The sequence below is a fragment of the Paraglaciecola sp. G1-13 genome (genome assembly GCF_055809255.1).
This window is the reverse complement of record NZ_CM147903.1, coordinates 2,420,773-2,882,145: the sequence shown is the minus strand read 5'-3', so window position 1 is coordinate 2,882,145 and position 461,373 is coordinate 2,420,773. Positions and strand designations below refer to the sequence as shown.

General features: G+C 45.1%; 386 protein-coding genes, 11 tRNA genes and 4 pseudogenes (2 of these 401 cut by a window edge). 236 read left to right on the top strand and 165 right to left on the bottom strand.

Going from position 1 to position 461,373, the window contains the following annotated elements; translation table 11 throughout:
• The 3 genes from AC0L6N_RS12095 to AC0L6N_RS12085 form a co-directional block, all read left to right on the top strand.
• Positions 1-1,417 carry the 3' portion of an OpgD/OpgG family glucan biosynthesis protein gene (locus AC0L6N_RS12095; protein WP_473474835.1) on the top strand. The gene continues 326 nt to the left of window position 1, outside the view, so only the last 1,417 of its 1,743 coding nucleotides appear in the window; its start codon lies beyond the left edge, outside the window; the stop codon is at positions 1,415-1,417.
• Positions 1,418-1,460: 43 nt separating this feature from the next.
• Positions 1,461-3,386 carry a glucans biosynthesis glucosyltransferase MdoH gene (gene mdoH / locus AC0L6N_RS12090; RefSeq protein WP_473474834.1) on the top strand — a complete coding sequence of 642 codons (1,926 nt, stop codon included), beginning with the start codon at positions 1,461-1,463 and terminating at the stop codon, positions 3,384-3,386.
• A 297-nt stretch (positions 3,387-3,683) separates the two neighbouring features.
• On the top strand, positions 3,684-4,751 hold the full coding sequence (locus AC0L6N_RS12085) for a HupE/UreJ family protein (protein ID WP_473481321.1): 1,068 nt from the start codon (positions 3,684-3,686) through the stop codon (positions 4,749-4,751).
• Between the two features lie 79 nt (positions 4,752-4,830).
• Here AC0L6N_RS12085 and dgcA read toward each other — a convergent pair whose 3' ends face one another.
• The 3 genes from dgcA to AC0L6N_RS12070 form a co-directional block, all read right to left on the bottom strand.
• The gene (dgcA, locus tag AC0L6N_RS12080; RefSeq protein WP_473474833.1) at positions 4,831-5,856 is read right to left on the bottom strand and encodes an N-acetyl-D-Glu racemase DgcA; all 1,026 of its coding nucleotides are present in this window, start codon (positions 5,854-5,856) and stop codon (positions 4,831-4,833) included.
• An 87-nt stretch (positions 5,857-5,943) separates the two neighbouring features.
• Positions 5,944-6,945 (bottom strand): N-acetyltransferase DgcN, encoded by a 1,002-nt coding sequence (gene dgcN, locus AC0L6N_RS12075; RefSeq protein ID WP_473474832.1) that lies wholly within the window; start codon positions 6,943-6,945, stop codon positions 5,944-5,946.
• Positions 6,946-7,132: 187 nt separating this feature from the next.
• Positions 7,133-8,011 (bottom strand): LysR family transcriptional regulator, encoded by an 879-nt coding sequence (locus AC0L6N_RS12070; protein WP_473474831.1) that lies wholly within the window; start codon positions 8,009-8,011, stop codon positions 7,133-7,135.
• A 261-nt stretch (positions 8,012-8,272) separates the two neighbouring features.
• On the opposite strand from AC0L6N_RS12070, the gene AC0L6N_RS12065 reads away from it, so the two are divergent.
• Positions 8,273-9,607, top strand: coding sequence for an amidohydrolase (locus AC0L6N_RS12065; protein WP_473474830.1), 1,335 nt, complete (start codon positions 8,273-8,275; stop codon positions 9,605-9,607).
• A 183-nt stretch (positions 9,608-9,790) separates the two neighbouring features.
• Here AC0L6N_RS12065 and AC0L6N_RS12060 read toward each other — a convergent pair whose 3' ends face one another.
• Complete coding sequence (locus tag AC0L6N_RS12060) at positions 9,791-11,929, bottom strand: M3 family metallopeptidase (RefSeq protein WP_473474829.1); 2,139 nt, start codon at positions 11,927-11,929, stop codon at positions 9,791-9,793.
• Positions 11,930-12,253: 324 nt separating this feature from the next.
• Here AC0L6N_RS12060 and AC0L6N_RS12055 point away from each other — a divergent pair, with 324 nt between their 5' ends.
• Positions 12,254-13,192: an AEC family transporter gene (locus AC0L6N_RS12055; protein WP_473474828.1), complete on the top strand. Its 939-nt coding sequence runs from the start codon at positions 12,254-12,256 to the stop codon at positions 13,190-13,192.
• A gap of 30 nt (positions 13,193-13,222) precedes the next feature.
• Here AC0L6N_RS12055 and AC0L6N_RS12050 read toward each other — a convergent pair whose 3' ends face one another.
• Entirely contained in the window at positions 13,223-13,825 is a 603-nt protein-coding gene (locus AC0L6N_RS12050; protein ID WP_473474827.1) for a DUF4202 domain-containing protein, read from the bottom strand.
• Between the two features lie 217 nt (positions 13,826-14,042).
• Between AC0L6N_RS12050 and AC0L6N_RS12045 the strand changes: the two genes are divergently transcribed.
• Complete coding sequence (locus tag AC0L6N_RS12045; protein WP_473474826.1) at positions 14,043-14,378, top strand: hypothetical protein; 336 nt, start codon at positions 14,043-14,045, stop codon at positions 14,376-14,378.
• Between the two features lie 83 nt (positions 14,379-14,461).
• Here AC0L6N_RS12045 and AC0L6N_RS12040 read toward each other — a convergent pair whose 3' ends face one another.
• A complete protein-coding gene (locus AC0L6N_RS12040; RefSeq protein ID WP_473474825.1) occupies positions 14,462-16,636 on the bottom strand; it encodes a prolyl oligopeptidase family serine peptidase in 2,175 nt (724 codons plus the stop codon).
• Positions 16,637-16,977: 341 nt separating this feature from the next.
• Between AC0L6N_RS12040 and AC0L6N_RS12035 the strand changes: the two genes are divergently transcribed.
• Positions 16,978-18,594, top strand: a complete 1,617-nt coding sequence (locus AC0L6N_RS12035; RefSeq protein WP_473474824.1) for a GMC family oxidoreductase — start codon at positions 16,978-16,980, stop codon at positions 18,592-18,594.
• Between the two features lie 4 nt (positions 18,595-18,598).
• Here the strand turns inward: AC0L6N_RS12035 and AC0L6N_RS12030 are convergent, their stop codons facing one another.
• Entirely contained in the window at positions 18,599-19,369 is a 771-nt protein-coding gene (locus AC0L6N_RS12030; RefSeq protein WP_473474823.1) for a hypothetical protein, read from the bottom strand.
• A 291-nt stretch (positions 19,370-19,660) separates the two neighbouring features.
• Here AC0L6N_RS12030 and rimK point away from each other — a divergent pair, with 291 nt between their 5' ends.
• The 11 genes from rimK (at position 19,661) to AC0L6N_RS11975 (ending at position 30,588) form a co-directional block, all read left to right on the top strand.
• Positions 19,661-20,569: a 30S ribosomal protein S6--L-glutamate ligase gene (gene rimK / locus AC0L6N_RS12025; RefSeq protein ID WP_011575548.1), complete on the top strand. Its 909-nt coding sequence runs from the start codon at positions 19,661-19,663 to the stop codon at positions 20,567-20,569.
• 2 nt (positions 20,570-20,571) lie between these two features.
• Positions 20,572-21,612, top strand: a complete 1,041-nt coding sequence (locus tag AC0L6N_RS12020) for a succinylglutamate desuccinylase/aspartoacylase family protein (protein ID WP_473474822.1) — start codon at positions 20,572-20,574, stop codon at positions 21,610-21,612.
• Between the two features lie 233 nt (positions 21,613-21,845).
• Positions 21,846-23,315, top strand: coding sequence for an efflux RND transporter periplasmic adaptor subunit (locus tag AC0L6N_RS12015; RefSeq protein ID WP_473474821.1), 1,470 nt, complete (start codon positions 21,846-21,848; stop codon positions 23,313-23,315).
• Positions 23,315-24,037, top strand: coding sequence for an ABC transporter ATP-binding protein (locus AC0L6N_RS12010; protein ID WP_473474820.1), 723 nt, complete (start codon positions 23,315-23,317; stop codon positions 24,035-24,037). Before AC0L6N_RS12015 ends, AC0L6N_RS12010 begins: the two co-directional genes overlap by 1 nt.
• Positions 24,034-25,263: an ABC transporter permease gene (locus tag AC0L6N_RS12005; RefSeq protein WP_011575544.1), complete on the top strand. Its 1,230-nt coding sequence runs from the start codon at positions 24,034-24,036 to the stop codon at positions 25,261-25,263. Before AC0L6N_RS12010 ends, AC0L6N_RS12005 begins: the two co-directional genes overlap by 4 nt.
• An 875-nt stretch (positions 25,264-26,138) precedes the next feature.
• Positions 26,139-26,402 (top strand): hypothetical protein, encoded by a 264-nt coding sequence (locus AC0L6N_RS12000; protein WP_473474819.1) that lies wholly within the window; start codon positions 26,139-26,141, stop codon positions 26,400-26,402.
• A 254-nt stretch (positions 26,403-26,656) separates the two neighbouring features.
• Positions 26,657-27,253, top strand: a complete 597-nt coding sequence (locus AC0L6N_RS11995; RefSeq protein WP_473474818.1) for a Crp/Fnr family transcriptional regulator — start codon at positions 26,657-26,659, stop codon at positions 27,251-27,253.
• Positions 27,254-27,349: 96 nt separating this feature from the next.
• On the top strand, positions 27,350-28,000 hold the full coding sequence (locus AC0L6N_RS11990; protein WP_473474817.1) for a nitroreductase family protein: 651 nt from the start codon (positions 27,350-27,352) through the stop codon (positions 27,998-28,000).
• Positions 27,997-28,470, top strand: coding sequence for a DMT family transporter (locus AC0L6N_RS11985; RefSeq protein WP_473474816.1), 474 nt, complete (start codon positions 27,997-27,999; stop codon positions 28,468-28,470). The genes AC0L6N_RS11990 and AC0L6N_RS11985 overlap by 4 nt, the downstream gene beginning before the upstream one ends.
• Positions 28,471-28,473: 3 nt before the next feature.
• Entirely contained in the window at positions 28,474-29,175 is a 702-nt protein-coding gene (locus AC0L6N_RS11980; RefSeq protein WP_473474815.1) for a GNAT family N-acetyltransferase, read from the top strand.
• Positions 29,176-29,898: 723 nt separating this feature from the next.
• Positions 29,899-30,588 (top strand): hypothetical protein, encoded by a 690-nt coding sequence (locus AC0L6N_RS11975; RefSeq protein ID WP_011575538.1) that lies wholly within the window; start codon positions 29,899-29,901, stop codon positions 30,586-30,588.
• A 139-nt stretch (positions 30,589-30,727) separates the two neighbouring features.
• Here the strand turns inward: AC0L6N_RS11975 and AC0L6N_RS11970 are convergent, their stop codons facing one another.
• Positions 30,728-31,501, bottom strand: coding sequence for a GntR family transcriptional regulator (locus AC0L6N_RS11970; RefSeq protein ID WP_011575537.1), 774 nt, complete (start codon positions 31,499-31,501; stop codon positions 30,728-30,730).
• 226 nt (positions 31,502-31,727) lie between these two features.
• Between AC0L6N_RS11970 and AC0L6N_RS11965 the strand changes: the two genes are divergently transcribed.
• Genes AC0L6N_RS11965 through leuD form a run of 4 tightly spaced genes read left to right on the top strand, consistent with a single transcriptional unit; the run spans position 31,728 to position 36,312 of the window.
• Positions 31,728-33,314, top strand: coding sequence for an FAD-binding oxidoreductase (locus AC0L6N_RS11965; RefSeq protein ID WP_473474814.1), 1,587 nt, complete (start codon positions 31,728-31,730; stop codon positions 33,312-33,314).
• Between the two features lie 4 nt (positions 33,315-33,318).
• Complete coding sequence (locus AC0L6N_RS11960; RefSeq protein WP_473474813.1) at positions 33,319-34,239, top strand: alpha/beta fold hydrolase; 921 nt, start codon at positions 33,319-33,321, stop codon at positions 34,237-34,239.
• A 4-nt stretch (positions 34,240-34,243) separates the two neighbouring features.
• Entirely contained in the window at positions 34,244-35,647 is a 1,404-nt protein-coding gene (gene leuC / locus AC0L6N_RS11955) for a 3-isopropylmalate dehydratase large subunit (protein WP_473474812.1), read from the top strand.
• Positions 35,647-36,312, top strand: coding sequence for a 3-isopropylmalate dehydratase small subunit (gene leuD / locus AC0L6N_RS11950; RefSeq protein ID WP_473474811.1), 666 nt, complete (start codon positions 35,647-35,649; stop codon positions 36,310-36,312). The genes leuC and leuD overlap by 1 nt, the downstream gene beginning before the upstream one ends.
• Before the next feature lie 284 nt (positions 36,313-36,596).
• Here the strand turns inward: leuD and AC0L6N_RS11945 are convergent, their stop codons facing one another.
• The gene (locus tag AC0L6N_RS11945; protein WP_473474810.1) at positions 36,597-37,796 is read right to left on the bottom strand and encodes a CaiB/BaiF CoA transferase family protein; all 1,200 of its coding nucleotides are present in this window, start codon (positions 37,794-37,796) and stop codon (positions 36,597-36,599) included.
• A 382-nt stretch (positions 37,797-38,178) separates the two neighbouring features.
• Between AC0L6N_RS11945 and AC0L6N_RS11940 the strand changes: the two genes are divergently transcribed.
• The 4 genes from AC0L6N_RS11940 (at position 38,179) to AC0L6N_RS11925 (ending at position 41,522) form a co-directional block, all read left to right on the top strand.
• A complete protein-coding gene (locus AC0L6N_RS11940) occupies positions 38,179-39,111 on the top strand; it encodes a hydroxymethylglutaryl-CoA lyase (protein ID WP_473474809.1) in 933 nt (310 codons plus the stop codon).
• 71 nt (positions 39,112-39,182) lie between these two features.
• A complete protein-coding gene (locus AC0L6N_RS11935; protein WP_473474808.1) occupies positions 39,183-39,749 on the top strand; it encodes a carboxymuconolactone decarboxylase family protein in 567 nt (188 codons plus the stop codon).
• 92 nt (positions 39,750-39,841) lie between these two features.
• Complete coding sequence (locus AC0L6N_RS11930) at positions 39,842-40,489, top strand: glutathione S-transferase family protein (RefSeq protein WP_473474807.1); 648 nt, start codon at positions 39,842-39,844, stop codon at positions 40,487-40,489.
• Between the two features lie 40 nt (positions 40,490-40,529).
• Entirely contained in the window at positions 40,530-41,522 is a 993-nt protein-coding gene (locus AC0L6N_RS11925) for an NADP-dependent oxidoreductase (RefSeq protein WP_473474806.1), read from the top strand.
• A 79-nt stretch (positions 41,523-41,601) separates the two neighbouring features.
• Here AC0L6N_RS11925 and AC0L6N_RS11920 read toward each other — a convergent pair whose 3' ends face one another.
• Positions 41,602-42,189 (bottom strand): PEP-CTERM sorting domain-containing protein, encoded by a 588-nt coding sequence (locus tag AC0L6N_RS11920; protein ID WP_473474805.1) that lies wholly within the window; start codon positions 42,187-42,189, stop codon positions 41,602-41,604.
• A 49-nt stretch (positions 42,190-42,238) separates the two neighbouring features.
• Positions 42,239-44,116, bottom strand: coding sequence for a hypothetical protein (locus tag AC0L6N_RS11915; protein WP_473474804.1), 1,878 nt, complete (start codon positions 44,114-44,116; stop codon positions 42,239-42,241).
• Positions 44,117-44,865: 749 nt separating this feature from the next.
• Between AC0L6N_RS11915 and AC0L6N_RS11910 the strand changes: the two genes are divergently transcribed.
• The 3 genes from AC0L6N_RS11910 (at position 44,866) to AC0L6N_RS11900 (ending at position 48,610) form a co-directional block, all read left to right on the top strand.
• Complete coding sequence (locus AC0L6N_RS11910; RefSeq protein ID WP_473474803.1) at positions 44,866-47,091, top strand: TonB-dependent receptor; 2,226 nt, start codon at positions 44,866-44,868, stop codon at positions 47,089-47,091.
• Between the two features lie 89 nt (positions 47,092-47,180).
• The gene (locus tag AC0L6N_RS11905) at positions 47,181-47,990 is read left to right on the top strand and encodes an alpha/beta fold hydrolase (protein ID WP_473474802.1); all 810 of its coding nucleotides are present in this window, start codon (positions 47,181-47,183) and stop codon (positions 47,988-47,990) included.
• A gap of 173 nt (positions 47,991-48,163) precedes the next feature.
• Positions 48,164-48,610, top strand: coding sequence for a hypothetical protein (locus AC0L6N_RS11900; protein WP_473474801.1), 447 nt, complete (start codon positions 48,164-48,166; stop codon positions 48,608-48,610).
• Positions 48,611-48,736: 126 nt separating this feature from the next.
• Here AC0L6N_RS11900 and AC0L6N_RS11895 read toward each other — a convergent pair whose 3' ends face one another.
• On the bottom strand, positions 48,737-49,633 hold the full coding sequence (locus AC0L6N_RS11895; protein WP_473474800.1) for a hypothetical protein: 897 nt from the start codon (positions 49,631-49,633) through the stop codon (positions 48,737-48,739).
• A 121-nt stretch (positions 49,634-49,754) separates the two neighbouring features.
• Between AC0L6N_RS11895 and AC0L6N_RS11890 the strand changes: the two genes are divergently transcribed.
• The 3 genes from AC0L6N_RS11890 to AC0L6N_RS11880 all read left to right on the top strand — a co-directional run bounded on the left by AC0L6N_RS11890 (position 49,755) and on the right by AC0L6N_RS11880 (position 51,933).
• Complete coding sequence (locus AC0L6N_RS11890) at positions 49,755-50,537, top strand: enoyl-CoA hydratase/isomerase family protein (RefSeq protein WP_473474799.1); 783 nt, start codon at positions 49,755-49,757, stop codon at positions 50,535-50,537.
• Positions 50,537-50,953 (top strand): PaaI family thioesterase, encoded by a 417-nt coding sequence (locus AC0L6N_RS11885; protein WP_473474798.1) that lies wholly within the window; start codon positions 50,537-50,539, stop codon positions 50,951-50,953. Before AC0L6N_RS11890 ends, AC0L6N_RS11885 begins: the two co-directional genes overlap by 1 nt.
• A gap of 68 nt (positions 50,954-51,021) precedes the next feature.
• Positions 51,022-51,933, top strand: a complete 912-nt coding sequence (locus tag AC0L6N_RS11880; protein ID WP_473474797.1) for a DUF1838 family protein — start codon at positions 51,022-51,024, stop codon at positions 51,931-51,933.
• Between the two features lie 181 nt (positions 51,934-52,114).
• Here the strand turns inward: AC0L6N_RS11880 and AC0L6N_RS11875 are convergent, their stop codons facing one another.
• Positions 52,115-52,426 carry a hypothetical protein gene (locus AC0L6N_RS11875; protein ID WP_473474796.1) on the bottom strand — a complete coding sequence of 104 codons (312 nt, stop codon included), beginning with the start codon at positions 52,424-52,426 and terminating at the stop codon, positions 52,115-52,117.
• 88 nt (positions 52,427-52,514) lie between these two features.
• On the opposite strand from AC0L6N_RS11875, the gene AC0L6N_RS11870 reads away from it, so the two are divergent.
• Entirely contained in the window at positions 52,515-52,835 is a 321-nt protein-coding gene (locus AC0L6N_RS11870; protein WP_473474795.1) for a hypothetical protein, read from the top strand.
• A 103-nt stretch (positions 52,836-52,938) separates the two neighbouring features.
• Positions 52,939-53,310, top strand: a complete 372-nt coding sequence (locus tag AC0L6N_RS11865) for a hypothetical protein (protein WP_473474794.1) — start codon at positions 52,939-52,941, stop codon at positions 53,308-53,310.
• 391 nt (positions 53,311-53,701) lie between these two features.
• Here the strand turns inward: AC0L6N_RS11865 and AC0L6N_RS11860 are convergent.
• Both AC0L6N_RS11860 and AC0L6N_RS11855 read right to left on the bottom strand, forming a co-directional pair.
• Positions 53,702-53,914 (bottom strand): annotated as a pseudogene (locus AC0L6N_RS11860) (hypothetical protein); the annotation flags it as partial.
• Between the two features lie 414 nt (positions 53,915-54,328).
• The gene (locus tag AC0L6N_RS11855; protein WP_473474793.1) at positions 54,329-54,769 is read right to left on the bottom strand and encodes a GNAT family N-acetyltransferase; all 441 of its coding nucleotides are present in this window, start codon (positions 54,767-54,769) and stop codon (positions 54,329-54,331) included.
• A 221-nt stretch (positions 54,770-54,990) separates the two neighbouring features.
• Here AC0L6N_RS11855 and AC0L6N_RS11850 point away from each other — a divergent pair, with 221 nt between their 5' ends.
• Entirely contained in the window at positions 54,991-55,518 is a 528-nt protein-coding gene (locus AC0L6N_RS11850) for a DUF3750 domain-containing protein (protein WP_473474792.1), read from the top strand.
• Between the two features lie 101 nt (positions 55,519-55,619).
• Here AC0L6N_RS11850 and AC0L6N_RS11845 read toward each other — a convergent pair whose 3' ends face one another.
• The 3 genes from AC0L6N_RS11845 to AC0L6N_RS11835 are packed head-to-tail and all read right to left on the bottom strand — an operon-like array spanning position 55,620 to position 58,257.
• The gene (locus AC0L6N_RS11845; RefSeq protein ID WP_473474791.1) at positions 55,620-56,540 is read right to left on the bottom strand and encodes a polysaccharide deacetylase family protein; all 921 of its coding nucleotides are present in this window, start codon (positions 56,538-56,540) and stop codon (positions 55,620-55,622) included.
• On the bottom strand, positions 56,540-57,553 hold the full coding sequence (locus AC0L6N_RS11840; RefSeq protein WP_473474790.1) for a polysaccharide deacetylase family protein: 1,014 nt from the start codon (positions 57,551-57,553) through the stop codon (positions 56,540-56,542). The genes AC0L6N_RS11845 and AC0L6N_RS11840 overlap by 1 nt, the downstream gene beginning before the upstream one ends.
• 44 nt (positions 57,554-57,597) lie before the next feature.
• Positions 57,598-58,257 carry an isochorismatase family protein gene (locus AC0L6N_RS11835; protein ID WP_473474789.1) on the bottom strand — a complete coding sequence of 220 codons (660 nt, stop codon included), beginning with the start codon at positions 58,255-58,257 and terminating at the stop codon, positions 57,598-57,600.
• Positions 58,258-58,614: 357 nt separating this feature from the next.
• Between AC0L6N_RS11835 and AC0L6N_RS11830 the strand changes: the two genes are divergently transcribed.
• The 5 genes from AC0L6N_RS11830 (at position 58,615) to AC0L6N_RS11810 (ending at position 64,020) form a co-directional block, all read left to right on the top strand.
• Positions 58,615-59,343 carry a hypothetical protein gene (locus AC0L6N_RS11830; protein ID WP_011575502.1) on the top strand — a complete coding sequence of 243 codons (729 nt, stop codon included), beginning with the start codon at positions 58,615-58,617 and terminating at the stop codon, positions 59,341-59,343.
• The gene (locus tag AC0L6N_RS11825; RefSeq protein ID WP_473474788.1) at positions 59,343-60,611 is read left to right on the top strand and encodes a class I SAM-dependent methyltransferase; all 1,269 of its coding nucleotides are present in this window, start codon (positions 59,343-59,345) and stop codon (positions 60,609-60,611) included. Before AC0L6N_RS11830 ends, AC0L6N_RS11825 begins: the two co-directional genes overlap by 1 nt.
• Positions 60,608-60,985 (top strand): hypothetical protein, encoded by a 378-nt coding sequence (locus AC0L6N_RS11820; RefSeq protein WP_473474787.1) that lies wholly within the window; start codon positions 60,608-60,610, stop codon positions 60,983-60,985. Before AC0L6N_RS11825 ends, AC0L6N_RS11820 begins: the two co-directional genes overlap by 4 nt.
• A gap of 516 nt (positions 60,986-61,501) precedes the next feature.
• Positions 61,502-63,388 carry a TonB-dependent receptor domain-containing protein gene (locus AC0L6N_RS11815; protein WP_473474786.1) on the top strand — a complete coding sequence of 629 codons (1,887 nt, stop codon included), beginning with the start codon at positions 61,502-61,504 and terminating at the stop codon, positions 63,386-63,388.
• Positions 63,389-63,537: 149 nt separating this feature from the next.
• Entirely contained in the window at positions 63,538-64,020 is a 483-nt protein-coding gene (locus AC0L6N_RS11810; protein WP_473481319.1) for a DUF6314 family protein, read from the top strand.
• 58 nt (positions 64,021-64,078) lie between these two features.
• Here the strand turns inward: AC0L6N_RS11810 and AC0L6N_RS11805 are convergent, their stop codons facing one another.
• Positions 64,079-64,939, bottom strand: coding sequence for an EamA family transporter (locus AC0L6N_RS11805; protein ID WP_473474785.1), 861 nt, complete (start codon positions 64,937-64,939; stop codon positions 64,079-64,081).
• A 327-nt stretch (positions 64,940-65,266) separates the two neighbouring features.
• Between AC0L6N_RS11805 and AC0L6N_RS11800 the strand changes: the two genes are divergently transcribed.
• Complete coding sequence (locus AC0L6N_RS11800) at positions 65,267-66,541, top strand: sugar phosphate isomerase/epimerase family protein (protein WP_473474784.1); 1,275 nt, start codon at positions 65,267-65,269, stop codon at positions 66,539-66,541.
• Between the two features lie 109 nt (positions 66,542-66,650).
• Here the strand turns inward: AC0L6N_RS11800 and lpxL are convergent, their stop codons facing one another.
• Positions 66,651-67,550 carry an LpxL/LpxP family Kdo(2)-lipid IV(A) lauroyl/palmitoleoyl acyltransferase gene (gene lpxL, locus AC0L6N_RS11795; protein ID WP_473474783.1) on the bottom strand — a complete coding sequence of 300 codons (900 nt, stop codon included), beginning with the start codon at positions 67,548-67,550 and terminating at the stop codon, positions 66,651-66,653.
• A gap of 243 nt (positions 67,551-67,793) precedes the next feature.
• On the opposite strand from lpxL, the gene AC0L6N_RS11790 reads away from it, so the two are divergent.
• The 16 genes and pseudogenes from AC0L6N_RS11790 (at position 67,794) to AC0L6N_RS11715 (ending at position 82,890) form a co-directional block, all read left to right on the top strand.
• Positions 67,794-68,246 (top strand): hypothetical protein, encoded by a 453-nt coding sequence (locus AC0L6N_RS11790; protein ID WP_473474782.1) that lies wholly within the window; start codon positions 67,794-67,796, stop codon positions 68,244-68,246.
• Positions 68,247-68,433: 187 nt separating this feature from the next.
• Positions 68,434-68,916: a CPBP family glutamic-type intramembrane protease gene (locus AC0L6N_RS11785; RefSeq protein WP_473474781.1), complete on the top strand. Its 483-nt coding sequence runs from the start codon at positions 68,434-68,436 to the stop codon at positions 68,914-68,916.
• A gap of 117 nt (positions 68,917-69,033) precedes the next feature.
• Positions 69,034-69,213 (top strand): annotated as a pseudogene (locus AC0L6N_RS11780) (Txe/YoeB family addiction module toxin); the annotation flags it as partial.
• Positions 69,214-69,517: 304 nt separating this feature from the next.
• Entirely contained in the window at positions 69,518-69,826 is a 309-nt protein-coding gene (locus tag AC0L6N_RS11775) for an REDY-like protein HapK (RefSeq protein ID WP_473474780.1), read from the top strand.
• Between the two features lie 8 nt (positions 69,827-69,834).
• Entirely contained in the window at positions 69,835-70,677 is an 843-nt protein-coding gene (locus AC0L6N_RS11770; protein ID WP_473474779.1) for an SDR family NAD(P)-dependent oxidoreductase, read from the top strand.
• A 74-nt stretch (positions 70,678-70,751) separates the two neighbouring features.
• Positions 70,752-71,648 carry a polysaccharide deacetylase family protein gene (locus AC0L6N_RS11765; protein ID WP_473474778.1) on the top strand — a complete coding sequence of 299 codons (897 nt, stop codon included), beginning with the start codon at positions 70,752-70,754 and terminating at the stop codon, positions 71,646-71,648.
• Positions 71,645-72,472: an HpcH/HpaI aldolase/citrate lyase family protein gene (locus AC0L6N_RS11760; RefSeq protein ID WP_473474777.1), complete on the top strand. Its 828-nt coding sequence runs from the start codon at positions 71,645-71,647 to the stop codon at positions 72,470-72,472. The genes AC0L6N_RS11765 and AC0L6N_RS11760 overlap by 4 nt, the downstream gene beginning before the upstream one ends.
• A gap of 19 nt (positions 72,473-72,491) precedes the next feature.
• Positions 72,492-73,010, top strand: coding sequence for a MaoC family dehydratase (locus tag AC0L6N_RS11755; protein ID WP_011575488.1), 519 nt, complete (start codon positions 72,492-72,494; stop codon positions 73,008-73,010).
• Between the two features lie 16 nt (positions 73,011-73,026).
• The gene (locus tag AC0L6N_RS11750) at positions 73,027-74,202 is read left to right on the top strand and encodes an acyl-CoA dehydrogenase family protein (RefSeq protein ID WP_011575487.1); all 1,176 of its coding nucleotides are present in this window, start codon (positions 73,027-73,029) and stop codon (positions 74,200-74,202) included.
• Positions 74,203-74,300: 98 nt separating this feature from the next.
• A complete protein-coding gene (locus tag AC0L6N_RS11745) occupies positions 74,301-75,491 on the top strand; it encodes a CaiB/BaiF CoA transferase family protein (protein ID WP_473474776.1) in 1,191 nt (396 codons plus the stop codon).
• A 50-nt stretch (positions 75,492-75,541) separates the two neighbouring features.
• Positions 75,542-76,702: a CaiB/BaiF CoA transferase family protein gene (locus tag AC0L6N_RS11740; protein ID WP_473474775.1), complete on the top strand. Its 1,161-nt coding sequence runs from the start codon at positions 75,542-75,544 to the stop codon at positions 76,700-76,702.
• A 15-nt stretch (positions 76,703-76,717) separates the two neighbouring features.
• Complete coding sequence (locus AC0L6N_RS11735) at positions 76,718-77,797, top strand: chromophore lyase CpcT/CpeT (protein WP_473474774.1); 1,080 nt, start codon at positions 76,718-76,720, stop codon at positions 77,795-77,797.
• 303 nt (positions 77,798-78,100) lie between these two features.
• Positions 78,101-80,389, top strand: a complete 2,289-nt coding sequence (locus AC0L6N_RS11730; RefSeq protein ID WP_473474773.1) for a TonB-dependent receptor — start codon at positions 78,101-78,103, stop codon at positions 80,387-80,389.
• A gap of 127 nt (positions 80,390-80,516) precedes the next feature.
• Entirely contained in the window at positions 80,517-81,926 is a 1,410-nt protein-coding gene (locus AC0L6N_RS11725) for a flavin monoamine oxidase family protein (RefSeq protein WP_473474772.1), read from the top strand.
• 57 nt (positions 81,927-81,983) lie between these two features.
• Complete coding sequence (locus AC0L6N_RS11720) at positions 81,984-82,334, top strand: MliC family protein (RefSeq protein ID WP_011575481.1); 351 nt, start codon at positions 81,984-81,986, stop codon at positions 82,332-82,334.
• 244 nt (positions 82,335-82,578) lie between these two features.
• Positions 82,579-82,890 (top strand): EthD family reductase, encoded by a 312-nt coding sequence (locus tag AC0L6N_RS11715; protein ID WP_011575480.1) that lies wholly within the window; start codon positions 82,579-82,581, stop codon positions 82,888-82,890.
• A gap of 39 nt (positions 82,891-82,929) precedes the next feature.
• Here AC0L6N_RS11715 and AC0L6N_RS11710 read toward each other — a convergent pair whose 3' ends face one another.
• Positions 82,930-83,895, bottom strand: coding sequence for an NAD(P)H-dependent flavin oxidoreductase (locus tag AC0L6N_RS11710; protein WP_473474771.1), 966 nt, complete (start codon positions 83,893-83,895; stop codon positions 82,930-82,932).
• A 490-nt stretch (positions 83,896-84,385) separates the two neighbouring features.
• Here AC0L6N_RS11710 and AC0L6N_RS11705 point away from each other — a divergent pair, with 490 nt between their 5' ends.
• The 3 genes from AC0L6N_RS11705 to zapE all read left to right on the top strand — a co-directional run bounded on the left by AC0L6N_RS11705 (position 84,386) and on the right by zapE (position 87,194).
• A complete protein-coding gene (locus tag AC0L6N_RS11705; RefSeq protein ID WP_041714473.1) occupies positions 84,386-84,808 on the top strand; it encodes a PaaI family thioesterase in 423 nt (140 codons plus the stop codon).
• Between the two features lie 98 nt (positions 84,809-84,906).
• On the top strand, positions 84,907-85,821 hold the full coding sequence (locus tag AC0L6N_RS11700) for an alpha/beta fold hydrolase (protein WP_473474770.1): 915 nt from the start codon (positions 84,907-84,909) through the stop codon (positions 85,819-85,821).
• 134 nt (positions 85,822-85,955) lie between these two features.
• Positions 85,956-87,194 (top strand): cell division protein ZapE, encoded by a 1,239-nt coding sequence (gene zapE / locus AC0L6N_RS11695; RefSeq protein ID WP_473474769.1) that lies wholly within the window; start codon positions 85,956-85,958, stop codon positions 87,192-87,194.
• 74 nt (positions 87,195-87,268) lie between these two features.
• On the opposite strand, the gene AC0L6N_RS11690 is transcribed toward zapE, so the two are convergent.
• Positions 87,269-88,288: a GGDEF domain-containing protein gene (locus AC0L6N_RS11690; protein ID WP_473474768.1), complete on the bottom strand. Its 1,020-nt coding sequence runs from the start codon at positions 88,286-88,288 to the stop codon at positions 87,269-87,271.
• A gap of 374 nt (positions 88,289-88,662) precedes the next feature.
• On the opposite strand from AC0L6N_RS11690, the gene AC0L6N_RS11685 reads away from it, so the two are divergent.
• A complete protein-coding gene (locus AC0L6N_RS11685; protein ID WP_473474767.1) occupies positions 88,663-90,045 on the top strand; it encodes an alkaline phosphatase D family protein in 1,383 nt (460 codons plus the stop codon).
• Between the two features lie 142 nt (positions 90,046-90,187).
• Here the strand turns inward: AC0L6N_RS11685 and AC0L6N_RS11680 are convergent, their stop codons facing one another.
• The 5 genes from AC0L6N_RS11680 to AC0L6N_RS11660 all read right to left on the bottom strand — a co-directional run bounded on the left by AC0L6N_RS11680 (position 90,188) and on the right by AC0L6N_RS11660 (position 96,455).
• The gene (locus AC0L6N_RS11680) at positions 90,188-92,656 is read right to left on the bottom strand and encodes a TonB-dependent receptor (RefSeq protein WP_473474766.1); all 2,469 of its coding nucleotides are present in this window, start codon (positions 92,654-92,656) and stop codon (positions 90,188-90,190) included.
• Between the two features lie 245 nt (positions 92,657-92,901).
• On the bottom strand, positions 92,902-93,468 hold the full coding sequence (locus AC0L6N_RS11675; RefSeq protein ID WP_011575472.1) for a VOC family protein: 567 nt from the start codon (positions 93,466-93,468) through the stop codon (positions 92,902-92,904).
• Between the two features lie 137 nt (positions 93,469-93,605).
• A complete protein-coding gene (locus AC0L6N_RS11670; protein WP_473474765.1) occupies positions 93,606-94,304 on the bottom strand; it encodes a Crp/Fnr family transcriptional regulator in 699 nt (232 codons plus the stop codon).
• 25 nt (positions 94,305-94,329) lie between these two features.
• Positions 94,330-95,373 carry a VOC family protein gene (locus tag AC0L6N_RS11665; RefSeq protein WP_473474764.1) on the bottom strand — a complete coding sequence of 348 codons (1,044 nt, stop codon included), beginning with the start codon at positions 95,371-95,373 and terminating at the stop codon, positions 94,330-94,332.
• Complete coding sequence (locus tag AC0L6N_RS11660) at positions 95,373-96,455, bottom strand: VOC family protein (protein ID WP_473474763.1); 1,083 nt, start codon at positions 96,453-96,455, stop codon at positions 95,373-95,375. The genes AC0L6N_RS11665 and AC0L6N_RS11660 overlap by 1 nt, the downstream gene beginning before the upstream one ends.
• Positions 96,456-96,924: 469 nt before the next feature.
• On the opposite strand from AC0L6N_RS11660, the gene AC0L6N_RS11655 reads away from it, so the two are divergent.
• Positions 96,925-97,395, top strand: a complete 471-nt coding sequence (locus AC0L6N_RS11655) for a GNAT family N-acetyltransferase (protein WP_473474762.1) — start codon at positions 96,925-96,927, stop codon at positions 97,393-97,395.
• Between the two features lie 98 nt (positions 97,396-97,493).
• On the opposite strand, the gene AC0L6N_RS11650 is transcribed toward AC0L6N_RS11655, so the two are convergent.
• The gene (locus AC0L6N_RS11650; RefSeq protein ID WP_473474761.1) at positions 97,494-98,954 is read right to left on the bottom strand and encodes a sulfatase family protein; all 1,461 of its coding nucleotides are present in this window, start codon (positions 98,952-98,954) and stop codon (positions 97,494-97,496) included.
• Between the two features lie 73 nt (positions 98,955-99,027).
• A complete protein-coding gene (locus AC0L6N_RS11645) occupies positions 99,028-101,865 on the bottom strand; it encodes a TonB-dependent receptor (protein WP_473474760.1) in 2,838 nt (945 codons plus the stop codon).
• A gap of 525 nt (positions 101,866-102,390) precedes the next feature.
• Between AC0L6N_RS11645 and AC0L6N_RS11640 the strand changes: the two genes are divergently transcribed.
• Positions 102,391-103,077 carry a GntR family transcriptional regulator gene (locus tag AC0L6N_RS11640; RefSeq protein WP_473474759.1) on the top strand — a complete coding sequence of 229 codons (687 nt, stop codon included), beginning with the start codon at positions 102,391-102,393 and terminating at the stop codon, positions 103,075-103,077.
• Positions 103,078-103,214: 137 nt separating this feature from the next.
• On the opposite strand, the gene AC0L6N_RS11635 is transcribed toward AC0L6N_RS11640, so the two are convergent.
• Complete coding sequence (locus AC0L6N_RS11635) at positions 103,215-104,117, bottom strand: sugar phosphate isomerase/epimerase family protein (protein WP_473474758.1); 903 nt, start codon at positions 104,115-104,117, stop codon at positions 103,215-103,217.
• A gap of 52 nt (positions 104,118-104,169) precedes the next feature.
• Positions 104,170-105,177 carry a LacI family DNA-binding transcriptional regulator gene (locus AC0L6N_RS11630; RefSeq protein ID WP_011575464.1) on the bottom strand — a complete coding sequence of 336 codons (1,008 nt, stop codon included), beginning with the start codon at positions 105,175-105,177 and terminating at the stop codon, positions 104,170-104,172.
• A 304-nt stretch (positions 105,178-105,481) separates the two neighbouring features.
• Between AC0L6N_RS11630 and AC0L6N_RS11625 the strand changes: the two genes are divergently transcribed.
• The 12 genes from AC0L6N_RS11625 to AC0L6N_RS11570 all read left to right on the top strand — a co-directional run bounded on the left by AC0L6N_RS11625 (position 105,482) and on the right by AC0L6N_RS11570 (position 120,089).
• Positions 105,482-106,660: a Gfo/Idh/MocA family protein gene (locus tag AC0L6N_RS11625; RefSeq protein WP_473474757.1), complete on the top strand. Its 1,179-nt coding sequence runs from the start codon at positions 105,482-105,484 to the stop codon at positions 106,658-106,660.
• Between the two features lie 141 nt (positions 106,661-106,801).
• Positions 106,802-107,854 carry a sugar phosphate isomerase/epimerase family protein gene (locus AC0L6N_RS11620; RefSeq protein ID WP_473474756.1) on the top strand — a complete coding sequence of 351 codons (1,053 nt, stop codon included), beginning with the start codon at positions 106,802-106,804 and terminating at the stop codon, positions 107,852-107,854.
• Between the two features lie 122 nt (positions 107,855-107,976).
• Positions 107,977-109,197 (top strand): nucleoside permease, encoded by a 1,221-nt coding sequence (locus AC0L6N_RS11615; RefSeq protein ID WP_473474755.1) that lies wholly within the window; start codon positions 107,977-107,979, stop codon positions 109,195-109,197.
• Positions 109,190-110,095, top strand: a complete 906-nt coding sequence (locus tag AC0L6N_RS11610; RefSeq protein WP_473474754.1) for a hydroxypyruvate isomerase family protein — start codon at positions 109,190-109,192, stop codon at positions 110,093-110,095. Before AC0L6N_RS11615 ends, AC0L6N_RS11610 begins: the two co-directional genes overlap by 8 nt.
• 67 nt (positions 110,096-110,162) lie before the next feature.
• Complete coding sequence (locus AC0L6N_RS11605; protein ID WP_011575459.1) at positions 110,163-111,848, top strand: GMC oxidoreductase; 1,686 nt, start codon at positions 110,163-110,165, stop codon at positions 111,846-111,848.
• Between the two features lie 2 nt (positions 111,849-111,850).
• A complete protein-coding gene (locus AC0L6N_RS11600; RefSeq protein ID WP_473474753.1) occupies positions 111,851-112,450 on the top strand; it encodes a gluconate 2-dehydrogenase subunit 3 family protein in 600 nt (199 codons plus the stop codon).
• Positions 112,451-112,519: 69 nt separating this feature from the next.
• Positions 112,520-113,284 (top strand): 3-keto-disaccharide hydrolase, encoded by a 765-nt coding sequence (locus AC0L6N_RS11595; protein WP_473474752.1) that lies wholly within the window; start codon positions 112,520-112,522, stop codon positions 113,282-113,284.
• A gap of 305 nt (positions 113,285-113,589) precedes the next feature.
• Entirely contained in the window at positions 113,590-115,158 is a 1,569-nt protein-coding gene (locus AC0L6N_RS11590; protein WP_011575456.1) for a sodium/sugar symporter, read from the top strand.
• 225 nt (positions 115,159-115,383) lie between these two features.
• The gene (locus AC0L6N_RS11585) at positions 115,384-116,604 is read left to right on the top strand and encodes an aldose epimerase family protein (protein ID WP_473474751.1); all 1,221 of its coding nucleotides are present in this window, start codon (positions 115,384-115,386) and stop codon (positions 116,602-116,604) included.
• 6 nt (positions 116,605-116,610) lie between these two features.
• Positions 116,611-117,618, top strand: coding sequence for a LacI family DNA-binding transcriptional regulator (locus tag AC0L6N_RS11580; RefSeq protein WP_473474750.1), 1,008 nt, complete (start codon positions 116,611-116,613; stop codon positions 117,616-117,618).
• A gap of 15 nt (positions 117,619-117,633) precedes the next feature.
• On the top strand, positions 117,634-119,061 hold the full coding sequence (locus tag AC0L6N_RS11575) for an MFS transporter (RefSeq protein ID WP_473474749.1): 1,428 nt from the start codon (positions 117,634-117,636) through the stop codon (positions 119,059-119,061).
• Between the two features lie 14 nt (positions 119,062-119,075).
• Positions 119,076-120,089 carry a LacI family DNA-binding transcriptional regulator gene (locus AC0L6N_RS11570; RefSeq protein ID WP_473474748.1) on the top strand — a complete coding sequence of 338 codons (1,014 nt, stop codon included), beginning with the start codon at positions 119,076-119,078 and terminating at the stop codon, positions 120,087-120,089.
• Positions 120,090-120,108: 19 nt separating this feature from the next.
• Here AC0L6N_RS11570 and AC0L6N_RS11565 read toward each other — a convergent pair whose 3' ends face one another.
• From AC0L6N_RS11565 to corA, 12 genes are all read right to left on the bottom strand, one after another.
• Entirely contained in the window at positions 120,109-121,656 is a 1,548-nt protein-coding gene (locus tag AC0L6N_RS11565; protein ID WP_473474747.1) for a GAF domain-containing protein, read from the bottom strand.
• Between the two features lie 441 nt (positions 121,657-122,097).
• On the bottom strand, positions 122,098-122,460 hold the full coding sequence (locus tag AC0L6N_RS11560; RefSeq protein ID WP_011575450.1) for a carboxymuconolactone decarboxylase family protein: 363 nt from the start codon (positions 122,458-122,460) through the stop codon (positions 122,098-122,100).
• Positions 122,461-122,698: 238 nt separating this feature from the next.
• Positions 122,699-123,598, bottom strand: coding sequence for a F0F1 ATP synthase subunit gamma (locus AC0L6N_RS11555; RefSeq protein ID WP_473474746.1), 900 nt, complete (start codon positions 123,596-123,598; stop codon positions 122,699-122,701).
• The gene (locus AC0L6N_RS11550; RefSeq protein WP_473474745.1) at positions 123,591-125,177 is read right to left on the bottom strand and encodes an alternate F1F0 ATPase, F1 subunit alpha; all 1,587 of its coding nucleotides are present in this window, start codon (positions 125,175-125,177) and stop codon (positions 123,591-123,593) included. The genes AC0L6N_RS11555 and AC0L6N_RS11550 overlap by 8 nt, the downstream gene beginning before the upstream one ends.
• A gap of 68 nt (positions 125,178-125,245) precedes the next feature.
• Entirely contained in the window at positions 125,246-126,154 is a 909-nt protein-coding gene (gene atpF, locus AC0L6N_RS11545) for a F0F1 ATP synthase subunit B (RefSeq protein WP_473474744.1), read from the bottom strand.
• A gap of 3 nt (positions 126,155-126,157) precedes the next feature.
• Positions 126,158-126,436, bottom strand: coding sequence for a F0F1 ATP synthase subunit C (locus AC0L6N_RS11540; protein ID WP_006992831.1), 279 nt, complete (start codon positions 126,434-126,436; stop codon positions 126,158-126,160).
• On the bottom strand, positions 126,436-127,155 hold the full coding sequence (locus AC0L6N_RS11535; RefSeq protein ID WP_473474743.1) for a F0F1 ATP synthase subunit A: 720 nt from the start codon (positions 127,153-127,155) through the stop codon (positions 126,436-126,438). The genes AC0L6N_RS11540 and AC0L6N_RS11535 overlap by 1 nt, the downstream gene beginning before the upstream one ends.
• Positions 127,145-127,471, bottom strand: coding sequence for an N-ATPase subunit AtpR (locus tag AC0L6N_RS11530; RefSeq protein ID WP_473474742.1), 327 nt, complete (start codon positions 127,469-127,471; stop codon positions 127,145-127,147). The genes AC0L6N_RS11535 and AC0L6N_RS11530 overlap by 11 nt, the downstream gene beginning before the upstream one ends.
• Complete coding sequence (locus AC0L6N_RS11525) at positions 127,461-127,871, bottom strand: AtpZ/AtpI family protein (protein WP_473474741.1); 411 nt, start codon at positions 127,869-127,871, stop codon at positions 127,461-127,463. Before AC0L6N_RS11525 ends, AC0L6N_RS11530 begins: the two co-directional genes overlap by 11 nt.
• Before the next feature lie 4 nt (positions 127,872-127,875).
• A complete protein-coding gene (locus AC0L6N_RS11520; RefSeq protein ID WP_473474740.1) occupies positions 127,876-128,265 on the bottom strand; it encodes a F0F1 ATP synthase subunit epsilon in 390 nt (129 codons plus the stop codon).
• Positions 128,255-129,868: a F0F1 ATP synthase subunit beta gene (gene atpD / locus AC0L6N_RS11515; RefSeq protein ID WP_473474739.1), complete on the bottom strand. Its 1,614-nt coding sequence runs from the start codon at positions 129,866-129,868 to the stop codon at positions 128,255-128,257. The genes AC0L6N_RS11520 and atpD overlap by 11 nt, the downstream gene beginning before the upstream one ends.
• 195 nt (positions 129,869-130,063) lie before the next feature.
• Positions 130,064-131,131 carry a magnesium/cobalt transporter CorA gene (gene corA, locus AC0L6N_RS11510; RefSeq protein WP_473474738.1) on the bottom strand — a complete coding sequence of 356 codons (1,068 nt, stop codon included), beginning with the start codon at positions 131,129-131,131 and terminating at the stop codon, positions 130,064-130,066.
• A gap of 185 nt (positions 131,132-131,316) precedes the next feature.
• Between corA and AC0L6N_RS11505 the strand changes: the two genes are divergently transcribed.
• The 5 genes from AC0L6N_RS11505 to AC0L6N_RS11485 all read left to right on the top strand — a co-directional run bounded on the left by AC0L6N_RS11505 (position 131,317) and on the right by AC0L6N_RS11485 (position 139,870).
• On the top strand, positions 131,317-132,309 hold the full coding sequence (locus tag AC0L6N_RS11505) for a D-cysteine desulfhydrase family protein (RefSeq protein ID WP_473474737.1): 993 nt from the start codon (positions 131,317-131,319) through the stop codon (positions 132,307-132,309).
• Between the two features lie 310 nt (positions 132,310-132,619).
• Complete coding sequence (locus tag AC0L6N_RS11500) at positions 132,620-134,665, top strand: putative bifunctional diguanylate cyclase/phosphodiesterase (protein WP_473474736.1); 2,046 nt, start codon at positions 132,620-132,622, stop codon at positions 134,663-134,665.
• A 367-nt stretch (positions 134,666-135,032) separates the two neighbouring features.
• Positions 135,033-137,009, top strand: a complete 1,977-nt coding sequence (locus AC0L6N_RS11495; RefSeq protein WP_473474735.1) for a GAF domain-containing hybrid sensor histidine kinase/response regulator — start codon at positions 135,033-135,035, stop codon at positions 137,007-137,009.
• A gap of 283 nt (positions 137,010-137,292) precedes the next feature.
• A complete protein-coding gene (locus AC0L6N_RS11490) occupies positions 137,293-137,916 on the top strand; it encodes a transglutaminase-like cysteine peptidase (RefSeq protein ID WP_473481317.1) in 624 nt (207 codons plus the stop codon).
• Positions 137,917-137,947: 31 nt separating this feature from the next.
• The gene (locus tag AC0L6N_RS11485; protein WP_473474734.1) at positions 137,948-139,870 is read left to right on the top strand and encodes a bifunctional diguanylate cyclase/phosphodiesterase; all 1,923 of its coding nucleotides are present in this window, start codon (positions 137,948-137,950) and stop codon (positions 139,868-139,870) included.
• 107 nt (positions 139,871-139,977) lie between these two features.
• On the opposite strand, the gene AC0L6N_RS11480 is transcribed toward AC0L6N_RS11485, so the two are convergent.
• The 3 genes from AC0L6N_RS11480 to AC0L6N_RS11470 form a co-directional block, all read right to left on the bottom strand.
• Positions 139,978-141,399, bottom strand: a complete 1,422-nt coding sequence (locus AC0L6N_RS11480) for an HlyD family type I secretion periplasmic adaptor subunit (RefSeq protein ID WP_473474733.1) — start codon at positions 141,397-141,399, stop codon at positions 139,978-139,980.
• Positions 141,396-143,534, bottom strand: a complete 2,139-nt coding sequence (locus AC0L6N_RS11475) for a type I secretion system permease/ATPase (protein ID WP_473474731.1) — start codon at positions 143,532-143,534, stop codon at positions 141,396-141,398. Before AC0L6N_RS11475 ends, AC0L6N_RS11480 begins: the two co-directional genes overlap by 4 nt.
• 151 nt (positions 143,535-143,685) lie before the next feature.
• Positions 143,686-145,041: a TolC family outer membrane protein gene (locus AC0L6N_RS11470; protein ID WP_473474729.1), complete on the bottom strand. Its 1,356-nt coding sequence runs from the start codon at positions 145,039-145,041 to the stop codon at positions 143,686-143,688.
• Between the two features lie 267 nt (positions 145,042-145,308).
• Here AC0L6N_RS11470 and AC0L6N_RS11465 point away from each other — a divergent pair, with 267 nt between their 5' ends.
• Positions 145,309-160,476 carry an Ig-like domain-containing protein gene (locus tag AC0L6N_RS11465; RefSeq protein WP_473474728.1) on the top strand — a complete coding sequence of 5,056 codons (15,168 nt, stop codon included), beginning with the start codon at positions 145,309-145,311 and terminating at the stop codon, positions 160,474-160,476.
• Positions 160,477-160,544: 68 nt separating this feature from the next.
• Here AC0L6N_RS11465 and AC0L6N_RS11460 read toward each other — a convergent pair whose 3' ends face one another.
• Positions 160,545-161,837 carry an endo-1,4-beta-xylanase gene (locus AC0L6N_RS11460; RefSeq protein WP_473474727.1) on the bottom strand — a complete coding sequence of 431 codons (1,293 nt, stop codon included), beginning with the start codon at positions 161,835-161,837 and terminating at the stop codon, positions 160,545-160,547.
• A gap of 74 nt (positions 161,838-161,911) precedes the next feature.
• Positions 161,912-162,811 (bottom strand): LysR family transcriptional regulator, encoded by a 900-nt coding sequence (locus tag AC0L6N_RS11455; RefSeq protein WP_473474726.1) that lies wholly within the window; start codon positions 162,809-162,811, stop codon positions 161,912-161,914.
• A gap of 162 nt (positions 162,812-162,973) precedes the next feature.
• Between AC0L6N_RS11455 and AC0L6N_RS11450 the strand changes: the two genes are divergently transcribed.
• Both AC0L6N_RS11450 and AC0L6N_RS11445 read left to right on the top strand, forming a co-directional pair.
• On the top strand, positions 162,974-163,474 hold the full coding sequence (locus tag AC0L6N_RS11450) for a lactoylglutathione lyase family protein (RefSeq protein WP_473474725.1): 501 nt from the start codon (positions 162,974-162,976) through the stop codon (positions 163,472-163,474).
• A 309-nt stretch (positions 163,475-163,783) separates the two neighbouring features.
• On the top strand, positions 163,784-164,734 hold the full coding sequence (locus AC0L6N_RS11445) for a YiiX/YebB-like N1pC/P60 family cysteine hydrolase (RefSeq protein WP_473474723.1): 951 nt from the start codon (positions 163,784-163,786) through the stop codon (positions 164,732-164,734).
• 267 nt (positions 164,735-165,001) lie between these two features.
• Here the strand turns inward: AC0L6N_RS11445 and AC0L6N_RS11440 are convergent, their stop codons facing one another.
• Positions 165,002-165,886 carry a LysR family transcriptional regulator gene (locus AC0L6N_RS11440; RefSeq protein ID WP_473474722.1) on the bottom strand — a complete coding sequence of 295 codons (885 nt, stop codon included), beginning with the start codon at positions 165,884-165,886 and terminating at the stop codon, positions 165,002-165,004.
• 148 nt (positions 165,887-166,034) lie between these two features.
• Between AC0L6N_RS11440 and AC0L6N_RS11435 the strand changes: the two genes are divergently transcribed.
• Positions 166,035-166,709 carry a type 1 glutamine amidotransferase domain-containing protein gene (locus AC0L6N_RS11435; protein ID WP_011575426.1) on the top strand — a complete coding sequence of 225 codons (675 nt, stop codon included), beginning with the start codon at positions 166,035-166,037 and terminating at the stop codon, positions 166,707-166,709.
• Positions 166,710-166,825: 116 nt separating this feature from the next.
• On the opposite strand, the gene AC0L6N_RS11430 is transcribed toward AC0L6N_RS11435, so the two are convergent.
• The gene (locus tag AC0L6N_RS11430; protein WP_011575425.1) at positions 166,826-167,482 is read right to left on the bottom strand and encodes an energy-coupling factor ABC transporter permease; all 657 of its coding nucleotides are present in this window, start codon (positions 167,480-167,482) and stop codon (positions 166,826-166,828) included.
• 14 nt (positions 167,483-167,496) lie between these two features.
• On the bottom strand, positions 167,497-168,306 hold the full coding sequence (xthA, locus tag AC0L6N_RS11425) for an exodeoxyribonuclease III (RefSeq protein ID WP_473474721.1): 810 nt from the start codon (positions 168,304-168,306) through the stop codon (positions 167,497-167,499).
• A 303-nt stretch (positions 168,307-168,609) separates the two neighbouring features.
• On the opposite strand from xthA, the gene AC0L6N_RS11420 reads away from it, so the two are divergent.
• The 9 genes from AC0L6N_RS11420 (at position 168,610) to AC0L6N_RS11380 (ending at position 180,788) form a co-directional block, all read left to right on the top strand.
• Positions 168,610-169,305 (top strand): GntR family transcriptional regulator, encoded by a 696-nt coding sequence (locus AC0L6N_RS11420; RefSeq protein ID WP_011575423.1) that lies wholly within the window; start codon positions 168,610-168,612, stop codon positions 169,303-169,305.
• Positions 169,302-170,456: a mandelate racemase/muconate lactonizing enzyme family protein gene (locus AC0L6N_RS11415; RefSeq protein ID WP_473474720.1), complete on the top strand. Its 1,155-nt coding sequence runs from the start codon at positions 169,302-169,304 to the stop codon at positions 170,454-170,456. Before AC0L6N_RS11420 ends, AC0L6N_RS11415 begins: the two co-directional genes overlap by 4 nt.
• 13 nt (positions 170,457-170,469) lie before the next feature.
• On the top strand, positions 170,470-171,870 hold the full coding sequence (locus tag AC0L6N_RS11410) for an MFS transporter (RefSeq protein WP_473474719.1): 1,401 nt from the start codon (positions 170,470-170,472) through the stop codon (positions 171,868-171,870).
• The gene (locus AC0L6N_RS11405) at positions 171,867-172,871 is read left to right on the top strand and encodes a PfkB family carbohydrate kinase (RefSeq protein WP_473474718.1); all 1,005 of its coding nucleotides are present in this window, start codon (positions 171,867-171,869) and stop codon (positions 172,869-172,871) included. Before AC0L6N_RS11410 ends, AC0L6N_RS11405 begins: the two co-directional genes overlap by 4 nt.
• A gap of 100 nt (positions 172,872-172,971) precedes the next feature.
• Positions 172,972-173,658, top strand: a complete 687-nt coding sequence (locus AC0L6N_RS11400) for a bifunctional 4-hydroxy-2-oxoglutarate aldolase/2-dehydro-3-deoxy-phosphogluconate aldolase (protein WP_473474717.1) — start codon at positions 172,972-172,974, stop codon at positions 173,656-173,658.
• On the top strand, positions 173,655-176,003 hold the full coding sequence (locus AC0L6N_RS11395) for a beta-galactosidase (protein WP_473474716.1): 2,349 nt from the start codon (positions 173,655-173,657) through the stop codon (positions 176,001-176,003). The genes AC0L6N_RS11400 and AC0L6N_RS11395 overlap by 4 nt, the downstream gene beginning before the upstream one ends.
• A complete protein-coding gene (locus AC0L6N_RS11390) occupies positions 175,987-177,246 on the top strand; it encodes an SMP-30/gluconolactonase/LRE family protein (protein WP_473474715.1) in 1,260 nt (419 codons plus the stop codon). The genes AC0L6N_RS11395 and AC0L6N_RS11390 overlap by 17 nt, the downstream gene beginning before the upstream one ends.
• 70 nt (positions 177,247-177,316) lie before the next feature.
• Positions 177,317-179,758: an agarase gene (locus AC0L6N_RS11385; RefSeq protein ID WP_473474714.1), complete on the top strand. Its 2,442-nt coding sequence runs from the start codon at positions 177,317-177,319 to the stop codon at positions 179,756-179,758.
• 343 nt (positions 179,759-180,101) lie between these two features.
• Positions 180,102-180,788 carry a PEP-CTERM sorting domain-containing protein gene (locus AC0L6N_RS11380; RefSeq protein WP_473474713.1) on the top strand — a complete coding sequence of 229 codons (687 nt, stop codon included), beginning with the start codon at positions 180,102-180,104 and terminating at the stop codon, positions 180,786-180,788.
• Positions 180,789-180,862: 74 nt separating this feature from the next.
• On the opposite strand, the gene acuI is transcribed toward AC0L6N_RS11380, so the two are convergent.
• From acuI to AC0L6N_RS11365, 3 genes are all read right to left on the bottom strand, one after another.
• The gene (acuI, locus tag AC0L6N_RS11375; RefSeq protein WP_473474712.1) at positions 180,863-181,900 is read right to left on the bottom strand and encodes an acrylyl-CoA reductase (NADPH); all 1,038 of its coding nucleotides are present in this window, start codon (positions 181,898-181,900) and stop codon (positions 180,863-180,865) included.
• Positions 181,901-181,957: 57 nt separating this feature from the next.
• Positions 181,958-182,590: an acrylate utilization transcriptional regulator AcuR gene (gene acuR / locus AC0L6N_RS11370; RefSeq protein WP_473474711.1), complete on the bottom strand. Its 633-nt coding sequence runs from the start codon at positions 182,588-182,590 to the stop codon at positions 181,958-181,960.
• A gap of 298 nt (positions 182,591-182,888) precedes the next feature.
• Positions 182,889-183,914 carry a zinc-binding alcohol dehydrogenase family protein gene (locus AC0L6N_RS11365; protein WP_011575413.1) on the bottom strand — a complete coding sequence of 342 codons (1,026 nt, stop codon included), beginning with the start codon at positions 183,912-183,914 and terminating at the stop codon, positions 182,889-182,891.
• Positions 183,915-184,177: 263 nt separating this feature from the next.
• Here AC0L6N_RS11365 and AC0L6N_RS11360 point away from each other — a divergent pair, with 263 nt between their 5' ends.
• The gene (locus AC0L6N_RS11360) at positions 184,178-184,591 is read left to right on the top strand and encodes a GNAT family N-acetyltransferase (RefSeq protein ID WP_473474710.1); all 414 of its coding nucleotides are present in this window, start codon (positions 184,178-184,180) and stop codon (positions 184,589-184,591) included.
• A gap of 103 nt (positions 184,592-184,694) precedes the next feature.
• The gene (gene gloA / locus AC0L6N_RS11355) at positions 184,695-185,237 is read left to right on the top strand and encodes a lactoylglutathione lyase (protein ID WP_473474709.1); all 543 of its coding nucleotides are present in this window, start codon (positions 184,695-184,697) and stop codon (positions 185,235-185,237) included.
• Between the two features lie 109 nt (positions 185,238-185,346).
• Here gloA and AC0L6N_RS11350 read toward each other — a convergent pair whose 3' ends face one another.
• A complete protein-coding gene (locus AC0L6N_RS11350; protein ID WP_473474708.1) occupies positions 185,347-186,720 on the bottom strand; it encodes a hypothetical protein in 1,374 nt (457 codons plus the stop codon).
• 412 nt (positions 186,721-187,132) lie between these two features.
• Here AC0L6N_RS11350 and AC0L6N_RS11345 point away from each other — a divergent pair, with 412 nt between their 5' ends.
• The 3 genes from AC0L6N_RS11345 (at position 187,133) to AC0L6N_RS11335 (ending at position 190,612) form a co-directional block, all read left to right on the top strand.
• The gene (locus AC0L6N_RS11345; RefSeq protein ID WP_473474707.1) at positions 187,133-188,044 is read left to right on the top strand and encodes a 2OG-Fe(II) oxygenase family protein; all 912 of its coding nucleotides are present in this window, start codon (positions 187,133-187,135) and stop codon (positions 188,042-188,044) included.
• 1,221 nt (positions 188,045-189,265) lie between these two features.
• On the top strand, positions 189,266-190,198 hold the full coding sequence (locus AC0L6N_RS11340; protein ID WP_473474706.1) for an SDH family Clp fold serine proteinase: 933 nt from the start codon (positions 189,266-189,268) through the stop codon (positions 190,196-190,198).
• A gap of 267 nt (positions 190,199-190,465) precedes the next feature.
• Positions 190,466-190,612, top strand: coding sequence for a group II intron maturase-specific domain-containing protein (locus AC0L6N_RS11335; RefSeq protein WP_473474705.1), 147 nt, complete (start codon positions 190,466-190,468; stop codon positions 190,610-190,612).
• 273 nt (positions 190,613-190,885) lie between these two features.
• On the opposite strand, the gene AC0L6N_RS11330 is transcribed toward AC0L6N_RS11335, so the two are convergent.
• Positions 190,886-191,236, bottom strand: coding sequence for a hypothetical protein (locus tag AC0L6N_RS11330; RefSeq protein ID WP_473474704.1), 351 nt, complete (start codon positions 191,234-191,236; stop codon positions 190,886-190,888).
• 20 nt (positions 191,237-191,256) lie between these two features.
• Positions 191,257-192,801: a hypothetical protein gene (locus AC0L6N_RS11325; RefSeq protein WP_473474703.1), complete on the bottom strand. Its 1,545-nt coding sequence runs from the start codon at positions 192,799-192,801 to the stop codon at positions 191,257-191,259.
• A 436-nt stretch (positions 192,802-193,237) separates the two neighbouring features.
• On the opposite strand from AC0L6N_RS11325, the gene AC0L6N_RS11320 reads away from it, so the two are divergent.
• The gene (locus AC0L6N_RS11320) at positions 193,238-193,936 is read left to right on the top strand and encodes a DUF1294 domain-containing protein (protein ID WP_473474702.1); all 699 of its coding nucleotides are present in this window, start codon (positions 193,238-193,240) and stop codon (positions 193,934-193,936) included.
• A 1,062-nt stretch (positions 193,937-194,998) separates the two neighbouring features.
• On the opposite strand, the gene AC0L6N_RS11315 is transcribed toward AC0L6N_RS11320, so the two are convergent.
• Together AC0L6N_RS11315 and AC0L6N_RS11310 are read right to left on the bottom strand one after the other, a co-directional pair.
• Positions 194,999-195,733, bottom strand: a complete 735-nt coding sequence (locus AC0L6N_RS11315) for an NUDIX hydrolase (RefSeq protein WP_473474701.1) — start codon at positions 195,731-195,733, stop codon at positions 194,999-195,001.
• A gap of 97 nt (positions 195,734-195,830) precedes the next feature.
• Positions 195,831-196,985 carry an aromatic ring-hydroxylating oxygenase subunit alpha gene (locus AC0L6N_RS11310; protein WP_473474700.1) on the bottom strand — a complete coding sequence of 385 codons (1,155 nt, stop codon included), beginning with the start codon at positions 196,983-196,985 and terminating at the stop codon, positions 195,831-195,833.
• Between the two features lie 1,311 nt (positions 196,986-198,296).
• Here AC0L6N_RS11310 and AC0L6N_RS11305 point away from each other — a divergent pair.
• The 3 genes from AC0L6N_RS11305 to AC0L6N_RS11295 all read left to right on the top strand — a co-directional run bounded on the left by AC0L6N_RS11305 (position 198,297) and on the right by AC0L6N_RS11295 (position 200,508).
• Positions 198,297-198,794 carry a DUF4365 domain-containing protein gene (locus AC0L6N_RS11305; RefSeq protein WP_473474699.1) on the top strand — a complete coding sequence of 166 codons (498 nt, stop codon included), beginning with the start codon at positions 198,297-198,299 and terminating at the stop codon, positions 198,792-198,794.
• Positions 198,794-199,945, top strand: coding sequence for a hypothetical protein (locus AC0L6N_RS11300; RefSeq protein ID WP_473474698.1), 1,152 nt, complete (start codon positions 198,794-198,796; stop codon positions 199,943-199,945). Before AC0L6N_RS11305 ends, AC0L6N_RS11300 begins: the two co-directional genes overlap by 1 nt.
• A gap of 122 nt (positions 199,946-200,067) precedes the next feature.
• Positions 200,068-200,508 (top strand): hypothetical protein, encoded by a 441-nt coding sequence (locus AC0L6N_RS11295; protein ID WP_473474697.1) that lies wholly within the window; start codon positions 200,068-200,070, stop codon positions 200,506-200,508.
• A 207-nt stretch (positions 200,509-200,715) separates the two neighbouring features.
• Here AC0L6N_RS11295 and AC0L6N_RS11290 read toward each other — a convergent pair whose 3' ends face one another.
• On the bottom strand, positions 200,716-201,585 hold the full coding sequence (locus AC0L6N_RS11290; protein ID WP_473481315.1) for an MYG1 family protein: 870 nt from the start codon (positions 201,583-201,585) through the stop codon (positions 200,716-200,718).
• Between the two features lie 332 nt (positions 201,586-201,917).
• Entirely contained in the window at positions 201,918-202,523 is a 606-nt protein-coding gene (locus AC0L6N_RS11285; protein ID WP_473474696.1) for a short chain dehydrogenase, read from the bottom strand.
• A 163-nt stretch (positions 202,524-202,686) separates the two neighbouring features.
• Between AC0L6N_RS11285 and AC0L6N_RS11280 the strand changes: the two genes are divergently transcribed.
• Positions 202,687-203,568, top strand: coding sequence for a LysR family transcriptional regulator (locus AC0L6N_RS11280; RefSeq protein WP_473474695.1), 882 nt, complete (start codon positions 202,687-202,689; stop codon positions 203,566-203,568).
• 102 nt (positions 203,569-203,670) lie between these two features.
• Here AC0L6N_RS11280 and AC0L6N_RS11275 read toward each other — a convergent pair whose 3' ends face one another.
• Positions 203,671-204,390: a hypothetical protein gene (locus AC0L6N_RS11275; RefSeq protein ID WP_473474694.1), complete on the bottom strand. Its 720-nt coding sequence runs from the start codon at positions 204,388-204,390 to the stop codon at positions 203,671-203,673.
• A gap of 424 nt (positions 204,391-204,814) precedes the next feature.
• Positions 204,815-205,684 (bottom strand): EamA family transporter, encoded by an 870-nt coding sequence (locus tag AC0L6N_RS11270; RefSeq protein WP_473474693.1) that lies wholly within the window; start codon positions 205,682-205,684, stop codon positions 204,815-204,817.
• A gap of 1,251 nt (positions 205,685-206,935) precedes the next feature.
• Between AC0L6N_RS11270 and AC0L6N_RS11265 the strand changes: the two genes are divergently transcribed.
• The 5 genes and pseudogenes from AC0L6N_RS11265 to AC0L6N_RS11245 all read left to right on the top strand — a co-directional run bounded on the left by AC0L6N_RS11265 (position 206,936) and on the right by AC0L6N_RS11245 (position 210,887).
• Positions 206,936-207,997 (top strand): serine hydrolase domain-containing protein, encoded by a 1,062-nt coding sequence (locus tag AC0L6N_RS11265; protein ID WP_473474692.1) that lies wholly within the window; start codon positions 206,936-206,938, stop codon positions 207,995-207,997.
• Between the two features lie 250 nt (positions 207,998-208,247).
• Positions 208,248-208,757 (top strand): annotated as a pseudogene (locus AC0L6N_RS11260) (DUF6265 family protein).
• A gap of 518 nt (positions 208,758-209,275) precedes the next feature.
• Positions 209,276-209,767 (top strand): rod shape-determining protein, encoded by a 492-nt coding sequence (locus AC0L6N_RS11255; RefSeq protein WP_473474691.1) that lies wholly within the window; start codon positions 209,276-209,278, stop codon positions 209,765-209,767.
• Between the two features lie 130 nt (positions 209,768-209,897).
• The gene (locus AC0L6N_RS11250) at positions 209,898-210,383 is read left to right on the top strand and encodes a hypothetical protein (RefSeq protein ID WP_473474690.1); all 486 of its coding nucleotides are present in this window, start codon (positions 209,898-209,900) and stop codon (positions 210,381-210,383) included.
• Between the two features lie 123 nt (positions 210,384-210,506).
• Complete coding sequence (locus AC0L6N_RS11245) at positions 210,507-210,887, top strand: hypothetical protein (protein ID WP_473474689.1); 381 nt, start codon at positions 210,507-210,509, stop codon at positions 210,885-210,887.
• 230 nt (positions 210,888-211,117) lie between these two features.
• Here the strand turns inward: AC0L6N_RS11245 and AC0L6N_RS11240 are convergent, their stop codons facing one another.
• Entirely contained in the window at positions 211,118-212,326 is a 1,209-nt protein-coding gene (locus AC0L6N_RS11240) for an IS4-like element ISPat1 family transposase (protein WP_473474688.1), read from the bottom strand.
• A gap of 661 nt (positions 212,327-212,987) precedes the next feature.
• On the opposite strand from AC0L6N_RS11240, the gene AC0L6N_RS11235 reads away from it, so the two are divergent.
• From AC0L6N_RS11235 to AC0L6N_RS11225, 3 genes are all read left to right on the top strand, one after another.
• Complete coding sequence (locus AC0L6N_RS11235; protein ID WP_473474687.1) at positions 212,988-213,338, top strand: hypothetical protein; 351 nt, start codon at positions 212,988-212,990, stop codon at positions 213,336-213,338.
• 126 nt (positions 213,339-213,464) lie between these two features.
• Positions 213,465-213,698: a hypothetical protein gene (locus AC0L6N_RS11230; protein WP_041713481.1), complete on the top strand. Its 234-nt coding sequence runs from the start codon at positions 213,465-213,467 to the stop codon at positions 213,696-213,698.
• A 105-nt stretch (positions 213,699-213,803) separates the two neighbouring features.
• A complete protein-coding gene (locus AC0L6N_RS11225) occupies positions 213,804-214,115 on the top strand; it encodes a hypothetical protein (RefSeq protein ID WP_473474686.1) in 312 nt (103 codons plus the stop codon).
• A 325-nt stretch (positions 214,116-214,440) separates the two neighbouring features.
• Here AC0L6N_RS11225 and AC0L6N_RS11220 read toward each other — a convergent pair whose 3' ends face one another.
• Complete coding sequence (locus AC0L6N_RS11220) at positions 214,441-215,703, bottom strand: patatin-like phospholipase family protein (RefSeq protein ID WP_473474685.1); 1,263 nt, start codon at positions 215,701-215,703, stop codon at positions 214,441-214,443.
• Between the two features lie 326 nt (positions 215,704-216,029).
• Between AC0L6N_RS11220 and AC0L6N_RS11215 the strand changes: the two are divergent.
• Positions 216,030-216,140 (top strand): annotated as a pseudogene (locus tag AC0L6N_RS11215) (glycine betaine ABC transporter substrate-binding protein); the annotation flags it as partial.
• A 163-nt stretch (positions 216,141-216,303) separates the two neighbouring features.
• Here AC0L6N_RS11215 and AC0L6N_RS11210 read toward each other — a convergent pair.
• Together AC0L6N_RS11210 and AC0L6N_RS11205 are read right to left on the bottom strand one after the other, a co-directional pair.
• Positions 216,304-216,645: a 5-carboxymethyl-2-hydroxymuconate Delta-isomerase gene (locus AC0L6N_RS11210; protein ID WP_473474684.1), complete on the bottom strand. Its 342-nt coding sequence runs from the start codon at positions 216,643-216,645 to the stop codon at positions 216,304-216,306.
• Positions 216,646-216,741: 96 nt separating this feature from the next.
• A complete protein-coding gene (locus tag AC0L6N_RS11205; RefSeq protein WP_473474683.1) occupies positions 216,742-217,287 on the bottom strand; it encodes a hypothetical protein in 546 nt (181 codons plus the stop codon).
• Between the two features lie 259 nt (positions 217,288-217,546).
• On the opposite strand from AC0L6N_RS11205, the gene tatA reads away from it, so the two are divergent.
• The 7 genes from tatA to AC0L6N_RS11170 all read left to right on the top strand — a co-directional run bounded on the left by tatA (position 217,547) and on the right by AC0L6N_RS11170 (position 224,282).
• Positions 217,547-217,753: a twin-arginine translocase TatA/TatE family subunit gene (gene tatA, locus AC0L6N_RS11200; RefSeq protein ID WP_041713846.1), complete on the top strand. Its 207-nt coding sequence runs from the start codon at positions 217,547-217,549 to the stop codon at positions 217,751-217,753.
• A 53-nt stretch (positions 217,754-217,806) separates the two neighbouring features.
• Positions 217,807-218,235, top strand: a complete 429-nt coding sequence (locus AC0L6N_RS11195) for a Sec-independent protein translocase subunit TatA/TatB (protein ID WP_473474682.1) — start codon at positions 217,807-217,809, stop codon at positions 218,233-218,235.
• Positions 218,232-219,023: a twin-arginine translocase subunit TatC gene (tatC, locus tag AC0L6N_RS11190; protein ID WP_473474681.1), complete on the top strand. Its 792-nt coding sequence runs from the start codon at positions 218,232-218,234 to the stop codon at positions 219,021-219,023. Before AC0L6N_RS11195 ends, tatC begins: the two co-directional genes overlap by 4 nt.
• A gap of 183 nt (positions 219,024-219,206) precedes the next feature.
• Complete coding sequence (locus tag AC0L6N_RS11185) at positions 219,207-220,661, top strand: PhoX family protein (protein WP_473474680.1); 1,455 nt, start codon at positions 219,207-219,209, stop codon at positions 220,659-220,661.
• 137 nt (positions 220,662-220,798) lie between these two features.
• Positions 220,799-221,359, top strand: a complete 561-nt coding sequence (locus AC0L6N_RS11180) for a PEP-CTERM sorting domain-containing protein (protein ID WP_473474679.1) — start codon at positions 220,799-220,801, stop codon at positions 221,357-221,359.
• Between the two features lie 415 nt (positions 221,360-221,774).
• Positions 221,775-222,086 (top strand): hypothetical protein, encoded by a 312-nt coding sequence (locus tag AC0L6N_RS11175; RefSeq protein ID WP_473474678.1) that lies wholly within the window; start codon positions 221,775-221,777, stop codon positions 222,084-222,086.
• A 75-nt stretch (positions 222,087-222,161) separates the two neighbouring features.
• Positions 222,162-224,282: a TonB-dependent receptor gene (locus tag AC0L6N_RS11170; RefSeq protein WP_473474677.1), complete on the top strand. Its 2,121-nt coding sequence runs from the start codon at positions 222,162-222,164 to the stop codon at positions 224,280-224,282.
• Positions 224,283-224,345: 63 nt separating this feature from the next.
• Here the strand turns inward: AC0L6N_RS11170 and AC0L6N_RS11165 are convergent, their stop codons facing one another.
• Genes AC0L6N_RS11165 through AC0L6N_RS11155 form a run of 3 tightly spaced genes read right to left on the bottom strand, consistent with a single transcriptional unit; the run spans position 224,346 to position 227,759 of the window.
• Positions 224,346-225,038: a hypothetical protein gene (locus AC0L6N_RS11165; protein ID WP_473474676.1), complete on the bottom strand. Its 693-nt coding sequence runs from the start codon at positions 225,036-225,038 to the stop codon at positions 224,346-224,348.
• Between the two features lie 10 nt (positions 225,039-225,048).
• Positions 225,049-227,298, bottom strand: a complete 2,250-nt coding sequence (locus AC0L6N_RS11160; protein WP_473474675.1) for a xanthine dehydrogenase family protein molybdopterin-binding subunit — start codon at positions 227,296-227,298, stop codon at positions 225,049-225,051.
• A complete protein-coding gene (locus AC0L6N_RS11155) occupies positions 227,295-227,759 on the bottom strand; it encodes a (2Fe-2S)-binding protein (RefSeq protein WP_473474674.1) in 465 nt (154 codons plus the stop codon). Before AC0L6N_RS11155 ends, AC0L6N_RS11160 begins: the two co-directional genes overlap by 4 nt.
• Before the next feature lie 442 nt (positions 227,760-228,201).
• Between AC0L6N_RS11155 and AC0L6N_RS11150 the strand changes: the two genes are divergently transcribed.
• Together AC0L6N_RS11150 and AC0L6N_RS11145 are read left to right on the top strand one after the other, a co-directional pair.
• Entirely contained in the window at positions 228,202-228,975 is a 774-nt protein-coding gene (locus AC0L6N_RS11150; protein ID WP_473474673.1) for a DUF6515 family protein, read from the top strand.
• A gap of 278 nt (positions 228,976-229,253) precedes the next feature.
• Positions 229,254-233,567 carry a DEAD/DEAH box helicase gene (locus AC0L6N_RS11145; protein WP_473474672.1) on the top strand — a complete coding sequence of 1,438 codons (4,314 nt, stop codon included), beginning with the start codon at positions 229,254-229,256 and terminating at the stop codon, positions 233,565-233,567.
• A gap of 195 nt (positions 233,568-233,762) precedes the next feature.
• Here the strand turns inward: AC0L6N_RS11145 and AC0L6N_RS11140 are convergent, their stop codons facing one another.
• Positions 233,763-233,984 carry a hypothetical protein gene (locus AC0L6N_RS11140; RefSeq protein ID WP_011575375.1) on the bottom strand — a complete coding sequence of 74 codons (222 nt, stop codon included), beginning with the start codon at positions 233,982-233,984 and terminating at the stop codon, positions 233,763-233,765.
• 702 nt (positions 233,985-234,686) lie between these two features.
• Here AC0L6N_RS11140 and gap point away from each other — a divergent pair.
• The gene (gene gap, locus AC0L6N_RS11135; RefSeq protein WP_473474671.1) at positions 234,687-235,700 is read left to right on the top strand and encodes a type I glyceraldehyde-3-phosphate dehydrogenase; all 1,014 of its coding nucleotides are present in this window, start codon (positions 234,687-234,689) and stop codon (positions 235,698-235,700) included.
• 53 nt (positions 235,701-235,753) lie between these two features.
• Here the strand turns inward: gap and AC0L6N_RS11130 are convergent, their stop codons facing one another.
• Both AC0L6N_RS11130 and ppsA read right to left on the bottom strand, forming a co-directional pair.
• Positions 235,754-237,430 carry a chloride channel protein gene (locus AC0L6N_RS11130; protein ID WP_473474670.1) on the bottom strand — a complete coding sequence of 559 codons (1,677 nt, stop codon included), beginning with the start codon at positions 237,428-237,430 and terminating at the stop codon, positions 235,754-235,756.
• A 349-nt stretch (positions 237,431-237,779) separates the two neighbouring features.
• Positions 237,780-240,218: a phosphoenolpyruvate synthase gene (gene ppsA, locus AC0L6N_RS11125; protein ID WP_473474669.1), complete on the bottom strand. Its 2,439-nt coding sequence runs from the start codon at positions 240,216-240,218 to the stop codon at positions 237,780-237,782.
• Between the two features lie 709 nt (positions 240,219-240,927).
• Here ppsA and AC0L6N_RS11120 point away from each other — a divergent pair.
• Positions 240,928-241,611, top strand: coding sequence for a histidine phosphatase family protein (locus AC0L6N_RS11120; protein WP_473474668.1), 684 nt, complete (start codon positions 240,928-240,930; stop codon positions 241,609-241,611).
• A gap of 39 nt (positions 241,612-241,650) precedes the next feature.
• The gene (locus tag AC0L6N_RS11115) at positions 241,651-242,622 is read left to right on the top strand and encodes an ATP-dependent 6-phosphofructokinase (protein ID WP_473474667.1); all 972 of its coding nucleotides are present in this window, start codon (positions 241,651-241,653) and stop codon (positions 242,620-242,622) included.
• 181 nt (positions 242,623-242,803) lie between these two features.
• Here the strand turns inward: AC0L6N_RS11115 and pta are convergent, their stop codons facing one another.
• Positions 242,804-244,948, bottom strand: a complete 2,145-nt coding sequence (pta, locus tag AC0L6N_RS11110; protein WP_473474666.1) for a phosphate acetyltransferase — start codon at positions 244,946-244,948, stop codon at positions 242,804-242,806.
• 9 nt (positions 244,949-244,957) lie between these two features.
• Positions 244,958-246,154, bottom strand: a complete 1,197-nt coding sequence (locus AC0L6N_RS11105; protein ID WP_473474665.1) for an acetate kinase — start codon at positions 246,152-246,154, stop codon at positions 244,958-244,960.
• 579 nt (positions 246,155-246,733) lie between these two features.
• On the opposite strand from AC0L6N_RS11105, the gene betI reads away from it, so the two are divergent.
• The 9 genes from betI (at position 246,734) to AC0L6N_RS11060 (ending at position 260,782) form a co-directional block, all read left to right on the top strand.
• The gene (gene betI / locus AC0L6N_RS11100; protein WP_011575367.1) at positions 246,734-247,324 is read left to right on the top strand and encodes a transcriptional regulator BetI; all 591 of its coding nucleotides are present in this window, start codon (positions 246,734-246,736) and stop codon (positions 247,322-247,324) included.
• 1 nt (position 247,325) lies between these two features.
• Entirely contained in the window at positions 247,326-248,789 is a 1,464-nt protein-coding gene (betB, locus tag AC0L6N_RS11095; RefSeq protein ID WP_473474664.1) for a betaine-aldehyde dehydrogenase, read from the top strand.
• On the top strand, positions 248,789-250,459 hold the full coding sequence (betA, locus tag AC0L6N_RS11090) for a choline dehydrogenase (protein WP_473474663.1): 1,671 nt from the start codon (positions 248,789-248,791) through the stop codon (positions 250,457-250,459). Before betB ends, betA begins: the two co-directional genes overlap by 1 nt.
• Before the next feature lie 104 nt (positions 250,460-250,563).
• Positions 250,564-251,781: a BCCT family transporter gene (locus AC0L6N_RS11085; RefSeq protein WP_473474662.1), complete on the top strand. Its 1,218-nt coding sequence runs from the start codon at positions 250,564-250,566 to the stop codon at positions 251,779-251,781.
• Positions 251,782-251,872: 91 nt separating this feature from the next.
• The gene (locus AC0L6N_RS11080) at positions 251,873-254,266 is read left to right on the top strand and encodes a TonB-dependent receptor (RefSeq protein WP_473474661.1); all 2,394 of its coding nucleotides are present in this window, start codon (positions 251,873-251,875) and stop codon (positions 254,264-254,266) included.
• Positions 254,267-254,502: 236 nt separating this feature from the next.
• Complete coding sequence (locus tag AC0L6N_RS11075; RefSeq protein ID WP_473474660.1) at positions 254,503-256,836, top strand: CehA/McbA family metallohydrolase; 2,334 nt, start codon at positions 254,503-254,505, stop codon at positions 256,834-256,836.
• Positions 256,837-257,397: 561 nt separating this feature from the next.
• Positions 257,398-258,696 (top strand): hypothetical protein, encoded by a 1,299-nt coding sequence (locus AC0L6N_RS11070; protein ID WP_473474659.1) that lies wholly within the window; start codon positions 257,398-257,400, stop codon positions 258,694-258,696.
• Positions 258,697-258,728: 32 nt separating this feature from the next.
• Positions 258,729-259,139: a hypothetical protein gene (locus AC0L6N_RS11065; protein WP_473474658.1), complete on the top strand. Its 411-nt coding sequence runs from the start codon at positions 258,729-258,731 to the stop codon at positions 259,137-259,139.
• The gene (locus AC0L6N_RS11060) at positions 259,136-260,782 is read left to right on the top strand and encodes a diguanylate cyclase (RefSeq protein WP_473474657.1); all 1,647 of its coding nucleotides are present in this window, start codon (positions 259,136-259,138) and stop codon (positions 260,780-260,782) included. Before AC0L6N_RS11065 ends, AC0L6N_RS11060 begins: the two co-directional genes overlap by 4 nt.
• 123 nt (positions 260,783-260,905) lie before the next feature.
• On the opposite strand, the gene AC0L6N_RS11055 is transcribed toward AC0L6N_RS11060, so the two are convergent.
• Both AC0L6N_RS11055 and AC0L6N_RS11050 read right to left on the bottom strand, forming a co-directional pair.
• The gene (locus AC0L6N_RS11055; RefSeq protein WP_011575358.1) at positions 260,906-261,190 is read right to left on the bottom strand and encodes a hypothetical protein; all 285 of its coding nucleotides are present in this window, start codon (positions 261,188-261,190) and stop codon (positions 260,906-260,908) included.
• Complete coding sequence (locus tag AC0L6N_RS11050; RefSeq protein ID WP_011575357.1) at positions 261,187-262,830, bottom strand: response regulator; 1,644 nt, start codon at positions 262,828-262,830, stop codon at positions 261,187-261,189. Before AC0L6N_RS11050 ends, AC0L6N_RS11055 begins: the two co-directional genes overlap by 4 nt.
• A 304-nt stretch (positions 262,831-263,134) precedes the next feature.
• Between AC0L6N_RS11050 and AC0L6N_RS11045 the strand changes: the two genes are divergently transcribed.
• From AC0L6N_RS11045 to AC0L6N_RS11030, 4 genes are all read left to right on the top strand, one after another.
• The gene (locus tag AC0L6N_RS11045) at positions 263,135-264,280 is read left to right on the top strand and encodes an FAD-dependent oxidoreductase (RefSeq protein WP_473474656.1); all 1,146 of its coding nucleotides are present in this window, start codon (positions 263,135-263,137) and stop codon (positions 264,278-264,280) included.
• Between the two features lie 54 nt (positions 264,281-264,334).
• The gene (locus AC0L6N_RS11040) at positions 264,335-266,227 is read left to right on the top strand and encodes a DUF885 domain-containing protein (RefSeq protein ID WP_473474655.1); all 1,893 of its coding nucleotides are present in this window, start codon (positions 264,335-264,337) and stop codon (positions 266,225-266,227) included.
• A gap of 96 nt (positions 266,228-266,323) precedes the next feature.
• Positions 266,324-266,503 carry a hypothetical protein gene (locus AC0L6N_RS11035; protein WP_473474654.1) on the top strand — a complete coding sequence of 60 codons (180 nt, stop codon included), beginning with the start codon at positions 266,324-266,326 and terminating at the stop codon, positions 266,501-266,503.
• Positions 266,504-266,544: 41 nt separating this feature from the next.
• The gene (locus tag AC0L6N_RS11030; protein ID WP_473474653.1) at positions 266,545-267,114 is read left to right on the top strand and encodes an NADPH-dependent FMN reductase; all 570 of its coding nucleotides are present in this window, start codon (positions 266,545-266,547) and stop codon (positions 267,112-267,114) included.
• Between the two features lie 129 nt (positions 267,115-267,243).
• On the opposite strand, the gene AC0L6N_RS11025 is transcribed toward AC0L6N_RS11030, so the two are convergent.
• The 5 genes from AC0L6N_RS11025 to AC0L6N_RS11005 form a co-directional block, all read right to left on the bottom strand.
• A complete protein-coding gene (locus tag AC0L6N_RS11025) occupies positions 267,244-268,659 on the bottom strand; it encodes an alanine/glycine:cation symporter family protein (RefSeq protein ID WP_011575353.1) in 1,416 nt (471 codons plus the stop codon).
• Between the two features lie 212 nt (positions 268,660-268,871).
• Positions 268,872-268,946: transfer RNA gene (locus AC0L6N_RS11020), tRNA-Gln, on the bottom strand.
• Between the two features lie 36 nt (positions 268,947-268,982).
• Positions 268,983-269,057: transfer RNA gene (locus AC0L6N_RS11015), tRNA-Gln, on the bottom strand.
• A 4-nt stretch (positions 269,058-269,061) separates the two neighbouring features.
• Positions 269,062-269,146: transfer RNA gene (locus AC0L6N_RS11010), tRNA-Leu, on the bottom strand.
• Positions 269,147-269,192: 46 nt separating this feature from the next.
• Positions 269,193-269,269 (bottom strand) — tRNA-Met (locus AC0L6N_RS11005).
• Positions 269,270-270,234: 965 nt separating this feature from the next.
• On the opposite strand from AC0L6N_RS11005, the gene AC0L6N_RS11000 reads away from it, so the two are divergent.
• Positions 270,235-270,447 carry a helix-turn-helix domain-containing protein gene (locus tag AC0L6N_RS11000; RefSeq protein WP_473474652.1) on the top strand — a complete coding sequence of 71 codons (213 nt, stop codon included), beginning with the start codon at positions 270,235-270,237 and terminating at the stop codon, positions 270,445-270,447.
• Positions 270,448-270,592: 145 nt separating this feature from the next.
• Here the strand turns inward: AC0L6N_RS11000 and AC0L6N_RS10995 are convergent, their stop codons facing one another.
• The 10 genes from AC0L6N_RS10995 to lolB form a co-directional block, all read right to left on the bottom strand.
• Positions 270,593-271,036: a hypothetical protein gene (locus AC0L6N_RS10995; protein ID WP_473474651.1), complete on the bottom strand. Its 444-nt coding sequence runs from the start codon at positions 271,034-271,036 to the stop codon at positions 270,593-270,595.
• Between the two features lie 221 nt (positions 271,037-271,257).
• Positions 271,258-272,457, bottom strand: coding sequence for an ABC transporter substrate-binding protein (locus tag AC0L6N_RS10990; RefSeq protein WP_473474650.1), 1,200 nt, complete (start codon positions 272,455-272,457; stop codon positions 271,258-271,260).
• A 277-nt stretch (positions 272,458-272,734) separates the two neighbouring features.
• Positions 272,735-273,826 (bottom strand): redox-regulated ATPase YchF, encoded by a 1,092-nt coding sequence (ychF, locus tag AC0L6N_RS10985; protein ID WP_011575350.1) that lies wholly within the window; start codon positions 273,824-273,826, stop codon positions 272,735-272,737.
• A gap of 44 nt (positions 273,827-273,870) precedes the next feature.
• On the bottom strand, positions 273,871-274,455 hold the full coding sequence (gene pth, locus AC0L6N_RS10980) for an aminoacyl-tRNA hydrolase (protein WP_006990498.1): 585 nt from the start codon (positions 274,453-274,455) through the stop codon (positions 273,871-273,873).
• A gap of 5 nt (positions 274,456-274,460) precedes the next feature.
• Entirely contained in the window at positions 274,461-275,102 is a 642-nt protein-coding gene (locus tag AC0L6N_RS10975) for a 50S ribosomal protein L25/general stress protein Ctc (protein WP_011575349.1), read from the bottom strand.
• A gap of 246 nt (positions 275,103-275,348) precedes the next feature.
• Positions 275,349-276,425: a mechanosensitive ion channel family protein gene (locus AC0L6N_RS10970; protein ID WP_473474649.1), complete on the bottom strand. Its 1,077-nt coding sequence runs from the start codon at positions 276,423-276,425 to the stop codon at positions 275,349-275,351.
• Positions 276,426-276,575: 150 nt separating this feature from the next.
• A complete protein-coding gene (locus AC0L6N_RS10965; protein WP_006990502.1) occupies positions 276,576-277,523 on the bottom strand; it encodes a ribose-phosphate pyrophosphokinase in 948 nt (315 codons plus the stop codon).
• A 30-nt stretch (positions 277,524-277,553) separates the two neighbouring features.
• Positions 277,554-277,628, bottom strand: a tRNA-Gln gene (locus AC0L6N_RS10960).
• Between the two features lie 54 nt (positions 277,629-277,682).
• Positions 277,683-278,543, bottom strand: a complete 861-nt coding sequence (gene ispE / locus AC0L6N_RS10955) for a 4-(cytidine 5'-diphospho)-2-C-methyl-D-erythritol kinase (protein ID WP_473474648.1) — start codon at positions 278,541-278,543, stop codon at positions 277,683-277,685.
• Positions 278,528-279,133: a lipoprotein insertase outer membrane protein LolB gene (gene lolB / locus AC0L6N_RS10950; protein WP_473474647.1), complete on the bottom strand. Its 606-nt coding sequence runs from the start codon at positions 279,131-279,133 to the stop codon at positions 278,528-278,530. Before lolB ends, ispE begins: the two co-directional genes overlap by 16 nt.
• A 140-nt stretch (positions 279,134-279,273) precedes the next feature.
• Here lolB and hemA point away from each other — a divergent pair, with 140 nt between their 5' ends.
• The 6 genes from hemA (at position 279,274) to AC0L6N_RS10920 (ending at position 285,972) form a co-directional block, all read left to right on the top strand.
• Complete coding sequence (hemA, locus tag AC0L6N_RS10945) at positions 279,274-280,545, top strand: glutamyl-tRNA reductase (protein WP_011575345.1); 1,272 nt, start codon at positions 279,274-279,276, stop codon at positions 280,543-280,545.
• A 101-nt stretch (positions 280,546-280,646) separates the two neighbouring features.
• The gene (gene prfA, locus AC0L6N_RS10940; RefSeq protein ID WP_006990506.1) at positions 280,647-281,735 is read left to right on the top strand and encodes a peptide chain release factor 1; all 1,089 of its coding nucleotides are present in this window, start codon (positions 280,647-280,649) and stop codon (positions 281,733-281,735) included.
• A gap of 5 nt (positions 281,736-281,740) precedes the next feature.
• Positions 281,741-282,637 carry a peptide chain release factor N(5)-glutamine methyltransferase gene (gene prmC, locus AC0L6N_RS10935; RefSeq protein WP_473474646.1) on the top strand — a complete coding sequence of 299 codons (897 nt, stop codon included), beginning with the start codon at positions 281,741-281,743 and terminating at the stop codon, positions 282,635-282,637.
• Between the two features lie 105 nt (positions 282,638-282,742).
• A complete protein-coding gene (locus AC0L6N_RS10930; RefSeq protein ID WP_011575343.1) occupies positions 282,743-284,296 on the top strand; it encodes a DUF3369 domain-containing protein in 1,554 nt (517 codons plus the stop codon).
• An 85-nt stretch (positions 284,297-284,381) separates the two neighbouring features.
• A complete protein-coding gene (locus tag AC0L6N_RS10925) occupies positions 284,382-284,759 on the top strand; it encodes a SirB2 family protein (protein ID WP_011575342.1) in 378 nt (125 codons plus the stop codon).
• A gap of 298 nt (positions 284,760-285,057) precedes the next feature.
• Positions 285,058-285,972 (top strand): SirB1 family protein, encoded by a 915-nt coding sequence (locus AC0L6N_RS10920; RefSeq protein ID WP_473474645.1) that lies wholly within the window; start codon positions 285,058-285,060, stop codon positions 285,970-285,972.
• A 47-nt stretch (positions 285,973-286,019) separates the two neighbouring features.
• Here AC0L6N_RS10920 and bioA read toward each other — a convergent pair whose 3' ends face one another.
• Complete coding sequence (bioA, locus tag AC0L6N_RS10915) at positions 286,020-287,300, bottom strand: adenosylmethionine--8-amino-7-oxononanoate transaminase (RefSeq protein ID WP_473474644.1); 1,281 nt, start codon at positions 287,298-287,300, stop codon at positions 286,020-286,022.
• 98 nt (positions 287,301-287,398) lie between these two features.
• On the opposite strand from bioA, the gene bioB reads away from it, so the two are divergent.
• The 4 genes from bioB to bioD all read left to right on the top strand — a co-directional run bounded on the left by bioB (position 287,399) and on the right by bioD (position 291,641).
• Positions 287,399-288,508, top strand: coding sequence for a biotin synthase BioB (gene bioB, locus AC0L6N_RS10910; protein WP_473474643.1), 1,110 nt, complete (start codon positions 287,399-287,401; stop codon positions 288,506-288,508).
• Positions 288,508-289,740, top strand: coding sequence for an aminotransferase class I/II-fold pyridoxal phosphate-dependent enzyme (locus tag AC0L6N_RS10905; RefSeq protein WP_473474642.1), 1,233 nt, complete (start codon positions 288,508-288,510; stop codon positions 289,738-289,740). The genes bioB and AC0L6N_RS10905 overlap by 1 nt, the downstream gene beginning before the upstream one ends.
• Positions 289,730-290,701, top strand: coding sequence for a methyltransferase domain-containing protein (locus AC0L6N_RS10900; RefSeq protein WP_473474641.1), 972 nt, complete (start codon positions 289,730-289,732; stop codon positions 290,699-290,701). The genes AC0L6N_RS10905 and AC0L6N_RS10900 overlap by 11 nt, the downstream gene beginning before the upstream one ends.
• 67 nt (positions 290,702-290,768) lie before the next feature.
• Positions 290,769-291,641: a dethiobiotin synthase gene (bioD, locus tag AC0L6N_RS10895; RefSeq protein WP_473474640.1), complete on the top strand. Its 873-nt coding sequence runs from the start codon at positions 290,769-290,771 to the stop codon at positions 291,639-291,641.
• 219 nt (positions 291,642-291,860) lie between these two features.
• Here the strand turns inward: bioD and aldA are convergent, their stop codons facing one another.
• The 4 genes from aldA to AC0L6N_RS10875 are packed head-to-tail and all read right to left on the bottom strand — an operon-like array spanning position 291,861 to position 296,292.
• Positions 291,861-293,324, bottom strand: coding sequence for an aldehyde dehydrogenase (gene aldA, locus AC0L6N_RS10890; protein ID WP_473481207.1), 1,464 nt, complete (start codon positions 293,322-293,324; stop codon positions 291,861-291,863).
• A gap of 5 nt (positions 293,325-293,329) precedes the next feature.
• On the bottom strand, positions 293,330-294,094 hold the full coding sequence (locus AC0L6N_RS10885; RefSeq protein WP_473481205.1) for a 2,5-didehydro-3-deoxy-L-galactonate 5-reductase: 765 nt from the start codon (positions 294,092-294,094) through the stop codon (positions 293,330-293,332).
• A 26-nt stretch (positions 294,095-294,120) separates the two neighbouring features.
• The gene (locus tag AC0L6N_RS10880) at positions 294,121-295,146 is read right to left on the bottom strand and encodes a zinc-dependent alcohol dehydrogenase (protein ID WP_473481203.1); all 1,026 of its coding nucleotides are present in this window, start codon (positions 295,144-295,146) and stop codon (positions 294,121-294,123) included.
• Positions 295,147-295,155: 9 nt separating this feature from the next.
• Positions 295,156-296,292, bottom strand: coding sequence for a mandelate racemase/muconate lactonizing enzyme family protein (locus tag AC0L6N_RS10875; RefSeq protein WP_473481201.1), 1,137 nt, complete (start codon positions 296,290-296,292; stop codon positions 295,156-295,158).
• Positions 296,293-296,472: 180 nt separating this feature from the next.
• On the opposite strand from AC0L6N_RS10875, the gene AC0L6N_RS10870 reads away from it, so the two are divergent.
• The 4 genes from AC0L6N_RS10870 (at position 296,473) to AC0L6N_RS10855 (ending at position 302,929) form a co-directional block, all read left to right on the top strand.
• Complete coding sequence (locus AC0L6N_RS10870; protein WP_473481199.1) at positions 296,473-297,078, top strand: GntR family transcriptional regulator; 606 nt, start codon at positions 296,473-296,475, stop codon at positions 297,076-297,078.
• A 561-nt stretch (positions 297,079-297,639) separates the two neighbouring features.
• Positions 297,640-300,414, top strand: coding sequence for a TonB-dependent receptor (locus AC0L6N_RS10865; RefSeq protein ID WP_473481197.1), 2,775 nt, complete (start codon positions 297,640-297,642; stop codon positions 300,412-300,414).
• A gap of 183 nt (positions 300,415-300,597) precedes the next feature.
• Positions 300,598-302,151, top strand: a complete 1,554-nt coding sequence (locus AC0L6N_RS10860) for a tryptophan halogenase family protein (RefSeq protein ID WP_473481195.1) — start codon at positions 300,598-300,600, stop codon at positions 302,149-302,151.
• A 61-nt stretch (positions 302,152-302,212) separates the two neighbouring features.
• Positions 302,213-302,929, top strand: a complete 717-nt coding sequence (locus AC0L6N_RS10855) for a SapC family protein (RefSeq protein WP_473481193.1) — start codon at positions 302,213-302,215, stop codon at positions 302,927-302,929.
• A 110-nt stretch (positions 302,930-303,039) separates the two neighbouring features.
• Here AC0L6N_RS10855 and AC0L6N_RS10850 read toward each other — a convergent pair whose 3' ends face one another.
• Positions 303,040-304,758 (bottom strand): ATP-binding protein, encoded by a 1,719-nt coding sequence (locus AC0L6N_RS10850; protein WP_473481191.1) that lies wholly within the window; start codon positions 304,756-304,758, stop codon positions 303,040-303,042.
• Between the two features lie 169 nt (positions 304,759-304,927).
• Here AC0L6N_RS10850 and AC0L6N_RS10845 point away from each other — a divergent pair, with 169 nt between their 5' ends.
• Positions 304,928-305,338 (top strand): hypothetical protein, encoded by a 411-nt coding sequence (locus AC0L6N_RS10845; protein WP_473481189.1) that lies wholly within the window; start codon positions 304,928-304,930, stop codon positions 305,336-305,338.
• 87 nt (positions 305,339-305,425) lie between these two features.
• Here AC0L6N_RS10845 and AC0L6N_RS10840 read toward each other — a convergent pair whose 3' ends face one another.
• The gene (locus AC0L6N_RS10840; RefSeq protein WP_473481187.1) at positions 305,426-306,046 is read right to left on the bottom strand and encodes a LysE family translocator; all 621 of its coding nucleotides are present in this window, start codon (positions 306,044-306,046) and stop codon (positions 305,426-305,428) included.
• Positions 306,047-306,210: 164 nt separating this feature from the next.
• Here AC0L6N_RS10840 and AC0L6N_RS10835 point away from each other — a divergent pair, with 164 nt between their 5' ends.
• Positions 306,211-307,728 (top strand): DUF3360 family protein, encoded by a 1,518-nt coding sequence (locus AC0L6N_RS10835; RefSeq protein WP_011575323.1) that lies wholly within the window; start codon positions 306,211-306,213, stop codon positions 307,726-307,728.
• Between the two features lie 280 nt (positions 307,729-308,008).
• Positions 308,009-308,806 carry a substrate-binding periplasmic protein gene (locus tag AC0L6N_RS10830; protein ID WP_473481185.1) on the top strand — a complete coding sequence of 266 codons (798 nt, stop codon included), beginning with the start codon at positions 308,009-308,011 and terminating at the stop codon, positions 308,804-308,806.
• Positions 308,807-308,852: 46 nt separating this feature from the next.
• Here AC0L6N_RS10830 and AC0L6N_RS10825 read toward each other — a convergent pair whose 3' ends face one another.
• The 5 genes from AC0L6N_RS10825 to AC0L6N_RS10805 all read right to left on the bottom strand — a co-directional run bounded on the left by AC0L6N_RS10825 (position 308,853) and on the right by AC0L6N_RS10805 (position 314,777).
• Positions 308,853-310,190 (bottom strand): serine hydrolase domain-containing protein, encoded by a 1,338-nt coding sequence (locus AC0L6N_RS10825; RefSeq protein ID WP_473481183.1) that lies wholly within the window; start codon positions 310,188-310,190, stop codon positions 308,853-308,855.
• 147 nt (positions 310,191-310,337) lie between these two features.
• A complete protein-coding gene (locus AC0L6N_RS10820) occupies positions 310,338-311,702 on the bottom strand; it encodes an MATE family efflux transporter (RefSeq protein ID WP_011575320.1) in 1,365 nt (454 codons plus the stop codon).
• Positions 311,703-312,947 carry a molybdopterin molybdotransferase MoeA gene (gene moeA, locus AC0L6N_RS10815; protein ID WP_473481313.1) on the bottom strand — a complete coding sequence of 415 codons (1,245 nt, stop codon included), beginning with the start codon at positions 312,945-312,947 and terminating at the stop codon, positions 311,703-311,705.
• Positions 312,948-313,089: 142 nt separating this feature from the next.
• Complete coding sequence (gene moeB, locus AC0L6N_RS10810; RefSeq protein WP_473481181.1) at positions 313,090-313,860, bottom strand: molybdopterin-synthase adenylyltransferase MoeB; 771 nt, start codon at positions 313,858-313,860, stop codon at positions 313,090-313,092.
• 35 nt (positions 313,861-313,895) lie between these two features.
• Positions 313,896-314,777 (bottom strand): TraB/GumN family protein, encoded by an 882-nt coding sequence (locus AC0L6N_RS10805; protein ID WP_011575317.1) that lies wholly within the window; start codon positions 314,775-314,777, stop codon positions 313,896-313,898.
• A gap of 576 nt (positions 314,778-315,353) precedes the next feature.
• On the opposite strand from AC0L6N_RS10805, the gene nirB reads away from it, so the two are divergent.
• The 8 genes from nirB (at position 315,354) to AC0L6N_RS10765 (ending at position 326,407) form a co-directional block, all read left to right on the top strand.
• Positions 315,354-317,939 (top strand): nitrite reductase large subunit NirB, encoded by a 2,586-nt coding sequence (nirB, locus tag AC0L6N_RS10800; RefSeq protein ID WP_473481179.1) that lies wholly within the window; start codon positions 315,354-315,356, stop codon positions 317,937-317,939.
• 10 nt (positions 317,940-317,949) lie between these two features.
• Positions 317,950-318,294 carry a nitrite reductase small subunit NirD gene (gene nirD, locus AC0L6N_RS10795; RefSeq protein ID WP_473481177.1) on the top strand — a complete coding sequence of 115 codons (345 nt, stop codon included), beginning with the start codon at positions 317,950-317,952 and terminating at the stop codon, positions 318,292-318,294.
• Positions 318,295-318,343: 49 nt separating this feature from the next.
• Positions 318,344-321,247: a nitrate reductase gene (locus AC0L6N_RS10790; protein ID WP_473481175.1), complete on the top strand. Its 2,904-nt coding sequence runs from the start codon at positions 318,344-318,346 to the stop codon at positions 321,245-321,247.
• Complete coding sequence (cobA, locus tag AC0L6N_RS10785) at positions 321,244-322,272, top strand: uroporphyrinogen-III C-methyltransferase (protein WP_473481173.1); 1,029 nt, start codon at positions 321,244-321,246, stop codon at positions 322,270-322,272. The genes AC0L6N_RS10790 and cobA overlap by 4 nt, the downstream gene beginning before the upstream one ends.
• 163 nt (positions 322,273-322,435) lie before the next feature.
• Positions 322,436-323,521 (top strand): glycosyl transferase family protein, encoded by a 1,086-nt coding sequence (locus AC0L6N_RS10780; RefSeq protein ID WP_473481171.1) that lies wholly within the window; start codon positions 322,436-322,438, stop codon positions 323,519-323,521.
• 432 nt (positions 323,522-323,953) lie between these two features.
• Complete coding sequence (locus AC0L6N_RS10775; RefSeq protein ID WP_011575311.1) at positions 323,954-324,592, top strand: ANTAR domain-containing response regulator; 639 nt, start codon at positions 323,954-323,956, stop codon at positions 324,590-324,592.
• Positions 324,585-325,697: a CmpA/NrtA family ABC transporter substrate-binding protein gene (locus AC0L6N_RS10770; RefSeq protein ID WP_011575310.1), complete on the top strand. Its 1,113-nt coding sequence runs from the start codon at positions 324,585-324,587 to the stop codon at positions 325,695-325,697. Before AC0L6N_RS10775 ends, AC0L6N_RS10770 begins: the two co-directional genes overlap by 8 nt.
• Positions 325,698-325,798: 101 nt before the next feature.
• Positions 325,799-326,407 (top strand): FMN-dependent NADH-azoreductase, encoded by a 609-nt coding sequence (locus AC0L6N_RS10765; protein ID WP_473481168.1) that lies wholly within the window; start codon positions 325,799-325,801, stop codon positions 326,405-326,407.
• 60 nt (positions 326,408-326,467) lie between these two features.
• Here AC0L6N_RS10765 and AC0L6N_RS10760 read toward each other — a convergent pair whose 3' ends face one another.
• Positions 326,468-327,010, bottom strand: a complete 543-nt coding sequence (locus AC0L6N_RS10760; protein ID WP_473481167.1) for a glutathione peroxidase — start codon at positions 327,008-327,010, stop codon at positions 326,468-326,470.
• A gap of 183 nt (positions 327,011-327,193) precedes the next feature.
• Between AC0L6N_RS10760 and AC0L6N_RS10755 the strand changes: the two genes are divergently transcribed.
• Together AC0L6N_RS10755 and efpL are read left to right on the top strand one after the other, a co-directional pair.
• Positions 327,194-329,746 carry a S9 family peptidase gene (locus AC0L6N_RS10755; protein ID WP_473481165.1) on the top strand — a complete coding sequence of 851 codons (2,553 nt, stop codon included), beginning with the start codon at positions 327,194-327,196 and terminating at the stop codon, positions 329,744-329,746.
• 210 nt (positions 329,747-329,956) lie between these two features.
• On the top strand, positions 329,957-330,529 hold the full coding sequence (efpL, locus tag AC0L6N_RS10750) for an elongation factor P-like protein EfpL (RefSeq protein ID WP_011575306.1): 573 nt from the start codon (positions 329,957-329,959) through the stop codon (positions 330,527-330,529).
• A 126-nt stretch (positions 330,530-330,655) separates the two neighbouring features.
• Here the strand turns inward: efpL and AC0L6N_RS10745 are convergent, their stop codons facing one another.
• Both AC0L6N_RS10745 and rrtA read right to left on the bottom strand, forming a co-directional pair.
• Positions 330,656-331,087, bottom strand: a complete 432-nt coding sequence (locus AC0L6N_RS10745) for a GFA family protein (RefSeq protein ID WP_011575305.1) — start codon at positions 331,085-331,087, stop codon at positions 330,656-330,658.
• Positions 331,088-331,150: 63 nt separating this feature from the next.
• Positions 331,151-331,738: a rhombosortase gene (gene rrtA / locus AC0L6N_RS10740; RefSeq protein ID WP_011575304.1), complete on the bottom strand. Its 588-nt coding sequence runs from the start codon at positions 331,736-331,738 to the stop codon at positions 331,151-331,153.
• Between the two features lie 386 nt (positions 331,739-332,124).
• Here rrtA and AC0L6N_RS10735 point away from each other — a divergent pair, with 386 nt between their 5' ends.
• A complete protein-coding gene (locus tag AC0L6N_RS10735; RefSeq protein ID WP_011575303.1) occupies positions 332,125-332,556 on the top strand; it encodes a CBS domain-containing protein in 432 nt (143 codons plus the stop codon).
• 27 nt (positions 332,557-332,583) lie between these two features.
• Here AC0L6N_RS10735 and AC0L6N_RS10730 read toward each other — a convergent pair whose 3' ends face one another.
• From AC0L6N_RS10730 to cysK, 4 genes are all read right to left on the bottom strand, one after another.
• Entirely contained in the window at positions 332,584-332,952 is a 369-nt protein-coding gene (locus tag AC0L6N_RS10730; protein ID WP_473481162.1) for a DUF3703 domain-containing protein, read from the bottom strand.
• A gap of 36 nt (positions 332,953-332,988) precedes the next feature.
• Entirely contained in the window at positions 332,989-334,158 is a 1,170-nt protein-coding gene (locus AC0L6N_RS10725; protein ID WP_473481160.1) for a winged helix-turn-helix domain-containing protein, read from the bottom strand.
• Between the two features lie 100 nt (positions 334,159-334,258).
• The gene (locus AC0L6N_RS10720) at positions 334,259-334,711 is read right to left on the bottom strand and encodes a hypothetical protein (protein WP_473481158.1); all 453 of its coding nucleotides are present in this window, start codon (positions 334,709-334,711) and stop codon (positions 334,259-334,261) included.
• A 126-nt stretch (positions 334,712-334,837) separates the two neighbouring features.
• Positions 334,838-335,803: a cysteine synthase A gene (gene cysK, locus AC0L6N_RS10715; protein WP_011575299.1), complete on the bottom strand. Its 966-nt coding sequence runs from the start codon at positions 335,801-335,803 to the stop codon at positions 334,838-334,840.
• 412 nt (positions 335,804-336,215) lie between these two features.
• On the opposite strand from cysK, the gene AC0L6N_RS10710 reads away from it, so the two are divergent.
• The 7 genes from AC0L6N_RS10710 to AC0L6N_RS10680 are packed head-to-tail and all read left to right on the top strand — an operon-like array spanning position 336,216 to position 344,100.
• Entirely contained in the window at positions 336,216-337,052 is an 837-nt protein-coding gene (locus tag AC0L6N_RS10710) for an AAA family ATPase (protein ID WP_473481156.1), read from the top strand.
• The gene (locus AC0L6N_RS10705) at positions 337,052-338,230 is read left to right on the top strand and encodes a vWA domain-containing protein (protein WP_006991097.1); all 1,179 of its coding nucleotides are present in this window, start codon (positions 337,052-337,054) and stop codon (positions 338,228-338,230) included. Before AC0L6N_RS10710 ends, AC0L6N_RS10705 begins: the two co-directional genes overlap by 1 nt.
• Positions 338,231-338,242: 12 nt before the next feature.
• Positions 338,243-339,604, top strand: coding sequence for an RDD family protein (locus tag AC0L6N_RS10700; RefSeq protein ID WP_473481154.1), 1,362 nt, complete (start codon positions 338,243-338,245; stop codon positions 339,602-339,604).
• 4 nt (positions 339,605-339,608) lie between these two features.
• Positions 339,609-340,670: an XdhC family protein gene (locus tag AC0L6N_RS10695; RefSeq protein WP_473481152.1), complete on the top strand. Its 1,062-nt coding sequence runs from the start codon at positions 339,609-339,611 to the stop codon at positions 340,668-340,670.
• A gap of 11 nt (positions 340,671-340,681) precedes the next feature.
• Positions 340,682-341,317 (top strand): nucleotidyltransferase family protein, encoded by a 636-nt coding sequence (locus AC0L6N_RS10690; RefSeq protein WP_473481150.1) that lies wholly within the window; start codon positions 340,682-340,684, stop codon positions 341,315-341,317.
• A 30-nt stretch (positions 341,318-341,347) separates the two neighbouring features.
• Positions 341,348-341,848 (top strand): (2Fe-2S)-binding protein, encoded by a 501-nt coding sequence (locus AC0L6N_RS10685; protein WP_473481148.1) that lies wholly within the window; start codon positions 341,348-341,350, stop codon positions 341,846-341,848.
• Positions 341,845-344,100: a molybdopterin cofactor-binding domain-containing protein gene (locus tag AC0L6N_RS10680; RefSeq protein WP_473481146.1), complete on the top strand. Its 2,256-nt coding sequence runs from the start codon at positions 341,845-341,847 to the stop codon at positions 344,098-344,100. Before AC0L6N_RS10685 ends, AC0L6N_RS10680 begins: the two co-directional genes overlap by 4 nt.
• A gap of 7 nt (positions 344,101-344,107) precedes the next feature.
• On the opposite strand, the gene AC0L6N_RS10675 is transcribed toward AC0L6N_RS10680, so the two are convergent.
• The 3 genes from AC0L6N_RS10675 to AC0L6N_RS10665 all read right to left on the bottom strand — a co-directional run bounded on the left by AC0L6N_RS10675 (position 344,108) and on the right by AC0L6N_RS10665 (position 346,537).
• Positions 344,108-344,635: a PTS sugar transporter subunit IIA gene (locus AC0L6N_RS10675; protein WP_473481144.1), complete on the bottom strand. Its 528-nt coding sequence runs from the start codon at positions 344,633-344,635 to the stop codon at positions 344,108-344,110.
• Positions 344,613-344,996: an ACT domain-containing protein gene (locus AC0L6N_RS10670; protein ID WP_473481142.1), complete on the bottom strand. Its 384-nt coding sequence runs from the start codon at positions 344,994-344,996 to the stop codon at positions 344,613-344,615. The genes AC0L6N_RS10675 and AC0L6N_RS10670 overlap by 23 nt, the downstream gene beginning before the upstream one ends.
• A 491-nt stretch (positions 344,997-345,487) precedes the next feature.
• Positions 345,488-346,537 carry a patatin-like phospholipase family protein gene (locus AC0L6N_RS10665; protein WP_473481141.1) on the bottom strand — a complete coding sequence of 350 codons (1,050 nt, stop codon included), beginning with the start codon at positions 346,535-346,537 and terminating at the stop codon, positions 345,488-345,490.
• Between the two features lie 326 nt (positions 346,538-346,863).
• Between AC0L6N_RS10665 and AC0L6N_RS10660 the strand changes: the two genes are divergently transcribed.
• Positions 346,864-346,940: transfer RNA gene (locus tag AC0L6N_RS10660), tRNA-Val, on the top strand.
• A 111-nt stretch (positions 346,941-347,051) separates the two neighbouring features.
• On the opposite strand, the gene AC0L6N_RS10655 is transcribed toward AC0L6N_RS10660, so the two are convergent.
• The 8 genes from AC0L6N_RS10655 to AC0L6N_RS10620 form a co-directional block, all read right to left on the bottom strand.
• On the bottom strand, positions 347,052-347,681 hold the full coding sequence (locus AC0L6N_RS10655) for a hypothetical protein (RefSeq protein WP_473481140.1): 630 nt from the start codon (positions 347,679-347,681) through the stop codon (positions 347,052-347,054).
• A gap of 54 nt (positions 347,682-347,735) precedes the next feature.
• On the bottom strand, positions 347,736-348,122 hold the full coding sequence (locus AC0L6N_RS10650; protein ID WP_473481139.1) for a hypothetical protein: 387 nt from the start codon (positions 348,120-348,122) through the stop codon (positions 347,736-347,738).
• Between the two features lie 90 nt (positions 348,123-348,212).
• Positions 348,213-348,590 carry an HNH endonuclease gene (locus AC0L6N_RS10645; RefSeq protein WP_473481137.1) on the bottom strand — a complete coding sequence of 126 codons (378 nt, stop codon included), beginning with the start codon at positions 348,588-348,590 and terminating at the stop codon, positions 348,213-348,215.
• 11 nt (positions 348,591-348,601) lie between these two features.
• Positions 348,602-349,801 (bottom strand): phage portal protein, encoded by a 1,200-nt coding sequence (locus tag AC0L6N_RS10640; protein ID WP_473481135.1) that lies wholly within the window; start codon positions 349,799-349,801, stop codon positions 348,602-348,604.
• On the bottom strand, positions 349,798-350,346 hold the full coding sequence (locus AC0L6N_RS10635; protein ID WP_473481134.1) for an HK97 family phage prohead protease: 549 nt from the start codon (positions 350,344-350,346) through the stop codon (positions 349,798-349,800). Before AC0L6N_RS10635 ends, AC0L6N_RS10640 begins: the two co-directional genes overlap by 4 nt.
• A gap of 52 nt (positions 350,347-350,398) precedes the next feature.
• Complete coding sequence (locus AC0L6N_RS10630; RefSeq protein ID WP_473481132.1) at positions 350,399-351,562, bottom strand: phage major capsid protein; 1,164 nt, start codon at positions 351,560-351,562, stop codon at positions 350,399-350,401.
• Positions 351,563-352,124: 562 nt separating this feature from the next.
• On the bottom strand, positions 352,125-352,385 hold the full coding sequence (locus AC0L6N_RS10625) for a hypothetical protein (RefSeq protein WP_473481130.1): 261 nt from the start codon (positions 352,383-352,385) through the stop codon (positions 352,125-352,127).
• Positions 352,386-352,456: 71 nt separating this feature from the next.
• Positions 352,457-352,753 (bottom strand): hypothetical protein, encoded by a 297-nt coding sequence (locus AC0L6N_RS10620; RefSeq protein ID WP_473481128.1) that lies wholly within the window; start codon positions 352,751-352,753, stop codon positions 352,457-352,459.
• A gap of 94 nt (positions 352,754-352,847) precedes the next feature.
• Here AC0L6N_RS10620 and AC0L6N_RS10615 point away from each other — a divergent pair, with 94 nt between their 5' ends.
• Positions 352,848-353,021: a DUF3950 domain-containing protein gene (locus AC0L6N_RS10615; RefSeq protein ID WP_473481126.1), complete on the top strand. Its 174-nt coding sequence runs from the start codon at positions 352,848-352,850 to the stop codon at positions 353,019-353,021.
• Positions 353,022-353,208: 187 nt separating this feature from the next.
• On the opposite strand, the gene AC0L6N_RS10610 is transcribed toward AC0L6N_RS10615, so the two are convergent.
• The 5 genes from AC0L6N_RS10610 to AC0L6N_RS10590 all read right to left on the bottom strand — a co-directional run bounded on the left by AC0L6N_RS10610 (position 353,209) and on the right by AC0L6N_RS10590 (position 356,663).
• Positions 353,209-353,967 (bottom strand): hypothetical protein, encoded by a 759-nt coding sequence (locus AC0L6N_RS10610; protein WP_473481124.1) that lies wholly within the window; start codon positions 353,965-353,967, stop codon positions 353,209-353,211.
• A 30-nt stretch (positions 353,968-353,997) separates the two neighbouring features.
• Positions 353,998-354,402, bottom strand: coding sequence for a hypothetical protein (locus AC0L6N_RS10605; protein ID WP_473481122.1), 405 nt, complete (start codon positions 354,400-354,402; stop codon positions 353,998-354,000).
• Positions 354,403-354,597 carry a helix-turn-helix transcriptional regulator gene (locus AC0L6N_RS10600; RefSeq protein ID WP_473481120.1) on the bottom strand — a complete coding sequence of 65 codons (195 nt, stop codon included), beginning with the start codon at positions 354,595-354,597 and terminating at the stop codon, positions 354,403-354,405.
• 102 nt (positions 354,598-354,699) lie between these two features.
• Positions 354,700-355,332, bottom strand: a complete 633-nt coding sequence (locus tag AC0L6N_RS10595) for a hypothetical protein (protein ID WP_473481118.1) — start codon at positions 355,330-355,332, stop codon at positions 354,700-354,702.
• Positions 355,329-356,663: a tyrosine-type recombinase/integrase gene (locus tag AC0L6N_RS10590; protein WP_473481116.1), complete on the bottom strand. Its 1,335-nt coding sequence runs from the start codon at positions 356,661-356,663 to the stop codon at positions 355,329-355,331. The genes AC0L6N_RS10595 and AC0L6N_RS10590 overlap by 4 nt, the downstream gene beginning before the upstream one ends.
• Before the next feature lie 1,186 nt (positions 356,664-357,849).
• Here AC0L6N_RS10590 and AC0L6N_RS10585 point away from each other — a divergent pair.
• The 4 genes from AC0L6N_RS10585 to AC0L6N_RS10570 all read left to right on the top strand — a co-directional run bounded on the left by AC0L6N_RS10585 (position 357,850) and on the right by AC0L6N_RS10570 (position 363,767).
• A complete protein-coding gene (locus AC0L6N_RS10585; RefSeq protein WP_473481115.1) occupies positions 357,850-359,202 on the top strand; it encodes a porin in 1,353 nt (450 codons plus the stop codon).
• A 150-nt stretch (positions 359,203-359,352) separates the two neighbouring features.
• Positions 359,353-360,978: a BCCT family transporter gene (locus AC0L6N_RS10580; protein WP_473481114.1), complete on the top strand. Its 1,626-nt coding sequence runs from the start codon at positions 359,353-359,355 to the stop codon at positions 360,976-360,978.
• A gap of 130 nt (positions 360,979-361,108) precedes the next feature.
• Entirely contained in the window at positions 361,109-362,995 is a 1,887-nt protein-coding gene (locus AC0L6N_RS10575; protein WP_473481112.1) for a DUF294 nucleotidyltransferase-like domain-containing protein, read from the top strand.
• A 16-nt stretch (positions 362,996-363,011) separates the two neighbouring features.
• A complete protein-coding gene (locus AC0L6N_RS10570; RefSeq protein WP_473481111.1) occupies positions 363,012-363,767 on the top strand; it encodes a 3'-5' exonuclease in 756 nt (251 codons plus the stop codon).
• On the opposite strand, the gene AC0L6N_RS10565 is transcribed toward AC0L6N_RS10570, so the two are convergent.
• The 3 genes from AC0L6N_RS10565 to AC0L6N_RS10555 form a co-directional block, all read right to left on the bottom strand.
• On the bottom strand, positions 363,764-364,777 hold the full coding sequence (locus AC0L6N_RS10565) for a DUF3080 family protein (protein WP_473481109.1): 1,014 nt from the start codon (positions 364,775-364,777) through the stop codon (positions 363,764-363,766). The two genes, AC0L6N_RS10570 and AC0L6N_RS10565, sit on opposite strands and share 4 nt — an antisense overlap.
• Before the next feature lie 36 nt (positions 364,778-364,813).
• Positions 364,814-365,557, bottom strand: a complete 744-nt coding sequence (locus tag AC0L6N_RS10560) for a pteridine reductase (protein WP_473481107.1) — start codon at positions 365,555-365,557, stop codon at positions 364,814-364,816.
• A gap of 127 nt (positions 365,558-365,684) precedes the next feature.
• Positions 365,685-366,305: an START domain-containing protein gene (locus AC0L6N_RS10555; protein WP_473481105.1), complete on the bottom strand. Its 621-nt coding sequence runs from the start codon at positions 366,303-366,305 to the stop codon at positions 365,685-365,687.
• 191 nt (positions 366,306-366,496) lie between these two features.
• Here AC0L6N_RS10555 and thrS point away from each other — a divergent pair, with 191 nt between their 5' ends.
• From thrS to AC0L6N_RS10520, 7 genes are all read left to right on the top strand, one after another.
• On the top strand, positions 366,497-368,413 hold the full coding sequence (gene thrS / locus AC0L6N_RS10550) for a threonine--tRNA ligase (RefSeq protein ID WP_473481103.1): 1,917 nt from the start codon (positions 366,497-366,499) through the stop codon (positions 368,411-368,413).
• Positions 368,414-368,448: 35 nt separating this feature from the next.
• The gene (gene infC, locus AC0L6N_RS10545) at positions 368,449-368,976 is read left to right on the top strand and encodes a translation initiation factor IF-3 (RefSeq protein WP_081429939.1); all 528 of its coding nucleotides are present in this window, start codon (positions 368,449-368,451) and stop codon (positions 368,974-368,976) included.
• A gap of 117 nt (positions 368,977-369,093) precedes the next feature.
• Positions 369,094-369,291, top strand: coding sequence for a 50S ribosomal protein L35 (gene rpmI / locus AC0L6N_RS10540; RefSeq protein ID WP_006991117.1), 198 nt, complete (start codon positions 369,094-369,096; stop codon positions 369,289-369,291).
• Between the two features lie 15 nt (positions 369,292-369,306).
• The gene (rplT, locus tag AC0L6N_RS10535; RefSeq protein ID WP_006991118.1) at positions 369,307-369,663 is read left to right on the top strand and encodes a 50S ribosomal protein L20; all 357 of its coding nucleotides are present in this window, start codon (positions 369,307-369,309) and stop codon (positions 369,661-369,663) included.
• 297 nt (positions 369,664-369,960) lie between these two features.
• The gene (gene pheS / locus AC0L6N_RS10530; RefSeq protein ID WP_473481101.1) at positions 369,961-370,941 is read left to right on the top strand and encodes a phenylalanine--tRNA ligase subunit alpha; all 981 of its coding nucleotides are present in this window, start codon (positions 369,961-369,963) and stop codon (positions 370,939-370,941) included.
• A 12-nt stretch (positions 370,942-370,953) separates the two neighbouring features.
• A complete protein-coding gene (gene pheT / locus AC0L6N_RS10525) occupies positions 370,954-373,341 on the top strand; it encodes a phenylalanine--tRNA ligase subunit beta (RefSeq protein ID WP_473481099.1) in 2,388 nt (795 codons plus the stop codon).
• 5 nt (positions 373,342-373,346) lie between these two features.
• A complete protein-coding gene (locus AC0L6N_RS10520; RefSeq protein ID WP_006991121.1) occupies positions 373,347-373,643 on the top strand; it encodes an integration host factor subunit alpha in 297 nt (98 codons plus the stop codon).
• A 202-nt stretch (positions 373,644-373,845) separates the two neighbouring features.
• On the opposite strand, the gene fadE is transcribed toward AC0L6N_RS10520, so the two are convergent.
• From fadE to purM, 4 genes are all read right to left on the bottom strand, one after another.
• Positions 373,846-376,311: an acyl-CoA dehydrogenase FadE gene (fadE, locus tag AC0L6N_RS10515; RefSeq protein WP_473481097.1), complete on the bottom strand. Its 2,466-nt coding sequence runs from the start codon at positions 376,309-376,311 to the stop codon at positions 373,846-373,848.
• Between the two features lie 203 nt (positions 376,312-376,514).
• Positions 376,515-377,240, bottom strand: coding sequence for a DUF3108 domain-containing protein (locus AC0L6N_RS10510; RefSeq protein ID WP_041713821.1), 726 nt, complete (start codon positions 377,238-377,240; stop codon positions 376,515-376,517).
• Entirely contained in the window at positions 377,200-377,856 is a 657-nt protein-coding gene (purN, locus tag AC0L6N_RS10505) for a phosphoribosylglycinamide formyltransferase (RefSeq protein WP_011575277.1), read from the bottom strand. The genes AC0L6N_RS10510 and purN overlap by 41 nt, the downstream gene beginning before the upstream one ends.
• A complete protein-coding gene (gene purM, locus AC0L6N_RS10500) occupies positions 377,856-378,893 on the bottom strand; it encodes a phosphoribosylformylglycinamidine cyclo-ligase (protein WP_473481095.1) in 1,038 nt (345 codons plus the stop codon). The genes purN and purM overlap by 1 nt, the downstream gene beginning before the upstream one ends.
• A gap of 186 nt (positions 378,894-379,079) precedes the next feature.
• Between purM and AC0L6N_RS10495 the strand changes: the two genes are divergently transcribed.
• Positions 379,080-380,192, top strand: coding sequence for a DUF2066 domain-containing protein (locus AC0L6N_RS10495; RefSeq protein WP_473481093.1), 1,113 nt, complete (start codon positions 379,080-379,082; stop codon positions 380,190-380,192).
• Positions 380,192-380,905 carry a DnaA regulatory inactivator Hda gene (gene hda / locus AC0L6N_RS10490; protein ID WP_011575274.1) on the top strand — a complete coding sequence of 238 codons (714 nt, stop codon included), beginning with the start codon at positions 380,192-380,194 and terminating at the stop codon, positions 380,903-380,905. The genes AC0L6N_RS10495 and hda overlap by 1 nt, the downstream gene beginning before the upstream one ends.
• Here the strand turns inward: hda and AC0L6N_RS10485 are convergent.
• Genes AC0L6N_RS10485 through arsC form a run of 3 tightly spaced genes read right to left on the bottom strand, consistent with a single transcriptional unit; the run spans position 380,902 to position 382,316 of the window.
• Positions 380,902-381,330: a DUF2069 domain-containing protein gene (locus tag AC0L6N_RS10485; protein ID WP_011575273.1), complete on the bottom strand. Its 429-nt coding sequence runs from the start codon at positions 381,328-381,330 to the stop codon at positions 380,902-380,904. The genes hda and AC0L6N_RS10485 overlap by 4 nt on opposite strands.
• Before the next feature lie 21 nt (positions 381,331-381,351).
• Positions 381,352-381,948 carry an NAD(P)H:quinone oxidoreductase gene (wrbA, locus tag AC0L6N_RS10480; RefSeq protein ID WP_473481091.1) on the bottom strand — a complete coding sequence of 199 codons (597 nt, stop codon included), beginning with the start codon at positions 381,946-381,948 and terminating at the stop codon, positions 381,352-381,354.
• Positions 381,945-382,316 carry an arsenate reductase (glutaredoxin) gene (gene arsC, locus AC0L6N_RS10475; RefSeq protein WP_006991130.1) on the bottom strand — a complete coding sequence of 124 codons (372 nt, stop codon included), beginning with the start codon at positions 382,314-382,316 and terminating at the stop codon, positions 381,945-381,947. Before arsC ends, wrbA begins: the two co-directional genes overlap by 4 nt.
• Positions 382,317-382,394: 78 nt before the next feature.
• On the opposite strand from arsC, the gene AC0L6N_RS10470 reads away from it, so the two are divergent.
• The gene (locus AC0L6N_RS10470; RefSeq protein ID WP_473481089.1) at positions 382,395-382,865 is read left to right on the top strand and encodes a TlpA family protein disulfide reductase; all 471 of its coding nucleotides are present in this window, start codon (positions 382,395-382,397) and stop codon (positions 382,863-382,865) included.
• On the opposite strand, the gene bepA is transcribed toward AC0L6N_RS10470, so the two are convergent.
• Positions 382,851-384,317, bottom strand: a complete 1,467-nt coding sequence (bepA, locus tag AC0L6N_RS10465; RefSeq protein ID WP_011575269.1) for a beta-barrel assembly-enhancing protease — start codon at positions 384,315-384,317, stop codon at positions 382,851-382,853. The two genes, AC0L6N_RS10470 and bepA, sit on opposite strands and share 15 nt — an antisense overlap.
• A 337-nt stretch (positions 384,318-384,654) precedes the next feature.
• Between bepA and AC0L6N_RS10460 the strand changes: the two genes are divergently transcribed.
• On the top strand, positions 384,655-385,725 hold the full coding sequence (locus AC0L6N_RS10460) for an AI-2E family transporter (protein WP_473481087.1): 1,071 nt from the start codon (positions 384,655-384,657) through the stop codon (positions 385,723-385,725).
• 65 nt (positions 385,726-385,790) lie between these two features.
• Here AC0L6N_RS10460 and bcp read toward each other — a convergent pair whose 3' ends face one another.
• Together bcp and AC0L6N_RS10450 are read right to left on the bottom strand one after the other, a co-directional pair.
• Positions 385,791-386,255 (bottom strand): thioredoxin-dependent thiol peroxidase, encoded by a 465-nt coding sequence (gene bcp, locus AC0L6N_RS10455; protein WP_473481085.1) that lies wholly within the window; start codon positions 386,253-386,255, stop codon positions 385,791-385,793.
• A gap of 56 nt (positions 386,256-386,311) precedes the next feature.
• Positions 386,312-386,839 carry a glycine cleavage system transcriptional repressor gene (locus AC0L6N_RS10450; RefSeq protein ID WP_011575266.1) on the bottom strand — a complete coding sequence of 176 codons (528 nt, stop codon included), beginning with the start codon at positions 386,837-386,839 and terminating at the stop codon, positions 386,312-386,314.
• Positions 386,840-387,000: 161 nt separating this feature from the next.
• On the opposite strand from AC0L6N_RS10450, the gene dapA reads away from it, so the two are divergent.
• The 3 genes from dapA to AC0L6N_RS10435 all read left to right on the top strand — a co-directional run bounded on the left by dapA (position 387,001) and on the right by AC0L6N_RS10435 (position 390,180).
• Positions 387,001-387,882 carry a 4-hydroxy-tetrahydrodipicolinate synthase gene (gene dapA, locus AC0L6N_RS10445; protein WP_473481084.1) on the top strand — a complete coding sequence of 294 codons (882 nt, stop codon included), beginning with the start codon at positions 387,001-387,003 and terminating at the stop codon, positions 387,880-387,882.
• A gap of 9 nt (positions 387,883-387,891) precedes the next feature.
• The gene (gene bamC / locus AC0L6N_RS10440) at positions 387,892-388,998 is read left to right on the top strand and encodes an outer membrane protein assembly factor BamC (RefSeq protein WP_011575264.1); all 1,107 of its coding nucleotides are present in this window, start codon (positions 387,892-387,894) and stop codon (positions 388,996-388,998) included.
• A 78-nt stretch (positions 388,999-389,076) separates the two neighbouring features.
• Entirely contained in the window at positions 389,077-390,180 is a 1,104-nt protein-coding gene (locus AC0L6N_RS10435; protein ID WP_473481083.1) for a phosphoribosylaminoimidazolesuccinocarboxamide synthase, read from the top strand.
• A gap of 146 nt (positions 390,181-390,326) precedes the next feature.
• Here the strand turns inward: AC0L6N_RS10435 and yfaE are convergent, their stop codons facing one another.
• From yfaE to ubiG, 5 genes are all read right to left on the bottom strand, one after another.
• Complete coding sequence (yfaE, locus tag AC0L6N_RS10430; protein WP_473481082.1) at positions 390,327-390,599, bottom strand: class I ribonucleotide reductase maintenance protein YfaE; 273 nt, start codon at positions 390,597-390,599, stop codon at positions 390,327-390,329.
• Positions 390,599-391,729 (bottom strand): class Ia ribonucleoside-diphosphate reductase subunit beta, encoded by a 1,131-nt coding sequence (gene nrdB, locus AC0L6N_RS10425; RefSeq protein WP_473481081.1) that lies wholly within the window; start codon positions 391,727-391,729, stop codon positions 390,599-390,601. The genes yfaE and nrdB overlap by 1 nt, the downstream gene beginning before the upstream one ends.
• Before the next feature lie 65 nt (positions 391,730-391,794).
• On the bottom strand, positions 391,795-394,110 hold the full coding sequence (gene nrdA, locus AC0L6N_RS10420) for a class 1a ribonucleoside-diphosphate reductase subunit alpha (protein ID WP_011575260.1): 2,316 nt from the start codon (positions 394,108-394,110) through the stop codon (positions 391,795-391,797).
• A gap of 382 nt (positions 394,111-394,492) precedes the next feature.
• Complete coding sequence (locus tag AC0L6N_RS10415) at positions 394,493-395,149, bottom strand: HAD family hydrolase (protein ID WP_011575259.1); 657 nt, start codon at positions 395,147-395,149, stop codon at positions 394,493-394,495.
• A 1-nt stretch (position 395,150) separates the two neighbouring features.
• Entirely contained in the window at positions 395,151-395,870 is a 720-nt protein-coding gene (gene ubiG, locus AC0L6N_RS10410) for a bifunctional 2-polyprenyl-6-hydroxyphenol methylase/3-demethylubiquinol 3-O-methyltransferase UbiG (protein WP_473481079.1), read from the bottom strand.
• Positions 395,871-396,150: 280 nt separating this feature from the next.
• On the opposite strand from ubiG, the gene gyrA reads away from it, so the two are divergent.
• The 9 genes from gyrA to pyrF all read left to right on the top strand — a co-directional run bounded on the left by gyrA (position 396,151) and on the right by pyrF (position 406,624).
• Positions 396,151-398,844: a DNA topoisomerase (ATP-hydrolyzing) subunit A gene (gyrA, locus tag AC0L6N_RS10405; RefSeq protein WP_011575257.1), complete on the top strand. Its 2,694-nt coding sequence runs from the start codon at positions 396,151-396,153 to the stop codon at positions 398,842-398,844.
• Between the two features lie 99 nt (positions 398,845-398,943).
• Positions 398,944-400,029, top strand: a complete 1,086-nt coding sequence (gene serC, locus AC0L6N_RS10400) for a 3-phosphoserine/phosphohydroxythreonine transaminase (protein ID WP_473481077.1) — start codon at positions 398,944-398,946, stop codon at positions 400,027-400,029.
• Between the two features lies 1 nt (position 400,030).
• Positions 400,031-401,320: a 3-phosphoshikimate 1-carboxyvinyltransferase gene (gene aroA / locus AC0L6N_RS10395; protein WP_473481076.1), complete on the top strand. Its 1,290-nt coding sequence runs from the start codon at positions 400,031-400,033 to the stop codon at positions 401,318-401,320.
• Positions 401,321-401,445: 125 nt separating this feature from the next.
• Entirely contained in the window at positions 401,446-402,123 is a 678-nt protein-coding gene (gene cmk, locus AC0L6N_RS10390; protein WP_011575254.1) for a (d)CMP kinase, read from the top strand.
• 57 nt (positions 402,124-402,180) lie between these two features.
• Positions 402,181-403,920 carry a 30S ribosomal protein S1 gene (gene rpsA / locus AC0L6N_RS10385; RefSeq protein WP_081429937.1) on the top strand — a complete coding sequence of 580 codons (1,740 nt, stop codon included), beginning with the start codon at positions 402,181-402,183 and terminating at the stop codon, positions 403,918-403,920.
• A 70-nt stretch (positions 403,921-403,990) separates the two neighbouring features.
• Positions 403,991-404,281, top strand: coding sequence for an integration host factor subunit beta (ihfB, locus tag AC0L6N_RS10380; RefSeq protein WP_006991151.1), 291 nt, complete (start codon positions 403,991-403,993; stop codon positions 404,279-404,281).
• Positions 404,282-404,480: 199 nt separating this feature from the next.
• Complete coding sequence (locus tag AC0L6N_RS10375) at positions 404,481-404,750, top strand: LapA family protein (protein ID WP_473481073.1); 270 nt, start codon at positions 404,481-404,483, stop codon at positions 404,748-404,750.
• A 2-nt stretch (positions 404,751-404,752) separates the two neighbouring features.
• The gene (gene lapB / locus AC0L6N_RS10370; protein WP_473481072.1) at positions 404,753-405,922 is read left to right on the top strand and encodes a lipopolysaccharide assembly protein LapB; all 1,170 of its coding nucleotides are present in this window, start codon (positions 404,753-404,755) and stop codon (positions 405,920-405,922) included.
• Between the two features lie 6 nt (positions 405,923-405,928).
• On the top strand, positions 405,929-406,624 hold the full coding sequence (pyrF, locus tag AC0L6N_RS10365) for an orotidine-5'-phosphate decarboxylase (protein ID WP_473481070.1): 696 nt from the start codon (positions 405,929-405,931) through the stop codon (positions 406,622-406,624).
• Between the two features lie 107 nt (positions 406,625-406,731).
• Here the strand turns inward: pyrF and ald are convergent, their stop codons facing one another.
• On the bottom strand, positions 406,732-407,862 hold the full coding sequence (gene ald, locus AC0L6N_RS10360) for an alanine dehydrogenase (protein ID WP_011575250.1): 1,131 nt from the start codon (positions 407,860-407,862) through the stop codon (positions 406,732-406,734).
• Positions 407,863-408,012: 150 nt separating this feature from the next.
• On the opposite strand from ald, the gene lrp reads away from it, so the two are divergent.
• From lrp to serS, 6 genes are all read left to right on the top strand, one after another.
• Positions 408,013-408,498, top strand: a complete 486-nt coding sequence (lrp, locus tag AC0L6N_RS10355; protein ID WP_011575249.1) for a leucine-responsive transcriptional regulator Lrp — start codon at positions 408,013-408,015, stop codon at positions 408,496-408,498.
• A gap of 124 nt (positions 408,499-408,622) precedes the next feature.
• A complete protein-coding gene (locus AC0L6N_RS10350; protein WP_473481067.1) occupies positions 408,623-411,136 on the top strand; it encodes a DNA translocase FtsK in 2,514 nt (837 codons plus the stop codon).
• Between the two features lie 3 nt (positions 411,137-411,139).
• Complete coding sequence (lolA, locus tag AC0L6N_RS10345; protein ID WP_473481065.1) at positions 411,140-411,802, top strand: outer membrane lipoprotein periplasmic chaperone LolA; 663 nt, start codon at positions 411,140-411,142, stop codon at positions 411,800-411,802.
• A complete protein-coding gene (locus tag AC0L6N_RS10340) occupies positions 411,802-413,139 on the top strand; it encodes a replication-associated recombination protein A (protein WP_473481064.1) in 1,338 nt (445 codons plus the stop codon). Before lolA ends, AC0L6N_RS10340 begins: the two co-directional genes overlap by 1 nt.
• Positions 413,140-413,523 carry a fluoride efflux transporter CrcB gene (gene crcB, locus AC0L6N_RS10335; protein ID WP_011575245.1) on the top strand — a complete coding sequence of 128 codons (384 nt, stop codon included), beginning with the start codon at positions 413,140-413,142 and terminating at the stop codon, positions 413,521-413,523.
• Between the two features lie 10 nt (positions 413,524-413,533).
• A complete protein-coding gene (gene serS, locus AC0L6N_RS10330; protein ID WP_473481061.1) occupies positions 413,534-414,832 on the top strand; it encodes a serine--tRNA ligase in 1,299 nt (432 codons plus the stop codon).
• Between the two features lie 90 nt (positions 414,833-414,922).
• Here serS and AC0L6N_RS10325 read toward each other — a convergent pair whose 3' ends face one another.
• The 5 genes from AC0L6N_RS10325 to AC0L6N_RS10305 form a co-directional block, all read right to left on the bottom strand.
• Positions 414,923-415,261, bottom strand: coding sequence for a TusE/DsrC/DsvC family sulfur relay protein (locus AC0L6N_RS10325; RefSeq protein ID WP_473481060.1), 339 nt, complete (start codon positions 415,259-415,261; stop codon positions 414,923-414,925).
• An 83-nt stretch (positions 415,262-415,344) separates the two neighbouring features.
• Entirely contained in the window at positions 415,345-415,659 is a 315-nt protein-coding gene (tusB, locus tag AC0L6N_RS10320; RefSeq protein WP_473481058.1) for a sulfurtransferase complex subunit TusB, read from the bottom strand.
• Positions 415,660-416,016, bottom strand: coding sequence for a sulfurtransferase complex subunit TusC (tusC, locus tag AC0L6N_RS10315; RefSeq protein ID WP_011575241.1), 357 nt, complete (start codon positions 416,014-416,016; stop codon positions 415,660-415,662).
• Positions 416,017-416,018: 2 nt separating this feature from the next.
• The gene (tusD, locus tag AC0L6N_RS10310; RefSeq protein ID WP_473481055.1) at positions 416,019-416,408 is read right to left on the bottom strand and encodes a sulfurtransferase complex subunit TusD; all 390 of its coding nucleotides are present in this window, start codon (positions 416,406-416,408) and stop codon (positions 416,019-416,021) included.
• A 75-nt stretch (positions 416,409-416,483) separates the two neighbouring features.
• Positions 416,484-417,152, bottom strand: coding sequence for a Bax inhibitor-1/YccA family protein (locus tag AC0L6N_RS10305; protein ID WP_006991166.1), 669 nt, complete (start codon positions 417,150-417,152; stop codon positions 416,484-416,486).
• Between the two features lie 231 nt (positions 417,153-417,383).
• Between AC0L6N_RS10305 and AC0L6N_RS10300 the strand changes: the two genes are divergently transcribed.
• The 11 genes from AC0L6N_RS10300 to AC0L6N_RS10250 all read left to right on the top strand — a co-directional run bounded on the left by AC0L6N_RS10300 (position 417,384) and on the right by AC0L6N_RS10250 (position 426,903).
• Positions 417,384-417,475: transfer RNA gene (locus tag AC0L6N_RS10300), tRNA-Ser, on the top strand.
• A gap of 59 nt (positions 417,476-417,534) precedes the next feature.
• Positions 417,535-417,626, top strand: a tRNA-Ser gene (locus AC0L6N_RS10295).
• Between the two features lie 1,561 nt (positions 417,627-419,187).
• Positions 419,188-419,832, top strand: coding sequence for a UvrY/SirA/GacA family response regulator transcription factor (uvrY, locus tag AC0L6N_RS10290; protein ID WP_006991167.1), 645 nt, complete (start codon positions 419,188-419,190; stop codon positions 419,830-419,832).
• 3 nt (positions 419,833-419,835) lie between these two features.
• Complete coding sequence (gene uvrC / locus AC0L6N_RS10285) at positions 419,836-421,662, top strand: excinuclease ABC subunit UvrC (protein WP_473481052.1); 1,827 nt, start codon at positions 419,836-419,838, stop codon at positions 421,660-421,662.
• A 69-nt stretch (positions 421,663-421,731) separates the two neighbouring features.
• The gene (gene pgsA, locus AC0L6N_RS10280) at positions 421,732-422,304 is read left to right on the top strand and encodes a CDP-diacylglycerol--glycerol-3-phosphate 3-phosphatidyltransferase (RefSeq protein WP_011575238.1); all 573 of its coding nucleotides are present in this window, start codon (positions 421,732-421,734) and stop codon (positions 422,302-422,304) included.
• Positions 422,305-422,496: 192 nt separating this feature from the next.
• Positions 422,497-422,571, top strand: a tRNA-Gly gene (locus AC0L6N_RS10275).
• 74 nt (positions 422,572-422,645) lie between these two features.
• Positions 422,646-422,719: transfer RNA gene (locus AC0L6N_RS10270), tRNA-Cys, on the top strand.
• A 51-nt stretch (positions 422,720-422,770) separates the two neighbouring features.
• Positions 422,771-422,857 (top strand) — tRNA-Leu (locus AC0L6N_RS10265).
• A gap of 576 nt (positions 422,858-423,433) precedes the next feature.
• Complete coding sequence (locus tag AC0L6N_RS10260; protein WP_473481050.1) at positions 423,434-423,700, top strand: hypothetical protein; 267 nt, start codon at positions 423,434-423,436, stop codon at positions 423,698-423,700.
• A 597-nt stretch (positions 423,701-424,297) separates the two neighbouring features.
• Entirely contained in the window at positions 424,298-424,762 is a 465-nt protein-coding gene (locus tag AC0L6N_RS10255) for a hypothetical protein (protein ID WP_011575236.1), read from the top strand.
• Between the two features lie 437 nt (positions 424,763-425,199).
• Positions 425,200-426,903, top strand: coding sequence for a protein adenylyltransferase SelO (locus AC0L6N_RS10250; protein WP_473481048.1), 1,704 nt, complete (start codon positions 425,200-425,202; stop codon positions 426,901-426,903).
• 207 nt (positions 426,904-427,110) lie between these two features.
• On the opposite strand, the gene AC0L6N_RS10245 is transcribed toward AC0L6N_RS10250, so the two are convergent.
• The 6 genes from AC0L6N_RS10245 to AC0L6N_RS10220 form a co-directional block, all read right to left on the bottom strand.
• Positions 427,111-427,521: a disulfide bond formation protein B gene (locus AC0L6N_RS10245; protein WP_011575234.1), complete on the bottom strand. Its 411-nt coding sequence runs from the start codon at positions 427,519-427,521 to the stop codon at positions 427,111-427,113.
• 189 nt (positions 427,522-427,710) lie between these two features.
• Entirely contained in the window at positions 427,711-428,004 is a 294-nt protein-coding gene (locus tag AC0L6N_RS10240) for a DUF2938 family protein (protein WP_473481047.1), read from the bottom strand.
• Positions 428,005-428,254: 250 nt separating this feature from the next.
• Positions 428,255-428,827, bottom strand: coding sequence for a hypothetical protein (locus AC0L6N_RS10235; protein WP_473481311.1), 573 nt, complete (start codon positions 428,825-428,827; stop codon positions 428,255-428,257).
• A 92-nt stretch (positions 428,828-428,919) separates the two neighbouring features.
• Positions 428,920-430,578, bottom strand: a complete 1,659-nt coding sequence (locus AC0L6N_RS10230; protein WP_473481045.1) for a S1 family peptidase — start codon at positions 430,576-430,578, stop codon at positions 428,920-428,922.
• Entirely contained in the window at positions 430,575-431,789 is a 1,215-nt protein-coding gene (locus AC0L6N_RS10225) for a hypothetical protein (protein ID WP_473481044.1), read from the bottom strand. Before AC0L6N_RS10225 ends, AC0L6N_RS10230 begins: the two co-directional genes overlap by 4 nt.
• Positions 431,790-431,847: 58 nt before the next feature.
• On the bottom strand, positions 431,848-432,675 hold the full coding sequence (locus AC0L6N_RS10220; protein WP_473481042.1) for a hypothetical protein: 828 nt from the start codon (positions 432,673-432,675) through the stop codon (positions 431,848-431,850).
• Between the two features lie 331 nt (positions 432,676-433,006).
• On the opposite strand from AC0L6N_RS10220, the gene AC0L6N_RS10215 reads away from it, so the two are divergent.
• The 9 genes from AC0L6N_RS10215 to AC0L6N_RS10175 all read left to right on the top strand — a co-directional run bounded on the left by AC0L6N_RS10215 (position 433,007) and on the right by AC0L6N_RS10175 (position 440,919).
• The gene (locus AC0L6N_RS10215; protein WP_473481040.1) at positions 433,007-433,432 is read left to right on the top strand and encodes an energy transducer TonB; all 426 of its coding nucleotides are present in this window, start codon (positions 433,007-433,009) and stop codon (positions 433,430-433,432) included.
• A gap of 175 nt (positions 433,433-433,607) precedes the next feature.
• Entirely contained in the window at positions 433,608-434,984 is a 1,377-nt protein-coding gene (locus AC0L6N_RS10210; RefSeq protein WP_473481039.1) for a DEAD/DEAH box helicase, read from the top strand.
• 163 nt (positions 434,985-435,147) lie between these two features.
• Positions 435,148-435,396, top strand: coding sequence for a DUF3297 family protein (locus AC0L6N_RS10205; protein WP_473481037.1), 249 nt, complete (start codon positions 435,148-435,150; stop codon positions 435,394-435,396).
• A 314-nt stretch (positions 435,397-435,710) separates the two neighbouring features.
• Positions 435,711-435,956, top strand: coding sequence for a hypothetical protein (locus AC0L6N_RS10200; RefSeq protein WP_473481035.1), 246 nt, complete (start codon positions 435,711-435,713; stop codon positions 435,954-435,956).
• A 183-nt stretch (positions 435,957-436,139) separates the two neighbouring features.
• Complete coding sequence (locus tag AC0L6N_RS10195; RefSeq protein WP_473481034.1) at positions 436,140-436,988, top strand: SDR family oxidoreductase; 849 nt, start codon at positions 436,140-436,142, stop codon at positions 436,986-436,988.
• A gap of 97 nt (positions 436,989-437,085) precedes the next feature.
• Positions 437,086-438,363, top strand: a complete 1,278-nt coding sequence (gene egtB, locus AC0L6N_RS10190) for an ergothioneine biosynthesis protein EgtB (protein ID WP_473481032.1) — start codon at positions 437,086-437,088, stop codon at positions 438,361-438,363.
• A 1-nt stretch (position 438,364) separates the two neighbouring features.
• Positions 438,365-439,369 (top strand): L-histidine N(alpha)-methyltransferase, encoded by a 1,005-nt coding sequence (gene egtD / locus AC0L6N_RS10185; protein WP_473481030.1) that lies wholly within the window; start codon positions 438,365-438,367, stop codon positions 439,367-439,369.
• Between the two features lie 220 nt (positions 439,370-439,589).
• Positions 439,590-439,967, top strand: a complete 378-nt coding sequence (locus tag AC0L6N_RS10180) for a VOC family protein (protein ID WP_011575223.1) — start codon at positions 439,590-439,592, stop codon at positions 439,965-439,967.
• Positions 439,968-440,298: 331 nt separating this feature from the next.
• Positions 440,299-440,919 (top strand): FMN-binding negative transcriptional regulator, encoded by a 621-nt coding sequence (locus AC0L6N_RS10175; RefSeq protein ID WP_473481027.1) that lies wholly within the window; start codon positions 440,299-440,301, stop codon positions 440,917-440,919.
• A gap of 220 nt (positions 440,920-441,139) precedes the next feature.
• Here the strand turns inward: AC0L6N_RS10175 and AC0L6N_RS10170 are convergent, their stop codons facing one another.
• The 7 genes from AC0L6N_RS10170 to xdhA form a co-directional block, all read right to left on the bottom strand.
• Positions 441,140-442,354, bottom strand: a complete 1,215-nt coding sequence (locus AC0L6N_RS10170) for a urate hydroxylase PuuD (RefSeq protein WP_473481025.1) — start codon at positions 442,352-442,354, stop codon at positions 441,140-441,142.
• Positions 442,355-442,394: 40 nt separating this feature from the next.
• On the bottom strand, positions 442,395-443,690 hold the full coding sequence (gene guaD / locus AC0L6N_RS10165; RefSeq protein ID WP_473481023.1) for a guanine deaminase: 1,296 nt from the start codon (positions 443,688-443,690) through the stop codon (positions 442,395-442,397).
• Between the two features lie 16 nt (positions 443,691-443,706).
• Complete coding sequence (uraH, locus tag AC0L6N_RS10160; protein ID WP_473481022.1) at positions 443,707-444,039, bottom strand: hydroxyisourate hydrolase; 333 nt, start codon at positions 444,037-444,039, stop codon at positions 443,707-443,709.
• Positions 444,032-444,541, bottom strand: coding sequence for a 2-oxo-4-hydroxy-4-carboxy-5-ureidoimidazoline decarboxylase (uraD, locus tag AC0L6N_RS10155; RefSeq protein WP_473481020.1), 510 nt, complete (start codon positions 444,539-444,541; stop codon positions 444,032-444,034). Before uraD ends, uraH begins: the two co-directional genes overlap by 8 nt.
• Positions 444,538-445,467, bottom strand: a complete 930-nt coding sequence (gene xdhC, locus AC0L6N_RS10150; RefSeq protein WP_473481018.1) for a xanthine dehydrogenase accessory protein XdhC — start codon at positions 445,465-445,467, stop codon at positions 444,538-444,540. The genes uraD and xdhC overlap by 4 nt, the downstream gene beginning before the upstream one ends.
• A 1-nt stretch (position 445,468) precedes the next feature.
• Entirely contained in the window at positions 445,469-447,823 is a 2,355-nt protein-coding gene (gene xdhB, locus AC0L6N_RS10145; protein WP_473481016.1) for a xanthine dehydrogenase molybdopterin binding subunit, read from the bottom strand.
• A 98-nt stretch (positions 447,824-447,921) separates the two neighbouring features.
• Positions 447,922-449,364, bottom strand: a complete 1,443-nt coding sequence (xdhA, locus tag AC0L6N_RS10140; RefSeq protein ID WP_473481014.1) for a xanthine dehydrogenase small subunit — start codon at positions 449,362-449,364, stop codon at positions 447,922-447,924.
• Between the two features lie 313 nt (positions 449,365-449,677).
• On the opposite strand from xdhA, the gene AC0L6N_RS10135 reads away from it, so the two are divergent.
• Together AC0L6N_RS10135 and puuE are read left to right on the top strand one after the other, a co-directional pair.
• The gene (locus AC0L6N_RS10135; protein ID WP_473481012.1) at positions 449,678-450,322 is read left to right on the top strand and encodes a TetR family transcriptional regulator C-terminal domain-containing protein; all 645 of its coding nucleotides are present in this window, start codon (positions 449,678-449,680) and stop codon (positions 450,320-450,322) included.
• A gap of 13 nt (positions 450,323-450,335) precedes the next feature.
• Positions 450,336-451,241 (top strand): allantoinase PuuE, encoded by a 906-nt coding sequence (puuE, locus tag AC0L6N_RS10130; protein WP_011575213.1) that lies wholly within the window; start codon positions 450,336-450,338, stop codon positions 451,239-451,241.
• 183 nt (positions 451,242-451,424) lie between these two features.
• Here the strand turns inward: puuE and AC0L6N_RS10125 are convergent, their stop codons facing one another.
• Positions 451,425-452,756, bottom strand: a complete 1,332-nt coding sequence (locus AC0L6N_RS10125; RefSeq protein WP_342881113.1) for an NCS2 family permease — start codon at positions 452,754-452,756, stop codon at positions 451,425-451,427.
• Positions 452,757-453,345: 589 nt separating this feature from the next.
• Between AC0L6N_RS10125 and AC0L6N_RS10120 the strand changes: the two genes are divergently transcribed.
• The 6 genes from AC0L6N_RS10120 to AC0L6N_RS10095 form a co-directional block, all read left to right on the top strand.
• The gene (locus AC0L6N_RS10120; RefSeq protein ID WP_473481010.1) at positions 453,346-454,362 is read left to right on the top strand and encodes an adenosine deaminase; all 1,017 of its coding nucleotides are present in this window, start codon (positions 453,346-453,348) and stop codon (positions 454,360-454,362) included.
• Positions 454,363-454,913: 551 nt separating this feature from the next.
• Entirely contained in the window at positions 454,914-456,380 is a 1,467-nt protein-coding gene (locus AC0L6N_RS10115; protein ID WP_011575210.1) for a NarK family nitrate/nitrite MFS transporter, read from the top strand.
• Between the two features lie 40 nt (positions 456,381-456,420).
• The gene (locus tag AC0L6N_RS10110; RefSeq protein ID WP_473481008.1) at positions 456,421-458,133 is read left to right on the top strand and encodes a bifunctional protein-serine/threonine kinase/phosphatase; all 1,713 of its coding nucleotides are present in this window, start codon (positions 456,421-456,423) and stop codon (positions 458,131-458,133) included.
• Positions 458,134-458,621: 488 nt separating this feature from the next.
• The gene (locus AC0L6N_RS10105) at positions 458,622-460,022 is read left to right on the top strand and encodes a CmpA/NrtA family ABC transporter substrate-binding protein (protein ID WP_473481006.1); all 1,401 of its coding nucleotides are present in this window, start codon (positions 458,622-458,624) and stop codon (positions 460,020-460,022) included.
• 52 nt (positions 460,023-460,074) lie between these two features.
• Positions 460,075-461,064 carry an ABC transporter permease gene (locus tag AC0L6N_RS10100; protein ID WP_473481004.1) on the top strand — a complete coding sequence of 330 codons (990 nt, stop codon included), beginning with the start codon at positions 460,075-460,077 and terminating at the stop codon, positions 461,062-461,064.
• Positions 461,065-461,146: 82 nt separating this feature from the next.
• A protein-coding gene (locus AC0L6N_RS10095) for an ABC transporter ATP-binding protein (RefSeq protein ID WP_473481002.1) crosses the window boundary here: on the top strand, positions 461,147-461,373 show its 5' portion. 628 nt of this gene lie beyond the right edge of the window; the window shows 227 of its 855 coding nt (coding positions 1-227); it begins with the start codon at positions 461,147-461,149; its stop codon lies beyond the right edge, outside the window.

Sequence of the window (461,373 nt, the reverse complement as noted above, 5' to 3'; positions counted from 1 at the left end):
ATATGCGCCACCTAAACAAGATCTTCCAGCTGAATTAGCTGAGATGAATTATCAGCAGTACCGCGCGATTCGCTTCAATCCAGAAAAAGCCCAGTGGAAAAACAAAGCCAAATTTGAAATGCAATTGTTCCACCCAGGATTTTTATACCGCTCACCGGTGGGCATCAAAATAGTCGATGACAACAGTGGTACTAAAAACATGTTGTTTGAAACAGACCGCTTTATTTATGAAAAGGATGCTGCAGCCCTGAAAGGGTTGGTGCCTAAAGATGCAGGTTTTGCTGGTTTTAGAGTGCATTACCCATTAAAAACTAATCACTACAAAGATGAAGTAGCCGTGTTCTTAGGTGCGTCTTATTTTCGCTTGATAGGCCCTGGGCAAGTTTTCGGTATTTCAGCCCGAGGGCTCGCTATCGACACCGCGGAAGCAAGCGGTGAAGAATTTCCAGCATTTACCAAATTCTGGATGCTAGAGCCTAAAGAGCATGACACTAAACTTGTGTTCTTTGCCTTGCTTGATAGTAAATCAGTGACTGGGGCGTATCGTTTTGAACTTGTTCCCGGGTTAGATTCTGTCATGCACGTACAAAGCGTTATATTCGCTCGTGAAGACGTCAAGAAATTAGGTGTTGCCCCACTTACCAGCATGTACCTCAGTGGCGAAAATGACACGCGTAAGTTTGATGATTTCAGGCCTGAGGTGCACGACTCTGATGGTTTATCTATGCATACATCAAGCGGCGAGTGGATATGGCGCTCATTGAATAACCCTAAAGATCTGCGGGTTACCTCTTTGCAAGACGACCAACCTAAGGGCTTCGGGCTGCTGCAACGAGACCAAGACTTTAAGAGCTACCAAGATGCTGAAGCTCACTATCACCAACGCCCTGGTATGTGGATAACCCCCAACAACCATTGGGGTAAAGGAAGAGTAGAGCTGGTTGAAATACCCACTAACTCAGAAACGAATGACAACATTGTTAGTTACTGGGTACCGGCCAAACCCTTCAAAAAAGGGGAAATGCGTCAGTTCGATTACACCTTAAAGACAGTAAACGGAGCACTTCACCACGAAGAAGTCGCTAGGGTGACGCAAGTATTTAACAGTTGGGCAGCCTTACCGGGTCAAGATAACGCGCCAGAGCGAAGCGAGCGTCAGATGATGATTGATTTTAGTACTGATGCGTTTGCGCATTTGACCGATTCAATTCGTTTAACGCCGCGATTATCTCTGTCGTCAGGCTCATTTAAAGATTTAGAAGTGATTCAACTGCCTGACAAGAAGACGTGGCGCGCTCAATTTAAGTTAATGCCTGAGAGCGACAATGCGATAGATATGCGCCTGTTTCTTACCCTTGGTGATACTCAGGTGAGTGAAGTGTGGAATTACGTATGGAGCGCCAACGAGGTTGAGTAATTTTAGCCTTTTTAGCAATCGAGATAACAGCGAGGGCACGACCATGTTAATAAATATCAAGGGTAAGGCCGTCCGTAAGTGGATATATGCATTAATGGTGTTTGTCACCTCTATTGCGGGCAGCTGGATGATGTACGAAATCTTTTCAGAAAGCGGTATCACCGTGCTTGAAGTGATTTTGTTAGTGCTGTTTAGTATTACTTTTTTGTGGATCTCTGCCGCGTTTTGGAGCGCCTTTATCGGTTTCATCCTGCAGATATTCGATATTGACCCGCTGAAGCTTAAGCGCAATAAACATTTTGCTGGCCAATTGGACAACGTCACTGTGAAAGACAGGCATGCTGTCGTCATGCCCGTATATAACGAAGACACAGATCGCATCATGGCGGGCTTCGAGGCGTGCTTGGTTGATTTACAGCGCACAGGTCAGCTGGAGCACTTTGACTTTTATATGTTAAGTGACACCCAGAATCCCGATATGGCGCAAGCTGAACTTACCGCGTGGAATGAGCTTTGTCAGCGCGTGGGGGCATTGTCTGAAAATATCTATTACCGACGCCGAGAAAAAAATACCCATCGTAAAGTGGGTAACTTGGCCGATTTTTGTCAGCGCTGGGGTTACCAGTACGAGTCAATGATCGTACTCGATGCTGATAGCGTGATGACAGGTGAGTGCATGTTGACGCTAGTGAAAGCAATGCAACAAAACCCGATGTCAGGTTTAATTCAAACTGTGCCTATCCCAGTGCGTTCACAAACCTTATTTGGGCGGTTTTTGCAGTTCGCATCGTGCTTATATTGCCCCATGCTGGCAACCGGTCAGGCATTCTGGCAAACCGACAGCGCAAATTACTGGGGACATAATGCCATTATACGTGTGGACGCATTTATTCAACATTGTGGTTTACCTACATTAGCGGGTAAAGCGCCTTTTGGTGGCGACATACTCAGCCATGATTTTGTTGAAGCTGCGCTGTTAAGACGTGCAGGATGGGACGTACTATTACTAGCCGATTTAGAGGGCAGTTACGAAGAAATCCCCAGTAATATTATCGATTACGCCACACGAGACAGACGTTGGGTGCAAGGCAATATTCAGCACCTTGGCATTATCAATGGTAAGGGGTTGCACACGGTAAATCGCCTGCATTTTCTCTTTGGTGCGTTAGCTTATATGTCGTCATTAGTGTGGTTGGTGATGTTAGTGCTAAGCACAATAGACGCCGTCGTACGCGCAACCACAGAAACGGTGTTTTTTGCTTCCAATTATTCTTTGTTTCCCTCGTGGCCTGTGGTCAAAACTGAATACATTATTACGCTGCTAAGTGCCACTGCGGTCATGCTATTAGGGCCAAAGTTACTGGGCGCTATTGTGGCCTTGGTTAGGCGCAGAGAGCAATTTGGCGGCGGATTAGCATTAATGTCCGGGGCGCTAATTGAAGCGACTATCGCCATTATTATTGCCCCATTAATGATGTTTTATCACGCCTATTTTGTACTTAATGTTCTCGTTGGAAAGAATGTCAGCTGGGATGCACAAGGCAGAGAAGGTCGCATGGTGCCGTGGAAGGAAGCCTTTAAGCGTACTTGGGTGGCCAGTGCAATTGCCATCGCGTGGGGCGGGATTACGTTATCTCTAACGCCTATTTTATTTTGGTGGTTGGCCCCTGTGCTACTCGGTTTGTTACTTGCTGCCCCAATTATTCGATTTTCCAGCAGTTTGTATCTTGGCAAATTGAGCCGCAGTTTGGGTATGTTTGTCAGCCCGAGCGAGGTCGAGGAAATCCCGGCGCTGCGTACACTTAGGATCCGCCTAGCCAACATGCAGCATCAAGACGAAATATTGTTATCTAGCCCGCCTATGCCGCCGGAACAGTGGCAAGAGATGCCAGAGCAAAGTTTTGAGTTCTTGTCATCAAGTGTAGAAATGCCGATACAGCGACTGGCGAGTGATAACAAACAACAGTAACTCGATTGTGGCTGGTGGCTCGATTATGGCGTATTGCGCTAAGCTAGTTTATTAGCCACGTATGGCTTTAGCGGCTGAGCCGCAAATATGTACCCCATTTAACGCTGCACCCTTTGCCGACCTTATGGTCGGCTTTTTTTTGTGTAAATGTTTGTATAGATTCATCCCTAAGCGTCACATCGGATATTTAAAGTGAAAAAAAACATATATAATTTATGGGGTTAGAGGTCATTTAGGTTAGTAGAAGTGAACAAGTATTATCGTTATGTCATCAAGCTCCTTTTTTTAGTCAGCGTGATGAGCGGCACCGTGAGTTATGCGCACCAAAACAGTACTGGCTACATCATTGCCAACGTAGATCAAACAGGTCGTATTCAAGGTGAATGGCAACTGGGCTTGACGGATTTAGAATTGGTTTTAGGACTAGATGCGGACCAAAACGGTCAATTGACATGGGGAGAGGTCATTGAGCGTCGCGCCGATATCGCCACTTATTTAGCCGACCATTTATGGCTTAAACGGGGTGGGCTGGCCTGCACCACTCAATTTGCAGGTATAGAGCGCTTAGAAGATCACGCCGACTCCGTGTTTGCGGTAACTGACTTTACTGCTCAGTGTCCGCTAGCAGGTATATTCACCATAGATTACAGTGCGATATTCGTTAAAGACGACAGTCACGAAGTCGTCGTTAATATCAGTGATGATGCCAATACACAGAGCTTTGTGCTGAATAATGCTCAACGCCAAATTGACATAGATCTAACGGATGGCAGTCGCTGGGTCACATTCAAAGAGTTTGTTTATCAGGGCATCATCCATATCTGGATTGGTACCGATCATATCCTGTTTTTATTGGCGCTGCTTTTGCCTTGTGTTTTGCTGCGTCAAGAAGGGCAATGGCAACGAAATCCACAGTTAAAGAACGTACTGAGCACCACAGTGTGGATCATCAGTGCGTTTACGTTAGCGCATTCAATCACCCTGACTGCCACAGCATTAGGCTGGATAATACCGAGCAGTCGCTGGGTGGAATTTGGCATTGCGATTTCGGTGTTATTTGCAGCCTTGAATAATGTGAAGCCCATAATCTTACGTTTGGGGTGGCTCACTTTTGCTTTCGGTTTGCTACACGGAATGGGATTTGCGGGCGTTTTGGGGGAGCTCGGTTTGCCGGGGGATCAGAAGTTACTCTCTATCTTAGCGTTTAATTTAGGGGTAGAAATCGGTCAGCTGGCGATAGTGTTAGTTGCTTTACCGCTACTGATTTTACTTGCAAAAGCGGCGCTGTACCGTCGCTGGGTTATGCCTGGTGCTTCCATTGGTATTGCATTAGTGGCGCTAAACTGGGCGATAGAGCGCTTTTGATGACACGAGTGATATAAACCTCATACGTTATGAAAAAGCCGGAACCGATTAACGGGGCCGGCTTTTTAGTGAAACCACTCTATCCTTCTAAAATCACTTGGCTTTGTGGGGAACCCCATAACGCGGGGTTTAAAGGTTGCATCACGCCGTCTTTAATCGCAAAGCCATTTTCTCTGTCGGTTTTAATTAACAGTGGGCCGTCTAAATCCACGTACTTAGCCCAGTCACTTAACAAAGAAATCGGCGCCATGGCTAGAGAGCTACCCACCATGCACCCGATCATTATTTCAAAGCCCATTGCTTGGGCTTCTTGGGCGAGAGCATAGGCCTCCGTTAAGCCACCTGTTTTATCCAACTTAATATTGACTGCATCATAGCGGCCTTTTAGGTAAGCCAATTCTTCACGGGTATGGCAACTTTCATCGGCACACAGTGGCACGGGGCAGCTGTAATCTATTAAATCTGCGTCGTCGCCTACTGGCAACGGTTGTTCAATTAAGATTACATTCAGTGCTTTTAAGTTATCACCGCAGGCTTTTAAATCGTCTATAGACCAACCTTCGTTGGCATCCACGATAAACTGGCTGTCAGGAGAAGCTAAATGTATGGCTTGCATCTTCTCGACGATGTCTTGGTTATCCAGTTTCACTTTAATCAGTGGAGGATGGCCCAGAGCTTTCGCCGCTGCGGCCATGGCTTCGGGCGTGTCTATGCTTAGCGTTTGCGCCGTCACGCAGGGCGCTGGGGTTGATAAAGACAATAGTTGTGCCACAGATTTTTGTTGTGACTTCGCCACTAAATCCCACAGGGCGCAGTCCATAACATTGCGCGCAGCACCTGAGGGCATTGCATTAATGCGCGCGCGAACTCCGCTTATATCGCCCTCGAATGTAGCCAAGCTCTTAGCCGTTTGGTCAATTTGCTCCAGTACACTTTGTACTGACTCTTGGTAGCGGGCATAAGGGACTGATTCAGCCCAGCCTGTGTGTACGCCATCGGTTAAGGTGACCACTACTACATCGGCTTGTGTTTTAGCACCTCGTGCAATACGAAATACACTTTTAAGAGGCAGCGCTTGTTGGTAAGCCTCAACTTGAAAACCCATGCTGTTTTCTCCTGTATTTTTGCGTTTAACCAAAGGCGATACCCTTAGCTTACGGATTATGTCTTGAGTTTATGTGAAGCCTTTAGCTTAGATTGGCAATGCGGCGACGATGGCATCGGTCCCATCGCGAAGCGGGTCAACACAGGGCAGCGAAAACTGCTCGCTTAGCTGCTGACAAATAGCACGGCCTTCTTCCACGCTAACAGCAGACGTATTCACACTAATACCAGCTACAACTGCATCAGGGTTGGTTAAACGGGCTGCTTGTAAGTTAAGGGCAATGGTGGCCTCAATACTTGGGAAGGCGGTATTAGGTAAGCCGCGCATATGCGTGCGATTAAGCGCGTGGCAAATAACCAATGCATCAGGCTGTGAGCCATGCAATAAGCCTAAACTCACGCCTGCAAAAGCAGGGTGTGACAATGAGCCTTGTCCTTCAATCACATCCCAGTGGTCGTCACTGGCGTCGGGGGACAATGACTCAGCCGCACCCGAAATAAAATCAGCCACCACACAATCAATTGCCACACCCGCACCTGCCACTAAAATACCGCACTGGCCAGTGGCGCGAAAATCAACCGCTATGTTTTGTTTAACCATGGCGTGTTCAAGGCTCAACGAGGTATACATTTTACCTACCGAACAATCTGTGCCGACGGTCAATAAGCGCTTGCCGGCCCGTTTGCGGCCTGTGCCTGTACTAAAAGCCGTGGTGGGATGGCGAATATCAAGCAATTCAACATTATACTGCTGCGCGCAGTGAACTAGCTCAGGGTAGCTGGTCAGTTTTTGATGTAGTCCACTAACGATATGCATGCCTTTTTTAATGGCTAATTCAATTAACGGTAACCATTTTTTATCTAAAATACCGCCACTGTTTGCAAAGCCAAGCACCAAGCTTTTAGCGCCGTTTTTGGCGGCTTCTTCAATGCTTAGTTTGTTTAATCCAGTGCTTACGGTGCAGCCTTCGACACTGAATTCACCGACGCATAAGTCAGGGCGCCAGTGAGCGACACTTTGGGCCATTTTGATCGACAGAGCATCGGTAGCATCGCCGATAAACAACAAATAGGGGGCTTGAATCACCATGAATATATCCTTTAGAAGTGCCAATTTACTGATTGATAAGTGCATCCTAACGTGGTGTTCGGGAAAATAAAGTGACTAGGTATAGCAGGGGTATAACTTCAGGTTATGGCTTGGGTTGTAGCTTAAGACATGGCTTAGGCTATCGCTTAAGGTTGGCCCCGGATCTGCACAACCTTCTGCTGCGCTTTTAGGTTATTTCTGCTTGTAAATACGGCAGAAATCCCTGGACTACTTTAGACAGTGGCCTGTTTTGTAAATGCAGGGCATTAATAGAAAAGCTAAGGGGCGGGGTGAACGATGCCATGGCGATGTTATCATTTAAATTTCCTAGCGCCGTATGTTTGTCTACTACGCATACCCCTAAGCCCTGTGCCACTAATCTTGCTGCAATAAAATAGGTTTGTACCTGTATAGGACTATGAGGCTGCATGTTTTCGCTTTGCAAACGACTGTAGAGCATATCCCCCAATGGGCCTGAATCACTAATACCAATAAAGCTAACATTTGCCAAGGCTTCGATGCTAAGCAGCGAAGGTGCATCAGGGAATAACGCTTTAGGGTAAACAACTACCAACTCAGACTGCCCACATTCAATGCTATCTACGCCTAATTTAGGGCTCGGATGAAACAAAACGGCCACATCAGATTTATGCTCAATAAGGCTTTGTAAGACCGCGTCGTTGTGTACGGTATTAATACTGAAGCTCACATTTGGGTGCTGCTGATGATAGCGAGCGATGGCTCTTGGCAATACGTCAAACCCTAACGCCGGGGTAATACCAATATTAATGTTGCCCGAGTGAGCATGTTTTATGTTGTGCGCAGTGTTATCGATAGTACGCATTTGCTGATGTATTTTGTCCACTTCATGAAACAACATATTTGCTTCAGGGGTTGGGATCAAGCGGCCTTTGTTACGGGTAAATAACGCAAATCCTAACTGCTGCTCTGCATGAAGCAGCACTTTGCTCACGGCAGGTTGCGATACGTGCAAAATTTTAGCCGCGTTGGTAATTGAGCCGGTGGTATAAATAGCATGAAATATTTCTATATGACGTAAACGCAAGTATAAGATCTCGTGAAAAGAGTAACGACGGTAATGTTGGCTATCCTAAACAATCGTGGCGGCTAGATCTCGCTTTTATAACAAATTGCTAAGGATATTTCTGGTGGACGAGCTAATGTGCAGTTTTTGCTTGGTCATCGATTGTCCTATGACTGGTTCAGTGAGGCGGATTCATGCTAACGTGTTAAACATCATGATTATTTTTATATCATTACTCGATTTTAGCTAAGGCTAAACACCACCACATTCAAGGGAATTACCATGAAATTACGCCGCCTTAATCTAGCCATTGCAGCTATTCCATTTTGTTTCAGCCTGAGTTTAAGCCAAAGTGCCCATGCTGATAACGTGAGTGATAAAGTCAGTAGTGATATGCCTAAACTCATGGCGTTGTACAAAGACCTGCATGCGCATCCTGAATTAAGTGGCTTTGAGGTGAACACCGCAGCAAAATTGGCCAAACGCGCCAAAGCTTTAGGCTTTGACGTCACCGAAAAGGTAGGGGGGACTGGCGTGGTCGCGGTACTGAAAAATGGCCCTGGGCCTGTGGTGATGATCCGCGCTGATATGGATGGTCTGCCGGTGGTAGAGCAAACAGGATTGCCCTTTGCCTCAAAGGTGCGTGCTACCACAGAAGATGGCATCGAATCTGGCGTTATGCACGCCTGCGGACATGATACCCACATGACCAGTTGGGTCGGCACGGCGCAAGCGCTGACATCGATGAAAGATGAATGGTCTGGTACGTTAGTGATGATTTTGCAACCGGCAGAAGAGCGCGGGAAGGGGGCACGTGACATGCTGGCCGATGGGCTATACGAGCGATTCCCGAAACCCGATTATGCACTCGCATTTCATGATGCTGCGGGTTTACCCGCTGGCACCATAGGTTACACCCCAGAATTTGCCTTGGCCAACGTTGACAGTGTCGATGTGATTGTCAAAGGGGCGGGTGGTCACGGCGCTTATCCCCATACCACCAAAGACCCTATTGTGTTGGCCAGTCGTATTGTGAGTTCCTTGCAAACGCTGGTGAGTCGAGAGCTCGACCCACAAGACTCAGCCGTGGTCACAGTTGGTAGCTTTCATGCTGGTGCTAAGCACAACATAATATCTGACAAGGCGACTTTGTTGCTAACGGTACGCAGTTACTCTGATGAAACCCGTCAGGCTTTACTGGATGGCATCGCGCGTATCGCTAAGGGCGAAGCCATTGCTGCGGGAATGCCTGAAGCACTAATGCCAGAGGTGAATATTAAAGACGAATACACGCCAGCAACTTACAACACGCCTGAGTTTACCCACGAAATGGCTAACGTATTTACTCAACGTTTCGGCGAAAAGCGCGTTGTTCAAACTCCAGCGGTCATGGGCGGTGAAGACTTTAGTCGCTTTTATCGTGCCGATAAGAACATTCAAAGCCTTATTTTCTGGGTGGGAGGGGTAGAGCAAGGTGACTGGGACAAAGCCAAAGAAAATGGCACATCTTTGCCATCATTACACAGCCCATACTGGGCGCCAGAGGCGGATGCGGTAATAACCACCGCCACGGAAGCGCTGACAGCCGCTGCATTAAATATCATGCACAAGAGCTAACTAATCCCCAGCAAATCAGGTGTAGGGTGGGGCGCGTAAACAGGCATCGCACTTCAGAACTGCAATAAAAAGCCCCGTGATTGATGCTTCATCACGGGGCTTTTATTTTTTGCATTGTTCGCCTTTCTGTTATGTCACGTCAGCGTGACACACAATGCTAGCGTGTAGGTTCAAGCAGCAAGACTACTCGTCTAAGCCGCGACGTTTTAACAACGCATCTGTGCTGGGTTTACTGCCGCGAAAATCGAGATAGTCTTGCATCAAATCTTGGCTGTTACCCATCGATAGCACGCGGCTACGGAATTTATCGCCGTTATCACGGTTTAAACCGCCATGCTCTGCCATATAGGCAAAGGCATCAGCTGCGAATACTTCAGTCCATAAATAAGCGTAATATCCCGCAGAATAACCACCGGCGAAAGCATGGCTAAAATAGGCAGATTTATAGCGCGGTGGCACTGGCGCATAATCGATGCCGTGTTTAGCCAACGCTTTTTGTTCAAAATCAGCTACGTCTGTGATTTTGGTACCGGCCGGAATTGAATGCCATTCCATATCTAGCAAAGCGGATGCTAAATACTCAGTGGTATCAAACCCTTGGTTAAAGTGATGAGCTGAAAGTAGCTTGTCCAATAAGTCTTTTGGGATCGCTTCGCCCGTTTGATAATGCTTCGCATAATGAGCAATCACCTCTGGGTCGATGTCCCAATCTTCATTGAATTGAGACGGGAATTCCACAAAGTCACGTGCTGTTGAGGTGCCCGCTAAGCTTGGGTATTTCACCTGGGAAAATAGCCCGTGAGCAGCATGGCCAAACTCGTGAAACAAGGTGGTCACTTCATCGAAGGTTAATAGTGTCGGCTGACCCGCTGCGGGTTTAGGGATGTTAAGTACATTGTAAACGACCGGCTTTTGGCCGAGTAGGTCGCTTTGGGTAACAAATTCGTCCATCCATGCGCCGCCGCCTTTGCCTTCACGGGCATAAGGGTCAAAGTAGAACAGGCCAATGCTACTACCGTCTTCGTTATACACTTCAAAGGCTTGTACATCATCTTGGTATACTGGTAAATCCTTACGGGCTTTAAAGGTGATGCCATAAAGTTTTTGCATCGCAAAGAAAAGGCCATCATGCAGTACGCGCTCAAGTTCGAAATAAGGCTTAATTGCGCTTTCATCAAGATCGTATTTCGCTTTACGCACTTTCTCGCTATAAAACGCCCAATCCCATGGCTGTACAGCAAAGTCTTTGCCATCAGCTTCGATCTGTTGTTGCACAGCTTGCGCTTCAATTTGCGCTTTGGCGACGGCCTTAGGAGCCAAATCGTCGAGTATTTCGTAAACCGCCGCCGGGGTTTTGGCCATTTGGTCTGCGGTCACATATGCCGCCCAGGTGGGGTAACCTAGTAGCTGTGCTTTTTGTGCCCGAAGCTCGGCTAGTTTGATAAGCACTGGGCCATTGCTGGCCATGGCGCGATGAGCAGACGCTTGCCAAATCTTTTTACGCAGATCGCGGTTCGCTAAACTGCCAAGAATAGGTTGGCGCGTCGTGTTCACAAGCGTTATTAAGTAACCTTCTTTGCCCGCTTCTTTAGCCGCACTAGCAAGGGTCGCTATTTCAGCGTCCGATAAACCACTCAGTTCGCTTTTATCGGTAACAAGAATGGTGTCCTGCTTGAACGATTTGAGTAAATTTTGCGAAAACTCTGTGGCCAAACTTGAAAGTTGACCATTGATCTCGCGCACGGTTGCTTTGTCGGCGTCGCTGAGTTTTGCCCCTGCGCGCACAAATTTCTGGTAGTAGTGCTCAACTAAGCGCTGATCGATGGCATTCAGTGAGGCTTTGTCAGCATAAATGCTTTGAATACGAGCAAATAGTTTCGCATCAAGGTAAATGTTGTCATCGTGCGCGGTGAGCTTAGGGCCCATCTGTGCTTCGATGCGCTGATAATCATCGTTGGAGATCACGCTTGATAGGTTGTAAAAGACTTTACTGACGCGGGTTAGTAGGGCACCTGATTTTTCCATGGCCACAATAGTATTATCAAATGTGGGCGAGGCTGGATTATCAGTAATACCAGCGATTTCGATATTATGCTGCTCTATGCCGGCTTTAAAAGCAGGCTCATAATCTGCCATGGTGAGCTTATCGAATTGGGGGGCTTGATATGTCAGCGGGCTTTTTCTAAACAATACATTGTTGCTGGATGCAGCCATGGCTTTAGCTTGCTCTTTATTGGTTTGTTGATGATTAACCACGTTGGTTGAACATGCACCGAGTACTAGGGTGGCACCTACAGCGGCGGCGATAAATGAGATACGCATTGAAACTCCATAATATTAAAAATATGCCAAGCCTAAAATGGGCAAAAAACTGAAAATAGAAATTAAAAAAACAGGCATATATGACTCTGTCACTTTATCAAGCACAGCCCAGTGTTAACAATCCTTTCAAGCCCAGTAATGCTGAGCTTTATCGCAAATGCACTCACTAAATTGCGACCAATTGTAACAAGTGTGACTGATGTCACATTTGGACCCTAATTTACTGTTTTAGATGGTTTATTGTCAGCTCGCTAAATTGCCTTTAAGCTTGTCGGCAATAACTTACCTGATTTCCTATCCGCTGCCCAAGGGACGCTACCTTACATGCCAATCCAATCACTACTGTTTGCCGTTGAAGTGACCTTGCCCATCAGTCTGCTAATTGTACTGGGGATCATATTTAAGCGTATTCGCTGGATAAACGAAGAATTTGCCATAATTGGCTCGCGGTTGGTATTTAACGTGACTTTGCCGTGTTTGCTATTCGTTAATATTGCTAAAACCGACTTAAGCGTCACTACACCCACTTACTTACTGGTGTTTGCCACCATTGCCACCACAATCACGTTTTTGCTTTTCAATTTATTCGCATTGAAGATAGAGCGCCAAGATGCACGTGGCGCGTTTGCTCAAGGAGCGTGCAGGGGCAATATGGCGATTATCGGTTTGGCGTTATCCGTTAGCGCATTTGGCGAGACCGCACAGGCGTTAGCATCTATGTATCTAGCGGCTATTGTCATCCTGTATAACGTGTATTCCATCTTAACTCTTTATTACCATCAAGCAGCGACAGCTTCGTTGAAATTGGTCACCTTGAGTGTGATTAAAAACCCGTTGGCGATTGCTATTGCGTTAGCCATATTGGTCGCACTTGTACCTATTCCTTTACCTGATCTTCTGTATGAGTCTGGCAGCTATCTGGCGCAAATGACATTACCGTTAGCATTGTTATGCGTAGGAGCATCTATTCGTTTACAAGAATTTAAAGCGTCTAAGTTATTGTATATCGCCATTGCCAGCAAGATTGTGTTTATCCCGCTGGTCACTACTGTCATTGGTTATTATTGCGGGCTTAAAAATGAAGCGTTAGGGGTGTTATATATCATGATGGCCACACCCACCGCAGCGGCGGCTTATCCTATGGTACGTGCGATTGGTGGAGACCATCATCTTACTGCAGCGATTATCGCCGGCAGTACCTTGTTCTCGATGTTTACCACCACCCTTGGGTTGTTTTTATTGCACCTGCTGAGCTGGGTTTAAGCAGGTGTGGGAGTGTCTGTTATCACGTTATTAAGCTTGCACCGCTTTTAAAATGATCGGCGTCAAAGATTCTGGTAAAGCCACTTTACCTGCCAACACAAACGCGTGTGCATCATCTGACATCTTCATCCACGTCTTGCGGATGATATCTATCCACTTCTGCTCTGTGTAATCAGGGTGCTTGGCGGCAAACGCCAACATATAGTGCTCAATGAAGACCAGACCCACCACGTCTTCTAGTAGTTGTGTATCTGGGTTTGATTTTATACCCACTTTGGCGACCGCTTTTTTTGCTCTTGCCACGTCCGTTTCATTAAAACCCGCTTGCTGCATTACCTCAGCGACTTTATCTGCGTGAAAGGTGTATAAGTCGCTACGCCATTGATGATAACCCTGACGATCCATAGGGTAAGCACTGCGCGGAGACTGCCAACGCTGTATGTGTTGCCCGCGAATGGCCAATTTAACCACGTGATCCGCATCGCTTCGATAGCGCTCTAACATGTTTGACATGCGTAAACTATACAGCAGCTCTTTTGGCCACTCTTTGCCTTCGGCTTGCTCTATATTAGGATCTTCACTGTTGGCGCTATCGATTAGATTGACGGCTTGTTCGTAAGCGGCTTGAGTCATGTAGGGCTCCATGGATGGATGATAATGAGTATGAACGGACAATTTTCGCTATTTTAGCCTAAAGCGTGTTGTTAATTATATGCTTATGCTGCAGTTATTTATTGCGCTAGGGTAATGGTCCTAATACGAACGCCGCTCAATAATTAGCCACTCAGGGATTATTTATTGACAAGGGTATAAGGGTGTAAAGGGTAGAAAGGGTGCAAAAGGAATAACAATGACTTGTGTAAAGCGTATGTTCTTGCGTGTCGCCATGCTTACTGTGATAGCAGGGAGCATATTCGTGGCTGTTTTTTTATGGCTAGAGGCAAGAAAAGAGCTGGTTTATTTGTGTGGCACTTTCTCTCAAGGGGAGAGCGTAAGCAGTGTGATAAGCCAATTGGATACGGGCCAATTTCTGCAGTACCGCGTTACTCATATTGAAGCTGATATGCATATTGAAGGGGCTACGCATATTGTTGCCACCAGTGATTATCCCTTTTCAGGCTATGCCTGCGTGATTGAATTTGATGGGCAAGCAACTGTCCAACAGGCGTCGCTAGTGAAGCAGTAAGTCATAATAGAAAAAGCCAAAACAGCTCAGTAGCATGTTTTGGCTTTGTGACTGTTAGTTAATATTTGCGTTTTTATTGCGCCTTATTGCACCTTAATACCCATGTTGTAGAGGGTAAACCCAAAGATGTCGGCGTACTGCTCTATGGTTTTGCTGATAGGCGTACCTGCACCGTGACCAGCATTGGTTTCGATACGGATCAACATCGGGTTAGGGCCGGTATTTTTGGCTTGCAACTGGGCGGCAAACTTAAACGAATGAGCGGGCACGACGCGATCATCATGATCGCCTGTTGTAATCAGTGTGGCAGGGTAGTTAACGCCTTCTCGCACGTTTTGCACCGGTGAGTAGGTCATCAAGTAATCAAACATTTCTTGGCTGTCTTCTGAGGTGCCGTAATCGTAAGCCCAGCCAGCGCCTGCAGTAAAGGTATGATAACGCAGCATGTCCAGCACACCTACAGCGGGCAGGGCAACTTTAAATAAGTCTGGGCGTTGAAGCATAGTGGCTCCTACCAATAAACCACCATTTGAACCGCCGCGGATCGCCAAGTAATCAGGGCTAGTGTAGTCTTGCTCAATTAAATACTCGGCTGCCGCGATGAAGTCATCAAACACATTTTGCTTTTGCAATTTCGTGCCAGCGTCATGCCAGGCTTTACCGTATTCACCGCCGCCGCGCAAATTAGGTACCGCATACACTCCTCCTTGCTCAAGCCATGCAGCATTGACACTACTGAAAGCGGGCTGCAGGCTGATGTTAAAACCGCCGTAGCCATAGAGCATAGTTGGGTTGGTGCCATCCAGTTTTAGGCCTTTTTTATGGGTAATGATCATGGGGACTTTGGTGCCGTCTTTAGACGTGTAAAAGGCCTGTTTAGATTCGTAAGCGTCGCTATCAAAATTCGCTTTCGACTTTAAATACACCGATGATTCGCCGCTTTCTACATTGAGGCTAAAGATCGTGCTCGGCGTTTTGTAGTTGGTGAAGCTATAGTAAAGGGTTTGTTGGTCTTTTTTGCCATCAAATCCACTGGCAGTGCCGACCCCTGGTAATGCGATTTCTCGCACCAACTTACCGCTCATATCAAGCTGCTTCACATTTGAAATAGCGTCCACCATGTAGCTGGCAAAAATGTATCCGCCGCCGGTAGATACGTCTAATACGTTGTCGGTTTGGGCAATAAAATCTTGCCAGTTCTCGGGTTGAGGCTGACTCGCATCAACAGAGACCACACGCTTATTGGGCGCATCTAAATTGGTCACAAACAACAAGGTGCTGCCTTCGTTATCAAGCAGGTTTGTGTCTGAATCTGTGTTTTCTAAGATGGTCACCAAAGGACTATCTGGTTTGCTTAAATCCTTTAAATACAGTTTGTTACCTGAGGTGGAAACGGCAGCACTGATTAATAAATAGCGGTTATCTTCGGTCACCTGGCCTGATACATAGCGATTTTTTTGCTCGTCAGTACCGCCAAAAACAAGGGTGTCTTGGGTTTGTTTATCGTTCAAACGATGAAAATACAGCTTGTGCTGGTCCGTTTTCGCAGACAGTTCACTGCCCTCTGGTTTGTCGTAGCTTGAATAATAAAAACCTTCATTACCTAACCAAGATATGCCACTGAATTTAATGTCTTTTAAGGTTTCGCTAACAGGCTGCATGGTTTCTACATCAATGGTGATCGCTTTACGCCAATCGCTGCCGCCTTCTGAAATCAAATAGGTAACTAAACTGCCGTCTTTTGAAAAATCGATGCTGGCCAATGAGGTCGTGCCATCATCACTAAATGAATTGGGATCTAAAAATACCTGAGCTTCGCCATCGTCCAATTGGCGATATAGCACCGCTTGGTTTTGCAGGCCGTCGTTCTTAAAGAAATAGGTGTATTTGCCTTCTTTGAAAGGAGCGCCAACTTTTTCGTAGTCAAGCAACACTTTTAAGCGCTCTTTTAATTTGTCACGTGAAGGGACTTGCGCTAAATAGGCTTGGGTCACGGCGTTTTCAGCTTTTACCCATTGCTCAGTTTCGCTGCTCATATCGTCTTCTAACCAGCGGTAAGGGTCGGCTACTTGCTTGCCGAAGTAGGTGTCGATTACGTCACCTTTTTGCGTTTTTGGATAAGATAAGTTCATTTCTTGTAATTGGTTACTCGTAATAGAAGTCTTCATTGTCGCTGGGGTTTGGTTAGCAGAATGGTTCGCGTTGCTACACCCCATAAGCATTGCGCTGATACTGACTGCGATAAGCGTTAATTTCATTAATTTACCCTGATATATGTCGTTTTTATAAATAAAGATGCGTCTTTTTATAGGCATTCTTTGTTGATAGTACCTCAATCTACGCGTCTATAATAAACCTCAAACTGTGTCCAAAAGTGTATAGGCACGACTTATCCATATGAATTAGATTTGATAATAGTCAAAAGAAACAAATGGTTATGTAAAATAATGAATGACAATTATTAACATCTGGTTTACATTGGCTGTGTTCGGCGAGCGAGATGAGCTGAACAGCGGCGGAATAGTCGAGGTATTAAGAGCACAATTAAGAAGGCGAACCTACCTCGACGCCTTTCTCTTTCTTCTTGGTATTTAACATCATGTCTTCAACAAATGTTTCCTCTTTTGATTTCATCATTGTTGGTGCAGGTTCAGCAGGATGTGCGTTAGCCGCGCGGTTGACTGAAAATAGTCACTATCGTGTGTGTCTTATTGAAGCGGGTGGTCAAGATAGCAATCCAATGATCCATATTCCTTTCGGGCTATCCCTATTATCTCGCTTTAAAAATATCAATTGGAATTTCAATACGACGGCTCAGGCTGGCTTGAATAACCGAGCCTTGTTTTGGCCAAGGGGAAAAACCTTAGGCGGCTCTAGCGCAATCAATGCCATGTGTTATGTGCGCGGTGTTCCCAAGGATTATGATCGTTGGCAACAAGAGGGTGCCCTAGGTTGGGATTGGGACGCAGTGTTGCCCTATTTTAAAAAATCTGAAGACCAACAGCGTGGAGCCGACGCCTATCATGGTACCGGTGGCCCTTTGTGTGTGGACGACCTACGCTTTGTCAATCCTATGTCACAGACATTTGTTGATGCGGCTCATGACGTTGGAGTGCCTATTAGCGAAGATTTTAATGGTGCTCAGCACGAGGGCTTAGGGATATATCAAGTCACGCATAAAGATGGTCAGCGCTGCTCTAGTGCTAAAGGCTATTTGGCTTTAGCACAAACCCGCGATAATTTTACCTTGATAACACAGGCGCTGGTCGAAAAAATCATCATTAAAGACAGCCGAGCAACAGGGCTGACGTTGCGCATTAATGACAAGCTACACGTGCTTAACGCGACCAAAGAGGTACTGCTTTGCGCGGGCGCAATCAATTCACCTCAGCTATTAATGTTATCAGGTATTGGTCCGAAGCAGCATCTAGAGGACAAAGGTATTGAGGTGCTAAAGGATTCGCCCGGGGTCGGTCAAAATCTGCAGGATCACCTTGATGCGATCATTCAGTACCGCTGCCAATCTACACACAGTTATGCCATTTCGTTATCTAAGTTGCCACGTTATGTGAAGGCGGCTTTTCGTTATTGGCGCAAGCGCAGCGACATTTTTTCGTCAAATATCGCTGAAGCAGGTGGGTTTGTAAAAAGCCAGTTCGCTAGTTCATTGCCGGACATTCAATACCATTTTTTGCCGGCAATTTTACAAGATCATGGTCGACAAACTGCATTTGGTTATGGCTTTGGTTTGCACGTGTGTAATGTGTATCCTAAAAGCCGAGGTGAGATCACACTTGCTTCAAGCGACCCAGCTGCCCCTGCGGTAATTGACCCGTGTTATCTGTCTCATCCTGACGACCAAAATGTGATGATCGATGGCATTAGACAAGGCCGAGAGATTTTACAATCCCGAGGGTTTCATGACTACCAAGGTAAAGAAGTGAAGCCCGGTGTTGCAATGCAAAGCGATGAGCAATTATTAGCGTTTTTAAAAGCGAATGCAGAAACGATTTATCACCCCGTGGGGACGTGCAAAATGGGCGCCGACACAGATGATATGGCGGTAGTAGACAATGTATTAAACGTGCGCGGAGTAGCTGGCTTACGGGTGGTTGATGCGTCAGTCATGCCCAGCATAATTGGGGGGAACACCAATGCACCCACTATTATGATTGCTGAGCGAGCAGCGGATTTTATTAAACAACATCATCGATAGGTGCCTAAGACCGTTTTTTAGGGTTAAAAAGTGTGGTGTGTAATAAACGACGTTTCTGACGCAATTTTTGTTCTATCTGAGGTAACAAGGCCGCGTGCTTTTTGTGGATCACGTGGTAAAGAAAAATATTCCTTAATTTTACCATTTGCATCCCTTTAGGAATGATTTGCCGCTCGTCGATCATAAACGTGGCATATTTTACTTGCCCCGAGACAAGCATCTCTACTGTGTGTTGAATGACTTCGTCTTTTAATAGGGTTGCTCGAACATCTACTTCCTTAAGATATTCCAGAGCTCTGGCATTCGTTAGTAGGGTGTTTTGGCTGTTATCTAATACTGCTCGGTCGCACTCTACCTCTTGGATACATAGCAAGACTAACGTGGCGCGAATTAACTCGGGCTTAACCAGAATAAGATCGTCAAATGTGGTCACTACTTTGCCTAGTCGATAGGCGTCTCCATCGACTTTGCCTTTGCTTAGCAGTGTTATGCCTGTTAGTGCAGGTGTCGCAATGCTCTTAACGTTAAATCCAAGTTCTGTGTATATCTCTTGTATCACCTTTAAGTATGGCTCTGCGCCAGGATACTCAACATAGCTAAGAATGAATTGCTCTTTGAACGGATTTACCTCAACCGCCTGTATGATAGGCGCTTGTTGTGTGGCTGAATTTTCTTCAGTGGCAATATCCGCAGGAGTTGTATTTGCAAACGCGAAAATGCTCGTCAGGGGTAACCCTAAAAGAAAGAATGTGCGTTGTAACAGATTAAAGGTCATAAATTTAGGCAATGTAAGGTTCACAGGGTACGGGAGCAACGGCCGTCTTCTGGCGGCTCGATTTAGAGTCGCATAGTAACGCAAAAGCCAGAGGGAAAATGATGTTATTAGACAGATAGTGATGTAAATCAAATCCATACAGAGTGAATTTTTGTGATTAGCATATTATTTAAACGATACAGTGATGAATTACGCTGATCGTAAAACTAACTTGTATATTTTACACATCCTTGTGACTTATATTGATGTATTCACGTCTATTAGACTCATTCAAGCAAAGAAGAAAAAATAATGAAAATCGCGATTTTATCTCGCAACAAGAAACTGTACTCAACTCGTCGTTTACAAGAAGCTGCTTTGGCCCGCGGCCACGAAGTCGACATCATAGATACGTTGCATTGTTATATGGATATTTCAAGCAACAAGCCCTCTGTGCGCTTTAAAGGTGAACCTTTACCTCAATACGATGCCATTATTCCACGTATCGGAGCGTCGATAACGTTCTATGGCACGGCAGTCGTGCGTCAGTTTGAAATGATGGGCAGTTTTAGTGTCAACGAATCTGTCGCTATCAGCCGTTCACGAGATAAATTACGTTCAATGCAGTTACTGTCACGCAAAGGTATCGGCCTGCCGCGTACGGGTTTTGCTCATAGCCCAGATAACATCAAAGATTTGATTGCTAATGTCGGTGGCGCGCCGGTCGTGATTAAATTGCTTGAAGGCACGCAAGGTATAGGCGTGGTATTAGCAGATACCAACAAAGCTGCAGAAAGTATTGTTGAAGCCTTTATGGGTATAAAAGCCAACATTTTGGTACAGGAATACATTAAAGAAGCGGGCGGTGCCGATATACGCTGTTTCGTGGTGGGCGGTAAAGTGGTTGCTGCCATGAAGCGCCAAGGCGCACCGGGGGAATTTCGTTCTAACTTGCACCGAGGTGGCAGCGCGGCTTTGGTTAAATTGACGGCGGTTGAACGAGCGACGGCTGTCTCTGCTGCTGGCGCGATGGGCTTAAACGTATGTGGTGTCGATTTACTGCGCTCAAGTCATGGCCCTGTTGTCATGGAAGTTAACTCTTCCCCCGGCCTTGAAGGGATTGAAGCGGCAACTTCAAAAGATGTGGCCAACATGATCATTGAATTTATAGAGAACAAAAAATCTAAGCCACACAGCACCAAGACTCGAGGTAATGGTTAATCATGGTAAAAGCAGCCCCATTAAAGATCGGCGATAACATTATTGAGCCGGGCACGCGTACTAAGCTGCAGCTGTCTGTTGCACGCTTATACACAGATACCGATATGTCTATTCCGGTTGAAGTGATTCGGGCTAAAAAGGAAGGGCCCACTGTGTTTATCAGTGCCGCCATTCACGGTGATGAACTAAACGGGATCGAGATAGTACGTCGCGTGCTAGATTCCCCATCATTTAAATTGATTGCAGGCACGGTGATCGCTGTGCCTATGGTGAATGTGTATGGCATGTTGATGCAAAGCCGTTACATGCCAGACAGGCGCGATTTAAACCGCAGCTTTCCTGGCTCGCCAAATGGTTCGTTGACTTCGCGCTTGGCGCATATGTTTTTAACGGAAATCGCAGCTAAGTGCGAATATGGCATTGATTTACATACCGGGGCGATTCATCGCAGTAATTTGCCGCAAATCCGAGCCAATTTGAAGGACCCGAAAACGGCCGAGTTAGCCCATGCGTTTGGCGTACCCGTATTGCTTAACTCAGACTTGCGGGATGGTTCACTGCGCCAAGCGGCGGATGAAACAGGGACTAAAATCTTATTGTATGAGGCAGGTGAAGCATTACGTTTTGACGAATTGTCTATACGCGCTGGGGTCAAGGGCATTTTCAATGTGTTGGCGTCGCTAGGTGTGGTATCAAAACGTCGTCGTACGTTGCCTAAGATTGAGCCGCTGGTGGCTTATAAAAGTTCTTGGTTACGGGCGCCTGAAAGCGGCATAGTGCGGGATCGTAAAAGCTTAGGTGATTATGTGAAACGGGGTGATGTGCTTGCAGATGTATGCAGCCCAACGGGCACCTACAGTGAGCCTTTAATAGCTAATCGCTCCGGGATCATCATTGGTAAGCAGAATATTCCTTTGGTGCAAGAAGGGGATGCTATGTTCCATATTGCCTTGTTTGACGACCCCAAAGATGTGGTGGATAACATGGACCAATTGCAGGAAAACTTGATGCCGGATATCGACCCACAAAGTGCGCCAGTGTAACGTCGTGATCAGCCATTCTTCGTATACAAAACGTCACATGAGTGGCGTTTTTTTTGGGTGATAAACCGTGTCTTGCCGTTGCTTAAGCACCCTTCAGCGAATGTTGTGCACAGGCTTGATGGTCAAAATCACAACTTTAGATAACTTTACATTCCCTTTACAGTAATTATCGCTGATAAGTGATTTAATTCGCTCATATTTTAGTATTTCATTAGATTATTAAACAGAACTGTATGAACAAAGAAAGGTTAGTAAAAGGGTTGGTTGTCGCGGTTGTAGCAGTGGTTGCTGTGTGGTGGTTCACTGAGCCTTCACCGTCAGATGAACGCATTGTTTATCATACTCAACCACTGTCTTTAGGGGACATTGAAAGTACAGTTAACTCATCTGGAACGATTTCTCCTGTGGTCACCGTCTTAGTTGGCTCGGAATTATCAGGCCTAATCTCTCAGTTAAATGCGGATTTCAATGACGAGGTGAGCAGTGGGCAAGTGATCGCGCGCATTGATGATCGCACTATTTTATCAAGGCTACGCCAAAGCGAAGCTGACCTTGCGTCATCTAAAGCCTCTTTGACACAGTTAAAAGCGGCGCTGAAAAAAGCCCAGACTGAGGCTACATTGGCCCAGCGGGAGTTCAACCGAACCAAAGAGCTTAAAGATAAAAATCTTGTTAGCGCATCAGAATTAGACATCAGCGAAACCAACAATGCGCTAGCCAAAGTAGCTATCGAAACAGCACAGGCGGCTATCTTGGTAGGAGAAGCGCAAGTTGAACAATCTCAGTCAAATCTTGAACAAACAAAGCTTGATTTAGACCGTACCTATATTCGCTCACCCGTTGATGGCGTGGTTATTGATCGTCAAGTAGACACGGGCCAAACAGTTTCTGCGAGCTTATCGGCACCCACTTTGTTTTCTATCGCGCAAGACTTAGTGAAAATGCAAATTGAAGCCGATGTGGATGAAGCAGACATAGGGCGTATCGCAAAAGACCAAAAGGTTAACTTTACCGTAGATGCGTTCCCTGAACGCAAGTTTGCCGGGGTAGTCAGTCAGGTAAGAAAAGCGGCCACCGTGACCAATAACGTGGTGACCTACAAAGTGATTATCAGTGTTGAAAACGAGCAACTACTCTTGTTACCCGGTATGACCGCCAATGTAGACGTGATATTGGGTGAGCGCAAAAATGTCTTACGCGTGCCCAATTCAGCCCTGCGTTTTACGCCAGAGGGAACAACGTCGAACACGGATTCAGGTAAAGGTGGGGCAGGTGATTCTGTCGCTCAGCTTGCGCAGCAACTTGGGTTAAATGATTCACAACAGGCACAAGTAGCAACCGTCATGGAAAACATGCGCGATGCGATGCAAGCTGCCCGTAAATCATCTCCTCGGGGCGGTCCAGGCGGTTCACCAAATGGCGCTATAAAGAAAATTCGTAGCAAGATGAATATTGAGCTGCAAAGTATTTTAACCCCAGATCAGATGGCGCAATTTAAGGCGCAAGGTCAGACACGAAATGCACAGCGCAAAGCAGGTGACGGGGATTTACAGCCAGGTACGGTGTGGGTATTACGTGACGGTGAGCCTAGTAAAGTGAACGTGGGCATCGGGATCGCAGATTTAGAATACAGCGAGATCCGCGCTCGGGATTTACAAGCGGGTGATGAGGTGATTGTTCGCGCCCAAAAGGTAGCTGAGTGATGTCGCAACCGTTGCTAAAAGTACGACAGGCGAAAAAGGTTTATACCATGGGAGATGAAAAGGTATGGGCGCTAAAAGGTGTTGATTTAGATATTCATCAAGGTGAATTTGTGGCCATCATGGGCAGCTCTGGCTCAGGTAAATCTACCATGATGAATTTGCTCGGGTGTTTAGATATTGCCAGTGAAGGCAGTATTGCTTTTGCGGGCCAAGAATTATCAACCCTAAGTAAAAATGAATTGGCCAGCGTGCGCAATCAGCGTATTGGCTTTGTGTTTCAGCAATTTAACTTATTACCCAGAACCAGTGCCTTAGACAACGTCACTTTGCCACTGTTGTATAGCAAAGTGCCAGAAGCAGATTGGCACTCGCGCGCTCGGCAATGCCTTGAAAGCGTTGGGCTTGGGTCACGTATGGATCATCATCCTGGTCAACTTTCAGGTGGCCAACAACAGCGAGTAGCGATTGCGCGTGCACTGATCAACGACCCGCTGATGATATTGGCTGATGAGCCTACAGGTGCCCTTGATACGCAAACGGGCTTAGAAGTGATGGCGCTTTTTCAAGGGCTTAATCAACAAGGAAAGACCATTATCTTGGTGACCCACGAGCCGGAAATTGCTCAATTTGCTAAGCGTAAACTGACTTTTCGTGATGGAGAGCTCATCAGTGACGAGCAAAATACCAATGTGCGTCAGGCGGCGTTAGAGGGCAATGTATGAAAATTGTTATCTTACTAAAAACCGCCATCACCGCCTTAAAAGTCAATGTATTGCGTAGCTGTCTAACTATGCTGGGGATCATTATCGGTGTAGCTGCTGTCATTATTATGGTGGCGATGGGCGCGGGCGCTCAGCAAAAAGTGGACGAGCAAATTAAATCCTTGGGAGGCAATGTATTTTTTGTCACCGGATCTTTTCGACAAAGCGGTGGAGCGCGCTCTGCATCCGTGGTCAAAATTAATGAAGACGACGCAAATCTTATAGAAAAACAAGTACCAGGGGTCGAAGCTGCAGCGCCTTACCTGTCTGCCTCGGGTCAGGTGATTTTTGGCAATCTAAACTGGTCCACTGAAATAAACGGAATCGATAATCGTTATTTTTTAGTGCGAGATTGGGACATGGCCAACGGACGAGAATTCACCAGCGCCGAAATTAATCGTGGCAGCAAGGTGGCAATAATCGGAGAGCGCTTGCGCAGCGAGCTATTTGGCGCCAGCGACCCTATCGGTCAGACGGTACGTGTCACTAATTTTAATGTCACCATTATTGGGGTGCTCGCAGCCAAAGGGCAAGATGCCAGAGGCCAAGATCAAGATGATGTGATTTTTCTCCCAATTAAAACCGTGCGCAATAAGATAACAGGAGTCAGTGCTACCAACCCTAAATCAGTAAGCTTTATTCAAGTTAGTGCCTATGATGGCGAAGACATGGATTATATCGAAGAAGAGATGTCACGCTTATTGCGCCAGCGTATGCGCATTCCAGTGGGCGGCGATGATATGTTCCGTATTCGCAATGTATCCGAAATGATTGCCACGCGGGCGGAAACTATTCAGGTCTTTAATACCTTGCTGGCTTGGGTTGCCTCGGTAAGCCTAGTCGTTGGCGGTATCGGTATTATGAATATTATGTTGGTGTCGGTCACTGAGCGTACCCGAGAAATTGGCTTGCGTATGGCGGTGGGGGCCAAGCCTTCGGATATACTGTATCAATTCTTGATTGAATCCATTGTATTGTGTGGCTTGGGTGGCTTTATTGGTGTCATGATAGCCAACGGTTTTGTCTTCATGGGCAATCAATATGGAATTGGGGCAGGGGGGATCATTGAAACACAAGTGGTACTGTTAAGTTTAGGCTTCTCAGGGCTTATTGGTGTATTTTTCGGTTACTACCCAGCCCTGAAAGCATCGCGATTAGCGCCGATTGACGCCCTGCGTTACGAGTAGTACCGCCTAGTAAAAGACCAGCCCAACCGATTTTGGCGCCTATACCTTTAGCAATCTTTAATAATCACATTAAAGCGGCTCACTTATAAAAGTGAGCCGCTTTCTCGTTATATCCTATCTATTTTAATCCTTGTGGTTTTGCTGCTGGGCAATCCCGTTCACGCAGATTGCAAACGCAATTTGATAACTATACGGGGATAACCGTCTGATTTACGTGTAATTTTTTCAACGTTATTTGCCCGAGTTACCGAGTCACGCTTGCGTTTACGGCAGGTGTTTAATTCTAACCGCCGGCAAAGGCTGATGGTTGCTCGCCTTCACTGACATTCCTCATTTGGTATGGTTTCTGCTAAATCCCGCTCAACACAACATAACGTTTGAGAAGGCCTGCAGGTCAAAATACCTGCGCTAAGGCTTCAAAGCTCTATGTTTTAACAGTAAAAAATAATGAAATGACGCGCGAGGGTTTACCTGTGGTAGTGACGGAATTAACAATTGGTGTATTTTTACTTTTAGTGGCTTCTTTGTTGGTGATACAAGGCAGTCGGCTTCAGTTAATACAAAAGGGCAACACCAGAATAAGCAAAGAACGACTGAATAACCGCGGTAGAATAATGACATTAACGGGAATGGTGTTAATAATTCTGAAAGTGTATGAATTAACACAATTCTTTTATCAGTGATGGCTGCCTGAAGGCCTGCTAAGGGTGTAAGGCGCAGTAGCCGCTTTGGCTTATTTCAAATCTCGTTCTCGTCTCTTTATGCACTGTTCTTCCCTCAAATGTGTTGAAAGCAATTGTGCACTTGGCCTGTCTTGTACAATATGAACCAATGCTAGCGGCGTAGCCGAATAAGCCAGGACAGGAACAGAGTTAATGTGTAGTTCACCAAAAAGCAGCGGCTCAAGACGACCACGCAGCGCCCCAAGTAAAAGCCTAGCAGAGAGTTTTAGTTCAGAGCAGCGGGCGCGTTTCACGCAAGTAGCCAATCAAGCGGAGCAAAGAAGAGCGCAGCGTGTAGCGACCAACAAACGCTGGAAACAAGCCCAAGCTGACAAGGCAAGTACTATAAAGAACAACATAAAGCCTGAGCAAAGCAGAATTCCCATCGTTAAAAAAGTACTGCAGATTTTTTCATAAGTACGCTTTGTCATTAAGCTCAATTAATAACTCGGCCTAACGCAGTTAAAGGCGCCAGTATCAAAAAGGCAGAAAACGGCCTATTGCCAACCTCAGGGGACTCGATTGATAAGTTGGTTTGAGCACATTGCCGCTATTTCAACGAATCTCACCGTCAGTTTACGTAGCCCCGCAATTGCCGCCGTTTCTATTCTTATAAAACATCGGCAAAAATGATATAAATCTGCCATTAAATCAATTCGATAAGTCATTTAATGAGCAGCGCATTTAACCACCTTCAACACACACTCAATCAATATCACGTTTTACCTGAAGACACATGGCAAACCTATGTTGCTTGTTGCACAGTGAAACATTTAGATAAAGGTCAAATTTTCTGTGCAATCGGTGAAAAACCCACAAGTTTGGCATTTATTCACCAAGGGCTAATGCGCGCTTATGTCATCGACGAGCATGGTAACGAATATAATAAAAACTTTTTTTCGGAAGGGCGTTTTCCCGGCTGTATGAGTGCGCTACTTAATGACCAACCTAGCGAATTAGCGATACAAGCGTTAGAGCCGTGCCAAATAATCGAAATTCATCATTCAAAATTTCGCCTTGCGTTAATGAATAATATGGACTTAATGAAGTTTCAGATTAATTATCTTGAAACCCATTGGGTGTTAGAAAAAGAGCCTAAAGAAATTGGCTATTTACAACACGAGGCGAAAGCCCGATATGTTACGTTTTTAGATAAGTATCAACACATATTGCCTCGTTTGACTCAGTACCATATTGCCAGTTATTTAGGCATTACCCCTACCCAATTGAGCCGTATAAAAAAAGAAATCAAACAAGCTGAAAAATAAAAAGGAAGACAATAATAAGAATTATCAACATATGTAAAGGAGTGGCTTAGTACCTTTGAGTAAACTGCAAGCATCATTACTCATTCGGAATACACCATGTCACAGAGCATCTCACTTAATACGCCACTGAATGACGCCCTTAATTGGCGCTATGCAGTGAATAAGTTTGCGCACAACACCTTAAGCTCAGAGCAACTAAACCATTTAATTGAAAGTGTCCGTTTAGCGCCTTCTGCCTATGGAATACAGCCTTACCAACTTCTGGTGATCAGTAACCCAGAAACAAAACAAGCTTGTTTACCTTTCAGTTATGGTCAAGACAAAGTCGCACAATGTTCGCACCTATTGGTACTTGCCCATAAAACAAACGTCACCCAGCAAGACATTGCCCACTTTATTGAGCAACTGGCAAAAACGCAAAATAAGACGGCTCACCAGTTATCGGCTTATCAAACGCAAATTCAGGCTGACTTATTATCCCGTTCATCTGAGGAACAAAATAATTGGGCACAACAACAAACGTATATTGCACTTGGCATATTACTCGCCAGTGCGGCAGCCAGTTTTATTGATGCATGCCCTATGACTGGTTTTGAAGTCGATGGCATTAACAAGGTGCTGCAATTAAACCAAAAAGGTTTAAGTGCAGCGGTGTTATGCCCAGTGGGCATACGGGCCGAGAATGACGTTACAGCACAGCGTACTAAACACCGCATTAGCCAGGATCAACTTGTAGTAAACCTATGATTAATTTCATTTTATTAGCCCTTTTTGCTGGTGCTTGTATCGCGATACAAGCGGCCATGAATGCGCAACTAGGACAAATATTTAGTAATAGTTTACTGGCAACTACTTATGCTTTTTTCACCAGCTTTATTTTGGTGGCCTCTATCACACTCTTGTATACCGTTTACAGACAATTGCCAGTAGAGCAAACAGAGCTTGTTTTATCATTTAACGAGCGTCTGCACCGAGTGCCTTGGTACTTATGGGGATCGTGCATATTGAGTGTTATTGGAGTAGGGAGCTTTTATTTTTTAATCCCCAAAATGGGCGTGGGAAACATGATGACCTACGCCTTAACAGGTCAAATTTTAGTGGCTATGTTCATCAGTCATTTTGGTCTCTTTGATAGCCCAATTAAAATGTTATCTGCCAGTAAACTGTTAGGCACAGCCTTACTCATTACTGGCGTCGTACTCATTAACAAGGAGTAAAGAATGAACAACGCAATGAAAAGAACCCTAGATAAAAACTTAAACAATTTAAATCTTTATTGGCAGGCGCTAAATCCCCAAGAACAAGATGGTCTGTTTACGCATACGAGTTGGCCAAATAAACAATGGTGTGCTGACTTTAGTTTACCTAGCCATGTTGCTCTACCACCGGGAAAAGTGTTTAGCACTGTATCCGAACAACATGCCTTAGAGGGCTCTAACCTCTCAATTCAAGGCCAGCTGGTTATAATGAATTTGCCTATCGATACACAAACAATCACGCGAAAGCCAAGTACTCAGGCACCACAGCAGATCAAAAGGTTGACGTGTGAAGAGGATGCATCAGATTGGGCGAGCGCTTGTGGTTTAGCATTTGGTTATGATGTTGACGCTAAGGTAATACAAGGTTTACTTAAGGACCCTAACGCCAGTGTTTTGGCCTACATCATTGATAATAAAATTGCAGGCACTGCAATCACTTATCACACCGGTGACACGTTAGGGGTTCACCAAGTTGGCACAGTACCAAGCTACAGAAAAATGGGCGTGGCAGTAGCCTTAATGCAGTACTTAATTCATCAAGCACAACACGATGGCATTGACTACATGAGCCTACAGGCCTCACAAGCGGGCATTCATTTATATGAAAAGTTAGGCTTTAAAGCCCTGACCAAGATAACGAGTTTAGTTTCAGCACAACAGTAGGTTACAGCGGTAGTATTGATGTTCACCGCAATCGATGGGGCTAAAGACGTGAATTTATCCCAGGCTTAGTCGGTAAGAAATAAAAGTACCATATGCGGCATTCTCGTTAATAAGCGTTGTACGTAAAGGTAAAATATGGAAACCGATATAAAAAAGTGTGGCGAGCATTGAGGCCAACAGTCAAACTAGGCATGAATGTGCCTTTGACTACTATGGTTCGCGCATACTTCAATTATCCCCGATGACTGCTTTTGACCCTTCGAACTAACGCTAGGCTACTCGAAACTGATTCCATCTTACTGCGGGTTCCACTCTAAGCTTCAACGCCATATCGCATGGTAGATGATGGAACATATCAAGATTGCGTTATTAATATGGCCTGATGGCACCTACGCATTTTCAATGTTGTGAAGCGCCATAAAAACGCTTTTTCTCCTGCGCTTTTACAAGCTTACCTTGATGCATTTTGACCTCTATTTGGCCTTGTGGACTTGCCGATTGGCTGCCTTTTAAAAGCCTAACGCCGCATTTATTGTCTTTGTGGTTTCTCCGAAAGCCCTGTTATTCAAGGTTTAAAAGCCCTGACATAGACAAATTGATATTCATCATTCTGGATTAATTACCCCTAGCGTAGAGTTTTATTCAGGGTTGGGTGGTAAGCAAATCACGCGTCATTACCAAAATTCCCGACTAAGAATAATTAAATTTTACAAGGGTCAATTTATGTCTTTTTTGGAAATGTATCAGTTACCCATTTTAAGATGGCTACATATTGTCGCCATGGTGTATTGGTTAGGTGGCGAGTGGGGCGTGTTTCAAACGTCGTTCAATGTGATTAACCGCAAGTTGTCAATGGATGAACGTCGCCGCCATATGGAAACAGCCTATCGCATCGATATTTTGGCCCGTACTGGCATCATCATGTTATTGCCCCTTGGGCTGCACATGGGACACCTCTGGGGTGTGCAGCCGTTAGGTGGGAACTGGCTAACGGGTATGTGGATCCTGTTCGCTGTGTGGTTAGGTTTGTGTTGGTCAGCGTATTATTTTCGTGAAACAGACACGGGTATTCGCTTAACCAAAATTGACGAGGGCATTCGCTTTATTGTTATTCCTGCGTTGATGATCACCAGTCTTTGGTCGCTATTTGGGGATGGGCCTTTGATGGCAGAAACCGGACAAAAATGGTTCTCCATTAAAATGTTCTTCTATGCGTGTACTTTGGTTATCGGCCTTAAGTTACGCTTTATTATGCGAGAGTGGACCGAGTTATTCCGCCAGCTTGCCATGGGTGACAATGCAGAAGTAGAAGCCACCCTTGACCGTTCAATTCGATTTGGACGTAAGCTGGCATATCTTTACTGGATACTCATTCTAACCGTTGCATTTTTCGGTGCGGTTAAACCTATGTAATAAGTGAATAAGAGAATAAGAGAATCAGCGATTCGCTTTATATAAAAAGCGCCACATGAAGTGGCGTTTTTTATGGGCAGTATTTAAGTGCGCGCGTGCTTGGCCACAGTGTTGAACAAACCGAGCGGCGGGTAACTTTCTAACTTGCTGGCTCTGGCGTCAAATCCATTCGGTACTGAAAGCGGTCTGGGTGGTACAGCGCAGACAGATAATCCACTAAATTTTCGTTCTCATCATATGAGCGACGGGTCAAACTCAATAGTGGAAAGCCAGGCTCAACCCCTAGCTCTTTTGCGACCTCTGGGGTAGCGGCAGAGGCACTTAAAATCTGCTTTACATGCTTGAGTTCAATACCATTCTTACGAAAGATTTCCAGTCGTGTTGTCGACTCTAAGCTGGCTTTTTCATTGAACTTATTTAGCCCTTTACTCCAACTCACATAATAGCCGAAGGCTTCATGCAAACGGCTACGCACTCGGGTCATTTTCAATAGGGTTTCACCTTCAACCAGTGCAAATTCTTCTGCAATATCCGCAGGTGGGCGAGCTGTGGTGAGTTCAACCACTTTGGCTTCTGAATGTTGGCCCATAAATTCCAATTCTTGCAACATGCCTACTAATGGCGCTTTCACTGGCTTAGGCTGATATTTGTGGGTGACGTGGGTGCCTTTTGCTCGGCGTCTTGCCACTAAGCCTTCAGCGGCAAGTTCGTCTAGCGCGCGTTTAGCGGTTATCCGAGAAATGCTAAATGCCTGTGACAATCCCAGTTCAGTGGGTAACTGGGAGCCATCTTCTAAGCTGCCGTTTAAGATATTTTGCTTGAGTAAACTGTAAAGTTGGAAGTAAAGGGGGGTAGGTGACTCTTCATTTAACTTGGTTTGGTTGAGCGAAGCGAATTGAGAATCGAATGACATGGGCTATCCATCTCCAATAAATATTTAAGCGGTGTAAGAAAATGATATATCAATATAACAAGGTAACATAAATCTACCGGTTAGTCTTTTATCAATGGGTAGGTGATTGTTTTGTTGTCAGGATTATTTTAATACTGTAATGTCCTAATGATAGAACAATAGGTTTAATCTGGTGGGCATCAGACAAACCGTTTATACAAAATGATAAAATTGTCAGGAGAAGGCTTTGAATACTAAGACGCAAGCTAAGCAAGATATGTTAACAGCCATGATTTCAATCTTAGGCAAAGACAATGTGCTAACCGATGATTACACCACCAGTTTGTACGCACAAGACGTATACACCAAAGATTTACCTGCTGCGGTTGTTGTGAGTCCGGGCGATAAACACGAATTGAGCGAAATGCTAAAAATAGCGGCGGAATTTGCGATGGAAGTAGTGCCCCGTGGTGGCGGTATGTCATACACAAAAGGCTATGTGCCCGCTAGGCCACAAAGCGTTATGGTGGATCTAAGTCGTATGAACCGCGTGCTTGAGATCAATACGCAAGACATGTACGTCACGGTGGAGAGCGGCTGTACATGGCAGAAACTACACGAAGCGCTAAAAGGTAAAGGGGTTCGCACGCCGTATTGGGGGACGCTGTCAGGCAGTAAAGCCACAATAGGTGGCGGGTTATCACAGAACTCAATTTTTTGGGGCTCAGGCCAGTTTGGTACCGCGGTTGACTCGGTTATCGGGCTAGAGGTAGCGCTAGCGGATGGCACTTTGGTCACCACAGGATCAGGTGCACAAATTAACGGCAGCCCGTTCTTTCGTCATTACGGCCCAGATCTGACCGGTATTTTCACCTGTGATAACGGCGCTTTAGGGTTTAAAGCCACTGCGACTTTTCGCTTAATACCTGAGTTACCTGCAAAAGGCTTTTTAGCGTTTGATTTTAAACAAGGTGACGACTGTATAGCCGCCATGAGCGAAATTTCGCGCCAAGGGTTGGCCATGGAATGTTTTGGTTTTGACCCTTTTTTGCAAGCCCTTCGCTTAAAACGAGAAAGCTTAGCCAAAGACGTAAAAGCGCTGGCTGGCGTAATGAAGTCATCGGGTTCACTTTTAGGAGCGCTGAAAGACGGTGCTAAGTTGGCCATAGCGGGGCGTGGCTACATGAAAGATGTTGGCTACTCTGTTCAAATCATCGTTGAGGATCGCATTGACGCCGCCGTTGATGCACGTATGCATGATATCCGGGCGATTGCAGCGCAATTTAACGGTAAAGAAATTGAAAATAGCATCCCAAAAATCACTCGTTCGAATCCCTTTGGGCCAGTCAATAATATGCTTGGGCCAGAAGGTGAGCGCTGGGTGCCTGTGCACGGCCTCTTTCCGCACTCTAAGATCAAACAAGCCCATGATGGGGTAGAGGCGATTTTTGCCAAGCACGCCGCTGACATTAAAAAGTTTGATATTGGCGTAGGCTATTTGTTTGCTGTGGTGGCGAATAACTGCTTTGTGTTAGAGCCAGTGTTCTTCTGGCCTGATGCCTACACGGAAATTCACGAGAAAAGTGTTGAGCCCGATTACTTGGCGAAAGTCGGTAAACATGACGAGAACTTACCTGCTAGGGCGAAAGTCCATCAAATTCGCACCGAGCTAAGCACCTTTTTTAAAGAGCTTGGCGGCGTGCATTTGCAAATTGGTAAAACGTACCAGTTCAAAGAAGGGCTGCAAAGCGATACCTATAAAATGATTGAAGGCATCAAAGCCATGGTCGACCCAGATGGGCGGGTTAACCCTGAAACACTGGGCTTAGGGTAAGCGTATGACACGTCATTCTGTATTAAAACACTATGTGACATTGGGCACGGATAACCCTTGGCAATTGCACTATCGTAGTCAAGGTGCAGATCATTTACCTGTGATCGTACTGCTGCACGCATCGCCAATGTCGTCCGCCACTATGTTGCCGATTATGAACGTCTTATCAGACTCGTTTAAAGTGATAGCCCTGGATACCCCAGGATATGGCCAATCAGACCCCTTGCCGCAGACACAAAGCAGCGAGAATGAAACGCCAAGTAACAGCCTTGAGCGAAATGACAGCCTTGGGCTAGACAACAGCCTTGAGCCTTACGTAAACGCATTAAACGAATTTATCAATGCGTTAGGGTTGAAGCAGCCACTTCTGTATGGCTCGGCAACGGGAGCACAAATCGCCATAGAGTATGCCAAAGCTTATCCAACAAGCATAAAGGGCATGGTGCTTGAAAACGCCGCGTGGTTTAAAGACGATGAACGAAGTGCCATCTTAGAGCAATACTTCCCCGATATTCGCCCGCAAAAAGATGGCTCTCATTTGGCTTTGGTCTGGAAAATGTCTAATCAGTTATTTCACTACTTCCCATGGTTTGACACCACAGAAAAAGCCCGCGTTGGCCATGCAGATATTCCTGCTCAGGTAATACAAGACACATTAATGGGATATTTAACCGCAGGCGAAAACTACCATTTGGCCTATCGAGCGGCGTTTATGAACGAGCGCCCAGAGCAACTGCGACCGGTTACTGTGCCTACTCATATTCTGCGCTGGCCAACCAGCTTATTGAAGCAATATGTCGACAGGCTAGATGACGCCGAGCTGCCAGCCAATATTAAAATGCGCTTTGCTCAAGCGGGCATAGACGATCGCTTTAATGTGCTTAAGCAATCCATGCTTAGCCTTACTAATGATTCAGGTGAGTAACCTCATGGATAGAACGTTATTTGAAAAAATCTGGCAGCATCACCTTGTTGAAGAGCTTGATGATGGCGCTGCATTGATTTATATCGACCGAGTATTCTTACATGAGCGCACAGGCTCTATCGCCCTGAAAAGTTTAGAGGCTGATAACCGACAAGTGGTGTCCCCTGAACATGTATTTTGCACCATGGATCATATTGTTGACACCATGGTAGGGCGAGACGACAACACTAAGGTGCCCAGCGGTAAAAACTTTATTCTCGCCACCCGTGAAGCGTGCATTGATGCCAACATTAAGCTGTTTGATGTGAATGACCCACAGCAAGGCATTGTACATGTGGTATCTCCAGAGCTGGGTATAGTGCAACCAGGCGCAACCTTGGTGTGCCCCGACAGCCACACGTGCTCACAAGGGGCATTAGGGGCGTTAGCGTGGGGTATTGGTTCAAGCGAAGCAGAACATGCACTTGCGACCAAAACCTTGCGGGTAAGTAAACCCAAAACCATGAGGGTGAACTTTCATGGCGAGATGGGTTTTGGGGTCAGTGCTAAAGACATGATTTTGCACTTGATTGGCACGTACGGTGCCGCTGGTGGGGCTGGGTATGTGATTGAATTTGCCGGCAGTGCGGTGGAAGCGCTTGAGATAGAAGGGCGCTTAACCCTATGTAATATGGCCGTAGAGTTCTCTGCATTCAGTGGCCTAGTTGCCCCTGATGAAAAAGCGATTACCTACCTCAAAGGGCGTGAATACGCCCCCAAAGGTGAGTTATGGCAGCAAGCGGTCACATATTGGCAATCATTGTTCAGTGATGAACAAGCGCAGTTTGATAAAACGGTAGAGGTAGATTGTGCGGATATTAGCCCAACTATTACTTGGGGCAACAGCCCCCAGCACGCATGTTCAGTGAACTCACGGGTACCCAGCGCCCAAGCGGATGCTACTCAAAATCAACTCAAAGCGTTGAAGCGGGCATATGAGTATATGGACGTGCAACCCGGCACTGCGCTCAAAGGCTTGCCAATTGGCGCGGCATTTATTGGGTCGTGTACCAACAGTCGAATATCAGACTTGCGCTTGGCAGCCAAAATACTAAAAGGTCGAAAAGTCGCGGACAACGTCAACGCGATTTGTGTGCCTGGCTCAACTACCGTTAAACGCCAAGCCGAAGCTGAAGGTCTCGATAAGATATTCATTGCTGCTGGTTTTGAATGGCGCGAAGCGGGTTGCTCCATGTGTTTCTTTGCGGGTGGCGAAAGCTTTGGTTATCGCCAGCGTGTGGTAACCAGTACCAATCGTAATTTTGAAAGCAGGCAAGGGCCCGAAACCCGCTCGCACCTTGCAAGCCCTGCGACGGTTGCTGCCTCTGCTATAGCAGGGTGTATTGCTGATGTAAGGGAGTATTTGTAATGGATAAATTTACGATTCATCAAGGGGTTGCAGCCCCTATGCTGCAAATTAATATTGATACCGATGCGATTATCCCCTCGCGGGAAATGAAGCTGGTATCAAAGCAGGGTTTAGGCGAGGGCTTGTTTGCCGGTTGGCGTTACACCTTACCCAATGGCCGTGAGCCCAGCGCTGATTTTGTACTCAACCAAGTGCAATATAAAAACACCAGCATTTTACTCGCTGGGGATAATTTCGGTTGCGGCTCATCAAGAGAGCATGCGGTATGGGCGCTAAAAGAATACGGGATCAAAGCGGTAATAGCACCAGGCTTTGGTTCCATTTTTTATCATAATTGCATCAGAAACGGCATTTTGCCGGTGGTGCTTGAAAACGATGAGGTACTGGCTTTAGCTAAGCATGTTGAGCAGAACCCTCAGGCGCGTCAGGTGCATATTAACTTGCTTAAATGTGAGGTGAGCGCGGTCGATGTGAGCTCGCCAAGCACCGCTGACGATGCGAGCGCATCTACTGTTAAAAGCAAGCAATTCAGCTTTTCAATTTTACCGGCCCAGCAGGCCATGTTGCTAGAAGGGCTAGATGGTATTGCCCTAACGCTGAAATCAAAGTCAAAAATACAAAACTTCAAACAGGCTTATCAGCAACAGTACCCGTGGTTGGCCTGATATCGCATGGCCTGATATTGCATGGCCTAATATCGCATGACATAACATTACTGCGTGACTCCTCAGTAGCACATTAAAAACAGAGCTAAATAGCTCTGTTTTTATGCTCTCAATCGTGTGCCCACAATGTAGAGCATCCGCGATGCTTTGATTGCGCAAACATTCGTGGAAGAGAATAAAAAGCCGCAGGTTACCATATTCAGTAACTGCAGCTTTCGGTTCTGGGCTTCAGTATCGGATTTAGCGAATAACGCCGTACTTAAAACACATTCTGGTTTAGCGGCTTAAGCGCGCACTACGCCTAGGGCGAGTAATTTCTTAATATCTTCATCACTGAAGCCCGCGTCTTTTAAAGTCGCGACAGAATTGCCTTTGTCGGTGGGAATGTCGTGACGCAATGGCATGCGTTCATTGTTCATTTCCAGGGGTAATCCCGGCAGTTTAGTTTTAACACCATCTGGCAGGGTGACATCAACTAATCCGCCTGCATTTAAGTGAGGGTCGTCAAATAAATCTGATGGTTTGTTAATAGGGGCGAAAGGCAAACCGGATTTTTCCAATTTGGCCATTAGCTCGGCTTTACTTAGTGTGGCGAATACCGCGTTAATAACGGGTAAAATACGCTCACGTTGTGCCACACGACCATTGTTAAGCGCAAGAGTCTGATCAAGCGCAAACTCTTTTAAGTCAAATGCATCACAAAAAATGCGCCACTGAGTATCGCTCACCACACCAATAAAAACCTGTTCATCATTCGCGCAATGAAATATATCGTAAATGGCCCAAGCTGAGCGACGCACCGACATAGGCGGCGGCGCTTCCCCTGTGACCGCTTGCTGTGCCATATGCTGGCCGACCATAAACGCGGTAGTTTCATACAGCGAGCAGGTTACATTTTTACCTTCATGGGTGTGATGGCGCTCTTCAAGGGCGGCCAAAATACCAATGACACCAAACATACCGCCGGTGATATCAATTACCGATGAGCCTGCGCGCATGGGTTTATCGGGCAGACCTGTCATGTACGCTAAGCCGCCCATCATTTGCGTGACTTCGTCCAGCGCTGTGCGATGAGCATAAGGACCACTTAAAAACCCTTTAAGCGAACAGTAAATCAGGCGTGGGTTAATGGTTTTTAGTTGTTCATACCCCAGGCCTAATTTGTCCATTGCGCCAGGGCGAAAATTTTCTAGTAAAATGTCAGCCTCTTTAAGCAAGGATAACGCGACATCTTTCCCTTCGGGGCTTTTTATATCTATACATACGCTCTGTTTATTACGGTTATACATGGAGAAATAACCTGCGCCTGAGCCCTTTAAGCGACGGGTATTGTCGCCAGTGAGTGGCTCAATTTTTATTACTTCAGCGCCCAAGTCGGCCAGAATAACCCCAGCGGTCGGCCCCATTACCATGTGCGTAAACTCAACTACTTTAATGCCCGTTAACGGCAATCTTCCTGCATTCGGCATAACTGAATTTGTCATCGATACTATTCCCAGTTTTGTTGATAACGCACGACATCTTTTTTAGAGAACAAGCCTCACCGTAAAAAAGACTACTTTTTGTCTGTATGATATAATATTATAACAATAGAGTTTGAATGTAAAAGTAGCCGATTAACATTTGTCAATTCAACTGCACCACCGCGATGCAGTGCCATTGCAAAAGGGCTTGAAAGCAACGTATTTTAATTTTGCTCATTCTACTTTTGCTCTTCGTTCTTTCTTGCATGAGGCGTAACTGAGGTAAAAGCAGGATCTTTTTATTCAACCTTGTAAATTGTTTGGTGCAAGCTCAGGTGCGAGCCCAGTGCTTTATCGAGCGCTAGCGCCAATAACAAATACTAGGTTCACAGTTGGAACACATATGGCAACGTTTGATATTGAAATCAGTGAAGTAGGGCCAAGAGATGGCCTGCAAAGTATTAGCACGATCATGCCCACAGCTGACAAGCTAGCGTGGATTGATGCACTAGCCGCTGCCGGCGTTCCTGAAATTGAAGTAGGGTCATTTGTACCGGCCAAAGTGCTTCCGCAACTAGCGGATACGGCGGAAGTGGCTAAGTACGCCCGAGAAATCGCAGGTCTGTCTGTTGCGGTGTTAGTCCCCAATTTTCGCGGTGCACAAAATGCGATTGAGGTTAGGCCGACCAAAATGAGCATTCCTTTGTCGGTTAGCGAAACTCATAGCCTGCGAAACGTAAAGCGTAACCATCAACAAGTGCTTGACGAGGTTAAACGTATTGCTGAACTGGTGAAAAGCTTACCGATAGATCAACGCCCTAAATTTGAAGGGGGGCTGTCTACCGCATTTGGTTGCACCATTGAAGGGGTTGTGAGCGAAGATAAGGTGGTGGAGCTCGCCGTGGCATTAATGGAGGCAGGTTGTGATGAAGTGGGGTTATCAGATACCACAGGCTACGCCAACCCCGCGCAAGTACAGCGTTTAGTAAAAAAAGTATGGGCAGCGGTAGGTAAAGAAAATCTCACTGGTATTCATTTACATAATACGCGCGGGCAGGGGCTAGCAAATGCGCTAGCGGCGGTTGAAGTAGGTATTACCACGGTTGACTCATCCATGGGCGGTATTGGTGGTTGCCCTGCGGCACCGGGCGCTAGCGGCAACATCGTCACTGAAGATTTAGTCTTTATGTTAGAGGCCATGGGCCTAAAAACGGGCATTGATTTTGACGCACTGTTCGCGGCACGCAAAATATTGGCTAATGCGTTGCCGAATGAACCACTTTACGGTTTTACCCCTGATGCAGGTCTACCAAAAGGCTTTCGACGTGCGCTTTAAGCAAGTTTATCGAATGGTGATAAAAAGCATGCCAACTCAACCTGAATACCGTCAAACTGGAGAGTAACCCTATGTCACGTTTATCAGCGCTATCAATTAGCGAGTTGCCTAATGATCTTAGCGCCATCATGTCGGCGGGTGAAGACATCATGGGTTTTACCCCGAATGATGGTTTGATCATGGCGCGAAGCCCTGAAATGCTGAAAGCATTTTTAGGGTTAGTGCAGTCAATTTACCAACCAAGTGCGTTAGATAATGACCTGAAAAAGTTACTTGGCTTAATGACCAGCAGTGCTAGCGGTTGTCAGTACTGTCAGGCGCATACGCAATATGGCGCGCTGAAACATGGTATCACCGAGCAAAAAGTCGCTGCCATTTGGGAATACCAAACCAGTGACTTGTTTAGCCTTGCTGAGCGTGAAGCACTCGATATTGCGCGCAATGCTGCTTTGGTGCCAAACGCAGTCACCGACGAGCAGTTTGAACGCCTTAAATTGTATTTTAGCGAGGTGCAAATAGTGGAAATAGTCGGCGTGATTTCATTGTTTGGCTTTCTAAATCGCTGGAACGCCACGTTTAAAACAGATATCGAAGCAGCTCCTGCAATGGCAAGTGCAAAGTTCACTAGCGTCGTTTGATACAACGCATGACGACGCAAACATGGTTAGTACAATAAGGTCATTCGAAGAATAAACACCGTCGTGTCACGGTGAAAAAAAGGGGGAATTAGATGCAGTTAATCAATCTTGATCATTCACCGTATGCCACGCGAGTGCGCATATTGATCCGTAAAAAGCAGTTAGATATTGTACCAGTCGCACCAAGTTTAGCGCTGAAAACGCCGGAGTTTTTAGCGGCTTATCCTCTGGGTAAAATTCCATTGTTAGCGTTGGATGATGGGCAATACTTGCCTGAATCCATCGCTATTATGGAGTATTTAGAGGATGCATTTCCGCAACGCCCCCTTAGACCTGATATGCCTCTGGCAGCAGCAAAATCGCGTATCATGGCCAGTTTTACGGATACCCACTTAGCGCCCGCCTTATTGCCTTATTTTAAAGCCATGATGCTGCCTGAATTTACGTTTAACCAAAGCGCTCAATATGATGTGGTCAGAGCCACGTTGGAAAAACTCGATCAGTGGCTTAAGGCAAATGTTGATATAAAAAAACACGCGTTAACCATGGGGGATATTGTCCTCGCGCCGACCTTCTGGTGGGTCGATGTCACAGTGGGAGAAAATGCACAGAATAAGATTACCGACGGACTGGATAACCTAAACCTGTGGTGGGATTGGGTATGCAGCGATGCGGACGTTAAACATGGTATTAGCGAAATGGCCAGTGCTTTTGCCGCCTTTCAAAGCCAACGGTCGTAAAGCGGCTGTTTATTACTATTTCAAAATCGGATAAACAAACATGAAAGATAATATGCAGGTGCAGCTCGCATCAACCCCTGAATCACAGCCCTTACCTGAGCATTTCGCATTCGTAAAAGGCGATATGCCACAGGCGAGTGACAACCAAGTACTGTGCGAAACCATGTATTTGTCGCTAGACCCATACATGCGAAGTCAAATTGCTGGACGTCATATGTCAGGCTCGGTTAACCCAGGCGATGTGATGCGCGGTGAAACCGTGAGTAAAGTGATTGAGTCAAACCATGCGGATTTCGAAGTGGGAGATGTGGTGCGCTGCTTTGGCGGTTGGCAAACCTACTCGGTGCATGACGGTGACTCTATATTTAAAGTTAAAAAAGAAATCGATAACCCTTCATATGCTTTATCCGCTTTGGGTATGCCCGGGTTAACGGCTTACGCTGGATTAGTTTGGCAAGCGCAGCCTAAAGCGGGTGATGTGGTGGTTATTCCCGCAGCCATCGGTGGCGTCGGCTCAGTAGCTGGGCAGTTAGCCAAAATATACGGCTGTACCGTCATTGGCATCGCAGGCACTGATGAAAAGTGTGACTACGCAGTGAAAAACTTAGGTTACGACGCCTGTATCAACCGTAAAAAAGGCGATTTAGGTGAGCAACTCGATAAGCTGTGCCCAGAGGGCGTCGACATTTTCTTTGATTTAGTCGGCGGCGATATGCTTAATACCGTGTCAGAACGTCTTGCTGTTGGTGCGAGAGTGATTTTATGCGGGCTCATGGCTGATTATAACAAAACTACTCGCAGCATGGGCCCACCACCAGCGATGTGGATCAAAGCGCGAGCCATAGTTTACGGCCTCGTAGTATATGATTTTGAGCCACGGCGAGACGAATTTTTAGACGCCTGCGTTAAGTACATCAAAGAAGGGAAATTGATTGTACGCGAAGATGTGGCAAAGGGGTTAGCCGCTGCGCCAGACGCCTTTTGCCGCCTGATGCGCGGTGAAAATATGGGAAAAGCGGTAGTAAAGGTGTAGTTGTTACCGCTTTCAGACAAAATAAAAACGGGAACTGATTTCAGCTCCCGTTTTTTATGGGTAATAGGACTAACTGAAGTTATCTCGCTTTGTAGTTAGCACGTTTGCGTATCGCGACAAAAGCAAAGCCAGCTAATAAGAGACTCAGGGCACCGGGCTCAGGAACCGCATTGGGGTTATTAACGGTGATGCGTGCACTGTTAAAATCAACATCAGTAATCTCATTGCCGTCTTGATCACCAAGTAAACTAGAATCAAAAGCAACCGAGCTGGTGCCAAACTCTACAGCGGTAAACTCAATGCTAAACAGTAGAAATTCACTTGCTTGGTTGTCAACCAAGTATTGTGCATCTTCTAGAGAGGATTCGAGAACGGCATGTAGGTTTGCACCAAATGGGAACTCGTCTTGAAAACTAAATCCTAGCTCAGTGCCGAATACGATGTTACTCACCGACAAAATAGAGTCGTTAAAAGCAACCTCAAAATCATACGCACCTAAATACTGATCGGTCGCAAAATCAGAAATGGACACATCGACGTTCGCTGTTTCACCCAGTTCAATAGTTTGTGAACTTGGCGTCATGGTGATTACCGCCGCATTTGCGGATTGTGCTAACCATCCTATTGCGGTGAGTGCGTAACAAAAGTACTTTATTTTCTTTAACATTTTTCATTCCTCTTGAGTTTACTATCTTTACTTTATAAAACCGCCATTTCTATAAAACAGCGCAGCGATTTTGCGTGCACTGTACGGCGCATTGTCTAAAGTCCAACATGTTGATAACGCCATTAGCATCATTGTCGCGTAAATCCCCAGGTAAAGCGGTCATGTTGCGGGCTGCGCGGATCATCATTAAATCATCCATGTCTACATTCATATCGCCGTCTATATCACAGGCCATCGCTTCATCATCGGTAAACACGATCTCTAATGCACAGCTATTACCTGCACCATCAACCCCCTCAATACTGGCTGAGCCAGGCTGTGAGCCATCGATTCGTGTTGCTGTAACGCTGACACTGCCATCGCCTGCGGCAAATGGACTTACTGATACACTGACGTTGGTTGAAGACAAGGTATTGACGAAAAATACTCCAGTATCGGCATCTAAGACCCCGTTATTGTTTGCGTCTTCCCCTGGATCTAACTGGCCGTTATTATTGAGATCTTCATTGTTGGCATTGTCACTTACACTGCCATTGGCCATATCGCCATTCATAGTGACTGCACACACGGGCGGGAAGGGGTCACCTTGGGAATTAATAAAGCCGAATAAGGCACCGCCTGGGTAAATGTAAGAATCAAAGTCATTGTAACCTTCAACCGTAATGCCGTGTGGGTTAAGGGACGAAGTCGTATGAGTGCCTTGGGTTAGCTCAATCACCGCAGAAGAAAACGGGATATCATCGAAAGGGGTGAAGTCTTCAGCGGGCACCGGAACCCCATCGAGTAAAAGTGAACCTACATCAGTATTGGCCGCAATGATGGTTACAAAGTTCTGCACAAATTGCGATTCACCCACAGTAGAGAATGTATAATCGGTCAAGTATTGTTCCGATGGGATCATATTACCCATGGCTGGATCACCTAATGTTGCACCCGGCGAACTCTGTCCCGGCATATATTGGGTAACGAAGATCGGATTATTGCCGCTAAATGATAGGTTGCCAGTGAGCAACGGGGTTTCAATGAACTCGCCGCGATTAATAGACCCTTGAAATATGCCATTTATCTCAACTGACGTATTGTCTTCAGATGCCACTATTCGGTAAATCGTGCCTGATGGGCGATTAGGTAGATTTGTCGCTGAGGCACTTAAACCCCATGACTGAACAGGTTGCGCGACTTCGTATATGTGGTCGCATGCCGTTGTATTAATTGGGACGTGAGTGCAACCGTTGCCATTAACAAGGCCAATAGGTCTGCTAGCATCGATTAATGTGCCCATTAGTGAGCCATTGGCGCCAGAAGTTGTGGATGAACGCCCGTAATAAACCTCACCTCTGTTGAGCGTTACATCAAAAGGGATACTTGCATTGTGACCAACCATATCATTGTTGGGAGTTATCGTGACGATAGTGTTGTCTTGAGAAGCGTAGACGGCAATTTGTGAGCCTACAAAACGTGGGTCGTATGTAGAAACTATATATTGTGTATTCATCGTATCGACAGGCAAACCTAAGGCCGCGTCTGAACTTGCGGATCTTCTATTAACCGTATAAACCACAAACTCTTCAGCGGCAACCGCATGAATCGCATTATCTTGAATAGAATCTATTGATACCGTTGATATAGCTGTAATTGGAATAGTGACGACTGTAACACTCCCCGGTACCACGTTTTCCAATGAGGTAAAGGTCGGATTATTCATGGGGTAATTGACTGATACTTCTGTAGCAACATCACCTGTTAGGTGGAGTTCCACCGAGCCGCTATTTGAGAAGTTGGGTGTAAAGGCCAAAATAAACTCTGTCCCTTTGTTGTCGATTTGCTGTGCAGTTGTTTGCCACGCAGACAAGCCAAGTAACCAAGCACATAGGACGATGAGAGACTTTATTTGGGAGGGACGACTTAGTAGATTTAGACAACGCATAATTAATTATCCTTAATTATTTTATCGTAGTGATTGTGAGTATTTAAATTTTCAGGGCGGCGTCCTAGAACATCTAACTACTGAAACAACATACAACTAAAACATCAAAGATATGGTTTGCCGAACCGTACAGCTCAAGTCCAATTAAGCACAATTCAAGCCATAAAGAATTTAGTAACTAAATCAACATATTAGGTGCTTATTTTCCGTAGGTAAAAAAATTTCCTGTAAAGTAAATTGACAATAAAAACCACGTGACCTCTTTGATAAACGCTCTGCAGGTGTTTTTATTTACCCATAAGCTGCAATGAACGTTCAATATCAAAAAGTACTGTTACGCTGTGTCATTCGTTAAATTATGACTAAAAGTCATAAGGTTGTCGGTTAAATAAAGTCCACAAAGTTTCTTGCTCAACGTCTTTGCTAACAAGGCAGCACGCAACGAAGAAAAGCAGAGCACTCAATTGTAAATTTTTGCGTCGCTCCAGGTTTTTTACAGCAAAAAGTTCTTAAAACAGTTCTAAGTACATTTAATTAGTCTACTTAATATACCTATTTCGAGTGTAATTAATCTACCTTGAATGCGAGGTTATGTACTCTGAAATGAAATTTTTTATATATTTAACAATTAGTTAGATTGTTTACATGGTGGTTCATTCTTTGACCATTTTACATCTTGACTTTGCTTAATGTTATAATAATATGTCATTAGGCTCATGACACATTAAAATAATATTAAGGGGACATCTATGAGTACGTTTGTAAAGAAGGGGTATCTTGCTACCGCGATAGCGGCTGTTTTAGCGTCATCATTTTCTCCGGTTATGGCGCAAGAAACCGCAGAGAGTTCGGTGACTAAAAATGAAGCTGCTCAGAATCATGTAGCTAAGAATAAAGAACTAGAAAAAATCGTGGTTACCGCACAAAGACGTGCTCAGTCTATACAGGAAGTCCCCGTCGCTGTTACCGCTATTGGTGCTGCAGATCTAGAACTAAAACAGGTCACCAACGTGTTGGACTTACAATACGAAATTCCTAATATCAGTTTGGCAACAAACACCGGGACTGCCAGCGGTGCACGGATATTTTTACGTGGCGTAGGGGAAGATGAATCTCGTGTGTCAGCCGACCCGGCAGTGGGCGTCTATGTCGATGGTGTATATGTTGGTCGCCAAGTAGGCGCTCTATTTGATTTAGTCGATTTGGAGCGAGTAGAAGTGCTACGCGGCCCTCAAGGGACCTTGTACGGACGTAACTCCAACGGTGGCGCGATTAAACTGATCAGCAAAGCACCAGAGTTAGATGAAAATTACGGTCTGGTAAAAGCCACTGTGGGCAGCGATGGCCGTTTAGACGGTCGCTTTACTGGCAATGTCGGCTTGTCAGATACCGCAGCAGTCCGTGCTACCGTGCTAAGTAAATCTCGCGATGGTTTTCACACGGTGAACCCCAATGGTGACTTTGCAGACCAAGCCGGTACTGAGGCGGGTGAGAAAGACACCAAAGCATTTCGTATCGCCTTGTACAATGAATTTAGCGAAGATTGGAAAATGAATCTCGCCTTTGATTACACCAAAGATGATTCTGACCCTGTGCCAGACACCGTCGCGTTAGCCAATGACGCGGATAACAATTTGTTCACCATCGAGCCAGTGCCAGGCGTAACCTGTTCCGCCGCAACGCCAGCTGCATTTTTAAGCTTAGGCTGTTTCAATGATTATCGCAGTGAAGTAGAAACCAGTGGTTTATCGCTAAATGTGCAAGGACAAATTGGTGAATATGACCTTAGCTTTTTAACCGGTTATCGCCAGATGGAAGATGACCTATCAAGTCGCATCGGCTTTCCTTACAGCCAACAAACTGACCAAGATCAATTTAGCCAAGAAGTCACCTTAACATCCAACTATGAAGGGGCATTTAACTTCGTCACAGGTGTTTATTACTTCACAGAAGATGTACAGATGGATTCAATATTTGTCTTCCCTTCTGAATTAGGCGTGGAAACCGAAGCCTATGCTGCATTCTTACAGACCACCTATGAATTTAATGAAACGTTAACCCTGACCACTGGAATTCGCTATACCGACGAAACCAAAGAGATTGATGCTTTGATGCCTGCCAGCGGTGGTAATCGAAATGAAGAGCTGGATTTTAGCAATACCACTTACAACATAGCGTTAAACAATCAATTTACGGATGATGTGATGGGCTATGTGTCTTACTCAACTGGCTTTAAGAGTGGCGGTTGGTCACCGGATTGCTTCGGAGTTGAGACCGCGTGCTTTTTACCGGTTGACGAAGAAGAGCTAGACGCGTTTGAAGTCGGTGTGCGCAGTGATTTATTAGATAATCGCCTGCGTTTGAACGCAACCTACTTCTACAACAATTACGATAATTTGCAAATCGCTTCCACTGTACCTGGATTAGGATTCACTCGCTTTAATGTCGATGAAACTAAAATCAGTGGTATCGAATTAGAAGCGTTGTTTGAAATGACTGACAGCCTTACCGTTAATGTGACATTCGGTACCATAGATGGCGAATATACAGAAATGACACTGGCCCAGGCTGGCGGTTTAACCAACAGTGGTTCAAGCCCAGGTTGCAATGGCGAAGTCTCTATTGAATGTGCCAAAGCATTAGAGCTTAAGAACGCACCGGATTATAAAGGCACCATTGGTTTTACCCATAGAATGCCAATTGCTGAAGGCTTGCTGACCAGCCGCATTGATTTCTCTTTTGAAGATGATTCATACAGCTTAGTGGCAAATGCACCTGCCCACTCACTTACATCCGTAGGCACTATCATTAACGCGCGCATTGCGTATGAGCCAAACAGCGAAAAATGGGCCGTCGCTTTGTGGGGCAAAAACTTAAGTGATGAGGTGTACTCACGCGCCGCTGCCGCAGGGGATTTCACCCAATACGTAGCGGACCCGCTCACCTGGGGTGCTGATTTTGAATATAGATTCTAATACGCCACTAGCCTTTGTTAACTAAAACACGATAAGCCCTTGGTATAAGGGCTTTTTTACAGCTATTGAGCTAGTGCTAAGGAGTCATAATGCATAACCCTAAGGTCACGCGACATTTCACAAACGGAGAGTTCGGGCAACTTCACTATCGCATGGCGGGCGAAGCATCAGCTAAACCGGCCATAGTGTGTTTGCACATGGTGCCTAAATCCAGTCGTTCATATCAGTACGTTTTACCTTTGTTGGCTAAAGACAGGCTAGCGATTGCAATCGACTATCCGGGTTACGGTGAGTCATCGCCGCCTTTTGAAGAATCACTAGCGAGCATCGAATGTTATGCCCAAGCGGTTTGGCAGGTGCTGCGCACGTTGAATATTAGCAACGTTGATTTTGTGGGATACCACACAGGCTGCATGGTGTCGGTGCGCGCGGCCCAATTGCAACCCCAGTGGGTGAACAAGGTCATTAATATCGCTGCCCCAGTATTTCTAGAAAGCGAAGTACAGGCATTTTGCGATATGTTCGCGCCAATTCCCCTTGATGAAGAGGGAACACGTTTTCGCATTATGTGGGAGCGGGTCATTCACTACCGCGGGCCGGGTATGACGTTGAAAATGTGCGCAGATTCCATGGCGGAAAACCTGCGTGGTGGCGAAGCCTATGAGTGGGGCCACATGGCTGCTTTTCACCATGGCGCGCAATATATAGAAGATATTAAAACTCTGCCTCATCGCTTATTCGTGATGAATTTAAATGATGATATGCGCGAGCAAAGTGAACGAGTAGATACTTACCTAAAAAATGGTTTCCGCAAAGACTATTTTCAATGGGCGACAGGCTTTTTAGATGCTTACCCTGAGCAAGTCGCGGCTGAGTGGTTGGCATTCTTTGATGCTTAGCTTTCTCTGCTTAGCACGTGCTGCATAGCATGTGCGGCGTAATGGCAGTTTTGGGATGTTTTGTTCATACAAAACAGCAAAGCAGCTCAACATCACAACGTCACAACATCACCCCATTATCAAGACATCGCTGTCTGGCATCAGCAGTAGAAATAACACGAAGAGAGAACATTATGACATCAACACTAAAACAGCTTATGCCTGCCGTGCTAGAACACACAGGCGTGTGGCAAGGCACCTACCGGCACATCGACGCACAAGGCAATACTCTCGACTTTCATCAAAGTCAGGTGGAATGTGTATTTCCAGAAACAGGCCCTGTTGTGTATGTGCAGCGCAATCAATTTACTTGGGATGATGGCCGGGTTTTCACCGTCGCGTTTGACGGTATTATCCAAAACAACAAAATCTACTGGGACACGGATACCTTCAAAGGGTATGGCTGGGTTGCCAGCCCGAATATATTTTTACTTGAGCTTGAACGTAAAGATGAGCCCGGCGCGTGGTTTTACGAAAGTATCGTGATGGGCGCAGACAAAAAACATCGCGCCAGAACCTGGCACTGGTTCAAAGACGGGGTGTGTTTCAAGCGGACGCTGTGCGATGAGCATTTAGTCTGACCGGGCATCTAGTGGTTAGTCACGAAGCGTTTGATGAAGCGAAAAAAGAGGGAGATGAGTACTCCATTTAGCGCTTAACATCTTATGTCGAACAGGATTTAATGGCGAGCAGGGTAGCTGCTGCCTCTAAGTTGCGGGGCGTTCCACTAGTTCAATTAACTCACCCGCTGGCCCTGTGGCTAACACAACCTGAGATGTGGGGTAGTATGCATTGTGCACTTGGGAAATGGGTAAGCTTAGTTGTTTCGCGGCAAATTCAATATCGTCCACCATGCAGGTGATCATAGCGATACCAGAGGGTAAAGACCCAGGGTTTTGTACACTGGGTTGAGCATCTGGTACTTGGTCTATTTCAAATAAGCAATTACCGCCCAGTTGCAGTGTCGCTACCGGGTATTGGTGCTCTATATCAAGGCCCCATGCGTTGTTTAACACAGTGACTTTGGTATCAAACTTGATGCCAGTGACTTGGTTTAACGCCTCATAAAACGCGAGGCTAGCATCGCGATTTTGGGTACACAGCACGGGGATAAATAAGCTACCAGTGCGAGCTTTCGTCATTGGTAATTCGAAAGGCGGTACGGGTTTGTCGATTTGAGTGATGTAACTCACCTCATCACAGGGGCCAATGACTTGCATGGCTTTTATGGCGTCACTTATTTGCAAATACGCTGGTTCGCCGATGATTTTAAATACCTTGGTGTCGATTTCAGCGCGTATCACGTCTACGTCAGCAACGTTCACTTCTAGTGCCATCCAGCCTTGTGTTTTAAGGGGCGTTGTTTCGGCGCAACTTCTGTCCTCAACGATACGCAGCCAAGCATCACCATTGGCGGCGGCTAAAATATGCATGGGGTTGTTTAACAGTTTTGGAGCATTCCACAGGTCGCAAAGCGCTTGGGTGACCACCTCTTCACGTATAAGGGTATAACCCATGCCAGACTGATACGAATGGCTGGCAAATTTGAGGTGCGGCGCTAATAACGTAGCGCCAACGACTGGGCCTAAAAGGGCTTCGCTCATCGGATTTTCTCGGTTGGATTGCTAAATGGCAATTTAAAATTGCACTGAATAGATGATAATTTGGCGTAACCTAACGCACAACGCAACCACGTACTTAACCAACGCCGGAGCTTATTGATTTATGTCAACAGTCACCTTGAATATAAAGGGAAAAGTCGCTTATCTACGCCTTAACAGAGCTGAAAAGTACAATGCGTTAACCCAAGACATGTGGCATGCCATTGCGGATGCATGCGATGTGTTAGCTCAGGACCAATCAATACGCGTTTTAGTGCTAGGTGCACAGGGTGACAAAGCGTTTTGCGCCGGCGCAGATATACAAGAATTACATAGTATGCTGAGCAACCCAGATGCCTTTGCTGCTAGCAACGAAATAGTGCAATTAGCCCAGCAAAAACTTGCAGCCTTACCCTTTGCGACAATTGCACAAATCAATGGTGTGTGTGTGGGCGGGGGCATGGGGCTGGCGATGTGTTGTGATTTTCGTATGGCCGCTAACAATGCAAGCTTCGCGATCACGCCTTCTAAACTAGGGTTGTTATACAGTTTGGCAGATACCCAGCGCTTAGCGGATATAGTGGGCTTGCCTCGAGCCAAAGAGCTGCTTTACCTAGGCAAAAAAATTGATGCAAACACGGCTGCCAGTTGGGCATTGGTGACCGAGGTGGTCGAGCGTGAAGCGCTCAGTGCTGCAACCGACGCATTAATCGCGCAGATATTGAGTGTGAGCGGCTACTCGATTAGCGGTACAAAACGTACGCTAATCCATGTTAGCCAAGCAAATGCACAAGCTTCGGATAATAAAGCTGCGCTAGAGCAGTTATTTGATGATGCGTTTCATGGTAAAGATTTCAAGGAAGGTGCAGCCGCCTTTGTTGAAAAGCGCACTGCGAGATTTTCATAATGACTGACATTCACTTTGACGAGCATTTTACCCCGTGCAGTCAACAAGACGGTTTCTCTGCTCACATCGGCCCGTTTTATGAGAAGAACATTAATGGGGTAGTGCACCGAGCGCTAAAAATAGAAGCTCATCATCTTAACCCTGAAGGTGTGGTGCATGGTGGTGTGACATTAGCCTTTGCGGATTATGCGATTTATCGTGGTATTGGCGATGAAATAGGTCACGATATTCGCTTTGCTACCATTTCGTTGAACAGCAACTTGATTGCACCAGGCAAACCAGGAGACGTTCTGTATGGTGTAGGCAGTGTTGTGCGCAAAACCCGTAGTGTGATATTCGCTGAGGGGCGAATATTCACCAATAAAAACATTGTTTTACAAGCCACAGGGGTGTGGAAGATCATAGGTGCAAATTGATAATTCTCAATGCGCTAAAAGCCCATTCAACTAGTCTAGGTACGGTCAAAAATAAGAGAACCAAACACATGAATAAACTCAAACTGGCATCATTACTACTGCTAGCAAGTGCGTCTTTTAGCAGTGCATTTGCGGCCACAAAAATAGACTTGAATACCCCTGAGGGCGCTAATACCGCTATGCGCAAGATCCAATGCTCAACCATTGACGATAAGCCGGTTTTTTACTGGTGGAAAGGCAAGGTGTTTTCTCGCCGTCAAGGTGAGGTGGACAAGCATATTTTTAATGTTGAGGGCATGAATGTGCGTACCTGCGGCACGGTGGATGGCGGTAAAAAAGGCAAAGCGTATCGCCTCGTTACGCGCGAAATTCTACTCTATACAGACAAGAAGACTGGCCAGCCACTGGATACATGGGAAAACCCATGGACTAACGAAGTGGTTGATGTGCACCATGTGCTAAACGATCCTGTTAATCAACCCCCTAGCTTTCCCCGTAATGAAGATGGTACGGCCTCTCCTTGGAAACAAAAATTCGGTGGTGACATCAATGGTGACTACTGGTGGATGACTTTCCCCGTACCGCTTTTCTATCACAATGACCTTGGCGGTGAGTACCAGAAAGAGGTCGGCGGGGTGTATCACGCATCTGAGTTATTCAACTTTTCAGGTGATTTAGAAAGCTTGACCAGTAGCGAAAAAGATACCGCCGATGTTCACGTAGGTTGGGTACGTATTTCAGATTGGCTACCCTTTATGATGATGAGTGGGCGCGAAGGCTCTATTTATATTCACACCGCTGGGCGCAAAGTTGATAGTTTCGACGATATGGGGGAAGTGATGAAAACTTATATCAATGAACATGCACCAAAATATAAAACGCCGCCGCCAACAGATGATAAACGCCCGAATGAAACCAGCTGGACGGGTTATAAAAAAGTGGTCAAAGGCGAGAAATTTAAACGCCAGCGAGCACAATAATAAGCTGTTATATACAAAGCAGTAGCGAAGTGTAGAAAGGTTAGTCTTAGGGCTAACCTTTTTTGATTGATTTTCACCTTGGGGAGCCGCGCGTTTTAGCTTAGCTACAGACTATCAGCTAACAGAGAACTCAATGCTTATGTGGACAGGGGACGCTAAATTTCAACCATAACAGAAATCTTTAGGCCCTAGCTAATCTGGGCATTGCTTTACGTATCCCTGTTAACACATTGCTCCAGCCTACGCGTCGTTTCCAAAGTACACCATCCACAAACGCATCATAGCAATCAATGCGGTCACATTTACGCAACTCAATGCGATGAACGATGGGTTGCCCAGTGTCATAGTCTGTGATTTCGATGACACGCCTCAATTTAGGGATAACGCGCTCGGGCGATATCTTCTCACTGCGTTCAAGACGCTGTTCATTTTTAGATCTGTTAGTGTATGATTCCCTAACATTTTTTTGATATTTATTCGTGCGCCGATACATAACCACCTCCTACCTTACAAGGTAGTATAGCTTGCACGGTCTCACTAATAAGTTGTTATGTTGCACAATCGATTTTGAGTACACCTAAATGTTCTGGATATTTTTTATAGTAGGTTGTCTGCTGATACGGTTTGGTATTAAAAGTGTCCTTCGATACAATCAGGTTAAAAAAGAAAATACAAGTTTGGGTAGTAACCTAAGAGGTATGAACTATCCGGACAGTATTTTAAATATAGATAACTTTATTGTTCGTGGTTTTCGCAAATTTTTGTGGCAGGCTTCAACTGACGGTACATGGCAGCATGGTTTATTTTCTGTTGTAGTTTTCTACATCGGTTTGGGCTTATTAATTTTGGGTGTTGTTCTTTACCCAGAATCAGCTTCTGTATTTGGTACAGGTGCAACATAACAAGTCACTGCAAAGGACTAAAACAGCTGGCTATGCTCGTGCCTCGCTATTTTAGCCATCAATTTTTAGCCTCTGAGTGGGGCGTTAACTGCCAACGAGAGTCATGGAAGAATTTAAGCCTAATCACATTCCGAAGAAGACGCGCATTTTTAACGTAATATGGGCGTGCGTCCTTATATTTTTGGCTATGTATGGTTGGTTGTCTAGCAGTTTTTATTTTCCTGGTCGAGCTGGTAGCAATGGTGTTACGTTCACCAATTTAGGTTTGATTTTATTCATTTGTGCTTTAATCACCGCAGCGATAAATGCTCTTTTGGTAGTTGTAGACCACTACGATAAGCGTAACAATGAAACACAATACAAAATGTTTTCTCGGTATCTTAATGTCTTTGGTGTCATTTTCATTATCAGTGCTTTTGGTTATCAATATGTTCATAGTCAAAAGCCAGTGGTAGTTATCAGTAATGGCAGTTAACAAAAACATAATGGTGGGAATCTTACTTGCTGAAAAAGCGCTCCTAAAATCCCCATATGTTAAGCGTTAGCCTCAAAAATACATGGTTCAGGAGAAATGATTAGTAATGGATGCCCCCAACTTACATATCGAGGAATTTTTAAGGTACTACTATTCATTCGAACAGGAGCCCCAAAATACATAGACACCCATCTTTAGAATCGTATTAAAAAGCACACCTGCTCAGAGTGGGTAAATGCCTCTAAAGAAGCGTCAAGGTACTTTTTATCTGAACGATTAGGGATTTCTACTGGAATATTGCGTCTATAGGAAGGAAACGGCGTTTAAGGTCGATTTTTAGGCAAGGGGCTAAGCTACAAGCTATGTTGGGAATGGGTCCTTTAGGGTTGTTTCAAGCACGCTTTAATAATTCTCTCGCTTTGGCCATTCCTCGCAGCCGTTGATGATGAGTGTGGCGTTTAAATGCATTCATCATTTGCTCAGCGCCAGCAGCGTAGCAGAAGTGTTTTTCGAACTCAGCTGTTAAGGTTAACCACTGAGCAGCGTCTAATCCCAATCTTTGTAGAATAGGACTGTGAGTGTTATCGATATGACCGGCCTTATCATGACCATTTTTATTATGGGTGTCTTTATATTTTGGTGTCTTTTTTTCAGAAGTTTAAACGCCAGCGAGCACAATAATAAGCTGTTATATATAAAGCAGTAGCGAAGTGTAGAAAGGTTAGTATTAGGGCTAGCCTTTTATTATTTGCGCACCGATATACCGGCTAAACTCAATAGCTCATGGCGACAAAAAAACCTACCGCTATTGTCACAAAAACAACAAAGTAAATAATATTGTGCCAGTTCTGCTTGCTGTTATTGCGGTAATGTTTAAGCATTTGGGTAACGTCATCATCGGAAAACCAGCTATCGCAGCGATAACACTGGCGCGTGCCGTGTTTTACATATGCCCCGCAACATACACATTTATAACGATAGTGAAGGCGATCAGTATTCAAATAAGGATATTGTTTTTTCATGTTTTTGCAGGGGTAGGCTGATAAACGTCTGGTCGTAATATTTGCATCATGCCTTTAGGGTCTACTAGCTCGTTAAAGCCAAATTGCGTATATAAACCCTGTGCATCTCGGGTTGCCAAGAGCATTCGGCGTAAAGCTTGTAGTTCAGGGTGCGCCATAATATTTTGCATTAACCATTTGCTTAAGCCGAGGCCGCGATGCTCAGGCAAAATAAATACGTCAGCGAGATATGCAAACGTTGCTTGGTCAGTGATCATACGAGCAAAGCCCACTTGCTCACCTGTCTCGGTCAACACCCCAAAGCACAATGAATTTTTAATGGCTTTTTCCATCACGCTTCTTGGGATACCTTTAGCCCAGTAGGTGCTCGCAATAAACCCATGGATTACATCGAGATCCATTTCGTTTGTATCCGTACTTATCTTATATCCTTGCATGTATGTGACCCTTCATTTATCAGTTTGGCCGATAGCACTCACTAGACACATCATCATAAAAGTATTTTGCTTGGAAAAGCGAGCAGTTAGGTGCATTTAGAAGAAATTGGTAACAAGTGTCTTCTTGCTTCGCCGATATAATTTTGCTTTATTGTCTGTTAAAAGAGCGTATGAATAACCTGCGCGCTAGGTACTAAAACAAAATAGTTGACGAGGGAAGAATGAAAGTATTGGTGTTGATTGTATTAGTCAGCCTGTTGGCGGCCTGCACAAACAGGGATTGGCGCACGGCATCACGAGAGCCTGCAGGTCTTGCCCTTAACCCAGTAATAGAAACCCAAGCATCGATTGAGGTTTATGCCGCTGATGCTTTTAGTTGGCGCGGCTGGTTTGCAGTGCATACGTGGTTGGCGGTTAAGCTTGAAAACGAGCCTGAATACACAGTTTATGAAGTGGTTGGCTGGCGAGTCAATGAAGGGCTGCCCGCACTGCGCGAATACCAAACCCCTACGCCAGACCGTTTTTGGTATGGGGCGAAGCCCGAAGCGGTCTTATCTATTCAGGGTGACAAAGCCGCTGAGCTTATCCCTAAAATAACCGCAGCGGTGAATCGCTACCCTTGGGCTAACGAGTACACCTTATTTCCAGGGCCTAACAGCAATACGTTTCCTGCCTGGGTGGGTTTGCAGGTACCAGAATTAGAGCTGGATATGCCGTTTCGGGCGATTGGTAGTGGTTACGCGAATTAGGAATTTATTTAGGTCGCAAATCTAAATGGGTAGCTAAGCCCACGATGTGTAATCACATATCGTGGGCAGTGTATTCAAAGTTCGAAAGTGATAAGCGCTGTCTATTGAGGCGTCGTAAAAGCTCTCAGAATATTACTGGCACTGGCGCTGTACACATCTTGACTCATCACGTATTCAAGCACTCGCTCTAGGGCGCCAATGCGGTGGGGTTGCCCTAGCATCCAGGGGTGAATATTTAAGCTTAGCATTCGCCCGCCACTCTCATTTGCTTCTTTTAATAAGAAGTCACAAGCATCGATCATTTGCTCTGCGTAGGCATCTTCACTGTGCAAGTTATTGAGCATGATAAACGCATCGTCCAATTCATTGGATAACGGCATGGCCCATAAATGACCTTGTTGCGTCTTAAAGGTGTAGGGCATGTCATCGTTCACCCAGTCACAAAAATACTCTATGCCATTAGCGGCTAACAGTTCAGGGGTGTTCTCGCTTTCGTTGCGCCCTGGGCTCAACCAGCCAGTGATGTTTTGCCCGGTTAACTCACGTAATTGCGATAACGAGTCTTGCACTAATTGCGTTTCGGCTTGTTTGTCTTGGCCGCCATAGTGTAGGGCGTCCATGTGCATGCCGTGGCACATCACTTCATTGCCCCGCTCTTTAATGGTGTTGAGCAAATACGGATTGCGCTTGGCAAGCTCGGTGTTCATGGCAAAGGTCGGGGTGACCCCGTATTTATCAAACGCTTTTAAAAAGCGGAAAATACCCACACGATTTCCGTAATCACGCAAACTAAAATGGCGTAAATCGGGGTAGGGCATGGTCATGCCGCCTTGAATTTTAAACGGCTCACCTTTTTGATCCAGCGGGAAAAACTGCAAAGGTACATTCACCCACAACGCCAGTTTTTTGCCGCCCGGCCAAGTGACTTTTGGCCTGTCGGTGAGCATCGACCAATCGTAACGGTCGTGATCCATGCCATGACTGCGATGAGCGTATTCTAGGTATGATTTATCTAGCGCCATTATTTCGCTCCTTTATTCAAGGCTACAGCAGTATTCAAGGCCACAGCGTTATTCAAGGCTACAGCGTTATTCAAGGCAGCCGCGTTCTTTTGCGCAATGTCTGTTTTAGCTTGCTCGTAGTAATGCTCAAGGTAGTAATCGGCAATCTCTTTGCCTGTGGTCACCCATACATCCTCGTGACTGGTGATGTAATCAAGCGCTTCTTCAAATGCCTTCATACGATGTGGGCAAGACACCTGATAATTATGTGTAGGAATACACATAATGGTGCCTGATTCGTCCGCTTCGGCGTAAAGTCGATCAAAGTTTTTCTTGAGCATCTGGCCGTAACGTCTGGGTTCAATTTTGTTCACTACAAAGGCAATGGTGTCGTTCATTTCCAGTGAATAAGGAATAGACACAAACGGTTTATTACTGCGAGTGTGTATGGGTGTGGGCTGATCGTCATGAAATAAATCACATGTATAGATACCGCCTTCATTGCCAAACAACTCTGTGCCTACTTCAGCGAATAAATCTAAGGTGAGCTCTGAATGGGACAGCGCTGGTGCCAAATAGCCTGCACACTTTTGCCCTGTGTGCTGATAAATCGTTTGCATTGAATCCTTGATCATGTCGCGTTCTTGCTGCTCTGACATGCCGTAGGTGTAACGTGTATTGTAAATGCCGTGGCTGAAAAACTCCCAATCTCGCTCTTTGCACATTTGAATAATTTCAGGGTGGTGATCGCAAAGGGCAGTTGATAACGAAATAGAGCCGCGAATGCCGTATTTATCTAGTAAGTCCATTTGCCGCTGATGGCCCACGCGATTGCCGTAATCACGGATACTGTAGCCTTGCGTGGCAGGGTAGGGCTGCGGCCACGCTTTGCGAGATGGGTTAGCTGGCGGATTCAGTTCATAAAACTCAATATTCGGCGCCACCCAAAAGGCCATTTTTTTACCGCCGGGCCAACGAATTTTCGGGCGATTTTCGTAAGGCCAATAGTCGTAAAATCCGGGATCGCTTTTCATATTTTTCTGCCTATTGTGTACTGTCGTTTGCGCTTAAGGTTTTATTACTTAGCAAGCCACTGATTCACTTCGTCTAAGGTGAGTACGTCGGCGTATTTAAGAGACAAGTCCGTTAAATTCGCGTAGTGGTAACTCTCATGTTTATCCGCCACGCACTCCTCAGGCACTATGGTGCGATAGCCACGAGATAAAGCGTCAACGGCTGTGGCGCGAATGCATCCTGAGGTAGAGCCGCCGGTTAAAATGACCGTGTCCACTTGGTGCCATACCAGCAATGACTGCAACTGAGTTTCAAAAAAGGCTGAGGGCATTTTTTTAAGATAAACCACATCTTTGACGTAATCGATTTCGAGGCGATCATCAAATTCACTGCGCCGTGAATCAAACTTGATGTTTTGCAGTGAATCCGGAGTGTCCGTGCGAGTGCCCCAAATACCGGCATCTTCGGCGCTATCCATGTAAGCGACATGGGTCCATACCACTGGCCACCCTTTAGCGCGAAAGGTTTTTGACATCTCATTGATGTATTCCATTTGCCGTGGGTCGGTTTCGTAAGCGGTGGCAAACTCATCTGTGCAGGTATAGGCCTTTTGCGGATCGATGTTGACCAGTACCGCTTTATTACCAAAGCCAAAACGTTTACGCGCGGGGTTATTTTTTACGTCGTTATAAATCTCTTTTGCGGTCTTAGTGGTCGTTTGCATCGGGTTACCTTCAGATCTTTGATAATTGTCATAGGTTTTATGGCTAATATTGGCAACAATTTAACCTTGAATTGCGTTAATTTTTGGTGCACCTTCTTCTTAATGTACTATTGATATAACAATTATATTTATAACTCAATTTTAGCACTCCATGCAAATATAATTGCTAGCTAAATTGACGTCGACCAATTCACTCAGTTGATTTAAGTGATACTAAATGCGTAGCAGGCTTAGTCACGTACTCTTTGAAGAGTAAGTTTAGGGTGTATTTCTACGAAGCATTCTACACAGCACTCTACGAAGCATTCTACACAGTACTCTACAAGGTACCTTACACAGATAAAGGCAGGACCCTACATGAAGCACAGAACAATTCGCGGGACGATCCAATACACCAGCAGAAAACCAGAAAAATTTGGCCAAGAAAGAGGGCGTGAGTTTTTTAGCATCACCACTCAATCAGATGGTGTACAAGTCATGCATGCTCACTGCGAAATAGACGATGAGCCAAATGTAGTGCGCGATGTGGTGCAATCTATGCGTCAGGACTGCAGCCCAATAGACTGTAGCGTGCGTTTGTCCGTGGGGGATAAATATGAAGGCAGCGGCTGGATCCGTTTTACTGATACCTACGCTGAATGTGAGACTCATAACCAGCGAGATGGGCGCATCACCCAGCGAATTGAGCTTGAGCAAGGCGTCAAATGGTTACAATCGCATCCTATCGTCGGGGACGGTATCTTGATGAAGCTTTATGATTTATCGCAAGGGCCAGGAAAAACCTTTTTCCCCGATATTATGCTGACCTCACCTGATCATCGCGGCGCGACAGGGCCTTTACTATTCAAAATGAATGGCCTAGGTATTCGCTATGTAGGTGAAGAAAACATTGTGGTGCAAGCAGGGAAATTCATCGCACGGCATTTTCAAGTGGTCGATACCGCAGGCAACTTACCTGAAGAGCACCCGCCGTATGACTTGTGGGTGAGTGCTGACGATGACTATTTGTTGCTTAAAGCGGGCGTTGAAGGATACATGCAGACCCACTATGAATTAACTGACTATCAAATCATTGGAGGCGAATAATGAGCGACAGCAATGCGTTACCTTCGTGGGACGTGCTCACCAAGCACGATGTGTTTCCGGTAGCGAGTCACGATGAAGTGGCTCGATTGAATTTTCTGACTCACCTTAACGTGCATTTAAGCAGCCAAATATTGCCCGGCGTTAAAACCGCTTATGAAAAGCAGGTAAAGCCTGCCATTATCGCGCAAACAGGCAAAGAGCCAACGTCACGTCATGACGTGCGCAAACATATGTTGAACAACGGCTACTTTCAAATGTGGAGTGCGCTACGGCGTAATACCATGGAAATGCGCCACCAAGCCGCACGCTCTCAAGTGCTTGGGCAGATTGAAGGCATAGTGGCAAAGGTGGATAAAGCCTGTGAAAACGATGGCAACATCCAGCTAGATAACAGCGTGAGTATTCCGCCGAATGTGGGCTCTGTGGATATACATTGCCAGCCAGGGTGTTATTACCAAGAATATTTTGAGAACGATGTCACTGTAGCGGCAAGTTACGATTTAGGCCTGTTTGTGACCACAGCCGGTTTATTAGGCGCGTTAAGTGACGGTGGCGGGCAGGGCATTGCCAACTGGCTTAAAACTCAGCACCCAGATTTTGCCCCTAAGCGTATTCTGGATATTGGTTGTACCGTTGGACATAACGCATTGCCTTTGGCCGAGCATTTTCCTGATGCAGAGGTGATTGCGGTAGATGTGGCGCGCCCAAGTTTGCGATACGCCCATGCTCGCGCCAAATCGCTAGGGTTAAGCAATATTCAATTTGTACAAGCCAATGCTGAAGATCTCAGTCAATACGATGACGGCTCATTCGATTTAATTACCACCTCGATGTTTTTACATGAACTATCACATCAGTCTTTACCTAAAATCCTCAAGAGCATCAACCGCTTGCTAGCGGATGGCGGTTTGAACTTGCACCTTGAACAACCCCAGTACACAGGCATGGATGTTTATCAGCAATTTATTCGCGACTGGGATACGTACTTTAATAACGAACCGTATTGGGGGCCGATGCATGAGCTCGATTTGCCGAAAGTTTTCGCCGAATGTGGCTTCGATCCTAACGATTTATTTGATGTTGGGGTGGTATCCAAAGTAGATGAAAAGATATTCGGTAAGCCAAAAACAGACGGTGAAGATTATGGCCGCTCACCTGTGTGGAACGCCCTTGGGTTATGGAAAGGACAGCATGTAAAAAATAACGCGAAAAAAGACGGTAATAAAGACGTAAACGTCGTCGAAAAGACAAGTGAGAATGCAGCATGAGTGAGATTAAAAAACATCTGACACAAAGCGAAAAAACGAATTTAGCGGGCAGTAAAGCCAAAGGCCAGCGTCCTTACTTCTTAGTCAATAAGCAAACTGAGCAAGCTTTGTCAGTGGCCATGACACTGGCCATGGAGCTGTCAGTCACTAAAGAGCGCTTATCGTCTCTTGAATGTATGTTGGTGGACAAAGGCGTGATTGAAAAAGGCGAACTCGACCAGTATCAGCCAAGCAAAGAAGAAGTAGCGAAACGCAGTCTTGAAACCCAAGCTTATTTAGCGCGCGTACTGCGTATTATGCAGCAGGACAAAGAAGAGTTAGAGCGTGATGACCCTGATATGCAAACCGTGCAAGACGAGCTCACCAAGTGGTGAGCGAGCTTGCCATTTGTGACGACATACAAGTCGACAAACAGATACACAAGCGCTGCCTCAAGCACTTAGCAGGTTTGTAAATGTAAAAATGTAAGATTGCGCACAGGCTGAAGCCCATGCCTGTGAGCAATCATCTCTATTAGCCTATCCTTATACCATTCCTACATAGCGACGCCTTAATCAAAAACCGCTGGGCGCATTCTGAGGGGGCACTTATTAATGCGCATTGGTATTATTACGTCTCACCTTCCTAGGCAGTGCCCAATCATATACAATCCTCGCCGGTTAAATATCGGGTTAACAAACATGCCTTTACGAATAAAAACGAGAAAAATGCTAAACAGTGCCTAGGTTGCTTGATTTAAAACTAGCGAATGGCTGAGCATGAAATCGTTCAGCAAGTAAGGATATTGTAAAAGCACGCCATGATCATGATATAGGTATGCGAATTACGCTCTAAGAAACACAAACACAAATAACGATATGCAAAAAAAGCATGCAAAACAAGGACACACAATGCTCCGCGCTGCAATGAAAATGGCCGTAACGATAACCGCAACTATGGCGACTACCTTCTCAATATCTGCCTACAGTGCCATCTCTATTGAGAGAGGCGTTGAAAAGGTCGCTGAAAAAGACGTCGAAAAAATGACTATCGAAGGCGCAGCTACAGCGAATGAATCACCTGTTGGCACCTTTAACTCTCCCATCTCTAATTTAGAATACGACCCCAGAGTCGACCTTCAATCCAGAAACATGGCTGAAGCGCAGGCTGACGTGACGATCCGCGGCGGTATCTTCGAAAATACCGGCTTTAGCGTGGGCAGTGCCACTCTTATCGACCCACAAACTGGCCATTACGTGGCAGAAATTCCTATTGCGCCAGAAATGTTAACGGCGCCCGCTATTTTAACCGGTGTCGATAATTCACTTTATGGTGCAAATAGCTCGGTGGGCTCAGTGGCCTATAAATGGCGACCTATTCATACATCAGGCAGTGTTTCATTAGGGGCCGGTAACAATAACTTTAATATGCAAAGGGTACACAACGCCGTTTCTTGGTCGTTGGATGATTCATCACAATACAAAGCAGGCGTTGAAGGTGAGTATTCGCGCTCCCAAAGCGATGGCACCATAGACAATGGTGATCACCGTTTCGAACGGGCATCTGGGCGGGTGCAGCTCATAAGCGACACCTCGCAAACGGATTTGTTTTTCGGCTATCAACAAAAATTTTTTGGTTGGCCTAACCTGTATACCCCTTTTAATGTGAACGAAACAGAAGACTTAGAAACCCGTTTGTTGATGTTTAATCACCAGCAGCAATATGCACAACAAAGCACCTTTGAAGTGTCAGCTTATTACCGACAACAAAACGATCACTATGTTTTTTCTAGGGAAAACCCAGAGGCTTTTCAAGCGTTTCACGAAACCAAGGTAAAGTCAGTGGCAGTATCGGGTCGGCATATGACGGATTCAAAACTGGCGCTGAACTATGCAGCGCAGTTCACAGCGGATGAGATTGAATCGACAACCCTTGAGAACAACTTCACCTCGCGGGATTACTACAAGTTCAGTGTGGTGCCCGAATATGCAGTTGCCTTGCAAGACAACGAACAATTAACGTTTCGTGTTGGGGCGGCATTTGATGACACCAATCGCGATGATTCGCGGGTATCCGTGATAAGCGATATCGTTTGGCTTAAAACAAACGCAGACAAGTCTACACGGACGGTGAACTTTTCATATTCTGAAGCCACGCAAGTCGCAGGGTATACCGCCATTGGTGGAAGTACCTCCAGCGGATTGTTTAGAAGCAATGACACACTTGAGCGTGAAACCAGTAAAAACTTAGAGTTGGGCGTGTCGTTAGATGAAGCCTCGTGGCGCGTAGATTCTGCTGTGTTCTACCGCTGGGACAACGAACTCACTGATTGGACTTACCGCTTTGACTCTACATCCGCACGGGTGGCAAACCCAGTTGATATCGAAACCATAGGTGTTGAACTGATGGCAATTGCACGTTTAGAAAGCACAGATGTCGTGACGAGCTATACCTATCTTGATAAATCTGAAGACTATCGAGATGAAAATATAGATGCAAGTTTCTACGCGCTAAACTATCCACCCCATCGATTCACCTTGGGTGTGATTTGGTATCCCGCTGAAGCGCTTGAGCTCAAAGTAGATAATGAATGGCGAAAACAAGAAGACAACCTGTTGAGAAATGGCGGCGATAGCGCTTTTTTCACCCATATCTCGTTGACCTATTCACCGCCACAGATAGACGGCTTCAATGTGGTGGTGGCGGTTGATAACTTGTGGGATGAATCTTTTGAAGAGATCCCCGGCACGCCAGGGCGCTCTGATCAATTATCTGTTACAGCAAGCTACTTTTGGTAACGAGATTGCGTTACGTTCGTCGCGTGTTGATTGGCTCAGTGAATGTGGGAGTATGGTTTGAATGAGTTCTGATTTTATAAGACCCGCTTTTATAACTGCCGCTTTTACAAGTACTGCTTTGATAACGATTAAATTGATGAGCAATGATTTTGGTCACTAAAAATAATGCCGTCGATCAAGACACTCAAGCACCTCAAACAGCGGTGACGTCACTCAGTGACTCGCCTTCTTACCTTGCGTACTTTGTAGGAGCATGGCAGCTAAACAGGCAGATCCTGCAAAGTAGTGGTGAGACTTTTGTGTTTGAAGGGCAGGCTGACTTTAGTTGGGTTGAGTCAGATTTGCATTACCACGAAACTGGGGTGGTCACAGCGCCAGATGGCCGTGCACTTCAAGCCGAACGCGCCTACGTGTGGCAACAGCAAGCAGACGGCAAAATTGAGGTGTTATTTGATGATAAACGATATTTTCATACCTTCAGCGCCGCCGAACCCTATGCCAAGCACCTGTGCGGTGACGATCTTTATGTAGTGAGTTATGCGTTTGAGCATGGACCGCGCTGGGAGTCTACGTGGCAGGTAAAAGGCCCACGAAAAGACTATAAAATGACAAGCCTTTATCAGCGGGCATAACTTGCTTTGTGCTCAATTAAAAACACATTTTTAGGCTAACAAGCACTTACGAGCTAGCTTACCCAGCGGCTGTTTCACTGCGCTTTTGCGATAACCAAAGTGCAATAGCAATAATTAAACCGCCAAGTGCAAGGCGGCTAAAGTCGGTGTCTTTTTGCCACAGCAGTAGATTTACAACGAGACCTGCGGGGATCAATGCATTATTCATTGTGGCTAAGGTGCCCGCTGAAACCTTAAGCGCCCCTTGATTCCAAAAGTAATACCCCATTCCTGAAGCCATCACGCCCAACCACAACAGCACGACCCATTGGCTTAGCGTTTGAGGTAACTGATTTGTGTTACCGAACATGAAAAAGGCAGGTAAGGCGACAGCCAATGCCCCAAGATAGAACCAGGCGAATATAGTGTGATTAGCCACATCTGGTTGGAAGGTGGTGGCCAGTTTTCGATAGCCCACCTGACCAAGCGCAAAGCAAAGGTTAGCTCCTTGTACAATAAAAAAGCCCATCCAGAAGTGCTCGCTAATGCCCTCAAAACGAATGACGGCTGCGCCAAAGGTGGCGATTAGCGCACACAATAAATGAAAAGGGGTGAACCGCTTGAATAAGGCATCATTGAGCATAGTCACGTAAAGCGGGGTGAAGATAGTAAACAGCAGGACTTCTGGTACCGATAAATAAAGAAACGAATGGTAGAAAAAGATGTACATCATACCCAGTTGCAACGCGCCTAAAAAGGCCAAAGCAAGTTTCTGCTTGGCGCTCAGCAGTGAAAGCTTTAGGAAGGGTAAGAACACCAAAGACGCCAGTAACACCCGGGTAAGAACAGAAAAGTAGCTATCCACTGAACCTGCTAAATACTCACCAATCAGTGAAAACGAAAATGCCCATAAAACGGTGACGGCGACTAAATAAAACACGGGTAACTCATTTGCAAAATTATGTGCGCGCTAAAGTATTGCATCCAGCCAGTTTAATCAAGATGGTTGTTCGAGTAGCGCTTTAGGCTAACAGAGGTGAGCCATTCTAGGCTTGTGCTGTTAACGACAAACATGCATGTAAATTGAAAAATCATAATACTCACAATAGCCTTGTCCCAGTTAAGATGAATTTTAGATGGATGAAATAAGGTTAAAGCGCCTTGCTAGTGAAGCGACGAAGCTCAGCGTGGTGGTTTAAAAAGCAGATGTGTAGATACACCAAAGCCGGTGGGATGAATTCAGAACAATAAATATCAGGCAATAAATATGAAAGTGACCGCAATGCTTGTAATGATCGCCCTTTTTGTTTCTCAGTTGAATGCGCAAGAATTACTTGGCTCGCAAGTCGCTCGTTTACATCAATATGTTGGCCATTGGGTGAGTAGCGAGCATGCAACGACTGACAAGGTCGCTGCTTTGCCCGCCATTAAAATGACCAATACTGCAGTTATGGGTGGGCGATCGATTCAAGTTCAAGTGCTGCAATACCAACAAGGGCAATATCAAACATTGCTGACGGAGCTTATTGGCCACGACGCGAAGACAGACCACATTATCGCCTTAGGGCAAAACCAAGACGGGGTTATTTTTAAAGGAGAAGGGCGCTTCTCGACGGATAGTCATTGGAAAATGCGCGATCGCGATATGCACGGAGACTTCTATTTAGCCGTCGAATTTGACTTTCAAAGTCCAACCAATGTGTTGCTAAAAGGGTTTGATAAATCGGGTAAAAACACTTGGGAAACGCGGTATATCAAAGCTAATCCACAGGATAAAAATATCGGTATTCAATTGGTTTCTGTGCACCAAGATATGCTGCACGATCCCGTTGGAACACTACGAGAGCTGAGCAGAATGGGCTATCGATTTGTAGAAAAATTTGTGTATGACCAAGGTACGTTTTACGGCATGTCACCAGTAAAATTTCGCCAAGTGGTGCAAGATAGTGGTATGCAGTTTTTAGGGTCGATGACCTTTTATGACTTACCTGCTTCTGATGACTGGCAGGTGGCCATGGATTGGTGGTCAAAGACGATACATGATCACGCACAAGCGGGTGTGAAATACTTAACTACCTCCAATAATCAACTGGATTCAATACAAAACTTAGCGCAACTACAGCGTTATACAGAGTATTACAATGCCATTGGAAAGTTATGCCAGGAACAGGGGATAACCTTTGCGTTTCACAATCATGCTGATGAATTTAAGACAGTCGAAGACGTGCTTATCTATGATTATTTTTTACAAAACACTGAGCCAGACTATGTTTCGTTTCAAGCCGACATCTATTGGATGCATGTTGCAGGAGTATCAGCAGAAGCGTATTTCACAAAATACCCGAAGCGATTTTTAAGTCGGCATATCAAAGACTACAAAGAACTGGGCGCAAGCGGGAAAATCGATTGGGCGGCCTTATTCAACCACACTGAATTTGACACGCCACAGTACATGGTCGCGGAGGTCGAAGACTATTCTTATCCGCCTTTGTACAGTGTGCAATTGGCGTGGGAATACCTGAACTACACACTGCTAAACTAGCGTTTTTGAACTGGGTCTAAAGCGCGAAACTTTCTGACGTTACATAAAAACACCTGCACAAGCGAAGGGCTGGTGAGCATCGCTACCTCCGCGTGTAAAAATCAAGCGACTAGTAAACTGAAGGCTCCCCTGGCGGGCGTGTTTTAAAGCGGCGATGTACCCACATGTATTGATCAGGTTGCTCACGGATCGCGCTTTCAATCATTTGGTTGATAATGGTGGCGTCTTGCACATCATCACCACTTGGAAATTCAGCTTCTGGAATAGCAAAGGTGATTTTATATTGATTGGTTTCAAGGTCACGTTTATGGGCGACGAAGACCGGTTTGGCCTTGCCTAAGCGCATTAATTTACTGGCTGATGTGACAGTCGTGGCGGGTATACCAAAAAACGGCGCGAATACAGAGTTCTTGATACCGTGATCTTGATCCGGTGAGAACCAGACTACGCGACCCTCGCGCAGTGAGCGAATGATGGCGCGCATATCAGAGCGTTCAAATACGTTTTTAAAGACACGTTTTCTGCCTTCGGTGATCACGTATTCAAAAACTGGATCATTATTTTTACGATAGATAACGTCCATATCCGCCACTAAGTTGACCATCATTCCCGCTAAATCTAAATGGGTATAATGACCGCCTATCAGCAATACGCCTTGATTGTTGGTCGTCGCAGCTTGTAATACCTCTAAGCCTTGTACGCTAAAACGTTTACGTAATGACTCAGGTTTAGCCCACCAAGCCCATGCAATTTCAAAAAAGCCAATGCCATTGGCCACAAAAATATCTTTGACCAGTTGTTCTTGTTCCGCTTCAGATTTTTCAGGAAAACACAGTGCAATATTAGTGGTAGTGATATGGCGACGATGTTTGAAAAATCGATAGCCGATTTTGCCAAATGCACTGCCTGCTAACATTTTTACTTTAAAGGGAAGTAAGGCAATGATCCTAAGAATAAGTACTGCAAACCAGCTCGCCCAGTGTCTTGGATGTAGAAGAGATTTTGACATGAATTAATACGCCATCCGAAAAAATTTAAATTACAGTGCACAATCTAGGGAATATAACAAAAATGCCTTTTTATAGGCACACATAGCAAAGATTATTTTTTATCATTTGCCGAATTAGCATGCCAAATCTAAACATCAAGTAAAACCGCACAAAAAAACACCCTTATCGCGCCGCTGGAATACCCCTTGCTATGTCATAAATATAAGCGTGGAAAATCACCGTAAGCTATTAGGGGAGTCACAATGCAAGTTCAATCAAATTCAGTGTTAGCGGCACTTAGCGAGAATACACGTCTTAGTACCTCGGGCAATGAATTGCCAAGTAGCGGCAATAAAGCGGCGCAACTCGCCCCAGCACTTCACACTACAAGCGAGCAAGACTCTGGTGACGAGTATGATTTCACCAACATGTCACGCCGAGAATATAATCAATTGGTAAAAGCGGGGGTCGTTCCGCTTGGCTACGTTGTACTGCCCGCGGATGGTATTGATCTCACATCGAACACCAAGGCGCAGATGCAAGCCGTGCAGGATGAAAAAATAAACTTCATCGATTATTACCAAAATAGAATTTCCTATCGAGAAAGCACCGGCCAATCGACGGAAAATTTCCGTGATGTGCTGGCTGACTTACAAAAATTGCAGGGTAAGGCCATGAATCCCGCGTTCAGCAAAAGTGTGGATACTTACGCTTAGTTGTTATCAGGTGATCCCCTCGATTTTGTAATACTCGATAAGTTATCAAACTATATATGGAAAATATTTTACTTGTAGATTTTAATAGGAAAGAGCAAGTCGCACTAAATATTGGTGACAATAAAAATTAAATCGAGAAGTTACATATGGGATTCTTGATAAAGAGTGTTTTGGTTACAAGGACGTTATGCACAAATATAGATATTTTTTCTTAAAAGAGTTACCTCTTTACAGTCTAATTGTTTTTGTCTCAGCTAAAGTCATTAAAGCTGCCTACATACTATTGCACAATTTATTAGAGCATGAGCAATGGCCGTTTCTCTTACTTTTGAGAAGCCAAGATCTCCTCGGGAATTTCGAAAAACTTACTTCACTTCTTGTTCTAGCCCCATTATTCGAAACATTATTTTTCTGCGTAATAGTTTATCGAATTTGCTTCAAAGTAAGAATATCGGGCTGTTACTACATAATTGTAAGTGCTTCATTATTTTCATGTTTTCATTTATTAAGAGATGGTTTGGCTTGGTATACACTTGCGTATACCTTTGTTGGGGGGGTAGTGTTTGCATATTTTTATAACAAACAAAAAGCAAAATATAATGAGAGTGTGGCTTATATTTTTACTAGCCTAGTCCATTCTTTGACTAATTTTTTAATCTTATGCGTATAAATACCCTGTAAATTTGACTATGACAAGCATGCGCCAAATGACTAAAACACTAGGTCACCGTTTAGTTATTTAGCCAATTGTTGTTAGCTCAATATCTAAGTTTTAGGGGAAGTGGCGAAGATAGTAAAAAGAGAGTTCATTGCGACTAAGCGAGATGCGTTTGATGGGATTGGTAAACCCGAGCCTTTAAAGGAAAACTTTTCCGATTTTTGGTCACGAAGAATTGATGAAACTAGTCGTCTAATCTATGCCGTTATTGACTCGCACTTAACAATAATCTCATGTCGTTACCACTATCGAGTCGTTAGCTTGTTAACCTGCCGGGATGATTTATTCATTATCCGCAAATCCACAAATCCACAAATCCACAAAGTCCGCTTCTCGCCAATAGCTAGCTGTCAAAGTAAGTAGCAACCTTGCCCGGGATGAGGTGGCAGTCTATTTGCTCATTTCCCATGTTTGACGCAATGCCTCTTATACGCAGCAATCAATCGCCAATTGCCTTTTGTCAATTTCTTAAAAGCTAATTTCAGCAATGATTGACTTGTCTTGTGGTGCCCTCTAAATTTGTCCGTACAAATTATTTTAGTCGAGGCAGCCAATGACCACCATAGTCGTATTATTCAATCTACAAGCCGGCGTTGATGAAAGTGTTTATCGTCAATGGGCCATACAAACGGATATTCCTACCGCAGGCGGTCTTGCATCGGTCGATTCATTTGAAGTGCTAAAGGCTGAAGGTGTGTTGATGAGTGAGTCAACGCCGCCTTATCAATATATCGAAATCCTCAAAATCAATGACATGGACCAATTCGGTCAAGATGTCGCCACGCAGACTATGCAAAAAGTCGCCGCGGAATTTCAGCAATTCGCTGATAACCCTACTTTTATCATGACCTCAAAACTGTAGGTAACGCTATGTCTCAATACCCTGAATTACAAGGCAAAGTCGCCGTCATTACCGGCGCGGGTCGCCAAGCTGGACTAGGTGAAGCCATGGCAAAACGCCTAGCGTCAGAGGGCTGCAAAGTGGTGCTCACTGACATCGGTAAATCTGTTAGTGAACACACCCCTGACAGTGCTATCGGTCACAGCGATGAAATGAACCAAATCGTTGCAGACATAAAGCAAGCGGGCGGCGAAGCCAGCGCGTTTGTGTGCAATGTACTGGATGAAAAAGACGTGCAAGCGGCAGTGAAATTCGCAGTAGATACCTACGGATCTGTCGATATTTGGGTAAACAATGCCGGTATCGGTTACTTGATGAAATCCATTTTAGACATGCAAGTGGATGAATGGGACGCCGTACTTGGCGTTAACCTGCGTGGCACCTTCCTTGGCATTAAATACGCTGCTGAACAAATGGTTAAGCAGGGCAAGGGTGGCAAAATTATTAATATTGGCTCCCAAGCATCTAAATCAGCATTCGGCCATGCTTCCGCTTACACCACCTCAAAACATGGCATGAACGGCTTAACTCGCGTAGCGGCCATTGAGCTTGGAAGCCACAAAATAAACGTCAATGAAATTTGCCCAAATCACGTGACTACGGGCTTGGGCGCGTGGCAGAACGCGCATTTCTCAGAGGTGACTGGCAAAGGCCACGAACAGTATATGCAAGACATGCGAGACCGCATTCCTCTGGGCCGACCAGGCTTGCAAGAAGACACCGCCAAAGCATGCGCTTTCTTATGTTCAGATCAAGCCAGTTACATCACGGGTGAGTGCATGAACGTGTCCGGCGGCGAAGAGTATCACTAGCGATAAACGTGCATAGAAAGACGATGTACGTCCATAAACGCGCTGAAAAAGTAAAAAAATAAGAGAGCAATTTGATGTCAGATTTTAAATGGCCAAAAGATAAACGCCTTGCCATGTCTATCGTGGTGAATGTTGAAGAAGGCTCTGAGTACAATGTCAAAGAGGGCGATAAAGGCATGGAGCCGGTGGACGAATTACAAGTTCACCTCAAAAAGCCCATGCGCAATTACGGTAACGAATCGAATTATCAATACGGGATCAATGAGGGCGCACCGCGCATCATCAAACTGCTCGATAAATACCAGATGCCTGCCACGTGGACAGCCGCAGCCTTAAGCTTAGAGCGAGCGCCGCAAATCGCAGAAGCAATACAACGTCGAAATGATGAAACTTGCTCACACGGTTATCGATGGGTGTTTCAGTTTCGCATGGACGAAAACGAAGAGCGTCAGTTTATAAAAGATGCGGTCACCAGCATTGAAAAAACCACTGGTAAGCGGCCTCTAGGTTGGTTGTCGCGTTACTTGCTCACCGAAAATACCCGTCGTTTGCTGCAAGAGGAAGGCTTCTTGTATCACATGGATGATTACAGCGCCGACGCGCCATTTTGGGATGCAGTGCAAGGTACAAATGAACCCATGGTGATAGTGCCGTACGCCCTAGATTCAAATGATATGAAGATGTGGGTTGCTCCGTCATTAACACCGGACGCCTGGTTGAAATACGCCATTGATACCTTTGATGTACTGTACGAAGAAGGTGCAGAGCAGCCTAGAATGATGAGCTTAGGGTTGCATTTGCGCATCATAGGTCGCCCTGGGCGCATTGGCGCACTAGACGCATTTTTGAAGTACGTGAGCGAAAAGCCCGGGGTGTGGTTTACCACTCGTCAGCAAATCGCTGAAACGTTTCAAGAGCAAGTGCCTGCAACGAGCTACGTCGCTAAAGAGCAGGACGGAGCAACATCATGAGCAGCATTTTACGCTCCTTGCTGTTTGTACCGGGCTCACGCCCAGAGCGCTTCGAAAAAGCCCTAGGGGCAGGGGCTGATCTCGTTTGCATCGACTTAGAAGATGCCGTGCTCCCAGGTGATAAAGATTCCGCGCGGGACGCTGTTTTAACCTGCGTGCAAAAAACGCCAACACTGTGTGTGCGCATCAATCCTGTGGGCACGCAAACGGGTGAAAAAGATTTACAGGCCTTCGCGAATGCGCCAATAGCGCCTGATGTAGTCATGCTAGCCAAATGTGAATCAGCAGAAGATGTGTTGCATGCTCAGGACGTTATTGGCAAGGGCAACAGACGGTTTATCCCCCTTATCGAAACCTTAGAAGGGCTTGAAAACGCCTATCAAATTGCCAGTGCGAGCAAGCAAGTGGAACACATCATGTTTGGCGGCGCCGATATGGCGGCAGAACTGCGCTGTGAATTTAGTTATCAACCCCTGCTTTTTGTGCGCAGCCAGCTGGTTTTCGCGGCGGCGAAGGCCAACGTTGGCCTGATTGATGTGCCCTATGTGGACATCAAAAATGAAGCTGCTCTAGTGGATGAAACCAACCAAGTCAAAGCGCTTGGGTTTAGCGGTAAAGCGGCGATTCATCCTTGCCAGATCCCGGCTATTCATCAAGCGTTTATGCCCAGTGCAGAACAAGTGGCTTACGCGAAAGACGTCATGGCCGCAGTCGATGTGCCAGACGCAGGCGTGGTCGTGGTAAACAATAAAATGGTCGACAGGCCAATTATTTTGGCCTGTCAACGAACATTAGCGTTAGTCAAAAACGCATCTTCAAATTGATAACCGAGAGAGAAAACTAATGGTACAGAATGTAAAAAAAGTCGGCGACAACCGTTATCGCGAAACCTTCGGCAGATGTTTTGAAGAGTTCACAGTAGGTGACACCTATGAACATCGCCCTGGGCGAACTATTACCAAAACGGACAACACCTGGTTCACGTTATTAACCATGAATACTCACCCTATGCATTTTGACGACGAGTACGCCAAAGCCAGTGAATTTGGTAAATGCATTGTGTGCTCACCCTTCACCGTAGCCCTAATGGTGGGCATGAGCGTGACAGATGTCAGCCAAAAAGCCATTGCCAATTTAGGCTGGGAAGACATCAAAATGACGTACCCCGTTTTTGAAGATGACACCTTATATGCAGAGTCAAAAGTACTGGACAAGCGCGAGTCTAAGTCGCGCCCAGGTGCTGGGATAGTGACCGTTGAAACACTCGGTTTCAACCAAGACGGCAAGCAGGTATGCAGTTTTGTGCGCAAGATGTTAATTGCGAAACAAGGTTACTCAGTAGAAGAAAAAGTTAACTATTAATCAATAGAGGTTTGCTATGTCTGAAGCATGGTCAAAAGAAGATGAGTCAGGGATCATAGACATGATCGATAAATGGGTTGAGAACGACGTTCGCCCCATCGCTAAAGAATATGATCAAGAAGACAAATACCCTCATGCACTGGCTGAGCAAATGAAAGAGCTAGGCTTGTTTGGTGCCACCATCGGCCAAGCGTATGGTGGGCTAGGTTTGCCTGCGTCGATATACGCCAAAATCGTGATGAAAGTGGCATCAGCCTGGATGGCTCCTAGCGGCATCTTTAATTCACATTTGATTCAAGCTTCAGCCATTGAGCGCTGCGGTACTCAGGCACAAAAAGAACGCTTCTTGCCATTGATGGCCACTGGTGAATTACGTGGCGGGGTGGCTTTGACTGAGCCAAATGCAGGCACGGATTTACAAGCCATACGCACAACTGCAGTGAAAGATGGTGATGATTACATCATTAATGGCGCAAAAACCTGGATCACCAATTCCCTAAACGGTAATTCACTTGCTGTACTGGTGAAAACAGACCTTGATGCGGTGCCAGCACATACCGGCACCAGTATGTTTATCGTTGAAACGAAAGATGAAAACGGCGAATTCAAAGCCGGCATAACCGTATCAAAAATGAAAAAGCTCGGTTATCGCTCCATCGATACCTGTGAAGTCGTATTTGAAAACGTGCGTGTCCCGGCAGCTAATTTAGTCGGTGAAAAAGAAGGTTCAGGCTTTAAACACGCTATTGGCGGCCTTGAACTTGGGCGTATTAACGTAGCAGCGCGTGGTGCGGGCATTGCCAGAGGCGCCACTGAGTTAGCGGTGCGCTACGCACAAGAGCGTGAAACCTTCGGTAAAGCTATCTGCCAACATCAGGCAATCCAGCTCAAGTTGGGCGAAATGGCCACGCAAGTGGAAGCCGCGCGTTTGTTGATTGAACAAGCCGCCGCCAAATACGATGCTAATGAGCGATGTGATATGGAAGCGGGCATGGCGAAATACTTTGGCTCTGAAGCTGGGGTATTTTGTGCCAACGAAGCTATGCGTATTTTTGGCGGGTACAGCTACTCAGTGGAATACGATATCGAGCGTTACTATCGAGATGCTATGTTGATGTGTATCGGCGAGGGCACCAATGAAATGCAGCGCATTATTATTGCCAAACAAATCATCGATAAAAACAAAATCTAACGCCAACAGCCACGCTTAGTCAATGCACTTACTAAGTGTGGTTTCATACCTAAGAACAGTCAAAATACCGCTGGTAAAGCGCAAAAAAGGACACAGCCATGACACAACTTCCCCTTGATGGTGTACGAATTATAGCCGTTGAACAATACGGCGCAGGCCCTTACGGCTCTATGTATTTAGCAGACTTGGGGGCAGAGGTGATCAAAATTGAAAACCCTGCCATTGGAGGGGATGTTTCTCGTCAAACCGGGCCGTTTTTTCTAGGGGAAAACGACAGCTATTTTTACCAAACTTTTAATGTAAACAAGAAAAGCCTGACCCTGAATTTGAAATCAGAAGAGGGGCGAAAAGTGTTCGAAAAACTGGTTAAAACCGCCGATGCCGTGACCAACAATTTACGTGGCGATCAGCCACAAAAATTGGGAATTACCTACAAGCAGTTAAAGCACATTAACCCGAAAATAGTTTGCGGGCATTTATCTGCCTATGGCCGAGACAACGACCGCGCCAGTTGGCCGGGATATGACTATTTAATGCAAGCCGAAGCGGGTTTGATGTCTCTCACTGGCGAGCCAGATCAGGCGCCAACACGCTTTGGGGTGTCCATGGTGGACTTTATGACAGGTGCTGTCGCTTCATTAGGTTTAACCGCCGCTATGTTAGGGGCTCACCGCACGGGTCAGGGGCGAGACGTAGATGTATCCCTGTTCGATGTAGCCCTTCATCAGCTATCTTACCCGGCTACTTGGTACTTAAACGAAAGTCATGTGGTGCAGCGCGTTGCGCGCTCGGCGCACCCAGCCACAGTGCCGTGTCAGCTGTATAAAACCCAAGACAGTTTCGTATTTCTGATGGCCATGACGGACAAATTTTGGGATGTGCTAGTTGATATCCTCGATGATGAAGTCCTTAAAGAATCACGTTTTGCCCAAGTTGCAGGGCGGCGTGAAAACCGCGATGTGCTGACCACTGAAATCGATCGCGTCTTGGCTGCTCATCCCACTGCACATTGGTTGGAAGAGCTAAAAGGGCGTATTCCTTGTGCGCCGGTTTACGATGTACCAGAAGCGTTGAATAACCAGTACATTCGGGACATTGGCATGGTGCAAAGGGTGCCTCATCCTCAGAATGAAAAAATGGAAATACTGGCTAACCCGATCAAGCTCGATGGGCAGCGGTTAAGCGGAAACGCCGCCGTGCCTATGGGCACAGATACCCAAGATTTACTCCATGAGCTGGGCTACAGCCAAGCAGACATCGCTGAGCTTAGCGCTAATAAAGCCGTATAAAGCGACATGGTAAAACGTGCTTTCAATCGATTATTTATAAGAGGTATTAGGTGAAGTTAGACGGCTATCGAGTACTCGACCTATCTTTGTTTCTACCCGGACCGCACTTCACCATGATGATGGCGGATCACGGCGCAGAAGTTATTAGCCTAGAGCCGCCCACAGGTGAGCCAGTGCGTGAAATCGGCTTGAAGCAAAACGGCCAGTCTGTGTGGTTCAGAAATGTGTTTCGCGGCAAGAAAAGCATCAACTTAAATTTAAAAAGTGATGCAGGAAAACAGGCGTTTTATAAGCTTTGCGAAACCGTTGATGTGGTGGTGGAAGCATTTCGCCCCGGCGTAGTTGAGCGCCTCGGTATTGATTTTGAAACGATTAAAAAAATTAACCCCAAGATCGTCTATTGTTCAATTTCGGCTTATGGCCAAACGGGGCCTAAACGTTGGAACCCCGCCCACGATTTGAGTATTCAAGCGGACTCAGGCGCTTTGCAAATCAATCAAGGACGAGATGGAAAACCAGCGCAACCGGCTATGCCAGTGGCCGATATGGCGGGCAGCTTAATGGCCTTTTCTGGGGTGTTGATGGCGTTGTTACGCTGTCAACAAACTGGGCGAGGGGATTACCTTGATATTTCTATGCAAGACTCGCTGGTGGCATGGTACGCCAACGTTATGGGCCCACCTTTTGCCGAAAACCGCTCACCTGAGCCTAAAAATGAGCGTAGTTGGGGCGGGGCAGCCATGTATAACATTTATCAAACCCGCGACGGCGAGCACCTAACGCTTGGTGGCAGTGAAGTTAAATTTGCTAAAAATTTACTGACGGCACTGGGCAGAGAAGATTTAATTCCGCTTTGCTCTGAACCTCCTGGTGAGGCACAACGGCCAGTCAAAACCTTCTTTCACGCTACTTTTGCGACTAAAACGCTGAGCCAATGGAGCGAATTCTTGGCTGACATAGATGTGTGCTGGTCACCGGTGCGCAGCTTGAATGACGCCGTTCGTGACGAACATTTAGCCCAGCGAGAGATGCTGCTCAAGGATGAGCAAGGCAACTTGCATTTAGGGGTGCCGGTGAAGTTCAAACAGGAGCCAGCACAGCCCAGTTTTACTTTACCGGCGTTTAGCCAAGACACTGAAAATTTGCTTATTGAGCTGGGTTACAGTGATACAGATATTGCCACCATGCGCAGCAAAAATGCGTTTATTTAACCAATAGGGAAAGCTATGAAACAGATCATTGCCGCATTATGTGTGGCCGCAAGTTTAGCCAGTTGCGCCAGCGAAAAGAGCGCCAGCCAAGAAGGCGCTAGCCAAAACAGCGCGAGCCAAAAGAGCGCTTCAATGGCGTCAGCTCAGATACAAGCTAAAGACACTCTTCAAGAAGCATTATTCCACCAGTGGTTTGCCGCTGAATTTGATAATCACGAACAGCACTGGCAAGACAATATATCTAAAGAAAAGGAGCCAGGTTTACAGGTTCACGAGCATATTCATCATGTATTCGCGCCGCTTGCAACACCGGCACTTGAGGGCACCACGTACTTTGTAAAACAGTACATGGATGGCGACCCAAGCAAGGTGTATCGTCAGCGCTTGTACCAATTTATTCGCAATGAAGAAAAGGGCGCACTGCAACTGAATATTTATCGGTTCAAAGACGAAGCCAAATATGCCGATTCCCACTTGCACCCTGAGGTATACCAAACATTGAGTACTGACGAGATAACGACCTATCCAGGGTGCGAAGTGTACTGGCGATACAACGGCCAGTATTTTGATGGCACCATGGGCCAGGATACCTGCAGCATCGTGTCAAAGCGCAGTGGCAAGAAGATATTTTTTAACGATACATTGCGGCTAACCGATAACGAAATTTGGATAGCCGACAAAGCCGCCGATGAAGATGGTAACTATGTGTTTGGCAACAAAGCGGGTATTCCTCATAAAAACCGAAAAGTGGTTTATTTTACTGGCTGGGGCGGCACACGGATTGGCGGTAAAGATGCCCCCGAGGATGCCAAGTGGGTGTTTAACCGCAATTTACTGCTGCACAACGAAGGGCAAATAGTGCCTTTGCAGGACGCTAAAACGGGTGAAAAGTCAGGCTACTCGATTCAACTGGCGTTACTGACCTATCAGAATACCTTTGATCCTATTTTCAAACTGGGTCTGATTGATGATGCCACAGGTAAAACCATCACCTATATTTGGAGCGACCGCACTAATCCCACCACTGGCATGAATTTGCGCTGGATGCAGGCAGGCTTAAAAATCAAGGAAACACGGCCTCATTTTAGCTTCTGATATGCAATTCAAGACACAGAGCAATTAAGGCGGGTGATTAACTAACCCGCCTTTTTTATGTTTATTAGCAACGACTTACCCAACCTTCTTATCTTCAGTCAAACGCATGCGTCACCATTTTTGATCAGGGGATGACATTGACATTTATCAACTCATTCTCTTTGATAAATGTCAATCGTGGAAATTTTGGGCGAATTTGTCCGTGCAAATTTGGCTAAAGTGATATTCGTCAGCTCGTTACATTCGTGTTTCCGGGAATGCACACAAAACCGAACTATTACAATAAAGTCAGAGGGACCATCCATGAACATGCATTACAGTCGCAGCAAATTAGCGCAAATGATTACGTTAGCCCTAGTGGCACCATTTGTCGCCGCGCCACTCGGGGCCTTCGCCCAAGAGGTCGCGCCAGATACTGAAACCGAATTTAATAAAGAGGCGATTGAGTTAATTGAGGTAACTTCTCGTTATCGTAAAGAAACGCTTAACAAAATTCCTATTTCTGTAACGACTTTCAATGCGGATGACATTGAAAAAGGTGGCCTGCAAAACATTAATGATATTGCCGTTAGTGCAGTGGGTATGTCCATGGAGAAAACCTTTGGTCGTCAATCTGATATTCCGGTGATACGTGGCGTATCGTGGATCCCAGGGTTCGGTTCACAAAAAGCCTCCTATTTTATTGATGGCGTATATTTTGGTGGTTCGATTCAAAGCTTGCCTCTAGATTTGATTGAGCGGGTAGAGATTGTTAAAGGGCCGCAAAGTGCTCAATATGGTCGCCGTACCTTTTCTGGTGCTATCAACTTCATTACTCGCAAGCCAGCGGATGAATTATCAGGCTATGTTAATTTAACCTTGGGCCAAAACGGTAACCAAAAACTTGCCGCAGGGGTTTCGAGTAAGCTTAATGATATGTTCGCTTTTAGAGCATCTGTTTCCGCAGACAGTTACGACGGTGATTGGAACAACACCAAAGAAGATGGCCCCGATGTAGGCGGCGAGAAAACCAAATCTGGCATGCTAGGTTTGTACTTTACCCCGAGTACAAATACCGATATCTCCCTTAACTATATTTACAACGAAAACGACGATGAAACCCAGCCGTTTGGCTTTCAAGGGGCTGAAGAGAACAACTGCTTCTTAGACACGCGCCCTTACTACTGCGGCGAAGCGTTAACGGACCAGCCTATCAGCATTGGTGGCGGTGGATTTTTAGATAATGACGACTATGGCCTGCGTAATACCAGCGAGCACATCAGCTTCAAATTAAACCATCACTTTGACTTTGGAACAGTCTCTTTGATCAGCGGTTGGAATTCCTATGATGGTGAAACAGGCTTGGATCAGACCTACAACGGCGATGAACAATCCTTTAGTTTTGGCTTTTTCAGTGGTGGGCCTTATTTCACGTCGGCAGACTCCTGGTATACCCTTGATTCCTCTGGCTCAGATGAATACAGTCATGAAATTCGTTTCAGTTCCAGTGCATTTGACGACAGGCTATATTGGTCAGTCGGTGCATACATATGGCACTCAGAAGCAGAGCCCTCAGCGGTAGACAACTTCGCTGAAGAGCTAGACAACACTGCGTTTATGGCGATGGGAACGTATGAGTTTACCGATGATTTCCGTTTATCAGCTGAAATACGTCGCTCAAGCGATGAAGTCACGACCGAAGCGTATGACACCCTCATTCAAAATGAACAATTCGCCGATGTCAGCAATGAGTTTGACAGCACGACCACGCGCTTCATCGCCGAGTACGATGTCAATGACGACACTTTAGTCTATTTAACGCGCTCTGAAGGTAACAGCCCTGGAGGCTTTAACACCAGCACTTTGTTACCTGATGACTTAGTGGTTATTGATGAAGAAGACATGGTGATGTACGAGCTAGGGGTTAAGTCCACCATGTTTGATGGCAGCTTATACGTTTCTGCTGCGGCGTACACTATGGATTGGACTAAGCAGCAACTGACGGATAGCTATGATGAGGTTGAGGGTCCACCCGTTTCTTATACCTCTAATGCAGGCTCTACTGAAATCAAAGGGATTGAAATTCAAGGTAAATGGGTTATCAACGAGCACTTCAACTTGGACTTTGGCCTGTCACGTACGGATGCACAGTTTGAAGAGCTGTTTGACTCTAATCAATGTCGCTTCTTCGCCCCTGGCGGTGCTTCTAGTTTCTGTGTAGGTGACAACCTGCGCGAGTTTGGTGACTTAAAAGGCAATACACCGCCACAAGTACCGAAAAACGAAGCCACGTTAGCACTAAATTATTCGACCCAAATTAATGATGGTATGGAGTTGTTCAGCCGTTTGGACTTTGCTTACGACTCAACGCGTTATGCCCATGTACATAACCTGATTGAAACTGGCTCGCGTAAGCTTTTACACCTCAAAACAGGTGTTCAGCTAGAGAATATACGTTTAACAGCCTGGGTGAACAACGTAACGGATGATGACACGCCTACTTATGTATTTAGATATGTTGATGTACAGAGCTTTGCTTATGGCGCTCGCGCGTTTCCTGTTGCACCAAGTCGAGGTCGTGAATTTGGTATCACGGCTTCATACAAGTTCTAGTTTGATGCTCAAATACAGAGCGTGATGCGCTAATGTTTCACGTCGTTATCAACTTATAAAAAAGCGAGTTATCTCGCTTTTTTATTGGCTAAAACCAATTTGGTGTTAATAGCAATTGAGGTACCTTATGCAACGCAGGCACGTTATCAAGGGCTTAGCCGCTAGTTCATTATTAATTGGGGCTGATGCAATAGCTGCGCCGCTTTGGGCCACAAGTGACAGTCATGCTGATGTCATTGTTATTGGCGCAGGGTTGGCTGGGCTTACCGGTGCGCGTTATTTAAAAGAGCAAGGTTATAATGTGCTGGTTTTAGAAGCGCGCGCGCGAGTTGGCGGGCGCATACTTACTGTTAATACCCATGGCATAAACGCGGAAGCAGGAGGGCTTCAAATTGGTCAAGGGTACGGCATGATGCGCACGTATGCCCAGCAGCTAGGTTTACCGTTGGTGTCTTTGGGGAATTATGCCAAACAAAATACCTTTGTGATAAATGGCCAGCGCATTAGCGCAGCTGAATGGCCTACCCATCCGCAAAATAAGCTCCTCGGCGATGACAAAAAAACCTTACCTTCAAGCTTGTATTATAAAGCGTTGGGGCAGGGGCCAAAGTACGCGTTGCCCTCTGACTGGACGTTAGGGAAATACGCGCCATTAGACATTTCACTTGAGGAGTATTTTCAACAGCAAAACATATCAGTAGAAGCGCTACGCCTGATAAAGGCGAATGTAAATGCCTCGAGCCTGCAACAATTATCTGCCGCCGATGCCTTTTATCGTTTGAGCTTAGCGCGAGTAGGCGCAAGAGGCGCGCAGAAAGTCCAAGGGGGCAATAGCCGCTTCACTCAAGCACTGGCTGATAGCGTGGGAGATGTTGTTCGTACTGATAAGGTGGTAAGCCATATCATAGAAGGCACAGACACAGTCAAGGTGCGTTGTGAAGATGGCAGCGAATATTCAGCTAAACGCTGTATCATCACCAGCCCATTTTCTGCGTTAAAGGAGGTGGCCCTTCACTGCGATATAAGCACCCACAAACGTCGTGCTATAAATGAAGCCGTTTATACGCCTGTAACACAAGTGCATTTCGCTGTTAACAAGCAGGCGGATGTGTCCATGCTAGAAGCGACTAATTTATGGACGGACAACACCTTGGGGCGCGTATTTAGTCAAGTCGATGAGAGTGGTTCTTTAACCTACTTAACAAGCTGGATAAATGGCCCACAAGCAAAGGCCTTGGATAAGCTACCAGCGATTGATGCCATTAATGTTGTTAAAGGGGCACTCAACACCTTTTACCCTGGGCTTAAAGGGAAAATCGAGGTGGTGCACCATCAGTCTTGGGCAAACGAGCGCTTCTCAAGGGGAGCTTATATCCAGTTCGCCCCTGGGCAAGTGCAAACACTTGTTCCTCATATGGCAAGCATTGAGGATAAGTTGCATTTCGCCGGTGAGCACACTGAGTTTATGTACTCTGGTATGGAGTCTGCGATAGTATCGGGTTTGCGAGCGGCACAAGAAGTCAGCGAACGACTTTAAATGTTCTTTATCGTGAAACGGTGCCGATGCTCTATCGACTATTTAGGGAGAACCAGTATGCAAGCTAAAATGAAAACGGTGCTACTCATGCCATTATTAATACTTGGCTTACAAGCATGTAGCCCAGAAGCTAATCTAGAAGATAAAAAACGTGTAGAGGCTGAAGAGGCCGAGCAATATACCCGGGTGATATTTGAATGTGATGGAAACGCTCCTGTGACGGTGCGTTTTTACAACGACAGTGATCGAGCCGTTATGACGCGTAACAACGACGAGATAGAGTTGACTCAGGAACCAAGCGCATCAGGTTTTTCGTATACGAATGGGCCTAACAGTATTCGGGGTAAAGGTGACGATTTAACCGTGCACATCGGTCGTATGGCAGCGATTAACTGCCGGGCGATGTAAAGGGTCGGGCGATGTAAAGGGTCGGGGGATGTGAAGAGCCGGGCGATGTAAAAAGCTCGCTGTTATCACGTTGCAAGTGTGAAGCGGGGGGAGCCAAATACGTTACTAAACGTGTATGAAACTATAAAACACTGGCACAGAGCCAGAGCGTAATACATACTTGAACAGTTGCTCACGTTGGTGCATAGACCGCTCCTTTTGCTAAAGCACCAATACTCAATATCATCTTAGTAGGATAAATTTAATGATTAAAGTCAGTGTGTTATACCCAAACAGTGAAAGTGCTACCTTCGATATGGATTATTACCGCGCTACGCATTTGCCGCTGGTTGCTGAGCTAGTCGGTGATGCCCTTGTGTCGGCCCATGCTGATTTAGGGCTTGGGGGGGGTGCTCCCGGCGAAGCACCTGCGTATATTGCCATGGGGCACTTGGTTTTCGAATCAGTTGAATCATTCCAGCAGGCGTTCGGGCCACATCAAGAGGTGATTTTGGCTGATTTGGTTAACTTCACCAATACCCAGCCAACCGTTCAAATCAGCGATATAGCGCAATAAACATAGCGTTTACGTTAGCCAGCTAGTTAGCCCTGCGTTCTATAGGGCTAGCAGCCTTTTTTTCGCTGCTTCGTATTCAGACGTTAGTTTACTAACAAAATCTTGAGTAGATTGAACTTGTTTGATCGCGTTAATGCCCTGGCCACAGCCCCAGATATCTTTCCACGCTTTCGCTTTTGAATCACTGCCTGAGCCAAAGTCCATCTTCAAAGGATCGCTTTGAGGTAAATTATCCGGATCCATACCTGCAGCCACAATAGATGGCTTTAAGTAATTACCATGAACACCGGTAAATAAATTCGTATACACGATATCGCCTGCTGCGTAGTCAACCAAAGCTTGCTTATAAGCTTGGTCTGCATTGGCTTCTTTAGTCGCGATAAAAGCTGAGCCGATATAGGCCAGATCAGCGCCCATGGCTTGCGCGGCTAATACGTTTTGGCCCGTCGAAATAGCGCCTGACAGCAAAACGGGTCCATCGAACCATTCTCTTACTTCTTGAATAAACGCCATCGGGGAAAGTGTCCCTGCATGACCGCCTGCACCGGCTGCCACGCAGATAAGCCCGTCGGCACCTTTTTCAATTGCCTTTTTGGCAAAGCGATTGTCAATCACATCGTGCAAACATATACCACCATAAGAATGAATAGCGTCAAATACCTCTGGTCTTGCCCCTAGTGAGGTGATGACGATGGGCACTTTGTGCTTTACGCATATTTCCACGTCGTGCATTAATCGATCGTTTGAGCTGTGCACTATCTGATTGACTGCGTAAGGGGCGGCTGGGCAGTCGGGATTCGCTTGATTATAAGCATCTAGCTCAGAGTTGATTCTGGTCAGCCAAGTATCTAACATTTCTGCAGGGCGCGCGTTTAGAGCAGGGAATGAACCTACAACACCCGCCTTACACTGGCTGATCACGAGTTCTGGCCCTGAAATTATAAATAGTGGCGCACCCACCACGGGGAGGGAGAGTCGGCCTTGCATGATTTTTGGTATAGACACATTATTCTCGATATTTACATTAGGGGGTATTTAGCAAACTAAATAACCGTGATTAAACCGTTTAATAAAGCGACGAAAATTCGATAGGTTGTAAAATAACGTTCTCTTTACCACTTCAACCCGAGATTGGCATACATAAGCGTATTAATGGCGTAATGAAAACGTAAACACATACAACGCGCCAAACGACCAAAATGAGAAGAGGTAGTAAAGCCTCACCTTTCTATAAAGCCACAGTATATCCGCCTTGGGAACGGCAAACGAACGATTGAAATTTATACTAATCCATAGTTAGCGTTTATCACAAAACCAGCTTTCAAAAAAAGGTCAACGCAAAGTCTATTGAGTGAGATTCGTTACGTTATAAACACTCATCATCAGATGAAATTATCCATGATCTTCTGTTTCGATAATAATCGCTCTTGCGCATTAGGTGACACATCCACTTATCAAATGAAACACAGGTAGCTATTTTATGACGAGTAATATTATGCCAAGTAAAGAACAAGCCATTGAAAAGATAAACCAGCATGCCCCTAAGTTCATAAGTTTATTGGGTGGGAAGCTGGTTGATTTTGATGTTGAAAAAGACGCTTGCCGATTTGAATTTAATATTGGGAAAGATTATTGCCACTCAATAGACGTTGTACAGGGCGGTTTTGTTACGGCCATGCTTGATACAGCGATGAGTCATGCGGTGATGGCACTTAATAAAGATATTATCAATATTTCGTCGTTGGAGATCAAAACCACCTATCTGGAGCCAACGCGTGCAGGAAAACTGCGGGTCGAAGGTTGGGCAGTCAGAAAAGGCTATAAAGTGGCCTTTGTCGAAGGGCATATTTATAATGAAAACGACGTACTCACGGCTACGGCGAGTTCAGTAGCCAAGCTATCAAGAGTCGCTAAATAATATTAGTGTAAATGGCTAGGCGTATTCAGGGTTTAATGTGTTCATGGGTTCGCTTTCACTGCAGCACTTTATAGATTAACGTAAATTTGGAACAGTAAATGTCGTCACAAGGCCCCAAAAGACACACTATTGAATTGCACGCAGGCAAGATAAATAGCATCGCTTTGAATGTTTATGAGTGGGAAGGTATCGGTCCGCCATTGCTATTGGTTCACGCCGCGGGGTTTCATGCTCGAGTGTGGGACAAAATCATTAAGGCACTAGGTAATCGGCACGTTTATGCGGTTGATTTGCGCTGTCATGGGTTAAGTGAAAACTCTGCATCGCCCTATAGTTTTCAGTTATTTGGTGATGATCTTATCGGATTAATCGAAACCCTAGATTTGAGCGACATAACAGCCTGCGGTCACTCGATGGGCGGACATGTAGTTTTGCAGGCCGCATGTAAATTGCCTCATAGATTCAAGCGTATTTTGTTATTAGATCCTGTTATTTTTACCCCAGATTCCCCCGACCCAACACAAACCGATCCGGCAAAAAGCCCGATTGCGTCAAGGCGCAACGAATGGGTGTCCGCAGATGAAATGTTTACGCGTTTTAGTAGCCGCCCGCCTTTTAGCGATTGGGATCCTCAAGTGTTGAGAGACTATTGCGACTATGCCCTTGTGCCAAAAAGTACATCAAAGAAAACACCAACAGGTGAACATAAAATCGACAGTGAATTGTGTGAGTTAGCTTGCCCGCCTTTATGCGAGGCTGCGATTTATCAAAGCTCTGGCAACGGTTTGTTGCTTGAGCATTTGTCCTCAATCACCGCCGCAGTAAAAATATTGCGGGTAAAAGAACGCACAAAAGACGACGCACCTTTTGATTTTCGCCCGTCAGCCACTTACAAAGGTTTAGTTGGGCTCATTCCAGGAGCAATCGAGGACTACCTACCCGGGCACACGCATTTCATCCCTATGGAAGACCCATACTTGATTGCCGATGAAATCAAACGCTTAGAGACGTAATAGAATTCTTCTGAAATGCACTTTTTAACAGAGATTTTGTAATGAGCATTAAGCAAATGAAAATTCATTTGGCGAGTTGCTTAAAAGTCGTTAGAGTGCTTCTTTACTGACGCTTTAGACTGGAATCATTAACCATGCCTGATGGGCAAAGCCTTCGCTCAATGTCACTTTCGCCATCACTCTCACCACCGCTCTCACCAATTAGTGTTTATCAGTCTCAACTGGGCAAAACCTTGATTGAAGACGCTAGCCAGCGTGAAGCGATAGAGGCGCTTGATGGTCTTTATCATCAACTTATGGAGCGAAACCTTTGCGAGGCTGCACAGGTAAAGGGGCTTTATTTATGGGGAGATGTGGGCCGAGGTAAGACGTTTCTGATGGACTTATTTTACGATTGCTTACCGCAAGATGGAAAATTGCGCCTGCATTTTCATCGCTTTATGGCGCGGATACATCAGTCGCTTAATGAGCACAGCGGTCAGCCGAACCCGCTAGTCAGCGTAGCAAAAGCGCTCGCTCAAGAACTGGGTAATGAGCGTCGCGTATTATGTTTCGATGAATTTTTTGTATCAGACATCGGCGATGCCATGCTGTTATCAGGCTTATTCGAATGCTTATTTAGAGAAGGTGTGGTGCTGGTTGCGACATCGAATATACCTATCGAACGCTTATATGAAAATGGCTTAGCGCGACATAAATTTTTGCCCTGTATCGCACTGTTGCAGCAACATACCAATATGTTGCATCTTTGCGGCGAGCAAGATCATCGTTTACATCATTTAGACACGTCCCTAAGTGAGGCGGATTTAGGTAGCTTGTCCACGTATGTTGGCGTTTCAGAAAATATGAATTTCCCCGCTGTGTTTGCTCAGTTGACTCAGGAGGTGGATAGCACACAAGTGACAAACGCCACGATAGAAATTTGCCATCGTGATATTCCCGTGCGCAAGGCGACCAACATGAAAACCGCTAGCAATGTTGCTTGGTTTGAATTTAGTGCACTGTGCGAAGGGCCGCGCTCTCAGCTCGATTATATGGAAATTGCATCGCATTTTAAGACTGTGATGATTAGCGAGGTTCCTCAATTAGGGGCAAGGGTCAGAGGCTGGATAAAAGCCAGAGGCACGGAAGATGGTGTTGGGGATAATCAAGCGACCGTTACGGGGGAGCGAGTCTTGTCATACTCAGAGAATGATGACAAAGCGCGGCGCTTTATTAGTCTTATCGATGAGCTTTACGACCAAAATGTTAGGCTTTACCTAAGTTGTGATGTACCGCTCGATGAGCTTTATCTAGACGGCGCTTTGACTTTCGAGTTTCGCAGAACGTATAGCCGTCTGATTGAAATGAGTCGAGGGACGAGTAAACAGTAGGCACAAAATGATAAGGCCACCCACTGGCAAGATGCACCTGTGAAATGGTTTGGTGAAAGAAGCAGGGGAGGCCCTTAGTGAGCAATGACTTTATTACGACCTGTTTCCTTAGCTTTATATAGTCTTTCATCCGCCAGTTTGTAAATCTGGTTCAACGTCTGACCATCTTCAGGCCAGTGTGAAACGCCAATACTCACGCTGATTTTCATGTCCTTACTATTAATCAATATGTCTTTTTCTACGACTAAGCGGATACGTTCAGCAATATTTTTAGCCTGCTGCTCGCTGGTGTCTGGGATAAGCATACAAAATTCTTCACCCCCTAGGCGAAAAGCCCAGTCATTTAAGCGACGTGTTTCATTGATAAGCCGAGCTACCTCAATTAGCACCTTATCACCAATATCATGGCCGTATTCGTCGTTGACCTTTTTAAAGTGGTCTAAATCAATGAGTAACATTGACACTGTTTGTTGTTGTTCCGGGAGACTTTCACACAGCATCTCGAAGCTGGAATCGAGCAACAGCCGGTTATTTAAACCTGTTAACGGGTCCACCGATGCCATTTGCTGCAATCGTTTAACCATTGCTGCTCTTTTTGATTCATAGGTGTACGACAAGGCCCAAATAGCCGATAGACATAAGCTGATGTTCACCACCGATATCAGAGGTATCTCACTTGATTCAAAGGACAAAGCCCTACAAAGAATAGCCACGCCAGCAATGACATACACACAGGTAAACACGTTGCCTAGGGTGATGCCAAGCAGAAGGTAAGAAAGGACTGGGATTAAGAACAGCCAAGTATAAAGGGCCGCTTTAAATGCGACGGTGAATATACCAATCAAAATAACCGTATAAACGGCAAATAGAAACAAGGACGACCAAAGTGTTAGATTGGGGGTTTTCTTGTGAATGGCGAGTAGCCCTACAGAAAACAAAACAACCGCCAATTCAATTAACGCATACACTTTGAACCCGTTGAGCCAATTGTTAACAACAAAAATGGAGCCCGCGAAAATGATGATGCACAGGACAACCTTCAGCACAGTTCGTCGATAGTCCAGCTCGTTTGCCCATAAACTCGGTCTAAACATTTACCTAAATATTCCTTGTCTTAACAATAAGTGAAATTGCTTTGCCTTTATCTGGAACTGCACTACCTGTGTAATAAAATACACTAAGCAATGCTATTACTTCATTATACACACCCATTGTACGTATATTTGAGTTGAATGAGATTCAACTAAAGACTAAGGGCTGGTTATCTGTCGGGGCAACGCTGTAGCAGAGAACTTTGCATGTTGATCCGTGCTAAAGGGTAACGCGCATCACGAAAAAGCATATTCTAGTCTTTTCCCCATTAATGCATTTTTAACATCATGTACTAGGCTCATTTTTAGACTGAGTCAATTTTGACGTTTGTACTTCTCAGCCTTTTATTCACCCTTCTTTTGAAAAGGAACACAACATGGATGTACAAAATCTTACGGTTGGTCCTATTACCGGTCACACTTCACATCATTTGGTTAGAATTTTTGGGCGGGCTGAATTGTCTATTTATGATGGTAGTCCGCGTAAGGCTCACGGTGTCATTCAATATCGAAAAGCGGGTAAGTCGGCGTTCAGTCCCCCTTTGTATTTTAAAATGAACCCGAATTTCGACCTAACGGGTGTGGTGGTGTTAACCGAGTTAGAAGAAAATACGGCCTATGAATATCAGGTAGGTTGGTTTTATTCCGAGGTAGATTCTAGCGAAATCAATGTCGACAACGTGCTGAATTGGAAGCATATCGATATCAACCATATGAGAACCGCATCATCAGATGTGACGCAAGCAAGAACCATTGTGTTTGGCTCCTGTCGGTATGTTTTACGATTGTTCGGCGGACTGTGGTGGGATGATCGCAGTGATAGAACCTTCAAATCCATTTTAGAGCACACAAAAGACCATAATCAGGTTGATCAGCTCATCATGTGCGGTGATCAAATCTACGCGGATGACTTGAACGTCATTTGCGCCGATGATTCCCTAGACGAATACAGTAAGCGTTATCGCAAAGTCTTTACGTCTAAATATTTGCGCAGGTTAATGTCGTGTACTCCAACGTATATGACCCTAGATGACCATGAAATTGAAGATAATTGGCCGCAATCTGCTAACGCCAAAGACTGGGTGACAAAATTTCCAGCCGCTATTCATGCATACTCGACGTATCAGGCCAGTCATAGTCCGCTCTTTGATTTGAACGGTAGCCGTATCACAGGTGCACCGACGCATCTTTGGTACACATACAGTGATGGCTGCTGTGATGTGTTCGTATGTGACACTAGAACAGAGCGCCACCTAACAGAAGGGGCCCAAGAAATGTTAGGGCCGATGCAGATGGCGGCCTTAAAAACGTGGTTAAGCGATGGCAGTGAACGGGTGAAAATAATTGTGTCCAGTGTGCCGCCCTATGAATCCGAGTCGTCAGATAAATGGCATGGGTTTATTCATCAGCGAGACGAGATTTTTGAGTGCATTAGAATAAACGAAGTTCGAAAAGTGGTTTTTTTATCGGGTGATGTGCATGCCTGCATGGCCTCTCAATTAGAACTGAGTACGAGTGTTACCGTGACGTCAGTGGTTTCATCTGCGCTATTTTGGCCTTACCCGCACCCTAACAGGAGAAGCTTTAAACGTAGAGGAACGATTGATACGCTAACAAGCAGTACCTACAAGGTTAAAAAATCCAGTGATGTTTTCCCGACGGATGCCTTTACAAAACTTCGGGTTACTCCCGGCGGTTTAAGAGTGGAATTTTATACTAGGAAAGGAGACAAGCTTGGGAGTAAGCATTATAAATATTAATCACACAATACGAAAACGGAGCCAAGGGGCTCCGTTTTACTGTCTATGATCATCAGGATAGCGAGTTAGTTTCAAACGCGTCAACTTTCAAACGAACCAACTTTCAAAACGCACCAACTTTCAACCGCACCAAGCCTTGATGTTAGAAGCGATATGTCATGTCTATTCCCACTTGTCGACCTCGTCGAGCGGCACTGAAAAATGCTCGCGGTGAGCCATTATCAGCCCCGTCAGGCGCAGTGTTAAGGGATGAAAAGGTAAAGTAAGGAATGCCTAACCAGCGAGATGTTAGAATGGGAGCATCTTCATCTGTTAGGTTTCTAGCGTATAAACTTATCCGCCAGTTTTCAGCATTTACACCCATTCGGGCGCCCATAATGATAGCGCTGGGCACATAGGCTAAGTTATGCACTTGCACATATTTTTTGGACTCATAGCTGGCATCGATATTAAAGAAGGCTTCGAGTTCGCCGGTAATGGGCGTGATGTATTCTAAAAATGCACTGGCTTGATGCTTCGAACTGAGAGGGAACGCGTTGCCATCGATAGAGCAACTAGCGGGCGTGGTAATACCAAAATCGTCTCTAAAATCGGTACCCGTAGTCGTGCCAGGTGTTAACACTCCGCCGCCGCTGGTCAATGACCACTGAAAGTCGTCACAACCTTTGGTAAATTTGGTGTCCGCTAATGCATAGGTAAACCGCCCTGATAAGTTATCGGTAAACTGGGCGTTAATATCCAGCTCTATACCAAATACTTTACCTTCGCCTTGGTTTGTGGCGACAGAGGTGATATTGCCTGATGGTACATTCAGCGGTGTCGTCAATTGCACGTCGCTTACATCGTTGTAAAACATAGAAACCGTGGCATATACCTTGTTCAAGGCGCTGCTTTTTATACCGAGCTCGTAAGTGGTAATTTCTTCTTGCTCGTAGGTGGGTTTGCCCGTGTCGGCGCCAGCTGAGCCATTAATGCCGCCAGGTTTAACGCCTTGGGCGACGATGCCGTAAAATATGGTGTCGCTGTCATAACGGTAATTGAGGGTGGCTCTGGGGGTAAAGTTGTTCCAATTGCCATCCGCATCAAACGTCATTAGGCCATCTGGGGCAAACTCAGTCACCGTTTTTTCTTCTTCGGCCCAGCGAGCTTCAAGTGTACCGTCAAGCTTATCGTTAAATTCATAATCAACAGAGGCATAAACGGCCTTGTTGGTGACCGTACTGTTGTCTTGGAAAATACCGACTTTGGTGTCTTCAAAGGTCAGATCAAAACTATCTCGGTCTTGCTCATAGTAAAAAGCACCCGCCATCCACTGGAGTTTTCCTTCAGGCGATTGCAAGGTGAACTCGAGCGTTTTATCTTTGGTTTCTTGGCGTGACGTATTGGCAAAGAAGGCCTCTTGTCCCGGTGCAAAGGTATAATTTACCGATGAATTATCGCCATCAGAGCCCGTACTGACGTCGTCATCGCGATAACCCAGTGCTAACGACATGCTATAGCCTGCATCGATTTCATAATCCATTGCCAAACTCGAAATAATCAGATCTCGACCGACGCCATCAAAGGCGGTTCCATCTGCAGTATCGTAAGGCGTGCCGAAAAACGTTGAGCCAGAAGGTAGAAAGCTACTAACCGGAACACCCGGCACCTCGTTTGGTATACCGTCGGCATCCGCTTTATCGTTAAGGGCAATGGGCTGGTTTTTAATCTCGCCACAGAAGTATTGAAAGTTATTGTCAGAGCCAGAGGCAGCCCAAGAGGCCAAAGAGCGGTAGCCAGGTGCGCAGTTGTTTTCGCTGGTGGGGGTTAGGAAAAACGGCCGTGTTTCATCTCTGTCTTCTTGGCTTTGAAATCGAAAGCGCACACCGAGTTTGTCAGAGGGGGCCGCATCTAAAACAACGCTAACTGAACGCGTGTCTTCGCCACCCACTATGTCATCGGTGACGATATTGCGCCAATTATCATCACCGTCAACTTGGTAATCTCGCAGACTTAAGCTGGCTGCTAACCAATCATTTAACGGGCCGCTGATATACGCAGAAGCTGTGCGCTGTGCATCCTGCGCCAAGTTCAATTTTACGTTGCCGGTAAAGTCACCGTGATCAGGGCCTTTGGTGATGAAATTAATTGCTCCTGAATAAGAATTTCGCCCGTACAAAGCACTTTGCGGGCCTTTCACCACTTCAACTCGGGCAACGTCTGACATATCTAAGCTCTGTACATCACCAGAATAGTAGTTGCCGTCAATAAAGTAAGCCGCGCCTGACTCAACCCCAAACTGTATACCAGCGAGTACGTTGCCCATACCGCGAATAACCGGGCGTTCCGTGGCACGACCAAAGGCTTTAGAGAAGCTCAACCCAGATGAAAAGCGTGCAATATCATCGATGCTTTGAAAGCCTTGTTGCTCGATCATGGTGTCAGAAAACGCGGAAACGGCCACAGGAATACGGTTTAATGACTCGACTTTTTTACGTGAGGTGACTTCAATGATTTCCAGCGCATCGTCGTTTACGGGCACAGCCGGTGCTTCTTGAGCTAGGGTAATCAATGGTTGCGTCATCAAAATCGATGCAATCGCCAGCGGGAGCTTTTTTATTATTAGTGTCATTGGCATTCCTGTTGAGTGTGGGTATGTGCGAACAAATTATTGCTTTATCGGTATTGGCAATCTAGCACTGCTAACTCGGAGGCGGTTTGATAAAAATCAACAATCTTAATCTGCTTAAATAACTGGTTGTGCAGTAAAAGAGTCATTCGTTTTATATTGATGAATGAAATAAAAAAACAGCCAATAACAAGGGGTTATTAGCTGCTTTGTAGAATTTTATTATTCTTTTTTTATAGCGGACTAACTTAGTCGCTGGCTTTAGCTGGGGCGTCGAGCAATTGATTTACTTCTATCCAATAACCATCTGGATCGCGGATCATAGACACCATGACGGCGATTTTGCCACCGTCTGCTCTAGGATATTCAACATGGTGAGGCGCCTCAATAACGGCTACCTTGGGGGATTGCTCAACGCTTTTCCATCGAGTGTCTAGGTCTGATACATTCATCACCATAATAGGGTCACCGGGGACCGGCTCATCGAACTTCTCTTGGCGCTGGGGCTTTTCAGGGTATATGTATTGCAGTAAACCTAGTGCACCAATGAAGGTGTCGTTCGCTTGCATCAGCACCAAACGGCGCTTACGGGTTTCGCCGTTTTCCATGGGGCTATTAATCATCTGATCGTAAATCACGTTTAAACCAAGCGCATCGCGATATAATTGCAACGACGTGTCGATGTCATTAACGAGAAAGGTTGTGCGGCGAATATCGACTGAAATACGGTCTTCGTCGCTTACAGGGGCGGCAATACTTTGAATACAGGGCAGGGCACACAGTACGACTGCAAATAAAGAGGATCTGATTTTCATGTTTGGTTTTCCATTTTTATCGTTACCGACGTTGTTGATGCTTGCTTCGCTTAAAAACAGATAACAATATCTACGCCATCTAAAAATGGCGCATTGATAATGATCAACTGTGCTGCTTTGTACTGCTGATGGACAAATTAATCAGCGTAGGAAATCAGCTTTTCGCTGTTGGTAACGGTGATTTGGTAGTTGCTTTCGATAGAGATTAACCCGTCTTTTTTCAATTTACTGAACCCGCGGCTAGCGGTCTCTAAACTCATGCCTAGGTAATCAGCAATATCTTGTCGGCTCATGGGCAATAAAAAGCGATGTGTACCACGGCCCAGCCTATGTTCCATATCTAATAGAAAGTGAGCTAAGCGCTGGTGAGCAGATTTTTGCCCCATGATAAACAGTTGATCCAAAATCAGTGACAAGATATGCCCAGTAACGTCGTGATAACGTTTGGCTACCGCAGGGTATTTATCGAAAATATCTTGCATTAACTTACGGCTAATGCGGATGACCACGCAGTTAGTTAGTGCTTTTGCGCTAAAGCTATAACTGACATTTTCAGATAATCCAGCGAGATTACCTGTGAACAGAAAGGCAAATACTTGGCGTGAACCTGACGCGGTAGAGCGTTCAAGCATCAATGAGCCAGACTCAGGAATGTATACGTATTCTGGTGCGTCTTTTTCTCGAAACACGTATTCGCCTTGCGCGAAAGACACTTCTTCTGCATCTTCGGCTAGCTCATCAATGAAGGCATTGGCCCCTTCAACTTCTTTAAAATGGCTTCCGAAACATGAGGTAAGGGAAGTTTTAATGACTACTTTATTGATATCGAGTGACATGAATTCAGCCTATTTTATTATTATATTAACGCGCCTGATAAAACTCGATCCATGTTTGGTCTGGCGTTCTAATTGCCAGCATATCCACTGTTCCATATGGAGGTAAATTCAGCGTCGCCTGAGATACAATTTGCACTTCATTTTCGAGCAAATACCCTTTGAGTGCAGGTAAATTGTCTACTGGAAAACGCAGGGTGACAATGCCTAAATTCGGTGGCGCGGCTTTGGCGCTAACATTTTTACCCATAGCACCGTGAAACTGCAGCAATTCAACTGACCCTTCGTTTCGTTTTTGTGGATGCAAAATGTACACTGAACGGGGAATTTCTGTGGTTAGGTTATAGGGTAGTCCCAGCACATTTGGTCCCGCATCTTTACTGGCCCCTTTGTGCTCTAAATACACTTGAAAGCCAAGTACATCGCGGTAAAACGCTAAAGACTTGTCTATGTTATCGACGACTTGGGTGGAATTAAACACTCGGCTCATGTGCTTTACGTTTGGCCAGCCTTCTAGCGTGGGCTTGATGCGTTCGATCATCGCAAAACTGATGCCGTCAAAACCAGTTGCTATCCACTCAGTGACTTCATAAGGACCAAAGGTAAATGAGACGGGGTCGCTTGTGCCGCGCCAGCCAGCATCTTGCAACTGTTGACGTTTAGTTGCCATATCAGCCACTCGCACGTTAACGTCAAATATGCCACCAACATCCCACGACTGGGTGTTTGCCCGAATAATCTCTTGCGCTACGTTGTCGATTTGAATTAAACGCACGTAACCACGTTGCTCACCTTTGTTGGCCAGCAGTACTTGCTTTAGGCGTGCCTTCTCGGGCAGTTGCCATAACTGCTTTAGCTCTGGCGCGACGTCTTCTGTAGAGCGTACTTCCCAACCTGCATATTGTTGGTAAAACAGGCTACTTCTTTCGACGTCTGAGACGATAAAAACGGTTTCGGTAAACCCGTTAAGTGTGAAGTCTTTTGCGTGAGTAAAAGGCACGATCAACAAGGACACCAGAAAGAAGGACAGCAAAGAACCCAGTAATATAGATGTCAGTTTGAAGGCGCGCATTAGGGTTGCACCTCAAACACTTCAATTAAAAAGCCGTTGGGGGCACGTAACGTGGCAACCATGGATTCGCCCACAAGCGGATCGTTAACCCGTTCAGGCTGACTGACTATCATTGCGCCGTGTGCGTCGGCATTATCCATGACCTGTTGTATCGAGCGCACAGGGAAGCTCCACATGCCTAAGCCAATATTCGGTAAGCTAGGTGCATTTTTGGGTTTGATCGGTTCAACGTTGTGAAAATCCACAAACAGCATGTGGCCCGTCGTCGCGCCTTTGCTGTATACAATGGCGAATCTGAACTCGGTGCCATTGGGCAGATTCATTGCCCCTTTGTCACCAGCGGATTTGAATACCCTGTCTGAGCGAATTTCAAGGCCAAGTACGTCCGTATAAAAGGTAAGCTGTGATGCTGAATCTGTGATCACTTGTGCCGAATAGGCAGGCCCACCTTTGCCGTTTGCGTCTGTTGGGCCCAATTGCGCCATACCATTGCCACGGGTGATAGCGACTCCATGATTAAAATCTGGGGCATTAAAAATGGTTTCGTCTATTTGGTAGGTACTACCATCCGCGCGTGGGATAGGGTAGCTTTCAAGCGTATTGAGTGCCCCAAAACCTATGGTACGAATGTGTCTATCCAGCGCAATGGTATCCGTATTGGGAAAGCCCAAAGAGAAAGGCCCTAGCTCTCTCGAGTTCCAACTATCATGGATGGTCGGCATGGGCTTACTCAGCACAAGAAGACGAATTTGTATGGCGCTGTCTACCCCTTTTCGATATAAGCGATAAGTCTGCCAACTTAGATCGTCTGGCATTTGCCATAGTGCACGGTGTGTTTTTTCCAGAGCAGGACTTATTTTTAAAGGCCCTTCAACCTGCATGCCCATACCATCACGGTAAAACAATAGGCTTTGTTCCAACGATAAAGTGGCAATCGTCACGGTATGTAGTGGCATTGCAAGGGCGTCTTGCACACTACTTTTGGGCGCTAATGCATCGTTTGAATCTGCATAGGCATGTTTGGCAAGAGTGAAGCTCGCTAACAGTGCGCCTATGATTAAAATCAAAAATTGTTTATTCAATTTCAAACTCATTAAAATTTGTCCGTACAAATATTCGTGTTGATAAATCATATACAAGTACCGAATAAAAGGTAACTGCACATTTGTATTCCTGATTTGATGGTGCTTGGCAATGATCGCATTGCCAAAATTGAGCATTATTTGGGGCGGGGTCAGTATTGATTAGAAGGTGCTAAACCTTGCCACATATAGGTTTTGACTAAGGTTATAAGCAAGCGATGGGTAGTGAAAACAAGCGTAAAAGAAATGCGTAAAACGCGCTAAAATTTGGGCAAAGCGTGTCTTAGATGAATTGACAAAGATCAATTAGCTCGATAAAAAGTACACGTGTTTGCGACTTAGAAGCCGTGTGAATTGCAAAAGTATGGCGTTTGAAAGCTAGGTAATGGCATATTACGCGCTCAAACTACGCGCTCAAATAGCGTGTTTAAAAAAATGCTTAAAGAACTGCTTAAAGGAGCGCAAGGGGATGAAGATAGCCGTGGACACATTAACCTGTGATGGGGTGCGAGGTTTGCTAGAAGAGCATTTAGCAGATATGTACGCCACATCGCCACCCGAAAGCGTGCATGCATTAGATATGCAGGCGCTTAAACATGAATCGATCACGTTTTGGTCAGCTCGCGAGAACGACAAGGTGTTAGGTTGCATCGCATTAAAGTCGTTGTCGGGCACCCATGGCGAAATTAAATCCATGCGCAGCGCTCATGATGCCCGTAAACGTGGCGTTGGAGCGGCGTTGCTACAGCATTTGATTCACCATGCCAAGCAAAGTGGGTTATGCCGCCTAAGCTTAGAAACCGGCACCATGAGTTACTTCGAACCCGCTAAAAACCTGTATCGTAGATTCGGCTTTGTTGATTGTGGGCCGTTTTCTAATTACCCGCTTGACCCGAATAGTTGCTTTATGACCTTGTTGTTAGATGACTTGCCGATTTAGCAATTAAATTCATGTTCAGTTGTGCACATGAATGAATAAAAAAAGGCGACGATTAACCGCTTCGCCACCTTTACCGGGAACTTGAGCCACTTTTATGTTCAGTAGCGACCAGATGCTTGGTACATATGCATTTTCGAGGGCCTAGGACGTTTGCGATGAGGCGCATATGCGCCTCTCACACGATCGAAATCATCTGGCGTACGAAAACTCGGGATAAAGTCGTTACTTGATGTTATCCATTTATCTAAAATTGCACTGTGATGCGCAAGCACACCAAAGTAGTTTTCGTCAGTGGCAAGGTTTGTCAACTCGAACGGGTCGTTGATCAAATCATATAATTCTTCTTTGGGTCTTGGGGCCAGAAACGGTCTAGCTTGGTTTGGCGTTAATGCACCTTGCTCGAATAATCGGCTCAGCTCCCACCATGTTTTGTGGTAAACCGTGTCCGCACTCGGTGTGGCAGGTAAATCGTAGTAGTTGTTGCGAATGTACCGATACTGCTCGGTGCGTACGGAACGGCCATGATCTTCGAAGTCGTGCCAGTTACGCTCTGAAATCGCATACTCTCGAAATGGCTTTTCAGGGGCTTCGAATAATTCAGTCAGACTTTTACCTTCAAAGGTATTTGGGATATTTGTGTTGGCTAAATCTGCAAACGTAGGGGCTAAATCTATGCTACTGATAATACTTTGGCTAACGCTGCCTTTGGGGATCCCATTTGGCCAATAGGCAATAAATGGGGTTTTAACACCTGAGTCGTATAGCGTGGTTTTGTCTCTGGCAAAGGGGCGACCATTATCCGCCACAAATATGATCAAGGTATTCTCTGCTACGCCTTGTTGTTCAAGAGTATTGACGACCTTGCCAACGTGTTCGTCTAAGCGGGAAATCTCGTCGTAATAGGCGGCGAAATCATTCATGTAAAGTTCGGTCGCTGGGTAATAAGGCGGTAAGCGCACATCGTCTTGAGTATGTTTATGGGGGTATTCACCTTGATAAAACGGACGATGTGAATCCCATGAGGCGAACCATAAGAAAAACGGTTTGTCTTTTGGGCGTTTCTCTAACAGCGGCACCCACTGTGCGCTACCTGAGGGCTCATCAATGCCATATCTAGACTCTACCACTTCATCAAATCGTTGCTTGGTGTCTTCGCCTAGGTGCCACTTTCCAGCGGCTGCTGTCCAATAGCCAGCGTCACGTAACGTTTGTGAAACAGTGACTTGTTCTTTCGGCAAAGGCCAGTGAAGCTGCTCTGCATCGGTGTTGTGAGGGTAGCGGCCAGTGATCATACTTGCGCGGCTAGGGCTGCACGAACTTGCCGTCAAGAATGCGTTATCAAAGCGCATACCGCCCTTGGCGAGCTTATCTAGGTTGGGGGTTTTTACCCCAGTGTGACCGTAGGCCCCAAGATCGTCCCAATTTAAATCATCTGCAATGATCAATATTATGTTGGGGCGTTGTTTTGCAACCACATGAGGAGCAAGCAACAGCGCACTCAATGTAAAAATGGTTTGCGCCACCATTTTAAAGTGCCTATAGAGTGTAAATTTAAACATATCAAATTCCCTGTACCACGTGTAATCAATGTAAGAGGGCGATGATTAGCCCTCTGTTTATATAATACCAGCGCTAAAATTTAGCACTGACACCTATGTTGTACCTTGCACCAAACTGCTCTGCACTGATGAGTTGATCGGCAAAGCGGCCATGTCTGCGGGTAGTTTCTTCAGTGATATTTAATCCCTCGACGAACACCGACAGATTCTCATTAATGTCATAGCTGACATTAATATCCCACTGACCATACGCTTCAACGAAGTTTGGCTCCCCTTGACGCTGAGGTTGGTAGAGCGCCAATAAGAAATCATCCCGCCAGTTGTAAGCAATACGTGCCTGAAAGCCGTCTTTTTCATAGAATGCGATAAGGTTTGCTGAATCGCTCAATCCGGTTAACGCAAAGGTGCTGTTAACGTCATACACATCGTATTCAACGTTTCCATCGACAAAGGTCATGTTGGCCACTGTACCAAATCCGCTTTCACCAAAAATGTGTTGTAGATTGAGCTCCCAACCATCTACTTCGGCATCATTTAAATTATCGGGCGATGAGATTAAAAAGGTAATTTCTGGATCGTCAGAGGTAGAGAAACACGCGGGGTTGCCGCCGACTACTTCATCTGGGCAACCTGGGCGAGGAATGATACTCGGATCGGTAAGAGGGTTGCCGTTCACATCAGGCATCGTGCCTTCTCGAGTAGTAATACCGATAAAGTTTTCAACGTACTTTTTGAAGAAACCTACTGATGCGTAGCTACCATTGCCATAATACCACTCTAGCGATAAATCGATGTTCTTTGATTCAAGAGGCAGTAATCCAGGATTGCCAATTGAGGCGCTGTAAGGACCGTCAGGTCTTGCATCTATGGTTGTTGAGGGAAACAATGATGATAAATCAGGGCGGCTCAAGGTGGTGCTATATGATACGCGACCGACTAAGTCGTCAGTAAACTCGATGTTGAAATCCATATTTGGCAATAATCGTGTATAGCTGCCTTCAAGACGAATATTGGTCGGCTCGTCGGTAAACACTTCGCCAAAACGCCCTGCTGTATTAACGTAGTTTAAAGATTTAATACCCCGTTGAAGAGATGTTGATGTGACATCTGTGTCTTCCCAGCGTAGGCCTGCATTGAACTTAATCGGCATCTGATTGAATTCTGTTTCAAAATCAAAGGATAAATAAACGGCGAAGGTTTCTTCATTTACACCGTTGTATACAGGGTCTTCTTGAAAGTAAAAACCTTGATCTTTCACCAGTTGCAAAGCGTCTTGAGCGCTGTAACTCGATAGCAAAGGAAAGAAGTTGCTGTTGCCACCTATGTCTTTGCCAAAGCCATTGCTGCTATTGAACTGTAAATCCAAAGTAGAAATATCAAGCGGCACGAAGGCGATGGTTCGCTTGGCATAGGTGTCTATTGTGTAATCGGTATTGGCCACTCCGAAATTGATTTTGTTTAACGCGCCGCTATAGGCATTGAGCCATTGTCCATGTAACTGTGCTTGCTTGATGTTGTTTTCAATTTCGTATCCGCGGGTTTGAAACAAATCAAATTGAATGTTCTGGCTGGCGTAAGGGTCTTGACCGGGTAAATCGGCTGCATCGAAGAATATATCTGGTCGACCATTTGGGTGAGTCGTAATGCTCACATCTACGCCGCCACGGTCGGCAATACCATCGCCATTGGTATCGTTCACACGTGGGTTTTTCAGGTTCATGATGGTTTCTGAGTTGCGCCCATCTGGCTGCGAATGTGACGTTGAGTCATGGTAATCGAAATTAAAACTTAGGTTTTCCGTGGCTTGATACTCAAGGTTCAAGCCGATTGAATCATTTTCAGTATTAAAGTAGTTGTGATACGACCAAAAATTCAACTCATCGTCATTTCTAAACGGATTAGTGACTGTGCCGTTAGCATCTGCGTCACCTCCTGTATCACCGTCAAACCAAAAGCTGGTGCGATTAATGTTCGAGATTTCTTCAAATCGTGAAAGGGTGTAGTCCAATGTTGCAACTAAGGTGTCGCTTGGTGCCATTTGCAGCACCAATTGCGCATTTTGTCGCTCTCTGTGGTTATCGTGGGTATCCACACTGATGGACAATGGTGCCCAGTGTGTGCGACTTGGATTTAGATTTGTATCTATACCACTTTTATCAACGTTAGAACCTCGTTCAGGCACCCAGCCAGGTGTGCCGACACGTTCCTTACGACTGTCACGCTCAGCGTGTGATAGAGACAACAGCACACCGACTTTACCGTCTGCAAATTGCTGGCTCACCATACCTGACAGCTCGGGTGTAACGCTATCGCCCACTTCGACACTGGTATCCACTACGCCTTTGACCGTTGCCACGGCTTTGAAGCCATCATAATCAAAAGGTTTCGCGGTTTTTATATTAATAGTAGAGCCGATGCCACCAGAGGAAATGTTCGCCTTACCGGTTTTGTATACTTCTACACCTGACACACTCTCTGCGGCAATTTCACGAAAATTAAAGCTGCGATCAATTCCGTCTTCTAACAAAGTGGATGATGTGGGCATTTGACGATTGTTAAGGGTGACTAAATTAAAGCTAGGTCCAAAGCCGCGCACCGTGACTTGATTCCCCTCGTTGTTGGAGCGGTCAATTGACACACCGGTAATACGTTGCAGCGATTCAGCCAAATTGGTATCAGGGAATTTACCTATATCTTGTGCAGTAATCGCATCAACGACCCCATCTGAATCACGTTTTATATTTGCTGCGCTAACCAATGCACCTCTGACGCCTTTCACATTGATAACTTCTACTTCTTGGTCGTCCGCTTGTTGAGCATAAACAGGTGAAGTGGTGTGCAAACTTATTAGTGCAAACGCCACGGCACTGGCAAGTTTGGTATGGGTAAAACTATGTGTAAAGTGTTTCATGCGTTTCTACCTTATTGTCCGTATTGTATCTGAGTACCATTTTGGTATTTCATGAGTCAGCTTGATTTCGCTTGTCCCGCTTACTCTTTGGAATCGAAGTTCAGCTGTCTTTGTCGATGTATTTACTAATTTTTGGAAGAAATACCACTCATTGCAACAATTAATTGTTAACAATTACGGTGGATAATTGCACATTGTTTTAACAAGCTCAATACAATTTGTTGAATTTTTATGTGCTAAATAAAAAGAATTATGTGTAATTTGTTTTTGTGGGGGGGCTATTTATCGTGATTAAGTTTCTTTAAATCTTTGCTAAATGATGAATTATTGACTGGAGTGGGTATTAAGCATTTATAAAAAATCGAGATGTTAAACGTTTAGGTAGCGCGCTAAGATAAGAGTATATTAAGCGTTAATAATATCCCGCGACCCGAAAATAACGCGTTATGTGCAAGAGCACAGAAGACAGCGGCGAGCGCCAGAAAGAGATAAGCCCCGTTACCACATCAGACACAATAGAGCCAAATGAACAAAAATAGTTTGTCACCGAAACACGTTTTAACTTCCCCCTTGCTCACAGATCAGGCCGGTGTTTACGCCAACATTTTAAGCGACATTATCAATGCGGTTTTCGTCAGTGGTGAGCGTTTAGTGACGACGCAATTGGCCCAACGTTATAGCACCAGTATCAACCCAGTTAGAGAGGCATTAAAGCAATTGCAAGGAGAGGGGTTTGTTAACGTTGCGCCAAACTCAGGTGCCAGTGTCTCAACTTTCACCGCAAGTGATACGCGCGATGTATTTGAGGTGCTGCAACTGCTCGACCCCTACCTAATGGAGAGGTTTGTTGAAGAGCATATTGATGAGCAGCGTCATGAACTTGAAAATGTTTTATTTGAAATGGAAAAGCTTACGTCGCTTGCTGAGCCACCTCATGGTGTGTTTCGACATTTAGACACGCAGTTTCATTGGCTTATGTATAAAGACCATTACAATAAGAATGCAGTGGAAATCTGGCGACGTAATAGGCTCATTTTACATGTTGCCCATGGAAGCCTGACATTGAGCTCTCGGCGTATTGAACAAAGTATTGCTGAGCATAAAGCACTGCTTCAGGCTCTCGAAGAAAGAGATGTAGCAAAAACCTTAAAAACGTTGAAAGCGCATATCGCCAGCAGTGGCCGATATTGGTCTCGATACCAAGTACGTTAACTTTTTTCAATCAATAAAAAAGTCGCTCAGCGTGCGGGCTGTGCGACTTTTTAATTAAACTGAGGGGCTTCACAACTAAAGGTAAAATATTTATCAGTAAAAACTGAACCTTTATAGTGTAGACCAATGCTTGTCGTCTAGGCCAATAGCGTAGACATGGCTTTGTACCCTTGCTGGATAGTTTTCAATTTGTCGTCTGTTTTATCGCGCTCAACAAATCTGTGTTGAACACCAGAAAGCGCAGATTGGGCGAAGATAGGCGCAAAGTCTATCGTCCCTGTGCCCACATCGGCAAAGTTTCCTGCTTCATCCATATCTTTTACATGCCATAGTTTAAAGCGCCCTGGGTGTTGCTTAAAGTAAGCGAGGGGATCTTGTTTGGCTTTAAACATCCAAAATAAATCCATTTCCATAGCCATTAAATTTTTATCCGTTTCGTTAAGCAGTACATCGTACGGTAACTGACCGTCACGCATTTCAAACTCGAAAGCATGATTATGATAAGCCAGTTGTAAGCCTGTTTTGTTACATGCCTCGCCGATCACGTTGCAACGCTCAGCGAGCTTTTTGTACACGTCTATGCCCGTGCCTCTTTGTTCTTCGGTCAAATACGGAATTACAATGTATTGATGACCCACTTCTAGGGCATGATCAATCACTTTATCGATGCCATCATCAAATGCAGTGAGCCCAATATGAGCAGAAGGAGCGCTTAAACCTTCATTGTTTAGGATTGTCTTGATTTCACTGGGTTTGTGATTGAAATAACCAGCAAACTCTAGTTCTTTGTAACCTACAGCAGCGACTAACTTTAGTGTGGCGGGCACGCTAACTGCCATCATATCTCGCAGGGTGTACAGTTGTAGCCCAACTGCCGCTGGGGTAGTTAGCATATTGGCGGCAAATGCAATAGAACCAGGCATGGCTGCTAGGCCCAGAGCCGCAGCACTGAGTTTAACGAAACGTCTGCGACTGTCTTGATGGGCTAAATCAAAGCGAGATGTTTGTTCACAGACTGAGCTGTGGGCGAAATCTTTCATGGTTTTTTCTCCGAGTGAGTGAGTGCGTGTGTTATGCGTCTCAGCGAGTCGACTATAGCGTCGGCGCTGGGCCCGTACTAGCGCGCACAATTAATTCAAATGGCATGATGACTTTTGGCGCTTTGGTGATCTTGCCTTCGAGTAAATCAATCAATAATGACACTGCACTTTGGCCAAACTCTTCTGCTGGCTGAGCGATAGTGGTCAGCGGGGGATCGCAAAATGCAGAAAATGAAATATCATCAAACCCCGCAATGGAAATATCTTGGGGAATTCGTAGTCCCGCTTGTTTAAAACACTGCATTGCCCCAATGGCGGTTTCGTCATTTTCACAAAATACCGCACTTGGGCGGTGCTCACTGGCAATGATTTTAGTGGCTGCGTCATGTCCGGATTGCAAGGTAAAGTCACCTGGATAGAGCAGGGAATCATCAAACTTCAAACCTGCCTCGGTTAGCGCATCGCCATAACCTGCCAAGCGCTCGCGCGTCAGTGGGCTTGATTGAGGGCCTTTGATGAGTGCGATGCGTTTATGTCCTTGCTCAATTAAATGCATCGTCATGGCTTTAGCCGCTGCGCGGTTATCTAACGTAACAACAGGGCAGTTAATGTCGTGCATGACCTCGCACGCGTTGACCATGGGCAGTAATTCATTGGGCTTGTTGATCGATGCATCAAAGGGATTATGCGCTCTTAATTGAATGAGCCCATCAGCCTGAGAGGTTTGCACCATTTTTGCGTAGTTTGCCTCTATGGTTTCATCGCCCAGTGTGTTAGCAAGTAAAATGGTATAACCACGCTGGGCGGCCGCTATCTGCATTCCACTTATCACGCGAGCAAAAAAGACGTTTGCTACCGTAGGTACCAGTGCTACCAAACTATGCGTTTTACCTGAGCGGAACTTGACCGCCATCAGATTCGGTTTGTAACCCACTTCGTTTACGGCAAGCATAACTTTATTACGCGTTTTTGGTGACACGCGCTCCGGCTGCTGCAATGCCCTAGAGACTGTTGCCACCGACACACCTGCTAAATTAGCCACTTGCCTAATATTACTCATAGAAACCTGTCGTTATATTTTTCACAGTGACGTTATTTCATACATAAAGTCAAAATGTAACCGTTAGCATTTAATGTAAAAATAATACCGCAGGAAAATTAAAAATCTAGCTATATTATTCAATAGAAGCGATTTTGAGTACGTTTTTGCAACGAAAAATTTACTTAAAGCGATAAATTATCATACTAATGGCTAATTACAGTTGACATAACCAAATGAAACCCGTTACATTTTAACGATATTATACATTTGTGTAACAATTGGCCGTGCGCCTCAACAGCATAGGAACGATTACGTGGCAAAAATGAACAAAGTTCGAATGGGTATGGTGGGCGGTGGTGAAGGCGCGTTCATTGGCGCGGTTCATCGCCATGCCTTGGCCCTTGATGGACAAATTGAATTGGTGTGCGGTGCATTTAGCCGTGACGAAGGCAATAACCAGCGCACTGCAGATGCACTGGGGTTAGACGATAACCGCGTTTATTCCAGCTGGGAGGCGCTATTAAAAGCGGAGCAAGCATTACCAGAAAATGAACGCATGCAAGTGCTCATCATAGTGACCCCTAATCATTTACACGTGCCAATTTCAATCGCGGCGATTGAAGCTGGGTTTCATGTGTTTTGTGAGAAGCCCGCTGCTATTTCGCTCGAAGAAGCAAGTCACTTAAAAACGGCATTGAAGAAAAGCTCGGTTTTGTATGGCCTTGCACACACGTACTTGGGCTATCCCATGGTGTGGCAAGCACAGCATATGGTGGGCAGTGGCGCACTGGGTAACATTCGAAAAGTCTACGTTGAGTATCCTCAAGGTTGGTTGTCAGCCGATGAAGAAAGCCACAACAAACAAGCCTCGTGGCGTACGGATCCTGCGCAATCTGGTGGCAGCGGCTGTATGGGTGATATCGGTACCCACGCTTTCGGGCTGGTGGAGTTTGTGTTGCAGCAACAAGTGACGTCGCTTTGCGCCGATTTAAATACCCATGTAGATGGGCGTAGGCTAGATGATGACGGCGCTGCACTTATTCGTACAGATGGTGGAGCAAGCGGTGTGTTGATCGCAAGTCAAGTGTGTGCTGGTGAAGAGAACGCACTAAAAATTCGTGTCTACGGTGATAAAGGTGGGCTCGAGTGGCAACAAATGGAGCCCAACTCGGTTATTTATCGCCCACTAGGCCAGCCGTTTCAGGTGTTACGAGCAGGCATGGGGCAACCCGGCTTGTGCCAAGAAGCATCAGAGCGTTGCCGCACACCAGCGGGTCACCCTGAGGGCTACTTAGAGGCAATGGCTAACTTGTACCGCTATTTTGGCAAAGCAGTGAAAGCAGCAGATGCAGGTACAGCATCAAAGATTGCCAATGAACTTGGAAAAGCCGCTGGCGTACCTGGGATTGATTCAGGGATAAGAGGAATGGCGTTTATCGATGCCATGTTAGCCAGTAGTGACAGTGAAACCAAATGGCATGCTGTGCCAAGCGCTGAATAAACCGTTAAAGATCGCGCGAAAAAGATCACGGGAAAAAGAACGCACAAAAAGCAAACAAATGAGTCTGTTACGTCACGAACAAGTGATTAACACGTAAGCCGCTCGGCGGTTTACCCAAGCGCACCAGTTAAGGAGAAGATTATGCCTGCTATTAAAGGCCCCGGAATATTTTTAGCCCAGTTTATGAGTGATGAAGCGCCCTTCAACAGTTTGGATTCGATTGCTACATGGGCAGCCTCGTTGGGATATAAAGGAATTCAAGTTCCTACTGGCGATACAGCAATATTCGATTTGGAGCGCGCAGCGAATAGCCAAGAGTACTGTGATGAGGTGATGGCGATTTGTAACAAAGCGGGCGTGCAGATCACAGAACTTTCTACGCATTTGCAAGGCCAGCTAGTGGCTGTGCACCCAGCATATGATGAACTGTTCGATAACTTCGCCCCTGAAGCGCTGCGGGGCAAACCCGCCGAGCGCACCGAGTGGGCAATACAACAAATGAAATGGGCCGCAAAGGCAAGCCAACGCCTTGGCTTAACAGCGCATGCCACGTTTTCAGGTGCGTTTTTATGGCATTTAGCATATCCCTGGCCACAGCGCCCGGCGGGCTTAGTTGAGCAAGGTTTTGCTGAGCTGGCAAAACGTTGGTTACCTATTTTAGATGCGTTTGATGAGGCGGGTGTGGACGTCTGTTATGAAATTCACCCCGGTGAGGATTTACACGATGGGGCGTCATTCGAATTGTTTTTGGATGCCGTTAATGGCCACCCCAGAGCGAATATTTTGTTTGACCCGAGCCACTTTGTTTTACAACAGCTTGATTACCTACAATTCATCGATTTGTATCATGAGCGCATTAAGATGTTCCATGTAAAGGATGCCGAATTTAATCCTAATGGGCGTTCTGGTGTTTACGGAGGTTATCAAGACTGGAAGGAACGCCCAGGCCGTTTTCGCTCATTGGGCGATGGCCAAGTCGACTTTAAAGGAATATTTAGCAAACTAACCCAGTATGGGTTTGATGGTTGGGCCATTTTGGAATGGGAATGCTGCTTAAAAGACTCAAACCAAGGGGCCGCTGAAGGTGCGCCGTTTATCGCAAGCCATATTATTACCCCCGCAGGACGCGCGTTTGATGATTTCGCTGGTGCAGTGAGTGACGAGCAGCGCAATCGCAGAATATTGGGGCTGTAAAGCTTAAACGCTGCACAAATTGGCTCAGCACCTTAATTAGCTTAGGGCCTTTAAGTGAAGCAATAAAAATGATGAGACGGTGCGGACGCATGCTTGCCAGTGCCATAATCAAGGGTTAGAAAATGAATACGATAACAACGCGATTAAGCGTGATGATGTTTCTGCAGTTTTTTATCTGGGGGGGCTGGTTTGTTACCTTAGGCACATTCTTGGCTAATACGTTGCAAGCCACCGGCGGTGAAATAGGCATGGCCTTTTCTACTCAATCGTGGGGGGCGATTATCGCGCCGTTTGTGATTGGCCTTATTGCAGATAGGTACTTTAACGCAGAGCGTATTTTAGGTGTATTGCATCTCATTGGCGCAGTGTTGATGTATTGCTTGTATCAGGCGCCTGACTTTGATGCGTTCTACCCACTTGTTTTGGGTTACATGATTGCCTACATGCCGACCTTAGCGCTGGTTAACTCTGTGTCATTCGCACAAATGGATAACCCATCGAAGCAATTTGGTAAAATTCGCGTGTGGGGCACAGTGGGCTGGATTGTCGCCGGCTTAGCCATCAGCTATGCGTTCTCATGGGATTCGAAACAGGCTATCGAAGAGGGTATGTTACGCAATACGTTCTTATTGTGTGCAGGCGCATCTTTGATACTCGGTTTGTTTAGCTTTACTTTGCCAAAAACACCGCCAAAAAGCGCCGGCGAGCAAGTTGGTCTAAAAGAGGTGCTGGGCCTTGATGCACTGGCACTGCTCAAAGACAGAAACTTCTTAGTGTTCTTTTTATCTTCAGTGTTAATTTGTATTCCTTTAGCGTTTTATTACCAAAATGCCAACCCGTTCTTAACTGAAATCGGCGTGGACAACGCAACGGGCAAGATGACCTTAGGCCAAGTGTCTGAAGTGTTGTTCATGCTAGCCCTGCCAGTATTCTTAAACCGCTTCGGCATCAAAATCACTTTGCTTATCGGCATGCTCGCTTGGGTAGTGCGTTATGCATTATTTGCTTACGGCGATGCAGATGGCGGGGTTGCATTACTGCTCGTGGGTATCGCACTGCACGGTATCTGTTACGACTTCTTTTTTGTTTCAGGACAAATCTACACTGATTCAAAAGCAGGAGAAAAAGTGAAAAGCGCCGCTCAGGGCCTGATTACCTTAGCCACGTATGGTGTGGGTATGCTGATTGGCTTTTGGGTCGCCGGGCAAATAACCGATAAATACACCACTGCAGCCGGCCACTCTTGGCTTGATATCTGGTTGTTCCCTGCGGCGTTCGCCTTAGGTGTGTTTGTTATTTTCATGTTCACGTTTAAAGACGAAAAGGTGTCAGGTAATGAGTAACTCACGTCGCAATATGCTCAAAGGTATGGCACTTAGTAGTGCCGCGTTGGCAGCAAGTACAATGGTCAGTGGCTGTGCATCAAGCCAGGCGTCACAAAGTGGAAGTCAACAAACTACTTCGAAATTTAAAGGCAATATTAATCACTCGGTTGCGCGCTGGACATACGGCGAATTATCTATTGAAGAGCTTTGCCAAGTGGTTAAATCATTGGGCTTTTCAGCCATCGATCTCATTGGCCCAGAAGGCTGGCCAATACTCAAGCGCTACGGTATCGACTCATCAATGTGTAATGGAGCCGAGCTGAACTTAGTCGATGGCTTTATTCACCCTGAATTTCACGATGAGCTTGAAAAGCGTTATCTAAAACATATCGATTTAGTGGCACAGGCGGGGTACAAAAACCTCATTTGTTTCAGCGGCAATGCCAGAGGTATGAGTAAAGAGCAGGGCCTTAAAAATGCAGTGGCAGGTCTTAAACGTATTTTGCCTTATGCTGAGCAAAAAGGTGTGGTAATACAAATGGAGTTGTTTAACAGCAAGGTTGATCACCCAGATTATATGGCTGACAGCTCGAAATGGGGCGTGGATCTATGTAAAGCCCTTGGCTCAGAAAATTTTAAGCTGCTTTACGACATCTACCATATGCAAGTGAATGAAGGCGATATCATTCGCACCATTCAAGATAATCATAAATATTTTGGCCACTACCACACTGCAGGTGTGCCGGGTCGTCATGAAATTGGAGATAACCAAGAGCTTTACTATCCAGCGATTGCTCGTGCAATTAAAGATGTGGGCTTTACCGGTTATCTTGCTCAGGAGTTTATACCTGCTGCTGAGACCAAAGCAGGCAAAATCGAATCGTTACGCGAAGCAATTCATATCTGTGATGTGTAACTTTTTATCTAAGCGTTTTTTAGCGCTTTTTAGTACACATCACACAACAAGAAGTTAGGGACCAAAAATGGCAAATAATCATTATGACGCAATCGTTGTTGGCTCAGGTATCAGCGGTGGTTGGGCAGCAAAAGAGTTAACCGAAAAAGGGCTTAAAGTGTTAATGCTGGAAAGAGGCAGAAACATTGAGCACGTAAAAGATTACACCAACGCCCATAAAGAAGCGTGGGATTACCCCCATCGAGGTGAACGCACACAGGAAATGATCGAAAATTATCCAGTGCTAAAACGCGACTATCCTCTTAATGAGCCAACACTTGGCATGTGGGCGAACGAGAAAGACAGCCCGTATGTGGAAGAAAAGCGTTTTGATTGGTTTCGTGGTTACCACATGGGTGGACGTTCACTCACTTGGGGCCGTCAAAGCTATCGATTAAACAAAGAAGACTTTCTAGCTAATGCTAAAGAAGGGATCGCGGTTGATTGGCCAATTCGCTATGAAGATGTATCCCCTTGGTACGATTACGTAGAACGCTTCGCCGGGATCAGTGGCAGTAAAGATGGATTAGACGTGTTGCCTGATGGTGAATATCAAATGCCCATGCCGCTTAACTGCGTAGAAAAAGATGTGGCGGCTAGAATTCAGAAAACCTTCAAAGGCCAACGTCATTTAATTCCGGGCCGTACCTCGAACATGACTGAGCCTAAGCCAAAAGAAGGGCGCACAAACTGCCAATACCGCAATAAATGCTGGTTGGGGTGTCCTTTTGGTGGGTATTTCAGTACGCAATCATCGACGCTGCCAGCAGCGGTTAAAACCGGTAACTTGACGGTGCGACCTTATTCTATCGTGACTGAAATTTTATACGATAAAGATAAGAAGCGTGCTAAAGGTGTGGCGGTGATAGATGCCGAAACGAACGAGACTTACGAATTCACCAGTAAGATATTGTTCGTCAATGCGTCGTCGTTTAACTCCACATGGTTATTGATGAACTCAGCGACCGATATATGGCAAGGTGGTTTGGGCAGCAGCAGTGGAGAACTTGGTCATAATGTAATGGATCATCACTTTAGAATTGGTGCCCACGCTATGGTGGAAGGCTATGAAGATAAGTATCACTATGGCCGTCGTCCAAGTGGTTTCTATGTGCCACGTTTTCGTAACTGGGGTGATGACAAGCGCGATTACGTGCGTGGTTTTGGTTATCAAGGCTCTGCTAGTCGTCAAGGTTGGGGACGCGATGTCGCCGAAATGGGCATTGGCGCTGACCTAAAGAATGCGATAAGCGAGCCAGGCTCATGGCAAATAGGCATGACGGCGTTTGGTGAAATGTTGCCAGATCATAGCAATCGTATTTTCTTAGATAAGACCAAGAGAGATAAATGGGGTTTACCTGTCTTAGCCATGGACGTTGAGATAAAAGACAACGAGAAACGCATGCGCAAAGACATGATGCAAGATGCTATCGATATGTTCGAAGCTGCAGGCATGAAAAATGTTCAAGGTTATGATGCTGATTACTTCCCAGGACAAGGGATACATGAAATGGGCACTGCGCGAATGGGGCGCGACCCTAAAACCTCGGTGTTAAATGGTAATAACCAGGTGTGGGACGCCTTAAACGTATTTGTAACTGACGGTGCGTGCATGACGTCTGCGTCTTGTGTGAACCCTTCGTTGACCTATATGGCATTAACTGCCCGTGCAGCAAATTTTGCTGTTGAAGAGCTGAAGAAAGGAAACCTGTAATCATGAGTATGAACAGACGCGAACTACTTAAAATGATTGCCGCTGCCACAGGCACGGCGTTTGTTAGTGCGAACGCGATGGCCTATGTCACGTTGCCGATGAAAACCGTTCAAGAAACGGCGTTCTCAAAAGATGATATCGCATTTTTTAATGAAGTCGGAGAGGTGATTATTCCTCGCACGGATACGCCTGGGGCTAAAGATGTCAATGTTGGCTATATGATGGCGGTGATTGTCACTGATTGTTATACCGCTCCTCAGCAGGCTGCATTTAAAGAGGGCATTGCATCGATAAAGGCGTTGGCTAAATCAACTTATGGTAAAGATTTTCTTCTGCTCAATACTGAACAGCGCGCTAGCCTGTTAGCCTCATTGAATGACGAAGCCGATGTATTCAACACTAACGCTAAATTGGCAAATAAAGGCGTAAAAGACGCAGAAAAACCTACGCCTCACGGCTTTACGTTAATTAAGCAGCTAACGTTGTTTACCTTTTTCACATCAAAAGAAGGCGCTACCAAAGTACTGCGCTATGTGGCTATTCCAGGTCGCTACGATGGTGAATTGCCGTATAAGAAAGGGGATCGCGCGTGGGCTACGTAGCTGGCAATTAATTGAGTGCTAAATGACACCGTCACCCGTGACAAAAATTTACCCCAAGGGACAAAATTAATGAAGTTAACCAAACGAATAAGCAATCTAACGTTAATACTGGCCGGTGCTATATCGCTGAGCCAAGGTGTAAACGCCGAGCAGAGCCAAGCAGAGCGTGAAGCTCAAGCGCAAAAAACCGAAGTGTGGGAGCCTGTCCCTAAGATTGTGTCAACCCCTGTGGGTAAAGCACCGTCTGACGCGGTGGTTCTTTTCAATGGCGATGACTTAAGTGCATGGGAAGCGCTTAAAGGCGGCGAAGCACCTTGGAGTATCGGCGGCGATGTGTTGACGGTAAAACCGGGTGCTGGCGATATTAAAACCAAACAGAGCTTTTGTGATGTGCAATTACATATGGAATGGCGCACACCTACCCAAGTTGAGGGTATGAAAGGGCAGCAACGTAATAACAGTGGTGTGTTCTTTCAGCAGCGCTATGAAGTGCAAGTGTTAGACTCCTATGAAAACCCTACCTATTCAAATGGACAGGCAGGCAGTGTTTACAAGCAAACAATTCCGTTAGCAAACGCTATGCGCCCCGCAGGTGAGTGGCAGTACTATGACATCATCTATACCGCGCCGCGTTTCAAGGGTAAAGAGTTGACTCAGCCTGGATACGTCACTGTGATGCATAATGGTGTCCTATTGCAAAATCATACCGAGATTCAAGGTAAAACAGAATGGATTGGCGCCCCGAGCTACGAAGCCCACGGGTGTGCACCTCTGCAGCTGCAAGATCATGGTAATTTAGTGAGTTTTCGTAATATTTGGGTGCGTGAACTGTAAATGTACGTGTGAAATAGCGTAATAAAAAGAGCCGCTTTTGCGGCTTTTTTTACATCGGTTGTACGACATAGGGCCTATTCACAGGTCATTTGATGTTGAATGATTATTTCGCATCGCTAGTCATTATTATCGTGAATTGAAAAGGTAAACCGATTTCATGATTTTGGCGTTAAATGAGGCGGTAGCGTATAGTTTTCCGCTTTAAGTGATGTATAGCCAAACCAAGAAAATATCTTAAATATTACTTGCCCTCTTTTAAATGGCCAGTGGTAGATTTCAACAAATACCGACAAGGAAAATAACAAATGAACTATTCACTCGACCCAATTGATCTGGGGGTGTTTATTGTTTACGCCGCTGGGTTACTTGCCCTTGCTCTTTGGATATCCCGAGACGAGAAGTCACATGACAGAACCACACAAGATTATTTCTTGGCCAGTAAATCGCTACCCTGGTGGGCGATTGGTGCGTCATTGATTGCGGCCAATATTTCAGCAGAACAAATCATTGGCATGTCAGGCTCTGGCTTTGCATTAGGCCTCGGCATTGCCTCTTATGAATGGATGGCGGCCATTACATTGATTTTAGTGGGTAAGTATTTACTGCCCATATTCCTTAAAAATGGCATTTACACCATGCCGCAATACTTAGAGCAACGCTTTGACAGTCGGGTTAAAACTACTTTAGCGCTTTTTTGGTTAGGGGTATTCATCTTCGTCAATTTGACCTCGGTTTTGTGGTTAGGGGGATTAGCAATACAAAGCGTCGCTGGTATTGATTGGATGTATGGCATGATCTTTTTAGCTGTTTTTTCTGTGGCGTATTCTACCTACGGTGGACTAAAGGCAGTGGCGTACACTGATATCATTCAAGTGGTGTTACTGGTTTTCGGGGGCTTCTTTTTAAGTTACTTAGCGCTGCAACAAATATCGGGCGGGGAAGGGGTCTTGAAAGGCTTTAACATATTAACCGAGAAAGTCCCGGGCCACTTCGACATGATTTTAAGCCCTGATAATAGCGAATACATGAATCTGCCCGGTATCTCCGTGTTAGTGGGCGGTCTGTGGGTGATGAACGTTGGATATTGGGGCTTCAACCAATATATTATTCAGCGAGCGCTGGCGGCAAAAAGCATTCAAGAAGCGCAAAAAGGTATTGCGTTTGCCGCGTATTTAAAGTTACTTATGCCGATCATAGTGGTGTTGCCTGGTATCGCAGCGGTTATCTTGTTTCCAGATATTGAAAAGCCCGATCAAGCTTACCCATCCATGATGTCGCTTATGCCAGTGGGTATAAAGGGACTAGTGTTCGCCGCACTTGTAGCCGCTATTGTTTCGTCTTTAGCGTCAATGACCAACAGTATTTCAACTATTTTTACCATGGATATTTACCGCCCTGTGCGTCATGACAAAGATGAAAATCACTATGTGAATATTGGGCGCTTGGCAACTGTTACCTCTTTGGTGGTAGCGGTCTGTGTTGCCCAGCCCCTTATCGGGCAGTCAGAGCAGGCGTTTCAATACATTCAGGAATTTACCGGGTTGTTTTCCCCCGGGATCACAGTGATTTTCCTAATGGGCATGTTCTGGAAGCGCACTACGTCCTCAGGTGCGCTAGCAGCAGCGATTGGCTCCGCACTTTTCTCTGTATTGTTTGCCCTTTTCTTACCTGAGTTGCCATTTATGGATCGCATCGGCATCGTATTTTTAATGTGCTTAGCCTTAACCTATTTCGTATCATTACGTGAGTCCGCACCAAAAAATGATAGCAGCGTAGATTTAAGTGATGTGAACTTTGGTACTACAACTGGCTTTAATATCGCGGGCATAGGCTGTGTGTTAATACTCATAGGTCTGTACGTCACCTGGTGGTAATGTCTTTCATCAGGGTTGGTGTTCGGCCCTGATTTTTTCACTGAATTTCATGTCTTCTATCTCGTTTCTTTACAATTTGCGTCAACGTTTTTGAATGCTGCCGCCATTAACAATGATCTTACGTAAAGTAGTTCTCGTGGGTAAACCGATTTCATTTTGACTGGAGTTTATCGTCTTTCTATCGTATGTTTGTGGCTGTCTATTCAACTATCATATGTATTATTGATGAAACCATTCACATTATTTACTCGTGCTTATTTTCGATTTAACCGATTAGGGGGGTTGCTTCGACTATTTGTATTTATTGGCTCGTGCTGTTTAATTTGTCTACCTGCGCTGTCAAAGGCACAAGAAGATGAGTCTAATGTTGACGTGACTGAGGAAATTTGGGGCGAATATAAAGGTGAGGACATAAAGCGTTTCACCTTATCTAATCAACATGGCATGCGGGTTAGCGTAACGAATTGGGGCGCCTATGTAACATCCATCATTGTCGCGGATAAAAACGGTACATTTGAAGATGTGGTGTTGGGTTACGACAGCGCAGATGAGTATGTGCACGACTGTTGTTATAACGGTGCAACCGTCGGCCGTTTTGCCAATCGTATTGCTGGTGGGCACTTTCAAATCGATGGTAAACCAGTGCAATTAAGCGTCAAGCGTGATGGTGGTAACAAAGGCAATCATGCTCATGGCGGAGAATTGGGGTTCAATAAGAAGCTGTGGCAGGCACGCCAAGTGCCCAGTGGAGTCGAGATGCGCTATTTATCCCTCGACGGTGAAGAAGGGTATCCAGGCAATGCCAATGTAACCGTGCTGTATCGCTTAAATGCTAATAATGAGTTTACCGTTAGTTTTAAAGCTACCAGTGACAAAACAACCCCTATTAATCTCATCTCTCATATCTATTTTAATTTGACCGGCAATCAAAAGCGCAACATTGAACAGCACCAACTGCAGGTTGACGCTAGCACTTTAGTGCAAGTCAAAAAGAGCTTACTGCCCACTGGTAAGCTAATGAGCGTGAAAAGGACGCCGTTCGATTTAACAAAAGCAGCTACTCTGCATGGACGACTTGCGAGTGTGCATGAACAATTGAAATTGGCGAACGGACAAGATAAAACCCATGGTGGCTTTGATCATACTTGGGTGTTCGACCGATATGATGGTAAGTTGCTCCATCAAGTTCAACTATATGAGCCTGACAGCGGGCGAATGCTAGACATTCTAACCACTCAGCCAGGTGTACACGTGTACACAGGCAACTTCATGAACGGTAGTGCAATAGGTAAGCAGGGAAAACCAATGACATTTCGCAGTGGCGTCGCACTAGAAACGCAGCACTTTGCCGACTCGGTGAATCAACCTCAATTTCCCTCTACCTTATTAAGGCCCGGTGAAACATACTCTGAATCAACCGTTTATCGCTTTGGGAGCAGACAGTAAAAAGCAATGGCAACCATAAAAGATGTAGCAAAATTGGCCGGTGTGTCACCAGCGACGGTATCTAGGGTCTTGAGTTCGACCGTTGTCGTCAGCCCAAAAACCAAAGCCAGAATTGAAAAAGCCATCGCTGAGCTGGATTTTAGGCCCAATGCCCACGCTCGTGCATTAGTGAATAAAAGTACACATACCATAGGTGTGGTTATTTCGCAGCTCGCCGACCCTTTCTTTGCGCAAATGGCTAGCAGCATCGAAGACGTCGCTAAAAAACGCAAGTTCAAGGTATTGGTCAGTACCGGCTCGTTAGATGCGCAAAAAGAATTAACCGCCATCAAAAGTTTACAAGCCCAGCGCTGTGAGGCCATGGTAGTGAACAGTAAAGCCTTGGCTGATGACGTGCTAATCGATTTGGCTCAGCGCATTCCCGGCTTCGTATTAATCAATAAATTTATTCCCGAGATCAGTGAGCGTTGTGTTTGGTTTGATAATATTGCGGGAGGAAAGGTGATGGCCGATTACATGGCGTCCCTTGGTCATACCGGAATTGCGGTGGTTTCCACCAAAGAGCGAGTCTATGATGCAACGCACAGGTTAAATGGTATTCGCCAGTCACTGAATGCTCATCAGATAGCTTTACCAGAGGAGTATATTGCGCACGGCTCTCCAGATTATGACGGAGGCCGTGCCGCAGTCGCAAGTTTCATTCAGCGCGGGGTGAATTTCAGTGCTGTGCTTTGCTACAACGATGCAATGGCAACTGGCGTCATCTCAGCATTGACAGATTTAGGAAAACGAATACCGGATGATGTATCAATCATCGGCTTTGATGATGTTCTGTTAGCAAAGTACTGTATGCCTAAGTTGACGACGGTGAAGTACCCTATTGATATTATGGCGCGCAAGGCCACAGAGTTGGCCTTGAGTCTTGTCGCTAAAGACAAAACCGTAAATCAAAACGCCAAAGACTATCAATACAAGCCATTTTTGGTGAAGCGTGAGTCAGCCGCAAAACATTAGCGCAGTGGCGAGTACATGCTGACGTTACCCGATATTTCTCGTCAGCATCTTATCGCTCTTGGCTTTGGGTTTTTAGCACTGTTTTTTGCAAACCAGAGCCTTAGCGCAATGGCCGTTCCTTACTTTCAAATGACCTTAGGGCTAGACCCATTTTGGTTAAGCCTAGTGATTGCCGCTCCTATTATGTTTGCCGCTTTTATTAGCCAAAAAGTCGGTCGAGCTTCTGAACGCATACAGCATAAACATGGCAACCGCCGGGTCACACTGTTTATATCGGGCGTGACCTCAGGTGTGCTGTTTGGAGCGATATGGTTAGTGCCAAATACTTGGTCAAATACTGACGTATTATGGTATGTGTTAGCGCTCAACTTCTTGTTTTCTATTGCCTTAACGTTTCTTACTATCAACGTTAAGTCACTGGCATTTGAACTAAGCCGTGACGAAACTCAGCGTGTTAAGGTCATGGCATTTGGCTCTTTGTTTGAGCGGTTTGGCACCTTCGCCTATTTTTGGTTGTTTCCTTTGGCGCAATTGTCTATATGGGGCAGCGTATATCTGGGGATCCAATATGTAGGCTGGTTTATCGGGATCGTACTGATTGCCTTTTTTTCTATTGTTAGCGCGTGGTGTTGTGCCCCAAAACCAGTGATATTGTCGTCGATGAGTGCTGGGCAAACGGGTCTATTTAAGCGCAAAGGAGATACGCCTGCGAATGCTCCTGGTTGCATAAGCATCGCCAAACCACCAACGGACGAAAGAACGAAAAGGGCCTTATTTTTATTGTTAAGTTTGACGCTGATTAAATTTGGGGCAATCAGCATTTTTACCAGTTTTGATTTTTATCTTTTGGTGTATTTTGTAAAGGGCGGTGACATTGAGGCAGGTGCTTACTGGAAGGGTATTTTATCGTCAACGTTTGCATTGGTAACCTTAGTTATGATCCCGCTATTTTCATACGTTGCGATAAAGCTCGGCAGATTAAAGGCTTTGAGCATTATCTACTGGTTAACTGCCTTGGGTGCGGTGTTAAAATGGTTTATTTATCAGCCAGGCAATGAGTGGGCTGTGATCATAGATGCATTACTGGGTGCGCCTTCTTGGGTGGCCATTTCCGTTATCATACCCAGTATGTTGGCCGATTTATGTGCCTATGAGCGAAAACTATCAGGACAGAATAAAGTAGGGTATTTTGTTTCAGCACAAAACAAAGTGATTAACATTGGTGTTGTAATGACGATGATCGGTGCTGGTCTGCTGCTCAACTTAGTGGGTTTTGATGCTAACGCGGGGGAAAATCAACGCCCCGATAGTATATTTTGGATGCGGGTGTGTCTAGCGGGAGGCCCGTTAGTACTGTGTTTTATATCCTTAATGATTGTGAAGTGTTATCCCTTATCCGAACAACGAATGGCATTGAGTAAAGATGCTATACATGGAGTCTAAAATGAGCGTAAGTCATGCCAACCATTAAAGATATTGCTAAGGCTGCAGGTGTATCACCGGCGAGTGTTTCAAGGGTTATTAACGATGGGCCGAAAGTCGGTGCTAAAACACGTGAAAAAATAAAGCGCATTATGCGCGAAATGCAGTACCAGCCAAATGCTAATGCGCAAGCAATTAACATGCAAAACAACGCGTCTATAGGAATTGTACTTGCTGACTTAACGGATCCTTTATTCGCCAAAATGGCTCATGGTATTGAAAAAGTCGCCGCGCAAAAAGATTTACAGATTTTTCTCAACTCAGGGGCGTTTGACCGCACCAGCGAGCTCGATGCCATTGAAGTATTACTGGAGCATCGCTATAAAGCCTTAGTGGTGCACAGTGCGATGATAGACGAAAAGACCCTAATCGAATTTGCCCGCAAAGTACCAGGGTTAGTGTTACTCAATCGGCATATTAAAGAGATTGAAAATCGCTGCATCTGGCTAGATGACAAGTTAGGCGGCGCGTTGATGGCAGACCATATCGTAGATAAAGGCCATAAAAAAATAGCGATTATTGGCGTGGATGGTATTCAAAATAACACCCGACTTCGCATTGAGGGCATGAAAGCCCAGTTAGCCAAATATCCAGTCACTTACGAAATCGAAATGTTAGCGCAAGGCGCTGCTACCTACGAAGGCGGTGAAGTCGCAGTGCAAAACTTACTCGCACGAGGGGTAGAGTTTAGCGCTATTTTAGCCTACAACGATGCCATTGCGGTGGGCGCGGTTTCAATGTTGAAGGCTCATGGCATGACAGTGCCTGATGATGTATCAGTGGTTGGTTTTAACAATTTGATCTTGGCACAGTGCATAAAGCCTAAGCTGACGACAATCCACAATCCTATCGAAGAAATGGCCATGAAGGCGACGGAGCTGGCACTTTCACTAAGCAAGGGAAATGATGATAGCGAGCAAGATTACGCCATAGATGAGTACAAATACCGTCCAGTGCTGGTAGAAAGACAATCCGTAAAGCAGCTCTAATGAGGTTTAATGCGTGTTTTTAAGGCGCGTCAATTTCCTCAGGACTTGGGATTGACTGGTTAGCGAAGTAATGGACGCTGTTGCGCCCCTTTGCTTTTGCTTTATACATAGCTTGGTCGGCGTTTTTAAGCAGTGTATCCATGTCAGCAGCATCATTTGGATAAAACGCAATACCAATACTCGCGGTACAGTAAACGCTTTCATCTTGGATAAAATACGGCTTGGCCAGTGCATCTGATAATTTGCATCCCAGGGCCTCAATATCCTCTGGGGAGATGGCATCTCGCAGGACGATGATAAATTCATCTCCGCCGAGTCTCGCTGCGATATCACTTTTGCGAATACACCCTTTTATACGTTTCGAACACTCTACCAGTACGATGTCCCCAGCAGCGTGACCTAGTGTGTCATTGACCGCTTTGAATTTATCAAGATCTAACATGGCAACAGCAAGCTGCTTTTTCTCTCGATTGGCCTGAGTCATCGCGCTGGCGAGGTGTTCGTAAAGTAGGTTTCGATTAGGTAGATACGTCAAGCTGTCGTAGTTGGCTTGTTGCCATATTAATTTATCCGCTTTTTCTCGCTCGATGGCGATGCGAGTAAGATTGACAAATTGCTCTATCAGTTTGAGTTCGTCATTTTTTGGCGAGTATTGTTTTTGAAAATAGATAACGAAGCTACCTAAAACTTTTCCGTTGTTGCCAATAATGGGTTCAGACCAACAAGAAGCCAAATGGGCTTTTTGGGTCAACTCTGTCCAATCCACCCAGCCCGGATGACTAGCAATATTTGTTACAACCACACGCTTTGAGGAGAACGCCGCTTCAGCCCATGCGCCAATACCGTGACCAATTGATAGGCCGTCAATAGCCTGATTGTAATAGTCCGGTAGGCTTGGCGCTGCGCCAACCAATAACCGCCTGCCATTTCGATCGACGAGTAGCACGCTGCATAACGCATTAGGGATTTCATTTTCGATGCCATTAATAATTGCCGGTAGTATTTTAGATAACTTACTGGAACTGGCGATTAACTCGAGAATGTTATTGTGAATTTGGTTTATTTTGTCTTTGTTTGATAATTGTCGATTTTTATTTTGCATAAAAACTGAAAATATTAGCGAAAATATATTCGTTACCACAAAGGATGCAATGATGCGGGGGAGTGTGAAGCTATCGAATTGTTGAAACGTTAAAAAACACGCGATGGTAATTAAAACCAAGTTAAACAGGCTAGCGATTAGGGTCGGTAAGAGGTAAAAGCTGGCAATAATGATCGGGAAAACCCAATAAATTAACCCTGCGCCCTTAACGTGTATCCCTATTAGAATGGTGACTTGGGCAACAAAGGCGAATATCCCGCTCAACAGTTTGATTCTGCTAGTGAACCAAACCCCTAAAAAAATGGCAAATATGCCACCTACGGCCACTACATCTGCCAAACTATTAGCGATGTCTCCAGCCATAAGGCTCAACAAGAGAAAAGGAGAGAGTACCAGTGAAGCTGAGCCTGTAATGGCCAGAAGAATTTTATCTTCTAAGGTACGATCTTGGAATTTAATCGTCATATTAGGTCACCGTATAATGCATGGTGGCGTTCTCTTAAAGTGCAATAAACCAATGGATAACATAGCTGAAATTAACCGTTAGTGTTATAAAAAACAATAAGATAAGCTAATAAGTTTGCTCTTAGGCCGTTGTCAGACATACGGATAACCAGAGGCTATTTATCTGTTACGTGTGAAATTCAATCTATAGGGGGCTGTATTAATGCGCAGCAGCTACTGAGACCAAATGAATTCACAAAGCGCTGGAAAAAAGCCACAACATAGCGCTGAAATAGAACGTGTATTTCTTCAATATAGGCCTGACCCGCAAATGCCTTCGGGCACTTATATTCGCATGCACGCTTTGATGTAGAGCCTCAGGCATCGCGATTATCCGCTTTGCTCAAAATCACAAACTGCACTAAAAATACCCTGTAAAGATGAATAGCCTTGGTGTTTTGTTTACAAAGGTAAGTCTTGATTTAGCTCGAATTGATCTAAGGCTTCTAATGCTTCGCAACCATAAACCATAGACGGTCCACCACCCATTAATATTGCTACTCCTATGGTCTCTACAATTTCTTGTCTATTTGCACCGGCTTTCAGAGCGTCATGCACGTGAAAAGCGATACACCCATTGCAGCGTACAGATATCGCAATACTCAGTGCAATAAGCTCTTTGGTTTTATTGTCCAAAGCGCCTTTGGCGACAGCATTTACGTGGAGTTCACCGAAACCCGCCATGGTCTCAGGGATTTCAGAGATTAGTTTAGCACTGAGATCTTGTAGCTTTTGATAGGTGTTGATGTGATCAGTTGGTTGCATTGATTCGGCCTTTTAGTGTGGTGAGTTCGACGTGTTAAAATGCGCTACGCGCGATAAAATTATTCACGCAAAACGTGATGTCATATCTACTTTTTCATACAAATAAGTATGCGCGCTCAACTAAATCAGCTATTGATGCAGGTCAAAGGAAAGTTGTTTAATTTTTATAAGGTAGTTGGGTCTGCGCGCTAACATGAAAACAGGTTAGCTATTTACATTTATCAGATTTGATTACGGATTAATTGGCATTTCCCAGCGCTTCAAACCCACTGCTCAAATCTGATAACTCTTCATCAATGGCACCTTGACGATGGCGATGAAATTGCCGCAATAGTAAGGTTTGCAATTCATCTATGTTTTTTTCGGCTCGCTGCATAGAGGTCAGTCTGCTGGCATTCTCACTGGCCAGTGATTGTGTAGCGGCCCTAAAAAGAGATGTAAAAAGATATTCTCCAATCAGTGCGCTAAAACTTTTTTGAGGGGCAGTTAATAGTTCTGGGATGCACTTGGTCGGCCAAACTTGAGTGTTAATTTGCTGCTGCCATTGTTTATCTAGTGGTAATACGCGTTGGCAAGTCGGCTCATATTGCGCGTTTTGGGCGCTGTGATTGAAAAATAGATAGACCTCCTCTAGTTGATTTGTTTGCTGATGCCTGTGGATTTCCTGCAACAATTCTGTGACCAATGACGTGACAGTACCTATGGTGTTAGGCAAAACAAGGGGTTTTTGCACCGTATGCTGGCTGTCTTCTAGGTAGGAGTACATTCGCTCTCCCACCGCCCATATTAGTTTATCGTTAGTAAGCGTTGCGATTTTCTCGGTCATAAATGCCAACAGCACATCATTAAATTGACCTACGAGTCCTTGATCAGAGCCAATGACGATAATCCCGGTCTTGCCACGCTCCTTGCTTGATGGGGTTATCTTAACGCTCGGCGTTTGAGCGGGTAAGTCGATATGATGGAAATACCCCATTAAGCCCAGTTGTACCGTATGATAATAATCATCTAAAGCATGCACAGCGTTTTCGTATTGAGTGATATTGACCGCTGCCATGGCCTTCATGGTGCGCACGACCGATTTTAAATCGTTTGCGCTGTGCAGTTTATGTTGTATGACGCTGCTTGACTCACCCATTGGCTTCATTAACCGTAGTCTGAATTTTATCACCACTGCGCAAAGTGCCTTCGGTAAAAGGTTTAAGTGCTTGGGATAACATGTCAAGAATGATGTGTTGATCTTGCTCTTCTAAGCTTTCAGCCTGTTCTAATTTTTCAATAATAGGCAGGGGCAGGCTAGTTAGGCCATCAATGGCAGCGGATTGAGCGCTATCCATAGCCGCTAAATCGATTGCATCAAACAGGTCATTTGTCAGTGCCAGTAATATTACAATTTGAGCTGCCACCGACTGTGGGCTTGACTCAGCTTGCTTAAGACATGAGCGAATACGCTGTCCGTGCTCGATTGTCTGTAAGCTATCAGCATCTAGACGCGCCCCAAAGCGGGCAAAGGTTTCAAGCTCTTCAAACTGTGCGTATGCTAATTTTAATGCCCCAGATACTTTTCTAAATGCCGAACGCTGCGCTTTGCCACCCACCCGAGACACAGATTTGCCCACATCGACAGCTGGTAAGATGCCAAGCGAAAAAAGAGCGGGCGATAAATATATCTGGCCATCGGTAATCGAAATCAGGTTGGTCGGTATGTAAGCCGACATATTTTGCTCTTCAGTTTCAATGATGGGTAATGCGGTCATCGACCCACCTCCGTGCGCCTCATTCAAGTGCGTTGAGCGCTCAAGTAAGCGTGAGTGCAGATAAAATATATCCCCAGGGAAGGCTTCCCGGCCCGGAGGCCTGCGCAGTAACAAGGATAGCTCTCGATAAGAGCGCGCGTGCTGAGTTAAATCATCATACACAATCAGCACATCTTTGCCTTGCTCCATGAAATATTCACCAATACTGGTTGCCGCATAGGGGGCGATATAATCAAGCCCGGGGGGATCATTGCCCTCAGTGACCATTACCACTGTATATTCAAACGCATTATGGTGCTTTAAGGTGGCCAGTATTTTGGCTACCGACGCTGACTTTTGTCCTATGGCGCAATAGACGCACAGCACGTTTTTGTCTTTTTGATTGAGAATGGCATCTATCGCAATAGAGGTTTTACCTGTTTGTCGGTCACCCATAATGAGCTCACGTTGGCCTTTACCAATCGGTATGAGCGCGTCTAATACCTTGAGGCCGGTTTGCAGCGGCTCAGAGACTGGGGAGCGCGTCATTATCTCAGGGGCTGGGCGTTCTATTGCCATGCGTTGCGTGCAGGTGAGGTTGCCTTTACCATCAAGCGTACGACCAAGGGGATCAATGACTCGGCCTATCAAATCAGCCCCAACAGGTATGTCTACCACACGTCCTGTGCGCTTAACTTCATCCCCAGCGTTAAGCTGACTGTAATCTCCCAGCATGATGACGCCAATTTCATGTTCATCAATGTTAAATGCAATGCCGTAAATATCCCCGGGAAAGCACAATAATTCTTCAAAGCCTGCGCTGGGTAAGCCATGCACGATGGCAATGCCAGCAGAAACACTTTTCACCGTCCCGATTTCTTGCAACACAAGGTTGGGCTGTGCTCGCTGACGGCTCTGCTCAAGGTGCTCAAAAAGGTACTGGTAACCTTGTTTCAGGTTGTTATCAACGCTGGGAGTCATTGCCGTTCCTTCTTATTACTGTTTTTAGCCGAGTCTTGTTACTGGCGCTTTGGTATGCGAGCTCAAACTTAGGCATGGGGGATTTTAGCCTCAGCGTGGGGGGGATAATCCTCGGGATTGTCAGTTCCCTCGTTTTCAGTTAGGCCTAACGGCGTTTCTGTGAAAGGGATAAACTCTGCCTCAACGTCCTCTTGTAGCTCAGCTAAGTAGTTGTCAGTGCTCCAGGCGAGTTTCCAACCCCCCATGGTAAGCTCAATACCGTTAATTAACCTAGGTACGATACTTTCTGACAGTTTTATTGAAGGGGCGGGATTTGATGGCGCTGCATTCACACTGTTGTTTTGTGACGCGTCTTTTTTAAAAGAGGGCAAGTATTGTTGTAAGCATGCGAGCAATTGTTTTTTTTGCGCCTCAGCGAGTGGTTGAGCGCTGCGCACCACAATTTGATTGCCACTATTAGCCAGTGCTCGGGTAAGCGCAGCATGCTGATCATCATCTAGGGTGTTAAGGCGCTGAACAAGTTTATCTATCATCTTCGTTTGTAAGTCGCCGTCCGCTAGCTCGGTTAACACTTTGCGACTGATGGCATACACTTCATGAATATTCTGTTGCAATACATCTTGCTTAAGCTCGGCCATTTCTAAACGCAGGGCGGCGACCCGTTTCTTCACTATTTGTTCGGCATTATGTCGTGCGTTATCAAGCAGGCTTTGTGAAGCCGTTTGCGCTTCATTTTTAGCCTTACTGACTAGTTGCGTGCGTTCCTGCTCAATGTGCGCAAGTTTACTTTCATACTCAGTGCGCAAGTTTTCTGCTTGTGATTTGCAGGTATCAGCATCCGCTAAAATACCGGCAATCTTCTTTTCTCTGGCGTCTAAACCATCGATGATGGGGTGATACAAGAAGCGTTTTAGCAACCATAGCAATAGTAAGAAATTGATCCCTTGGGCGATGACCGTAAACCAGTCGATTGGCATGCTTTACCCCCCATTCTGGCTAATAAAGTAATTCCAGAAGGGATTACTGAATAACAGGATCATGGAAACTACAAAACAATAAATTGCTGTAGATTCAATCATGGCTAGGCCCACAAACAAGGTGCGGGTGATTGTTGATGAGGCATCAGGTTGTTGCGCTAACGCTTTCAGTGCGCTGGCCACAGCGGATCCCTCTGCCAAAGAAGGCCCTAATACGCCAATGCCAATCGTCAGGCCTGCTGTGATGATGGAGCAAATAGCAATCAAAGTTAGGCTATCCATTATTTTTCCTTTGTTGGGTTAGGTTTAGGCGAACGTAAAGTAAGAGACTGCTGGTTATTTACCACACTTGCAGCCCCTATATAGACAGATGCAAGAACGAAAAATATATAGGCTTGTACCATGCCAGTGAGTAACCCAAGTACTGACATGATCACCGGGAATATGAACGGTGAAATAACCAGTAATATGGCCAAGATCATTGCGCCGCTCATCATATTTCCAAACAATCGCACCGCTAAGGCGAGCGTTCGCGATAACTCCCCTATGATATTAAAGGGCAGCATGAACGGGGTAGGTTGTGTGTAGGATAATAAGTAACGCTTTACGCCTCTATTTTTAATGCCGTAATACGGCACGGACACAAATACGCACGTTGCCAGCGCTATGGTGGTAGACAATGACCCCGTGGGAGGCTCGAAGCCAGGAACCATCGTCAGTAGATTACTCATGGCAATAAACAGAAATAACGTTCCTAGAAACCCCATGTAAACTCTAGGCTTTGTTAAGCCTGCGTCCATTATCTGTTGTTGGATAGTTAGCACCAACATTTCTAGCCCGTTTTGCCAACGAGAGCGATGCAGGCCTTTTTTAAGATTACGCGTAATTAGGTAAGAGGCGCTTACCAACACGACCATGACGACCCATGTAGAGAGTAGTGTGGCGCTGATTTTAACGAAACCATACTGCCAATAAATGATTTCATCAGGGCTAATGTGCATGGGGCAATTCTCGTTTTTCGTTGTGTGAATTTTGAAAGCGAATTAACCATTTCGTCATCAGTAAGCGGCCGATAACAAATCCAAGTAAGCAGGCTATTAAACGCCACATATCGTTTGCCGAGACCCAATAAAAAACCGCTACGGCGGTTGCCATTCGCGCTAAAATACCCCCTAAAAACCATGCTGCGGGAAGGGTTGACTGTAAGCCCTTCTGGACGGTGAACCAGAGCGCATAAAAGAAACCGCACCCTAATAGCAGGCCGATTAACAAAGGGGTCAGTAAATCCGCTAACTGGGGTGTGAAATTAGACATCATGTTGATCATTTTCCTTGTTATCGTGTTTTTGCATAGTCGCGTCCTGATGCATAGTCGCGTCCTCGTGCATGGCCGCGTATTCTTTGCTGATCCACGCCCACGCAGTGAAACACCCCAGCGCCAATCCAGCGAGCAGTAATGCAAGTGTCCATGAACGCGGATCGGCATATTGCTTATCCAACCATATGCCTATTCCAACGCCAATCAGCGTAGGGATAGCTATCGACCAGCCTATGGTGCCCATCATTCCTAGGCCAAACCAAACGCCTGCATTTTTTTGACGTTTAGCTTTTAGCTTTAACGCGACTTTCGCATCAACCTGTTTGGCTAGATGGGGCGCATCGCTGTTGGCGCTGTGCTTGTTTTCGTTAGGCTGTGGTTTAGCGGAATGGCTTTTCATCGATTTAGTGCTTCGACAATGCTGAAAACTGTTTCAAAAAGCCGCTTTCTAGTTTCGCCAAGACAGTGCGCAACGCTTGTTGTTCTTGATCCAGCGCTAGAAATTCTTGCTTGACGGCTTGTTGTAATTTTTGTAACGAACTGCCCTGAATGGCGCGGCGCACCGAAATCATCACTTGGGCACCCGTCTTAACCATTATGCCTTGGTCTATGGCAATAAACTGAGACTGCTGGGCACCTTGTTGATAAGACAAAATGCCGGGGACTAATGGGCTAATACAGTCTAAGCGTTGAGGAAGAATGCCATGGCTGCCAGAGGGCGTTTCTATCACCAAATTTGTTACATCGCCAAGCGTGGCGAACACCTGATAGGGCAGTAGAATGTTAACGTCCATTTTGGGGCTCCTCCAGTGACTCGTTTTGCGCATCTTGCTTAAAAGTGTTGGGTTGGGAGACATTGGGTTTAGCGCTGCTAGGTATAGCGTTGTCTGGTTCAGAGTTTTTCGGCCCAGGACTGTTGCCTTTAGAGTTACTGGGCTTGAGGTCGCTGTTCATTGAGCTGTTTTTCTCAGTGGCGCTTTGTTTGGGTTTGATGGCTTCATCTATTTCGCCAATCATGTACAACGCGCTTTCTGGATAATTGTCGAACTCACCTTGTAAAATACGCTCACAACCAGTAAGTGCTTGTTCAAGGGAGACAAACTTGCCTTTCATACTGGTAAATTGCTCAGTGGTAAAAAAGGGCTGGGTAAAAAAGCGCTCTAATCGCCTTGCTCTTGACACAACGTCGCGGTCTTTTTTCGAGAGTTGCTCAAGACCTAACATGGCAATAATGTCTTTTAGTTCATTGTACTGAGCCAGAATTTGCTTCACTTGTCGGGCCACGTCGTAGTGTCTTTGGCCGACGACCGTGGGCGTGGCTAGCTTCGAACTGGATTGCAACGGATCCACCGCTGGATAAAACCCTTCACTTGCGCGTTTACGTGATAGCACTAAGGTTGCTGATAGGTGAGAAAAGGTGTGCACTGCGGCAGGGTCCGTAAAGTCGTCAGCGGGGACATAAACCGCTTGTATAGAAGTGACTGCGCCATCTTCAGTGTTGGCAATACGTTCTTCTAATCCCGCCAATTCAGTGCCTAACGTGGGCTGATAACCCATGCGGGATGGCATTTGTCCCATTAAGCCGGATACTTCTGAGCCCGCTTGAATAAAGCGAAAGATATTGTCTATCAGCAGCAGAACATCTTTTTTCTCGTCATCGCGAAAATACTCAGCCATGGTAAGCGCAGCGTGGCCTATGCGAAAACGACTGCCTGGCGGTTCGTTCATTTGGCCAAATAGCATGACCATATTGTCGAGCACGCCAGCTTCTTTCATCTCGCGGTACAGCTCTTCTCCCTCGCGGCATCGCTCGCCGATACCACAAAAAATACTCACGCCTTGCTGATGACTAACCATGTTGTGGATCATTTCGCTTAATAGCACGGTTTTACCTACACCCGCACCGCCAAATAAACCCGCTTTACCACCTCGCTCAAGTGGACACAACACATCGACAATTTTAATGCCGGTTTCAAATATCTGTAATTGACTGGATATCCTAGTCAGGGCAGGGGGAGCTTGGTGAACACTGCGCCACTTGCCATTATGTTGATAGGTATGACCGTCAATAGGGGCGCCAAACACATTGAACATACGAGACAAAGTGGAAGGGCCAACTGGTACTTTAAGAGGGCCGCCTGAATCTTCTACAGGCATGCCCCGCGCCAAGCCTTGGGTAGCCGTTAAAGCAATGGTGCGAATTTTTTGTGCTGATAATTGGGCGACAACTTCCAACACCACATGTTTGTTTTGGGCATAAATAACGTTGTGAATTGGCGGTACATGCTGTTCGAATATCAGATCAACGATACTTCCCCGTACAGCTGCCACAAGGCCTGTGTTCTGGGCGGGATTGAGTTGATATTGCGCAGTAACCGATGTGCTTACATTCGACATGAATTAAGTCAACTTATGGATCTCACCTTGTCGCTATTATGCAAGAGGCTCAGAAACGCATATTGACTCGTGTCAACTTTAGGATTGAAAACAATGTGATTTTTCTTTTTCGACAGAGAACGTTATGTTGAGTATCAAAATTAGACTACAGCGAAAAAGCGTCAGTCCGTCGCTTTGTCACACTAAGCCTTACGATTAAATCCATTTGTGTTTTTTGAAGAATAAAAGCATGCCCACAATCATGAAAATCATTACCGCCCATGCGCCAAGGTAACCGTAAGGGGAGTATAGCTCGGGCATATTGAGCGGGCCTGCATCATGACTGAAATTCATGCCATAAATACCTGCTACGAAGGTGGGGGGAATAAACAAGGTGGCGATGATCGTTAGTACTCTCATTACATCATTGAGCTTTAAACTGACCACGCTCATGTAGAGCTCCATAAGACCATTAGCCATTTCGTGGTAGGTTTCAGTCAACTCAAGAATAGAAATACTGTGGTCATAACAATCGCGCAAAAATAGCTTAGTGTCAGCTTTAATTAAGTCTGATGTGTCGTCGCGAAATAGGGTATTGAGCATTTCTCGGTGAGGCCAAATTTGTCTTCTTAACAGCAGCACCTCACGGCGTAACAGATGAATTTTTTGCAGAATGTCTTTGTCATGATTTTCAAGGAGTAGCTCCTCGGTGGCATCGATACGATCGGCGTATTGTTCTAAAACGGGAAATCCCCAATCGATAACCGTATCGATTAAACTATAAAACAGAAAATCAATGTGGCGCTTACGCAACCCAGAGGTGGGGAGTGTTAACCGATTACTGATGGCGGTAAATGGATTGAATTGCCCCCCGCAAAATGAAATAACCGTATTGTTCTTCAAAAATATGCTGACTTGCTGCAGGCTAACGCCTTGTTCGCTTGTTACTGGCAGGGTGAGAATAATGAAAATTTGATCTTCCTGAATATCAATTTTTGGCCTTTGTCCGAGATTCGACACATCTTCGATGAACAGTTCGTGGATGCCGAAATCTTTCGCCAATTGGGAGAAAGTGGCTTTATCAGGATCACCTTGAACATGCACCCAGGTCTCATTGTTATTCCCCAAGTACGACGCACATTGTTCTGCCGTCACATTTTTTTTCTCAACACAGTCGCTGGCATCAAAATCAAACACACTGAGCGTTAACTGACCTTTTTTATCATCGTGAATAACACCAGGCTGCGTGCCGGGTTGACTGTACTGCTTGCGAAATAACTTCATTTAAATCCTTGGTTACCTAGAAACGTGAGTGTATCGGTTGCGTTGCATAGCGTGACTCGTTTACCGGGCAAGTGTGAAGGCGAACAATCGACAACCACAATATATAATGAAAAATTGCAGTGGTGTTAACACAGGACCGAAAAAGTTGTAACGTTGATTTTCTTTTCGAATTTAGTGGGTTCACGATGATAAACTTTGCACTTATTCCACGGGCAACAATCTCCCACAATCCAACACCCCTTGAGAGTTTACCCAGGTTATCTGAAAAAGTGGGATGCAAGGTGTATATCAAACGCGATGATTGCACCGGACTTGCTGGTGGCGGCAATAAAACCCGCAAACTAGAGTATTTAATCGCCGATGCTCAGCAACACGGGGCCGACACTCTGGTGACGGTGGGAGGCTTGCAATCAAATCATGCGCGGCAAACTGCTGCCGCGGCCGCTAAATTTGGCTTAGGTTGCGAGCTTGTGCTCGAAGATGTTAAGGGCACGCCTAAAGCGGATTATTATCAAAACGGAAATGTGTTATTAGACACTCTACTGGGCGCCAATATCCATCGTTTAGGCCTAGAACAAGAGGTTGAAGCGTATACCAGTGCGCTGCTTGCAAAGCTAAAAATTCAGGGGCGAAAGCCGTATTTTATTCCCATGGGCGGGTCGAATGTGATGGGCAGTTTAGGCTATGTGCGCTGCGCCAAAGAAATATTACAACAATTGGCAGACGATGATCTTCACATCGACCAAATTGTGCTCGCGACGGGCAGTGCAGGTACCCAAGCAGGCTTGCTCGCAGGGCTGATTGCTGCTAACTCAGATATCTCGGTGCTGGGGGTAGCGGTGAGTCGCTCGAAGGAAGCGCAAGAACAGTTAGTGGAACAGTTACTCAGAGAAACGCTCACTTTTTTAGACATTGATCCCAATCGGGCGAAAGGCAAAGTGGTTGCCAATGGCAATTATTTTGGCGAAGGTTACGGTATGACTACGCCATCAATGGTAACGGCCGTCAAGCGCTGCGCCGAACTAGAAGGCGTGTTATTAGATCCCGTTTATACGGGCAAGGCAATGGCTGGCTTTATGGACTTGTGCGCCACAGGTGAGATTGGGGCAAATAGTCACCAGCTATTTATTCATACTGGGGGCAGTCAGGGGCTGTTTGCTTACCGTGAGGAATTTTAATTTGCTCGATTTATAGTGCAAGGTCGACGGTTACTCATTGCTCATTTCTGAGATTCAGGATAGGGTTTATTTTTGCACGGCATAAAACAATATGATGGTTGGTGAGCGAGGCTAAGCCTACAGGTTTAAGCGAGCGATTCTAAGCGAACGATAACAGGGGGGATGCTTTTATCCGTGCTTGGTTGTTGCTCGTTTAGCATCTTTGGAACGCCAAGGACTCTGCGCCCAATTTGGGTGGTATACATGGCAGAAATCTCACACATATGCTTGTGTGTGATGTTACTTTTAATGATTAATTGAATAATAAAATATGACTCTAGGCGTTTTTCGAGACTTTAAATCTCAGGCCATCATTGCTTTTGTAATGTGTTCGTTACTGGCGTTAACTGCCCACCGCTTGGGGTTAATGGATGTTTCACTCGATTTACTTTCCCCAGACACCCTGGTGGCTATGGAGCACCAACATGAAGGCGGCATGCGCAGCGAGTTGCATACTGGCGATCATTCAATCGCCATCGCCTGCGAACTTTCTGATATCAGTGCTTACTCCCTCTGTTTATTAAAACTTAACTACAGCCCGAGAAATCATTTTTCTCAAGGGCTCGATCTTTCAAACTATCAATCTGTTGAAATAGTCGCCACATTAAAAAGCCCTTCAGGCAAAGAAAACATTAAACTTTATTTAAGAAACAATAACCCTGCTTATTCATTACCACACATTGATATCAGCGATAAATTTAACACCATCGAATTTGAACTGGGGGACGAAAGCACCAACTTAAATGTACCTAGCAAAGCGCTGTTCGTTGCCCAGTGGTGGAAAAGAGAAAGAGGTATAGGGTATGAACAATCTCATGTCGATATCTCAAACATCGTTTCTATCGAGTTGGTCATTGATGAAGCGAAGGTGCTCGGTGACTACGTATTAACGGTGCACAGATTGAGCATGTCAGGGGAAGCGATAACAGAGCCTGAGCTGCTTAGATTGATTTTACTTTTACTCTTTATGGTCATAGTACTGCTGACCATCAGGCAGAAAAATAATCTCAAAAAAATATCGAGTACCGACCCGCTCACCGGTTTGTTGAACCGACGAGGAATGATTTTAAAAGTCCGAAAAGAGTTCAAACATATCGTTGAGCACCATACGATAAGCTTATTTTATTTTGACGTCGACGACTTTAAAAAGATAAACGATACCTACGGCCACCCCATTGGCGACGAACTTCTGGTAGCAATTTGCCAAAAGGTTAAGCTGATCATAAGCGAAATGAACTTTGAGGAGCGCTACTCGTTCGCTAGGTTAGCGGGTGATGAATTTGTTCTGACAATTACTGATTGTGACAAAGAAAAAGCGATACAAGTCAGTCGTAGAATCGGTCAGCTATTGATTGATCCAATCCCCGTTAGCGGCTGCGAGGTTAAGGTTGGTATTAGTCTTGGTCTAGCGTATTCCAGTGATAAAAAAGCATCTTTCAAAGCGCTACTGTCTCAAGCAGACTCTGCGATGCGCTGTGCAAAAGAGCAAGGAAAAGGGCGATTCAAGGTGTTTGATGATAGCCTCGCTTCTGCGATCTATCTAAAAAAATCCATTGCTGAAAATTTAAAAAATGCACTGATAAACCAAGACTTCTCAATCAGGTTTATGCCCATATTCAGTTGTTCCGATTTAAAACCTAGACGCGTTGAGGTGCTTATTCGCTGTGAATCAGACGCCATGCAAGGGGTTACTCCGGATGTTTTTATTCCTATTGCGGAAGAATTTGGCATCATCCAAAACATTGATTTATGGGTGGCAGAGACTAGCTTCGCCACTATGCAAATGCATTTTCTGACACCTGGTCGTTCGTGCCCAGTCTTTTGTATTAATATTTCAGCCATTGAGCTACTCAACAGCAGCTTTCCGAAGCAGTTAAAAAAGCTCATGCATAAATATCAAATACCCCCTGAGTATATTGAGTTGGAAATCACCGAAACCAGCTTAATTGAAGCCGGGGAGACGAGTTTAAGCATATTAAAAGAGCTTAAAAAATTAGGGGTTAATTTAGCCTTAGATGACTTTGGAACAGGTTACACGGGTTTTAATCAACTATTGGCCTATCCAGTGGACTGCTTGAAAATAGACCGTACTTTCGTGGCTGATATCGACAGCGAGCACGCTTCACACTTGCCTATGGTGAACGCGATCATGTCAATCGCCCAGTCCTATAATTTAGTCACGGTAGGGGAAGGGGTCGAGACCCAAGGGCAGTTAGATTACTTGCGTTCAGTCTCATGCCATTATGTTCAAGGTTACTTTCTCGCAAAACCGCTTTTACTGGATGATTATCTTTTGCTGCTAAACGATTACGCCTGAAGTGTTTGAGTATCTTTGTTAGTACTGCACAAGATAAAGGCTCGTAAGAAAGAATGAAGGTGATTTAACGCGTTTACACTGTGAAAGGCAGTTGAACTAGGTTAATTGGCTACTACAGGATGGATAATCGGCAAAAATAAGCGAATGCAATAGAGGCGAGAAGAGGGTTTTAGCGAAGGCCCAACTTTGCGAATGATGAGTGACAGGATATAGTCACATTACACGTGCCTTTGCATCAATGATGTTGTTTTAGGGATTGAAAAAGTGCACTTAATAACTGAGAGAAATTGCGTTGCAGAACTTACAAAAACTGTATGAAATAACATCAGATAGTGCCTTGTCATACTCGCAAAAAATGGTTGCACTCTTGCAATTAGGCGTTGATTACTTTCAGTTAGAAATGGGCATTATTAGCCACATTGAAGACGAGCTTTACACTGTCTCCTATGCTATTTCACCTGCAAATGATTTACTTAGTGGCACCACATTCGACTTAGGTGATACTTACTGCGTACACACTCTAGCCACAAATCAAGCTCTGTCTTTTTATCACGCAGGTCAAAGTCATATTGCTCAGCATCCTTGCTACCTTAATTTGGGGCTAGAAAGTTATATCGGTGCGCCAATTGTGGTTGAAGGTAAACGCTTCGGCACGATAAATTTTTCAGCGAGTGCCCCACGCAATCAGCCTTTTAGCACTGAAGAACTGAGTTTTATCGAACTGCTTTCGCATTGGGTTGGCAATGAAATAGCCCGCCATGAGAAATTAGCGTTGTTAAAAGAACAGCAAAAATTAATGGCGCGCCAGCAAGATATATTGGAACAAATGGGTCAAGTTGCAGGTGTAGGGGCGTGGGAGCTAGATCTTGTTGACGGGAAGCTTTATTGGTCCTCGGTGATGAAAGACATTCATGAGGTAGATCAAGATTTTGTACCGGATTTAGTCAACGGATTAAATTTCTACAAAGAAGGAGAGAATCAAACCCGTATTACTCAATGCGTCAGACGCTTGATGGATCACGGCGGCAATTTCTCTGGTGAGTTTGAAATTGTCACTCAAAAAGGGACGCCCAAATGGGCGGCGGTCAAGGGCAAAGCCGAATTAGACGGGGGGAAATGTGTCCGGCTGGTGGGTGCGTTTCAAGATATCACTGAGCAAGTCAATTCACGTGAACAGCTGGAGCACAGGCACAAAGAACTGTCATTGGCGCTTGAAGCTCGCAGTTTATTTTTAGCCAACATGAGTCATGAAATTCGTACGCCCATTAACGGGGTATTGGGCATGTTGCAAATATTAGACGCCTCTTCTTTGGATAATGAACAACGACGGTTTTTGGGCTTAGCCAAAGACAGCGCCACGTCATTGCTAGGGATCATCAATGACATCTTAGATTTTACCAAAATTGACTCTGGTAAGTTGGCACTGGAAACCGTCCCCATCGACCTGAATCAGGTTCTCAATAATTGTGTTGATATCTTTAATCCACACGCAAAAGAAAAATCCATACAATTGGTTAAGCAACTCGAAAACACCCAGGGCGCCAGTATCATTACCGACCCTACGAGGCTGCGGCAAATTTGTGCTAATTTGCTGTCAAATGCGCTTAAGTTTACCCATCAAGGGCAGGTGAACATTGCGACAGAGTTGACGCTACTGCAAAAAGGCAAGGCTACATTGACCATTTTTGTAAAAGACTCCGGGGTAGGCATGACGCAAGAGCAACAAGCGCTATTATTTTCACCTTTTATCCAAGCCGATGTGTCTACCACGCGCAAATTCGGTGGCACAGGATTGGGCTTATCAATTACCCGCAAGCTTTGCCAATTGATGTCAGGGGATGTCAGCGTTAAAAGCGTACTGAACGAAGGGAGTGTGTTCTCGGCGCAAATTGAAGTGGGTATTATGGCCAAAAGTGCGCATCCTGTTGAGCCCGAACTGGCTGTATCCCAAAGTAGGGATCTAAGCGGTCTACATATATTGGTAGTTGAAGACAATGAAATCAATCAAGTGGTGATTGGTGAAATGCTTAAACAGCGACAAATAACCTATGACATCGTTAATGATGGGCTTGAAGCGCTAGCCATACTCGAAGACGAACTAAGTAGTGTGAACCCATACACGTTAATTTTGATGGATTGCCAGATGCCTAATATGGATGGATATCAAACTACCCAGCATATTAGGCAATTTTCGTCTCATGTTGCGACTATTCCTATTATCGCGCTGACCGCGAATGCATTATCAGAAGAGCGTGATAAGTGCTTTGCCAGTGGCATGAGCGAATACCTATCTAAGCCTGTTGACCAAGAAAACCTCTACGCCATGCTTGAGAAATACAGTTAATACTCTCACTCACGGTATTTCTCATAAACTAGTAATATTAAGTATTATTGATGTGATAGCTAGGATTGGGAAAGGACGTTGACTCAAATTGACTTGCGGTGATGAACAGCTAAACCAATAACATACTTAATGAATGAAATGTGGGGTGATTAGAATCAATCTTTTAAAAATAAAAAGATTTCGTCAGTATCTGTCTACAATTCTTGTATTCAGTAAAGCAATTTCCGTATCTCGCACTTTAAATCTTAGCCGTCTATGTCTCATTTTTTTTCTAACGGGTTCATTGACTAGTGCTCAGACGGTGAACGTGGAATTCGAAAAGCTGATTTCTTTACTGCATGAACAATACAATCCTATGCGAGCTACTGTGGGCCGAAAAATGCAAAGCATGCTTGAAAACCTCAAGGGGGCAGATGAAATTGTAAAAGTGAACACGGTGAACGCATTTTTTGATGAAGAGCTTACGTATCAAACCGATATTGCTTTGTGGCATGAAAAGGATTATTGGGCTAGTCCGTTGGAAACGTTAGGGAAGGGTCGTGGTGACTGTGAAGATTACGCTATTATTAAATATTTCATGCTGCGTTATTTGGGGATTGATGAAAGCCAATTACGCCTAGTTTATGTAAAAGCTCGAATTGGAGGGCCCAGAAGTAAAATTACCCAAGCCCATATGGTTTTGTCTTACTACCTTCCGAAGCAAAATGACCCTCTCATTCTTGATAGCCTTCTTGCGGATGTGGTTCCTGCGTCGCAAAGAACGGATCTGATGCCCGTCTTCAGTTTTAATACTGAAGGATTGTGGGCGAAAGGGTCAACTGAGTCTGTAGCTAGTCCGACAGCTCGCTTATCTAGGTGGCGTAATGCGCTTGAAAAAATCAAATTAGAGGGGATTACGTGGGGATGAGTTTCGTGTCAAGGCAAATGGTGGTGTATAGATGTCATTAGTCAGGCAGTTGTGGTTATCCGTCATACTAATCCTAATGGCCAGTTCACTGACTAATTTCGTTATAAGCACCTATTTCGAGCGAAAAAATTTGCAAGAACAACTCTTTTTGAAAAACGTCGATGATGTAAATTCCTTGGCAATGATGCTTTCTCAAGATGAGAAGCAATTGACGGACATCGAATTATTGATAACTGCCACGTTCGATACAGGTCACTATGAGTTCATCGAACTGATTGATCCTGCTGGTAAAAGTGTCTTCAAACGTGAGTATAAGGAAAAAACAAAGTCTAATGTGCCGGAGTTTGCACGCAGAATATTCGATTTTGAAGTGAAAACGGGTGTAGCGCAAGTGAGCAGTGGCTGGAAGCGCGTTGGCACTTTGTACCTTGCAAGCCATACCCAATATGTTCACGAAGCGTTATGGCACCGAACTAAAGCATTTTTTATCAGCTTTCTGGTTATTTCTCTAATAGCCGGTGCGATTGGCTCGTTTGTGTTGCACGTTCTTTTAAGGCCCTTGAACATGGTAGTTGAGCAGGCTCATCGTTTTTCTGAAAAACGTTTTATGACCTTACCTATTCCGCGTACCACGGAGTTTGCCAAAGTGGTTACGGCTATGAATTCATTAGCTCTGCGTTTCAAAAAAATCATAGAAGAGGGTAACAAGCGCTTAGATGAACTGCGATATAGGAGTCAGCACGATGAGTTAACAGGGTTAGCTAACTCTGAGACTTTTGATACATTGTTGGATGCTCAATTAAAATACCGTGACCGAGAGGGGCATAACGTATTGTTCATGATAAAAATCTTCGGCATGAGCGAAATATCACAGCGTCTTGATAAGCACAAAGTAAACGATATTATTGTTAATTTCACACAAGTGATTTTAGATTTTGCTAAACAGATTGAAGGGCGCTTTACCGATGTACGATTTGGCCGAGTCAGTGGATCTGAGTTTTGCATATTACTAACTGAAGCTGAAGATATTCAGCAATTAAGTGATGTCCTAGTGGATGCGGTACGCGCGTTTAAAGGGCGCTCTCGTGATACGTACGAGCTGTATGCTTTGCATGCAGGGGTATACCTCGCACCCGACGAAACACGCACTGCATTAATGCGCAGAGTACAAGCACTACTGATTAGAGCATCAAAAGAGAGGGCGCTCGCGCTAATCGATAATAAACTTACTATTGTTGCGCCATTTCAAGATGATATTCAGTGGCGAAAAGCGCTTAGTCATGCGCTGACGAGTGGTGTGCATTCAATTACTTTTCCCGTGGTTAGAAAAGATGGTAGTGCAATTCATTATCAAGCATTGATGGGCTTGGAACTGGATAATGATGTGCGCAAGGGCGGCTATTTTGTTCACTGGGCTCGTAAGCTAAATATGATCCCCCAGCTCGATTTTCGGATGATTGAGTTTATGATCTCTAAAATTGAGCAAGAAAAAAAAGCATATGACTACGCCATTTTGTTATCGCAAGAGACGATGGTCTGCGAAAAATCAGTGCAGCGTATACGAAAACTACTAACTGAACACCCTAAAGTGGCACACCATCTTTGCCTTGAAGTGAGAGAGAGTGTTGCCTCCGATCATTTTGAATTGTTCAGGCATTTCTCTGTGACATTCAAAGAAACTGGTTGTAAAATTGGTTTAAAACGGGTTGGTGATTCCTTTTCTACCCTCCTTGATTTACAAGAGTTAGGATTGGATTACATTAAAATTGATAGTGCGTTCGTGTTTAATGTTTCGATTAACGCCACTAATCAAAACTTCCTTCGTGGCTTATGTTCTTTAGCGCACTCATTGGGGATTATCGTTATCGCAGATGGGGTAACCAGTAAAGATGATGCTAAGTCACTTTATGAGAATGGCTTCGATGGGATTATTTCCCTGATGCAGCAGTTCTAACTTGTAGCTGGGTGTGATGTCAGGTTAGCGCAGTGCTATGCATACAAGCCCATATTTTTACACTCAATTGGATCTGACTTATCTAAAACTTAATTGGAGCGCTGCGATCAGCGCTCAGTCATGGCAATCGATGTGGCGCGAAGCAAAGGTTTTAAAATATAATCCAATACCGTTTTTTTGCCGGTTATAATATCTACTTGGGTTGTCATTCCTGGAATAATCTGCATGCCGTTTTTAAAGCTGTTGGAGCCAGTCTGAAGTCTAACGACATAATAGGTCTCATCATTTTCATCGGTGATGGTATCGGCGCTGATGTGAGTGACTTCGGCTTCAAGGCCACCGTATATGACAAAGTCATAGGCGGTGAATTTAACCATAGCGGTTTGCCCTGGCCTCAAAAACGCGATGTCCTTAGGTTTTATTTTAGCTTCAACGATCAGTTGATCATCCAGCGGAATAATTTCAATGACATCACTACCTGGTGGGACTACGCCTCCTATGGTATTGGTAAATAACCGCTTGATTGTGCCCTTGACCGGTGACTTTAAATCCGCTTGATACACCACATCGGCGAGGCCTGATTCTGTTTCCCTTAATGAGTTAAGCTCAATTGAAACATCACTTAACTCATCTCGCCAGCCATTGATAGTGGTCAGCTCTTTCTCTCGGATCTTAGATTTGGCCTCTTGAATAGCAGACTCATTACGACGCATAACGGATTCGTTGCGTTTTATCTCTCCTTCTATCTCAACCAGCTGCCGTTCAAGACGAATGATGTCGATATCTGAGATAGCGCCAGACTTCAGTAGTGGTCGCGTTACAGCGAGCTCTCTGTGAATTAAATCTTTTGTTCGAACGTACTGCTCTTTTGCTGATTGGGCCTCTTGCAACTCATGTTCTCGTTGCCTCGTTTGTTGCTGATACATTGAAATGTGTTGCGCTAATTCTTCTACATTGGCGGCATATTGATTTCTTTCAGAACTGACAATTTCTGGCGCTTGCTTGACTAAGTTTGCTGAGAAAATTGGAGGTGTCTTTTCGGTTAGGGCTTTCAAGCGAGCAAGTTTTGCACTGAGGGATAAAAATTGGCTGCGATTTTCTCTCAGAGACGAGATAAATCTCGTTGGGTCCAGTTTAAGGAGTACGTCCCCAGCATTTACTGTTTGCCCTTCTCGAGTCAAAATTTCTTTGACGATGCCACCGTCGTAGGATTGTACGATTTGTAGTTGGTTTGTCGGTACCACTTTGCCATCACCTCTGGTGACTTCATTGAGGGTGGCGTAGGCGGACCAAATGAGCAATACAGTCAGTGCAAAGACAATGAAGTACAGCAACATTCTAGCTTTTAAGGGGTTTTGTTGAAGTTGCTCCCAATCAGCGTCGAGTACCCAGTCATTATTTTTTGGCGGCGATAACCATCGATTAAATATTTTACCTACATAACTGTTTTTGGGCTCTTCGTTAGAACCAAATATTTCGCCAAGTTTATTAAATGAATCTTGCTCTGTGGTGGTAGGCTTTCTACTCATGATGCTGCCTTCGCTTTACCCTTTTTCAGAGCGTCGAGTACTTGCTCTTTTTTGCCTTTCATTACCAACTTGCCTGAATCTAACACGATGATTTGATTAACCATCGAGAGTAAGGACATACGGTGCGTAACCATAACCATGCTGCGCCCCTTACTGACATTTTCTAGCGCATGTTTAACGTGATCTTCAGCTTGATGATCCAAGGAGGATGTGGGTTCGTCCAGAAGTAAAAGCGGCGGATTTGCTACAATCGCTCTTGCGATGGCAACGGCCTGCTTTTGTCCCCCGGATAAATGATGGCCATGTTCACCAACCTGCATATTTAAACCGTCGGGATGGTTGTTAACCACCGACATTAACCCACTGAGTTCTAGGGCACGGTTGAGGGCTTGTGGCTCGGTATGTTTGGCTAAATACATGATATTGTCCCTAAGTGTTCCAAAGAACAGGGATATTTCTTGCGGCACATAACCTACATTATTACGCAATTCGGTTAATTCTAATTGCTGTAACTCTATACCGTCTATGTATATGTGGCCTGAAGTGGGCGTGTATAGACCCAGCAGGAGTTTTTGAATAGTGCTTTTACCTGAACCATTTTTACCTAAAATCGCTACATGATCACCAGCATTGATTTTGAAGCTCACATCAGACAACACATCTTTCGAGTCATCGTCGTAACGGAAGGAGACATTTTTAAATTCTATTTCGCCTTTAAACGCTGGGTGATGAATTTTGTGGGTGTTAACAGGTCGCTCAGAAGGTTGTTTCATTAACGCGTTGAGCACTTCCATTGAGGTAGCAGCATTGTGATATTGGGCAATGACCCCAGCGACAAGGTTGATCGGGTTCATTGCCCGGCTGCTTAGCATGTAAGCGGCGATAAGCGCGCCTTGGGAGAGTTCTCTCTCGATAATTAAATACACGCCAATAATCAAGATGACAATTCCGACTAGTTGTTGAATAAACTGCGAAACGTTACTGATTGAAGAGGAAATAAAACGAATTTGCGATTGAGTTCGCGCAAGAAATATTGTGCTTTTCTCCCAGTCGACTTGCACTTTTGACTCAGCATGAAAGCTTTTGATTTCCTCTATATTATCGATACTTTCTACTAAAATAGCGTTTCGCAGAGCCCCTGATTGCATTGCACCAGTAGATAAACTATGCAGTTTCTTTTGCGCTGAAAATGCATAGCCTAGGATCACAAGTGAACCAACAATAATCGGCAGTATCAGTATCGGGGAGATAATCGCGATGATGACACTGAATAACAGTACAAACGGTAAATCTACAAAGGAAACCAAGGTTAGGGAACTGAGTAAGGTTCGAATAGATTCAAAAGATTGAATACCACTGGCGAATGCACCAGACGACGGGGGCCGATCCATCAACCGAATGTTAAGAATTTTTTCCATAAGCGAAGAAGAGACTTTCACATCTATGCGACTAGCAGCAAGTTCTACGTAATAATTTCGCACCATCTTTAGTACCAAATCTGCAACCAAGACAATCGCGACGCCACAAGCAAGCATCCATAGTGTTTCAATGGCACCATTAGGCACAACTCTGTCATATATATTCATAACAAATAGAGGCATAGCGATAGAGAAAAAGTTGATTACTACCGCGGAGATGATGACATCTCTGTACAGTCCTCTACATTCCTTTATAACGCTCCAAAACCAATGGCCAGTCGTCTCTTTTTCTATGGTTGGAGCCCGTTTATCAAATTGATGTTTGGGGCGGGCAAAAATAATTTGACCCGTAAAGCGTTTTGATAACGACTCGATTGATTCGTCCACATCTGCGCCAGGTAAGTCAGGATAGATAGCCTTAGCTGTTTTATTTTCATTGTCTAAGCTGAGAAGAACACACGCCGTATTATTATTAAGGATCAACACCGCAGGTAAAAGTGAGGGATTAATTTGTTCAAACGTGCGTGTGGCGATTTTTGATTTAAGACCTGCTCGTTCAGCTGCTCTTGAAAATATTGACGGAGTGAGGTCCCCGTCCACTAAAGGTAAACCTGAAAGTAAAACATCTTTTGAATAGATCATATTGTAGTGTTCACATATTACATATAAGCAACTACTCAAATCTTCTGTTGTTGGTTTCCCCGAGGTACTTTCCATAATTCACTCTCGATAACTATTTTTCGATCAATTCAACTTGCGCTTTGTTATAACTTTTTATATTTTTGTATCGATATTGAAATGATACTTTATATTTTGATATTACGTTCTTTAATATTTAAGTAGTATGGGGGTAATTCAAAATGCCCTGTTAATTTTTAGGACATGAATATTTAATGTCAGAATGTATATCTACTTTGTCTGAATCGTTAATGTTTGGTAAGTTGTTAAGTGAAATGTTTAAGCTTTTAACCAATATTCCAATTTCGGCTAACACATTTATTAACGCCTGTTTTTGACGATATTGTGCATCGATATATGCACGGCTAGATTCAAAGTATTCGTTCTCCGCATCAAGTACATCTAGCAAAGTACGCTGTCCAATATCGAACTGATCTTTGTATGCTGTTTTGACCCGACTAGACGATAATTTGTGTTGATTCAATATCGGTAAAAGACGATTGGACGTCGTGTATTCATTGAATGCAATTTGAATGTTTTGACGCACATCGCGACAGGTTTTATCTCTAAGATCCTTGGCCACATTGACCTGTTCTTGAGCTTGCTTTATCGACGCTTTGTCTTGACCGCCGCGGAATAGATTGTAGCGAAACTGAAGCCCAACTGAGCCTTCAGTTATAGTGTTGTTTAAACCGAACTGGTCTCTGCTTTGACTACCGTAACTAGCGATGAAATCGACCTGAGGTTTATAGTTCGATTTCTGTGTTTTCACCCCTAATTTTTCAGCTTCGATATTGTGCATGCTGGCGAAAAAGGAAGGACTGGTGCGATACGTTTTTTCTAGTACTTCTTTCAACTCATTTGGTATTTGGAGATCTTGAGTGGGGATAGCTTGTAAATTATCTGCAGGGTAACGACCCACTATGCGCAAGAACCTAGCGCTCACGTCGTAAAGGTTGTTGACGTCAGTAATGACGTTGGATTCAGAGAGCGCTAAACGCCCGTTGATTTGCTCTAGATCTGCGGCTCTTGAGACCCCGGCACTGACACTTTCTTCAATTTGTGAAAACACTTTTTCATGGGTATTAAGGTTGTCTTCTGCAAGCTTGACCAAAGCCTGATACTGCTGAACGTCTAAGTATGCCAAAGCGGTATCTCTTGCTGCCGTTTCGACGCTGTTGGTAAATTCAAAGTACCTAACCATTTGAACTTGTCTGAAGCGATTAACCTCGTGTTTCACACGCGAACCATTATACAAGGACTGGGTTAATACCATTTCCACATCATTACTCGAAAATTCGGTGTCACTACCGTAATTGCGATCTTTATACTGCATATTCGCCACTAAATCGACGGTCGGTTTATTACCCGACTTGGCAACCCTTAGACTATGCTTGGCTGCACGGAATGTATGCCAAGTTGCTTGGACGTCTGGATTGGTCTCTAGTGCATCATAAATTGCGCTGGCAACGCTATCGTTATCTTTAGCGTAAGTTTTTGACGATAATAACAAAGTGACGGCGAAGAAAAATTTGTAAAAATTCATAGTTAATACTCGTTTGAATTGTTTGTTAACAAAATCCTTATGTGAAAAATTTTTTTAATGCATTTTTAGATGAGATTTTATTTAAATATTTTCTAACGGTAGTCGGAAATTGAAAATTAGCAAGATGAAAATTTTAAATTAAAAAAATAAGAAATATCCTAAGCTTAAGTTGTATATTCATAAGTTGAAACAACTCTGGACGGATAGACGAAGTTAATTTTTTAACTAAACTCTATCAAAGTCTTTGTTTAATATTTTGAGGTTTTTATGGCTGATATTGAATATATCGTAGAACGTATTGATGGTGATGATTCAATTACCGTAATAGACGAAAAGGGTGATATTCGGTTTGTTTCAGAAGGTGAAATTGTCAGTATTGGTGATACCATTTTATCTTTTGAAGGGGGCCAAGTCGTTTTAAGAGCCAATGGGCAGAGTATCGTTCTTGATAATAGTATTGATGTGTTTATTGGAACCGATCTTGCGCCTGAACAAAATATTCAATCCGATGAAGAATCTCAAATAGACAGCGATGAAGATTTTTTAGCCTTACTTGATGGGGATGGTGACCTGCTTGACTCATTAGAATCTACAGCTGCTGGGTCCGATTCAGGTGGTGAAAGTGGTGACGGTTCAACATTCGTGCGTGTCGACCGAATATCGGAAGAGATTGATCCCATCGAATTTGAATATAACCAAGCCGTTATTGAAACCACTGAATTAGACACTCAAGAGGTACTTGCAGCAGATTTTGATATTGAATTCGACCTACCTGATGAAATTAATGATGCTACTCCAACCTTCACCGGAACAACGTCAGCGCCCGAGGGCACGCTTGTCCAAGTGGTGGTCACAGATCAAAATGGGAATGCTCAAAACTTAACAAGTGTGGTGCAAGACGATGGTACATTTACGGTTAATGTCGATGGTACTTTATCGGAAGGTACGTTTACAGTCGATGCAAGTATTACCGATGATCAAGGTAATACTACAACGGTTTCCGTTAATTCTGCTGTCGATGTTACTCCTCCAATTATAGATAATATAGCCATCAGTGATGATTCAAATACGCCAACTGTTTCAGGTCAGACGGACACTTTGCCCGGTACGCAAGTGACTATCACGGTCACTGACGCCAACGGTAACATCGAAGTGATCAATGCGATTGTACAGGACAACGGAAGTTTTAATGGCACGCCAGTGACACCATTAACAGAAGGAGACTTTGCAGTCGTCGCCGAAGTCACAGATAGTGCCGGTAATACCACATCTGTAACATCAACAGGTAACGTGGACACCGCTGCACCTTCGGTGACAGATACAACCAACCCAAGCAGTAACAGCGATACACCGTTATTGACCGGGACCAGCAACGCTGAGCCAGGCAGTGAGGTCACCATCACGGTGACCGATGCTAACGGTGACAGCCAAGTCATCAATGCCGTGGTGCAAGAGGATGGCACCTATTCTGGCAGTCCAGCCAATGCTTTAGCAGAGGGAGAGTTTACGCTTGTCACGCAAATTACCGACCAAGCCGGCAATACCACATCTGTAACAACAACAGGTAATGTGGATACCACAGCACCTTCGGTGACAGATACAACCAACCCAAGCATTAATAGCGATACACCGTTATTGATCGGTACCAGCAACGCTGAGCCAGGCAGTGAGGTCATCATCACGGTGACCGATGCTAACGGTGACAGCCAAGTCATCAATACCGTGGTGCAAGAGGATGGCACCTATTCTGGCAGTCCAGCCAATGCTTTAGCAGAAGGAGAGTTTACGCTTGTCACGCAAATTACCGACCAAGCCGGCAATACCACATCTGTAACATCAACAGGTAATGTGGATACTACAGCACCTTCGGTGACAGATACATCAACACCAAGCAGCAATAGCGACACGCCAACACTCACCGGTACAACAGATGCTGAATCAGGCAGCAATGTCACGATGACAGTGACCGATGCGAACGGTGACAGCCAAGTCATCAATGCCGTGGTGCAAGAGGATGGCACCTATTTTGGCAGTCCAGCCAATGCTTTAGCAGAGGGAGAGTTTACGCTTGTCACGCAAATTACCGACCAAGCTGGCAATACCACATCTGTAACATCAACAGGCAAGGTGGACACCACTGCGCCTTCGGTGACAGATACATCAACACTAAGCAGCAATAGCGACACGCCAACATTCATCGGTACAACAGATGCTGAACCAGGCAGTGAGGTCATCATCACGGTGACCGATGCTAACGGTGACAGCCAAGTCATCAATGCCGTGGTGCAAGAGGATGGCACCTATTCTGGCAGTCCAGCCAATGCTTTAGCAGAAGGAGAGTTTACGCTTGTCACGCAAATTACCGACCAAGCCGGCAATACCACATCTGTAACATCAACAGGCAACATAGATACCACAGCACCGGTTTTAACCGTGGATGCGCCTGATAATAGCAATGATGCGACGCCAACGATCACAGGAACAACCGATGTACCGGCCAATTCAGTTGTCAATCTTAGTGTCACCGGTAGCGATGGTGCAGTGCAAATATTGAGTGCGACTGTGCAAGCAAACGGTACCTATAGTGTTGATGTTCCCAATGATTTAGCTGAGGGTGATTATACTGTTGCTGCGACGGTAGCCGATGCCGCTGGCAACGAAGTGAATGCAAATGATATTGGCAGCATAGATACCACAGCACCGGTTTTAACCGTGGATGTGCCAGATAACACCAATGATGCCACGCCAACGATTACGGGCACCACAAACGCGCTAGAAAATGCCACTGTGAATATTACCGTGACGGGTAGCAATAATGTGGTGCAAACATTGAGCGCCACCGTACAAGCCAATGGTACCTATAGTGTTGATGTTCCCGATGATTTAGCTGAAGGGGACTACATTGTTGCTGCGACCGTAGCCGATGCCGCTGGTAACGAGGCGAATGCAAATGATACTGGCAATATAGATACCACCGCACCGGTTTTAACCGTGGATGCGCCAGATATCTCTAACGATAATACCCCGATCATTTCCGGAACGACAGATACTCCTCTAGGTACTGAAGTCAAGATTGAGGTTACTGATAGCAATGGCGCGACACAGTCACTCATAGCGTTGGTGCAAGTAGATGGAAGTTTTAGTGTTGAAATCGACACGCCATTAGCAGACGGGGCGTTCACATTGAACGTGTCTGTAGAAGATGAAGCAGGTAACACAACCAATGTTACAGCAAGTGGGGAAGTGAATAGCGCCCTACCTAATCTGAGCGTAAACGAGTTACCTAGTGGTAATGATGGAACCCCCATAATAAGTGGAACAACGGACGCGCCTGTTGGTTCGTCGGTTAATATCACTATCACTGACAGCAATGGCGTTATTCAGACCCTCAATACAAGTGTACAAGTTGATGGGAGCTACAGCGTTGAAGTGCCAGCGATATTAGAAGATGGCACTTATAATGTTTCTGTAACAGTTGATGACGGTTTAGGAAATCAGGCCCAAGTATCAGCAACTGGCACTATTGATACAACAGCACCAACGCTGACGGTGGATGCGCCTGAAAATAGCAATGATGTAACGCCAACGATCACTGGAACAACAGATGCACCGCCCAATTCAGTCGTTGAGCTTACTGTTACAGGCAGCGATGGTGCGGTGCAAACATTGAGTGCGACTGTGCAAGCAAACGGTACCTATAGTGTTGATGTTCTCAATGATTTAGCTGAGGGTGATTACACTGTTACCGCGACAGTAGCCGATGCCGCTGGCAACGAGGCGAATGCAAATGATACTGGCAACATAGATACCACAGCACCAATTGTAACCGTGGATGTGCCAGATAATAGCAATGATGCCACGCCAACGATCACAGGCACAACCGATGTACCGGCCAATTCAGTTGTCAATCTTAGTGTCACCGGTAGCGATGGTGCGGTGCAAACATTGAGTGCCACTGTGCAAGCAAACGGTACCTATAGTGCTGATGTTCTCAATGATTTAGCTGAGGGTGATTACACTGTTGCTGCGACGGTAGCCGATGCCGCTGGCAACGAGGCGAATGCAAATGATACTGGCAACATAGATACCACAGCACCGGTTTTAACCGTGGATGCGCCTGATAATAGTAATGATGCCACGCCAACGCTCACAGGAACAACCGATGTACCGGCCAGTTCGATCGTTGAGCTTACTGTTACAGGCAGTGATGGTGCAGTGCAAATATTGAGTGCGACTGTGCAAGCAAACGGTACCTATAGTGTTGATGTACCCAATGATTTAGCTGAAGGTGATTACACTGTTGCCGCGAGCGTAGCCGATGCTACTGGCAACGAGGCGAATGCAAATGATACTGGCAACATAGATACCACAGCACCGGTTTTAACCGTGGATGCGCCAGATAACAGCAATGATGCGACGCCAACCATTACTGGCACCACAAACGCGCCAGAAAATGCCACTGTGAATATTACCGTGACGGGTAGCAATAATGTGGTGCAAACATTGAGCGCCACCGTACAAGCCAATGGTACCTATAGTGTTGATGTTCCCGATGATTTAGCTGAAGGGGACTACATTGTTGCTGCGACCGTAGCCGATGCCGCTGGTAACGAGGCGAATGCAAATGATACTGGCAATATAGATACCACAGCACCGGTTTTAACCGTGGATGCGCCAGATATCTCTAACGATAATACCCCGATCATTTCCGGAACGACAGATACTCCTCTAGGTACTGAAGTCAAGATTGAGGTTACTGATAGCAATGGCGCGACACAGTCACTCATAGCGTTGGTGCAAGTAGATGGAAGTTTTAGTGTTGAAATCGACACGCCATTAGCAGACGGGGCGTTCACATTGAACGTGTCTGTAGAAGATGAAGCAGGTAACACAACCAATGTTACAGCAAGTGGGGAAGTGAATAGCGCCCTACCTAATCTGAGCGTAAACGAGTTACCTAGTGGTAATGATGGAACCCCCATAATAAGTGGAACAACGGACGCGCCCGTTGGTTCGTCGGTTAATATCACTATCACTGACAGCAATGGCGTTATTCAGACCCTCAATACAAGTGTACAAGTTGATGGGAGCTACAGCGTTGAAGTGCCAGTGATATTAGAAGATGGCACTTATAATGTTTCTGTAACAGTTGATGACGGTTTAGGAAATCAGGCCCAAGTATCAGCAACTGGCACTATTGATACAACAGCACCAACGTTGACAGTGGATGCGCCTGAAAATAGCAATGATGTAACGCCAACGATCACTGGAACAACAGATGCACCGCCCAATTCAGTCGTTGAGCTTACTGTTACAGGCAGCGATGGTGCGGTGCAAACATTGAGTGCGACTGTGCAAGCAAACGGTACCTATAGTGTTGATGTTCTCAATGATTTAGCTGAGGGTGATTACACTGTTGCTGCGACGGTAGCCGATGCCGCTGGCAACGAGGCGAATGCAAATGATACTGGCAACATAGATACCACAGCACCAATTGTAACCGTGGATGTGCCAGATAATAGCAATGATGCCACGCCAACGATCACAGGCACAACCGATGTACCGGCCAATTCAGTTGTCAATCTTAGTGTCACCGGTAGCGATGGTGCAGTACAAACATTGAGTGCGACTGTGCAAGCAAACGGTACCTATAGTGTTGATGTACCCAATGATTTAGCTGAGGGTGATTATACTGTTGCTGCGACGGTAGCCGATGCCGCTGGCAACGAGGCGAATGCAAATGATACTGGCAACATAGATACCACAGCACCGGTTTTAACCGTGGATGCGCCCGATAATAGTAATGATGCGACGCCAACCATTACTGGCACCACAAACGCGCCACAAAATGCCACGGTATCCATCCTCATTACGGATGCCAATGGAGTAGTGCAAACCCTCAGCGCCACAGTGCAAGCCAATGGCACCTACAGCGTGAATGTGCCTAACGCTTTAGCAGAGGGGGACTTTACTGTTGAAGCGAGTATCACGGACGCCGCAGGTAATGACGCTAGTGCAAATGATAGCGGTAATGTGGATACTCTATACCCAAATTTGATTTTAGACGCTCCGGACAATAGCGCAGATACAACTCCCATTATCTCAGGCTCGACGAATGCACCGGAAGGCTCCTCTGTTCAGATAACCGTAACTGATAGCGCAGGTAACGTTCAGGTAGTAGATACCTTAGTGCTTAATGATGGTTCTTTCACAATCGAGGTAAGCGGCGCGTTAGCTGAAGGCGTTTTCAGCGTTGAAGCAAATGTTAGCGATCAAGCTGGAAACCAAGCAAGTATTACCGACACAGGCAGTGTCGACACGGTCGCCCCCACACTCACAGTGGATGCCCCTGATAACAGCAATGGTGCCACGCCGACGATTGCAGGGAATACCGATGCGCCAGTAGGGTCAACAGTGACTATTGCGGTGACGGGCAGTGATAATGTCGTACAAACCCTCACGGCGACAGTGCAGCCGGATGGCAGTTTCTATGTAGACGTGCCCAGTGATTTAGCCGAAGGTGCTTACACCGCTGATGTGACAGTGGCTGACGCGGCAGGCAATAGCACCACACAAACCGATACAGGCAGTGTGGACACGGTCGCGCCCACCCTGACAGTGGATGCGCCCGATAACAGCAATGATGCCACGCCAACCATTACGGGCACGACGAACGCACCAGAAAATGCCACGGTATCCATCCTCATCACGGATGCCAATGGGGTAGAGCAAACCTTGAGCGCCACAGTGCAAGCCAATGGCACGTACAGCGTGGATGTGCCGAGTGATTTAGCACAAGGCAACTACACAGCTCAAGCAACTATCATAGATACCGCAGGCAACAGCACAACCAAAACAGACACAGGTAGTGTAGACACAGTCGCGCCCACCCTGACAGTGGATGCGCCCGATAACAGCAACGATGCCACGCCAACGATTACGGGCACCACCAACGCGCCAGAAAATGCCACGGTGAATATTACTGTGACGGGCAGCAATAATGTAGTGCAAACGGTGAGTGCTACGGTACTTGCCAATGGCACCTTCAGCGTAGATGTGCCCAGTGATTTAGCTGAAGGTGCTTACACAGTTGAAGCGACTATCACAGATACCGCAGGCAACAGCACAACCGAAACAGACACAGGCAGTGTGGATACTGTTGCGCCGACGATTACGGTAGATGCCCCCGATAACAGCAGTGACGCCACCCCGACGATTGCGGGTAATACCAATGCCCCTGTAGGGTCAACGGTGACTATCACGGTGACGGGCAGTGACACAGTGGTACAAACCCTCACGGCGACAGTGCAGCCAGATGGCAGTTTCCATGTAGATGTGCCAAGTGCACTGGAAGAAGGCGCTTATACGGTTGAAGCAGCGGTAGCGGATGCCGCGGGTAACCCTGCCTCAGCCAATGATACAGGTAGTGTAGACACGGTCGCGCCCACCTTGACAGTGGATGCGCCCGATAACAGCAATGATGCTACGCCAACCATTACGGGCACGACGAACGCACCAGAAAATGCCACGGTGAATATTACTGTGACGGGCAGCAATGATGTAGAGCAAACCTTGAGCGCCACAGTGCAAGCCAATGGTAGCTACAGCGTGGATGTGCCGAGTGATTTAGCACAAGGCAGCTACACAGCTCAAGCGACCATCACAGATACCGCAGGCAACAGCACAACCGAAAGCGATACAGGCAGTGTGGACACGGTCGCGCCCACCCTGACAGTGGATGCACCGGATAACAGCGATGACGCGACGCCAACGATTACGGGCACCACAAATGCGCCGGAAAATGCCACGGTGAATATTACCGTGACGGGTAGCAATAATGTGGTGCAAACATTGAGCGCCACCGTACAAGCCAATGGCTCCTATAGTGTTGATGTGCCCAATGATTTAGCCGAAGGAGCTTACACGGCTGAAGCAACCATCACAGATACGGCAGGCAACAGCACAACCGAAACAGACACAGGCAGTGTCGACACGGTTGCGCCGACGATTACGGTAGATGCCCCCGATAACAGCAGTGATGCCACGCCGACCATTGCAGGGAATACCAATGCGCCAGTGGGCTCCACGGTGAGCATTACAGTAACGGGCAGTGGTAATGTCGTACAAACCCTCACGGCGACAGTACAACCTGATGGCAGTTTCCATGTAGACGTGCCCAGTGATTTAGCTGAAGGTGCTTACACCGTTGATGTGACAGTGGCTGACGCGGCAGGCAATAGCGCCACACAAACCGATACAGGCAGTGTAGACACGGTCGCGCCCACCTTGACAGTGGATGCGCCCGATAACAGCAATGATGCGACGCCGACCATTACCGGTACGACGAACGCGTCAGAAAATGCCACCGTATCCATTCTCATCACGGATGCAAATGGTGTCGAGCAAACCCTCAGCGCCACCGTACAAGCCAATGGCACCTACAGCGTGGATGTGCCGAACGATTTAGCCGAGGGTACGTATACCGTCACAGCAGCTATATCTGATAGTGCTGGGAATGAAACGAGTGTTTCTCAAGCGGGAAGTGTGGATACTGTTCCCCCAACCTTGATCATCAATGCCCCTGATAATACTAACGATACAACCCCGACGATCAATGGCAGCACCGATGCAAATCCTGGTCTAAATGTGAGCATCACGGTGACTGATAGCAATAATATTTCCCAAACATTCAATGCGACAGTGCAGCCTGACGGACACTTTTCAGCAGACGTGCCTGGCGTTATGGCGGATGGCAATTTCACGGTGAGTGCAACCGTTGTCGATGCCGCGACCAACTCTACAACCGCTGTTGATAGTGGTTCTATTGACTCTACGGTCCCGAGTTTAACGCTATCTTTACCCGCAAACACGAATGACGATACGCCCACCTTGAATGGTACAACTGATGCCTCATTGGATGGCTCAACAGTGCTTATTACCGTAACTGATAGTCAAGGAGCTACTCAAAACCTTTCTACTGTCGTTCAATCCAATGGTAGTTTTTCTATAGATGTGCCTGGAGTATTAGCTGATGGAAGCTACTCGGTAACCGCCACGGTAGATGATGGCAATGGCAATGTAGCCAGTGCAACTGACTCTGGAAATATTGATACTATTGATCCAACGTTATCTTTGATTATTCCTTCTGGGGCTGATGACACAACGCCATTAATTAGCGGTTCAACTAACGTAGCGCCAGGCTCGACAGTCACTATCACCGTGACAGACAGCCAAGGTGCAGTTCAAAATCTTTCTGCAACGGTTCTAGCGAATGGCAGTTACTCCGTTGAGGTGCCCGTTGAGTTAGGTCAAGGGGCATATAGTGTCTCTGCGACCGCGACCGACGCGGCAGGCAATAGCACAACAGAAACCGACACAGGCAGTGTAGACACAGTCGCGCCCACCCTGACAGTGGATGCGCCCGATAACAGCAATGATGCCACGCCGACCATTACCGGCACGACGAACGCGCCAGATAATGCCACGGTCTCCATCCTCATCACGGATGCCAATGGGGTAGAGCAAACCCTTAGCGCCACAGTGCAAGCCAATGGCACGTACAGCGTGGATGTGCCGAACGATTTAGCACAAGGCAACTACACAGCTCAAGCGACCATCACAGATATCGCAGGTAACAGTGCAACAGAAACCGATACAGGCAGCGTAGACACGGTCGCGCCCACCCTGACAGTGGACGCGCCCGATAACAGCAACGATGCCACGCCAACGATTACGGGCACCACCAACGCGCCAGAAAATGCCACGGTGAATATTACTGTGACGGGCAGTGATAATGTGGTGCAAACATTGAGCGCCACCGTGCAAGCCAATGGCACCTACAGCGTAGATGTGCCCAGTGATTTAGCTGAAGGTGCTTACACAGTTGAAGCAACCATCACAGATACCGCAGGCAACAGCACAACCGAAAGCGACACAGGCAGTGTGGATACTGTTGCGCCGACGATTACGGTAGATGCCCCCGATAACAGCAGTGACGCCACCCCGACGATTGCGGGTAATACCAATGCGCCAGTGGGCTCCACGGTGAGCATTACAGTAACGGGCAGTGACACAGTGGTGCAAACCCTCACGGCGACAGTGCAGCCAGATGGCAGTTTCCATGTAGATGTGCCAAGTGCACTGGAAGAAGGCGCTTATACGGTTGAAGCAGCGGTAGCGGATGCCGCGGGTAACCCTGCCTCAGCCAATGATACAGGTAGTGTAGACACGGTCGCGCCCATCTTGACAGTGGATGCGCCCGATAACAGCAATGATGCGACGCCAACCATTACTGGCACGACGAACGCGCCAGAAAATGCCACAGTATCTATCCTCATCACGGATGCCAATGGGGTAGAGCAAACCTTCAGCGCCACAGTGCAAGCCAATGGCACGTACAGCGTGGATGTGCCCAGTGATTTAGCCGACGGTGCTTACACAGTGGACGCCAGCGTTACAGATCCAGCAGGCAACAGCACAACCGAAAGCGATACAGGCAGCGTAGACACGGTCGGGCCCACTCTGACAGTGGACGCGCCAGATAACAGCAATGACGCCACGCCAACGATTACGGGCACCACCAACGCGCCAGAAAATGCCACGGTGAATATTACTGTGACGGGCAGTGATAATGTGGTGCAAACATTGAGCGCCACCGTGCAAGCCAATGGCACCTACAGCGTAGATGTGCCCAGTGATTTAGCTGAAGGTGCTTACACAGTTGAAGCAACCGTCACAGATACCGCAGGCAACAGCACAACCGAAACAGACACAGGCAGTGTGGATACAGTCGCGCCCACATTGACAGTGGATGCACCCGATAACAGCAATGACGCCACGCCGACCATTGCAGGGAATACCAATGCGCCAGTAGGGTCAACAGTGACTATTACGGTGACGGGCAGCGACACAGTGGTACAAACCCTCACGGCGACAGTACAACCTGATGGCAGTTTCCATGTAGACGTGCCCAGTGATTTAGCCGAAGGTGCTTACACCGTTGATGTGACAGTGGCTGACGCAGCAGGCAATAGCACAACCGAAAGCGATACAGGCAGTGTGGACACCGTCGCGCCCACCTTGACAGTGGATGCGCCCGATAACAGCAATGATGCGACGCCGACCATTACCGGTACGACGAACGCGCCAGAAAATGCCACGGTCTCCATCCTTATCACCGATGCCAATGGTGTCGAGCAAACGGTGAGTGCCACGGTGCAAGCCAATGGCACCTACAGCGTGGATGTGCCGAGTGATTTAGCACAAGGCAACTACACAGCTCAAGCGACCATCACAGATACCGCAGGCAACAGCACAACCGAAACAGACACAGGTAGTGTGGACACAGTCGCGCCCAGCCTGACAGTGGATGCGCCCGATAACAGCAACGATGCCACGCCAACGATTACGGGCACCACAAATGCGCCAGAAAATGCCACTGTGAATATTACCGTGACGGGCAGTGATAATGTGGTGCAAACCATCAGTGCCACCGTGCAAGCCAATGGCACCTACAGCGTGGATGTGCCGAGTGATTTAGCCGAAGGAGCTTACACGGCTGAAGCAACCATCACAGATACGGCAGGCAACAGCACAACCGAAACAGACACAGGCAGTGTCGACACGGTTGCGCCTACATTGACAGTGGATGCCCCCGATAACAGCAGTGATGCCACGCCGACGATTGCGGGTAATACTAATGCGCCAGTGGGCTCCACGGTGAGCATTACAGTAACGGGCAGTGATAATGTCGTACAAACCCTCACGGCGACAGTTCAACCTGATGGCAGTTTCCATGTAGACGTGCCCAGTGATTTAGCTGAAGGTGCTTACACCGTTGATGTGACAGTGGCTGACGCGGCAGGCAATAGCACCACACAAACCGATACAGGCAGTGTGGACACCGTCGCGCCCACCCTGACAGTGGATGCGCCCGATAACAGCAATGATGCCACGCCAACCATTACCGGCACGACGAACGCGCAAGTGAATTCCACGGTCTCCATACTCATCACCGATGCCAATGGGGTAGAGCAAACCCTCAGCGCCACCGTACAAGTCAATGGCACCTACAGCGTGGATGTGCCGAGTGATTTAGCTGAAGGTGCTTACACAGTGGACGCCAGCATTACAGATACGGCAGGCAACAGCACAACACAAAGCGACACGGGTAGTGTCGACACTGCTGAGCCAATTATTGCTTTAACCGTGGTGGGTGAAGTGGAATCTGGTTTTCCTATTATCTCTGGTACTTGCTCTGAGCCTCAAGGTACGATCGTTTCAGTGCTTGTGACTGATTCTAATAACGTTGAATTCATTTTGTCTGCACAAGTAGATGCCAATGGATTATTTACGGTTGCTATTCCTGTCACCGCTGCTGACGGGGATGCAACAGCTGTAGTCAGCGTTACGGACTTAGCAGGAAATGAGACCATCGTTAATGCCACAGTACCAATTGATCTAACCTCTCCAGTGATTACGTTAGAAACGTTAGGTGATATTGACGTAAATGCAGACTTGCCTTCTATGACTGGCACTTGCTCAGAGCCTGTTGGTACTGTGGTTAGCGTGACCTTAACTGACTCACAAGGGAGTGAGTTTAACTTGACCACAACCGTTGGCGTCGGTGGCTTGTTTACTGTGCTAATCCCAGCAACAGTCGCAGAGGGGGATGCCTCTGCGGTTGTTAGCATTACAGACATCGCGGGTAACGAAACCATCGTTAATGCCACGGTACCGATTGATTTAACTGCGCCATTGGTCACATTGGATAAACTCGGTGACATCGATCTGAACTTAGGGCTACCTGTGATTACAGGTACCTGTAGTGAGCCTCAAGGTACTGAAGTGCGCGTGACGCTAACTGACTTCGGGGGGGATGAGCATGTCTTAACCGCCACGGTGGGAATTGGTGGTCTGTTTACAGTCGCTGTGCCCATCACCGTGGCAGAGGGGGAGGCCTCTGCGGTTGTGAGTATCACGGACATCGCTGGCAACGAAACCATCGTTAATGCCACCGTACCAATCGATTTAACCGCGCCGTTAGTCACTTTGGATAAACTTGGTGATATCGATGTGAACCTAGGGTTGCCGGTGATTACGGGCACCTGTAGTGAGCCACAAGGTACAGAAGTGCGCGTGACGCTAACTGACTTCGTGGGGGATGAGCATGTCTTAACCGCCACGGTGGGGGTAGGCGGTTTGTTTACTGTTGCTGTGCCATTAACGGTAGCCGAAGGGGATGCCTCTGCGGTTGTGAGTATCACGGACATCGCTGGCAACGAAACCATCGTTAATGCCACCGTACCAATCGATTTAACCGCGCCGTTAGTCACTTTAGATAAACTGGGTGATATCGATCTGAACCTAGGGTTGCCGGTGATTACAGGCACCTGTAGTGAGCCTCAAGGTACAGAAGTGCGCGTGACGCTAACTGACTTCGTGGGGGATGAGCATGTCTTAACCGCTACGGTGGGAATTGGCGGTTTGTTTACTGTTGCTGTGCCATTAACGGTAGCCGAAGGGGATGCCTCAGCGGTCGTGAGTATCACGGATATCGTGGGCAACGAAACCATCGTTAATGCCACCGTGCCGATTGATTTAACTGCGCCATTGGTCACTTTGGATAAACTGGGTGAGATTGACGTGAACTTAGGGCTTCCTGTTATCGCGGGCACCTGTAGTGAGCCGCAAGGTACAGAAGTGCGCGTGACTTTAACTGACTTTTTGGGCATTAATCACACCTTAACCGCCACGGTGGGAATTGGCGGTTTGTTTACTGTCGCTGTGCCTATCACCGTGGCAGAAGGGGATGCCTCTGCGGTTGTGAGTATCACGGATATCGCGGGCAACGAAACCATCGTTAATGCCACGGTACCAATCGACTTAACCGCGCCGTTAGTCACTTTGGATAAACTGGGTGATATCGATGTGAACCTAGGGTTGCCGGTGATTACAGGGTCCTGTAGTGAGCCTCAAGGTACTGAAGTGCGCGTGACGCTAACTGACTTCGTGGGGGATGAGCATGTCTTAACCGCTACGGTGGGAATTGGCGGTTTGTTTACTGTCGCTGTGCCTATCACCGTGGCAGAAGGGGATGCCTCAGCGGTCGTGAGTATCACGGATATCGCGGGCAACGAAACCATCGTCAATGCCACCGTACCAATCGATTTAACCGCCCCGTTAGTTTCCTTAGATAAACTCGGTGACATCGATCTGAACTTAGGGCTACCTGTTATCACGGGCACCTGTAGTGAGCCACAGGGCACAGAAGTGCGCGTGACGCTAACTGACTTCGTGGGCATTGATCACACCTTAACCGCTACGGTGGGAATTGGTGGGCTGTTTACTGTTGCTGTGCCTATCACCGTGGCAGAGGGGGATGCCTCTGCGGTTGTTAGCATTACGGACATCGCAGGTAACGAAACCATCGTTAATGCCACGGTACCGATTGATTTAACTGCGCCATTGGTCACTTTGGATAAACTTGGTGAGATTGACGTGAACTTAGGGCTGCCGGTGATTACGGGTACCTGTAATGAACCTGCCGGGTCTTTAGTTTCACTCACGCTAACAGATGAAGGTGGTACTGATCATATATTAACGTCCACTGTATTAGATGGAGGCCTAATTTCAGTTGCTGTGCCGCTTGCCTTAGCACAAGTTATTGAAGGAGAGGTTGATATTGCCTTGAGTGTCACTGATGCAGCAGGTAATCAACGTACAGAAACATCTCAAGGGCTAATTGATATTACAGCACCGACCTTAACCTTTGATGATTTTAGTCTGTTTAACGTACTTGCTGGAACCTATACGTTAACTGGGAGTAGTTCAGAGCCTGCAGGTACTATAGTGTCGATCAATATAAGCGCGTTAGGCTTAGTTACCATTGATACGCAAGCAGTAGTGCAGGAAGGTGGCGGGTTTAGTGTGTTAGTCGAAATAGGACTATTGCCAGATTTACTTAATATTGAAGGCAGTGTGACTGATATATCAGGCAACACGACGAGTGCTGTTAATACATATAGCTTGCTCGACGGACTTCTAGCTGCGCCTAACGCCCCCTCAGCCAAAACAGCAGTTGATCCCGTTGCAGAAGAGGAAACGCTTAATTTTGCCCTAGACGATGAGGATAAAATTAACCTGTCCTTCGCGATAGAAGAAAGCAATACAGAGATAGGGGCTCAAAGCACAGATAATGTATCAGAGGTGAACGACGAAAGTGCCGAGGTAACACTGGATATTGCTGATCTCATAACGGATCCTGCTGATGAGCTTTTCACCACCCCTGAAGATGCGGAGGTGGTTAGTGTGATGAAAAATGCCGAATCTAGTGCAGCATCTGAGCCGGCAACAGATACAGTCAGCGTGTCTTTTGCCGATCAAGAGCTTCTGAAAAGCTTAGTGCAAAACAATAGTTTAACGATAGAGGCGTAAAAACGACTGCAACCGCCTCACCTACGGCGATATGTGAGGCGGGCACTTATTAATGCGGATTAACGGTATTAGTCAATAGTTAGTGTCATGACAGCACGATAGGCGGGCTTAATTTCACTGTTTCGATCAAACAGTAATGGGTAATCGGTGCGCCCGCGCATTGGCCAGTTGTTACGCCAACTGTGGGCATCATTCACGCCCCAAAACGTAACGCGTGTTAGCGTGTCTTGGTGCGTTAGAAATACCGAAAATATCTCCTTGTATCGAGCACTTAATGCGTCCTGCTGTGCTTCTGGTAACCCATCAGTATAGGGATTTAAGGCTTTGTTCAAGGCTAAATCTTGGCTGATATCTGCCCCTTGTTCAGCTTCACTGGGAAAAGGTAATACGGATACATCTAACTCGGTGATCATGGATTCAATCCCCAAGGAAGCAAACAGCGTTAACGCATCGTCTAGTTCATTTAAGGCAGGGTGCGTTAACGAGTAGTGGCCTTGTAAGCCGACACCGTGAACAGGGATCCCTTTGTCTTGTAATGACTTGATTAGTTTTGCTGCACCGGCACTTTTTTCTGGTTTATATAAGTTGTAATCGTTGTAATACAATTTAGCATCTGGGTCTGCAGCGTGGGCATAGGTAAAGGCTTTTTCAATGAAGTCATCGCCAATAATCTGCCGCCACTTAGAATCCCGCAGGCTACCATCTTCATTGAGCGCTTCATTGACCACATCCCAGCCTTTGATTTTGCCTTTGTAGCGACTCACAACGGTGTGAATGTGCTCTTTCATGCGAGCTAACAACGCCTCTCTCGTTACCGGCTCACCTTGTGCGTCTTCAAATACCCAATCCGGTGTTTGGCTGTGCCAAACCAACGTGTGCCCTATGATGAACATATTATTGGCTAAGCCGAAATCTACGTACTCATCGGACAGAGAGAAGTCATAGGCATCAGGCTTTGGATGAATGCGCTCCCACTTTAATTCGTTTTCAGGGGTAATCGTATTAAATTGGGTGATGATTAAGGCGTCCGTGTCTTGTTCGGTGCGTTTAGCTTGCTGTGCGTTAATAGCACTGCCGACTAAAAACTGCTTACTGAAATGGGATTTCAGACTTTTTGTTTGGCTCACAGCCTCGTTTTTAGGATTCACTGCCTCATTTTTAAGGCTCACTGCCTCAATTTTAAGGCTCAAGGCTGAGTCATTTGAGCGCACGGCTGTAGCTGCTTGGCTTACAGTGGATGTCGCCGCTAACGCGAGTGCCAACAAGCAAGGTTTTATCGTTAGCATATTGGGTTTCAGCAGGTTTAACTTGAGTATCAATTCTTTCCTCAAACGCCCTCTTAGCATGAACTTTCTTAACATAACGGTTCCTGTTATTAATTTGTTAATTTGAACATGATGCCGCTAGGCGAGCATTCTGACGATTATGTTTTTTGCTATACATCAGGCGTTATTTGTTGCTTAGGCTTAAGCAATAACTTTATTTGCTGTGCGATAAAGCGCGCCCGTTTACTTTGCACAACATGAGTATGACGGCATAAGTACAATGTCTCGTTCACGGGGGTTTTAAGGTTGTGAATACGTATACGTTCTTGAGCGTGAAAAGCCCGTGCAGCATGCAGGGGTAACACGCTGAAGCCAAACCCGCGGCTGACAGGTTCGAGTATTAAACTTATTTGGTTTGAAAAGCCCTTCTCTTGAAATTGAGACGGGTGCTCGAACTGGCTAAAATTGGGTTGTAACAGTGCTTGGCAATGTTGATGGCCGTCGGGATGGCCAATATAGCCTAAGCGCTGTAGTGTCTGCCAAGTGAGGGTTTCTATCTCATTTGAGGTGACTAAAACCAGTGCTTCTTGGGCTATTGCTTCGGTGATTACGTCAGCTGAGGTGCTAGGTTGTGTCATCACACCCAAATCAAATAGGCGTAGCCCTATATCCCGCTCGATGCTTTTATTCGGTGAGAAAGCGTGGCTAATGTGCAGGGCGGGATGTAGAGCCTGAATATCTAATAAAAAAGGGTAAACGGTCAGTCCCACACTGCCAGGTGTGGCAATACGCACTTGTCCAACAAAGGGTTCGTCTTGCTTCACGTTTTGTTCAAGTAGCACCGCCGCTTGCAATAATTTAAGCCCATCCGCATGCAGTCGCATGCCTGCATCAGTTAACGTAAATGACTTGCCCTCGCGGATCAGTAGTGCAGTGGCCAATTGTTCTTCCAGTTTTCTAATTTGTTGGCTTACCCCTGACTGCGTCATAAATAACGTCTCTGCCGTTTTTGTGAAGTGCCCAATATCCGCAAGAGTACAAAAGGTCTTTAACCAAACAGGATTTATCATTACAAAATATACTTATTTTAATTTTAAATCATAATTTTTCATACTTTAACATGGGGGGTACAGTAGCGTCACTTGATTGATAAGCCATCAATTAAAACGCGGCGAGTAAGTATTATTGCTTCGCGCCGGATTGTATTAACATCATCTCCTAGGAGTAATACTATGACGACCCCATATCCACGTACCTTCTCTCACATTGGTATTTCGGTGCCAGATGTTGAAAAAGCAGTAGCGTTTTACACCCAAGTTCTTGGTTGGTACTTAATTATGAAACCCACTGTTATCGTTGAAGATGACAGTCCGATAGGTGAAATGTGTACTGATGTATTCGGTGCCAACTGGAAGAAATTTAAAATCGCGCATTTGTCCACGGGTGACAGAATCGGCGTTGAAATCTTTGAGTTTGCGAATCAGCAAGATCCAGCAGACAACTTTGAATATTGGAAAACCGGCGTGTTCCATTTCTGCGTTCAAGATCCAAATCTTGAAGAGTTAGCAGAAGCCATTGTCGCAGCAGGTGGTAAAAAGCGCATGGAAAAGCCGCGTTATTACTACCCAGGTGAGAAGCCTTATCGCATGATCTACATGGAAGACCCGTTCGGCAATATCTTAGAGATCTACAGTCACAGCTACGAATTAACCTACTCGGCCGGCGCATACTAACAGTGGTCAAATTAAGCAGGCACCGACTAACGCGGGTGCCTGCTTAATGGAATAAGTCTTAACATAATCTGCCAGCTCTGATTTACAAGACTCAATCAAATCTAACAGTCTCATATGTGCCAAAATCGGACCTTCAAGCGCAACTCGTTTCTGCCCCAAAATGAGTTAACGTAATTACTCTTTAGTTCGCTCACAACAGTAATGAAATGATTAGTTCAATAAAAAAATAAAGCTTTTCCATTACAATAGTGACTGTTTGATTAAAAAATCGATACACTAAAATTTATCAAGATGGACAACGAGGCTGATTTGAAAAATATATTCGAAGCTATAAAAATGGAAGCAAGGGCTGGTGTAATACGAGACTTTGGGTCTCCTGAAGCAAGAAAAAAGTTGCTTGATGACACTGCTAGATTACCTAATGAACAGTTAGATATGATGGCTGCACTCTCTGGGATCAGGGAAGAGCATGTCAGTATTTTTAAAAAGCAGTTAAAAGGTGAAGAAAATAGCTTTACTAAAAAATTAAATGGTTTTGAGCATGAGCTTAAGACAGGCGACATAATCTTGATGGCAGGAACATCAATCAAGTCCCAAATATTAGCTAAATCTCAAAAATCCGTTTATCTAAGGGCTAAATCTAGTCACGTTGCGATAGTTCACGCAGATTTTATATGCGTAGATGCAATGCCCGATATAGGTGTAACTTGCCGAATTATTTCTGATGTCTTGACTGACGTAGAAAATGATTGGCGAGTGATCAGGTTTAACAATTTAAAAAATAATGGTTACGAAAGTCTACTAAAAGCCTGTAGTTATTATATGAATCAGCCCTACAAAATTAGACCTTCAAAAAAGCCAGCGAAGAAATTTTCATATTGTTCTGAGCTAGTGAGGAAAGTCTACACTGACAGCAAGATCATAGAAACGGGGATCCCCGCTAACATTATTATCAAGCCTTGTGATTTCGATAGGTTGGCAGATCACAATAGTAATTGGAGTGATGTGACTCAACAAGTAAAACCATTTATTGAATTCTGTCAAGAATATGATGATATTATTAGAATGATTTCAAATACATTTATTCAAGGATTAGAACTTAATAGGCATAGATTTGAAGATAGAAAGAAATGGCGTCAACAAATAAAAATGAAATTAAAAAGTGGAACCCTTTCTCCTGATAAAGCAACTGCTCTATTAAATGATATAGATTCCTTGGAAGGTAATTTAAACCATCAATTCTGGGATATTAAAAAATAGAGAAGACCGTTGCTTGTCTATGGGGGGTAATTTACAACATAGCTAACTCACTTATGTCCAAAAACGTGTTTGAGCGAACGTCCGCTCCTCGCTCATAGCTGTCCGTCAGATGAAGTCCAAACCTATTCACCAAAACTGTCAGATCAGATATGAGCTGCTACAGCGTAATGTGGGTATAAATCCCTCTTGGAATGTTCCTCGTAGAGTTTTCTCATGGAGTGCTCTTATGGAATGTTCTCTTAGCGCGTTATGCACTTCCAAGAGGGATTATTCCTGCCAGTGCTCGAATTTTTCTAGTAAGAAGTTGATCGCAAGACGTGCCTTTGCAGGCAAAAAGTTCCGGTTTGCGTACACAATCCAAGTGGCTATTTCGCGATTCCAGAAAGGCGCTAATATAGGAACCACCGAGCCACCTTTCAGTGCATCACCAAAACTTGAGCGTGGCAGGTAGGCGATGCCCAAGCCTCTTTCACATGCGAGTACCACACTGCGCACGCTGTTAGAGCGCCATCTTGCATCTAGTTTTACTTCAAGTGGTTTACCCTGATTGTCGAAAAACCAAGTTGAATTATTGGTCATTAAGCATTGATGCGAAGTAAGATCTTTGGGGTGTGCGGGTGTGCCGTTAACCTCGAGATAGTGCTTACTGGCGGCTGCCACTAATGAGCGATTGGTCAGTTTGCGGGCAATCAAGCTAGAGTCTTTCATGGGACCATAGCGAATGGAGAAATCAAACGCGTCATCAACAAAATTGACCATTTGCGAATTAAAATCCATTTCAATGGTGAGTTTAGGGTGCAATTGGCCAAATTCAATCAGTAATGGGGCAATGTGTTGCTCCGCAAATTCGCCCGCCGCAGAGACTTTCAGCACACCACTTAACTCAACTTGTTTGTCTAATACGGTTTCGTTGGCTTCTTGTAGGCCATACACCAATTCTTGGCAACGAGCAAAATACGCCTGACCGGCATCAGTCAAGCGCACCGTTCGAGTACTACGCGCCAGTAAACTTACCCCAAGCTCTTTTTCTAAGGCCGCCACTTTGCGACTGATGTGTGACACATTCACGCCCAACTTGCGTGCGGCGGCTGAAAAACCGTGGGTTTCAGCCACAGCTACAAATTCGATGATCCCATTGAAGCTTATATTCATATAACCCTGACAAAGATACATTGTAAATAAATCATTATTGCATATTTGCAATAATGATTTGTCAATTATCGGGATTATCAAACATATGCCAAAGGGCTACACTCTTTTCATCGTAAAAACTAATTCATTACAACGCTAGGAGTTACCAATGAAAAATGTACTTATTATTTTGACTAACCATGCCACGCTAGGAACCACCGATGAAGCTAACGGCACATTTTCTCCTGAGCTAACCCATGCATTACATGCCTTTCTTGAAGCCGGATATCGCTATGATTTAGTGTCGATTAAAGGCGGTGAAGCCCCTGTTTACGGTGTAGACATGGAAGATGACAAAATTAACAGCGATGTGTTCAAAAGCGAAGATTTAGCTAGCAAGTTAAGCAATACCAAAAAAGCCAGTGACGTAAACCCAGCTGATTACGACGCGGTATTCTATCCTGGTGGCTTCGGTCTACTGTCTGATTTAGCAGATGATGAAAATGTGGCAAAGTTAACCGCCTCTATCTTTGAAGCGGGTGCAGTTGTAGGCGCAGTCTGTCACGGCCCAGCAGGGTTACTGCCGATTAAATTGTCTAACGGCAAATACCTAATAGAAGACATCATGGTTACAGGCTTCACCCGTGAAGAAGAAGTTGAGTATGACACCATCAATAAAATCCCTTTCTTGCTAGAAGAGGCGCTAACACGACGCGCTGGACAGTACGCTAAAATCGCTCCATGGGGTGAATACGTGGTTAAGCAAGACCGCGTGATCACGGGGCAAAACCCAGCATCAGCCGGTGCTGTTGGCAAAGCCATGGTAGAGCGTTTAGGGCAGTAAAAATAACGCTTTGGTTAAAATGTACGTTCCTAAAAAAAGCGCCACTGCATTATTATGTAGTGGCGCTTTTTTATCTGACTCTGTGTTGCCCAAAAGTAACTTGCCAAGGCAAGGGGCTATTTATTATGAATATAGAATTTTTCGTAAAATGTATAGGCCCAATGGGGTTTGTAAATAACCATTAGCGTCATGGTCATACCGTTTAACATCCCCTCAGGAAACAAGAGCAGCCAAATCAGTACTAAGTAATTATCATGAATGGTGTGCCAATCATATTGCCCATCGAGATAAAAATACCCGCCTAATAAGTACATTTTAAATGCCATCATTAATGCGCCTGGTAAAAATGCACATAGAAAAATGTACACGAACACATGACGGGATAATTTGTGGAACACAAAGCTATAAATCAAATAACTCATGCCTAACGGAGCAAGTACGCCAAGCAGGCCATTTACCCCAAACATGCGCCAGCTTTCTTCGCCGACTAGGGTAACGCCGAGCAAGGCTAAAAACGAACTGACCACTGCCCAACGAAAACCAAGCACTAACATCAATGCGGTCAACCATAAAAAATGCACCTGAAGGCCAGGATAGATACCCGTTTGAAATATCCACAGAAAAAATACACTGGCGGCACAACCGAAAACCAAGTGCTGGATCTTCTTGTCTTTAACTAAACTGCTCAAAGGCAAAAAACGCACAACGGCCATTAAACAGACTGCATATCCCACCCATGCGAGGTACTGGATATTGGTGGTATAATCTAGCACTCTTTATTCCTCACCTAAGCTTTGAACTCAGCCCAAATTGGCGCATGATCAGACGGCTTCTCGATACCACGTAATTCATAATCTATCCCCGCATCTGTTAGCGATTCGTGTAATTTCTTGGTGGCAAGAATAAGGTCAATACGTAACCCCCGATTGTCTAAAAAGCCTTTAGAACGATAATCAAACCAGCTGAAGTGCTCATTTGTTTCTGGGTTTAAAGTACGAAAGCCGTCGGTAAAGCCCCAGTCAATCAAGTCGTTTAGCCAAACACGCTCTTCAGGTAAGAAGCTGCATTTGCCGGTTTGCAACCAACGCTTGCGATTTGGCTCACCGATACCAATGTCTAAATCTGTGTGTGAAATATTCACATCGCCCATTACGATGACGTTGTCGTCAGGCGTGTGATGAGTATTTAAATAAGTTGATAAATCTTCGTAGTACTTGCGCTTGGCAGGAAATTTGGTTTCGTGTGAACGGTTTTCACCTTGGGGGAAGTAACCGTTTAGCACGCGTACGCTTTCACCGTTAGGCATAGGGTAGCTGACCATGATCATACGACGCTGAGCATCTTCGTCATCAGTGGGAAAGCCGTATTGCACATCTGTCGGCTCTTTTTTGCAAAGCATCGCCACACCGTAGTGGGCTTTCTGACCGTGAAAATAGACCTTGTAGCCCATCGCTTCTACGTCTGCTACTGGAAACATATCGTTGTGCACTTTGATTTCTTGTAAGCCGATAATATCAGGCTGGTGTTTGTCGATTAATGCCTGAAGTTGATGAAGGCGGGCACGTATACCATTGATGTTAAAAGAAATTATTTTCATAAGAAGTCAATTATTCATATCACTAAAACGGCCCTTATCTTATCAGACCCTAGTGCGCCTATTCCATTAATTAATCCCTTTAAAACGGACTATTAGTGTTTCCCATCCCTTCATGAACCGTCTTATCTACCATGCAGATTAATTTATTTTCCTTCTTCCTCTGTACTATTATTGTTAATGAAATTAAAGTTAATTGTTGACAATGTAATGAAATTTGTAGAATGTGTAATCACGATAAAGAAAAGTGAGTTAGAGATATTCGCAACCGCTTTTCCTGAATTTTATGTGTAATTTGGATTTTCCATGAACGAACAAGCACCTGAATTAAACCTTGGTATGCGCATTTTATTGCAAGGTGAACAGAGTATTTACAATCGAATATTGGCTGACATAGCCATGGGAAAACTCGTCAGTGGCGACCGATTAGTCACCACGCAGCTAGCAAGTTGTTACAACACCAGCATAAACCCTGTGCGCGAGGCACTTAAGCAACTTGAAGGAGAGGGGTTTGTCACGTCTCAGAAAAACAGTGGCGCCAGAGTGGCAGCATTTGAATACGCCACCATGCGTGAAGTGTTTGAAATATTGCAATTGCTAGAACCGTATTTTTTGTCTTGGTATGCCAACCATTGTTCACAAGAAAGCCTAACTCGATTAGCAGAGATACAAGCACAGCTTAAAACGCTTGCTGTTACAGACTCAGCGGGCCTGCGTGATCTTGATACTGCATTTCATTGGGAGATGTACCGTCATCACTATAACGCCAGTGCACTGCGTTTATGGAAAAACAAAAAGCTTATTTTACAAGCCTTGCATGGTGATTTACCTGTCTGTCAAGAGCGCTTTAACGCCACGTTAAAAGAGCACGATCATATTTTATATTTACTCAACGCACGAGACGATGAATCAGCCGTGCGTGCCTTAACCAAGCATGTGATCAGTGGCGGCGAGTATTGGTCAAGCGTGATCACCGAGCAGCTAAGCGAGTTATCAGCATGAAAATTACCAATATTAAAACTTACGGTTTTTGGCTGGGCTTTCGCAATGTTTGTTTAGTGAAAGTTGAAACCGATCAAGGTATTTATGGCTGGGGAGAATCCGGTTTATCAGGGCGCGAACAAGCCGTCATCGGGGCGATAGAGCACTTTAAACATTTCTTGATTGGCCAATCTGCTCTGAATATAAATGCCCTGTGGCAAGAGATGTACCGTAGCCAGTATTTTGAAGGGGGCAGAGTGTTAGCGGCGGCAATATCTGCTATCGATATTGCTTTACATGACGTTTGTGGAAAGTACCTTAATGTACCTGTTTATCAATTGCTAGGGGGCAAGCAACGTCAGCGAATACCGTTATTTGTCACCTCTACGTTGGACTTTGGCGATGGTTTTATTGAGCACGTTAGCCAGCTTAAGGCTCAAGGCTGGCAGGCTATTCGTGCTACTACAGGGGAGCATGGCTCAGCGGGTAAAACCGAGGTTTTCGATGCACGTAAATCTATCGCCAAAGCGGCAACTTGGTTGAGTAAAGCCCGTGAGGTGTTGGGCAATGAAACCGTATTAGGTATTGATTATCACCACAGGTTAACCGTGGCTGAAACCGCGTCATTTTGTCAACGTATGCCCACGGGTACGTTAGATTTTATCGAAGAGCCTATTCGAGACCAATCTTTAATCAGCTATCAAAATTTACGGACCTTGGTAGATGTCCCCTTCGCCATTGGTGAAGAGTTCTCGAGCAAATGGGACTTTGCACCTTATGTAGACTCCGCCTTGACCAACTTTGCGCGTATCGATATTTGCAATGCGGGGGGCTTTAGTGAAGCCATGAAAATCGCCGCTATGTGCGAAACCCGCTACATAGATATGATGCCGCACAACCCCCTTAGTCCTATATGTACTGCCGCATCCGTGCATTATTGCGCTGCACTGGCCAATCTAAATTGGCTCGAAATTGCCCCTTACGACGGGGAGCTAGACATGTACGACGAGATTTTTAGCCATCGCCCTAAAGTATCAAGCAATACGTTTGAGGTCTGCGATCGACCAGGTTTGGGCATTGATGTGAACGAGTCGGCTATTCCTAAAGATGCATTCAAATTCTGGGAGCCACCGCGTTTAATCAAGCCTGACGGCTCATACACCAACTGGTAAGCGAGTAGATAACATGACAACGATACAACAGATGAAAAGCAATGCAGCTTCCAGGAAGAGCAAAAGTAAATTTGGCGTATTAGCGCTGATTTTCTTAAGTGTGGTGATCAACTATATGGATCGCACCAATATATCCGTTGCCGCCCAAGCGATCTCTGACGATTTAGAGCTCACCAAGGTGCAAATGGGGATCATCTTCTCAGCATTCGCGTGGACGTACTCCATCATGCAAATTCCCGGCGGCATGTTAGTCGATTCTGTGCGTATTCGTATTTTGTATCCGGTGATTTTAGTCGCTTGGTCAGCGGCGACCATAGTACAAGGTTTGCTAAGTAGCTTTTCAGCTATTGTTGGTTGTCGAATGGCGATAGGCTTTTTTGAAGCACCTTCTTATCCCGCGAACAATAAAATAGTGACGCAGTGGTTTGCTGAGCAAGAAAGAGCAGGGGCGATTGCCGTCTATACCTCAGGCCAATTTATAGGTTTGGCGTTCTTAATGCCGGTACTTGCCATTATTCAACAGTGGTTTGGCTGGCGAGGCTTGTTTTTTATCTCCGGTGGTATAGGTATTTTATGGGCTGGCGTGTGGTATTTACTGTACCGGGATCCTGCGCCAGAGCACGATGACGAAGAAAACATCAACAGCCAAGAGGCAATAAAAGCGCATACTCAGGCGCAAGCAGCTAAGGCCCCAATCAGATCACAAGCGCAGGCATCAGCAAGCTGGAGCAACCTTAAAATCGCTTTTTCCAGTCGTAAACTATGGGGCATCTATATAGGTCAGTTCTGCTTAGGGGGCACGCTCATTTTCTTTTTAACTTGGTTTCCGACCTATTTGGCTGAGTATCGCGGGTTAAGTGAATTAAACACTGGCTTTGTGGCATCGATCCCATTTTTAGCGGCGTTTTGTGGCGTTCTGCTTTCGGGGTTTGTATCTGATTGGTTAGTGCGAAAAGGCGTATCGAACGAAGTCGCCCGCAAAACCCCAATTATCTTAGGCTTACTGCTATCCAGCTCGGTTATTTTTGCCAACTACGTTGAGAGCACCCAGTGGGTCACGTTCTTCTTGTCGGTCACGTTTTTTGGTAACGGCTTAGCATCCATTAATTGGGTGTTTGTCTCGCTCATCGCGCCGAAACATATGGTCGGCCTAGTGGGCGGTTGCTTTAACTTTATCGGCGGCTTGTCTGCTGTCACTGTTCCTATTGCGATAGGTTACCTAGCCAAAGACGGTGACTTCAGGCCGGCCTTGGTATTGGTCGCATGTCTCGCCTTGATTGGCTTGTGCTCCTACATCTTCTTAGTGGGTAAAGTCGAGCAAATTCAAGTGCCAAATACAGATGAGAACGATGAAATATTGCCAGCTGCGCAAGCGGTAAGCCCACAATCCACCTCATCAGGAGGCGCGCAATGAGCTTGGTATTTTTTGGAGAACTCATGCTGCGACTTACCCCTTCCCAGCCGCAACAGCAACTTATTGTCGCCAAAGAGCTTAGCGTTGATTTCGCTGGTGCGGAAAGTAACGTGGCCAGCTCGTTGGCCCGATTAGGCAACCAGTGTGAATTTGTGACGAAATTGCCTGATAACGCATTAGCCGATCATGCAATAGCCTCGCTGCACCAATATGGTATTGGCACTAAACATACCTTGCGCGGTGGCGAACGTATCGGCACTTATTTTATTGAATTAGGCAGTTCAATTAGACCTTCAAGAGTGGTTTACGACAGAGCCTATTCTGCCATATCGCAGATAAACCATAACGAATTTGATTGGTCAGCCATTTTCAGTGACCAAACCCATTTTCACCTAAGTGGTATTTTACCTGCGTTATCAAAGCAGTGCGCTGTAGAAAGTATAAAAGCCGCGACCATTGCAAGAAAAATGGGCTTAACGGTGAGTTTTGATTTGAATTATCGCCGTAGCTTATGGCAAGACAGCAGCCTAGCTAGAGACTACTTTAGTCAAATTCTCACCCAGAGCACATTGGCTTTTGGTAATGCGGGCGTGATGCAGGATGTATTCGATTTCGTGCCCAAATCAAACGACAGTGCAGCAGGTGCCCAAGAGATCGGAGTTTACCTGTTTGAGCAATTCGGTGTCGATGCCGCCATTACCCAACGTATTCACCACAGCGCTAATCAAAACGCTCTGCGCGGCTTTTACCTACGTGGCGCTGATGTGACTGCCTCAACAGATATCACAGTGGATATTCTCGACCGGTTAGGTACGGGGGACGCATTCGCTGCAGGCATACTCCATGGCGTACAGCAACACTGGGAAACAGACAAAACTGTACAGTTTGCTAACGCCGCATTTGCCCTGGCACATACCTGTTATGGGGATCAAAATTGGTTAAGTGAAGCTGAAATTATGGCTGTGGCTAATGGCAATATGTCGGGTCACATTATTCGCTGATACCTAGATTACGTGTCCAATTTAGCGAAATATGCTTTATAAGCGCGGAATAAGCCAGAAACGCGCGTAGTAAATACAATTAACGTAAGTGAGAACGAACATGTCGAGTCCCCACGAGAGCCAATTAAATTCCATTATCCGAGAAGATATCCGCCAACGACTTATCACAGGAAAGCTCGTGGTCATCATCCGCGTTAAAGACCCTATGGATATTCCCCCAATTATCGCCTGTATGCATGATGCGGGTGCGGGGGCAGTCGAAATAACCAGCAATACACCAGAGTACCAAAACGCGATTACCCAAGCTCGGGCGCGTTACCCGAATATGTTGGTAGGGGCAGGGACCATCACCGATGTCGCTCTTGTGGATGAAGCCATAAAAGCGGGGGCGCAGTTCTTGGTCACGCCTAATACCAGTATTGAAGTGGTGCAACGCGCCCATAAACTAAATGTGCCTGTGGTCATGGGCGCGTTAACGCCCACTGATGTGGTGAATGCCACGCAAGCTAAGGCGGATATCGTCAAACTATTTCCTGCGGGGGCAATGGGTCCCGGATATTTGAAAGATTTGGCCAAGGGACCCTTCTTAGACACGATTTTCTTTCCTGTAGGGGGCATTAATGAGCATAACTTTGAAACCTGGATGCAAAGCGGCGCTACGGGAATAGGCATAGGTGGTGCACTGGCATCGCCCGTTAAGAATGAAAAAGAGGCGCATGCACTTACCGCAAAGGTACGCGCCATAGTCGCAACTTTAGAAAACTACCCACTTGAGGCAGCACAATGAATACATCGCCAAAAAGCGCAGGCTTTATCCTTAGTGCTATCGCTCTGGCAGTCACCGCACTTGCAGGCTGCAACAACAACCAAGCTACAAACAACAGTGTGGCAACGCCAAGCGATGCCGCAACCAAACAAACACAGCAAAATATGTTGCCTTGGGATTTTGCAGGGGTGACAGACATGCAAGACGTAACACTCACAGCGGCGGATATGCACGTGGTTGATGTTGATGGTGAACAAAAACTGGCTATCGATTTACACGCCAAAGAGCATAAAAGCGCAGGCTTTAGTTTTATTCCTGATTCGCCTTGGGATTGGAGCCACGAAGGTCAATTCGCCTTTGCAATCGAAATTGAGAATCCTAGCCAATCTTCAACCCATCTGTATGTGTCAGTCAAAGACGCCACAGGGCAATCCCATAATCGTAGCTTTGCTGTACCTGGCCACTCCCAAGATACTTATTTTATGGCGCTAAACGACCCAGACCTGTCTATTGAAACCGGTATTCGCTCTAATCCTAATAATTGGCAAACTGAATTTACCCCAATGATTTGGCGCTATGGCACTAAGAAAATTGATTTGAGCCAAGTAAAAAGTATCGAATTCGATGTTCGAGGCGTGCCAGAAGACAAACACTTGATTGTGGATAACCCACGTCTTATCAAACCGCAGAAAATAGATCAAAACTATCTTGTGGGTTTAGTCGACGAGTTCGGTCAGAACGATAAACTTGAGTTCACCAATAAAATTGATACGGTGGAACAGCTACGGGCTCTCAATGCCAAAGAGCAAAATGCGTTCACCCACGACGTACCAAAAGGGCGATCGAAATTCAATGGCTGGGCTGATGGGCCAAAGCTCGCAGCAACAGGGTATTTTCGAACCGAAAAATATCAAGGGAAATGGACCTTAGTTGACCCACAAGGGTACCTGTTTTTCTCAAACGGTATCGCCAACGTGCGTATGTCTAATACCTCTACCATTACTGGGTATGACTTTGACAGTCAGTTTATTAAGCAGCGCGCCCAGGGCGACTTTACCCCAGAAGATTCCATTGGTTTAAATAGGGCACCAAAAGCAGCGTGGCCAAGTCGTCATGTGACCTCAGAACTACGTGCAAATATGTTCACATGGTTGCCAAGCGTTGATGAGCCATTAGCCGAACATTTTGGCTATCGACGAGAAGTGCACACTGGGGTAGTAGATAAAGGCGAAACGTACAGCTTTTATAGCGCTAATTTGGCGCGTAAATATGCCAGTAACGACCCCAAGGTGTTTATGTCTAAGTGGCGCGATACCACAGTAGACAGAATGCTCGATTGGGGGTTTACCTCCTTTGGCAACTGGATTGACCCGAGCTTTTATCAGCTTAATCGTGTCCCGTATTTTGCCAATGGTTGGATAATCGGTGATTACAAAACCGTGAGTAGCGGTAATGACTACTGGAGTCCATTGCCGGACCCATTCGATCCCGTTTTTAAACAACGGGCAATGGTGACTGCCAACAAGATTGCCCAAGAAGTACAAAACAACCCTTGGTGTGTGGGGGTGTTTATCGACAATGAGAAAAGTTGGGGACAAGAGGGCTCGATTGAAGGCCAGTATGGCATTGCTATTCACACCCTTGAAGTTGATGCCGAAGACAGCCCAACCAAAGCGCAATTCGTCACGTATTTAAAGAACAAGTACTCAGACATTGCCGAGCTAAACGGCAAATGGAGTACGCAAATTCGTACGTGGGATGATGTGGTCACTGGCATAACACTGACCAGATTTAACGACCCTATTATCGAAGACTTATCAGCCATGCTTAGCCTGTACGCCGAGAAATACTTTGCGGTAGTGCACGATGCTGTAGAGCAAGCCATGCCAAATCACATGTACATGGGAGCGCGTTTTGCAGATTGGGGCATGACGGACGAAATTCGCAACGCCGCGGCAAAATACGCTGACGTGGTTAGCTACAACTACTATAAAGAAGCCATAACCGACCAAGCTTGGGGCTTCTTAGCAAAAATCGACAAGCCGAGTATTATTGGCGAGTTTCACAATGGCGCACTCGACTCAGGGCTACTTAACCCCGGCCTTATACACGCTGCTTCTCAGGCGGATAGAGGCAAAAAGTATCAAGAATACATAACCAGCGTCATTGATAACCCGTATTTTGTCGGGGCGCATTGGTTTCAATATATTGACTCGCCTTTAACTGGCCGGGCATATGACGGTGAAAACTATAACGTAGGGTTTGTAAGTGTCACAGATACGCCGTACCAGCCATTAGTTGATGCCGCCAAAGCCGTGAACGCAAACATTTACACGAGGCGTTTTGGCGATGCACAGCCGAAGTAACCATAAAGTACAGGCGCTGGCGCTCAGCACGGCCATGATGATGACTCTGTGTGGTTGCTCAGCGTCGAAGTCCCTTGTTAATAACACTGAACGTAGCTTGGTCAACAACAAAAATGCGCACAATACCTTTGAAAATAAGGCACACAAAGCCTTTGAAAATAGCGCACAGAGTGCCTCACAGAGTGCGCCGGTACGCATGGGAGCCTATGAAATATTCGACCCGTCAGTACTGAGTATTTTAGATACAAGCGCCAAGATAAACACCCTAGCCACAGGTTTTGAATGGGTGGAAGGGCCAGTGTGGTGGGAAGAAGACCAAGCGCTTTTGTTTTCAGATATTCCCACTCACAAGGTTTATCGCTACAAAGATGGGCAGGGGGTAAGTGAATTTATCTCCCACAGTGGTTTTTCAAATGGTTTGCTTATCAACGCGCAAAATGAATTGGTCCTTATGCAGTCTCGCTCGCGTCAAATAGCTAAGTGGCGAGGCTCTTTAATTGCCTCAGGTGCTGAGCAAGCAGCGCCCCTAGCAAAGTCACATAACCTAAAGCAGCCAGCAAAGGCCCAGAAGCCACAGGAGCGCCAACAGACGTTTCCTGCTGATGAGTTCATTATTCTGACGCGTCACTATCAAGGTCAAGTGCTCAATAGCCCAAATGACGGTGTCTTTAAAACCCAGGGAAGCACAAAACACAGCACTGAGGGCAGTACAAAGTACAACACTAAAGACGGCGTGCAGGGCACGCTGTATTTCACCGATCCTCCCTATGGTTTGCCTAAGCAATTGGACGATCCGGCTAAAGAGCTGGACTTTCAAGGGGTATACGCCCTTAGCCCGAAAGGTGATTTGATTCTGCTAGACAAAACACTGGTTTACCCTAATGGCATTGCCTTGGCGCCAGATGAGAAAACCCTGTATGTGGCAGCCTCTAACCCTAAAAAACCGGCTTGGTACGCGTATTCAATAGATGATGAGGGCGGGGTGCATAACAGGAAATTGTTTCACCAAGCACCGGTGCAATCAGATGCCAGCCATGGTTTACCTGATGGCCTCAAAGTACACCGCAATGGAATTTTGTTCGCCACTGGGCCTAGCGGTATTTGGCTGTTTGATCCCCAAGGTACGTTGCTGGCAAAAGTGCACATGCCAAGTATTTCGGCCAATTTAGCCTTCAACGCAGATCAAACTCGTGTCTTTGTCACTGCGCACCATCAATTACTTAGTTTTAGTTTAAAACCTTAGGCTCTGCTCAGCCTTGTGTATCCGCACATACCCAAGGTTGAGCACCCTATTTAATAACGGAAACAACAACATGAAATACCCACAATTCATTACAACGGTCGCCTTTAGGGCAAGCGCGATTGCGCTAGCAATTACCCTAACCGGCTGTAGTCATGATCAACATGAAATTGCTCAGGCTCAGGGTGTTCCACAAGACCTTGCTGGAAACGGTAGCCCACTAGGCACTGCAGAGGACGCGTTTACCAACGAGCATAAAATCGTCTCACTGATTGACTTTGATAACCAAGAGCAACTTAACTGGCTGCAGCAAAGTGATACCTCATTCGCGCAGATCACCAGCAGCGAGAGCTTAATTAACAAGCAATTAGCGGTGGAGTTTGTGAAAACCGGTAATATTTCCACGTTGCGCGTAGAGCCACCGAAGCCTTGGGATCTTAGGGAGTACGAAAACTACAACATTGCCTTTGATGTGCAAAACACCAGCCCAGATTCAGTTCATTTGTACTTGTCTTTGGAAAATATAAACGGACAAATCCAGAGTCACTCAATTTCTCTGGCTCCGAATTACAAAGGCACTGTGTATTTTCCCCTCGATGGTATTGAAGCAGAAACCGACAGCGGCATGTGGGGAGATGTGCCTCATTGGCAAACCCAAGACGACTTAATGGTGTGGCGTTCTTGGCGCAAAGCAGAGCAAGATTATAGCCAACTCGCTGCGCTTAATTTCTTCACTATTGGAATATTGGAAAACAAATCTGTGATTTTGGATGATGTGCGTCTGCGTGCGAATCCAGCTCACGACCCGAACGTATCGGTCGGATTAATCGATAAGTACGGGCAAAACGCCAAACAAAGCACCCCGTTAGATGTGCATTCAGATGCCCAACTAAAACAACAAGCCGATGAAGAACTGGCCAAGCTAGCCAAATCATCAGGTATGCCAGACCGCTCTCGTTTTGGTGGTTACACCAAAGCCCCAAAACGTGAAGCAACCGGCTTTTTTAGAACGGAAAAGGTCGATGGTAAGTGGTGGATGGTCGACCCTGATGGCTATCTGTTTTTCTCACACGGGCCAGCTAACGTGCGTATGGCAAACATGAGTACGTTAACCGGAATAGACTACGACCAACCGAGTATTCGCGTGCGCACCAGTGATGAAATTACCCCAGAAGATTCCATGGGAATTGTATCTGTTCCTGACAGCGCAAAAGAAAAACGCTATGTCATTTCAAAGGCGCGCAACGATATGTTTCAGTGGTTACCAAGCTATGATGATGAGCTCTCTGAGCACTATAGCTATCGCCGCTCTACCCACAAAGGGCCTATTCCCTACGGCGAGACCTACAGCTTTTACCGCGCTAATTTAGAACGCAGATACGGTGATGACGACCTACGCGCAGGTGAACGTGAAAAAGCAGGCGAAAATCAAGGCAGCGATCCTTCCTACGTAAAAAAATGGCATGACGTCACCGCACAGCGTATGCATGACTGGGGGTTTACCTCTTTTGGTAACTGGGTAGACCCAGCGTTTTATCAATCAGAGCAAGTGCCTTATTTCGCCAATGGTTGGATCATCGGCGATTACCAAACACTGTCGGGTCACACTAATCATTGGGGCTTGATGCCAGATCCTTTTGATCCCGTATTTGCACAGCGAGCAAAGGTCACTATCGATGCTATCGCCGAAAATATTCAAGCGTCACCTTGGTGTGCGGGTATTTTTATTGATAATGAGAAGAGCTGGGGAGAGCGTGAAGGCACAGTGTCACAACGCTATGGCGTGATCCTTGATGCACTATCAAAAAATATTGAGAAGAGCCCTGCAAAAACGGCCTTTGCAGCCCATTTGCAGCAAAAATACCAGACGATCGATGCATTGAATTCCGCATGGTCATCACACTTCGTTAGTTGGCAAACGTTTGAACATGACGCCAGCGTCAGCACGCACACCGATGCCCAAATTGCTGATTTGTCAAAAATGCTCGAGATGCTCGGCGAGCAGTACTTTAAAGTGGTACACAATACCTTAGAAGCGGCGCTGCCAGAGCACTTGTACATGGGCGCGCGCATGGCCAACTGGGGCATGCCTGATGAAATCATCACTGCCTCTTTGAAATACTCTGACGTACTGAGCTTCAATATTTATGAGGAAGGGGTGCAAGAAGACTATTGGAACTTCCTTGAAGACGTCGACTTACCCGTAGTGATTGGTGAGTTTCATATTGGTAGCACGACAGATTCAGGCATGTACAACCCGGGTATTGTGCACAGCGCAAACCAGCAAGACAGAGCCCAAATGTACAAAGATTACATGCAAAGCGTGTTAGACAAGCCGTATATGGTCGGGGCCCATTGGTTTCAATACATAGATGAGCCCATATCGGGGCGCGCATTTGACGGCGAAAACGCCAATATCGGCTTTGTAACGGTAACGGATATCCCATATCCGCATATGATCCAAGCGGTCAAAGAGGTGACATCCACCATGTACCAAAAACGCTTAGCCGACTGAACAAGTCACTTCATCTAGCGTTAGGTATCTCTGTACAACCGCAATTAGAAAACGCCCGATAACGTCGGGCGTTTTTATTTCCCCAACCAAACTTCTTGGTTGGTGTAAAAAACCTCCCTGTCTAAACTCGAACATCAATAAACGTTTAAGACGTAAGCCCGAAATGACTGTCGAAAAAATAAACATATCAGCATCTCGCGCAATAAAATACATTCTATCTTATTGATAGGTAGTGTTTTTATTTCTGGTTTTATAATTGCATGTAAGCTGATGCCTAGGCATTCTTTCTACGCTATACGGATTGTGGCAACTTACAAAAAAATACTAAAAAAGGATGAAATGTATGCAAAATAAATCGTTTAATCGGCTCAAGCTTGCCCTTTCCGGAGCAGCTTTATTAGCCGCATCACAAATCGCCACTGCTGAGGTTATTGTTCTTGATTTCGAAGGTGTGGGTGGCGGAGCTAATATCAATGATTTTTACGATGGAGGAACTGACAGTTTAGGTAACTCCGGTGTCGATTATGATATCGCATTTGGAACCAATACCTTAGGACTCATTGATGCTGACGCCGGAGGGACGGGAAATTTCGCTAATGAACCGTCATCAGACACTATCATGTTCTTTCTTACAGGGACTGCCATACTGAATTACGTTCCGGGTTTTGATACGGGCTTTTCGTTCTTTTACACCTCATCCACGGCAGCGTCTGTATTTGTGTATGATGGATTAAATGCGACTGGAAATTTGTTAGCAACCTTGAATTTATCAGCTCAGCATACGGATAATTGCTCGGGAGATCCAAACGGGGAGTTCTGTAATTGGACAGCCGTTGGCGCTTCGTTTGCGGGCACTGCAATGTCAGTTGATTTTGGCGGAACCGTAAATCAAACGGGTTACGATGACATAACGTTTGGGTCAGCGACTGCCGGTGGGGAAAAGCCTGTAGACGTGCCTGCACCAATGGGGCTAGCGTTTGTGGCTCTCGGGTTAGGGCTGGGATTACGCAACCGTAAACGTAAAACCTAATGTAGTTTGCTCTGACATAGAAAAACGATGCAACTTTGCATCGTTTTTTATGCATTTTTACCGATTAGGATCCACTATTCCCCTTGCACGTTAACTACCACTCGACCGCGAATTTCACCATCGAGTAACTTAGTTGCAGCGTCTACCACTTGTTCTAAGTTGATTTCTTGAGCGATATCATCAAATACACTCGGCTCTAAAATGTCGCTTAAGCGCTGCCATGCTTCCTTTCTGTCTTCAATGGGGCGCATAACACTGTCGATACCTGCAAGGGTCACACCACGCAAAATAAACGGTGCCACACTGGCTGGAAAGTCCATGCCTTGGGCTAAACCACAAGCGGCAACGGTACCGCCGTATTTTGTGCTGGCGCAAGCATTGGCTAATGTGTGGCTGCCTACAGAATCAATGACCCCAGCCCAGCGTTCTTTGGCCAGTGGTTTGCCTTGGCTAGATAGCGTATCACGGTGAATAACCTCATTTGCCCCTAGTGCTTTCAAATAAGGGCTTTCATCCAATCGGCCGGTTGAAGCCACCACGGTATAGCCCAGTTTTGCCAGTATCGAGATGGCAAAACTGCCCACTCCGCCGTTCGCTCCAGTGACCAGAACTTCGCCTTTTTCGGGGGTAACTCCGTTTTTCTCAAGCGCAAGCACACACAGCATGGCGGTGTAACCTGCGGTGCCTATGATCATGGCTTGTTTAGGGCTGATATTAGCGGGCAAGGGGATGAGCCATTCGCTTTTCATGCAGGCTTTTTGTGCTAAGCCGCCGCTGTGCTTTTCACCTACGCCAAAGCCGTTATTAATGACCACATCGCCTACTTTAAAATCCGGGCTGTCGCTGTTCTCAACTACGCCGACCAGATCAATCCCTGGCACTAGGGGAAACTGGCGTACCACAGGGCTTTTGCCAGTGATCGCCAATCCGTCTTTATAATTCAATGTGCTGTACAACACGTTCATCGTCACGTCACCTTCAGGTAACACACTTTGTTCAATCTGCTGTAAAGCCGCGCGATAACCTTGCTCGTCTTTGTTGATTAAAATACCGCTAAAGGTGGTTTCTGCTCTTGCTTCTGTACTGCTTTGGGTAGTAGTCGCATCATTCATGTCATCTCTCCAATTTAGACCGATCGTCTATTAATATCTAAAAAAAAGCCCAAGTGCTTATTTGGGCAGGGCCTGTAAAAAATACTGCAAAAAAAGCATTAGGGGCTTGTCGCTTTGTACCAACTTCGCTCGGCTGACTGCACCCTCCCAACTGATCCAAAAATACTCAGCCAGTGCCCCGCAGTCCGCGCTTTGATTTATGTCACCATTAGCCTTTGCTTGAATGAGGCAAGCTTCAATCTTGCGCTGCCAATTCAAAAATACATTTGTCAGTTGTGCTCGAAAGCTAACGGGTAAGGCGTCCACTTCCTGGCCTAAGTTGCCCACCAAGCAGCCGCGCTTAAAGCCGTGACGCGCCATGCCAATAGCCGCGTCATCCACAAAATTTGCGATACGCGACAAAGGGGCATGTTGTTCGTTAAGCAGGTGTATATCTAGCTTACGTGAAAAGTAGCTATCGTAATGCGCAATCAGGCTTTCACCGTAGGCTTCTTTGCTGGCGAAGTAATGATAAAAAGAGCCTTTAGGCACACCGGCTTTTTTCAGCATGGTATCAATGCCTGACGAGGCAAAGCCAAATTCGGTTAGGTGCTCTAAGCCCACACGCAGAAGCTCTGCCTTCGTGTCGTAATTGTCACGAGCGACTTTGGGCGGCCGGCCGCGTCTTGGTTTTGTTGTTTGCACATTCATCTGAGTATTAAGCTACCACTTGGGGGAAATCAGTTTGCTACCTAAATATATTAGACCGATCGTCTATTTAATTGCAATTGATTTTTTGCTTATGCATTGCTCTGCAACGTTGAGTTATAAAAAAGCCCGCGTGAAGCGGGCTGAGAAGCATGGTTAGTTTTACACTAAAGGGTACTACACCTGTCGCTGACGATTCTATCGGCCTGCTTGTAGCAGCTGGCACTATAAATAGTGCTGTTAAAAAGAGTGCTGCTAAAAAGAGTGCTGCTAAATTGACAGAATTCTAAATCTTAAGCCCCTAATAAATGACAGCTGTTTTGCCAATAGATTTACCACTTTCGATCACGCTATGGGCTTCTTTAAAGGTGTCAACATTAAAACCATTGAAGGTTTGAGTTAACGTACTTTTGATACTGCCTTGGTCAAGTAATTGCGCTATTTCAGCCAGAATATCTTGTTGACGTACTATGTCACTGGTGTTGAACATAGAGCGGGTAAACATAAGTTCCCAAACAAACCCTGCCGATTTTGCTGCTAAAGGTGAGATATCTACTTTGCTATTGACCTCAACGATTGAACTTATCATTCCTTGAGGCGCGATTAACTCTACCATGGCATCCCAGTGGCCCTGCGTATCGGCAACATTGAAGATATAATCAACATGTTGAAAACCACTTTCACGAGTAGAGTCCAGTAGGTTTCTGTGATTAACCACATAATCTGCGCCCATACTGCGAACCCATTTTTCGGTTTCAGGGCGAGATGCAGTTGCAATAACCGTCAAGTTTGTTAGCTGCTTAGCAAGTTGAATAGCAATTGATCCTACGCCACCGGCACCGCCAATAATCAACAACGTTTTCTTCTGCGTCTTGGACACACGAAGGCGATCGAATAACGCCTCATAGGCAGTCAGTGAAACGAGTGGCATTACCGCAGCTTGAGCATCTGATTGGCTGGTTGGTGCATGGGCAACGATTCGATGATCAACAGCTTGATATTCAGAATTTGAGCCTGCACGGGTCACGTCCCCAGCGTAATACACTTTATCGCCCACGCTGAAACCTGAGGCATTTTTGCCAAGTGCTTCAACGATGCCCACTGCGTCATAACCTAAAATAACCGGTTGTGGGTGAGGGGTATCAATCGCGGAAAGCGCACGGTTTTTTGCATCAGCAGGGTTAATGGATGTGGCGACAACACGCACCAACATATCGTTTTCGCCCAAAGTCGGGATAGGCATGGTAAATTTAAATAGGCTATTTTGTTCTTCAATAGGTAATGATTGAGTGAAACCGATGGCGTTCATTTGCTTAGGTACTGACATAATTTGTTCTCCTATTAGGGTTTAAAAATCGATACATGTAATATTTCATTTTGAAAATGATGACAGACGTTCCACACGTGTCATCTGGCTGAACGAACATTTAAATTTTGTTCTCAAGCACCAATGGCGATACTTTATGGCAACGCAGTTCGAAGAAAAACTGGGGTGGTGACGAAACATTTTCAAAATAATATTGAAAATGATGTAGCTAGCATGAGATGTATCCATCACCGCTAAAAGCTAAACGCAGGCAAGGAGCATAAGTGAAACGGTATCAAGTGATAGAAGCAAGCCCAACCGTTGCGGAGTTTATCGCTCTGCGTAAGCAAGCAGGGTGGGGAGAAATCAATATTAATATCGCCCAAAAAAGCCTTGAAAATACCTTGTACTGTGTGTGTATCCGTCAATCACACGCATTACTCGCCATGGGACGCGTCGTGGGCGACGGCGCAATGTGTTTTTATATTCAAGATGTAATAGTGACACCGACCCATCAAGGCCAAGGGGTGGGTCACCAAATTATGTTGAACATCGAAGCATATCTGCAAAGTGCAGCTGCGCAGGGCGCCACTATTGGCTTATTGGCAGCCAAGGGTAAAGAGCCATTTTATGAACGATATGGCTACGTAAGTAGACCAAATACATTACTGGGAAACGGTATGTGTAAGTTTGTCTAGCATGTTAGCGTTTACCATCGTTTTTACACTAATCCATTGTTAATTATCTATTTTGCCCCCACTGAGTGAGTATGAACTTTAGATGTTATGAGGAGCTAACTTTATGAGTCGTCATTTTGATAAGGCCGATGGCCTGTGTGAACAAAGAGATCCCACCACCCTTGGTTACGTGTTTAACCAGACAATGCTGCGCATTGCTGATCCAAAGCGCTCGTTAGATTTTTACACCCGGGTAATGGGCATGACGCTATTAAAGCGCCTCGATTTCCCAGAAATGAAGTTTAGTTTGTACTTTTTAAGTGCAGGCGATGACTTTTCTGACGTGAGTAATGATGACAACGCGCGAACAGTGCAAACTTTTGGTCGTCCAGCCATGCTTGAACTGACTCATAATTGGGATGATACACCTGAGAATACCCAATATCACAATGGTAACAGTGAGCCAAAAGGCTTCGGTCATATCGGTTTTCACGTACCCGACCTCGACGGAGCCTGTCAGCGTTTTGAAGCGTTGAACGTACCTTTTCAAAAACGCCCCAATGATGGTGCAATGAAAGGGCTCGCTTTTATAAAAGATCCTGACGGTTATTGGATTGAAATATTTGATGCCAACAAGGTTACAGGCTCTATCAGCGAGCACATGTAACTTTGCCGACGCACTGGCAATAAACCTTTTTAGGTAGGCAGTCCGTGGGCGTGAATTCATGCGCCCACGATTAACTTCGTTTGTCGGCAGACGTTAACGCGAGGTGAGTTCACTCACTTTTGCGGACTTCTAACGCCTCAATATTAATGATGTTCGAGCGATTTAAGGTAATCTTAAAGCGCTGGGTTTGTTGCTTCTTGTCTTTATCCGTGTGCATTAGCACCACATTAATTTGATAACGTCTTTCCACTGCTTGCTTAGTGATTTTGTTGTTTTCCAACGAATAAAGGCGACCTTCGCCCTTTCTTAGAAACCGAATAAAGGGGGTCAAATTGAAATAAATTTGCTGGCGCACCTCATCATAGCCCGGTAAAAAGCTTTTCGCGAAGACCTTGGTTTCGCTACGAAAATGCAGCAATTGCGCCGCTTGTTTGTTTTGCTGGCGACGTGTTTGAAACAGTTTGTCTACTTGAGGCGGCAAATCTTTATTGCGAATGTATTCAAGCCAAATGGTTTGATTGGCAACCTTGCTCTTATTCACACTGTGGCTGTATAAAATCCGCCACTTTGGCAAGCCTTTTTGAATACGCCGCCAAATAATACGCGTAATGTCTTCTTTGAATATTTCCCGTAAGCCGTAAATCACTCCTAACATGCCCACCAATGCAATGGTTACTTCGGTAAAATTGGTTCGCGCGTTTAACACTAACACCATCACAAACGCCATGATGATCGCGGTTACGGTACCTTTGACGATGCGGTTTAAATAGCTGTTGAGGTTCTTGGTTTTCTTTTGAAATACCACCCCGTATTCTATTAAACGCTGTAACAAGCGCATTTTATTGGTAATGCGATTCGGGTCACCGAGAGTGGTTTGCGAGTTGTACTGGTTTTCTTCTCGATATTCATTTTCTCGGCGGCATAAACCAAAGAGAAAGTTTCTTTCACTTGAGTATTCTGCGCTTTTGGGCGCCCTTGATAGCAGCTTTAAAAATGACTGCTCCACTTGCCAGCTAAGGTAGTTATCAGCATTTTCAAAATACGCCCTCAGCTTTTCGTCAGACGGGGTATAGCGCCTTAATTTTTTAAGCAGGCCAGAGGTTTGCTCAGCAAGCTCTATCGCTTGGGGGTAAAACTCTTTGCTGTCTTTAAGCTTAAGCGTTTGCTTGATGTCAGTATCAAGGGCGGTACGAATTTGATAAGAATACAAATTGAGGTTTAAGCGATAATCACTTTGTTCGCCCTTCTTTTGACTAATGTATCGGCTGCGCACCAATGGCACATGCAGTTGGTCAGAATAATAGGCACTGTGGTTTTGAATGCTGTGGTGAAAGTACTGTTCCTCGGTCAAGGTTTTTGCGCTGATACCCATTTCATCAGGCAATGAAAAATACAGGTCGAGTCTTTGGTGATCACTGGGCGAAAGCTGGTAACCGACTCGTATGGACAAGTTTTCGTCTTGGGTCAGCTTAATATTATTCACTGATATCTTGGTCTCCTTTATGACTTGCGATGTTCATATTCTGAGGTTGACTAGGTTGTTACTTGGCTATTGGCTACTTTTTGGCAATGCTTGGGGGCAGCCTAAGAAATAGCGAGTATGAACGCTGCGTAAAATAAGTATGCCTGACTTTTTGTCCTTTCCCCAATCTTCATATTCATAATCGGCAATTTTTTGTCACCGCGACTTATCATCACGCCTTATCACTACGAAGGCATAACGTGGTGCTGCGGCGATGGTTGTGAATAGCGTGGCTCAGTCGTTAGCAGGTGATTATATAGAATTAATTGATTTTGTTTCCTTTTGTAGCGTATTTATCCATGAAAGTAGTTGTAATAAATTGTACGCCTCGGTTGCAGATATAAGATCGTGCAACAAAACAGGATGATTTATTATGCAAACCAATCAACTAAACCAAGCACGCAACTTAGATTTACCTTCCCGTGAAGCCATGTTGCATCGCACTCCTTCGGTCCAGCAGTTTTGGACCAACCACTACAACTTACTGAGCGATGCATGGAAAGAGTGGGAAGAGAGCAACAGCGACACGCTGGCAACACTTGACAGCTCCTTGCTCGATAGCCGTTTGCGAGACGCCGTAGAGCATGCATGGGCCGACCCAAGTAAAGAATTAGCAGTACAAGAATTGATGCAAGAAGTGGCACCAGATGTATTCGAATTCCAGTTTTTCGACCCACAGCGTTTGGCGGATTTACGTGGCTATCTTGAGCAAGTGTGGGAAGCACACATTCCCCTTCGCCCACCGTACGGCATTGTATTGAACCGCCGCGGTGCGATGTTAGACAGTCGCTCGCAGGGGTATTTGGCAGCGCCAAGCTTTCAAGTGTTTTATCGCGAAATGCTTGATAGATACATGCGCCCCATAGCCCGTTTGTTGTTCCCAGAAATCGTAGGGTACGATACCCAAACCTTTGGTTTCTCGATTCATTACAAGCCAAATACGGATACATCGATTCGCCCGCATACAGACGCCTCAGCGGTCACCTTGAACATTAATTTGAATTTACCTGATGAGGTATTTACCGGTTCAAATGTGGATTTCTACGACCCCACTACAGATAAAATGATTGGGCTAGCGTTTAAGCCGGGCAGTGCGATGATCCACCGTGGCAATGTGGTGCATGCCGCACAACCTATCACCAGTGGTGAGCGCACCAACTTCGTTCTTTGGTTGTATGGGAACTACGGCAGAATGCCGATGCAAGGCGCTGATCGTGTTGCAGTCGATGCGAAGCAGCGCTGGGCAGTGCCAACGGGACCATTGGATGATTTTGCGCCATTCTAGCTTTTATTGGGTGAACGTTATGCACCTCGTGTGCTTTTTATGGGCTACGCCCAGGTTATGCACTTCGTGCACAGGGCACAGCTTCGCTGTTTATGCACTTCGTGCACAGGGCACAGCTTCGCTGTTTATGCACTTCGTGCACAGCGCACAGCTTCGCTGTTTATGCACTTCGTGCACAGCGCACAGCTTCGCTGTCTACACACTGCGTGTGCTAAGCATGCGCGGTGCTTATTTATGTGCTGCGCGCACACAACATGAGCTTTGCTCACCTCATGCGCTGCGCTTATTGATAGCCTTCGGCTACTAGGGCATACGCTTCGCGTACTTATGTGCTGCGCACACTTTACGCACTTCGTGCACTTATGAGCTTCGCTCACGTCATCCCTGACGCTTTTTCAAACCCTCGTCCCTAGGGCTCGATTTACTTTTTACCTACAGCCGCAAAAAGTAAACAAAAAGGGCCGCCCTCCAGCCAATTTTGATACCCATATATTAAAACGACTTTGATGTCAGATTGGCTAAAGGTAACCTCCATGTAAAACACTTCGCCTTGTCCAGACCTCCCTGTCTGGCCATCTGACAAGCCGCTTTTAAATATGGAAAATTGGAGTCGGTGATAAAGCAAAGCAGCGACGTTGTCGCCAAAGAATGGGCTTCGCCCAAGATATCACTTCAGCCGGAATGCCAGTTCGGCGCGCCGTACAACTTACTTTTCTTCAACAACTAAGACTATAAGCACAAATTCATCGGGAATGAATTTGAACATCCGAAGGATGGTCTAAGCGTTCTTTGCGTAGGTGAAATACATGGATGTATTTCATAAAAGAAGCCGGTCTCCAACAAACTTTCTTAACCGCCAAAAGTAACGGCTTTAATGTCAGAACGGCGTGAGGAAACATCTCGGCAACTGGAACGCCAGCTCGGTGCTCTCTGCGTTGCTCTACCTTTCTGCATCCATGCAGATCGCCTGTAAAGCAACACACCTTGTCCAGACGTTCCTGTCTGACCATCTGACAAGCTGTTACTTTGAACGGGAAAGTTTGAGTCGGTATAAAATAAAAAGCAGCGACTTTGTCGCCAAAGCGTGGGCTTGCCTTATTAAACATGAAATTAGAATTTTTTGGCCTATACAACGTGTTATGGCATATGGTAAAAACGATATGTAAAGCAAGGCGGAAAGTGTCCGGATATTAGTATTGCTAAATGGCTAAAGGAGTTTCAATGGCAAAGGAAGAGGTCGAAAATCAGGATGAAGCAATCGAAGAGAAAACCTATGATCTATCTATCATTGGTGATCAATTCGAAATGTTCAAAAATAAGTTGGATGATGAGGATATAAAATCTCATATAAACGATCATTTAAAAAAGATACTTAAAGAATACAAATTGGATAAGTATCACGTCATTTTTCTTTATGATGAGTACAAATCAATAAGCGGGTTTCACTCAGATAAGATATATCGCACGGTAAGCGATCTTAATAACAAGAAAGATATCTTAATGTTCATCGAAAGTGGTGGTGGTCAAATTGAACCTGCTTATCTTATTAGTAAAACTTGCAAAAGATTGGCAAAAAATAAATTTGCTATATCCATTCCCAGAAGAGCCAAATCAGCAGCAACACTAATATCATTGGGTGCTACAGAGCTACATATGGGACTGCTCAGTCAGCTAGGTCCTATTGACCCGCAATTTAACGGTTTTCCAGCTTTAGGCTTGGCTAATGCTGTTGAGAAAATAGCTGAAATGACTGCTAAGCATCCAACTGCATCTGATATGTTTGCACAGTACTTAAATGCCAATGTAAGTATTCGGGATCTTGGGTATTTTGAAAGAATTAATGAATCAGCTACTCAATATGCCATACGTTTATTAAATGGTAAAACATTACCCGATTCCAAAACATGTGAAGAACTTGCAGATCATTTCACTAACCATTATAAAGATCATGGATTTGTAATTGATTCAGACGAAGCCTCTGAACTATTAGGAAGCTCCGTTATAAAAACGGGGACAAACGAATATGAAGCAGGTAATGCCATATACGAATTCTTCAATTTCTTGGATTTATTGTTTGGTATTTTCAAACAAAAAAATATGCGCTTTGTAGGTGAGATTGACAACGGTTTGGATCTTATTGACAAAGAGAAATAGTTATTTGAAGCAGATTATGACGTCAATAGCTAATTTGTAGCCTTTGACGATTTCGTAATCACTGCCCACTCCTAAGAGTTGCTGAAGAATACAATAAAACCATCGGTAGAGGCTTGAGCGAGGGCTAACGCTTCCTGCATACGAGACCTTGATTAGCTCTACTGCAAGGGATTTGATTTTCTTGGATTTAATTTACGTAAATATGGTCAAAAGCTAATTAATAAACCAATTAAAAGTTGTATCAAATCGTTTCTTGAGTCAATCAGATTGGGGGTCAAGAAAAGAATATCTACGCCAGTAGCGAGGTTACTCAGTTCAATCAATAGCAAGATTGTAGGCTGGACAAATTATTATCGACATGATTTGGCTAAGAAACTGAGGGAAGATCAGTCTTTGGTAGTGTGGATTCAATGATTTTCCGAACTTTTATCAAATGATAAAACGCAATCACCCGAAGAATTCAGCGGCGTGGCTTTACCGGGAATACTAGACCCATTGTGGTACGCGGCAGTAGATGTTAATTGGACCTTACATAACTAACCACTGTGAAAAGCGCCTCGTGTGGTAGAAAAAGGCTACCGACAATCCTATATGCAGCAAACTGTTGGGTCAACCGCGCTTGGACTTATGAGAACTTGAGCCGTCTGCAGAGATACCGAGGCTGTAATAAATTTTACAAACTGACTCTTAAAGTCCAAGTTTCGTCGATATTTTGAAAACCCACTCTACGGCCTGACCGATATTACCCATGATTTCTCTAATATCGTTTGTCGCTTTCTTTATTTTCTTCATGTCACAGCTATCCTCCCCTTTTTCTTTTAATTCGTAAACAACAATAGCTACCTTCTCAGCGATTAATCCAATGTCCTCTTCGGTAAGGGTATTTTTGCGCGTTTGAACTTCAGAAATGTGCGATAACACCTTATTTATATCAGTCTCAAGATGCTCTTTATTGAAACTATTATTTTGTTGGCTGCAATCAATCGAGTCAGCAGTGAAGACCTGATTTATTGTTTTTGCTTTAATTTCACTTTTCATAAAAATCTCTTGTGTTGATCCTAGCCTTCGATTCCATCTTTAGCTCCCTTTTTCTCATTTTTCATATAGACTTTCTCACCTACAATCAGATTGTCTATCTTGTCTGCGTTGATCGTATAATTTCCTTCTTCATCTCTGTAATCGCTAATATCTATCTCTTCTTCCAAAAATGTGTCTAAAACGCCCTGAAATATTTGTTTATATGTTGTTTTTATTCCAGAAATGAATTCTGGTCGTCCAAAAAAATCTGTAGTAAATGTAAAAGAGTTTAGTTCGTGTTTTTGCTTCGGTATGAACCCAACTGAGCCAGGCCATATAGCAGTTTTCTTAACACACCTCCGAAATTTTTCAGAGTAAAAATTGCTATTGGTTTGGTCTTTACTAACATAGTTTTCGTCTATCTCTTTTATTAATCCAATGTCTATTCCGTCGACGAGCTTTTCGAAATCGTCAATATCTTCAAATGCTTCAAGATAATCGAGCTTGGTCAACTGTTTCTCTCTAGTTTTTAACTTTTCAAACGAATTTATAGATGATCTAGAGCTGTCATTTTCAAACTCACTTTGAATCAACTTTTTTTGAATATCAATTATCTCAAAAACGGGAGGTCCAATAGTAAGCATAGCTACGTGGCAGGTAATGCTATTCGATGTATAAAATAACCTGAAAAAAAATGTAACAGCGGTCTGATGCGCGCCAAATAATACTTGTACTCCATAGTAAGAACGACATGATGCCTCTTCGCGGTTCGATAGATACTCGTCTATATCACTTTCACCGATCCATAGGATGGGGGACTGGTCATCGTTCAACCATTGTGAGTTAACTCTTATAGTGTCGCCGTGGATAACTAAGACCTTTCCGCTCTCAAGGTTTGAGGTATCGCTACTTCCAACTAGTAATCTTATTTTAGCTAATATTTTTTGAGATATCTTGCTTTCATCTCTTTGATGGTCGAGTGAAATTTTGCAGGTGATGCTATCTTCAAGTTGTAAGCGTCCGAAACCGGGAAAAGGCCTACTTTCGTTAATAATAGTTAGAACGGGTACTCTGTTTGTATTTAGTTGTCCTGAAGCATAAAAATTTATATTTTTAAAGCTAGAATTAATTAATTCAATACGTTTGTTGTCTGATATGTTATTGACGATATCTGTAAGAATATCTTTTTTTTCTTTTTCAAACTCTTTTAGAATCTTATTTCTTTTTTTATATAAAAAATATTTAATTCCCCAAATGATTATAATAAGGGGTAATAAACTAAGAATAATAAGTTCACTTGAAGTTTTAATAATAAGAAAAGCTATCGTCATCCCTAGGAGTAGTGAAAATATCCAGACAGTTTCACTATTGTCTTTAGACGCTATTTTTTTTAACCGATTAGTTGCTTCCCATACTGCTTCATAATAAATTTTATAATCAAAAAAAGGCGTGTGCCCCAGATTAGAAAAAGGAGGACTAAAGTTTTTGGGAAGCTTTCGAGGGTGTGGAAAATCTGACTCACATATATCCATAGCAGCCAACAGAAGTGAGTTTCTAAGCGTAAGTTTATTTTTATCCATGTCCATATCAATAATTCCTTAACAATACATATTAAAAATAGGTTATTTTTAAAAATTAGCAAAATTCTTAAGAATAATTGGCAACGCCGTCAATATGACGGTCGATAAAATATTATCTAGATATGAGTTGCACTTGTATGTTAACAATTTAGCACGGCAGCCATTATAAGTGCTTGTAGAGAGCGCAACCTTGGCTGCGCTTCTGTGTCGGTAGCCAAGGTTTTTTTTTGCGTCAGGTATTAAGAGTTAGCAGGACGAGTTAGCGGGGCAGCCACGATAATTATGGGCTGGCTGTTTTATCTAGGGTGTTTGCTTAGCCAACTGACTTGTTGGTCATTCTTTGATTTTTTGCTGGTTATTTATGGCTAGCTTGGGTAGATTTATTTGGCTTTTGAGTTTTCAGTGTTGTTCAAAATGTTGTTTGTAGAATGTAAGAGGGATTATGCGGTTTCAGGGAAAGGTGTTTAATTGGAATGATGACAAGGGCTTTGGTTTTGTTGAGCCAAATGGGGGCGGTGAGCGGGCGTTTGTGCATATCAAAGCGTTTACGCCACGTTCTCGGCGGCCGGTTGATGGGGACGTCATCACCTATGAGTTGGTGCGCGAGTCTCACAATCGCTGTAAAGCTGAGAATATTCAGTTTGCTCGGGGATTAAACGGGGCTAGCACTAGGCAAGCCAGTATAAAGTCTGCTAATCCCAACAAAGCAAATAAGCGTAGAACAAATAACAATACCACCGTGAATGTATTCTTAGTGCTGTTTTCGATTGCCTTAGTTGTATCCATTTTAATGGGCGCGTTACCAGTGCTTATTGGTGGTGTTTACCTTGTCATGAGCATGATTGCATTTGTTGCCTATGCGCTTGATAAGTCAGCTGCGCAGAATGGTCGTTGGCGCACAAAAGAGAGCACGTTACATTTGTTTGCTTTTTTAGGTGGCTGGCCAGGCGCCTTGTTGGCGCAAAATCGCTTGCGTCACAAATCGAGTAAGGCGGAATTTAAAAACGTCTTTTGGTTTACTGTGGTGTTGAACCTAGGTGCTTTGTATTGGTTGCATACAGAAGACGGGGCGAGGTTTTTGAACAATAAGGTGTTGCCGTTTGTCAGTGGTGTGCAAAGTATGGTGATAGGAGGGAGCTAAGTTATTTGTGCACTTCGTGCACAGATTACAGCTTCGCTGTCTACACACTGCGTGTGCTAAACATGCGCTGCTCGCACACAACATGAGCTTTGCTCACCTCATGCGCTGCGCTTATTGATAGCCTTCGGCTACTAGGGCATACGCTTCGCGTACTTATGTGCTGCGCACACTTTACGCACTTCGTGCACCAGCATCCATGCTGGGTATGACAGACCATCCATGGTCAGCCAGTCACTTCTTTCCAACAGCCGAAAGAAGTAACCAAGAAAGGCCGCCCTCCAGCAAGTTTCTATTCCTGCGCGTCTTGTCTAACTCTGGTCGTGAAAACGCGTTCCCGACGCGGCTTTCACTTAGATTGAATCCCTTCAATCGAACCAGAGTGACCCTGCGATGCTCGGGAAACTTGAGTCGGTGGAACATCAAAAGCAGCGACTTTGTCGCCAAAGAATGGGCTTCGCCCAAGATTTCACTTCAGCCGGAATGCCAGTTCGGCGCGTCGTACAACTTACTTTTCTTCAACAACTAAGACTATAAGCACAAATTCATCGGGAATGAATTTGAACATCCGAAGGATGGCCTAAGCCCTCTTTGCGCAGGTGAAATACATGGATGTATTTCATAAAAGAAGCGGTCTCCAACAAACTTTCTTAACCGATAAAAGTAACGGCTTTAATTTCAGAACGGCGTGAGGAAACATCTCGGCAACTGGAACGCTAGCTCGGTGCTCCCTGCGTTGCTCTACCTTTCTGCATCCATGCAGATCGCCTGTAAAGCAACACGCTAAATTTGTTCTTCGTTTTACTATTAAACAAAACGCAATCTGAACTCATCCGTGATAACGCACCCAGCTTCACCATCCTTGGCGAATCGTTCACCCGATAGGAGCGTTGCTCCAAACAGCCTCGGGTTTACCCCTGTCTGGCCATCTGACAAGCCGATACTTCTATCGGGAAAGTTTGAGTCGCGCGTAAATCAAAAGCAGCGACGTTGTCGCCAAAGCATGTGTTGCGCTCACGCCATAATCACGAGACAGCCGTGATAGTTCCTGCCAGTTTTTGCGTTTTATATTTTATCTATCACGGGTTTGCCGTTGCGAAAGTATATAAATGGGCCTTCGGCTTCAGGCGCTTGGCCGCTGGTTAAGCGTTGTGCTACTTCTTTAAGTATCATTCGGGTGATAATAGGTAAATCGAGCTTTTCGGCGTCGACCAGTGATACCCAGTGCATGGCGAGCAATTCACCAGACCCTTGGGGCGTTTCGTGTACATCCCCTTGGATAATATCTGCGTCTACCATAAAGAATCGCGTATCGAAGCGGCGATTTCGATAGGGCGGTGTGATGGCTCTTGCTATGAAACTCAGGGTATCAAGGCGCGGATTTACACCATGTTGTAAAAACGCTTGCCAGTGGGGTGAGCGGGTTCTTATGGGTAAGCTATCGGTTTCGCCAAGGAGCAATCCGGTTTCCTCGAACGTTTCACGAATAGCCGCCAGTGCAAGCCCTCTAGCACGTGACTCAGAGCATCCTTTCATTAAACGTTGCAGTACGCTGGGTTGAAGGTCGTTAGGCGGGCGAATACGACTGTCTCCCGCGTCAATCTTACCCCCAGGGAACACGAACTTATTCGGCATGAATTTATGCTCAGCTGAGCGCTTACCCATCAGAATTTTGGGGTGAGTACTGTCCCGGCGCACAATAATCAGGGTGGCGGCATCTTTAGGTTTTACAGCGCGTCCTTGGGATCGCAACTCGGCGGAGGGCGTATTGTAGGGGATATAGGGTTCGTTGTTAGGCATGTTAGCCCCCGTTTATTTATTCAATAGGTGCGGCGTGAAATATCAATCTGCTAGGTTTATTTGATAGCCAGTGGCGTTTCCAATTAATCACTTACGTTTAGCCTTTTGCTTTACTCACTCGCTCAAATTCTTTTGCAAGGTGGGTATGAAGGCGCACAATCGCGCTCTCAAATAAGCCAAATTCTAAAAATTCATTTGCTTCGCTTGCCAGTCCCTTTTGAGCGGATAGCACTATCTGCAAATCTTCAACCGCACCTTTAGCAGCGAACTCTTGACCTTCTGAAATAGCATTAAGCCTTGCGGTGTCATGCTCGCCAATCGCGCTGATAAGGTAGGTATGTTGCTCTGTTGTTGCCTCATCAATAGGCTCAAGCACATTGACTTGCATACATCCTGGAAAGGTTGAAATAACCACATTGGGAAACAGGTGATAAACGTAGGTAAGTCGCCCATCAACTGAGATGTCAGATGCCTTGTTATGCCTTAACCCCTCTATTGCTTGATAGGGAAATGTTACGCGGCTATTCTCCCCAAAGGCTTCGATCACCGTGAGGTTGTCGTATTGCACGGGGAAAAACGTGCGTTTGTGTGTTTGGCGAATATGGTAACCCTCAAGAGAGCTTTCTAGATAAAGCTTCCAATTTGCTTTGACTACCTGACGGGGTGAATTTAATAAACGGTAATGCTCAGGAATAAGGTGAGGAATAGGCGCTATATCTTGCTCTATATTTGCTTGCGGGTTTTGGTTAATAAATACCAAGCCATTGCTCTCGAAACAGGCCACCTCAACAAGTCCACGTGTTGCTTTATCAACATCTGGAAACCCATCTTCATGGGGAATACTTAGCAGGCTCCCGTTAAGCTTGTATGCCCAACCATGATAGGGGCAAACCAATGCACGAGCACAGCCTTGGCCATCAGCGAGTTTAACGCCTCGGTGACGGCAGGCATTTCTAAAGGCACGAACAACGCCGTCCAATCCGCGTACAGCAATCAAAGGCACGGTGGCTGCGTCACGGGCAACATAGTCCCCCATTTTGGCGAGTGCGCTTGAGGGGCAAAAAACGATGCTCCGGCTTTGCAAAATATCAAGCTCTGCCTCAAGTCGCGCTTTCGAGCGGTAATTAGCTGTGGGCTCCCGCCAGCTTTGCTTGCCTTGATCGGTTGTGCCGTTGTCGATATGTGCGAAAATTCTTTGCACGACTTCTATATCAGTGAGTAGTGTTTTTTGATCATTGGTATTGACGGGCATATTTTCTCGCAAGCTGAAGAAACAATACTGTTCAAAAATAAAACAAAAAAGGGGCATTGCGAAGTCAGCGGTTTTTATACGTGGTAATCAGGGGGGGTTATATAACTAAGGGAGCATCTTTGTTATTTATGTACTTCGTGCACTTTTATGGGCTTTGCCCACGTTATGCACTTCGTGCACTTTTATGGGCTTTGCCCACGTTATGCACTTCGTGCACTTTTATGGGCTGCGCCCACGTTATGCACTTCGTGCACTTTTATGGGCTTTGCCCACGTTATGCACTGCGTGCACTTCTATGGGCTTCGCCCACGTAATGCACTTCGTGCACTTCTATGGGCTTCGCCCACGTTATGCACTTCGTGCACTTTTATGGGCTGCGCCCACGTTATGCACTTCGTGCACTTTTATGGGCTTTGCCCACGTTATGCACTGCGTGCACTTCTATGGGCTTCGCCCACGTAATGCACTTCGTGCACTTCTATGGGCTTCGCCCACGTTATGCACTGCGTGCACTTATGAGCTTCGCTCACGTCATCCATGACGCTTTTTCAAACGGAATCCATTCCGTTCAACTTACTTTTCTTCAACAGCTAAGAAAAGTAAGCAAAAGAAGCCGGTCTCCAACAAACTTTCTTAACCGCTAAAAGTAACGGCTTTAATGTCAGAACGGCGTGAGGAAACATCCCTATAAAGCAACACGCCTTGACCAGACGTCCCTGTCTGGCCATCTGACAAGCCGTCACTTCTATCGGGAAAGTTTGAGTCGCGTATAAATCAAAAGCAGTAAGAAGTAACCAAGACAAATTGGTCGGGAACCATTTTGAACTTACGAAGTAAGGCTTGAAAGGCAAAATACAGGACGTATTTTGTAAAGGCCGCTCTCCAGCAAGTTTCTATTCCTGCGCGTCTTGCCTCACTCTGGTCGTGAAAACGCGTTCCCGACGCAGCTTTCACTTGAATGACATCCATGTCATTCATCCAGCGTTAGCCTTCGATGCTCGGGAAACTTGAGTCGGCATAAAAGACAAAAGCAAAGCAGCGACGTTGTCGCCGGAGCATGGGCTTCGCTTAGTTTTGAGCAGAAAATAATTCTCACTTTCTTCGACGATTCCGGTAAACAGCAAGATCTTGGAAGTTTTCCGTGTTTCTACAAGAACAAGTTCTATACATGGAAAAATTTTAACCTGTACAACAAGTTAGAGTGTATGTTAAAAAAGACAGATAAGGAAAGACGGAAAATTTTTGTGATTAAATGCGGAATTTTTCCGACTATCAATCTTGTTAGGTTTCGAGATGAGTATTTGAGGTACTATGGATAAGAACCAAAAAAAGGACTTGTTTAGCCGAGCATATGTGAAGGCAGTTGCTGCTCAGCTCGGTTTTAGATCATCGATTCCCGATGTTGATGATGATAGTGTTGATCTAATACTCCAAGGGAAAGGTTTCACTTCTGGTATCAGAAACCCTCAAATTGAAGTGCAATTAAAGTGTACATCCCAAGATAATGGAAACAATGAACACTTAAAATTTGTACTACCTATCAAAAACTATAATGACCTAAGAGGTAAAGGGTTGCTTTGTCCTCGCTACCTGTTTGTTCTAGTTGTGCCCGACGATGTGCAAGAATGGATGTTCCATGAAAATACTCATACTACAATAATGCGCTATTGTTATTGGGTTTCACTTATGGACAGCCCTGACACATCAAACAGTACAAATATTACAATTGAAATTCCTAGGAAAAATCTTTTAACCTCCGACAGCTTGCTAGCACTGATGGAGTCGGCAAGCATAAGGGGGGCAGCATAATGAATATGGGATTTAAAAAGGCTCTTGAATCCATTACACCTGATTTGATGCAAAGCTACCTCGAAAGCCAAAACTGGATTAAAGATGGAAATATCTCCAATCAAGCGAACATCTGGCACCGAGAGAACGATGAGTCATATAGCCATGAAGTGATTCAGCCAAGTGATTCGAACATTAGGAGTTACGAGCAGCGATTAATCGAAGCTTTCAAATCTATCGCTGAGTTTGAGAATAGAGATATTTCATCTGTAGTTGATGACATGTTAAATTTTAGCTCAGACCTCATTAAGGTTCGAGTGATACACCCAGATGTTGAGGGGGGAACCATTCCTTTAGAGGACGGGGTTCTATTGGTAGAGCGATCTCGTGATTTATTAATAGCATCTACCTTGTCAACTTTTAACAAGCGGAAGGTGTTCAGCGGCAGCCGTTCTCAAGATGTCCAAAATTTTCTAAGTAAGTTGAAGCTCGGACAAACAGAAATTGGGAGTTACGTCGTCAATCTAATTTCTCCTATTGAGATTAACACCGAACCACAGCAAGATGGCTGTGATAGCTCCTTGGCAAGATCCGTATCAGTTAATTTGGCTAGAAGTCTTACTGCTATTTCAGAGGCAGTAGATAAATATGCCGACTCGAAAAGTATATTCGACTTTGAAGAAACTGTAGGGAACGGCGTTAGTGCAAACCTTTGTGATGCATTAGTTGGTTTAAGTGGGCGAACGAAAGCAAGACGTTTTTCCATAAAGATTAAAACTGGTGGTCTAGAAGCAGAGCCTATCCATTTCGCAAATGAATACGAGTTTTCACAACAGTCTATTCCTTATTTAGAAGCAGCTTCAGAATATTTAAAAGGGCGATATACGGTTAAAAACTTCGAAGTTTCTGGTTTAGTTAGTGTTTTGAAACACCTTCCAAACGATGATTATGGTCAAATAATCGTGAAGGCTATAGTCAAAGGAAAATCTAAATCAATAACAATTCAACTACCGCTGGATGACTATTGGCGGGCCTTTGATGCTCATAAAACAGGTAATGAAATATCTTGTTGTGGGACATTAAATGTTTCCCCTAAGTCGGCCCAATTACTTGAACCTTCAGGTTTTGAAGTGATCAATAGTTCGGGAGGCATTTTTGACAATAAAACCTAATAAACACATCATGTTCATTCGCTTCGCTTATTGGGTCGCATACTCGCTTGCTAGCGCTTAGCGCAAGTATAGCCAGCAAGCCTACGCCCCATATGTGAAGCGTTAGATATACAGAGGACGTAATGAGTAAATATTTATCAATCGCATCAATAATCACGGTATTAAGTGGTTGTGCTATGTTCCCTCAGACAGAGAGTGAACTGATTACAAATGGGAATAAAAGTGAGCCATTATGCTTTTCAGAACCCAAAGAAGTAGTCGAAGCACGTATAAAAGGCTACTTGGCTAAGTGCTTCAAGCCTGATTTTGTTTTTACTTCTGGCGTTTCTGGTTATAACTTAATCCATAGAGTTAAAGAGTCTAAAACTGGGCAATCAACTATTTACAATGTTTACACACCATCTGGAAGTGCCACTGGATATTTTCTAAATGTGAAAATTGATCAAAGTGATAAAAATTGCACAACCACAGTAAATGTTGTCGGTTTAAATGTATTTTGGGAAAAAGAGTTCGATAAAATCACTGATGCGGTAGCTGGTAAATCGCCAAGCTGCTCAATGTAAGTATGCCTAATTGATAAAATTACAAAGACACCCATGATAAAAATCGTGAATTTTAGAAAGTAGCAGGACAGGCATGGTAACTAGCTTCATAACTAACTGATTGTGAGGATTACTTGGTGAAGGTAACCTTGGCTGCGCTTCTGCATCGGCGGCCAATATTTTAGCTTAAAGCAGGGCAACAGCTTTATGCGTTGCCCCTTTGGGGCTTCATTCTTGTAGGGCGAGTTCGGCCAATTTCATTGTGCTTCCGAATGATGCGGTGCCGGCTATGAATAAGCCGTTGTGACAGAACATGGCGTCTTCTATGCCTGTTTCTGCTTGTAGCTCTGCATCTGATAAGCCTGCCCATGGTTTGGGTAGAGATTTTCTGTCTTCGAATGAGCCGGGTTCTACGGGTACGGTTTGGATCATCCATTGCCCTGATTGTGACGGGTAGACCATATACAAAGCTTGCTCTGATAGGGCGTGAACCGTCTTCTTCCATGGGGTGTATTTTTCTAGCACGATCACTCTTGGATCTTGTGCGTTTTTTATTGCTTCGGCGACGATGGCTTTTGCGTTTAACCCACCGCTGGCCGCTGCTATTGCGCGTGCTAATACGCGCGCTGCGAAATCAACCGCTTCGTTAAAGCCGCTATCAAAATCACCTTCTTCTTGCCATGTTGGGTTGAACATTGAAATGGTTTGGCTAAGGCTAATGCCTTCAGCGACCCCTTTAACATGGCCGCAGTCGATGGCGTCAATGGTGGATACCAGACCGGCATCAATCGCGTTGGCTAGCTCTTGATTGTTCTCGCATATGGCGAGGCCGTATTTCTGCCAAATCAAACCAAATGACGAGTAGGGCACGCCATTGTCGCGCTCGCCCGCACCACCGCGTTGGTGATGATCGAAACGGTCTGTTGCTGCATCGTGTTCGCCGCCTACATCAATTACCACATCTGCCTTGGCGATAGTGTCTTTATCACGGGTGCGGATGAGGGTAAACGTAGGGAAAACGCTTTTAAAAGCTGCGACACTGAATACATCGTCAGCATGAAAATTGCCGCTGTGAGTTACTACTATTTTATCATTCATCATTTTTTGTCATTTTACCGAGGAAAGGGAAGGCGTTGTCAGATACAGGTTGAGGCTAAACGGCTTAACACGTTTTTATTCATACAAGTAAAAATACGACGGGGATTCTATACGAAAGCACGCACATTAACAGGGGAGTCATGGCACTTTATCTTGTGAGTTTATCAAGTTAGCTACAGAGATTATCAATGAGGTCGGAGGAATTACCGACAATGGCTGTTTGCTGGGGGATTTTACAATACGGCGATTGTGTATAAATGTTTAAGTATGCAGTGCAAATAGGGCACTCAACACTGTAAAAGTGCGTTGAATGCCTTTTAAGTACTTACAGCTTAGGCATCGACGACGATGACTTCTCCTGTGATGAAGCCGTCTACTGAGCGTTCGAACGCTTTGCCGACCAATTCGCTTGATACGGGCTGAAAGCCTGGCATCATTTCACCGTAAACATCCCATGCTTCTGCAAGTACCGTTGGGTTGACCACGTTGATACGGGTGTTTCGTGGCATTTCCAGTGATACGATTTTAGCAAAGGTATCAATGGCGCCGCTGGTGGTGGCATCGGCAATCGCAAAGGGAATGGGCTTTTTATTCAAAATGCCGCTGATTAGGGTGAACGAGCCGCTGTCAGCGATGTATTCTTGCCCAATGCGAACTAGGTTGATTTGGCCCATCATTTTGCTCATCACTGTGGTCATCCACTGTGCTTCTGTCATCTCACCGAAGGTTGCGTACTCACACACACCAACTGTGTTCACAACTGCATCAAAGTGACCTACTTTTTCATACAGCTCACTAATGGACGCTTCGCTAGTGATATCCACTATGTGATCAACGTCGCCAGAGCGCCCAGCAGTGATAACGTTGTGTTTACCAAGCCCGGTTAATGCTGCTTGCCCCATTTTGCCCAATGCACCAATTAAAATTACTGTTTTCATTTGTCTCTCCGGTTGTGTTTAGTCATTTGATGGCAGGATATTAGTGACTATTCACAACAAGTAGAAACAACGATTTTTTGTTAGTGATACAGGATAAATTGGTTAAGTGTTAGCATGCTACCGGTATTTAGATAAAACGCGAACTGCTTGACCGAGGAATAATATGAGCAAAATAGACAGGTTAGATATTAAACAACTCAGGATTTTTCAGGCGCTGATACGCGAGAAAAATGCGTCAAAAGCGGCCAGTCAACTGGGCTTAACCCAACAAGCGGTAAGCGAACAGTTAAAGAAGCTACGCGATGTGTTCGACGACAGGTTGTTCCTGCGAAAAACCAACGGCTTTATTCCTACACCACTGGCGGAACAACTTTCCGTTGATATCGATAAACTGTTGAACGGTTTTCAGGCACTGTTATCGCCAAAAGTGTTTAACCCAAAAACCATCAGTGGTGAGTATGTTATTTCCGCTACGGATTACGCGCAACAGGTTGTATTGCCTAGCTTAATTGCAAAACTTAGAGTTGAGTCGCCAAATCTGAAAATTATCGTTCGGGACTTTGAAATAGACACACTCCATGACTTAATGCTAAGCGGCAAAGTGAACTTGGCGATTGCCTTTCCTGATTATATCCCTGATAGCTACCCCATCATCAACTTGTTTGAAGAGCACCATGTTTGTGTGGCATCTCGCCATGCTTCTATCGCGACGCAAAGCCCATCGCTGGCTGAGGTGGCAAGCTACCCAAGTATTATTGCGTCACCTTCACGGCCGAACTTTAAAGGCTCAATTGATGACTGGTTTAAAGGGTTTGGTTTAACACGCAATGTGGTGGTGTCAGCCCCGTGCTTTTCCATTGTGCCCATGTATTTGAACACCACAGACTCCATCGCCTTTTTGCCCTCAAGAGCAATTAAGGGCCTCGATTTAGTCGAAATTGAACTTGAGCACTCCCCTGAGCCATTCGATGTTATTGCTGCTTGGCATCCCAGATACAATGACGAGCCACTGCAAAAATGGATTATCTCGAAGTTGATGCCCTAAAACCGCGGGTCATATTAAGTTATTAGCACGAAGACAATGCTGTTATAGATTATGCATAAAAAACCTCGGATATAGCCGAGGTTCATATCAAGACAAAACTAACTAAGCTCGCTTTCTACGTGAAAATCCGAGACCAATTAAACCTAAGCCCAACAGAGAAAGCGAAAATGGCGTTGGAACAGATGAAGTAGGATCTGAACCATTTGGATCACCCGGTTCGTCAATGAAAAAATTATCTAACCCCATACCAACTGCCGTACTGAATTCGTCATTAGTAAATGAAAACCAAGAAATATCAGTAAACAAAGAGTTACCGGCATCTATAGTTATAAGGGGGTCAGGGCCACTACCAAGACCCCAATTATCAGGTGTGATATTGAAAATACTGGACGCTTTAGAGGTGTTGACGGAGACCCGCTCGTTTCCTGTAGAGAAGCCGCCGCCATTGCTGGTATTTGTGCTTACCCTGAACCCCCCTAAATCGAAGGTAGTACCATCTTCTTTAGATACCTTGACTTCACTAACTTCGCCAAACGGACCATCTGCCCAGTGCCAATGAACCACATCATTACCAGTACTATAATAATCACCAATTATGGATGCAAAAGGCGCAGGGGTACTGTCAAAAATAAATTCAAACTTGAATCCACTTTCAACGTAATAGCTTATATCTTGGTATGAAGCTGAATTGTTAGTTACTAATGGTGTACCGGAATTTGTGTAGGCGGTTCCGCCAGTGAAATTAATTAGAGCTGCTGAAACGTTACTGCTTAATACGGTCAAAATAGCCATTGCTACAATATTTTTCTTTTCCATAAACATGTTAAATCCTTAATAGTTATATTTTTGGTTAATTTTTTTAAAATTAAACGATATAGCTATGACTCAAACTTTAGCTGCTTGTTACAACTGCTGATATAGTCAAGAATTCCTCTAAATGGTTGAGTGTTAAGCGTCTAGCGCAACGCATAACTCATGCCAGCATCTAAATGTCTTTGATATTTATAAATAAAATTATATGGACTGATCGTTGATGTAAATTAACCAGACATTCGCTGCTTACTAACGGCGCAAAGTAATCAATAATTAGTTTGACTAACAGCAGGGCTTCCAAGGTGGAAACGTGCTTTAGTCCTGGCCATGAACAGCGCAGACTTTAAGGAGAAACAGCCTTGAGCGAGTAACAGACTTGAGCACGGAATCCTCCTAGCACGCAACAGTCTTGCGTTGTGCATTCGCGCAACGACTACACGCCCATATCGACCGCTTTTTTAGGGGTAAAGCTACTGCCGATCGACGCGACAATCACCAAGGCAATAGCAGCCCATTGCAACAGGCTCAAGTGCTCGCCCAAAATAGCCAACCCCGCCAAGGCCGCAATGGCGGGCTCTAAACTCATGAGTACGCTAAACGCTTGTGTCGGCATATTTCTAAGAGCGACCATTTCCAAAGAGTAGGGTAGAGCGCTAGATAACACTCCCACCAATAATCCTAGAGGCAGTACTTCCCAGCTAAATAAGGCTAAGCCTTGGGTCACCGCGCCAACGGGGACCAGCATAATGGCTGCCACCGTCATGCCTAAAGCGACAGTGATGCCACCAGACGCTTGTTTCCCTGTACGGGTGCCAAATAAAATATAACCTGCCCAGCATGCACCAGCACCTAGTGCCATTAGCGCGCCGGTAAGGTCGAGGCCCTGTGCGCTGGATAAATCAGGCATTAGCAGTACGATCCCCGCTATGGCGCAAGCGACCCACAATAGGTCACTTTTTCGTTTAGATGAAAACAAAGCCACAGCCAGCGGGCCGGTGAATTCAAGGGCAACTGCAATCCCTAAGGGAATACGTTCAATCGCCAAGTAGAACAGAATATTCATACCGCCTAAGCACAGGCCGTAAACAATAATGCTGCGCCAATCTCGCCCCTGAGGGAGTGCTCGCCATGGACGAAATACTAACCAAAGTACCGCAGCAGCAAATCCCAAACGCAGTGCCGTGGTGCCTTCTGGGCCAACGATAGGGAAAAGCTGCTTGGCTAAAGACGCACCAGACTGAATAGTCACCATAGCGAGTAATACACTGCCCACAGCAGTTAGAAGTACACGATTGATTTGCATCGAGAAACTACCCAAAAAGAATTAATAATCGAAGTGGCGGCATTCTACCTGATGAAATGGGAATTCACACTTTATGGGCTTCGCTTATTTATCGCCTTCGGCTATCAGAGCATACGCTTTGCGTACTTATGCGCTTCGCTCACGTCATGCACTGCGTGCACCTCATGTGCTTCGCTCACATTATGCACTGCGTGCACCTCATGTGCTTCGCTCACGTTATGCACTGCGTGCACTTATGCGCTTCGCTCACGTCATGCACTTCGTGCATCAGCATCCATGCTGGGTATGACAGACCATCCATGGTCAGCCAGTCACTTTTTCAAAAGACGACAAAGTAACCAAAAAGTCTGTTGCTCCAACAAACTTTCTCCACCGCCAAAAGTAACGGCTTTAATGTCAGAGCGGCGTGAGGAAACATCCCTGTAAAGCAACACGCCTTGTCCAGACGTCCATGTCTGGTCATCTGACAAACCGTTACTTTGAACGGGAAAGTTTGAGTCACGTGAAAATCAAAAGCAGCGACTTTGTCGCAAAAGCATGCGCTGGGCGCACGAAATGCATTAACAGGAGGAATTAACAGGACAGCCATGTTAATTATTGGGAATTAACAGGACAGCCATGTTAATTATTAGACTGATGTTTTGACTGGCCATCTAACAAGCTGTTACTTCTATCGGGAAAGTTTGAGTCACGTACAAATCAAAAGCAGTGACTTTGTGGCCAACTCATTGGTTTTTGTTTGTGGTTCCCCCTATGTGCAAGATCGAGGTGTTTAGTCGTATTTCCCCAAGTCTTTATGTCATCTCGTCAAAAAAATTAGAATTTACAGCGACTTAGTAAACATGCTAGAAATAGGGAATAATAATACGCAGTGAATAAGCGTGTTTGAACAAGGCAAATGCCGACTGATTAAACTGTTGTGTTTTAGGAAGTGAATTAAAGCTCAAACATGAAAATGTGTAAAAAATGTAGTTCTATAATTTCGCCAAAAGAAGTTCGAGTACCATCAAACTATTCTTACTTTGTATGCCCTGTATGTAATACAAAAGTTACAGGATACCCCTTGGGAAAAGTAATTATGGTAGTTGTCGTAAGTACAATTATGATTTTAGTATTGTCAGCTACTAATTAACATTAGGTCATGGCTTTAAAACATACTAACCAAGTCATGGGAAAACCACTCGCTGGGTTACGCCCAAAACGCGTCGTATTTCCAGTTATATTAGCGGTCAAATTCCACAAGGTAGCCTGGTGTATACATTAATTATAATAATTCTTTTATCTGTGCCTTTTACCACACTTGCCAATACAATGAAAACTCACGATGAACTGTCTACAGCTTTAGAAAAAATTCGGATAAAAAATGATATCCCTTCTATGTCCGTCGCAATCATTACGTCAGGTGAAATAACGTATATTAAAGGTTTCGGTTTTCTAGATAAGAAGCAGAAAAAAGCTACGACGGGAGAATCATTATTTCGTATCGCTTCAATTTCTAAGTTGTTTACTGCTCAAGCAGTAATGCAGCTAGTCGAGAAAAATAAAATTGAGTTAAATGAAAAAGTAGGACGATATTTACCCAGCTTTAAAGAGAGTAACATTACAATTAAGCAGCTACTTACTCACTCTTCAGGGATTAGCGATACGATTAAACCTGTAGGTTTTGAAAAGCAAAGAACAGTCGATTCCTATTTAGACTTAGTCAAACGGTCTTTACCAGAAAACAGTGAAAGTCATGATTTTGAATATAGTGACACTAACTTTAATGTTTTAGGAGCACTCATAAGCACTGTTTCAGTAGATAGTTATGAAAAGTATATTTATAACAATATTTTGAAGCCCAGCACTATGAAAAAAAGTGGCTATTTCAATAGTGAAAGTGCATATTTTTCTGAAACGAAACCAACATACAAAGGCAAGTTATTGGATAAAGCTGATCAGAGGCCTTATGACCTATCATTTAATCCCAGCGAAGGCCTTATTTCAAACGTAAATGATCTAAGTCAGTGGCTTAAATTGACACTTTCTGGTGATCCCTCTCTTTTGCAAGCGCAAACTTATAAAGAGATGTTAAAGCCCCAAGTCAAAACTGCTTGGGGTGAAATATATATGGGGTTGGGTTGGCAAGTGTATAACCATTCAAACGACATAATTGCTAGGCATCCAGGAAGCATTCGAGGCTATAAGTCACTTATCCTTACTTACCCTGACAGCAAAAATGCGCTGATACTCCTTACTAATTCAAGCAACACACCTCGATGGGAAATTGCAAAATTAATTACAAAAATTTTAAAACAAAATACACAGTGGTAGTGGAGCTTAGCAGGCTGTTAGAGCGGGACAAATTGCAGTTGACTGTTTCGGCTTCGCTACGCACTCCAGTCAACGAATATTTAACAGCAACGAATAATTAACAGGACAGGAATAATTAACAGGACAGGCATGTTAATAATTTCGGCGTTTTGAGCCGCGAAAAACAACAAAACCCATTCCAAAGTAGAAAGACTATACTTTTGCCGACAGCGAAATTTGATGTAAATACGCACTATACAAGGGATAAAAAATGATAAAGAAAAGTCTGCTTTGTTTGCTTATGCTGATTTGCTTTAATGGAATAGCACAAGGCAAATTCCCGAACCTGATGTTCTTAGATGATAAGCAGCAATCACCTCGCGCAGATCTTAGTGCGGTGAATTGGCTGGCAGGCCATTGGCGTGGTGAAGCCTTTGGTGGGCTTATTGAAGAGATATGGTCGCCCCCTCTTAGTGGCAGCATGATGGGCGCATTCAAGCTGGTGGTTGAAGGCCAAGTACAGTTCTACGAAATTGAAACCCTATCAGAGGTCAACGACACACTCATATTCAAATTAAAACATTTCAACAAAGACTTAACCGGTTAGGAAGAGAAAGACAATACAGTGGATTTTGCGTTAGTCAAAGTGATGAAAAACAAGGTGTACTTCAACGGCTTAACCCTTGAGCGTGTTAGCGACAATGAAATGAATATTTATGTGGCCATTGAAGACAGCGGCAACACCACAGAGGAAAAGTTTTCGTATAAACGGGTGAGGTAAAAAGGAGTCAGAGTAAATCTGTCACTGACTCTATTGATTACATGAATAAGTCTAAACAGAATCTGCCAGCTCTGATTTACAAGACTCAATCAAATCTGACAGTCTCATATGTGCCAATAGCGGTCGTTATAGACCTAAAATATTAATGACAGCTCTGTACGTAAAGCGGAAGTTGGCACTAAAAAAGTTGACTGACGTCAATGAGCGATCAGGAGTCCCTCGACTGATTCTACCCTTCTGAATTCAGTAAAATAGCGACTAAAAAATTTTTGATTATTTAGGCGTAAACCCCTGTTTGAATATACAAGTTAAAGGGCTTTCCCATATATTCAGGAAAACGACCCAATCGCTCGTTTTTGTTCTTATCATTTTATCCAGATCGCCAGTTTTCCTTTATATAGCAATATGATAGTTAGTTTGGTATTAATAGCGGAAGTATAAAAGTGAGCGATGCGTCGGCAGAAAAACGCGCAAATCGCGCTATATTAAATTGTTAAATGGCTCGGAGGCCCGCAGTTTTGTTTAACCTTATAAGAAGCTACTTTTCAAAAGACTTATTAATTGAATTAAGTGAAACTCAAATTTCAGTAAAGGAGTTTTCGAGTCAGTCTTCATTTGAAATAGAGCCATATATTGCAATCGAAAGTACCGATAAAGGCGATGTAATTAAAGCAATTGGTGTAGAGGCCAAATCTATAGTAGCTCCTAATACTAAAGTTCTTAATCCTTTCAAACACTCTAGATCTTTTATCGCTGACTTTATGTGTGCCGAAAAAGTATTGCTACATTGCGTTTATGCAATTCATAAATCGAGGCTGCGAAGCGCCCCTAGGCTTGTTATTCATCAGCTCGAAAAAACTGATGGTGGGTTAACGGACATTGAAGATAGAGTACTAAGAGAGTTGGCACTTGGTGCTGGCGCTAGGGAAGTAGTTATATATTTAGGTCCTAGATTAAACATTAAGATTGAGACATATGAGAAAGTTAAAACTAGAGTAAGCGCCACTTAACAAGTGCCTCAATTCGCTCTCAAGCTCGCTCGGACAATTAACATGGGCTATTGTCGCTGCGCTCAATATTTTAGCCCATTATTAATTGCCGCTTAGGCAAGCGTTACGTTGAAGGAGAAATTCAACCATCATGACTATGAAAGAGGTTTTGCCTATTATCAGCATCTGCATTTCTGTTGCTGGTTTTTGTATGGCTTTCTATGTCATGTTTCGTGATCGAACAAGATTTGATGTGTCAGGCTCGTATAAGGAAAGTTTTGCAAACATGGTCGATGGCATTTACGTGAAGATCGTAAATTCTGGCCGCAGGCCAATAACACTCTATGCGCTTACATTCATTACTAGTGACGGAAAGGATCATAAATTTAGAATTACTAAATCTATTGGTGAGCGGGGCGGCTCCCCATTCGAGAATCGAGATCTAAGTAATCCTTGTTTGAGTGAAAGTCAGTATTTCGAGTTTGTACTTGATAGTACAAATTTTGATTTTGGAACCATTAATTTGGATTTATTGGCTTACGTTAAAATTGAGTCTTCAACTGGTACTTCAAAGAAAATTAGAGGGCTGGCGAGCGAAGTCAAGAAGAATGCACATCATCTCAAGTCACCAACGTAACAAGAAAAGGCAAGAGACGCCCACTCGCTGTCACTTGTTTTGCAAACAACGCAAAAAAACCGCCAACTAGCGTGCGCTCGTGCTTTAGGCGTTAGATTTCCGTGTAATTAAAAGGATGTTTTTTTGAAAAAATTATTATTTCTAGTTGTTATTTTACTCACCGGCTGCGCAACAGTTCACAACCCGTATCCTGAAAACTATTCGGGACCCTCGGCTCTTATCGCAAGCTCCCAAAACAGAATTGATCAAAGTACGGTTGAGCTTTTCTATCTCGAAAAAATAGATAACAAAATGATAGTAAATAGCATGGGAACATCGAGAAGCGCTACTCAAGGCCAAGGTTTTAGTTTTACTACTCAACTCATCGAAACCGCTGTTCCTGTTTTAAGTCAGACCTTCACTATTGTTGGTGCCACTGCACATGCAGCTCCAATTCAGACACTATTTTCTGACAACAATATTGTTCGCGGCAATATAACGTTTACGCCTGAACCCCATACCTAATATGTCGTTGAAGGAGAACTTAGTGAAAGTTACTCAGCTGTATGGATCTCTAATAAAGAATCAGGGGAAGTCATCGGTAAGAAAATAGAAAGCTCAAAGGGTAAGTAAATCTAACAATCACATTAAGTCGCTCGCAGGCTCGCTGGGACAGTAACACGTGGGCGCTGTCGCTTCGCTCCATATTTTAGCCCACGTATTACTGCCCCTTATGTGGGTGCTGGGGGATCCCCTCATAGAATTGGTCTTCCTTCTTTGTGAACCCAGGTAATATATTGGGCGATAGCCCATGTCATTTGAGCTGAGTTCATCCTGTAATCTTTTGCCCTTTTCCTGACTTCTCTGCCTAGTCTAATGATAGATAACACGCGCCGATGACGGATGGTGTTAGCTTGAAATGCTCTTTCCCAGTTTTGCTTCACGGCGATGATACCGAGTAGCCGTAATAGCCATTCTGCGAGCATCGCTATCAGCAGTAATATGTCGAATCGTTTGGTACAGCGACTGTTACTGTGACGCAATCCCATGCCGTATTGAGGGCTTTTAATATCACGGAAGGTTTCTTCTATTTGCATCCGTCTTGCGTAAAGGGAAACCAGCTGTTTTGAGTTAAGTTTATCGTTCTCGGGAAGGTTAGTGGCGAGTAGCCAAGGCTCTTTGCTACCGGCTCGATAGCTTTGCTGGGCGGTGTGATTTCGCCCTGCCTTTGAAGAGCGTTCATCCTTTCGATGTTTGGCCTTTGCTTTGTACAAATGCAGGTGTGCATGAAGCGGGCTTTTGCGACCCAACTCACCACACCCAAGGTATTTGGCGCGAGAATTTGCACTGGGATAAAACGACTTATTACTTTGCCATGATGCTTGCCCATCACGCTTAAATCCCACATCACCGCGCACTCGGCCTAGCCAGAACCATCCATGCTTTTCGACTTCACGAAACCAAGGGTTACGATAGCCTGCATCGGTCACAATCAACGGGCAACAACCCGACGGCAGGATACTCGCCAACTCCCGTAAAAACGGATTATGACTAACAGGTGAATTGTATTCACCGAATGAAAATACGCGCTCATAAAGCGTGACAGAGCGCCCCTGAACACTGACCGATGCACGTAAGGTTAAATGCCTGAGCTGCTCACGCACATCAGACCAATCCACAAGAACAACCGGCATGGGGTTAGCACCGCAAAGTAGCTTTGCGTGCCAACGATAGATGTCGAGCCGTTCAATATGTAGGTTGCTATTACCAAGCAGTCTGTCGATGCGTTTAATGTTGTGTTTCGGGGCCACGGAGCCTGAGATATTGCGTCCTAATTCGGTCAACGACAGTTGCTGGCCATCTAGCAAAGATTGGGTGGCAACCATCAAAGAGGAAAGGCGTTTTGCATGTAGATTAGGGCATTGCTTTTTAAGCAAATCGTGTAAGATATGAATATCACGCATGGTGTTGTTATCTGGTTGGTTTTTGGCGAAATTTATTAGATCAAATGGCGCTATGCGTGTCTATATTATTGTTTCTGCTCATAATTATGAGGGGATTCGTTAGAATGAGGCGTTATACATACTTGAGGGCACCAGCATCTTAATTAGGGCAATAAAGAGCCAGTTAAATCTAAAGCCATATTTCTACTCACAATCAGCTAGAGTTGGAGCTGTTGGTTGTTTGCTTGGTTTTATTTTTGCCTATAACTTGTTTTTTGCTATTGCTTCTCATTTTGGAATTGACTCAGATGTCCCTTTAAGAAGCTATGATAATTTTCTGGTTATGACTGTTTTCGCTTTATGCTCTTTCACACTGTTATTTTCTCTATATATATTTTGTCTTTTGTCAGGTGCCGTTTATTTTGGCATCAAGCTAAAAAAAGGACATTTGAGTAAACAAGAATTTATAAATATTGTGTTCAAAGGTGTCTACCCTCAGAGTTGGCAAAAAGGGTTGTAACTGTATGTATAACAAACAAATAATGGCAGGGACGCGCAAACAGCGCGCGCCCCATATTTGAAGCGTTATGCATCAAATTAAGCTATGAATCGACGACCTTTATCAACAGGACCAGTAGACACTTCTCTCCTATACAAAGGAGTTTATTCGAATTGGGGTTTAGTGTTAATTGCACTAACGTTTTTAGGTTTTGCAATCAAAATTGCAGAGCCAAAAAGTATTATTTTGGCTTTAGTCGGTTTGATTTTTCTCTATATGTTTTTTGATGCTGTTAATGACGGGCTAGAAATATCGGTCATGTATCAAAATATCAGCTGGTACAGAAATTATTGCAACGCAACTTACATTTCAGGTGCGTCAACTGGGTTTCTAATTCCTTTTGATAGTACCCAGCTTATTTCAGTGTTAATAGCTTTACCTGCTCTTATTAATGCAGCTTTAATATGGCCGAAGGTAACAGTGAACACTTATAAAAAGAACTACACCGAACTATTTGGACTTGTTGATGCATAACAAACCAAGTCATCGGAAGACCACTCACTGGCTGCGCCAAAACGTTCGCGTTTTCCGCTGCTTGGGGCGTTAGGTATAGCGCGAGTTTTGACGAGTAATAAATTGAAAGTAATTGGTAAATAACAAATGAAAATGACTGATCAGATTGTTGTAAAAGAAGCAAAGTTTGTTTTTATTATCATATTTCTTGCCATTTCTATTATTACAGCCGTAGGAGTAAGCGTTAAGTACGCTAAATATGGCGTTTTCAAACCCGATGGCTTGTTACTCGCATGTGTTATTTTCATTCCGGTTTTAATTGTTTTTTCGTGGGTATATGCTTACTTTGAAGTTAAAAAAAACCAAAAGTCAAAAAGTTAACTTTGAAAAATATACCTAACAAAAACATTATGGTGGGAATTTTACTCGCTGAAAAGCGCTCTTATGATTCCCATATGCAAAGCGTTATGAGTCAAGGAGGAACCAATGAATTATGCGGATATTTTAACCAAACTTAGCGCTGAAGTTACAGCAGGAAAAGTTACTACTTACGAAGAACTTTCACTGTGGGCATATGAGCATCCAACAGGAACTCAAGCTATTGTTTCAATGTTAAAAGCGGCAGTAAATGAGAACTCAGAAAATGCTATTCTTACAAACCGAGTTGTACCTGAGTCTGGGCGTTTAGCAGATCCAAATGGGCAAATTACCCAGTTATCCAAAGAAGGAATACCGGTTGTCAATGGTATTATCTCGATGCAGGACATTAGAGTGGTTCGTTTCAGTAATGACTCATAACAAACGTTTTAAGTCGTGTGCTGACGCACAATGGGACACAAACACATGGGCCACTTCGCATTATATCCAATGCGTTTGTGCCCCTTAAACGCAAGTCGAATGTCCGCTGTTTGTCTTGAGCGGACTACTATCGAAGTTTCGCCAATGAGCGCTTTTTGCTCATAGCTGTCCGTCAGATGAACTCCAAACCTATTTACCAAATCTGTCAGATCAAATATGAGCTACTACAGATTACAGGTTTGTCTTTGAATCTATAAAACCTGCAAGATCATTCGTTGACGCGTTGAATGACCTTACCCGTTGGCTTCTCAGATATGAGCGATGATTAGGCCGATAAGCGCTGGGGCATGGTCGCTTGTTGGCTCGCGACGAATGCGTCAAGCGTCAGTGCATCGTATTCAGCGTCTTTATCTGCTACCTCTTCAATTACTCGCGCTTCAGGTGCTTTGTTTCTAAGTTCGCTCTTTTCAGGTGGGCGCTCTTGGTGACGAGCTTCGAACGCGACATTACCAAGCTTGTCATAAAGAGCTGCTTGGTCGATGCGATTTAGCTCCGCACTTTTTGGCTGAGCACTTTCTAGCTGAGCTCTTTCTAGTTCAGCTCTTTCAAAAGCATATTGCCCTTGCAAGAAGGCTTTGCCTGCGGCGACACCGATTTTATGATCGTGCTTAAGATCCATATCTGTACTGCCAAGCAATTTACTGTGAAGCCTTTCACCGGCAAAAATTTGCACGATTTCCACGTCAGCTGGTGGGTTGGCAATAAACGCTAATTCTTGCTGATAAGCTTGTTCGTGCTGCACCAAATAATCAATGGTTTTTGGGCAATAGCCTGACGCACAGACCAAGGTTCTCAATTTGTGTACCCAGGCTGATTGTGCTTGAAACTGCGCGTCGGCCGTGCGAATAACCACGATTTTACGCGCACCTCGGTTGTAGGCTTCTATCACGGGTAATGGCGCCGCTAAACCGCCATCTAGGTAAAAGTCTGCTTGCGCCTCGACTGCGCCTGGCTCTTTGGCTGCTGTCGCGTCTGACTCATTCGCTGCAGTAGCACCTAGCCAAGGCGTGAGTTTCACCCCACGCTTGTACAAAAACGGTAACGCGCTAGAGGCTTTTAGCAACTCGCGCCATTGCTGGCTTTCGCCTGTTGGGCTTAAGAAGTACGGGTTACGATCCCGAGCATTGGTCGCGGTAATGTATAACTCACGATCGCCCAAGCTGCGTTTTGCTGTGGTGAAATCAATGGCGCGATTGGCCTCGGTGGTTTTGTCAAAATACCAGTCCAAATCCACTATGTGTTTACCCACTAAACCTCTGCCTAAATGAAAAAAGCGTTTGTGCCGTGATAACCCCCGAATCAAGCGTTTGGCATAGCCTTTTTGCCGGGCCAAGTAGCTAGTCAAGTTTTGCGAGCCAGCCGAAGTGCCAAAAAACATATCAAAAGGGTCGTAGCCTTCTTCTAACCATGCATCGAGTACACCTGCGGTGAATATCCCTCGCTGCCCGCCACCTTCAGCAATCAGCGCGAGCTTAGGCTGCGCAGACTTGTTTAGGTTAATGGCGTTGGTTGAAGCTAGGGATTTCATGGTGACCTCTTATGTTTTTTTGTGATAGTTGCGCTAGAAATTTGATAACGCAATTCTAAACATGGTCGTGGTGTTGCGATAATTGAAAGAATCAATCGCTCTGATTCATAAACTAGAACGGGCAATCAGCCCGTGTTCGAGTAGAACTAAGTGACGTAAAACACTCAATGAAAATTAAACCAAGTGCGCCTCAATCGAATACGCTAGGAGATACCAACCCTTTACTGACCATTTGTTCAAGAATGGCGTAACATTTGGTTTTTATGCTGTCGGGTAATCGGCGAGCTACGGGCGTTTAGGCGAGCAATGGGCGTTTAGATGAGTTACGGGTCTCAAATGACAACGTTGCCCAGCTTGATTATCAGGTCAGCAGAGAAGGGGAGGACATAGACCGCGTTGCTAATGCTTGGTTAAAGGACAATAGCATCTTGAATTAAGCTACGTCCAATCACCTGGTACTAACTCGGGCTATACAAAATAGCCGCTAAATTTAACTCATAGCAGCTATTTTTAATCAAGGCGAGGAGAGCTTGACTCGCTAGGATGAGACCAAACACTGTACTCAAGCGCTCGTTTAAAGGGGCGTCATTACACTTATTCTCAGAACGCAAAATCTACGAAACTGGCCCTGTGTATATCAACTACTTCTACCGATACAAATACACTGTTCAAGGTTAGCTTTTTAAGTTCAGCTAACACAGCGTTAGAGATTTCACTTTTTTGCTCGTCGGTTCTTCCGCTTAGAATATGCGCCGAAATATGTAAAAAGTCCTTTTGCTTGTCGTGTAAACGAAAGCCACTGCGTTTTTCTGTTCTGAGTTTTATCGCCTCTGGCGGAAAGTGACCGCTATTTTTAGCCCCTTCAAAGACGCTGTCCATCAGCGTGTCTTCATTAATTTGTTGTTCTAACGGCGCACTGTATTCGATAACAAAATTTGGCATTCAAGTTTATCCTCTTAAATCATTGGACCGTGTTTTTATCCGCAACGCTCTGTTCAAACTCAGCTGCGATGCTTTTTAGATTAACTTGCGGCGCAGTTATTGATGTGCGTAACGCATTAGCCATTGCTGACGAGCGGTTCGCACTTCAGCGTCGCTTGGGGTATCCCCGCCAGCTAATTCTGTGGCGATTTTTTCGATGAGTTTATCTCTTTCAATGATTAATTTATCGGCGCTGGCGAATAAATCTTCGGCTTGAGGGTAAGCAGCTTTAATCGCATCGATGGTAGATAACTCATAATAAGCTTGCTCTACGGCATCATTAAACATACTGCGCTGGGCTTGAAAAACAACGAAGTCTTTGGCCATATCAGAGGCAATATAGTTGATGTCTTCTTGTGACATATCCGCTTCTTTTGCTACTGCTAGGGCTCTGTCTAACCACTGGGAAATCGCCTCTTCGTCCTGTTCTTGCAGGGCATTCTTGACCCCATCAACTAAATCAGTAGCGGTTAAAATTTGCTGACGCGAGATAACCGGTAGTGTTTCTATTTGAGACACTGGATTTTCAGTTTTCCCTTGATTGGAAAGCCATAGGGTTGCCCCTACCGCGACTAAAACAACGAGGGCGATGATAACTTTCATGTACATACCTTATTAAATAGCGCCGATAAAAAACAAAGATGAGGCGCACTACTCTAGATACACCGATCGTATCACAGATGGTTTGCGGAACATTTAAGAAAAAGTAAACCTATGGAAAATCGGTATTCAACAGATAGCTGACCCAAAGCCGCTTCCACTCGATAGACATGTTAAGTTCATATTTTTGTCACCCCTAGGTCATATTTCGGCGCCATTCTTTTTAGCCTGTAACGTTAAACTTATTTTAAGGAATACAAGCATGAGCTTAAGTGTTTGGCAGTTGGTATTGGTGGCCTTGTTGTTTATTTTGCTATTTGGGCGGGGCCGTATTCCAGCTTTAATGGGCGACTTAGCGCAAGGGATCAAGAGTTTCAAACGTGGGATAAGCGAAGACGAAAGTCAGGACGAGCAGGGCGTTGAAAAAACGTCAGGCGAAACCCTAGAGAAAAAGTCTCCTACTCTGTGAAGCACTGCCTTTTACTTTGAAAGTACTGTCTACCTTGTTTATCGGAGCGAAAAATGTTCGATCTAAGTTGGTTAGAGCTGAGCTTTGTTGCTGCTTTGGCGTTGATTGTTATCGGCCCAAAGGACTTGCCCAAGCTGTTTAGCATGATGAGTCACGTGATGAATAAATCTAAACGTATGCTCAACGATGTTAAGGGCAGCGTTAAGCAGTTGGAAAACGAAATAAATATCAGCCAAGGGCAACAGAGCAATCATTGGAAGGACTATCTTCCTGAAGAAATTCAGCACCTGCCAGATGATTTCACCCCTGGCTCTATGTCTGCTGAGGATCACCGTTTAAGGCGGCAAGCTCATCACGCTGCCAAAGTAGCAGCGCAAGCCAAACAGCAGCACGACAGTGAGCTTGGAGGAACAGATAATATTAGTGCGGCGAAGGTGCAAACTATAAAATCTGCCACGCAAAACAAAAAGGAACAAGCATGAGTAGTGCAATGGATGCCAATAAAGCCCCGCTGCTAACACACCTTATCGAACTTAGACGTCGCTTACTGTACTGCTTTGGATTTTTTGCTCTGATGTTTGGTGTATCGTATTTTTTTGCTGAGCAAATATACCAATTTCTACAACAACCTTTACTGCAGATCTTTGGCCCCGACAGTGGTCGGCGAATGATTTACACCGGCTTGCATGAAGCGTTTTTTACATACCTTAAACTGGCATTCTTTAGCGCAACGTTTTGCACCTTGCCCATCACCTTAATTCAAGTTTGGAAGTTTATTGCCCCCGGTATGTATCAACGCGAGCAAAAAGCCCTTTCACCGCTTTTTATTGCCACGCCCATTCTATTTATAGGCGGCGCGGCACTGGCTTTTTATCTGGTCATGCCATTAGCGTGGGAGTTTTTTATTAGTTTTGAATCACTAGGCCAAGAGGATGGGATCAGCGTCGAGCTGGAAGCAAAAATGAGCGAGTACTTAGCCCTAGTGATCCGATTGATCCTCGCCTTTGGCCTATGTTTCGAATTGCCTGTGTTGTTGTTGGTGCTCGCCAAAGCGGGGGTGGTGGACGCCGACATGCTTAAAACGTATCGCAAACATGCCATAGTATTAGTTTTCTTTATCGCCGCTTTGATTACCCCACCAGATTTGATTTCTCAAATTGTATTAGGAGTGCCAATTTTGCTGTTATACGAGCTGTCAATTGTATTGATAAAGCGTAGTGAGTCAGACAAAAAGCACCTACAGCAAAAACAAATGGGCCCGTCTATTTAACGACTGGGTGTGTGTCATTTTTACGCCACAAATTCGACATAAATACGCCATAAAAGCATCCTTAAATCGTAAGAAAAACGCTAACAAATTGTAATCTAATATCGCTAATTTAGTGCTTGCGGGGTTGTCGTCAACGCGCTGTTGAACCTTTGAATAAATAAAAATTAATCCTTAGGAGATACCATGTTAGACCAAGATTTAGGACCAGTAAGCGAAGAGAAAATCGAACCGGCATTTAGCCGTAGGCAAGTATTAAAAGGCGGCTCAGTGGCTGCGGCCAGTACGGCATTTATGGCGTTATCCAGTAAATCACAAGCGGCATCTTTGCCGTTTAGCAGCGCTTACGGCCCGTTGTTTCCTACTGCTGATAAAGCGACAGGCCTAATGTTGTTATCACTGCCAGAAGGGTTTGAATACACCTCATACGGATGGACAGGTCAAGTTCAAGCCGATCGATTACCCACACCAACGGATCATGACGGAATGGGCGTAGCGGCTGTAAAAGGTAATGTTATCGCACTGGTACGGAACCACGAATGCTCCGAAGGAGAAGGCTTTCCATCATCTCCCAGAGGGAATCGCGGTGTCTATAATGAAGCACAAAATGGCGGTACCTCAACCATCATGTTTGATGTACTAAAGGGTGAGTTTTTATCTTCTTATAACAGCCTAGGTGGAACGATACGCAATTGTGCTGGTGGTGTTACACCTTGGGGCACGTGGATGTCATGCGAAGAGACTTTTCATGCCTGGAACGCAGGTCCTCAGGGCGTTAACCATGGTTACGTTTTCGAAGTCCCAGGGTTTGGTATCTCAGATGGACAACCTATCCGTGAAATGGGGCGTTTTTCTCATGAGGCTGCAGCGGTTGACCCAGCCACAGGTTTTGTTTATGAAACGGAAGATGCAGGTTCGTCTGCTTTTTATAAGTTTGAACCAGCAGGTCAGTGGGGAGATTTAAAATCAGGCGGTAAACTGTATGCGATGGTTGTAAACGATCAACCACGGGTTGACTTACGCGGTGGTTTGGTCGAAGGCACGGTGTGGGACGTGACGTGGCAAGAAGTGCCAGATCCAGATGCCATGAGTGAACGTTGTTTCGACCAAGCATTTAACGCCGCCATCATAGAGCGCGGAGAAGGTTGCTGGTACGACGACGGTAAAATTTATTTCGTTTCTACCTCCGGTGGCGCAGCTAATCTTGGTCAGGTGTTCTGCTATGACCCGCGCAAGGAGACAGTCACCATATTGTTTGAATCACGAGACGCGCTCACCCAAGTTGATGGTCCAGATAACATCGCTATCAGCCCACGTGGCAACATGCTGTTATGTGAAGACGGCGGCTCTAATCCTAAGCGCCTTGTGGGGTTAACTAAATCGGGTGACATCTTTCCATTTGCTGAGAATAACATTGCGTTAGACGAAGGTGACTTAGCCTCTATCGACAGCATTTATCCTGGCACTCAAGCTAATTTTTGGGACTCGGTGGGGGAGTCAGTTGACGGGAGCGCTCGTCGCAGCTTCACCAGCCGCGAATGGGCAGGGGCGTGTTTCCATGGCCGCTGGTTGTTTGCCAATGTGCAGTCGCCAGGCGTCACGTTTGCTATTACGGGCCCTTGGGAAAACGGCGCACTGTAGGGGCTAGCTGACTTGCACCAATTCTCAATCTCAATGCTTTTTATCTGTAGGCGTTGGTGGTCATCATCAGCGCCGTTGGCACGAATGCATATCTATTCATTGGTGCCAGATGCAGGGTCTATTTAAGGAATTACACTATGAAACGCTATTTTACTCTACTTCTGATGACAGTGGCTTTATGCACAAGCACACTGGCTTCGGCATCCATTATTGCTCTACCAAACGATGGGAACGTGTCGGATTCACTGATTGGTGACAGTGGCTGGCTTAATGAAGATACGTTCGGGGATGCACTAGACTTCGTCACTTTTGACGTCAGCAAAGATTCCCTTCTATCAATAACAAGCTCAGCGTTAATCAACTTAGGTCTGAGTGTTTATCAAGGCAGTGTAGTCAATGATTTTGCCGTCCCTTTTTCAAACGGTGGCGATTTTACTGATCTATTTGGTGACTTACATTTCATCGCGGGTAATAACCCTTTTGTGCCGGGTCTAGGGGGTAGCTTAACCGATATCGCTTTAACCGCTGGCTCATACACCTTAGCGGTTGGCGGAAACGAAGGGTTCTTTGATACCTTCACAAATTATGCTTACAACCTAAGCGTAACGCTGGATGAAGTGCCTGTCTCTGCGCCAAGTAGCTTATTTGTGTTAATGCTTGGCTTTGCGGGCGTTGCAGCTAGCCGTAAACGTTCATAAATTGCCGCTATTGCCGCTATTGCCGCTATTGCCGCTAAGTAAGTTCAAATGAGACGATGTGTAGGGCACCAGTAAAAGGTGCCCTGTATTGGGCAGCGACTCAGTTCACAACGGAGTTACGAAGCTAACTTAGCTAAGATTTCGCCCGTTCTGCAAAAGACCGCGTCAGTATTTCAACAGAGGCGCTGTGCTCATAGACTATTGCTTGGTGTGCTGCTTTTGCACAAGAGACCGCCGTTCTCATTGTCTAATCGTCCATCGTTTCGGTGAATAAACACCCCAAGACCGATAAAATCTAGCCGTTATGCGTTAGGTGGCTAATATTTCCGCAAGTAACGAGCAGACTTTGTAACAAAGCACGTATTAAGTGGATGTTCGCTCGACCCCTAAAATGATAAATGATACGTTATAACATATGTCGCATTATTCATCCCCTCGAACCCCAATCAAACCCATGATGCTGAAATATAGCGTCGTGTTTTTGTTGTTGTTTTCGTTTGCCTCGAACATTGCTTTTGAATGGCACGACACGTCTCATTTGGTGCAAGTTGATAATCACTGTTCAGTTTGTGTGGCATTTGATGATTACGACTGTCCGTTAGCGTTTTTTTCACCCCCGTTATTTGACGTTTCTCTTGCAGGAGATACGACTAAGTTAATTATCGCACACATTATTCTGCCGTTTAGTAAAACGGTTGGTAATCGCGATCCCCCCTCAGATTATTAGCTTACTCATATCAACTTAATTGGCCGAGTTTCATATTGAAAACCGGTGTGTATTCATGCTCTCAAGAGAAAATCAATGAAAACAAAACACTCAACTGTGTTAATCGCGGTATTAGCTGCGTTAACGTCAATGGCGCACGCCCAAGAAAAGAACTTACACAAAGATGAAGCGGACTTAGAAACGCTACTTATCACTGCATCACCTATCAGTAAAACGGTACTGCAATCCAGTACGCCAGTGTCTATTTTAAGTGGCGAGGAATTAGACCAAAATCAGGCCGCTACCTTGGGGGACACCTTAAGTAATGTGCCGGGTGTGCATAGTTCGTACTACGGACCGGTGGCAAGTAGCCCAATTATTCGTGGCCTAGATGGCCCTCGTATTAAGGTAGTGCAAAATGGTTTGGACGCATCCGACGCCTCTCGAGTAGGGCCTGATCACCAAGTTGCCACTGAAACCTCCACGGCCAGCCAAATTGAAGTACTAAGGGGGCCTGCAACCTTACTTTACGGCAGTGGTGCCATTGGTGGTGTGGTTAACGTGGTAGATAACCGTTTGCCAGCCCAGCGCCAAGAAGGACTAACCGGTGAGGTATTCGCCCAATACGACAATGTTGCAGATGCGAAAACGGTATCTACTGATTTGAACATGGGAACTGGGGATTTTGTGTTTCATGTTGACGGCTACAATCGCGACACCGACGATTATAAAATTCCTGTGCCTGGCAATGTGGATGATGAAGGTGGTAGCGGCGAATTAGATAATTCCTCCGTCAGTGCTCACGGTTTTAACTTAGGCGGAGGGTGGATCACCGATGATACGCGCGTTGCATTGTCTTACGGTCGCATGGATTCAGAATACGGCTTGCCCGTAGAAGAAGACGTTTACATTAAATTGAAACAGGACCGCTACCAGGCTGTTGTTGATTGGAAAAACCTTGATGGTTTCTTTGAGGCGGTACATTTTCAAAATGGCTTCACTGATTACCAGCACACGGAATTTGAAGGTGAAGAAGTAGGCACCACCTTTAAAAATAAATCGGTGGAATCGCGCTTATGGGCGGATCATCAAGAAGTGGCTGGCTGGAAGGGGGTTATGGGTGCTCATTATAACTACAGTGATGCCTCAGCGCTGGGTGAAGAAGCCTTTTCGCCCCCCACCAAGACTAATTCAATCGCCGCATTTGTCATGGAAGAGCACGAATCAGGGCCGTTACTCTGGCAACTAGGCGCAAGAGTTGAAACCCTGACCCATGAGGTTGATAACAGTTTCTATGATCAGCTAGACACAAATAACAGCATCGGTTTTAACGATAAAGATTACACCTCGTTCTCAGGCTCAGCCGGTGTAGTGTGGAGCCTAAATGAGCATCACTCTTTAGCGTTCAATTATGCCTATTCCCAGCGGGCGCCTTCAGCCTCTGAAATGTTTTCATACGGCCCTCATGTGGGCTCGCAAACCTATGAAATTGGGGGCGGTTTTAACATCGATGAGCAAAACGGTGTTTACAGTGTTAATCAGGCACCTAGCAGTCTAAACAAAGAAGAATCTAATAATATAGATTTGACGTACCGTTACCAAAACGACACATGGAACGCCACCGCAAGCGTATTTTACAACCAAGTAGGCGATTATATATTCGAGCAAAGTACTGGCTTAGTGTATGCCGGTGGTGAACTAATCACCGCAGAAAATTATGCTGCAAATGTGGCATTAAACGGCGAATATGAAGAAGAAACCGATGGATTGTCTGTTATCAACTTTGAGCAACAAGACGCCAAATTGTATGGCTTTGAAGCCCAAGTTGATGTGCACATGACTGAAGCGCTGCGCTGGGAAGTCTTCAGTGATTATACCCGTGCAGAGTTGGATGAAGGGGGCAACGTGCCGCGAATTCCACCGCTGCGGGTCGGTAGTTCGCTGCATTATGAGCAAGGCAATTGGCACGGCGAAGTCGAAGTGGTGCGCAACAGTAAACAAGATAAAATTGCTGCGTATGAAACGGACACAGACGGCTACACCATGTGGTCAGCTGCAGCGAATTACTATCTAGCGCTTGATGATCTTGATATGACGTTCTACTTAAAAGGCAGCAATTTAAGCAATGAAGAGGGACGAGTGCATTCATCTTACGTAAAAGATGAAATACCTCTGCCTGGTCGCTCGGTCAGCTTTGGTGTTAGGGCGAGATTTTAAGTTATTCACTATTAAGGCAAGGGATACCACTCGGTGTCCCTTGCCTATAAATGTTGTGCTGCGTTATTCAGGGCAGGGTGCGCCAGCGTCTGCCCATAAGTTCACAAAGGCTGCCGTTTCCTGGGCCGAATAGGGTGCGGGCTCTCGGCCAATACCTGGGTTCCAGCCCCAATGGACTAGTTCGTCTTCTTCAATATGATGGGCGACTTCTTCCAGGGTGCGCCCCCCATTACGAGCGGGATCTTTAATTTGCTCGCAAATTTGTTTTGAGCTTTGCTGCCACCAAAGCATTTCTACTGGAGCAAGCATCCATACTGGGGCGCCCGGCGGGCCATGTGGCTCAACTGAATTCGTGTGCGCATGACAGGTGCTACACATCACGGTTTCAACGCCGATGCGGCTCTGCCCACCAGAGATATGCATGCCATGCACGCTAGTTTTGCCGTAATTTGGACCAGACCAACGGGGTAAGTTGTCATCTGGCACGTGACAATTGGCGCAGCGCGGATGTGAGAATACTTCGTAGATCTTATTCCAGGCTTGGCTGGCCTCTTGGGTCTTTAATGGCTCATGGCTGTTTTTCCGCTCAAGGCTGTCTTCCCGCTCAAGGCTGCCTTTCCGCTCAAGGCTGCCTTTCCGCTCAAGGCTATTATCTTGCTCAAGGCTGTTAACTTGAGCCGAGGCGTTAAAAACAAACGACAGCACAGGCAATAGAATAAGAGCAATAGTTTTTAGCATGATTGATTTCATTTGCATGATGGTGCTCCTAAACAAACTGTATTTGCTTATTAAATGGCATTTCGCGTAGGCGAAGACCCGTTGCCGCATAAATTGCATTAGCAAGAGCGGGTGCTGCTGGTGGGGTGCCTGGTTCGCCGATGCCGCGAATACGCTCACCATTTTCGAGTATTTTACTATGTATAGCGGGCGCTTGATGCATGCGAATAGCATCATAATTGTGAAAATTAGTCTGCTGTACTTTACCGTCTAATAAGGTAATTTCGCCCATCATGGCGGCTGCTAAACCAAAATTAACCGCTGAGATTAATTGTGCCTCGATATTCACTGGATCAATGGCAATGCCCACATCGGCGGCCACGTACACATTGAGTATTTTGATCCCCCTTGGTGTATTGACCACCTCTATAATTTCAGCCACTGGCACCCCAAACGAGGTCACAAGTGCCACGCCTAAGCCATGGTTTTCTGGAAGGTCACGTCCCCAATTTGCCATTTTGGCGACGGTTTCAAGCACATCTCGGGTCGGTTGATGGGTGATAAGACTCAAGCGCATCTCAATAGGATCCGCATTCGCTTCAATGGCTAGCTCGTCCATCATTGATTCATTAAAAAAGCCGTTTTGTGAAGCGCCCACAGAGCGCCAAGAGCTGACAGGCATACCCATAGGGACGCGATAACCCGTCACGCGGTAGTCCTCTATCATGTAGGCTTGATCCCATAGGGCCTGCACTATGGTGCTATCTGGCCCGGGTATCGACACGCCAAGGCGACCCATTTGTGACTCCATCACCGAAGGAGAGGATATTTTTACATCTAAAGCACTGACACTTTTGCCTTTGGTAATGCCTTCAAAGCGCGCTACAGCGAAAGGTCGGTAACTGTCGTGGGTCATGTCTTCTTCTCGGGTCCAAGTGACTTTCACCGGGGTGCCTTCAAGCTGTTTGGCGACCATGACCGCGTAAATAATAAAGTCCATTTCGAGCCGCCGGCCAAAGCCGCCGCCTAAATAGGTGGTGTGAATACGAATGTTTTCTGGGTCTATGCCCGACACCCGTGACGCTTCGGACAGCGCATATGTGGCCATTTGTGTACCGACCCATACATCTAGCTCGCCATTTTTCATCAATGCCGTGGCATTCATGGGCTCCATGGTGGCATGGGCTAACAATGGCGCGCGGTACTCACGATGCACGGTGGCGTCTCCCGCTTGGCCAATAGCAGCTTCAACATCGCCATCATTGCGCGTTTCGCTGTCGTGATGCTCTTCGGTGAAGGCGGCGATAGCAGAGGCGAATAAGTCCTCTGTGGTTTGCCCATAGTCCGTTTTCGCCCAGTCAAACTCGATTTTTTCTGCGGCTTTAAACGCATACCAAGTATTGGTAGCAACCACCGCAACGCCCACATCTGCAAGGGGTAAAATTGCCTTAACCCCTTTCATGCTCGCGGCATTATTCGCCGTATACGAATTGCATTTCGCACCCAAATGAGGGTTAACTTTAACGGTAGCGTAGAGCATTTCATCTTGCAGCACGTCGATACCAAAGGTGGCAGTACCGGTGCACTTTTCGACCATATCCACTCTGGGAATGGACTTGCCTATTTGCTTCCACTGGCTCTGTGGTTTTAGCTTTACGTCATCAGGTAATTCTACGCTTGCGGCTAAGCTGGCTAATTCGGTGTACGAAAGACGCTTACCGTCTTGTGCAATCACTTCGCCGTTGTCTGTGCTTAGGGCGTTTTTCGGCACATTTAACTTGACACTGGCGGCTAATAGCAGGGCTTCTCTGGCGGTGGCACCGGCCATACGCATTTTCTCAAATGCATCCACGGTAGATGATGAGCCACCTGTGACTTGCACCCCGAAAAGCTTAGCCGGTACATGCATAAAATTACGCGCCATTTTTGCCATGGCGCTGTTATCTTGGGGAGGAATAGGCACGCCTTCTTCCAATACCGCAGCGTTGTAATAGGCATGTGACGGAACACCGTGTTCAATGGTGATGTTTTCTACGTTTATATCCAACTCTTCAGCGACTAATGCCGCAAGGGTGGTTTTGACCCCTTGGCCCATTTCAGCTCGTGGAACAATAATGGTGACGCCGGTTGCATTAATGAGTACATAAGGTGTCAGGGCGGTCTTGCCTGGGGCAAGTCCTTTTTCAAGCGGGTTAGGGTAAGGCTGTTTATATTTGTACACGCCAAAAAGCACGCCGCCCGCAATGGCAGCAGAGCCAATCACAAAGCTGCGACGGGTAATTTTACCGAGTGTGCTCATGCGTTTTTCTCCCGAATATTTTGTGCGGCGGTTTTCACCGCAGCGCGAATTCTCGGGTAGGTGCCACAACGACATAAATTGGCTGACATGGCGCGATCAATAGCTTCATCATCAGGATTCGGGTTCATTTGTAATAACGCCGCCGCCGACATAATTTGCCCGGGTTGGCAATATCCGCATTGGGCGACTTGGTGTTCAACCCACGCTGCTTGTACTTCATGCATAGCGTCCGGCGTCCCTAAGCCTTCAATGGTGGTCACAAGGCCAGATACTTGACCTACGGGCATAGAGCATGAGCGCGCGGGTTGGCCGTTAATATGCACAGTGCAGGCACCGCACATCGCAATACCGCAGCCAAACTTGGGGCCTGTGATATTCAGTTCATCACGTAACACCCACAGCAGGGGCATTTCATCATCCACGTCCACGTCGTGGGATGTACCGTTTACGTTTAACTGCATGTGAGCACCTTATTTATGGCCATTTATCTGTAGAGTAAATTAACTTGTTGCAAAAAAGTAATTATATCTTGTGATTGATGCTAATTGCGCGGTGACGAAAAGCCAATGTGCAATCCGTAAAAGCGGTAATGCAAACGCGAGTAATGATCTGGCTCATATTTGAAAGGCGTGACTTTATATTTTAAGAAGAAGTGCACGCACATCGACATTCACCTTGCCAGCGTTGAATATTTTCGCTGTTGTAGAAAGTTGCTGTTGTAGAAAGTTGCTGTTGTGAAGGGCTACCCTTATTGGCGTTAAATAAAAAAGGGCGGGAAAGTTAAGAAACGTTAAGAACTACAAAGTTTGCGTAAAGTAGCAGGCATAGGGCAATGCAGTCAGTTTATATTCAGTTTTGCGGCCTAATATCACCCGTAACGAAAATCGTTATTAAGGAATCACTATGAATATAAAATGGTTGTTGCCCTTGGTTATTAGCTTAAGTGCTGTATCTCCTCTAAGTCAGGCACAGTATAAGAATGAGCGACATAATGGCGATGTGGTCGTGAAGAAGGTCACTGACAAAAAAGTTGTTAATAAAAACGTCGTTGATAAAAAAGTGCTGGTGAAAAAGAGTGTCGTTCACCACTCCCCCGAGTATAAAACGGTTATACAGAAGAACGTTGTACATGCACCGTCGGTGCACAAGCCAATAGTAAAAAAACGGGTGGTGTATAAAACCGGCGCGTTAGTGCGTAAAGCACCAGTAAACAGCATTGCTTTGCGCTTTGGTGGTGTGTCGTTTGTTTTTCACGATGGCCTATACTATCGCCACGTCAAGCAAGGTTATAAGGTGGTGCGTCCGCCCGTTGGGCTCAGGGTCAATCATCTGCCTGCAGGGTACGAGCGTATTGTTATGAGGGGCAGTGCTTACTATTTTGCTCAAGGCATTTATTATGTGTTTGATAATGGCGCTTACCGAGTGATTGACGAGCCTGCTTACTTGGGGGACGAATACGTCACTGAAGATAACTCAGTTGTGGCAAATTCGCTGGAATATCAGCAATCGACCGCTAATAACACAGGATATGAATTGGGTAAGGCGTATGACTCGCTACCAAAAGATGCCGAGCCGGTTAGCAAAGATGGTCAGCAGTATTTTAAATATTACGACATTTACTTTTTGCCACAATCATCAAACGCAGGTGTTCACTATTTAGCCGTTAAACTCGATTAAACGTTCGCTGGGCTTGAGCGTGTTTTTGAATGTTTGTTGAATGAGCAAAGAAAAACGCACGGCTTAAAATTTCGGTAACTGTTGATTAGCTTTCGCAATCAAAATAGCAAGCGTTATGGGTTTGGCTAGCGCGGGTAGCCATAGCCAATCTAGGCTAAACAACGCAGCATTGGATCGGCTGGGGGCACTTGAAGCTGACTCATAGCAATTGTTTAGCGGCAATGATTTTGATAACTTCACGCCACTGAAAAAGAATCGTTATTAAGAATCAATTGACTATGAAGCTTGCTGCTTTAATTCATCCCCAATCACATCATCAAATCGAAGCGTTATATCAGAAATTTTTAACGCTGAGTGAAGCTGAGCAAGCGACGCTATTCATTTTATCCGTCATTCATAAGCCCATTGGGGCGCTGAAATTAGCCTTGGTCATTGATTTACTCATTGGTCGAGGCTTACTGGCGTTACCCAAAAAACAATACGCACTTACCTCTGAGAAAAAAGAACAACTCACCTCTGAATCGTTGTTAATAAACAACCGAGAAGGCTTGCAACTTAATCCGCTGTTGGGCAATTTTTTAGTGAAAAAAATCGACCGGTTGCCTGTCGTCGCAGACCTTGAACCAGGGCAAAGATTACTCGAAATCATCATGACTGGCGAGCAAGTAGTGCCAGTCATAAACAGTTATAGTTGGCAGAACAAAGAAGCTGATAGCGCTAGAGTGATCCGTGATTTGTATTATTTGCATCAAATGGATGACTTTGAAGGCGCGTTAGATTTTCATAAGAACCCCCAAATTATTGAGCATACAAAGAACAAGGTATTGCTCGAGGTTCTTTTCTTACCCTTTGATTTAAAATCTTTTTTACAGCTTTCCAGCGCGGTTCAATACCAAGCATTCGCGACGCTTCTTAGAACGTTTCAAATAGAAGGGCAAAGCTGTGCGTACCCCATTCAATTATTAGAGCAAGTTTGCGCAGCTGCACCAGATACCACAGAGCCGAGTTACAATAGCGACTGTCATCATCTATTAGCAGAGCAGTATTTATATCAGCTGCGCTTTGATGACTTTTTACGTATTCAAAATCCACAAGACAAAAGCAGCTATGGGTTGCAGCTGCGAGGCACTCATTGCTTTTTAATAGGGCAGAATGAGCTTGCTATTGGTTATTTCGAACAAGCCATGCTGGTAAAAAACAAGTTAACGAAGCGCAAAAAACAATACTTGAATGAGCTGCCAGGTTACTTCTATAAATTGGCGTTAATGGTAAAGGCGAATCAAGATGATGTGAGTGCGTTTAGCAGTGCACTGCAACAAGTGGAATATGAAGAAAGCGACCGTAAAGTTAACAGCGACTTTTACTATATAGGCCAAGGCGTTGTTAAGCCCATTATGTGCCTTTCTGCGGGGTTAAAATACGATATCAATATTGATTACAACAGCATTGACGATGAATTAGACTTCTTCGCCCATCAGCTGTGTTACTTCAATTATTTCTTAGGGCAGGTTTGGTGTAATCAAAGCCAAGATCCAGCATTGGCAAGGTTAGCGTTGAAATATCGAGGGCATTTTATGCAACTTGATTACCCGCTTTTCGCGCAAATATGCGCGCAATTTGCCACCAGCTTCAATCACGAGAAAGCTGAGTCCGCGCCATCTTCGACGCTCGCACCCTCGGCAGAATTAGCAGGAAATCTAGTGGATTTTACCCGTTTGATTGTGACTAAATCACAGTGGGATTTAGCCCTTGATAAACTGATTGCCCTTAACCCAAATGCACCTAAAAATGACACGCCCGCTAAAGAGGTGGTCATCAAGCCTGTGCGCTTAATTTGGGAATTTGAACAGACCTATGCCCACAGTTTAACGGCGCGAGAGCAGAAGCTGAATAAGTCAGGCTGGAGCAAAGGGCGAGTGGTCTCGCTAAAACGCCTCAAAGAAGAACCCCACAAATTTGACTATTTAACCGAAAGTGACAAAAAGCTTTGCCATGCCATTGACGCATATCAAAGTTGGGGCTACTACTCAAAAGTTGACTATATGCTGCAAGGGTTACCTGCGCTGCAAGCCGCCGTTGGCATAGACAACTTATACAAAGCGGACGATGTAAACCAAAAGATTGACATCACCCAACGCGAACCAGAATTATTAGTTAGCGCGTTAGGCGAACAACTCTGTTTGAGCATTGCTGATTTACCCGATGACATTCGCGAGGACGACGATCAGCCTGCCTACAATCTAAAGGCGGTTTCGGATAATCAATATCAGCTGACCGTGTTCTCAGCATCGCATCTAAAAGTGGCCCACATCATTGGCGAATCCGGTTTGCTTATTCCCATTAGCGCCAAACAAAAAGCCCTTGAAGGGATTTCTGCGATTGCTCCTTTTTTGAATATTCAATCTGATATTGCTGAGCTGGACACCGGATTAGAAGCCTTTGAGTGCGATCCTAATTTGGTGGTCAATATTCAGCCAAATCAAAACGGCTTGACCTTTACCTGCGTCGTGATGCCATTTGGAGAGAATGGACCAGCGTTCAAACCTGGTGTGGGCAATGCCAGTTTGACCACTGATTTAGACGGCAAACGCATGGCGACACAACGTGATTTGCAGCGAGAAGAAACCTTACTCGATGAGCTAGACCAAGCCTGCCCAATGTTTTTGGATATGCCGGACAACGTTCTACTGTTAGATGATTTGCAAGCGGCCCTGAGTGCACTTGAACAGTTAGAAATAGCCCACAAGCGAGACACCTTTGATTTAGTGCTGCGCTGGCCGAAAGGTAAAAAAGTGACCTTATCGAAAACCCTAGACAGTGAGCAACTGCAGTTGGCGGTCAGTCAAAAGAATGAATGGTTTGATATTACCGGTGACTTACAAATAGACAATGAACAGGTCATTGAATTGAGAAAGCTGCTTGAACTGGTTAAAACTAGCCATGGACGATTTATCGAGCTTGGTGAGGAACAAATACTCGCCTTGTCTGACGATTTGCGGCATAAACTTGAGTTAATGAATCAAGTTACTGATGACGGAAAATTCCACCCTTTAGCCAGTTTGCAAATGGAAGAAGCCACCACAGGTATGCGCATGAAAACCATTCATGCCTGGGAGCAGCAAACCGAAAAAATGCACCAAGCGAGCGAGATTTCACCGCTGATCCCCTCGACCTTTCAAGCGCAATTACGTGATTATCAACTGGTTGGCTTTGATTGGGCGTCACGCCTTGCTCATTGGGGGGCAGGGGCATGCTTAGCTGATGACATGGGTCTAGGGAAAACCTTACAAGCTTTGGCCATTTTATTGTCTCGGGCCAGCAATGGGCCAAGCTTGGTGATTGCCCCCACATCTGTGTGTTTTAACTGGCAACAAGAGGCGCTTAAATTTGCCCCAACCTTGAATATAAAGTTATTCGCTGACTCGACTAACACGCTACAGCGCGAAATGCTGTTGAACGACTTAGGTCCGTTCGACTGCGTGATCATCAGTTATGGATTACTGCAAAGAGAAAGCGAAATACTTAAAGGAGTGCATTGGCACAGCATAGTGGCAGATGAAGCCCAGGCCTTGAAAAACCCGCTGACTAAGCGCACAAAAGCGGCTTGTGCACTGAAAAGTGATTTTAAGATGATCACAACAGGCACGCCGATTGAAAACAACTTGACCGAACTGTGGAGCCTATTTCGTTTTATCAACCCAGGCTTGCTTGGTAACATTAAGCGCTTTGGTCAGCGCTTTTCAGTGCCTATCGAAAATGCCCATGAAGACCCGTTGGCTGCGCGTAAGGCCAGTCAAGCCCTTAAAGTACTGATACAGCCGTTTATATTACGGCGCATGAAAAACCAAGTATTAACGGAGTTGCCATCGCGCACTGAGATTAATATTCGTGTTGAAATGAGCGCTCAGGAGCGCGATTTTTATGAAGCGCTTAGACTCAATGCCATCGACAATATTAGCCAAAGCGGTCAACAAGCTAACGCAGGTGAGCAGCGCATTAGAATGCTCGCAGAGCTCGTAAAATTACGCCAGGCCTGCTGCAACCCCAAATTGGTCATGGCGGAAACGACAATACCCAGTGCCAAACTTGCAGCACTTGATGAGTTATTAGAAGAGCTTAAGCTGAATAATCATAAAGCGCTTATTTTTAGCCAGTTTGTTGGGCATTTACAATTGATCAAGCAGCACATTGAAGCCAAAGGATTTAGTTACCAATACTTAGATGGCTCGACACCGCAAAAGCAGCGACAGGCTAGCGTTAATGCTTTTCAGCGCGGAGAGGGGGATATCTTCTTGATTAGCTTAAAAGCGGGTGGCTCCGGCTTAAACTTAACCGCTGCGGATTACGTTATACACATGGACCCATGGTGGAACCCAGCAGTAGAAGAACAAGCTTCGGATCGCGCCCATCGGATAGGGCAACTGCGCCCAGTCACCATCTACCGCTTAGTTACTCGGAACACCATAGAGGAGAAGATCGTCTCCCTGCATCAGCATAAACGCGACCTAGCGGATAGCTTATTAGAAGGTAATGAAGCCGCGACTAAGCTGTCGGTGGATGACATGTTAAACCTGCTCAAAGAAACCTTTTAAGTCAGGTGGAAGACACTGATAACCGACACCCGCTCAGATGAGGCCTGGCTGGCATATCGTTGGAGTCACTGTGCCGGCGCAGGGCGCAGAATTGAAGATGCACGGATGTCGCAGCAATCTATAACAAACTTAACGCCAAGCGTAACGTCACACGACAACTGTCAGCGCTTAACGTAGAGGCCGTTAGCTTTCAGACTAAGGGGTTGCTGGCGTGCCTTCGAGTAATTTTACAATATTGGTGTTTCCGTTCTCTTTTGCCAATTCAATAAAGTGCTTTTTCTCCAACTCATCAAATAGCTCGTTGGTCAGTAATGCTTTAAGTCGTACTTCGTCGCCGTTAGCGATCGCTGTTTTAATAGCTTGAGTCGCCAATTCAGGTCGTTGTTGTAAGTTACTTTGATCGTTGTAGTCAGTCATAAAGCTTCCTCTGTATGGTGTGATTTACTTGCTAATGTATACAGTCTGCTCACAAAGCACATATGGATAGCGCAAGTAGAAACCCTGTATACAGTAGATGTTTGGGGTCATGGCCTATTATTCAACCCACTAATTGAAGTTACGCTGTTTGGCTTTGCTGAAAATTAGCGCTCAATATTGCGTGAAAATTCGGCAAGATGTCACGTAAAAAGGAGCCCATCTTGCAGTAATACTGATGGGCCCAAAAGAGGTCGGTACCTATATGTCGAGGATATCTATTAACCATGCTAGCAATCGAAGTAGCGATATCAATAGACCTTTATATTAGCGACAAAAGGTCGTTCGCTATATAAGGGTTTTCCGCAATTCCATCTAGGTTAATTAGTGGTATGCCGCAATTTACATTATTTGGTCGACAGTGGAGATTTTCAGTTATTAATTTTCACTTTTCACTTTTCACCTCTCACGTCTCACTTCTTAACGGGCGCAAGCGCCTCATCTGCCCTAGCTAATTTTGCTAACGATGGGCTGTCATGAGTGTGTGTTTTTAACTTTTTGCTCAACAAACATCCCATTATTGATGCCCATCAATATCGAATATTTGCTTAATGTAATGGTAGTGATGCATCAATAACGCTGGGAATTTTTTTAATTCTCACAGATGGGTGTTTCATGAATTGAATTCTATTAAGGGGGATATAAATGGCTATCAATATTGCGATAAATGGTTTCGGACGTATAGGGCGCATGGTCACGCGAGCTCTTTATGAATCTGAACGAGCAGATGAACTGCGCATCGTAGCGATAAACGACCTAGGTGATGCAAGCACCAATGCGCTATTGCTAAAACATGATACAGCGCACGGAACCTTTCAAACAGAGGTATGTGTTGATGGTGATAACATCATTATCGGCAATGACGAGGTGCGAGTGTTTAAAGAGCGAGATCCATCGAAATTACCCTGGAGCGAGTTGAATGTAGACATCGTTTTAGAATGCACTGGCTTATTTCGCACCAGAGAAACGGCACAAATGCACATTGATGCGGGTGCAAAGAAAGTGCTCTTGGCCGCTCCGGCAAGAGACAGCATTGATGCAACAATCGTATTTGGCGTTAACGACGACACGCTGTTGGCTGAGCATACAATCGTATCGAACGCATCATGCACCACCAATTGCTTAGCACCATTAGTAAAGCCACTGCACGAGGCGATTGGCATAGAAAGCGGCACGATGACCACCATCCACGCCTACACAAATGATCAAGTGCTCATCGATGTATATCACAAGGATATTCGCCGGGCGCGCTCTGCAACGATGTCGATGATCCCCACTAAAACCGGAGCTGCCACGGCAGTGGGCCTTGTGCTACCCGCATTAGATGGCAAACTCAAAGGCTTCGCGGTTCGCGTTCCTGTCATTAATGTATCCATGGTGGATTTTACGTTTATCGCGAGTCGTGCTACCACTATTGACGAAATCCACTCTATTATGCGCACGGCAAGTAATGGGGCGCTAAAAGGAGTACTTGAATATTGTGATGAATTACTGGTATCTACTGATTTCAACCATAATTCAGCGTCTTCCATTTTTGATGCGAGCTTAACCAATGTGATAGACGGAAAACTGGTTAAGGTGTGTGCTTGGTATGATAACGAATGGGGATTTTCTAACCGGATGTTAGATACCGCTCTCGCCCTAGCCAAGGCATCTTGATATCCACAGAAGCGTAACATATGATGCGGGAGTAATCCCGCGTCACATATATATTACACAGCTTCTTCGCCTGACGTTAACGACGCAGGTAGGCTTGCTTGCAAGCCGACCACAATAACAAGGTCGCCTTCTGCTGGACTGACACCATTGCCGGGTATTATGCTGACGCCATTGCGAATGATACTGAGCAACAAAACGTGATTTTGTTGCGCCAAGGCGAGTAAACCGTCTTTGCTGGCGGTGTTAGTTATACTGTAGGCACGCATCACTCGTCCGTCAGGAAATGAGATAGTTTGACCGTTACTGAGATGACGAATGGATTCGTCGACCAAAAGCGTAGGTGGCAGATTCAGCCCCTTAGGATCCGCTAATGCGACCATTTGGCTGATGTACTCTCTGCGGATCGTCGGACTGTCAATAGACAATGCCACTTGGGATTCGTACAGTGTGGGGTACTTAAGTGAACCTGTTAAGGTTCGCTGCACCAATGCACTTATTACCACTGTCACGGCTGCTGGCGCGACCAGACCATATTCCCCCGTCATTTCCATAATCATAACTAAACTCGCTAGTGGCGTGCGCGCAGCAGCACCGAACAGCGCTAACATACCGATAATCACACAACTTGCGTAGCTCGGGGGAAAAGAGTCTACCGCACCGGCTAATTCAGCAAATACTGCACCCAACATAGCGCCAATGAATAACGTGGGTGCAAATATACCTCCTGATCCTCCGGAGCCTATGGTTAAGGCCATCGCTAGGGGTTTTAGTAAAAGTAGAACAAGTAACACGGTGAGTGACAGTTGATGATTGATTGCCAGTTCAATCCACTGATATCCACCGCCGAGAATTTGCGGTATCCACATGGCAATTAAGCCAAGCAGTAACCCGCCAATCGCAGGTTTAATAAAATGAGGTATGTTGATTAGGCGAAAAAAGTCGCGAATTGTATAAAATATCGTTGGAATAATACTTGCGACAATACCGCTGGCTATTCCTAAGCCAACAAACCAGCTTAGCTCCATCGGATGTGTCAGTGATAACGCCGCCTGGATATTAAAAATAGGTGACCAACCGACAACAAACCCCATGATGGTGTACGCCGTGGCTGAAGCGAGTATGGCAAAGTATAAAGCACGGGTCTCCATTGAAAACCCAGAATAAAGGACCTTAACCGCGAATAGAGCTGACCCAAGTGGGCTTTTGAATATCGCTGAAAGTCCGGCAGCTGTGGCAACCACTGTTAATAAGCGACGCTCTGCATTTGCTAGTCCAAAACGATCTGCAAGGATGGCGGCGATCCCCGCACAAATCTGCGCTGTGGGGCCTTCACGTCCAGCAGAGCCTCCTGAGCCAATAGTGATTGCGCTCGCTAACGCTTTTACCCAAGGGACTCTGCTGCGTATGGCGCCATCGTGTTGATGAAAAGCTTCGATATAGGCATCGGTGCCATGCCCTTCTGCTTCAGGTGCAAGTCGATAAACGATAACCCCGGATATTAACCCACCTAAAGTGGTCACCACAGGTACCCAGTACAACGGCATTAAAAACGGAAAGGTCAGGGGTTGAGTTTCATCGAACTCACCTATGCCTACGATAAAAAATTCGCTGCACACTTGCAGTAACCAAATAAACCCAAGTGCCCCAATGGCACCAACAACACCAAGACCAAAGCTCCATATTCCCATATAAATTTCACGTCTGGTGCGCCAATTGTATTTTTCAAACATGGCCGAATTCTCGAGTATTCATAAGCTGATCTGGCTTCCATACGCTACATGCTATTCAGAATATATTCCGATGAATTAAACACGGATTATCTTCATCTGATTATCAAAGGTGATTATTGGTTAACTGACATTAATCGGCTTGATAGCAATCAATTTTCTATCCAAAGTTGATTAAAATGGCGTCGATGTGATGGTATTTATCATGTGGTGAGATTCGAAGATCATTTCTTTGGTTTTACGTCTATTGAATGATCAATAATGAATAACACTAACGTGAAGTGGCAGTAGTCTTGTTTGACTACTGCGCACATTTTCTTTCTTGCTCTTTACGTTATGACGTAGTCTACTTTCATGCTGATTTAGCTGGTTGTATTAAGCGCTTTTCAACGTCTAAAACGCGCCTTGTGGTGGCCAATACCGTATCTGGGTTTAGGCTCATAGCATCAATGCCTAGTTCCACGAGGTATTCGGCTATTTCAGGGTAGTCAGACGGAGCTTGCCCACAAATACCTGAATGGCGGCCGTTACGTTTGGCGCCTTCTATTGATAAACGAAGCATTTCTTTTACGCCAGGATCGCGCTCGTCGAAATCAAAAGCAACGATTTGCGAATCACGATCCACACCTAGCGTTAACTGGGTTAAGTCGTTCGATCCAATTGAGAAACCATCGAACAGTTGCGCGAACGCATCGATTTGAATGACGTTGTTGGGGATTTCGCACATCACATACACTTGTAAGTCATTTTCACCACGCGTCAGGCCATTTTCAGCCATCGCTTTTATTACCTTTTCGCCTTCTTGCACACGACGACAAAAGGGGATCATTAGTTTAACGTTGGTCATGCCCATTTCATCTCGTACTCGCTTCATGGCCTGGCACTCTAACGCGAAACCATCGGCGTAAGCAGGGTGGGTATAGCGAGACGCGCCGCGAAAACCAATCATTGGGTTGTCTTCTTCAGGCTCGAAAAACGTGCCCCCTAATAATGTTGCGTATTCGTTGCTTTTAAAATCACTCATACGAACAACGCAGGGTTTGGGATACACCGCTGCTGCAATTGAGGCAACACCTTCAGACAAGGCTTTTACAAAGAAATCTTGGGGGCTTTCATAAGCTGCGCACAATTCATTTATTTTTTGGCGGGTGTCGTCATCGGTTTGGTCGGGATGTTGCAGCGCCATAGGATGCACTTTGATGTATTCGTTAATGATAAACTCCATGCGCGCTAACCCTATGCCGTCGACCGGTAAAGAGGCGAGACTAAATGCTCGGTCAGGGTTGCCCAAATTCATCATGATTTCAGTGTTAGGGTGCGCCAATTGGCTAAGGTCTGTTTTTTCGATGTCGAAGTTCAAAATACCTTCATAGATATTGCCAAATTCTCCTTCGGCGCAGCTAACCGTCACAGGGCGTTCATCGGTGAGAAGTTCAGTGGCGTTATTGGTACCGACAATGGCGGGTATGCCCAACTCGCGCGCAACAATGGCGGCGTGACAAGTACGACCGCCTCGGTTTGTTACAATTGCGGATGCTATTTTCATCACCGGCTCCCAATCAGGGGTGGTGGTATCGGCGACCAATACCTCACCGGGTTGAAAGTCACTCAGTAAGGCTACGTCATTGATAACTCGAACTTTACCCGCGCCAATGCGTGTGCCTACGGCTTGTCCGCGTGCCACAACATTCGCGGTTTCTTTTAGATGATAAATCTCTAGCAGCGCACCGTTTTTCTGCGATGAAACGGTTTCAGGACGCGCCTGAACAATATAGAGCTCACCGTCGATGCCGTCTTTCGCCCACTCCATATCCATCGGTTTGTAATGACCTGCGTCGCCTGAATAATGGTTTTCAATCTTAATCGCGTAGTCAGCTAATACCATGACGTCTGCGTCCGAAATACAGTAATGTTTTCGTTCGTCGTCGCTGGTTTCAATATTGTTGGTATATTCCACCGCGATATTGTCAGTATTGAGACTGTCGGTGAATATCATCTTTAATTCTTTTTTACCTAAGCGGCGCTTGAGTACAGTGCGATGCCCAAGATTAAAAGTGGGCTTGTGTACATAGAAACTATCGGGTTCAATTGTGCCTTGCACAATGTTCTCGCCTAAGCCAAGGGCACCGTTAATAAAGACCACATCTTTGAAAGATGTTTCAGTGTCTAATGAAAACATCACGCCACTGGCACCGATATCACTGCGTACCATTTTCATCACGACCACAGATAAAAACACGGTGTACACATCAAAATTGTTATCGTGTTTGTAGTGAATAGAGCGGTCAGTGAAATTTGATGCTAAGCAACGTTGATAAGCATCCAGTAAAGCTTCGTCATTGCTTATGTTCAGATAACTGTCGTTTTGACCAGCGAAGGAGGCTTCTGGAGAGTCCTCAGCGGTCGCAGATGAGCGCACAGCCAGTGAAATGTCGTTACCGTATTCTTGTTTGAGTTCAGCGTACCCGCTTAGAATGGCTGCTTTGAGATCATCTGGCAGCACGCAGTTCATCACTATCTCACGGGCTTTCTTTCCGCCGGCTTGTAAGTCTTTGATGTTATCTGGATTGAGCCCATCCAGCGCGGCATGTAATTTGGGCCATGCGTTATTAGATTCAAGCACATAATTGTAAGCCTCAGCGGTAATGGCAAACCCGTTCGGTACGCGCACACCTTTTGCTGTCAGGTTTTGGTACATTTCCCCTAGAGAGGCGTTTTTGCCGCCAACAAGAGCCACATCAGCAATACCGAGCTCTTTAAACCAGCGAACATAACGTGTTGAATCTTTCATAAAATTTACCTTTTGCTGAAGAGTAGAATGTAGCAGCAAGTCGAGTTGAACTGCGTTAGCTGAGCCGATGCATTTCATGAAACTTTACGAAATAATGTATTGCTGACTCATCTCACGTTTAGGTTTTGCAACTCAATTTACTGCGTAATTAGATCTGTTCCACACCCGATCAATACCGATAGCCGTGGCTGGGTTGATATGCGTGTTGGGATCAAAGTGTTAGTTGACTCGGGCGAGCGACGTCCATTTTGTAAAGGCTATATTTTGTGTTTTTCAGAGGCACGAATTAACTCAACAAAATGTCAGTGGAGGCACCTTAAATCACCGATATTTTACGCCTTACTTAAGGCTATTTTTATGCGTAATTCCACCTACAAACGCGTGGCTTATACGTAGTGCAACATGTAACTCGTAACTGAAAGCCGTCAGTTTGACGGGCACACCGACAGCCCACACGTCACAGTATTAGCCGCGAAAGAACAGCTCGCAAAAAAATAGCCCACCAAAATAGCTGCCTTGGAGATAAATGGGCATAGAGTCGTCTTCATCGCAAGGGCCGTCTGCACCACAAAAAGTGCCTGTTGCACAACAGAGCGTTGAACGTGGGGCTGCAAGCAAAATTGGCAAATATAGGTATAAACCCTGATTATTTTTAAGAGAATAGCGCGGCATAATCAATGATAAGTACATTGATGAAAGGCCGCGGAAAATGTCGTTATTAACCTTGATACGCCATGGGCAATCCATTTGGAATCAGCAAAATCGGTTCACCGGATGGGTGGATGTTTCGCTTAGCCAGTCAGGGGTAAAAGAAGCGCAGCGAGCCGCACAAATGTTAGCCCAGCAGCGCTTTGATCTAGCATTCACCTCTGAGCTATTGCGGGCGCAAGATACCCTATATGAGATACTTCGGCATAATCGCCAATGCCACCAATACGTGCGTATTCATGATACTGGTAGTCAGTGGTATGAGCATTTTGAAGCGTCTCCCGCTGAGGAACTTGAGCTGAGAATTTACGTTTCACAGCAACTGAATGAGCGCTATTACGGCGACCTACAGGGGCTGAACAAAGACAAGGCGCGGCAGTTGTTCGGTGATGAACAGGTTCATACTTGGCGGCGAAGTTATAATGTCGCACCGCCCAATGGCGAAAGTCTCGCGATGACCGCCACTCGCGCGATCGCTTACTTTCAATCGCATATTGTTCCGGCTCTACAGCAAGGCAAGAATGTGTTGGTTTGTGCTCATGGTAATTCGTTGCGCGCCATTATTATGCACATTGAAAAAATGACCGCCGCGCAGATTGCTGCATATGAATTAAAAACTGCTAGCCCTCATATTTATCAGTGCAATACAGCAATGGACATACTCAGTAAGCAGGTGCTTGAGTAATACCAGTAGAGATTTTTTCAACGATTTGGATGACGATTTATGACAAAAGATATCAAGCATGTTGGCTTATTTACCTCAGGCGGTGATGCCCCTGGTATGAATGCCGCTTTGTATGCAGTGGTAAAAGCGGCTAGCGCCAATGGCATTAAAGTCAGCGGGATACGCAAAGGGTTTGAAGGGCTGATTGATAACGATTTCGTGGAGCTGAAGACTAAGCAGTTACAAAAAACCATGCATCTGGGCGGTACCGTGCTTAAAACCGCGCGAAGCGAGCGCTTTAGAACGGCTGAAGGGCGAGAAGTGGCGTTACAGAATATCCACGATAATAAAATCGACGGGCTCATCGCGATTGGCGGAGATGGCACTTTTCGTGGCATTTCGCTGTTGTCACAGATAAGTGACATTCCATGTATTGGTATCCCTGGCACCATAGATAATGACACGGTAGGCACTGACTTTACCTTGGGGTTCGATTCTGCGGTCAATACGGCGATGAACTGTATTGATAATATACGGGATACCGCAGAGTCTCATAACAGAATGTTTGTTATTGAAGTCATGGGCAGAGATTCCGGCTATATAGGGGTGTTTTCAGGCTTAACATCAGGGGCTGACTCGATCCTAATCCCAGAAAGCCCGCAGGATATGGCGTACCTGCTAGATAAAATTCAGGGTTACGAAAGTGAAGATGCGTTTATTGTGGTGTTGTCAGAAGGCAACGAGTTGAGCATCGACCGTGTGTCACAGCAGATACGTCAAGTGAACGACGCAATAGATTTACGTGTGTGCAAACTGGGCCACATTCAAAGAGGAGGCAACCCTACAGCAGCAGACAGAATGTTAGGCATAAGGCTAGGCGTGGTGGCAGTAAATGCCCTTATTCAAGGGGAAAGTAACCAGATGGCGGGTATTTGCAATAATCAGCCTGTACTGACGCCATTTTCTGAAATAGCCAAGCAACACGCCATCGATTCGGAGCAACAACGTCTAGTGGATTTGTTTTGCCGTTAAAGTGTGCGGTCAATAATTTGCACTAAATCGCGACGTGCCATCAGTGATCCGGTCGTTCGAGACCCGGACAATCGAGCCCCGGTCAGTCGAGACCCGGACAATGTTCATACCTTGTGGTATTTACCATTGACCGTATTTATTGCTCGATAGAACGGGCATTCAAACATTTAGGAGTTACACCTTAGCTATTTAGTTGCGTCGCTTGAATCGCTGTTAGCGCTATCGTATATACGATATCGTCTACCAGCGCCCCGCGGCTCAAGTCGTTCACTGGCTTACCCATACCTTGCAGCATAGGGCCAATGCTGACTAAGTTAGCACTGCGCTGTACGGCCTTGTAGGTTGTATTGCCTGTATTGAGATCCGGGAACACAAATACGGTGGCTTGGCCGGCTACTTTTGAATTCGGTGCTTTTTTATTGGCAACACTTTCCATCACAGCGGCATCGTATTGCAACGGGCCGTCAATCAACAAGTCAGGTCTTTTTTGTTGTGCCAGTTCCGTGGCTTTTTTAACCTTGTCTACATCAACCCCAGTGCCTGATGTGCCCGTGCTGTAACTGATCATGGCGACTTTGGGCTCAATACCAAACGCAGCGGCTGAGTCAGCAGATTGTATGGCGATATCCGCTAGTTGCTCGGCAGTCGGGTCTGGATTAATTGCACAGTCACCGTATACCAGTACTTGTTCCGGCAGCAGCATAAAGAAGATGGACGACACCAAAGACGCCCCGGGTGCGGTTTTAATTAACTGCAGGGCAGGGCGTATGGTATTGGCTGTGGTATGCACCGCGCCAGACACTAAGCCATCAACATCACCTTGCTTTAACATCATGGTACCAAGTACGACGTTATCGAGCAGTTGCTCTTGCGCTACCACGTCGGTTAACCCTTTGTGCTTGCGCAGCTCAACCAGCGGGGCGATGTAATGCGCCTGTATGTCTTGTGGTTGTTGTATGGTGACTGAATCTGGCAGCACAACGCCTTGCTGCTCGGCCACTCTTAAGATTTCTACTTTGTCGCCCAACAATACGCAATTAGCAATGCCGCGCTCGGCACAAATTGCCGCGGCTTTTATGGTACGTGGCTCATCACCTTCAGGGAGCACTATGGTTTTGTTAGCGGCTTTGGCTAGCTGGGTGAGTTTAAAGCGAAATGCAGGGGGCGATAACCGCAGGGCTTTTGACGCGCCAGCACTTAGTGAGTTTATCCAATGGGGATCAATACAACTGGCGGCGTGATCCATCACACGGTTAATGCGTTGCTCATCGTCAACCGGCACTTCTAAGTTGTAAAAGTGTAAATTTAGTGATGTTTGCCATGTGTTGTCATCTACCAGCATCACAGGTAAGCCGGTTTCCATGGCTTGGGAGCACAATGCCATTACTCTTGGGTCAGGTTCATACCCGCCGGTTAGCAAAATAGCCCCGATTTTGGTGCCGTTTTGAGCCGCTAGGCAGGCCATCACAAACATGTCGTTTCTATCGCCTGAAATAACAAGCAATGCGCCGGGTTTCAATACCCACACCATATTGTGGATCTCACGGGCACATAGGTTCACGCTGCGTAATCTGCGGTGTTTATAATCGCCTTCGTTGAGTAACTTTGCATTCAGGTGTTTTCTTAAATCATCCACCCGAGGTGCAATTAAATCGAAGCTCCAACTTATGCACCCAAGAAGGGCAAACGTTTTGTTAAAAATGGGCAGACTTTCAAGTCGTTTGATTATATCGGCGGTTTTGCTCTCGTCATGATTTTCCAGTAGTTCAGTGCTTAAATGGCCACGATCATCCAATGGAGCATTAATTTTATTGAAGATACACCCGAGCACTTTTTTACTTCTGTGACCACCGTAGTTATCTGCCACTATCTCTAATTTATCATTGAGTTGGTTCATTGTGAGGTTGCTAGGGGAGCTCACCAACACAATTTTGGCGTCAAGTGCGTTACAAATTTCGCGGTTTAGGCGCACTGCATAAGGATGACTTGGGGTAGACACTAACCCCTCGATAATACCAATGTCTTCGTCTGCATAGTGTGTTTCATATAAGGCGATAATTTCTTCTAATAAGACGTCCATCTTGTCATTGCTGATCATGTCCTCAACATACGCCGAGGTGAAGGGGGTTGCGGGTTTCGTTGGGCCTAGCTGAGTGATAATCGTTGTCGACTTCTCTGGTTCATCGTCGCCATGGCGCGGTTGGCCCATCGGTTTGAAAAAATTCACTTTTAACCCTTGCTGCTGCATGGCTCTAACCATACCCAGTGAAACGCTGGTGAGTCCGGCGCTGCTACCAACAGGTATTAACATTATTCTACGTGCCATGGTGTCTCCTTAGGCTTTAAAGGCGCAATGAATGGTGTCTTTAGTAATAACCCACTCTTCGTTGGTGGCGATGGCAAAAACAGGCTTAGAGGTTGCGTTGCTAATGCGCCCTGAGCGGCCAAAGCGTGTTTCAGTGTTTAACGTTTCATCTAAGCTAAAGCCCATATGGGCAAGTTGCGCTATGGTTTGCTGGCGAATATAACTGGAGTTTTCACCGATGCCGCCAGTGAACACTAAGGCATCTAAGGGGCCAACAAGCGCCAAATATGAGCCGATATATTTTACTAAGCGATGCACAAACATATCGAGGGCAAGTTTGGCGTTCTCGTTGCCTAATGCTTGCTGCTCCTCTAATGCTCGACAGTCATTGCTCAACTGTGAAATGCCTTGAAGGCCCGATTGCTTATTCATCAGCGCACTGACCTGAGCGGCGCTGTAATCTAATGACTCAATCAGATAGGTCGCCACGCTGGGATCAATGTCACCACATCGAGTCCCCATGACTAGGCCTTCAAGTGGGGTGAACCCCATGCTGGTATCGATCGCCTTACCTTGCTTTATCGCTGTAATACTGCAGCCGTTGCCCAAATGTGCAGTGATCAGGTTACATTGGGCAATATCTTTATTCAGTAATCTAGCGGCTTCATGTGACACAAAATGATGGCTGGAGCCATGAAAGCCGTATTTACGAATACCATGCTGCTCGTAAAGGCTATAGGGCAGGGCGTATAGATAGGCGTGCTTGGGAAGTGTTTGAAAATACGCAGTATCAAAAACCGCGACTTGGGGCAAATCTGGAAACGCGTCTTGGGCACTTTCAATACCCGCCACATGCGCCAGGTTATGCAGTGGCGCCATTTTCGCTAAATCGCGAATGCCTTCTTTGACTGATGAATCGATTAAACACGATTGCTCAAAACGTTCCCCCCCGTGCACCACGCGATGTCCAATCGCAATAATGCTTGATTGTAAGGCGTCATATTGCGTTAACACTTGGCCGATACTGGCCAGGGCCTGTTTGTGGTTGGCATTGTCAGTGAGTGCGACGGTGGTTTTGTGCTCATCGGAGCTATAGCGCAATTGGGCGTTATGTGCCCCGAGGTTTTCAGCAATTCCTTGCAAAGGAGCAGCGCCTGTTTCGGCATCGATAATGGCGAATTTAATCGAAGAACTACCGCAATTGAGCACAAGTACGTGTTGATTCATAAACGTTTTTTATCCTTCGTGGATGAATGCTAAGACGTCAATAGTAGCGCGCCTAGGGCGTTTTGGATATGGCTAGCTTGGCTCAATCACGCGGTGTTTGTTGGGAGGCAATAGACAACAAGCAGATAGCACGAAGCATTGCTAGTGCGTGCGCAATACTCGCGTAAGACTCGTGTAAGACTGTCGCTTAACAACCGTGCAATGACGTAGAAACAAGACGCAGTTAGCGGTCGGCATTTTCGGTATCGCCATGCTTACTTCGATGGGGTGTTTTCACTCGTTAAATCGTTAGTGTTCTACTAAATATGACAGTTTTATGACGACCCTAATAAACGCGTTTATGGGATTACATTTACGCAATATGCTTGTTTTAAAGCCCTTTTAAAGATTTTAATTAAAAAAATGTGATTATTTTTATTCTTTTTGTTTGCTCTTTAATTACGCGGCGTGCCAACGAATTAGATTTAGCTCTACGCATTTATCTGGCCAGTTTACAGTTTGTCAACGTTGAATTATCAAACCTATTACCCTAAAATTTATTTTTATTGAACGTTCAATTAACAAAAGTCTTTGCACACTATGCCTAAAGTTGGAATGCAGCCAGTACGTCGACAACAACTAATTGACGCCACGATAGAGTCGGTGGCTGAGCTTGGTTTACGTGCGACTACCATCAATAGCATCAGTAAAAAGGCAGGTTTATCGTCGGGCATCATTAGCCACTATTTTGGTGGGAAGCAGGGCCTTATCGAAGCGACCGTGCGTTATTTGTTATCTAACTTAAAACAAACGTTATTAGGTGGGCTGAAGGCAGATACCACCTCAGAGCAAAGACTGATGTTAATCGTTGAAGCTAACTTTTCACGGCTTCAACAACAAAGTAATGCAACCAAGACTTGGTTGAGCTTTTGGGCGCAATCCATGCACGACATTGAGTTGCATCGCTTGCAGAACGTAAACAGCAAAAGACTGTGCAGTAATTTAGCGTGTTCATTTAAACAGTTAATGAACGCTGAAGACGCAAGAGCTGCCGCTGAATTAAGCGCGGCAATGATAGACGGCTTGTGGTTAAGAGCGGTACTAAGCAAGTCTGACAAAGATGAATTTGAACACTGTGAGCGACTGGCAAAAGGCTACGTGCGCTCGCTTATCAAACAATATGGATCCTAACGTGACAACACTTGTTTACCAAAATTTCATTCATGGCCAATTCCTCGCTAACCAATCTGGCGAAACATTTGCTGTTAAAAACCCAGCAACTGACGACGTGATTTATCGCGTTGAAGTAGCAGATGATTCCGTTCAACAGGCGGCAATCAACAGTGCTAAAGAAGGCTTTGCACTTTGGTCAGCTATGACGCCCATTGAACGTAGTCGGATTTTATTGAAAGCTGTGTCATTACTGCGTGAGCGTAATGACGCCTTAGCAAAAATTGAAGTGCTAGATACCGGCAAACCGTGGCAAGAGGCCGAGTGCGTGGACGTACAAACGGGTGCTGATGTTATCGAATACTTTGCTGGGTTAGCCCCAGCTCAAGTTGGTCAGCAACAATCGATAGGTGATGATTTTTATTACACCCGCAAAGAGCCTCTTGGCATTTGTGCTGGTATAGGCGCATGGAACTACCCTCTGCAGATCGCCTGTTGGAAGTCGGGCCCAGCGCTTGCTGCGGGTAATGCACTTATTTTCAAACCGTCTGAGGAAACCCCATTAGGCGCGATTAAATTAGCAGAGATTTTCTTCGAAGCGGGTCTACCAGCCGGTGTGTTCAATGTGGTGCAAGGCGCTGCAGAAGTAGGCCAATGGCTGACCCAAAGCCCAGACATCGAGAAGGTGTCTTTCACCGGTGAAGTAGGCACGGGCAAAAAAGTCGTTGCCAGTGCAGCTGGCTCACTAAAAGATGTGACCATGGAATTAGGCGGTAAATCCCCGTTACTCGTGTTTGAAGATGCCGATGTGTCACAAGCGGTGAGCGCCGCAATGCTTGGTAACTTCTACACCCAAGGTGAAGTGTGTACCAATTGTACCCGGGTTTATGTCCACAAGTCTGTGTATCAGGCATTTATAGACGAGCTTAAAACCCGCACTGAGCAGAACATTATTGCTGGTGACCCGCTTGATCCAAACGTTAATTTGGGCGCGTTGATTTCTAAAAATCACCAAGACTTAGTCATGAGCTATATCAACAAGGGCATTGAAGAGGGCGCGACCGTATTAACGGGCGGAACAACGCTTAGCCCTGCATCAGCACCGAACGGTTATTTTGTGGCACCGACGGTGTTCACCGATTGCACCGACGACATGACCATAGTCAAAGAAGAAATATTTGGCCCAGTGATGAGTGTGTTGGTGTTTGATGATGAAGCTGATGTGATACGCCGTGCGAACGATACGCACTTAGGCTTAGCCGCGGGGGTATTCACTAAAGACATCAAGCGCGCTCACCGCGTTATTCACAAATTACAAGCGGGTATTTGCTGGATCAACAGCTACGGTAATTCTCCGGCAGAAATGCCAGTGGGGGGTTATAAGCAATCGGGTATCGGCCGTGAGAACGGCATCGAAACACTCGATCATTACACCCAAACTAAATCCGTTTATGTGGGTATGACCGACATAGAGAGCCCATTTTAATGGCTGAGCAAACTTACGACTACATTGTAGTGGGCGCAGGCTCTGCAGGGTGTGTATTGGCCAATCGCTTATCTGAAGATGCCAACAATCAAGTGTTGTTATTGGAAACCGGCGGCAGCGATAAAAACATCTTTATCAAGATGCCCACTGCGCTGTCCATTCCGATGAATACTGAAAAACTCGCTTGGCAGTTTCACACCGAAGCTGAACCTTATTTAGACAATCGAAAAATGCATTGCCCTAGGGGCAAGGTGTTAGGCGGTTCGTCGTCTATCAACGGCATGGTATACGTACGAGGCCATGCCAAAGACTTTGACGAGTGGCAAGAGCACGGGGCACAAGGATGGGATTATCAGTCTTGCTTGCCTTACTTTCAAAAAGCAGAAACGTTCTACTTAGGTAAAGATGCCTACCGTGGTGATAAAGGCCCTCTTGGAGTCAATAATGGCAATGAAATGGCGAACCCCCTCTACACCGCGTTTATCGAGGCTGGTAAGCAAGCGGGTTACGCGGCCACCGATGATTACAATGCGGCACAGCAAGAGGGTTTTGGCCCCATGCACATGACCGTAAAAGACGGTGTGCGCAGCTCTACAAGTCGCGAATACCTTGACCCGGTTAAGTCTCGCAAGAACTTAACTATAGTCACAGGTGCACTTGCTGAAAAAGTGCTGCTTGACGGCAAAAAGGCCGTTGGAGTTGAGTACAGCATTAACGGCAACAAAACGTCGGCTAAAGCATCGAAAGAGGTGGTGTTAAGCGCAGGCTCCATTGGCTCTCCTCACCTGTTACAACTTTCCGGGATCGGTGACAGTGACACACTCACCGCTGCGGGGGTTCAGGTGAAACATCACTTACCTGGCGTAGGGCAAAACCTGCAAGATCATTTGGAGTTTTATTTCCAATATAAGTGCAAGCAGCCCATCACGTTAAACGGCAAACTTGGCCTTATTTCTAAAGGCTTGATTGGCGCTCGCTGGTTAATTACCCGCAAAGGTTTAGGCGCCACCAATCACTTTGAGTCGTGTGCGTTTATTCGCTCAAAACCCGGCGTTGAGTGGCCAGATATTCAATACCACTTTTTACCGGCAGCTATGCGTTATGACGGGCGAAGCGCGTTTGATGGCCATGGTTTTCAAGTGCATGTGGGCCATAACAAACCGAAAAGTCGTGGAGCAGTCACGATTAAATCTGCTGATCCGACTGAAGCACCAAAAATTCAGTTCAATTATTTGCAGCACCAAGATGACATTGAAGGCTTTCGCGCCTGCGTGCGCTTAACGCGTGAAATTATCGAGCAAAGCGCGTTTGATAATTACCGTGATGATGAAATTCAGCCGGGTAAGCACATCCAAACTGACGAAGAAATAGACGCGTTCGTGCGCCAAGCAACTGAGAGTGCATACCATCCGTCGTGTTCTTGCCGTATGGGTGAAGACGCCATGGCCGTGGTGAATTCCAGCACTCAGGTGCACGGTATTCAAGGGCTTAGAGTGGTCGATTCGTCCATTTTTCCCACTGTGCCTAACGGCAACTTGAATGCCCCCACCATTATGGTGGCAGAAAAGGCCGCAGACATGATTTTGGGCAAACCTGCACTTAGCCAAGCGCAGGTAACGGTTGCGACTTCAAGCAATTGGCAAACTGTGCAACGTAACGCAACGATTTAATCTGGCCACCTGACACGCAGTAAAGGACGTATTTTTGCTGCGTAACGCGAGTCAAAAAACAGGAAGAAAGATGAAGTTTTATCGCTTATTTTGGGGAGGCTCAAATGACCTTATGGCTTAACGCTGGGATCATTTTCACCCTATTGGCCATTGTGGTTATTTTGCTCAAATGGGGAAATGTCGTTTGTGTCGGTGTTACGCCGGTCAGGCTTTTCACTTTTATCGCTATTCTATTTACCTCAGGCCTAGACGTTGGCTTGATCATGTTCCCGCTGACCGAGTTTGGTGGCTACGCAAACCTAAAGGCCAACCCCGAATACGCCTTTACCAACCCAATGGCCATTGAATTTGGTTATTGGGGGTTTCTGATTTGGGGCTTTTACTTTCTTACTTGTTTTTACTTCTGTGTGGTTGAGCCCAAGGTTAAGTTTTTCGAGATCCCGCTGGTTAAACTGATTAACAATGTGGTGATCATTGGCACCTGTGCCTTTACTGCGTTTTTGTTGTTATCTAATTTGCCTTGGTACCTACCGGCCATCGGTGATGGCGAATCAATTGTCCCGAGCTTCTATCTTATTGTATTTGCCGCTATTTGCTTTGCGGTGTATTCCAGTACTGACATCAAATATGTACGCATATTGAGTATTTCTACTACCTGGCTGTTTATCGCCTTGATCGCCTTTATGTGGGCGGGTGCCTTTTTAGGCAGTGACAGCCACGTTGCCGCATTTGTGAGTAACCTAGAGCTGATAGGTAGCTATTTTGGCAACCTAGAAGACTTTGTATTGCCCCTGAACAAGTACCACGAATTTTATTTATTCTGGTGGTTTGCGTGGAGCATCATGATTGGTCAGTTTACCTCTCGTTTTGTCGGCGGCTTAAAAACGTATCAAGTACTTGGCGCCATGTTGATTTTTCCGTCTATTCCTATCGCGGTGTGGTTCAGCGTCATATATCAATACCATGAAGCGGGCATTCCTACCGCTGGGCTGAAGAACTTCGCCATGGCTTTTGTGGGCATAGTGTTTGTGATCAATTCACTCGATTCGCTGATCCGTTTGTATACCGACAATTTAAATATGACGGTCAAGCGTTTGGGTAAGCTCGGTTACATCGCGCTAAACGTGATCACATTGTCGTTGTTGACCCTGCTGTTCAAATTAGAGTTTCTGCAAATTCAATGGGTTGGAGCGCTGGTGATCGGTTTGTTCTTTAGCTGTGCAATTTTCATCGCTTATAGCAAACCTAAAACAGTCAAAAACATCGACAGTTCACCAAAAGATAACGAAATTGATTTCACTAAAATAGATTCAGTAGATTAAAAGTTTGAAATATTAACACCAAGAATTAGTAACTAAGGAATTTACCATCAATTCACACAATATAAACACAACACACAAAACAGGACTTTTTATGAATACTTATGTGCCAAAGAAGCAAAGCCTTATTGCTTTGTCTGTGCTGTCAGCTATGTCTATGACGTCATTGCCAGCTTTTGCTCAAGAAGCAGACGCACAAGCCAGTGCAAAAAAACAACAAGAAGAAGACTTTGAGTCTATCGTAGTAACGGGACGTAACGTGTCGTACGCAAACAGTGCCGCTTCTGAAGAAATGAAAAAGCAGCAAACACCCATGACTAGCGTGCTGGCCTTAGTCGATAACTTGCCAGGCGTATTAGTGACTGAAGGTGACCCGTTTGGCTCTGATGAATGGTCTACCAGTATTTCAATTCGTGGTTTTCAATTGAACCTTGAATCACAGCAAATTGGTATGACGGTTGACGGCATATCAAATGGTAACTCGAACTACGGCGGTGGTACCAAAGCCAGTCGTTATATCGATACCGAAAACTTGCGTGGTGTAGAAGTATCTCAAGGTACTGCTGATATCAGCTCGCGCTCAAACGAAGCGCTTGGCGGGACAATGGATTTCACCACCATTCTACCTGCGTTAGATGAGCAATTAACGGTTAGCACAACACTTGCAGAACATAATGCGAGAAAATTTTACGTTCGTTACGATACCGGCGAAATAGCACAAGACACGTTCGCGTGGATGTCACTATCAAGCCAGCAAAATGATGACTACATGGACGGTTCAATCACCAACAAACGTGATCACGCTGAAGGTAAAATTATCAGCACCATTGGTGAAGTGGATCTTACCGCTTATGTTAGTTACGACGATGCAGAAGAATACACTTATCAACGAGTTTACGGTTTAGCTCAATACGAGCAAAACGCTGAATGGGATGGCTTGACTGAAGATTGGTCTGGCGTGCCATACCAAGACCAAGTGTTTCGTGAAGGTTGGGTAACTGAGCGCGAGAACTTTTTCACCTACTTAAAAGCTGACTTCGCGGTAGGGGAAGTTGATTTTAGTACTAACGTCTATTACCACGAGAATGAAGGCGCAGGAAAATGGATCCCATATTACATTGCTAATGTCACTGATGACGGCGTAGGTAATCCAAATTCTGAGCTAGATTCATCGACCACTGCCTATGGTGGTGTATCACAAAGTTTGATTTATTTTACTAATCGCGCTGGCGAAACGTTATCGCCAATCGCTGGTTGTGAAAGCTCAATTGGCTTCCCTTACGGCGGTGGTAGTGCAGAAATCGACCCAGGTTGTTACGAGCAAGGCGCTATTCCAGTTAGCTCAAACCGTCATACCCATTATGATAAAAAACGTTACGGCGTAAACGGTGACTTTACCTGGAATACCAGTATTTCTGATATGGACAACGTGTTACGCGGCGGATTTTGGTATGAAGATTACCAACGTGACGAGTATCGTGATTGGCACAAAACCATAGATGCAGCCACGAGCCCCCGCTATGACGAAACTCCTTATTGGGTGCAGTACGATCGTGAATTCCCAGTTGAAACGTTGATGTATTACATTGAAGACGAACTTGATGCTGGCTTCGCTAAATTCCGTTTAGGAGCAAAGCAATTCAAGGTCGATGTATCTAAAGATGACCAGTTTGTACCAGAGAACGACTTGGATGTTTCATCTGATTCAGATGTGCTAATTTCAGCTGGTTTTGTTGCGCCATTGCCGCTAGACGGCCTAGAAGTATTCGGTGGTTATGCTGAGAACTTTGCCGCAGTAAAAGATTCAGTATTAGAGCGTGATGACGCTGATGTGAGCACACTTGAGCCAGAAACAGCTGATAACATTGATTTTGGTTTACGTTATTCAACGCCTGGCTTTAACGCAAGCTTGACCTATTACAACATCAAGTTTGAAAACCGTATCACCTTCATCAGCAACGAAGACGTCAACGGTATTGATTTCTTAGAATCTGATGCGGGTGGCTTCCTCAATGAAGGTGGTATTGAATCTGATGGTATCGAAGCATCAATCGATTATAAGTTTAACGAGAACTTCGGTGTGTATGTTTCATACACTAAGAATAAATCGACCTATACTGGTCTAGAAGTAAGCGCCACTAATGTAGTTATTGACGTTCGTGGCAAAACCGTTATCGGTAGCCCAGAAGATATGGCGGTTATCAGCTTCGATTACGCCAAGAATGACTTCTACGCTGGTTTTAGCACCAAATATGTAGGTGAGCGTTTCTTAGACCAAGTCAACACTCAAGAAGTCGACTCTTATGTAGTGAGCGATTTGTATGTAGGTAAAACCGCTTATGATATTGGTGGCAGCATCGATAGCGTCGAGCTTAGCTTTACTGTAAACAACGTATTTGACGAAGAGTACTTAGGTTCAATCGCGCCAAATGCCGGTTGGATTGGTGCACCACGTATCGCATCATTTAACGTTAGGTTCGTAATGTAAAATTACTGACCCTACGAGGCCACATTCAGACTCTCTGTTTGTGGCCTTTTTTGTACTTGTACTTGCGTTCGTGATCGTGTTTGTCAGTACGATTGCTCATGAATACGGCCATTTTGTTATTATGCGCGCTGCAAAAACTGACATAAAACGCGTTTAGATTCTTATTTCGCGCAGATGTGATAAACCTAATTTAATCAGAACAGGCAGAGCGTTAAGCCTGCCACAGGTAGATAACCATGAAACTCTTTTCTCGCTCTTCTTTATTTGCCAGTCTCGGGATCCTATTGACAGGCCTTACCGTGTCATTTTCAAGCTATGCCACTGTCAGTATCATAAAAGGCAAAACCGTTATTCCCCATGGCAACGCGACCTCAGACAGCGATATCACCATTAAAAACGACAAACTCGCATTTTCATTAGCCATGGGATCAGCACCGCCTTGGGGCGTAGCGCGAGGTTGTATTGTTGATATTGCAAACGTTGAAGCCGATGGGACGCTGAGCCTTGACCGCGTGGCGTTTGCGGATTTCATACCGAATGATTGGTCAAGCTGGCCCAACACATATCAAACCCTTGATGTGATAAAAGACAGCCCTGATGAAGCCATCGTTAACATTACCCGAGATTTTGGGCAGGTTGAAATAAGCACTACCTATAGTTTGCTTTCAGGCTCTGACATTATTCATGTACAAACCACTATGACCAATCAAGGTGAAGCGATCCCAGACATGCGTTCAGGGTTTACCTTATGGCCCGATGGGGGATACAAGTTTGCGGTACCAGAACATAAATCGGGTGATAAAAAGGAGCAGGCTGCGAATTTTATTGCTGATCGCTTTGTGGGCTATGCTGCCGATTGGGCAGTTGCCTTACACGCTCCTTACCTGAGCGAAACCAAACACCAATCAAGAGATTTATATACCCAGCATAGTTTGCAAAAAGGCCAAACTGTGACGTTCACAGGTGATTACCAAGTCTTGGCTAGCGGCGATTTAGCCCCAGTGGTTCGGGCTGAAATTACCCGTAAAAACGCGAAAGCGGGCACGCTTTCAGGGGAAGTACGCACTCAAAGCGGAAACTTGCTCACACAACCTGCCATTGTCGTGACCCAAGACGATGTACCTTATATGTGGGGTTTAGGCCAAAATGGCCAGTATCAATTTGATTTACCCGTTGGGCAATACCAAATCTATGCCACAGGCAAAGGCTATTCTGCGAGCAAAATTCATGACATTGAAATAACTGAAAAGCAAACGCAAACATTGTCGTTTAATGATCTTCTCGCCCCCGGTAAGGTCAGTGTTCAGGTAACCGATGCCAACACCAACGCGCCCCTTGATGCGAAAATTAAAATTGAAAAAGGCAATCAGCCATTGATTGAGTTTTTAGGTGCGCGCACGTTTTTCACTGAACTTGATAGTAAAGGCCAAGCGACATTTCCACTGGCCCCCGGTGAATACCAACTGAGTATCTCTGCTGGTGGTGGTTTCAACGCAAAGCCTGAATTAATGAACACCAAAGTCAAAGCTAATGAGACTACAAATATTACCAGTACTATTACCATCAGTACGTACTCGACACAGCATGGTTGGTACGCAGGGGACTTACATCACCATGCTAACGTGCTCGAAGGCTCTACTTCCCCTGAGTATTTGGTGCGCTCGCAATTAGCTGCTGGATTAAACGTGTTGTTTGTGAGCGATCATGATTCGACCAAAAACAATGCTGAAATACAAGCGCTGGCAGATAAACGCGGTGTGCCTTTTGTTCCGTCAATAGAGGTGTCACCGTCGTGGGGGCATTTTAATGCATTCCCAATTGATAGCGGGGCGCAGTTATCGGTCGACCCAGGGGTGGATGATATTCACACCCTGATCAAAGATATGCGCCGCATGGGCGCCACGGTAATTGCATCAAACCACCCGTATATTCCCTATGGTTACCTAAGCAGCTTGAACAAAAACACTGCTCCAGGTGGTTTCAACCCTAGTATTGATTTGTTCGAGTTAAACGCTGGAGTTGATAACGCGCCAACAATTGAGAAAGCCCATCAGCTTTGGTCACAGGGATTGCCTTACTACTATACCGCAGGATCAGACACTCACGATGTATGGAATCAAACCAGCGGCTTAAATCGCATGTTCGTTTACACGGCCAGTAAACCCGATGCACATGCGTTCGCTCAAGCCATGAAAAATGGACGTTCTTATGTGTCATTCGGCCCGATCATTTACCCGCAAAATGTGATGTTTGGTGACACGGTTAAACTGGCTAAAGACCAACCTCAATTGCTTACAGTGGATCTGGTTGCAGTCAACGGCCTTAAGTCTATACAGTTGATTGGTGGCGTGAGCGAGTCTAGTCCTTCTGCCCAAATTCAAAATGAAAGCTCAGGCGAACACAGCAGCAGAGTAATAAAGCATCAGGCACTCAGTGGTGATAGTGCATCGATTACCTTTAACCTGCCTAAGGTATCGGGCTGGGCCGCCTTAGTGGTCGAAGATATGCAAGGGCACAAAGCTTATTCGAACCCGATTTGGTTAAAAGAGGTAGATAAAAGCCAGTTTTAATCAGTAGGCTTCAATCAGCAAAACGTGTATACATTTAGCCGTTTTCGTTGGTGTTATTTTAAAACGACCTTTCATGTATATTCACCTAACCTAGCGGTGGTCTTCACCGCTAGGTTCCTTACGACTTCATATACAAAACACGAAATGTACCAAGGCAATAAAAAATAGGCTTTGCGGACATTTGATTTTTTGGTTATAAAATAGATAGTTGTTAAGTCTGGGTAAAAACAGCCTCATTAATATGGATGATATTTGGGGACTCTTATTCTCCTCATCTCTTATCTCTATATATCTGCTTTGGCAGAAAAATCGTGTGTGAATATTTATTTACATAAATTGATGTGTACATTGTTATCGTTAGTTTCGTCTGTTTAATGTTTTTTTCGCGTCATGTAACGAAAATTCCGCCATTTTTACTAGGTTTGAATGACGGTTTCGTTTTGACTAGATGCTTTTCATTAGGGATGGTTAAATGAAACGTTTTACTTATAAACAACACGAACATTTTCAATATCCTACTACCACAAAATTGCGCGCCGTATTTTCAAAGAGAGTGCATTAATGTTTTGTTGGTATCGCTCAAAGATTGTCGCCTATAGCGCGTTCATTTTGCTGGTTTCGTGTGGGGGCATTAACTGCGTATCGGCGCAGTCAGGCGTACCTGAGCTGCCAGAATCATCCGTTAGAATAAGCGGCTTTGGCACACTTGGCTTGACCCACAGCAGTGGGCCTGACGGGTGGGGGTATCGGCGTGCAATTTCTCAGCCCCAAAATGATGGTGGAACGCGAGCAGACACCGACTCACGGTTAGGTGTTCAACTGAACTACGCACCTTCTGTGCAATTTGAGTTAGTCGGCCAGTTAGTTGCCACTCGTCGTTCTTCGTACGCCCCTTTGAGCGACAGCATCGAATGGGCATTTGCAGCTTATCGACCTCAAACAGATCTAACCTTTCGCATTGGACGGTTAAACATAGACGCTTTTTTGTTAGCAAATTACCGCAACGTGGGTTTTGCCTATCATTTTGCCCGACCGCCAGTGGACTTTTATGCGTCGTTACCCCATACACTAGATGGCGCGGACATCAGCAAAACGCTGCAATTTGATGACAGCTTATGGCGCTTTAAAGCCTATGGGGGAAAGTCTCGTAGTGGCGATTTGTCTGAAAACGCGCGTGTTGCAGTAAAACCCGTTGTGGGTATCACCACAACCAGAGAAACAAGTGAGTTAACGTTAAGAGCTGGGGTGGCGTATTCTGGCTTGTCAGACAATCCCACTGTGTTGAAGCCTATAATAACGGGTTTAGAAAGTATCAGTGCCATTGAAATACCCGAGGTAGGAGAACAAGCACGGCAATTACAAGCAAGGCTTGATAACTCAAACGCCCACGTCGTTTATTACACACTTTCCGCACATTACGAGGTAAGTGACTGGTTGTGGACATTCGAAGTGACCAAGGTGACGGGTCACCCCTCTGCACATATGACAAGTGGATATGCGGGTGCGGGTAAACGCTTCGATGCGGTGACCCTGTTTGCCGGCGTTAGTTTAATTTCAAGCCCAAATTTGCCTAACTTTACACCAGAGTGGTCGTCCGCATTGACAGCTGTGTTAGGTGAGTCTGAAGCTCAGAAAATACAACGATTAGGTTCTGCAGCAGAGTTTGCAATCAATAAATCTGGTGCAAACCAACAAAGTTACTCGGTTGGCGCGCGTTGGGATTTTCATTCTAACATGGCGTTAAAAATACAGTGGGATCATATTCAAATTGATCATTACGGAGGAAGGTTGTGGGCTAATGCCACTATGGCGCCAGGGAATGCAAATGTAACCACTGTCTTGCTTGATTTTATATTTTGATGATGTCTTTTAGAAGCGTTGTTCAATATTGCATGTTTGGCATCGCATTACTTATATGTACTCATGCCAGAGCGGATTTTTATATTGTGGTGCATTCAAGTAATCAACAGCAGTCATTAAGCCAGAAAGAAGCGGTCAACTTATTTATGGGCCGTAGTCGTGCCTTTGCAAATGGAGAGTTCGCGTTGGTATTTGACTTGCCCAGAAGCAAGCCTATTTCCAGTGCTTTTTACCGAGCGCTAACCGGTTTGAGCATGGCGCAAGTCAACAGTTATTGGTCGCGCTTAATGTTTTCTGGGCAAAACATGCCGCCGCAACCCTTGCCGAATGAACGTGCCATGATAGATATCATTAAGCGTAATCCCAGTGCGATAGGGTGGTTAACATCCGTACCCAAAGATGAAAACCTTCGTGTATTGCTCATACTCAAGGAGCTTTCTTGAGTAAAATCACGCGCAGTATTCGCTTCACTGGTTTTCAAATGCGCCTGCTATTGGTTATCGTTTTAGGGGCCAGTGTATTCTCAATAGGTGCAAGTGTTGCGGCTTACTATTTAGGGCAGCAAAAAGCGATTGAGACGAGTCTGGCAAGTTTGAATGATTTGACGCAAGCGGTTGAAAAAACCGTTGCTATAGGCGCTTACGCGTCAGACCTTGTGCTACTTGAAGAGGTCGTTGAAGGATTGGCCCGAAATTCTCTTGTTGCCCGTGTGGAAGTCTACTCCAATAATGGTCAAATTTTGCTGCAATCCGCTGAGGTTGAATCTGCCGCTAACATCGATTCGCTGCCAGCCAGATCACCCTACATCGAGCGAGCACTTTATTCACCCTTTGACGCTGAGGAGCGTATTGGTGCAATACGGATCTTTGCACAACCCGCACATATCGCTGCCGCGTCAAGAAAAGAGGCAATGACGTTAACGGTGATGATGATAATTCAAGCATCAGTGCTCGCGTTGTTGCTTTACGCTGTAGTGACGTTTTTAATATCTCGGCCAATCACCCAACTTGCCATATCGTTACGTGCTATGCGTCCTGGTACACATGAGCGCCTAAATATTCCTGCTCTTCATAAGCGCGATGAAGTGGGTATGTTAATGAACAGCGCAAACGCGTTGCTAGATTCAAATGCGCAAGCGCTGGAACGAGAAAGGGAGCTTAGAGCTGATGTTGAAGCGTTAGAAACGCAATATCGTCAAATTTTCGATTCAAGCAGTGCGGGCATTTTTGTATTAGACGGAAACGGTAAACTGGTAAATAGCAATCCAACGGTAGCAAAGGTCATTGGTGTGCCGCTTTTTAGATTATTGGAATTGCAAAATGAGGATTTTGTTAAGCAGGTTTTTCACCACGCTGAAGAACTGCAAGCGATGCAAAAAGAAGCGACTGAAACCGGAGAAACGGTTTCCAAAGATCTTGAACTCATTCCTCGCAGTGGGAGGAGGCGTTGGGTGCACTGCCTTATTTCAGTTCATCAAGCCGCGTGGCGCAAAGACAATGTAGCGAGTCAAATAACAGAGGGCGTTATATACGATATCACTGAGCGTAAACGCGCTGAGACAGCTGCGCTATTCAAAGCAGAACACGACGCTCTCACTGGGCTTAAAAATCGAGCTGCTAGTTACGAGTTAATTGAACGTTTTCTAATGGAAAGTACACAGGAAAGTACTCCCCTTAGTATATTGGGTATCGATTTAGACGGATTTAAACAAATTAATGATAAATATGGTCATGAAGCAGGGGACAATGTATTGATCGCCTGCGCTCAACGAATGCAAGATGCTGTAAGGCGTTCCTCCGATATGGTTGGCCGGCTTGGAGGAGATGAATTTGTTGTGGTAATGCAAAACATTGGGCCGACGGATAAAACGTTATACATAACAGCAGATGCACTACTTGCAGCACTCGCAAAGCCCATAGAAATAAGAAACGGAATAAATGTCAGTATAGGGGCAAGCATAGGCATTGCCTGTGCTCCACTTCATGGAAATAAACGAAAAGGGCTTCTGGATATGGCTGATGCGGCCATGTACGAGGTTAAGCGAACAGGAAAAAACACTTATGCGATGGCAAAGCTCAACCATTAAAATGGTGTGGGTTTGTAAATGTGTATTTATTCAACGCGCTAAAACGGCTGTATGTGTCCTTAGCCGAAAGAGAAGGTTAATTAAGCCAGAGGTAATACTTTGTTTAGCTAGTCGCAAGTCCCGTTACGGTCGGTCTTTTTTTTCGCCTATGGCTTTATCGTTGCCCTTGCAGATGGTGTCATAACCGTCTCGGTAGTAGCGTAAATTGACGCAGGCTTCTTCGTAGCGCTTTTTAGCGGTGATAGCCTGTTGCGGGTACTGTTTGTTATTCATGGTCTTGCGCCATTCATTGCATTGTTGCTCTTGGCGTTTTACTTCGAGAATATCTTCACAGGGTTTCTGTTTGTTTGCGCAACCTGAAAGGCCGAGAACGAGTGTGGTGCTAACAAGGAGGATTATTTTTTTCATGCTACCTCTACGTATTTCCCGAGATCACTTTTAAGTGATTCAAATTTTTGTTGGTGTGACTCAAGCATAACCATATTTTTCAAATGCCGATACATCTGTTTTAGTGCATTGATGGCACGGGTTTCAGGTTTCTTCATTTGCGCGATGAGTTTTAAATTGCATTGCAAAATATTCAGGGCCACACCCGTATTAACCGGGGCCACTTTTTGAGCTTGAGTAAACGCATTGTGGGCCTCTTGATATCGCCCGCAGTTGTAATGCTCTATGCCTTGTTTATTGAAATTTAGGTAATCGCGTCTACGCTGCGCTGATTGTTCGACACTACTTTTCAGCGCATACAAGGTCCCTTCATCCAGCTGTTTACCACTTTTCGCCAGGGTTTTGCTCAACCGTTCGGCATCGTCATATTCACCTAAATCCAGCATCACTTTTATGGAATCAGGCGCAAAGGCGCTAGGGTATTTTTCAAAGCGTACTGCAATTTGCTGCTGACATTCGCTCAAGGTACGTTTTGCTTCGAGTAAACGCCCATCTAAGTAGTTGATCCGCGCAGTAAGAATATTCTCGTAGATATTGTAATCAAAGTCTTCATCAATTCTGGCTAGGGCATCGTCGTGACGGTAGCGGGCAATCGCCGTCATCATTTCGTGCTGGTAACGGCTACGCAGATGTTTGTCGTCACAGTGTTCTGCGGCATCTAAAATACTGCGAAAGTATGAGCAAAGATGAGAGATATCCCGGTGAATTGATTTTTTAGACAGCTCCCATACATCCAAACTACGTAGCTTAACCATTTCATAATGCTGATTTTGTCGAGCAATTTTACATGCAGTCAGTTGTCGCTCCACTGAGTAAGGCGCAATCTCAATGGCACGTTCGATGGCGATTAAAGCGCTAGGGTAGTCATGCTGCAACAAGTAACATTGGGCCAAAATATCTTGGGCTTCAAAAAGCATGGGATTGCGTAAGGATACATCCTGCGCAAGGGCAATAGCGGCATCGTAATTGGTTAGGTACATATCTGTTTTTGCTAGCGCGATGCTTACCCAAGGCTGGGGTTTTTGCGCCAACAGTGGCGTCAGCATGTGTTTCGCCTGAGAATATTCTCCCGCTTTCCAGTAAAGTTCAGCCAATAGGCGGCAACATGTTTTAGCGTAGCGCGTGCCAGACATGATCAGCTTGCGACAGGCCGCTATGGCATCGGGCGTGTTATTTTTTTGCATGGCATCATAAACCGAGCGCAGTGCGATACGTTTATGGTAGGCCTTTGACAGGCGCAAATTTAACTGGGCTTGGGAAAAAGGTTTAATCAAATAGTCATCAGGTTGGTGCTCGACACTGCTAAATACAACCGGACGGTCAGAGTCCGCGCTGACTACTGCGAACACGGTTTCTGGTTTAACCAGATTTTTTTGTCTGGCTTCTTCTAAAAACTGATAACCATTCTTTTTGCCCGCCCCCAAATGTAGATCACAAATGATAAAATCGAATTTCTCTTTTTTACATGCAGCAAGCGCTGAATCGGCGTTTTGAACGGCTACAACAGATTGCGCCCCCATGTTGTTCACCACACCGCGCAGGAGTGTGAGAAAGGGGCGTTGGTCGTCCACAATCAATACACGTTTGTCAGAATAATTCATGATCTATCTACCTTTAGTGTCCGTTACATAAGGTGCTGGCTGGTGGTAATGCAATATATGTTTTATCTCAATTTTATAAAAAGAGTAAATAATTAACCTCTTTTACAGTGTATAAATTACACGTATTTAAGCAAAGTTAGTTATGTGATCTTATCCTTTAGTATGAGTTTTGCCGTGGATACCAGAATTTGCGCTGCCCAGATATCGCCGCTAACAGTAGGATGTGTGTTAATCTAGAGGCATAATTCGAGTTAGTTATTTATCATAAACGCATTGGAAAAAACCAATGATAAGAGAAGCTTAGGTGTTTGATTTTTGTATAGTAGGCGGCGGTATGGTCGGCGCAGCAACGGCATTGGGCTTAGCGCAAAAGGGATTCTCTGTGGCGTTAATTGAAACCAATATGCCAAAACCGTTCGAGGCAAATGACGAGCCTGATATGCGCGTGTCAGCCATCAGTGTCACCTCACAAGCGTTACTTGCGTCTTTAGGGGCGTGGCAACATATTGAAAGCATGCGTACGTGCACTTATCGGCGTTTGTCAGTGTGGGAGAACTCCTCAGGGCGCACTGATTTCGATAGCGCTGATATTCAAGCAGAGCGCCTTGGTTACATCATTGAAAATCGTATTTTACAGCTTGGCCTGCACGCAGCGTTATTGCAGTGCGAAAATGTGACTTGGTTTACCCAAAGTGAGATTACTAAGCTCGTCACTCATGGGTTCCCCGAGGTGCATTTTGCTGACCAGAGTCAATTAACCTGTAAATGGTTAATTGGGGCTGATGGTCTGCATTCTCGCGTGCGCACGGCAGCGAATATTGGTACCAAAGGATGGCAATATCGCCAGCAAGCGTTTGCTATTCAAATTATCACCCATGCTGCCCAGCAAGACATCACCTGGCAACAATTCATACCAACTGGACCTGTGGCCTTTTTGCCCATGTATGGGCAATTTGCGTCACTGGTGTGGTACAACACCAGTGACAACATCAATCGCTTAAAAGCATTATCTAAAACTGCACTCAAGCAGGAAATTAAAAAAGCGTTTCCAAATGAGTTAGTGGATTTTGATGTGCTAAAAACAGCCCGTTTTCCTTTGATGCGAATGCACGCGAATCAATACGTTAAGCAACGGGTTGTACTGGTGGGTGATGCGGCTCATGCTATTAATCCGCTGGCTGGTCAAGGGGTTAACCTTGGTTTTAAAGATGTGGCAGCGTTACTTGATTGCATCGATGGGGATAACCCCTCAGCGGAAAATATCACGGCGTATGAAAGCAAGAGGCGCAATGATAATTTACTCATGATGAGTGCTATGGATGCAATATACAGCACATTTAAACAGCGCAACCCGTTAGTCAAAGCAGCGCGTAATATCGCTTTGAAACTGGTTAACAATGGCGGCGTAGTTAAACAGCAAGTCATGAAATATGCCATGGGGTTAGATTAAGCTGGCACAATGCTTTCATCATAAAAAACTGAACACCATTTTAGGAGAATAATAATGATAAAACGTCTACTGATACCCTTCGCACTGAGCGCGGTAGTGAGTGCTTGTTCTACTTCCCATGACCAAGGTGCTAGTGCTTTGCAAGCGCCGAATGCACAGCAAGCACAAAACGTGGTCAATACCCAGCGTAGTCAAGCGCAGCTGCAAACCTTAGTGGAGCAGTACACTAAGCAGTTTTTGCGTTATGAGCCGCTATTATCCACCGCGATAGGTGTACCAGAATCCTTAGCGGGAGCGGGTTACAACAGGCGTTTTACCGATTTTTCTGCCATGGGCATGCGCAAGCTGCAAGACGATATGAATACGGCAGCCATGGCGGTGGCGAAAGTTGATAACAAGGGTTTCGCTCAAGATGAAAAGCGACATCAACAAATAGTGACTGACATTTTGCGCTATTACGCTGGCTTTTCTGAATTTCACGGCGGTTACATAGACACATGGGCCGGGCATTTACCCTACATTATTAACCAGCTTTCAGGTCCGTTAATTGATGTTCCTAAAGTGATGCAAGTGCAGCAGCCTGTATCGAATTTTGAAGAAGCACAGGATTATATCGCGCGATTACAACACTTCGATTTTCTCGTTGCCGGTGTGGTTGAAAAATATAAAACGGATAAATTAAACGGTGTGCAATTACCGAAAAAGCTCTATCCAAAAACCTTAGCGTATTTTGAGAACTTTTTAGCCAGCCCGGTTGCTGAACATGCCTTAGTGACCTCGTTCGCCAAAAAACTTGAACAAACGCCCCTAAGCCAAGATGAACAAACCGCTTTGATTAAGCAGGCACAAGAGGCATTAACTAATGTGGTTTACCCTGCTTATCAAACCGTGAAAGACACTTTATTAGCGACCCAAGCGAACGCGCCTCAAGGGGATGGAATTTGGGCGCAGCCTAATGGCGACGCTATGTATCTGCACGAGGTGCGGTATTTAGGTGATTCAAGCATCACACCGGATGACATTCACCAGTTAGGGTTAGATGAAGTCGCGCGGATCAGCACTGAAATGGACACTATTTTGCGTGCTCAGGGTTACGACGAGGGTTCTGTTGGTGAGCGTATGGTTTTGCTGGCTGAGCAACCTGAATTTTTATATCAAGATAGTGACGAAGGGCGTGCGCAGCTATTAAACGATCTTAACGGACAAATAGCCGAAATAATGGCTAAAACTGATATGTATTATGGCGCTTTGCCGACGCAGAAGGTTGAGGTCAAGCGTATTCCTAAAGTCACCGAAGCAGGGGAAGCCGGTGGCTATTATTCCCAGCCATCATTAGATGGCGAGCGCCCAGGGATTTTTTGGATTAACCTTCGAGACATGTCAGCTGTCCCCAGCTTCTCGCTAAAAACCCTGACCTACCATGAAGCTGTACCTGGGCATCATTTTCAGATTGCCCTTAACATGGCACAGCAAGATATTGGTCTACTTAGACAAAACGCGCCTTTTAATGCGTATGTGGAAGGTTGGGCGCTTTATTCTGAGTTAGTCGCCAAAGAAATGGGCATGTATGAAAATGATCCCTTTGGTGATTTAGGGCGCTTACAAGCAGAGCTATATCGTGCGGTGCGCTTAGTCGTGGATACTGGGCTGCACCGTAAAAAGTGGACGCGTGAACAAGCAATTGAATACTTCCATGAAACCACGGGCACGGGCATGACGGATGTGATCGCAGAAGTTGAGCGTTATATGGCGCTACCGGGCCAAGCCCTTGGTTACAAACTCGGCATGCTGCAGTTTGTTGAGTTGCGCCAAATGGCTGAGCGAGAGCTGGGAAGTGAATTCGATTTGAAACGTTTTCATGATCTGTTGCTTTTACCCGGTGCCCGCCCCATGTCAGTAGTTAGAAGTGATGTTAAACGCTGGATTGCCAGTAATGGTGCGGGTTAACGCTCTTGGTATGAAGGCCACTACAAATGAAAGTTAATAGCGATGAAGCTAGTTAAGCGCATCAATCGATTTTAACTGCATGAGGAGAAACATTAATTGACAGTTTTAATTATTTTGGGCGTCTTGTTCATCGCCTTATTAATCGTTGTACCTTTGCTTGAACGTTCAAGCTTTAGAATATCCAACGAGCAAATGTCAAAAATGAGCCGTTGGATATTGCCATTGTTGGTTGTGATGGTCGTTATCCAGCTCATCATGCACTTTACCACTAATTGACTTATTTGATACTCGCTACGGGATCACTAAACGGAAAAATTATGGCTTCGAAAATACTCTTTTTAGCGGGCAGTGCTCGCAAGGATTCACTCAATAAAAAATTGGCTAAAGTCGCGTATGAATTGGCGTTAGAGCAGGGCGCTGATGCGACATTTATCGACTTAAAAGACTTCCCCATGCCGATTTACGATGGTGACGATGAAGGCACCAATGGTTTGCCTGAAAATGCAATTAAATTGAAACAGCTGTTTATTGAGCATTCAGGGGTGTTTATTGCGTCACCTGAATACAACAGCTCTTTCTCTGCATTACTTAAAAACAGCATTGATTGGATCTCACGCCCCCATGTTGAGAAGGAACGGCCGTTATCAGCCTTTACCGATAAAGTGGCTGCACTTGCGTCTACTTCCCCTGGCGCGCTTGGAGGGCTACGTGGTTTAGTGCCACTTCGAATGCTGCTTGGCAATATTCAGGTGATGGTGATCCCTGAGCAATTGGCAATCGGTGGTGGAATGACAGCGTTCGATAATCAAGGAAAGCTCACAGATGAAAAGCAACAACGTGCCTTAGGATTAATTGTTGCTAGACTAATTTCTGAAACATCGAACTAGTCTTGTAAGCACGCTAGACCAGTAAACGGGACAGTAAAAAGCCGCTGGACGTAACGTCACAGCGGCTTTTTACTGGTAATTTACTTGAGAAGGAAACAAACAAATCAGTCGCCTTGCAAGTGAATAAGTCTACTCGCTTTTGTCCCAAATACCTTTTTCGCTCTCGCCTTGAATTTCACAATCACCGGTGCGATATTCCATATTTTTTCCATTTTTGTGCTTGTCAAAATAGTCTTTACTAATGGCCACAATCGTTGGGGTAAGCATGACGATAGCAATAATGTTAATCACCGTCATCAAGCCCAGTGCCATATCCGCGGCAGCCCAAACTTCTGGTAAAGCGGCCATAGAGCCCCACAAAATCATCGCCAAATAACCTGTGGTATAACACGCTCTGCCGAGTTTATTATCAAGCTTGAACATATGCAGGTTACTTTCACCGTAAGCATAGTTTGCCACCACAGACGTAAAAGCAAATAAGCTGATAGCGGCTGCAACAAATTCTGTACCGCCACCACCTAAATGGCTACTCATGGCATTTTGGGTTAAACGGATCCCTTCCATCTGGTCGCTTGATGAACCGCCCGCAAGCAATATTACAAACGCAGTACAGGTACACAAAATCATGGTGTCGATAAACACCCCAAGCATTTGCACATAACCTTGTGAAACCGGATGATTCGGGTTCGGTGTGGCACTAGCCGCTGCATGAGGCACACTACCTGAGCCCGCTTCATTTGAATAAAGCCCCCGCTGTACACCATTTTTAAAGGCAGCGCCCAGTGCACCCGCACCGGCTTCTTGCAAGCCAAAGGCTGACTTGATGATGTCCATGAGCATCCCAGGGAGCATGTCGATGTTCATAATGGTCACGAATAAGGTGACCGCTACGTAGCCCACTGCCATAAAAGGAACAACCCACTCAGCGAAACGAGCAATAGCACGAAGCCCGCCCACTACGATAAGTGCCGCTAAACCGATGATCACTAACCCAGAGTGTAAGGTAGGGATATCGTAAGCGAAATTTAGCGCGTCAGTAATCGTGTTGGCTTGCACGGCACTGAAGATAAAGCCGTAACCAAGGAACAAGAAGAGTGCGAAGGTAATAGCCAACCAACGTTTGTTTAATCCTTGTTGAATATAATAAGCGGGCCCACCACGATATTCACCGTTATCATCACGTACTTTATAGAGTTGGCCTAAAACACTTTCAGCAAAGCCAGTTGCCATTCCAAGTAGAGCAATAACCCACATCCAAAATACAGCGCCAGCTCCGCCTAATGAAATCGCTACTGCGACACCTGCTAAGTTACCTGTACCCACCCGAGCGGATAAACTGGTACACAGCGCTTGAAAAGAGCTGATCCCTGCTTTGTCACTTTTGTTACTGCCTTTCATGACACCGAACATGTGCGTAAAGTGGCGTAACTGAATAAAATTTAGTTTAAAGGTAAACCAAACTCCCGCAATGATAAGCAGGTAAATCAATACCTGACCATCACCCCATAATATATTGTTGATAAAACTGACAAGTTCAGAAATCAAAAGACGTTCCGTAATTTTTAATTATATGATGATTGGAATAAAGTGTGCCGCGTAAAGCCGGGTGTGTCTAGGTTCAAACGGGAAAAGGGCAGTAAAAAGGCAAGGAAAAAGACTGGAAAAGCTTAATTAAAATAAATTCGTTGGCCAAACGAAAAAAGCCAGACATTAGTCTGGCTTTTTAAGCATATACTGGTGATATTAATCACTAAATATGGCTGGGATAGCTGGATTCGAACCAACGAATGACGGGATCAAAACCCGTTGCCTTACCACTTGGCGATATCCCAATAAAACAGATATCAACAATCTATTTATTGAAAAAATGGCTGGGATAGCTGGATTCGAACCAACGAATGACGGGATCAAAACCCGTTGCCTTACCACTTGGCGATATCCCAAACATGGTGCGGAAGGAGAGACTCGAACTCTCACGCCGTGAAGCACTGGAACCTAAATCCAGCGTGTCTACCAATTCCACCACTCCCGCACATTTTTTCCCTGTTTCTCTATTATAAATATAGTCAAACAGGAAATGGTGGCTACAGCGGGATTCGAACCTGCGACCCCATCATTATGAGTGATGTGCTCTAACCAACTGAGCTATGTAGCCATTCCTTCTCTCCCTCTCAGAAGAGGCGCGTATTATGCTGATTAGGCTTTTAGTCGTCAACCGTTTTTTTAAAGCAAAATGTTTGATTGCTCGCATAATAAACAGCTGGTGTGAATTTACTCTATTTGTGAGTAAAAAATTGGCAATATGAGTCTGTTTTTGTGTTTACTCTGGTTTAATAGATTTGTTTTTATAGAAATTGAGCCGCTAAAACCACACAATTCCTGACATTAACGGCGTCTTTTTGAGGAAACTAAATAAAATTTTCAATCGACTTTTCTTGTCTTAGTTAATTTAGAGGTATCTTTTTGCTAAAAAAACGTTTGGCAGATGCTGAATCAGTATTTTATGTGAAAGAGGTGTGGATGTTTCAGTGTTCTTCTACTTGAGATTTTACAAGAACCTTCTATCTGAACCTTTTTTGTAAATTTGCCCTTGATTGCGCAAGCTAAGCTCTGGCAACTTTCGATGGGACTGGTTTGGAAGGATCCCGCAGTATCATTTTCATTCCTGCCGATCCAAGCACGCTAGCCGCCGTAAAAAGCTGTTGGCAATGAGTGCCTGTTTAGTGCGCATTTATTATCACGAAAGACGTTTATTTTAAGCCCCCTACATCCTATTAGATTCAAAAGTAATGACGGAATGAACGATTGAGATGCAAAGTACCGGTTACGGAGTTAAAACGTCTGAAAGTGGCTCACAGCAGCAAGGATTAGTATCGGCTCAATGGGATGACCACGTCAGCGAAGCCTTATTGCGATTGATGCAGTAGGTGAGTAATCCAATTGATACCGCTATCTTTGGTGAAAGCCGTCTTCGAGAGCTTTACTGCGCTGTGTTAAGGGGAGAATCAGGGTCTTTAAGCAGGCGTGCTTTTGGGGCAGGAAACGAAATTGCTCATGCAATAGAGTACTTATTCAATCACTTAGGGTTGATGCCACTATTGATGATATTGCTACCAAAGTGTGAATGAGACGTGCTGCGTCTATCGTAAGTTTGAACAAGCGACCACTATATCTTCAATTCAGTTTATTAAAGCGATGAAGTTAAACAACGCAGCAATGAGGATAGCGACAAGAACGAATGTCGGTGAAGCCGCTATGGAAGTGGGCTATGTGAGTTCATATCAGTTCAGCCGGGAATTCAAAGGTAGGTACAGGCAATCACCGAAACAATGAGGCACCACAAGGAATTGCTAACGGTGTGGCCGTTGTTTGTTACGCTACACTACACGCAAACTCTAGATTCCCATCAATCCTCCACTAAGAAGTTAGACTCTATTCAATTTGCGTTAGCTCAACGTGCATAGTCTGTTAAGTGATATTAGCGGACGGCTTTAATGCCAATAGTAAAAAAGTAAAAGCCGTTTTCGTCAAAGTTATCGTTTGATTCACGCCACAGCCATAATCCAAGCTCAGGAATTTCATAGGTGTAGCCGTTATCATGTGTGACTGGCGAGTGCCCTGTGAGTGCTTCGATTTTTGCTAATGCACTCTTCACCGGTAAGCTCAGAATAGACTCGCCTAATAAGGTGACATCGTATAGTTCACTGTAAGCAAATTCGATGGATTCAACTGTCGCTGGATCACCCTGGTAAGATACATGCAAATCGTTACGGTAAAAAGCGTCACTTGCTAGTTTGCGTTCAGGATACTTATTGATGGATTTGAAAGGCTGATTTAGGGTATTTAGTACTTGCTCTCTGGGGGCATCTAAAGGGATTTGCGTGGTTCCTAAAGACGGCTGTATATCAAATATAGGTTTCATTCGGCTTCTGTTTCTAGTCAATTTTTAGCTGATTGTAAGTGATATGTGGATAGTAAATTCACTGTTGATGAGCATTAGGGGTCTATATGCGGAGCTAAATGCTTAATCATTTAACCCTAGCAGCACTAACATTCGCCATTACCAAAACGGTACACAGGCCGCGATAAAAATACACTACAAAGACTAACAACGCTATTTTATATCAGATTGCGGAAAGGATCTTAAGCGAACCTGTTCCAGTTTGCGCCTGGGTTATCAATAAAATCTGACATGAGCTGCATACCATCGACAGACATATTTTTCGTGGTGTCACGGTCGTAGAATTGGGTGATATCCTGGTTATCAGCGAATATGTAAGGCTCCTGGTTTGAATGGTAATTGTGGGTCCGTGTTGCTTGCAGATGCGGGGACAGATAGCCCAAATTTTTACTGAGCGTTTCTTGGATATCTGCACGGCCAATAAAGGACATGAACAATCGTGCAGCCGGTTTGTTTTGCGCATTTTTAGGGATCATAAACACCTCAATGGGTGTTTCTTCGAATAACGGTAATTTACTGTCTATTTGTGGAAAACGGAAAAAACCGATATCGTCACGAAATTGCTCAACAAACTGTTGCTCCACAAAACTGCCTAATAACGTCATACCTGCCAGATCTCTATATACATAGGGCATAGCATCCTGCCAATTTTTTGCTTGGCTACCCGATAAAAAATAACCTAAATCGATAAGTTGCTTCAAAGCACTAAAAACCGATTTTACCCTTGGCTCGGTGTAGTCTACTTTTCCAGCCATTAATTGTTGATGAAAGGCGAGGCCGTTGATACGTAAATTCAGGTAGTCAAACCATGCCGCCACCGGCCAGTTTTCCTTCCCACCGACCACGATAGGCGTAACGCCATTTGATTTTAGGGCTGCGCAAACAACCAGAAATTCATTCCAAGTTTCAGGCGGCTCTATCGCTAGACGGGAAAAGAGTGATTTTTTGTAATAGATACTCCATTGGTAAAAAGCGAAAGGCGCTGCATATAAACTATCACCTTGTTGCACTGTTCTCGTTATCCTTTGAGGGAAGTGCGTGAGCCAGTTATTCTTCTGCCACAAATCGTCCAACGGCTCTAATAAACCTTGGGAGGCAAACTGATCCATACGTTCTCCCGCTTGCCAATATACGACATCAAATCCATTTTTTTGGGTTAGCCACTTCTCTATCGATGCTTTGTACTGTTTGTCGTTTTGCACCGTAAACACAATCCGTAGATTTTGATGCCGCTGTTCAAATGCTTCTGCTAATTGATGGTATGCCGCTCGCTGTCCTTTGCTGGCCACTAATAAGCTAATGTTTAGGGTCTCATTCGTTTTGGCATGAGGGGCGGCAATATTCAAAAAGCAATAAAGCAGCATGAAAGGCCAAAAGCGCATAATAAAAATACCTAAAGTTGAAGTGGCTTAGTTAATTTTTAAGCCCCAATTTAGCACGGCAACACACAGCTAAGATGCAGTGCGCGAGTTAACGTAATAGTGAGTTAACGTGATACTAGTGTACATTAGGTGTTTTTCCTTAATGCTTTAGTCGATGAACGCTGGTGTGAATTACCCAGCACATAACAGACCACGTTCTAGGCATAAAGAAACAGAGCTAAAAAGCTCTGTTTCTTTTAAAAAAGGGGGGAGATACGCTAGCGGATCTTAAAAATAGCTATACGTTGAAACGGAAGTGGATAACATCGCCGTCTTTAACAATGTATTCTTTACCTTCTAAGCGCCATTTACCTGCGTCTTTGGCACCTTGCTCACCATTGAATTCAACAAAGTTGTCGTAACCAATGACTTCGGCGCGAATAAAGCCTTTCTCAAAATCGGTATGAATGATACCAGCCGTTTGCGGCGCGGTAGAACCAATTGGGAAAGTCCATGCGCGCACTTCTTGTACACCAGCAGTAAAGTAGGTGTTTAAGTTAAGAAGGCTGTAGCCACTTCGAATAACACGGTTTAGCCCTGGTTCTTCAAGGCCCATTTCAGCCATGAACTCAGCACGTTCGTCGTCTTCTAACTCACCAATTTCTGCTTCCATTTCCGCGCAGACTGCAACAACAACAGCGTTTTCGCCTTCGGCGATGCTGCGTACTTTATCCAGGTATGGGTTATTTTCAAAACCATCTTCGTTCACGTTGGCAATATACATGGTTGGCTTAAGCGTTAAGAAGTTCATGTAGCTAATGGCTTTTAGTTCTTCCTTTTCAAGCTCAACGGAGCGCAACAACTCGCCTTCGTCTAAATGCGGCTTAATTTTCTCAAGTACTTTAAGTTCGAACTTGGCATCGCCATCACCACCTTTGGCACGTTTGGCGACGCGTAAAAGGGCTTTCTCTGTGGTTTCTAAATCTGCTAGCGCCAATTCAGTATTGATAATATCGATATCGTCTTGGGGGTTAATTTTACCTGCAACGTGAACTATGTTGTCGTTATCAAAACAACGAACAACATGACCAATCGCATCGGTTTCACGGATATTTGCTAAGAATTTGTTACCAAGGCCTTCGCCTTTAGATGCGCCTTCGACCAATCCCGCGATATCCACAAACTCCATCGTGGTAGGTAAGATACGTTTTGGGTTAACGATAGCAGCTAGCTTGTCTAAACGAGGATCAGGAACAGGTACTACGCCCGTGTTCGGCTCAATCGTACAAAACGGAAAGTTTGCGGCTTCGATACCGGCTTTGGTCAAAGCATTGAAGAGCGTTGATTTACCTACGTTTGGTAATCCCACTATGCCGCATTTAAAACCCATTTTTAGATCCTCTTTATCTTTAATATCAGTATTAACTGATGTGCTTATTCTGCTTTGAATGAATGCAGCCTGTTCATGGCTTTTTTCATATCATCTTTTATTAGTATTTCAATACAGCGGACGCCCTCATCTATTGCGGCATCCATTTGTTCTTGTTCTTTCGCGGGGGCTTTGCCTAATACATAGCCTGACACCTTGCCTTTATGACCAGGGTGGCCAATGCCTACACGCAAACGATAAAAATCTTTGTTATTTCCCAAGCTTGATACAATATCGCGAATACCGTTTTGGCTTGAACTGCCGCCTAATTTAAATTTGGCGATGCCAGGGGGCAAATCGAGTTCATCATAGGCCACTAAAATGGATTCAGGGGGAATGCGATAAAATCCGGCTAATGCCGCAACCGCTTGACCACTTTTATTCATATAAGTGGTGGGAATGAGCAAACGTATATCTTGGCCACCTATCGTCACACGACCGGTATAACCAAAAAACTTACTTTGTAAACTCAGAGTACAATTGTGCATCCGGGCAAGGTTTTCAACTAACCAAGTACCGGCATTGTGGCGGGTGTATTTGTATTCGAGGCCTGGATTACCCAGGCCTACAATAAGTTGTATGTTAGACAAACAACTTATTCCGCAGCAGCTTCTTCACCTTCGGCATCATCTTCTTCAGATTCTACGCTTGGGCCTTTAGCAGTTTTAACGGTTACAACAGCTAGATCGTGATCTTCGCCTTTAGCAAGTTCAACAGACGTTACGCCTTCAGGAAGAGCGATGTCTGACAAGTGAAGAGTCTGACCAAGTTCAACGTTAGTCACGTCAACTTCGATGAACTCAGGCAAGTCCGCTGGCAAACAGCTAATTTCTACGTCAACCATGTGGTGCTCAGCGTGGCCACCATGAGTTTTAATAGATTCTGCTTTATCTTCGTTTACGAAGTGTAAAGGTACGTTTGTTTGAAGAGCTTGCTTCGCATCAACACGTAAAAAGTCCAAGTGAGTTACACGAGGCTTGAACGGGTGACGTTGCATGTCTTTAATAACGGCTTCAACTTTTTTACCGTCAACATTCAAGGTAAGAACGTGAGAGTAAAAAGCTTCGAATTCTTGCGCTTGGAAAACTTTGTTATGTGACAAAGTTAAAGAAACGGCTTCTTTACCAAGGCCGTATAATACAGCTGGTACTTTGTCTTCGTGACGTAGGCGGCGGCTCGCACCTTTCCCTAAATCAGTACGGACTTCTGCGTCTAGAGTGAAAATTCCTTCAGACATGAGATAACTCCAATAAGTAAGTAATAAAGTGTAGATTTCTGCGACCAAAATCTACTATGTTCGCTAAATTAACCCGTTATCAAAACAAGATAATTTGCAGCCCTATAAAAAGGGCGGCGAATGTTACCACTGACATAGTGAGTTAACAAGAAAGATCTCCGTTGTTGTCTATCTAAAGCGGGCCAGCATGCAACGCATCCGTTCAGGAGCCAAAACAGCAATTGGGGGCGGGGATTCCGATGTGCATCAACGCGAAGCATTCACCTCCTGGGACTGCTCTTGTTGTGTATTGATTGCCCGAATGGGATAGGGGATCACAATTCCCTCTTGACGAAAACGTTTATGTAACGCTTTTATAAAAGCTGATTTAATAAAAAAGCGGTTAAAATACTCTTCAGCCCGCAGCATCACAGTAAAATTTATACTTGAACTATCAAAGGTGTGAAAAACCACAAACGTATCATAGTCATCTATGCCCCATTTATGAGAGTGCAATATTTCCCTTGCGACCTCTAAGACCACACGCTCTACGTGCTCTAAGTCTGAATCGTAATGCACTCCCACATCGACCGGTACAGACAACTCTTTTTCAGGGTAGTAATAATTGATCACCTTTGACTGTGACAGCATGCTGTTGGGCATGACCACAATATTGTTCGGTAGCATCTTAATCCAAGTAGAGCGCCAACCAATTTTTTCGACAAAGCCTTGCTCGCCAGAATCCAACTCAACAAAATCGCCCACCCGTATGGGTTTATCGATAACCAGTTGTACGCCAGAAAAAAAGTTTTCCAAGGTGGGTTGCAGGGCGAGTGCCACGGCAAGAGAGGTAATACCCAAAGATGCCACAATAGGCGTAATAGAAATTCCTAGGGTGCCTAAAATGACTAAACTGCCAATCCCGATAATGAGTATTTTGCTGGTACCTCGAATAATACTCTGGCTGTTGCGTAAGGCCTCTGACGTATCAGCGTAATTGACCAAAAGTTGATTGCAAAATCGCTCTGCAAATACCAGCAATGCGATGATAATGCCTATTTGCGCCGTGACATCGACTTGTTTATAAAACTGATCGGATATTAATTCGTATTTAAGTAGCAGGTATTGCAGGAGGTAAAGATTGATGACAAGAATAAATATATTCAGCGGTTTACTCAAAGAGTCGAGCAGCACGCTAGTGACATGTCGGCCTTCACTGCGCTTTATTCTTTGTAATTGCACCAATACGAAGCGTTTTACTAAGTACATGGTGATTACACTGATAGCCACTAACCCGCCAACAACCAGCCACGGGTAAGGGATAAACTGCCAAACTTCTTGCATCGTTATTCCACCAACAGTTTAAGGTATCGTGGTGGCGCAAGTTATGTACCAAACCCAGTTGGTTGGCTATAAATGGTTAATAAAGAGGTAGAAAATGAGCACAAAAAAGCCGCTGTAAAAGCGGCTCAATAGATTCTCACTCAGCACACGTTAGTATTCAAACATCGCCGAGATTGATTCTTCGTTGCTCACGCGGCGAATGGCCTCAGCAAGCATGTTTGATAAGGTTAATTGCTTCACTTTATCAAGGGCTTTTATTTCTGGGCTAAGGGGGATACTGTCAGTGATGATAATTTCATCAATTACAGAGTCACGCAGGTTTTGTGCCGCGTTGCCCGAGAAAATAGCGTGGGTAGCATAAGCGAAAACATTCTTAGCTCCGTGGGCCTTTAAGGCTTCTGCCGCTTTGGCTAAAGTGCCACCAGTATCAATCATGTCATCAACTATAATGCAGTCACGATCTTGTACATCACCTATGATGTGCATAACTTGAGCAACGTTCGCTTTAGGGCGTCGTTTATCGATAATGGCAAGGTCGGTATCGTTTAGCAATTTTGCTACCGCACGAGCACGCACAACACCGCCAATATCTGGAGAAACAACCACTGGGTTTTCAATGTTACGACGACGCATGTCATCTAACAAAATCGGTGTACCGAAGGCGTTATCAACAGGCACATCGAAGAAGCCTTGAATTTGCTCTGCGTGTAAGTCAATAGTCAATACGCGGTCAACCCCAACGTTTGACAAGAAATCGGCAACGACCTTGGCAGTAATTGGTACACGGGCAGAACGTACACGACGGTCTTGACGAGCATAACCAAAGTAAGGAATAACAGCGGTAATACGGCCTGCCGAAGCACGACGAAATGCATCAATCATGACAATCAATTCCATTAAGTTGTCATTGGTAGGTGCACAAGTCGATTGGATAATAAAGACGTCTGAGCCGCGCACATTTTCATGTACTTCTACGCTGATCTCCCCATCGCTAAAGCGCCCAACACTGGCGTGGCCAAGTTTGGTATACAGCCTGTCGGCTACTTTCTGTGCAAGTTCAGGTACTGCGTTTCCAGCGAAAAGCTTCATGTCTGGCACGTTAAATTCCTCAGTGCGTAAAAGTGAAAATGGCTGGGATAGCTGGATTCGAACCAACGAATGACGGGATCAAAACCCGTTGCCTTACCACTTGGCGATATCCCAAAAATACTCTGTATTAATATAACCTTTCGCCGCGTAATGACGCGTTTACTTGCGCTAGCTAATGCTACCTAGGTGCGCTAATTTGTCGTGCACGGGAGACACATCGACTCCTTTGGCGACAAAACCTGAGCAACCTGATGGTAAATTAGCAAGTACATTTTCTGCTTCTTGGTTACTGGTAAAGACCGCAAATAAACAAGCACCTGTGCCTGTCATTCGAGACGGCGCGTATTCTAACAACCAGCGTAATGTATTTGCAACATTCTCAAAGCGATTACAGACTAATTGCTGGCAGTCGTTATGTGTTTGGTCAAAATCATACTCTTGCCAAGAAATAAGTGGTGTATTTCTGGGCAAATCAGGGGCGTTAAATACCTCAGCGGTAGACACGTGACATTCAGGAAACACAACCAGGTAGTGCTTCTGCGCAATATTTACAGGCGTTAGCTGCTCGCCAACACCCTGAGCAAAAGCGGTATTGCCCATGACAAAAACCGGCACATCAGCACCTAACGCTAAGCCTAATTCCGCCAATTCTGTCAGGCTTAGATTACATTTCCATAAATAGTTAAGGGCAATTAATGTGGTCGCCGCATTAGATGAGCCTCCACCAATTCCCCCTCCCATGGGCAACACTTTACGTAATTGGATGTCGCAACCTTCGGAGCAGCCCGTATGTGTTTGTAATAAACGTGCCGCCTTAACGATAAGGTTGTCTTCATTTGCTACCCCGTCTATCGGCGTGAGCAATGTAATCTCAGCACGGGGCGTGACCGTAAAAGCCAATTCATCGCCTTTATCCAATAGTTGAAATAGGCTTTGCAATTGATGATAGCCGTTGGGGTAACGGCCATTGATGTGTAAAAACAGGTTCAATTTGGCGGGGCTTGGCCACCAATCTATTGTTTGGTCCATTGATTTACTCTGATTAAAATTTGGTTCCCAAGAGCGGAATTGTTGAGCTTTATATTGTGAGGCAGCCAGACTTCATCCACTTGGTGGTAGTCTTGGTAAGTGATCAGCCAACCCGCACAGCTGTCGCAAACAGGGATTAGCTGCTCGATCACGCCACTTTGTGCATAAATGACCTTATCAGTAGGCTGAGCTTGGCCTTTGATCCAAAATGGAAATTGCGACACCGGGATTTGCCACCCGGTAATTCGCCATATTAAATGGCTGGCATCCGTATCTTGATACTGCTCATCGTCTATATTTAGCTCAGCAGACTCTTTGTCTCCCTGCATAGTCAGAATATTAATGCCCACCATGGTATTGAGGGAAAGATGGTAGCTGTCGTCGATTTGTTGCCAATTTACATTCGCACTGAACTTTTCATCGCTACCTTTAAAGGCCATACGACCTTTTAATTTCCAGTGCTGTATCTGACTTAACTTAGCTTGATGTTCTTGACTATTAACCTGAATATTTTGGGGTGGAGGCGTCGCACACGCGTTGAGTAAAATCGTAATAAGAATAAGTAATGCGGAATGTATTGTTGAACGCACGCTCACAGGCACCATACTTAGAAAATGAAAGGAGGCTATAGGAACATACATAGCAGGGTGCTTTCAATAGTTTTACCTTTTGCGTACAATGCCGCCCTGATCTGGCCTTAACACCGTTTAATGAAAAAGCTGTATTCCGCATGACCTTAATTGCCTTTGGGATAAACCATAAAACTGCGCCAGTAGAATTGCGAGAAAAAGTCGCTTTCTCGCCGGACGCTATGGTCGAAGCCTTGAAATCTTTAGCACACTTAACAGGTGCTGATGAATCTGTGATTGTCTCTACCTGCAATCGGACAGAGATATACGCGCAAGCGGAAAACCTCACCGCAGACGCGCTCACAACATGGCTCGCTGAATTTCATCAAGCCAAAGCGGACGAACTAGGCCTTAATAGTTATATATATCATCAAGAAGATGCCATAAAACACATTATGCGTGTAGCCTGCGGTTTAGACTCATTAATACTAGGTGAGCCGCAAATTTTAGGGCAGGTTAAGCAGGCCTTTGTCAGTGCTAAAGACTCTGGCGTTATTAAAAGTGATTTTGAGCGCCTGTTCCAGCAGACTTTTTCAGTGGCCAAGCGGGTGCGCAGCGAAACGGAAATTGGTTCTAATGCCGTATCAGTAGCTTACGCCTCGGTACAATTAGCCAAACATATATTCTCTTCATTAAAGAAAAGTAATGTGTTGCTCATCGGTGCGGGTGAAACTATAGAGCTGGTTGCTAAGCATATGCATGAGCAAGGGGTTAAAAAACTCAGCGTAGCTAACAGAACATTGGCACGCGCCGAAGCCATTGCCCAGCCGCTGGGAGCAACAACCCTAACCTTGACGCAAATTCCAGCGCATTTAAAGGACGCCGATATTGTGATCAGCTCTACGGCGAGTCAGTTGCCTATACTCGGCAAAGGGTTAGTTGAGCGAGCGTTAAAAGACAGACGCCACAAGCCTATGTTCTTGGTTGATTTAGCCGTACCCAGGGATATCGAAGCCGAAGTGGGTGAGCTCGATGATGCCTACCTATATACCGTGGATGATTTACAGCAAATTGTCGAAAAGAACATTGAGTCGCGCCAGCATGCTGCTTTGCAAGCTCAGCAGATGATTGAAGAACAAGCTCAGCAATATATGCTATGGCGCCAAGGACAATCATCTATAGACGTATTGCGTGATTTTCGCCAGCAAAGTGAAAGTCAGCGAGATACGTTGATTGCCAAAGCATTAAATCAATTGGCAGACGGCAAGGAAGCAGAGCAAGTTATCAAAGAGTTAGCGAATAAGTTAACGAACTCGTTAATACATGCGCCGACCAAAGCATTAAAAAAAGCTGCTATGCAGCAAGATAATAAAAATATGAGTCTATTACAGGATGCGCTAGGGTTAGCTCGCGCAAACGACTCATCTAAGTAACTTCATTTACACCTATGTTGCTCGGTACTATTGCCAGGTTCAAGCCATTGGGTTGAGACCAACAAGTACACAGCGAATCAAAGGTGCTTAGCAGGAATAACATGAAAGAATCAGTTCAGCGTAAATTAGAGTCATTAACGGAGCGCTTTGAAGAGGTACAGGCATTAGTCAGTCAGCCTGAGATTATTGCCGATCAAGATAAATACCGCGCATTGACCAAAGAATACTCGCAACTTGAGGGCGTGGTTAAATGTTTTGCAGACTATCAAGGTGCTCAGGGAGATTTTGAATCTGCGCAAGAAATGATGCAAGAAAGCGATCCTGAAATGCGTGAAATGGCCCAAGAAGAATATAAATCGTCTAAGCAGGCCATTGAACAGTATGAAGATGAATTGCAGATACTGTTGCTACCTAAAGATCCTAACGACGAAAGCAATTGCTTTATTGAAATACGCGCAGGTGCCGGCGGTGATGAAGCGGCGATTTTTGCTGGGGATTTGTTTCGCATGTACAGCCGTTACGCTGAAGCACGTCGCTGGAAAGTCGAAGTGGTTACCATGAATGAAGGCGATCATGGCGGTTACAAAGAAGTGATTGCAAATATTATTGGTGACGGTGCCTATGGGGTGCTTAAGTTTGAATCCGGTGGTCACCGCGTTCAGCGTGTGCCTGAAACTGAATCGCAAGGGCGAATTCATACTTCGGCGTGTACTGTGGTGGTTATGCCGGAAGTACCAGAATCCGAAGCGATTGAGGTGAATAAAGCTGACCTTAAAATTGATACGTTTCGTGCCTCGGGCGCCGGTGGTCAGCACGTCAACAAAACTGACTCCGCTATTCGTATTACTCACGTACCATCCGGTATTGTGGTGGAATGTCAGGATGAGCGCTCACAACATAAAAACCGCGCCAAAGCCATGGCGGTATTGCAATCACGTTTAAACAAACTTGAAGAAGAAAAGCGTCAAGCAGAAGAAACCTCGACCAGGCGCAATTTGGTGGCAAGTGGCGATCGCTCCGAGCGTATTCGAACTTACAATTTCCCTCAAGGGCGAGTGACTGATCACCGTATTAATTTGACGTTATATCGTCTTGATGACGTTGTGGCGGGTGATTTAGACGCGGTGCTTGAACCTATTCGTCAAGAGCACCAAGCTGATTTGTTAGCGTCATTATCTGACGAAGGCTAAATTCAATGAGCACCCTGCAACGTGCTCTTAGTGGCCACAGTATCGCCGAGCAATTAGCACTGGCAAAGGCGCAATTCATTGACAGCGATAGCGCTGCGCTGGATAGCCGTTTGCTCATGTGCCATGTTTTACAATGTGAAACAGCGTACTTGATGACGTGGCCAGAAAAGCCTTTAGATGAGGTGCAATTGCGCACCTATCAGCAACTAGTGGCAAAACGCACAACAGGTTACCCCATCGCTTATCTGCTGGGGTATCGTGATTTTTGGAGCCTACGTTTACGTGTGTCCCCCGCGACATTGATCCCCCGCCCTGAAACCGAATTATTAGTTGAAACTGTGCTTAATCTTCCTATCGCTGAGGATGCTCATGTGCTTGATCTTGGCACGGGTACAGGAGCAATCGCCCTTGCGCTGGCCAGTGAGAAACCCAATTGGCAAGTACAGGGCATTGATAAAAGTGCTGATGCGGTGGCACTTGCTAAGCAAAATGCCCAGTTAAACTCGTTGCCACAAGTCCGTTTTATGCAAAGCGATTGGTTTAGTGCGCTAGAACAGACACAACTAGATCAGCAAAACAATCAGCATAACGTGTTCTCTTTGATCGTCAGCAATCCGCCTTATGTGGAAGATGACAGCGTTTACTTGCAACAAGGTGACGTGCGTTTCGAGCCCGCCAGCGCACTCACATCAGGCAAAGATGGCTTAGACGATATTCGCATTATCATTAGTAAAGCGATAACGTTTTTGCCTAGCGGCGGTTGGCTTGCCTTTGAGCATGGATATCAGCAAGCGCAAGGGGTACAAGCACTGCTAGTAAACAATGGATTCGAGCAGGTTCATTCTGTTAACGATTTAAACGACCTACCTCGTATTACGCTTGGGTGTTTAGTCAGCGCTTAGTATGCTGCAGGATTGCAACTGTTTGAAAAGCGTACTATTTTAGACATGCATATAGTTGTACAACGAAATCAGAATGATAATTGCGCAAGCGAAGGGAAGGGTAGAATGAACGACGAGTTGTTATTTGCAGACGATACCGATGAAGACACAGTTCAGTACCAAGGCACATGGAAAATCCTCATTGTCGACGACGAGCCAGAAATTCACGCGGTAACAAAACTGGCATTGAGTGATTTTGAGTTTCAAAATAAAAATTTAGAGTTTCTGAGTGCATACAATGGTGTTCAAGCTCGTGAAATTTTGTTGAGTGAACCAGACATTGCCGTCGTTTTATTAGATGTGGTGATGGAAACCGATGACGCAGGTTTAAGAATTGCCGATTTTATTCGCAATGAAGCGAATAACCATTTCATCAGGATCATTTTACGCACAGGCCAACCAGGTCAAGCCCCAGAGCGTGATGTGATTATCAATTATGATATCAATGACTATAAGTCTAAAACCGAATTAACTGCGCAAAAGCTGTTCACTGTGGTTATTGCAGCGCTGCGGTCTTATCGTGACATAGTGGCAATCAATGAGAATCGCATTGGCTTAGAAAAAATTATCTCAGCATCTGCTAACCTATTCCAAACTCATTCCGTCGAGCACTTCATTGAGGGCATCGTACAGCAACTCTCATCTTTACTCGGGGGCAGCAAAGATGCAGCTTACTTAACCTGCGCCGTCGCGGGACCTAAGTCCTCAGAGACATCACGTTTAAACTCCTTAGAGCAGCTTTATGTGTTTACTGGACAGGGTGAATACAAGAGGGCGGCGGGAAAGTCATTGTCATCGGTGTTATCAGGGGAGCATTTAGAAGCGTGTCGCGCAGCACTGAACAACAAATCTTTGGTTTACGAAGACGAGTATCTGGTAGCGTATTGTGAGAGTAAACGAGGTTCCGGCTCTTTACTTTACTTGTCCGGATTGCCAAAAAAGTTAACTGATTCCCAGAAAAAACTAGTAGAAATTTTCTCGCAAAATGTGCAAATCGCTTTTGACAACATCATGTTGACCAAGGACATCGAAGACACCCAACGGGAAATTATCGAGCGTTTAGGACAAGTCACTGAAGATGGGGCAATCAGTCTTGACTACACGCAACGCATCGTTGATGTGTGTAAGGTACTAGGGAAAGCGCTAAATTTGGACAAATCGCAGCTAAAACTATTAACCTCGGCGGTGCCCTTACACGATGTGGGCAACTTGTGCGGGTCTACCCATGCGTTATTTAAATTAGAGCAACTCACACAAGACGATGTTGACTCAATCGATAAGCACACTAACTTTGGCTATCGGCTATTAAAAGGGTCAAACAAGCCGTTGATCAAAATAGCCGCCACGATAGCTAAAGAGCACCATGAATATTGGAATGGACAAGGTTATCCCAATGGTTTGAAAGGGGATAATATTCACTTGTATTCACGCGTGGCATCTATCGCCATTGCCTACAGCGTCATGCGCTGTCCTGCACAAGAAACAGCAGCATGGTCAGTTGAAAAAGCGCTGGAACGCGTACAAGCATTGGCAGGAGAGCAGTTTGACCCAAATTTGGTGGCCTTGTTAAGTGAAAATATTCATCAAATTGAGGGTGTCAGTCAGGGGGCTGTGCGTTAATATGCGCCCCGATTCTTGGTTACCTAGCCCGATTCTAATTTAGGTAATTAACGTAAAATACGATTAACATCATAAGGACCAACCCATGTACACAGCAGTCAAACACATTCACTTAACCTGCATAGCGCTGAGTGTTTTGTTATTTGTTATACGCTTTTTTTGGACCATGACCAGCTCAAGTATGTTGCAAAAAAAATGGGTGAAAATTACCCCACATATTGTTGATACCTTACTGATCCTAAGTGCTGCGACTTTGTGTGTCATGATTAGCCAATACCCATTTGTCACCCCATGGGTCACTGAAAAGTTTGTGGGTTTGTTGATGTACGTATTTATGGTGGCGTTAGCATTAAAGATGGCACGTACCAATTTTATGCGTGTCGTTGGTTTAGTGGGGGCGTTAAGCTGGATAGCCTTCACCGCATTGGTCGCGATCAGTAAGCAACCAATTTTGTTCGCTTAACACTGTTATATCAATCCGCATTCTGAGGTGCGTTTTAATAGGGCTTACACTGCATTACATGACGTCGAAAGAGAGCAACTATTCATTCAGTCATGCGCCTTGTTTAAGTCCTTTTATGCTCTCGCTGAGTGCTCACTGATTAACGTGGAATGGTATTAGATACTTGCAGCCTGATCTGTGCAGGCAGTACTGCGCTTTTTTGTCGAACCGAGTTCACAACATTCCACTAAATTTCTTATCAAGAATACGCTTCATCTTCCGATAAAATATATAGATTACGGATGAGGTATATTTTTCAGTGCAGTTGATAAAGCAAGCCATTCAAAATAACCAGCTGGCGCGCGCAGGACTTATTGCAAGCCAGTATATTGTGGGTGCTAAAAAAGACATCTGCACATGCTTGCGAAAAGTGGAACGATGGGCCAAACAAGCCAAGGTTATGGCTCATATATCACAGCCTGATCAGGCCGCATTTGAGCGTTTAATTCAGTTCTTCTATCGAGATTTAGCCTTTAGCGGCTCACGTTTAAGGGGTGACATAAGCCCAGGTGAAGTAGAGCGCCAAAGTGTGCTGCACCAGGTTCTCGATTATCGCAGTGGTACACCTGTTACATTAGGGATCGTTTTTAGTAGCGTGGCACAACATCTGGGTTTTAAGGTGGCATGTGTTAATTTCCCTGGGCATTTTTTACTGCGCTGTGATATTTCTCCACCAGAGGTAGAAGCAACTCTGCAAAACGGCCTAATGTCATCCCAGCAGGGTAATAGAGAGGCATATTCTGACTCCCCTGTAGCCTGCACCAGCTTATTCATTGACCCAAACGATGGGCGTCTTCTCAGCCAAGAAATACTAGAGCAAATGTATTTTGAGGTCATTGAGGAAATTGACGACGAAACCATGCCCAAAGAGGCGCTTGAAACAGCAAGTTGTGATGAAGTGGTCGTTCACATGTTAAATCAACTTAAAGCGTCTTTAATCAACGCAAAACGCTACGAAGAAGCATTGCGAAGTATTGAGCTGTTGATTGCCTTGTGCCCCAATAACCCTTACGAGCGCAGAGATAGGGGCGTATTGCTGCACGAATTGGCCTGCCCGCAACTGGCTATCATTGATTATCAATATTTCATTCGCCAATGTCCCAAGGACCCAGCTGCGACGTTATTGGCTCAGCAAGTTAAACACATGAACACGACGCCACCTGTGATGCACTGACACGTGCTGCGGTCTTATTGGGCCAACGTCTATTAAGCCAATTCCACTTAGCTCAGCACGTCATAAATTGCCTGTGTTAACTGGCGCAACTCGTTTGGTTGAATAACATAAGGCGGCATGATGTAAACTAGCTTACCGAAAGGACGGATCCACACACCCGCTTTAACGAATTTTCGCTGTAACGAGGCCACATCAACAGCAGATTTGCACTGAACGACACCAATTGCGCCTAGTACCCTCACATCAGCCACGCCTTCAAGCTCAGCACATTTTGCTAACTCTTGTTTTAATTGTTGCTCAATGTTTTGTACCTGCTGCTGCCAAGCACCGGTGGCAATAATATCTAAACTGGCATTTGCGATGGCGCATGCTAAAGGGTTACCCATGTAGGTGGGTCCATGCATGAATACCCCAGGGCTGCCTTGGCAAATGCCTTGTGCCACATCTTCTGTGCATATTGTGGCGGCAAGCGTCACATAGCCTCCGGTCAGCGCTTTACCGACACACATAATATCTGGGCTAATATCAGCATGTTCACAGGCAAACAGTTTGCCCGTGCGGCCAAAGCCAGTGGCAATTTCATCGCAAATAAGTAACAGACCATAGTCATCACATAATTGACGAGCACGTTTTAAATATTCAGGGTGATAAATACGCATACCGCCCGCATTTTGCACCACAGGCTCAATAACCAGCGCTGCAAGCTCATTGTAGTGTTGCTGGATCAGCTCTTCCAGTGGCGCGATGTCATCTTCGTTCCAGGTTTGCGCAAAACGCGTTTGTGGTGCGGGGGCAAAAATCTGTTGGGCCAGAGCATCGGTGAATAACGAGTGCATGCCGTTTACGGGATCGCATACCGACATAGCTGCGAACGTGTCGCCATGATACCCATTGCGCGGGGTAATAAATTTGTGCTTATTTGGACTGCCTTGACACGCCCAGTATTGCAATGCCATTTTCATGGCAACTTCGACTGATACCGAACCAGAGTCCGCCAGGAAAACGCGCTCCAAGCCGGTTGGAGTCATATCGATTAATTTTCTGCACACATCAATTGCAGGTTGATGCGTTAAGCCGCCAAACATGACATGAGAGAAGTTATCAATTTGCGTTTTAGCCGCAGCGTTTAATTCTGGGCGATTGTAGCCATGAATGGCCGTCCACCAGGATGAACAACCATCAACGAGCGTTTCGCCAGTGGCCAAATGAATATATACGCCTTGTGCACCGGACACTTGATAGCAAGGTAATGGATCGATAGCTGATGTATACGGGTGCCAAATATGTTGTTGGTCAAAGGCAAGATTTGCCTGTATTGAATTGTTCAAAAAACACTCGCTTGTAAAGTTTGAAAAGGAATTTAAGTTGACAATGTGCTGAGCGGACTTAGACTAAGCGCGAATTATTATGAAGTAAAGGACCAAGTATGTCAGTCAATGTCGACGCATCTAGCAGCAGTGGCGCCAGTGAAGTACGCCACGATTGGACGTTAGCAGAAGTGAACGCCTTATTCGCCATGCCATTTAACGATTTATTGTTTAAAGCTCAGTGCGTACATAGGGCGCATTTCGACCCGAACTACGTACAGGTCAGTACTTTACTGTCGATCAAAACGGGTGCTTGCCCAGAAGACTGCAAATATTGCCCGCAAAGTGCCCGCTATGATACCGGTCTTGAAAAAGAGCGTTTAATGGAAATTGAAAAAGTCATTCAGCGCGCTCGCGAGGCAAAGGCGGCTGGTTCAACGCGTTTTTGCATGGGTGCCGCTTGGCGAAATCCCAAAGAGCGCGATATGCCTTATGTGACCGACATGGTGCGTGAAGTCAAAAAACTTGGCCTGGAAACCTGCATGACCCTTGGCATGTTAACGCGTGAGCAAGCCATTGCATTGCAACAAGCTGGCCTTGATTATTACAACCATAATCTGGACACATCGCCAGAATTCTATGGTGATATCATTACCACACGTACTTATCAGGACCGTTTAAATACTTTAGATGCGGTGCGTGAAGCAGGCATGAATGTGTGTTCAGGCGGTATCGTTGGTATGGGTGAAACGGGCTCAGACCGATCGGGTTTATTGATGCAGCTCGCTAATTTAGAACATCAACCTGAAAGTGTGCCTATTAACATGTTAGTGAAGGTCAAAGGTACCCCAATGGAAAACGTAGAAGACTTAGATTATTTTGAGTTTATTCGTACTATCGCCGTTGCCCGTATCATGATGCCTAAATCATTCGTGCGCTTATCTGCTGGGCGTGAAGCCATGAATGAGCAAATGCAGGCCATGTGCTTTATGGCTGGTGCTAATTCGATTTTCTATGGTTGCAAGCTATTGACTACATCAAACCCTGAGACGCATGAAGACGTGATGCTATTCAAAAAGTTGGGCATCAATGCCAAGCAAACCCGCGAGTATTCTGATGAAGCTCATCAAGCGGCCTTGCTAGATGAAATTCAAACCAATGAAGCACCTCAAGCACCTGAAATGTTCTATGATGCTACTCAGAAAAAACCAGAAACAGTAAACCTTTAATGGCATTTGATTTTATTCAAGCCGCGCTCGCCGCGCGGCGCAAAGACAACTTATTTCGCCAAGTCACCACGTTAGATTCCTCTATTGGTGCGCTAATCGAGGTGGGTGGTCAGCACTATTTAAACTTCTCCAGCAATGATTACCTCGGTATGCGCCAATCAACTGCTGTGATGCAGGGCTGGGTAGATGGTATTGGCCAATTTGGCGGTGGTAGTGGTGCATCGCCTTTGGTCACTGGCCACACCCGAGCTCATCAAGCGTTGCAAGACAACTTAGCCCATAGCCTAAATCGTGAAGCAGTCATGTTATTCAATTCTGGCTTTGGAGCGAATCAGGCTGTATGTCAGGCTCTGTTTCAGGTCAGTGCCCACTCTTCTGTTCCTCAAGATAGCGGGGAGGGCTACATACTGGCAGATAAGTTAATGCATGCCTCTTTGCTCGATGGAGCGATGGGCAGCAATGCTACTTTGCGCCGATTTGTGCACAATGATTGCACGCATCTAGAGGCTCAGCTGAGTAAGATACGCGCTAGCGACGCGCAAAAGTCAGGCAAAGAGCAAGATGTATTGCTGGTAACCGAAGGTGTGTTCAGCATGGATGGCGATCAAGCACCGCTTCACGCGTTGGCGGATATCAGTGAGCAGCATAACGCTTGGCTTATGGTTGATGATGCTCACGGTTTCGGCGTATTAGGTGAAACCGGCATGGGCTGTGTTGAACAAGCGGGTTTGAGCCAACATCAGGTACCAGTGTTGATGGCTACATTCGGAAAAGCGGTGGGTACCTCAGGGGCATTTATCGCCGGTAGCCAAGATTTGATAGATTATTTAAGTAATTTTGCTAAGCATTATATTTACAGTACCGCTATGCCGCCAGCGCAAGCCGTTGCCACCTTGGCGAGTTTGCAAGCGATTCAACAAAGTGATCAGCGAAGCTTACTGCAACAAAATATTGACGAATTTCGCAAGCTTGCCACTGCTGCTGGGATCCCATTGACATCATCCATCACCGCTATTCAGCCTATTATTATTGGTTGCCCGAAACGCACGTTAGTTATCAGTCAACGGCTGCGGGAAATGGGATTGTGGATCAGCGCTATTCGCACGCCGACTGTGCCAAAAGGAACGGACCGCTTGCGCATTACCTTGAGTGCTTCTCACCATAAAAGAGACATTCAAGCCTTAGTGGATGGCTTAGCGCTTGTGATGGATGAATTACCTGATGACAAGTAATGCCGCTTTATATGTGGCTGATAAGGTAAATGTTTCTGCTAAGCATTCAGCCGCTAAGATTCGCCCTGTTGCAAATTCTGCGCGAATAGAAAGCGTTGAAAATAATATTGCTAACACCAATATTAATCATGAACAGCAACTCAAGTCTCGTATTGCCAAACAGTTTAGCCGTGCAGCAACGCGTTACGATGCTGCAGCGCAAGTACAAATCGATATCGCCGATGATGCCTTGGAATTGTTCTTTGAAATATGTGACGAGCACAGTCAAATATTGCCTAAACGCATTATTGATATTGGCTGCGGCACTGGGCGGGTAACGCGTGAATTAGCGCGTATTAATACGCAGCACACATCACATATTTTCGCCATGGACCTTGCCCTAGGGATGCTAAAGCACGCAAGAGAGCAAACCGTTGAGGGCGCTCCTAACAATAATATTAGTTGGCTTCAAGGTGACGCGGAACATTTGCCCTTGGGGGATAGTGCCGCAAGTGGTGTGTTCTCATCCATGGCGCTGCAGTGGTGTAGAAACAGTACCCAAGTATGTACTGAAATTAACCGCGTATTAGCCCCTGGGGCAAGTGGCGTGCTGGCCATCATGTGCCAAGGCTCCATGCATGAGCTAGATACATGTTGGCAGCACGTTGATAGTCAGCGCAAAATCAATCAATTTGCGTCAGCCGAAACATGGTCAAGTGCGGCGAAAGCCGCTGGATTACAGGTGACCACACAGCAGAAAAGTTACGTGACATGGCATAAAGATGTGCGCGAGTTACTTGGGTCAATAAAAAACATTGGCGCTAATGTCGTTACCAGCAACACGCGACAAAAAGCCATTAGCCGTAACACGCTACATGCACTTGAGCTCTACTATCAAAGCACATTTGGCCGTAATCAAGGGTTACCCTTGACGTACAATGTGTGCTTCTTAAGCCTGGTAAAGCCAGTTAGCAAGCAATGAGCTGACCTTAAGCTGGCATCGTCATCGTTATTATCACCGTTATCATCGAATTGTTAAGGAAAGCGCCATGTCGCTAGACTCACCCAGCACTAATCAACGCCACCTTAAAAGTCATCAGCAAAGCATCAGCAAAAATGCCTTACAACAAGGCTCTTCAGAGTATACGCCTGCGGAGCAAGCGCCCTCAGATCAAAGGCCCTTAAAAGAAAGTAAGCAACATGCTTTTTTCGTGACAGGCACTGACACTGAAGTGGGCAAAACCTTTGTTAGCTGTGCGTTACTAGCAGCGTGTCATGACGCTGGCTTATCAACAGCGGCATATAAACCCGTATCCGCTGGTTGCGACGTGACCCAGGCGGGCCTTAGAAATGAAGATGCACTGGCGTTACAACAAGCCAGTAATACCCCACTTAGCTACGATGAAGTAAACCCAATTGCGTTTGCAGAGCCTATCGCGCCGCATTTAGCCTGCGAAAAGTTAATGACTAAAGGCCAGGGGGCTCCCATTGAGTTAGATACCATAAACGAAGGCTACGTAGCCTTAATAGAGAAAAAAAGCGATATGCTTTTGGTAGAAGGCGCGGGCGGTTGGCGTTTACCCCTTGGTCAAAATAGTCAAGGCCAAGAACAGTTTTTATCTGACTTTGCCATTAGCCAAAAACTGCCAGTGATCTTAGTTGTTGGTATGCGGTTAGGCTGTATTAATCACGCATTGTTAACAGCACAATCAATAGAGCAGGACGGTCTTAATGTTGCTGGTTGGGTCGCTAATATGCTTGAGCCAGAAATGCCATTTTTGGAAGAGAACATCCACAGTCTGGCGCGTTTACTTAATGCACCCTTGATCGCGCGAGTGCCACGCGCAGAAAGCCCCATAGCCGTGAAAGCACGCATTAATTTATCATTGCTGGGGGTAAAAAACCTGACTAACAATAGCTAAAGAGCGATACCCAGGAAGCGACTTTATAGGGACGTGTTTCACAGTAGAAAGGTCATAAAAAAGGGTAAACCTATTGCTAAGTTTACCCTTTTGGGTTGTAGGGCACATCACTTACTGACTTGCACTGCGTTGGTACATTATTATTATTTTCGTCTAAACTTGCCTGAGCTTATTTAGACTATCAGTGAGCGTTGTTGCGATATGAATTCCAATAAAAAACTAAGCCTCATTGATATAAACGGTTTTCTTTTCCAAGTATTGCTCAAGGCCAAACTTACCGTCTTCACCGCCAAAACCGCTTTGTTTCCAGCCGTTGTGGAAGCCCTGATGCTGCTCACCCATTCCGCGGTTGATATACACTTCACCGACTTCTAAATCACTGATAGCTTGATTAATATTGGCAAAGCTTTGGGTGTGTACGTAAGCGCTTAAACCATAGATGCTGTCGTTACAAAACTCGATAGCTTGTTCCATACTACTGACTTTAACGATAGGTAGAATGGGGCCGAAGGTTTCTTCGTGCACCACTATATTGTCTTGTTTAACATCCACTAAAACGGTGGGCTCATACCAACAGCCGCCTTCGAAGCCTTCAACTGTTGCCGTCTTACCGCCAGTGGCAACCGTTGCACCTTGCTTGATGGCTTCATGCACTATGTGGTCGATATTATCAATTTCACGCTGGTTACACTTAGGGCCCATTTGTGAGTCTGCATCCATGGGATCCCCGACTTTCAACCCTTTCACTAAAGGTAAGAATTTAGCCATAAACTCATCGTAAACACTTGCATGAACATATAAGCGTTCTACACAAGTGCATACCTGTCCGCAGTTTGCAAAACGCCCCCACAGTGCATCTTCTGCCGCCTTATCAAGATCGGCATCATCCATGACGACCATCGGCGCTTTACCACCTAACTCAAGCATGACAGGGGTCATATACTCTGCGCTGGTTTTATAAATTTGTTTACCCGCGACAGTGGAGCCTGTCATAGTGATCATTTTAGTGATGGGGCTTTCACATAAGGTTTGCCCGACCACAGAGCCAGTACCATTTATGACGTTTAATACGCCATCGGGAAGGCCTGCTTCTTTGGCAATACGCCCAAGCTCTGTCGTTGCAAGTGGCGTTTCTTGGGTAGGCTTTAACACCATGGTATTACCGGTAATAAGCGCAGGGCCAATTTTTCGACCGGCTAATGCCAGAGGGAAATTCCAGGCGGTAATGCCCACAACCACGCCTCTTGGTACCTTATGAATGTATATTTTTTCGTCCTGATTATCTGAAGGCAAAATGTCGCCTTCTATGGTCAGGGCATTGTCACATGCGTAGTCGATAAACGTAGCGGTTACGTCCACTTCCATTTCGGCTACTGATAACAATTTGCCTTGCTCAGCGACGAGCATAGGGGCAAGGATGTGTTTATTCTCACGAATTTTGTTCGCGAAGGTACGCAGCATATTCTGGCGTGTACGAGCGGTTAATTTAGCCCATGCTTTTTGCGCGGCCTGAGCCACCTCTAAGGCATTTTCAGCATCCGCTTTACAACCTGCCGGTATTTCGCCTATGACTTTGCCAGTTGACGGGCTAAGTATGTCAATCGTATCGGATTCGTTAGAGGGCACATATTGGCCACCAATGAAATTAACCTTGTTTTTAAAGTGTAAATCTTGAACAGTCATTGAGATTATCTCCCCATCCAGCCGCCATCGACCAATAAAATAGCGCCATTGACGTAACTGGCAGCGTCAGAAGCTAAAAATACCGCTGGCCCTTTAAAGTCGTCAGGGTTGCCCCAGCGACCTTGCGGAATTCGGCCTAAAATTGCCGCCGAGCGCTCGCTATCTTCGCGCAATGCTTGTGTATTGTCAGTATCAATATAACCCGGTGCAATAGCGTTAACATTCACGCCTTTGCCTGCCCATTCGTTTGACAGTGCCATCACCAATTGACCAATAGCGCCTTTACTTGCCGCGTAGCCCGGTACCGTGATGCCGCCTTGAAAGGTGAGTAATGATGCAGTAAAAATGATTTTTCCCGACTGGCGGGCCACCATCTCTTTGCCAATTTCTCGGCTAAGAATGAACTGAGAATTTAAGTTTACGTCAATCACTTTATCCCATAAATCATCGCCATGTTCCGCTGCGGGAGCACGCAAAATAGTGCCTGCGTTATTCACTAAAATATCGATTTTAGGAAAATCAGCTTTAACTTCTTTAATAAAAGCGTACAACGCATCACGGTCTGAAAAGTCACATTGATAACCTTTGAAATTACGACCCAGTGCTTTCACTTCGTTTTCAACGTCTGAACCTTGAAGCGCTAAGCTTGCTGAAACGCCAATGATATCCGCGCCTGCTTCGGCCAGCCCTAGCGCGATCCCTTTACCTATGCCGCGCTTACAACCCGTTACTAGAGCAACTTTACCTTCTAAACTGAATTTTTCTAACATATTAATTTTCCTTTCTGCCCTATTTTTTATTGCTCAGCGTTACATTCAACCAGGGCTTTCATGCCCTGCGGATTGCCGTCCATATTGGCAAATGCACTGCCGATATCTGCCAGCGGACTCACAGAGCTGATGAAAGGTTTTAAGTCTATTTGACCACTGGCGATTAATTCAATTGCCCAATCAAAATCAGCGGCTTCATAAACGCGGGCACCTAATAGTTCAAGCTCTTTCCAGAAGAACTGGAACAAATCAATTGGTGGTGCAGTGGAATGAATCGCCACCATCACTATGCGGCCACGACGTCCAGCAATTTGGGTCATCGATTGAATAGCAGGTAACACGCCGGATACTTCAAATACTACATCAGCACCTTTTGTCCCTGTCCATTCGTCGACGTAGGCCGCTAAGTCGGTATCCATAGGATTAACAGACTTCACCCCAAGCTCGTCGGCAAATGCGCGGCGACTGTCGTTCGGCTCAGACACCAATACCTCAGCGCCAACGCTTTTAGCGACCGCTGCAACCAATTGACCGATAGGGCCACCGCCGAGGATAACCGCTTTTTCACCGGCTTTTAAGCGAGAACGGCGCACGTCATGGCAAGCCACAGAAAGAGGCTCGACCAATGCACCTTGTTTCAAATCCACACCTGCCGGCAATTTATGCAAAGTACGGGCTTTTACCGTCCAACTTGATTGAAAAGCACCAGGGGTGTCGATACCCATGAATTTGAGATTTTGACAAATGTGCGTTAAACCTGCTTCACAGGTAGGGCATTCACCGCACCAGTCCAATGGGCGAACCACGACTTTTTCACCAACCGTAAAGCCTTCTACGCCTTCACCGATTTGCGCCACAACCCCTGAAATTTCGTGACCTATGGTTTGTGGAATAGACACACGCTGGTCCATCACGCCATGGTAAATATGCATGTCGGTGCCACAAATGCCCACATAGCCAACATCAAGGCGAACTTCACCGGCTTGTGGTGCAATAGCGTGACCTTCAACTACGTTGAATGATTTATTACCAATATATTGAGCAGCGAACATACGCGCCTCCTAGGAATGTTTAACTAAATAGGGAAGAAGTAACTCTGTCTTGAACTCGACGCCTACACCGGGTGTACTGGGCGCAACGGCTTTGCCATTTTCAAGTTTCAGAGGGTGAGTGGTATATCGGTCAATGGGAAACGAGTGTACTTCCAAGTAACCCGCATTTGGCTGAGATGCCATAAGAGATACATGTAATTCGTGCATGCCATGACTGCAAATAGGTAAGTTGTTCGCGTAGCCCATCTGGGCAACCGTTAGCCAACCAGTGATACCGCCAATATTCGATGCATCAGGTTGTAAGAACCCAAGTTTGGCTTGGCTTATCGCTTGGTTGAATTCGTAAACAGTGTGCAGGTTTTCGCCCATGGCCAACGGAATATTGATTTTGCTGGCAATGTGAGCAAAACCGGCAAAATCATCAGGAATGGTCGGTTCTTCAAACCAGGTGATATCATACTGCTCTATCGCCTGAGCAAACTTAATGGCTTTATTGACTGTAAGTGAATAATTTGCATCCACCATAAATATCGCGTCAGGACCAATCAGGTTGCGCACTGCCGCCACGCGGGCCACGTCTTCGCGATAATCTTCTTTGCCCACTTTTATTTTGACCGCTTCAAAGCCGCAGTCTAAGTAGCCTTTGATATTGCCAAGCAATTTTTCAGTGGAAAAATTAAGGTCAATGCCTCCTGCATAACAGTTTACGCGGTCACTGCAGCCCCCAGCTACTTTCCACAAGGGTTGATTAAGAACCTTGCAATGAATGTCCCACAGGGCGATATCGACTGCGGATATGGCGAAACTGACTAAACCGCCACGACCAACATAGTGCAAGTGATATTGCATTTCTTCCCATAAATGATTGATGCAGCTAGCATCTTTACCCATCAAGAAAGGCTTTAGTTCGTCATTAAGCAGTGAGTATATAGCGCGTCCACCTTTACCACCTGTGTAGGTATAACCCACACCTTGAGTACCATCGGTACAAGTAATGGTGCATAGGATCAGCTCAAAGTGGGTATGATCGCCGTGCTTAGCATCGTTCAACACTTCGTCAAGGGGCACGTTGAATAACTCAACATTGACTGACTGAATTTGTGAACTGTTCATGGCAGGTGTGTCTAGTTTGGTAATGACACTCATGGAAATCCTGACTATGTAAATTGACCGTGAATTAATTGTACATTGTTAACAATTAATTGCAAACCTAAATGATCATGCTATACATATGAGCATTGTTAACTAAAAATATTTATCACACGAAGACTTTTTCGTTTAGTATATAGTACATAATATAATGCCGCTTTTTGGGAAGCTTACCTTATGAAATCTAATAAAATTCTTTCCGTCAGAGAGCAAATCGCTGATGTATTGCGCTCAGATATTATCTCTGGCGAATTAGAGCCGAACACAAAGTTGAATGAACAACAATTGGCTGAACGTTTTGGTACGTCTCGCGGTCCGATCAGAGACGTATTAATTAAATTGACTAAAGAAGGCTTGTTAGTCAGCAAGGACAATGTAGGGTCGTCGGTTAGCAGCCCGCTGACGCCTGAGTTACAAAAACTGAGTATTGAAATTCGTCGTAAGATTGAAGAGCATGCAGTAAAGCAATTGGAAAACAATATATCTGAAGCGGATTTGGCCCGTATGGATGCCATCATCGATAAGATGCAAGAACACTTTGACAAAGAAGAATTTACTGAGCTAACCAAAACCGATATCGAGTTTCACAAGTATTTTGTCGGATTGGCCGGTGGTGAAGACTTAACCAATTTATGGTACCCAGTTGTGCTACGAATGCGCATGAACTATCAACGTATTCGTAACTCGCAAACATTGGTGGACGAGCATCGCCATATTGTTGACGCGCTGCGTAAAAATGATTTGAAACTCGCTATTTCCAGTATTCGCAAGAATATAAAATAGTGAGATTGGTCGTCTCACGTAAGTGAGATAGGTGCTAAATTCCAAGCCGCTCTTTGAAGCGGCTTTTTGATTTCTTCCTTTTTAATCCCTGTCTTTTAATTTCTCTTGCTCTTGCTCTTGCTCTTGATCTTTCTCTTCAGCGTTAACACGTGTCAATTGATCATAGAACAACGACTTAATATTCACTTTCTCGTACTAACAATCGTGCTGTTAACCCCTCGCTAGAAATTCAAAGCTACTAGGTTGTTGTAACCGCTGATTCGGTTATCGCAATTTTATAACGAATAATTTCAGCGGGTTAGTGTTAACAAGCCAATCTAAATGTATTTTAAAGCGTGTAATAAATGACTCCGCTTGGCATGTGCTCCTTCACTTAACGCGTAATCGCTCTCCTGTTAATTTGTAAAAATAATGTTGATTTAGATTGACTTGTTACTACAATTTTTATTATTGTTTGTGAATTGTTAACAATATTGTTGCTGACAATATTGGTTTGGTTATGATGTGACATGACCAGAACTGATTCATTCTGAATTTCCAATGTTTTTTGAGGTGCACGAAATGAGTAACGCAAAATTTAAACTGAATGCCATATGCATGGCGATGTTAGTGTCATCCACTAACGTTTATGCACAGCAGCAGTCCACAGCAGCCGAAGACGCCGACCTTGAAGTCATTAATGTGACTGGTATTAGAAGTGCGCTAAGTAAATCTGCATCGATCAAGCAAGAATCATCAGGTGTAGTAGACGCTATTTCAGCAGAAGACATTGGTAAGTTACCAGACACCAATTTGGCCGAGTCATTACAGCGTATCAGTGGTGTGTCGATTGATCGCGCCAACAACGAAGGTAACAAGGTGACTGTGCGTGGTTTTGGGCCTAACTTTAACCTAGTGACTTTGAATGGTCGTCAAATGCCAAATTCTTCTGCATTGCAATCGGACGGTGTTTCAAGAAGCTTTAACTTTCGAGAAATTGCCTCAGAGAGTGTTTCAGGTGTCTCTGTGTTTAAAACGGGTAAAGCTAATGTGGCCTCGGGTGGCATTGGTGCAACAATCGATATCAGTACTGCAAAACCCTTCGATTACGACGGTTTCAAAGCCTTTGCAAGTGTCAAAGGAGTCCATGACTCCAGTGTAGACACAGGTAGTAGCATTACCCCAGAAATCTCTGGCATGATCAGTCAAACCTTTGCTGATGGTAAATTTGGCGTTTTATTGTCGGCATCTCATTCAGAGCGTGACAGCGGTCGTGACCGTGTTGGTACATCATCAGGCTGGGTACGTAATCGTGCAAATCCAAACGGCGTTGACGCCAGTGCCATTAACACAAGTAATAATCCGACGGGAGCGTATTGGGTACCTTGGACACCTGAAATAGAGCGCTTTGACACCGAGCGTGAGCGCCAAAACGCACAGTTGGTGTTGCAGTTCGCTCCTAACGAAGACATTGAAGCAACCTTGGATTACACCATGTCACGCTTCGAAGAAACCAGCTCCACAAACAAACAAGCGTTCTGGTTCGATAATCCAGCAGGAACTACTGATGAGAATGGAACCTTAGTTGATATTACCAATGTCAATGACGAACTCAATTTTTGGGCGTGGGAACGTTATGAGAAAAAAGAAAATGACTCGGTTGGTTTTAATCTAAAGTGGCAAGCAACGGAATCGCTAAACCTCACGTTTGATGCCCACGATTCAACATCTCATTCGAACCCTGATGGACAAACAGCGGAAACATTGGCTAACTTGAAAAACCCATCGGGCTCGGTTGCTTTGATTGGGGCAAACTTTAGCGGAGAAATCCCCTCTATAGTTGTTGATGATTCCGGCCTAGCTGGTGGCGCGTATAACCCTGACAACATAGTGTCTGACTTGTACCAACTGCGTGGTTACGAGATGGAAAATAATATAAAGCAATATCAGATAAACGGTAACTGGGAAAACATCGAAGATGGCGCACTAGCAGCGATTAATTTCGGCGTTATGCACACTGATTATCAAGTCGATACTTATCTTTCTGAGCGTTTCTCATTTGTTGATATTCCTCTTGATGATCTTGGACTTACGTTTGAACCCTTAGGTGGTTTTGCCGACCAATTCTCTGGTGCAAATGCGTTGTTTCCATACATTCCGCAATTCAGCGCAAATACCTTTGTCGATATTGTTAGAGACCAAGGTTTATTTCGTGCGCCTGACGTGACGACGAACGGGGTGAATGAAAAAACCACCGCCTTGTATGTGTCATTTGATTTCAGAACGGAGTTTAACGATTTCCCTATCGATTTAAATGTAGGGGTACGCTATGAAGACACTGACGTAAGTGCTTATTCAGTGCAGCCAGGTATTGTTGCCTTGAATTATCGCCACGCAGAAGAGTTGCGCCCCGTATTTGATACTACAGCAACTGCCCAAGAGCTGGATGGTAACTACACGCGTATACTACCTAATCTTGATTTTAGTATGGAGCTAACGGGAGAAGTGAAAACCCGCTTCTCATACAGTCGCACGCTGGCCCGCGCTGGAATAAGTGCGATGTTCCCGTCAACCAACATTGATGCTAGACCAGAAGGCCCCTTTAACGCATCACAAGGTAACCCTAATCTGCTGCCAATCACCTCAGATAACTTCGATTTTTCTGTTGAATGGTATGACGATGACGGCAGTTATGCCTCTGTGGGTTACTTCAAAAAATTCGTAGAAAACTTCATCGGCGCAGGTGTTGAGCAGCGCGCAATTAACGATGTGAATGGCAATCCATTGCGAGACCCAAGTATTAATCCACGCCCTGGCTGCCCAGATTCATCTGATACGCCAAACCCAGCGTGTTTAAGCCAAGCATCTGATCCTATTGTGATATTTGATGTGGCCACACCAGACAATCTGCAAAATCGTGAGGTTGATGGATGGGAGTTGAACGCCCAGTATATGTTCTCTGACACCGGATTTGGTGCCGTGGCTAACTACACCTTGGTGGACAGCGATGAGTCATTTGACCCATATGACTTTGACCAAACGATTGCATTAACGGGCTTAAGTGATTCAGGTAACTTGGTCGGCTTCTATGAAAATGAGAAGCTTCAAGTGCGGGTCGCCTATAACTGGCGTGATGATTTCTTATTGTCTCTTGGTACTGAGCCAACGTTCACTGAAGCGTATGGTCAGTGGGATTTAAGTATAAACTACGAGATAAACGAAACCTTTACTGTTTATGTTGATGGTTTAAACCTGACGGATGAAACGGTTCGTCGTCACGGCCGCTTCCAAGAGCAACTGATTTCTGCTGAACAATATGGCCCACGTTTCAGCTTTGGTATTAGTGGTAAATGGTAGGGGCGCCACTACAGAGCATTCAGGTAAACATGTACTTGAATGCTGAGATGACGCTATAAGCATTAAATCGAGCCGCCTTTATGGGCGGCTTTTTATTATCGGTGAAAAGCATGGCTTTTAGCACCTGCAAAGTGTTTTACTACCTTTTAGCTTAGTAAGAGAATAAGCCCTCTGGAGAGTCATATGGCACAAGCAATAAAATCGGTCGTGATTGTAGGCGGTGGCACCGCAGGATGGATAACCGCTGGCACAATAGCCGCCAAACTTCAAAGCGAATATGCTGATGGTTTTAGCATTACCTTAGTGGAATCACCGGATGTGAAACCCATAGGTGTGGGCGAGGGAACTTGGCCGACTATGCGTCGCACACTAAAGGCGATGGGTGTTAGAGAGACCGACTTTATTCGCCAGTGCAATGTATCGTTCAAGCAAGGGGCTAAATTTGCTAAGTGGGTCACAGGAGCCGAAGATGATTTTTATTATCATCCACTTGTGTTACCCCAAGACTTTGACAGCACTAACCTTGCTCGTCATTGGATGGAGCGCCCGTTCGAACAGTCTTTCTCGCAAGCGGTCAGCCCGCAAGAGGCGGTATGTGAATTAGGGCTCGCCCCAAAATCAATTGCGACCGCTGAATACACGTCCATTATTAATTATGCTTATCATTTAGATGCGGGACGTTTTTCAGCCTTCTTGCAACAACATTGCACTGAAAAACTAAACGTGCGCCATGTTCTGGATAACGTAACAAGGATTAACGCCGCTGAAAATAATGATATAGCCAGTGTGTCTACAACCGCTAATGGCGATATCGAGGGGGATTTGTTTATCGATTGCACTGGCTTTAAATCACTGCTGCTTAAAGAGCATTTTAAGGTTGGTTTTAAGTCCTGCAAGGATGTATTGTTTGTGGATCAAGCTTTAGCGGTACACGTGCCTTATGAGAGTGAAGATGCACCTATTGCCTCGCATACGATATCTACCGGGCAACGAGCCGGTTGGGTGTGGGATATTGGTCTGCAAAACAGGCGCGGGGTAGGGCATGTTTATTCCAGCGCTCATACCAATGAGGCGCAAGCGAGTGCAGAGCTGCTCAACTATATCGCCCAAACGGGTGGCCATGTAAACGAAGCTGATATTCGTAAAATTCCGCTAAATCCCGGGCACAGAGAAAAATTCTGGCACCAGAACTGCGTTGCCATTGGGTTATCCGCAGGGTTTCTTGAGCCCTTAGAAGCATCATCTTTGTTACTCGTTGAGATATCAGCGTCAATGATTGCTGACCAATTCCCTGCGACACGGGATGCGATGGAAATCGTTGCCAAGCGCTTCAACAGCACGTTCTTGTACCGATGGGAACGGATCATCGATTTTTTGAAACTGCATTATATGCTGAGTAAACGCGATGACTCTTCTTTTTGGATAGACAATCGCGACCCAGCAAGCATTCCTCAAAGCCTGCAAGACCAATTAACTCTGTGGCAATATCAACCGCCTTGGCATAATGATTTTGAGCATGCGGTAGAGGTGTTCCCCGCGGCCAGCTATCAGTACGTGCTTTACGGCATGGGGTTTAATACGCAGCCGAACCCGTTGGGTATGTCAGACTCATACAAACAAAGAGCCACTAATTTTCGCCAAAAAAACACGCAACAAATTCAGCAAATGCTTAAAACGTTACCGAGTAACCGCGCGTTAATAAATAAAATTTATCAGTATGGGTTACAAAAAGTGTAAACTTTTTCAACTCGACATGACTCCCGGATAGTCAGCAAACAAGCATAACAAGGAGGCGGCAGTGGCCCAGCCAGTACTAATCGATTTTAAACAGCATAGTAAAACCCTAATAAAAACGCAGAGGGGCGCCGAGTTCGGCGAGAATGTACACTTTATTCCAGTGATAGCCGATGAGGTGAGGGCACTTGCCCTTGCGTATCCTATTTGTTTTTTGAAAGACAATAACACGGGGCAGTTTGGTCTAAATGTGTTGACGGGATTCGAAGCGGGTGAAAACTTATTTTTGCAAAATAATGAATGGCGCACGCATTATGTGCCTATTCATTTGAGACGCCAGCCATTTTTGGTGGGGGTGACAGAAAACGGCGCCAAGCCAACTAGCGAGAATACCGTACTCACAGTGGATATGGATAGCCCCAGGGTAAACACTGAGCAAGGTGAGCGTTTATTTGATGAGCAAGGTAACGCCAGTGCTTATCTGACCCAAATGGTTGATTTGTTGGGTCAATTGATGTCAGGAAACAACCGTACTGAGGTCTTTATCAATGCGTTGCTCGAGCTGGACTTGATTGAAGAGTTGCAACTGAGTATTACCCTAAAAGATGGTCAGCAAAAGCGCTTTGACGGCCTGTATAATATTAATGAAGCGAAACTCGCTGAATTAAAGGGGCAAAAACTAGAAGACTTCAAAATGAAGGGCTATTTACAAGCGTGTTATTTAATTGCTGCATCTACTGGGCATATTCAGACCTTGCTGGACTGGAAAAAACAAGCCTAGTAACCACTACAAAAAGATGGGCTGATTAGCGCGCTTCGCGCTTTCAGCCATCGGTAATCGAGTGTGTTTTTAGCAATCTTGCGGCGCTAACCTCGACAGATAATTTTGTATTACTGTTCGAGATTAGCGTGTTGGTATTTATACAAAATCGATTTTAATGCGTCAAAATCGACAGGCTTAGTCAAATACTCGTTCATTCCTGATTCGAAGCATTTTAACCGTTCGCTATTTAGCACGTTCGCCGTTAGCGCAGCGATGGGAATGTCTCTAAAGATGTCGCCCGCTTCACCCGCGCGAATGCGTTTAGTGGTTTCGTAACCATCAAGGTTTGGCATTTGGCAATCCATAAGAATGAGATCGAACCGTGTTTTTTGGCAACGACTCAAGGTGGAGATTGCCTCAAGCCCATCATTGGCGATGTACACTCTTACTGCTAACCCTTGCAGAATTGCCAACATAACCTCTTGATTAATAAAATTGTCTTCAACCAACAAAACTTGCACGTTTGGAAATGTTACGGCTGCGCTAGGCTTGTCTAGCTCGGTGTTTGAACATTGTGAAAAAGCAAGTTTGACAGAGAATTCGAAGGTTGAGCCTTTAGCTAACTGACTCTGCACTTTTATGTCTCCGCCCATTAAATTGCAAAGCTGTTTTGTAATTGATAAACCAAGCCCGGTACCACCAAACTTTCTCGTTGTTGATGTATCAGCTTGAGAGAATGAATCAAAGAGATAAGGCAAAGCCGCATCACTCACGCCTATGCCTGTGTCTGTCACAGCGCAGTGCAACTCCAAGTTGTCACTTGAACTCGTCAAGCTATAACGCACTTGTATATGGCCTGACTGGGTAAACTTGATCGCATTAGACAATAGGTTATTGACAATTTGCCTAATACGATAGGGATCACCAACCACTTTGGTGTGTTGCAATTCTTCTTTTATAAGCGACAGTTTTAGTCCTTTTTCACTCGCTTGAAATTGTTGGTCGTGAAGCAATTCTGCAAAAAATTGCTCAACATCAAATTCCACTAACTCAATGGTAAGCTCACCCACCTCTATTTTAGAAAAATCGAGAATATCGTTAATGATCACCATAAGTGAGTCAGCGCTGCGCTTTGCTGTTGCTATGTAATCTTGCTGCACTTTTTCGAGCTTGGTTTGCGACACCAATTCGATCATGCCGATAACACCGTTCATGGGCGTGCGAATTTCATGACTCATATTGGCCAAAAAAGCACTTTTGGCTTCTGTGGCAGCTTTGGCCTCTTTTTCGTGCTTAAGGGCGATATCGCGTTCCCGTTCAAGCTCTTGTTGTTTTTCTACCAAGTTTTTCCGAGCCAAATGGGCAAACCAACTGAGTAAGGTACTCATGGCCATCGCAAAGAAAAAATGTTGGATGAGTGCCATTTGTAAAACGTTACTGATGACTATCCACCCAATCCAATTAAATAGCACTGCGCTGCACCACAGAGCTCGATGCGACAAAACGATACCAGAGGCAATGATGGTAACGAATATATTGGTGGTTTGTTCGGGCGCTTGCGACAACCAAAGATGCAAAAAGCTATTTGCACTGGCTAAAAATATAAGCAGTAAAAGGACAACTTCTTTACGCGGCGGATCGATATCATTCGCTCGAAAACCAACGGCGGTATTAATTACGGCTGTGGCTAGCGCAGCTAAGAACAAAATCCACTTAAAAGGCTCTTCTAATAAGAAGAAATGCGCCACAGTCAGAACAGCATAAAGAAAACCAAAAAAATAGGCCACGGGCCTTAGTAGGCTAGTGTTGGAGTCAATTTGTTTGGCTTCTAGCCTTTCTTGGTTCAAGTTGGTTGATCACTTCATACTGATATAAAAGCTTAATATTAGAGGAATCTTTACCTAATGTTGTCATATACTTAAGTAGAATAAAGGCATTTGGCTAAGCAAATCCGAATTCCTCATATCACTGGCAACATAACAAGATGCCATCTCACGTTACTCACAAGGTTGCTCTATGAAAAAATATCTGAGGTCTGTACTCATGGCCGTTTTTTGTTTTTACGGCTTGTTTTCAACGGCATCTGCGAATGAAGACTATACCATTAACAGCGATAAAATCCTTGTGACTGTGGTACTGAAACATCAGCAAGACAAGAGCTTGACTGAATTACAACAGAAAATGGATGAAAATCGTTTCTGGCAGTCGTTTCCACCTAAAGGCATAGAGGTTGAATCTTGGTATGTGATGATGGGATTAGGGCAGGTGATTACGGTTAACATTCACCCAAAAGATTTACGTACCCTTAACCTTGCCATTGAAAAATCAGCATGGGGCATTTTTGACACGGATATCTACCCAACCTATGAATTTAAGGCGATAGCAGAATCGATAAAAGCAAAAAAAGTGCAGAACGATAGCAAGTAAGCCTTGCTTTAGGGGGACGTGTTTATTCGGTTACTCAGCTTGCATGTTGCTCTTCGTTTTATGGACTTTTATGATTTTCTGGAAACGTTAATCAATGACGAGTTTAATGCCTAATAGCCCCAATAATCCGCCTGCTAATCTGTCTATGTGTTGCTTGAATCGTAAGTAAGTATGTTGGGCTCTCTTCGTCGACAGCAAGAGTACGACCAAGGAGTACCAAGCAACATCCCCAGTGAACGCGAGTAAGCACAGTAGTGCCTCACCGTATACTGGGATTTCATTTGGCAAGAGAGCGGCAAAAATGCTACCAATGATGATGGCTGTTTTCGGGTTACTCAACTGGGTTGTTAACCCCAATAGCACCGCTTTTAAAAAATTTTTTGTGTTTGCTTCCTCAGGTGCTACCACCTTCATTGGTTCACTAGCGTGTTTCCACATCTTATAAGCAAGGTATAGTAAATACGCTCCCCCAAGCGCTTTTAGAGCAACATACATAGATTGCACTGCCTGTAAAATAGCGTACAAGCCAAATATCGCTAAAAGCGCGAAAATGGCGGCACCTATGGCGAGGCCTAACGTGACACCAAATCCTTGCATTTTTGATTTGCTGACCGCGGTTGTTGCGACCAATATAAAACTAGGGCCAGGACTCATGGTACCGAGCATAAATACTATTCCTATACTGATCAAAAAGCTGTATTCACCCATAAATCCTCTCCACGTTATCTCCCTAGCAAAATTGTACTTACTCTATAAGACCTTTTGCTTATGCGCTAGCCGTCGGTATTTGATTTATTCTTCGCTTCTGTTCAATTTTGCTTTAAACGAAAGCGATTTTTATTTTCAGCAATTCACTCGCTTTTAGGAGATACATGAATACCAGAACACACGACGATGCGGGCTCTGCACCATCTGAGACAACAGAGCAGATTTCTCCCTCAGGCAGTTACGAAGATCTGCACAGGCCCAGCTCAGAGTTCAACACTAGAGATGAATACCTCGAACATGAACTGCAAATTATGCAGCCTAAACGTTGGCGAGCAAACTTACCTTTTAGGGATTATCGTTTCGAGATAGAAGATACGATACCGGCACTGGCCGGAACAATTGGCAAGGTGGTTATGGTCAGTGCTATTGCCGCTACCTTTGCAGGTACCCTAGGGTTAAGTGATGCTTTTGTGCTTGAGAATGTTCGTTACGAGCTACTCATCGTCTCGGTTTTTATTGTGTTGTTCTCTGGGTTTATTCTACCCACCGCCAATCTCGCAGGCACCCACGGGCCGCTTATTCCTTTGATCCCCATTGTGGTGGCTGCAGGCGGTCATCCTATGGCGTTTGGCTTGTTAATCGGGGCCTTTGGTTTGATATTGGCATTTAGCAAGGGCGGTAGTTTACTCGCAAGGCTTACCAGCAAAGGTGTGTGCGGCGGGCTATTACTGTATTTAGGCTTTATAGGCACTATTTCCCAAGTGAAGAAACTGTTTGCTTGGGCAGAAAGCATCCAAATGACGCACATTGCCTTTATCGTTATTCTTGCGACCATTTTGTTGTACGCCTTATTAGAGCACTTTAAAAAGCGCTGGCTGGCGGTGCCACTAAGCTGCCTCATGGGCGGCGTTGTTGCTTTCTTGCTAGGCGCACCTTTTGAATTCCACACTGCACCCGGTTTACCCAATATGAACCCCATGTACTGGTGGGGCGAAAATACCGGCTGGATGCTTGGCATGCCAACCGTAGAAAGTTTTATGGTGGTATTGCCGTTTGCTATTCTGGCGGTCGCTATGTGGTCACCAGACTTTTTAGGTCATCAAGTATTTCAAAAAATTAGTTACCCGCAGCGAACCGAAAAAGTACAAATGAATATTGATGACACCATGCTGAGCGCATCGGTAAGGCAAACCTTTGGCTCTATTTTTGGCGGTGCCAATTTCACCTCGTCTTGGGGCACCTACATTGTGCCGGCGGCCATTGCCAAGCGCCCGATACCTGCCGGTGCTATTTTAACCGCGCTGTTTTGTGTCATTGCTGGTGTGTGGGGGTATCCAATGGATCTCGCTATTTGGCAACCCGTATTGTGTGTGGCGTTGATTGTCGGGGTGTTTATTCCGTTGCTTGAAGCAGGTATGGAAATGACCAGAGAAGGCAAAACCACACAATCTGCGGCGATTGTGGTGTTTGCGTCATCACTGGTGAACCCCGCATTTGGCTGGTCATTAACCATGCTGCTGGATAACTTAGGCCTAATCGGCTGCAAAGAGCGAAGCGCAGAACTAACACACATGAGTCGTTGGATCATCCCATTGGTAATGTTCATTATATTGACCAGCGTCATGGCGATGGTGGGAATGTTACCGGGTATTCCGGCATTGCTTAGCAGTTTTAGGCATTAACAAAAGTGCTCAGAATGTGACAGCTCAATGGGATAAGATTATCTCATTGAGCTGTATCTAAATAAGCTCGAGTTAGAATATGCTTTGCTCGTTTTAGGTTTTTTAAAGTCTATAAACCGTTTTGAACGAGCAGTTTGTAGACAGTGCAACGTTTCGCTGTCTACAAATTCAAAGATGGATGGCCACGCCTTTACTCATTCACCGTGCTTGATACCTCCGTACAGGATTATTGCCTCTGCGGCTAATTGAAATCCGATGCCAGAGTGCGTAAAGGTAGTATGTGGCTATTGGCTTAAATCCCGTGCTGGGTGATAATGACGATTCATTATCTGTTTTATCTGGTTTAGACATGCGTTTTTTTATCTTAGTTTTCATTTTAATCTTTGGATTATTTCCCGCGATTTCCTATGGGCAATATGTCATTCAAAGCTCGGTGTCTAAGGAGTTCATCAACGGTTTACAAGTCAAATATCTTAAAAATATTGCTAAACATATGAACATGGAAATTGAAATCATTCCCATGCCTTTTGCCAGAAGAATAAGAGAATTACGGGAAGGAAATTTAGATCTGTTAGTCGGGTTACGGCGTGTGGATGGTGAGCAAGACGAAGTCGTTTATATCAAACCAAGTTATGAAACCCTGAGACACACTTTTTTTGTTCGCAAAAGTGATGAAAACCAGCTACTGAGTTTTACCGATTTGAGAAAGCTGAATATTGGCGTGACGCGAAATGCAAAATATTTTGAGAGATTTAACCAAGAAACAGACTTGGTAATGGTTCCCGTATCGACGCTTTTGCAAAAGATAGAACTGTTAAAGAAAGGCAGAATTGATACCTTTATCCACTTTCAAGAAAGTGCGTTACCACGGATCAATGATATGGGCCTACAAAATGATATTGTTTTAGCCCAGTATCAACCCATTGAAGTGAATAACTATTATGTAACCATCAGCCAAAATTCGCCGTTATTTAAGCATAAACACTTGGTTGAAGCCGCCGTGCGAAAAGCGATTAAGGATGATGAATTTGCGACCATTCGCCGAGAACATTACTTGTCTCAAGCTCGCCAAAATTAATGATTAGTACTGCTCTTCCCTGAGTTTCCCTTTCGTTGTTAGGGCATCACTCGCGGATAAACGTGTACTTACCGCCCCCTTGTTTGAGCGCAAAGGTGGTGTAATCAACCTTTTCCCCTTGAGTGGCAAATTGTATTTTTATTCCCGCCGGATCGAAACGAAAATCAGTGCTGGAATAGGACGTTAGGTTAAATGCTTTCTGACCGGTGGCTTGTGCTGTCAGAATAGCCCCATCGGTTTTGAGGGTAATGTTAAGCGCTATTTGTTTTGACGAAAACACACCTTGGTATTGGCTTAATTCTCTTTCGGTTAAGGTAATGGCTTTTTGACCAAAGTCAGGTAAATCAAACGGCATATCGTAGTAGATGCTTAAAATGGCAATGCTGATATCGTTCATTGACATGTTCATACCGTTAGAGGTCAAGGTAAAAACAACCTCATCGTCACCAATGTAGCCAGTGTGAGAGGTAAATCCGTCAATTCCTCCTGTGTGTCCGTAAGCGATTCTTTCATGAAACGGAAATGCAAACAGTCCGCGCCCATAACCTTGATTAAGCTCTTTCATTTTCGCCAGTGAGTTTGCTGAGGTAAGCTTGCCAGTCATCAGATTTTCGATAAATATCCCGACTTCAGTCGAGGTAGAGATAATAGCGCCAGCCCCATATGGAATACTCATGTCAGTTTCTGAATGTGCGACCCATTCGCTTGTTGCATGTTTATAAGAGTGAGCTTGATTATCTGACGGCTTAACGGGTCCGCCAAATGTCGTTCTGTTCAGGTTTACTTTAGCGGTAATTCGCTTATGTAACTGATTTTCGTAGCTATCATTTGTGATGTCCTCAATGATAAACCCCAGTAGTACGTAGCCGCTGTTTGAATAACTGGCCGCGCTGTCTGGTGTAAAATCGCTGTCTAACGATCCAATCAAGCTTACCATTTCAGCTTTGGTTTTAGCTTTAGTCATGTATTGCTCGTAATCAGGGGTATCGGTGAAATTATGAATACCGCTTCTATGGTTAAGTAGCATGGACATGCTGATCAATTCGGCGTTCTTGATTTGCGGGTAGAAGGTTGCGAGCTTGGTATCTAATGCAAGCTTACCTTCATCAATAAGCTGAAAAATCATTGTGGATGTGAATACTTTCGTGATGGAGCCAATACGATACTGAGTGTTCTTATTGGCGGCTTGCTTAGTTTCGATATCTACATAGCCAATGGATTTTTGATAAATAGGTTGGCCATTTTGCACCACAGCCACACTGAACATGGCCTTGTCATGGGTATCTAGGCTTTCTATGTATTTATCTAACTTGGCTTTATCAAAAGCCAGTGCGCCTGAGCTGAAAACGCAGGTAAGTATGAACAGACTAAAGAGGTTTTTCATGACGGGGCTTAGTGGATGGGCGATTATTTAAACAATAATCGTTAAGCCAATCCGATGCAATGGGGAACTATTCACGATAGCGGATATTGTATTTCCTTATCATCACAGCCACCTAAAGTGAGTAACAATAGGTGGCTGTAGAACGGGTTAAATGCTTATTTCAACAGGCATGTTTTCTTGGCGGCGCTGCACGTGGCGCAACCTAAGGCCCAGCAAAATTGCCGCTGAGGTTAACCCGCAAATAAAGCCTATCCAGAATCCTGCTGCGGCCATGCGCGGGACTATCCAATCAGTGAGGGCTAATACGCAGCCTATCGTCATGCCGATTACCCAGTAGGAAATAAAACTAAGATAGAACATGGCTGCGGTGTCTTTGTAACCGCGCAACGCAGTAGCTGAAACCACTTGTATGGCATCTGAAAACTGAAATAGGGCTGCTAGTAACATAAGACCTGCCGCCATGTTTATGACTTCAGCGTTGTTGCTGTAAAGCTCACCAATATGAACCCGGGCCAAATAGGTCATAGTGGCAGTCAGTGTGGCAGAGGTTAACCCCATTAATAGTGCTGCGCGGGTAGCCATCTTAGCTTGTGATGGATTGTTTTCACCCAGTAGATGACTCACTCGGATACTGGTCGCCATACCTAAACTTAATGGGATCATAAACATCAACGATGAGAAATTCAGAGCCACCTGATGCGCTGCGACAATCGTAGAGCCAAAAGGCGCCAGTAAGATTGCGACGACAGTAAAAAGTGTGACCTCAAATAAAATAGTCAAGGCAATGGGTAAGCCTAATTTGAGGCTAGCCCACATGTCTTTAACGTTGGGAGCAAAAATACGCGTGTAAAGCGCATATTGTTGTAACTTTTTAGAATTGAGGGTGTACACCCACGTGGCAAACATCATGGCCAAAAACACCAAGCCAGTCGCAATGCCACAGCCTGCACCGCCAAAAGCGGGTAGGCCGAGTTTGCCGTAAATAAACACGTAATTGGCAGGGATATTCACCAGCAAACCAATAATCATAATGATCATGCTCGGTTTGGTGATAGACAGGCCCTCACACACATTGCGTAACACTTGGTATAACGCAAAAGCCGGCATGGAGTAGAGTACATATCGCACATAATCGATAGTGATCACGCGAAGGTCTGCTTCCATTTCAATTAGCGAAAAGAAAAAATCCAGAAAGGTGCTGAGCACCAAGGACAGTAGGGCAAAAAACAGTGCTAGCCACATCACTTGATAACTGGCATTGGCGACTTTATCTAGTTGTTTTGCTCCGTTAAAGCGCGAAATAATGGGCGGCAGTGCTAACGTTAGGCCTTGAATAAATACGAGCATAGGCATAGTAAAGCTAAAACCTATGGCCACAGCGGCCATATCGGTAGCGGAAAAGCGCCCCGCCATAATGGTGTCAGATACGCCCATTAACGTTTGGGTTACTTGGGCAATTAATAAGGGCCAAGCCAAATGGGCAAGGGCTTTGAATTCGATTTTTAGGGTCACTTAATAAGCCAATGAGGTAAAGGGTTGAATAAGTACAGTGCTGCCTTGTTCGATACTGCCAGCATCTTGCGCCAGCACGATGTAACAATTAGCATGAGCGATACTGCTCATTACGCCTGAGCCTTGTTTGCCGTTGGGGCTGACGAACAATTGGCCGTTTTCGCCCGAACGGTATATACCTCGCTGATAATCAGCGCGCCCAGGGACTTTGCGTATATCACAGTCTGCGGTGGCATTTAATAACATAGCCATGCTCGGCGTTTGCCCGCTTAGCGTTTCAAGCACCGGCTTCACCAATTGCTCGAAGGTAACGTAAGATGAAACAGGGTTGCCTGGAAGGCCGCAAAACCACGCTTTGCTTAATTGACCAAACGCGAAGGGTTTGCCTGGCTTGATAGCCACTTTCCAAAAATTAACACTGCCTATACTTTGCAAAACGTCTTTCACATAATCAGCATCACCGACGGACACGCCGCCACAAGAAAGCACAATGTCACAGCGCGTGTCAGCCTCTTCAAAGGTGCGTTGTAGGCTTTCAGGTTTGTCTTCTACTATGCCAAAATCAATCACATGCGCGCCAAACTCCTCTAGCATCCCGTGCAGGGCATAACGATTGCTTTCGTAAATTTGCCCGCTATTAAGTGTATTGCCAGGTGATACCAATTCATCGCCGGTAGCAATTAAGCCCACCTTAAGTTTACGAACTACGGACGCAGTGGCAATTCCCACAGAAGCCAACAGAGATAAATGCGCGGGAGTTAAGCGTGTGCCAGCGTTGAGTACCACCGCACCTCGGCTAATATCTTCTCCTGCCTTTCGCACACTGTTACCGGCTTTAGGCGATTGCATAAACTGAATGCGTTGGGGGGGGTCATCAAGCGCAGCGGTATTTTCTTGCATCACTACGGCATCGGCCCCGCTTGGCATAATGGCGCCGGTCATAATGCGCACGCATTGACCTGGATTCACAGTGCCTTCATAAGGAATACCTGCGAAGGCAGTGCCGACTAATTCTAGGGTATCTTGTTGCTGCAAGTCTGCAGCTATCATGGCATAACCGTCCATGGCGGAGTTGTCGCTAGGGGGAACATTTACCTGAGAAATAACGTCTTCGGCTAAAATACGTCCTCGAGCCTGCATTAAGTCGCATTGTTCATGCTCTGTCACGGCTGAAATAACGCTGCGCATCGCATCTAGCGCCTGTGATAAAGGTAACAAACCTGGAGTGTCGCAACTGGTTATCATCATAAAAGACTACTTATTCGAGGAATTTCTTAGCCGACCAATATTACTGACAAGGGCCACGTAACGAAAGGCCAAACATAAAATAAAACTGCAAGCAGCTATGTATATGAATATATAATGCTGTTGTGTGTATTGAGCTGTATTAGCCCGTTTTAGAACAAATGCTACATTGCGGGTTTTTAGGGATAGAAAAGCGTTGAAGCTGCGAAGATTTAGCATCGAACAGTTGCAAAATACCATTGAGAAGTTCGCCAGCCCCTGTGAGATATTTAATCGCCTCTAATGCCTGCATGCTGCCTATAACGCCTACTAACGGAGGTATCACGCCAGCTTCCATGCAGCTGAGTTGCTGCTCTGGAAAAACCTGACTTAAGCACTGGTAACAAGGACTGTGGTTATCCATCAGGTAGGTGCTCACTTGACCTTCAAAGCGGATTGCTGCACCGCTTATAAGTGGCACCTTATGAGTGAAACACAGTTTATTAATTTGCTGGCGAGTGGCTAAATTGTCAGTGCAATCGAGCACCACATTATGTTGGCTGACGTGTTGGCTAAGCGCATTATCATCAAGGCGCTCATCAATGGTGTTGATAACGCACAGGCTATTATTGGCCAGTAAACTCGTCTTCGCTGAATCGACTTTTTTAACGCCCACGTCTTGTTCATGATGAAGAACTTGGCGATGTAAATTAGACAGCTCAACCTTGTCATCATCCACCAAGGTGATTTCGCCAATACCAGAACTAACAACGTATTGCGCAGCAGCGCAGCCTAAACCGCCTACACCAATAATCAATACCTTGGAACCCATGAGGGCTTCTTGGCCATCAAGGTCGATAGCTGGCAATAAAATTTGCCTCGCGTAACGCAAGGCGAGCGCTTTGGTTAGTGTCGGGGGCGTAATAGAGGGCATAGTGTCCTGATAAATAATGGCCGTTTTCTGCTTCGCTATAATTTTTCTACGCGGTAGCCCTGCGCTTTTAACTGCTTTAATACGCTGTCATCGCCCGCAAGGTGCATGGCACCGACCATAATAAATTCTACGTTCGATGTTTTTAGCATGTCTTCTATATGTGGCATCCAATTAGCGTTTCTGGTGACAATCAAATCTTGGTAAATTTGTGCATAGTCTTGTTTAAAAGGCACGATACTGATGTCCGCCATTTTTTGCATATCGCCCTCGCGCCAACTGGTGCGCATGTCGCCTATTAAAACGGGCATTTTCTTAATGTCTCGCAAGGTGTATTCAATCAGGGCGTCGTTATCGTCACCACCCAAATTGGCGAGAAAACTCAATTGTTCATCTGGGGTTTCAAGCCATTGAATGGTTTTACCCGCGTGTGTGCCTTTGTCAGAGTAAAATTGGTCAACGCCTTCACTAGTAAAGCCTAGGCTTTGCAGTTCGATAATACTCAGGGTAATGCTGATAAGGCTCGGCTTCATTGCCGCCATTTGCGCAATCGGTATACCCCGCTGGGCTAAATGCGTTTCGAGTTTCTGGTAACTTTGTTGTGATAAGTCGTCTTTGAGTGATCGGCCGTCAGTGTAAGTCATCATACCTAACATTTTTTGCTGAAACTCAACGCTTTTTACCGCGGTCATATCTGTTTCAAACACTAGGGTGGAAGCGTGTTGATAGGCCGTTTCATATTCACTGGGTAAGGGGTAATCTTCTGGGGCCAAGATATGAATAGTGCCGCCAATATATAAGCTGTTGTCGCCAGAGGTGACCTTCCATACTGAAGCGGCGTCCACCGTGGTGGTGAACATCGAGATGGCCGCAATGAGTGGTACAGAAACTGAGTAAAAAGCCGAGCGAAATAATGACATGTTCAATAGTCTTCCTTTACGAGATATATAATCGGCTTCTTAGGACTCGTCGGGCTTACTGAGTCAAAAAAGCGCTTAATGAGTACAAATAACCTATTTGTTAATCGCTCAGTGTGCCGCTTTTAAGCAGACAAAGGAACCAAAAATCCGCTGTTTACGGCTGTTTGGGCAAACAATGTGCAATCCATCGATACTTAACAGCAATTCGCGGGAATGATCTAATCCGAGGGTGGCCGTGTTCTGTACACAACTTAACGTAAAGCAGCCCATGGTGTTTGCTCCATTTTAGGTACTTTGCACCAAAATTAAGCGCCATAAAATGCAAATCCCAAATCGTGAATTATAACCATATGAATTATAAGGAATTAATACTTGGCAGTGATCCTGCATTAATTTAACTGAACTCGTTTTAGATAGCGAATACCGTTCGCGATAAATACATTTATGTACTGTGCCGGCAATTAGCGCCAAGCATGGAACAGGCAAAGAAGCCCACTCAGACTGTTAGCACTCAGTCGCGTGGGCTTTTTTTATGGGCAAAATTAGTTGAGTAAACACTTCGTTCAGGGGACCAACATGTCAGCAAATACAGTCAATATAGTCGTGGTAGGAAACGGAATGGTGGGCCACCATTTTGTTGAGCAAATCACTAACCACGGCAAAACCGACCCTTCTATTACTTATAAAGTCACTGTGTTATCAGCTGAGCCAAGACTCGCTTACGACCGAGTGCATTTGTCGGAATATTTCTCAGGCAAGACAGCGGACGATCTCGCGTTAACCACGCCAGCACACTATGAAGCATTAGGTGTTGATTTTCACCTTGATGCCGCAGTGGTCGATATTGACAAGCTAGGTAAGTTTGTTAAAACCAAATCCGGTCAGGTTTTCGCTTACGACAAACTCATCATGGCCACTGGCTCTTATCCGTTTGTGCCACCAATTGAGGGGAACGATCAACCTCATTGCTTGGTGTACCGCACCATTGAAGATTTAGAGGATATCAGCGCTTCAGCTAAAGTGAGCAAAACCGGTGTGGTTGTGGGGGGCGGCTTATTGGGTTTAGAAGCGGCGAACGCATTGCGAGAGGCTGGTCTTGAAACTCACGTTGTGGAGTTTGCTCCGCAATTAATGGCGGTTCAAGTCGACACAGGCGGCGGTCGTCTATTAAAAGACAAGATTGAAGCCCTAGGCGTGCAAGTTCACACCCAAAAAGCCACACAGCGTATTGAAGCGGGTCAAACAAGTCGTTATCGCATGTGTTTTGCCGATGGGGATTTTTTAGAGACCGACATGATCCTGTTCTCAGCAGGTATCCGGCCACAGGATACGCTAGCACGCCAATATGAGATTAAAATCGGTGAACGCGGCGGTATCGTGGTTGATAATCACTGTTTAACGTCCGAGCCAGATATTTATGCTATTGGCGAATGTGCCTTATGGAATAACTTTATTTTTGGCTTAGTTGCCCCAGGCTACACCATGGCGCGCGCTGCAGCGAGTCATATAACAGGTGGCGATGTAGAATTTTTAGGCGCAGATATGAGCACCAAGCTCAAGCTGATGGGCGTTGAAGTGGGCTCTATTGGTGATGCACATGCTCGCATACCTGGAGCGCAAACCTACATTTATGAAAATCAGCCTGATGGCGTGTATAAAAAAATGGTGGTTAACCATGAGCAAAGTGTGCTGCTTGGCGCCGTTTTGGTCGGAGACACCAGTGACTACGACACGCTTCTACAATATGCGTTAAATGGCATCGATTTACCTGAGCATCCTGAAAGCTTGATTTTACCTGCCTCAGGTGATGCGCCAGCAGGTGGCTTAGGCGCAGACGCGCTGCCTGAAACGGCGACCATTTGCTCATGTCACAATGTATCAAAAGGCGACATTATTGCTGCTTTTGATGGCGGAGCCTGCGATTTAGCCAGTGTTAAATCATGCACTAAAGCCAGCACTGGTTGCGGTGGGTGTTCGGCGTTACTGAAAACCGTAGTCGACAGTGAATTGGGCAAACGCGGCGTAGAAGTGAAAAAGGACATCTGTGAGCATTTTGCTTATTCGCGCCAAGAGCTTTATCACATGGTTAAAGTCGGAAAAATTCAAAGCTTTGACGAGTTGATTGAAAAACACGGTCACGGTTTAGGCTGTGAAATTTGTAAGCCTGCTGTGGGCTCAATTATGGCCTCGGTGTGGAATGACTTCGTGTTAGAAAAGCCTCACGTAGCCTTGCAAGACACCAATGATACTTATTTAGGCAATATGCAGAAAAACGGGACCTACTCGGTCGTGCCACGTATTGCCGGCGGTGAAATTACCCCTGATAAACTGATTGTATTGGGTCAAGTTGCGAAAAAATACAACTTGTATACCAAGGTCACAGGTGGCCAACGTATCGATTTGTTCGGCGCGCGAGTTGAACAACTTCCGCCTATTTGGGAAGCCCTTATTGCTGCCGGTTTTGAAACCGGTCATGCCTATGCGAAATCACTGCGTACCGTTAAGTCTTGTGTAGGCAGTACTTGGTGTCGTTTCGGTGTACAAGATTCTGTGGGTCAGGCTATCGATCTGGAGAACCGTTATAAAGGTCTACGTGCGCCGCACAAAATAAAATTCGGTGTGTCAGGTTGTACTCGCGAGTGCGCAGAAGCCCAGAGTAAGGACATAGGGGTTATTGCTACTGAAAACGGCTGGAACCTATACGTATGTGGTAATGGTGGAATGAAACCTCGCCATGCGGATTTGTTTGCCACTGATTTAGATGACGCCACCTTAGTTAAATATATTGACCGCGTGTTGATGTTTTACGTGGCAACTGCGGATCGTTTACAGCGCACCTCAGTATGGTTAGAGAATCTAGAAGGCGGGTTAGCGTATTTACAAGATGTGGTGATCAACGACTCCCTAGGCTTAGGCGAAGAGCTCGAGAAACAAATGCAACACATCAAAGATACTTACCAATGTGAGTGGAAAACAGCCATTGAAGATGAGTCTTCACGCAAACGTTTCCGTCAATTCGTCAACAGCGAACAGAGCGATAAAAATGTCGTGTTTGTACAAGAGCGTGCGCAAATTCGACCCGCTACGGAAGCGGAACTAGAGACCCTTGCTAAATCCGGCAAAGGCACAGAGCAAATTATCGATGTTGTTGAGTTGGCGTAAGGAGTCAGTTATGAGCACAGAACAAAATTGGACAGATATTTGTCACCTTAATGATTTGGTTGATAACTCAGGCGTGTGTGCGTTAGTGAAAGAGCAACAAGTGGCCATTTTTAAAGTACGAGAGAAAGGCGAAGTACACTTTTATGCCATCAGTAACTGGGATCCTATTGGTAAAGCAAATGTGTTGTATCGCGGTTTGATTGGTTCAGTGGCAGATAAAACTGTGATTATTTCGCCTTTATACAAGCAGCGTTACTGTTTAACAAGCGGTGAATGCCTAGACGATGAAGCGCGTAAAGTCAGTGTCTATGACGTGCGTGTTGAGGGCGACAAGGTGCAACTAGCGGTGGCGTAATGCCACCTTGATGCAGCCTATAAGTTAATTTTTCAAAAGGCCCTACTACATGATAAACCCAACAAGCGCTTCTCAGTCCTCAGTTCAAGGAGCGTGTTCAAAGCTAAGCACCACAACTTGCCCTTATTGCGGAGTAGGGTGTGGTGTAGACGTTACCAGTAACGTCGAGGGTGACAGCGAACAACTTGTTAGCGTTCAGGGCACGGCTAGCCACCCAGCTAACTTTGGGCGCTTATGCGTTAAAGGCAGTAAGTTGGCCCAAACCAACGTTAAGCAAGGTCGACTCATGACTCCTATGGTTAATGGCCACAGGGCTCAATGGGATGCTGCTATCAGCACCGTAGCCAACAAATTTGCCAGCCTTATTGAGGAGCACGGACCAGACTCAGTCGCATTTTACGTGTCAGGGCAACTATTGACCGAAGATTATTACGTCGCCAACAAATTAATGAAGGGCTATATCGGTAGCGGCAACATAGATACCAACTCACGTTTGTGCATGTCATCTGCAGTGGCTGCCTACAAACGTGCGTTTGGTGCTGATACCGTACCTTGTAGCTATGAAGATTTAGAGCAAACAGAATTATTGGTGCTTGTGGGCTCAAATGCCGCTTGGACACATCCAGTATTGTTTCAACGTATTGAGCGGGCGAAGAAGCTCAACCCGAATATGCGTTTGGTGTTCATTGATCCGCGGCGCACCGCAAGTTGTGAGGCCGCAGACTTACACTTACCCGTTAAACCAGGCACCGATGTAGCGTTATTCAATGGCCTAGTTCGCTATCTTGAGCAACATAAACACCTCAATTCAGATTACATTGCCGCTTTCACCGAGGGATTCGATGCCACCATTACCGCCTGTGAAAGTTGGACTCTTAAGGCTGTTGCCGAATATTGTGATGTTAATCAAACCTTGATTGAACAGTTTTATCAGCTCTTTGCAGGCAGTGAGTCAGCAATCAGCTTTTATTCAATGGGTGTAAACCAATCTAGCAGCGGTGTTGATAAAGCCAATGCGATTATCAATTGCCATCTTGCCACGGGCAAAATAGGTCGTGAAGGTTGCGGACCGTTTTCCATCACGGGCCAGCCAAACGCGATGGGCGGTCGTGAAGTGGGTGGGCTTGCCAATATGTTGGCGTGTCACATGGATATAGGTAATGCACAGCATCGAGCGCTAGTGCAAAACTACTGGCAGTCACCCACCATCGTGCCTGATATTGGCTTGAAAGCGGTGGATATGTTTGATGCCATCGAACAAGGCAAGATTAAAGCCGTTTGGGTAATGGCAACGAACCCTATGGTGAGCATGCCCAATAGGCATAAAATTAAAGCCGCTTTAAACAAATGTGAAATGGTGGTGGTTTCAGATTGCGTGGCTAACAATGACACCATCGCTATGGCTGACGTGGTATTGCCTGCCACAGGTTGGTCAGAGAAAAACGGTACGGTTACTAACTCAGAACGCAGAATTTCCCGCCAGCGGGGTTTTTTACCGCCCACAGGGGAAGCACGTCATGATTGGCAGATTATCTGTGACGTGGCCAAAAAAATGGGTTTCAGCAACGGTTTTAATTACACAGACCCGAGTGAAATTTTCGACGAGTATTGCGGCTTAACGGCAGAGCAGAATAACGGAAGCCGAGATCTTGATTTATCTGGTTTATGCGGGCTAACGCAAAAACAGTACGACAACCTTGTTCCCATTCAATGGCCGGTGAATAAAGCCAACCCTGATGGGGTAAAGCGCATGTTTACCGATGGTCGCTTTTTCACCGCGAGTCAAAAAGCCCAGTTCATTGCTATTGAGGCTAAAGCCCCTGAACAAACCACCACAACCGAATTTCCGTTTGTGCTTAACAGCGGGCGGGTTCGCGATCAGTGGCACACCATGACGCGCACAGGTGCCAGTGCCGATCTAACCAGCCACGTGGCCCATGCTAGCGTGGCATTAAACAGTGTTGATGCTTCTAAGTTACAGGTAAAAGAAGGCGACTTGTTGGCCTTATCCTCACAAGTCAGCACCAGTCTTAGTCAAGTGATGTTACCGGTTAAAATAGATGAAGGTCAGCGTAACGGTGAGTTTTTCGCACCCATTCACTGGAGCGAGCAAAACAATGCGGCCGCGAATATCAGCCATTTATACACAGACGCCAACGACCCTATTTCTGGCCAACCTGAATTAAAACACGCTGCGATTAACGCGCTAAAAGTCGAGTTTTTCCATCATGGTCACATCTTTATTACGCAGCACCTTCAGGGCAGCCATGAGCAACGCCAAGCCGTAATAAGCAAGCTGTGCTCGACATTTGATTATTGGCGCCTAACCAAGATAGCGGGCGGTGAGATGCTGACGTTTGCTCACGGTCGAATTCCTTCGCCGCGGGTTGAAAACGACAGTCTGGCCTTTGATTTAAAAGAGTTTATTCAAACAAGTATCAGCAATAAGTATATTTGGGCTGCGCGCAAAGGCGATACTCAGCAAAGCGCATACGCATTAATGGGTGATAGATTACAGTTTGCTGCATTTAGTGACGTACATACCCTAGAGGATAACGCGCCATGGCTAAGTGCTTTACTCGCAGCTGACAGCTTGAACGTAGAGCAAACAACCGCCTTGCTACGTGGCGAGCCAGACGAGCAATTTAACCAAGGACGTTTAATTTGTAGCTGCTTTAAAGTGGGCATCAACCCGATCAATGAAGCAATAGCCAGAGGCTGTAACAGCGTTGATGAATTAGGCGAAACGCTAAAATGCGGCACAAACTGCGGGTCGTGTAAAAGCGAGTTACAACAGTTGATCAATGCTCACGAATACGAGCATGACAATGCAAATAGCGCCCGCCAAACGCCTGTTTTAGCCGCAGTGAATGGCGCTTCGCCCTCAGAGAATACTCAACAAAATCAGATGACATTTAGCGGTGAACGTATCGCTGTGGAGACCCAATTATGAACACGCCAACCAGCGTTATTTCACATGTAAATAGTCTTTTGCCACAGGCATTGAGTCAATTTGTGGCGCAACTTTTTAAAATCAATCTGAACTCGCCACAAGCGCGCTCATTGGATGCGCTTAAAGGACTAAATGCAGGGTTACGCACTGGGCTTAAAAACCTAAATGACAGCGCAAATAAGGCTAATGCCCAACATGGTGTAGGGCATGTTCACCTTATTGGCTCTGGCCCTGGTGATGCAGAACTACTGACGGTTAAGGCCTATCGACTACTGCAAAGTGTCGATGTGGTTATGTACGACTGGCTGGTCAATCCGGATATTCTAGACATGATCCCAGCACATGTAGAGCGTCGTTTTGTGGGTAAAAAGTGCGGCGAACATAGCATGACCCAAACACAGATAAGCGAACTGTTAGTCAGTGTGGCTAAAGAGGGCAAAACCATTGCGCGCTTAAAAGGCGGTGACCCTGCCATATTTGCTAGAGCGGCTGAAGAATGTGACTTACTGACCAAGCATCAGATCCCATTTAGCATAGTACCTGGCATTACCGCGGCATCTGGCGCGTCTGCTTACGCGGGAATACCGTTAACCCACAGGGATTGCGCTCAGTCAGTGCGCTTTATTACTGCGCATTTAAAAGATCCTGCGTTACAGCCAGATTGGCAAAGTTTGGTTAATGGCGCTATGCCAGATGCCAAAGGTAAAAACGCTGAAACCCTGGTATTTTATATGGGATTGCGACGGGTTGAATCGATTATGCAACAGCTGCAGTCGCATGGTTTACCTGTTGATTTGCCAGTGGCGATAATCGATAAAGCCACCAGTGCTCAGCAGCAGGTGTGCATCGGGCAGGTAAAAAACATCGCACAGCGCTTAGTATGTCGCCAATTTACTGGGCCTGCGCTTATCATCGTGGGTGAAGTGGTCAGTAAGCGTCAAAGAGTCGTTTCTTATCACCAACAAGACGGTTTACAATGCCAAACACATAATGAAATTAACGATGCGCTTGCACAGTCTTTATAACCTTAATGGTGCTTTGAGTACATAGTGCATGGCAGTGAGCCTTTGATTAGCCCTGAAAGCAAAGCCTCAGCGCTGATTGTACAATCCACTTGAAACACCATTAGCAGACATCGACGCGTCGCATTGATAAAGGCATAACGAGCCTGTAGGCATTTTTACATCCATGAGAACAAACAGCAGCACGCAACATCCCACAGAATTTAAAGAGTTTATTCGTATTATTGGCCGCGGCCAACGCGCTGGTGGCACCCTAAGTCAGGCGCAAGCGTACCAAGCCATGAAAATGCTGATCAATGATGAGATCACGCCTGAGCAAAAAGGCGCTTTTTTGATGCTACTGCGGGTACGTGAAGAAACTGCAGAAGAATTGGCCGGTTTCATTCAAGCCTTTCGTGAAGTAAATGACCGACAGATAGCGGCCCTGCCGATTGATATTGATTTAGGTTGCTATGCGGGGAAGCGCCGGCACTTACCTTGGTTTTTGCTAGCGGTTATTGCCCTAGGTCAGCAAGGTAAAAAAGTGTTTTTACACGGTACCCATGAGCCAGATTCAAATCGGTTATATTTGAAAGATGTATTACCCCAGCTAGGGATTGAGCCGGCCAGAAATGCTGCTCATGCGGGTGAGCAACTTGAAGCATTGGGTTTTAGTTATATGGACTTAGCCGATATAAATCCCAAGCTTGATGACATGATCCAATTACGCGGCCAGTTTGGGCTGCGTTCATGTGCTAACACACTTGCTCGTATGTTAAATGCCAGTCAAGCCCCTTGTAGCCTTCAAGGCGTTTTTCACCGAGGCGTAGACATCAAGCATAGTCACTGTGCCAAGCTAGTGTATGAGCAAAATCCGACTGATCTAACAAGTGTTATGTGTTTTCGCGGTGAAGGAGGGGAAGTGGAGTACAACCCTGAGCGCGAGGTAACCTTACATCTTTGTCAAGCAGGGAGAGAAACCACCGTAGAGGTTCCGGCATTTTTGTCTCAGTGGGTGACTAAGCCGAAAACACTAGACGTGAAACAGTTAGTAGAGGTGTGGCAAGGCAGCAATGACAATGTATATGGCACTCAAGCTATTTTGGGTAGCTTGAGCTTAATGTTGATACTCACTGAGAATCTCAGTCTTGAAGATGCCAAACATCGCGCGGAGCAATGCTGGCAAGGGCGTAACAAAAAGTGGTCGTTTACCCTGCCTGTTAAAAATGACACTGCTAGTTATCAAACTGCAGGGGCACATAAAGCGCACTGAGCTTATGTGCCGCTCGAAATGAACAAGTGAGGGATAAGAGCTGATTCGATGCCCTCACATCCACCATCATCCTATGCATTTACATGCGCAATTTACTCTGCATGATCCCATTAGCGATAGGCTCAGAAATGCTCTGGGCAGCACCTTTTGCCATACATTTGAAAGTGCCTTGTACGTCGAGGCACTTAGCCCTAGTGCAACCTACATTACTTCAGTAGTGACAGGAAAGACTTCGAGAAATTTATTGCTCGTTCATTTTTTGTGCAAGCCATTGCACTTTGATGGTGCGCCTGCCCATTTTCGTACGTGCAATCCCATTTCAGATCAAAATACATCATCTAACTAATTGATAGTATTGATTTTTTATCTTGGCGCAAGCTTTGCACACAGTTATTGACTTAGGTCAGCATGTAACTCATTCAGGAATCTCCGTTGATATCTACAGCAAAAAGCCAAACGCGAATATCGCATCACGAGCAGCTGAACATCTTGTTGATAGATGAGAATGTTCAGCGCGCTGAGTCCATCGTGACGGCGCTTGGAAACTCCCGTTACAAGGTGAGCCATTTGGCCTGTTCTCAGGCTGGGCTTTTGAAGCAGGTAGACGAAATTCAGCCTGACATCATAGTGATTGATATCGAGTCTCCGAATCGCGATATGTTAGAAAGCTTACACACAATTTCCCACTATAACCCTAAACCTGTGGTGATGTTTTCATCACAGCAAGACACAGAAACGATTAATCTATCGGTGCAGTCTGGCGTGAGTGCCTACGTGGTTGGAGACATAGATCCCGAACGTGTTAAACCGATTTTAGATGCCGCAGTGGCTCGGTTTAAAGCCTTTCACAAACTTAAAGATGAATTGAACGATACCAAGCATCAACTTGAATCGCGCAAAAGCATCGATTTAGCAAAACGTTTATTGATGAAGACAAATAAAATGAGTGAAGAGCAGGCATTTCATAGTATGCGCAAGACCGCTATGGACACAGGCCAGAAGCTCGAAGATGTAGCCAAGACAATCGTTTCCATGCTGCGCTCATTTGAAAAAGGTAATGAAAATGATTAAACCAGAACAACCAAATATTACGCTTGGGTTTATCCCGCTCACCGATTCCGCGCCCCTTGTTGTCGCCAAAGAGCTAGGCTTTTTTGAACAATGGGGCCTTAGCGTAACGTTGCAAAAACAAAACTCATGGGCCACTCTCAGAGACAAGCTCCATGCAGGTGTGTTAGACGCGGCACAAATGCTGGCGCCTATGCCAATTGCCAGCGCATTAGGGCTTGGGGCGCCGCCAGCAAATGTGATCACGCCTTTAGTACTCAGTTTAAATGGCAATGCCATCACCCTTTCAGAAAGCTTGTTGCAAGAAATACTCAAAGAAAATGATCTAACCAATGTCACGCTACCGATGGCAGGCTACTTATTACAACACGTGGTCGAGAAACGTAAGCGTCAGGGGTTATCTAAACTGAAATTCGCTACGGTTTTTCCATATAGCTGTCATTATTACCAGCTAAGAGATTGGCTTAAAGCGGCAAAAGTAAGTTTAGACGACGTTGAAATGTTAGTTGTACCACCTGTCAGCATGGTTGAATGTTTGAAAAACGGTGATATTGATGGCTTTTGTGTCGGCGGCCCATGGAACGCTAAAGCGGTTCGCGCAGGCATCGGCATGACGGCGCTAACGTCGTTCGATATCTGGCAAGACTCACCTGAGAAGGTATTGGGCTTGCTAGATAGTTTCAACAAAAAACATCCTAATACGGTATTAGCGTTATGTGCAGCCCTTAAGCAAGCCTGTGCTTGGCTCGAATCTGTGCCCAATCGTTTTGAAGCCGCTAGATTACTTTGCCGACAAGAATACTTAAATGCTGAACTTGATGTAATAGCACCGTCATTGCTCGGTAGTTGTTTAACGCACAAGTCGCTGCCGCCGCGCAGCATTCCTTCTTACAATCAATTTTCTGTGAGCAATAATGGTTGCATTAACCAGCCTGAGTTGGTGCGCGGAGAGTGGTTAATCAAGCATATGGTCAGTGCTGGGCAAATACCGCCACATGTGACAATACCGCTTGACCTGGTCGCTAAGGTCTTTAGGCCTGATATTTACCAAAAAATGCGCTTGCTGATTGAAGATCAAGGCGTGCAGTTTTATCGCCGCTCAGGTTAGTAAGTTCTAATAAATAGAACTAAATTCGCTAAATAATGCAATTTTCATTCGCTTAAATAACCATATACTGCATTCAAATTAGTCAGCAATGGGAGTTTTAAATGAAAAACGTATTAGTGCTAAATGCCAGCTTACAAGGCGAGAACGGCAACTCAAGTCAATTGACGAGTGAGTTTGTGACACAACTACAGCAAACTGAAAGTATCAAGGTGGAAAAGGTTGATTTAAACACCTTGAATCTGCCGCATTTAAGCGCTCAAGAGATGCAAACGTGGAGCATGCTCAGCGACAATATGACCAATGATCAAGCCGCTCTTGCCGCCTATTCAAACGACTTATTGGCACAGTTAGAGCGCAGCGACGTCATAGTGGTGGGCATGCCCATGTACAACTTTAGCATTCCGTCTACGTTTAAAGCGTGGATTGACCGAGTCGCAAGAGCAGGGCGCACGTTTAGTTACACCTCAGAAGGCCCTAAAGGGCATCTACAAGGCAAAACAGTGTATATCTTCGCTGCGCGGGGCGGTATTTATCAAGGCACTGATAACGATACGCAGACGCCTTACTTAAAACTTGTCTTTGGTCTTATGGGGATAACAGATGTGAACTTTGTTTATCTTGAAGGACTGAATATGGGAGAAGAGTATGCGCAAACATCATGGCAACAAGCCCGAGAAAGTCTGACAACGCTGCTACCTGCAACCGTTTAAACGTTCAATAGCTAAAAAAGCCCGAGTAAATCGGGCTTTTTAACATGTAGTAAAGGGTGTTTATCGTCTTAAGGTGTTTTCAATGGTTTCAATAAATGCTGGATCTGTCGGCTTGGTTGATGAGGCGTAGGCGTTGACCAAATTACCGTTTTTATCCATCAAGTATTTATAGAAGTTCCACTTAACGGTCGTGCCGGACTTCTTCGCCAGCATACGATAGAGTTGGTCAGCATCACGCCCGCGCACAGGCATGGCTTCGAACATAGGAAATTCGACACCGTATGTGAGCTCGCAAAGCTCAGCTGTTTTGCTTTCATCTTTGTCTTCTTGATTGAAATCATGTGACGGAAAGCCCAAAACCACCAAACCTTGATCTTTGTATTTACTGTATAGCGCCTCTAAGCCCTTAAATTGCGGGGTAAAACCACAGTAACTCGCGGTGTTAACGAAGAGTACCGTTTTGCCTGCATAGGTTTCACACAGATTGACCGTGTCTTGGGAGTTGAGTTTACGCTTAACAAACTTTAATAAATCAGGGCATTGTGCACTGTAAGCCATGTTACAAAAGAACATTAGGCAGGTAATAGCAAGTAACTTCTTCATGGAGACCTCGAGTGTTTTCTACATAGTCAGCATATCTAGTACGTTTGGTTTACTTATTATCATGTCTATTATAGCGCTGACTATTTTGTAAGTGTGTCTGTATAGCAGTTTAATTTGATTGATTTTGCGTTTAAAGTAAATTGTTATTCAAAAAAATTAAAAAAATTCGCAGGAAAAACAATAATGTATAAATTTTCTAAAACACTGCTGGTGGTATTAATTTCTACCAGCGTGTTCGCTTGCAGTGCCACCTACACGACAGATACGCAGCCAATCAGCAATAAAAATGATGCTCAAGCCCCCATCGCTAGCAGAGCGTTGACCGAGCCGTCGCCAAGTACGATTGCGAGTAAACACAGTATTACGGGTGACAATACACTTAGCCTTGAACAGATTATGGCTGACCCAGATTGGATAGGCAGGCAACCATTAAGCAGCTATTGGGGGGATGACAGCCAATCGGTTTTTTATACCCGTAAAGAGCAAGGCTCACCAGTGACGCACTTGTGGCGGGTTCAGGGCAGCACTTTGTCGCAAGGCACGAGTCCCGATGACGCGAAAAAAGTTGAATTAGCACAATTGCACAAGGTTAGCGATGGCGATCGTGTTACTAATCCACAAGGCACCTATTCTGCTTGGGTATTTGAGGGCAATATTTTTATTAAATCCCTCAGCGGCAGCGAGCAACATCAAGTCCGCCAATTAACCCAAGACGGAGATGGCCCACGGCAGATCCAATTCTTGAACGATGGGCGCCTTGCTTACCAGCGAGGCAACAACTTGATCAGCTTAGACCCCAGCAATGGGTTCTCGCAAAAGCTAGCCACTTGGCAGTTCAGTGAAGCCCCAATCGCCAACGAAAAACCAGCTGATTACATCGCCGAGCAGCAAATTGCGTTAATCGATTATGTGGCTAAAAAGCGCAGCGACCGACAAGCTAAGTTTGCGCAGCAAGCCGCACTTGCAAAGCACAACAGCACCTTGGCACCAGAGGCTTTTTATTTCAGCGACGGGGATGAACTCGTGTCGGCTAGCGTGTCCCCCAATGGGAAATGGGCATTGTTAGCGACGACGGCTACGCAAAAAACACGTAGCGACAATGACTTGATGCCTGCTTACATCGGTGAAGACGGGCGCATTGAGCGTAAAGAAGTGCGCCAACGTGTTGCAGATGCTAAACCCGTTAATCATCAACTGTGGTTACTAGACTTAACAAATCACAAAAAACATGCCCTGAGCTACCAAAACTTGCCTGGCTACAACGAAGACGTGCTAGCTGAGGTTAAAAAGGAGAATGCGAACGCTGCAGGCAAACGCTATCAAAGCAACCGCTTGCCACGTGATATTGTGCTAATGAGTGATTGGTCGTGGACCCAAGGCGCTATTCAATGGCATGAAAGTGGCGAACAGGTCGCCATTATGGTTGAAGCGTGGGACAACAAAGACCGGTGGCTTGCTACTGTCGATTTGAAGAAGCATAGCTTAGTTAATCAAGAGCGTTTACACGATGAGGCATGGATTAACTATCGCTTTAATAGCTTCGGGTGGCTGCACCATACTGAACAATTGTATTATCTGTCTGAAAAGTCAGGCTATGCGCATTTGTATGTCAAGCCATTAAACGCAAACGCAACAGCATTGACGTCAGGGCGTTTCGAAGTCAATGACCTGACCCTCACAAAAAACGACGAATATCTTTATTACAAAGCCAATCAGAAGCACCCAGGCATTTATGAAATCTACCGTGTTGACATAGGTAGCGGGAAAATCGAAGCCTTGACTGACTTAAATGGCATGACTGATTACCAACTCAGCCCTGATGAAAGCAAACTTTTACTGACCCATTCAACGCTGACAATGCCGCCTGAACTGTACGTTCAAAATGCCGCACCTGGCGCACCAGTAACGCGTTTGACGCACACCATAAGCCAAGCGTTTTTGGCCATGGGGTTTGCGGCACCGGATATTGTGCCGGTCAAATCCAGCCATACCACTCAGCCAATCTTTTCACGGGTGTATCAACCGGCAGAGAATGCGAATAACGAGGGCGAAAAACGCCGAGCAGTGATTTTTAACCATGGGGCAGGATACTTGCAGAATTCGCACTTAGGTTGGTCAGGTTATTTCCGTGAATTTATGTTCCATAACATGTTGGCCCAACAAGGCTATGTGGTAATGGACATGGACTATCGCGCCTCCGCAGGCTATGGGCGAGACTGGCGTACAGCGATTTATCGCCATATGGGTAAACCAGAGATTGATGATCTACGTGATGGCATTAATTGGTTAGTAGAAAACGCTAATGTGGATCGTGAACGCATCGGCACATATGGTGGCTCTTACGGTGGGTTTATGACTTTTATGGCGCTCTTTACTCAGCCAGACTTGTTTCAATCTGGTGCCGCCCTTCGTCCTGTCACTGACTGGGCTCATTACAATCATGGTTACACCTCAAACATATTGAACATGCCAAACGTGGACCCTATTGCCTATGAGCGCAGCTCACCGCTGTACTTCGCAGAAGGCTTAGAAAAGCCATTGCTGATCAATGCGCCTATGGTGGACTCAAATGTGTTTTTTCAAGACACGGTGCGTCTGGTACAACGTTTAATCGAACTTGAAAAACAAGATTTTGAAACAGCGATTTATCCCGTGGAATCACATGGTTTCGTGCAACCTAGCTCATGGCTTGACGAATATCGCCGCATCTACAAGTTGTTTGAAACGACGTTGTAACACTGTAGCTTGCGCCTTTACCTAGAGTGGTTATCTCAAAGCCCAGCACGACTGTCTGGGCTTTTTGCTTTTAGGCAGACTGAGAATCTGCTTGCCTTACACGGGCTTTCTGGTAATTTCGATGCCAAATTTATTTGATGGTTTGCCTGTGTCGAACAGTAAAACCGATTATCAGAGCCCATTAGCAGAACTAAACGTCAGAGAAAAAACATGCCAAAAGCCAGTGAAGTAAAAAAGAACGCCGCCATTGAACATAACGACAAAGTCTATGTGGTTAAAGATATCAATAAATTAACCCCAAGCGGTCGCGCCGGCGCGAGCCTTTACCGTATGCGTTTGTACGAAGTAACCACTGGCGCAAAAGCAGACGAGAGCTTTAAAGCCGATGAAATGATCAAAACCGCTGATTTTGTGCGCCAACCGGTGACTTTCTCTTATATTGATGGCGATGAGTACGTGTTCATGAATTCGGAAGATTACACGCCTTATAACATCAATAAAGAAACCATTGAAGAAGAGTTATTATTCATTGCCGAAGACACTACAGGGTTGCAAGTGATGATAGTGAACGGCTCTGCTGTGGGCATAGAGCTTCCACCCAATGTAGAGTTGGTGATCACCGAGACTGACCCTTCCATTAAAGGTGCCTCAGCCAGTGCTCGGACTAAGCCTGCTACGCTAAGCACAGGCTTAACGGTGCAAGTGCCTGAGTATATCTCAAGTGGTGAGCGCATTAAGATTAGCACCAGCGAGCATAAATTTGTCAGCCGCGCTGACAAGTAACCCGCTTATAAATTCAGTTGTGAGAAAGCCCGTTGAACGTATGTTCAGCGGGCTTTTTTATCGAAAAATAAGCACCAAGCTCGACTCACATCACAGCTTAGCGGTATTTTTTAGGCCATAAAACAGCTACTCTTTCGGTGCAAACGCGGCAAACACTTCTTCACCCGTCATCATTTTAGTTTGATTCGCAAAGTCGTAATAGTTGGGCTTTTCATCACTGAAAATTTGGCAATGAAACTCAACTTTGACTCCCTCTGGTATGTCGAATAAGCCCACTGGCATGATGTATTGTTGGTTTTCTTTTAAGCGGTAAAAAAGGTGGCTACCGCAGTGGCGGCAAAACCCGCGCTGTGCCCATTCGGATGAGTCAAACACGCTAACGTCATCCTCAGAGGTTAGCGTGACGTGTGTGCCGCAATCAATGCCCAACAGCGGGCCGCCGCCCCAAGCACGACATGACGAACAGTGACAGGCTTCCATATGAGGTTTGACATCACTCACTGCTATTTTTATTGCCTTGCATAGGCAATGTCCCGTTAGGTTTATCGCTTGGCTCATGTACCTTCCTTATGCTATTTCCTAGTGCAATACTTTAATGGCACTGCGAATGAAACCACAAGCTTAGCCGTTTTTTTGCTGTTTGATAAGTGAACAAATAATGACTAGGAGCCCACAAAAAGCCCCAAATAAATGTGCATCAATGGCTACGTTTGCATCAATAAGCTCGGCGATGCTCCCACTTGGACCTGCGATTTGTTCGTTTGCTATTTTTGCCCATACTCCGACCATTAAGATCCAGCCGCTAGTGACGCCGTACTTGATATCCTGATAGGCGCCCCACACAAAAACACCGTGTAAAATGCCTGATAGCCCGACATACCATTGCATTTCTGGTTCAAAATAATAAATCCCCGCACTGACGCCGAACGAAAACAACCCCAACATTAGCAAGTAATGAGCGGTGTGATAATACTGACCGTGGAGTGACCAAAGCAAAACCACGGCCGCCAGGTTGAGCAGGAGGTGATTAAAATTGGTGTGTAAAAAGTTACCCGTTAGGGCCCGCCACCATTGACCTTGGTTTATGGACTCACGGTCGAATGCTAACCAGGTGCTACTGGAAGGCTCAGCAATAAAAAGCATGGTCGCGATGACACAAATTATGATTGGCCCAAGGGAGTGGGGCAAAGCGTAGGGTAGTCGTAACATCAAGGACTCTCAACTGGGGTTTAAGTAAATAGGCATTTTCGTTCGGCACAAGTGCGACATCTTACTCACAAGCGCTAAGCAAGTCATGGTAGGTCGACGTCTTTGACTAATTCGTTTGCTGTCGCATTAAATAATTCTTCGCAGTACTTCAATAAAACCAGAACGGCTCTAGCCCTATCTTGTTTTACATGTTTAGCAAATTAGGGGACGACAGCGCAAATATTGTCAAGCCCATTTTAATTGGCGTATCCTAAATAGCGATGATCATCTTGGCAAATAATGAAAACTTTCCGCTCAAGCAGTGGCTTACACCGACAGTGTGAGGCTTATGATGACTATCACCCGTTACAAAGAATGCCAATACTCATAAATAAGGAACCCGGAGCATGCAAGTAGACAAGTTGATGTCAGTAGAAGTGGTGAGTATCAATATGGACGACACGTTAGCTCACGTAAGGGTACTTTTTGAACATCATCGATTTCATCATTTGTTGGTAGTAGACAAGGGCCAGTTAGTTGGCATTATTTCAGATCGCGATTTACTTAAAGCCATCAGCCCTGCTGTCGGTACGGCATCAGAGACAAGTAAAGACTTAGCTTATTTGAAAAAGCCTGCTCATCAGATCATGACTCGCGACCCTGTTTGTTTATCTCCAAAAAGTGGCTTGCTGGAGGCGATTAAAGCCTTCAATCGATACTCAATTTCTTGCCTACCTATCGTCAATATAAATAACAAGCCCATCGGGATCTTAAGTTGGCGTGATATTTTTAAATTTATTGAGCATAACCAGTTAGAGAAATCTCATCGCAAGCAATAGTGTCATTATCAGTGAACTAGCGTGTCGTTAACGAGGCGCCTGGGCACGCGCGATTGCTCTTGCGTGACGTTCCTGTAATGGAAGTGATTTAAAAGGGCTGATATTACTCCCCCCTGTGTTGCCTTGGGGTAGGGCGCCCACTGCCGTTTTACTCACGGCACCTGCGATGCGCAATAACTGCCCAATACATTCTTTTTTATCTGCTTGGCGTTTTGCCCAAGCAAACATCAAACAATGAACTTTAGTATGCCAATACGTTGAATTCTGACCCAGCACATGAGCATGTTCTAGGTGGGCGAATTCCTGTAAATAGTTGCCTTTACGCCGTGCGCCTGATGCTCGCGCCAATTCTTTTAGCACCACAAATCGAATGTTTTTTCTAAAGTTAGTTTTCATTTTGTGCTCGTTATCTACTGGGCGGCCAATGCAAGGTTAGGATAAATGGGTAGTCTTATGCAAGAGATAGGTTTGGCAGTGATTAAATGCCATAAATGCTCTCAAGCTTTTATTCAGCGCCTGATGAAACGCATCGAGCTTACGTAAACTCGCTTCAAGCACTAAATGATGAATGTGCAAGACCTTGCCCTTTCGATCGACTTTACAATCCATTCTGGCAACGAGTCTGGTGTCCCATAAAATAGGCAGAGAAAAATAACCAAACTGCCTCTTGTGGGCAGGTACATAGCATTCTAATAAGTAGTCGAATGTAAACAGGGTTTGCATACGCTTACGTTGAATAAGCAAATTATCAAACGGCGACAAAATGTGCAGCTGACTGCGTTTTATAGGGGTATTAAGGGCGTCTAGCTGGCTGTGTAACGCATAGTAGCGGAAACCTGCTACATCAAGCTCAATGAGTTCGCCCGCTTCTAACATGATATTGATAGTGTGTTTTATTCCCGTCTTGGTATGCTTGCGCAAATAGGCTATTTCGCTCGCTTGTCCTAGCCCGTTTGCACGTAAAAATCGGGTTATCAAAAAACGCCAATAGTCTTGTTCGCTGGGGGGATGTACATCCACATCGCTGGGTAAAACCCGTTCGGTTAACTCATATACTTTATGAAAATTAACCCGCTCTTTTATCATCAAATCCCCTTGCATAAACAAGTACTCTAACGCTTGTTTGGCAGGTTTGCTCGCCCAGTCTTTTGGCTTTGATTTGAACGCCGTACTTGGACTCTCGAAATCTTTAGCCATCAAAGGCCCTTCAGCGTGAATGCGCCTGAGCACTTGAGCTATTAATTTAGGATTTCTGGGATACCAATGATCAAGCGTACCGTTTGCCAGCGCATTTTTGCGCAGTAAGCTATAGCGGTAATCTTTCATAGGAAGGTACGCAGCCGCGTGGGACCAATACTCAAATGCCTGCTTGTTGGCAATCAGTTGTGTTAGATGATCACAATGATAACGGGGATTTCGATTCCATAACGTATGGTGGTGGGCGCGCACAACAGCGCTAATGGTATCAATTTGTACATACCCCAAGGCTTCTAGGGCATGTAAAGAATGGGTTAGCGGATCGCCAGAGCGGCTTTTACTTGGCAGGCCTTGGGCGTGCAATACAAGTTTACGCCCTTGCTGCAACGAAATAGACTCAAGCATATTTTATACATCTGAGTAAATTGTCGATGATAGAAGTCACTTACCGATTAAATGGCTCAGCAGTAAGCAAAGCAGGAGAATCGGTGCAAGCACATGCACATCATTCGACACTGACTTCGTCTACCTTCCATGCTTTTTTGATGCGAACAAGTTTTACCGTGCGCAAATCTTTAACAATCTCACCATTAAGTGTGCCTTCAAAGAACAAGGCTACGCTGGCTTCTTTTGCAAACTCGTTGCGCCCTGCATTGGTTGCGTTGGGCTTAATTTCAACTTTGTCGTATGCCATATTGAGTACGTGGCGCTGAACGTTGCGATTAATACGATAAGACTTCATTAATCGAGCCATTTTAGGGCTAGCAAAATCAAGCGCGCCATCGATATTGTCATCCTCATAGATATGGCTGAAAAACTGCACTGCAGCGTATTCGGGTATATTGGTGTCCATCATGCCGTATTTACCAGCCCCCGTTTTAGTGGTGTCGTCACAGGCGCTAAGTGCAAAAAAGCTGAGTAGCAGGGCGATGAAAGAGAATGAACGTGATAAATGCATAAATGTTCTACATGTTGAAAATAACAATGTTGAGTGTACCTGCGATATCTAGAAAGTAAAAGGGAGGCAAAAATGCCTCCCTTTTACTTTCTTCTAAGCGCTGAGTTTACGCAGTATAGCTTGAGCCTATTGTACTTCTTCGGTATCACCAAATTCGCCCGCGAAAAGTGGGCTACTCAAGTAACGCTCAGCGGCGCTTGCGAGTAATACAACGATAACTTTGTCGGCGTTTTCTGGTTTTTCTGCCCAGCGTTTGGCAGCTGCGACTGCGGCGCCTGAGGAAATCCCCACTAAAATACCTTCCTCTTTCATCAATCGATGCGCCATCTCCATACTTTCTTCGTTGGTTACCTGCTCAACGGCGTCGATAATATCCAAGTCAAGGTTGCCAGGAATAAAACCCGCGCCAATGCCTTGAATTTTATGCGGGCCTGGAGTTAATGGCTCACCGGCTTTCGCTTGGGTGATAACGGGAGAATCAGTTGGCTCAACCGCAACAGAGGTAATGGCTTTACCTTGGGTATTTTTAAGGTAACGGCTTACGCCCGTAATGGTACCGCCTGTGCCAACACCTGCTACGAAAATATCGACTTTTCCGTCAGTGTCATTCCAAATCTCTGGGCCTGTGGTTTTTTCATGAATTTCGGGGTTCGCTGGGTTTTCAAACTGTTGTAATGGTACATACTTGCCCGGCGCTGACGCAATAAGCTCTTCAGTAGCAGCAATTGCACCTTTCATGCCTTTAGCTGCTTCGGTTAATACGAGATTCGCCCCCAGAGCTTTTAGTAACTTACGACGTTCAAGGCTCATAGAGCTTGGCATGGTTAAGGTAATTTTGTAGCCACGAGCAGCCGCTACAAATGCCAATGCGATCCCAGTATTACCACTGGTTGCTTCAATCAATTCTTTGTCTTTGGTTAATATTCCGCGTTTTTCAGCGTCCCAAATCATGTTGGCGCCAATGCGACATTTTACGCTGAAGCTCGGATTGCGGGATTCGATTTTTGCATAGACGTTACCACCAGTAACACGGTTTAATTTAACCAGCGGGGTTTTACCGATAGCGAGGGAATTGTCGTCATAAACTTGCATAAATTTTCCTTTCTGGGGTCTGGGTAGTGCCTAATTTGTTACGTCTGTCGTTAAGCTGACGTAAGTTTATACTTATTCGTTAATGGCACTTTCTGTCTGAGAATTTTAAACTGTGTCGCGCCTTAGGTTTTGCTAACACCTAGGGCCAAGTTACTTAGATTAAGGCGAAGTGACCAAATTCAAAGTGCTTTTTAGCTATATCTTATGGAAATAGTTAACTCTAAGCATTATTCATTGGTAATTGACCTGCGCTCACGCTTAACTATTGCATAAATAAAGTTGCGTATGTAATGACACTCGTCTTTGTAGGCAGTTCAAATCGGGCGTAATTCCCCTAATAAATAATGTATCTATGGCTTTACTGCTTCTAAAAGCAGTGGTCAATTAACCCAACGAATAAACCGAGGTATTGATGTCTTTTAATGGAACGAGTAACTATATTGCTAGCGATGAGCTAAGACTGGCAGTGAATGCGGCGATCACATTAGAGCGCCCATTATTGATTAAGGGAGAGCCTGGAACAGGCAAAACCATGCTAGCAGAGGAGCTCGCGGCAAGTTTAGGCACTGAGTTGATTCAATGGCATATCAAGTCGACCACTAAAGCACAACAGGGATTATACGAATATGATGCCGTGTCCCGATTGCGTGATTCTCAACTCGGTGATGACAAAGTACACGACATTAAAAATTACATCGTTAAAGGCAAGCTGTGGCACGCCTTTGAAAACACCAACCGACCCGTACTACTGATTGATGAGATTGATAAAGCCGATATCGAGTTTCCCAACGATTTACTGCAAGAACTGGATAAGATGGAGTTCTTTGTTTACGAGACACGCGAAACGATAAAAGCGGCGCAACGCCCAATCGTGATCATTACCTCTAATAATGAAAAAGAACTGCCTGATGCATTTTTGCGTCGTTGTTTCTTTCACTACATTCAGTTTCCAGATCAAGAAGAAATGCGCCGCATTGTGGATGTTCACTTCCCTGACATCAAAAAAGATCTGCTGAGCCAGGCGCTAGAGTCATTTTTTAACTTACGTGATATTCCAGGTTTAAAGAAAAAACCATCTACCTCTGAGTTGATCGATTGGTTAAAACTACTCGTGGCAGAAGATATTTCTCCTGAGGCCCTAAAAGACAAAGACAGCAAAAAGTCGATCCCTCCTCTGTACGGTGCATTGCTTAAAAACGAGCAAGATATTCATCTTTTTGAAAAACTGGTATTTATGGCGCGCCGCTAATGTTGGTTGATTTCTTTTTTAAGCTAAGAGAGTACAAGCTCAAAACCAGCTTAAGTGAACTCATGGACTTATTGCGTGCTTTACAAGCTGGCGTGGTGTTTGCCGATATTGAAGCATTTTATTATTTGGCCCGCTTGTGTTTAGTCAAAGATGAAAGCCAATATGACAAGTTCGATAAAGCCTTCGCGGATTACTTTGAAGGTGTGCAGCAAATCGACTTATTCGGCAAAGACATTCCAGAAGAATGGTTACGTAAAGAAATTGAGCGTCATTTTAGTGAAGAAGAAAAGGCTAAAATAAAAGCCCTTGGTGGCTTAGACGAGTTGATGAAAACCCTAAAAGAACGCCTTGCTGAACAAGAGAAACGCCACCAAGGTGGCAATAAGTGGATTGGCACTGGTGGCACATCACCTTTTGGGGCAAATGGCTACAATCCTGAAGGTGTGCGGATAGGGCAAGACAAAAATCGTAATTTTTCAGCAGCCAAGGTTTGGGATAAGCGTGAGTTCAAAGACTTAGCAGGCAATGTTGAACTGGGCACTAGGAACATAAAGGTTGCCTTGCGTAAGCTACGTAAATTTGCCAGAAGTGGCACCAGCGAAGAGCTAGATATGCCTCACACCATAGAGGGCACAGCTAAAAACGCAGGCTTGCTTGATATTCAAATGATGCCTATCCGGCGCAATGCCATTAAAGTGTTGATGTTTTTTGACGTGGGGGGCTCAATGGACGCCCACATTAAAGAGTGTGAAGAGTTATTCTCGGCGGCGCACACGGAATTTAAGCATTTAGAGTATTTCTATTTTCATAACTGCGTGTACGAGGGCGTGTGGAAAGACAACAAACGCCGGGGCAAGGAAACCATGTCAGTGTTTGATGTTATTCACAAATATGGCGCTGACTACAAAGTGATTTTCGTCGGTGATGCCACCATGGGCCCTTACGAAATTACCTATCCTGGTGGCAGTGTTGAGCACTGGAACGAAGAGCCTGGTGCCCTTTGGATGCAACGTATTTTGGAGCATTTCAAACATGGTATTTGGTTAAATCCGCAGCCTCAACAATATTGGAATTACTATGCCTCTATCGGTATCATGCAGGACATTATGGAACAGCGCATGTATCCCTTGACGATCGACGGCTTAGGGGAGGCAATAAAAGCGCTACACAAGAAATAAAAAGGTGGGCGCGTGAGCGAACCAACACAATCAGCTACACAAGACGCGCCCGTAAATCCCGCTCATTTAACCCAAAAAGAAACACGCAATATGGTCACGCCCTATGCGTTTCATGTTTCTAAGTCCCTTTTCGGTACGCCCCTAGCGCGCCCTATCAAACGCGCGTTTGCACTAATTATAGATGCCGCACTTATTGGCTTATTAAGTCAGGCAAGTAACATTTTGCTGGCACTTATTGCCGCTGTGACCTTTTTTCGTGCGGGAAATCGCTTAAAGAAGAAAAAACGCTTTAATGTCGCGCGAATTTCGCTGCGATTTGTCACGGCCATTTTACTGTTTTTAATTGCTGCACAGAGTATTGAGTTCGTGCAGGAGGTAATAGAAACCCCAGACGAAAATCAAAAAATACGCTCAGAATTAGTCGAAGACGATGTACTCGGCGATGTAGAGTTGGACAAGGTCGAAAATTTAGCTTTGATAGGGTTAACCGCGAAATATCTATTTGAAACCAAAAGCGTGGCTAAAGACATCGAATACGGTAAGTGCATTGAGCCGTTAGTTTGCTGGACGACCCTAGGTGAAAAACTCGCGACGGATTTAGCGACTATGCCCATAGATAAAAAGGTTGCTGAAAATCTGTTTAGTGGGTATCGCGATGCAGTCAGTGACGATTTATCTCCTCAGCAAAAAAGCCAGCTAGAGGTTGCCATGACACAAACGTATGAGCGCATGTATAGCAAAAGCGACCTTTCGCAAAGCGATACAAAACAAAGCGAAATTGAACAAAGTGAGGTAGACAATCTTGACTTTGAAAACGCCGTTAAAGCACGTACTGAAGGTGAGGCTCTTCCTGACAACCTTGATACTAACGATGAAAGTAAAAAAGCTGGCCAAAGCGCTGAACAAAAAGAAAACGCTCAATCCTTTTTTGATACCTTGAGCGAAATAGAGGGCCCACGTGCACAGGGCTCGTCGCCACCGAGTCTTTTAGCTTGGGTACAAGGAATAGCTACCGATCTTGGCCTTGGGTTTGGCTGGGCGGCCTTTTATTTTAGTATTTTCACCGCTTGGTGGCACGGTCAAACGCCAGGTAAACGTGTGCTGGGTATTCAGGTCATTAAGCTGGATGGTAGTAGTTTGAATTTATGGGAAAGCTTTGGCCGCTATGGTGGTTATGGCGCAGGGATCGCGACAGGGCTCTTGGGATTTTTACAAATTTACTGGGATCCTAACCGCCAAGCAATCCAAGACAAAATTTCTGAAACGCTAGTGATCGACTTACGCAACGAGCGAGTGGAGTTTGTGCATCCTCATACCGTACCGGAGCAATCATCGGTTAAATCAACATCAAATAAATCAACTGACAACGAGTAGTTAAGTGGCAAATAGATTAAATCAATTGTTAAAGCTGTGGCTTAGCAATAAAGATACGCAAAAGTGGGTGTTAGCCACCATCATAGAAACTGACGGCTCTTCCTATCGAAAAGCCGGTGCGATGATGATGATCAACGACTTAGGGCAATATTTTGGCTTGCTCAGTGGCGGCTGTTTAGAATCCGATATTATGTTACAAGCGCGTCGTTGTTGGGATTCTGGGCGCAATCGTATCGTCGAATATGATATGCGAGAAGAAGAAGACCTAGCGTGGAAACTGGGCATTGGCTGTGGTGGTATGGTGCGCATATTGTTGCAACCAGTGGATGCGGCGAATCAGTATTTGCAGCTTGATTCGTTGTACGCACTATTAGAAAACAATCAAATTGCTGAATATTGCCAAGTCATTAACGAGCAAACCCCGCTTAATACGTTAGAGCAACTCACGTCAAAGCAAGTTACGCCAGAGGAAGCTGCGCCAGAACAAGCAAAGTCAATTGAAGGGGCTTTAAAAAAGGCTGACACCGACCGGAAGACTGAAACGCAGCAGGGGGTTTTCAAACAATACCTCAAACCCGCGCCTCATTTAGCCGTATTTGGTGGCGGTGTAGACGCTCGCCCAGTGGTGGCTATAGCAACGCAACTTGGATGGCAAGTCACCTTGGTCGACCCACGTACCAGTTACGCAAGAAACGGTCATTTCGATAACAGTGTCAACGTGGTGCGCGAGGCCATTGAGTCGCTTGAGCAAAGTCGATGGTTACAGCAAATCGATATGGCCATCATTATGACCCACAATATTAAATTAGATGCCCAATCGTTAGCACTAGTGCAGAAAAGCAGTGCAAAGTATGTGGGTATGCTTGGTCCGATTCATCGGACTGATCGAGTGCTTGATTTGATCCCCACCACCCGCGAACAGCTCGTTAAACCCTTGGCTAATCCGGTTGGCTTACGCTTAGGCGGAGAGCTACCTGAATCCATTGCTTTATCTATGCTATCTGAGGCCCACGCCTTTATTGAGCAGCAAAATGGGTTATCGATCAGCGGTATTCTTCCTCAATGAACGCTTCCGCAATGAACGAAACTCATGGTAAAGCGCCTTCAATAGCGGCGCTCATGTTGGCTGCAGGCCAAAGTAAGCGCTTTAATGGCATCAAGCAATTGGCTGAAGTGAATGGCAAGCCCATGTTGCATCATACCCTTGATAATCTGACATCCAATGGGACTTTGCTTGAAAAGGTGACTGAACTGAATGTCGTTTTAGGGGCTAACGCCGCAGATATTGTTTCAGTGGTACCTGCTTATGCAACATCCCATATATTTAATCATTGGCAAAAAGGAATGGGAGCGACACTGGCGTTTGGCGTGCAAAAAGTAAACCGCGAGTCATCCCATTTATTGGTGACTTTAGCTGATCAGGTCGCTTTAACGCGTGAGCATATAGCCACAATGTTGCATCATTGTATTGCTTCGCCCGAAAAGATCATTGCCGCTAGATACAAGGGTGTACTGGGTGCGCCGGTTGTTTTTCCTCGCCGTTACTTCGCGCAACTAATGGCATTAAACGCCGACGCTGGGGCACGTAAAATACTGCAGCAACACCAATATGATGTGTTGGCAATAGACATGGCTGATGCACAGCATGACATAGATACACAAATTGACCTTGCTCGCTGGCAAGAAACGCTAGCGAACAACAGCGCTCATTAGCAAAAGATAATCACCTAATTGGAGCATTAAATGATTCGTTTTAACCTAAACACTAAACCAGTAGAAATCGACGCCGACCCAAATATGCCTTTATTATGGGCGTTGCGTGACGTGTTAGGCATGACGGGCACCAAATTTGGCTGTGGCATGGCCCAGTGCGGTGCATGTACGGTACACCTTGATGGTCAAGCTATACGGTCATGCGTCATGCCATTATCTGCTATCGCTGATAAAGACATTAGCACAATTGAAGGCTTGTCAGCGACCGGCGAACACCCGGTTCAACAAGCGTGGCTTGAGCACAATGTACCTCAATGTGGGTATTGTCAGTCGGGGCAAATCATGAGTGCTGTGGCGTTGTTAGAGGAACACCCAAATCCAGATGATGAAACGATCGATACCTATATGCAGGGCAATATTTGCCGCTGTGGCACGTACCCACGCATTAAAGCCGCCATTAAAACCGCTGCTAAAAATAAGCAAACTGCTTTCGATTACACTTTAGCTAAAGAAGTTGGAGGTCAGGCATGAGCGCTCGTAATGACATAAAATCAGTCAGTCGCCGAGACTTCTTACGCTATACCAGTGTTGCTAGCGGTGCTCTGGTTTTGGGCACGCTGCTGCCTAGCATAACGCCCGCTTGGGCTTCATCAAATGTTGAAGATACTGCAAATACGTTGAACTTGTTTGTCAGCATTGATAATGACGGCACCGTCAACATCGTTTGCCATCGTAGCGAAATGGGACAAGGTGTGCGCACGGGGATTCCACAGATAGTCGCTGATGAGTTATGCGCTGATTGGTCAAAAGTGAATGTGGTGCAAGGACTCGGCGACGAAGCATACGGCAGCCAAAATACCGATGGCTCTCGCTCGATTCGCCGCTTTTATACCACGATGCGCGAAATGGGCGCGACCGCCAGAACCATGCTTGAAAATGCTGCAGCTCAGACATGGGGCATTCCTGTTAGTGACGTTTTCGCCGAAAACGGTGCTGTAGTGCATAAAAGCTCAGGTAAGTCGTTGAGCTTTGGTGAGCTAGCACAGATGGCAAGCCAGCAAAGCGTTCCAGAGGTAAAAGATTTAACGTTCAAATCGCCAAAAGACTTCAAGTTCATTGGCAAGCCAATGACATCGGTGGACTTACCTAAAGTACTGACCGGAGACACGGTGTTTGGCCAAGATGTGCAATTAGACGGCATGCTTTACGCGAGTATTGAGCGTTGCCCAGTTGTCGGTGGCACGGTAAAAGCTTTCGATAAAGAAGCGTCGCGTGGCGTGGCAAATGTGGTTGACGTGATTGAAATGCCCGAGCAAAGTTTTCCAGTATTGTTTAAGAATTTGAATGGCGTTGCGGTATTGGCCAGTAATACTTGGTCGGCACTACAAGGTCGCAAGGCGTTGAATGTCACCTGGGATTTAGGCGATAACCAAAATCACGATTCAGATGCTTATTTAGCTGAGCTTGAGAAGCGCATAGTCACCAAGGGCAAGTCAATTCGCAGTGTGGGTGATGCGTATCAAGCATTTGATACGGCAGAAACGAAACTTGAAGCAACTTACACTGTGCCTTATTTGGTGCATGCCCCCATGGAGCCACCTGCGGCCACCGCAGTGTTTAAAGATGGCCACTGTGAAGTGTGGGCATGTACCCAAACGCCGCAATCCACCCAACAGAATGTTGCCGGTGCCCTAGGGATTGATAAGAGTAAGGTGAAAGTGAACGTTACTTTGTTGGGCGGAGGCTTTGGACGTAAATCTAAACCTGATTTTTCAGTAGAAGCAGCGGTATTGGCGCAGAAAACCGGTAAGCCAGTAAAAGTGGTGTGGAGCCGTGAAGATGATATTCGCCATGGCTATTACCATGCGATCAGTGCCCAACATTTCCAAGCTGGGCTAGATGAGGCCGGTAAAGTTACTAGTTGGGTTCAACGTACTGCGTTTCCCAGTATTAGTTGGACATTCACCGGCACCACCGATGAGCCGCAAACGGGGGAATTATCCCTTGGTTTTGGTGATCTTCCTTTTGCTATCGAAAACTTGTCTTGTGAAACTCATAAAGCGCCGTCCCATGTGCGTATTGGTTGGATACGTTCAGTGAGTAATATTCAACACGGCTTTGCGATTGGCTCGTTTGTGGATGAACTAGCGGCAAAATCTTCGATTAGCCCGCATCAGATGTGGCTAAACCTCATCGGGGATGATCGAATAGTTGATCCGAAAAACCAAGGGTTTAAATATGAGAATTATGGTGAGTCTTACGATAATTTTCCTATCGAAACGAAGCGCTTGAAGAATGTGTTAAATGAACTGATGGCGAAAACGGGGGCGAATAACCCTACAGCCGACAATGAAGGCTGGGGAATAAGTGTTCATCGTAGCTTTGTATCTTATGTGGCGGTGGCCACTAAAGTGAAAGTAGCAAACGACAAAGTCTCCGTGCTTGAAATGCATTCTGTGATTGATGCGGGGAGGGTGATTAACCCTGACCGAGTAAAATCACAGCAAGAAGGGGCAATGATATTTGGTTTATCAATTGCCTTAATGGGGGAAGTTACGATAAAAGAAGGCGCAATTGAGCAGTCTAATTACCATGATTATACTGTACTTCGTATGCACCAGAGTCCAAAAATTGTGACCCACATTATTCAGTCAGACGCCGCGCCAGGTGGCGTGGGTGAGCCTGGCGTGCCGCCTGTGGCCGCTTCGGTAACCAATGCGATTTATCAGGCTTCTGGTAAGCGCATTCGCGCTTTACCCGTAAGTAAAGTGTACTCGGTTTAACATTAGATTAAATGTATAAGGTCATAGCAACATCTTGTGTTGCTATGGCCTGATAGTAATGGCCTTGAATAGCTGATAGTTTTTGCGGGTTTTGCACTGTAAATGCTGACAGAGTGCTATCAAGTCGTCTGCGCATTTTAATCAAATCAAATTCTAACAATACATCACCAGCTGCATATTGTTGTCCCACCTTAGCGATACGTTTGAAGCCTTCACCCATCATGGTGTGGCTGTTCATACCCAATTGAATATATAAACGCAGGCCATTGTTAGCAACTAAGGTTATGCAATGAGCGGTTTCAGGTAAAGCGGTCACAATACCAGCGTAAGGTGCAAACAGTTGATAACCAGAAGGCTCGATCGCCACTCCGTCACCGTGCATCCCTTGACTAAAAAGCGCGTTGGGAGCATTTACAATCGGCGATATCTTACCTGACAAAGGGGATTGTACCGGCAAGGCTTTTTTAAACGTTTTTGGGGGCGATGGTGCAACGATGGATTTAAACAACGCCTTACTCTGTGACTTTGTAGCCATCGGCGCGCAAAGCATCAACGGCGGCTTTTAAATCATTGTGTTTTATCAAGAAGTAATCCGTATCGAAGGTTGATACCACAAAAATGCTCACATTCACTTTAGCGAATACCGAGCCTAACTGCGCCATTATTCCTACCATAGACAAACTAAGCGGGCCTAACACCTCTAACGCTCGCCAATTAGCGTCACTGGCTTCACTTTGCACTTTTACCTCATCCGGCACCACTACGCTTAACTCATCTTCAGTTTTACTGATAAAGAAGATAGGGGACTGGAGAACTTCACTGGGTATGGGGGAGTCGTGATCTAAGCTGTGGATACAAAAACGTGCTGGGTGAAGGGCTAACGTCTGTTTAGGCATGAAGAGTCCATTTACAACTGATAATGGCGTCTATTTTGCGGCCTTTGGCGAACAACGCAAGTATTTCTAATTGATTATTATTGCATTGGATATCGTCAAGAGCATAAAAGTCAGTGACAGGTGACTTCTGGTTGGACCATGGCTATATATTCGGCATTGATCGTTCGTTTGCTGATCGCATGGCCAAACAGTCGATCATTTTATTTGTTGCTTATTCACAAATTTGTGGTCTGTTATTCACATTAACTGTGAATTATACCGGTGTTATCCACTGAATCTGTGGATAACCTTGTTGAGTTCTTTGATATTGTGCGTTAATCGCTTGATATGACTAACAATTTTCAAGTTGGTTGCAAAACGCACAGTTTTAGTTGTAGAGCATCTATGTTGATAACTTGCAATAGTTAAAACCACTTTTTTGATTGGTTTTAATCGTTTAAATGTTAATCATACTGGCTGCGATCGGAGTCGATCGCGATTTTACCAAATAGTTAGCTTATCAATTTGATACGTGAAAAATCCTGTTGTTTAGTAAATTCACTGAAACTGTCTGCCAGTGCCTCTGTTTGACGTAATACCTGTTGCCAGTATTCGATGCGGTCTTGGGTCGGCATTTTGGTGAAATCTTCTCTGTCAGGGATCTTGCCAAACGGTAAAGAAGCGATAAATGCATTAGATGGCACTAACATCACCGTTTTATCATAATTTAGGGCGCTGACCCTGCGTTTAAGAGATTTATCGAACCAACCCGCTTTAGGCTGAGCATTGAAATGCGGATATAAGGTTAACTTAGGGGAATTTTTTAGTGATATATCGAAATGGTAGTCGATAATACCGCCATCCCTGTACATACCGTTTGGGGCACCGGGAATATTCCTAATACCTAACATCACCATGGGGATTGAGCCAGACGCTAATAATGATTCTTTAATGTTGGCTTGAGTTAAGGGCACTTTATGAGTCAGAAAACCACTTTCGTCTTCAATACTCAGTGTACTGTTAGCATTTTGGAAAACAAAACGTTCATACTGTTTAGTCAGTAGACGTCGATTCATTCTATTTAAAGCATAACTTTTAACCAGACCAGCAATTTGTAGTGGCTTACGCTCAGAGGCAACCAATCCATTTGATTTAGCTACTAAGAAATGTGCTTTAAATATGGGGTTCTCAATGATTTCTTGAGCACCGTGCTCATTGAAAACTTTATCAAGCAGCGCGCGAGCACTGTTACTGATCGCTAGCGGGGTGACATCATCTTCATAGGACGTTTCAGAGTAATATTTTGCTAAACGAGTAATAGCGGCAACGGGATCCTTTTGTGCAAAGCAAGCTGCACGAAAAGCACCTGCCGATGAACCGATCAGGTTCAAAGGGTCAGTCCGATTAGCAAAGAACTCACCGAATAGGTATTTATCTAAGCCAAATAAACTGAACCACTTAGGACCGCCGCTAGCGCCCAAAAAAGAACTGAAAATACTTTGTTGAAACCCTTCTTTTTCGATCAGCGCTAAGGCTGACTTTCCTGCGTAAATATCTAACATAATCAAAGTTAAAGCGTAATCAAAAATATGTAGCTAGCTTACCGAAACTGGGATGATATTGCTGAACAAAGTTGTAATATAACTGTTACATCTTCTGGCTGGTTATCGCCTTAAACAAGTTGGAATTTCGACTTGCTGGTGTAACATTTTAATTCACTACGCATCTGTAATTGATGAAAAGCATAGGCTGATAGCACCGCTGTTATCTTATTTGTCTATAAATTCAGCATATGATCATTTACGATGAAAAACCGCTTGCAGTCAATCAATAGCATCGTTATTATACGCGCCGCTTCGAGGGATTCCTCAGGCAATCTCTACACAGTGCGTCCGTAGCTCAGTTGGTTAGAGCACTACCTTGACATGGTAGGGGTCGGATGTTCGAGTCATCTCGGACGCACCACTTCTTAAGGCATTCAGCCGATAGTAAACACTAACATAATCATTTATTAAGCCTTGTATGTCGCACTAGTGTCGCACTTGGATATTTGATGTTCTTTGTTGTTAAAATAATTTATTGGCTTGAGCTAATTATCTTTCCAGTAGCAAATTTCACCAACCTATCTAATGTCGCTGAAAGTTCTTTCATAGATATTTGGTTGCTTTCAGATAGCTTGAAAATATCCTCGAGCTCAGATTCTTTTCCGGTTCCATGATCTGGGTATCTCCCTGCCCAATATAAAAAATGAGTAAGGCATTTTAATATTGCTTCTTCTTTCGCTGTTATTTGAATATGTTGGCGAACTAACCAGGGAAGTTTATGAGAAAAGTATTTCCTTTCGTTCTTAGTGTAGGTCTCAACACCAAACTGTTGAATTGATAAACCTTTAAACATGAGTTCAAGGCTATAACCGAGCATCATTAATGCGCTGGCCATATATTGTCTGTAGCAAATGGAGTACATCGACTTCGGCATTGAAGAAAAATCAGGCGTAGTACGGATTAGTATCTTCGCTGATTCTGATAGAGAGTTGGCTTGGCAAATCCAGAAAATTGGATTTTTCAACTCTTCGGAAGTAGGGCTTTTTTCCAACTTTACATTATGACCAGCCCGCATTTGTACATTAACCCACTCATGCCAAACTGTTGAGCAATAACCAAAAGGGTCTGATTCAAATTTATCTACTTCCGTATTTTTTACCATGGGCTTCCTTAGACTAAGTTTCTTTCACCTAGTCTATCTTTAAGCCTAAAATAATTAAAGACCATACCTGGCAAGCGCTTCTGCATCTGCATCAATTGCCCCTAATTTAGCCTTAGCGCGGCTTTCTGGTGTCAGGCATAGGTCAGTGGCTAACCCTCTTAATTGTGCGTGTAAAGAGGCTGTAAAAGCATCAGGATCAGACCGTAATTTTGCCAAAAGAAAGCAATATTGCTCTAAAAGTGGCTTATCGGCTAAAGTGATCACCCTGTATTGCGTCATTGCTTTGTTTACTTCACCCCATATTTTACGATGATCACCTTTAAGGTGTTTAGGGCAGTGAGGGAAGCTGTAAGCACCGTCCACACTGAGTTTAGGCGCTTCTCTATCGGTGCGGTTTGTGCCTTTGAGCATCTTTTCGATAACAGATGATTGCTGTGTCATGGTCGTTCCTATTGTTCGTTTCTTAAATTTTCAACTGACGGTGTGTAAAAAATACTTAGGCGGCGGTACTGTAGTAAAAGCCTCTAGTCCTTAAAATACGTGCGTACCCCTTGTGCGTTCGTTAGCGGTCTTTTCGTTGTGGCATTGACTGCATAACACTTCTAAGTTAGTTAAGCTGTCTGTGCCTCCCATAGATTTAGCTTTGATGTGGTCAACATGATTACCACTTACAATCTGGCCTTGCCTCTTGTGCGCTTGGCATATTGCCTTGTCGCGCTGCAGCACTATCTCCCTTAGTTGTTGCCAACCTTTACCGTATCCACGTTGATGACGATTGCCCTTAGCTCTCTCATTGGCATACCATCCGGCACTGTCTTTGTGCTGCTCACAGTAGCCTTGATGTTGCGTGTGGGTTGCTATGTTAGGGCATCCAGTCTTTCGACATGCCTTGCCAGGTCTATTGGGCATAAATGTGATACCTAATCCGTTTCCTGTTTCGTTGCTGCTGCTTGGTCTTGTTGCATCCAGCTTTGGCTAAACTGTTCACCACCTTCTCGCGGTGGCATGTTCTCTGCTGCTCTGCATTCATTGGGGTTCATCACTCCGTTTCTAATGGCTATGTCATACACATTGAACCTGTCCTCTGCTGTGGCTCTTAGCAGGTCTTTAGTTTCAAATTCGATGATGGTGTTAGCTCTATTACTATCGCTTACGAGGCGGCTTGCTAAACCTTCTTGAATGTTGCTGAGCCATGGCCTAAGCGTTTGAGTAAGGAAAGCTCGACTGGCCTCACTAAAATTGCTGTATGTGCTGTTGCTGTAGTCCATTAGGAAGATAGGGCTAATCTTAAACATTCGGGCTACATCTGAGATGGTGAATAATCGTGATTCGAGCCATTGCGCATCGTTGTTAGCGAGGCCGATTTGATTCCACTTTAAGCCACCTTCTAATAACAATGGTTTGTTGCTGTTGGCTGAGCCTTGGTGCTTATCGAACATTTTAGTTAGGGCTGTGAATTGCGCATCTGTGAGTTTAGCGTCCGTTTCTAATACGCCTGATACTCGCATACCATTCTTAAACTGGCTGGCGCCATGCTCTTGCTGTGCCAATCCTAGGCCTATACTTTCTCGGCAGACTTGAATAGGACTTTTGCCTAATATCCCATCATCTGAGTGGTAGCGAATATGCAATATTTCATCCTGCAGATACTTGGATTGCTTACCCTTAGCGTTAGTGTGCTTGTAACCAAGTCGCCCAGTAGAAAGTAACTCCACTTGTATTGATTCAGGGTGCAGTAAATGTAACGCGCTAGGCTTACCGGTTCCGTCGAATGTAATATGTGCGTACCCGTTGCCGCGAAGTAAAACAGATCTTAGTAAGCCCATTTTAAAATCATATGCAGTTTGGTAAGCGTTTGGTGCCTGGTTTAATAAGCGCTCAACATGGTGTCGGCCTTGTCGCTGTTTACCTTCATCGGTTCGTCTGTAAACGTGGATAGGTAGGCTGGCCACCGATTCGGCAATGGTTGAGACTGCGCAATATACCGCTGGCAGGGTTTGCGCGACTTCACTGTTAACGTGTTTCCCGCTGGCAGTGGGTGAGCCTAAGCCCAGTGATTGAAGTAATTCGTAAGTGTCGGTTACCGGTTCGCTGCGCTTAAACATTTTTAGTAAGTTCATAATCTCATCATCTCCAATCTGGCAAGCATCAAGTCAATGTCATTTGATTTTCGCTTTTCATGAAGTGAGCGCATGGCTACCTCAACGTTCGTAGCCTGGTATGCTGGCATTCCTGTTATCGTGACTTCTATCAAGTTCGCGCTTGTCACCGTTCTAAGGGCGGGTACTTGGTCAAAGTCCCATTGAGCACCTTCAGGGTTAACAGTAAAGCCAAAACTCATGCCGCTAATGTCCTTGCGTTCTATGCTTGTCATTAAGTCTCTAGCTGCTTGGATATTTGGCGGGTCAATCTCGACTAACAAGCCTTGCTCGTCTTCTTTGATTGTCATAGTGCCAGCCGATGTTCTACCAAGAATTAATTTCTGGTCATGTTCCACTAGGGCACGAATATCGCTATTAACACTATCACCGAAAGCACCTGAGCTTATTACCTCGACAAAACCGCCTAGGTCTTGTGAAGGGGAGTTGTAAACAACGGGGCGGCCAATTATCTTTTTGCCTTTCAAGCTAAGATCCGCTGTTGCTCTAATTTCAATTTGATTCATATAAACCTCTATAAAAAAGGGGCTGTTTATGCCCCTTAATTTTTATGCTTGTTTACGCCGCTTTGGGTGCTAAGAACTTGATAGCGTTTGAGTCAACTAGGCCACCGCCTACATAACGTGTTGTTAGCATTTTTACCCAACCTGGTAGGGTAATGTTGTCTCGAATCATTCGAGTGCCGCTTGTGTGATCAACAACATAATATGCTCTTGCTAAGTCACCGTAACCGATTAGGTCGTCGGGGATGTCTTCGGCAATAACAATTGGCTTGCCAAGTAATGTGCTTGGTGCGCCTTCTGCGATACCAGCTCTAAAGAGGTAATTACCGTCTGTGTCTTTAAGCTTGCGTACCTTCTCAAGCATGGTGTCGTTCATGTAGAACTTTGCGGCCATTCGATAAGCTGTGCGCAGTGTGTGCGATAGGGTGATAAGGTCATCGCCTACAATCGTGCCTGTTGATGCCGATTCGATTTCTTGTACTTCACCGAATGAGCGTGTTGCATCGTTTGCGGCATCGCGAGTGTAAGTAAGTAGGCCTTTAGGTTTCTTGGATCCGTCACCAGTCCAGAATGCTGCTTCTTCTTTTATCCCGGTTTCGTCTGCGACTTCTGAACTTAACCAGCCTGATACATCAAAGTCGGACCAATCTAAAAGCTCTTGGGTTGTCTTGGGGAATGCATACAGAGAATGGACTGGGATTTGTACCTTTTCGAGCTTACCTGTATCGGTCTCGCCGCGTGAATCACCTTCGTCTGCCCATTCGGCAGAGGTACCGCCAACACTTACAAGCTTTTCGTATTTCTCAGTGGATATACTTTTTACTGTGGCATTTTGGCGAAAGACTGAGCTTTCTTTTAATACCTTAGTAATGTCCTTATCGATTGCCGGAATGACAGTGTAACCACCGTCTGCATTTGCGCCAGCGCTTAAGCTTCGTTGATCACCTGTTTGAACAAATGCTCTTAACTCGCTGTTGCTTGGCTTATCCGTTTTGCTTTCTGGTGTTTCGCCGGTGATAAGTGAACGTTCGTTGTCTGCTAAGACTTCTTCACATTCAATTTTTTGATTGAGGTCGGTAATTTGTTTTTGCAGTTCTTCAAACTTAGTTGACTCATTTGAAGTCAGCGAGCGTTTTTCTGTTTCTGCGGTAGTAACGATAGCTTTCATCTGCTTATGCAGTTCAGCTTTGGTAGAGCGTAATTCTAATAGTTTCTTCATGATTCAGTTTCCAATTAGTGAAAAAATTGGGCAACTGACCAGGGAATAAGCCGGTACAGTTAAAAGACATCGATAGAAAAACTGTACCGCCTGTACTCGCCTACATCTCGCAGGTCTATACTCATGGAATCTTTGCGTTATCGGCTATCCACTTTGAAACTAGAAAGTTGCCCAGAGCCTTTAACCTGAGCAAATTCACTATAAACCAACCGAAAAAGCCTGTAAATACCTAAGTTTTTGATTTTAAAGGGTTTTTGTATGTGCTTGTTCGTTGGCGTTATATCTATTAAAAAAACTTTTGGTTCACGAGACCGCAAGGGGAAATAATCAAAGCTCATTGCTCGATTGGCTGGTCGCTTGGTAGGTCGATACTGCAATACAAAGAACTATTTCTGCAGTTCTTGGCTGGTCACTTGGCTGTTCGATCGACTGTTCGCTACTACCTAATCAGGCCAGTGTTATTGCGGCTTTCGGCTGTTCGATTGGTTGTTCGTTTTGTTGTTCACTTGGGGTAGAGTAGGGGCCATGAATGCGGCCCCTGTATGTGACTTGCTTGTTTTAACTACATTCCTGAGCTTGGCAATTCGTCATTTGTTGAATGACCTGCTGTGTTTGCTGCGGCGTTACTCTCTAAGTCTAGCTTAGTGTCATTGATCATTTGTCGGCAACTGTAGATAACCTGAATTGCATCATCATGTGAACTGAATCCAGTTTCACCTTCGCCGTTCTGCGCAAGCATACTGAGCATTGCTGAAACTTGATTTAAGTTGATAAAAGCATCTTGTAGGCTGTTCTGATTAACTGAGTAAGTATTAGTGTTCATAATATTTCTGCTCCAATAAGCATAAGGTTTAATTCAAAGCTGATAATTCGACTTGAGGTTTATTACTACCTTCACGCGGCTTTCAGGCCACTTTCACGCGTGGTTGACGCGTCAGCACCTTCGCCGGCGGATTGAGGCTTCTCACCGCGCTTGTGGCCGTGCTCTATTTCTAGGATGCGTTCGCTTGCTTGATCAGCTTCTCCTAATAAATCAATTAACGCCCATGTTGCGTTCGATAAAATTTCTTGACCAGGGGGATCCTTTTGCTCGATTGCTGCCTGCAGCACTACAGAAATTGCGTAGGCTTTCGTTACGTTGTTGGAAATCGTGTTGTTGTAATCGTTGATAGCGTTTGTTTTGTTGTTCATAGGTATTTGCTCCGGTATTAAGGTTAGGCAAGATCGTCATCTTGATTTATAATAGTGGTACACACCCTTACAATGTAATAGTGGTACACACCCAATGCAAGATAAAGTTGAAAAAAAACCAAAACGTTCTGATGAGCGAAATGGTTCGGTTAGAAAAAATATTCGTTTTGAAGATGATTTAGTTGAAGCAATTAACACTGACAGAAAAGAACAGCCTTTTGCCGAATGGGTTAAAGATGCTTGTAAGAAGAAGTTAGTAAAAAAATAATTTAGCGAGTGTGTATGCGAACTTGTTCGTATCACACCCGATATTAAAAGAGTTATCTTAAAGAATAATATTACAAGAGTTATTTTACATCTCCGGACATTTTGAACAGGGTGTGCGGACATTTTGAACAAGTTGACCGGACATTTTGAACAGGGTGTACGGACATTTTGAACACTTGTTGCGTGCATCAGTGATTACCTTCTCTGATTAGCTCTTCCCTAAGTTCTTGTTTTTCTGACACCCAAACGTCCATTTGCTCGTATAAATCAGCCTCTCCATTAATATGGATTACGATGCCGCTTGTGCTGCCAGAATGCTTTAAGTAATTTTTTTCCTGTAATAAATCGAGATAACGCATTAACGTCGTACGGTTCATAAACATGGCTTTTGCTAGTTTGTTTTGCGAACTAAACCTAAACTCTAAACTTGGGTTTTCTGAAAAAGTTATCCAATACAACCTAGCAAGTAGATAGGCCAGTTCAATGTCTTTAAGGTGTTCAATAAATGTTACTGGCAATGTAACGAATCTCTGAATTTCTACCACTTCCCCCGTCATGCATTCTCCAAAGTCAGTTTTATTGAACCCGCGATTAAATAACGCTTGATACTGTTCCTTTAGTGCTTTCGAATTACCTGCCTTTTTTGCGAAGTATTTACAGGCGCCTTTTTTGCCATTTTTAAGCATTGAATCTCTGCGTCCAAAGCATTGATGCTTGTTAGCCAAATCAATTGAATGTCTGCGAATAGTCTTTTCGTTGACGGAAAAGAGATCCGCATGTTCTTGAGCTTTTCTCCATGGCTCATCACCTTTCGCTATCCAATAATATAGCTCTGCTAAAATTGCAGCATCAAGAACGCCAAACAATTCGACGCATTGAGTTAAAAGAAATAAGTTTGTAGGGCGAGCAGAGGTTGCTCGCCTTTCTTTCGGTGTGAAATCGGCCATATATAGCCCCTAAAATAGCCCCCGAAGGGCTTAAGCTATTAGGCTATCAAGTAGATAGGGGAGGCCGCCTTGATAGGGTGGTAGACCTCGTTTAGCACGTAAATAGTTGAGCTTAGTTAACGCCCGTAAAATGGCCTCATTATTCTCCAACCAATACAGGGTAAAAGGAGTTTGTCCACCATCAGAATTTAGGTGCATGATTGTCTTTCTGGCAAACATGATCCCTTCTTTTTGGAAGTTGGAAACGACGGTGTGAAGGCAAGTTGTTTGAAATGCGCTGTACGCTGGTATTTGATAAAAACCATCTTGGCCAGCTTTAATAAAAGCCTCGAGTGTTTTTTCCTTTTGCGTCTTACGTTTGTTGCTGCTAATCTTTTTCGTGTCTAGTGAAAAAGATAAAGAGTCGTTGCTCGGTTGAGTGGCGGCTTTTTTCATTTACGCTGCCTCCACTTCATTGGTTTCATTAATCCATTGCTCAATATCAGAGCTCAAGTATCTTACCTGTCTCCCTAGCTTCAAGTGTCTTGGTGCTTTCGCTCCCAATAACTTGCCGGTAACTCTTGATTGTCTGAGCGTGACTTCTGAAATTTTAAGCTGTGCTGCTAGTTCGATAGTAGTTAAGTATGACATTGGTGTATCTCCAGTAATTAGTGGTTAGCGTCAATCGCTGGAAATATGTTAGTTTGTGTGTGGAGCAATAAATAACGGGTAAAGTTATTCTTTTCGACAACTTTACCCTTGGTCTAATAACTCCTTAATTTTGTCGGAGATGTTTTTTTTCTCAATGCCTATCGACGCCAAGCATTCTATTAAAAACCTATGGAATTTACTTTCTAGTGTATAAGCGGCTTTCAATCCGTGCGAACGAAATATTCTAGCGACCTCCACAATCAAGAAGCTAATTTCATCTTTTCTCGCATATCCTGTTAGTGTGCTCATGGATTTTTCAATACCAGCAATTAAAGCAGTTAAATTCCGTAGCGGTGATTCATGTATTAATTGTTGATCTGCATATCCGTGTTCATTTTTTTCAGCAAGAAAAATATACTGTGGCAAAGCTTCTGCCGATAATGGGTCTAACTCATTTAGGTACTTCATCGCGTTCAATAAATGACCTTTGGCTAATTCTAACGACCTCCTGGTCTCGCTCGCTCTATTCGTTCTAGGAGTGTCAGAAATTCTTAATTTAGCTGTGATGATTTCCTCTGTTTGTCTTAATAGAGCATCAGTGTTTTCATATTTTACGATTTCACTTAGGATTATCCTTTGCTGGTCTGTAAATTTAAAGGAGTCGACAAGTCCGCCAGAGATTGATTTAGAATTCCATTTATCTTCATACTTCCTAGCTTTATCTAAATTGGTCATGCTGTTAACTCCTTAATTTTGTTGGCCCAAAGCTCTAACGCTTCTCTGCGTTCGTCCATGTAATCATGCTGGTTATAAACTCGCATCATTCCTGCTAGCTCATGGTTGAGTAACTTTTCAGTGACAATGGTATCGACTTTCATTTTGGATAGATGCGTCTGCAGCGTTCTTCTAAAGTCGTGCGGCGTGAATGCAGCAACATTGATAAATCTACCTTTAGGTTCGTCAACGTCATCAGGCCTAATATGGCGTTTGATAGCCCGGGCAACGCTGCGCTTATCAATCGGCTGTGTGCCAGGTAAGCCCGTTCTATTCGTTACCGAAGGGAAAACATACTTGCTGCCTAAAAAATCAAACTGAACTGATAGCTCTTTAAGTCGTTTAATAATTTCATCATTGATTGGCACATAGTGCGGCTTTTCTTCACCGCGGCGGCTCTTGGTGTTCTCAGGCGGGAAGTGCCACATGCGTTTTTCAAAGTTGATATGCGACCATTCGGCAAGGGTTAACTCTTGAACTCTGCATCCAGTTAAGCAGAGCAATTCTATTACTAACTGAACTTGCCTTGTGATTCCGACTTTTGGCAAGTCAATAAATAGTTGCTTTAACTCGTCGTCATCTAAGAATCGATCCCGAGCAATTTCCTTTCCAGTGTTTGAAGTCACCGAAGTATTAGCAATAGGGTTAATTTCTATCAAGCCTCTATCTACGCCAAACTGAAATGCTTGCTTGATTAGGGCTAGGGTTTTACGTGCGTGTGGCTTGTGGCCTCTATCTACAATTAAATCGATACAGTCATTGAGAATTAAACGGCTAGTAACACTCGATAACGGGACTTTGCCTATCTGTGGAATAACATCATTGTTGAATATGCTAATTGCGCTCTCTGGGCGCTTACGTTCGCGTTTTAGGTACCGCTCTGTGAACTCTAATAGTAGATACTCAACGGTCTCAGAATCTTGCTTTACTTGCTCTAATTCGACTATGTCAGCGAGCTTCTTTTGTGCTGCAGATTCTTTCTCTCGAGCTTCGCGTTCTGCGAAAACATCAACGCCTGTTTTTATACGTCCTTGTAAAATTTTCGCCTCGTCTCGGGCTTTAGCTGGCGTAACGTTTTTTTCATCAAGGCTAGCTATCTTATAATTGCGCTCAAACCCTTCACGGCCGCCGATTCGGTAATAAAGATAGTAAGCACCCGAACGGGTACCATCGGGCTTAGGTTTACCCAACCTGAGATGAAATCCTTTGACCTCGGTATCGGTAATACGCCGTATTTCAGGATCTATATTCTTTAGCAATGAATCGGTTAACTTTGCCTTTAAAGTTGCCATGTCGCACACTTCCTATGTTTAATGTCGCACGGGTGTCGCACAATATTTTAGTGTGACCACCAACGCGAGATAACATCAGTCAACGACCACATACAGATGATAGGTGTTTAGGCCAATAAAATAAAGGGTTTTAGGTGGAATTGTTTAACGGGGAGTTACAAAGGGATATTTGAAATTACGACGTGCGTTCTCTTGACATGGTAGGGGTCGGATGTTCGAGTCATCTCGGACGCACCACTTCCTTATGTTTCTTTATGTTTCAGTTTTTACATCTCTCCTCTTTGTATATTTTACAATCGCGTTTCATTATTACCGAGTAAGATTTTGTTATAGCCTTTTCTGCATGGGTTGCTGCACTTTGTTAGCCATTAATTTCGTAAAATTAATTCGTGCTCTAATTAATTTATCTCTCCAGTATTAACGTTTTCATTATTGTTACAATTAGCACTATAGCCTTTCATCAGTTCATAACAAAATTCACATTTTCATAAGATGCGATATGGGGGATATGAATATAGTCTTGTTTTGAAAGGGTTTAATTTAAATTTCACTTGAAATTTTGATATGGTCTGTGAAAATGATGAAGCAGATATACTACTTTCATCATACTGTTTAAATTGCTACTAAGTGTTATTTTTTCTGAGGTCTCACCTGTGACTTCATGTTTTATTCAATTAATAGATCTAACTCTATGTATTTTTCTTGGTCGATTTAAGCACAAAAGCATGTGGTGTATATCTTGCTCGTTCAATACATGGCGCACAGATTTTAATTACAAAATTCTCAAAAGCCCAGTACCCAAAGCCCCGTGCTTGAAGCCTACTATTTGGAATCTAGCAGTGAAGGAATGGGGCGTAGGAGAATAGCCAAAAGGGATTTCGCGTTTGGGAAATATCACTAAGGGCCACTGCGTAATGTGGCCAATAACGATAAAAGTGTGAGACCAGTGATACAAAGAGAAATGCCGCGCAGGCGGCTCTCACTCGATAATAAGAAATGACAAAAGCAAAGAACCCGTGTGCTTGGTTATGGGTAAGACCAAAGTTGGGCCGATATGGCGTGACCCGCAATAGGGCTTAGAACTCGTAATTACCAGCCTTTACAAGGTCATCAGCGCTTAATTGTCGTCGAAAATAAAATTAGCAAAGAGGAACATACATTTATTTTTACAGTGAAAGGACATAATATGAAACTCACACAGTGTATCGGACCAGCCCTATTATCAGGTGCAATAGCGAGCTCTTTCAGCACATCGGCTGTAGAAGTTAGTGAACAAGAACTGGCGACACTAAAAGCACAAATTTCAGCGTTGCAAGCTCGCTTAGAACAGCTGGAAAACCAAAATAAGCCCACTAATACTGCGGCAAATCCCTCTCTGTCATCCAACGCAAAATCTACTCAATCAGTTGATTTAGCCCAGCAAGATAAGAAAGTCGAAACAAACACTGCTGAAACCGAACGTGAAGAGCCTGAATCGACCGATGGGATCACCTTTGGCGGTGCCATTCGAACGAATTACAGTTATACCTCTTATGATGACGGTAATAAGAACCGAGGTGGGGACTTCGATTTTGATATTTTCCGCATCAACATGAGTGGCGAAGTCGGGGGGGTCACTTTAAATGGTGAAATTCGCTTTTTTGATTATATGACAGCTGTTAAATATGCCTATGCTGGTTATCAATTCAGCGAGAACTGGCAAGTACAAGCTGGTATTACTCAAGTGCCATTTGGTAATCAGGCTTATAATTCGCAGAACTATTTCTTTAGCACTAACTACTACTTGGGTTTAGAGGATGATTTTGATTTAGGCGTGGTCTTTAAACGTAGCGTAGCTGACAACTGGCAGCTAGATGTGGGGTTCTTTAAAAATGATGAGCTCGGCGGAGTTGATGGCTACGTAGACAATCGATCAGACCGCTATTCATATGATATTGTTGGCATTCGAGCACAAGGTGATGGCATCTACGATGAACCGACCGAAGGATTAGGGGAATACAATACCTTAGCAGGTCGCTTTGCTTATCATTTTACCACCGGGGAGGTGAAAACTGAGGTCGGGGTGTCTGCGTTACAAGGCGGTATTCATAACGGTGAAAATCGCGCTGGGGATTATCAGGCGTGGGCGTTTCATACCAGCAGTCAATACAGAAATTGGCATTTACAATTTCAACACAGTCAATATGACTATGATATTGGTGAGGCTGACCGCTTAGCCGTTGGCGCGTATTCGTTTTATGATTCAATTGCTGCTGATGCTAAATCAACCACACTCAACATTGCCTATGACATGGCTGTTGATTTCGGACCTGTAACTGATCTGCAGTTCTACAACAATTTTGGTTTGGTATACGACAAGTCTGACAACAGCGAAGATACCATGATGAATGTGTTGGGCATGTCAGTGGCGGCAGGTGGGTTATTTACCTATTTCGATTTGGTGCACGCAAAGAATCAGCCTTTTGTGGGGGGCAGCGCTGCGGGTGATACCGATGAAACGGAGCAACGCTTTAATATCAATATTGGGTACTATTTCTAATAGATAATTTCTTCTAACAGATAATTGCGCGATGGTATTTATGTTTATTTTTATCAATACGATGATAAACGCATTAAATTTCAAGCATATTAATAAGTTACACATACTCCAAAATATTTTGAAACACAGGTTAATAAAAAGGACATTTCGATGAAAGAGAATAAAGATCCGATGATACCGGACGGACAGGTCAACCCCATTGATACCGATTATCAAGTGGGACAAGACAATATCGTGGTCAGTGTTGGTCCATTTGGATTAGACATCCATAACCGCGTCTTTGCGGTGTCAGGGGTAATGATTATCGCATTCGTGGCGCTGACATTATTATTTCAAGCGGAAGCCGAACCCTTTTTCGGTAATATTCGAAATTGGCTAACGGGTAATTTGGATGGCTTCTTCATGGGGGCGGCGAATATATTCGTCATTCTATGTTTGGTATTGGTCATTTCGCCTTTAGGGCGAGTCCGTTTGGGCGGCACCGAAGCGAAACCTGATTATAGTTACTTAGGTTGGTTCTCCATGCTGTTTGCTGCAGGCATGGGCATAGGTTTGATGTATTACGGCGTTAGTGAGCCATTGGGACATTTCGGGACTGCTTTTGCTGGACCGACGCTAGAGAATGGTGTTCGGACCGATTACGCTCCGCTAGGAGGCGCAGCCGGCGACGCGGTTGCTGCACAAAAACTGGCGATGGCCGCCACGATTTATCACTGGGCACTCCACCCATGGGCGATTTACGCCATCATGGCATTAGGCTTGGCATTATTCTCTTTTAATAAGGGATTGCCGCTGACCATTCGCTCGGTCTTCTATCCTATTTTAGGCGAGAGAGTATGGGGATGGCCTGGGCATATCATTGATATTTTAGCGATTTTGGCAACCTTGTTTGGTTTAGCGACATCATTGGGGCTAGGGGCATCTCAAGCCGCATCAGGCCTACATTCGGTTTTTGGTTTACCTTTAGGTGAAACGACTGAAATATTGTTAGTACTAGGAATAACGGGACTTGCATTGTTTTCAGTCGTAGCAGGCCTTGATGCCGGCGTTAAAAAGCTGTCCGAAATTAATATGATCCTAGCAGTGCTGCTAGTTATCTTTGTGCTTGTTGTCGGGCCGACAATAGCCATCCTGACGGGCTTTTTTGACAACTTGGTATCTTATATTCGTTACTTACCTGAATTGGCGAATCCAGTAGGGCGTGAAGATACGGGGTTCGCAACGGGATGGACTGCCTTTTACTGGGCGTGGTGGATTTCCTGGAGTCCTTTCGTGGGGATGTTTATCGCACGGGTTTCTCGAGGCCGTACGGTTCGCGAGTTCATTATTTCAGTACTGCTTGTGCCATCAGTTGCCTGTGTATTTTGGATGACAGTGTTCGGCGGAACTGCTATTCAGCAGGTTGTTGTTGATGGTTATCAAGCGGCGGTAAACGCTGACCTACCGTTACAATTGTTTGCTGTACTTGAGGGGCTTCCTTTAGCCAATATCACCTCGTTTGTGGCCATTGTGTTAGTCATCGTGTTTTTTGTGACATCATCCGACTCTGGCTCTTTGGTGATTGATGTTATCTCGGCTGGTGGCAAGGTAGAGGCGCCGACACCTCAGCGCGTATTTTGGTGTGTGTTTGAAGGTTTAGTCGCTGTTTCACTGATACTTGGTGGCGGGCTTATTGCACTTCAAGCTATGGCGGTATCCACGGGATTTCCGTTCACCATTGTGTTGCTCATTGCGGCATTCTCTATGGTCAAAGGCTTGATGTCTGAACCAAGATAAGTCGCTTATCTGATTATACAAATCCAGCTATCAGGCTGGATTTGTTGTTTTTACACGATACAACTAACCGGTATAATCTGCCTCAGTTAGTTGTTATTCATTGCCTATTTCCAACAGGAATTGCTGCTCTATGGCCACTGAACAAGTTGAAGTTACCGACTTCTTGCAACGACATAAACCGTTTTCTGACTTAGCGGCGCCTGAGTTATCTCATGTGGCGTCTGGGGTAGAAATCGCCTATTACAAAGCAGGCTCACCCATTCTCACCTTTGGCCAAGACAACACGCATTGGTTTGTGATCAGAAGCGGTGCTGTTGAGGTGTTCCGTCGTGACGGCGAGTTATACAACCGTTTAGGTGAAGGAAACTTTTTTGGCGAATTGGCCCTAATGCGCAACCGCCCGGTGCGTTTTCCTGTCGTTGCCCTTGAAGATACCTTGGTTTACCTCATAGACGCTGATACGTTTAATAATCTATTCGACAACGATGAGCAGTTCGCTGACTTCGTAGAAGTTGAAGATCGCAGCCGATTACGTGAATCCAGCCCAGATAAAAAGGACAATAATGCGTTGTTAACGGTAAAGGTGGAAAAGCTCATTGAGCAATTGCCGCTGATCTTGCCACCGCATACCAGTGTGCAAGATGCTGCACTACGCATGACCGAAGAGGGGGTCTCCTCTCTGCTCATTTCAAATGAGTACCTAAACGATAATACAAGTTCAGATGACGAGCCGGTCATTGGGATCGTTACTGATGTGGATATTCGAAGCCGACTTGTGGCTAACGGACTTGATTTATCCACTCCGGTGACGGACATCATGACGACGCAACTCACCATAGTGCAAAGCAACCAATACGTGTTTGAAGCCATGATGCTGATGTTAAAACACAAGGTGACGCACTTACCTGTACTCAGAAAATCGAAACCCATTGGCTTAATAAGCCATCAAGACATACTGCGTTACGAATCACAAAACAGTTTGTTTGTGGTCAAAAGTATTTTCAATGCGCAAAACGTTGATGAACTCGCAGCGCTTAAGGATGAAGTGCAAACATGCTTTTCACGCATGGTAGATGAAGATGCTAACTCGCAGATGATTGGCAGTGCGATGGCGGTTATCGGCCGCAGTTTTAAGCAGCGCCTACTGGAGTTAGCGGAAGAAGAGTTCGGCCCGCCGCCGATACCTTATTGTTTTCTCGCCCTTGGCTCTATGGCCCGTGACGAACAGCTCATAGTAACAGACCAAGACAATGCCTTGGTGCTCGATAACCGCTTTGAGCCCAAATTGCATGACGCTTACTTTAATGATTTAGCCAACTTTGTGTGTGACGGCTTAGACCGCTGTGGGTATACCTATTGCAAAGGCGGGATTATGGCAACTAACAAAAAATGGCGTCAACCATTAAAAATATGGGAGCAATATTTTACCCAGTGGATAGATAAGCCAACACCCGAAACACTTTTACATAGTGCAATATTTTTCGATTTAGATGGGGTGTGGGGGAAAAAAGTATGGGCTGACGCGCTAAATAGACTCATTCGTAAGAAAGCTTTTAAAAATTCCCGCTTTCTAGCATGTATGGCGCGAAACGCATTGCTGCGTACGCCGCCTTTAGGGTTCTTTAAAGACTTTGTGATGGAAACGGATGGACGGCAAACCAACTCTATTAATATGAAGCGCAGGGGGACAGCCCCCATTGCCGACTTAATCCGGGTGCATGCTTTGTCGGTCGGGGCTGAGGGGCGTAACAGCTTTTCACGGCTCAATGGTGTGATTGATGCCAAAATTCTGCCCCCAGGCCGCGGAGTCGACTTACGTGACGCACTTGAGTTTATTGCTATGGTACGCATTCGCCATCAAGCATTTGATTTGGAAATGAAACGTGTCCCTGATAATGACATTGAGCCAGAGTATTTGTCCGATTTTGAACGTAAAAACCTGCGAGACGCGTTTCAAATTCTCAGCGATGCGCAAAAATACATGAAGTATCGGTATCAACCTGGTCGTCACTTGTAATGCAAAAGGTCATTGGATGTTTTATTTAGATAAAAAAGCGCTTCAGGATACGCCAAATAATAAACCTGTCGGCAAAGGGTTTAATTGGACTGGTGAGTTTGCTAAACGCCATAAACAAGCAAAGTATCCTGCGCTTAAACAGTATTACGCCCATGGGACAATAAGTGCAGATACCCCTATCGCAGAGGCCCCTTTGGTCGCACTAGATTTTGAAACCACAGGTTTAAATCCCAAAACGGATAGTATTGTCAGTATTGGTTTGGTGGCAATGACAGTGAAGCGCATACGTTGCCAAGAGGCGCAGCACTGGATAATCAAACCCGATACTGAATTAAAAACTAAGTCGGTGGTGATCCACGGTATTACCCACTCCGATGTAGCGGATGCACCGTCATTCAACAGAGTTCTGGATGAGCTATTGCAGCACTTGCAGGGAAAAGTGGTGGTGGCTCATCACAAAGATATTGAAGTCCGTTTTTTAAATTCAGCGTTAAAGCATTATATCGGTGAGGAAATTGTTTTCCCGTGTATCGATACAATGGCTTTAGAAGCGCGCTTTTCCCGCACCATCAAACGTACATTTCTGCGCAGTTTGTTAGGGCAGAAAACGCCGTCCATTCGACTCACTGATTGTCGCTCTCGCTATCGTTTGCCTTATTATCGACAGCATAATGCGTTAACCGATGCATTGGCATGTGCAGAACTGCTGCAAGCACAAGTGGCGACACATTACCCAGATGACACGTCACCCATTTCTGCCATTTGGTGTTAGTTTACGCGAGGTGAAATGCCACAATGCTTAAAAATTGTTTGCCAAAATTCCACATGGTGTTTCATCGCCAGTTGATATGCGTTAAAACCCTCGTCACCTTGGGCGTTGATAAACTGGCGAAATGCCGGGGCTAAATTCGGTTCTGTACTTAATTTTTGATAGAGCGGTGAAAGCGTATAATGCACGCGGTTTAGTTCACTGCCAATAGGTTGAATTTTCTCGATAAAAAATAAGGTAAACACGTTTTTCAGATACTTCATTTTCTGACTTGGTTGGCCATCCTTGCATTGTTCAAACAGGTCCTGCTTTTGTAACCATAATGTGGTGCTATTTAATTCTTCTCTTATTACCGATTGGGTTCGCCATGTTTTGGCCGGTAAGTGCGACTTAGAGAGTTGAGACAAATAGCGCTCCAATTCTTGGCTATTTGGCGCTGAGCTTAGTTGGCTATTTGCGTCGAGTAAATACGATAAAGCACTTTTTGTTGTATGTAGCTCGGTGGAGCTTACTGAGTTAAAAAAATCACTGTTATTACTAAAGGCATTAATGGTTTCATCACTGATTTGTATAAGATTTGCCCATACCAATGGCAGGGCAGTGAGTTTATGCTCCAGCCAGTCATCGAGTAATGCGCTGTACTCTGGCATCAGTAGCTTACAGCGTGATAACGACTCAACCACTTCACGCTCATAAAGGTAGCGTACTGAGGGTGGTTGTATACGCCCTAACGGGGTGTTTCGCTGGGCTATCAATACACTCAGGTCACATTTCTTTAAGGCAAAAAATTGCTTTACGTCCAACTGAGGTGGGTTGATTACATTTACCAATAATCGTTTGCTAGGGTAGACCAGCGAGGCTGAAGCTTTGATTGGTATTGAGGCATTGAACGGGGCGTCTAATACATTGGCTATCCGCTCTTGGTATTGGTTCATCGTATGACTGATGTCGTTTCGCCCGCATCCTACCGTCGCTATGGTCAGGGCCAATACTATTGTGAGCCGGTTAAGCATGAAGTGAGTAGCCTGACACCAAGTCATCTTTTTAGGTCAAACTTTATGGCTCGACACGACACTGCGCCCACCATCCACGGCAATGATCTGGCCTGTCACATATTTGGCTTCACATAAATAATGGATAGCCTGAGCAATATCTTCTGGTGTGCCTAAGGTTTTAGCAGGGATCTGTTGCAACACCTGTTTTTTGTCAGCATCAGATAGCGCTTGTTCGGGCCATAGAATTGCGCCAGGGGCAACAGCATTAACGCGTATGTCCGGTGCTAACTCAATGGCCAATGATTTGGTCATAGTGACCAGTGCTGACTTTGCCATGCTATAAACGGTGTGCTGTTGAAGTGGCCTGTCGGCATGAATATCAACCATGTTAATAATGACTCCTTTATTAACGGTCAGATTTCCAGCTAGATGCTGTGCTAAAAACAATGGCGCTTGTACATTACTGCCAAATAAATCATGCCAGTGGTTTTGCGTGATATCACCCACGGGGGTAGGGTAAAACGAAGACGCATTATTGACTAGCACATCTAAGCGCCCAAAAGCGCCAACCACTTGCTCTGCTAGTAAACCTAAGTTGTCGATTTCGCACAGGTTGGCAACCACTAAACGCGCGGAATGTTCCCTTTGACTGTTAAGATTGACTAGTAAGGTTTCGGCTTCGGATACAGAGTGATGGCAATGCAGCACAATGTTAAACCCTTTGTTATGTAGATAGGTGGCGGTAGATGCACCTATACGCTTGGCACTACCGGTAATAAAGGCAACTTTGGTTGACATAATGCTCCATGGTGGCTGTAATTATTGGCGCTCAATCTCAGGTTTACTTTAACCGTTAATATTCTTATCGCTGGGTGTATTACACATGTAAAATACAGGAATGGCACCTGTTGATTTAGCTTGGCGGTTAATCTTGTGCTACTAAAGAGGGATTATCTAGCTGTTGTACGATATTTTCAAACGTTTCACGAATGGAGGATATTAAAGTACGGTTGGCTAACCAGATTGGAATATTGCCACCGGGATTGGCTTGTCCCTGATACTCAATATAGGTGAAACGATTGGCGTGCGCATTGAGTATCCAACGACCACTTACGCCTTTTATCCGCACAAAATTCTCTAATTCTGGATATTTCTCACTCGCATCGACAATATCGATATACACATTACCTTGTTCAACATAGGTAATGGATTGAGTCACCATGTCCCTGTCCCTAATAGGCCAAGGTGCGTCGAATTTGCTGTGTACTAAGCGAACATTATCGTTTGCCTCGAGTAAGTGGACGGCTTGATTATGGGCTATCCACTTCGGCGCTAGCTGTGTTTGTTCCAACATTTCTACAAATGCTTCAGGCCTATTATGAACATGCACTATACCGCGCACCTTAATGTGGCCATTGTCAGTGTCTTGTTGGTAAATGGCCACATTGTTGCTTGTAGTGGCAAGCTCCCAATCTAGAATAGGCTGAGCTAGCAGGTCGTGAGCAAGACCGACTTCAGACAAGCTCGCACTTAGAAATATTACCAATAGAGAGTGCCTGAAAGACGATTGCATAGTTTGAACAAATTTCGTTATAATCCCGATTCTGTTTTGATCGTAACAGAACAGCAGACAAAACACCTATTAGAGGTGTTTTTTTATTTTTTTATCGCGATGTAATCGCAACTCAGATTTTGCATGTGGCGCTTGGTAGGTGTCACCACTGCACAAGGATTATTATGCCCATAATTACACTTCCCGACGGCAGTCAACGCCAATTCGATAACGCAGTTTCAGTACTAGACGTGGCAAATGATATTGGCCCTGGTTTAGCCAAAGCCACCATAGCTGGAAAAGTAGACGGCGTTCGTGTTGATGCCTGTGACCTGATAGAGCAAGACGCACAGTTGCAAATAATTACTGCAAAAGACGAAGATGGCTTAGAAATTATTCGTCACTCATGCGCGCATTTAATCGGTCATGCAATCAAGCAATTATGGCCTGACGTCAAAATGGCAATTGGTCCTACGATTGACAATGGCTTTTATTATGACATTGATATGGAGCATTCTCTTAACGACGAAGATCTCGTCAAGCTAGAAAAGCGCATGCTTGAATTGGCGAAAACCAATTACGATGTGGTTAAGAAAGTCGTTAGCTGGCAAGAAGCCAGAGACACATTTGAAGCACGCGGTGAAGAGTATAAACTGCAGATCCTAGACGAGAACATTCCAAAAGATGCTACGCCTGGTTTGTATCATCATGAAGAGTACGTGGACATGTGCCGCGGGCCACACGTACCTAACATGCGTTTTTGCCAGCACTTTAAACTAATGAAAGTGGCAGGTGCCTATTGGCGTGGCGATAGCGACAATAAAATGTTGCAACGAATTTACGGCACCGCTTGGGCTGATAAAAAACAACTTAAAGCTTACTTGAATCGTTTAGAAGAAGCTGAAAAGCGCGATCACCGCAAAATTGGTAAAGCGCTGGATTTATTCCATTGGCAAGAAGAAGCGCCTGGCATGGTGTTTTGGCACAACGATGGTTGGAGCATATACACAGAGCTTGAAAAATTCGTGCGCAGCAAATTACGTGAATACGAATACGATGAAGTCAAAGCCCCTTTGATGATGGACCGCTCTTTATGGGAAAAATCAGGTCACTGGGATAAGTACGCTGAAAACATGTTCACTACCACATCAGAAAAGCGTGAATATGCGGTTAAGCCGATGAACTGCCCAGGCCACGTACAAATCTTTAATCAAGGTCTTAAATCATATCGTGATTTGCCGTTGCGCATGGCCGAGTTTGGCTGTTGTCACCGTAACGAGCCATCTGGTGCGTTACATGGCTTGATGCGTGTGCGTGGTTTTACCCAAGATGATGCACATATATTCTGTACCGATGACCAAATATTGGCAGAAGTAGGTGGATGTATTGATTCAGTTTATGAAATCTACAAAATATTCGGTTTCGAGAACATCTCTGTAAAACTCTCTACTCGTCCTGAAAAACGAGTGGGCAGTGATGAAGTATGGGACAAAGCAGAAAAAGAACTGGCAGAAGCACTCACGTCAAAGGGGATTGATTTCCAATATTTGCCAGGCGAGGGTGCATTCTATGGTCCCAAGATAGAATTCACATTGCACGATTGCCTCGATAGAGCGTGGCAGTGTGGCACAGTCCAGTTGGACTTCTCAATGCCTGGTCGTTTAGGTTCAACCTATGTCGCTGAAGATGGTGAACGTAAAGTGCCGGTTATGATCCACCGTGCAATTTTAGGTTCACTTGAGCGTTTTATCGGTATTTTGATAGAAGAGTATTCAGGCTTCTTCCCACTTTGGTTAGCTCCTACTCAAGCAGTTGTGATGAATATTACTGACAATCAGAGCGAATATGCGCAAAAAGTAGTGAAAAAACTAAAAGAAATTGGAATTAGAGCCAAGTCAGACTTGAGAAATGAGAAGATAGGCTTTAAAATCCGCGAGCACACGCTTAGGCGTGTCCCGTATTTGCTTGTCGTTGGTGATAAAGAAATTGAAGCTGGCGAAGTAGCAGTACGTTCACGCAAAGGCGATGATCTTGGTAAGATGTCGGTCGATGCTTTCATTGAATTGGCTTGTGAACAGATCAAAAGCAAACAAATTCAGTAAATTTCGTGGAGGAATAACATATTAAAGGCGCTAACATTAAGGCTAAAGATTCGGGCAAAGCTCGTATTAACGAAGAAATTACAGTAAATGAAGTTCGTTTGGTTGGAAAGGATGGGGAGCAGATTGGCGTTGTATCAATCACTGAAGCTCTCGAGACGGCTGAGCAATCTAATTTAGATTTGGTTGAAATTAGCCCTAATGCAGAACCGCCTGTATGTAAGGTAATGGATTACGGAAAATTCATCTTCGAAAAGAGTAAAGCTCAGAAAGAGCAAAAGAAGAAACAAAAGCAAATTCAGGTCAAGGAGATTAAATTTCGCCCTGGCACTGATGAAGGCGATTACCAGGTAAAACTGCGCAACCTGCGTCGCTTTCTAGAAGGTGGTGATAAGGCTAAAGTAACGATCCGCTTCCGCGGCCGTGAAATGGCTCATCAAGATATCGGTATTGATCTACTTAATCGCGTTAAAGTTGATTTAGAAGATATTGCCAACTGCGAATCCTTCCCTAACCGGGTTGAAGGTCGTCAGATGATCATGGTGCTCGCCCCAATTAAGAAGTAATCAAGGTCTACAAGTAGTCAGGGAACTGCACCCTAGCTCACCTTATTACACACTATGTAACTACGACTTACTGTTTCTGCAAAGCAGTTTAGTCATTAACAATGCGGAGTTTTAGCAATGCCTAAAATGAAAACAAACCGTGGAGCCGCCAAGCGTTTTAGAAAAACCGCTTCAGGTCGTTTCAAAAGCAAGCAGTCTCACTTGCGTCATATTTTGACTAAAAAGAGCTCTAAGCGTAAACGTCACCTTCGTGGCAAGAAATTGGCCCATGTAGCTGACACAGCGTTGATTCAACGCATGTTACCTTACGTTTAAGAGAGGATTTAGAATATGGCAAGAGTAAAACGTGGTGTTGTTGCACGTGCCCGTCACAAAAAGGTACTAAAGCAAGCCAAAGGTTATTACGGAGCTCGTAGTCGAGTTTATCGCGTTGCTGTTCAAGCAGTAACAAAAGCTGGTCAATACGCTTACCGTGACCGTCGTCAAAAGAAACGTCAATTCCGTCAATTGTGGATTGCTCGTATCAATGCTGCGGCGCGTCAAAATGGTATGTCTTACAGCCGTTTCATTAACGGTCTTAAGAAGGCGTCTGTTGAAATCGATCGTAAGATTTTGGCTGACATCGCAGTACATGACAAAAACGCATTTAGCGCATTAGTAGATGCCGCTAAAGGTGCATTAGCTTAATTAATTAACAATTAAGTTTAAGTTCTTTCGAAGAACGGCGAGCCGGATGCTTGCCGTTTTTTTTTGTTTGGAATTTAATCTCTGTTTAATCAAACTTACCTTCACGATCCTGCGTGTAATAACTCTCCTTGTTTACAATAAATCAATGAAAAAGCGTTTAATATCCGTACTTTCCGGTAATTGTATCTAGCCTGACACAGTTGCTTTCGTGTAGAATTGCGGGTTCTTTTTACATGTCCAGCCATGCTTTTAGATCTATGGTCAGTGACTCAATATTTAATCCAATTCGAGGAAACTATGGATCTTGATGCCATAATCAAAGAGGCAGAAACGCAAATCAACGTCGCCCAAGATGCCAGCACGCTTGATGCGGTTCGCGTAGACTTCATGGGTAAAAAAGGCCGTATGACTGAGCTACTCAAAGGCTTAGGAAAACTGTCTAACGAAGAGCGCCCTGCAGCCGGTCAAAAAATAAACCAAGCTAAACAGCAAATTCAGCAACTTATTCATCAGCGCGGAGAACTGCTGCGTGAGCAAGAGATGAACAGCAAGCTTGCTGCTGAATCAATCGATGTATCTCTGCCTGGCCGTTCGACAGAAATGGGTGGACTGCATCCAGTCACGCGAACCATTAATCGTATTGAAAGCTTTTTTGCTGAGTTAGGCTTTAGTGTTAAAACCGGCCCTGAAATTGAAGATGGTTTTCACAACTTTGATGCGTTGAACATTCCAGCTAATCATCCAGCGCGTGCCGATCATGATACTTTCTATTTCAACCCTGATGTGATGTTAAGAACGCAGACATCAGGTGTACAAATTCGTACCATGGAAGCCGAGCAACCGCCATTGCGTATCATTTCACCAGGGCGAGTTTATCGTAACGATTACGATCAAACGCATACGCCTATGTTCCATCAAGTTGAAGGCTTGATGGTAGACAAGAACGTGAGCTTTACTCAGCTAAAAGGCATTCTTCATGATTTCTTGAACAACTTCTTCGAAGCGGACTTACAAGTACGTTTTCGTCCTTCTTATTTCCCGTTTACCGAGCCTTCGGCAGAAGTGGATGTGATGGGTAAAAATGGCAAGTGGTTAGAAGTACTCGGTTGCGGCATGGTGCACCCAAATGTATTGCGCGCTGTGAATATTGACCCTGAAGTCTACACTGGCTTTGCCTTCGGCATGGGGGTGGAACGCCTCACCATGTTGCGTTATGGCGTGAATGATTTACGTGCATTTTTCGAAAACGATCTTCGTTTTTTAAAGCAGTTTAAGTAAGGGCGAGAAAGTATGAAATTCAGTGAAAAGTGGCTAAGAGAATGGGTAAACCCTGATATCTCTACACAGCAGCTTGCAGATCAAATTACTATGGCTGGCCTTGAAGTAGACGGTGTTGAGCCTGTTGCCGGTGAGTTCAGTGGCGTAGTCGTGGGTGAAGTGGTTGAATGTGGTCAACATCCAGATGCAGATAAGCTGCAAGTAACCAAAATTAACGTAGGTGATGATGAGTTAATCGATATCGTTTGCGGTGCGCCGAACTGTCGTCAGGGTTTAAAAGTGGCTGTGGCAAAAGTCGGCGCAGTATTACCTGGTAACTTTAAAATCAAGAAAGCGAAATTACGTGGTCAGCCTTCATTCGGCATGTTATGTAGCTTTTCAGAGCTAGGTATTTCAGATGACCATGATGGTATTGTTGAATTACCAGCGGACGCACCTATAGGTCAAGATATTCGCGAATATCTTGATTTGAATGATGTCACGATTGAAGTTGATTTAACACCGAATCGTGCAGATTGCTTGGGCATGCGCGGCCTTGCTCGTGAAGTGGGCGTGCTGAATCAAAGTAATGTGGATATGCCTATTTACCCAGAAACGGCAGCGAGTGTCGCTGACACTAGGGGTATTTCACTTGCAGCACCACAAGCGTGCCCACGTTATTTAGGACGCGTTATTAAAGGTATTGATGTAAATGCTCCTTCACCTTTGTGGCTGCAAGAAAAGCTCCGTCGCAGTGGTGTGCGTAGTATTGATGCTGTGGTGGATGTAACTAACTTTGTATTGTTAGAGCTCGGCCACCCAATGCATGCATTCGATAACGATGTGCTTAGTGGCGATATTGTTGTGCGGATGGCCAAGCAAGATGAAGAGTTAGTCTTATTAGATGAAACCAAGGTTACGTTAAAAGACAACACCTTGGTCATTGCGGATCAGGAAAAGGCGCTTGCTATGGCAGGCATCTTCGGTGGACTCGATTCTGGTGTTACCTCTAATAGTCAAAATATATTTTTAGAAAGTGCGTTTTTCGCGCCAGACGCAATCATGGGTAAAGCGCGCCAGTACGGGTTACATACTGACGCATCACATCGATACGAGCGCGGTGTCGATCCTCAAATGCAACGCCAAGCAATGGAACGTGCAACCGCTTTACTGCTTGAGATAGTAGGTGGTGAAGCGGGCCCTATCGTAGAAGCGATTGACGAACAATACATCCCGCCAGTCAAAGATGTCGTGCTGCGTGCTGCACGTCTAACGCGTGTGTTGGGTATTGAAATCGAAGCGAGCGTAGTCAGTGATATTTTGATGCGCTTAGGGCTAGACGCCGATGAGTCGAACGGGCAATGGCAAGTAAAAGTGCCTGCTTATCGTTTTGATATAGCGATTGAGGAAGACTTGATAGAAGAGATCGCGCGGGTTTACGGTTATAACAACATTCCAAATTTAGCGCCTAGCGCAGAGTTAAGAATGTCAGGTCGAAAAGAGCAAGCGCTTGATGTGAACGAACTCAAACTGACGCTGACCAACCGCGATTACCAAGAAGCTATTACGTACTCGTTCGTTGATCCTAAAGTACAGAGTAAATTATACCCTGAAATTGACGCTATCGTATTACCGCACCCAATCTCTGCTGATATGTCAGCCATGCGAGTAAGCGCCTGGACAGGATTGCTGCAAGCCGTTTCTTATAACCAAAAGCGCCAACAAGCGCGGGTTCGCTTGTTTGAGTCAGGTTTACGTTTTATTCCTGATGCATCTGAAAAGATGGGCGTGCGTCAAGAGACAGTTTTCTCCGGTGTAATAGCAGGCAATTTACACGAGGCCAATTGGGATCGAGCAGATAAAGCGGTAGACTTTTTCGATGCTAAAGCGGATGTTGAAGCTTTGCTCAGCCTTATTGCTCCTATTGACGTATTCCGTTTCGAGGCGACAGAGCATAGCTCGCTTCATCCAGGACAAAGCGCCGCAATTTACCGTGATGATGTTTTTATTGGCGTGATGGGGGCCGTACATCCTAAATTCGAGAAATTACTGGGGTTAAATGGCCGAGTTTTCGTATTTGAGCTGGAAATTGCCGCTTTTGGAGAGAAAAAGTTACCTGAAGCGAAAGAAATATCGAAATTTCCTGCAAATCGACGTGACATTGCAATCGTTGTAGACGATGATAAAGTCGTTGGTGAAATTTTAGATTGCATCCAAAAATTTGGCGCAAATCAACTAGTTGGCCTAAACTTGTTCGACATCTATCGAGGTAAAGGCATCGAGCCAGGGTTTAAGAGTTTGGCTATTTCATTGACTTTACAAGACATGGCAAGAACGCTTGAAGAAGCTGAAATTCAAGCCGTGGTCGATGGTATTCTGACTAAACTGTCAGAGCAATTTGGGGCTACATTGAGGGATTGACGGATATGGCGTTAACCAAAGCCGAAATGGCGGAACATTTATTTGAAAAGTTGGGCATGAACAAGAGAGATGCCAAAGATCTTGTTGAAGCATTTTTCGAAGAGGTCCGTGAGGCATTGGAATCAGGTGAGCAAGTTAAGCTATCTGGTTTTGGTAACTTTGATTTACGACAAAAGAGTGAACGACCAGGGCGCAACCCTAAAACGGGTGAAGATATCCCTATTAAGGCGAGACGCGTAGTCACATTTCGACCTGGTCAAAAGCTCAAAAGCCGCGTAGAGAATACAAAACCGACTGAGTAATACGGAGTCGGTTTTAATAATTACTCCGCTACCTAGCATGCTAGGTAGCGGATTTTTTATATCTGAAATTCATGCCCTAGCTGTTACTCATTTGATTAATAGAGGTAGAGGTTATTTCTAAGTAAATTCCACCTATAAAAAAACCGCTTCAATTGAAGCGGTTTTGTTTCATTAGCGGGTTGTCATCCTAAAGCGATGAGCACTAAGCGGCCTCTGAAGACTTAGTTGTACGACGTTTAGGCTTGGCGGCCTGTGTATTGGCGATCAACTCTTTCGGGTCAAAATCATCTACATTGATTGTACGTAAGCGGCCTGCTTCCGTGCGTGTAAGTAATTCAGCTTCTTGTTCAGTGATTACGCCTAGTTCTAGTCCTTTTTGTGCAATAACGTCAAGACCAGTGAAAGGGTAACGCTCTTTGGCTGCCTTACACACTTTGTCGAACACGGGCTCACTTGCAAGCACATCTTTCAGCGTCTGTTCTAAATCACCCATCAAGCAATCTTTCCCACCGAAATGTTGCCCTTCACCCAAACGGGTTCGTGAGGGATTATGGCTTTGCAAAATAGCTGCAATTTTATGTTCTATTTTATCCGAAGGACGACGGTATGAACGGCCAAACGGCATGATGATTCCTTTTAACATCACGCCCAAAACTGCCGATGGGAAGTTCTCGAACAATTCGATTAGGGCTGTTTCTAGCTTAAACAAGGTGTCTTGCATGGCCCAATGTACCAAAGGCAAATCTTCCTTCAAACGGCCTTGGTCATCATAGCGTTTCAGTACTGCAGAGGCTAAATAGATATGGCTTAACACATCACCTAAACGGGCTGATATACGTTCACGGCGTTTCAGTTCACCGCCGAGCACGGCCATAGAAACATCAGACAACAAGGCCAAGTTGCTGCTGTAGCGTTGCAATGAACGATAGTAGCCAGCAGTTTCATCATCGAAAGGTGCACCCGCCAGGCGTGCCCCTGTGAGAGAGAACCAAATACTTCTGAATGTGTTACTGATGGCGAAGCCGATGTGGCCAAATACCGCATCGTCAAACTCGTTCAAGCCTTGCTCTTTGTCCTCATGACTTGCCGCATAAAGCTCTTTAAGCACGAAAGGGTGACTACGCATAGCGCCTTGGCCATATATCATCATATTACGAGTAAGAATATTGGCACCTTCTACCGTGATGGCGATAGGCGCACCTTGATAACCTCGACCCAAATAATTATTTGGCCCAAGCATGACGCCTTTACCACCATGCACGTCCATAGCGTCATTAACTAACTGGCGCATTTTTTCGGTTAAGTGGTATTTACAAATCGCTGATACAACTGACGGTTTCTCACCTAAATCTACGGCTTTGGTCGTCAAGCTAGTGACGGCATCCATCAAATAAGCGTTACCGCCAATACTGGCTAGCATTTCTTCTACGCCTTCCATCTTACCGACAGGCATTTTAAATTGACGGCGTATACGCGCGTAGGCCCCTGTAGCCAGAGCGATACTTTTCGCCCCTCCTGCCGATGCTGAAGGTAGCGTAATACAACGACCGACGGATAAACATTCAACCAGCATACGCCAGCCTTGACCGGCCATTTCTACGCCGCCAATGATGTAATCAAGCGGGACGAATATATCGTTTCCGCGGATGGGACCATTTTGAAATGGAACGTTAAGAGGGAAATGACGATTACCGATTTCCATCCCCTTGGTATCGCGTGGTAGTAGGGCGCAGGTAATACCAATATCTTTTTTGTCGCCTACCAGTCCTTCAGGGTCATACATTTTAAATGCAAGACCGATAACCGTGGCGACTGGTGCAAGGGTGATGTATCGCTTATCAAATGTTAAGCGCAGGCCAATGACGTCTTTGCCTTCCCACTCGCCTTTGCACACAATACCGCTGTCAGGCAGCGAGCCAGCATCTGAACCTGCCTCTGGGCCTGTTAACGCGAAACAGGGAATTTCTTCACCTGTTGCAAGGCGAGGCAAGTAATGGTCCTGTTGTTCTTTGGTTCCATAGTGCTGAAGTAATTCACCAGGACCTAAGGAGTTTGGTACACCAACGGTGGTAGATAATACCGCACTGACGCCCGACAATTTCTGTAACACACGGGATTGCGCATAGGCTGAGAACTCAAGGCCACCGTATTGCTTTTTGATGATCATCGCAAAGAACTTATTATCTTTGAGAAATTGCCATACTTCAGGCGTCAAGTCTGTGTCTTTATGAGTAATATCCCAATCACTGACCATTTCGCATACTTGCGCAACTGGACCATCTAAAAACTCGCGTTCTTCTGCAGTCAAGCGTGCTTGCGGGATACTATGTAACGCTTGCCAATTCGGGTTGCCGCTGAAAATTTCACCGTCCCACCACACTGTCCCGGCGTCAATGGCATCGCGCTCGGTGCTTGACATCTCAGGCATAATTTTTTTGTAGGTATCTAAAATCGGAGCTGTAAGATATTTCTTACGTAAAGAGTCCACGTTCAGTGGAATAGCAATGATTAAAAATACCAGCCAAGCGATTCCGCCCACAGGGCCAAATATGCTGCCAAGCAACATAGCAACCGCCACTGCGATAGTGGCATTCATCAGTTTCATTCTAAAGTAGCTCGCCGCACCAAGGGTGGCGATAATAATAAGTGTCCATAATAACGTTTGCATAAAGACTCCAGATGTAGAGGTCAGACCAGAGTGTCAGAGTAGTATTTTGCCAACACAATATCAAGTCTTAGCTTACGCCAATTGTCACTATTTGGTTAATGTTTTAGTTGATGGTTGATTATCTAGCAGGGTAATGGATAACAAAGGCAGGGGATGATTGAACGGCAACAGTGACTCAAATGAGTCACTGTATTTTTATTTTACTATTGAGTGGCGGTAAAGGTCTTTAATTGAATATCACCTTGTTCTTTATCGTCTTTGAACTGTTGCAAGCGTACAAGCTGGTAATTTAGCTGAGGTGAAAACCATGCGAAGGTCTCTCGTGTTGAGTTATGACGAACAATTTCAACTTTTATACCTTCGAGCATACCGTAAGGCAACGTTAGCTGCTCAGTCCCCATGACTTTTAAATGGTAATCCCGCTCTTGACCGCGATAGTTAATTACTTGGTAACTAAACTCCTTCTGACCTTGAGCAAGCTTCTGTTGCAAATCTAACCGATAAAGCTGGTTGTCAAACTGATCTTGCCAGTCAATTCCAGGCTCTTTATCGATAAATATCTTTTCTTTGCCTGCATCGAAAACAACTTTGATACTTTTATTGCTGCCAGTGCCTGTACGACTATACCGATAATTTTTCGGCACTATTTTATCGTCAATAAAAGCAAAATCACTTATTTCAGTACGCTTATCAGATAAGAAGAACAAGGAAACCTTCGAGTGATATTCCATGCGATAGGTTTCATCATCTACGTTTTCAACGCTGAGCAAGGCATAACCTAACTTTTTACCGTAACGAAATGCGGTGTACTCGGCATCAAATGTGGGTAGAGCAGTAGCTTGAGCCACGGATCCTATTATGCATAAAAGGCCCACTAGCCAACGTTTGCTAATCAGCTGCGTAACCCGTGATTGGTATCTCGTTTCCATCTAAATAAGCCTTATTATTAAGCATTAGCAGTCTTTTTTGGCAGAACCAACGGACAACTAATGGATACATTTGGCGCTCTTGTTCTTGCACCCTTGAGGCAAGTTGTGAGGCATTTTCATCGGCAAAAACAGGCACTTTGGATTGCAATACAACCGGTCCGCCGTCTAGCTCGGGGGTAACAAAGTGTACCGAAGCGCCGTGTTCTTCATCTTTAGCATCTATGGCTCGTTGATGCGTGTCTAAACCTTTATATTTTGGCAATAAAGATGGATGAATGTTTAACATCTTACCCGTAAATTGCTCAACAAACCAAGGAGTTAATATGCGCATGAATCCGGCTAATACAACCAGATCAGGCGAAAAACTTGCAATAGTGCTGTGTAGTTGGGCATCGTATTCATCACGTGTTGCGTAATCTTTGTGACTTACAACATGATGAGGGATATTCGCCTGAGACGCGCGCTCTAAACCGTAGGCATCGGCTTTGTTGGAAATAACGGCAACAATTTGCGCCGTTATTTTTTGCTCGGCTATATCATCAATCAAGGCTTGTAAGTTTGACCCGTTACCGGAAATCAGCACTACGATTTTTGTGATATCGGTATTGACTGTCACTATTTAATCTCAACCTGATTGTTATCACTGCTGTCTTCAATATGGCCAATTTGCCATACATTTTCGCCTTGGCTTTTTAGGATCGCGATCGCTTCGCCGGCTTTGTCCGCTTCAAGCGCTATCATCAGACCAACGCCACAGTTAAAAGTACGGTACATTTCGTGTGTGGTTACATTGCCATTTTCTTGCAGCCAGTTGAATATACTTGGCCACTGCCAGCTACTTTCGTCGATAACGGCTTTTGTGCCTTGAGGTAATACACGAGGAATGTTTTCCCAAAAACCACCACCAGTGATATGGGTAATTGCATTCACCTGTACACTCTCTAATAAATGAAGAACTGACTTTACATAAATGCGCGTAGGTTCGAGCAAATGCTCTGATAATGGCTTACCATCAAATACTTCACTGGCCTCACAACCTGATACTTCGAGTATCTTACGCACCAAGGAGTAACCGTTAGAGTGTGGGCCAGAAGAGCCCAGCGCAATTAACACATTTCCTGCTTTTACACGGCTTCCATCAATTACGTCGGCAGCTTCTACAACGCCGACACAGAAACCTGCAACGTCATAATCGTTACCGTGATACATACCTGGCATTTCAGCGGTTTCGCCACCGATTAATGCGCAACCCGATAATTCGCAACCCTTGCCTATACCTGTGACCACTTTAGCTGCGGTATCAACATCAAGCTTGCCAGTAGCGTAATAGTCCAAGAAAAATAACGGCTCAGCACCTTGAACGATTAAATCATTGACGCACATTGCGACTAGGTCGATGCCGATGCCATCATGTTGCTCTAAATCCATGGCTAAACGTAGTTTAGTACCTACACCATCGGTGCCTGAAACGAGTAGCGGCTCTTTATATTTAGTTGGAAGTGAGCAAAGCGCGCCAAAACCACCTAAACCTCCTCTGACTTCAGGGCGATGTGTTTTCTTGCTTACAGATTTGATTCTTTCGACAAGTTCATTGCCCGCATCGATGTCGACACCTGCGTCTTTATAGCTTAAGGAGGGTTTGTTATCGGTCACGTAATTACCTATTTGAGGGTGAGGGTCCAAAAATGAGCGCAGATTTTATCAGTTCAGAATGGCAAAAGGTACAGATAATCTACTCAATTTTGCCCAAGGGGAAATTAACTAGGGTGAAACAAATGATGAAATTTCTACTTAAATCAATGACAATAGGGCCTTTCTACTCTGGAGTGAAGTTGATAAATGTTCAAAGGCGTCGCTATTGTAGCTCGATTGCACCTTATTTTTTGTCTGACATTATGTTGTTTAGCGAGTGCTAATGCGGGTGTCATTGAAGGATTATACAATGCGCAAGTTGAGGTTGCAGACCAATCAACGGCCACGCTGAATGCGGCCATACGCGATGGTCTACAAGATGTATTTGTGAAGGTCAGTGGTAATTCGACTTTGTTGAATGACCCTCAAATCAAGCAACAGCTTAAGCAAGCGAAACGTTACTTACGCACTTATCGGTTTGAGCAAACTCCTGAGCATTTGTATCTTGCGGTTAACTTTGATCAGGAAAAAGTAGATAAGCAATTACGTGATTCAGGTTATCGAATTTGGGATAAGCTCCGCCCAGAAACCATATTATGGTTGGCGATTAAGGAGCCTAACGGTCGTCGTGAGTTGGTCTCTGAAGGCAGTCATCAAGAATTGTTTGTTGCGGCGCAAAAGGTGGCAAAACGCAGAGGGGTCGAGATTGTTCAACCATTATTAGATTTAGATGATATGCAAAATATCAGTATCTATGATGTATGGGGCGGCTTTGTGCATCAACTCGCTCAGGCAAGCAAGCGTTACGGCGTGGAAAATGTCCTTTCAGCAAGGATCTACCAATTAGAAAACAACGATGCTGAAGAAAATGATGAGCAAGGCAGTGCTCAAGGTGTTGATGTTGCTTGGCGAGCCGATTGGACGCTACTGGAAGCGGGAAGCACAAGCGTTGGAACTGTTTCAGGAGCGGATCAAGAACAAGTGGTCAGTGCGGTTATCGAAGGTATGGCTGACAACCTAGCGAACAAATACGCAATTGATTTTAGCCGTTTCGATCCGGCTGCTATGCGGACCATAGTCACCATAAAGAACTTAAGTAGCCTTAGACAATACGGAGAAATATTAACGTTTTTTAATAGTCTAAGTGTCGTAAGTTCAGCCAGTTTAGTGAGTCAAAACGGCCAAGTGGCGAAGTTCGAACTAAGCTTGTTAGGCGAGGTAGACAACCTTATAGATGCAATGAGCTTAGATAACCGAATTTCTCCTGTGAATCGCCTCGAGCTGGATAAGCAAAAGTTGGAGTATTTCTGGAAACTATAATGAGCAAGCAATTGTCTTTAGCCGTGAATTTACGCGATACAGAAACATTTGATAGTTTTATTGTTGGCGAAAACTTGCACTTGGTTCACCGGCTCAAAAGCTTGCTCAACAAAACGTTGAATACCAAAAATCAACCTTGGCTAACGTTTGTCAGTGGCGATCACGGTGTAGGTAAAAGTCATCTTCTTTACTCTTTATGTCACAAAGCTCAATCGGCGAATGTCAGTGCGGTGTATCTTAGTTTTAAAGATAAACAGCAATACTCCCCTGAGGTGCTTGACGGCCTCGAGCACAGCCAACTCATTTGTTTAGACGACGCAGATGCACTGCAGGATTCACAAACATGGCAAATAGCGGTATTTGATTTGTTAAATAGAGTCAAAGAGCTAGGGCGCAGTCATGTGGTCGTGTGCGCTAACGGTGGGCCCACGTCTTTAAACCTGCAACTAGCAGACTTAGCATCTCGTTTAGCTTGGGGGGTGAGTTTCACGCTAGCCAGTTTAAGTGATGAGGGGCGATGTGTGGCGCTTTTAACGCGGGCGAGGCAAAGAGGTTTGGTAATGCCAGAGAAAGTCGCTATGTATCTTGTGAATCATTGGCAGCGCGATATGCCATCGCTGATGAATACATTAGATAAATTAGATCAGCTGTCTTTACAACAGCAAAGAAAGCTGACCATCCCATTTGTAAAAGAGGCGCTTAATCTCAATTAACGATTGTTTTTGCGCGCTTCAAATGCTTCTTTTTCTTCCAGTAATTCTTCTTTTAATTTTCTAATGCCGGTGCCGAGCTCTCTTCCACGTAATCGAGCGTAAAAGCTACAGCCAGTAAACAAACCAACGCACAATAATATCTCTATAGCAGCATAGATCTGTTCACCCTCTACGGCGTATACAGCGGTCAAACCATGTAATAAATAATACATGACGATAAAATTAGTCCATGCATATGTGTATGGTTTGCCAGCGAGCAATCCACGTATCGGCAACAGAATAGGGATAATCCACAGCAATAAGGTAAACAGTGTTGACGTGTTTTTATCTATGGTGAGAAAGAAGTGCCAAACGATCAGCCAAGCAATTAACAAAAAGTAACTGCCTAAAGCAAGGCGTTTGTAGAATTGGGTGTTTAAGGTCATGTGGTGTCCTGGTTTTAATAACTATTGAGATGTTAACTTGTGGGCGATAACCGCCAAGCGCTGACCTTGAGCAAAACACAGTGCGCGTTCATCATCACTGAGTTTGTTGCCTTTATCGCCATGGGCATAATGGGTTGCACCATAAGGACTGCCGCCTGTGGTGGTACTATGTAGTTCAGGGTGAGTATAAGGTAACCCTACAATGACCATGCCGTGGTGTAGTAGCGGTAGCATCATACTGAGCAGCGTACTCTCTTGCCCGCCGTGCATACTTCCTGTTGAGGTGAATACAGTCGCCGGTTTATCAACCAGCGCACCGGACAACCATTGACTGCTGGTACTATCGATAAAATATTTTAACGCAGAGGCCATGTTACCAAAACGGGTAGGGCTGCCTAACGCTAATCCTGCACACGTCTTCAAGTCATCTTTTTGTACAAATAGGTCACCATCATCTGGCACGCTGGCTTGGCTGAAATCAATTCCGTTAGAGATTTCAGGTACAGTACGAATCTTCGCTTGCATCCCCTTTGATTCTGCACCTTGGGCAATTCGGTTTGCCATTGCTTTGGTGGCGCCGTGTCGGCTGTAATATAAAACGAGAATATGCTTGCTCATAGTAGCTTAAGCACATTCTCTGGCGGGCGGCCGATTGCGGCTAGGCTTTCTCGGTCATCTAACGCACCTTTTATCACAATTGGGCGCTCAATAAGCTTGGGGGTAACGTGCATAACCGTGAGCAGTTCGTCAGGTGATATATTGTCACTGTCTATGTTTAGCGCTTTGTATTCAGGTTCTTTTTTACGCATTAGGGAGCGAGGATCTGACATACCCAGCATCAACAAAATAGCCTGTAGTTCTTCTACGCTCGGCGGATTTTTAAGGTATTCGATAACCTTAGGTTGCTGGCCATTATCAATTAATAATTGAAGCGTTTGGCGGCTCTTTGAACAACGTGGGTTGTGTAGTATGGTCAGCTTCGACATGGTAAATTCTACTGTTATCTGCAATGAATATCGTTATTCTATCGTTTCGCTCTCATTGGTAAAAGGGAAGGCTGTACAATGTTACGTAAATTTCTATTTTCGCTGCTTATTATTGCCGGGTTGTTGGCGGGAATGCACGGCTATTCTTTGGTTAGAACTGATTTTACGACAGATGATGGCCTTTCACACCAATGGCGTGACTACGAAGGAAAGTGGGTGGTAGTCAATTATTTCGCACTTTGGTGCGCCCCCTGTTTACGAGAAATGCCCGAGCTCAACAAATTTCATCAACAAAATGAAGGTGACATTCCATTGTTTGCGATTAGTTTCGATGATGTCACTCCACGAGAGTTAGCCGAGCTAAAACAAAAATTTGCGATCGAATTCCCGGTTATTGCCGGCATTGAACAGCCGCTGCCAATGACAAAACCAAACAGCTTGCCCGCTACTTTTATTATTGGACCTGACGGAGAAGTTAAAAAACAGTTGTTAGGTGAACAAAGCGCTGCGTCCTTGCACAGCGCTATCGAAATATTAAAGACTCTCTAAACGCGTTTGAAACTCACGAAATTGCTCGATTCGGGCGCGTATTCTTTGCTTTTCAATGTTTTGCGCACCTGCGTAATTATACGCACTGTGTAATTCATCTATGGCGCGAGGATAAGACGCTGCCAGTGCGTAGACTTCAGCTTTGGTCTGATGCATCTCCAATTTGTTCTGACTTTCTGCATAAGCGTCAGACAATATTTGATGGGCGAGCATGTTGTCAGGTTCGACCAATAAGTAATCTTTTAATATGCGTACCGCACGATCATATTGCTTATTTTTAACCAACGCATTGGCTAAATTCAGTGTGATCACGCGATTGCGGGGTGTTAACACTGCTTGGGTCGTGAGTTTGTCGATGGCATCCTGGACACGCCCAGTCTCAAGTGCAATGTCTGTATAGGTATCGAGATAAAACAAATTACGTGGATCATCCTTTAGCAAACCATCGATGAGATCACGGGCTTTGTCGTACTGTTTATCTGCTAAGTAAGCCAAGGCTAGACCATACTCAGACGCGGTTTTAAACGTGTAGCTACCACGCTCTAAACTGGTTTCAAAATAACTGACGTTGTATTCGGGTGTTGCGTAGTACCGCGCTAAAATACGGCTCTTGGCAAGATGGAAGCTCAAGCTTGGGGCCACTCTTGCTGTGCGATAACTTGCAGCACGTGTACGGGCGTCTGCAACCCTAGATTCAGGCAAGGGGTGAGTTAACAAAAAAGCAGGTGGTTTAGATTTTAAGCGGTATTTTTCCACTAATGTACCGAAAAACTCGCCGGCAGCGTTTGGGTCGAAGCCTGCTTGCGCAAGTATGCGAATACCTATGCTATCCGCCTCTTTCTCGTTTTGGCGAGTGTAATTGATTGAGGACTGTGCCGATGCAGCTGAGCCCGCACTAATGGCGGCAATACCCGCTTCTGGGTTAGCTAAAGCAAGTAAAATACCTCCTAAGGCCGACGCTAACTGTAAAGGTGACGATTTTTGTTGTGCGGCGATACTTCTGGCGATGTGCCGCTGGGTAACGTGGCTGACCTCGTGGGCGAGTACTGAGGCTAGTTCACTCTCGTTTCGCGCATTAAAAATCAAACCTGTGTGCACACCTACGTGACCGCCGAAAAAAGCAAACGCGTTAATATCGGCATTATTAAGTAGGAAAAACTCAAACGGAAATTTAACATTATCGGCTTGGGCAACCAAGCGGTTACCCAAATCTTGAATATATTCATCAAGGAGAGGGTCATTAATAATAGGGGCCTGACCTCGCAGTTGACGCATCAACACATCACCAATTTGCATCTCTTTGTCCAAGCTAATGGCACTTGAAGCAACGACGCCTATTTCGGGCAAAGCATTCTTTTGGTTAGCAGCAAAGCCGGTAGCGCTCGTCATAATACCAAGCGATACAGCCAAACTAAGCAATGCTTTTTTGTAAATTGGGGATGTTTTAATCATTTCACCTATTTAATCAATTACAACTTCGTTAATAAGAAAGGCAATAGCCTGATTTAGTTCCGAAAAACTGATGATAACCGTTAATATTGCGTTGAATGGCTCTAACTTCAAGTGTTTTATTGGCACTAAGCGACACCCCCCAAACGTTATTTAATACAGAGGGCCAAAAAAGCCACTACTACTTTGCTAAAATCTTATCTTTCTTTAGTGGCACACTATATTATGCTGCGCTAATCGATTTTTGCACGGCACACATTTAACGAATAGCGTTTTTATGATGTGATCTACATCGGGTCAAAGCAATTTTAACCGCGTTTTTAAGAGGTATAACAGTTATATGATAAGTGTGTTCGAAAGATGGTATAAGCGCAAATTCTCTGATCCTGATTCCGTTATGTTGCTGATAATGCTAATTGCTGTGTCTTTGCTGTTGGCATTGTTAGGCACCATTTTAATGCCAGTATTAGTAGCCGCTGTCATTGCCTATTTATTGGATTGGCCTGTAAGTCAGTTGTCGCGCTCAGGTATGCGTAGAGGCTTTGCTTGTAGTGTGGTTATCTTTGGCTTTTTGACATTATGTATTTTGACCTTTATAGGCATTGTGCCTGTGGTATCACAGCAAAGCATTAATCTCATTCGCGAAATGCCGCAAATCTGGGGGCACGCACAAGTATGGTTATTGCAGTTACCTGAGCAGTACCCCGATTTTGTGCATTTGGGGGATGTGCAAGACATGCTTGATGGCGTGAATGAACGTATTGTTAGTTTGGGGGAACAACTTCTTTCAGCTTCTGTTAGTTCCCTTGGGAGCTTAGCGTCGTTGTTGATTTACCTTGTGTTGGTGCCATTAATGGTGTTTTTCATGCTCAAGGACAAAGATCAGCTGCTAGACAATTTGTCGCCGCTTTTACCGTCTCAGCGCCGTCTTATAAAGCAAGTAGGTAGCGAGATGAATACCCAAATTGCCAACTACATTCGCGGTAAAGTCATCGAAATTATTATAGTGGGCACGATATCAGCCGTAACCTTCGCCTTGATGGATTTACGCTATGCCTTGCTGCTTGGCGTGTTGGTGGGCTTTTCAGTATTGATACCTTATATCGGCGCTGCCGTGGTGACAATTCCTGTGGCGGTAGTGGCCTTATTTCAATGGGGAATAACACCGGATTTTTGGTGGTTAATGATTGCTTATGGGGTGATTCAGGCACTCGATGGAAACGTGCTTGTGCCGGTGCTATTTTCTGAAGCGGTAAGCTTACATCCGGTGTACATCATTATCGCAGTGTTATTTTTTGGCGGTTTGTGGGGCTTCTGGGGCGTGTTTTTTGCCATCCCACTGGCGACGCTGGTAAAAGCGGTGATTAATGCTTGGAAAGGGCCTTTGCAGGAGCTTCCTCCCGCTATTTAAGCTTTTGGACGATGCTTGCCTGTCCTGAATATGGCTTCAGGGTAAGCAAGCATCACGGTGTTATCTTATTGACTTAAATAATCAAGTACGACCTGATGGTGGTCTTTGGTTTTAAACTTATCAAACACGTGTTCAATCACGCCTTGTTCGTTAATTAGAAAGCTGATGCGGTGAATACCGTCATATTCCTTGCCCATAAACTTCTTTAAGCCCCAAACGCCAAAGGCCTCCGCCACAGCATGATCTTCATCAGACAACAGGCTGAAATTAAGCTGCTCTTTTTCAATGAATTTAGGCAGGCGCTTGACCGCGTCTGGGCTGACGCCAAGCACAACTACATTTAGCTTATCTAGTTCACTTTTGCTATCACGAAGATTTTGAGCTTGTACAGTGCAGCCTGGCGTCATGGCTTTGGGGTAGAAATACACCAATACCTTTTTACCGCTAAAGTCCGATAGGTTCACGGTTTCGCCGTGCTCATTGGGCAAGGAGAATTTAGGTGCTGGTGCACCCGCTGTCAGTCTATTCATAAAAATGTCCTTAATATGGATGTAAAAAAATTGTGGAAATGTGATGAATGAAAAATTCAGTGATTTTGCTTAATAGCGCCGTGTAAATCTAGATGTTGCAGTAACACTTCAAACTTCTTCTCGAAATCCGCTATGTCAATATCGTGAGGCATACTGACGACCATTTTGCATTTCACTTCATCTGGTTCATCTGGGGATGTTTGCAGTGTCTTTAAACGCAGAGCACTGACGGTCACGCAAAACGTGGAGAAAAATTGCGTCACTTCTTTAATGACACCTACAGCATCAACACCTGAGAAGGTCACGTCTGCAAGGTGCTCTAGATTTTGTTTAGCATGGCGTTTGGTTCGTTTCATCATGGATAGCAAATCAAGCTGCTGACAAGCGAGAGGTATAGCTACCTCAACACGTGCAATAGCGCTCTGGGTGCCTTCTACAATCATGGTAAGTGAAAAATCCTGACCGTAAACCGCTTGCCGACTATCCAGAATGTTGCAATTAGTCTCACTAACCACATCAGTGATTGTGCTGAGCATGGTGACTTTGTTGGCACCTAGAATGGTGATGATTAATTGTTGTTTCATTAACGTATTAAGCTTACTTCGTGAATTTTGACACTACTAACATACCTGAATTACCCCTAGTATTTCCAGTTTCAAGATTGGTTTTGCATTCTGCGCATTCATTACTTGTTTTTACCCCACAGGCTCTTTACCATTAGGCGCGAATTTTTTCTGGAGTAGGCATGTTTACTGGTAGTTACGTTGCATTAATCACCCCCATGTACCAATCAGGCGAGATAGATTATCCGTCGTTAAAGAAGTTGGTTGATTTTCATATTGCTAATGGCAGTCATGGCTTAATTGCTGTAGGCACCACGGGCGAGTCTGCCACGTTACCCTTTGATGAGCACATTGAAGTGGTCAAGCGCATGGTCGAGTTCGCTGATAAGAAGATACCGGTAATCGCTGGAAGTGGAGCCAACTCTACCGCTGAAGCGATATTTTTAAGCGAGCAAATGGCTGGTACTGGGATTGATGGTTTCCTTAGTGTTGTGCCTTATTACAACAAGCCGCAACAAAAAGGCATGGTGGCGCACTTCAACGCGGTTGCAGATGCGACTGATTTGCCAGTTCTGTTGTACAACGTACCTGGGCGTACGGTGGCAGATATGCTGCCTGACACAGTGGCGGAACTTGCAACACACCCTAAAATTGTTGGCCTTAAAGATGCCACCGGTGATATTACCCGTTTAAAGCAAATGCAACCTTTAGTAGATAAAGACTTTGTATTCTTAAGTGGCGACGATGCCACAGGATGTGAGTTTTTAACTGCAGGGGGGCACGGCGTTATTTCAGTGACGGCGAATGTTGTACCTAAGCAAATGTCTCAGATGTGTGAAGCGGCGCTTGCCGGTGATTACTCCAAAGCCAAAGAAATCGATCAGCAAATAGCCGAGCTTCACAGCGCTCTATTTATTGAACCAAATCCAGTATTGCCTAAGTGGGCTTTATACAAAATGGGGCTCATTCAATCTGCATTTTTGCGTTTACCGTTAATTGAATCGGAACTTGATAGCCAAAATCATATCGAACAAGTCATGCGCAATTCGGGCGTATTATCTTAAGGAGATTGCATGACAACTAAGTTTTTCATTGGCACAGCTATCGCGGTTAGTGTTTTAAGCGCGTGTAGTTCATTAGAAGAGCGACAAATCGCCAGCGGTAATTTTGAATATACCAAGCAACAGCCAGGTCATGATATTCAAGTACCAGCCGATGTTGACCGTCCTAATTTTAGTCAGGCTTATAAGCTTCCTGCTTTGGATGCTGATGCGCCGCGCAATTTTATTGGCAAAAAGCTCAAGGTCGTTTCACCCGCGTTGGTGTTGCCTTTAGTCACTGGGTCTCATGTTGATGATGGCAGTAAAGATGCTAAGGTGTTTTTCGACCAAGTCGACGATAGTCAACCGCTAGACACCACTATTTGGAATTCTCTGCTGAGTTATCTAGAAGAGCAGGGCATTGGCATTGAATCGTTCGATAAGGACAAACAGCGCCTCGTTACCGATTGGGTCGTGGCCAAAGAGATTTTAGATGATCATTGGTATAGCTGGTCATCTGTTGAGCGTGACACCAGCCAACGCTTTGAATTTGATTTAGAAATGAAACCCCATGGACGTACGGCGACATTGAACGCGCACCTAGTGGATTATAAAGAGCGTCAGGGGGAAGCGGTTGTTGCTGAAAAATCTGATGTAGATTCCCGCGCTAAAGAAGTCGACATCTTGAATAAAGTGATTGGTCACTACGAATACCAAATTCGAGTGGCTGATGCTAAGCGCCTACGGGAAATTCGCCGTGGTATGCAAATTACAATTGGCCAAGATGGCGAAGATGCACCTGCGTTTATTATTGACAGTAACTACGACACAGCATGGCCGCGCGTGCTATTGGTGTTGCGTAAACTTGGTTTTGACGTGAAAGATTACGACAAATCTAATGGTTTATTGTTTGTTAAGTACAACGGTACCGAGAGTGGTTGGTGGGATTCAGTTTGGTCTAACGACGAAAATGCTTTACCGCTTGAAAAGCAAGAGTATCGTTTTAGAGTGGAAGACGCGGGTGAGCATACCTCGTTAACTGTGCTTGATAACGAGAGCACGCCATTTACTAAAGATAAGTTATCTGGTCTGTATGATGTGTTTGCCCGAGTAATGGCTGACGATAATTTAGACATTTAATGTAATCCGTATCGATTGAAAGAGCACCGCAAGGGTGCTTTTTCGTTTTTAGGCAACCCATTTTGAGGACAATCTAGTATGAGCTTCGCTGATAAAGTGCTTGCTGTTAATGACAACCTTCCTATTCGTACTGATTTACCTGTGCACAGTGGCAAAGTTCGTTCTGTATATTGGTTAACAGAACAGGACAGCCGACGTCTTATTGAAGAGCATAATTACCCGGTACCGAAAGATACGCCATTAGCCATCATGTTAATAAGCGATCGTATTTCAGCGTTTGATTGCATTTGGCGTGGTGAAGAAGGTATGCAAGGTGTACCTGGCAAAGGCGCAGCGTTAAATGCTATTTCAAACCATTGGTTTGGCTTATTTAAGGAGCAGGGGCTGGCTGATAGTCATATATTAGACATTCCTCACCCACTGGTATGGATTGTTCAGAAAGCTCGTCCAATCATGATTGAGGCGATTTGCCGTCAATATATTACGGGTTCCATGTGGCGTGCGTACGAAAAAGGCGAACGCGAGTTTTGCGGTATCCGTCTTGAGGAAGGGTTATCAAGAGACAGCAAGTTAGCCAATATATTGATTACTCCTTCTACCAAAGGTGTTCTTAAAGGCATTGAGGGGGTGCCAGAAGCAGACGATGTGAATGTGTCTCGTAGTGATATAGCGCAACACTATGCTGCGTTTGACTTTAACGCTGCTGATGACATTGCTTTGTACGAAAAATTACTCACTGAAGGCTTCGGGGTCATAAGTCATGCGCTTAACAAAATCGATCAAATTTTTGTAGATACAAAGTTCGAATTTGGTTATGTAAAAGACGTAGACGGAAACGATAAATTAATTTATATGGATGAAGTGGGAACCCCAGATTCATCTCGTATATGGGACGCCAAGCAATACGATCAAGGCAATATTGTCGAGAACTCAAAAGAGGGATTCAGGCAGTTGCTGCTCAATTACTTCCCTGATCCTGATATATTGCTTAATAAAGAGCGCATGGACGAACGCGAGGCATTAGCACGAAACAATGCCTTACCAGTACAGGTGTTAATGGATATATCAAAGACTTATACACAAATAGCGGAGAAAATCACCGGCCAAAAAATTGTGCTCAGTGATAACCCTAAAGAAGAAGTGATCAGTGTTTTACGGGATAAGTACCAGCTTATTGACTAAACTCATATCTCGTTTGAAAGGTGAGACTCATATAAGCCAGATATTTTTAAGCCAGCTATTTTGCTGGCTTTTTTGGGTTTTAAAACCGCTAGCTTCTTGTTAGCTAATTCCAATCGATTGACGCTGCGTGTGTATTGGAGGTTGGATTACGCTTTAATTTTTATGTGGCCCAAGGGTTTACAGCAACAAGGCAGTATTTCGCCGTCATCGATGAAAGCAAGAGGATCAAGTAGGTATTCTACCTCACCTTCGATTAACTGTGTTCTACATGCGCCGCAAAATCCCTCTTTGCAGTGGTATTCCTTAGGAACATTATGGGTGAGCAAACAGTCGAGGAGATTGTTGTGAGCAAACGAAATCGTTTGCTCACAGGGGGCATCGGGGTCGTCGTGTTCAACAATCGTGACTTTTTTGCACACTATAACTCGAACTCGTCGAAGTCGTTGCTGCCGACTTCAGAGTCGATTTGGCCGACAAGATAGGAGCTGATCTCGGATTCTTGCGGAGCGACCTGTACGTTGTCTGAATTCAAATAATTATTCATCCAAGGCAAGGGGTTATTTTTAATGTCAAATGGCTGACCTAAGCCAATTGCTGACATTCTGTGGTTCGCAATAAACTCCACGTATTGACATAAAATGTCTTTATTTAGGCCAATCATCGAGCCGTTCTGAAATAAGTACTCAGCCCATTCTTTCTCTTGATTAACTGCGTCAAGGAAGATATTTGTCGCTTCCTCTTTATACTCAAGGGCGATTTCAGCCATTTCAGGGTCGTCTTTGCCTTTGGCCCACAAGTTCAAAATATGCTGCGTCGAGGTCAAGTGTAGGTTTTCATCACGTGAAATCAGGCGAATAATTTTAGAATTACCTTCCATTAATTCACGCTCAGCAAACGCAAACGTACACGCGAACGACACGTAAAAACGAATCGCTTCCAAGGCATTGACTGAATTCATGCACAAGAATAGTTTTATCTTCAGCGTACGCATAGTCACAACGTGCTCTTCACCATTGATGGTGTGCGTACCTTCACCAAGGGTTTGCCAAAGTTGGGTGTAAAAAATCAAATCGTCATAGTATTTAGAAATATCAGCAGCGCGCTTCTTGATTTGCTCATTTTCAACGATATCGGAGAAAATACTGCTTGGGTCCCCAAACAAGTTACGCAAAATATGGGTGTAGGAACGTGAATGAATGGTTTCAAAAAACGACCATGTTTCAGTCCATGTTTCTAGCTCAGGAATAGAAATAATCGGTAAGAAAGCAATATTTGGGCTACGGCCTTGAATAGAGTCTAATAAGGTTTGATATTTCAAATTCGAAATAAAAATATGCTTTTCTGATTCACTCAGCTTTTGAAAGTCAACTCTGTCTTTACTGACATCTACTTCTTCGGGGCGCCAGAAAAAACTGATTTGCTTCTCGATAAGTTTTTCGAAAATGCTGTGTTTTTGTTGATCATAACGGGCAACGTTGACCGGATTGCCAAAAAACATAGGTTCCTGCAAAGGGTCATTATTGATTTGATTAAACGTTGTGTATTTCATGAATGTTAGCAGACCATTTTGAGTTGAATTCGCCCTTTAGGGATACGCTAAAGGGCTCAGAAAGATTAAATTTTACACGCACCGCCAGCACAATCGTCGTCTTCTTCAACGACTGCTTCTTGTGGAACGAACTGGGTTGATTTCAGCTCTTGCTGTGATGTATCTGCTGCGCCATCACGAGTGTTGTGGTAGTACAAAGTTTTTACGCCTAGCTGATAAGCGGTAAGCAAGTCTTTCAACAATAACTTCATGGGGACTTTGCCACCGTCGTATTTGTTCGGGTCGTAACTGGTGTTAGCTGAAATTGTTTGATCAACAAACTTTTGCATAATACCGGTTAACTGTAAGTAACCATCGTTAGACGGTAAGTCCCACAACAATTCGTACTTGTCTTTCAACAATTCGTACTCAGGCACCACCTGCTTCAACACTCCATCTTTACTAGATTTAACACTGATGTGGCCGCGTGGTGGCTCAATGCCATTGGTGGCATTTGAAATCTGTGATGATGTTTCAGACGGCATCAAGGCAGACAAGGTACTGTTACGTAGACCGTATTGCTTGATGTCAGCACGTAGACTGTCCCAGTCACAATGCAGTGGCTCGTTACAAATTTTGTCTAAGTCTTTCTTGTAGGTATCAATTGGCATGATCCCTTGAGAGTAGGTGGTCTCATCAAACTTAGGACATGCGCCTTTCTCTTTTGCTAGGTTACAAGAGGCACGCATCAAGTGATATTGCATGGCTTCAAATGTTCGGTGAATGAGGCCGTTGGCACTGCCATCTGAGTATTTAACGCCGTTCTTAGCAAGGTAGTAGGCAAAATTGATTACACCTATACCCAATGTACGACGCCCCATAGTGGCATTGTACGCTGCGGGTACGGGGTAATCTTGATAATCGAGTAGGTTGTCAAGCGCACGTACGGCGAGGTCAGCCATTTCTGCGAAGTCTTCTAAGCTTTCAATGGCACCTAGGTTAAACGCTGATAATGTACAAAGGGCAATTTCGCCGTTTTCGTCATTAACGTGCTCAAGGGGTTTAGTCGGTAGAGCGATTTCAAGACACAGGTTGCTTTGACGGATCGGTGCAACTTTCGGGTCGAAAGGACTGTGCGTGTTGCAGTGATCCACGTTCTGAAGATAGATACGGCCGGTACTAGCACGCTCTTGCATGAACAAGCTAAACAACTCTACTGCTTTGATTTGGGTCTTGCGGATGCTGTCATCTTGCTCGTACTTAACGTATAGCTCTTCAAATTTAGGTTGGTCAGCAAAGAACGCATCGTACAAACCAGGTACGTCAGATGGGCTAAACAAGCTAATGTGCTGATCTTTAATCAAGCGCTGATACATCAACTTATTAAATTGCACGCCGTAATCCAAATGACGAACGCGGTTTTCTTCTACACCACGGTTATTTTTCAATACTAGAAGTGATTCCACTTCCATATGCCAAAGTGGGTAGAAAAGTGTTGCTGCACCGCCGCGAACGCCGCCTTGTGAACAACTTTTAACGGCAGTTTGGAAATACTTGTAGAATGGAATACAACCCGTATGGAATGCTTCGCCGCCGCGAATAGGGCTACCAAGAGCACGTATGCGCCCTGCGTTGACACCGATACCGGCGCGCTGGCTCACGTATTTAACAATGGCACTGGCTGTCGCGTTAATTGAATCAAGGCTATCGCCAGCTTCAATCAATACACATGAGCTGAACTGCCTTGTAGGTGTACGCACGCCGGCCATGATTGGCGTAGGCAGTGAGATTTTGAATTTCGACGTCGCATCATAGAAGCGCTTGATGTATTCCATGCGCGAATCTTTCGGGTAATCAGCAAACAAACATGCTGCGACCAAGATATATAAAAATTGGGCACTTTCGTAAATTTCGCCTGTTACCCGGTTTTGAACAAGGTATTTACCTTCTAGCTGCTTTACTGCGGCGTAGCTAAAGTCCATGTCACGCCAGTGGTCAATATAATCATCCATTTCTTGAAATTCAGCTTCGCTGTAATCACTCAACAAATGTTGATCATATTTTTGCATCTCGACCATGTTGGTAACATGGGCGAAAAGCGCTGGGGGCTCAAACTGCCCATAAGCTTTCTTACGTAAATGGAAGATAGCCAAACGTGCTGCTAAGTATTGATAATCTGGTGCGTCTGTTGAAATAAGATCGGCCGCTGAGCGGATCAGCGTTTCATGAATATCTTCTGTCTTGATACCGTCGTAGAACTGAATATGCGCTTTAATTTCCACCTGAGATACAGACACATTATTAAGGCCTTTAGCTGCCCAAGTAATAACTTTGTGGATTTTTTCGAGGTCAATGCTTTCGCGCTCGCCAGTTCGCTTGGTAACGAAGAGTTTGTTATTCATGTATACGCCGTTTTGATTATAGTTTTTACAAAATATAGAAACGGTGAATTTCACCATTTCTGTGGAAATTATGCTTGACGAAGAGGGAAAGTTGCGGATCTTTTTTACAACGACCATCCTGTCGATAAAACACAAGATAATGAGGTTTTAGTGCCTTTGCAACCCCACATCTGGTGCTTTTGTAGACGTTCAAATCAACAGAAAATTTATGTTAGTAACGACTCACCTAACAAGGCCATTCTCTTTGCATGTATAGGGAATGCAAGATCATTTTTAGGAATTATTTTTTTATAAACTTTTTTAATCGAAAAAATAAGTTGTTATAATTTCACGATATATAGTGTCTAGGTGTTTACAAAACCACTACATATCGTGTTTGGTGTTATAGGTGGGCGAGGATTGCCTGTGGTTGATCAATGTACAGATCCGCATTCCAGCTGTCTGATCTATGCTCTGGGCCTATGTATCCATAGTTTGCCACCACACTAAACATGTTCGCAGCTTTTGCGGCATCTATGTCACGTTTAGCATCACCGATATACCAACACTCTGTAGGATTAATGTTCATCGCGTTTGCAGCATGTATCAGGGGCAAAGGGTGGGGTTTGCGTTTTTCTAACGTGTCGCCACTGATGACCACTTGGCACTGGGCAAACTCGTCAAAATGAGGTAACAAAAGCTCGGTGAGCCATTGTGGTTTATTGGTCACAATGCCCCAAGGGATATTATCCTTATCTAAACGTGCAAGTAGCTCTCTAATGCCATCAAACGAAACGGTATCTACACATATCTCTTGTTCATATCTTTCAAGAAAAAGGGCCCTAAGTGCTTCGACGTCAAAATCCGCAAGCCTATCGCCAAAGCCTATTTCGAGTAATCCTTGAGAGCCATCGGAAGCAATATTACGATATACGCTGAACGCGCATGAGGGCATTTTATGTTGGTGTAAAACCCAGTTTAGGGCATTGCCTAAATCTCGTGCAGTGTCTAATAACGTACCGTCTAAATCGAACAATACACCTTTGGGCTTATTTAGCATGTTATGCATCACCGCCATGCTGACAATGTACGATGTAATTCACGTCAACGTTTTTGTCAGATAAATAAAACTGTTGAGTAATGGGGTTTACATGCAGGCCTGTCATATGTTTCGCCATTAAAGATGTATTGTCTACCCAGTTTAATAATTCCGAGGGTTTAATAAACTTGTCATGATTGTGGGTTTCTTTTGGCACTAATTTAAGAATGTGCTCTGCGCCGACTATCGCCATCAAATATGATTTGATATTACGGTTTAGGGTCGAGAAAAATACCGTGCCACCAGGTTTAACCAGTCTGCTACAGGCCTCAACAACAGATGACGGGTCAGGCACATGTTCGAGCATTTCCATACAAGTCACCACATCGAATTGCCCAGGATGGGCATCAGCGAACTCTTCCGCTGTTGACAGCTGATAGTCAATGCTTAATTGTGATTCAAGGCTATGTAATCTTGCTACTTCAAGCGGGGCTTCGCCCATATCAATGCCGGATACTTCAGCACCCGCGCGCGCCATACTTTCCGCTAAAATACCGCCACCGCAACCCACATCAATCACTTTCTTGCCTTCAAGCCCTTGAGTGCGCTGCACGATATAATCGGTTCTAAGTGGGTTGATGGTATGTAAGGGTTTAAACTCCCCGTTTAGGTCCCACCAACGAGATGCCAAATCGGCAAATTTCTGTATTTCTTGATGGTCAACATTTTGAGCTGAGTTCATATTGCGGTCCAAAAATTTGAATTTCGCTATTATAGCCAGCATGTATTAAAGCTGGCTAGCGCAATATATGCGGTTTTTTAGCGTCTTTGGCTACTATATGAGCGGATCCTATCTATTTATTTTTTACGGTCAGTGTTAGAATCCCAAGGCTCGATAATACGAAATTCCAGAGTTAATCGTTGACTGTTATTTTGAGGCCTAGCTCAAATGCACTGACGCGGATTGTAAATTTTATGTCTAATTCTATTTCTAATAATAATGACTAGGGACAAGGCTGTATATGACTGATCACGCCCAAGAAATTCTTCCTATTAATATTGAAGAAGAACTTAAAAATTCTTATCTTGATTACGCCATGAGCGTAATTGTAGGCAGGGCGCTGCCTGATGTAAGAGATGGCTTGAAGCCCGTGCATCGCCGGGTTTTGTTCGCTATGAACGAGCTGAAAAACGATTTTAACAAACCCTATAAAAAATCGGCACGTGTTGTCGGTGATGTTATCGGTAAGTACCACCCACATGGAGACTCGGCTGTTTACGATACCATCGTACGTATGGCTCAGCCGTTTTCTTTACGTTACATGCTGGTAGATGGTCAAGGTAACTTCGGTTCTGTTGATGGTGATTCAGCCGCTGCAATGCGTTACACCGAAATCCGTATGGCGAAAATTTCCCATGAATTATTAGCGGATTTAGAAAAAGAAACCGTCGACTTCGTTCCGAATTACGACGGCACCGAATTCATCCCTGACGTACTGCCCACTAAAGTACCCAACCTATTAATCAATGGTTCTTCAGGTATTGCTGTTGGTATGGCGACTAACATTCCTCCTCACAACTTAACCGAAGTTGTGAACGGGTGTATCGCGTTAATTGATAAGCCTGAGCTTTCCATTGAAGAATTGATGGAATATATCCCAGGCCCAGATTTCCCGACCGCTGCCTTTATAAGTGGTCGTAAGGGTATTGAAGAAGCGTACCGTACTGGGCGTGGAAAAATATACATGCGCGCCCGCGCAGAGATTGAGCGCGAAGACAATGGTAAAGAAACCATAGTCGTTCACGAAATTCCTTATCAGGTCAACAAAGCGCGCCTAATTGAAAAGATAGCCGAGCTGGTAAAAGAAAAGAAAATAGAAGGCATTTCAGCCCTACGTGATGAGTCTGACAAAGATGGCATGCGTATTGTAGTTGAAGTCAAACGTAACGAGTCAGGTGAAGTCTTACTGAACCACTTATATTCACAAACACAGATGCAAACCGTGTTTGGGATCAACATGGTGGCACTGGATAAAACTCAGCCTAAAGTGTTCAATTTACTTGAGATACTGCAAGCCTTCGTTTTACACCGCCGCGAAGTGGTCACACGCCGTACGGTTTTCGAACTGAAGAAAGCCCGTGAGCGTGCCCATATTCTTGAAGGTTTAGCGATTGCTTTGGCTAATATAGACCCGATAATCGCACTGATTAAAGCGTCTAAAAGCCCGTCTGATGCCAAAATATCATTGACGGCTCAAGGTTGGGCATTAGGTGATGTGTCTGACATGTTAGAGCGTGCCGGTAATGACGCAGCTCGTCCTGATTGGTTAGAGCCTGAGTTTGGTATTCGTGATGGTTTGTACTATCTAACAGAGCAGCAAGCGCAAGCAATTCTTGACCTACGTTTGAATAAATTAACGGGTCTTGAGCACGAAAAAATTCTTTCTGAGTACAAAGAGTTATTAGACCTGATTGCAGAATTACTGCATATATTAGGTAGTCCTGAGCGCTTGATGGAAGTCATACGTGAGGAGCTTGAAAAAATTCGTGATGAATTCGGTGATGAGCGCCGCACTGAAATCACTGCCGCATCTCACGATATCGATATTGAAGACTTGATTGAACGTGAAGAGGTTGTGGTGACACTATCTCGTGAAGGTTACGTAAAGTATCAAAAGCTAAACGATTACGAGTCGCAGCGCCGTGGTGGTAAAGGTAAATCAGCGACCAAGATGAAAGAAGAAGATTTCATCGAGAAGTTACTGGTGGCCAATACCCATGACCACATTTTGTGCTTCTCTACTCGCGGCCGATTGTATTGGCTAAAAGTATACCAATTGCCATTAGCAAGTCGTAATGCACGCGGTCGTCCAATTGTGAATATTTTACCGTTGGAAGCAAATGAACGTATCACTGCGATTTTGCCTATTCAAGAATTTGAAGAAGGTAAATACGTCTTAATGGCTACGGCTAATGGTACGGTGAAGAAAACGGCCTTGGTCCAGTACTCACGCCCACGTGCAAACGGTATTATCGCGGTCAACTTGAACGACGGTGATGAGCTAATCGGTGTTGATATTACCGACGGTAGCAGTGATATCATGTTGTTCTCGGATGCGGGTAAAGTCGTTCGCTTTAATGAAAAAGCACGTGATTCAGAAACAGGGGCAGTTAAAATTGATCCTGAAACTGGCGAAGAAATCCTAGCACTACGTCCAATGGGGCGCACAGCAACAGGTGTTCGTGGCATACGCTTACAAGATGGCCAAAAAGTGGTGTCGTTGATTGTACCTCAAGGTGATGGCGCGATTTTAACCGCCACCGAAAATGGTTTCGGTAAACGTACCCCTGTCGAAGATTACCCAGCGAAGAGCCGTGCCACGCAAGGTGTGGTATCCATTAAGGTTTCAGAGCGTAACGGTAAGGTCGTCGGTGCTGTACAGGTTAATGATAGCGATGAAATCATGCTGATCAGTGACCAAGGTACTTTAGTACGTACTCGCGTCGGTGAAGTCTCTACCGTGGGTCGTAACACTCAGGGCGTACGCTTAATACGCACTGGAGAGGACGAACATGTTGTAGGTCTGCAGCGCATCGATGAAGTTGAAGAGTTAGAAGAAGAACTAGAGGCGTTAGCTGAAGGTGACGAGACAGTCGAAGCCGCAGCATCAGACGTGGATAACACCACGGATGAAGATCCTCAAAACGAAGAGTAAAGCCCGTAGATGGTAAGGTAGGCTGCACGCTTACTTTATTATCCTATAGTTTATTAAAACGAGCGGCTTAGCCGCTCTTTTTGTATCGGAAATTAAAGAATGACCAAGGTTTATAATTTTTGTGCCGGTCCGGCCATGTTACCCGAAGCTGTGATGCAGCAAGCCCAAAATGAATTCATCAACTGGCAGAACCAAGGTTGTTCGGTGATGGAAATGAGTCACCGTAGTAAAGAGTTTATCGCCCTTGCTGAAACCGCCGAGCAAGACTTGAGAGACTTATTGAGTATCCCTGATAACTACAAAGTGTTGTTTACTCACGGTGGTGGCCGTGGTCAGTTCTCTGCAGTGCCTCTTAACTTGTCACAAGAAGGTGACAGCGCTGACTATATAGTGAGTGGCTCCTGGTCAAAAAGCGCCGTTGATGAAGCGCAAAAATACATTAACGTGAATATCGCCGCTACTACGACTAATGAAGACGGCCTAGTGGTGATGCCTGCCCAAGAGACTTGGAATCAAAATCCTGATGCCGCTTATATTCACTATTGCCCCAATGAGACGGTAGATGGAGTTGAAATCAACTGGATCCCAGAAACAGGAGACATACCCCTTGTGGCAGATATGTCATCGAATATTTTGTCGCAACCTATCGACGTGAGTAAATTTGGCGTGATCTACGCCGGAGCCCAAAAAAATATTGGGCCTTCAGGTTTATCCGTTGTAATAGTTCGCGACGACTTGTTGGACAAGGCACGCTCGATTACCCCTGCGATCTTCGATTACACGGTTATCGCTAAACATGATTCTATGTATAACACGCCACCAACGTTTGCTTGGTATTTAGCAGGCTTGGTTTTCAAGTGGTTAAAAGAGCAGGGCGGCGTAGCAGCGATGGCTGAACGCAACAAAGCTAAATCAGATCTACTTTACTCATGTATTGATGACCTAGGTTTTTATAGCAACAATGTTGCCCCTGAATATCGCTCTCGCATGAATGTCACGTTTCATTTGAAAAATGCAGAACTAGATAAGCAGTTTTTAGCTGAAGCTGAAAATGCTGGGCTAAAAGCTTTAAAAGGTCATCGTATTGTTGGTGGTATGCGCGCTAGTATCTACAACGCCATGCCAATCGAAGGTGTGCAAGCCTTGGTTAACTTCATGCAAGAATTTGCTAAGAGGAATGGTTAATATGAGTCGTTCAGCTCCATTGTTACTCAATCCCATTTCGGCGATTTCAGGCACAGTTAACGTGCCTGGCTCTAAAAGTTTGTCTAATCGTGCTTTATTGCTTGGCGCAGTAGCAAATGGTGAAACGCATCTCACTAATTTACTCGACAGTGAGGACATTCGGCACATGCTAAAAGCATTGACTCAACTGGGTGTAAAATACCGCTTATCTGACGATAAAACCGAGTGTTGGGTGCAGGGCTTAGGTCGTGGTTTTAGTGTGGATAATCTAGAGACATTATTTTTAGGCAATGCAGGCACCGCCATGCGTCCTTTATGTGCTGTATTAGCCACCTCCATAGGTGAGTTTGAATTAACGGGGGAACCCCGGATGGAAGAGCGCCCAATTGGCGCCTTAGTTGATTCACTACGCCAAGCCGGTGCTCAGATTACCTATTTGAAAAATGAAGGCTATCCACCATTAAAAATGAAGGGTATGGCGTTAAAAGGCGGCAATATTAGTGTGGAAGGCACGGTTTCTAGTCAGTTTTTAACCGCGCTACTCATGGCTGCGCCATTATTTGAACATGACAGCGTTATCAATATTGTCGGAGAGTTGGTATCGAAACCTTATATAGATATTACGCTTAATACCATGGCGCAATTTGGTATAACCGTTGAAAACAACAACTACCAAAGCTTTACTGTCAAAGGTAACCAACAGTACCAAGCTGCTGGCGATTTTTTGGTTGAAGGTGATGCCTCATCTGCATCTTACTTTTTAGCCGCGGGTGCCATTAAAGGCGGCACGGTGCGTGTTACCGGCGTAGGAAAGAAGAGTATTCAAGGGGATATTCGTTTCGCCGATGTGCTCGAAAAAATGGGCGCGAAAATCACATGGGGTGATGACTATATTGAAGTCACAGGTGCACCTTTGACTGCGGTCGATATGGACATGAACCACATCCCTGATGCAGCAATGACCATCGCAACGACCGCATTATTTGCCAAAGGCACCACGTCAATTCGTAATATTTATAATTGGCGCGTCAAAGAAACAGACAGATTAGCCGCTATGGCGTGTGAATTACGTAAAGTGGGTGCAGAGGTTATCGAAGGCCAAGATTACATCACTATTACGCCTCCGAACACGTTGATTCAAACTGATATCGATACTTACGATGATCACCGCGTAGCCATGTGTTTTTCACTTGTGGCATTGAGCGATACACCTGTGACGATTAACGATCCTGACTGTACGGCTAAAACCTTCCCTGATTACTTCACTCGCCTAAAGCAAATAAGCGCCTAAATTAGTGACCGCTGTGAACATGAGCTCGTGTTTACAGCGGTCACGAGATTGTAAACTTGCTTACATTGCTTATATAAATTCAACGGGTATAATTGCGCGCGATTTTCATTAGCTCAGGAGAGAGCATGCAATTATTTCCCGTCATCACAGTAGACGGCCCAAGTGGAGCTGGTAAGGGCACCGTGAGTACCTTATTAGCCAATCGTTTAGGTTGGCATTTCCTCGACAGCGGCGCGATCTATCGTGTTTTGGCTATCGCCTCTATCCATCATCAAATTGATCCTAATGACGAAGCAGGCCTATTACCACTGGCTTCAGGCTTGGATGTTAACTTTGAGCCAGCAGAGCATGGCTGTAAGGTGATTTTAGAAGGTGAAGATGTCAGTGATGACATTCGTACAGAAGAGGTCGGGGCAGTGGCCTCCAAAGTGGCGTCACTACCAAGTATTCGTGAGGCGTTACTGCGTCGCCAGCGAGCATTTAAAGAAGCGCCAGGTCTTGTCGCCGATGGACGTGACATGGGTACCATTGTATTCCCTGAGGCAGATGTAAAGATATTTCTTACGGCGAGCGCCCAAGAGCGTGCTAGCCGTAGATTTAATCAGTTGAAAGAAGCCGGTCATAATGTTAGCATATTGCGCCTTTTGGCTGACATAGAGGCTCGTGACGAGCGCGACTCAAATCGCAGCGTAGCGCCTTTAGTACCAGCAAAAGACGCGCTTATTGTTGATTCTACTGAATTAACAATAACGCAAGTAATTGATAAGATTACTGAATTTGCTAGTTCTAAAATCGAAATCTGATTTAAGAGCTAGCATTATATCACTTGTAAACTGCCCAACATCAGGATGAAGTTGGCAATGAATAACAACCCCACGTTAGCCGGATTGCAGTGTGGATGTCAAAATGAAACAAATAACTTAACTATGACTGAAAATTTTGCTCAACTATTTGAAGAAAGCTTAAAAGAAATCGAAACCCGTCCAGGTGCAATTGTTAAAGGTACTATCGTATCTATCGACAAAGACATCGTACTTGTAGACGCAGGTTTGAAATCTGAAAGCGCGATCCCAGCTGAACAATTCCGTAATGCTGACGGTACACTAGATGTTGAAATCGGAGACCAAGTTGACGTTGCTCTAGACGCAATTGAAGACGGTTTCGGTGAAACAATCTTGTCTCGCGAAAAAGCAAAACGTCACGAAGCCTGGGTTGAGCTAGAAAAAGCTTACGATGACAAAGAAACGATTAAAGGTGTTATCAATGGTAAGGTCAAAGGTGGCTTTACGGTTGAAGTGAATACAGTTCGTGCATTCTTACCTGGTTCATTGGTTGACGTACGCCCAGTACGCGACACGACTCATCTTGAAGGTAAAGAACTGGAATTCAAAGTTATCAAGCTTGATGCTAAGCGTAACAACGTGGTTGTTTCACGTCGCGCGGTTATCGAAGCAGAAAGCAGCGCAGAACGTGATCAACTTCTTGCTAACCTTGAAGAAGGCCATGAAGTTAAAGGTATCGTTAAGAACCTTACTGATTACGGCGCGTTCGTTGATCTTGGTGGTGTTGATGGTCTTCTACACATTACTGATATGGCTTGGAAACGCGTTAAGCACCCAAGTGAAATCGTTAATGTTGGTGATGAAATTAACGTTAAAGTACTTAAGTTCGACAAAGAAAAATCTCGTGTTTCATTAGGTATGAAACAAATGGGCAACGATCCTTGGCAAGAAATTGCAGAGCGTTACCCTGAAGGTTCTAAATTGAGCGGTGCAGTCACTAACCTAACTGACTACGGTTGTTTCGTTGAAATCGAAGACGGCGTTGAAGGTCTAGTTCACGTATCTGAAATGGATTGGACTAACAAAAACATTCACCCATCTAAAGTGGTTAACTTGGGTGACACTGTTGAAGTTATGGTTCTTGAAATTGACGAAGAGCGTCGTCGTATTTCTCTTGGCCTTAAGCAATGTAAACCTAACCCATGGGAAGAGTTTGCTAAGGCACAGAGCAAAGGCGATAAAGTTAGTGGTAAGATCAAGTCTATTACTGACTTCGGTATCTTTATCGGTCTCGACGGCGGCATTGACGGCTTAGTACATTTGTCTGACATTTCTTGGAACAAGACTGGCGAAGACGCTGTTCGTGAATACAAGAAAGGCGACGAAATCTCTGCTGTTGTTCTACAAGTTGACCCAGAGCGTGAGCGTATCTCTCTAGGTGTTAAACAGATTGAAGAAGATCCGTTTAACCAATACCTGACGGATACCAAGAAAGGTACTATCGTTGTTGGTACTGTGACTGAAGTTGACGCCAAAGGCGTAACTGTTAAACTTGCAGAAGAAGTTGAAGGTTACATCCGCGCAACTGATTTAGCTCGCGAACGTGTTGAAGATGCATCTGAAGTAGCATCTGTAGGCGACGAAATCGAAGCTAAGTTCATGGGCGTTGACCGTAAGAACCGCATCGTTAACTTGTCTGTTAAAGCAAAAGACCAAGCAGACGAGAAAGAAGCACTTGACAAAGTTAACCAACAAGAAGAAGTTGGTTTTGCTAACGCATTTGCTGAAGCCTTTAAAGCGGCGAAGAGCGAAGATTAATCAATCAAGGTGCGTATTATACGCACCGATAAATTTTCACAACGTACTTATATATTGAAGGAGAGTTTTAATGACAAAGTCAGAACTTATCGAAAGACTAGCGGATAAAGCCCGTCACGTACCTTCAAGAGACGTTGAGTTGGCTATCAAGGAAATGCTAGAGCAAATGGCGCAAACCTTACAGAAAGGTGAACGCATCGAAATCCGTGGATTTGGAAGTTTCTCTTTGCATTACCGCGCGCCTCGCGTAGGTCGTAACCCGAAAACAGGTGAGACAGTGGAGTTAGACGGTAAACACGTTCCCCACTTCAAACCTGGTAAAGAGTTACGAGAAAGGGTCAACGAAGATTTAATTGCTTGATTTATCTCTAAATCATTAAAACGGCACTCCAATTGGGGTGCCGTTTTTGTTAGAGTGTAGTAAATTATAAATGACGTTTATAAACACATCTCGTTATTGGCCGTAGTGGTAGCTGTTTCGAATACTTAATTCAGAAATGAGTAAAGTATGTTTATAAAAAAGAGTTCAGATCCAAATGCCCACTAGGAGGCAAATAAGTATGAAGTTGAAGGGATTACTATCTCTTATTGCTGTATTAGTCTTGCTGTTAATAGGCGGCTTTATTGGTTCTCAAAATACCCATAGTGTCACAGTAAATTATCTTGTAGCGCAGAGCGACATCCGTGTGTCATTACTTATGCTGATTGTGTTCTTATGTGGTGTGCTACTCAGCGTAATTCTATTCTCACTTTATGTTTTACGATTAAAGTGGCGAGTAGCAAGTTTAGAACGCCAACTTAAAAAATCTAATCGTGTAGACTCCCTTTAATCATGCTTGAACTGCTTTTTCTGCTATTACCTGTAGCCGCCGGATATGGCTGGGTGATGGGGCGCAATAGCGTACGTCAAGCACAGCGTAAGCAATCTAGTATTTTATCTAAGCATTACTATAAAGGCTTAAATTTCCTCTTATCTGATGAGCCTGATAAGGCCGTCGATACTCTCATAAAAATGATCAACCTCGACAGTGATACGGTTGAAACCCATATTGCCATGGGCAAATTTTTCAGACACCGAGGCGAGTTAGACAGAGCAATCCGCGTTCATCAAAACCTTGTCAGTAAAGAACAAATTTCCCCTGCACAGCGCGAATCTGCCCTCAAAGAATTGGGCAAGGACTATGTGCTTGCAGGATTTTTAGAGCGTGCTGAGAACGCTTTTCTGCAGCTATTGAATTCAGACAAACATTTTCTAGATGCACAACAGCAGCTTTTCGATATCTATCAAGCCACCAAAGAATGGGGCAGAGGGATAGAGCTGGCTGAGAATATGATGGAAAATCATGGCGATAGTGACGAGCTATGCATTCGCATCTCGCATTTTTATTGCGAGCAAGCGGCTATTTATGTCCGTAAAAATGAACTTAATCTAGCCGAGAAAACCTTGCAAAAAGCCATTATGGCTGACCAAAATACCGTTCGCCCATGGCTAATGCTAGGGCAAATAGCGATTAGCCAAGAGCAATATCAGACCGCCATCGAGTACTTACAACAAGTGCCTTTGCGTGATATATCTTGGTTGAGTGAGGCGGTGCCGCTGATAGAACAAAGCGCTGAAGCACTGGGCGATCTTGAGCAGCTAGAAAAGATCCTTAACGAATATTGGCAGCAATGTGCCACTTCCTATCTAGCCAAAGTGAAATTAATGGCACGGCAGGGTTTAACAAAAGAAGCGGCTGATGTTTTGCTTGATCAACTGCGTAAACATCCCACCATGAAAGGCTTTAAAACGCTTATGGGGTTGTATATTGAACAACAAGCCCCTGATGAGTCCATGAATAGCCTTGTGCTATTAAAAGAGCTTGTTGAAGAGCAGATTAAGCAGCGACCTAAATATCGCTGTCACAGCTGTGGCTTTTCGGGGGGGCAAATACATTGGTTGTGCCCATCCTGTAAAAAATGGGGCCAGGTTAAACCGATTAAAGGCTTAGACGGAGAATAAACGTTAATGCAAGATCCAAAAGTGGTTATCGCACTTGATTTTGATGTAAAGAAAGACGCACTTGATTTTGTAGATAGAATTGACCCATCTCAGTGCCGTCTAAAAGTCGGTAAAGAAATGTTCACGTATTTCGGTCCTGAGTTTGTTCGCACTTTGGTGGCGAAGGAGTTCGATGTATTCCTCGATCTCAAGTTCCACGATATTCCAAATACCGTTGCCAAAGCGTGCATCGCCGCCGCAGATTTAGGCGTATGGATGGTGAACGTACATGCTTCTGGTGGCGAAGATATGATGATACGCGCGCGTGAAGGCTTAGCTCAGTTCGGTCAAGACAAGCCTCATCTTATCGCAGTAACAGTGCTTACCAGCATGGATAAGCGTCAGCTGTCACAAATTGGTATTCAATCATCGCCCATGGAGCACGTGTTAACGCTTGCATCCCTAACCAAACAAGCAGGACTTGACGGAGTGGTATGCTCGGCACAAGAAGCTGCAATGTTAAAAGAGATTTTGGGTAAGGAATTTATGTTGGTGACGCCCGGTATTCGTCCCCAGGGGAGTGACGTTGGTGATCAGAAACGTATTATGACACCTCAAGAGGCTATGCAAGTTGGGGTGGATTACATGGTTATTGGCCGTCCTATTACGCAAGCGAAGGATCCAGTCGCTGCGCTTGACGCTATTAATGCATCTATCGCTTGAGCTAATATTTAAAATTTAGACATTTACGTTAAATTTCTAGACGCATTTAAACGCACAAAAAAGGCACTCTCGAGTGCCTTTTTTATTTAATCTACATCCATTGATGTTTAGGCACTCAGTGCCGTTTTAGGATCGGTGTAGGTCAACCCTAAAGATTTTCCAAGTGCATCAACTACCGCTTTGTACGTAACTTTACCTTCATGCACATTCAAGCCGTTAAGCAAATGCGCATCATCTAACATAGCCTGCTTAGGCCCTTTGTTAGCCAAAGCTAAACCGAAAGGTAGCGTTGCATTGTTCAGTGCCATAGTGGATGTACGCGCAACACCGCCAGGCATGTTTGCTACGCAATAATGAACAACACCATCTACGATATAAACCGGATCTTGATGTGTCGTCGCTTTTGAGGTTTCAAAACAACCACCTTGATCAATAGCGACATCAACCACTACTGAGCCCTCTTTCATGTTTTTAACATGTTCTGCGGTCAATAGTTTAGGTGCTGCAGCGCCAGGAATGAGTACTGCACCCACCACTAAGTCAGCTTTTGACGAATAATGCTCAATAGCATCAACTGTTGAAAAAACGGTTTTAACACGGCCATCAAAAATATCATCTAACTCACGTAAGCGCGGTAAAGAGCGATCCAAAATGGTAACATCAGCACCAAGGCCCAACGCCATCTTAGCTGAATTTGTGCCCACAACACCGCCACCGATAATTAGCACTTTACCCGGAGCTACACCTGGCACACCACCCAACAATGTACCACTACCACCTTGTGCTTTTTCAAGATAGTGCGCGCCAGCTTGTACCGCCATACGACCAGCAACTTCACTCATTGGTGCAAGAAGGGGCAGGGCGTTGCGGTTATCAGTTACTGTTTCATAGGCAATGCAGGTTGCGCCAGATTCAATTAGTAGCTCGGTCTGTTTAGGATCGGGGGCAAGGTGCAAATAGGTATACAAGGTTTGGCCTTTGCGCAGCATTTTGCATTCATTTTCTTGCGGCTCTTTAACCTTTACAATCATCTCAGCTTTGGCAAAAACGGTTGCTGCATCAGGCACTATTTCAGCACCGGCAGCAATAAACTCTTCATTGGTAAAGCCAATAGCAGTACCCGCATTATCTTCAATTAATACTTGATGTCCATGAACAACAAACTCTTTAACTGCAGCAGGCGTAAGACCTACGCGATATTCGTGGTTTTTAATTTCTTTTGGTACACCAATTAGCATAAATTTTCCTTTGAAGCTTGAACCCGAGGGCGATTGAATGCGGTATTGCATAATGAGTGAAGTATAAGTGAAGGTTCGAAGAAAATTATTCTGAAGATTTAGTGCTTTAAGTATAAAATAGGGAGAAAGCCATTAAATGCAGTATTATCTATGTTAATAAAAACACCTAAACACCTCGATAGAATCGATCGTAATATTTTAAGTGAGCTGCAAAAGAACGGCCGTTTATCAAATATCGATTTAGCCAATAAGGTCGGTCTAAGTGCAAGTCCTTGTTTAGAAAGAGTTAAACGTCTTGAGAGTCAAGGCTATATTCTAGGCTATCATGCACGAGTCGACCCACAAAAACTCGGTGCGGCGATGTTAGTCTTCGTGGAAATTACGTTGACCAAAACGTCGCCTGATATATTTGAGCTATTTTCTACTGCGGTAAAACAGCATGAAGACATCCAAGAGTGTCATTTAGTCTCTGGTGATTTTGACTTTTTGCTTAAAGCGCGAGTGGCAGACATGTCGACCTATCGTAAGTTGCTTGGTGACACCCTACTTAGATTACCAGGAGTGAATGAATCTCGAACTTACGTTGTAATGGAAGAAGTCAAAGACACCACCATGGTGAAAATTAATCAACGCTGAACTGTTTAACCGAAGATTGCTCAAATACTGGGCATAAGCACGCCGTTGTCTAGGATTTTGACCAAAGCACTGGTATCTTATACAGCTAATTTTACGCAGTAACCCTAAGTTGAAAGAAAACGCTATGGCAAGACTCACAGGTATCCAACGGATTATGGAAGTAGGCATGATGCTCAGTTGCGCATTTGCTTTTTTCTTACTCCTCGCATTGGCTTCTTTTCATCCAGCCGACCCAAGCTGGAGCCAAGCTGGTTTGCAAGGTGACATTCACAATTGGGTTGGCGCGATTGGCGCTTGGTTAGCTGATATTTTATTTTTTATGTTCGGCTACATTGCTTATATCTTCCCCTTCACAGCGGCATTCGCCGGTTGGTTTATGTTCCAGCAACGTAAGCGTATTTCTGAGTTTGACTATTTAACGATTGGACTGCGAATTTTAGGGCTATTATTGGCCCTTGTTGGTGCAGCGGGAATAGCCAGCCTTAACTTTAATGACTTATTCTATTTCTCGGCAGGAGGGATGTTAGGAGATGTGATTAGCGCATCGCTTGTTCCTTATCTCAATTTCGCCGGTACGGTTCTTATTTTACTTAGCTTGTTTTGCACTGGCTTTACGTTTTTAACTGGAATTTCATGGTTAACCGTTGTCGATAAAACCGGTGCGTTGGCCGTCGCGTTTGCAACAGGTGCTTGGTCTCTGCCACAGAAAATCCAAGAAGCTCCCATGCTACGACTCGGTTTTAATCGCGATAGTAAGGACGAGCAAGCAAGCACTGATGACAAGCTGAATACTTCAGTTCCTCCGCCTTATACACCCGATCACCAGCGTGTAGAGCCAAGTGTGACGCCTTTTAGTCATGACGAGCCTGAACCGAGTTTTAGTATTCCCGATGAGGTGTTGTTCGAGCCCGAACCGAAAAAAGAGGAATCGAGCCCAATTTCAATCAGCGAGTTGCGCGACAAGATAGGCTTTGGTCGTAAAAAGAAATCGCAAGACGATATTGATGAAATGCAGGATGAGCCAGATGCACCTGCTGAGCAGCCCAAGGATAAGGCGCATAATGGCGTTTATGTTTCTGATGACGTAAAAGCCAATCTTGAGGCGCAAGCGGCAGCGAAAGCGATTGCCGACAGTAAACCTCCTGAGCCAATGCCGTCATTTGATTTACTGCAACGAGCAGACAAAATTAAAAATCCGATTACCCCTGAAGAGCTTGAAATGGTCTCTCGCTTACTTGAGGAAAAACTAAAAGACTTTAACATCGATGCACAAGTGGTAGGTGTGTATCCAGGGCCTGTTATCACCCGTTTTGAGATGGACTTAGCGCCAGGTGTCAAAGTCAGTAAGATTACCGGTCTTTCAAAAGATTTGGCCCGTGCGATGTCTGCTATTTCGGTGCGCGTGGTGGAAGTCATTCCAGGTAAATCGGTAATAGGTTTAGAGTTGCCCAATAAAAAGCGCGACATGGTGCGCTTGAGCGAAGTGATTAGCTGTGACGCTTTTCAAAAAGCCGAGTCCGATTTAACCATGGTGTTAGGAGCAGATATATCAGGCCAACCTGTGATTGTTGATTTAGCCAAAATGCCACATTTATTAGTGGCAGGTACCACTGGCTCAGGTAAGTCTGTTGGGGTTAACGTCATGATTTTGAGCCTGTTGTATAAATCAACGCCAGAAGACGTGCGTATGATCATGATTGACCCGAAAATGCTTGAATTGTCTGTTTATGAAGGCATACCGCATTTGCTCGCTGAAGTGGTAACCGACATGAAGGAAGCGGCCAACGCACTGCGCTGGTGTGTTGGGGAAATGGAGCGTCGCTACCGTTTAATGTCAGCCCTGGGTGTACGTAATCTCAAAGGCTTCAACCAGAAAGTCAAAGATGCGATTGAAGCAGGCCAACCGATAAAAGATCCCTTGTGGAAATCAGAAGAGAGCATGTTAACGGAAGCGCCTGATTTGGAAAAACTGCCGGCTATCGTGGTCGTGGTCGACGAATTTGCTGACATGATGATGATCGTTGGCAAAAAAGTCGAAGAGCTTATTGCCCGTATAGCCCAAAAAGCCAGAGCGGCTGGTATTCATTTGGTACTCGCCACACAGCGTCCGTCAGTTGACGTTATCACTGGTTTGATAAAAGCCAATATTCCTACCCGTATTGCGTTTCAGGTGTCATCAAAAATAGATTCACGAACCATTTTAGACCAACAAGGCGCTGAAACCTTATTGGGAATGGGCGACATGCTGTACTTGCCACCAGGTACTGGCGTGCCGACACGGGTCCACGGCGCGTTTGTTGATGACCCAGAAGTACATGCTGTAGTAGCCGATTGGAAAAGCCGCGGTGCGCCGCAATACATTGATGAGATTCTCAACGGTGACACCACAGCTGAGGTATTACTGCCCGGTGAGCAACCAGAAGGCGGCGATCAAGAGTTTGATGTGTTTTACGATGAAGCCGTGTCATTCGTCACTGAGTCACGCCGCGCGTCAGTATCAAGTGTGCAGCGTAAATTTAGAATTGGTTACAATCGTGCAGCGCGCTTGGTCGAACAAATGGAACAAAGTGGTGTCGTAACGCCACCAGGGCACAATGGTAATAGAGAAGTGTTGGCACCTCCACCACCAAGAGATTAATTTATGATAGGTATTCAGCAAAATATGAACAGTGTGAAATATATCGGTTACGTGGCAAGGTTATCAGGGACCTTATTGCTAATGTTAGGGGCTATTTTTAGCGTAAGTGCTCAGCAAACCGATGAAGATAAATTGAAAGCGCGATTGCAAACCCTACATAACTTTAGCGCCTCGTTTACCCAAAAAGTGACAGACGCGAATCACGAAGTACTGCAAGAAGCAACTGGGGTGATAAAGCTAAAACAACCCAACAAACTATATTGGGAGCTCAACCCGCCCAATGAAAATATTCTCATTGCCGATGGCAGCACACTATGGAATGTGGACCCTTTTGTGGAGCAAGTTACTGCCATCAGTCAAGACCAAGCAGTGGCCAATAATCCCCTTATTTTGCTCACTCAGCCGAATAGTGACGCTTGGAAGAATTTCAGTGTTTCTCATACCAATGATACTTTTCGTATTGATGCGAAAAAACCTGATTCTGCAGTACACTCACTCGTGTTAGTGTTTGATGGGGCACAGTTAACGTCGATGAGCATGCAAGACAGCCAGCAGCAAATTAGCGACTTGTATTTCAATGATATTCAGCAAAATAAAACGGTCAGTGATGAGGTCTTTACCTTTAGTCTGCCTGAAGGCTACGACTTGGACGACCAACGTAACTGATGAATCAAGGATTCGATTTTAGCCACCAAGACGACCCAAGCTTCGCACCACTAGCTGCACGCATGCGCCCGCAAAATATTGCCGAATATTTCGGCCAGCAACACATTGTTGGTGTAGGCAAACCTCTGCGCAGCGCCATTGAGCGTGGCCAATGCCATTCGATGATCCTCTGGGGGCCGCCTGGTACAGGTAAAACCACATTAGCTGAAATTATTGCTATGCATTGCGATGCGCATATCGAGCGGATCTCCGCAGTTACTTCCGGCGTAAAAGATATTCGCAGTGCTATTGAACAAGCAAAACAAAATGCGCTTAACCAGGCCAAGCGCACCATTTTATTTGTTGACGAAGTACACAGGTTTAACAAGAGTCAGCAAGATGCGTTTTTGCCTTTTATTGAAGACGGCACGATTACGTTTATCGGCGCCACCACAGAAAACCCATCTTTCGAATTAAACGGTGCTTTATTATCTCGTGCCCGGGTGTATGTGCTTAAATCACTGACTGAGAGCGATCTGACAGATATTGCTAAGCGAGCGTTAACTGACGAGTCCCGTGGGTTGGGGCAGTTAGCTCTGCAAATAGAAGACAAGGGTATTGCGCTTTTAACCGAGCTTGCAGGCGGTGACGCAAGGCGTCTATTGAATTATATTGAGTTGGCTGCTGACTTCTCCACTGAAGGAATAATCACACTTGAAGCCATTAAAGAAGCGGTAGGTGAAAAGGTCGCTCAGTATGACAAAGGCGGGGACCAGTTTTACGATTTAATCTCTGCCTTTCACAAATCTGTGCGTGGCTCATCTCCTGATGGCGCTTTGTATTGGTATGCGCGTATGTTAAATGCTGGGTGTGAACCGCTTTATGTGGCACGGCGTTTATTGGCCATTGCTACTGAAGATATCGGTAATGCCGATCCCCGAGCGATGGAAGTCTGCCTCAATGCGTGGGATATTTTCCAACGCATTGGCCCTGCAGAAGGCGAACGAGCCATAGCGCAAGCTACCTTGTATTGTGCAAGTGCAGCCAAGAGTAATGCGGTTTATACGGCGTTCAAGCAAGCGATGCGGGATGCTAAATCATTGCCGGATTACGAAGTGCCTAGCCACTTGCGTAATGCTCCCACTAAGTTAATGAAAGAAATGGGGTTCGGTGATGGCTATCGCTATGCCCATGATGAGCCAAATGCCTTTGCTGCGGGGGAAAGCTATTTACCACCCGAAATGCAAGATACACAATACTATGTGCCTAATGAGAGAGGGCTGGAGATAAAGCTCAAGGCGAAATTAGATTTTCTGACTGATTTAAATAACAAGAGCGCTCATAAAAGGTACAAGTAAATGCAGCATAGTTTTGCTATATACACATATATTGCGCTAGGGGGCGCAACAGGTGCCTGTTTACGCTTTTTTCTTTCCAGTTTGATGTTGCAATGGTTTGGCAAAGGATTTCCTTTTGGTACACTTCTGGTCAATATTGTAGGGTCGTTCAGTTTAGGACTGCTTTATACGCTCATTGAACAGGGGCATCTTGAAATCGTCGTTTGGCGCACAGCCATTGGTATCGGTTTTTTAGGCGCTCTTACTACGTTCTCAACGTTTTCAGTAGATAGCCTCATGCTGTTGCAACAAGGTATGTGGCTGAAAGGGGCGCTCAATATATTTATTAATGTCACCTGCTGTTTATTTGCAGCATGGTTGGGTACACAACTAGTTAAAGGTTAAGTCAAACAAGATGTTAGATGCTAAGTATTTACGTAACGATATAAACATTGCGGCGCAAAAACTCGAAAAACGAGGTTACACCCTTGATGTTGCTCAGTTCACAGCACTAGAGGAAAAGCGCAAATCTTTACAGATGCGCACTCAAGAACTACAAAATGAACGCAATGTACGCTCCAAGTCTATCGGTAAAGCGAAAGCATCAGGTCAAGATATTGAGCCTTTGCTTGCACAAGTCGGCCAACTTGGTGATGAGCTTAATGCGGCCAAAGCCGAACTGACAGGCTTGCTAGATGAAATTCAGACGCTGACTTTGAATATTCCTAACTTGCCTGACGACAGTGTGCCTGAAGGCAAAGATGAAGACGAGAATGTAGAAGTGTCTCGTTGGGGCACGCCTCGGGAGTTTGATTTTGAAGTCAAAGATCACGTTGATTTAGGTGCTGGTGTCGCCAACGGTTTAGATTTTGAAACCGCCACTAAGTTAACCGGCTCTCGTTTTGTGGTGATGCGTGGCCAAATAGCGCGTTTAAACCGAGCCATTGCTCAGTTCATGCTTGATTTACACACAGAGCAGCATGGTTATCAAGAAATGTACGTGCCGTATTTAGTGAACGAAGAAAGCATGTTAGGTACAGGTCAATTTCCTAAGTTTGTAGGGGATGCTTTTCACACCAAACCCGCAACCGAAGAAGGTCAAGGCTTGTCCTTGATACCCACGTCAGAAGTGCCGTTAACCAATATTGCACGTGACTGTATTTTTGCAGCCAATGAATTACCGATTAAAATGACGGCGCATACTCCTTGCTTTAGAAGTGAAGCGGGGTCATATGGTCGTGATACTCGTGGTCTTATTCGTCAGCATCAATTCGATAAAGTGGAGATGGTGCAATTGGTCGAAGCGGACAAATCATTCGAAGCTCTAGACGAATTAACTGGCCACGCTGAAAAAGTACTTCAGTTGCTTGAATTGCCCTACCGTAAGATGCTGTTGTGTACCGGCGATATGGGCTTTGGTGCATGCAAAACATTCGATTTAGAAGTGTGGTTGCCCGCACAAGATACCTATCGTGAAATTTCGTCTTGCTCAAACATGCTTGATTTCCAAGCGCGTCGTATGCAAGCACGTTACCGCGACCCGCAAACGAATAAAACCGAGTTGCTACATACGCTAAATGGTTCAGGGTTGGCAGTAGGACGCACGCTAGTGGCCATTTTGGAAAACTACCAGCAAGCCGATGGCAGCATTACCATTCCTGAAGTGCTTCAGCCTTATATGAATGGTGTAACTGTGATTGGTGCCGTTAAATAGCGTGATACCGCTTCGGCGTTACTGATACAAAAAAGCGCGGCCATTTTGCAGATAAGTGGCCGCGCTTTTTATGATTTAATATGCTTTAAACTACAAACATTTCGCGGGTTTGGGCAGGCCGGCTATTTTTGTGGCTTGTTTAGCAGGACCTTTTTTAAATAACCTAAATAAATAACGGCTGTTGGCTTTTTCTTCACCAAATTTTACCTTCATGGCTTTGACTAAGGCACGCATCGCTGGGCTGGTGTTGTACTCTAAATAAAAATCGCGCACAAAGTTGACTACTTCCCAATGGGCATCGGTTAACTCGATGCTCTCTTCTTTGGCTAAAAGGGGTGCTAAATCTGGTTGCCAGTCGTCCACATTTAATAAATAGCCTTGTTTGTCTATTGGGATCTGTTGCCCTTTGTATTCTATAAAACCGCTCACGTGCACTGAAACCTCTTAATATCTTTTATCTCGGGCGACTTACTTCACCTCTGGTTAACGATGGTGTAAATCAACATTATTATTTACCAACTGATCGTCGTTTTGTAGTCAAGCGTTAGTGCGACAAAACCTTCCATGCTGATAGATTTTATTAATTTAGAGTTTGTACCTGTAGACGTTAGATGATTTGCTCTGGCGACCACATCATCTTCTAGAACAAAGCAGGTGATGCCTAATGATAGGCTCAGTTCTCTTAATTGATGACTGATGTCCACATGGTTCAACGCGTATGCGCCATCTTGTATCAACATGATCCCGTCACCCTTGTTGCAACGTTTAAAAACACTTTCAAATACAGTGCTGCTAAAAGGGCTGGTGCTAACAATATGCAGTGTCATTTAAAATCTCATCAATTGGTCAAGCTGAGCTAGCTGCTGATTTAGCTCTTCTGGGGGCAGGGCGGTGACTTCTATGCACAAGTCTGACACCTCTAGTTTCCTTTCGCTGAGACTTTGCTGACAAACATAAATATCGTCAATATCGTAGAATGTGAGAGCGGGAAACGTCTTGCTGTAATGCCTACCTTGTTCAGGAGATGGTTGTTGGGATTTGAGCAATTGAAATACGCCATCATCTACAAAAAATAGCGTCACTTCTTGTCCAAAATTGGCCGAGGCCAATGCTAAGTCCAAGCTTTCCTGTCCGTTAGACAGACCATAAGGTGCGGTACTATTAATGATACCTAAGGTTTTCATAATCAAAACTGTATCACCTTATCACTGACCTGACATAGCTCAACTAAATCACCCAAACCTACTTCGATAAAAGGCTCGGTTAGGTTAAACCCATGCTGGTCGTTATCTTTGGCATCTTGCGCGTTAATGACGCCTCGGCGGTTAGCCGCGGTGACGCATACATTTAACGGTATGCGATGTTGTGTACCTAACTCCATCCACGCTTGATGCACGTTAAATTCATCACTATGACCCGCCTGATAGCCATTGGCATTCTGTACGCCCGCTTGATAAAAGAAAACGCCTTTTATTTCGTGTCCTAGAGCCAGCACACTGCACGCAAAGCGATAAGCAGTAAATGCATGTTGTTGCTCAAACGGAGCGTGGGTAACCAATAAACAAAAGCTTGCCATAATTGAAAATCACCTGAGTTTAGTACAAATAAAAACACCCCGACTAAGCGGGGTGTTTTTGCAACACATTAACGATTAATCATCGCCACCGAAAGCACCCAGTAGGTGAAGGATCGATGTGAACAAGTTATATATATTCAAGTACATTGAAACTGTCGCGCGAATATAGTTGGTTTCGCCACCGTTGATGATACGGCTAGTATCAAACAAGATGAAGCCAGACATAATAAACACGATAGCAGCACTGACGGCCAAGCTAAGCGCAGGGATTTGGAAAAATAGGTTAGCTAGAGACGCAACAACCGCCACGATTAAGCCGACGATTAAAAAACCACCCATGAAAGAGAAGTCTTTCTTCGTTGTTAAAACATAACCGGATAAACCAAAGAACACTAACGCGGTTGCGCCAAAGGCCTGCATAATCATTTCAGGACCATTTTGGAAGCCAGCATAGTAATTTAGGGTGTAACCCAAAGAGCCACCTAATAAACCGGTAAAGGCAAATACGAATAAAATGCCCATTGAACTTTGTGATGCTTTATTTAAAAAGAAAATCATAACCAATGCGGCAAGGTTCATACCTAACGCAGCACCTGGGCCGATATTCATTGCAGCAGCTATACCAGCACACACTGCGCTAAATGTCAGAGTCATTGCCAATAGTAGGTACGTATTGCGCAAGACCTTGTTAGTTTGCAGGGCAGAACCCTGAGCAGTATTGCTATACGTAGTACGATGTTCCATTTGTTACCTCCAATAGGTAAAGTGATGTAGTGAAAACAGATAATATATCTATGATGCCTTTGTATGGGGTTTTGTTCAATTATTCAAGTGCTAGGGGCGACTATTATGCGAAATATTAGTAACTTGATGTAAAAATGGTCAGTGTGCCTAATTTGTGGTCGGTCAGTAAGTTTTGACTAATTAAGGCTTTACAAGCACGTAAAACGTCATTAATATTCGGCTCCTCAATTCGGAGAGGTGGCAGAGCTCGGTTTAATGCACCTGACTTGAAATCAGACGTAGGGTCAAACCTACCGGGGGTTCGAATCCCTCCCTCTCCGCCATATTGTGAAGTAAATAGATGCAAATCATTAGAGATGAATCTGTTTACACAAAAAGAATTGGATAGCTGGCAGAGCTCGGTTTAATGCACCTGACTTGAAATCAGACGTAGGGTCAAACCTACCGGGGGTTCGAATCCCTCGCTATCCGCCATAAAAACAAAAAAGCCTCAACGCTGTTCGTTGGGGCTTTTTTGTTTTTGCTGTGTCGGTAATGAGGGTGAGAACCCCCGCGGTTCGAACGAATGTCTGGAACATTCATTACCGCCGCAGGCGCGCGTAGCGTCAGGCACAGGGAAGTGCCTGAGTACATCCCTCGCTCTGTTTTCAATGTCACTAGATAGTTAAATTAAAAACTGTATCTGTAGGCTTTTCCGTTTTCGCTGTGTCGGTAATGAGGGTGAGAAACCCCGCGGTTCGAACGAATGTCTGGAACATTCATTACCGCGGCTGGCGCGCGTAGCGTCAGGCACAGGGAAGTGCTTGAGTACACTCCTCGCACTGTTTTAATGTCACTAGATAGTTAATCAAAAACTGTATCCGTAGGCTTTTCTGTCTTCGCCGAGTCGGTAGTGAGGGTGAAAATCCACGCTGTTCGAACAAATGTCTGGGTTACGCTTCGGGCTTTGTCTCAGTGATAGATAATCAAACCTCCACTCATATTCGTTAATTCTAATGTGAATTAATGCGTGCGCACATATTAAAGTGCAATGGTGTAAGTCTTCGTTATTTCATTCCTCGCAACCGAAGAGCACCCAGTGACCCTCGCTTAAAAATATGAGCCAGAGTAACAGCGATACCTCCAAGCAATATGACGCTTGCTTAAAGGTACAAACTAACATTGTAGTTGGCTGACCAAAACACTAATAGCCCTATACAGCTCGGCGCTATGATGCGCGCGGTCCCATAAGCTAAATAAACTTCGTTGGGTTAGGGGGAGAAGCGTCCGAGAGCGTGAAAGGCTTATTCGTATGCGTCGGCGCAGATCTCGGGTACACCATCATCGGTGATGCAATAGTCGTAAATAGCCGATATGAGTCATCATAAAGCATAAGCCTAGTTATAGGCCCACAAACAAAATTCAATATTTACCTAATATGCCTTAAAAGTAATATTCAAATTGAAGATGCAAGATTAATAGCAAATTTATCCAATACTTAGAACAGGATGAGTGGCAACTTAGCTTGCATTTTAAGCAATTTGGGGTTTGTTAGGTTGTGAATATGAGCAAAAAGTTTACGTAAATCGATAAATTAGTACGCTTGACAAAATATAACCGTGACTTTGTAGGGTTATTTACTTTATGCTCTTTGCCTAACGGTAATATCAGTTTAGTTATTATATGAAACACAAAAACGAAGTAGGCAGTTTGGCTAATCGCCTTGCCGACATAGCAGATATGCCAAGTAAATGCCGGTGCGGGGGCACACCTACAGCGCCCGCTAAGGTCCCTGATTGTGAAAACCGATGGATTATTCGATGCTCTGTCGCCACCTGTTTGGCAAGAAATACGGGGCAGGGTTTGAAAGATACCATTCTAGGTTGGAACCGATTAAGCACACACTTTTACCGATAAGTACAAAATTCACACAGTTTTATAAAATAAACACGTCTTGTGAGTGAATACAAGGTAATTGAGGGCTGAAATATTTTCTAATTTGTGTGATATTGAACGCCTTAATCGAGAAAAATAACACTCCTCTAGGAGCACTTGTTTGATAAAAATATTGTTGGTTGATGACCATGAGTTGGTCAGAACCGGTATAAGACGTATTTTGGAAGATGTACAAGGTTTTGTCGTAGTTGGAGAAGCTACAACGGGTGAAGAGGCAGTCAAATTCTGCCGTAAAAATGCACCCGATTTGGTATTAATGGATATGAGTATGCCTGGCATTGGTGGATTGGAAGCGACCAAGCAAATCTTGCGTTTTAGTGAAAATACACGTGTTATCGTGTTATCGGTTCACAAAGAAAACCCCATTCCTGCGAAAGTGATGCGTATGGGAGCATTTGGTTATTTAACGAAAGACTCAGATCCTAAAGAGATGGAGTTGGCTATTCGTAAAGTAGCCGCTGGGCAAAAGTACGTTTCCCCTGATATCGCCCAGCAAATTGCAATAGGTGCGCTAGATTTCAGTGACGGCAACCCGTTTGAGTCTCTGTCAGAGCGCGAATTAGAGATCACGCTTATGCTGACCAAGGGTTCAAAAGTCCCAGACATTGCCAAGTTTTTAAATATCAGTGCGAAAACAGTGAACACCCATCGTTATCGTATGTTTGAAAAGCTCAATGTCAGTACGGATGTTGAGCTGACTCATTTGGCACTGCGCCATAAGTTGATTAATTCAGAAAATTTGTAATTCATGAGTGACACTATCGAGTTTGATTCTAAAGCGTTTCTCAAGGATCTCACTAATCAACCGGGCGTTTACCGCATGTACAATCACAAGCAGGATGTGATTTACGTGGGGAAAGCTAAAAATCTCAAAAATCGCGTATCTAGCTATTTTCGTAGCCAAGTTGATAGCATCAAGACTCAATCTTTGGTGAAGCAGATTGCACACATGGATGTCACTGTCGTGCACAGTGAAGCGGAAGCTTTTATTCTTGAGAACAATTTTATCAAGAAATATAAGCCCCGCTATAACGTGCTGCTGCGTGATGATAAGTCTTATCCGTTTATCTTTTTATCAGACCACCAACATCCCCGCTTAGCCAATCATCGTGGCCCTAAAAAGCGCAAAGGTGAGTACTTTGGTCCGTATCCAAGTGCTTGGGCCGTGCGCGAAAGTTTGCGCACAATGCAGCGAATTTTTCCTATTCGCCAATGCGAAGACAGCTATTATCGGGCGCGTTCAAGACCCTGCTTACAATATCAATTGCAACGTTGCGCCGGACCATGTGTTGAAGGGCTAGTGAGTGATGAGGACTACCAAGCGCAAGTAGATTTAGCGCGCATGTTTCTTAAAGGTAAGAACAAGCAGGTAATTGACTCTTTGGTGCAGCATATGGAGCGCGCAAGCACGGATTTGCGCTTTGAAGCTGCAGCGCGCTATCGCGATCAGATTAGTGCGCTAAATAAAGTGCAAGAGCAACAGTGGGTCAGTGGTAACCAAGAAGAAATGGACGTGTTTGGTTTTGCTTACCGTAATGGCATTGCCAGTATTCAAGGCCTGTTTATTCGCGACAATAAACTGTTAGGCAGCAAAAGCTTCTACCCCAAAGTGCCTGCTGAGGCTACTGACGAGGAAGTGTTTCAGTCTTTTATCCTACAATTTTACTTAGCAGGCAACAAAGTTATCCCTAAGCAAATTGTTACGCCACTGGAATTAAACGAACAGAGCGCAATAGAAGAGTTATTGACCAAAGAAGCAGGACGTCGTATTCAGTTTTATCGCGGTGCCAGAGATGAAAAGCGCCGCTATTTAGATTTAGCCAATACCAATGCCGAAAATGCATTGATTGCGAAGCAGGGCCAGCAAAAATCTGTATTTGCACGCTACACCGAATTAGAAAAAATACTTGAGTTTGAGCAACCCATTCAGCGCATGGAGTGTTTTGATATCAGTCACACTTCGGGTCAGTTAACGGTGGCCTCATGCGTGGTATTCAATCGTGAAGGGCCATTTAAAGCAGATTATCGCCGTTTTAATATTGAAGGCATTACCCCAGGGGATGACTATGCCGCTATGGCACAAGCGTTAGCAAGGCGATATCGCGATGTAAAAGACGACAGTAAAATACCGGATATCCTATTCATCGATGGCGGTAAAGGTCAATTGACCCAAGCTGAGGACTACTTTGAAGATTGGAAACACGAGAAGAAACCTTTACTGATAGGTGTCGCGAAAGGCAGTAGCCGTAAAGCAGGATTGGAAACGCTTATTTTGGCTGGCAACCATGCTACTATCCCGTTATCAGGTGACTCCATCGCGCTGCACCTTATTCAGCATATTCGTGACGAGTCTCATCGATTTGCGATTACCGGGCACAGAGCGCGGCGTCAAAAGGACAAAAAGACCTCGAAGTTGGAATCCATTCCAGGCGTGGGGGCAAAGCGTCGTCAAAGTTTGTTGAAATATATGGGCGGTTTGCAGGGGATCTTGCAAGCCAGTCGCAGTGAAATCGCCAATGTGCCAGGGATCAGCGCAGAACTAGCGGATACGATTTATGACCATATCCACAATTAATAACAGCGCGTGGTTAACACGCAGCAGGTAGGGCAGCCTACCGAATCAATAACGAGGACTCACCGCTCCATGTGGACTATCCCTAATATCATCACAGTGCTCCGGGTTTTACTGATACCGATTTTTGTCGCTGTGTATTTTCTTGATTGGCAGTGGGCGCATCAAGCCGCTGCATTTGTTTTTTGGTTCGCAGCCATCACCGATTGGTTTGACGGCTACTTAGCCCGTAAATTGCAACAGTCTACCGCATTTGGTGCGTTTTTAGATCCAGTGGCTGACAAGCTCATTGTCGCAACGGCCCTCGTGTTAATTACCCACACCTACGCCACCATCTGGATAACCATTCCAGCGATTTTACTATTAGCCCGAGAAATATATATTTCAGCACTACGCGAATGGATGGGCCAAAAAGGGATGCAAGATACCGTCAAAGTTTCGTTTATGGGTAAAGCGAAAACGATGGCACAAATGTTAGCCCTGATAGGTTTACTCTCGGAATTGCAGTATTTTATGGGAATTCCCATTTATTGGGTCACCCTAGGTTACATATTATTGTACTTCGCGGCGGTTTTATCTTTCTGGTCGATGATTTCTTACACACTTGCAGCATGGCCTTCATTATCAAAATCAGAGAAGAAATAGGCTTATTTGCGTTAAATTGATGGAAAAAAAAGCGCATTAGTCAAAAATCAAGCAGTCAGTCATAAAATGTTATTTTTGTTGTTGACAGTCTTGATAGTGAATGTAGAATGCAGCCCAGATTTAGAGAGCAGCACACAACTCGATAAGTAAACAAGTCACCGTTACTTAACCAGTTAGCTTTTTAAAACAGGTGCGGGAATAGCTCAGTGGTAGAGCACAACCTTGCCAAGGTTGGGGTCGCGAGTTCGAATCTCGTTTCCCGCTCCAAATTAAAGTAGCAAGTAGTAGAAAGGTTTTACTACTGGTAGCTTGATACGAGTTTCGTTTCTAGCTCCAAATGTGGCGGAATGGCAGAATGGCTATGCAGCGGATTGCAAATCCGTGGATCTCGGTTCGACTCCGGGTTCCGCCTCCATATACGCTTTAGCAATACCAGCTTGTTTTCATTAACAAGTATCCCCCCGCTGCCCGGGTGGTGAAATTGGTAGACACAAGGGATTTAAAATCCCTCGTTCGTAAGGACGTGCCGGTTCAAGTCCGGCCCCGGGCACCATTTATATTTTCGTACAAATCCAAATACATCATTTTGTTTCAGAAATCGATAATGGTCTGATTTAAACCACGATTTGCGCGATGTGGCATCTAGTCTAGTTCAAATACCAAATACGACAAAATACGCCTCTTTCTGTATCGTGCACCTATTTCCAAAAAATCTTGTGATGAAAGTGAATAACGCTATTCATCCATTTTGTATTGCTTTCGATTTTTCGCTTAGCGTAGGGACGTTTGAGCATCTCATCCTTTACCCTATTTTCAAACACCAACTTAGCCGTTGCGCCTCATCCATAACTGTTAATACACACAAGTTTAAGTTTATTTTCGGATAACAGCGAGCTCTAGGCATTTTTCTGTGTTTCCAAAGTGAATAATATAAAATAGAAAAAATTTAGCCTGTACAACGAGTTAACGCGTATGTTAAAACGAAATATGGGGAAAGGCGGGTGAATTTCGTGCTTAATACGCGGATGCAGGCACGGAAACTTTCCGGATATTAATATTGTTATTTGGTAATACGATGACTTGCATCACTAATGTAATATTAACTACCTCTATACACGACGGCGCTTGGATGAATAGCGATTACGGAAGTGTAGATATACTAAATGATTACTTATATAACCAATACCAAGGTTCCCGGTTTAATTGTGTGGCCGAGCACTCTGGGGGGAATAAGCCTATGAGTTGTGACATCTTTATTGCCGCAATAGATTATTTAGATGTTGAAGCGTTTATTGCATTATTTTATCAGGTTTCTTGGGATAGACCTGAAGAAGCCCAGCTATTGATCAGAACCGAAGGGCAAGTCACATTTACTGCTTATCAGGCAAAAATATAACAAACAAAAATTGGAGCCAAAAACACGCCGACATCGTCGTTTTTTAGCCCAAGCATTTATGACACCACATTACTGCGTTAATGATGGATGTCATCTTATTCGCTTAGGAGGGTATTGCTTAAAAACGTTTGCCAAAATTTATTGAGTGACTCAATTGACGACTTTTCAGATCTTTTTTCAGGTCAAAAAGATAATTACTGCCTAGGATAATCCCTTCTCTGATCGGCAGTAATGAGTGATCAAGGCACGACGGTAAAAAAGTAAAATAACTGCGATTAATTGTTTTAGTACTCTGGTCCTTTATACATCTGTGATTCGATAATCAATGTCTATATTGAGCATTGATAGATAAAAGCTATCTCCAATTGCCGTTGATATACTTTGAAAAATAGTTAGTCTGTAGTTGTGATATTATCACATAGTGAGATTTTACAGTGAATAAGCGCTTTGCTAAGTAACGATGGATGTTTTACACATGCAAGGTTATTGAAATAAAGTATGAATAAGCGGTTATTCTAGCCATTGAGGTTGTCCGAAGGTTTACCCTAAGTCTTAAGTCCCCAGAAGACAACGTCCTTACAGGAGAAAGTGTACATTATGTTTACTAAAGAAATGGTACATACAGCGCTACAAACGTGGTGCGACAACGTAGTAAAAGTTGGCAAAGTTCATTCTGAAGGAGGCGACGTTCAAGCGTTTTCTCTGCAGGTACTATCTGAAAGTTACGATTACGATAATGGCCATGTGTTGTTTAAACCAACACTTACGTTTGGTCAACAGACATTTCGTCCCACGAAAGAAGGTGCACTTTCTTATTTTGTAGGCGGAAATAGTGAGTTCCCCGATGATAAAGGATTCAAGCTTAAGCCATGGGTAAAAGTTTGGTTCAGTAAAGAGGATTTTATTCTGCACAATGATTTAGCCATTGTGCAATGTAACGTGCATTTTATTGGTGAAGACGACAGTCATATTTTTGTGAACAAGAGCTTTGTTTTTAAAATATGTGACGATGGCAAGGTACGCATTATTTTGCATCAATCATCATTGCCGTATCAGCCTTAATATTGGCTACGTGTTTTAGTATTTAACGACAGGAGCTGTTGCTCTAACAACGGCTCTTTTTTATAGGCCTAAAGATACAAACACATTACCAGGCCTGTAAGGTCTCAGGGTAAAAATCTGGCTAGATGTGGGCGTATTAGAGTCGCCACACAATATCATTCACAGGCTCGCAAGCATCGCCAAAAGTCAAAGCGCTGCACTCGTGTGTTGTTTACAACGCACTGGACTCAAATCAACTAGACTTGCGCATTTCCAAACAGTATAAATTGCAGTCACCCGATGCTGCAAAGTGCACAGTAAAGCTCAGCTGCTGCTTCGCTTATCGTTGCCAAGATGAAAGTGTTAAATGCATAAAAACAGTTATTGCAGTGCAGCTCCTGTGCAGTTTGAATATACTGTTCTCCATCAATCTGATATCAAAAGGGCGTTTGAATTCCATGGCTAACCAACCTATCGCTGATGTGCCTAAAAGTGTATACACACTTAAAGATTTGGCGTATTTAAGTGATTACTCCTTACTTAATACGCTTAACTGTGATCCCGATGCCACCGTAACGGGCGATGATTACGCACCAAGACAAGTGTTTTCTGGGCATTATGTGCCCGTTAAACCGACACCTATTGCTAACCCGATATACGTTGCCCATAGCGAAACATTCTTTGCTGAATTAGGGTTTGATGACAACCTAGTGCACACAGAGGATTTTGCTAGTTTATTTACCGGCGATATATCGAATGTTCCATCCCCTATGCGCCGAGTTGGGTGGGCCACAGGTTACGCGCTGTCTATTTACGGTACCGAATATGTTCAACAATGCCCATTTGGAACGGGCAATGGTTACGGCGATGGCCGAGCGGTTTCTGTGCTTGAAGCTGTGATCAACAAAGAACGTTGGGAGATGCAGTTAAAAGGTGGGGGCCCCACACCTTACTGTCGTGGCGGAGATGGCAGAGCCGTGTTGCGCTCAAGTGTCAGGGAGTTTTTAGTTCAAGAGCATATGCATGGATTGGGTGTGCCAACCTCTCGATCCTTATGTTTGTTTGTCTCGCAATCAGAACAGGTGAGACGTCCTTGGTATTCTGAAGGCTCTTATGCCACAAACCCAGATATGAACGTATCTAACCCTGTGGCGATTTCAACGCGTGTCGCCCCTTCGTTTTTAAGAGTGGGTCAACTTGAACTCTTTGCTCGTCGCGCTCGCGTTAATCAACATCCCAACGCGCTAAAAGAGCTAGAGATGATCGTGTTGCATTTGATTACGCGCGAATATCAAAATGAGATTGATCACGAACTCGTCATTTCACAGAAGGTCGTACAGTTAGCCCTTTCATTCCGTGACCGATTAACCACGTTGATTAGCCACTGGCTACGCGTGGGTTACTGCCAAGGCAACTTTAACAGTGACAACTGTGCATGTGGTGGTTATACGCTTGATTACGGTCCATTTGGTTTTATTGAGCTTTTTGATCCTTATTACCAACCATGGACGGGCGGGGGACAACATTTTTCGTTCTTCAACCAAGGGGCGGCAGCACAAACAAATTTCGACATGTTTTGTAAAGCCTTACAACCTCTGCTCTCGGAAGTGCCCGAAGCGCTTGAGGAATTGAATCAGATAAACCTTGGGTTCGCTTCAGTCATGCAAGCAAAAATGGAAACAATGTGGGCATCAAAACTTGGCTTGGCATCTTTTGACGCTCAGCTGTTTAATCAACTGATCACGTTAATGGTACAAACCTCTGTCGACTACACCATTTTCTTTCGTGAACTGTCCAAAATCCCAGATGATATTTCAGGCTTAAGCAAAAGCTTCTACAACGCGCCAACAGGCGAGTTGTCTGAACAATGGGCTTTGTGGCTGCAAACTTGGCTAAATGTCGTAAAGGTTGAGCAGGACATTCAAAAAGCTGCGCAAATGATGCAGCAAGTTAATCCTAAATATACTTGGCGAGAATGGTTAGTTGTGCCAGCTTACCAGCAAGCGGGAAAAGGTGACTTCGAACTTGTTCGTGAGTTGCAACAGGTTTTAACGCAGCCCTTTAATGAGCAGTCGAGCGAGATTGAAAATAAGTACTACAGCTTAAAACCTCAGGCGTTTTTTGATGCCGGTGGGGTGTCGCACTATAGTTGCTCTTCCTAAATTCAATTAAGCTCGTTGACTTTCCCTGACACAAGGGCAGCACGACAAAATCTTTATCACGCTGTGTGTCGTGCAGTGTTTTTCGCCGACTAAATAGATAGCGAGCATAAATATCTTCATATGCTTTAGCGGGGAGTATATGAAGATATAGCGTGAAAATTGATTTAATTACGTTATTGCATACCCACTCAAACAACCTATACCGACTTAATACTCTTTTGTTTTGGCTTCGCCTAAAAATAACAGTAAGTAAGTCAGGCCGATAATGCCAAACAATGCGCAGCCTGATAATAAGAACGGGTCAATCACGATGTTTTCTTTAAACTCGAATGTTCCTGCTGATATTTTCTTCCAGCCCATAAAATGCTGGTTCGCTGCAACGCTTGCGCCAAAAAAGCCAATCACCGAGCCAATGAACTTAGTTATCCAATGGCCGGCGGCGGGAGATACTAATATAAGTCCTAAAATACCGATCACGGTGCGTTGTGCTCGGCAATAAGGGCAAACGTAGACCATGCCGGTGAGGTCCGTCGACCATGCCACTAATGAGATAACAATAGCGACCAACCCCACTATCTTAACGTGCACCAAATAGGTGTTTAATTGGAATAGGTTCATGTGTGTTTATATCCTTGTTCAGAGCGATATTTGGCAGCGTTTGTCGAGTTAAGAATAGCCGTAGGCTCATCGCACCACGGCACATCTGTGTGGCTGACAAATCTGTCCCTGCTAAATAACCACGCGGGTGAAGTTCGTAATTGAGTAATGTACTCTCTGTTACCTGCTATCGCGTATGCCATTAATCAATTACAGCACATAAAAATGATGCGCTGCCACACCTGATAAATCCAAACTAAGGCCAAAGAGTGAAAGATTGATTGATAACACTATGACTTTGGCTCTGGCTAAATTAGGATTTGGTGTGCGAGATGTGGCAATACCCACACCCATGCCCGGCTGTATTATTAAAAAGGGGGTTAACACCGTAGCGGTACCAACTATAACTGCAGGCCTAATGGTTGGACTCTGTATCCATGGATTTGGGTAAATAGTTAATATAGATGCGTAACTTGTCCCAATACGCAATGGGCTATCATCCAAACATTAACCTGCATGCGTGACTGCCTACAAAATGCCGCAGCTTGCGCTGCGCCGAGCCGATCCACTTAAAATGTCCGAGGTTTCGCCGTTTAAAGGGGCTAGCCACTGCTAGCACAATTAAAAATCAACTCTCGAATTACGATAAAGAAATCGCTGTGACTCACAATATTGCACCAAGCGAGTCAGCAGCCACCAGAACGCACCGAAAACCAACACTACTCGTCAGGTATTAAGAAATAAACGCTGTTGCTTAATAACCCCAAGGTGCATCGGGCTGAGGGATTGGCTTGGTTAAATCAAAATCCACTCTAAACTCTCTGCCTTCACGGATTAATCGATATGAAAAGACATCCGGATAAATAAAGATTTGCCATGTGTTGGTGATAGATTGCGCTAAACCTTGCTCAGCGAATAACATTTTAGAATATTCATCCGCAGGGAAGGATTGAATCTGTTTATAACCAGCATCAAGTGTATGCCCTCCATACATGGTTACTGGATCATCAGTGCCGTCTTTATGGCGATGGTCGTGCTTTAGACTAAGACCACTGCCGGTTTTTTTAATGATCCAGGTACGTGACGCATTGTCGCCAACATAAAACGGAATGTGTAATTCAGATGGCGTGCACTTGCGTACAAACATCACTAATTTGGCATCAAACGCTGAACTTGGCTGATTATCAACCGCTACCTTACCCCCAAAGGCCTTGCCACAATATTGGGCAATACTGGTAAAAAAGGCATCGTGGGTAGGTATGGAAACCAACGGTGCCTCTTTAGCCAAAGTAGTGCTGCTTATCAAACAGCTCATCAAGGCGAACATCGATATGAAAGGCGAGATTAAGCAAGGTTTTTTATTCATTTTATTCTTCTTATTATTTGTTTTATACAAAAATTGCATCAGTTCAACTTTCGCTAACTGGTCGTTTGGTCACAGGGATTAAGCGTTTTTTTTGATTTGGCGCTTAATGTTTCCGCTAAGTCTTTTAACATATTTGCTAGCATCATTTTGTGCATGGGTGAGGGGAGTTTACCTTCTAAAAGCAAACAGTCCCCTCGAATACTGAGGGTTGCATCTGGTGCTAATCCCGAGAGTATTCTTTTAGGCTGAGCTAATTCAGCGCTAAAATCAAATTCTCCTGAGCTTACCTCAGTTTCTTTCGCGCTGGTAACTTGCGTTAGGTTACAGGGCTCATAGCGCTTACCAAACTGTTGGTTAGCATCCTCTGCCAGCGATTTAAGCAAGGCATCAACTTGCTGTTGCTCAGAAGTGGACGTTAACGCCCCCGTGGCAGAATAGCATTGACCATCAATAGCGAGCTTAATGTTGGTTAAGCCCAGCTCAGCGAGTCTCATTAACCCTGCTCTTAACATCATGCCTTGCGCCATTCCTCCCATTACTGTGAGCTGTTCATCTTCCCCTAACGCCGAGAACGCTTCGTCATCATCAGCTCCATTTTTTTGTGCATTTATGGCCGGTAGGTATTGGCTGAACATACGGTTGAAATCACTTGGATTTGCTTTCATCCATGCGACAGCTCTATTGTCATCGCTTCCGCTCTTTTGTTTGACCATTCGCACTTGTGTGGGCCCAACATCGCCATCGGCAATAAATCCATCCATCACTATACCTTCGGTCACGTCACCGTCATTCGGGCCATGTATTTTGAATGTTCCGTGAGAGGTTTTTGCAGATGGCATTGATTGCCATAATCTGACTTCGTCGCCGTCAACCACGGCAACACCAATATTACTTCGCGGGCTAGTAGGAAATTCCACTGTGTAGTCGTAATGCGTCGTATCGTCTGAAGGAGTGAAGGTAAGGCGGATATTATCCGGAATATTTGGTGCCCTTGCAGCCCATATTCCCTCAAGCGTGTAAGGGGCATCGACTGATGGGAGCAACCCCCAAGGAAGGCTGCGACTGGTCACAATTTCTTTAATTTTAGCGAGTGAAATGACACCGGTTTGGTGTGATGAATGGGTCGCTATTAAGCCCATGATGCCACGTTCGCCTATTAATGGTGCTCCAGAGGTACCGACATCCAATTCAAGTCCTACGGCAGATACATCGTAGAGGTTATTGTCGGATGTATTAACACGTTCAATTTGGCCAAATTGCTCTCCCACGTGCCAATCAGCTGCTTTACCAATATAAGTGACCTTACTTTGCGGGCTAATAGCATTGATATCAGCTGCAGCGAATAGCCAAGGGGCGCGACGCGGCATGGCAATTTTCAACACCGCTAAGTCGAGCCCTTTTGAGTCCCCAGCAACGACTTGAGCAGTGTGTACCGTGTTTCCATCCCTGAAAAAGCGCACCGTTAATGCCTTTAATTTGTCTCCTGGATTTGCGCCCTCTATGACATGGTTCGCTGTCACCAAATATAGGTATTCGTCTCGTTCACCTATGACCCATGCAAAGCCTTGTTGGTTAGTATTTGTCATTTTGGCGTTAACAGATACGACATTATGGCGTAACGATTGAGCTCTTTCTCGTAACGTTACATCCGCATGTGATGCCGCCGCATTCAATACGAGTACGAGGGCTATCCATTTCATTATCTTTTTCATTGTTTAACCCTTATTACGGCAAAGCCTGTTGCCAGTAGTACACCCAAAATCGACCCAATGATGCTCACCGCAGGTATGCCTATGAGATAAGCGAGTAACTTTGGGGTTTGCTCCTGCGTAAACGCTTGGCTTCCCACTCGCATCGATTTGACCATTCCTTGATACCAAATTTGTAAACGTTGGGGATCGGTAACGCTCTCTTGCATTGGCATTTCTATCCCCATGGCGCCCTCAATACTTTTGACATGAATACATTCTCCCTTATGTAGGTTTGATGCAGCATGACTGCCCCTTAACTGATATTCGCCCGATGTCGCAGTACAGCGTCCACCATTTCTTTTTGAGTCTTCAAGGGTATATTTTGAAAAAGAAAACTGACTCGCCTCTAGGCCCGCAAGACTCACTAAATCACGGGTATGCAGTCGAATGCGTGGGGTTTGCCCTAGTGGGGCGCTGACTAATGTTCTGCGGGGCAATATACAGTTATCTTCCATGGGGCAGGTCAGTGGTTGTCTCACCAATGGCGCTTTATCACCCATCACGAACCGTGTTTCTCCTGCATGTTTGAATTCTGCACGCACGACTAACTCATCAGAGACCGCGGGAGAACTGGGGGTCATAATAAATATCAGAACACGTTCCTGTTCATCCCATTCGATCCATAGCTTTGTACCTGCGGGCATGAATAAAGATTCAAGTGAGGCGGTGCTCAGTGAAGTAATCTGCAAGACATCAGAGTCTAGGGGCTGGGTAAGTTCTGGTATTTGCGGGGAGTCGATTTGCGTGAACTGCGACAACAAAATAGGATTCTTATCCATTGTCCTTAGCGTACCTGACCAGTCGAAGTCTTTTGACAACGTGATTTCAACTGATGTCGATTGCACTTTAATATGACCAGGTGTAGGTAAGCCCGGTATAAATGCGGCAATGGCTAATATCCCAATAGTAACAATGACCACCATGCCATATGCGCCCATTTTTATACTTCTTTGCAGCTCTAGCACGGTTGAAAGGTTGTCTAGTTGGCGTAACGCTTCAGACACAGGTGCCGACGGATCCTTACCCAAACGCAGAGTCACATTTTCGAGTAATGCTTTTTCTTTCTCTTTTATACGCTCGCTAGCCTTGCTAAGTTGCTTCCTACGTTCTCGGCGGCGATTGAAGCTGGATGACTTAAATAGCTGTTTTACACTTTTTACTAGTTTAAACATTGCGACCCTTTGAAACGATCTGTAGCTAAGCGTATTTATCGTTTTAATGATTGATAGACTAGAGCGCTGGGCGCGGCAATGCGATATTGAATATTTGTATAATCCATTCATTGCTTGTCATTGGTTTTGCTGCAACTTCCAGCTTAATAATTTGAGGAAGTGTCGATGGCCATGTAATTAAAATAGGGATTGGGGCACCAACAGCATAGCTTTTTGATTCATTTACGTACTTGTCAGAAACACCCTCACCCAGAAGCCGCCAGGCAATTTTTTTAATCGGCACGCCCGCTCTTACAATAACTTGAGTATCAAACGCTGCGGCTGTTTTGGCAGGTGAGTTTGCGATTTTGGCATCCACAGGTATATAGACCATTCCTTTATCGGTTTCCTGCCAGCCATAAATCCCTAATTCCTGAGCGTCGAGTTTAATTGTGCTCAGCACCTCGTTTACCGGCCATGAAATGGTAGCGCTAGCACCGAAGGTCGTATCCATTCGATAATACAAGCGCGGCTTTAACGCTAGCCCTCTTATGCTGATGGACGATGTGCTTTTTTGTTGCGTCAGGTTCGGCTGCATTATCTGGATGACGTCGTCCTTTGCAAAATGCTCTATCAGGGGGGCGTTGAGCATCGAAACAAGCTCAAAATCTGCGGACACTGGGGACTCGTAAAGCCCTTCGCAAATGCCACTTCTGTCCCTGTAGCCATTAGACCCAGAATCCGCTCTCTTTAATAACTGCGTGTCACATGTGCTTGAGAGCGCCAAAGTAGATGAAAAATACGATGGCATTAATAGCAGGAATAGGCGTAAATAACGTAAAGAATAAAGGCGAGAATAGCGTTTATTTAGCGACGTTTGGCGCAGTAAAACTGATGTGTTTTCCATTGCTCTTATGCTCCCTGCATAGTAAGCGGTATGAAACCATGATCCTTATCACTGCAAGAACATCCGAATCCGGTACGCGAAGTGCGTTATAGTTTTACCTTAGTCCTTCGCTATGGGTCAATGCTAATTGTGTAAAAAACAAACACTTCTAGTTCGTGAAACGTTCCTAGTAGTACTTTGATAACCTTAATAAATACGTATTAACCTGCGGCGAACATAAACGCTATACGTGTTTCCATGGCTTTTCTGGCTCTCCCAGCGCGTAATTCAATTCGTGCTAACCCCCTCCGCATTTTCTGGTATCTTAATGTTGTCATTGCTTGGAGCGTTTATGAATAGATTACTGTGGGTTATCTCTGGGGCGCTGCTAATCAGTGCTTGCACGAGCGTGCCGAACAAGAGTGCCTTGCCTCCTTTGGATTTAACGGCAGATAAAGCTGCAGTAGATGAATATTGGCTTGCTTATCGTAAAGTCACGCCTGTGTATCCAACGCTGGCAAAACAACAGAAATTATCAGGTTGCGTTGAGTTTTCTTTGCTTATTGATGCAAATGGCCGGGCGGTCGCGCCTACCATCGTTAAATCTTTCCCAAAAGGGGTATTTGATGAGCAGGCAACGATTGCCATTGAAAAATGGGTATGGGTACCAACTCAGACTAATACCGAACGCCAGCCCGTCATGATCACCTTTCAACATGATTTCGTTGTTAGGCAATCCTCGAATAGCAAAGCGGCTTACGATGCGTGTAAAATCTAACGTGTCGGCTTAGTTAAGCGCGGCTCGGCTAGATTGGCGTTGGCGCGCCTATTAGATAGCCAAGTTAGAATAATCACCGCACTTGTTGACCGTTTAGCCTCCGTTTTTCGTCGGCGTTTTATCCGCTATTTATCTTCTGTTACTGATTTATATTTAACCTAAGGGATCCCAATTTATGTCATTTGAGGCATTAGGCTTGCGTGACGAGCTCATTCTCGCCGTTGCTACACAAGGTTACTCGGTCGCCACAGACATTCAACGTGAAGCGATACCCCTTGTGTTAGCTCAACATGACCTGTTAGCCATAGCCCAAACCGGTACAGGGAAAACGGCAGCATTTACCTTGCCCTTGTTGCAACGTTTAGGCGCGAAACAAAGCACCAAAGTACAGGGTGTGCGAAGCTTGATTGTTACCCCAACTCGGGAATTAGCAGCGCAAGTAGCCATCAGTGTTGAAATTTACAGTACTCAGTTGAATATTCGCAGCTTTGCGGTTTACGGCGGCGTTAGAATCGAGCCGCAAATAGCGCAACTGCAAGAGGGCGTAGACGTGCTGATTGCAACCCCTGGCCGTTTACTTGATTTGTATGAACAGCGGGCTGTGCACTTTGAAAACCTAGAGATACTCGTGTTTGATGAGGCCGATCGTATGCTGGATTTAGGCTTTATTGATGACGTAAAGCGCATTCAATCGCTGTTGCCTGTTAAGCGCCAAACGCTGTTGTTTTCAGCTACCTTTTCAAAACAGATTAAACGCTTTGCGAGGGAAATGCTTAATGCTCCAAAGACGATTGAAGTCAGCGCCGTGAATAGTACGGTGGATTTAGTCGCGCAAACATTCCACCCGATAGAGCAGGCGCGAAAAAGTGCTGCGCTTATCCACCTTATTCGAGAGCACAGATGGTCGCAAACACTAGTGTTTATCCGCACGAAGCGAACGGCTGACGCACTAGTGACTGAACTTGAAGATGCTGGTATTGCAGCTGCATCTATTCACGCCAACCGAACACAACATGCACGTACTCAAGCCTTAAATGCCTTTAAGGCCGGTGAAATACAGGTTTTGGTTGCCACCGATATCGCAGCTAGGGGCATTGATGTTAGCCAGTTACCCTGCGTTATTAATTATGACCTGCCGTACGTACCTGAGGATTACGTGCATCGTATTGGGCGAACAGGACGAGCAGGAAATACGGGGACGGCGATTTCTCTTTTCAGCCCAGATGAGACCTCGCAGTTTCAATCCCTTGAGCGCTATTTAGATCAGCATCTAAAGCCTTCTACTTTGGTTGGTTTTGCGCCAAAAGACCAAGTGACAAAGTCATGGTCAGCCAACAAAGCCAACATACGCGTTAACAGCGCTGAAAAACCCACCTCAAGGAATACGGTGAATACGAAACATGTGAAGGGCAAACCCTCTGCAGCCAAGTTAAACATTGATGATGAAGATGATGAACTGTATGGGAATTTCGAAGCTGACCCGCATACTTCGAGTTCACGAAAACAGCACAAAGGTAGTGCAGGGGGAGCCAAACGAAGTCGCAGAAAATAGCAGGTGCTGCGAACGCATCTCTTTATGCTAGTTTTTTTGCGCACTCGTTAAGGCCTAGCAAACAGGGTGTGAAAGGTCGTTTTATACCGACTTGACACAGTTATTGAGTGCACCGGGCATATTGTCTACAATGGCGCACTTTTTTCGAATCTAGGTCATTTTTATGAACGACACCACTACCTTACCACCGTTACCCGATCATCTTTCAAGCAACCCTCGTAGCCGCCACTATGTGGAAGAAGTGTTTGAGCACAACATTGGAATTCGCTTGAATGGTAAAGAGCGCACCAACGTAGAAGAGTACTGTATCAGCGAAGGTTGGGTAAAAATCCCTTCACCTAAAGCCTTAGATCGCCGCGGCCAACCGCTATTGATAACCTTAAAAGGAACGGTTGAAGCTTTTTACGCTTAATCGTTCGCTGTACTTCCGTAGCGCGAGGAAAAGCCGCGGTAGACAACACCCTTATAGACGTGGTGAAGATAATAATGCGCATATGAGAAAATACTGTGCGGCGTCTGTGACAATGTGTCGCGTTTTCTAACGCTACGTTTTCATAGGCGACGCACTTTTCATGCGCTACGTGCTTCAGAGCACTACACTGGTCTGCGAACTTGATCGTTTCGCGTGCATAGCGGACTATTCGCGAAGAAAAGCGCCCTTATCACGGCGCAGCTATAAGCTAATACCGCCCGCAATTTACCATTTGACTCGGTTAGATAAACAACATGATTACAATGATTATTACCCTAGTTGGCTTACTAATATTTATTGTTGGGGCGGTGTTACTACTACTTGAAGCGTTCAACCAGAGTACGTTTTGGGGACTCGCGTGTTTATTTATTCAACCTGTATGCTTGGTGTTCATCGTGCTTTATTGGCGTGTGGCAAAACTGTCTTTTTATACTCAGGTGGCCGGGCTCGGTATGTTACTCATTGGTCTTAACTTACACGATTATTTTAATCCACCCTAAGCATCTTCATTCACTTTCAACGCTTTATTGCATCCATAGCTTAATCGTTCATAAAAGCATATTCATAGCATAATCTTCCATACTTCCTTGTCTTTTTTTTATCTTCCCCAACTGTTATGTTAATTGAGATATTTTTCACGCTATTCACTTAATAACGTACAGCTCTATCATCAGGTGGTGAATATGAAGATTGCGGTAACAGCGGCGAGTGGCCAATTGGGCAGGGCGATTGTCAATACCCTTGTCAAACAAGTTGGTGCAGCAAATGTAGTCGCTTTAGCTAGAACGCCGGAAAAGGCCAGCGCCCTTGGGGTTGAAGTGCGCCCTGGTGATTACAATAATTTACCTGAGTTGGAACGCTCATTAATGGGTGTCGACACTTTATTGTTAGTCTCTGGGATGGATGCGCCCGACAAACGAATCGTGCAACATCGCAACGTTATTAATGCAGCTAAAAACAGCGGTGTTTGCAAAATCGTCTATACCAGTGTGCAAGGAGCGCAGCAAGGCACCGCTTTCTCACCCGTCATTCAAAGTAATAGGCAAACAGAAGAAGACGTAAAATCCAGCGGTTTAGAGTGGGTCATTGGGAGAAACGGTATCTATATTGAGCCAGATATTGAATACATCGCAAGCTATAAAAAGGCTGGAAAGGTGACCAATTGCGCTGGGCAAGGGCGCTGTGCGTATACATGTCGGGGGGCGTTAGCATACGCGTACGCAAAAATGCTGACTGAAGATAAGCATAATGGCCATACCTATAATTTACATGGTGAATTGTTAACCCAGCAGCAACTAGTTGAGCATTTAAACAAAGCATTTGACCTTAACCTTCACTATGTCCCATTGACCTTTGAAGAATACCAAGCAGACCGCGTGGCTGAACTAGGGGATTTCATTGGTACCGTGATTGCGGGAATTTACCAAGGTATTGCGATAGGAGCGCTAGAAAACGAAAGTCACTATCAGCAGGCTTGCGGTAGGGCGCACCAATCATGGCAAGACTATTTTCTAGCCTCCGTCAGTGGCTAGGCGTAGCGGCTTTGCTCTTTTTCATCGAGTTTAATGAAATTTTCATGAAGTCAGATAATACTGGCTCAGTAAAATAGACCATAAGAAAGCATATGATATGACGGTTGCATCGCACATTTTAGATTCATCAAACATTCCACTGATTGCTCGCTTTCATGCTCGTCGCCAGTACAGTGTCGATTTGGCCAAGTCACTAACCAGTGAGGACATGCAGCTGCAGTCTATGCCAGATGCCAGCCCTACCAAGTGGCACTTAGCGCATACGACCTGGTTTTTCGAACAGTTTATTCTGCATGCTTTTATTGCCCGTTATCAATCTCCTCAACCGCAATTTAATTATTTGTTTAATTCCTATTACGAGCAAAAAGGCGAGCGTTACCCCCGTGCTCAAAGGGGGATGATCAGTCGCCCTTCGATAGAAGAGGTATACGCGTATCGTCAGCAGGTTGATGCCGCCATCGAACAGTTACTAACCCAAAACAGCGATGCTGAGTTACTTTCGCTTATAGAGCTGGGCATGAACCACGAGATGCAGCACCAAGAATTATTGTTAACTGATATTTTGCATGCCCTTTCACTGAACCCTCTTTACCCTGCTGCTTTCGCCCTTAACGCTCAACCAGAGCGAGCGTCGGCTGAGTTGTCATTATCTGAGCACTTCATCACCTTCGAGGCTGGGCTACATGAATTCGGTGTTGATCCACAAACTGAATTTTATTTTGATTGCGAAGGCCCAAAACATAAAGCCTATGTAGCTGCATTTTCATTAGCCAAAGGCTTAGTGACGAATGGTGACTGGTTAGCCTTTATTCACGCAGGCGGATACCAAAACCCAGTGTTGTGGTTAGCCGATGGCTGGGCGACAGCGCAGCAGCAACAATGGCAGCATCCGCTATACTGGCGAAAGCAAGAAGATCAATGGTTTCAATTCACCTTAAATGGTCTTGTGCCTTTGGATTTAACGGCGCCGGTTTGTCATATCAGCTATTACGAAGCGGACGCCTATGCTCAGTGGAGAGCGTGCCGCCTGCCTAGTGAATACGAATGGGAGTTAGCAGCACGGACGCAGCCCATTGCGGGTAACTTCTCTGAACATCGCGTTTTTACGCCTACTGCACCCGGTAGCCCAGATGATATGCAATTACACGGCGATGTTTGGGAGTGGACACGCAGCCCATACACGCCATACCCTAGGTACAAAGTGCCTGAGGGGGCAGTAGGCGAATACAATGGTAAATTTATGTCAGGGCAATATGTCTTGCGAGGTGGCTCTTGTGTCACGCCCATTGAGCAAATGCGCGCTACCTATCGAACTTTCTTTTACCCCCATCAACGTTGGCAGTTCATGGGCCTGCGTTTAGCTAAGGATTATTAAAATGGCCTTTCCCCCCGTCGCCCGCCAGATTGATGCAGCTCATCAAACTGCGTTAAAAGAATCGTCATCTGAGCAAGATAGGTTAGTTGAAGACGTTACTGCAGAAATAACGTTAGGTTTATTAGCAGAGCAAAAATCAATTTCATCAAAGTTTTTTTATGACAGCCTGGGGTCAAAGTTATTTGATCAAATCTGCGATTTACCTGAGTACTATCCTTATCGCACTGAAATGGCGATGTTGCCTAATATCGCCAAGGACTTGTCTGAGTTGATTACTCAACCAATAGAATTGATTGAATTTGGAGCCGGCAGCTTAACCAAAATTAGGATATTGCTACAAAGCGTGAATATGATCCGCTCAGTGGTGCCTATTGATATCGCTCAGGATCACCTGCAGTGCGCGGCTGATTCGTTGGCTGCTGATTACCCAGATATTAATGTATCGCCGATTTTTGCTGATTTTACCCAGCCTATATCATTAGAGAATCAAAGCGACTTTTCCAAACTCGGCTTTTTCCCTGGATCGACGATTGGTAATTTTAATCGCGAATTTGCGCTGCAGTTTTTACAGCGACTTCGCCGTTCTTTAGGGGACAGCGCAATGCTGCTAATTGGCGTTGACACCAAAAAGTCACCGCAGCAGTTACATCAAGCATACAACGACTCCGCAGGTGTTACTGCAAAGTTTAATCGTAATATTTTGCGTCATGTAAACCAGATTACTGGTAGCGATTTTAACCCCGATGCTTTTGAGCACTATGCACTATACAACCCGCACCTAGGTCGAATTGAAATGCATCTAGTCAGTCAGTGTGAACACGTTGTACATATTCGTGACCAGCAGATTTCGTTTCACCAGGGCGAAACCATACATACTGAAAACTCTTACAAATATCGCCCTGATGAGTTTATTCATTTGGCCAGAATGGCGGGGTGGCAATTCGAAAAGCAATGGTTAGCGAAAGACGATATGTTTTCAGTGTTTTTACTGCATGCAGATGGTTAAAAAATGTCATTCACGCCGCACAGCCTTGGGATCACTAAAGTGAAAATACTAAACTTATTGCTCATGTTTTGTCGTACTGGTAAGTTATTGAGTTAACAGATAATACATTAAGGTTCACTGCGATTTATCTATCCTGTTTTGCCAGTTAGATTGGTGTAAAAGGCTCAGGTTTATCGGGTTAACCTCATTTGGGCCATAAGGCAATTTAAGGAGTATAGGTATGTTTAGTCACGTGATGATAGGTGTTAATGATATGGAAGCATCAAAAAAATTCTACGATGCGACCATGCAAGTTTTGGGTTACAAGCCCGGCGTAATGGATGAAAAAGGCCGTTGTTTTTACTTTGATAAAAGTGGCGTATTTGCCCTAACCAAGCCAATTGATGGCGAACCTGCATGTCACGGTAATGGTTCAACGCTCGGCTTTAAGGTTGAAAGCACAGAACAAGCTGAAGCATGGCATGCAGCAGGCATAGCCAACGGTGGTGTGGCCTGTGAAGATCCGCCTGGTGTGCGCGGCGAAGGCGAAAATCAAATGCATTTAGCCTATCTTCGAGATCCTACCGGTAACAAAATTTGTACTCTGCTGCGAGTTTAAGACTGGAATAATGAGGTTGTAAAAAACAGTGCGGTGTAAATATGGGTGCTGGGCGGAACGTGCAGCATCCATGGATTAACATGACAGCGCAGAGCATCAGCAAAATAGTCATCAAAACGCTCTTTATAGAGCGTTTTTTCGTTTTTACTTTAAAGCTGTATTTTTACTTCACTGTCATCTGAATGTACCTTTTTCGGTGTTAGGCTGTTCTGGGCGCTTTGTCCACAATGGCAAATAGCGAATGAAGAGTACGAAAGCTGAAATGAGAATGTGCTGGCGAAAATTGAAAATCGCAAGTTGCTCAACACACAAAAATATAAGGCGTTAATCTATGTTTGTCCCCCCCAATTTACGCATTCAAGAGAACCAAGAAATTGACCGGTTTATCAGTGAAAATAGCTTTGGTATTTTAGTGTCTGAGTCACTTGATGCTACGCATATCCCGTTTATTTATCATCAAAATGAAGGGGAGTGCGGGATACTCTACGGCCATATCGCTAGAGCCAATCCTCATATTCATCAATTAACACAAGAGAAAGCATTGGTGATTTTTAGTGGCCCCCATGCATATGTATCTCCTACATGGTATGCAGAAGGGCCTGGGGTGCCCACGTGGAATTACGCCGCGGTTCATTGTAAGGGCCAAGCAAGTCTAATCAGCGATGAAGAAACGGAGCAGGCGATGGATGCTTTGGTGGCAAAGTATGAGCCAAGTTTACTCGACAATGAGGTGAGAATGCCTGCGGATTATCAGGCTAAATTGCGCCGAGGCGTAGTTGGCTTCAAAGTCGTTATTGAACATATCGATGCCAAGGAAAAACTCGGGCAGCTGCGCAAAGAAGCTGATCAACAAGGTGTATTCAAGGCCCTAAGTCAAAGCGCTGATTTAGGCGATATGCAATTGGCCAACTATATGCAAAAACGCCAACTTGGTGTGGGCGGCGTTGAATAAGCGTAAACTTATTAGACTCGCCCACTGCCGTGCGCTGGTGGTTATTTGGCGTTAGGCGAACGCTGTCGATTGCAGACGACGAACAGTGGTGACGCAGGCAAGGCGTGACTGACTGTGCTAACCGTATTTGAGATGTAAGCGATATAAAAATGGCCTAAAAGACATTTTAGGCCATTTTTATTACGTATACCGTTTGTGAAAAGAATTCCTACTAAACAGTTTATTGCTCAAACCATTTACGAATGGCTTCTCTGTCTTGCTCTGTCATACCGGTTTTATTCATTAATGGCATATCTTTACTGACAACGGCACGATGGTATATCAGCGGTGTTTTTGCCTGAATTTGTTGCCACGAATCGAGCATTAATCCCAGTGGCGCAACAACGAACAATTCATCCGTTGGTTTAGCGGAGTGACAATTCGCACAATGGGTTTGAATAACGTCAAACGCGTGTTGTTCAGTCGCGCTAAGTTGAACTGGTGCAGACGCGTTGATATTGGCGGTTTCAAGCGCTTTCGTGTCATCAATATGCGCTCGAGGGTAAGAGACCCAACCGGCAATTAGTAACATACCTATTGCGCCCGTGATGAGTACTGATGGGCGCGAAATGCCTACGTGCTTTAGGTTAAAGTAATGGCGTATCCACGCTGACACTATACCAATAGCCATAAGCACAGCCCACGCCTGAGGATGTTGAAAGGTCATAGGGTAATGGTTGCTGATCATAATAAACAGCAATGGCAGGGTCAGGTAGTTGTTGTGTACTGAGCGCAGTTTGGCCGCTAATCCCCAAGCAGGGTTAATCTCCTTGTTGTTGGTGACCGCATCGACCATTAAGCGCTGGGCGGGCATGATTTTAAAGAACACATTGCCAGCCATTATTGTGCCAATCAAAGCGCCAACGTGCATAAACGCGCCTCGGCCACTAAACCAATGTGTGGCTAAATAGCTTACCGCGCCAAGCAGTAACAGTAAGAACACACCGAATAGAGCAGGGTAACGGCCAAGTGCGCTGCGACAAGCACCTTCATAAATAAAGAGTCCGCCAAATATTAAGCCCAAACCACGAATAATGGCTTCTTTTGGGGTTAGGTCCATCACAGCAGGGTCGATCAAATAAATAGACGCACCGTGGTAGTAAATTAAGCTCAACAGCAAGAAGCCACTTAGCCAAGTGGTGTAGGCTTCCCATTTAAACCAGTGTAGGGTTTCTGGCATCTTCTCTGGCCCACGTTGATATTTGGCCACTTCGTAAAAGCCACCCCCGTGTACTGCCCATAAATCACCTTTTATGCCTTTGTCTTGTTTCCACTTTGGCGGTGTACGTAGATTGTTATCAAGCCAGATAAAGTAAAAAGAAGCGCCTATCCAAGCGACGCCCGCAATCACATGAAACCAGCGGATAAATAAAGATGACCATTCAAACCATGCCATTATGATGTTCCTTGTTTGTAATTCTTATTCTTATAGTAAGTTATGTGTTTGCTCGGTAAACCGGCTCGCCGGCGATATAAGTGGCCGTGATGGCTCTGTCATCAGCAAGCATACTCAATGCAAATATAATGTCTTGGATCTCGTTTTGTTGTTCACAGCGCAAACTGGTGAGCTCGTCAAAATGCGGGTCAACTATGACGAAATCTGCATCTGTCCCAGCATTTAGGTTGCCAATACTTTGCTCTAAACCTTGTGCAACAGCGGCGCCCTGGGTCATCAGATACAGCCCATGTAATGGTGGTAACTGCTCGGAGCGTAATTGCCCTACTTTATAGGCTTCGCCCAACGTACGCAGCATACTAAAAGTGGTTCCTGCACCAACATCCGTGGCGAGGGCCACTGGGATATCGTATTTTTCCGCCGTTTTTAAATCGAACAAACCACTGCCTAAAAACAAGTTCGATGTAGGGCAAAAAGCAATACTGGCGCCACTATCGCTCATGCGATGCCATTCATGCTCTTGCATGTGAATACAGTGACCAAACATGGCTTTAGGGCGCAGCATATTGAACTTGTCATATACGTCTAAATAGCCGTTATATTCAGGAAAGAGTGAATTAACCCAGTCGATCTCATTCAGGTTTTCGTTCAAATGGCTTTGAATGTACACATCTGGATATTGCTGTGCCAACTCGCCCAATGCATGCAGTTGTTCATGGCTACTGGTGGGCGCGAAACGCGGGGTGATCGCATAATATAAGCGGTCTTTGCCGTGCCAACGCTCAATTAACTCAGCGCTTTCTTTTTGGGCGGTTTCTGGCGTGTCTTGTAGCCATGATGGGCAGTGCCTGTCCATGCATACCTTACCCGCGATCATTAACATTTTGTGTTGCTTAGCCGCTTTAAAAAGTGCATCTGCAGCACATTGATGCACCGAAGAATAGACCATGGCGCTGGTGGTACCGTTGCGATAAAGCTGGCGTAAAAATATATCTGCTATTTTGGCTGCATACTCTGGGTTGGCAAATTTCTTCTCAGTGGGGAAGGTGTAATTATCCAGCCAATCGAGCAACTGCTCACCGAAACTCGCCAACATTTCTGTCTGCGGGAAATGCAAGTGGCTGTCGATAAATCCCGGCATGATGATCTGGTCACGATAATCGTGAGAAACCGCTTCAGGGTACTGGCTCAAAAGATCATTAGCCTGGCCTGTGGCTAGGATCTTGCCATTTTGAGTGACCAAAGCGCCGTCCTTGATATAGCTGAAGTCTACTTTCGGCTGCGCCGTCTTCTGTGGAAAATGTAAAATAGAGGCAAGGTATAGATGTGTCGTCATTTAAAAATAGATCCCGTTAGCTACCGCGGTAACTGCTAAAGCCAAATGGAGAGATGAGCAACGGTATATGATAATGACCACCGTCGGCGGTTATTTCAAAATGCACATCTACGAAAGGGTAAAACGCACTGCCGTGGGCCGCTGACAAGTACTCACCAGTGAGAAATCTAAGTTGGTATTGTCCTGCTGAAATCGTTAACTCACCCCACTGATTACAACGGCCATCTGGGTCAGTTTGCACATGCGCAATATTGCCTTCTGGTGTTGTTAGTATTAATTGCATCTTAGCCGCAGGCTTCCCTAAGGTGGTGTCTAGCACATGGCTAGAAAGTGACGGTGCTTTATTCATCTGAAAGACCCTTTAGTATACGTAGCATGGTAATTTTAATTTGTTCACCACTGGCAATATTGATTTCGGTGGCAGTAGTATTATGGATACGCTGTTCGATTTCCTGAAGCATGGTTTTCGCGCTCAAGCCGCTGGCGCAAATGATAAAAATAAACCCGTGCTTTTCTTTATAGGCTAAGTTCAGTTTTTGCAAAGCCAGTAGGGTTGCCTCATCCGCTTGTGCAGCCCCATCTTGCTCATTACTTGCCATGGCCTTGGTACTGGCATATTTCTCACGCAAGCTGCTGATATCCCCAATCATGGGATGGGCGTCAAATGCTTGCAGAACATCCTCTTTATTCATGTCTTGCCAACTTGCTTGCGCTTTTTGCAGCAGACTCGGCGCATTGGCATAAGGCCGTTGCTCTTGCATTTTCGTTACCCAGCGCTGCGCTGCGCAAGTTTGAGCAAAAAACGTTTCAGCCTCACTCGCAGTGAGGTTATTCAATTCAGTTAAGGTCATAATGAGTCTTTTAATTTCTTAGAGGCGCGCCACGCGTTCACTTGCTTTTGTCGCATTTTAAGCGCTTGGTTGGTGTTAAGTTGGTTTTCTTGCGTACTCGCGCCCTCACTGGATTGTTGCTCAAGTGCATCACTGTTTAGGCGTTGTATGATTTGACCCGCAATAGACACCGCCACTTCAATGGGGCGTTTACCTGGAATGTCTAATACCCCAATTGGGCTGACCAAGCGCTCGGGCTGAGTTACATCAGGCATGCGCGCGGCGATACGTGTGACAAATCGTTTCGCTTTGGTGCTAGAGCCTATCATACCGATATAAGGCAGGTCAGGGCGTTTAAGCGCCACCTCAACCAATTCGTAATCTAATTGATGATTGTGGGTCATAACCACCAACCAACTATTGGCAGGTGCCCGAGTGATATGCTCAGTTGGCTCATCGCTCACTATGATATCTAAATTGGCAAAATCGTAATTCGGGTGTCTTTGTCCCGCGCTGCTCTTGGGAAACAATGCTTCACGTTGATCAATCCATTGTATTTGCAGAGGCAACTGCGCTAGTAACGGAATTAATGCATGGGCCACATGACCCGCACCGTAAATTTGCACGGTTTGGCATTGTTCTATCATCACTTCAAACAATACGTTGACCGCACCGCCGCAGCATTGCCCCAATTTACTGGAAAGCGGATAGTGCTCAATGTGCTGTGTTTGCTCGTTATTCGCGAGTAGACCTCTGGCTTGTTCCGTAGCGGCAAATTCTAAGTGCCCGCCGCCTATCGTGTCGAAAGTTTCATCCCCGGTCACAATCATTTTGGTGCCGTTGCCGCGAGGAGTCGAGCCCGCAGCGCCAAGGACTGTTACCAATACATAGGCTTTGCCTTGCGCTTGGCATTGATGCAATGCGTCAAACCATTTATTGGTATTCATCTTAGCTAGGCTCGCTAGACGTGGGGTCAGCATCTATAGACATAATACATTTCAGCACGGCTTCTGGCGTGGCTGGGGCGGGTAACTGGGGATCAATTTTGTAGTCTGTTAAGCTTGAAATCGCATCTTTAATGGCACACCAAACTGAATTAGCCAACATAAAGGGCGGTTCACCCACCGCTTTAGAGTGATAAATACTGTCTTCGTCATTGTCCCTTGGATATAGGTCCACATTAAACACGTCGGGGGTGTCGCCAATGGCAGGTATCTTGTAGGTCGCCGGGTTGTTGCTGATCAAGCGACCTTTATCATCCCACTTTAAATCTTCGGTAGTGAGCCAGCCCATGCCTTGTATAAAGCCACCCTCTATCTGCCCTATATCAATGGCTGGGTTTAAGCTGCGGCCCACATCATGCAGAATATCGACACGCTCTACTTTGTACTCGCCCGTCAAGGTGTCGATGGAGACTTCGGATACCGACGCACCATAAGCAAAGTAAAAGAATGGGCGGCCATTACCTGTGCTGCGGTCATAATGGATTTTAGGGGTTTTATAGAAGCCCGTTGATGATAACGATATGCGGCCAATATAGGCGTCTTGTACTAATTGCGCGAACTCCACGCTATGTTGGCCTAACGTGACGCGATTGTCGGCGAAAGTCACTTTATCTGCGGTAAGTTCCGAATCGTCAATGGTTTGTGCATAGAATTCTGCTAAGCGCTGTTTGACGCTGATACACGCATTTTGTGCTGCTTTTCCGTTAAGATCGGTGCCACTTGATGCTGCCGTGGGCGAGGTATTCGGCACTTTATCAGTACGCGTAGCGGTGACTTCTACATCATGCAAAGAAATGCCAAACTCATTGGCTACAATCTGACCAATTTTAGTATGTAAGCCTTGACCCATTTCTGTGCCACCGTGATTAATCTGCATGCTGCCGTCCGTGTACACATGCAGCAGTGCCCCAGCTTGATTCAAATGCTTAGCAGTAAAGGAGATGCCAAATTTTACGGGCGTCAGCGCCAGGCCTTTTTTAACAATGGGACTGCTTTTATTAAACTGAGTGATGGCCTCTCTGCGGGCCCAATAGTCAGAAGAGGTTTCTAATCGTGCAATCAAATCGCCCAACAGGTTGTGTTCAACCGTCATACCATAAGGTGTGAGATTTCGATCTTTGTCACCATAAAGGTTTAACTTACGTACCGTTAGCGGATCTTTTCCTACTTTTCGAGCAACAACGTCCATCATGGCTTCCGCAACTATCATACCTTGTGGGCCACCAAAACCGCGATAGGCTGTGTGTGACACCTGATTGGTGCGGCAGCGATGGCCCGCCACATTGACGTTTTCAAGATAATAACCGTTATCGCAATGGAACATCGCCCTGTCGACAATGGCATCTGATAAGTCAGGTGAGTGGCCGCAGTTACCGTTTATATCTATATCAGCCGCGTTAATTAAGCCTTCTGAGTCAAATCCCACTTGATAGCTGTTTTCAAATGGATGACGTTTGCCCGTGGCAATCATATCTTGCATGCGCGGTAAGCGAAGTTTTACAGCGCACTGGTTACGTTTGGCAAGTAGGGCAGCTATACACGCCCATTGTGCTGCTTGGGTTTCTTTACCGCCAAAACCACCGCCCATGCGGCGCATATCCACCACGACCTTGTGCAATTTACAGCCTAATACTTCTGCGATGAGTTTTTGAACTTCACTGGGATGCTGGCTCGATGTGTAAACCAATACGCGGTCTTCCTCATCGTTTATCGCCATAGACACTTGGCCTTCAAGGTACATGTGCTCTTGGCCGCCTATGCTTATATGTCCTTGCGCGTTTAGTTCGCTTTGGCCAATGGCCGTGTCAAAATCACCTTGTTGCATAAAATGCGCTGGGCGCACAAAATTACTCTGTTGTTTCGCAGCTTCAACCGTTAGGCAAGGAGCCAATGGCGTAATATCAACCTTGGCTTTAAGAGCGGCTTGACGCGCATGTTGCACGCTGTCGGCTAATACCGCGAATAAGGCCTGACCGTTAAATAATACGTTACCTTGGGCAAAAATAGGGTCGCCATCAAATACTGGGGCGATATCTACATGACCTGGTACATCATCCACAGTAATCACATCAGTTACGCCTGGGCTTGCCCAAACCGCTGTCAAATCGATAGAATTTAATGTACCTGAGGCTTCGGGGCTGGTGCCCACGGCCGCGTACTGCAAATTCGCAGGCTCGGGCATATCATCCACATAACGGGCTTGGCCGCTGACTTGGCGAATGGCACTTTCGTGGGGATGAGACTTGCCTACTTTCCCTTGGGGGTTACTGGTAAACGGCTGTTCAATAAGTTTACGCATGGTCGTAACCTCGCTGTATTAGTGAATGGAAAAAGCTAAGAAGACAAAAAAGCACACGAGGTAAAAATGACTTGTGGCCACAAGTAACACAGCAAAGGTTATTCATATGCGTGCACCCGTGTTTCAATTTGCTGGCTGTGTTGATTCGTTTGTAACCAAAAGCGCTTAAACAGATTGACTAACAAGGTTTGACGATACTCAGCGCTGGCGCGCACGTCATCAAGGGGCGTAAACGATTCACTCAGTACTTTTTTGCCTAACTCAAAGGTACTGTTTTTAGACCAATCTTTGCCTTTTATGGCATCGCTTAACGCATCAACGGATGCTGGTGTGGCTGCTACGCCGCCAAAACCAGATTTTAGTTGTGTTACGTTGTTGTTCTCGTCCAGCGTCAAATTAAACACGGCACACACAGCTGAGATATCATCTTCTTGGCGCTTAGAAATTTTATACGCGCGCACTTGGGCGCTCGGCTCAAGGTAAGGGATGAAAATCGCTTCAATCCATTCATCACTTTGCAACAACGTTTGGCGATAACCCGTGAAAAAATCGCTGATAGCGATGTCTCGACGAGTTGTACCATTATCTACCTTGATCACCGCATTTAGCGCCAATAGCGCTGGGGGCATATCACCGATGGGGGAGGCGTTCGCAACGTTGCCGCCTAAAGTGGCTTGATTACGGATAGGTGTTGAGGCAAACCTGTCGAGTAGTTCGTGCAATGATGGGAAATGTTTAAGAAGTAAAGCTTCCATCTTACTGAAGGGGACCGCTGCACCAATTTTTAAACCGCTGCTAGTTGCTTCAACAACTTGGAGTTCTTTCACATGCGTCAAGCTGATAAGTGTCGGCAATGACTTTAACTGCTGAGTGACTTCTAATGCGATATCCGTACTGCCCGCAAAAAAGCGTGCGGTAGGTTCTGCTTTAATCGTCGCAGCAAGCTCATTTCTGTTAGTCGGCATAAATAAGGTATCTAAGCCAGCCTCACTTTTAGGCAGCGCGTTTAACTGGGCTATTGTGGCGGCTTGCTGTTGGCTGAATTTGTCTTGTGGCGTGCCAGTGCATGAAGCTAAAGCGGCATCAATGATAGGGCGATACCCAGTACAGCGGCATAAGTTGCCGCCTAATGCTACATTCACTTGCTCCCGGTTGGGTGCGCTGCCTTGTTGATAAAGGGCGAACATCGACATTACAAAACCAGGGGTACAAAATCCACATTGAGAGCCATGGGCATCTACCATTGCTGCTTGCACTGGGTGCAACGTTTCACCATCGGCCAAATGTTCAACGGTTAAAAGTTGCTTACCTTGCACCGCAGATAAAAACGTAACACAGCTATTCAAAGCTTGGTATTCAAGTGCTGAGCCTTGCTCATTCGCTTTTGCCACCACGACGGTGCACGCGCCGCAGTCTCCTGAGGCACAACCCTCTTTGGTGCCGCACAGATTACGTTCATCTCTTAAATAATTCAGTAAAGTGGTGTCAGCTTGTGTGGCATCTATGTGCACAGCTTTGTCGTTAAGTAAAAAGCTGATCATGGTGGTCTCCGCGTGGCTCAGTCATAAAACTACTTATAATGATGGGTATAATAGCTCGATTAAATACAAAAACCAGACCAGTTGGTCAGGTTTTTGCTAAATACTTTTCGATTCTTGGTATTATGAGTGCTTAGTGCCTAGCGACATTTTATGTTTATGACTTGCTTGAATAATGCCTAAGTCGCTAATTTGTCGAGAATTAACCGTGAATATAGGCAATCAAGAGATTTTTAGGTAGGATGTTAACTCAATGTTAATGGGGCATGTAAGGCTCTTCAATATGAGCCCTTTGAAAAGGATAGTAACGGATTAGATGAGTGACTCATTATCAAAAAAAGATGACAGCATTGGCGCAATTAATCGCGCAAAAATTTTAACCGCAGCTGAAAAAGAGTTTGCAATTCATGGGTTTAAAGGAACCAGAGTGCAAAATATAGCGGATAGAGCGGAATTGCCGAAGACTAATATTTTATACTATTTCAAATCCAAAGACGGTTTGTATATTGCGCTGCTACAAGAAATTCTAAGTTTGTGGAACAGCAGTTTCGACAACGCTAAAGCGCAAGATGATCCTGCTCAAGTGTTGGCTGCGTATATAGCAGACAAGATGGAAATCTCTCGTAGTCGGCCTGATGCATCGAAAATCTTTGCACTGGAAATCATCAACGGTGCACCAAACTTGAGCAGCTTTTTTAAAGACCAACATTCTAATTGGATGAACTCTCGAGTGGCAGTAATACGCCAATGGATCGAGTTGGGAAAATTACCAGACATTGACCCTCATTATTTGTTGTTCAATATTTGGGCGAGCAGTCAGCACTATGCTGATTTTTCTGCTCAGATCACTGAACTAATGGGGCACGAAATGGATCAAATCGAATTCGCAAACGCCACTAAGAGTTTAATTAAGCTTATTTTGCAAGGCTGCGGCCTAACAGTACCACACGAATATAAATGACAAGAGATAGACAATGAACCACGCATATCCACGAGATTTAATCGGTTATGGCGATACTCCGCCCAACCCAAACTGGCCCGGTAAGGCAAAGATCGCGCTACAGTTTGTACTCAATTATGAAGAAGGTGGAGAAAACTGTGTACTTCATGGTGATGAAGCATCTGAAGTTTTTCTTTCTGAGATTATTGGCGCACAGGCATACAAAGACAGACACCTGAGCATGGAGTCCATGTACGAATACGGTAGCCGTGCAGGTTTTTGGCGATTACATCGCTTGTTTGAACGCTTAAATGTGCCGATCACTGTATTTGGTGTCACGATGGCGTTGCAACGAAACCCAGAAGCGGTCGCTGCAATGAAAGACGCCAAATGGGAGATTGCTAGCCATGGGATGCGCTGGATCCACTATCAAGACATGCCTGAAGCCCAAGAGCGTAAAATGATTGATGCCTCTATGCAGCTTCATCAAGCCATTACTGGTTCAAAACCCGTGGGTTGGTACACAGGCAGAACCAGCCCGAATACCTTAAAGCTCATCTCTGAGCGTGATGACCTGTTATATTGCGCCGACTCTTACGCGGACGATCTTCCTTATTACGACACCAACTATCCAAAACCGTTGTTGATTGTGCCTTACACGCTAGATACCAACGACATGCGTTTTGCCAGTGCACAAGGGTTCAATAGTGGTGAGCAGTTCTTTCAATATCTTAAAGATGCGTTTGACGTGCTATACGAAGAGGGCAATTACGCGCCTAAAATGCTGTCGATTGGTTTGCATTGCAGGATCATAGGTAGACCTGCGCGTATGGCTGCGCTGCAACGCTTTATCGAATACGTACAAAGTCATGACCAAGTATGGCTGTGCACTAGACAAGAAATAGCGCAACATTGGAAAGATAACTTTCCCTACAAGTAACAAGCAACAAGCAACAAGCAACAAGTAACAAGTAGCCAGTAGAAGGTAACAAGCAGCGATAGATTGCTGCTCTGAAGCCATAAAAAAACGCGTAGTAGGCAAGCCCTCTACGCGTTTTTTTATGGGTGTGGGGCTCAGATGCCTACACTAATTCGTTGTTTCAAATTCGTTATTGTAGATTCGTTATTTCAAATCTAGGACGTAACGCAGAATAAACACCGCTGCCATGGCGTACGTTATCCATGTGACCTGTTTGTACTTGCCTGTGCCGACCATGATACCCACATAAGTGATAAAGCCCATGGCTATGCCTTCGCTGATACTGAATGTCAGTGGCATAACCAATAGCGCAACAGTGGCTGTGGCAAGCGCCGTTAAATCATCAAAGTCTAACTGCCTGAAAGAGTCCATCATTAAGATACCCACCATGATCAGCGCCGGCGTGGTCGCCATAAGCGGGATCACTTTCATCAAAGGGGTAAAGAACAAGGCAAGCATGAAACATAACGCTACGAACACACCGGTAAGGCCAGTGCGGCCACCAGAAGATACCCCCGCAGCAGATTCCACATAGGATGTCACGGGGGATGTACCAAGGGCAGCACCGACCACACTTGCGGTAGCATCGGCGGTCATTGCAGGGCCGATTTTGGGTAAACGCCCTTCTTTGTCTAACAAGTTAGCCCGGCGTGAAACGCCAATTAGGGTACCGATAGTGTCAAACATGTTCACGAACAGCAGGGCGAAGATAAGGTCCCACGTGGTTGCTATGTTTTCTATGGGATACATGAGATCCATGGCGAAAAACGTAGAGCTTATGCTATCGGGCATGCCAACAAATGAGTCAGTGTGCTGAGTAAGGTAACCGTCTGCAGTGGGTATAAATGCGCCAATCAAGGTCAGCACCAATACAGAAATTAATATTGCCCCAGTGACCTTTTTAATAAAGAGCACAATGGTCAGCAAAATGCCGGCGACTGCGAGCATAGTGGCAGGCTCTGATAGATCGCCAATCGTTAGGAACGTGGCAGGGTGGTCAACAACAATGCCAGCGTTTTTTAAGCCAATGAAAGCGATGAATAGACCAATACCACATTGCACCCCTATTTTGAGCGCAGCGGGGATGGCATCGGCAATTTTGGTTCGCACCCCAGTCACCGACAACAGCAAAAACAGAATACCGTTCCAAAACACAATACCCAGAGCTGCTTCCCAATGAATGTCCCTAGTTAAACATATTGTAAAGGCAAAGAATGCATTCAAGCCCATTCCGGGCGCCATGGCGATGGGGTAGTTGGTCATAAAAGCCATTAGCAAGGTGCCCAAGCAAGCGGCAAGTGCTGTGACGGTTATCAAGCCGACAACCGGCATACCGCCAGCGGATAGAATGCTCGGGTTAACCACCAATACATAAGACATAGCCGCAAAAGTGGTTAGGCCGGCGATAAATTCAGTTTTAATATTGGTGCCGTTGGCTTGCAGCTTAAAAAGCTTTTCGAATACTGCGTTAAACATGGATGCTTCTCATTGGGTTCTCTTACTAGCCGCACAGGGCCAATGATGAAAGGGTTAAAGTAACCCCGTGAAGCAAAAACCTGACCATTTAGTCTAGCTTTGGTGTGGTTTATGCTGAACAATGATACACAAAGTCACTAAGAAGCGCTTTCTTGAACCGTTAACAACGGGAAAATAATAGCGGCAAGGGTGTTTTCTTGAGGTAAAATACGTATTTAGCTTAGGTTATTGTCAACGACTGCTCATTTTAGGTGCGTTATATGCCTTTTTCTAGTGCAATAGCTAACTCGTTTACTCGATGAAAAGTGCAGTAGATGACACGTTTGGTTGCTCAAGAGCGCAATCGACAACCAGTGTAGTGACTGACTAAGCGCGCAATAGATAAACAGGTTTAACAACGCGCTGAATGCATGCACAGCAGTGCATCACAAGACACATAACCCATACTTATCCGCTAACGCAGGACTAAAATAACAGACAATACACTATCACCTTGTAACGCAGCAGAAACTAACAAGAACAACCAAAAGTAATAAAAATATGAATGGGCCGTTGTGTACATCCATAATAATGATAAGAGGAATAAAAAATGCCCACGCAAGCTACACCCATTGCAGAACTAATAAATTCACTTCCCAAAGCTGAATTGCATTTGCATATAGAGGGCACACTTGAGCCTGAATTAATGATGTCTTTGGCAGCAAAGCATAACGTCGCACTGCCGTACGCAACGATCGATGATGTACGCAGCGCCTACAATTTCGATAATCTTCAGAGCTTTCTCGATTTGTATTATTTGGGGGCGTCAGTGCTGCAAGATGAAGACGATTTTTACCTCTTAATGTGGGATTACCTGTGTAAGTGCAAAGAAGATAACGTAGTGCATGTTGAAATGATGTTTGACCCACAAACCCATACTGAGCGCGGCGTCGGTTTTGACGTATTCATGCCAGGCTTCAAACGCGCGATGGAACAGGCAGAAAAAGAATGGGGGCAATCAAGTCTCTTGATCATGTCGTTCTTACGCCACTTAAGTGAAGACAGTGCGTTTGAAACCCTCGATGCTGCCGTGCCTTACTTACCTATGATTGCAGCGGTTGGCCTAGACAGCTCTGAGCTGGGTAATCCGCCAGAGAAATTTGCTCGCGTTTTTGCTAAATCGAAATCTCTGGGTTTGATGCGTGTGGCGCATGCCGGTGAAGAAGGGCCCGCTGAATATATTTGGAGTGCGTTAAACGAGTTAGATGTGCACCGTGTGGATCACGGTGTGCGCAGTGTTGAAGATACGCAGCTAATGGCACATCTGGCCAATAAGCAAATGCCGTTAACCGTATGCCCTTTGTCCAATATCAAGCTATGCGTATTTGATAAAATGGCGGACCACAATATTCTTACCCTATTAGATGCAGGTTTGTTGGTCACGGTTAATGCTGACGATCCAAGTTACTTCGGTGGTTACTTAAACGATAACTACCACGCATTAGCGGCCGATTTGCCCATGACTCATGAACAGGTCAAAACGTTGGCCGAGAATAGCTTTAAAGCAAGCTTCTTGGATGACGTGCAAAAGGCCCATTGGCTTAGCAAAGTGGCCTCACATTTATAACCTTATCTAACGCAAAGGAATGCGTCTTTTCATAGTCGGCAATGTTTTCAACGATTTATTCAAAAAGCACGCGTCTTAAAGCGTCTCGCAAAGTTCCTCTCAACGCATTTCTCAACGCATCTCTCAAGGGGGTATTCACAGAGCATAACGTGGAAACTTACCAGGCAAGTTGTTGTTGCGTGCATAGCGCATAGCATGTTCACGACGAGTAGGATGGGGGAGGTTATCTAAAGAAAGAGCAAAGCAAGCGCAAAGCACGATTACAGTGCAAGATGCACCAATATCACCCCACAGTTTCTATTAAACGCGTTTCAAATTCGTCTAATAATACTTAACTTATTGTAATTAGTAGCTTTTAGAATGTTGGCACCATAGGTGCAAACATTATTGTTGAATGCACTTGTGTTAATAATAACGTTAAAAACGAAACACATACTGACAGAATTACCTCGTTGTAATTTCTAAGTAAGGCAATGTAGCCCGCAATGACTTTCCGTGTCCTGGAGTCTTTGCGGGTTTTTTTTTGAGTAAATTTTCTATGAGAATTCATCATGAGCGTTGAGAAATTTAATTTGCTGTCTTTCACCGGCAAAATGAAAACCCTACATCTATCCTGGATAGCCTTTTTTATCACATTTATGGTGTGGTTCAATATGGCGCCCCTAAAAGGCGCTATTGTCGATGGTGTAGGCCTGACTCTCAGCGAATGGAAAACCCTGCTCATTATCAACGTTGCGTTGACGATCCCTGCGCGCGTGATTATCGGCGCGCTAACCGATAAGTTCGGGCCGCGAATTGTTTACTCTGCATTAATGGCAATATGCTCAATACCCTGTTTTATGTTTGCTCTGGCTGATAGCTTTACCCAGCTGCTTATCGCGCGTTTTGCATTAGGCTGTATTGGTGCAGGCTTTGTTGTGGGAATTCGCATGGTGAGCGAATGGTTCCCACCCAAAGAGCTTGGCACGGCCGAAGGCGTTTACGGAGGTTGGGGCAATTTTGGCTCAGCGGCTGCTGCTTTTACCTTGCCCACTATAGCTATTTTATTTGGTGGCGAAGACGGCTGGCGCTATGCAGTAGGCATCACTGGGCTGATGAGTTTATTGTTCAGCTTTGTTTACTATAAAAACACCACAGATACCCCGAAAGGTTCTACTTATTTTCGCCCTAAAAACTTAGGCGGAATGGAAGTCACAAGCGTAGGTGACTTTTACTTGCTGCTGGTGATGAAAACACCTATGTATCTAGCCTTAGCGCTACTTAACTGGAAGCTTTCACCACAAGGCGTATCGCTATTAGGTGAAGGTGTTGCGTTAGCAATATATCTGGGTTTAAGTGCATTGTATGTTTACGATGCGTATCTTACCTACAAGGTCAATAAAGACTTATTTACTACCCCGGTTGCCGAGGTACATCGTTATTCTTTTAGGCAAGTGGCGGTATTGAACATTCTGTATTTCGCCACGTTTGGCTCTGAACTAGCGGTGGTCTCTATGCTACCGGCATTTTTTGCCGAGACCTTTGAGCTCAGTATGGCGACGGCGGGTTTATTAGCCGGTATGTATGCGTTCATGAATTTAATGTCGCGTCCTGGTGGGGGCCTGATTTCGGACCGCTTCGGGCGCAGAAAAACCCTACTTATTTTAACCGCGGGATTAGCAGCGGGTTACTTTTGCTTGAGCTTGATTGATGCCACATGGCCGATTTGGTTGGCGGTGGTTGCGGTTATGGCGTGTTCTTTCTTTGTCCAGTCAGGGGAAGGGGCGGTCTTTGCCGTGGTTCCTTTGATAAAACGTCGTTTAACGGGGCAAATTGCCGGTATGACAGGAGCCTACGGGAATGTCGGAGCAGTTGTTTATTTAACGGTTTACTCTGTGGTTGATACGTCCACCTTCTTTGTGGTCATTGCGTGCACCGCTGTACTTGGGTTTGTGGCATTGTTGTTTATGAAAGAGCCACAAGGAGCGATGACGGAAGTGCGCGAAGATGGTAGTGTCGAGCTTATCAACGTTACATAAGGTAACGTAGCGTTCAGTCTGTTTATATGAGAAAAGAGCCTTGGAAAAACTTAAATTAGAATTTGGCGGTTTTTCCAGTGAAGGGGTAAAGGCAGAAAATCAAGACGCCTTTGCCGCTTACTTACCCAAAGAGCCTGATTTAACCTCTAAAGGCGGCGTGGCCGCTATCGCCGATGGTGTTAGTGTTTGTACACGTGCTAAAGAGGCAGCTATCACCTGCGTTACCAATTTTATTCAAGATTACTACCAAACTCCCCAAACCTGGACGGTAAAACACGCTTCCGGCAAAGTATTACAAGGCCTCAACCGCTGGTGCTATGGTCAGCACGATTACGAGCACGGTGGTCACAGCCAGATGGTGACTACCTTCAGCAGTATGATATTCAAATCGACGACGGGGTTTATTTTACATTCAGGTGACACGCGCATTTGTCGCATACAAAATAATGATTTTGAGCAACTCACCACAGATCACGTATCACGACAAGGGCGCAATAATGTATTGACCCGGGCGGTGGGGATAGAGGCGCATTTAGACGTTGATTTTCGTACAGTCGAACTCGTCAAGGATGATATTTTCGTTTTAACGTCTGACGGGGTGCATGAATTTTTAAACAGCAAAACACTGGTTGATCTCATGACAGCCACGGATACTCCCTTAGAGCAGCGGGCTAAAAATGTTGTTAACGCAGCCATCGCCTCAGGCAGTGACGACAACCTAACGTGTCTGTTGGTCAAAGTGACTGAGCTGCCCAATGCCAGTTTAGATGAGCATTATCGACAAATTATGCATTTGGCCATGCCGCCAGCGCTTGAAGTGGGCATGAAGCTTGAAGGCTATCGCGTGGTACAAACGGTGTTTAATGGTACGCGCAGTAGCTTGTACAAAGTCGTAAACGAATCAGACGGCAAAACCTACGGCTTAAAAACGCCCTCACAACACTTTGTTGATGATCCTGTTTATCTCAGTGGATTTCTGCGTGAAGAGTGGATAGGCCAACACATCGCTCATCCAAATATTATGCGTATTCATAAGCGACCAAATGACGCGAAGTTTATGTATCATGTTTGTGAGTACATAGAGGGGCAAACATTACGCCAATGGATGCACGATAACCCCGTTCCGTCTATTGAGCAGGTGCGCACTATTATTCGCCCATTGGTGCTTGCGTTGCGTGTGCTGCAGCGCAGAGACATGGTGCACAGAGACGTGAAGCCTGAGAATGTGATGGTGGACGGTAACGGCGAAGTCAAACTGATTGATTTTGGTACTGTGCTGGTGAATGCTTTGGCAGAAACCAATTCACTGCCCCTTGAAAATATAGCCTTGGGCTCGGTTCACTACATTGCACCTGAGTATTTGCTTACGCAAAACAGTGATTACAAGTGCGATATGTTTTCTGTGGCCGTGGTGGTGTATGAAATGCTAACAGGGCACTTGCCGTTTAAAGCGTTTCGCTATCAAGATTACATCCCCCGTTCCTTCGATGAATGGGATTACCAGCCATTACAGACCTTTCGAGGTGATTTACCTCAGTGGTTAGACTTAACGTTACGCAAAGCGCTGCAGCCAAATCCGCTGTTTCGTTATGATGCGTTTTCTGAGTTTTTAGTGGATCTCTCCCAACCCAATCAGGCGCTAGTATCCGCTGCAAACAAACAACCTCTTATCAAGCGTAACCCGTTAGTAATGTATAAAGGGCTGTGCATTATTCAGCTGGTTATTATCCTGTATCTTTTGAGCTTACTTTAATTATCTTCCCCTTTTTAACGCATCTTTAGTAGCTGTTTCAGTGCCGTAATCAGAGCATCTATCAGGTTTTTTCTAGCAGCTTGTTAGCGATTTAGGTGCGCAAAGAGTGTGCAAATGGCGTGCAAAATTGCACCTATATGGTTTTAGTTAAAACAGCTCTTAATACTAACCTCCAGTTAAATCATTGTTTTTAATGGTTATTTTAAGTTGGCATTGTTGATGCTAAGAGGTATTTGCAATAAAACAATAAAAATAGGCATATGGGAAGTGCACTTAACGTGCATGCATAATTGCATTCATAAAGCATGTGTTTAAAACGCATGTATTTATAAAAATGTATTTATAGAGCATACAGCGCAGCATGAAACATATTTGTAGGTTTGCCATGACGGCGGAACTACAACCGGCAAAGTAGCCCACAAGCATCCAAATTTTGGATGGTTGTGGGTTTTTTTTTGGAAAGTTTTTGAACTGATACGGAGTAGGAAATGGTTAATAACAGATTGTTAAACTCGCTTGTACAGACCGTGAAATCGCTTCGTTTTGCAATGATTTCAGCAGTGTGCACAACAACGTTAGTTGGGCAGGGTGTGTCGGCACAAGAGTTAGGATGGCCAGAAAAAGAAGAACTAAAATTCGGCTTTATTAAACTTACCGACATGGCGCCGTTGGCAATAGCTTATGAGAAAGGCTACTTCGAAGATGAAGGCTTGTACGTCACATTGGAAGCACAAGCAAACTGGAAAGTGCTACTCGACCGCGTCATTGACGGTCAATTAGATGGTGCGCATATGCTCGCGGGGCAACCATTGGGGGCAACCATAGGGTATGGCACAAAGGCGGACATCATTACCGCCTTCAGCATGGACTTAAACGGAAATGCCATTACGGTTTCGAATGATATTTGGCAGCAGATGAAGCCAAATATTCCCAAGGAGAACGGCAAACCAGTCCATCCTATTAAAGCCGATGCCCTTAAACCGGTTGTTGATAGTTATAAAAAACAAGGTAAAGCATTCAAAATGGGCATGGTATTCCCCGTGTCCACTCACAACTATGAGCTGCGTTATTGGTTAGCCGCTGGCGGTATTCATCCGGGATATTATGGGCCGAATAATGACGTGAAAGGCCTGATTAATGCCGATGCTCAATTATCGGTTACTCCACCACCACAAATGCCGTCCACCATGGAAGCCGGCACTATTTATGGTTACTGCGTGGGTGAGCCGTGGAACCAGCAGGCGGTGTTTAAAGGCATAGGCGTGCCGGTGGTTACCGATTACGAAATTTGGAAAGACAATCCTGAAAAAGTATTCGGGGTAAACAAAGCATGGGCAGAAGCAAACCCAAATACCCATATTCGTGTGGTAAAAGCGATGATCCGCGCGGCTATATGGTTAGATGAGAAAGACAACGCTAACCGTCCTGAAGCGGTACAAATTCTAGCGAAAAGCCAGTATGTAGGGGCTGATGCAGAGGTGATTGGCAACAGCATGACCGGCACCTTTGAATATGAAAAAGGCGATAAGCGCTCAGTGCCAGATTTCAACGTGTTCTTTCGCCACAATGCCACCTATCCCTATTACAGTGATGCTATTTGGTACTTAACACAAATGCGTCGTTGGGGCCAAATCAGTGAGCAAAAAACTGATGATTGGTACAAAGACATCGCTAAGCAAGTGTATCGCCCTGATATTTATGCTCAAGCGGCGAAGTCATTGATTGCTGAGGGGAAAGCAAACGCAGCGGATTTTCCCGAATTTGCCAGCGAATCAGGCTTCAAAAAGCCACAAACACACTTTATCGACAATATCGTTTATGACGGCAGTCAGCCTAATGCTTATCTTGAAAAGTTCGAGATTGGCTTAAAAGGCGACAGCAAAATTTAATCGCAGCCAAAGAGGTTGGGCATGGCTCAACCTCGGCTTAGAGGAACATATTATGTCTAAAGCACAAACGGCATCGCTTATATTAACACCGGTGAAAAGCGTCAATATCAGCTTGGTTTCATCCTGGCTAAGAAATGCAGCATTGCCACTACTGGGGATCTTAATATTTCTCGGCTTGTGGGCAGTGCTTGCCAAAAACATTGATACATCACTGGGGAAGTTTCCAGGTCCAAGCGATGTGTTAACTCAGGCTCAAGTATTGATTGAAGAGCATGGGGAACAGCGAAGTAAAGCCAACGCATTTTATGAGCGCCAAGAGCAGCGCAATGCCGCACGGGTCGCCAAAGATCCCAGCTACAGTCCGACTATTCGTGCATTTACCGGTGCTCCGACTTTCTTTGATCAAATATGGACCAGCCTATACACAGTCACGGTTGGCTTCTTGATCGCCTCGGTTATAGCGGCACCACTGGGGATATTATGCGGCTTAAGTAAAGCCTCTTATGCGGCCATTAACCCGTTGATCCAACTGCTCAAACCTGTGTCACCTTTAGCGTGGTTACCATTGGTCACTATGGTGGTTAGTGCGGTGTATGTAAGCGATGACCCGATGTTTTCGAAATCGTTTATTACATCAGCGGTCACTGTGTCTTTGTGCTGCTTGTGGCCCACTTTGATCAATACCGCCGTTGGGGTATCAAGTATTGACAGTGATTTGATCAACGTGAGCAAGGTGCTCCGATTGGGACCTTTTTCACATGTGATGAAGATTGTGATGCCATCATCAATTCCAATGATTTTTACCGGTTTACGGTTGTCGTTAGGCATAGGTTGGATGGTGCTTATCGCTGCAGAAATGCTCGCGCAAAACCCAGGGTTAGGCAAATTCGTATGGGACGAGTTTCAAAATGGTAGCTCAGAGTCATTGGCTAGGATCATGGTCGCGGTATTAACGATCGGCTTAATTGGTTTTGCGTTAGACAGACTAATGTTGCTGCTGCAGAAACAAGTGAGCTGGGACAAAGGGGCGGTGCTGCGTTAACAAGCCTTGGCAATATCGCCACTGCTCTATCAGCGAGCTAAACCTACTTTTAAACAAATCGGCAACGATAAGGCAGACAATAATGACGCATAAACATCATTTAGAACTAACACAAGTAGGCATTGATTTTCCTACCCCAAAAGGGCCGTTTACGGCGTTAACTGATGTGAACTTGCGTATCAATAAAGGTGAGTTTATATCCCTAATTGGTCATTCAGGGTGCGGTAAATCGACAGTACTCAACATCATTGCTGGCTTACACAAAGCCACCAAAGGCGGGGTAATCTTAGACAGTCACGAGGTAAATGA

Bases quoted from the DNA above. Each gene is read 5' to 3' on its own strand.
- AC0L6N_RS11655 (WP_473474762.1), top strand. From the start codon at position 96,925: ATGAAGATAGCCGTGGACACATTAACCTGTGATGGGGTGCGAGGTTTG.
- AC0L6N_RS10770 (WP_011575310.1), top strand. From the start codon at position 324,585: ATGATTAAACCAGAACAACCAAATATTACGCTTGGGTTTATCCCGCTC.
- AC0L6N_RS10570 (WP_473481111.1), top strand. From the start codon at position 363,012: ATGTTTTATTTAGATAAAAAAGCGCTTCAGGATACGCCAAATAATAAA.
- AC0L6N_RS11465 (WP_473474728.1), top strand. From the start codon at position 145,309: ATGGCTGATATTGAATATATCGTAGAACGTATTGATGGTGATGATTCA.
- tatC (WP_473474681.1), top strand. From the start codon at position 218,232: ATGAGTAGTGCAATGGATGCCAATAAAGCCCCGCTGCTAACACACCTT.
- AC0L6N_RS11240 (WP_473474688.1), bottom strand. From the start codon at position 212,326: ATGCGTGATATTCATATCTTACACGATTTGCTTAAAAAGCAATGCCCT.
- tatA (WP_041713846.1), top strand. From the start codon at position 217,547: ATGAGCTTAAGTGTTTGGCAGTTGGTATTGGTGGCCTTGTTGTTTATT.
- AC0L6N_RS11785 (WP_473474781.1), top strand. From the start codon at position 68,434: ATGCACAAATATAGATATTTTTTCTTAAAAGAGTTACCTCTTTACAGT.
- AC0L6N_RS11895 (WP_473474800.1), bottom strand. From the start codon at position 49,633: ATGAGCGAAGCCCTTTTAGGCCCAGTCGTTGGCGCTACGTTATTAGCG.
- AC0L6N_RS11630 (WP_011575464.1), bottom strand. From the start codon at position 105,177: ATGAGTAATATTAGGCAAGTGGCTAATTTAGCAGGTGTGTCGGTGGCA.
- AC0L6N_RS11205 (WP_473474683.1), bottom strand. From the start codon at position 217,287: ATGAAAGTTATCATCGCCCTCGTTGTTTTAGTCGCGGTAGGGGCAACC.
- ubiG (WP_473481079.1), bottom strand. From the start codon at position 395,870: ATGAACTCAGCTCAAAATGTTGACCATCAAGAAATACAGAAATTTGCC.
- ispE (WP_473474648.1), bottom strand. From the start codon at position 278,543: ATGGACCAAACAATAGATTGGTGGCCAAGCCCCGCCAAATTGAACCTG.
- ald (WP_011575250.1), bottom strand. From the start codon at position 407,862: ATGCTAATTGGTGTACCAAAAGAAATTAAAAACCACGAATATCGCGTA.
- wrbA (WP_473481091.1), bottom strand. From the start codon at position 381,948: ATGAGCAAGCATATTCTCGTTTTATATTACAGCCGACACGGCGCCACC.
- AC0L6N_RS11975 (WP_011575538.1), top strand. From the start codon at position 29,899: ATGTCTTTTTTGGAAATGTATCAGTTACCCATTTTAAGATGGCTACAT.
- AC0L6N_RS10135 (WP_473481012.1), top strand. From the start codon at position 449,678: ATGAGTGACTCATTATCAAAAAAAGATGACAGCATTGGCGCAATTAAT.
- AC0L6N_RS11875 (WP_473474796.1), bottom strand. From the start codon at position 52,426: ATGTATCGGCGCACGAATAAATATCAAAAAAATGTTAGGGAATCATAC.
- AC0L6N_RS11065 (WP_473474658.1), top strand. From the start codon at position 258,729: ATGTTTGGCATCGCATTACTTATATGTACTCATGCCAGAGCGGATTTT.
- AC0L6N_RS11225 (WP_473474686.1), top strand. From the start codon at position 213,804: ATGAATTATGCGGATATTTTAACCAAACTTAGCGCTGAAGTTACAGCA.
- serS (WP_473481061.1), top strand. From the start codon at position 413,534: ATGTTAGATGCTAAGTATTTACGTAACGATATAAACATTGCGGCGCAA.
- ihfB (WP_006991151.1), top strand. From the start codon at position 403,991: ATGACAAAGTCAGAACTTATCGAAAGACTAGCGGATAAAGCCCGTCAC.
- nirB (WP_473481179.1), top strand. From the start codon at position 315,354: ATGTCAGCAAATACAGTCAATATAGTCGTGGTAGGAAACGGAATGGTG.
- AC0L6N_RS11770 (WP_473474779.1), top strand. From the start codon at position 69,835: ATGTCTCAATACCCTGAATTACAAGGCAAAGTCGCCGTCATTACCGGC.
- leuD (WP_473474811.1), top strand. From the start codon at position 35,647: ATGGATAAATTTACGATTCATCAAGGGGTTGCAGCCCCTATGCTGCAA.
- AC0L6N_RS11725 (WP_473474772.1), top strand. From the start codon at position 80,517: ATGCAACGCAGGCACGTTATCAAGGGCTTAGCCGCTAGTTCATTATTA.
- AC0L6N_RS11480 (WP_473474733.1), bottom strand. From the start codon at position 141,399: ATGAGTAGAAAGCCTACCACCACAGAGCAAGATTCATTTAATAAACTT.
- AC0L6N_RS11590 (WP_011575456.1), top strand. From the start codon at position 113,590: ATGAACTATTCACTCGACCCAATTGATCTGGGGGTGTTTATTGTTTAC.
- AC0L6N_RS10170 (WP_473481025.1), bottom strand. From the start codon at position 442,354: ATGGCATGGTTTGAATGGTCATCTTTATTTATCCGCTGGTTTCATGTG.
- AC0L6N_RS11575 (WP_473474749.1), top strand. From the start codon at position 117,634: ATGCTGACGTTACCCGATATTTCTCGTCAGCATCTTATCGCTCTTGGC.
- AC0L6N_RS11420 (WP_011575423.1), top strand. From the start codon at position 168,610: ATGAACGAACAAGCACCTGAATTAAACCTTGGTATGCGCATTTTATTG.
- AC0L6N_RS10625 (WP_473481130.1), bottom strand. From the start codon at position 352,385: ATGAACACTAATACTTACTCAGTTAATCAGAACAGCCTACAAGATGCT.
- AC0L6N_RS10495 (WP_473481093.1), top strand. From the start codon at position 379,080: ATGTTCAAAGGCGTCGCTATTGTAGCTCGATTGCACCTTATTTTTTGT.
- lapB (WP_473481072.1), top strand. From the start codon at position 404,753: ATGCTTGAACTGCTTTTTCTGCTATTACCTGTAGCCGCCGGATATGGC.
- AC0L6N_RS11680 (WP_473474766.1), bottom strand. From the start codon at position 92,656: ATGACACTAATAATAAAAAAGCTCCCGCTGGCGATTGCATCGATTTTG.
- AC0L6N_RS10685 (WP_473481148.1), top strand. From the start codon at position 341,348: ATGATTCGTTTTAACCTAAACACTAAACCAGTAGAAATCGACGCCGAC.
- AC0L6N_RS10350 (WP_473481067.1), top strand. From the start codon at position 408,623: ATGGCAAGACTCACAGGTATCCAACGGATTATGGAAGTAGGCATGATG.
- AC0L6N_RS11285 (WP_473474696.1), bottom strand. From the start codon at position 202,523: ATGAAAACAGTAATTTTAATTGGTGCATTGGGCAAAATGGGGCAAGCA.
- AC0L6N_RS11155 (WP_473474674.1), bottom strand. From the start codon at position 227,759: ATGCAGTTAAACGTAAACGGTACATCCCACGACGTGGACGTGGATGAT.
- acuI (WP_473474712.1), bottom strand. From the start codon at position 181,900: ATGAATGATGCGACTACTACCCAAAGCAGTACAGAAGCAAGAGCAGAA.
- moeA (WP_473481313.1), bottom strand. From the start codon at position 312,947: ATGATAACCAGTTGCGACACTCCAGGTTTGTTACCTTTATCACAGGCG.
- rpsA (WP_081429937.1), top strand. From the start codon at position 402,181: ATGAATAACAACCCCACGTTAGCCGGATTGCAGTGTGGATGTCAAAAT.
- lpxL (WP_473474783.1), bottom strand. From the start codon at position 67,550: ATGTCAAAATCTCTTCTACATCCAAGACACTGGGCGAGCTGGTTTGCA.
- AC0L6N_RS11345 (WP_473474707.1), top strand. From the start codon at position 187,133: ATGCAAACCAATCAACTAAACCAAGCACGCAACTTAGATTTACCTTCC.
- AC0L6N_RS10615 (WP_473481126.1), top strand. From the start codon at position 352,848: ATGCAAGATAAAGTTGAAAAAAAACCAAAACGTTCTGATGAGCGAAAT.
- AC0L6N_RS11550 (WP_473474745.1), bottom strand. From the start codon at position 125,177: ATGACTCCCAGCGTTGATAACAACCTGAAACAAGGTTACCAGTACCTT.
- gap (WP_473474671.1), top strand. From the start codon at position 234,687: ATGGCTATCAATATTGCGATAAATGGTTTCGGACGTATAGGGCGCATG.
- AC0L6N_RS11980 (WP_473474815.1), top strand. From the start codon at position 28,474: ATGAACAACGCAATGAAAAGAACCCTAGATAAAAACTTAAACAATTTA.
- AC0L6N_RS11330 (WP_473474704.1), bottom strand. From the start codon at position 191,236: ATGAAAAGTGAAATTAAAGCAAAAACAATAAATCAGGTCTTCACTGCT.
- AC0L6N_RS11170 (WP_473474677.1), top strand. From the start codon at position 222,162: ATGAAAACAAAACACTCAACTGTGTTAATCGCGGTATTAGCTGCGTTA.
- AC0L6N_RS11275 (WP_473474694.1), bottom strand. From the start codon at position 204,390: ATGTTTATGGAAAAGAAAAATATTGTAGCAATGGCTATTTTGACCGTA.
- AC0L6N_RS11525 (WP_473474741.1), bottom strand. From the start codon at position 127,871: ATGAAAAGCCATTCCGCTAAACCACAGCCTAACGAAAACAAGCACAGC.
- AC0L6N_RS11700 (WP_473474770.1), top strand. From the start codon at position 84,907: ATGTCGTCACAAGGCCCCAAAAGACACACTATTGAATTGCACGCAGGC.
- dgcN (WP_473474832.1), bottom strand. From the start codon at position 6,945: ATGGTGATTCAAGCCCCCTATTTGTTGTTTATCGGCGATGCTACCGAT.
- AC0L6N_RS10720 (WP_473481158.1), bottom strand. From the start codon at position 334,711: ATGCATTTATCACGTTCATTCTCTTTCATCGCCCTGCTACTCAGCTTT.
- AC0L6N_RS11665 (WP_473474764.1), bottom strand. From the start codon at position 95,373: ATGCGCGCCTTCAAACTGACATCTATATTACTGGGTTCTTTGCTGTCC.
- AC0L6N_RS11705 (WP_041714473.1), top strand. From the start codon at position 84,386: ATGCCAAGTAAAGAACAAGCCATTGAAAAGATAAACCAGCATGCCCCT.
- AC0L6N_RS10200 (WP_473481035.1), top strand. From the start codon at position 435,711: ATGATTACAATGATTATTACCCTAGTTGGCTTACTAATATTTATTGTT.
- AC0L6N_RS12015 (WP_473474821.1), top strand. From the start codon at position 21,846: ATGAACAAAGAAAGGTTAGTAAAAGGGTTGGTTGTCGCGGTTGTAGCA.
- AC0L6N_RS11530 (WP_473474742.1), bottom strand. From the start codon at position 127,471: ATGATGTCTAATTTCACACCCCAGTTAGCGGATTTACTGACCCCTTTG.
- AC0L6N_RS11625 (WP_473474757.1), top strand. From the start codon at position 105,482: ATGAACAAAGTTCGAATGGGTATGGTGGGCGGTGGTGAAGGCGCGTTC.
- AC0L6N_RS11390 (WP_473474715.1), top strand. From the start codon at position 175,987: ATGCACAGCCGAAGTAACCATAAAGTACAGGCGCTGGCGCTCAGCACG.
- AC0L6N_RS11460 (WP_473474727.1), bottom strand. From the start codon at position 161,837: ATGTTAAGAAAGTTCATGCTAAGAGGGCGTTTGAGGAAAGAATTGATA.
- AC0L6N_RS10230 (WP_473481045.1), bottom strand. From the start codon at position 430,578: ATGAAAAAGATAATGAAATGGATAGCCCTCGTACTCGTATTGAATGCG.
- bamC (WP_011575264.1), top strand. From the start codon at position 387,892: ATGACAACTAAGTTTTTCATTGGCACAGCTATCGCGGTTAGTGTTTTA.
- ychF (WP_011575350.1), bottom strand. From the start codon at position 273,826: ATGGGTTTTAAATGCGGCATAGTGGGATTACCAAACGTAGGTAAATCA.
- AC0L6N_RS11050 (WP_011575357.1), bottom strand. From the start codon at position 262,830: ATGAATTATTCTGACAAACGTGTATTGATTGTGGACGACCAACGCCCC.
- AC0L6N_RS10205 (WP_473481037.1), top strand. From the start codon at position 435,148: ATGAACGACACCACTACCTTACCACCGTTACCCGATCATCTTTCAAGC.
- AC0L6N_RS11645 (WP_473474760.1), bottom strand. From the start codon at position 101,865: ATGAAACACTTTACACATAGTTTTACCCATACCAAACTTGCCAGTGCC.
- uraD (WP_473481020.1), bottom strand. From the start codon at position 444,541: ATGACCTTAACTGAATTGAATAACCTCACTGCGAGTGAGGCTGAAACG.
- AC0L6N_RS11845 (WP_473474791.1), bottom strand. From the start codon at position 56,540: ATGGCGCTAGATAAATCATACCTAGAATACGCTCATCGCAGTCATGGC.
- AC0L6N_RS10460 (WP_473481087.1), top strand. From the start codon at position 384,655: ATGATAAGTGTGTTCGAAAGATGGTATAAGCGCAAATTCTCTGATCCT.
- AC0L6N_RS11195 (WP_473474682.1), top strand. From the start codon at position 217,807: ATGTTCGATCTAAGTTGGTTAGAGCTGAGCTTTGTTGCTGCTTTGGCG.
- AC0L6N_RS10675 (WP_473481144.1), bottom strand. From the start codon at position 344,635: ATGGCTACAAAGTCACAGAGTAAGGCGTTGTTTAAATCCATCGTTGCA.
- AC0L6N_RS10690 (WP_473481150.1), top strand. From the start codon at position 340,682: ATGAACGAAACTCATGGTAAAGCGCCTTCAATAGCGGCGCTCATGTTG.
- AC0L6N_RS10115 (WP_011575210.1), top strand. From the start codon at position 454,914: ATGAGCGTTGAGAAATTTAATTTGCTGTCTTTCACCGGCAAAATGAAA.
- atpD (WP_473474739.1), bottom strand. From the start codon at position 129,868: ATGTCGAATGTAAGCACATCGGTTACTGCGCAATATCAACTCAATCCC.
- AC0L6N_RS10735 (WP_011575303.1), top strand. From the start codon at position 332,125: ATGCAAGTAGACAAGTTGATGTCAGTAGAAGTGGTGAGTATCAATATG.
- pta (WP_473474666.1), bottom strand. From the start codon at position 244,948: ATGGCACGTAGAATAATGTTAATACCTGTTGGTAGCAGCGCCGGACTC.
- AC0L6N_RS11685 (WP_473474767.1), top strand. From the start codon at position 88,663: ATGGATGTACAAAATCTTACGGTTGGTCCTATTACCGGTCACACTTCA.
- AC0L6N_RS12010 (WP_473474820.1), top strand. From the start codon at position 23,315: ATGTCGCAACCGTTGCTAAAAGTACGACAGGCGAAAAAGGTTTATACC.
- AC0L6N_RS11130 (WP_473474670.1), bottom strand. From the start codon at position 237,430: ATGTTTGAAAAATACAATTGGCGCACCAGACGTGAAATTTATATGGGA.
- AC0L6N_RS11555 (WP_473474746.1), bottom strand. From the start codon at position 123,598: ATGGGTGAGTCAAGCAGCGTCATACAACATAAACTGCACAGCGCAAAC.
- AC0L6N_RS11925 (WP_473474806.1), top strand. From the start codon at position 40,530: ATGAAAGATAATATGCAGGTGCAGCTCGCATCAACCCCTGAATCACAG.
- AC0L6N_RS11790 (WP_473474782.1), top strand. From the start codon at position 67,794: ATGCAAGTTCAATCAAATTCAGTGTTAGCGGCACTTAGCGAGAATACA.
- pgsA (WP_011575238.1), top strand. From the start codon at position 421,732: ATGTGGACTATCCCTAATATCATCACAGTGCTCCGGGTTTTACTGATA.
- AC0L6N_RS11755 (WP_011575488.1), top strand. From the start codon at position 72,492: ATGGTACAGAATGTAAAAAAAGTCGGCGACAACCGTTATCGCGAAACC.
- AC0L6N_RS11535 (WP_473474743.1), bottom strand. From the start codon at position 127,155: ATGCACATTAGCCCTGATGAAATCATTTATTGGCAGTATGGTTTCGTT.
- fadE (WP_473481097.1), bottom strand. From the start codon at position 376,311: ATGCAAACGTTATTATGGACACTTATTATTATCGCCACCCTTGGTGCG.
- AC0L6N_RS11290 (WP_473481315.1), bottom strand. From the start codon at position 201,585: ATGAATGATAAAATAGTAGTAACTCACAGCGGCAATTTTCATGCTGAC.
- AC0L6N_RS10680 (WP_473481146.1), top strand. From the start codon at position 341,845: ATGAGCGCTCGTAATGACATAAAATCAGTCAGTCGCCGAGACTTCTTA.
- uraH (WP_473481022.1), bottom strand. From the start codon at position 444,039: ATGAATAAAGCACCGTCACTTTCTAGCCATGTGCTAGACACCACCTTA.
- AC0L6N_RS11915 (WP_473474804.1), bottom strand. From the start codon at position 44,116: ATGCGTTGTCTAAATCTACTAAGTCGTCCCTCCCAAATAAAGTCTCTC.
- hemA (WP_011575345.1), top strand. From the start codon at position 279,274: ATGACCTTAATTGCCTTTGGGATAAACCATAAAACTGCGCCAGTAGAA.
- AC0L6N_RS10600 (WP_473481120.1), bottom strand. From the start codon at position 354,597: ATGTCATACTTAACTACTATCGAACTAGCAGCACAGCTTAAAATTTCA.
- AC0L6N_RS11320 (WP_473474702.1), top strand. From the start codon at position 193,238: ATGCGGTTTCAGGGAAAGGTGTTTAATTGGAATGATGACAAGGGCTTT.
- tusB (WP_473481058.1), bottom strand. From the start codon at position 415,659: ATGACACTGCATATTGTTAGCACCAGCCCTTTTAGCAGCACTGTATTT.
- AC0L6N_RS11905 (WP_473474802.1), top strand. From the start codon at position 47,181: ATGCATAACCCTAAGGTCACGCGACATTTCACAAACGGAGAGTTCGGG.
- AC0L6N_RS10415 (WP_011575259.1), bottom strand. From the start codon at position 395,149: ATGCTAAATAAGCCCAAAGGTGTATTGTTCGATTTAGACGGTACGTTA.
- lrp (WP_011575249.1), top strand. From the start codon at position 408,013: ATGTTAATAAAAACACCTAAACACCTCGATAGAATCGATCGTAATATT.
- AC0L6N_RS11560 (WP_011575450.1), bottom strand. From the start codon at position 122,460: ATGCAACCAACTGATCACATCAACACCTATCAAAAGCTACAAGATCTC.
- AC0L6N_RS11840 (WP_473474790.1), bottom strand. From the start codon at position 57,553: ATGAAAAGCGATCCCGGATTTTACGACTATTGGCCTTACGAAAATCGC.
- AC0L6N_RS11830 (WP_011575502.1), top strand. From the start codon at position 58,615: ATGAAGCACAGAACAATTCGCGGGACGATCCAATACACCAGCAGAAAA.
- pyrF (WP_473481070.1), top strand. From the start codon at position 405,929: ATGCAAGATCCAAAAGTGGTTATCGCACTTGATTTTGATGTAAAGAAA.
- cmk (WP_011575254.1), top strand. From the start codon at position 401,446: ATGCAATTATTTCCCGTCATCACAGTAGACGGCCCAAGTGGAGCTGGT.
- AC0L6N_RS10510 (WP_041713821.1), bottom strand. From the start codon at position 377,240: ATGGAAACGAGATACCAATCACGGGTTACGCAGCTGATTAGCAAACGT.
- AC0L6N_RS10860 (WP_473481195.1), top strand. From the start codon at position 300,598: ATGGCACAAGCAATAAAATCGGTCGTGATTGTAGGCGGTGGCACCGCA.
- AC0L6N_RS12000 (WP_473474819.1), top strand. From the start codon at position 26,139: ATGTGTAGTTCACCAAAAAGCAGCGGCTCAAGACGACCACGCAGCGCC.
- AC0L6N_RS11935 (WP_473474808.1), top strand. From the start codon at position 39,183: ATGTCACGTTTATCAGCGCTATCAATTAGCGAGTTGCCTAATGATCTT.
- nirD (WP_473481177.1), top strand. From the start codon at position 317,950: ATGAGCACAGAACAAAATTGGACAGATATTTGTCACCTTAATGATTTG.
- AC0L6N_RS12035 (WP_473474824.1), top strand. From the start codon at position 16,978: ATGTCTTCAACAAATGTTTCCTCTTTTGATTTCATCATTGTTGGTGCA.
- AC0L6N_RS11140 (WP_011575375.1), bottom strand. From the start codon at position 233,984: ATGACTGACTACAACGATCAAAGTAACTTACAACAACGACCTGAATTG.
- AC0L6N_RS11180 (WP_473474679.1), top strand. From the start codon at position 220,799: ATGAAACGCTATTTTACTCTACTTCTGATGACAGTGGCTTTATGCACA.
- AC0L6N_RS10585 (WP_473481115.1), top strand. From the start codon at position 357,850: ATGAAACTCACACAGTGTATCGGACCAGCCCTATTATCAGGTGCAATA.
- AC0L6N_RS10250 (WP_473481048.1), top strand. From the start codon at position 425,200: ATGGCTAACCAACCTATCGCTGATGTGCCTAAAAGTGTATACACACTT.
- AC0L6N_RS11040 (WP_473474655.1), top strand. From the start codon at position 264,335: ATGATAAAACGTCTACTGATACCCTTCGCACTGAGCGCGGTAGTGAGT.
- AC0L6N_RS11160 (WP_473474675.1), bottom strand. From the start codon at position 227,298: ATGAGCACACTCGGTAAAATTACCCGTCGCAGCTTTGTGATTGGCTCT.
- AC0L6N_RS11280 (WP_473474695.1), top strand. From the start codon at position 202,687: ATGAGCAAAATAGACAGGTTAGATATTAAACAACTCAGGATTTTTCAG.
- zapE (WP_473474769.1), top strand. From the start codon at position 85,956: ATGCCTGATGGGCAAAGCCTTCGCTCAATGTCACTTTCGCCATCACTC.
- AC0L6N_RS12020 (WP_473474822.1), top strand. From the start codon at position 20,572: ATGGTAAAAGCAGCCCCATTAAAGATCGGCGATAACATTATTGAGCCG.
- AC0L6N_RS11865 (WP_473474794.1), top strand. From the start codon at position 52,939: ATGGAAGAATTTAAGCCTAATCACATTCCGAAGAAGACGCGCATTTTT.
- AC0L6N_RS11405 (WP_473474718.1), top strand. From the start codon at position 171,867: ATGAGCTTGGTATTTTTTGGAGAACTCATGCTGCGACTTACCCCTTCC.
- AC0L6N_RS11800 (WP_473474784.1), top strand. From the start codon at position 65,267: ATGAAAGTGACCGCAATGCTTGTAATGATCGCCCTTTTTGTTTCTCAG.
- AC0L6N_RS11670 (WP_473474765.1), bottom strand. From the start codon at position 94,304: ATGTCACTCGATATCAATAAAGTAGTCATTAAAACTTCCCTTACCTCA.
- AC0L6N_RS10485 (WP_011575273.1), bottom strand. From the start codon at position 381,330: ATGACCTTAAACACCCAATTCTACAAACGCCTTGCTTTAGGCAGTTAC.
- AC0L6N_RS10885 (WP_473481205.1), bottom strand. From the start codon at position 294,094: ATGTTAGAAAAATTCAGTTTAGAAGGTAAAGTTGCTCTAGTAACGGGT.
- AC0L6N_RS10745 (WP_011575305.1), bottom strand. From the start codon at position 331,087: ATGAGCCAAGCGATAAACCTAACGGGACATTGCCTATGCAAGGCAATA.
- AC0L6N_RS11165 (WP_473474676.1), bottom strand. From the start codon at position 225,038: ATGCAAATGAAATCAATCATGCTAAAAACTATTGCTCTTATTCTATTG.
- AC0L6N_RS10595 (WP_473481118.1), bottom strand. From the start codon at position 355,332: ATGACCAATTTAGATAAAGCTAGGAAGTATGAAGATAAATGGAATTCT.
- mdoH (WP_473474834.1), top strand. From the start codon at position 1,461: ATGTTAATAAATATCAAGGGTAAGGCCGTCCGTAAGTGGATATATGCA.
- AC0L6N_RS11150 (WP_473474673.1), top strand. From the start codon at position 228,202: ATGAATATAAAATGGTTGTTGCCCTTGGTTATTAGCTTAAGTGCTGTA.
- AC0L6N_RS11995 (WP_473474818.1), top strand. From the start codon at position 26,657: ATGAGCAGCGCATTTAACCACCTTCAACACACACTCAATCAATATCAC.
- AC0L6N_RS11815 (WP_473474786.1), top strand. From the start codon at position 61,502: ATGCTCCGCGCTGCAATGAAAATGGCCGTAACGATAACCGCAACTATG.
- AC0L6N_RS10580 (WP_473481114.1), top strand. From the start codon at position 359,353: ATGAAAGAGAATAAAGATCCGATGATACCGGACGGACAGGTCAACCCC.
- AC0L6N_RS10990 (WP_473474650.1), bottom strand. From the start codon at position 272,457: ATGCGCTTTTGGCCTTTCATGCTGCTTTATTGCTTTTTGAATATTGCC.
- AC0L6N_RS11505 (WP_473474737.1), top strand. From the start codon at position 131,317: ATGATAAACTTTGCACTTATTCCACGGGCAACAATCTCCCACAATCCA.
- bcp (WP_473481085.1), bottom strand. From the start codon at position 386,255: ATGAATAGACTGACAGCGGGTGCACCAGCACCTAAATTCTCCTTGCCC.
- betA (WP_473474663.1), top strand. From the start codon at position 248,789: ATGGCTGAGCAAACTTACGACTACATTGTAGTGGGCGCAGGCTCTGCA.
- AC0L6N_RS11930 (WP_473474807.1), top strand. From the start codon at position 39,842: ATGCAGTTAATCAATCTTGATCATTCACCGTATGCCACGCGAGTGCGC.
- AC0L6N_RS11745 (WP_473474776.1), top strand. From the start codon at position 74,301: ATGACACAACTTCCCCTTGATGGTGTACGAATTATAGCCGTTGAACAA.
- AC0L6N_RS11325 (WP_473474703.1), bottom strand. From the start codon at position 192,801: ATGGACATGGATAAAAATAAACTTACGCTTAGAAACTCACTTCTGTTG.
- AC0L6N_RS11030 (WP_473474653.1), top strand. From the start codon at position 266,545: ATGGCTTCGAAAATACTCTTTTTAGCGGGCAGTGCTCGCAAGGATTCA.
- AC0L6N_RS11820 (WP_473474787.1), top strand. From the start codon at position 60,608: ATGAGTGAGATTAAAAAACATCTGACACAAAGCGAAAAAACGAATTTA.
- AC0L6N_RS10905 (WP_473474642.1), top strand. From the start codon at position 288,508: ATGGCATTTGATTTTATTCAAGCCGCGCTCGCCGCGCGGCGCAAAGAC.
- AC0L6N_RS10640 (WP_473481135.1), bottom strand. From the start codon at position 349,801: ATGAACTTACTAAAAATGTTTAAGCGCAGCGAACCGGTAACCGACACT.
- nrdB (WP_473481081.1), bottom strand. From the start codon at position 391,729: ATGAAATACACAACGTTTAATCAAATCAATAATGACCCTTTGCAGGAA.
- bioD (WP_473474640.1), top strand. From the start codon at position 290,769: ATGTCGCTAGACTCACCCAGCACTAATCAACGCCACCTTAAAAGTCAT.
- AC0L6N_RS10375 (WP_473481073.1), top strand. From the start codon at position 404,481: ATGAAGTTGAAGGGATTACTATCTCTTATTGCTGTATTAGTCTTGCTG.
- AC0L6N_RS12050 (WP_473474827.1), bottom strand. From the start codon at position 13,825: ATGACTCAAGCCGCTTACGAACAAGCCGTCAATCTAATCGATAGCGCC.
- pheS (WP_473481101.1), top strand. From the start codon at position 369,961: ATGGATCTTGATGCCATAATCAAAGAGGCAGAAACGCAAATCAACGTC.
- AC0L6N_RS11720 (WP_011575481.1), top strand. From the start codon at position 81,984: ATGCAAGCTAAAATGAAAACGGTGCTACTCATGCCATTATTAATACTT.
- AC0L6N_RS10225 (WP_473481044.1), bottom strand. From the start codon at position 431,789: ATGTTTAAACTAGTAAAAAGTGTAAAACAGCTATTTAAGTCATCCAGC.
- xdhB (WP_473481016.1), bottom strand. From the start codon at position 447,823: ATGCGTAAACTTATTGAACAGCCGTTTACCAGTAACCCCCAAGGGAAA.
- tusC (WP_011575241.1), bottom strand. From the start codon at position 416,016: ATGAAAACCTTAGGTATCATTAATAGTACCGCACCTTATGGTCTGTCT.
- bioB (WP_473474643.1), top strand. From the start codon at position 287,399: ATGTCAGTCAATGTCGACGCATCTAGCAGCAGTGGCGCCAGTGAAGTA.
- AC0L6N_RS11970 (WP_011575537.1), bottom strand. From the start codon at position 31,501: ATGTCATTCGATTCTCAATTCGCTTCGCTCAACCAAACCAAGTTAAAT.
- corA (WP_473474738.1), bottom strand. From the start codon at position 131,131: ATGAAGTTATTTCGCAAGCAGTACAGTCAACCCGGCACGCAGCCTGGT.
- AC0L6N_RS10755 (WP_473481165.1), top strand. From the start codon at position 327,194: ATGTATAAATTTTCTAAAACACTGCTGGTGGTATTAATTTCTACCAGC.
- xdhC (WP_473481018.1), bottom strand. From the start codon at position 445,467: ATGAATACCAATAAATGGTTTGACGCATTGCATCAATGCCAAGCGCAA.
- AC0L6N_RS10835 (WP_011575323.1), top strand. From the start codon at position 306,211: ATGAATACCAGAACACACGACGATGCGGGCTCTGCACCATCTGAGACA.
- AC0L6N_RS10870 (WP_473481199.1), top strand. From the start codon at position 296,473: ATGAAATCTAATAAAATTCTTTCCGTCAGAGAGCAAATCGCTGATGTA.
- AC0L6N_RS10655 (WP_473481140.1), bottom strand. From the start codon at position 347,681: ATGGTAAAAAATACGGAAGTAGATAAATTTGAATCAGACCCTTTTGGT.
- crcB (WP_011575245.1), top strand. From the start codon at position 413,140: ATGCAGCATAGTTTTGCTATATACACATATATTGCGCTAGGGGGCGCA.
- AC0L6N_RS11750 (WP_011575487.1), top strand. From the start codon at position 73,027: ATGTCTGAAGCATGGTCAAAAGAAGATGAGTCAGGGATCATAGACATG.
- AC0L6N_RS11585 (WP_473474751.1), top strand. From the start codon at position 115,384: ATGAAACCATTCACATTATTTACTCGTGCTTATTTTCGATTTAACCGA.
- AC0L6N_RS10730 (WP_473481162.1), bottom strand. From the start codon at position 332,952: ATGAAAACTAACTTTAGAAAAAACATTCGATTTGTGGTGCTAAAAGAA.
- AC0L6N_RS11570 (WP_473474748.1), top strand. From the start codon at position 119,076: ATGCCAACCATTAAAGATATTGCTAAGGCTGCAGGTGTATCACCGGCG.
- pheT (WP_473481099.1), top strand. From the start codon at position 370,954: ATGAAATTCAGTGAAAAGTGGCTAAGAGAATGGGTAAACCCTGATATC.
- AC0L6N_RS10180 (WP_011575223.1), top strand. From the start codon at position 439,590: ATGTTTAGTCACGTGATGATAGGTGTTAATGATATGGAAGCATCAAAA.
- atpF (WP_473474744.1), bottom strand. From the start codon at position 126,154: ATGCCAATCGACTGGTTTACGGTCATCGCCCAAGGGATCAATTTCTTA.
- AC0L6N_RS10630 (WP_473481132.1), bottom strand. From the start codon at position 351,562: ATGAAGAAACTATTAGAATTACGCTCTACCAAAGCTGAACTGCATAAG.
- lolA (WP_473481065.1), top strand. From the start codon at position 411,140: ATGATAGGTATTCAGCAAAATATGAACAGTGTGAAATATATCGGTTAC.
- AC0L6N_RS10710 (WP_473481156.1), top strand. From the start codon at position 336,216: ATGTCTTTTAATGGAACGAGTAACTATATTGCTAGCGATGAGCTAAGA.
- rplT (WP_006991118.1), top strand. From the start codon at position 369,307: ATGGCAAGAGTAAAACGTGGTGTTGTTGCACGTGCCCGTCACAAAAAG.
- AC0L6N_RS11230 (WP_041713481.1), top strand. From the start codon at position 213,465: ATGAAAATGACTGATCAGATTGTTGTAAAAGAAGCAAAGTTTGTTTTT.
- AC0L6N_RS11520 (WP_473474740.1), bottom strand. From the start codon at position 128,265: ATGGACGTTAACATTCTACTGCCCTATCAGGTGTTCGCCACGCTTGGC.
- AC0L6N_RS10865 (WP_473481197.1), top strand. From the start codon at position 297,640: ATGAGTAACGCAAAATTTAAACTGAATGCCATATGCATGGCGATGTTA.
- AC0L6N_RS10620 (WP_473481128.1), bottom strand. From the start codon at position 352,753: ATGAACAACAAAACAAACGCTATCAACGATTACAACAACACGATTTCC.
- AC0L6N_RS11305 (WP_473474699.1), top strand. From the start codon at position 198,297: ATGGATAAGAACCAAAAAAAGGACTTGTTTAGCCGAGCATATGTGAAG.
- nrdA (WP_011575260.1), bottom strand. From the start codon at position 394,110: ATGAATAACAAACTCTTCGTTACCAAGCGAACTGGCGAGCGCGAAAGC.
- AC0L6N_RS11910 (WP_473474803.1), top strand. From the start codon at position 44,866: ATGAGTACGTTTGTAAAGAAGGGGTATCTTGCTACCGCGATAGCGGCT.
- AC0L6N_RS10195 (WP_473481034.1), top strand. From the start codon at position 436,140: ATGAAGATTGCGGTAACAGCGGCGAGTGGCCAATTGGGCAGGGCGATT.
- AC0L6N_RS10210 (WP_473481039.1), top strand. From the start codon at position 433,608: ATGTCATTTGAGGCATTAGGCTTGCGTGACGAGCTCATTCTCGCCGTT.
- xdhA (WP_473481014.1), bottom strand. From the start codon at position 449,364: ATGATCAGCTTTTTACTTAACGACAAAGCTGTGCACATAGATGCCACA.
- AC0L6N_RS11270 (WP_473474693.1), bottom strand. From the start codon at position 205,684: ATGCAAATCAATCGTGTACTTCTAACTGCTGTGGGCAGTGTATTACTC.
- rpmI (WP_006991117.1), top strand. From the start codon at position 369,094: ATGCCTAAAATGAAAACAAACCGTGGAGCCGCCAAGCGTTTTAGAAAA.
- AC0L6N_RS11675 (WP_011575472.1), bottom strand. From the start codon at position 93,468: ATGAAAATCAGATCCTCTTTATTTGCAGTCGTACTGTGTGCCCTGCCC.
- AC0L6N_RS11730 (WP_473474773.1), top strand. From the start codon at position 78,101: ATGAACATGCATTACAGTCGCAGCAAATTAGCGCAAATGATTACGTTA.
- AC0L6N_RS11055 (WP_011575358.1), bottom strand. From the start codon at position 261,190: ATGAAAAAAATAATCCTCCTTGTTAGCACCACACTCGTTCTCGGCCTT.
- AC0L6N_RS11620 (WP_473474756.1), top strand. From the start codon at position 106,802: ATGCCTGCTATTAAAGGCCCCGGAATATTTTTAGCCCAGTTTATGAGT.
- AC0L6N_RS11890 (WP_473474799.1), top strand. From the start codon at position 49,755: ATGTCAACAGTCACCTTGAATATAAAGGGAAAAGTCGCTTATCTACGC.
- AC0L6N_RS11885 (WP_473474798.1), top strand. From the start codon at position 50,537: ATGACTGACATTCACTTTGACGAGCATTTTACCCCGTGCAGTCAACAA.
- aroA (WP_473481076.1), top strand. From the start codon at position 400,031: ATGAGTCGTTCAGCTCCATTGTTACTCAATCCCATTTCGGCGATTTCA.
- AC0L6N_RS10805 (WP_011575317.1), bottom strand. From the start codon at position 314,777: ATGTCATTATTTCGCTCGGCTTTTTACTCAGTTTCTGTACCACTCATT.
- AC0L6N_RS11450 (WP_473474725.1), top strand. From the start codon at position 162,974: ATGACGACCCCATATCCACGTACCTTCTCTCACATTGGTATTTCGGTG.
- AC0L6N_RS11365 (WP_011575413.1), bottom strand. From the start codon at position 183,914: ATGTCAGTACCTAAGCAAATGAACGCCATCGGTTTCACTCAATCATTA.
- AC0L6N_RS11410 (WP_473474719.1), top strand. From the start codon at position 170,470: ATGACAACGATACAACAGATGAAAAGCAATGCAGCTTCCAGGAAGAGC.
- AC0L6N_RS10925 (WP_011575342.1), top strand. From the start codon at position 284,382: ATGTACACAGCAGTCAAACACATTCACTTAACCTGCATAGCGCTGAGT.
- AC0L6N_RS10565 (WP_473481109.1), bottom strand. From the start codon at position 364,777: ATGCTTAACCGGCTCACAATAGTATTGGCCCTGACCATAGCGACGGTA.
- AC0L6N_RS10635 (WP_473481134.1), bottom strand. From the start codon at position 350,346: ATGAATCAAATTGAAATTAGAGCAACAGCGGATCTTAGCTTGAAAGGC.
- prmC (WP_473474646.1), top strand. From the start codon at position 281,741: ATGAGCACCCTGCAACGTGCTCTTAGTGGCCACAGTATCGCCGAGCAA.
- AC0L6N_RS11070 (WP_473474659.1), top strand. From the start codon at position 257,398: ATGTTTTGTTGGTATCGCTCAAAGATTGTCGCCTATAGCGCGTTCATT.
- AC0L6N_RS11080 (WP_473474661.1), top strand. From the start codon at position 251,873: ATGAATACTTATGTGCCAAAGAAGCAAAGCCTTATTGCTTTGTCTGTG.
- AC0L6N_RS12055 (WP_473474828.1), top strand. From the start codon at position 12,254: ATGCCAATCCAATCACTACTGTTTGCCGTTGAAGTGACCTTGCCCATC.
- AC0L6N_RS11220 (WP_473474685.1), bottom strand. From the start codon at position 215,703: ATGAAATCCCTAGCTTCAACCAACGCCATTAACCTAAACAAGTCTGCG.
- acuR (WP_473474711.1), bottom strand. From the start codon at position 182,590: ATGAATGTGCAAACAACAAAACCAAGACGCGGCCGGCCGCCCAAAGTC.
- AC0L6N_RS11385 (WP_473474714.1), top strand. From the start codon at position 177,317: ATGAAATACCCACAATTCATTACAACGGTCGCCTTTAGGGCAAGCGCG.
- AC0L6N_RS10665 (WP_473481141.1), bottom strand. From the start codon at position 346,537: ATGTTAGATATTTACGCAGGAAAGTCAGCCTTAGCGCTGATCGAAAAA.
- rrtA (WP_011575304.1), bottom strand. From the start codon at position 331,738: ATGTTACGACTACCCTACGCTTTGCCCCACTCCCTTGGGCCAATCATA.
- AC0L6N_RS10765 (WP_473481168.1), top strand. From the start codon at position 325,799: ATGAAAAACGTATTAGTGCTAAATGCCAGCTTACAAGGCGAGAACGGC.
- AC0L6N_RS10590 (WP_473481116.1), bottom strand. From the start codon at position 356,663: ATGGCAACTTTAAAGGCAAAGTTAACCGATTCATTGCTAAAGAATATA.
- AC0L6N_RS11395 (WP_473474716.1), top strand. From the start codon at position 173,655: ATGAATACATCGCCAAAAAGCGCAGGCTTTATCCTTAGTGCTATCGCT.
- AC0L6N_RS11580 (WP_473474750.1), top strand. From the start codon at position 116,611: ATGGCAACCATAAAAGATGTAGCAAAATTGGCCGGTGTGTCACCAGCG.
- AC0L6N_RS11400 (WP_473474717.1), top strand. From the start codon at position 172,972: ATGTCGAGTCCCCACGAGAGCCAATTAAATTCCATTATCCGAGAAGAT.
- AC0L6N_RS10255 (WP_011575236.1), top strand. From the start codon at position 424,298: ATGTTTACTAAAGAAATGGTACATACAGCGCTACAAACGTGGTGCGAC.
- efpL (WP_011575306.1), top strand. From the start codon at position 329,957: ATGCCAAAAGCCAGTGAAGTAAAAAAGAACGCCGCCATTGAACATAAC.
- AC0L6N_RS11250 (WP_473474690.1), top strand. From the start codon at position 209,898: ATGACTATGAAAGAGGTTTTGCCTATTATCAGCATCTGCATTTCTGTT.
- AC0L6N_RS11435 (WP_011575426.1), top strand. From the start codon at position 166,035: ATGAAAAATGTACTTATTATTTTGACTAACCATGCCACGCTAGGAACC.
- AC0L6N_RS12030 (WP_473474823.1), bottom strand. From the start codon at position 19,369: ATGACCTTTAATCTGTTACAACGCACATTCTTTCTTTTAGGGTTACCC.
- AC0L6N_RS10670 (WP_473481142.1), bottom strand. From the start codon at position 344,996: ATGCCTAAACAGACGTTAGCCCTTCACCCAGCACGTTTTTGTATCCAC.
- AC0L6N_RS11640 (WP_473474759.1), top strand. From the start codon at position 102,391: ATGAACAAAAATAGTTTGTCACCGAAACACGTTTTAACTTCCCCCTTG.
- AC0L6N_RS10220 (WP_473481042.1), bottom strand. From the start codon at position 432,675: ATGGAAAACACATCAGTTTTACTGCGCCAAACGTCGCTAAATAAACGC.
- gloA (WP_473474709.1), top strand. From the start codon at position 184,695: ATGAGTCGTCATTTTGATAAGGCCGATGGCCTGTGTGAACAAAGAGAT.
- AC0L6N_RS10605 (WP_473481122.1), bottom strand. From the start codon at position 354,402: ATGAAAAAAGCCGCCACTCAACCGAGCAACGACTCTTTATCTTTTTCA.
- AC0L6N_RS10100 (WP_473481004.1), top strand. From the start codon at position 460,075: ATGTCTAAAGCACAAACGGCATCGCTTATATTAACACCGGTGAAAAGC.
- AC0L6N_RS11600 (WP_473474753.1), top strand. From the start codon at position 111,851: ATGAGTATGAACAGACGCGAACTACTTAAAATGATTGCCGCTGCCACA.
- prfA (WP_006990506.1), top strand. From the start codon at position 280,647: ATGAAAGAATCAGTTCAGCGTAAATTAGAGTCATTAACGGAGCGCTTT.
- AC0L6N_RS10560 (WP_473481107.1), bottom strand. From the start codon at position 365,557: ATGTCAACCAAAGTTGCCTTTATTACCGGTAGTGCCAAGCGTATAGGT.
- AC0L6N_RS11470 (WP_473474729.1), bottom strand. From the start codon at position 145,041: ATGAATTTTTACAAATTTTTCTTCGCCGTCACTTTGTTATTATCGTCA.
- AC0L6N_RS11855 (WP_473474793.1), bottom strand. From the start codon at position 54,769: ATGCAAGGATATAAGATAAGTACGGATACAAACGAAATGGATCTCGAT.
- AC0L6N_RS10645 (WP_473481137.1), bottom strand. From the start codon at position 348,590: ATGCCCAATAGACCTGGCAAGGCATGTCGAAAGACTGGATGCCCTAAC.
- AC0L6N_RS10900 (WP_473474641.1), top strand. From the start codon at position 289,730: ATGACAAGTAATGCCGCTTTATATGTGGCTGATAAGGTAAATGTTTCT.
- dapA (WP_473481084.1), top strand. From the start codon at position 387,001: ATGTTTACTGGTAGTTACGTTGCATTAATCACCCCCATGTACCAATCA.
- AC0L6N_RS10450 (WP_011575266.1), bottom strand. From the start codon at position 386,839: ATGAAACAACAATTAATCATCACCATTCTAGGTGCCAACAAAGTCACC.
- AC0L6N_RS11120 (WP_473474668.1), top strand. From the start codon at position 240,928: ATGTCGTTATTAACCTTGATACGCCATGGGCAATCCATTTGGAATCAG.
- hda (WP_011575274.1), top strand. From the start codon at position 380,192: ATGAGCAAGCAATTGTCTTTAGCCGTGAATTTACGCGATACAGAAACA.
- AC0L6N_RS11565 (WP_473474747.1), bottom strand. From the start codon at position 121,656: ATGACGATTAAATTCCAAGATCGTACCTTAGAAGATAAAATTCTTCTG.
- AC0L6N_RS10970 (WP_473474649.1), bottom strand. From the start codon at position 276,425: ATGCAAGAAGTTTGGCAGTTTATCCCTTACCCGTGGCTGGTTGTTGGC.
- AC0L6N_RS11380 (WP_473474713.1), top strand. From the start codon at position 180,102: ATGCAAAATAAATCGTTTAATCGGCTCAAGCTTGCCCTTTCCGGAGCA.
- AC0L6N_RS10520 (WP_006991121.1), top strand. From the start codon at position 373,347: ATGGCGTTAACCAAAGCCGAAATGGCGGAACATTTATTTGAAAAGTTG.
- AC0L6N_RS11880 (WP_473474797.1), top strand. From the start codon at position 51,022: ATGAATAAACTCAAACTGGCATCATTACTACTGCTAGCAAGTGCGTCT.
- AC0L6N_RS10610 (WP_473481124.1), bottom strand. From the start codon at position 353,967: ATGGCCGATTTCACACCGAAAGAAAGGCGAGCAACCTCTGCTCGCCCT.
- serC (WP_473481077.1), top strand. From the start codon at position 398,944: ATGACCAAGGTTTATAATTTTTGTGCCGGTCCGGCCATGTTACCCGAA.
- AC0L6N_RS11455 (WP_473474726.1), bottom strand. From the start codon at position 162,811: ATGATAAATCCTGTTTGGTTAAAGACCTTTTGTACTCTTGCGGATATT.
- AC0L6N_RS11415 (WP_473474720.1), top strand. From the start codon at position 169,302: ATGAAAATTACCAATATTAAAACTTACGGTTTTTGGCTGGGCTTTCGC.
- AC0L6N_RS11175 (WP_473474678.1), top strand. From the start codon at position 221,775: ATGTCGCATTATTCATCCCCTCGAACCCCAATCAAACCCATGATGCTG.
- egtD (WP_473481030.1), top strand. From the start codon at position 438,365: ATGGCCTTTCCCCCCGTCGCCCGCCAGATTGATGCAGCTCATCAAACT.
- AC0L6N_RS11870 (WP_473474795.1), top strand. From the start codon at position 52,515: ATGTTCTGGATATTTTTTATAGTAGGTTGTCTGCTGATACGGTTTGGT.
- uvrC (WP_473481052.1), top strand. From the start codon at position 419,836: ATGAGTGACACTATCGAGTTTGATTCTAAAGCGTTTCTCAAGGATCTC.
- AC0L6N_RS11085 (WP_473474662.1), top strand. From the start codon at position 250,564: ATGACCTTATGGCTTAACGCTGGGATCATTTTCACCCTATTGGCCATT.
- AC0L6N_RS11715 (WP_011575480.1), top strand. From the start codon at position 82,579: ATGATTAAAGTCAGTGTGTTATACCCAAACAGTGAAAGTGCTACCTTC.
- AC0L6N_RS12060 (WP_473474829.1), bottom strand. From the start codon at position 11,929: ATGCGTATCTCATTTATCGCCGCCGCTGTAGGTGCCACCCTAGTACTC.
- AC0L6N_RS11105 (WP_473474665.1), bottom strand. From the start codon at position 246,154: ATGAATCAACACGTACTTGTGCTCAATTGCGGTAGTTCTTCGATTAAA.
- AC0L6N_RS12085 (WP_473481321.1), top strand. From the start codon at position 3,684: ATGAGCGGCACCGTGAGTTATGCGCACCAAAACAGTACTGGCTACATC.
- AC0L6N_RS10235 (WP_473481311.1), bottom strand. From the start codon at position 428,827: ATGTTCGCCTTGATGAGCTGTTTGATAAGCAGCACTACTTTGGCTAAA.
- AC0L6N_RS11990 (WP_473474817.1), top strand. From the start codon at position 27,350: ATGTCACAGAGCATCTCACTTAATACGCCACTGAATGACGCCCTTAAT.
- AC0L6N_RS11210 (WP_473474684.1), bottom strand. From the start codon at position 216,645: ATGCCAAATTTTGTTATCGAATACAGTGCGCCGTTAGAACAACAAATT.
- AC0L6N_RS11595 (WP_473474752.1), top strand. From the start codon at position 112,520: ATGAAGTTAACCAAACGAATAAGCAATCTAACGTTAATACTGGCCGGT.
- cobA (WP_473481173.1), top strand. From the start codon at position 321,244: ATGAACACGCCAACCAGCGTTATTTCACATGTAAATAGTCTTTTGCCA.
- AC0L6N_RS11145 (WP_473474672.1), top strand. From the start codon at position 229,254: ATGAAGCTTGCTGCTTTAATTCATCCCCAATCACATCATCAAATCGAA.
- AC0L6N_RS10840 (WP_473481187.1), bottom strand. From the start codon at position 306,046: ATGGGTGAATACAGCTTTTTGATCAGTATAGGAATAGTATTTATGCTC.
- AC0L6N_RS11650 (WP_473474761.1), bottom strand. From the start codon at position 98,954: ATGTTTAAATTTACACTCTATAGGCACTTTAAAATGGTGGCGCAAACC.
- AC0L6N_RS11735 (WP_473474774.1), top strand. From the start codon at position 76,718: ATGAAACAGATCATTGCCGCATTATGTGTGGCCGCAAGTTTAGCCAGT.
- AC0L6N_RS11500 (WP_473474736.1), top strand. From the start codon at position 132,620: ATGACTCTAGGCGTTTTTCGAGACTTTAAATCTCAGGCCATCATTGCT.
- AC0L6N_RS11440 (WP_473474722.1), bottom strand. From the start codon at position 165,886: ATGAATATAAGCTTCAATGGGATCATCGAATTTGTAGCTGTGGCTGAA.
- AC0L6N_RS12005 (WP_011575544.1), top strand. From the start codon at position 24,034: ATGAAAATTGTTATCTTACTAAAAACCGCCATCACCGCCTTAAAAGTC.
- AC0L6N_RS11835 (WP_473474789.1), bottom strand. From the start codon at position 58,257: ATGCAAACGACCACTAAGACCGCAAAAGAGATTTATAACGACGTAAAA.
- AC0L6N_RS11635 (WP_473474758.1), bottom strand. From the start codon at position 104,117: ATGAAAGATTTCGCCCACAGCTCAGTCTGTGAACAAACATCTCGCTTT.
- AC0L6N_RS11315 (WP_473474701.1), bottom strand. From the start codon at position 195,733: ATGCCTAACAACGAACCCTATATCCCCTACAATACGCCCTCCGCCGAG.
- AC0L6N_RS11340 (WP_473474706.1), top strand. From the start codon at position 189,266: ATGGCAAAGGAAGAGGTCGAAAATCAGGATGAAGCAATCGAAGAGAAA.
- AC0L6N_RS10215 (WP_473481040.1), top strand. From the start codon at position 433,007: ATGAATAGATTACTGTGGGTTATCTCTGGGGCGCTGCTAATCAGTGCT.
- xthA (WP_473474721.1), bottom strand. From the start codon at position 168,306: ATGAAAATAATTTCTTTTAACATCAATGGTATACGTGCCCGCCTTCAT.
- bepA (WP_011575269.1), bottom strand. From the start codon at position 384,317: ATGATTAAAACATCCCCAATTTACAAAAAAGCATTGCTTAGTTTGGCT.
- AC0L6N_RS12040 (WP_473474825.1), bottom strand. From the start codon at position 16,636: ATGAAATTAACGCTTATCGCAGTCAGTATCAGCGCAATGCTTATGGGG.
- AC0L6N_RS10340 (WP_473481064.1), top strand. From the start codon at position 411,802: ATGAATCAAGGATTCGATTTTAGCCACCAAGACGACCCAAGCTTCGCA.
- leuC (WP_473474812.1), top strand. From the start codon at position 34,244: ATGGATAGAACGTTATTTGAAAAAATCTGGCAGCATCACCTTGTTGAA.
- AC0L6N_RS10105 (WP_473481006.1), top strand. From the start codon at position 458,622: ATGGTTAATAACAGATTGTTAAACTCGCTTGTACAGACCGTGAAATCG.
- cysK (WP_011575299.1), bottom strand. From the start codon at position 335,803: ATGCAAGTTTATGACGACAATTCCCTCGCTATCGGTAAAACCCCGCTG.
- AC0L6N_RS11615 (WP_473474755.1), top strand. From the start codon at position 107,977: ATGAATACGATAACAACGCGATTAAGCGTGATGATGTTTCTGCAGTTT.
- dgcA (WP_473474833.1), bottom strand. From the start codon at position 5,856: ATGGGTTTTCAAGTTGAGGCTTACCAACAAGCGCTGCCTCTTAAAAGT.
- AC0L6N_RS11760 (WP_473474777.1), top strand. From the start codon at position 71,645: ATGAGCAGCATTTTACGCTCCTTGCTGTTTGTACCGGGCTCACGCCCA.
- ppsA (WP_473474669.1), bottom strand. From the start codon at position 240,218: ATGAAAGATTCAACACGTTATGTTCGCTGGTTTAAAGAGCTCGGTATT.
- AC0L6N_RS10930 (WP_011575343.1), top strand. From the start codon at position 282,743: ATGAACGACGAGTTGTTATTTGCAGACGATACCGATGAAGACACAGTT.
- guaD (WP_473481023.1), bottom strand. From the start codon at position 443,690: ATGACGACACATCTATACCTTGCCTCTATTTTACATTTTCCACAGAAG.
- moeB (WP_473481181.1), bottom strand. From the start codon at position 313,860: ATGCCCTCTATTACGCCCCCGACACTAACCAAAGCGCTCGCCTTGCGT.
- egtB (WP_473481032.1), top strand. From the start codon at position 437,086: ATGACGGTTGCATCGCACATTTTAGATTCATCAAACATTCCACTGATT.
- AC0L6N_RS10845 (WP_473481189.1), top strand. From the start codon at position 304,928: ATGAAAAAATATCTGAGGTCTGTACTCATGGCCGTTTTTTGTTTTTAC.
- AC0L6N_RS10260 (WP_473481050.1), top strand. From the start codon at position 423,434: ATGAATAGCGATTACGGAAGTGTAGATATACTAAATGATTACTTATAT.
- AC0L6N_RS10880 (WP_473481203.1), bottom strand. From the start codon at position 295,146: ATGTTCGCTGCTCAATATATTGGTAATAAATCATTCAACGTAGTTGAA.
- thrS (WP_473481103.1), top strand. From the start codon at position 366,497: ATGCCCATAATTACACTTCCCGACGGCAGTCAACGCCAATTCGATAAC.
- AC0L6N_RS10705 (WP_006991097.1), top strand. From the start codon at position 337,052: ATGTTGGTTGATTTCTTTTTTAAGCTAAGAGAGTACAAGCTCAAAACC.
- AC0L6N_RS11295 (WP_473474697.1), top strand. From the start codon at position 200,068: ATGAGTAAATATTTATCAATCGCATCAATAATCACGGTATTAAGTGGT.
- AC0L6N_RS11485 (WP_473474734.1), top strand. From the start codon at position 137,948: ATGTCATTAGTCAGGCAGTTGTGGTTATCCGTCATACTAATCCTAATG.
- AC0L6N_RS11310 (WP_473474700.1), bottom strand. From the start codon at position 196,985: ATGCCCGTCAATACCAATGATCAAAAAACACTACTCACTGATATAGAA.
- AC0L6N_RS10875 (WP_473481201.1), bottom strand. From the start codon at position 296,292: ATGAGTGTCATTACCAAACTAGACACACCTGCCATGAACAGTTCACAA.
- AC0L6N_RS11945 (WP_473474810.1), bottom strand. From the start codon at position 37,796: ATGACAAATTCAGTTATGCCGAATGCAGGAAGATTGCCGTTAACGGGC.
- AC0L6N_RS11900 (WP_473474801.1), top strand. From the start codon at position 48,164: ATGACATCAACACTAAAACAGCTTATGCCTGCCGTGCTAGAACACACA.
- AC0L6N_RS11775 (WP_473474780.1), top strand. From the start codon at position 69,518: ATGACCACCATAGTCGTATTATTCAATCTACAAGCCGGCGTTGATGAA.
- AC0L6N_RS10995 (WP_473474651.1), bottom strand. From the start codon at position 271,036: ATGAAACCTATATTTGATATACAGCCGTCTTTAGGAACCACGCAAATC.
- AC0L6N_RS11605 (WP_011575459.1), top strand. From the start codon at position 110,163: ATGGCAAATAATCATTATGACGCAATCGTTGTTGGCTCAGGTATCAGC.
- AC0L6N_RS10780 (WP_473481171.1), top strand. From the start codon at position 322,436: ATGAGAACAAACAGCAGCACGCAACATCCCACAGAATTTAAAGAGTTT.
- AC0L6N_RS11765 (WP_473474778.1), top strand. From the start codon at position 70,752: ATGTCAGATTTTAAATGGCCAAAAGATAAACGCCTTGCCATGTCTATC.
- AC0L6N_RS11985 (WP_473474816.1), top strand. From the start codon at position 27,997: ATGATTAATTTCATTTTATTAGCCCTTTTTGCTGGTGCTTGTATCGCG.
- AC0L6N_RS10650 (WP_473481139.1), bottom strand. From the start codon at position 348,122: ATGACACAGCAATCATCTGTTATCGAAAAGATGCTCAAAGGCACAAAC.
- AC0L6N_RS11475 (WP_473474731.1), bottom strand. From the start codon at position 143,534: ATGGAAAGTACCTCGGGGAAACCAACAACAGAAGATTTGAGTAGTTGC.
- AC0L6N_RS10125 (WP_342881113.1), bottom strand. From the start codon at position 452,756: ATGTTTAACGCAGTATTCGAAAAGCTTTTTAAGCTGCAAGCCAACGGC.
- AC0L6N_RS11185 (WP_473474680.1), top strand. From the start codon at position 219,207: ATGTTAGACCAAGATTTAGGACCAGTAAGCGAAGAGAAAATCGAACCG.
- AC0L6N_RS10470 (WP_473481089.1), top strand. From the start codon at position 382,395: ATGTTACGTAAATTTCTATTTTCGCTGCTTATTATTGCCGGGTTGTTG.
- AC0L6N_RS10725 (WP_473481160.1), bottom strand. From the start codon at position 334,158: ATGCTTGAGTCTATTTCGTTGCAGCAAGGGCGTAAACTTGTATTGCAC.
- AC0L6N_RS11540 (WP_006992831.1), bottom strand. From the start codon at position 126,436: ATGGATAGCCTAACTTTGATTGCTATTTGCTCCATCATCACAGCAGGC.
- AC0L6N_RS10175 (WP_473481027.1), top strand. From the start codon at position 440,299: ATGTTTGTCCCCCCCAATTTACGCATTCAAGAGAACCAAGAAATTGAC.
- AC0L6N_RS10435 (WP_473481083.1), top strand. From the start codon at position 389,077: ATGAGCTTCGCTGATAAAGTGCTTGCTGTTAATGACAACCTTCCTATT.
- AC0L6N_RS11690 (WP_473474768.1), bottom strand. From the start codon at position 88,288: ATGTTTAGACCGAGTTTATGGGCAAACGAGCTGGACTATCGACGAACT.
- AC0L6N_RS11825 (WP_473474788.1), top strand. From the start codon at position 59,343: ATGAGCGACAGCAATGCGTTACCTTCGTGGGACGTGCTCACCAAGCAC.
- AC0L6N_RS10975 (WP_011575349.1), bottom strand. From the start codon at position 275,102: ATGTCTGAAGGAATTTTCACTCTAGACGCAGAAGTCCGTACTGATTTA.
- AC0L6N_RS11075 (WP_473474660.1), top strand. From the start codon at position 254,503: ATGAAACTCTTTTCTCGCTCTTCTTTATTTGCCAGTCTCGGGATCCTA.
- AC0L6N_RS10305 (WP_006991166.1), bottom strand. From the start codon at position 417,152: ATGGAACATCGTACTACGTATAGCAATACTGCTCAGGGTTCTGCCCTG.
- AC0L6N_RS11115 (WP_473474667.1), top strand. From the start codon at position 241,651: ATGACAAAAGATATCAAGCATGTTGGCTTATTTACCTCAGGCGGTGAT.
- AC0L6N_RS11300 (WP_473474698.1), top strand. From the start codon at position 198,794: ATGAATATGGGATTTAAAAAGGCTCTTGAATCCATTACACCTGATTTG.
- AC0L6N_RS10245 (WP_011575234.1), bottom strand. From the start codon at position 427,521: ATGAACCTATTCCAATTAAACACCTATTTGGTGCACGTTAAGATAGTG.
- AC0L6N_RS10575 (WP_473481112.1), top strand. From the start codon at position 361,109: ATGGCCACTGAACAAGTTGAAGTTACCGACTTCTTGCAACGACATAAA.
- AC0L6N_RS12065 (WP_473474830.1), top strand. From the start codon at position 8,273: ATGAAATTACGCCGCCTTAATCTAGCCATTGCAGCTATTCCATTTTGT.
- AC0L6N_RS12045 (WP_473474826.1), top strand. From the start codon at position 14,043: ATGACTTGTGTAAAGCGTATGTTCTTGCGTGTCGCCATGCTTACTGTG.
- puuE (WP_011575213.1), top strand. From the start codon at position 450,336: ATGAACCACGCATATCCACGAGATTTAATCGGTTATGGCGATACTCCG.
- AC0L6N_RS11850 (WP_473474792.1), top strand. From the start codon at position 54,991: ATGAAAGTATTGGTGTTGATTGTATTAGTCAGCCTGTTGGCGGCCTGC.
- AC0L6N_RS11610 (WP_473474754.1), top strand. From the start codon at position 109,190: ATGAGTAACTCACGTCGCAATATGCTCAAAGGTATGGCACTTAGTAGT.
- tusD (WP_473481055.1), bottom strand. From the start codon at position 416,408: ATGGCAAGCTTTTGTTTATTGGTTACCCACGCTCCGTTTGAGCAACAA.
- AC0L6N_RS11920 (WP_473474805.1), bottom strand. From the start codon at position 42,189: ATGTTAAAGAAAATAAAGTACTTTTGTTACGCACTCACCGCAATAGGA.
- arsC (WP_006991130.1), bottom strand. From the start codon at position 382,316: ATGTCGAAGCTGACCATACTACACAACCCACGTTGTTCAAAGAGCCGC.
- gyrA (WP_011575257.1), top strand. From the start codon at position 396,151: ATGACTGATCACGCCCAAGAAATTCTTCCTATTAATATTGAAGAAGAA.
- rimK (WP_011575548.1), top strand. From the start codon at position 19,661: ATGAAAATCGCGATTTTATCTCGCAACAAGAAACTGTACTCAACTCGT.
- aldA (WP_473481207.1), bottom strand. From the start codon at position 293,324: ATGACTGTTCAAGATTTACACTTTAAAAACAAGGTTAATTTCATTGGT.
- AC0L6N_RS11940 (WP_473474809.1), top strand. From the start codon at position 38,179: ATGGCAACGTTTGATATTGAAATCAGTGAAGTAGGGCCAAGAGATGGC.
- AC0L6N_RS10790 (WP_473481175.1), top strand. From the start codon at position 318,344: ATGATAAACCCAACAAGCGCTTCTCAGTCCTCAGTTCAAGGAGCGTGT.
- AC0L6N_RS10760 (WP_473481167.1), bottom strand. From the start codon at position 327,010: ATGAAGAAGTTACTTGCTATTACCTGCCTAATGTTCTTTTGTAACATG.
- betI (WP_011575367.1), top strand. From the start codon at position 246,734: ATGCCTAAAGTTGGAATGCAGCCAGTACGTCGACAACAACTAATTGAC.
- AC0L6N_RS11960 (WP_473474813.1), top strand. From the start codon at position 33,319: ATGACACGTCATTCTGTATTAAAACACTATGTGACATTGGGCACGGAT.
- AC0L6N_RS10825 (WP_473481183.1), bottom strand. From the start codon at position 310,190: ATGAAAAACCTCTTTAGTCTGTTCATACTTACCTGCGTTTTCAGCTCA.
- AC0L6N_RS10120 (WP_473481010.1), top strand. From the start codon at position 453,346: ATGCCCACGCAAGCTACACCCATTGCAGAACTAATAAATTCACTTCCC.